We start from the raw sequence: 461,373 nt of genomic DNA, 5'->3' as shown, positions 1-461,373 counted from the left end.
CGCAAGTAACATCATAGGTTGTCCATTTGAATCTTTAGGATGCTCTTGATCTATAGGTAAATACGGATAACCACCAAACTTACTTTCAAAAAGAGTTGTCTCAGCTAATGTTCCAGACACTTTAATATACGGTTTGACACTTTCTTCTAAAATACTACGATACTGCTCTAGTTCTTTCGGAATTTGAAGTTGATACGTATTCTTCATCACATTTGCCTCCCTTTCATAATGAATTGAAAATGCCTTACTTAATTATATAGCAAGAGATAGCTTCATTGAAAATTGTTAAAAGTCCGTTTTCACCCTTGTTTTTTGCGCACTTGGTGGACAAAGTAGATTATGTTCTAAAACCTTTTTATTAATAGTTCGAATTAAATCCGCTGCTTCTGCAGTATTTGTATGTTCTTTTAGTCTCTCTTTTAAATTATCAATTTCCTTTGAAAGCTCAATCCACCTAGGTAACACATGATTATTCTTTAACGTTCTATACAATTGCTTTTCAGGATTGTACGAAAGATCTTTATCAAGATTAAGAGGTTTCCCTTTACCAGGTAAATTATCAAATGACCCTTTCTTTTCTGCCTCTTTAACCATAGAACTAATATGATCCTCATACGTATAGGACCAAACTTTCTCATCTTTTACTAAAATCTCTTGCTTTTTTAGTTTTTTATCTAGTTCTTCTTGATTCATAGATTCTCTCTCCTTTTTATTTTTTAGTGTCGTTTTTGTAAATTTCAATGCCCTTAATCCATCGAACAGTTTTTCTCGCCACCACACGCTGTCGTGTCCGCCTTGAAACTCTTCATAAGTGGTTTGGTATCCCTTTTTTTCTAAAGCTTTATATAGACGTCTATTAGCTGTTAAAAGAGGTTCATTTTCAAGTTCACCTACTGCTATGTAAAAATAAAGATGAGTCGCATTAAAATCTATTGATGAAATTTGATTTTCAATCCAAGGAATTGCATTTTCATAATCATCCTTTTTCCAATGTACGGATCCAGACATTGACAACACATTCCCGAAAATATGTGGATTTTGAAGTGCTGCATAAAAAGCTGCTAAGCCACCAAGACTGAAACCAGCAATTGTCGTATGATTCTTTTCTTGATATACGTGATACTTAGCTTGAATCCACGGAAGTAATTCCTTCGTTAAAAATGTATTCATGTTATCGTTATAAGTTAGCTCTTCTAATTGATCAATAGGATCTATAGCAACAGCAATATAAGATGGGATTTCTTTTTCGTAAATTAAATAATTAAGTGTTTTTGCGATTGAAAGGTTATTAATGAATGAATTCCCATCAAATACAATGAGAAGCTCTTGAAGATGTGAAGTGTGAGAATAATCATGAGGCGTATAAATGTGAATTTTACGTGTGTTATTTAAAATCGAACTATGAAAAGAATATGTTTCAATTCTCCCAGATGGATAATGATTTGAAGGGAAACGACTGCTATACTGCACTTCCATACCTATTTTTAACACAGACGCTTTATTGGCACCTTCTCCAAATGTATTTTCATTAAATCGGTCTAGTCGATACTGTTCACTACGCTTTATCCAATTATTTTCGAAAAAATCATTTACTGTAAAATAATAAGTTGAAATAAAACTCTTATTCGTCCTAAACGTAACATACCAAATATCTGTCTGTAACAATCGTTGCAATTGATTTACAGACAGATTCCAACCAGGAAAACTACCGAATACATAAACGTTTTCAGTATTTTGATCGCCTAACCATATATACGTTATAAGCTTATACTGATTATCTACAGGACATTGTTCTATTAGTGGCGTATTATTTAACTTTATCTCATGCAAAAAAGTATACAAAGCTTTCTCGTTTCCACTTTTCAATTGATTAATAAGCTCCTCTAACTTAGGACTAATTATTGAAGTCACCCCTTTTCCTCCTTTATAGTTCTGTCTTTTCATTAGATTGCATTAGGATGTTATGTATCTAGTTGAGTTATTTATTAGAAAGTTTATCAATTGCTTGAATAGAAAGTTCCAACGCTTTTATTCTTCTTGTTAAAAGTGTTCTTTGCGGACTACCAGCTTTAGACTTATCATAGGCTCTCTCGATTGATGGAAGCAAACCAGCAAGGACGTTACGTGCTTCTGCTAACTCTTCTTGGCTATACTTATGACTTTCTTGATTCCAAACGTTTTCTAGCACTGCTAATCCTATGCAAACAGCTTTAAATCGTTTTTTCACTAATGTAGTATTTGCGCCTTTTTGAGTCATCTGTGATAGTGCATTTTCAAGTTTACGAATTGTCGATTGTAAAGATTTTATTGATTCCAATTTATCTATATTTGATACGTTTTCCATGTTAATGTTGTCCCTTCTAACTTATTTTGTTTAATGTTTGATAAAATAAGTACTTGATTTCACTCGAGATATTTTAACACAGTTAACTAACTATATTCGAGTTGGACAATGAATTAAAGGAAAACGGAAACTAAACATCTCTCCCTCCCTTACATCATTCTATATGTACTTCTTTCTTCGTATTAGAATCCCTATTTAAACAAGGTATTAAAATTGTATTTTTTATGAACAAAAAAAGTACAAGCAGCATAACTTGTACTTTTTTATTTTTATTCAGTAAGATAATATAGTAATAGTTTTCGGGCCTTCTCATAATTCATGAAATCTCTATACAAAATGGGATACTTCACAATTTCTGTTTCTATAAAACGATATTGTGGAAACCATTCATAAAATGATTTCCTTAGCCACTTTATTTGATCAAACACAATCTCCTTTTCGTTGTTATTAAGTACGTAACTTAAAGTACCTGCTGTATGCATCCAATAACAATTTAAATCAGCGCTTATACAATCATCTTCTGTAAACATAGTATTAAAATCTTTTCGTACTTTTCGAATGTCACAATTCGGAAATGGTTTGTACAGTGGACTATGCATTTTCTGTAATTCCTTAAAAATAATTCGTTTTCCTAACTTCAACTTTCCACCCCTTTATTTCTCTATCCAATTTAATAAGTTTTCATAATGATATTGAGCATCTGTATAGCCAAGATTATATAAATTAACGAGTTTTTCTTTATTTCTTTCTATTCCGCTTATAGGAAGTTGTACGCTAGGCTGAATGACATAAAAGTTATCTTTTTGTTCCAGTTGATTCATATAAGATATCGTCTCATTATAAAAACGATAATGTTCTACTAAAGATTCTGCGATATTCGGATATTTCCTATATAAAATTTTAGCTAGTCCAGAAAATTTATTTCGCTGCTTCTCGTATCCTTCTGATTTTGTCATAATAACAACGTTCTTTTCATAACCATCAGTTTGCGCTTTTAAAACTGGTATAGGATCTATAATCCCTCCATCTAACAATTTTCGATTATCATATTCTACAGCAGGCGCTATAAATGGGACGGAACTTGATGCACGAATAATTTTTAAAATATCTTTACCATGTTCTGTTTTATTATAATAAATAGCTTGTCCTGTTTCGCAGTCAGTTGTCCCTATAACAAACTGTTCATTTGAATTTAAGAAAGTTTGAAAATCAAATGGAACAATCTTATTAGGAACTTCATCAAATAAAAAGTCCATTCCGAATAATTCGCGTTTTCTAATCAAATTTCGATAAGATATATATCGGTGATCTGACACTAGCTCTGTATTTACTTTTTTATTTCTCCCTTTTTGACGTGATAAATAGGTTGCACCCATACAGGCTCCAGCGGATACGCCAACTACATAAGGAAAGAATAAGTTCTTTTCCATAAAATATTCGAGTACGCCTGCAGTATATAAACCTTTCATTCCTCCGCCCTCTAATACTAAACCGATATTTTTCATGCTATATCCCTCTGCTTCTTTTTTCTTACTTACATATTAGCATAAGATATTAAGATGAGGTTATATAAATGAATTGCAACAATAGCCAGAAACTACTAATGTAATATCATAACTTCATAGCGAGTAGCATGGTACAATATAAGTAACACAATCCACAAATAATGGAGGAGGAATTTCCTATGGGTTTATTTAGCGGTATTTTAGGAAATGCATCAAATGCGAGTACCGAAAGTGTAGAACGTGATTTAGAGAAAATTATGCTAGACGATGAGAAGGTTGAACATGCTTATAAATTAATTCGTGATTTAATCGTATTTACAAATCGTCGTCTTATTTTAGTAGATAAACAAGGGATATCAGGTAAAAAAACAGAGTATCATTCTATTCCTTATAAAAGTATTACACAATTTAGCATTGAAACAGCTGGGCATTTTGATTTAGATGCGGAACTTAAAATTTGGGTATCTAGTTTGAGTACGCCAATTACGAAGGAATTTAAAGGTGACGATAGTGTTTTAAGCATTCAAAAAGCGCTAGTAACATATACAACGAAATAACGTTTTTTCGTATGTTTATTCATTATCGAAATTACTAACCCGAATATTTTGGAAGAATATGCATAGTTTTTGTATATTTAATCTGGAATAACATAAAAAGGTAAAGCGTATTTCAAGTGCTTTACCTTTCTTTTTTGTAATAAATAAGTGTAGTTGTATCATTTAATTTTTTTATAACTTCTGTTCTTTTATACCCCATTTTTTCGTATAGAAAACAATTTCTTTCTTCTTCTAAAATCGTCGCAAGTTCAAAACTTCGTGCTTCTGGAAACATCTCTTCAATTAAAATAAGTACCTTCTGAGCGATTCCTTTCCCTTGATAGTTTGGATGAATAAACATTGGACTGATCCAAAATTTATAAGGTATTTCTTTTTGGGATATACATATCGCTCCAACAAGGTTCGAATCCAATATAATCTTATAAAATTTACTGCTGGGATTATTTATCCTTAAAATTGTTTTTTCAATAGATTCATTTGCTGGATTTGTTTCATAGTCTTTATATTTATTTAATAAAGGGCGAAATGAGTCTATTTGCATTTGAAATAAAACTGCTGCATCAATTTCTGTTGCCTTCTCTAATGTAATATCCATGTTACCAATTTAGTCGCTTTCTTAATGAAGTTATATGAGCTGTATGATGACGTCCGTGCCATGCATATAGTCCAATTGCAGCAGCAAGTTTTGTTTCACCAGTTTCAGGGTGATTAAATGTCTTTTCTAGATCTTCAATTTCTAGAGAATATAAAAGGTTAACCCATCTTTTATGTAATGAATCTAACATTACTAGCGAAACATCTACTGGTAATTTAGAATCAGGTAGTTCTGCCCACTTCTCTTCTTTATATGGTTTAATCGTTGGATTCTTTTCTGTTAGTGCTAATTTAAAGCGTATGTAGCTATTCATGTGGCTATCAACAACATGATGAACTACTTGACGAACCGTCCATCCACCAACTCGATACGGTGTGTCTAACTGCTTCTGATCTAAATCTTTGATTGCCTTTGTTAGTTCATTAGGTAAATCTTCAATTGCTTGAATCCATGTATCAATCATTTCTTCAGTTATAGGACGTTTGTATGTAAATTGGCCAATTGGATAACGTAAATCATTCATGAATAAGTCCCCCTTATTATAAGCGTGAAGTATTTCTCCAAATATAATGTACAAAATTCACATGTTCTCCATTTAATTCTACAGATGCTGTATCTGCTTCGTTATGATAAGAAGAAAACCCGCTTTTTTCTAGTACAATTTGTGATGCGAGATTATTAGTAGTTGTTTTAGCATGAACCTCATTAATTTTATTATTTTGCGCTACGTCTAAAATTAATTTTACAGCTGCTGTTGCAACTCCTTTTTTAGTAAACTTTTCTCCGACTCGATAGCCTAACGAACTGCTTCGAAATTCCGTATCTATATCTACTAAATTTATTCGTCCTACAATTTCTTTTTCTTCATTACGAATTAAATAAAAATAAGAATCTCCATCCGCCTGTTCTAATAATAAATCGTCTAGTAGTTTTTGAAAATATTCAAAATCGTAATATTGTGAGCCACGATTTGGCACCATTGTTTCAAAAAAAGACTTATTCGTAAGTTCAAACGTAAATAAATCCTTCGCATCGTGTTTCTTTAATTGTTCTATGTATATTTTCATCTCGATTACTCCCTCTATATCTATTAACTGTTATATATTCTTTTTTAATCGATTCATCTCCTGCTATTTTTTTCGTTTCAGTAACACAGCAAGTAGCACTTTCGGATGAAATAGGTGAAATGGACTACGAATTAAATTCATCACTCGTACTAATCGAATATAAACGTCAGAGTCACTTGCAGATAGTTGATAGATTTGTTTCGTATACCAAAGCTGAATTTTTTGCTTTATCGTTAATTCTCTTTTTAGCTGCGGATGACGTGATATTTCCGTTATAGTCATTTCCCAAGGAGTTTGTATAATATTAGAGGTCTTTTTATAAAATTGCTGTGTAAATGCTTTATCAAGTTTTTGTCTCCTTTGTAAAAGCAACTGCAATTGGTGAGCTTCCATAGCAGCAACTGAAACACCTTGCCCGAAAACAGGATCAAAACGACAATGTGAATCCCCAACTACCAAAAAACCATCTGGTAAATTATTCACTAAATCAAATCGCCGACGTACTTGATAAGGAATTTTGTACGTTTGGATATCTGAAATTGCCTCAGCTTTATTTAGGAAGTCTGTAACATTGGAGATTGATAGGCATTCAGCAAAGTTATAAAATTCATCATCTGTTTGTGGTGCTTTCTCATTTGCATATCCGCTGAAAGTAACAAAATAACGATTATCCTCAATCGTTTGAATAAGAACACCATACGGATTGTCAGGGAAACTTGGAGACATTAGTATATTACAGCAGTCTAATTTCTCATTTTCTTTAAGTTTAAACATTCTAGTTGTGTAAAATAAATCAATACGCACTTTCTCTTCTTGTACCTCAGTATCGTATTCGCGTAACCACCCTATACTTTTTGAACCGAATCCACTTGCATCAACTACGATATCTGCTTGAATTTCTTCTTGCGTGCCTGTCTCTAAACATTTAGCTTTTACTCCACGTACTTTGTTAACCTTTCCATCTACTAATAATCCCTCAACCAATGTTTCAAATTTACTCGTGATATTCGAAATATGATCTATTCGTGTTTGAATATGCCATTCAAGCAAAAACCTACTTTGTTGAATCATATGTATTTCTCCTATGAATGGCTGTTTCCATAAACCAAATTGATGCCATTTTAAATCGCGAGTAAAGTTATTTACGATACTACCTGCTTCTATTAATTCGTTCGTAATATTAGGAAACAATTTCTCAATTGCGTTTTCTCCACCTTTTAATAACACATGAGGATGATTACTTTGTGGAACTCTTTTTCTCGAAGTTTTTCCATCCCATTTTTCGCCAGCTTCTATAATGATTACTTCTTTAAAAGAAGTTGATAATGCTTTTGCTGCGAGTTTTCCTGCGATACTTCCACCAATAACGATAGCCTTATTAAACATATTTTCCCCCTTAATGAAAAAAGACCCTGCCTTGTATGAATGAAACAGGATCTAAACGAATGGTTACTAAATTAAAACACATGAGTAAATTGCAACGTTAAAATTAAAATGCCTAATCCCCATACGTAATACGCAAACACTTTTAAGGAATGATTTTTTAAATATTGAATCATCCATGAAACAGCTATGTAACCAAAGAACGCTGCTGATAACGTTCCGACTATTAAAGATGTACTAGAAATAGATTCAGCTTTCCCTTGAAAAACATCTGCAAATTGTAAAATGATAGCTCCAACAATAGCAGGAGTTGATAATAAAAAAGAAAAGTAAGCAGCAGTTTCACGGTCTAACTTCCTCCATAAAGCAGCGACGATTGTCATACCAGAGCGAGAAATTGCCGGAAAAATAGCAGCAGCTTGAAAGGAACCGATAATAAATGCGTCTTTATATGTAATGTTATCCATTTTTTTTCGACCATTTTTTTGTTTATCAGCCATGTAGAGAAAGAATCCTGTCACTAAAAACTCCCATCCTATCGTAATACCTGTTTTTGAAATATCCTCAAAGAAGTCTTTAAATAATAAGCCGATTACAACTGCGGGTATCGTTCCGACGATAAGTAGTAACATTAGTTTTGAAAATGGATTTTTAATTAAATATATAAATTCTTTTTTGTAATAAATAAATACCGCAAGTAAAGTCCCAATATGTAGCATCGTATCTAAAAACAATCCTGCTTCATCTAATTGAAACAAATGCCTTCCTAAATAAAGATGCCCTGTACTGCTTATCGGCAAAAACTCTGTTAAACCTTGAATGATCCCTAATATAAAAGCTTCTAACCAATTCATGATGGTCCCCTTTCTCGTTTGCTTGTACCAATATATGAAGGTTAAATTTTCGATATGAAAAAAACTATATTTCTCTATGAATTTACTTTCATTTTATGGATATATATGTAAAAAGAAGTGAGGAGGGTTACTATGTGGCAACATACGAAGTTCGGCAATGTATTACTTTGGTCAGGACCTATCCTTGTATTTATAGGATTATGTATGACAAATGTTATTTCAGATATTCCTTTCTTTGAGGGAAAACATAAAACTGTTGGAATTATAATTTTATTTATAGGGCTTTTCTGTTTAATTGCTGCTAATCATTTTAAAAAAGGAGAAAGAAATGAAGAATGAAACAACAAAAAAACAATCCCAGTATATGTGCTAGGATTGTTTTTTGTTGCTTATTTATAAAATACTTTATCAACGTTATATTTTGCTTTATATTCATTAATGATATATGTTTCGTAAATTTCTCTTTCTGTTGGATCTTCTACGATACATGCATCAATGCGGTACACTTCATCGCGGTGATTTTTAATTGGTGAAACATTGTCTTCAAAATGTTTCTTAATACGTTGTCTAATTTTACGAGCTTTACCTACGAAAAGAAGTTCGTCATTAATATTGTAAAACATAAAAATGCCGCCTTTATCTCTAGGGAACAAGTGGAAATCGATAAAACCATTAATTGGAGTAATGATTGGCTCGTCTCCTTTAATAACTTGTTTACGTTCAGTAATTGAAACATCAGCTTCAGGAATATTAATTTTAATCAAGTTCATTCACGTCCTCTTTTATTATAAAGATAAATAATAGCATACATACGTAAGAAAAGCTACGTTCAGAGGCATATTTCATTTTATAATTCAAATATTATAGGAGTATCATGTAAACTCTTCTTCCAAATCATATGATCACTTGATTCTCCCCAATAATCCTTCAGTACATAACTAGGCTCTCCAAACTTCTTCGTCCATATACTTTGCGCTTTTTTGTAGCCACTATCTAAACAGTATTCTGTTATTCCCCTGCTAAGTAGCGTAAGAAACATTGTGTTTAGTAGTAAACTCCCTATACCCTTTCTTTGATACTCCGGAAGTATAAATACAGTTCCTATTTCATACAAATCCTTAAGTACACCGCCTGTACAACTATTAATCAACGTACTTGCTGGACCAATTTCAATTGTTCCAATGATTTTATCGTTATTTGTATCAATTGCTAATAAAAAGTAACGTTTTTCTCCATTACTATCAAAATCTGTTTTCAAATATTGCTTTTTCATGTTAATTTCATTTTCTATGTCATCCGATAATTGTGATAATCCTTCGTCTTTATATGCATTCGTTATAACTATATGGAAAAACAAGTGAAGTTCCACTAAATCATCCGAATTAGGTCTTCTAATTTCAATGTTATACATGATTTAAATCTCCATTCTATGCAGTTGTTAGAACCATACTTTATATACTCTATTCAACAATATTCTACAAAGCCCTGCATAGATCCAGCAGTATAGAAAGCTTAGTATAAATATTGATAAAATAATTTTTATATCCATAGTTGTATGAATAGTAGGACCAAGTACTGGAAAACGGAAAATATCTAGAACAATCATAATTCCTATAAGTAGACAAATCGCAGAAAAGGAAATTACCCAAATTCTCCTCTTGAATTGTATAAAGGAAAGTCCTAAGGCTATACCTAATAAGCCTGTAGTAAAGGGAAATACAATTAGTTCACTTGGCTCAATAATAAATAATAGGAGAATAGTAAGAATATAAGAAAGTACTCCCTCACGAATAGAGTAGCAAATAGCCAAAAAAATTGGTAACGTCGCAAAAGGACTAATGAATAATCCTATACCAGGAATTAAGTTTCCCGCCGCTTGAAACATAGTGGCCAAAGCACTCATTAAAGCTGTAATGACTAACTTATTTGTTAGGGACAATTTTCTTTTATGAACAAAGTTCGCATCATTCTCTATCATAAGTTGACACCAATAACGTACAAACCGATTCATCAAAATCCCCCTAAAGATACCTAATTCATCACTTTTCTATTTTATTCATACACTTATTGTTTATTTGTATCCTCTTCTAGAAATCAATCACTATACATTAGACAATTGTAAAAAGAATGAATCAGAGAATTTATATCATATTAAGGAACAATTTCAAAAATAGTACCTTTGTTAAAGTCAGTTACTTTCATAGAACCATAAACTCCTAAATATAACCTGGTTTGATCCGAATTTGTTCCTAAACTCATATAATAAGCTGCTTGCGTACCGAAATCATAATTGGTTTCAATAACATGAAAGTCAGTATGTTTACCGTCTGTACCTGCTCTAACATATGCTAAAACACCTTTAACTGGCGACCGTGAATCTTCTTTCTTAGCAAGATCGGTAAACACAACGCTACCATTTAAATTTGGGATTGCAGTTCCCATATATGGCTGAACTCCTGTTAGTGAAGTTCCTCCAAACTTATCTGGTCTGGGGTCTTTATGAAAATAACTAATTAGTGGCTGAATTCGCTTCACTGATGTTTCTATTGTTTCATTATAATAAGCCATTGTTCTCTCATCCAAATTAGGATTCTCAGAACAGTGCCCTATAAAAGAAGTAGGTAATTCTCCTTCCCATCCTCTCCAACCAAAATTAATAAATCCATCTTGATTGGGAGTTAATCTCATTACATGCATTTGAACAAGTTCAGTAACCGGTATCGGTTTATATTGGACAAATGAAAAAATAGACTCTACAATATCTTGCCCGACATTACCGGCGTATTTGATATATTGATTATAAAATCTTTGGAATGAAATGCCGGTTATATTACGAACACCTTTCACAATTACTGTAAGTGTTTCTTGTATAGATAGAGGAAGTTCATTAAAGCGCGTAACTACTGGAGGATTATTTATAAATATATTTTTGCTTACATCGATTTCAATGATTTTACCTGCTATTTCTAAATCATCTTGGCTTAAATTAAATGGATCATAACCCGAGCCACCATCACCATTTGTAAAAACAAGTTTCCCCGTCTCTGGAGAAAAGTTTAATGTATTTACTCCATTATGATTAAAAAATGGGCGTTTTATATGAAGTAATGTTCTACGTTTTTGAGGTTGAGCGTTTGATTGTAAAATCCATTCTTCAATTGTATCAATATGATCATATTGAGTATCTCTATTTAGCCACTTTAAGTTTAAAGTTTTCGGGTCACAAGGATTCGGTTTAAATTGTTCAGAAAGCGCACCTGGACCTTGGGTTCCAGCTACTGAATAATGAAGATAAAATAAACCGTTTTGATAAAATTGTGGATGAAACGCAAGTCCTAGCAATCCCCGCTCATCATAGCCGCTACTAGAAACACCTTCTTCAGATGTGCCTAATGTAATTATCAAATGACGAATATTTAAAAATGTTTTTATGACGCCGTCTCCTATGTAGAAAATCTCCCCTAATTGGGTTGCGATAAATAGCCTTTCAGTCGATTCGCCTGGAAGAATAACTGTTTTTATTACAGTGGGTAAATTTATGCTATGAACAATGGGTCGTAAACTAACCTTAACTTTTGTCAATTAACTTTACACCCCTTTGTATTCTTTTTTATATAGAAGAATATGATTAGAGTAGTTCAATTAGTATCAAAACTATAGACAAGTCAGTTTTCTACTTAGCATCAATTAACTTATATCCCTTATTATTACATTTATAGTATAATAATAAGTATAAAACATAAATTAGGGGGACAATCTATGGCAATCTTACTACAAATCATCGTACCGCTTATATGTGCAATATACTTATTTACCCTCTATCGTAATACGAATATAGGAAAAGCTGCATTTCTTTTGGCAGTCATTATAGGAATTTTCGGTTTAGAGAATATTTTTCAATATGCTAGTTTAACAGATCATACTGTTTATCCATATTGGGGGAGTTTGAAGGCTGTTGTTATCGTTTTATCAGTCGTATTTCTATTTAAAACAGGTGGTTTAACAGGAAAATATTGATTTGTAATACTGTATATATATTCTTGTTAAATTTCTTTTATTGTATAAAAGAAAAAATGTTTATGTGAAAAACAAGAAGGGATGTGTTACATATGTCTATAAATATTGCTACGAAAAATAAAAGCCTTGCTACACTCCATATGTAGCAAGGCTTTTTTAAATTGTTTAATTCTTGTTCCACTAATATCGTTATTAGCTAACACTTTAATTGTTTTAATAGTCTTTTGTTTAATTCCCACAATGCTGTTTTGTTGCTATCCCATTTCAAAAGCGTTACTGCTTCCTCAAAGCATAACCACTTATAAATGAAGTGTTCTTTAGATAATGAGATGTTTTTTGTAGGGACTTTAACTCCGAAAGAAAATTCTTTTATTACATAAACATCTTCTCCCCAAAGGAATCCTCCAACTACATCCTCTACTGGTAGTGAAGACACAGAATCTAATTTTATATATGGGCATTCTCTTGTAATACCAGCTTCTTCAAACGCTTCCCGTTTTGCTGATTCAATAGGAATCTCACCGTCTTCTCCACCACCAGCTATTCCTTGCCAATAACCATAATCACTTCGGTTGAAAATGGCATATTGAATAGAATCGTCAGTTTTTATATAAGGAAATATTAATACTTGATATGGTGCTCTCATTGCTTAACCTCCTCTCAAAAATAAGCTTTAAATAAATATAAATAAAGAGCAAACATCACAATTCTACATTAATAATGCAGGTTTATGGTGTCAGCCCTCTATTTTTAAAGAATTTTATTTTTCATATACAGACTTACTCTTAACGGAGGGAAAAACCGCTTATTTCCTGTCGAATTCGCTTAGCGTGTTTTTTTCTAAATGTTAGCAGTACCCCATATTATTCAATTGCGCCAGCAACATCATAATCATTTAAATCTAATTCAATTGATTGTCCCAGCGCTAATTTAGCAAGTTCTGACCCTAAATATGGACCTGCAGTTAAACCTGAAGCACCTAATCCGTTCGCAACGAAAATGCCTTCAAAGTTAGGAAGCGGGCCAATAACAGGTAAGAATCCTGGCGTAAATGGTCTGAATCCAACTCTCGTTTCAAGCATGGTAGCATTTTCTAATCCAGGTGCAACTGTTAATGCTTTTTGGAAAACTTCATTTAAACCACCAGCCGTTACACGGTGATCAAAACCAGTATCATTCTCATGTGTTGCACCAATTACGACATGGCCATTGTCAAACGTTAAAATGTATTGATCATTTGGCGGCATAACAACTGGCATATTTTCTGTTGCTGTATTTTCCATTTGCAGATGAACAATTTGTCCTTTTTGGAATGTAACTAAGAAATTAATTCCTAATGGGTTCAAGATTTCGTTCGCCCATGCACCTGCAGTTACAATAACCTTTTCTGCTAAAATTGTTTCATCGTTTACTTTAACTCCAGTAATATGATTACCTTCACAGACTAATACTGCATCGCCTTTTATAAAAGTTGCACCATGTTTTTTCGCAGCGCTTATTAATGCGTTGCGTAATAATCTTCCGTTTACTCGTGCAGCACCACTAATATGAACAGAACTATATTCATCTGATAATGCTGGGAATAATTTTTTCGTTTCTTCAGCTGATAAACGCGTAATTTCACCAATCTCTGGTGCATCTTCACGACGTTTATAAGCTCGCTCTTCCATCTGATCTAGTTTTTTCTCATCAGTATGTAAACTAATTGCACCTACACGGTTGTAACCTGTATCCGTTTCACCGTCTTCTTCTAATTGCTGAATTAAGGAAGAATAGTAACGTGCACCGCCTTTAACGATTCTATACCACGCTTTATTACGACGTTGCGAAAGCCATGGACAGACAATACCTGCTGCTGCATCCGTTGCTTGACCTACTTGTTGACGATCAACGATAGTAACGTTCGCGCCAGCCTTAGCAAGATGATAGGCAGTAGACGCTCCTAAAATGCCAGCTCCAACTACAATATACGATTTCATTTCAAACACCTTTTTTCTTTTGCTAATTATTTAAATATAAGAACATACTTTAGTATACTGAAAGGAATCCTTTTTTCAATGTGCCAAACGCAATTAATTGTTGCATCATTGTGAATTGCCTAGTCTTACTTTTTCTTTTTACGAAATAATTCGATTGTTTTATAGCCTTGTGAAAGAATTTCAATCATTTTTTCAAGACGTTTTTCACGTGTTTTTTCTTGTTTTACAGAAAACAGATTACGTGCCCAATCTTTTTGGTATCCAGGTGTTAAACTTTGATAAAACTTAAGTTCATTTGGATGATTAGCTAATAAAGCTTCAACATCTTGAATTCGATCTGCATAATCAGCTACACATTGGCTCATTGCAGGCGTTTTCGTCGCTTTTTTCTTCTCACGCTTTAAACCTACAACAGTAAAAACGTCATCCATACTTACCATTCGCGCAAATTTAATATCGCTTTTTCCCACATATCCATCTTCTCCAACGTTTAATGCTGGAAACATCTCATCACGGTGAATAAACGTACTGTAGCGAGAGTTACCTTTTTTCGGATATGCGAAGAATATATAACCTTTTTCAATCAGTAACTCTTCATTACTAATAATATAATTCGTTTGTTTCATCATTTCATCAAGTGTTTCTACAAAAATAAAAATGGCATCGTGTTCTTTTGAAAATACAGTTTCTTTATCTGTAAAAACTTCGTAATCACTTGGTTCATTAATAACAACCATATTCGTATACTTGTTAAGCTTCAATTTATCGATAACTGACATAAAAATCTTCCTTTACATTCAAAATTCATTGTACATACTTTTTCATACCGTTCTAGTGTATTATATCTATTAAGAAAATTAAACTTTAATAGTTATTTTAAATCACAATTAATATAATAGCCGGTTCTGAATAAGAACCGGCTATTTGTTTTATCATAACTTAATTGCAAATAAAGTATATAAAAGCTCTCTATATTGATCTTCTGTAATTTCACGTTTCGTTTTTTCCCCATGAATTATTTCAGTTAAACTTGTATTCGTTAAAGAGACATGGCCAGATTCTGTTAATTTGACCGCAATGGGTCCTTTATTGAAAATAGATTTCTCATCTTCTATTACTCTTTTTTGAACATCATTCACTACTGCCTCATCAATCATACGATTATAAAAAGCATGGCAAACTTTCCACTCACCGTTAATATCTTTTCTTTCTAGAACGTAATTCCCTTTACTCGTATCTTTTCGTCTCACTCGATACGTACCATTTTTAGAAGAAACAGACTTGCCAGTAAAAGGTACAGGGACTAGAGGTACTAATGAAGCAATACCTACATCAATTAAGTATCGTTCGTTAGTATAATTTAAAATAATCGTTATATGTCCATCCTCAAGTGCCCATGCGTTTATATCATTTTTATATACGGTACCTAATGCGAGTTGTATATCATAACCACAATCTTTTAAAAAGTAGTAAAAAAGAGTATTTAATTCATAACAAAGTCCGCCGCGGGATCTAGTTGAAATTTTATCCTGTAAATTTTCCATAGTAATTGCATTCGTATTACGTGCTATAACATCCAAATTCTCAAATGGTATAGTGTGTGCAAATGCAAAGAGAATTGTATTTAATTCTTCAAACTTCATTTCAGTACGCTTCGCAAGATTCAATCTTGTAAAAAGCTTATGTTGTAGACTTGTCATAGTCAGCACCCCTTAAAATGTATAAGTTAAAATAGTATATGCTGATTGTAAATTTGATGGGGTACGGAAACAATGTACATTTCGTTTAACTGTACCGGTACAAAAAGTCTAACTCACAAGATTACTTAAGATAAGAAGTTACGAATACAAATGTAATAGTTTGTCTATAGGTAAATTATTATAATCGCTGAAATCAACAAAATATTGAAGTTGCCACATTTGGCTCTTTTTAGCTTGATTGCTAACAGGGTTATCCCATATAGGATAAATCCTCATAGCCATCTTGCCTTTTTGATTTTGTGTTCTCAAGATTTTTTCCTTAAGAAGAATCTCTTTAGGGAAAATAAATTGTCCTAGTTTATTATCATCTATACAAGTGATAACTAATAAGTCAGGAGCAGCGTCATAAGAAAACGCTTGATTTTGCATATTGTCATCTTTCTCCCAAAAAGAAACAAATTGACCAATTTTATTAGGAGTAATTTTTGATTTTCTAAAACGAATGCTTTTGTTATTTAAGTGAAATAAACATCCTGCATATTCTGCGTTTTGCTTTTCTTCTTTTAAATTCGTAATTATTAAATTGTTAGGTTTGTAAACTATATTGTTTAAATTTCGGATCGTATCATTAAAATTGTTCAAGAGAACTCCCCCTTTATTCATTTCTTAGTTTACCACAAACGTCAGTTCTTCTATGTTGTAAATAATAAGCGATGTGAAAAAGAGGGAGATTTTACTGGGGTATTATTATTGCTTTAATGTACTTAGTTTTTCAATTGCTTGTTGTTCGGTTGCTAAGTAAAAAATGTCTTTACCTTTATTACATTCATAAATAAAATCCTTTAAGCTTTTACTAGTATACATAGAGAAATCTCCAATGATAGCAATCTTTACCTTGTAGTTTATAAACTTTTGAAGGATATCGCCCGCAAGACGTGTTTTTAGATCAAAGAAATCTTCACTTATTAAAGATTTATGGATAATAATATGTTTCGCATCTACCTCATATTGAACTGTTGCCATAGTATCTAATGCAGATTGAACATCGGATATTAATACCTTATCGTTTCTAATGACCGCAATATTGGTTCCATCGATTACTACTTTCTTTATTTCCATAGTCCCACCCCTTTATAATTTACACAGTATGAGTAAGATTGTTTTACAAAACTTCGTATTAATTATAGATAAAATAGCCGCAGTTATTAAAATGGCTTCTATTTTTTATAACTAATACGGTCAATGAAATTAATGATAGTTTCTCTTTTTTTATATTTTTGAATATATATATGGAATTACTTTTACTTGTTATAAAAATATTGTGGAGTAACATAACTTAACAAACTATCCAAAGTGTTAATCTCGGCATATGGTTGTATTTTGGTAGTATTCTTGATTTTCTGAGGGTTAAACCACACACCTTTTATATTTACATTTTGAGGACCAGCAATATCCTTTTCTAAGTCATCTCCAATAAATAATACATCTTCTGGTTGCACATTAAGCTTATTTAATGCTAGTTCGAATATACGTTTATCAGGTTTACTAAGTCCCACTTCTTCAGAAATAATAATCGTATCAAAGTAATTGTTTAAATTCGTGTTAATTATTTTGGCCTTTTGCCTTTGAGTTGAGCCATTTGTTATAATTCCAACTTCAAAGTGCTTCTTTATATGATTTAAGAAATGAATAGTGTTTTTGTCTATTGAAAAACATTTAGGAAAATTATTATTCCAAAAATCTTGGAGGTAATTGCGTGGTAATCTATACTTCGGCGGGAATACATCAAACAATGATTCTAAAACTATCGTTTTATCACTCATGCCGTATTCCCTTTTATCGTATTCTTTGAATTTCTGTAACATATTGTTTTTGACTGTATCACTAACATCCTCATAACACTTTTCTAAAACAAATAAAAACAATTTATCTACTGCCTTATCCCTATTAAGTAACGTATCATCTAAATCAAACAGCATAGCTTTATAACCTCTCAAATAAATTCACAACCTTTCTCGCATGATTTAAATAATTCTTAGTTCACACCTGAAGCTTTTACTAAATTAGCAAAAAAACTCCAAAGTTTGTGATGTACCCCCTAGAATTTCGCTAACTTCTTTTATATTGAAATTCATCACCTTTTCCCCGCCTATTAAAGTAGCGAAAGTAGATTTTCAAACAGTTTAAGAAATCACATGTAATTTACATTATTATACATTAGTTTTTCGTAAATAGTAATCGTTCAGCTTTTTATACGATAAGTTTTTTTATGGAGAATAAATACACAATCTTGAAATGGATCTAATACAGTAAACTTCCTATGAAGTTTCCTACTGTATCTCCACATAAACTCCAGATTGTACGGCTATAATGACTACCAGAGGTGATATTATGAAAAACTATCATATCCTCGTGGTTGAGGACGATCAAGAAATTCAGGAATTAATTAAACAATTTTTAATGACACAACAGTATACAGTGGTAGTTGCTTCCGATGGACTAGAGGGTATGACACAATTTAATAAGCAATCCTTTGATTTAATTCTTCTAGATGTAATGATGCCCAATCTTAATGGATTTGAAGTTGCTAAAATGATTCGAGGTCAGTCAAACGTACCAATTATTATGCTAACTGCGTTGGAGGAAGAGGAAGATCAGATGAAAGGGTTCGATCTTGGGATTGATGATTATATAACAAAACCCTTTTCGTTTCATGTTTTAATTAGACGAGTCGAAGCTGTACTTAGAAGAAGTTATGATAAAAATGTAAATAATCATTTGGTATTTAAAGAAGTGCGCATTGATGTTGATGCATATCGAGTATATGTAGATGATGTTGAAATTTTGTTAACGACCAAAGAGTTCGAAATTCTACAACTACTATTTCAAAATGAGAGAAAAGTACTTACAAGAGAAAATATCGTAGAAAAAGTTTGGGGATACGATTATTTTGGAGAAACACGAATAATTGATACACATATTAAAAACCTACGTAAAAAACTAGCTATTCCCTACATTAAAACAATAAAGGGTATTGGTTATAAAGTGGATGAATAAAATTTTAAAAATCATGAAGATGAAGCAAATTACTTATAAACTCTTTATGACTACATCTCTCATTTTGTTATCCTTTGCAGTATTGATTTATTTAACTTTATATTTTTTTCTCCCTACGTTTTATGAGCAATACAAAACAGATCAACTTCAAACAGGGATAAAAGAAATAATTGATAAGTCTAAAGATCTTACGTTTCAAGATGCGATACCACTTTTTGATGAATACGCAAAAAAAAATAACGCGATGCTTTCGCTTCAAAATAAAGAAGGAAGAATTATTTACTCTCCTTCATTTTCTTTTATTCAAAGTGGTACGCAAACTACAGTAGTTGCTAAAGCAACACGATTTGAGAATGCAGGTACCCTTAGCAATTCATATAACGTTACGGAACCAATTCAATTCCAAGATGGTAGTTTAACACTTGTAGTGTTCGCAACATTTCAGCCGATTGATGAAGCTTCGCAGGTATTAGTGCGCTTTCTCCCTTATATTAGTATCATTGTGCTCGTTATTGGTATAGGGAGTGCTTATTTCTATTCCAGGTTTATTACAAAGCCACTTATTTATATTAATGAGGGTGCACAAAAGATGGCAAATTTAGATTTCTCCGAAAAACTTGAGGTTCGCTCTACAGATGAGTTAGGAGAATTATCTAATAGTTTAAATGACATGTCTATTAACTTACAACAAGCTATGTTCGATTTAAAAAAAGCAAATGAACAATTAAAAAATGATATTGAAAAAGAAAGAGAAATAGAAACAAAACGCAGAGAGTTTTTTGCGATTGTAGCACATGAATTAAAGTCCCCTCTTACTGTAATGAAAGGGTACTTAGAAGGAATGATATACAATATTGGCCCTTATCAAAATCGTGATCAATATTTAAAGAAAAACCATCAAATTATTGAAAACATGGAACAATTAGTTCGTGAAATTTTAAGTATGTCAAAGTTAGAACAACACACTTTTAAACTAAAAATAGAAGTAGTTAATCTTTCAAAGTTAATAGGTACAATTACAAAAGATCTCGAATTTTTCGCTTCTCAAAAAAACATCCAAATAATAAAAGAAATTGACTCTGACCTTTCTGTTTATACAGATCGTGTTCTTTTTGAAAAAGCATGTAAAAATATTATTCATAATGCAGTCATGTATTCACCACATAATGAAAAAGTCAATATAAAGTTAAGTGAGGATATTAAACAAGGTCAAATCAAAATGCAAATTATAAATACAGGTGTCAATATTAAAGATGAAGATATACAACAAATTTTCAAACCATTTTATCGAATTGAAAAATCTAGGAATCGAAATACTGGAGGAAGTGGTTTAGGACTATATATTGTTAAACAAATTCTTGAAACACTAGATATAAAGTATTCTATACAAAATAGGGAACATAGTGTGCAATTTTGCATGAACATTCCTTTATCTGAACAAAAAACAAACAAACTCCCCTTTTAGTAGGACGAGTTTGTTTGTTTTTGTAGTAAGTATAAACTTATTAGGGTTCAATAATTACTAAATTTTAATTGTTGTATATTTGTTGATTGCTTTTGTTAACCGTTGTAGAGCACCTTCATGTTCCATTGCCCCAAGGGTTAGTGTGTACCTATCTCCCCACGATTCTTGTAGTAGTTCAATCACTCTCGCGTGGGTAAGAATGCCTAAAAACCTTTCATCTTCCCCTACAATCGCAATATCAAGCATTTAATCGTAAAGAAAATTTGGTAGAACGAAGCATTTTCTTTGATAAATTCCGCCGTATCGATTTAAAGGAAGGGATATTTTATTAATACAATCAATTTTTATTGTACAATTGTTCTTACGATATGAAAATACAGTGTAAAGATGAACCTAATAAATCATATACTTGTAGAATTTAAAAAGAGATTAAAACAAATCAATTTTCTGTATTTCAAAACAGTAATGTTCGGGCTGATATGGGCGAAAAACATCAAGGCTCTAATCATTTAAAGTTTAAACTGTATAACTGTATAAAAGTTAGCGTAAATGACGAAGGAAAAGACAGCTTTGCATTGTGCTGCACATTCAAGAATTAATTCTTACGTAGGGAGTGCTTATATGAAAAGCATAAAAAATGTAATATTACTAGTAGTATATTTCATATTTTTAAGTGGTTGTAATCAAGAAAATGAATCTGAGGTACAAGAATATATAAAAGAAAAATACGGTATCGATATTGTGGTAACAGATTTGAGCTCGATAAATGAAAATAATGGTGGTAATACCTACCATACTGTGCAAGAAAAAAACAACAAAAATTTCAAATTTCGAGTAAAGGTACAAGGCCTCCTCTATTCATATATAGTAGGTGATGAATACAAATATGGGAAAAAAACATATGAGGCATATCAGAAATTCCAACCAACTCTAGAAGAAATGAAAAAATTAGGGTACGTGGAAAATGAAAATGAAAATGTTCTGCAATATATGTTGGATAATCAAAATCCAGAAGAAGGAAGCCCAACAGATGAGTTGCTATTAACTTTGCAAATGAGTAACGAGATTGACTTTAGCCAATTGGATTCCGTAGAATTAGATCGTTTATATGCCCTATTTCAACTGATTCAGAAGAATAATAAAAAGATAACAGAACTAGAAATTAAAGATCATACTGGTAAATCTTTAGGTGGACCTTTTAAAAATGTACAAAGAGTAACAACAAAAGAAGAACTGTTACAAACAATGAAATCCACAATGAAAGACCCAATAAACGAATACTGGAAAAATTGGATTAGAACGCAGACCAAAGTAGAAGAAAAATTACATGAAATGCAAAACGATCGATTTTCAATTGAAGGTATTACGTATTCAAGTTCGGATGATGAAAAATATCGAAAATATATAGTGACTTTAGTTATTAATACGACCAATACTATATTTGAAAATAATCCCCCTTTAATTGAGGATTTAATCAAAGTAACCACAATCCTTAAAGAAGAACTAAATACGAAAAACTTTGACATCAATTTAAAAAATAAGTCTGGAACAAGAAATACAAATTGGTTATCATCAAAAGAAATTAAAGAAGCAAATAACATTGAAGATCTTGTAAATGAGAAGTACCCTGCGAATTAAATGTAAATTCCTATTCATGTTTGTTATTTAATGTGAAATCAAGCTCTTTCGATTTATTATGAAAACTTACAAAATACTTAAAAACCCCCAACAAATCTTTAGCTGTATAGAGAAAATGAGAAATAGGGTCCTATTCATATGGGGCTCTATTTTTATATCAAATTAATTTAGGTGTTTACACATACGCATTGCAAATTCATTGTTGTTTCTATTTAATGTGAAATCAAACTTTCAGATTAATTTGGAATTCTTTTATGATAAGCTATATGTAAAGATTAAACATAAAACATAAAGGATGATTCGTATGCAAATAAGACCAAAGATAAGTGAATATAACTCCTATTATGCAACGTATATTAACTTGGTATCAGACGGAAATATCATACATATTTTAGAACAACAAATGAAGAAAACGAATCTTTTATTAAAGGGAATTTCTGATAGTGAGGGACTTTTTCGGTATGGTCCTACTAAATGGAGTATAAAAGAAGTACTCGGTCATATAGCGGATACAGAACGAATTATGGCATATCGATTGCTATCTATTGCTCGAGGCGAGACAGCAGAACTTCCAGGCTATAACGATGATATGTATGTTCTTAGAGCTGCTTTTGATAAGCAATCTATGCAAGTTCTTCTTGAGAATTTAATAGTTGTTCGCCAATCTACCCTGTATTTACTTAGAATCTTAGATAAAGAAGCTTGGTTACAAAGAGGAAATGCGAACAATTCTGAAGTTACAGTACGTGCATTAGCATACATCATTGCTGGCCATGAGCTTCATCATGTTCAAATTCTAAAAGAACGTTATCTTGGTTCTGATGCACATCCAGCAAGTTAATACTTGAAGAAAAAGAGTCCTATTTAAGTAGGGCTCTTTTTCAGTATTTATAAAGGATTAGTGCTTAGAGCCATGACTAATTAAACGTCTTTATTTATAAAATTCACCACATAAGATGTAAGCTATCCCCTTCTATTCTGTACATAATTTTCTTCAGGCTCGTATACTATAAACACTATAGTTCAGGAAAGGTGATGACGCTATGTATGAACAACAAAATAATAGGGATAGAGATCAAAAAATGATGTTTTCTATGCAAGGAGTTCCCTCAAATAAAGTTAACATGAATCAATTACCTAAATGGATTAGAATTTTCGGCTATTGTGCGTTTGGTTGGATGATAGTATTTAGTTTATTTATGATAGTAGGTTTAATTCTTCAATAACTATGTAGATAAATAATTAAACGGGATATTATTTAGATCATATATCTAGGTAATGTCCCGTTTTTTATGTGTAATTACCCCATGATATAAGTAACCAATTATAATAAAAAGAACCTGTAGAATATCCTACAAGTTCTTTTTCAAATATTGTTAAAAAGGAAACATCAAACTATCTTAACATTCAATACAGGGAGACCATTTTGATTATGGCTTGGTTTTATTATAAATCAAATATAAGCTTTTGAAAGTGATGAATTTCGAAAATTATGTGAATTGAAAAACTACGATGTTTATATTAGATTTCGTTTACGACCAACTTCTTATTACTTAAATACACTGCACGATCTGATTTTCTAGCAACTTCCTGTGAATGCGTCACAACAATAATACATTTATTTTCTTTATGTGCAAGTTCTTGAAACAGTTCTATTATATCCATGGCCGTTTCTTCGTCGAGGTTTCCTGTTGGCTCATCCGCAATAAGTAAATCAACATTACAAGATAACGCTCGAGCAATTGCTACACGTTGTTGTTGCCCACCACTTAGTTGCAAGACGTTTCGTTTCGCTTCTATTTCTGTGAGTCCCACTTTCTCTAATAATTCTAATGCCCTTACCGTCTTATTTTTCACTTTGACACCTGTAATTTCCATTGCTGTTAGGACATTTTGAAGAGCAGTCATATAGGTAATCAAATTATAAGATTGGAAAATTACAGATACATTTTGATTACGGTATCGATCCAAACCAATTTTTCGAATATCTTTCCCATTATACAGTACATAACCATTTTTAGGGACATCCAGTCCACAACCTAAGCTTAGAGTTGTGGTTTTTCCAGATCCGGATGGTCCTAAAATTGTATAAAAATGACCTTTTTGAAAAGAAAAGTTAACATTATCTAGTATCGCTACATTTTTCCCATTACTTTCATAATAATAATCCAAGTTTTTAAATTGTAAAATCGTTTCCATATTAAGCCTCCTTATTCATCTTTTAAAAGAATTTGTTTTGGATTTAAACGTAGAATAGATAATGCCGGAAGAAGCGTTGCTATTATAGCAATAGCTAGTCCAATTCCCCCCATTTTTCCTACATCTTCTCCTGTTATACTTACATCAATTTTATCAATTGGATCTTCTTTTTGGTTTTGTAAAGTACCACCAGGTCCAGACATCATTACAGTACCATTTCGCGTAGTGTCTGTTTCTTCGCTCGCTGCAGCAATTTCACTCGAAAGTAAATGATCCCCGATATATTGAGAAACTTTAGCTCCAGTTGTTACGGATAATCCAAATGCTAAAATAGCGACACATATTACTTCTATTACGAACTGCGCCATCAGTTTCCACTTTTTCTCTCCAATAGATAACAGAATCCCCATTTCTTTACGACGTCCTTTAATTGATAGCATAATGATTAATCCTAAAATAATCGCACCAGCAATCGATACAATATAAATAATCATTTGAGAAGTCGAAGAGATATTCTCGATAGGACCAATCATTTGTTTGTACAATGAATCATGTGCATCTAATTTATAATAAGTAAAATCAATATTAGATTTTTTTGCTTCTTTTTTAAATGCATCAATGTATTGTGGATCATTCAAGAAATACACGACTTGAACACTACTTATACCTTGATCTACTTCTAATTTTTTCATAGTTGAATGCGGCATATATAGTTTATTAGCTGGATCCATTATAGGAGGGGCCTGTTGACCCATTGCTTGCTCATTCGTTTCGTAAATACCGATAATTTCAACCTCAAGGGTTTCCTTTTTATCCCCTGATTGCACTTTAACTTTGTCTCCTACTTTCAAATTGTTTAATTCCGCTAATCGTTTTTCCATTAAAGCTACATTCTGATCTTTCATCTGTTCTGTAATTGGTTTTCCATCAATGATTTTACTTTTTCCGTTTTTAAAGCTTTCTTGTAAAGCTGTCTTGCGAACTCCCTCAATCATAAAAGAAGCATTCATATCTATTTCTGTACCAGAGCCTGAACCGCCTCGTACAGCCGCCATTCCCACTTTACCTTTTCCTTCATCTTCTCCTTCTGAAGCTCCTACTAGTTTAAGCCCATCAGAAATTCCGAAAGTATTGCCTATGTAATTATAGTCTTTTACATATTTTGATTTCGCTAATTGATCTGCTTCTTTTGTGTTAAGCTTCGGTGGATTAGGCATCTCTCCAGTTTCACGAGCTTGTTGACCTAATTTATCGAAATCAAGACCTAAAGTAACATCTGCACCTAGTTTTTTTCTTGCAGCATCCGCTGCTTTTTTTGATGCATTTTGGATTGTGAACCCTGAAAGAACCAAATTTGTAACAATCAGAAAAACTGCTATCAAAATTAATGATGTTCCTATCCTTTTTTTCATACTGAGAATTGCTCGTTTCATAAAATTCATTTTCTGTTACCTCCTTGATAACTTGTATTCTATATAGGTTATCTAGAGTCTATATGGAGCTAATCGGTAGTTTATCTAGAGATATAAGGAGTTTATGTGTAGTTATGTATTTATCTGTTGAAGAAAAACTAGAACACAAATTTAAAAACGTAAGCGTTTTTGAAGATTGGTAAGAAGTTAGTCCGTTTAAGGAACTTATAAAAAAAGAGAGATTAAGCTTAAATTAATGTATGTAACATAAAAAATATATTTAATGTATAATTTTTATACGTTAAATATAGAGAGCCTATTTAAATATCTATATGGGGATTGTTAATGATTCTCATAGAAATCACGTCATTTTCAAAGGTGTACCTCCACAAACTTTATTTTTTAATAATGTGGAGAAAATATGTTTCAAAAAGAACACTGCCTTTTTATTAAAGCGCTTATTTAGTCCTTCAGGACACATAAGAGTTCCTGTTGATGCATGTAGCTGACTACACAATCGGACTAATGAATCACTCGCTACTCGTTGACTAATCCAGACACATATAGTTGCTAAATCATACTCTGAAAATTTACGTTTTCGTTTTACAAAACCTAGCTCTCTAGCGAGATTTTCCAAAAATGAAGGGGTAAGATGTTCATATAATTCTTCAGCAAATAATTGTAATTCGTCAGAAATTGATAGATACATACAAAAACGCCATCCTTTCCTATGATTCTACAGAAAGAATAGCGTATTTTTTGGTTCTGGTGCAAAGGTAGTGGAAAAGAAAATATAACATATATATTTCTAGCATAATGGTAGGATAATCCTGGTTCCTCATCATTTCTACTAAATCACGAAAAATTAAGTTGTACCGTACCAACGTACAGTTAACAAAATAATACCTTGCTGATAATGCTTCCATTTGAACAAATTTTCCTTTTCCATACCGATCACACATCTTTTGTAGAGTAATAGTATCAGCATATCCCAGTTTAAGAGGTTACTTACAAAATATTTAGAATTTTTTTGCGAGAATCCTCCGAAATGTAATACGGACTTTAAATATTTTCATTTATAATTCTCTATTTGTCTATACTTTTCATATCGCTGTTGTATAAGCTCTTCCGAGGATAATAGTATCAATTTTTTTAGAGATGATTCGATTACAGATTCAATCATTTTTGCCTGTGATTTTATATCATTTTGTGCTCCACCTTTAATTTCAGGAATGATTTCATCAATAATTCCTAAATGTTTTAAATCTTTTGCTGAAATTTTCATATGTTCAGCAGCTTCTGGAGCATACTTAGCGTCCTTCCATAGGATAGATGCTGCTCCTTCTGGCGAAATTACCGAGTACCATGAATACTCTAACATATGGATATGGTTACCGACACTAATGCCAAGAGCTCCACCACTTGATGCCTCTCCAATTACAATACAAACAATTGGCACTTTAAGTGTAGCCATTTCAAATAGATTTCGAGCTATCGCTTCAGAAATTCCACGTTCTTCAGACCCTTTCCCTGGATAGGCGCCTATTGTATCAATAAATGTAATAATAGGGCGATTAAATTTATCAGCTTGTTTCATAAGTCTTAGCGCTTTTCTATAACCTTCTGGATGTGCCATTCCAAAATTTCTTTCTATATTTTCCTTTGTATTTCTACCTCTTTGATGACCAATAACCGTAACGGGCATCGCTTTAAATTTTGCAATACCACCTATCATTGCTTTATCATCACCATATAATCGATCACCATGAAGTTCGAGAAAGTTTGTAAACAATAAAGGTATATAGTCCAATGTCGTGGGTCGGTTACGTAGCCTTGCAATTTGAACTCGTTGAAAAGGTGTAATATTAGAATAAATTTTATCTTGCATTTTATTTAAACGTTTTTCTAATTCATGAATTTCTGACGATAAATCTACATTATTTTCTTCCATAATTTTCTTTAATTCATCAAATTTCTCTTTTAATTCAATAATAGGACGTTCAAAATGCAAACTCATTTTATCCTCCAAATGTTATGATTTACCTCACTCTAATCAAAAGGCTTAGAAATAGAATCAATAAATAATTCAAAACCATCCACAACTATTTTTTGTTCTGATTCTGATAAATTATTGAGAATACTTTGATAAAATGTAATGGATTGCTCTCTTAAGCAATTAACAGTTATGTGACCTTTTTCTGTGAGGTGCAGAAAAAGTTCTCTTCTATTTTTTTCATTTACTTCACGATAAACAAGCCCCTTTTTTACTAACTTATCTACCAATCTACTTACAGTTGAAGTCTCTAATCTAAGTTTATTGGATAGTTGCCAAACAGTTAATTTTTCCACCTCTAGTTCCTCTAACGCCATCATTTGAGAAGTTGGTAAAGGTTTTTCAAATGGTCCATTGGGCAAATTTTGAGATTCAAAAACCCCAGTTATTATAATCATTTTCTTAATATCTGTTCTTAGTTTTAAGGCATCTTCTCTTTTCAAAAAGGTCACCCTCCTACAACTATTGTATCATACATCAATTGTATTATACATGAATATGATTTTTTCACAAGCTTAACGTAAACCAATATTACAACATGGACGAGATATTTCTTCTTGTTAAAATGGTATAAGTGGATTGTTTTCTACAAATGGCAGAACATCAATTATGTATCAGGGGCCTTTATGGGGTAACGCTCATCGAAATCAAGCTAAGAAAATAAAACTACCCTAAAAACGAAATTTTGTGATAACTTGTAACGGAATTTCGTTTTTGGGGGGAATTCTAAATTCTTAAGTTGATGGGCATGGGGTAGTACCAACAAAACGCGAATTTCGTACGCTAAGATTTTTCAACATAAAGATTGTTGATGACTTGTAAGTGTCAGTAATTAAATAAAAAGAGCATGTATTAAAAAGATGATAATAACATGCTCTAAACTTATCTATTAATTTTAATTTCTTAAGGATGTCTACAAGTAATATTGAAACATCTCATGTGTTAAAAAGTGCTCCCTGCAGTGCTTTTATGTATCGATCTGCTAACTTCTGAACAGCAAGGTTAGCATGCTCTGACACGACTCGATGAAAAACATTATAATCTCTCTTACTTTACTAGCAAGAAGTGGAATCAGGTTTGGATAACTGTACATGAAAACTAACCTAATGACAGTCGGCAACCACTTAAATGATATCACTTGTTTACAAAATACTTTTAATATGATTTCCACCTTTCCAGTGTAAAACTGTTCCGCCTTTAAAATGACCTCCAAGACGATTTAAAGTAATGCCATTTGTTAATACAAAAGACTCACATACTTGTATACTCACAATCCCTTTGATTTGTTTTTGGATGGTAAAACATGTTTTTCTACTCTTTCATATTGAGTAAGTAATTGCCTAATAAAAGATAATTTCAGTACTAACCAATACGAAAATACCGCTGAAATACATCCTATTAAAGCCCCTACTGCAACATCAAAAGGATAATGAACCCCTACCCAAATACGAGAAATCGCTACACAAAATGCAAGTATAAGCCATAACCATCCAGTTTTTTTACGAACAAGCCAAAACGAAAAACAAATCGAAAAAAAGAGAATTGTATGGTCACTAGGAAATGAATTATCTACAGTATGGTCGATAAGTTTATTAACATCAGGCAATGCTGCAAACGGTTGATAATTCAGATGAAATTTCCCTGCTATTTTTCCGGTCACCTCAGCAATCACAAAAGCAATCATCGCTTGAATAACCATCACCCTACTTTTTCTAGCCCCAGTAAACCAATAAGCTAAAATAATTAAAGCTAAAATATATACCATATATTCTGCCAAAAATACCATGGTTGAGTTTAGGAATGAATATTGTTTACCTAAATCATTAATTGCTCGAAAAATATCAATATTGAATTGAGAAAAAGACATTTCAAATCCCTCCTTTTTAGTAAAGTGTTTTACTGATTGCCATATACTTTCATTACATGAATAGTTTTGGTTATTGTACGCATCTAAAAATATCAACCTTTTATGACATCGCTTTCTTCTTTTTTACTTTAATAAAAAAAGAAAAAGGAAAACATCGAACTTTCTTACAAACATTCGTGCATTCTTACAGTTTTGTCATTTTCTCGTAATTTTGTAAATAGGTTCATCGTCTTGCCTTTCGCTATTTCAAAACTCTTATATCTACAATGATGGAAACCTTTATTACACATAAAAAAGAGAAGAACCTTGGTGAGTTCTTCTCTTTTTGTTTATTAAATTGTAATATAATTACAGTATGTGAAATTATATTATTTTAACTTTAAAAACAAAGTGAAAACAACCTTCACTCTGCTTTTGGCATTTATTTGATCGGTTTCTCTGTTTTTAAAACAAATGAACTTAATGCAGGAACTTTAATTTTATTGTCATGGACAACGTAAAGTGTTTTACTACCTGCCTGTTTACCATCTACTAGTACTTTCCAAGGACCTTTCGATGGAAGCGTTATGTCAACGGCTTCTCTATTCGCATTGTGAGCCACCATAAAGTTTTCGTTTTTATTCCCATTGCCCTTTCCGTCTATTGAATAAGTCACAACATTTTTGGGAGCATCAATAAACGATACCTGTTTTCTAATTTGTTCTACAGATGTCATTCGAAAAGCTGAATACTTTTTGCGTAATTCTATTAAGCCCTTCATATAATCTACTTCATTATTAAATGCTGCACGTCGCAACCAGTCCATCTGGTTAATTGAATCAGGAGATTTGTAACTATTATGATCACCATATTTCGTGCGCATAAACTCTTGTCCTGCATGTAAGAATGGAATACCTTGTGATGTTAATAAAATAGAAGAAGACAATTTATGCATTTGTTTTCTTACTTCTTCACTGTCACCTGGATTAGTCAACTCAAGTTTATCCCATAATGTATGATTATCATGTGCTTCCACATAAGTTAGTACCTGCTCCGGATCTTGATAAGTAGACGAATTTGTATCGTAGTCAATGCCTGCTGTAATGCCTTTTTTAATACGGTCTTCCATGTTTTCCTTTCCATTTACAAATCCATTTTCCTTCTCCTCAAATACACTACCTTTCAATCCATCACGTATATTATCGTTAAAATGGGCAATCCCTTTCATTTTTTCTGCATTCTTTTGATTTGCTTTCAACTCTGCTGCAAGAGGTGTATTTAAATCCCAACCTTCTCCATGCAGTATAATAGAAGGGTCAATTTGATTAACAGCTTTACGTATTTCATTCATCGTTTCATAATCATGAATACCCATTAAATCAAAACGGAATCCGTCTAAGTTGTATTCTTTTGCCCAGTATGCTACAGAATCGATCATAAATTTCCTCATCATTTTTCGTTCTGAAGCAGTATCATTTCCTACTCCAGTGCCATTTGCAAATGTTCCGTCTTCATTGTAACGATAATAATAACCTGGAACTAACTTATGAAAATTAGATTCAGCAGCATTATACATATGGTTATAGACTACATCCATAACAACACGAAGATTATTATCATGCAGTGTTTGAATCATTTGCTTTAATTCAGTTATTCGAACAGTTGGCTCATATGGATTTGTAGAATAGGATCCCTCTGGAACGTTGAAATTTTTCGGGTCATATCCCCAGTTATATTGTGGTTCGTTTAATTTCTCTTCATTTACTGAAGCATAATCAAATATCGGTAAAAGCTGAACGTGTGTAACACCAAGATCTCTCATATGATCAAGTCCTGTTTTCACACCTTCAGGCCCTCTTGTTCCTTTTTCTGTTACACCTAAATATTTTCCTTTATGTTTAATGCCGCTTTCAGGCTGGATAGAAAGATCACGTACATGCAATTCATAAATAATAGCATCTTCCGGATTTTTAAATTTCGGCTTTTTGTTAGCGTTCCATTTTTTCGGATTTGTTTCTTCTAAATCAACAACCGCACCTTTATCTCCATTTACAGAAGCAGCACGTGCATACGGATCAACTGCTTCAGTCCACTTATCACCAATTTTCACCTTATACGTATAAAAGAGATCTTTTTGGTTCCCTTTAAGTTCTGCTTTCCAAGTGCCCTTTTCACCTTGTTGCATGTTTATTTCAGTACCTATTTTATCGTTCCATTTTTTATATGTAACTAACTTCACTTCACTCGCAGTAGGAGCCCATACACGGAACTTTGTATGTTGTGGTGTATATATATTACCTAAATCGTTACTGCCATAATAAAATAAATTATCAAACTCCTCACTACGAATGACTTTACCGATTTCAGTATTCGTATAAGCTAAGTTTTCAATTTTAACTTTGTATGTCTGTTTTAAATCAATTTTCTGCTCTGTAATTATTTTAACTTTATTAGTAATATTTCCACTGTTTATATCATAAGGACTAATATTCTTAATTTTAATGCCTTCAATTTCAATTTTCCGTTCCTTAATATGAAACGGGATATTAGTGGTTACAGTAATTTCATTGAAACTATCAATAGTTGCTTTTTGAATTGATAGATCCGAAGAAGGCTTAGAGTTATATACTTTTTCATCACCAGAAAGAATCCATACTTCAGCACGACCGTCCTTTATATTTTCAATCCAACGATCGCCACCATCTTTTTCCCACTCATTTGTACGAATGATAAATCCTACGCGATTATAGTTACCATCTATATTAATCTTAGCGTACTTTCCAAATTCATCTTCACCAGTAAATTCATATGATTTACCATTTGCATTTTCACCCCATATCCAAAGGTTCCAGTCTTTTGTATTTCCAGATTGCTCTTTGTAATGAATGATAACTTCAGTTGTTTTCGAATTTGAAACTGCCTTTACACTTTGAAAAGAGAAAACAGATGATAACATAACGATTATAGTAAGTAATAAAACTGATTTGCTAATTAATCTTTTTATCATTTGCACCACATACACCCTTTCTTTAAATAGTACGCACGATTTATTATGCTCGTACTAAATTCCACTGCTTAAATCGATCTAAAAATCTAGTTTACCTCACCCCCATATTGGCTATTTTCACATATGTATTTCAATGATCTTTTTAATACGAAAACGTTTGCATTAATGTTTAAAAAAATAGATTTGTTTATGTCTTCATATATTTGTACATACTAAAAGATCAGGGAAATCATTTTAAAGCAACCGTTTGTTATCGCTTTCATTCTATAGTACTTTCTATAAAGAGGTCAATATATTATTAATTTTCTGTTTTTATACACTTTAAACCTTATATATTTGTAGTAACTTATTGAAGAGAGACAGCCTATTTATTGCTTAGTAAGTTTATTTTCACTAATGCATAGTTATGTAAAAAAACAGCTAATATCCTTAAAAGGACATTAACTGTTTTTCATAATGTATTAATATATGAATGATGACTATATTTCTAACTTACTTAATTTTTGCTGCATCAAATGCCTTTTGTACTGCTTGAACTTCAGCTGCATTCGCACCATATTTATTAGTTGCCACTCGAATACATGCTGATCTCAATTCTTTGAAATTAGAAGTCATGTTTAACTCATCTGTATTTGCATAATAGAAGATATCAAACATTTTATCTTCACCAATTCCTTTGACAGTTACACCGTTATGAGTTCCGCCTTTTGCAATGAGATACGCAACTTTATTAATAATACTTGAATTAAAATGAACGCCACCTTGATCCCATCCATTAAAATCGTTAAATTCACTGTAATCATCTGGATATGGTACTCCAAGTGAAGATGGAACAGAAGCCGGGTTTTCCATATCACGGAAAACAGAACCAGTTTGTTCTCCCATCGTCCAGTTAAAGCTTCCATTATTTACGTATTTCTCAATAGATGTCCCCATAATATCAGATAGCGCTTCATTAATCGCACCTGATTCACCGTAATATTCAAGATTAGATTCGCTAGAAGTAACAGCATGTGTAAATTCATGTCCAGCTACGTCATATGCTTTGACGATAGGATCTCCATATACAAGCATACTTCCATTATTAGCACTTAATGCATTCTGCCAATTTTTCGGATCATTCGTATCTCCAGAATCCCAAGCATGTACAACTGAAACTACCTTTTGTCCCTTATTATCAAAGCTATTACGATTGTATTTATCTTTATAAAAATCAAATACTTTTGTTGCTAAGTAATGAGCACTTACTGCTTTTGGATCGTTAAATGTTGTCGAAGTACTAGTTGCTAATGTACCAGGATAATAGCTTTCTTCTTTAGTAATATCTCTATAATTCACATCATATGTTTCAATTCCTTGCCCTCTTGTATAATCAGCAAGAGCATATTTGCTATTACTTTGTTTAGAGATACCAAATGTACGTGATATACCTAAATCATCTTTTCCTGTTCCAGTTAATGATGTAAGATTGCTTTTTTTACTTTTCTTTAATGCTCCAACTAGTTTTTCACTTGCTTTTAAGTTAGATTCTTGTACCATATTTTTTAACATATCACCATTTTGTGCATTTACTAAATACGTTCCGGAAACATAGTTTGGTGTTGCAGCTTCAAATGTAACCTGGTATGCATTACTTGCTTGTCCATTATTTTCATCAACAAAAATAACTTCCTTAACTTCTGGCTCAGAAATAAAATTGATATCGTTCCCGTACTTCGTATAAATATATTGTTTCGCCTTATCTTTTGATAGATTGATAGGTTTTTTCAATTCTTCTTGTTTTAAATTTTGCGCGCTATCACCTGAAACACTTTTAATAACACCGTTATCATCTACGTGTGCAGTTAATTGATGACCATATACTTCTTTTCCTTCGTATGTTTGCTGTATACGTACAAGTGTAGTCCCATCATATGAACCACGTTTTTGAAGTACCTTATAATCTACTCCTGTTTCTCCATTGACTTGCTTTGGAGAAAGAGCTTGTTCTGTTTTCTCCTTAAGAGCATCTTTTACTACATTCTCTGGTGCCTTTTGTGACGGTTGTGTAAGTTCACCCGAACGGAACGATTCCTCTTGAATTTGAATTTGTAGTTGGTCTGTTTCCTCTGCATGACCTACCCCGTATGGTGCTACAGCTGTTAAAGCTAAGCCTGTTGTTAATGCTACCTTAGTTAATGTCTTTTTGTTTTTCATTTTGTTCACCTCGTATAATTTTTGAAATAGAAAGCTTGTACAAAGTATACTTGCTGTTTCTGTCGAAAAAAAGAGAAAATACACAATTTATGTAACATTATGCAAAATTACATATATGTGGTCGATGGTATAAAGAAAGAACGACACATATATGTATATTGATTTCAATAAAAAAGAGCCCTTTTAGGCGCTCCTCCAATTGGTTAGTTGTTAATTATCTATATTCATTCTAATCAAAGTACCCTTACATCTAAATAACAACATAAAAACCCACTCTTTACTATTTTAAGAGCAGGTTTAATGCTATTAAAATAACAATTATTATAGGACATCTTATAATTTATATTACTTATTTAAACTTATATTTCGGAAATGAAGTTGATTTAGAATAAAGATGGACCAAATGAATACTAATGACCTTGATAAACAAGAAAAAGAAATTTCATGTTTTGTTTTAAGATGTATATAGTAGACAAATACTTTAGTGAGGCAGCGCATCTGCAATTTGGTTTTTTAATATAATGTTGTTATGTATGTCTATAGCTACATGGATTGTAACATTATGAGATAGCTGGATTCTCATATGAGTTTCAGGCTTTTTATTTTGTCAAAAATATCTTTAATTTGTCTCCCATTTAGATATAGTAAAGGACACATCTATTGCATGTTATTAGCTCAAGGTATGTTCTTTTAAAGCTATTATAAATATGCATAGTAAGAAATAAAACCATAATTATTTAAATAAAAAAACCCCCGGATTTGTTTAATGATCCAGGGGTTTTTTTATCGTTGAGTCTTTATATTTCCATACCGATCACAAACTTTTTTAGGATAATGGTATGTCCAAGTTTAATAGTTTTTTGCACGAAAGCTATCTATTTTATATTTATTTAATTATCCTACTAAGTTTTTTGTAAAATTCACCTTTTCTTTTTACATGATTAAACTGATTTGGATTAATATTAGCTTTTTGCGAGAGTGCTACAATCTCTTCTTTTGTAATTGAATCTTTAGTATTTATAGATGCTATATTTGTATATTTTCCATCTTCAGTTTTTGGAATTTCTAAAATCCCTTTATTTACAAGATCCACTACAGCCCTATGCTCTGAAGAATGTGTATCTACACCAATAATTTTCCAATTATGCATAACTTTTGGCGTATATACACCGTTCTTTACCTCTTTTAAATATGTAATAGCAAGGTTACGAATGGTTCCACCAGTTTCTCCGAATGCATTCTCTTGTTTAGATGACCAAATTTGTTCAAATTTCCGTCCCTCTAAAGCTCCACCTTTAGCCTGAAGAGCCTCCATTCTATACGCATTCATTCCCAGCGTCATAACATCGTTCGTTTTGATTGGTTTATTTGTACGAATAGAACGTAAATTTGTAATTCTACTTCCATATGGTTTTGTTAAGTCAATTTCGTATTTTACGCCTCCAAAGAAATCATTCGTACTGTATTTAGAAGCACGACGGGTTTTATCAAAGCTAACTGTTACATCTCCGGCACGAGATGAGTTAAAATACCCTGCCGCCCATTCCATATAGTCTTTTAAGTCTTTCCCAGTTACCTTATATACCGTAATTTCACCCAAAGCATATTGATAATTATATGCAATATCTTTTTTCTTAATAGGACCTACATCCAAACGGGCATAGTCATTATCAATTTGATGGGCGACTACATCTGCTTTGCTGTAGTAGAGCATAACTTCATGAAAGAAATCTGATAAAGGTGTCTCTTGAATCTGCACACTTGGAATACCCTTTATTTCATTTTCAGGAACAAGGTTTCTACCCTTTAATTGAGCGACTACAACATTTGCATCTCCTCTCGCATACTCGTGAAAAGGTGTCAGTGTGTCTTCAAGTGTAGGATCAGATACTACTGTTGTTCCATCAGTATTTTTTACAGGTATAGCTGTAGCAGTTTTATCTTTTAAAACCAGCTCTCCATCTTGCTTTGTAAAAGTAAGGTCAATACGCGAGATATGTGTTCCATATTTATCTGGTTCTGTAATAATAACGCCATTTACAACTTCTTTTTTAACAAGTTTATGCATATGAGCTGCAAAAATAGCACTTAGTTCCGGACAAGCATTCGCAATATCTTGAACACCAGTACCAGGGATTCCATTCTCATTTTCTAGTCCCATATGCATAACCCCTACCATTACATCTACTTTACCCTCTAATTCTTTAATTGCCTTTTTTGTCTCTTCTACTGGATTTTTCACTACCAATCCATCCAAATGATCTGTCCCTTTTTCGAAATCACTAATCATTGGTGTATTCATACCAATAATTCCGACTTTAATTCCACCTTTTTCAACAATTGTATATGCAGGAAGAAAACGCTCTCCATTTTCCTTATAAATATTTCCTGCTAACGTCTTGCCCTTATATTGCTCACTAACTTTTTTCAATGTATCTAATCCAAAGTTAAATTCATGATTTCCAAATGCCCAAGCATCATATCCCATTGTATTCATCGCTACCATCATTGGCGATTGTGGCTGATCATTGAATAACTCTACTGAGTTTCCTTGAATTGTATCCCCAGCATCTACTAATATGGTATTGGGATTTTCCTGACGCACCTTCTTTATAACCGTATAAAGCTGCGTTAAACTTCCACTCGTATTTGCACCATCAAGTGCATAATCCCAAGGCATAAATCTACCATGAATATCTGCCGTACCTAACAATGTAATATTAACATCAGATTCCTCAGCCTTAGAAATAGCTGGTTTGGCTGTTACTGCTGTTACAAGAAGCATAAGAATAATAAAATAGCATACATAGTTCTTCCATTTCATTTTTTGCATAATAACAATATTTCTCCCCTTTTTGTACTGCTATAAAGTTGCTTGAACTTTAAAAATGTAACTTATTATTCGGAAAAATTCAACTACAAAAGATAATTTTGGAGGTGGTTCTGTTGTGAAAATATAGAGAATAAAATGCATATACCCCCTAGCAGAATAGTATTTACTTCTTCCTCCAACGTGTGAAGAGCGCTAAACCAACGGTAGATGTATATGTACTTTCAAAATTATGGACATATAACTCATTTCCTGAAATCATTATAACTTAAAGATATAGTGTGTAATGCTGATTACATTTTCGGATTTCATTGCTAATTTATTTCCTTCTAAATGAAAATGCTGAGATCACTTCCAAAAATAATAACCCCGTCTTCATTTAAGACGAGGTTACACTTATACAGTAATTCGGATTCAGTTTTTTTGAATGTTCGTTTCCTTTTCAAAAGTAAGATCTGCTAGTTTCTTATTTTCTTCTGCTCATTGGTTGCTTTCAACTAAGTTCATCATAATTTTAATCAGGATTTGCATTTTATCACTCGAACCCTTGATGCTATCCTAAATCGCTCAATAAATAGATAATAATTTTTACTTTTCAACTTCACAAAACAACTTTATCTCTTTGATTTGTTCTATATGACGCTGTTCATGCAAATAGATTAACTCTATCCACTGATCAAGAAATAATTCTCCAAGAGCTGGATGCATCACTGATTTTTTTGCTAATTTAGATTCATCTTCTATTGTACTCAGAAAACGCATCAATTCTTTTCTAGAGTCGTTTAACAAATCAACCATTTGCAGTACTTCAAATGGTTCTATACTTGGTTCAATCATTTCTGGTGCTATAAATTTTATCGATCTATCTAATACAATAGTGTGAATTTCTTTACGCTCATTTTGGAAACTATCCATCTTTTTTAATCCTGACGAAATAACCGTTATAACTCTCTCATCTAATAAAACTAAGTGATGACAAACTTGTGCTATACTCCATTTATCCTTATCTGGTTTTTTATTAAATTGAGCATCACTTAACAAAGTAATTTCCTCAAATAATTGATTTCTCGTTTCATAAAACTCGTCATTTACAAATATATTCATGTGAATTCTCCTTTCATTAGAACCTATATACTTAGATTCCTGCGTTAGAAATATTCTCTATAGAAAAAAGATTTTCCTTCACTACTATTTCAATCAAATCTTTTCTTGCTTTAATAGTTTCTCTAATTCACGACGAAATATATGAGTTTTCTCAACATCCTTGAAGATTTCCTTGAGGTTATCATGTGCTACAGCTACACCATAATACTTTCCACCGAATCCTTTCAATACAACTACATAAAACGTTCCTAATTATCAATCTAGCATTAAGTAAATGTAAAAAATCACCCTATTTATTCATTTTTCATGCGTATGTATGTACATTTGTTAATTTATTCGATATATTATGTGTATTGAATGATTACGAAAAGCTTATAGGTCGCTAAAAAACACCTTATATTTTTATATCCATGAAAACTACAAAATGTATAAAATTCCATTTGTCAAATGAATTTAATGCGGAAGGAGGTTTGTGGTTACTTCATCGGGATATAATCATCAGTTTTGAACTGATAAAAATATAGGAGGCGACATAATGTTTCGTACGATTTCAAATTTCATGAGAGTAGCTGAGATAAGAAGGAAAATCCTTTTTACATTGGCGATGTTAATCGTTTTTCGAATTGGCACGTTTATTCCAGTTCCTCATACTAACGCAGAGGTATTAAAAGTACAAGATCAAGCCAACGTTTTAGGTATGCTAAACGTATTTGGTGGAGGAGCATTGCAACACTTCTCGATCTTCGCTGTAGGTATTACACCATATATTACAGCTTCCATCATAGTACAATTACTACAAATGGACGTTATACCTAAATTTTCGGAATGGGCAAAGCAAGGTGAAATGGGCCGTAAGAAGTCAGCTCAATTTACTCGATACTTTACAATCATTCTCGCATTCATACAATCCATTGGGATGTCTTATGGTTTTAATAATATAGCAGGTGGACAATTAATAACAGATCAAAGCTGGACTACATACTTATTTATTGCGACAGTTTTAACTGCAGGTACCGCATTTTTACTTTGGTTAGGTGAACAAATTACCGCTAACGGAGTAGGTAATGGTATTTCGATGATTATCTTCGCAGGACTTGTTGCGGCGATTCCAAATGTTGCGAATCAAATTTATTTGCAACAATTTCAAAATGCAGGCGATCAATTATTCATGCACATCATAAAGATGGTCTTAATTGGTCTCGTAATTTTAGCGATAGTTGTTGGCGTTATTTACATTCAACAAGCTGTGCGTAAAATACCGATTCAATATGCAAAAGCTGTTTCAGGAAACAATCAATATCAAGGAGCAAAAAACACTCATTTACCTCTTAAAGTAAATAGTGCTGGTGTAATTCCAGTTATCTTTGCTTCCGCATTTTTAATGACGCCGCGTACAATTGCGCAGCTCTTCCCTGATTCAAGCGTATCGCAATGGTTAGTTGCAAATCTTGATTTCGCACATCCAATTGGAATGACGCTTTATGTCGGTCTTATCGTTGCTTTCACATACTTCTATGCATTCATTCAAGTGAACCCTGAACAAATGGCTGAGAATTTGAAAAAGCAAAATGGATATGTACCTGGTATTCGTCCTGGTAAATCAACAGAACAATATGTAACTAAAATTTTATACCGTTTAACATTTATCGGCGCAATTTTCTTAGGTACAATTTCAATTTTACCGCTCGTATTCACGAAAATTGCTACATTACCACCTTCTGCACAAATTGGTGGTACAAGCTTACTTATCATCGTCGGTGTAGCACTTGAAACGATGAAGACGTTAGAAAGTCAGCTTGTGAAGCGTCATTATAAAGGCTTTATAAAAAAAGCAAATTAAGTAAAAAACACAGTTGGTTATTTTTCCAACTGTGTTTTTAATTCTACTACCTCTAATTTCCCCACTAATGTATCAATCACTTTTTCCAAGTTCATTATTTTTTCTTCTAAGGATTGAATGCGCTTATTGCTCTCGTCTACATCATTATATTTTAAATTATCATCGGAGATTTTGAACTGCTCCCCTAATTCGGAAGTGATATCTTTAATAGTTGATTTTTCATCATTACTGGTTGTATTTGATTTTAATTCAAATTGAAGTTCATATGTATTTCCAGTTACTTCTTTCGCTATTTGCGAAATTAAATCTTTATAAGACTTTTTAACCCACTCTTGTTGAAATTCATTTTTAAAATAAATGATCAATGAATTTTCATTTATTCTGGCTGTCGTTTCTTTGACCCATGTTTCATATGATGGTCTCGAAATTGTTAATTGCATTTTATCTTTTATTTTATTCCAAATTGTACTGGATTCCTCTTGTCCGGAAGTGCGATGATTATTTTGCACGTGATGAGTCTGTGCTATAGAAATGGCGTTTAATTCTATTTCGAACCAAATTTGGTATTCTTCATTTGTAATTTTCTGTACGGTACTTGAAATTATATTTTTATACTCTCCTTCCAGCAAATCACGATGAAAAGCATCTTCACAAAAGATTATTAATTTATTATCTTCTATTGTAGCATTTGTATTTCTAATCCATGTCATAAATGTTTTCTCAGCTACTTTTGGCCTTAATGCTTTCTTTACTTCATCCCAGCTATTAAGCCTTTCTTTTTGAACATCTTTCAACTTAGATGGTTCGTCATTACATAGATCAAACTGAATTTCAAACGTCGTATTAAACATTTCTCTTAATGTATGAAATACTAATTCTTTGTAATGAGATTCTAACCAGTCACGTGCAAATTCATTCGGACAATAAACTGTTAATATATCATCCTCTAAATAAACAGTAGTATTAGTAAACCAGGTTTCATATGATGGTTTTGAAATTTGTGGTCGGATTTTTTCCTTTACTTCAGTCCAATTTATTTTCATAATAACTCCCCTCTTTTTACAGTTCTCTTTCATATAGCTTAATAATATTACGCCTTTCCAATAAATAAAGTCAATCCGTATCGTAAATAAAATTCAAGGAGCCCTGTTTTATACAGGGCTCCTTCTTTATACAACTACATTTCCTTCTCAAATAATCTTCCTTGTTTGAAATACATACGGAGTGTGGATCGATTAGCTAAAAATACACCAACCAAAATAAAACAAGCACCTATTCCCATTGTAGGGTTTAAAGGTTCTCCTAATATGATGTATCCAACTATAATAGCAATTAACGGTGATACATATAACCACGTTGATGGGAATACAGGATTCGTTTTTGATAAGAGCCAATAATATAATCCGTGCCCACCAATTGATCCGATAAAGATGAGATATAAAATAGACCACTGTACGCTCCATGAAGCTAATACAGTTACATTCGGCTGTTCTACTATGACAGATACGATTAGTAATAAAACTCCTCCGTAAAACATTTGAATACCATTAATGAGAAATGGTGATACACTTTGTAAATCCGAAAGTATTTCTTTTGAGCGAATAGAGCCTATTCCGTAAAATAACTCTCCTACAACTAAAACAATACAAGCAATACTCCATATGAAACTTACTTCTTGGTGCATTCCTGGTAAAGAAACAAAAACAACACCTGTTAGTGCAATAATTAAAGCTACGAGTTGCTCCTTTTGTAATTTTGTCTTATTTCTCTTTGCTTGTAATAACAAAATCATCATCGGTCCCGTAGCAGAAAGCACAGCAGCTAATCCTGAAGAGATATATTGTTCCGCCCAGTACAATGTAGCGAATGTCATAAACGTTAAACAAAATCCAGCATATATGATACGTTTTGAAAATACATATGGCATAATTTCTTTTCGCTTTAACTTGAATATAATCATAAGGATTACGCCTGCTAAAATGAAACGAATTCCTGCTGAAAATAATGGGGGCGCTCCTGCTTCAATTCCGATTTTTATCGTTAAAAATGTTGTTCCGAATATAATACATACTAAAATATAATTGAAAATGACCATTTTCCTTCCTCCTTTTTACTCTTACCATGAGTATAGAAGGTACGGTGTATAACAGTGTATATATGTATATAACAGTTACCTAAAATCATAGTTGATTCTCTTTATATTTTTCGCTTTAATTAAATAAAAATGAAAAAGGTGAAACCATGAAAATTGTCCTTCGTAAAGAATCCAACATACCGTATTACCAGCAAATATATATGCAAATCGTTGAAAGAGTACAAAGTGGCATGCTTTCACATGGTGACGCACTTCCATCTTTACGCTCTATGGCCGAAGATTTACAGATTAGCCTATTAACTGTTCGTAAAGCATATAAGCAGTTAGAAAAGAAAGAATATATACGCATTGAGCAAGGGAAAGGTGCTTATATACATAAACATGTAAAGAAAAATTTCAAACCTATTCCGTTTAAATGGCAACAAACGAAAACGATTAATGTTATGCGATCTCAATATGCAATGAATCAGCACCGGAAATATTACGATTTTTCACAAGCGATTTTATATCCTCGCTTATTACCAAATCCATTCTTGGCAGACGAAATGCATAAAATACTTGATAAAGACCAGATGATCCTAGCAACTTATGGGCCAGTTCAGGGTGATTATGAACTGCGAGTTGAAATAGCAAATTACTTAAAAGAACACCAGAAATTACTGACAGACCCATCTCAATTATTAATTACAAGCGGAGCACAACAAGGAATTGATTTAATTGCTCAAACATTATTAAAACCTGGTGATATTGTATTAGTGGAAAGTCCTTGTTACAGTGCTGCACTTGATATTTTCATCAATAAAGGTGCTAAAATTATACCAGTTTCTCTTGATAATCATGGAGTTCGCTCCGACTTAATCGATGATATTTGTCAAAGTAAAAATCCCGTATTATTGTATACAAATCCAACTTTCCAGAACCCGACTGGTACAGTAATGAGTAAGGAACGAAGAATGGAACTTATCGAACTAGCGGAGTTATATGAGTTTTTTATAATTGAAGATGATTCTTTCGGGGAAATATATTTTGAGTATGCTACTGTTCCCTCTCCTATCAAAAATTTTGATACAAACGGCCACGTAATATATATAAAAGGATTTAGTAAAACGTTAGCACCGGGACTACGTATCGCAGCACTTATTGCCGAAGGTCCTATTTTTGAATGGTTATACGCTGTAAAAGGTTCAATGGATATAGGTAGTCCTTTATTAACGCAAAAAGCACTCCTTCCTTTTTTACGTGCAGAACGTATGAAAAATCATTTAGAAAAATTACGTACGGCTTTACAAATTAGACGTGATATAACTATTGATATTTTATCACCACTTAAAGATGTACACTTTGAAATACCAAATGGTGGTTTTAATTTATGGATTACACTTCCTGATACGATAGATCCCTTTACCTTATTACAAAAAGCAAATGAAGTAGATGTCTCTTTTTTACCAGGAACAGCTTGTCTATTACATAACGAAAGAAATAATAACAAATTAAGGATTAGCTATTCCATGTTAAATGAAAAAGATATGTTGATTGGTTTAGAGAAATTACATGATACAATACGATACAGCACATTTTTGAAGTAATATCACATATCCACCGAAAAATAACATTCCTAAATCTACATTTCAGGATGTTATTTCTCGGTGGATAAATTTAATTTTTTCTACAAGTCAATATCTACATTTTCATTGCACCTTAATTACAATCTTACCTCTAACATGTTGACCTTCACTCAAAATATGAGCTTCTCTAATTCCTTCTTCATTAAACGGCACAACTTTACTTATAATTGGTTTTATTTTTCCGTGTACAATTAATTTTGATAATGCTTCTAACTGCTTTCCGTTTGGTTTTAGCCATAAAAAACCTGATTTTATCCCTTTTACTTTTTGAATTGGCTCATGAACAATCGAAACTAAAACACCACCAGATTTTATAATTTGAAAGCTTTTTTCTTGTACTTCCCCACCTATTGTATCTAATACAATATCGAAATTTGATAGTAGTTCTTCAAATTTATCTTTTTTATAATCAATAACGAGATCTGCTCCTAAAGACTGTAAAAACTCTTCATTCTTACAACTTGCAGTTGTCGCAACAAAAGCTCCAAATGATTTTGCGATTTGGATTGCCAAACTTCCAACTCCACCAGCTCCAGCATGAATGAGTACTCGGTCATGTTCTTTTATTTTTGCGTAATCTACAAGACTTTGCCACGCTGTAAGTCCTGCAAGAGGAATAGAAGCTGCCTCTTCGAAACTTAGATTAGTAGGCATGTAAGATACTAAATCAGATTTTACTGTAATGAATTCAGCATAAGAGCCCTTCCCTATATTTTCAGGTTTCGTAAATACTTTATCTCCTACTTTGAAGCACTCTACCTCTTCCCCAACTTCTTCAATAACCCCAGCTACATCTAACCCTAAAATGATTGGAAATGAAAACTGTAACTGTTCTTGTAAGTCTCCCTTTCTAACTTTCCAATCAACAGGATTAACAGATGTTGCGAGAATACGTATCAATACCTCGTTACCTTTAACAATTGGTTTTAAAACTTCTCTTTCTTTTAATTCTTCAACATTACCATATTGATCTATTACAATTGCTTTCATTTCTACTCCCCCTTGCTGTTTATTTTAATAACTTACAAATATTTCTCAAAATTTTTTGCCTTGAATTATCATAAACTTATTTTTGGGGGTAATTACGTGTGAAGCATTATGAATTCCAAAACGAAACTTACACACACGTTAGAATCATTCAAAATTGCATTTTAAATTAAATTCAAAAGAAATGGGGAGAACTCTATGACTGAAAAGATATTTAAAATAAACGGGATTGATATATGTACAGAAAGCTTTGGTAACCCTAAAAACCCAGCTGTTTTATTAATTATGGGTGCTACGTGTTCAATGGTTTATTGGGCTGAAGAGTTTTGTGAACAGTTGGCTAACACAGGGAAATTTGTTATTCGTTTTGATAACCGTGATGTGGGACGCTCTGTTGCATATGAACCTGGAACTTCCAATTATACAGTTACAAATATGGCTGAAGATGCAATTGGAGTACTAGATGCTTATCATATTGATAAAGCACATCTATTTGGTATGTCATTAGGTGGTATGATTGCTCAAATTGCTGCCGTAAACCATCCCGAAAGAGTTTTATCGTTAATATTACTAGCTACAAGTGTGATAGGCTCTGACAATAACACGCGCGATTTACCCCCAATGGATGAAAGAATTTTAACACACCACGCAAATGGCGCGCATTTGGATTGGACAAATGCAAATGTTGTGGCAGAATATTTCGTTTCAGGATCTCGCTTATTATGTGGATCAAAACGAACATTTGATGAAGCTATGGTTTATACACAAGTAAAGCAAGAAATAGCACGTGCAAACAATCTATTAAGTATGTTTAATCACGCTTTACTTCGAGGTGATGATGCTTATGAAGGAGTACTTCATTCGATACATGCACCTACTTTAGTCATTCACGGAACAGACGATACAGCACTCCCTTTTGAACATGGTCTCGCACTTATTGATGAAATTCCTAACTCAGTCCTATTAACCCTTGAAGGCGCAGGACATGAAAACCATCCCGATGATTGGGAAGACATCATTCATGCTGTTACTGAACATACATCTAATATATAGGTAAATAACGAATAGAAGGGGCACACCACAATTTGTGCCCCTTCTATTCGTTACATGTAAAAAAGCCCATCACTGTATCCGTATGTATAGTGATGGGCAATACTTATATTTTTCTATGTTTAAAAAAATGGACAATCTAATTGATCAACAGATTCCCATGATTTTTTTTTTATATTTTCGGTGGATTTATTAGCTTCTAGTGGCACGTTTTTAAAGGGATTTACTTCGACCTTTAATACGGATGATGGCTCCACGTATAGTGTGAAAACATGGCTACTTGGTATAGCTTTTGACACATCAATATCTCCTACTTGTTTAAAGAGTTGCTGTGCTGCAAAGAAAAAGAAATTAGTTGGGTTTGATTGTTTATTCAGCCATGCAATCATTTCAGGTGATACTGATTTATGAATATTGATTTTTACTCGATCACCACGTTTATATCGCCTAGATCGCATACTTCCACCAACTAACTTATCGTTAAGTTTGTAAACCCTAACTCTTTTTGCTTATGCTCTCTATATTTTGGCGAACAAGTGTAGACTAATAATCCACGTGCATTTGTAAATAATGGATTATCTACAAAGATTACATTTGTTAAACGCCCTTTTTGTTTTAAAATCATTTTCAGGCTATTTTTAATAATAACCGCGCCCCCACCATAAATAAATACGTATGGATCGTCCTTCATATCATCAATTTTGTTTATGATATCCGTTGCGACACGCGCTGCTAAACCTAATAATGCTGGTTGTGATTCTTCAACTAATAATGCATTTCTAGGGTGTTTATCATTTAAATAAATTTGATTGAATTCTGTAATGCTATCAATCGTCTTTGTTGGATACTTCCGGTTCCATCTCGTAATAATTTGTAGTAACGTTTCTTTCACACCGTATGATAAGCCTTTACTTAGTTGTGGTCTAAAGTTTACGCCTAGTGAAACTACTTCTTCTGTCGTCCCTGCGCCAATATCAAAAGATAATAGTGTTTTATCAACAAAATCAATTTCTGAAACTTGATTTTGTTCACATTCAATTTTATGTTTCACAACATTTCCTTCTTCATCATATACAATGCCCCACGTCCCAGAAGCGCCCTCAGGTAGGCATTTACAATATTCGATAGAAATATTAATTGTCACATCACGTCCATTTGGATAGTGGAATACAACTTTATGATTACCCATATAACGTTTTGCATTTTCCGCAGCTATTTCTTGTGTAATAAGCTGCATAGGAAGAGCAACAGATAAATCATAACGAATATTAATGTGACTAGAAGTTGGACTTTGGCGCATAGCACTTACTGCTAAACCAGATAGAATGGTAATAACCATTAACTCATCCGTTGATTTATTCGATTTCTTCTCAACCTCAGTACCTTTTAATTGATCTTGAATGACCTTTTTACCAACGATATACCGCACGTTATTTAACATTAACGATGGAGAACTAATGGTCACGTCAATGTGATTTTCTAGTTCAGATAATGAAACATCTCCCTCATCTAACAATCCTGTAGGCTCTCCTATATATAAAGAATATATACTCGGAATAAAAATAGGGTCTTGCCCTTTCACCATTAACTTCAAACCGTTATTTCCTGCATCAGCACCAGCTTTTAAAAGAATAGACATAACTACCCCCTAAATTAATCTGACATCCCTTCCAAATATATGCGAGCCCATTCTTTTACATTCAAATGTAATGTAATTTTTTATTAATCGTAAAAACAAAATATCATATTCTCGGCCCTTTATGTAAAAAGCATTTGACATAGAACTTTTCCAATTTTATACTATTAGTGTAAAGAGTTTTTTACAACTATGGAGGTGCTATTTCTAATATGAATCGTAAAAATTTCATTTTACTAACAATCGTTTTATCGTTACTTGGAGTACTTATACATGGAGCCTATAAATATATCACTGAAGGTGCGATTTTAGGCGGAACAATCTTCGCAAGTGCAATTATAATTAGCTACTTCATCAATCATATTACGTGGGGAGATCCCCACGGTGTATCAGAGGAAAGCCAAGATGAAATGGGACAGCAAATTAAATATAAAAGTTTTAAAGTTGCTTATTTTGTGCTAATATGCCTTATGTTTGTTATTTTAATATTGTCAGAAGGATTTGCATTCCTATTACTCGATGAAATAAAGAATCTTCCTCTCTTTATCGCAATTTGTTCTTCATTCTTTATTTATCCTATTGTCGAACTTATAGTCGCAAAACAATATAAATCAAAAGATGAGATTTTGTAAAGTGATAATAAAGTTATTTAATTCTGATTAAAAAATATAAGAGCCTCGCTACAATTCATATTGTAGTAAGGCTCTTATATTTTTTAATTTCTAACCTTTTAAATGAGTTTGTAGACAAATATAAATAATAAATTTGTTTACTAAATCCATTATTTCATCCCCAAATAATAAAGTATAAATTTTTTTTATTAGTCTTTATACCTAGCATAAATAAGATTATTCACTTTTATCGAAAGCCTTCATTTCACCTAATTTAAGTTCTTGACCTTAACTGTTTTCACATCTAATTTAATTAGTACCATTACGCTCTAACCCTTGTCGATTGAAATATTGTTCAATTAATTCTTTACCTGTTTTGATTGTTGTATAATACTGTCCTTCATATAATTTTCCTTCTGATGGATTATGAAAGGTTTCATATTTCTTTAGTTCTGTATCTTCATCAAATAACTTCTTTGCAACTTCTAAGTCTGATGTTTCAATTGCACCAAATACCCTACCTATATCATAAACGCTCTCTTCATCAAAACTCTCTTCTAGAAGATAGTGCTTATCCTCTTCTATAGGTGTTATCTTACCTTTTGTAAGTGAGTATAGGTGCTTCGTTTCTTCTACTTGTACCATGATAAAAATCCAACCAACTCTTACAACCGTACATGGTGCTATCCCCTCTAATGTAAGTGCAACTACTTTTTGGTCTTTCACAAATTTCCCCATCTTACCTACCCCTTAATTCGTTTGTTTTATACTATAACCATAGTCTCTTAAATATTTATCTGCTCTAAGTAATACGTCTCTAAGAGGTTTCTTTTCTGTAAATGTTAGTCTATTGTCAATCGTGTTCCAATATACTTTACCGTATTTCGTTACAGCTTCTACTTGAATATTGTCAGCATATCTTTTGTATCATAAAAAGCTTCTGTAAATCCTTCTGTAAACTTCTTGATATATTCAGATCCTACTACCATTGCTTGTTTAGTCGATTTATAATTGTAAACTCATAACGGATTCGTTCATGATAACTAGATAACAGTTTGCTCCAAAAAACTTATTGTCTACCATTCCATACTATACCCATTCTTGCTTTGCCTTTGAAAAATTATGCTTTTCTACACCTTGTAATAAATTGAAATTTTTTTATAGAGATAACCTGCATGGTTAGTTCTATATAAATTAAACAACTTGATTATCTCTTAACAAATTTTCTATATACAGAAAATCTAATCATTTTATATTTACATCCCCTCTACTATCGCTTTTAATTTATTCACAGTCCGCCAATTCCTTATCGTAGCTGGTGTATGTAACTTCTGGAACTGATTCATTAATTTAGAATTCCGAATGCTATTTTTGAATAACAAATACACTACTTTTTCATGTATATAACAATCTTCTGTCTCATTTTTTTGTATAAGTAGCTGATCTTTTTCTGCTTCAGAAAGTTCATTTGCTAAGAAGGCAACCTGTATACTTTCCCCTTCTAGCAATGAATCGGCCCCATAGGGACATCTTTTTATAACATTAATAAATTCCTCATTTGTTCTTAACATGACTGGAACATCAAAACTAAAAACGTTTTTAATTTCAGATTGTATTCGTTCCTTTAGAAAATTAATATCTTTTTCAGATTCGAACACGATATTACCGCTTTGAATATATGTTTTTACTTGTTTTAACCACATTGATTCAAACACTCGTTTTAAATCAGCCATTTTGATTACCTTATGCCCGCCTACATTAATTCCTCTTAGTAGTGCAATATAAATCGTCATATCATTTCTCCTTATTCAAATGTGTTTCATAAATGATGTAAAGTGATAATAAAGTTATTTAATTTTGTTCAACGAAAGCACCTGTTTGTTGAACAAATAGTGCTTTCATTATAGAGATGTTGACTTTTTAAATAAAGGTATGCACCCTCCACTAGGCCCATAAGCAACTCCAATTTTTTCCCATTCATATTTTTCGTAATAGCCTTCAAGATCTGAAGTAAGATAAAGAAATTTGTACCCTCTTTTTGCTGCTTCTAGCAGTCCATGATTCAACAAATTTGCTCCTATAGAGTGGCCCCTAAATTTTTCATCTACAAACAAACATGCTAGCCACGGGCTCAAATCCTGACGACTATTTAAATCGTTGCGAATTAATGCATACGTTCCAATAATCTTATCATCTACTTTTGCAATGTAAAAACTCGGTATGTCATTTGGATCAGTTAAAGCATTAGTCATACAATCTTCATAAAAAGCACGCCCACCTTCTTCACCCCATTCTTTCCAAAAAACATCTATTGCCTTATTAAATAAGTCATCCTTATTTAGTAATTGAATTATTTCCATAAAGCTATGCCCCCCAAAAGTATTATTTAATGATTGTACAACTAACTAAAATGAATGCTTTTCAAGTATCTTTATTTTTTATGTAACTAGCTATAATTTCTTTACTCTTAAATATAGCCTTTTAATATTTATTCTCTTGTCGTTCTAAATAAAAAAACTTACTACTTTGTTATGCAAGAGTAAGTTTTTTCTCATTATTTCATGATAGGTAAATGCATTATAATTTGTTGACCAATTGGCCCCATTCTTCTAACGCCTTTATCTTGAAATCCAACCTTTTCATATAAATTTTGTGCAGGAATATTTTTTTCATTCACAGCAAGTACAACTTCATTTTTTATTGGAAAATAACGTTTTACAAACGCTTGTAATAAAGCCAATGACTTTTTAGCATATCCTTTTCTCTGTCTATTGTGATTTACAGAAAAAGATGTTAAAAGTAAAGCGTCTTCATTATCTGTGAACTCCTGCACTCTATCTCCCGTTTGCAATACGAAAAGGCCAACAGGTACCCCATTGTAATCCAAAATAACAATCACATTTTTTGTACGATCACTTTTAGCTTTCTCCAGCAATTCGCCTGGGTCTGATGTAAATTGAACTTGTTCACTTGGTAAAGTAAATGTTTGTATAATTTCTTTATATTTCTCCTTATACGGAACTAATTGAATTTCCCCTGTATGTATGTTCATGCTAAACTCTCCCATTTTTAACTTATTAACTTAAACCTTGCTGCGCTTTGGAATGCACTTTTCCATCTAAAAAGGTAATTTCAACTAATGAAGTTGGATCGCTTCCCTTCCAAGCGAAAATTTGTTTAATTTGTGTAGAATGTTCTACGCCTTCTTCTATGACTAAATCCCCTTCAAAACCAATTAATTCTTTCACTTCTGTATAAGTCATTCCTTCATTTATATTCGAGAAATGATTTATATTGATAGATTCGTTTTGCTGCCTTTCCATCACAGTAGAAGAAGTCGTTGTTTGTTTTTTTACTTCTTTCTTCTGTTCACACGCTGTCATACTGAAACCTAAGCATAAACTACATAATATTAATGTGCTTTTTTTCATCATAACAGTTGTCCCTCCCCTCATAATTAAACCATATATTCCCTTAAAAATAAACTGAATATTTAATATTATATTGAAAAACCCTGTACAATTTAGTACAGGGTTAAGGTTAACTTTATTTATTCAAATGATTATTTGATTGATCATTTTGTTCTTTTCTTAGTTCTTGTTCTTCATCTTTTGGTAATTGTCTATCATTATCTTTAATTGGATTCGTTTCTCGATTTTCAATCATGTCATTTGGAACTTGCGGCATTACTCGGCCAACAATTGCCGCTAACTCATCGAGTATACCTTCGCCTGTTTTTCCTTTTTTAATTTGCTTTCCAATTTGTTTCAGTCGTTCATACGTATCAACATCTGCTACAACGACTGCATTAGCACCATCTGGATCGTTTTTTAAACTTTCTGCAACAGAGTATTTAATGGACTCCACACGAGTTCGATCGAGTTTCGCTTTTACATCAATACCTACAATAGCATATTTCCCAACAACGACCGCTGTTGCATCATTCACACCTGGCACACTTGCGGCTAAAGATGCTAAATGGTCTGCTGCTTTTTCATTTGGCTTATTTGGTTTGTTCGTATAATTAACATTTTTCATCGAAACATTTTTTTGCTCTGGCTTTTCGTTTGGATTGTCCTTTTTTCCAATACTGCATCCAGTTATAAATAAGCAAAGCATCAACATATATAGTAGGATCTTCATTATTCTCACCACTTTACTATTAAAGTTTAATCATAAATTTTTTCAACAGCTTGCATTTTCTTCACTTTTTCCTCTGCTCCGCTATTTGCATTAATGAAAATTTGATACGTATCTTTCCCTAAAGTACCTACAAATTCATAGCAAAGTACTTCATTATGCAAATCATTTACTACGACAGCTTTACGTTCTTCCATAACTTTAACATCTGGATTGATTTTCTTTCTTGCTTCTGCTGCAGTTAACTTTGCTGATGGAACTGTTCGTTTTTGATGTGATGCTAAATATTCTTTTGCGGAAAATCCAACGATAGAACCGTCGTCTAAAGCAATTTTCATTTGGATTGCTTCTGGATAAATTCGTACACCATTCTCATTTACTACATACGTAAATACACCAACATTATCATATTGTGAACTATCATAAAGCTCCATATTGTTAAATTTATGGTCCTTTAAGAATTTCAAACCTTTACTTCCTGCATCGTTTAAACTAATTTTCTGTTCTTTAATTTCTCGATTATTCATAACCCAAATTGGATATCCGCCTTTTCCGGTAATATCCATATAAAACTCATTATTCGTTACGGAATCTTTAATTTTCACACTATAGAAAGATTCTTTCGCACCTTTTCCGCTTTTCTCAACTTCTACTTTTTCATTTCCTTTTAAATTCAAAAACGATTTTGCAATTTTCGCCGCTTCATCTTTTGAAATTGCTTTTCCATCTGCTTCAAATCCGCCTTTTTTATTTTTTTGTGCACTTGTAAAGGTAGGTCCGAAGTTTGTAGATGAATACGATGTTACATTTTTTTCTACTGTCTTTAGTCCGTCAATAATTGTATTGTCTGCAGGGTCACGATTGGATGCGAGGGCCATCTCAACATCCATCCAGCGTAAATTGTTTTTCAAAACAAGATGTTGCACTTTTCTTAGTTCATCTTGTATATTTCCTGCATTTGAATATAAAGTTTCCAACGTTTTGTATTCTTGATCATTTAACGGCTCTTTTTCTAAATCACGAATGGCTGCACGGTAACTAAAATCACCGATATTCGCTAAAAATTCTTCCGTTTTATTAAAAGGCATTAATGTTAAAGGAAGTTGTCCTACATCTGAACGAGCTTCTGATGTTAATCTCCATACATCTGCTAATGCAGGCGATAAAGATGCGCGTGAATTCATTGCAAGCGTTGTTCCAATTTTGTCGTGCAATAAATCAACCTCATATGCTAAATCATGAAACGCACGTTGATAGCTATTTTCTGCTCGAATTAATACTGCATTCTTCTCTTGATGCTCTTTATAGCCCCAGTATCCTGTCCCGACTACACCAATTGTTAATAATACGATTATAATACCTCGTAACATAGTTCCACCTCCGCTCTATTTACAGAAAATATGTTTCCCGATCTTTTTAATTTGTGGACGAGTCCAAATCCATTTACTTGTTGCAGTATCTGGATTGAAGTAGTACAATGCGTTTCCTGTTGGATCCCATCCATTAATTGCATCTAATACTGCCTTTTTCGCTGTTTCATTTGGCGTTAAATATATTTGTCCATCCGCAACTGCGGTAAAGGCTCTCGGCTCAAAGATTACACCCGAAACGGTATTTGGAAATGATGCACTTGTAACACGATTTAAAATAACCGCAGCTACTGCAACTTGTCCTAAGTACGGCTCACCACGAGACTCTCCATATACTGCGTTTGCCATAAGCTGAATGTCATTTTGAGAATAACCATTTGGAACATTTGTCCCTTTATTTTGAGGTGGTTTATTTTCTTGTGCAGTACCACCGCTATTTTCTTTATTCGTTGTCGTTCCTTTATTAGCAGTTGACTTGTTATACTTCGTTGCCTTCACGAGCATTTGCTTCGTTTTAGCTCCAGCTAAACCATCAACAGGTAATCCGAATTTCTCTTGGAAATTTCGAAGTGCCCAGTATGTACCCCATCCGAAAACACCATCCACTTTTCCCGTATAAAATCCGTTATATTTCAAACGAGATTGCAATTCAATGACATCTTCGCCAGATGCTCCTCTTTGAATGACTTGATTAGAAAAAGCTTCTACATTCTTTAGTTGTATACTACTGACCATTAAAGATAGTCCTATGAACGTAAGTAAAACTGCTATTTTAAAAATAGCTTTTTGGCGCATAAATTTCCCTCCTTAATTACGGAAATGATTTCTTGGTTATGTTTTGTAAAAGCCTCGCTTTTATGTAAAGAAGACAAAAAAATCCAAACTCATATCGTTGAAAAAATATGTAAATAATATAAAAAAAGGATAAAAGGAGTTCATCATGAAGAAATTGTTAAAGCGTGTCGCACTTGTCATTCTGTTCCTAACAACATGTTCAAATATATATACCGGCCCATCAATTGTTCATGCGCAGCCGCCATATGCCAAATGGGGTAAACTTGCTGTAGAAAAGACGAAAGAACAATACCCAAAAGCTGAGATTATTGATTACCTTCATATAGGCAGAAAACCAAAAACCATTCAAATAACAGTTGAAAAATTTAAATTGTGGCTACGTGAAGATGGAAAAGAATACGGTGTTTTTGTTGATGTAGAATTTGAAACGAAGACGGAGAAATTTATAAAGATGTCATTTCAGAAGACGAGTAGATAAAATGAAGAACCCCCACTGTTTATTTTTTTAACAGTGGGGGTTCTTCATTTCTAAAATTATTTCCTAAAATTTCGATTCCCTAAAAATCTGACCAATATACAAATAGCACCGATTACAACTGCTATCCCTATACTGTATAAAAGTACTCTACCATATCCACCTATTCTCGGATCTAAAAACGGATAAGGATACCAATTCACGATTGGACCACGTATTAAGCTATATAAAACGTAAAAAAACGGGAATAAGAGCCAACTTGTAGCTTGTTTCCAGGTAATTTTCTTACTAGGTGGATTTAAAACCCAATCTAAAAGCATTGCGATTGGCATGATATAATGTAACACCGTATTTACCCATGGTATTGCGGTTTGAAGTGATTCTTCTAACCCTCTTAATAATAAAAAATAAATGAGTCCAGTCGTAAGTATGTATACAGTTGCTGCACCACGAAGTATACCAAACTGTTCTGATCGACCAAATGTAGCTGTTCCAATACTACTTAAAAGGAGAATACATGCAACTAAAATGTTACTTTCAATCGTAAAGAAACTAAAAAAATTAACTGGATTAAACGGTTTCACTTGTGCTCTTATTAGAAACTGCGTAATAAGGGCGCTACATGCTAAAAGACTTAAGCATAGTCTAAATAAAGATAACGTTTTTACACCTCTCATATATTCGCTCCTCTCCCTATATAAACTTATAATTCTCTTTGTACATGCTCAATAAATAACTTTAATGGAACGAGCCCACGTTTAGGCATATGACTACTTATTACAGCTACGACTTCTAACTGCGGAATGATAACGATGTATTGCCCGCCGTATCCCATAGCAAAGTATATGTAATACGGTATGTGAAATCTTTCGTTATTCAATACCCACCAGTGATATCCATATGCTCCGACATGTTCATACGTTTCAAATAGAGATGTACTCGATTCTTCTAACCATTTCGATGATACGATTTCATTTCCCTGCCAATACCCATTCTGTAAACATAATATTCCGAGCTTTAATAAATCTTTAGATTTCATTTTCATACCGAAACCACCAACATGTATTCCTTGGGGATCTTGTTGCCACTCATATTCTGTAATTTCTAATGGATCAAATAAATATCTTTTCGCAAACTGCTCTGTCGGCATTCCAGTAGCTTTTTGGACAATATAGCTAAGCAAATGAGAAGACCCTGAGTTATAATTCATTTTTGTAGCGGGTTCTTCAATTATTGGCTTTTCTAATATGTACTGCACCCAATTCTCTGATTCAACAAAATCATTTGGGAAAACGACCCCATTCCCAAACTCCTTCCAGTCTTCTCCTGTTGTCATCGTTAATAGATGGTAAATTGTTAATTTGCTTTTTTCTTTTGGTACATTTAGAATCCATTTTGTTATTGGTGTATGTATATCATTTATATATCCCTTATCTATAGCAATACCTATTAATATAGATACAATGCTTTTTGTAATCGAATTTATTTTATTTAAATTACTTGCACATTCTATCGTTTTATAATACTCATTTGTTAGCTCACCTTTTTGATAAACAAGAAATGTATTCACTTTTTTCTTTTCAAATTTATTTTCTAGTTGCTTGAAATCCAAAACTTTACCTCCGTTTAAAAAATCACTTAATTTATTATATCTTGTAGCTTCTATTAAAACATAATTGAGTTCAAATAAAAAACAAACCTGTCAGTTTGACTGACAGGTTTGTTTTTATAATTTCGTGCGAACATTCCATAGCTCTGGGAAGAATCGTTGATCAAGTACTCGTTTTAAATAAGATACACCAGAAGAGCCACCTGTTCCCATTTTATGTCCGATAATGCGTTCTACCGTTTTCATATGACGGAAACGCCATTGTTGTAGCCAGTCTTCAATATCGATTAATTTTTCAGCAAGCTGATATAAGTTCCAATATTTTTTTACATCGGCATACACTTCTAACCATGCCGCTTCTACAGTTGCATCTTCTTCATAAGGCTGCGTAATATCACGATTTAGCACATCTTTATGAATAGGGAATCCTTCTTTTACCAGAGCTTGTATTGCCACATCATATAAACTTGGTGCATGTAGCGCTGTATGAAGTCGAGCGTGTAATTCTGGATCCTTTTCATAAATTTTTAATGCATGCGGTGTTTTATAGCCAAGTGCATACTCAATCATACGATATTGATACGATTGAAACCCTGAAGCTTGACCGAGTGAATCACGAAACTCAATATATTCTGATGGTGTTAATGTCGCAAGAATATCCCAAGATTGAATAATTTGTGATTGAATTTTTGAAACACGTGCTAACATTTTAAAAGCTGGTTGTAATTTATCTTGTTTAATAGATTCAATTGCAGCGTTTAACTCATGTAAAATAAGCTTCATCCAAAGTTCACTTGCTTGGTGAATCACGATAAACAGCATTTCATCATGATGGTCTGATAATCTCTTTTGAGAAGATAGTAAACTATCTAATTGTAAATACTCCCCGTACGTCATATTCTCTTTAAAGTCCGTATGAATCCCTTTTTCCATAATTACCTTTTCATTTTCTTTCATATTAGCCAAACGCCCCTTTATATATATTTCTACTTATATTGGTCTAATAACTGCTCGAACTGGACTTCCATCTGCATCCGTTAAGGCAAGTGGTAATGCGATTAGTTCATAATCACCGTCTGCTACATGATCTAGTACGACATTTTCTAAAATGTGTATGCCATGTTTAAACAATTGGTGATGCGCTTCTAATTCTTTATCATCTAATGGATCAACTGAAGGTACATCCACCCCTATTAAACGAATTCCTTTTTCAGAAAGAAACGGTGCAATATCAGCACGTAAATGCGGAATTACATCTGGGAATTCATTCACTTTACCATGTGAAGATGTGCGTAACAACAATCGTTCTACACCTTCTAAATGAAAGTTTTCCAATTCCTTTTTCCCAATGCTTTCAAGATTAGAGACATCAATGATGCGCGCTGGGCCGACATAAACTTGAACATCTAAATCTATTACTTTTTTACCTTGATTATCAAAATGAAAAGGTGCATCAATATGGGTGCCTGTATGAATACTCATCGTTAACTTTCCGACATTTACTGATCCACTCTCTTCTTTTGACCATGATACTTCATACGAGAACGGTGTATCTCCTGGCCAAGTGGCAATATCATTATTTAGCGGTTGTGAAATATCAATCCACTCTGATACTTTCATACTTATGCCACAACCTCTCGCTTATTTTCGAAATTCTTATATTCTTCATCTTTCATGATTTTCTTTAAAATTTGAACAGAATGCCATACTTCCTCGTATGTGTTATATAATGCAACTGGCGCAAGTCTTACTCCATTTGGCGCCCGGAAATCTGGAATTACTCCATTTGCTTTTAACGCTTTACAAATACGCGCTGCTTCCGAATGCTCTAAATAAATATGCCCGCCTCGTTTTTCATCCTCTAATGGATTTCCAATTGTAAATCCGCAATCTTTTAATTCGTGATCAATTAAATCCAGCATGTATCTTGTAATATGTAGGGATTTTTCACGTAAACGTTCTATACCAGCATCTTTAAAAATTTCAAGAGAACCGATTAAAGGTGCAGTACTTAATACATGCGGTGTACCAATTTGATAAGCGCCTGCATGATCAGCTGCGGTTAAAGTATGTTCCATATCAAACTGCTTATCTTTTCTAGAACTAAACCATCCAGATAATCCTGGAAGTCTATTAAAATGTTTATTATTTATATAAAGGCCCCCAACACCACCAGGTCCTGCATTTAAATATTTATAATTACACCATACAGCGAAATCAACATCCCACTCTTTGAACTGATGCGGAAGAGAACCGATTGAATGACATAAATCAAATCCAATATGAATTCCTCGTTTATGAGCTTCCGCTGTTAAACGTTTCATATCAAGAATTTGACCACTTCTATATAAAACAGAAGGTAATAAAATTAAAGCGATATCATCTTCCATTGCCTGAATAATATCATCTTCAGAAAGTGTTCTACCATCTCGGCTTTTCACTCGTACTAGATGCTCTTCTGGATCTAATCCTTTTAAACGAATTTGACTTTGAAGCGCATAAATATCTGATGGAAATGTTAGTTCATCCGCAAGAATTTTTGTGCGTATTCCTTTCGGCTCATAGAAAGTTGCGATTACTTGATGAATATTCGTTGTCGTGGAACCGGTTACAATTGTTTCTTCCGGTAAGGCTCCAATAAGAGGTGCGGTCAATTCACCTAATTTTTCTGAAAGGAAAAACCATGGATGTTCTCCTTCTGTCCACCCATCAATGCCATACTCTTTCCATGAATCTAGTAAAGTAAGTAACGATTTCTCTGCTCTTTTTGAAAGTAAACCTAATGAGTTTCCATCTAAATATATTGTTCCTTCTTTTTTATAAAATTCAGTTTGAAAATCTTTCAGTTCATCATGTTTATCACATTCAAGCGCATACTCATAAGTTGGTTGAAATGGTTCTTCATACATGGTGTCACCTTCTTTTAATTTTCTTTTTATTCTAACTAATTGAAATATATCACCTTAGTTGATATAACGTCAATGATATTATGTCAGTTGACTTTATATATGAGTTTCTTTTACAATACAGTTATATTTTCAGATATTTCAGTATAAAGAGGTGATTCTTTGAAAAACAGTACTCTTTCATCAAGAAAACACCGCTCCTTAGAAACAAAAAAGAAATTATTACACTCTGGTTACACTATTTTTATTCATAACGGATTTCAAAAAACGACAATTACACAAATTATTAAACACGCAGAAACCGGTTATGGAACGGCATATGTATACTTTAAAAACAAAGATGATCTCCTCATTGTTTTAATGGAAGATGTCATGAATCAATTTTATGATATTGCTGAGCGTACTTTTTCTCCTGAAACAAAAGAAGAAGCACGTATAATGATTCAAAAACAAGTTAAAGCATTCCTCCAATTAGCAGAAGAAGAACGAGCTATATTGCAAGTTGTGCAGGAAGCTATAGGATTATCAAAAGAGATACGTCAAAAATGGGATGAGATTCGGGAACGCTTTATAAACAGTATTACGCAGGATATTACTTACTCTCAAGAAAATGGGTTAGCATATCCTGAATTACATAAAGAAATTGTAGCACGTGCTTGGTTCGCGATGAATGAGATGTTTCTTTGGACGATTGTGCAAAATGATAAAAAGATTGACTTAGAAGAGGTTGTACATACGTTAACTGAGATGTATACGACAGGGTTATATAAATAGCACACCTTCAATAAATAAGGTGTGCTATTTTACATCTATAAAAATATTTTATCTGGGTATGGTAACGCTAAAAGCGGCTTTTCAGATAAAGAGAAATATTGTAGTTTTAAAGATTCACCATCTATTGGTTTTAGCTCGCCACTAGTAACTTCACACTCAAACACAACAACTATATATTCTACTTCATCGCCATTCGGATATGTATGACGGTACTCTTCTCCTCCAAATACCCCTTTTTGTTTTTTTACTTGCACTTTCAATCCTGTTTCTTCCCAAACTTCCCGAACTACTGCTTCTTCTGGAGTTTCCCCAGGTTCAATTGCTCCAGCTGGCAAACTCCAGTATTCCCCACCAGGAAATTGAAACAAAATATCCCCCTGCTCATTTTTTATAACAGCAGCTACACTTGGCATGAAAATTAGTTCATGGCCTAATTGCTCTCGGATCTTTTTATAATATAGCGACATAGACATTTAATTCTCTCCTACTCCAATAATAAACAACTGTATTTTCTGACACCTATTGTATAATAATACCAATAACAATTTCTATATAGAAAGGATAAGAAAATGACCCAAGTACAACTAATAAATAGCTTTCTATCATTTTTAGGTACGACAAAACAGCCTACTAGCTTAAAGTTTTTAAATGAGCTTATTAAAGCTCATCAAGAAAAAATAAAATGGGAAACCCTTACTAAAATAATTGACTGGGAAAAGGGTAATGAAACAGGTAATTATTTTCCTTCCATTGAGACATACATAAACCGTATTACAACAAAAGGTCTCGGGGGTACTTGTTGGACGCACTCGATTGGATTCCATTGGTTATTATCAAATCTTGGTTTTGATGTTCATTATATGTATATGGCCCCCGCACATTTATGCTTACGAGTTAACTTAGACCAACCATATTATGTCGATGTCGGTTACTGTACGCCTTTATTCCAAGCTTACCCACTTTATGAATCATTTCAAGTAAGTAATGTAAGAGAAACTTTCACTTATGAAGTCTCAAATAATAGGATTAAAATTGCTAGAAATCCAGGTCCAGCAAAGATCTTACATACAGAGCCAATACATTTATCAAGTATGAAAGAACTCATTACAAAGTCTAACGATTGGCATACATCTCCTGTATTAAAGAAAATTCAGATTTTCGGTTATATCGATGGTATTCCAACTTCTATTAATGATAATGTTTTAAAACGATATTTCCAAGGTAAGAAAAGAGAACAAATCATTACATCTTCTGAACTTAATTATTGGATAACAGAAAGATTTTGTGTTGATAAAGAAATATATGAAAGAGCTATTGAGATTTTCAATGAAAAATTTTCAAACAGTAAAAGCGTTACTCATGAGATTGAGTAACGCTTTTACCTTAATATATTTTTAATATTAATCTTCTTTATGATAAGCAGCTTCTACACATTCTGCTAGACGTTCCATTTGTTCCATAGTTAAACCTCGTGAAATCCAGCCTGTTAACTTATACATCATTTTATAATAAAAATTACTAGGTTCATATTCTGAAATTAATGTTAGTGCTGTACCTTCCTCATCTTCTTCTAACATATAAGTCATTGCTGAATATCCTTGCTTCATTTCACTACCAAGTGAAATAATATGCGGTGCATCGTATTCAAGGATTTCTACTTCAGCCTCGAATATTTTCTTACCGACTTTTTGAACAGTAATATATTTATCTCCTACACGTGGATTCTCTTTATCCATATTTGAAGGATAGCGATTTTCTATTATAAACGTATTCCATTCTTTTATTTTTTCATCTTCTATTATGTAGTCACATACAACATCCAATGGTGCTTTTATTACTATTTCAATTGCAAAACTCATTATACTGCCCCTCTCAAATACCCTATCCATTTCTATTTTAACTAAATCATTATGCCATATTTTATATAGTGAAATACAAGTAGAATTTTAACTTTTTATTGTGAGGGGGATTCAATAAATGATCATTTTTTATTAATTTAAAAACTTATTCATACAAAATATTTTATTAAAGATACAACAATTAAAAACAAAGCCACGAGTAGTAAAGCAATCCCTATACTTCTATTTTCTTTTTCGTTATTTTTTAAATTTTGCACGCCTATGCTAACTAACATAAACCCTAAAAGCGTTTGTAAAATTAGCATACTCAGTTCCGAAGTATCATTCCAACTATAAATGGAATACCCCATTATAATAATTGCAAGTAAAACAGTTACGATCCTATTCGTACGCAAATCCTCCCTTTTTAAAAAGAAACCGCTAAGTTTCCTTAGCGGTTTTATTAACAATTTATATTTAGTAAATGTGCTTTTCATGAATTTGATATAAGTCAAAAGAATTTCCTGTCCAATATAACTACGCATGTTAGCCCACTTTTTCTTTATCCAGTCTACTTACAATTCCAACTATAAATTTATATTCAATCCTCCTCTTCTTAACCTTTTTAAACCCTTCTTTCGTATCAAAAATTAAACATATTTTCCGAAACCACATTCGTACGTATAGTGACTCAAAATAAATAGGTTTTATAATTCCTCTTTCCTCAAATTCAGTTCCATCTTTATTTTCAGTTTCCGTTCGAACAAACCACCTATTTCCGATGCCAATTTCAATATACTTCACAAAAGTCCCCCTTTCGGGAATTAATTTCTAACTATTCTATTATTTCCCCGGTAAGCGCACATTCCGACAGAACATGAGCCCACAAAGAAAAAGTAGATTACAAAAATCTACTTTATAGCTTATATTTTTGCATTCGTTTATAAAATGTACTTCGAGGTACATCTAAAAGTTTGGCAGCTAATGAAACATTTCCGTTTGTCTTTTCTAGCGCTTCAATCATGCTATCACGCTGTATTTTTTCACGGAAATTTAATGTATGCTCCGTTTTATTTTCTGCTTGCAATGCAAGTTGATGTTGATTTCCCATCATAGTTTGTAATAAAAAAGAGATTTGTTTTTCGCATATTTCGCGACCTTGCGACAAAATGTAAATGCGTTCTAATACATTTAATAATTCTCGAATATTTCCGGGCCATGTATGCTGAGAAAATTGATTACAAATACTTTTTGGAAATACAACATTCCAATCCTTTCGTACACAAAAATGTTGTATGAAGTACGGAATATCCTCTTTTCTTTCTATTAACGATGGAACATATAGGGGATAAACATGTAAACGATAATATAAATCTTGACGAAATTTCCCTTCTTCTACTAATCGCAGTAAATCTTTATGTGTCGCAGTAATAATGCGAATATTTACTGGTACCTCTTTTGAACTGCCAATTGGGGTTACTGCTCGTTCTTGTAAAACACGTAATAATGCCACTTGCATCTCTGGTGGTACTTCACCAATTTCATCTAAAAATATTGTTCCTCCGTCTGCTTGTTCGAATTTCCCTTTATATCCTTGGCGCCGCGCACCTGTAAACGCTCCTTCGGCATAACCGAACAATTCACTTTCCATTAATTCTTTTGGTAATGAACCGCAGTTAACAGCTATAAAAGGACCATTTTTTCTTGGACTATTTTCATGAATCGCTCTCGCTACATATTCTTTCCCTACACCTGTTTCTCCGCATACATATACACTAGCGTCAGTTGGAGATACAAGCTTAATTTCTTCTAAAGTATGTTGAAATGCCTTGCTTGTCCCAATAACTCCAGGGAAAGTAATTCCGTTTATAAATGGGGAAGTAGCAAATAAATTCCCTTGTTTTTTTTCCTTTACATAAATACATTTCCCGATCATTCTATCATTACTATATACTGGTACTTCTAATTTAGGTTTCAACCCATTGTGCATTAAATCTTCAAGTTTCATTCGTGACCAATTAGAGACTCGTTCCCGAACCCTCTTGCTCGCAGAAACGATAACATCACGATGATTACAAATGACAACTTGTTCTTCACTGTCAATTACATCTAAAAAACGATGGATTAAATGTAGTTCATTTTGATGCACTCGAATACTACATTCACGTTCAATCGCATGTGCAATCGAAGTGACCATCCCGAGCATATATGGATGTGAAAATTCAATTGGACAGGAGAAATCTAGAACACCAATTAATTTCCCATCATCATTATGAATGGGAGCGGCCGCACAGCTCCAGCTATGAGATGCGACAGAATAATGCTCTGTTCCACTGATCATAATAGCCTCTTCAATCTCTAAAGCTGTTCCTATCGCATTTGTACCAACAGCTGCTTCCGTCCATTTCACACCTTCAATGAAATTAATATGTTTCGCTCGTTTCAACGTTTGTTGATTTCCACTTAATGATAGAACGTAACCGTCTGGATCAATTAATAATGCCATCATTTGCAGTTCATCAATGGTTTTTCTCATATTTTGTAATTGAGGTATTGCTATATCAAGGAAGATTTCACTCTTTTTCTTTTGATCCTGAAAAATATTAGAAGACAAAATTTTCTGACCTTTATTCATATGAGGATTCACATTTGCTACTTTACATCGATGCCATGACTCTGAAATTCTTTCGTTTACACGGTTCGAATCAAGGACTCCTTCATCAACAAACTTTTTCCATGTATGTAAGTAAAACGGTGAAGCTAGCATTGTATCATCTCCCTATTCATTATTTTGGAGATCTGTAAAAACATACTTTTATTATAAAACTGAATAAAAGCGTTTTCAATACAACTAGAAAGACGACACAAATATGTTGATAATTTGAATATTTTAATGCGCTTCTTTATTCTTTTTTAGTAGAACTATATTTTGTATAATAGACGCAAAGAAAATACATAACCAAAACCACTTTTGTGGATTATCGTTTATAAAGAAAACTATCACTGCTATTGCAAATAAAATGGTAGATGCTAAACTAAAATATAATTTTGTTTTAATTCCTATTATCCCTCACCTCTCTATCACTTTACAGTACATACTAACTCTTCATTTTTTAACTCTACTATGTACTCCTGTAAAACATATTCTTTCCCGCCATGTTTTTCATACCAATCATGTATTCTTTTAACATGTATCTTGTCGCTTCTAATTTTCGATTCAATTTCTTTATAATGTTCATAACTATCATATTCCCATATGGCGAATATTTCTGTTGTACCATCATTATTATCTTTCATCCAGCGTCCTATTAGCCTAGAGCCATACTTTAACTGATTAGGTAAGTTCGTGTTATTAAAATGCTCGTTAAATATTTCTATAAATTCATTCTTTACTATATAGTACTTCCTTCTATAAAACATATATTTTCACCTCTTTTATGAACAGACTCAAATACACCTTCCCATTGCTACCGTATTATAATACTTCCCATCCGACAGTCTTTTATCATTTTTCAAAATACCTTCTACTTCAAATCCTAATTTTTTATAAAGTTGAATTGCTTTTTCATTTGTCTCTAACACTTGTAATGATATCTTTTTCACTTCATTTTCATCAGCCCACTGAATAGATTGTTGCAATAGTTTCTTACCCATTCCATATCCCCAAAACTCTCTTAAAATACAAACGCCAAACTCCACTTTATGGGCTAATCTCTTTAAATTGGATCCTTCACATCTTGAAAACCCTACGATTTGGTTGTGAACTTCTACAACTAAAAAGAGATTCTGCATCTCTTCACTATCTGCTTTTATTATTTTTTGAAAACCTACCTTATCTATAAATCCCTCTCCAGCTTCTCTATCCATATTTTCAGTTTCGCCATCGATCTGAACTCTAATCTTCGATAATTGCTCAGCATCCGTTTCAGCCGCAGAACGAATCGTATAAGCTAATCCATTTATATGAAACTCTTGTCTTTTTATAATCATTTCAAACTCCTTTTAAATGCAGTCTATTGATGCTATTACAATTTCTTTACCTTGTTTCTGAAATTCTTGAATCGTTTCTTTACTAGCGTCTCCATCTGTTATTATAAGGTCAATTTCTATCAGTGACTCTCCTTTTATAAAGCAGTCTATTCCAAGTTTAGTATGAGGAGCTAAACAAATGTTTCTTCTAGCAATCTTACTTACTGTTTTACTAAAATAAGCAACTTCCGGCGTTGCAGTACTTATACCATTCAATGAAATGCCGCCACCTGTAGAAAAATACAGATCAATTGAGAATCTACTTATCAATTCTGAGGCAAGTGTATCTGTCATATTTCCTGATGGTTTCACCTTTCCACCAATTAAGTACGTATCAATGTTCTTATATTCCCGTAACGTACTGGCAATTTCTATAGAATTTGTAACAACTGTAAATGATGTTTCAGGTAAATACTTTAACATCGCATAATGAATAGATGCCCCGCCAATAAAAACGGAATCTCCTTCTTGTATGTAGGATGCAGCAACTTTCGCAATCGCATCTTTCTCTATTGAACGATCACGATAACGTTTCGATGGTTCGGCGGCTAAGTTTCTCACTCGCGCGAGTTCAACTGCACCTCCGTGCGTTCTTTTTAATAAACCATCCTTCTCCATAATAGACAAATCTCTTCTTATAGAATCAATAGACATATCGAAACTTTCCGCAAGATCTTTAGCAATTACCCTTCCATCTTTCTTAAGTAACTCTAAAATTTTCTCTCTACGCTCTTCAGTAAACATCTTCCCACCACCGTTATTGAAGATTCAGAAATTTTATCTTTATTTTAATTATATGCACACTTCTTCCGTTTTACAATATTTTCAACTCTTATATTTTCAGCTTTATACAGTTTTGTTCCTCTTTTTATCCCATTACATTCAACACCGAATAAATGTATATTGATAATTTAGCATCTAAATAAAGTTTACTAGTTACCTATCTCCAGCAATACATTATTTGCACAAATCATCACTTCTTCAAATGGACAATCAAATAAAACCCCTAGTTCAAAACCCTCTTCAGCAAGGTCTATTTCATGACATAACCACCAAGCACCTTCAAAATTTTCCGGAATAGAACATTTCGTTACCCCTGTGAAAGTTACTTTAAGTTTATCAAAATCACTGAAAGTACCACTGCAATCTAAAGTTATAATTAGCGTATCTTCTGATCTTCTCTCTACTAATTTGACTACACTATCATGTAGTGAGTATTCATGTAGTTGAACGACATTCTGCGCGAGCTTTTCTTTTATAGTATTATAATTATCTATATACGCTTCTTCTAAATCATTCATTCTTTTCTCATAATCTACTGTCCACTCAAGCATAAGTTTCTTTAATTTTTCCGGTGGGTATTCTGAATTAATTGTATTGTCATGAATGTATGGATGTAGTGACTTAGGTAGGAATTTTAATAAATCTTCTTTCTTTTCTTCCACATCTTCTCTCAAACTTTGCTTATAATCCATTCCTACCTTTTCGCTTTCTCGCAACATCTCTTCCCATTCTTCTAATGTTTCTGAGAAAATTAAAAATCCAGATACTTGCATTTCTTTATACCAATCTTTATTGAAATACCTCAATGGCTTTCCTCCTAAAACATTTTAACATCCAGCAAAAACGATATATCTATTTATTATATCATTCCAATAACTATTTTTTCTAAAGAAAAAATGCAAAAATGTAAATATTCCGCCTTTTATTTCTAAAACTTCAGAATATTTACAATAGTTCATAATTAGAATACATTTTACTAGTACAAAGATTCATCTGTACAAAAATCTAAACAAAAAGGGATGGTTATATGTTGAAGAAATTAGTAGCAGGGACATTAGTAGCGGGATTTGCATTAACTGGAGGATTAGGTGCAGTAAGTGCTGAAGAAAAAAGTAACACAATTAAGTCTTTTGATTATTTAAAAGTGGATGAACAGAATGTTAAATCACTTACAAAATTAAGTGATCAGGATAAGAAAGACATCCAAATTACTATGGTATTACCAGAGCAAAATGAAAATGGAGATTGGCTAGCTTATGGTTTTACTAGCCGTGATACATTAGATGCTTATATTGAAAAGGATAAAAAAGTACTTAAAAATAAAATTAATCCTTTAGGTAGCGGTGCTGGTAGTACTGATTTTTATGAACATAAAGATAAAGGTGGACAATATATTTACTGGAGCAGCGGTTTTAAAAACTTACCATCTAGCTGGAACGACAGAATTTCCTCTGTAAGTACAGCATCACCTTCTGCAAGTTATTCGACGACACTTTGGGAGCATACTTCTACACAAGGATATGGAAAAGGTGTTGTATTTAAACACGCTGATTGGTACGGTAAAACTGCTAATTTAGCTGCTGATTGGAACGATATTACTTCAGCGATTGACGTAAAAAAATAATAGGATATTCAATTTCTTCTGTAAAAATTCAACCCACTATTCTCTCATTCATTTAGAGAATAGTGGGTTATTATATTTCCATTTAAGCATGTATAGCATGTCCTACGGCTTGCAATAACGCTTCATGAATCGCTTCAGATAAAGTTGGGTGTGCCGCAATATAATCTCTCATAATATCAGCGGTAACTTCTGTATGAATCATTACAGTTCCTTGTCCGATTAGTTCGGTTGCATGAGGACCGATAATAGAAATCCCTACAATTTCTTGATATTTAGGTTCCACAATGACTTTTACTTTACCCGTTTGTTCTCCAATAATAAGCGCTTTTCCGTTTGCTGTAAAAGGAAATTCTCCGATAAGAATATCACCATATTGCCCTCTTGCTCCTTTTTCTGTTAAACCGACGCTAGCAATTTCTGGAGCTGTATACATACAGCGAGGTACAGCATGATAGTTTGCCTTCACATCTTCCCCACTCGCATGTAGCGCTGCTGTCGTTCCTTCATGGAAAGCAACGTGAGCAAGCTGTATTCCCCCAATCACATCACCTGCTGCGTAAATATGTGATACATTTGTTTGCATATGTTCATTCACTGAAATTCCTTTATTTGAAAATTGAACACCTATTTTTTCTAAATCTAATTCTTGTACTCGTGGTTTTCGGCCGACAGAAACGAGAACATATTCCGGATTGGCTTCTTGGATACTTCCTTCATATTCAAATGAAGCTTGCTTCTTATAATTATTTAATCCTTTTAAAGCTGCTCCTGTAAATATTTCTACGCCATCACTTTCTAGTTTCTTTCTCAATATATGTGCGATATCTTCATCCTCACCAGGTAATAATTGCGGTGCCATTTCGATAATCGTAACTTTTGTTCCGAGACGACTATAAATACTTGCAAACTCGCAACCTATGACACCACCGCCAACGATTAATAATGATTTCGGTATGTTTTCTAGGGACATTACATGGCTACTATTTAAAATCCACTTCCCATCAAATGGAGCAAAAGGTAATTCTGTTGGTTCTGAACCTGCCGCAATAATGAACAGTTCTCCATCTACTACATCTTCTTTATCACCGTGTGTAACTCGCACACGGTGATCCGTTTCAAATTTCGCTTTACCTTGTATAACTTTTATTTTATTTTTCTTCATTAAATATTGAATTCCTTGGACGAGCTGCGTTACGATTCGTGATTTTCTCGCCTGCATTTGCTTCCAATCAATTGATATACTTCCTTTGTTAAGCGTAACTCCATAATTATTCGCTTTTCTCACAATGTCATGCACTTCCGCACTTTCTAACAATGATTTCGTAGGCATGCAACCGACATTTAAACAAGTCCCGCCAAGATTAGCTTCATCAATAAGAGTGACATCTTTTCCATTTTGAGCCGCGGTAATTGCCGCTACATAACCAGCAGGTCCGCCCCCAATAACAACTAATTTACTCATTCTCTCACCTTCTCTTTATAAAAGAATTGTTACAGGTTCTTCTAAATAACGTTTAATTGTGCGTAAAAATGCAGCTGCTGGTGCACCGTCTAGTACACGATGATCGAATGTTAAACTTAAAGGTAACATACTACCTTTTTTAATTTTTTTCCCTTTATATACCGGAACATGTTCAATTGCCCCAACACCTAAAATACCTGCTTCAGGTGTATTTAATACTGGTGTGAAATATTCAATCCCAAAACTACCTAAATTACTAATTGTAAAGGTTGTTCCTTGCATATCATCACTACTTAAATTACCTTCTCTTGCTTTTTGTGCAACGTTTTTAATTTGTTTAGATAACTCTACTAAAGATAGATTATTAGCAAAACGGATAGCTGGAACGACTAGTCCCTTTTCTAACGCGACCGCCATACCTAAATGAACATGTTCAAATTGATGAATGGTATCATCTATATAAGCGCTGTTTATTTCTTTATGCTCCCCAAGCGCTAATACAACAGCACGAGAAACGAGATCCGTAATAGTTAGTTTGTTATCGTATCTTTTTTGTACAACTTCTGCTATTTCTTTATGTAAAGCAACTAAATCTGTAACATCTACTTTCATCGTTAACGTTAATTGCGCACTATTTTGTAAGCTGGCCTGCATACGATTTGCGATTGCTTTCCGCATACCAGTAACAGGAATTACTTTACTGTTTTCTTTTTCTTGTTTAAGTACTTCTGGAACGTTCACTCTTATTTCAAGCGCTTTTAATACATCTGCCTTGGTAATTCTTCCACCAGGACCTGTACCAACTAATGCCTTGATATCAAGATTTTCAGTTATTGCAATTTTTTTCGCTACCGGAGATATTTTGATTCTTTGCTTCGCCACTTCTTTCGCGTAGGGTTCTGGATGTTGTATATTTTGTACTTCTATATTAGATGTTTTTTCTTCTACAACATGTATACTTTCATGAACGTCTACTTTTTCATTCGGTTTACCGATGTAGCAAATTACAGTGCCAGGTGGAACTCCTTCATCTTCACTTACAGCTATATCAAGTACAGTTCCATCAGCTGGTGCTTCTATTTCCGTTTCAATTTTTTCTGAGTTAATACTAGCAATTAGTTCTCCTTTTGCTACATGATCGCCTGTTTTAATATTCCAGTTTGTAATAATACCTTCTTTCATCGCCATACCTAACTTCGGCATTACAACTTCTACAGCCATGTTTCTCTCTCCCTTCTCATCGTTTTATTACATATGTAATACAGATTGGTCTCCGATCATTTCTGATACAGTTTCGATTACTTTCTCCGGCGTTGGTAAATATAACTTTTCAAGTGGTGGTGAGAACGGAACTGGTGTATGTGGTGCTGTAATTCGTTTAATAGGTGCATCTAACAAATCGAATCCTTTATCCGCTACAATTGCCGCAATATCTGTTGCAATACTACATCTTGGATTTGCTTCATCAATGACGATAAGACGGTTTGTTTTTTCAACAGATGCTAAAATCGTATCTTCATCAAGCGGTGATAAAGAACGTGGATCGATTACTTCTACTTCAAGTCCTTTTTTCGATAATTGCTCAGCCGCTGCAAGTGCTGTATGAACTTGTTTTCCAATTGCGACGATTGTTACGTCAGAACCTTCACGTTTCATATCTGCTTTTCCTAAAGGAATTGTATAGTACCCTTCTGGCACTTCACCTTTCATATTGTAAAGTGTTTTATCTTCAAAGAAGATTACTGGGTCATCATCTTCAATTGCCGCTAATAATAAGCCTTTTGCGTCATACGGAGTAGAAGGAACGACAACTTTTATACCTGGAATGCTCGTAAATAACGCGTATAAACTTTGCGAATGTTGCGCTGCTGCGCTAAAACCAGCACCGTGCATCGTACGTACTGTAACTGGCACTTTCGCTTTACCACCAAACATATAACGGAACTTTGCACCTTGGTTTAATACTTGATCAAGACAACTACCGATAAAGTCATTAAACATTAATTCAGCTATCGGACGTAAACCAGTTGCCGCCGCTGCCATCGTTGCTCCCATATAACCTGCTTCTGAAATTGGTGTGTCTAAAATACGATTTCGACCAAATTCTTGTACAAGTCCTTTCGTCACGCCAAGTACACCGCCCCATGCTTCATCATCTTGCAAGTGATCAACTTGTGCACCGCCTGCAACGTCTTCACCTATTAAAATTACATTTTCATCACGACGCATTGAAATTTTCATCGCTTCATTAATTGCAGTTGACATACTTACTGTTCTAGTCATTATTTTTCACCCTCCTCTTATTTGTAAGAAACATATACATCTTTTAATAATTCTTCATCCTCTGGATATGGACTATTTTCACTAAATTCAATTGATCTTTGCACTGCTTCATCTACTGCCTTTTCCATATCGACAAGTTCAGATTCAGTTAATAAAGCTTCATGAATTAAATGCTTACGGAAATTCACAATTGCATCTTTTTCATTTAAATGTTCTTCTTTTTCTTCTGAAGTTTTATACGTTTGTGCTTCACCTTCGAAATGACCGTAATTGCGATATGTCATACATTCAATTATTGTTGGACCACCGCCATTACGTGCGCGCTCCACCGCCTCTTCAGCTGCTTTATATACTGCAAGTAGATCTTTTCCATTCACTTGAATACCAGGAATATTGTAAGCTTTCGCTCGATCTGCAATGGAATCACAACTTGAAGCATATTCAAATGTCGTTGCTTCGCCATAACCATTATTTTCTGCGATAAAAATAACTGGTAACTTCCAAATCGCCGCTAAATTAACTCCTTCATGGAATGTTCCTTCATTGTTTGCTCCGTCACCGAAGAAGCAAACACTCACATCTTTCGTTCCTTTATATTTAGCTGTTAATGCTGAGCCGCAAGCAAGTGGAAATCCTCCGCCTACAATCCCATTTGCACCAAGCATTCCTTTATCTAAATCGGCAATATGCATGGAACCGCCCTTCCCTTTACATAACCCAGTCGCTTTCCCAAAAAGTTCAGCCATCATACCATTTAAATCACAACCTTTTGCGATACAATGACCGTGCCCTCTATGCGTACTTGTAATACTGTCACTATCTGTTAAGTGAGCACATACACCAACTGCTACCGCTTCTTCACCTGCGTATAAATGAACGAAACCTGGCAGAACGCCTTGCGCGAACAATTCATGTACCTTATCTTCAAACTTACGAATCTCTAACATTTTTTCATACATCCAACGAGCTTGTTCTTTCGTAATTTCATTTCCTTTACTTTCAGTTGTTTTTAACATGTCCAGCCCTCCTATTTTCTTGTTCATCTTTTATATTGCAAGTACTGTGCCAAATTCTAATCCCTGATTTAATAGGTTTTCTCTTTTCTTTCATAATAAAAAAGTGGACAAAATGAGACATATGTCTCGTTTTGTCCACTTTTGTTCACCAAATTTGAGAATTATTATCTTATTCATTATCAAAACTCTTCTGTAACTTCCGGATGTAAATAATTTGACCAATATGATACGCATTATGAGTTGTTACATTTGCTAACACTTCCCACCACTTAGCAGAGACAGGAAATCCCACTACATCACTTTCAACCTTCTCTTCATTTATAAGCTTTTGCCATTGTAATAGTTTCTCTAGTAGTTTTTCTCGTAATTCATCAAAAGTTTGATTATCTGAAAGCATAAAACTTTTGTTATTATCTCCAATAGCGGGTACGGCATTCACATTTGATTCTTTGTACCTAGTTTGCCACGTTGAGTTCCAGTACAGTAAATGTTGTACAATTTCAGCTATACTATTACTCTCTTCATTCGGTTTCCAAAAAGCTTCCCTCTCAGATAGATCTTTCACTGCATCTGAAAAAGGAATATACCAACTAGGATCGTTTGCATTCGCTAATAATTGATCTGCTATTAGATCTTTCACATGTACCACTTTACGTCTCCCCTTTAAAAAGATTCATTTCATGACAATACTCACTTCTCTAAATACGCTGAATTTGTAAGATTTCCTCTTTTTAAACGCAATCCCATACATATACACATAAAAAAACCGAAAGCACCTAATCCATAAGCTGCTGTATAACCACTTGTCCCAATAATCCAGCCAGCGAGTCCTGGTCCAATCATTTGACCAACTGCATAAAAAACAGATATAAAACTAATTGCCATCGATACATACTTTTGGGATACTTGCTTTGATGCTGCAACTTGAATTAATAAAAGGATACCACCGAGGCTAGAACCCCAAATTATTGCCGATACGATAAAACCCATTATATTTCCAAAAAGGATTGGCGCCACATCACCTATTACAGCTAATAAAAGTGCAATACATAACGTTTTCTTTATGCCAATCCGATCTGAAATCAATCCCCAGATAGGAGCTCCTACTATTGAAAACATACCAGCAATTGCATAAATCGTTCCTGACATTGCTGCCGAAATACCACTATCAATCATAAAACTAGTTTGATATAAATTCGGAATTAAGTAAACAATTCCCACAATAAAATACATCCATGCAATAACATATAGTTCTTTTGTTTTCCATAAAAACGATTTATGATTCCTTTTTTCCTCATCTTCGGTTACATCAGGATTTTTCAAAATAATTGAAGCGATACATACTACGATACATGTAATAACCCCAAACAAAAACCATGCACCACGCCAACTATACTCTGGAAATATACGTACTACATAAGGAACAATTATTCCACTAAATAACATGCCTATGCCAGCACCGCTTAATAATAGTCCCATTACAGTTCCTCTTTTGTCTGGAAACCATCCTACCGTTATTGACATGAGTGGCGTATATACTAAAGCACTACCAGCTCCAGCACATAGCATACAAATAGCGACTAGCCAAAATGAATAAACAAAGGCTAATCCCAATAAGCTTACAACAACAAGCCAACTCCCTATTAATAAAACTGATTTTGCTCCAAAACGAATGGTCAGTATTCCAGATGTTCCTACTGTTAATAAATATCCTAAAAAAAGTATCGTTCCTAGCATACCTGATTGAGCTGTAGATAAGTGAAGTCCCTCTTGCATAAATGGCAATATAATTCCATATGCCATACGTGCAAAACCGGTTGTTGTTATAATCAGGAACATTCCTATTAATACAAATACCCAAAAGTGATGTTCATTCCGTTCGTTCATTTACCTTCCCCCATTAAAAGTTATTTTCAACTGGATGTTGATTGTAATTATAATGACCATTACAAAAAGCAACTACCAAATGACGGAGGAGTTTACGGTATAACGGATTTTTAATACATACGTAAAATTTCAGAAGGATTTATTCCATATTTCTTTTTAAATGACTCTGAAAAGTGACTAATATTTTTGTACCCAACAGCGACTGCTGTTTCAGTTACATTATTAGTTCCCAAACGTAATAAAAACATCGCCCGTTCCATTCGCTGTTCTCTTAAATATGCAAATGCAGATGTACCAAATACCTCTTTAAATCCCAGTTTTAATTTATAATCATTTAAACCTACTAACTGAGCTAATTCTAATAATGATGGTGGTAATTCCATCCGTTGCACTAATATTTCTTCAGCACGTTTTATTTTATTTATATCACTTTTTGATAAAACTCTTCTTTTTATTTCATTACGATTCTTTAACAAAAACCTCCCAAAATGTATGGAGAGTAATTCAAGCACTTTACTTTCCATTTCTAGTTGATATATACGATCTTGATGTGGAAAATCTATCATTTTTGAAATAATATTAGCTGATAGAGAATCAATTGGACTTTGCAACTTTTTAAAGGAGTGATTACCTAATAGGGCGTGAAAATTAAGCATTCCTTCATCCGTATAATCCAGCATAAAATAATTAAACAATGGTACAGGGATTCCAATAGCTAATGAATATAGAGGCTTCTCTTTTTCATATTCAAATAACACATCAAAATCATTCATAAAATATAAATAGCTATTTCCAGGCTTTAATTCATGCGAAGAATGACCTACCTGTACCTCCCCAGAACCTTGAAAACAAAAATTAAGCTCCACCATTGCTGCATCTGATGCAAATTGAATATGGTGATTATTACAGAATTGAAAATTTGAAAACACAATTTCCATTCCAGAAAACGAGGTCCACCTTCGTACTTCACCTTTACCTAATATTTTTGGTACATTCATATATCTTTCATCTGCCATTTGTAATCCATGAAAATATTTATGAAAAATATCATGAAAACCGTTAGTCCTCATGAAATTCACACTCCTTTAATAAATAAATCATTAGTTAATTGATAATTATTTTCAATTATAACAAATATCTTTATACAATAAATAGCTTTTCGCAATATAACTCGTTATGATAAAAGAAAAAGAAAGTGAGCAAAAAATGAATAAAAAAATCGCAGTTATAACAGGGGCTTCAAGTGGATTCGGACTATTAACTACACTTGAGCTTGTGAAAAAAGACTATTTAGTCATTGCTACAATGCGAAACCTTAATAAACAAGAAAATCTAATATCTCAAGCTACTCAACTCAACTTGCAGCAAAACATAAAAATTCAACAATTAGATGTAACCGATCAAAACTCAATACATAACTTCCAATTATTTTTAAAAGAAATAAACAGAGTAGACCTTCTTATTAATAATGCAGGATATGCAAATGGGGGCTTTGTAGAAGAAATTCCAGTACCGGAATACCGTAAACAATTTGAAACGAACCTTTTTGGTGCTATTTCAATCACTCAGCTTGTTTTACCTTATATGAGAGAACAAAAAAATGGAAAAATCATTAATATAAGCAGTATTAGTGGCCAAGTTGGCTTTCCTGGTCTATCCCCTTACGTCTCTTCAAAATATGCATTAGAAGGCTGGAGTGAATCCCTTCGTTTAGAAGTACAACCTTTCGGAATAGATGTTGCTTTAGTTGAACCAGGTTCTTATAACACAAACATTTGGGAAGTTGGTAAACAACTAGCTACAAACCAATCTGATACAATTTCTCCTTACAAAGATTATATGGATAAAATACAAAAACATATGAATAGCGGTAGTGATACATTTGGTAATCCAATAGATGTTGCTCATAAAATCGTAAAAATTGCTGAATCGAAGCATACGAATTTACGATATCCAATTGGAAAAGGTGTAAAATTTATGATCTTAGCGAAGAAGATTCTTCCTTGGAGATTGTGGGAGTACCTTGTTTTGAGAAGCTTTAAGAAAATGTAATTAACTTTTCCAAATAAATTTTGAAAGAGGTGCTAATTAAATGTTAGGTTTACCGTATGGGAAAGTGTTTTTAGTTCCGTGGTCTGAAGAATGGGAGTTTGAGTTTTTAAAAGAGAAACAATTCATTGAGGAACAAATTGGCGAACATATTTTAGCGATACACCATATTGGTAGTACTTCTATTCCACATTTAAGTGCAAAGCCAATAATTGATATCGCGATCGAATTAGAAGATTATAAGTACGGTTTAACATGTATTAAAAAGTTAGAACTACTAAATTATAAGTATAGAAAAGATGTACTGCCTGAAAGATACTATTTTAATAAAGGCGAGCCACGAACTCATCAAATTCATATGTATGAACACAGGAACAAATATTTAATAGAACAATTACAATTCAGAGATTACTTAATAGACAACAAAACTTCTCGTATTCAGTATGAACAGTTAAAGATTCAACTTTCACGAGCTAATCCTAATGATAAACATCAATATGCAGAGGACAAAACAAATTTTGTTACATCGATATTAGCCAAAATAAATGATTAATTTAAATAAGAAACCATTTAGTAGTAAATGGTTTCTTATTTATTAGTTATCTCATGATTTGTACCATCAATAATAAAATCTGCCAATTTATGTGGCTTATGACTTTCTACATACATATCTTCAGCAACCATCCAATTGTTTTCCCACATATCGCGCGCTGCTTCCCCGTCTCTAGCAATCCCTCTTTTTATCCGTGTTTCACGAGGGCAATTCACCCATATTTTCAAATCATACACTTCAGCCAGCTCCTGACGTGTTGCATATACACCTTCTATAATAACAATTCCGTTTGCAGGGACATTATGAGATTCGGCTAAAGAATCCGTTTCCCAATCATAACGTTTATAACAGCCTTCAACGCCATTACTAATCGGATCTAAAACTTCTTGTAAAAGGCGTTTCCAATCAAAATCTGCACCAATCGATTTATTCGTAGGATGTTCATTTACAATTTGTGCAGATGGTAAATAAAAATCGTCCATATGTACAACCGTTACATTGGAAAACTTACTTTTTATTTTATTAGCAATCGTACTTTTTCCTGCGCCACCACAACCATCAATACCTATTATTTGTAGTGATTGCTCTTTACCTTTTTCATAAATTCTTTGTAAGATCACATTTAAATCCAACTTAGTCCATCCTCCTATCTCTCTTCCATTAATAAGCATTTTATGCAGCAGGTGGAACGAAATAAAATAGTATTGAGAGCATCAATATAAATGCAACCATTCCCGTTATCGAAAGTATATATTCTTTTGATTCTCTATCATACTTCCATTCCATCCATGCTCTTAAAGTCAATGATATCCCTAAATAAGTGAACATGACATAAGCCATGTTAGAGTTTTCAAATTTAAACATATAATAACAACTACATATTGCATAAATAATAATAAGCCCTATTTCTAATTTTACATGTAAACTATTCACATGCTTATATCCAAAGAAGTCTCTTTTCTCCATATTCAACTTTCTTCTTAAAAATTGCTCTAAAAAATATCCGCCTATAGCAATTCCTATAATTATTATCCAAACAGAAGAATTCCACATGTTCAATCCCCTCCTATTACTACGTTGTATTATTTAAAATAAAGTGGATTACATGACAGTTATGCTTTTCTAAATAACTTACAATCCCTTCAGGATATGTGGGCTTCTCCTTTAATTCCTCTATACTTTTCCAAATTAGGATAATATCCTCATGTTCTTTATGCCTTATTTCATTTGTAATTATCTCTTCAACCGTTCCCCAATGTATTAATGTGCAATGATGTCCTTTTTCGTTGTTCCACTCGAAAATATGCTCACTCATAATTGCTAACTTTTGAACATCAACTTTCAAATCATATTCTTCCATCAACTCCCGTATTATTGCTTCTTGTGCCGTCTCACCAAATTCAATAGAACCTCCTGGAAAACGGTAAAATGATTCATTCTCATCACATTGAACAAGCACTTTAGAATGATCTTTATTTAAAATCATTACTTCAGCACGTAATTTAGGATTTTTCATTTGTCTCCCCATTCATTCCACATATGATTAAATCCAATAGTTATAAAAGAAACGATTAAGCATAATTCCTGTTATTATTAATAATGGGACCGTTCCTAAAGAAATGACATATTCCCTTGATTCTTTATCATATTTCCACTCCATATATGATTGAAAGCAGTATAAAGTTATTAAAAATAAAATGGGTAAATTACTAATATAAATAGGATTTAAAGTGGCACATATCATCGTAATAACTATATAAGAAATGATAAGAGCCCTAATGCCCCATTTATGAGCGTTGTTTACATATTTACTATTCCAGTCAATTTGTTTCGGTATATTTAATTTTTTTCTCACTACTTTTTCCAAAACGCCTAAGAAAATGATCCATAATACTAATAAAATTCCTTTAACTAAAAACAGTGATGTCTCCTCCTTTACCTTTTATCCGGTTGATCACTCGGGTATGTAGCATTCTCTTTGTTTTCAACGTCCCAACTAATAATTGTCGCACTATCTCGTCCGAATTGATGATGAACGTGCTCTAATACATGATGAACACTTTCTTCAAGTTCTACATTATTTCTATTCATATCATTATACAGATTCAATGGTGTTTCATAATGACGTTCCCCGCATTCTAATACTCCATCTGTAACCATTACAATTCGATTCTTTCCAGTACGTAATTCACGAATGCCTGTTGAATAGCAAGGAACAGGTAAATCAAATGTGTTTACATTTCCAACCCATTCGTAAAAATGACGTTGATTTAATGCATATTGTCCTAACTTATGTAACTCTTCATGAAATACATAAATGAGGCAATCGCCAATAGATAACCACCATATATAATTTTCTTTTCTTACACCTATTAAGCAAGCTGTTTCACCTTTAATGCTTTGGCACTTTTCTTTAAATGAAGAGGATTGAAAGATTGTAAGTAGATGATTTTCAACAGATCGAAATACTGTATCAATTGATTCATTCATCATTACTTTTATATGTTCATATTCCTTTTGGATTGTATTTACTACTAAATCAACACTTTCCGAACTATTATGTCCATCTAAAATAGCTGCAAATTCCCAATCACCATTTGACCAAACTAACGCACCATCTTCATTCTTTTTTGCTCCGGCACTTATATTCCCACCATATATACCGAGCACAATATCACCATATTGTTTTACTGAAATTTCGTCTAAACACATTTCCCTATTTCCAATCCATGAATTATGTCTATTATTTGTTTTATGCATACTCATTCACCATATACTTTCGTATTCTTTCGCATAGTTTTTTGATTTTCTCTGCGTCTCCATATGGCGCACCAGTCCATTTCGCTACTTCAGTTGGTGACCAAAACTCTTTAGGTGTATTTGGATAACGCGGTATGATGTGCATATGCATATGTGGTACACCATTTCCTGAAACAAAAGTGTAAATATGCTCTGCACCTTCATTTTCCTTTAGTGCTTTACTTACTCTACTTGTTATTAGCCCGAACGCTTTCGCTTCTTCATCTGTTAGTTCAGCAAGGCCAGGTACATGTCTTTTTATATCTATCATTACATAACCAAGGTATGTTTCTTCGCTATCCCAATGGACATGTCCAACGTAAACGAGTTCATCTTCATAAATAGCTCCACCTGAAACTGTAATGTTTCCTTTATGTTTTTCGCAAATAAAACAGGTTTTTTCTGCTTGATTGTTTGTTGACATATCCATCACCATCCTTTCTATATATAATATCAAAAAAAAGGAAAAATAGGTTTTTCATTCCGAAAATTCAATCTTTTAATGAAGGAATTTTTGAATTGAATTTACAACTCATTATTTCTTCAAAAACGCAATCCCAATTACAATTCCAATAACAATTCCGATTACTAAATTATCAGTAAACAATCTAGGTACTACACCGATTACAATACCTATAGCGATACCGATCGCCATCGCATCATTTCTTTTTTTATTATTAGCCACCACAGCATCTCCTCTCACAATTTCTCCCCATACAATACCCATTTACATGAACGTCGCTGTTTCCTAATATATTCTCTATTCCACTTAATAAATTCCAAAAAATGTACTTTATTACTTTTCCATTCCCACTACATAATCCTCTTCGTTTGAAAGAATTTTCAAGTCACCATTACATATACATAGGCATTTACTATAAGAAAGATCAGTAATTTATTTAAGGAGGAACGATTCAAATGCATCCTCATTGGAATCCAAATATAAATCAACAATATGTTTATTCCCCTCATCCTGTAAGGAATACATTGCATCATGATTCACAATATATGATGCAGCGTATTGCAAATCTTGAAAGTCAATTAGCGAAACTAATCTCATTAATTGAAGAAAATAATCATTTAATTAAATCAATGGAACAACAGCAGAACCAAGTTTGTGCACCAGCTGGCGGTTCTGTTATTGTTCGTATGTAATCTTTTCAAACAAAAAACACACTTTGTATAATAAAGTGTGTTTTCTTTTTATCTTCTTTTTTGGTGAAACCCTTGTGTAATACGGTCTAATATAATCGCAATGACAACAATAGCTAGTCCGGCTTCAAATCCCATTCCGATATTAACTTGTGTTACAGAACGATATACATCGACGCCAAGTCCAGGTGCTCCTACAAGTGATGCGGTTACAACCATTGATAACGAAAGCATAATACTTTGGTTCACTCCAGCCATTATCGTTCCGGTTGCGAGTGGTAATTGTACTTTAAATAGTTTTTGTGATGCTGTAGATCCAAATGCATTCGCTGCTTCAATTAAATCTTCTGGAACTTGTCTAATTCCTAAGTCTGTAAAGCGAATTGTCGGCGGCATTGCAAAGATTACTGATGCAATAATCCCAGGTACTACACCTACGCCGAAAAATGTAATCGCAGGAATAAGATAGACGAACGCTGGCATTGTTTGCATAAAATCTAACGTCGGTTTTAAAAATTTTGAGAAACGTTCATTTTGAGATGCTAATATCCCAATTGGAATTCCTACAATAATTGAAATAATAACGGATGTAAGTACAAGTGCTAATGTTTGCATCGTTTGTGCCCAGTAGTTAATATTTAAAATAAATAATAGCCCGATAAGCGTAAAAATGACTAAAGATAATTTTCTTGTTGTGTACCAAATGAGGAAACACAATATAATAATCATCAATATGGCTGGTATTATTGTTAAGAAATTAGTGAGTAAATCAACGAATCCACCGATAATATAAGAGAATCCTCGGAATAACCCCTCAAAGTGTTCATATAAACTTGCAACAAATAAGTCGACCCATTCCCCTAAAGGAATACGTGGTATACTATTCATCGTCTTTCACCTCTTCCTCAATGTTTCCTGCAAGAGCTTGAATGACACTTTCACGTTTAATGATTCCTCTAAGTCTTTTCTTCTCATCAATTACTGGTAACGGATATTTCATCTCCGCCATTTTTGCATATGTTTCCTCAAGTAAAGTATCCAAATAAACATGCGGAATATCATTAAGTAATAAATCAGCAATCGGCCACTGTTTTTGTACTGCTTTACTCGCATCATCCGCGGTTAATATACCTAAAAATTCATACTTTTTGTTGACAACATACACAGTAGAAACACCGGCGTTCCTCATGATTTGAAGTGCTACACGTGGTCCACGATCAATTAATAAAGTCTCCGGTCGTTTTAATATAGATTCCGCCGTGATTACTTTTCCTAAATTCACGTCCGCCACGAACTTCTCTACAAATTCATTGGCAGGACTCATCATAATTTCTTCCGGCGTTCCAATTTGAACGATTTCGCCATCCTTCATTAATGCAATACGATCCCCAATTCGCAGTGCTTCATCTAAATCGTGTGTAATAAATATAATTGTTTTTTCCATTTTATCTTGTAGCTCTAACAATTCATCTTGCATTTCTTTTCGAATTAGTGGATCTAATGCACTGAATGACTCGTCCATTAGTAATACATCTGGATTATTTGTTAATGCCCTTGCGATTCCAACACGTTGCTGCATACCGCCACTAAGTTGACTTGGATAATTATCTTTATGATGATCGAGTCCTACTAACTTCAATGATTCTAGTGCCTTATTTTCTCGCTCTTCTACTGGCACTCCTTGAATTTCTAACCCGTACGCAACATTTTGTATCACTGTACGGTGAGGAAATAAAGCGAACTTTTGAAATACCATGCTCATCTTCGTTCTCCTCACTCTTCGCAACTCTTCTTTTCCCATCGTTGCGATGTCTTCACCGTCTATGTATATATGCCCTGCTGTTGGTTTGATTAATTGATTAAGCATTCGAACTAGTGTTGATTTTCCGCTACCAGACAAACCCATAATAACGAAAATTTCTCCGGTGTATACTTCAAACGTTGCCTTCTTTACGCCAACATTCATTCCTGTCTCTTTTAAAATTTCCGATTTGCTTTTTCCTTCTTTTAATAAGGTAAGCGCTCTTTGCGGGTGTTTCCCAAATACTTTTGTTACGTTTTCAACACGCACCTTTGTATTATCCATGTCACTACTCCTTTTCTACCCATCTACTCATATAGTGTTGCGATTTTGCAAAGAAATATTACATAAAAATGACATTCATAAGATTTCTTTAAAATTCTCGTTTCCGTTCATAATAAGAATGCTTACTTATACATTTATTTAAAGAGGCAAACGTTTCTTAGGAGGTTTTCGATGCGAAAGAAAATTTGGTTTATATGCCTTGTATTATTTATTACTATGATTTTCACTTCATGTAATGCAACAAATGCAAATTCGAAAGGAAAAATTAAACTTGGTGTAACAAGTTGGAAAGAAAATATTGCAACTGCAAACATGTGGAAAGTATTACTAGAACAAAAAGGCTATAAAGTTGAACTCATGTATTTAGAAAAAGCTGCGATTTGGACTGGAGTCGCTCGCGGTGATGTGGATGCTAATTTAGAAGTATGGCTACCAGTTACGGATAAACCACTAAACAATCGTTATAAAGATGACATTGTCTTAAAATCAAAATGGTATGAGGGTACTGGGCTAGGTTTAGTCGTGCCTTCTTATGTGAAAAACATAAGCAGTATCGAAGATTTAAATGCTCATAAAGATGAACTAGACAATAAAATTATCGGTATCGAACCCGGTAGTAGTCTTATGAATTTAACGAATAAAGCAATGAAAGAATATAATATTAAACTAAAACTTGTCCAATCCTCTGAAGCTGCGATGATGAGTGAGTTAAAGAAAGCCTATACGAAAAAGAAACCAATCGCTGTTACGCTTTGGAATCCGCATTGGGGCTTTTCAGAATTTGACTTAAAATATTTAAAAGACCCTAAGAAAGTATATGGTGAAAAAGATGACATTTATTACTCTGTTCGTAAAGGATTCGAAAAAGATCACCCGGATGTTATAAAATACTTTGATAAATGGAAAATGAATGATGAGCAGCTTGGCACATTAATGGTCATGTTAAATAAAACGAAAGATCCCGAAGAAGCTGCGCGAAAATGGATTAAAAAGAATCAAGCACTTGTTGATGAATGGGTAAAAGATTAATAAAACAGGCTAGAGGATTAGCATATCCTCTAGCCTGTTTTTATCTTATTTTTTCGTAACAACATCATCTACAATTCCATACTCCTTTGCCTCTTCAGCAGTCATAAAATAATCTCTTTCTGTATCATGTGCCACTCTTTCAATCGGTTGCCCTGTTTTTTCTGCAATCATTTTATTAATATCATGCTTTAACTTTAGTATTCTTTTCGCTGTTATTTCAATTTCTGTTGCCTGGCCTTGCGCACCACCAAGTGGCTGATGAATCATAATTTCACTGTTAGGGAGCGCAAACCGTTTCCCTTTTGCACCTGATAATAATAACAATGCACCAAATGATGCTGCAAATCCCATGCATAGCGTTTGTACATCTGGTTTAATGAGATTCATCGTATCTAATATGGCAAAACCTGCTGTCGTTGAACCACCTGGGCTATTAATGTATAAATATATATCTTTCTCTGCATCTTCCGCTTCTAAAAATAATAATTGAGCTACGACACTACTCGCTACTTGATCATTAATTTCTGAACCGATAATAATAATTCGGTCTTTTAATAACCTCGAATATATATCATAGGAACGTTCTCCTAATTTCGTTTGTTCTACTACATATGGAATTGCATTCATTTTAAATCCCTCCAATAATTGTTATGCCGCGCAAAGCATACAACTGTAGGAAGAAGGCTTTTTCGTATTAAATAATAAGACTGGCTGTTTAGATGGTAACTTAGTAAAATCTATAGTAGGAAGAAGTTTCGTTAACAATTCCGGCCTTTCCTCACGAATAGACGTTACAACAACTTCAATATCATCTGTGAATTCGACTACTTCAATCCCTTCTTCACTTACAGTTTTCAGCCTATTTCTACTCCGAAATAAAGAAGCTTTCACTGCACCTTCTGATACCGAACATACTTTAGCAATATCAGCGATGCTATATTGAAAAACATCCTTTAATAATAAAATTGCGGATTGCTGTACATTTAATGACGACAATACTTTCCCTACCATTTCATGCAAATCTGCAATGTTCTCTTGTGGTTCTTCAAAAGTAATTTGGTCTCTTATTTTTTCATGAACTGATTTTGATTTGATCTGATCTATCCAACGATTTCTAGCTATTTTATATACAAGTGTCATACAAATATCTTTATTACTATATTTTTGAAGAACTTTACAAACTGTTTCTTGGGCAAGATCTTCGCCGTCCCATTTATTTTTCGTTAAAAATGTACAGTACCTTTTCAACTCTCCGTATTGCTCAATTAAAAAGTTTATATTTGAATGATTCATATCGATATGATTTTTTAAAACATGAGTTACTTTTGTGCACAAAATAACCACTCCTTTTCAGCGCTTACTTAATTAACGATTCAACAAATAAAAAAGTTACGGGGCATATAAAAAAATTATGTTTATGTTCAATAATTCGCGGTCATTAATATGTTATGTACAATTTTACGTGAGGAGGAACAAATTTGCCAAAATTAACAATTGAAGGTGCGGGAACGTTTGATGTAAAAGAAGGCACAAAATTAGTATTAGCGATTGAAAACAACGGTGTACACATACTGCATCGTTGCGGAGGAAAAGCACGTTGCACAACTTGTAGAGTAGAAATTATAGCAGGTGATTTCTGTGAAGTGAGTACGAATGAAAAGAATGCGATGACGGAAAAAGGAATTGAAGATCATTTACGCTTATCGTGTCAAATGCGTGTACATAAAGATATAGTCGTTCGTCCGGTACTTACTGTTGAAAATTCAGGTCTTGATGCTGGACCACGTCCGGCGGAGTAAAGTGATGAATTTAAAACAGCTCGCAGGTGAATATGCTGCTGACTATGTAAAAGATGGAATGAAAGTTGGGCTTGGAACAGGTTCTACCGTGTACTGGGCGATACAAAAATTAGGTGAACGTGTCAAAGAAGGACTATCATTTCAAGCTGTACCGACATCAAAGAAAACTGAAGCATTAGCACAGCAACTAAATATCCCCCTGATTTCGTTAAACGACGTACAAAGTCTTGATCTTACAATTGATGGAGCGGATGAAATTGATTCTAATTTACAGCTTATCAAAGGTGGCGGTGGTGCATTACTTCGCGAAAAAATTGTTGCTTCCTCCTCTAAAGAACTAATAATTATTGTTGATGAATCAAAAGTTGTGACCCGTTTAGGTACTTTTCCATTACCTGTTGAAATTATACCTTTTTCATGGAAACAAACCGAAAGGAAAATTCAATCTTTAGGTTGTCAAACAACGTTACGTTTAAAAAATAATGAAACATTTATAACCGATAACAATAACGTGATTATTGATTGTGTATTCCCTCATAACATATCTAATCCTGCCAATATACACACTCAATTAAAAATGATTACAGGTGTAGTTGAAACGGGATTGTTTGTTAATATGACTAGTAAGGCAATTGTTGGAACAAAAAATGGGATAAAGGAATTATAATGAAAGCTGACTCTTACAGTCAGCTTTTTATATTTTCTCTTTATTGCGTATCATTATGATATACTATGAAAACAAAAGCACATCACACTAGAAAGGGCTGAACAATTTGCACTCCCAACTCATAACAGAACTTACAGATTTAGAAACTGCCTTTCATATTCGAAAAGAAGTATTTGTAAAAGAACAAAATGTCCCTCTTGAAGATGAATTCGATACCTTTGATGAAATCGGTGAGAAATGTAAACATATTTTAGTTTATTATAACGATCTTCCTATAGGTACAGGTCGTATACGATTTGTAGACGGCGCTGGAAAATTAGAACGCATTTGTATTTTAAAAGACTATCGTAAATACGGATTAGGAAAAGTAATTATTCAAGCGTTGGAAGAGATTGCACGCAACAAAGATGCTACAAAAGTAAAACTGCACGGTCAAACACAAGCTGAAGGATTTTATAAAAAACTAGGTTATCAAACTTCTTCGGATGTATTTATGGAAGATGGTATTCCACATATACTTATGACGAAAATGTTATCATAATAAAAAGGGTAGTATATGAAACTACTTTATGTAGTCATATACTACCCTTTTTATTAATAGAAAAGTGAATTCTCAAGATTTCCTTTTGCATCAAAGCCCTTTATCTCTTAGTTCATACCTAGGTAAAACTTATATTGTTTTCCATAATGATAAGGCATAAATCCAGTTTGGATCCCCATTTCCTTTATAACTCTGGACTGCTTCATATACTTTTCCCTCGTGTAGAACTCTATCGCCCTTTTCATATGCTTTCTTTGCATCCCACTCTTCATATGAAGCGCTTTCAGTTTTTGTAGTAATTGTGAATATATCACTCTGTACAGATTCATTTCCAGCTACATCAACAGCTTTCACTACATATTTATAAGTAGTATTAGGGAGTAAATTTTTATCCATATAAGATGTTGTATTGGATGTTGCAATCTTTTTCATTGATCCTTCTGTTTCTCTATAAATATCGTAATGGTCTACACCAATATTATCGTCAGAAGGACTCCACATTAGATCCACACTTGAAGCTGTTGTTCCCATACTATGTAATCCTTTTGGTTGTGTTGGTGCTTCTGTATCAGGAGCCTCAACTGTCGTTTTAACTGTGAGCGCTGCACTTTCTTTCGAGACATTTCCAGCTGTGTCAATCGCTTTTACAGTATAAGAATATTCTGTACTTGGTTGTAATTTTTTATCAATAAAATGAGTGCCTGGTACTGTGTCAATCACCTCTCCGTTACGGAAGATTTGATATCCTTTTACCCCTACATTATCCGTAGAAGCGTTCCATGCTAGTTCTATACTATTTGCTGTTACTTTTTGTGCCTGAATTCCATTTGGAATACTTGGAGTTTCTGTATCTGGTTTCACATCATTGATGAGATTAACATCAATTACATTATAAAATGCATTTGCTGTATCAGCTACATCCCATACTGCTAAAATCACATGATATCCACTACGATCAGTAGGTACATTGATTTTGTGAGTTAAATTATTTGAGGCTGCCGAACCATCATGTTGTACAGTTCCAATTGGTTCAAAATCTGCTCTTGTGAGCGCTTTATTTGGATTCCATCCTTTTTTTGTAATATAGTAATGCCATTTACTCGTTAAATGAGGCGCTGTATACTTCCAAGTAAATGTATTTTCCCCGCCTGTGATTGTATTTTCAAACCAACGATCGGCTGTTTGTTGATCTAAAATACCACCAAATTTACCACCTGCAGAAGCGATTTGCCCATCAACCGGGCCACTTTGCGGGAACCCTTTTAGAGCTTCTAAACTTTGCGGTTCATACATAACACTTCCACAGTTTACATTTAGTGCACCATAGGTTGGACTACATAAAGCAGATCGGCTACCAGGCTTTTCAACAAAACCGTGCGCGTATGCGTTTTGAGGAATAAGTGTCGTGCCAATAATTCCAGCTGTTAACGCAACAGCTCCTAGACTTTTTTTGTTCATTTTCATGTTTTGTAGTTGTTTTAAAAATCGATTATTCATATTCCTGTCCCCTTCTTGTTATACTTTGTAGTGTAATGTGGGCTTTGATGTAAAAGAATAACAAGAGACAATCTTATATCGATGTATGTGTTAGTTATGCATACACCGCAGTGAAAATATATTTCTTTTTATGTGAAATATTTCACTTAATGAATATATAATGACATAGAAATCACCAAAATACGTGCAGAAGTTGTGCAGAAACTGTGAAAGCATTACTAACACGTAAAACTATGGCCTGAATTTATAAAAATGAATATTTAACCTTTCAATAAAATTGATTCTTCGCTACATAAAACAGAAGAGTGTCTATATCATTTCATATAGACACTCTTCTCATGTATAATCTTCTATTTATTACTGACCTATAAATGTAAAAATCTCATCAACGGCTTGCTTATAGCCACCAGATTTTTGGAAAGACCCCTTCAAATTCAAAGCAGCTTCTTTATATGAAGGATTATTTAATACAAGTTCTACACTTTCACGTAGTTGTTCCTCAGTTAGTTCTTTCATGTGCAACTTAATCCCAGCTCCGAGATTCTCCACTTGCTTTGCGATAACTGGCTGATCTGCACTTTGTGGAATTACAATGAGTGGAATCCCGTTATAAAGTCCTTCATGTGTACTATTCATCCCACCATGTGTAATAAATAACTTTGTATATGTAAGTAGTTTTGCTTGTGGTACGTAGTTTTTTACAATGAAGTTTTTAGGAATATTACCCAAATCACTTATTTTTGTTTTATTACCAATAGACATCACAATTGTATGATCACTATTCTCAAACGCCTTCATACAAAGTTTATAAAAATCAAGTGCATCATTAAAAACAGTGCCTAGTGAAATGTAAATCGGGCTTTTTTCTTCAATTGAAGTAAAATCAAAGGCTTCATTTTTCACTTGTGTAGAGATAGATGGACCTATAAATTTATATATCTCATCAAACATATCTCCAAAAGGTTGGAACTCTTTAATTGTATACACAATAGTAAGTGGCGCTGGATTACAGAAAACTTCATACGGTGAGTTTATTTTAACACTATATTTTTCCATAATTTCTTTTATTAAATTTTGAAAATCATTTTGTATTCTCTCATGAACCTCCGCTGGGATATTTTTCGAAAGGTAGTCTAACATTTGTTCAAATGATTTTTCATCCTGTGCAAACGATGTGCATGAATTTATTGCTGGAAGCTTTAGAATTTGAGCAATTATATGTCCACAGCCAAACATTGAATCATGAATGATGTAATCAAAATGTTCGCCTTCAATTTGTTCCAGAACATTTGGTATAATAACATCTGCCGTATGTAAAAGACCATTTATTCTCTCTAGTAAGTAATTTCGACCACCGGAAAGAAAAGCTTTTATAAACTTTTGCTCGTCAATTGTTCGTACAGTAGCACCCGTCTTCTCAATACGCTCTCTAAAAGATTCAATTGAAAAATAAATTACCTCTTCCCCACGTGAAACTAATTCTTCTACAAATTGTAATGTTGGATTTATATGTCCTTCTGATCCAGTATTAATGAATAAAACACGTGCCACTTTAAACACTCCTTAATTTAAATCTTTTCTATGTTGTCATTAAGATTACAGGTATTTGGTCTTATTCTTCTAAATGGACCTAGCGAGCCTAAACCCAAGGTCATCTATATGAAATGTAGGATGACTACGGCGACGACAAGTCGCACCGCAACCTCTAGCTGCTTCAGCCCAGCTACCGCCTCGAAAAATCCGGTATGATCCATATACCTTTTCATCATACAAATCATAGCACCATTCCCAAACATTTCCTAACATATCATACAAGCCCCATGCATTCGGTTCCTTTTTTCCGACCTCATGAATACGTCCACCTGAATTTTCATTATACCAAGCAATCTCTTTCAGTTCTCCATATATGTATCCAGTCGTTCCTGCTTTACACGCATATTGCCACTCTGCTTCTGAAGGTAATCGGTAGCCATTTGAATCTACATTACAACTAACAATTTGCCCACCATCAATAATAGAATAATATTCTTTTAATCCCACTTTTTTTGAAAGTAAATTACAAAACATAATGGCATCATTCCATGAGATATTTACAGCTGGTTTATTTTTATCTTTCAATAAATTTGGTGTAAGATTCGTAATCGCATCATATAATTCCACCGTTACAACATATTTTGCAAGAAGAAACGGTTTAACTTGAACTTGCCATTCTTTTTTTATTCGATCATCTCTTAATTCTACTTTTCCTGCTGGAATTTTCACCATATTAGAATCAACCGGGCCAATGAATCTATTCAATCCTATCCCCCCACGTTACTTCTTTTTACAATCTAACTATTTATGGTATCGTACTTCTTTAAAAATAATTTTACTTCATTTGAAGATTTTAAAATAATAACATTTGTATCCTTACTCAATTGATTTAGCCTCTTTAAAATTGAAGGTCGTTTCATTTTAGGGTATTCCCATATCCATTTGAAAAATTGCAAGTCAAACCTTTCTTCACATCCCGCGCCCATATCCGGTCTTGTTTTATTCCGATATTGTATAACCCTTTTAAAAGCACGATAAACACATATTGTTCTATGAATATCAAGAAAGATGATTGTATCAGCTGCGTTCATTCTTATGTCCATTGTCCCGCCATAATTCCCATCAATAATCCACTCATCTTCTTTAACTAATTCATTTTGGACTATTCTTTGCTCTTCTTTCGGTACACCTTCCCAATTCGGTTTCCAGAATAGTGCATCAAGATGATGCACCTTAATATTTAGTTTATTTCCTAACTGTCTTGCTAATGTAGATTTTCCTGAACCACCAGAACCTATTAATATTATTTTTTTCATAAATACCCCTTTTTATATCTTTTATTTCTTCCGTAACACCAACTCACAAAACATTCCAATCCCAACACCAATTGTATAAGCTACTAAATCACTCCACAAAAATCCGTAGCCTAATACGAGTCCACCTAAAGTCGTTGTACGAATGCTATCTATCCATTCGGCATGATATAATTGGCTTATTTCAATCGCATAACAAAACAGCAAACTTATAAAAGCTAATTTCTTCGTTTCTATTTTAGGAAATACAAATCCGAACCCTGTAAAAATCATGAGTGCCCATAAAGCATCGCCTAAATAATCATTTAATAGAGCCGGCAGTGCAAAAGCAAACTTTCTTGAACTAAGTCCTAAAATAATAACAATGATAGTAAACATTGCGTATAGTAATCTATTTCGTTTCGTATTCATTTCAAAACTCCTAATTCATCATTTAAAACTGCAAAATAGCTAGTAAAATATAATCATTTTACTAGCTATTTTTTAATGGCTTTCATAATAAGAAAATGTGGATTTGTATTTAAGTAGTGATAAGATTTTTCATTTACTTCTTTCATCTTTTCAACTGGCCTCGGTTCCACCATTTTTTCTAACATAAAATAATTTGTTGTTTCATTAATTACGTCTTGGAGTGACCTTCTAAAAAATTCAACTTCAATTGTAATGTTTGGTTTAACCCACGTATCTACTATTAATTGTTTTTCGAAATAATTTTCACAAGTAAACTTTGTAAAATCCATAAAAGGATGATGTATGGAGTATATAAATTCTCCACCTGGCTTCAATACTCGGCGAAACTCCTGAAATACTTGATTCCAATTTTCTAAGTAATGAAGCGTTAACGAACTTACAATAACATCAAAAGTATTATCTTCAAATGGTAATACTTCTTGCAAGTCATGACAAAGAAACATTGCTTTATCACCCGTACTTTCCTTTGCAGCTTTTACCATTTCAGAACTTACGTCAATTGCAATAACATTTGCTCCTCTTTCTACAAATTGAGAAGTATACCATCCAGCTGCACATCCAGCATCTAGTATACTCTTCCCTTCTAATTTCTTTGGAATCATCTCCATCATCGCTGGTCTTTCATAATAGCTGTTATATGGATTTGCCAAATCTAGATTTTCTTTATATGTACTCGCTAATTTATCATATGTGTCTTTGATCGTGTCTTTCAATATATCCACCCCTCATACATATTAATCTAATAACTCTTGCTGCTTTTTCTTTGAAAATGATTGTAGTACTAAATCATACGACCAATCAATCATTTTATTAATTTGCTCCTGCTCTACATCCTTTTGTATATACACTGTATTCCAATGCTTTTTATTCATATGATAACCAGGAATTATGGTTTCTGGGAAGTCTTCTCTTAATCTTAGTGCAAGTTCTGGATCACATTTTAATGTAATCGCAGCTTTTTCTCCTTCTTCATGGTTTACTATCGCAAATATTTTATTATTAAGCCTCATACATGTTGCATTCCAACCATCTGGAGAATCTTCTGTCGCATTTCTTTTTGATAAACAATACATTTTTGTTGCATTCATTCTAATTGTCACCTCTTATTCTTTCACTATTTGATTACGATGCATTACAATTTGCTTTGTCACTTGAAATTGCTGTTCACCATAAAACTTTATTAGTTTCTCTCCGCAAAATAAACTAACAATATGAATGTGAGATATCTCTTGAAGTAAAATTGTAAGCATCCTCTCTCCAATACCTTTATTTCTTACACTCTCATGTACGACAACATCTTCTATGTACGCTCGAAAAACACCATCAGAAACAACTCTAGCAAATCCGATCAATTCATTTTCTTCCCATACCCCAATTGCTATACTATTATTTAACATTTTTTGAATATCGATTTCTTTTCTTTCTGGCCACCAACCTACAGAGACATAAAGTTTTTTTATTTTTTCTTCGGAAATTTGTTGTTCATGTTGCAATTTATACGTGTACATTTTCCTTCTCCCATCAAATTGCTCATTATATATACTTTGTCTTACTTTACTTCTTTCAATATAAAGCTATAGAATCCAACCTGTTATAAAAAACCTTCATAAAATTAATTTATAATATCGATTTTACAATTGCAATATAAACAGTTCCTTTCATATTTCTTCTATATTAACAATAACACGTAATATATTGAGTTGAATAATGATTAAAGCCACCCAATAGGGCGGCCCTCATTTTCATTTAACTTCATACCACCAACCTTTTCGATCAAGCCAACCTTTCATACCGTTTAATTGTGCATCGCTAGTTGGGTCGGAAATAAAATACGTTAAACCGTCCGATTGTAAAATGAAGGTAGCAGTCATTTTTAAAGAAGTTAATGCTCCCATAACATCTGGAGTTTCATAAGGTGAAAAGGCTCCAGATTGGATAATATTTTGCTTAGAAACTTGTGCTTGTATGTTTTCTTGTTTTGGTACCGATTCAGTAAACCAAGAAAGTGGCTTATTTCCTATCAATTGGTTTAAATCACATTTACCGATACCTGGTACATTACCTGTCTCAGTGTATTGCCAAATATCACAAGGATATGCTGGCTTATTACCGCCATACCTAGGAATCCATAAAAAATCACTTTTTACGTTCGCCATACCGAAAGGCTCATATACATGATGGCCAACATATAAGCCAACTTTCTTAGCACCTAGTCGGCGTAACTCATCGATAAAAGCTTGTGTACCAGCTCTCATATCATCCATTGTTTTCACTTCTACATCAGCAGCCCAAACTGTAGCACTCTTATCACCGCGATTCCAGAAATCTTGTGCTTCCTTCTTCGCATCAGCAATTGAAATAAAGCGGCAGAATGCATAGTTACCAAAAGGAATATTTCTTGTTTTCATTGCTTGGACATAATTTTTATATAAAGGATCTACATAATTTGATCCATCTTGTACCCTAGCGATTACGAAATCTAGTTGTGGAGCGGCTACATCCCAGTTAATGTCACCGTTCCATTTTGAAATATCTACAATGTAACCCATTGCTTAACACCTCCTTCTTTATTATTATATTCAGAGCTCGTCTGATTGCTCTTCTTCTCCTAAAAATTCAATAGTATTTGTTAGTGCACATAGTAAATACAACAACTGTCTTCTACAAAGACAGCACCTCATTTCCGATGAAAAGGAAAATCTTTGTTATAGGAATCGCACTATTTGTTCTCCTAATTGCATCAGATTGAGTAGTTGCTATAAACAAAAGAAAAAAGCATCATCGTATTGGTGATGCTTTTAAAATCCGCTTTTCTTATATAAGACGAATACGATTCCTATAACCTCTTCTCTAAAAAATGTTGACTATGTCCTTTAGGATAATCTTCAACAACACCGTATTCTCGGTAGCCGTACTTTTTATAAAATTCTGGTGCTTGAAAACTAAATGAATCTAATAATATTAATCTACACCCTTTTTCCTTTGCGATGTCTTCGATTTTATGTAACAGTTGACTGCCATAACCATCATGACGAACCGATTCATCAACCCATAAAAAATCTATGTGAAGATGATAAAAATACATTGTTCCTGTTACACCGCCAAAGATTTTTCCGTTCTCATCTTTCACTACGAAACTTACTTGTTCCATCGGCTGTTTTTCTTCATCTGTTAAAATAGACATGTTATATTGAATTACTTTATTTTTTATGTATTCTCCTTCAGTGCGAGTACCATTCTCTATGTGTTTCATATATTTCTTCCTTTCAACTTAGTAAGCTATCTTTAATTTTTACTTTTTCTCTTTAAAATAGTTATAAATACGAATCCACCATAAGTAACAAAGCATGAAAAACCAATTATCCCTGGCACAGAGACATAACCTGTTCTTATATAACTAATAACGGCAAAACAAGCGATAGACAATAAAATAGATGGCCAAAATATAAGAGCTGTTTTTCTTCGTCTCTCTTTCGATGTACTTTCTTTCTCTTCAGAAACACGTGTGCCAAAAAGCAATACAATACAAATAAGTATCGCTGCAAAGTAAAGGGTATCTATTGACAGAGTATGATCGTAAATCGCGATTCCAACTTCCAAAGCGATAATTGTTAAAATTAATATAATGATTGTTGATGTCTTTAAGTTTCTTTTCAATTACTCACCCCTAGCATACTTTGACTATATTCTTTGTATATGTACTTCAAAGCTACTGCAAAAGCTTCATCCACCTCTTTATTTCCACGTCGATTAGGTAAATCTTTCCCCCCAATAACATAAAGAAAGGGAAATTCGTTAAACATTCCTATTATACCAATATTTATTGTAGCTGTGGGTAGTCCACCTGTCATATGAGCCAAGTGATATGAATGTATTCCTTCATAGTCACCTTGCTGTCTTACCATGCCGCTAATAATAGGTTCCCATAATTCAGCTTCTGATTTATACCCTTGAAAAATTTGTACTAAAAGTGAAAGAACTTCATTTAATTCTCCAACATTTTTCTCATCTCTAGCATTCTCTTGTATATGAATTTTCGAAAAGTGCGTTTGAGCATACATTTGCACAATATCCCATCCACCACAGTACATTACAACTGACTGCGCAACGTAACTATCATGACATGCTATCATTACTTCAACTGCTTTACTAAGTGTTAAAGTACTTCTTCCTTGTAAATGTGGATATAACTGCGCACTATCTTCATGTGGATTAAATTTAACATGATGAAGTATATCATTCCAATTACATTTATTTTCCTTCACCATTTGAGCTACTACAAATTCAATTACTACTTTTGCTGCTGATGCTAACGGAATATTTAATTCACTATTATATGAAGCAACTATACGATTGCTTTTTGTAGAATAAATAGATATCCCAACTTGATCAGATTGTATCTCTTTCATTTTTTGAATGACAGTTTCCATTTCCATTCCTCATTTCATATCGTTTTATCACCTTCTAATAATTCAATATAGAATATAAAAACCCTTTTTAGCAGATTATATCGGCTATTACAATAAGAAAAAGGTAGCATGAATTACTCCATGCTACCTAAAATACTAAATTTCTATTCTTCTAAAGGTTTTTTAGGGCCACAAAGCTCCAATTGATAAAAAGCTAAATCTAGCCACTTATTAAACTTATAACCAGCCTTTTTAATCGTCCCCGCATGAACAAATCCATAGTTTTCATGTAAGGCAATGCTTTTCTCATTTTCTGCATCAATTCCAGCAATTAAGGTCATATATTCCCTTTCTTTTGCAACTGTGATTAATGCCTTCATTAAAGAAGTTCCTATCTTATTTTTTCTATATTCCTTATGAACATACACAGAATGCTCAATTGAATATTTATAGGCAGGCCAAGCTCTAAACGGCCCGAATGTCGCAAATCCTACTACTTTACTATCTAGTTCATATACTAAAATTGGATAACCGTCAGCCTTTTTTTGTTCATACCAATCTATTCTATTTTCAAGGGTTACAGGTTTATACGTATATACGGCTGTTGTATACAGTATGGCATCATTATAAATATCTAAAATATATGCTACATCTTGTTTTGTTGCTTCCCTTATCATCGCTTTCTTCCTTTCATAAGGCATATCTTCTTTAATATCACTCCTACATACGAATACGTGCTTTTCGGAAACCATCAAATATATTTAATACCGCAGATATAATGTAAATGAGAATACCTCCACCTATTAACCACGTTTTAAATTCCTCTGGAGAAGTAGCAAACACATTTGCCACAAACGTAATAAATCCTTCGGTAAATAAATTTGAATTTACTACAATTATTATAAATACTATTGTTCCAGCTATTTGGAGAATAGCATTCCCTATTGCCAACTTTTTCGTCCATTGTCCTTGTACTAGCTTAAAAAGAGATATAGCTACTTCGAAAACAATCATAACAACAACGATTGGCCAATATTGAAGTAAAACATCTTGATTAAACGTCGGCGTAACAAACTTCAATCCATTTTCCGTAGCATGGTATACGCCAACGAGATGGTTCGCATAAAAGTAAAGTGTAGCCCATATTGCCGTCCACATTAAGCTTCCAAATACTTCGAACTTTGAGATTGCCTTTTTCTTCGGGATATACGAAATATTTTTCAAATCATCTGGCGTCCATTTTTTTAAACTTGTTGTTAATGGCTGTGGATCCTTTTCTTTATCCGTTCTTTCTAAAACAGCAAATACAAGTGTCAACCAGAAAAATACATGGAGACTAACTTCGACAATTTCACCAATTCCTTTACCTATCAAATTTAAAATAACATTTAATACCGCTGGCTCACCATTATATCCTACAAAATTTTCTGCAACCATTGCAATGAGTGCGATAACAGCTGCAATTGGTATAATCATTTTTAATAACGTCGTATATACATCAAAATAACGTGGTCCAATTAAATGCATCGGTCTATCCAGATACCCATTAGCCAATGAAACTGGGCTTCCCAATTTTTCAAGGACACTCTTTACATCTTCCTCATCATACTCATCGGGTAACATATCCTCTATTGTTGACCGTAGTTCAAGAATAATATCTTCACGATTTTTTTCAGGTAATCTCTTCGCTACTTCCTCGACATACATATCAATCAAGTTCATTCTTGTCCTCCTCCTTTAATAAGTTATAAAGTTCTTTCGAATCCTTTATCCATTCCTTTTTTAACTGCAAAAATATCTCTAATCCGTATTCACTTAAAACGTAATACTTACGAGGTCTACTCTCCGTTTTATCCCAACTACTCGTCACTAGCTCCTGCTTTTCTAATCGGCGAAGTAGCGGATATAAAGTACTTTGATCAATTGTAATCCCCGATTGCTCCAATAATTGGACAAGTGAATACCCATACTGCGGCATTCTTAATTGGCTTAAAACCGCTAATGTTAATGTCCCTCTTCTTAGTTCAGTAATTAACGAATTTAATAAAGCATCCATTCACTCACCTCATTTTCATTACTATATGTCATACAGTATATGTTTTATACTATGTATCGTACAGTATTAGTGTGATAAAAACAATGAGTATTTACAAAAAATAGACAATTAAAAAGCACAAACTATATAATTTGTGCTTTTCTAGCTAATTTAAATGCCTAGTACAATCTTAATTTTGCACCTCTTGTAATATAAATTTTCCATTTTCTTTAGTAAATGGGGTAATATCTACAATTGCCTCAATATGAATTACTCCATATACATGCGGATATTCTTGACCGTTAGAAGCAAGTTCATTTTTTATTTTTGCTTTTATTAGGGATGGATTAATTGTTAGTAATAAAACATCTTCTTCATGACTAAAATGTTTCTCAGCAACTTTTAACGCTTGTTCTAAAAATGAGCAATGAATAAATCCCTCTTCTTTTAGTGAAGCTTCATTAATTTCTCCATCTATCTTTGCGATTTCCCAATCTCTTTTTGTTATTACTTTTGTTATCATAGTTATTTTCTCTCCATGTCTTTATATAGAAAAACAAGAGGTTCTTCTTTTTGTTACTAGAAAAGCCTCTTGTATGTACTATTTATTTTAATCCTTTAATTAAAGGCGATGCTTCCCCGCTATGGAAAATCCATAAATCATGAAGTGACCTTGTACATCCGACATACAATAACTTCGCATCGTGTTTTGTATTTTTGTAATGTTCTTCATCAACATCGATTAAAAGTACTGCATCAAATTCTAACCCTTTCGCTAAGTATACAGGTACTACCGAAATACCGCCTTCATATTTACTTTGATCTGCTTCAATGACGTTAACAGTCAACCCTGCATTTGTTAGCTTCTCATATATATCACGGCATTCATCATCTGTTCTTCCTATTACTGCAATTGTTTTCACATCTTCATTTTGTAGATGCTGTAAAGTCTTCATAATTTCAGTGAATTGATCTTCTGTTTGAATCACTTTCACTTCTTCCCCGCTACGGAAAACTGGCGTTGCAAGTCCAACTGGAATCTCTGCATTTTTAATTATCTCATTCGCAAATTCGATAATTTCTTTTGTAGAACGATAACTTCTCGTCAGTTCATAATAACCTGTTTCTTGGAATACTTCTTTAAAAGCACTCCAATCTTCAATTCCTTGATAATCATAAATTGCTTGAGATAAATCACCTAATATAGTGAAAGAATTACCTAGTGTAATTTCTTTTAATACATAGACTTGGAAAGGCGAAAAATCTTGTGCTTCATCGATAACAACGTGATGAAACTTTTGTCCGATTTCAATTCCTGAAATACGATGATGTATGTATATTAAAGCTGGTAAATCTTCTACATACACTTCTTTTTTACGACAACTCTTTTCTGTTTCTTTCACAAGTTCTTCGGGCAATACTTTGATTATTTCTTTACTTTTCAATATTGAACTATATAGTGCAAGTGAGCTCATTTTCGGCCAAAACTTCATATAAGTGTTCAATCTCTTTGTCGCTTCTTTTTTTAGTAATTTCTTCTCGTTTGATTCTCCATACTTTTTCAGTTCAATTTCAATCCAGCGCTTCATTCGGCCGACTAATCTTTCTCTTCTTTTCTTTAATGGATAATGTTTATATTCCACTTGCATCCATTTTTTAATATCTTCAACCGGAATAACCGCCTTGTCCCATGCCTCAAAATCACTTGTTGGTACTAATTCTTTTTCAAATTGAACCATTCTCTCTTCAACAAAGGACTTAAATTCCAGCGTGCCTTTTAATTTACCGAGCATAACCTTTTCTTCATCACGATTAATAGAAAATGCTTCTTTCAACTTTTCTTCTGTCTGCTTCAGTTTCACCGAATCATCTAACGTACGTAATGCCCAATCTGGAAACGTTGTTTGACTAATGTTCCCTACACCTAACTCAGGAAGTACACTCGAAATATAGTCTAAAAACAGACTATTCGGAGCGAAAACAATCATTCTCTCAGCTTCTAATTGCTCACGATATTCATAAATTAAAAAAGCAAGGCGATGTAAAGCGATTGTTGTTTTTCCGCTTCCTGCAACCCCTTGAATAAGTAATGGTAAGTTTCTTTCCGCACGAATAATATCATTTTGCTCCGATTGTATCGTCGAAACAATATCCTTTAGTTTATTATCTTTATTCTCACCTAATCGATATAGAAGAAAATCATCGGCATGCGAGACATCTTCATTTCCTTTTACATATGTATCAACAACACGTTCTAGTTCTCTTTTTTGAATAGAGATGTTTCGCTTTAAATAAACATCACCTTCTACTAATCCGTCTGGCGATTGATAAAACGCTAATTCATCTCCACCGGTAAATGAATAAAACATACTTGCGACAGGTGCCCGCCAATCAATTACAATCGGTTTCATCGTATCTTTATCTGAAACACCTACTTTACCGATGTAAATCGGTATAATATCTTCCTTACCATCCTCCTGAAAATCTAATCTTCCAAAGTATGGCTCTTGCACACCAATACGTAAATTTTGTCTATTAGACTCCCTCATACTTTCAAGAATTTGTTCTTTAAAATCTTCTCCATAATATACTGGAATTTTTTCAAGCTGTTCTAATTGATCATCCATCGTACTTAACGTATCTTTCATTCTTTTTAACTCTTCGTCAAAAATGCTGTTCATTTGATGATTCCCTCCTGTCCGTTCTAATTTTTCAGTCGAAATACAATTGTATTAAAAATCCATTTATAAAGTCAAGAATTTTAATTTAAGTTTTCCGAAAAAACTTACTTTTATCTTTCTAATATTGAAATTCAAATACTGTTTTTACATTATAAGAATATACAACATCTAAATCATACAACTACACATATAATTAAGTGATTCATTCAATAGATACGATTAAAAGAGCTTTACACCTTACATACACTCCAACTTCTTTTCTAGTTGTCTATTATTTCATTTGTAAATTAACCAAGATTACAAAATTCAAAAACAAAAGTAAAGGAGTCTATTAAAAATGACTACCACCAAAAGAAAGCCTCTAAAGTTACACTTACTTATTTTTGTGTTAATTGTGTTGGCAAGTGGTTGGATTGGGGTATTTCTAGATTCTTTCCTAACGGATCAGCCTGACGGAAACTCTTTAGGTATGGGATTATGGCTAATATTACCCTTTCTCGCAAGTATTTTACTTAGAAGTATTGGTCGAGATTGGAATGATTTTGGGATCAAACTAAATTTGAAGGCAAACTTTAAATGGTATTTCGTTGCATTACTAATTTATCCATTCGTTATATTAATAACGATAAGCATAGCACTTATTTTTGGAGTAGCTAACATAACCAGTTTTGAAATGCACTCATTATTTTCACTCATATTCATGTCTACTATTGGTAACTTTATTAAAAATATTTTTGAAGAGTTTTCTTGGCGCGGTTATTTAACTCCAAAGCTGATTGAACTAAAGTTAAACGATTGGTTTATTTATATTATTTCTGGGTTAGTTTGGGCTCTTTGGCATGCCGCTTATTATTTAGTCTTTTTACCAAATGAATATTTTGAATCTATTTCAAGGTTAAATATGCTTTTATTAGGCTGTATACTTATGGTTTCTTGGTCTATTATGTATGTTGAAATATATAGACTTACAAAGTCAGTATGGCCATGCGTAATCATGCATGCAATTGAAGACGCCGTTCCCACTGTTTTAGTTACAATAACAGGGATTATTACACTTACCAACCGCAGTGATTTTTGGTTAAACCCTATTAGCGGAGTCGTTGCTACTGTTTTATTTCTTGGAATTGGGATCATACTAAGATCCATAAGAATAAAAAAAGAACGACAATGAATACGAAAAACAGTCAATTATTCACACTATAATAGCAAAAAAAGAGTAAGGAGTTAATCCTTACTCTTTTTTACTTTTATACGATATGATAAACATTCATTTAATGATACTTGCTCTTTATATTTTCTCTCTTCAAAGTCATACGCTCCTCCTGGGAAAATCCCAACTATACTGAAACGAGCCTCTGCACATAAATTACTAATCTCATCTATAGTATAGCAACGTAAAGATTGTGTCACAATATCATTTGAAGAATCCGTTTCCCACCAATGGTCCAGCATTCTAGCATTTTCACTATCATATTCATACTTTCGCATTGCAGAGCCAATCGGCATTTCTTGTCCATTTGCTTTTTCCCAATATAAAGGTTGATAAATATCAATAAGTGCACACCCATCATCTTTCAACCAATTATGGATACGTTTTAATAAAAATAATTGTTCTTCATCCGTTCCTACACCAAATCCGTCTAAATAACTAACAACATCAAACTTTTCTTCAAAGTTAATTTTATAAAAGTCAGCACAATGAATCACAATGTCCTTAGTAGAATGTTCTTTAGCAAACATAACTAACTCTGGTACAAGCTCAACCGTAGTCATTTTTACATCCAAATTTGACATCGCTCTTGCAAACCCGCCATTTCCAGCACCTAGTTCTAACATCGTCTGAAATGGATATCCCACTTGCTCTTTAATTTCTTCAGCAACTTCCTGTAACCAGTTTTCATTATTTATATCATGACTTAGTAATTCAAATTGTTTTTTATAAAATTCTTTTACATTTAATTCGTTCATTATTATTCTCCTCCTGTACGTTATTTTTCTACTACAGGTGAGAAACTAAATTTCTGACACCCATGAAAAACCCTCCTTTTTATTCCCCTATATTTACAATTTATCAAAATAATAAGAAATTTAAAAGTCTAAATATAAAAAATAGATAATGGATTATTCCACTATCTACTCTTTAGTTACTCTTATTTTTCTTTTTGATACTCCACCCAATCTCCAGAATCAATCACTTTCAATATCATCTTTTTATCTTGAGCGATATATACATATGCCTCTATTTCCCTATCAGCAGCATATACTGTTTGCTTGATTCGATAATATAAATCAGTCTCCGCATTCCCTGTATATTCTTCTAGTTCATCTAACTTACGCAATATCTCATCATTTACTTCATAAACTTCACCATAGACCTTTTCTTCATTTGAATAAATCATCGCCGGATAGCCTTCGTTTGTATCAAATAATTTGCCATACGTCCACGCTCCGTCTGCGATGCATATTGCACCTTGCATAAAATGAGCATTCGTTTGCTCTTTTCTTAACGTGCCATACACAAAAACGTGATGCATAAATCCCTATCCCCTTTACATGTCACTACTTTCTAATTTGTAAATAAGCACGAATCATAAAGTAACTCACTTCATTTGGAAGTTGTTCCTTAATCGATTTCAGACCACCATCAGCATTTTGCACGGCAGTTTCAATCAGCTGTTCGTATTCTGCAGGAACAAAACTGTTCCAGTCTACTTCCATTCCATCTTCAAAACAACGAATTAAATGATTTTCAATTGTTTGTCTAGATAGGTTACGTTCTTTTGCAATCTCATTTAAATCAATGCCTTGTTTATACATTTCATACGTTTCTAAATGAGAATTTGCTGAAGCTTTCCCTGACTTTTTCCGCTCTGTAACCACTTCTGTTTTAACTGTTTCAGCATAGTTTGGGTTTTCCTCAATAAAGTGCTGAACTGCTTGTAAGAAGTGAGAACCATACTTCACAAGTTTATGTTCGCCAATCCCTTTTACAGTTAAAAGTTCAGAGTCACTTTGCGGCATTTTTGCGCACATATCTTTCAACGTTTGGTCAGAGAAAATAACGAATGGAGGCACACCTTCTCCTTGCGCAATTTCTTTACGTACTTCGCGAAGCACTTCAAATAAAGGATGATCTTGAACAATTTGTCTTGTCTCTACTCGTTCTTTACGTAAAACATTCTCTTTACCTAGTAACACTTCTTTCCCTTTCTCCGTTACTTTTAATGTTGGATACGTACCATGTTCAACTGCAATTAACTCATCTGAAATGAGAAACTCAATAAATTCACTGACTTCTTTTACACTACGATTTGATAAAAGTCCGTATGTTGGCAAAGTATGAAAATTAAATTCAATGACTTTCTTATTTTTAGATCCAGTTAGTACTTGTGCAATCATTTGTTTTCCGAATCGTTGGTTCGTCCTAATCATACAAGATAGAACCATTTGTGATTCTCTCGTCACATCGATACTTTCGCGTTCGTCCGTACAATTACCACAGCGGCCACAATCTTCTTTAGGTTCTTCTCCAAAGTATTGCAAAATAAATGATTGTAAACATTGTTCTGTATGACAGTAGTCCGTCATATTTTGCAGTTTTTCAAGTTCATTTGAAAAACGAGATTCTCCGGTCGATTGATCAATTAAAAAGCGCTGTACTTGCACGTCTTGAGAAGAATATAGCAATATACATGCACTATCTAATCCGTCACGGCCAGCACGTCCTGCTTCTTGGTAATAACTTTCCATATTTTTTGGCAGTTGATAATGGATAACGTAACGAATATTCGATTTATCAATCCCCATACCGAATGCAGATGTCGCTACCATTACACTCACTTCATCACGTAAAAAGAGTTCTTGCTGCTCATTTCGATCGTTATCACTCATACCAGCATGGTATTTTGATACAGATACTCCCGCTTTCATTAAATCCTCATACAATTGATCAACTACTTTTCTAGTAGCTGCATATATAATCCCAGATTCTTTTTGATTTTGACGAATATAATCCGCTAAATATGCATTACGATCTTGTCCTTTAATAACAGAAAATGATAAGTTTTCGCGCTCAAACGTTGTCATAATCGTATTTTCTTGATTAATTCCAAGCGTGTTGCAAATATCTTCACGAACTTGTGGTGTTGCCGTCGCAGTTAATGCTAGTACGAGCGGCTTTTCTGGAAGATAATCTAATATGCGATGTATATGTAAATAACTCGGACGGAAATCATGTCCCCACTGCGAAATACAGTGTGCCTCATCAATTGCAATCATTGGAATTTTCATATCCATAAGTTGATCAACAAACTCCATTGAATCAAGACGCTCCGGCGCCACATAAAGTAACTTATAATGTCCTTGTTTTGCCAATTGAATTCGTTGATTCGCTTCTGTAATAGAAATAGAACTATTAATATAAGTAGCTGAAATACCGTTTTGCACTAATGTATCTACTTGGTCCTTCATAAGTGATATTAAAGGTGATATAACTAACGTTGTTCCTTCGAATACTAATGCGGGAATTTGATAACAAATTGACTTACCACCACCCGTAGGCATAATACAGACTGTATCTTTCCCATCTAATACATTTTTAATTGTTTCATCTTGTCCTCTTCGGAATGAAGAATAACCGAAATAAGACGCTAAAAGTTCTTGTGCTTTTGTAAACAAAAAAGAGTCACCTGCTTTTCTATATCTTTCATCTACTCCTATTATATCATCACTTATGCGTCATGAAAGTGATGAATGCATGACTAACAGCCTGCTTTTTCATTATTTTATACTTCTTTACGTTTTAGAGGTTAATTTGCACTGTGTTTTTGGTCCTAATTATGTTAATAACTTTTAAAACATAATTACAGCACATATAAAAAGGATTACAAAATAAACATACATTTTATTACTCTTCCTTGAATACTACTAATCTTATACATATGAATTCAGGAGGTTAATATATGAAGCATCATAATACTAGTTCCATCCAGCAGAAAACAGTACCGAACCAACTCCAGTTTTCGAATAATGATGCGTGGAAATATGAATCGTATTTTAAGTATCAGCCATTATTTTCTTATAGAAAGCTTTTTCATTTTCTTTCTCAACTTTTAAAACGTTAATCCACGTGCGAAATATAGTATTCACAAAAATTTTCTCAATATAAACCTTATAGACATACTACAATACAGTCATTATCATATGAAATATTCTGTTGGATAAACCCCTTATGTTGACCTGCTTATATAAGCAGGTCTTTTTTGATTAATATATATTTCAGTACACTTTTATATATGCTTGCAAGACTTTTCTCCATTTTATAACCATACTCCCCTCACAACAAATGATGATAATGACAAGAAGTAAATTATAAGTTCTTAACATTTAATGAAGTAATTCTTTTTTCTCAATACACAAAATGAATTTTACTTGTTACTATAAAAGTACTCCAGATGAGTTTTTGCTCATCAACATTATCTAGTTAAAGGGATCTGCTGCGGGAAGCGGATCCCTTTGACTTTATTAAAGGTCCACTTTCATTTGGACACATTTACCAGGTTTTTTTAAAAGAATTTTATGATAATATTACGTAGTCGAGTCCGACATCTCGGCAATACCCTTTTGAGGCTCTGCAACTTCCCTTGCAGAGCCTCTTTTACTTTATATTCATTTTATTTATATATACCACAATAAAATTCTTCATCTTTTTCCATATCAATTTCTGAAATTAATCTAGGACACGTAACTAAAAATAAATTCCCATCATACTTTGAGTTATACATGTTCAAAGGAGTGTTACCGTTTATGTATTCTTATTGGCAATCGTATTACTCCCCTTATCATAACCCTTATGTACACTTTGATACATCTGTACGTAATTACCGAATTAGTAAAAACGAGAACTTTTTAAAAGGTTATATGCGTTCTTTATGGGAACAACATGTCGCTTGGACGAGATTAGCTATTATAAGTATTGTCTTTAATTTACCAGACGTTAACGTTACAGTTGGGCGTCTTCTTCAAAATGCAACACATATGGGACTATCACTTGAACCATTCTATGGTGAGGATGCTGTAAAAAAATATAGTGCATTAATTAAAGACCACTTAGTCATTGCAGCAGATCTTGTCAAAGCCGCAAAAGCTGGTGACCAAAATGCAGCTGCCACTATAGAAAAAAATGGTACGCTAACGGTGATGAAATAGTGGCGTTTCTAACTAGTATCAACCCATATATAGAAAAAGAAGAATTTAGAAAAATGTTTTATGAACATTTAGCACTTACGAAAGCAGAAGCACTTGCTTTCCTAAATAAAGATTATGAAGCAGGAGTAAAACTGTACGATAAAATTGAAAAAGAAGCATTAGAAATGGCCGACATGATAACAAACGCAATCGTAAAGCAATTCCCGCAAGTGTTTCAATAAGAATAAGCCGATTTGAAAAAACAAATCGGCTTATGAAACTTTCTATCAATGATATTTCACCTCTCCTCTTTACATTTAACGTATATCGATATATTTTATTAATATCCGTTTTTTATAGGAGGAAATAGTTTGATTAACGCCATCGGTCTCGTATTTATCCTCACAAATAAACACGAGAAAAAGAAAAAAGTTTATCTGAATGAAAAATTCGCATTAATAGACATTATTGATTCTAAGGAAGTATTTGATGATGAAGGTAACTCACTAGTAGAACTAACTTGTAAATACAGTATATATTTAGATGAAAAATATTACTGTAAATCTCTCGATGATTATACTGGACAAGTATTTCCGTTCTTAAGCGCTAAAATAGGAAAAGGACTTCTCAGAAATTTAAATTACTACTTTTCTTATGTTGATGCCTATGATAAAAAACCACCCGTTAAAGAAATAAGACCACTTATGAAACAAGTAACGAACAGATAGCAAAAAACACCCAAAAAAGAAAGCATCTAACTTCGGATGCTTTCTTTTTTGAATCCAGAACTAGTTACCTTTCATCCTCTTCTAAATATATGTATCCAAGCATACTTTAAATTAAAAACACTTGGAGGATTAAACTGGATGAAATACTCAGAAACGATTGTTAGTAAACGGATTCGCACACTTAAAATATCTAGTATGTTTATCATGCTAGTTTTAATCGGATGGATTGGATATACAAAATTGCTTTATGAGAACGGATTTCTTCAAGAAAAGAAAAATTCTGTTGAAGTAATGAATACTAGTATTACAGGTGAAATTGAACAGAAGTTCCAAGTAAACTTACAAGGTTATCGTAAAACAGACGTTGATACGATTATAGATGCGAGTAAAACCGATCCGAGCGAACTATCTTTAATCGAACTAATTAATACATCTTGTTCACAAGATTGCATAGGTGAACCATTGACATATGTGAACGCAAACAATGGATATATCTTTTATAAGGAATCTAGCGGAACTAATATCGCTATAAAAATTAAAAAACGAGATACATGGGAAATTGAAAGAAAATTAATTCAAGATGGAATGTAAAAGCTTCATATACAAAAAGAGTACTTACTTTTAAGTACTCTTTCAAAAAAATTTACCACTTGCGGCACTTATCGTCATCATCATCACGCTTACGATTGCAACGGCAATCATCACAATCACAATGACGTTTACGTTTACAACCACAATCATCACAATCTCTACGTCTACATCTTCCAAACATTAGATCATCCCAAAATCTATTACAATTCCGGGATTGTCTACAACGACAATTGTTTCCCATGAATATGACTCTCCCTTCAATAGTATTCATCATATTCTATGTTTGAAAGTATAAAACGGCTTGTTTACTAGTCTATATTCTACGTTTTATAAAAGTTATTTTAGTACCCTTAACAATTCTTCCTTACATATTCAACGGAAATACAACATAGAAAAAAGCCCAATATTTGGGCTTTACATTCATGTATATTTTCTTTCTTCTCTCTCACAATAGTATGTAACTGCTAAGTTCACTAAAAATGCAACAAAAGCAAGGGTGCTCGTTGTTAAGAATATGTATTCTAATATTGATAAGTTATTAAAATCAATTAATAATAACACAAGACCTATACAAACAAAGCTAGATACATTACTTTTGAAAACTTTTTTCACTCTTAATCACCTCCATCTTCATACCTTAATTATACATTAGTTACCTATAATTCCTTCCCATCCCCCACAGCCCCTTTCAACCTCTGCAACATATACCCAATCCCTTTACACCCAGCTAACGGATACGTAATGATTTCTTCTGGATATAATTGTGTCACTACTTTCTTATGTTTCTTTCCTGCAAGTAAAACGATTTCATCAAACTGAAGCAAGTCCTTTTCAATCATCTGTTGTTTTAATTGTTCCATACTAATAATCTCATCACTCTTTGAATCAAACGCAAGATCATAGTTTTCTAATACAATATCATTTGGTCCTAAAAATCCATGCTTCGCCGATAAGATAACCCAATTCTCGAAAAACATAGTTGCATACGCCTGACATGCTTTTCCGAATGGGCTAATATATACATCTTTTGCCTCCATCGGCCCGTAATCTGAATACTTATCCCAAATTTTCTTCTTTCCGCATGGAATTATGCATAACCTTTTCATCTTTATTTCTTACCTCACTTCTAACTTTTTAAATATAAAAATATAGAACTCTCTACTTCTTCATACGCAGCTTCTATATCTCCAATTCCCACTACGTTCCAACCATTATTTGTTTCTATCGGTTTTTCATTCATTATGATATGAACTTGTGTCATATTTTTAAAATCTTCTTCAAAAGATGCTAAAACAGGTTGATTTATCATATATGTTTTATTATGTATACTTACACTTAAAAAAGTTTTATGTAATGCTTTATTTCCGTTTAACTTTACATTCATTGGATTAAACGAATTTAATTTTATATCCCCTACAATATATAGATGATACCCTTCTTCATCATAAAATTGCTTAATATCCTTACCTCTTTCGTTTTGTACAAAATGAAGGATTTGCTTCGTTTCTTTACTTATTACAATTTCATTATTTAAACTCAAATCCACATTTATATTTTGTTTTAAAAAGGCATATAACGATTTATCACTATTAAAGAAGCTCGTTTTCCATTCAGGAAGGATTTCATCTAATAATAAACATAAAAGCATTCCTGGGCTATAGCAGCTCTTTCTAATGTTACAATTAGCTTCATATACATCTAAAATGAACCCGCTATATTTTCGTAATGTTTCGCTTTCATCCTTTTTGCATACTGAATTGTATGCATTCATTTCAACATACCAAGCAGGCCCCTCTATGCTTTCAACCATACATTCATATGTTATAAACTCTTCTTTCATAAAACTAGCTCTATGCTCTCTTAGTTCAATAAATCGCTTAATATAATTAATTCTCTCAGCTTGTGACTTACAATGAACAGCATCATATAAACAAATTCGTTCTTTATTTCGCAATTCTATATTTTCTTCTGTTATAGGATATTGAAATCCTATAGATTCATTTGGAAATCTCCTTTCTTTATTCAAATATTGATAACAATGAAAAAGTTCATGCACCACAACCGCAAGTAAAGTTTCATAATCTTTATATCTATTCATATTCACAATAGCAGTCGGATAATCTTTGAATAGTATAAATGTATCAGCTTTAAATTGTTCATCCCACTTTAATACGGTATACTCATACTTATCATCACCTTTCAAAAATAAAGGATGATGAAATACATACACATACTCATCATTATATAATGCAAATGCAGCCCTATTAAAACCAGGCCATAGCGTATTCAATAATTCTATACTTACATCTTTCTTTATTCGATTTAATATATTGTTCATTATATGTAACACCCCTATATCATTCTACATACACCTATTCTATTCCACTTAAAAACAACCCTTTTATTTACATAAATATTAGAAATACATATATCTTATCTCAATCTATAATGTGTTATATAAATATATATGTGATGATTTTATGAAAAGGAGGTGAACATATGAAAAATATAATCCCTGCACTAGTACTCTATATTATTGTTTGCATAATCGCTATGATTGCTCCAGCATCTGAAGGCTATAATCACGTTGGCTGGAAGTTGTTTGTTGGGCAAGCGTATGCCATACCTATTTTCATCATTGCGGCTATTATTACATTTTATATAAACAAGAAGAAATCTACGAATAAACAGTTATAAGGATAGCTAATGCTATCCTTATTTTAATTCGCTAATCAGATCCAAAATAACCCTTGTTGTACTTTCTATCCTTCCTTCCGAAAAATCAAACGTAACACCTGTTTTTTCATATATTTCTTGTATAGGTAGGTTCCAATCTGAACTAGCTCCCTCTTTAAAGAAAGCAATCGCTTTTTCTCGATCTTCCCGATAAATTTGAAACAATTGTATTGCTCCTATTTGTGCAATTGCATATTCAATTTTATAAAAAGGAAACTGGACAAAGTGAAATGACTCTAACCAGCCTGCGCCGATTTCATTCTCTAATCCTGCAATATCAACGGATGAATATTGATACCTTTTACATATTTCAGCGTATTTCTTATCTCGTTCTTCTGGTGTATGGTTTGGATTTGCATAGATCCAGTGCTGGAATACATCTCCTGCAATTGACGACATTAATAAAGACAAAGCACGATATAATTGTACGCGCTGCACTTCTTTATATTCTTCCTCTTGCTTATAAAAGATATTGAGCTTATCCATTACTAGCAACTCCAGACTGAGGGAATAAAGCTCAGCCACCTCTTCGCGAAGATATCTTTCCTGCATGCTACTATCATTGTTAAATTGTTTATAAAAATGAAAAGCATGCCCCACTTCATGTATGAGTGCATTAATTGCATAGAATGATGGACTAAAATTAGAATACACAAAAACCTCTTTACTAAAAGGTAGGGTAAAACAAGCAGCTCCTGGCGCTTTATTTTCACGTTCTTCTACATCAATGAATCCTGCTTTCCTTATATGAATAAATTTCTCATAAAAATATAAATCTGTCGTCCGAAACATTTCTTCCACCCCATCCAATAAATCAATTTCATTTTGGAATGGGGCTTTTGGTAATTTACATGGCGTAAGATCCCAAGGGCGATATTTTTTTACGCCGAGATTCTTTTTAGAAAGACTTCCCAACTGTTCCCATATTGGTACAACATACTTTTCTATAGATTCATGAAGCTTATAACACTCTTCAATACTATAATCTCTATTTTTTTGTTTGAAAGCATATTTACTATAATTATTAAATCCTGCATGTAAAGCTATCTCATTCCGCAATTGTATAAGTTCATTCATAATACAATCTATTTCTATTTTCACTACACTTCTTGCTTCACATAAAGCGTACCAAGCTTTTTCGCGAATAACTCTATTGGGGTTATCTAACTTGGCTTTTATGAATGCATACGTCTTTTGCTCGCCTTCCCAATTAATAAATATGTTAGACATTATTTCTCTATATTTCGTAATAAGTTCTTGCTCTTTAATGGAAAGAGCAATGTTCTTTTCATTAAACATTTTACTCTTCACTAATCGTTCTTTTTTCATAAATCCGTATTTCTGCTCATTTAATAAGTCGGAAAACGGGCACTCTCTAAATTTCTGGTCAAATTTTGCAGTGTAGCTTTTTAAAAGTGGTTGAATTGTATTTTGATTATACATATGTAAATTACGTTTATCTCTGTCATTTGTATCTCTATACGTGGCGATTAAACTACTTGTTATCTCCTCTTCTACTTCAGCGTTTACACGCAGTTCCTCTAAAAGCCAACGCTCTAATTCTGAAACAGAAGTAATTTTCCGCTCTAAAAGTGACTGTAATTTACTCTCCAAATCATTAAACATACACAATCCTCCTATTTTAAATTTTCTGTTTTTTAGAGATAAAAAAGGACAAGTAGCCAATCTGACTACTTGTCCTTTTTTTGTTAAACCATACACAATTATATTAAGCTTGGAATGCTTCTGTTAGTACTGGTACGATTTGTTTTTTACGAGATACAACACCTTTTAATGTAGCAGTGTTGTTTTCTAGAGATACGTTGTATGCTTTCTCAACAACGTTTGCTGCTTTACCGATTGCAAGACCGACAGAATCGTTAGTTAAGATATCAGTTACAACGAATAAGAATAGGTCTAAACCTTTTTCTTCTACTACTGCAGAGATAACTTTTTCAAGTTCCGCTTGATGTACAAGAACGTCGTTTGTATCAACAGCGTTTACTTGTGCGATTTCAACTTTCGCATTACCCATTTGGAATTCTTTAGCGTCAAGAGAGATTAATTGCTCCATTGTTTTTCCGCTTAAGTCAGCACCAGCTTTTAACATTTCTAAGCCGTAGCTATCAGCATCTACACCAGCGATATCCGCTAATTCACGAGCTGCCGCTACGTCTTGCTCTGTGCAAGTTGGAGATTTGAATAGTAAAGAATCTGAAATGATTGCAGATAACATTAAACCTGCAACTTCTTTACGAATTGTAACGCCGTTTTCTTTGTACATTTTGTTTAAGATTGTAGCTGTACAACCAACTGGCTCACAACGGTAGTATATAGGATCGCTTGTTTCAAAGTTAGCAATACGGTGATGGTCAATAACTTCTAACACACGAACAGATTCGATATCGTTAGCACTTTGTTGACGCTCGTTATGATCAACTAAAATAACGTTGTCCACTTCGCTTGCAACTGTCTCAACAAAACGCGGTCCTTCTACTTTAAAATAGTCTAACGCAAATTGAGTTTCACCGCTGATTTCGCCTAAACGTACAGGCTCAGCATTCATTCCTAATTCTTTTTTCAATTCTGCATAAGCAATTGCAGAACAAATTGCATCTGTATCTGGGTTTTTATGCCCGAAAACTAGTACTTTTTCCATGTTTTCCACCTCTTCATGAAAAGGATATCTTAAAGAAGCAAATATGACAATATTTAAAGCATAATTTTTTATAAATAATTGCACTTTCTTCTATATTTTTCATCGTTTTGCGTAAAAAAGATCATCTAAAATGAATTAGATGATCAAAATGTATATTTCATTTAAAACAATGTAGGAACTTGCACTACATGATTTAGCGCGAAATTTGATGCTAAACCAGTATTTACAAGGTTCACATCTATAACTTGATAAAACGCATTCCCAGTGTCTGCAATTTCCCAAACAGCTAAAATAAGGTGATATCCATTTCTATCTGTAGGTACATTTGCTTCATGTGTCACGGAAGTTCCTGGTCTAGCTCCTCCGTCATTTTTCACATAAAACGGTACTAAATCTAAATCAGATCGTGATAATGGTTTATTTGGATTCCAATCTTTTTTTGTAATGTAGTATTTCCATTCTTTCGTACTATGAGGTGCGGTTAGTTTCCACTTGAATGTATTCGTCCCGCCGTTTAACGTAACTTTCTTCCACCTATCAACTGTTTGAACGTCTAAAGCAGGAAAATGGCCAGCTCCTGCGATTTGTCCATCAGAAGGTCCTAATTGCGGGAATCCACCTATTCCTTCTACACTTTGCGGCTCATATTGAATCGGACCGCAATTTACATTCACCCCTTGCTTACATAAATAAGAACGGCTTGCTGGTGATTCTACATATCCGTGAGCTGAAGCTTTTTCTGAAAAACCGAAAGTTAACAATCCCGTAAGTAATATGCCACCACTTAATATGACTTTCTTCACCTTCTGTAAACCTTTCGTTTTCATCCCGTCATCCCCTTTCCCATAATAAAGCGAAAATAACTATAGTTGCCTAGTCATCTTCTCTACATCCATTATAAGTCGAGGCACATTACTAAAAGAACCCTCTAAAAACTTTCTCAAATTCATTTATTTCATGTACTAAATGAATTTATTATTTTAAGCATGATAACCTTTTAATCACAACTTATATAACTTATATAATTTTATAATAAATAACTGTGGCATCTAAATTACCATTTGGAGATATTGCGTAATCTGGTATTTTTCCAGCTTCTTGATAGTCTAATGATTTATACAATCTATTAGAAGGATCTCCTTCTCTCGTATCTAACACTAAAAGAGACCTGTTTTCTTGCTTTGCTCGTTCCTCTACTTTTTGCATAAGTAAACGTCCAATGCCATTACGTCTAAAGTTTGGATGAGTCATTAACTTGCAAATTTCGGCCCTATGGATCCCATTAGGCTTTGTAACTAAATGTAATTGAATACTCCCTGCCACTTCATTATTTATTTTAGCGACATACAAGATCACTTCTGGTGCTAAAACGACTTCCCAATACTTCGTTGATTCTTTTTGTTCCAGTGGAGGCAAAAAACCAATTGACGCCCCATCATCTACAACCGTTTTTAATAGTTCAGAAAGCTCTTCCATATCATCTTTTATTTGCTTAATCTCTTCAATTACTAAATCTTGCATTACTAATCCCCCTTTTGTTTCATTGTACCAATTTTTAAAGAAGGAATAACGAAATACGAAGATGAAATTATTTAAGGTACAATTTTTTAGAGAAAGGATACGTATATGAAGTATATATTAGATAGGACATACGCAAGGGAATTACTCGAGTGGGCATATGAACAAAACCCAGGTCCGTGGTTCGAACATTCATGTAATGTTGCCCTTGCAACTGAAAAGATAGTTGTAGAACTTATTAATAATGGGTACGACCTAGATGCTGACATAGCATATAATGCTGCCCTCCTGCATGATATAGGAAGATATAAAGGGTTTACTAAATCTGTTATTCATTCCTATGATGGTTATATGTATTTGAATAATTTAGGGTATACAGGAAACGCGATTATTTGCGTGACACATTCATTCCCGTGTAAAAATGAGCATTTAGATATAGCAGCGGAGTGGAGCCTTGTTCCTGATTATATGAAAAGCCTATTAATTGAAATATTGAATGAAAATAGTGACTACGACTTATACAATAAGGTCATTACCCTTTGTGACGCACTTGCTGATGCAGAGGGCTTTACTACGCTTGAAAAAAGATTGATTTCAGTTGGTTTACGACATGGAACAACCTCTCATTCTTCTTTACATTGGAAAGGTTTCTACACAATTAAGAATAAATTAGAATCTTTAATCGGTAAGAGTATATACAGCGTTCTTCCTGACGTAGAGAAATCAATTTATAAAAATATGGAATATTGAATTACATACAACTTAAAAACGATAGAATTTGTATGTGTACTTCTAAAGCACTCATTGAAAAGTGGAGGGATTAATTATTAGTAAAATAGGATTTGACCTAATAAATCATGGGGATAACTCTGATCTTGGATATGCAGATATTGAGGCGATATTTAAGAGATGTAAATTTTCTAACTGCTCTCATACAAATGAACCACACTGTGCAATTAAAAAAGCTATTTCCGATGGAATTCTTACAGAAGATATAATGAATAATTATTATAGGGATAAAAATGAATTCGAATATGTATGTAAACAAAAGAACAAAACAAAGGCCATTGATTATATGAAACAATTGAAGCTTTTTAGAAAATCTTAAAACTAAATAAATAGTTGTGATTTCTCATTCCCACTAACTTTAAAAATCTTACTTTATTACATCACATACAAGGTAATTTTTATACTCAAATTCAATCTCACGTAAAAGAACGTTTTAAACATAAAGTTTAAAACGTTCTTTTATATTCAATGCTTTTGATTTTTCAGTTCACTTAAACACTCTTGTACTAATGTTACTGCTTGACTCATTGCAGCTCCACCAGCAAATGCTGCTGATACACCACATGCTTCCAGAATTTCTTTATCTGAACACCCTTGATCAAGACAACCTTTTGTATGATAAATTGTACAGTATTCATCTTGCGTTGCTAGACTAATTCCTAATGCGATAAGTTGTTTTTCCCTTTTTGTTAAAGCGCCCTCTTGAAAACAAGCTTGCGTGAATGCATTATATGTTTCAGCAATTTCAGGAATTTGGTTTGTAAAACTACCGATACCTTCTTTATAATGATGTAGAACGTCATTTACTGAACTATGTTGTTCGTGTTCCATCTTATTATTACCTCCATTCAAATTATCTGTACCTATTGTAGTATGTGATGAAAATTAGGCAATATACCTCATTAATTAGAGTGAATATTCAGTTTATTAAAACTACAATTTCAGACTATCATCCACTACTGATTGTTCTTTATAGTTTTTCCTTTCAATCTCTTTACTCCTCTCTTCCCAAAATGTTAAACCTTCAATTCCCACATTTTTAGGATCAAACACTGGATCTTTCCCTTCTTTTTTCTGTGATTCATAATCTTTTAACACTTTTAATGCAATTTTACTTAATAGTAGAATCGCGATTAGATTTAACCATGCCATACTACCAATTCCTAAATCTCCAAGATTCCATAAAAGTGACGCCGATTCTACGCTACCGATGTATACCATAATTAAAAATCCAATTTTTAAAACTGGTTTTAACCAGCTATGTTTAAGCTCACGATCTAAATAAGTAAGTGTCGTTTCAGCGATATAGTAGTAAGCAAGTAAAGTTGTAAACGCGAAGAAGAAGATTGCGAATGAAATAAATATTGGACCAAACCCTGTCATAACAGTTTCAACTGCTTGTTGTGTATAGATTGGACCTGCATCAACATTCCCTATATTCTTTACAATGGCGCTTTTTCCTTCAGGTATAACATTATACATACCTGTTATTAAAATCATAAGAGCTGTCGCTGTACATACAACAATTGTATCGATATATACAGAAAACGCTTGAACTAACCCTTGTTTTGCAGGATGGGATACTTCAGCAGCAGCGGAGCTATATGTCGCTTCTCCAACACCAGCAACATTTGAGAATACAGCGCGCTTTACGCCCCATGCGATTGCTGCACCGACGATTCCGCCAAACATTTCATTTACACCAAAAGCACTAGAGAAAATTAAAGCGAACATACTTGGAATTTCTGTTACATTCGCAATTAATACGATACATGTAACAATTACATAGCCAATTGCCATAAATGGAACAAGCATTTGAGAAACGCCCGCAATTCTCTTTACACCGCCAAAAATGATTGCTGCTAATAATACGACTAACAATATACCAGTTATATATTTGCTAATGCCATTTGAGTTTTCAAACCCCACTGCGATACTACTAGATTGAATACCTGGTAATAAAACGCCATATGAAAGTGTTACAACGACTGCTACAATGACTGCAAACCATTTCATTTTCAAGCCTTTTTCGATGAAATATGGTGTACCACCGCGATATTCATTTCCAACTTTACTTTTATACACTTGAGATAATGTTGATTCAACAAATGCACTAGCTGCTCCTAAAAGAGCCATTACCCACATCCAAAATACAGCTCCTGGCCCGCCAAAAGCGATAGCTGTCGCGACCCCTGCAATATTACCTATTCCGACCCTACCGGATAAAGCTAAACAAAATGCTTGAAAAGATGAAATTCCCGTCTCCGAGCTCTTCCCTTCAAATAATAATTTAATCATCTCTTTAAAATAACGAATTTGTAGAAAACGAGTTGCAATTGTAAAATACACACCTGCTCCTAATGCAAAAACAACTAACCCGATACTCCACACTTGCCCTACTAACCACTCTACTAATTGCTCCATCCAAATCCCCCTTATCATTCTTTTAAAAACTATTTTATATATAAGAAAACGGACAACTATTATTAAACCTTCCAGTTGTCCGCATCTCTTATTATTTCATCCCTCTATTTATTAACAGATAGATTCTCTATTACTTTATATTTACCCAAACACTTTTCACTTCTGTGTAATTATCAAGCGCATATGAACCTAACTCACGACCGATACCAGATTGTTTAAACCCACCAAATGGTGCCGCCGCATTTTCTAAGTTATAATCATTAATCCATACAGTCCCTGCCTTTAATTTATTGGCAACTTGATGTCCTGTTTTAATATTTTGTGTCCATACGCCCGCAGCGAGTCCGTATGAAGAGCGATTCGCTCTTTCGATTACCTCTTCTGTTGAATCAAAAGGAAGTACAACGACAACTGGTCCAAAAATTTCTTCTTTAACAATTGTCATATCATCAGTAACATTGGTGAATACCGTTGGCTGTACAAAATAACCTTTTTCAAATGCACGTTCACCACCAGCAGCAACAGTAGCGCCTTCCGCTTTTCCTTGTTCAATGTAATGTAGCACACGCTCTTGTTGTTTTTTAGATACGAGTGGACCCATTTCTGTTTCCTTCTCCATACCTGCTCCAAGTTTCACTTTATTCGCCATTTTCACTAGTTCATTTACGACTGTTTCGTAATGTTTTCGGTGAACGAATACGCGAGATCCGGCACTACAATTTTGACCGTGATTATACATAATGCCTTGGAATGCACCGTTAATCGCTTCTTCTAAATCAGCATCTTCTAAAATGATATTTGGTGATTTACCGCCAAGTTCTAACGTTACATGTTTAATTGTTTCTGCAGATTGACGCATAATATATTTTCCCGTAACCGTTGAACCTGTAAAGGCTACCTTATCAATATCATGATGGTTTACGATTGCCGCTCCTGCTTCAGGGCCAAAACCTGGCACAAAGTTTACGACACCGTTTGGAAAACCTGCTTCTTTAAAGAGTTTCGCTGTATATAATAATGATAAAGGCGTTTGTTCTGCCGGTTTTAATACGATTGTACAACCTGTTGCTAGTGCAGCTCCCATTTTCCAAGAAGACATAACGAGCGGAAAATTCCAAGGAATAATTTGACCTACAACGCCAACAGGCTCATGACGTGTGTAATTTAAGTAATCTTTTGAAATCGGAATTGTTTGCCCTATAATTTTTGTAGCCCATCCTGCATAATAGCGATAATTTTCTACAGTCGCTGAAATATCATCATCCAGCGCTACTTGATATGGTTTCCCATTATCTAAAGCTTCTAACTGTGCTAATTCTTCTCCATGCTCTTCGATTAAGTCTGCTAATTTATAAATAAGATGCGCTCTTTCAGCGGTAGTCATTTCTGCCCAAGGTCCTGATTCAAATGCAGATCTTGCCGCTTTTACTGCGATATCAATATCCTCTTCTTGTGCTTCGCATACGATAGCTAGAACATCTTCAGTTGCTGGATTGTATGTCTCAAATGTCTTTCCGCTAATTGAAGGAATAAATTCACCATTAATAAACATTTTTATTTCTTCATTTAAAAACGCTTTCACTTTTGGTCTCAGCTCAATGTTCGTCGTTAACATATATGCTCTCCTCCTTAATTAAACAGCTGCATGAGCTGCAATTTTTGAAATTATCGTTTGAAGTTTTTGATTTTCTTCTTCAGTTAATCCCAGTCTTGGATAGCGAGAAGGTCCCCCAACTTGCCCGTGTAGTTCCATTGAGCGTTTAACGATTTGTACATATTTTCCTGACCCTTCAAGAAACTCGCAAAGAGGTAAAATAGCATCGTTTATTTCCCAAGCTTTTTCTAATTCACCATTTTGAAAATGCTCATACATTTTCGTAACGAGACCTGGAACAATATTTCCTGCTACTGAAACCCATCCCGTTGCACCAACTAAATAAGATTCCATAACTAAATCTTCAGATCCACAGAAGACTTGAAAAGCACCTTCGCCTTGTCTTACTAAATCTCTCGCTTTACGAATATCTCCGCTAGATTCTTTAATATGTGTAACATTTTCACATTCTTTTCCTATACGGAGCATGAGCTCTGTACTCATATCAACACCAGATGTAAACGGGTTATTGTATAACATAATTGGTATATTTACAGCATTTGAGATTTCTTTAAAATGAAAATAGATTTCCTCTTCTTTTGGTTTACAATAATACGAGTTTATAATTAATGCACAATCTGCTCCGTGTGCTTCTGCATGTTTCGTATATTCAATCGTTTCTCTCGTCGTCTCCGCAGCAGTTCCAACAATAACTGGAATACGGCCATCAACTTCTTTTAATACAGTTTCTACCATTTTAAATCGTTCTTCTTTTGATAAACTAACAAATTCTCCCGTACTGCCATTAATAATAATTCCAGCTACTTTTTGCTCGATAAAGTAGTTTACGTTTTGTTTTACACCTTTCCAATCAATCTCTTGAAACTCATTCATTGGTGTTATTAATACTGGAAATGCTCCTTGAATTTTTTGCATCTTTATCTCTCCCTTTACCATTTTATTTTAATAAGAAGCCTGTTGGAAACGGATCAGTAGGATCTAATATAAACGTTTGCATACCTGTAATAAACCCTCTACTTTCAAATCGAAAAATGTATCCAAGCTCTTCCTTCTGCACTTTTTCTACTGTTATAAAACTATTAAATATACTTTCATTTTTAAAAGGTTTATCCGTTATATAATCATTTTTAAATAATGCATGTACGTAAGATACTATAGTAGAGACAAAACCCGGCGAACGTACTATAAAGTTATCTTCATGAAATGTAATCGACTTTATATGGTTCTTTTCTTTTTGCATAGAATCTACTAAAATAAGTCTTTTTATTAATGACTGTTTTTGTATAGCTTGAAGTGTCGCTTCACCCCATTTTTTTAATTTAGAGATGTTTTCAATACAGATTGCTGGCGAATGTGTATCCTTTTCTACAACTGCATATACTTTATCTGCCTGTATGAGGGAGTAACTTATATTACCAACCTTTAAATTTTTCTCAATCATATAACATAGTTTGCTTTCAAACGAAACAGATACAACTTCATCATTCTCTACATACGCATCGACTGAAAATATGCCAGATAACGTTTCGATTTTGTATTGATTCGTCTCTCTCTTTTTTAAATACCCGCTTTCTAATAACATCGTTATGACTGCGACAATACCTCCATAATGAAGCGGAATGGATCCTTCATGATTAAAAAATAATACAGCTGCATCGACTTCCGTATGAATAGAAGGAACGACAATACATCCATTTAAACCGATAAAACCACGCGGTTCATTTAATAAAAGCTTCATTTCTTCTGCTAATTCACCTGAAAATTGTTCGTTTAATTGCTCCAAACTATAGTAGTATTTGCATGGTACGTCTTTAATCACACGAAATGCCTCGCCATTTACGTGTACGTCTACTGCTGTATACATTTTTTGAATGTTCATTTTACATCCTCCGTTTCATGTTCCATCGGCGGAATTAGCAAAAAGCCTTCTTTATGTGGATCCTTTTCATTGTAAAAAAACCTGTGCATACCCATAAGCCAAGCTGATCCCGTAATTTTCGTTACTACAGCTTCAATATTTTCTACATATGTTGTATTCATAACACACCCTTTAAATAAAGAACCTACAATACTCTCATGAACAAATTCTTCATCGATGTCAATTTTTTTATGAGCATATAATACAGCTAACTTCGCTGATGTTCCTGTACCACATGGAGATCGATCAATTCCTCCAGGCGGAACAACAACTGTATTTTTCACATGCGCACTTTCATGAGTAGGATCTGTATAAAACTCCACATGGGTTAATCCTCTAATAAACGAATACTCTGGATGAATGATTTCAAATTTCTCATTAATTGTATTTCTAATATGAATCGCTTTATCAATGATTGTAGATGCGTTTTCTGATATTAATTCTAGACCTACTGACTTCGCATCGATAATGGCGTAAAAATTCCCTCCATACGCAATATCTGCCTCTACAGTTCCAATTTCTTCGACGTGTACAGAAATATTTTTCAGTAAAAAAGCTGGTATGTTACAAAATGAGACTTCTTTCGCTTTCCCATCTTGAACAGAAATATCTACTTCAACTAAGCCAGCTGGCGTATCTAGTTTTAAAGAAGTAACCGGTTCAACTACTGGAATTAAACCTGATTCAACTAAAGCTGTACATACACCGATTGTATCGTGGCCACACATCGGTAAATATCCACCTGTCTCTATGTATATAACACCTATATCAGCTTCAGGATGACACGGATCTGTTAATAGTGCTCCTGACATTACATCATGACCACGTGGCTCATTCATTAACAATTTGCGAATCCAGTCATACTCCTTTTTCATATGTAACATCTTCTCTGCCATCGTCTCTCCAATTAACTTAGGCAGTCCGCTAATCAATGTTCTCGTTGGATTCCCGCCCGTATGTGTATCAATCGTCGTAAAGACTCTTTGTGACCTCATCCGTTTAACACCCTTTCTGTAAAACGACTCAAACGAAGTGGTTCAATAGGAATGATTGTTTCTTTTTCATTTAATAATTCTTCAATCACTTTCCCAGTAACAGCTGCAAGACTAATGCCATCCCCTTCATGCCCCGCTGCTATAAAGTAGTTCGGGATATGTTCCACTCGTGAAATAATTGGTAAATGATCTTCTGTCCACGGGCGTAATCCAGCATATGAACGAATCACCATCATATCCGCCATTTTCGGATAAAAACGAATTGCTCTGTTTGCAATACATTTAATAACGTCGTTATTAATTCTCGTATGGAACCCTACAAATTCTCTACTACTACCAATTAAAAAATTTTGGCTTTCTGTCGGCTCAAAGACAAGAGCTACCCCATATTTTTCAGTTAAAGCATCCACTTTTCGTTTCCCGCCAAATTTAGAAATTAAATAACCAAATTCCATTACTTTACGACAGCCAACGTATTGTTGTCTTGAGGCTACAATAATATGCCCTTTCCTCGGTTCAATCGGGATATTTACATCCAACATTTGTCCGATTTTTGGAGCCCACACACCGGCTGCGTTTACCACTTGCTTCGCAGTAAACGTCCCATTTGTCGTTTCTACAATAAAGGAACCGTCTAGCTCTCTTTTCATTTCTTTTACTTCCGTATGATTAAAAGCTTTCGTACCAAATTTCTTCGATTCTTCAAGAAGTGAAAAAGCAAGAAGATACGGATTTACAGTCGAATCCGTCGCGCATTCTAACCCGCCTAATAAATCATCTGCAAAAAATGGCGATTCTTCTCTTATATCTTGTCTATCAAGCATTCGAAACGGTAAACCAACTTCTTTTTGACGATTCACCCATTGCTGCGCTGCTTCCATTTCTTCGTCCGACTCACATACGAGAATACTTCCTGGTGCTCTATATTCAAATGAATGCTCTAACTCTTCACTTAAATCAGTTACCAATTTTTGACTTACTAACGACATTTGACTATCAAACCCTGGGTCTTTATCAATAGCCAAAATATTCCCGTCACACCGTGAAGACGTCCCACTGACAAATTCTCCTTTTTCAATGATTGTTACGTCTCTACCGTATTTTGATGTGTAATAAGCGATAGAACAGCCAATAATACCACCGCCTATTATTAAAACGTCACAGTGCCTCACTTAGCACCCCTCCTTTCTTTTTACTCCCTCACTTTCTTTTATGCAATTGACGTGCCAACTCTACATATATACACTTTTTATAAAAAATATTTTTATTTGTAAAAATATTTTAAATTTATCGTAAATAGGTGTATTATTTTTTTATCACTGTCAAAATTTTTATACATAACAGGAGGACAATATGGCATTCTCATTTCCCACAATAAAAGAATTTCTAAAAACTTTATCCATTGATCATACATACAGCATGCAACCTATTGAGCAAGTTGGAGAAAAATTTTATTACCGCCCTTCTACTACAGAAAAATATAACTGTGCAGTTATATATGAAGATGACTCATTCACCACTTTAATTGACATGTTTTCCAATGAAATAGTCGTCATCATAATGAATGAAAATAAAGTGCCTATATGCTGTATAACAGCCCAGCAAATCATTCCGTTTCTTGTTAAGTCTTACTATGAACTACAATCTTTTTATAACGCAGTAATACAAACAACTGATTCTTCCGTTACAGTCATCGATAATAAAGAACGCGTTCGTACTTGGACAGATGGCGCCGAAAAGATCTTTTCAGTCAACCATAATGAAATTATTGGGCAACCCATCACTCGCTTTTTTGACTATAAAGATTTGGAAATTTTGCAATCATTACATGACGGTAAAAGCATAATCGCTCAGTTCCATCAGCCTCGTCCAGATTTATTCGTATTAATTAACTCAAACCCAGTTTATTATAACGATGAAATTATTGGAGCGGTCGTTTCAGAAACAGATGTTACAAATCAAGTTGCTTTAAACGAAAAACTATTCAATATGTCACATGAAATGCACCGTTTAGAACAAGAGGTCGCAAAGTACAAAGATGAATCAGATCCTTTCCTTGCGATGAATGGAAAGAGCCCTGTTATTCAAAGAACAATACAATTAGCTAGAAAGGTTTGTTCGGTGAAATCAACTGTTTTAATACTCGGCGAAAGTGGTGTTGGAAAAGAAGTATTTGCAAAAGCAATTCATGAAGCAAGTGAAGCTACTAAGGCACCTTTCATTTCAATTAACTGCGGTGCAATTCCCGAGGCGTTATTTGAAAGCGAATTATTCGGGTATGAGCGTGGGGCTTTTTCTGGTGCAAATAGTAAAGGAAAAAAAGGTAAAATAGAGCTCGCGCAAGGCGGTACATTATTCCTTGATGAAATAGGAGAAATGCCGCTTGATATGCAGGTAAAACTTTTGCGTGTACTACAAGAACGAAAGTATTACCGTGTTGGTGGAGAAAAAGAGATTCATATTGATTTCCGCATTATCGCTGCTACAAATCGTGATTTACAAGAAGAAATGAGAAAAGGCACGTTCCGAGAAGATTTATACTATCGTTTAAATGTAGTTAGTTTGCATATTCCACCGCTTCGCGAAAGACGAGAAGATATTATCGAATTAACATACTCTTTCTTAAATGATTTTTCAATCAACTATAACAGACCAATTCGTGACTTACCTTCAAGCATTATGCATGAACTACTTCATTACAATTGGCCAGGTAATATTCGCGAGCTCCGTAACGTTGTTGAGAGACTTGTCGTATTTGCGACTGACGGTATTATAAAACAAGAATATTTACCATTTCATACAAATGAAACGTTAGACAACCATACGGCACATTCCCTATTACTCAGCAATAATAATACAATCCTCTCTTTGCAAGAAGAGATGGATGAACATGAGAAAAAAGTCATTGAGAGGGCTTTACGCATTTTGAATGGGAATAAGTTAGAATGCGCGAAACAGCTTGGCGTTACGAGGGCCACTTTATATAATCGTTTAAAAAAACTTGGGTTATAATAAAGTGAAACTTTAATCAGTGCGGGTCTTACTACCCGGAAAATAGCGAGATAAACCTTTCTCCTCTATTTTGGCATAGTTTTTGCATAATAATTTGTGCAAACCGAACTAGAGGAGGAATTCATATGACGAATAAAGATCACTTAATTGTTTGTCGATGTGAAGAAGTTACATACGGTCAACTTCAATCGACAATTGCTGAATATAAATGCTCGGCAAGAGAATTAAAACTTAGAACACGTGCTGGCATGGGATTTTGCGGTGGCCGCACATGTAGAATGATGATAGATCGAATGATTGAAAGTGCAAATCCCGACGTAAATACTAATGAAATTCCATTAAAATATCAACCACCAGTGCGCGCAGTTACCTTTGGAGCGGTAGGTGAAAATCAATGAGTAGAATTACACATCACCCCATTTTAGGGAGTTTAAATAGTAGTAAGCGCATCACTTTCCAATTTAACGGACAACAATATGAAGCATATGAACATGAAACCATTGCGGCCGCTTTACTTGCAAACGGAATAAGAACATTAAGAGTGCATGAAGATAGCGGAACGCCGCGAGGTATTTACTGTAATATCGGACATTGTTCTGAATGCCGCGTCACAGTAAACAATCAAACGAACGTACGAGCATGCTTAACTGTTGTAGAAAAAAATATGGTTGTTGATAGTGGTAAACAGCATCCAAATATCGTGAGAGAGATGGTGAAAAAGCGATGAACGATGTCATTATTATCGGAGCTGGACCAGCAGGTTTATCAGCCTCCATCTCTTGTGCTCGTTTTGGACTAAATGTACTTGTTATTGATGAATTTGTGAAGCCTGGCGGAAGGTTGCTCGGACAATTACATCAAGAACCTACTGGAGAATGGTGGAATGGAATAGAAGAATCAAAACGACTTCACGAAGAAGCAAAATCACTTTCAGTTACTATTCGATGCGGCATTTCTGTCTATAATTTAGATAAAGATGAAAGTTCTTGGTTCGTACATACGAATATCGGTACGTTAGAAGCACCGTTCGTTTTACTTGCTACTGGCGCTGCTGAGTACTCCATTCCCCTTCCTGGTTGGACACTTCCTGGGGTGATGTCAATTGGAGCAGCTCAAGTTATGACAAATGTTCATCGCGTTCAAATTGGGAGAAAAGGAGTAATTATTGGTGCTAACATTTTGTCATTCGCTATCTTAAATGAATTACAATTAGCGGGCATTAAAGTGGAACATATCGTACTTCCTGAAAAAAGTGAATTAAGTCAAAAAGCTGGAGAACCCGAAGAAGTTTTAAACTCTCTCTTACACGCTGCCCACCTTGCCCCGTCACCTTTATTACGTATAGGTAGTCGATTAATGAAATATAATTGGGCGAAACAAGCTGGATTAAACTTCTATCCAAATAACGGTATGAAAATAAACGGCACACCTCTTCACCTTCGAAAAGCAGCTCTTGAAATTATCGGAACAGAGCAAGTTGAAGGTGTACGTGTTGCTAATATCGATACGAAAGGACACATCATAACTGGATCGGAACAAATATATGAGGCAGACTTCGTTTGTATTGCCGGTGGCTTATACCCTCTTGCTGAGCTAGCCGCTGTAGCTGGCTGTCCTTTCCGTTACATTCCAGAATTAGGCGGGCACATTCCTATCCATTCCGAAACAATGGAAACCCCTCTTTCTGGTTTATTTGTAGCCGGCAATATAACTGGCATTGAAAGCGGGAAAATCGCAATGGCACAAGGAACTGTTGCTGGATATTCAATCGTAAAACAAGTAAATAATAAATCCCATTCGGTTGAACAACACTTACAACAAGCAATCCAACATGTACATACCGTACGTCAACAAGCTGCCATTCAATTTAACCCGAGGATTGATGTCGGTAGGCGTAAAATGAATGAAATTTGGCGTGATTATTCCCTTTCATATGCACATACTAAAAAGAGCTGTTGAGATTACTCTCAACAGCTCTTTTTCCTACTCATCTGAGTTATTAAATTTCGCTAATGCGTAAATGCCTTCTTCATCATCTAATTCAAGTTGTAATCTTGCTGCGAATGAATTGACATTATATTCTCTGTCAAGTAACAAGCGTAGTGCTTCAATTAAGTTTGCTTGAATTAATATTTGTTGACGGCCATTTACCTCTACTTCTGCAGAGAAACCATATTCATCATCATACATTAGCTCAACTAAAACTTCTTCTGGACCAACTTGTCTTTTTTCAGCGATATATACGCAAAGTGCATTTATTAATTCTTGTTCAGAAATTTTTATTGTTTCCATGCTACTTCATCTGCCTTTTTCTTACGTTGATCTTTGAAGTATTTAAATGCACGAACCGCTAACATTACGATACCAGCCATTACTAACATATTTACCATAAACGCTAATACAGAACCAAGAGCTCCCATATTTGCAAATAAGCTACCCATTAGTAAACCACCAAGACCACCTAGTAATAAACCTTTCATAAAGCTTCCTTTATTACTTTTTGGTGCTGTGTTTGTTGCTTTTGTTTTTGAATCTGTTGTCGTTTTTTGTGAATTTACGTTAGTATCTTTTTTGTTCAAATCAACTTTTGACTTTTGACCAGAACTTGGTGTGTATGATTTTTTACCAGATTTGTAACTTTTCGCTGCCGCATGATCTACGAACATAAAGCTACTAGCCCCAAAGATCACCATGAATGCTGTCATTATTGCTACAAGTTTTTTCAACATATTATATCCATTCTCCTTTTATATAGATATATGTGAAATCTACCTTTCTAGTAAATTCAGAATGATAGATTTATTTTTAAGAACATTTAAAGGTTCTTATGAACTTATTATATGAACTTTTGTCGAAATATGCAAGTATTATTTACTTCCGACAGTTTGGTGACAAAGGAAAAATTAAGCAAAACAGAATTGACTTTAAATGAAACAAAACATATTATAAGTTCATAAGAACTTTTTATTATTTTTGGAGGTGAAAAGATGGAAACATTTCATCTCACACGAAACGAAATGGCTACCCTTCTTCTATCATTAAGAGGATGGAATACGAAAAAGCCTCTCGGTATTTTACAAGAAGCTTGGGCAAAGTCACATAAAAAAGATATTGAAAGCGGACAAAGCGTAACTGCTTTTATTACTACCGCACTTTCACCTATTTTTGAAAAACTAATTAAGATTGAAGATACAGACGTTGGTTTTTCATTAAATGAAATAGTTGCGCTTGGAAATCAGATTGAAAATACAAGTTTCTCAGTAACGGCCATGCAAAACTGGGTGAAACGAGATATAAAAGAAATGATTGGCTCTCCTCAAAAAGGAAAAAAATATTCAATTGAACAAGCTGCCTTACTATTCATTGTTGAAGATTTAAAAACAGCACTTGATTTTGAATCCATTCGTAAGCTATTACGCCTTATCGTAAATGACCCAGCCGATCGAAGTGATGACTTAATCAATCCTGTTCATTTATATGGAGCATACTCTTCCCTATTTGAAGAACTCAATCAAGGGAATTGCTTACAATTAAATGCAACAGATACAATCCATACAATTGAAAATATCGTGAAAGAAAGAGCTGATAAAATCGCAAGCAAGTTCGATCAAATTAATAACGAGCAACGCGAAGCAATTCGGAACGCCATTATTATTGCGACACTTTCTGTACATACCGCTTATGTACAAATGTTAGCGAAACGTTACGTAACAGCAACGTTATTTTTACAAAATTTAGATGTGAAACCTTAAAAAATAGGAGCAGAAATGCTTCTATTTTTTTATAACGAAAACAAGCATCTACCTTTTATATATTTAGAGCAAGTGGATGCTTGTTTTTCTAGGTATTAATTATGAAAAATAATAATCGCCTGTCATTAATTCAAAAATGATCATTTCATTCTATTAAATTTCGAACAGGTTTTCTCGATAAATCTCATTCCTTCAACATTGTAACTCTTTATAAATTTCAATTTGAGCTTTTGAGCTATTAGCAAAATTTAACCAATCCTGTCTTACATTACTTATGTTTTCAGTTACCACAAGTTCAACAATATCTAGATGTGAAACATTCGTTGTTATCGGTTTATTTATACCATTAATTTTAGCACCTGACATATACTTAGCAATCTCAGGGTTTAATGCGAAAGCAAAATCAATTATAGTAGCACCTTGCGGTAAGTTCACGGAATCTAACTTAGGAGTAAATGTAACAATGTTATCTTGGAATAGTTCATATGATACTAAATCATAAAATTCAATCGCATCTTGAGTTACTAGATCATTTGTCTTAATAAAATGATCCATCAATTTATAAATTATATTTTGCATCTCCTTATCAGTTATACTTTTTGTAAGAATATGAAATACCCCTTTATATCGTATCTCCTGATTTGTTTTTGTTTCAATACATATCACTATTTCATGGTTATTGATCACCACTTTGGTCTTTAAGTATTTATTTAATACATCATTTTCAATTGCTACATTATCTTCAAATTGATGAGGAATTGGTTTGTACAGTTGATGTATAATCCCTAATATTTTATAACAGTCTAAATTACTTGAGACCGTGATGATTATTTTTGACACTGCTGTAATGTCTTGAATATCTTGGAGACGAGAATAAGCTGTATAAATAGGGCTGACTTCATAGCCCACTTCAAATATTAAAGTTCGATTCAGAATTTTTTTTATATCTAGCATAATGTTTTGAGACAAATCCTCTAATAACTTAACATAATTTTGTAAAAGCATTTTCATTCCTTTATATTTAGAATGATTAAGATAATAAAAACCTAAATCTTCTAACTCGTGTTGAATATGAAATAGCCCCAGCCTTTTACAAATCGGAGCGAAAATTTTGAGTGTTTCATTTGCATAAGGAACTTGTTTCTTTACAGCTTTCACCTGTAAAGTTCTCATGTTATGTAGACGATCTATCACTTTTATAATAGCCACTCTTATATCTCCATGTGTAGCTAACAATAATTTCTTTAAATTTATTGCTTCATACTCTTCTTTATTCGGGATTTGTTTTTTATCAATTTTAGTTAATCCTTCTACAATATCAGCCACTTTTTTACCGAATATATCATGTATATACTCAATTGTATAATCTGTATCCTCTACCACATCATGTAGTAATGCTGCAACTAAAGTTATAATATCAGCCTTACACTCTAGCAAAATTTCTGTAACTGCAAATGGATGAGTAATATACGGCTCACCCGAAACACGAAATTGTCCTTCATGAGCTTTCTCGGAAACTAATATAGCTAAATGTAATTGTTCTAATTCTGCTTTATGTAGATATGAGGCCTTTTCTAATAATGCTTCTTTCATATTTTCACCCTCATCACGCTAATTTTCTATAAAAATTTCATTAACATTATAATTCGTTATTTGAAAGTGAAGTACCTGTCTAAGTGATAAGAGAATATTTATATTGTTTATTCCCCACAAAGTATTTTGAAGTTTCTAAATCAACTCAAATGGAATATACATATTCTTTTTTAGGTAACCTTACTATCTCTCGAATAAAAGAGGATTTTTCTAAAATATCATCTAACTGCCCCTTACTAAAAACGTAAATACCACCTACATATGAACTGTATGCCTTTTTCTCAGTTATTACCGCTAAATTGGTATTTTCCTTTTTAAAATCACCCTCCAGTCCTTTTTCAAATGATAAACTTTTAGCACCTGAAAAATAAAGCTGAATTAACGCCACTGATTGTTTGTCCTCTGATTTTGCAAAGCACTGAATTTCATGTAAAATCATTTCATCTTGTAATGGGAGAAAGTCCTCTACTAATAAATCCTCTTCTTTATGAAAGAAATTTTGTAATTCAGTAGTATAGAACTTAAGATTTTTCTCAGTTATCTTTTGAAAAATGGATTGCAACAATAAATCTTTTCCTATTACAAACGGATGACCAAAGCCATTATTATAAAGTCCCTCTTTCATTTTCATTAGTTGTTCGATCAAAGGGATTCCCGATTCTTCAATTACAAGTTTACCGTTAATAAAACGCATACTAGCAATCAGTTCTTCAATTCGTAAGCCCTCTAATTCAAGCGTAGAATAATATAAATCTCTATTCCAAAAATCTAATTGATCCATTCCTAATGAATTAAATAATAGTTCATCTATAATTGAAAAAACTCCATCTTCTGTTAAAGCTTTCGTTACATCATCTAATAATCCAGGGGTCTGATTTAAAATCGTGCGTATTTCTTCGTCCTCTTGAATGATTCGTACCGTCCAATCACCATGATCTTCACCCGATATTTGCTGAAAACAATGTGAATATGGACCATGTCCAACATCGTGTAGAAGGGCTACAGTAGATACTAGCTTTCGTTCATATTCCGATAAATGTATGTCACCAATCTCAGTAAGATGTTCTATCACTTTATTTACTAGTACATATACACCTATCGAATGTTCTTCCCTCGTATGTATTGCATTCTCATGTAAAAAATAAGTATGTCCTTGTTGTTTAATATAGGCCAATCTTTGAAATATTTTTGTATCTATCAATTGAAGGATATATCTATCCTGAATAAATATTGGTCCATAAATCGGATCTGTAATATACATACGTTCTCCTCCTATTTTTGTAAATTAAAGACCTTCACTATTATACTTAATTTTCAGTCTATTATCATTGAAATATGAGAAATTTTTAATAATCTTTTCATTATTTCTTCATGAAAACTGGGCTTATATGCTTTACTATAATACTTATGCGAGACATAAAAGAATTGAAATAGCAATCCCCTATATAAATAAGGTATAATCTACATATAGTGAACCTTTTATGTTATTAAATAAAGGCGCATCTATTCAAAAATTCATAAATTAGAAGGTGCATCAATGGTTAGTAGTTTTATTCATTCAGTATTAACATTTTTTGAAGGATTAGGTTATTGGGGCATTATGCTTGGACTTATGATTGAGATTATTCCAAGTGAGATTGTCCTTGCTTATGCGGGATACTTAGTATTTAATGGTAGTATCTCATTTTTAGGCGCAGTTGTATTTGGTACAATTGGCGGTGTTATTGCTCAAATCTTTATTTATTGGATTGGACGATACGGTGGACGCCCTATTTTAGAACGTTACGGAAAATATATTTTTATTCACAAAAAACAAATAGACGCTGCTGAGGATTGGTTTAATCGTTACGGAACTGGCGTAATTTTTACAGCACGCTTTATTCCAGTAGTACGTCATGCGATTTCAATTCCTGCTGGTATTACAAAAATGTCATTCCTACGTTTCACTACGTTAACAGCACTCGCAATCATCCCTTGGTCTATCATTTTCATTTACTTAGGTGAAAAACTAGGTGAAAATTGGGAGAATATTAATGATATTGCTGGACCGTATGTGAAATCATTCGCAATTGGTGGCGTCTTACTTATTCTTTTATACTTCGTTATAAAAAAATGGACAAAAAAGCGTAAAAATCTTGCGTAAAAATATAAATAAAAAACCGCTATTCATTCATTACGAATGTTAGCGGTTTTTATTATAGGTTTGATTATGTATTAGAAATTGCATTATTTCTTCTTTATGATTTAAATCATGCTGAATGAATGATGAAAAGTAATTATTTAATCTCACTTTTTTAGTGCCAAATTGGTAGTCATTATAAAAATATTGGGTGGGAATTCGCTCAATTTCATCCACTAATTGTTTACGAATAACACTAAATTGATTTAATAGTTCTTTTTTTGAAATACCAGATCTCGCATATTTTATTGCTCCCTTATTCATTTCCTCAACATCTATTGGAACATTTGGTACACATTGTCCACATTTAAAGTATGGAATTCTATGCTTTATTAATAACACATCCCAAACGATAAAATGTGAAATCACATCCGCAATCGCCCACGAATCTTTTTTAAAAGATTGAAACCATATATCATCAGCTAATCCCTTCAACGTTTGACACCATTCTATTAAATTTAACTTTTCTTCCAAAATATTTTCTTTCTCCATTATTCCTTCCTTTCTCCCACTTATAATTCATTCATATTTATGTCTTCTAGAAATTGTATAAAAAGCCTCCATAATTACATGGATAAGCAACAATTCACTCATTCATTTCGTATATTATTTCAAAAAGGAGTGGTTCCCCTATGCATTGGCAACAAAAAATACCATTCTTAATCGGACGCCCTATCGGTATTTCCTTCATCAATGGGCAAGGAACCTCTGGTGTATTATGTTCAGCACATGATGGTCAATTATATGTGTATGAATACCTTTATCAAGCACAGTTCGCAATGAAACATTATGATTTTAGACAAATTCAAGATATACATGTCTTTCCGAATTGTCCAAATCAAAATCCTCTATACTAAAAAAAGGAACAGCTTATAGCCGTTCCTTTTTCTCCACACTTATTTCTCAGTATAAAAGTTTTGCACTGCTTCATCAAAGTAAATCCAGCCTTTCCAACCTAAATGAATTGTATCTTTTAAGAAATACTTATCATATTCATGGCCAGAAAAATCAACTACTGGGTATCCTGCTTTCTCAACTTGTTCCCGAACTTTTTTATAATACACTTCACGGCGTTCTTTAGGGAAACCAGCGTAATCATACCACGGTCCATTTACAGGTACAGAAATAAAGAGTGGCTTAACATTTTTCTCTTTAAAAATATCTAAAACAATTTGTAAGTCATCATATTCTGGTGATTCTTCATACGATTCATTTGCTCTAAAGTTTTTTAGACCTTTTAGTTTTTTCTTCAGATTATTCTTATAATAATACGGATTTTCAATTCCGAATGCGTTTGTAGTAGATTCCGCTTTCCCTTCTTCCTCCGCATGTTTACGTGCATCTACCCAAGAAATTGAACGTAATCCCATATTTGTTTTTTCTTTCATCGGCTCAATCTTAAATATAGAGTTAAATAAATCTCTATGATCTAAGATATTTCGATGCATATAAGCAAGTGGTTTGACTAAACCTGCTTTTATGTTATGTTTTGTATCGTTATATACAATACCCTGTAATGAATTTTTTAATATATCATCTTCTTGAACAACTTTATAATCTAATAGTCGTTTCGCAATTTTCTTCTTCATTTCAACATTTATTTCATCATTAAAAATAAAATGATATGCTTGTTGTTTGGAGAAATTATTAGTAAAATCCCCTTGTGATACACCAGTTTTGGTAAACCACTGTGGTGATAGAACAAAGACTACCTTTTTACCTTCTAATTCATCCATTGTAGATGTCATATTTAATATATGAGCTAAACTTTGTGTACCGCCAATCCCGATTAAATATGGCGTAAAACCTGCGGGATTCACTTTGAAGTAATTAGATGGATGATATGCATCCATTCGTAAAAATTCAGATGAACCGTACATCGGTAAATACTGCGAATTCTCTAACATTTTTTGTTGTAAGAAAACACTTTGTAATTTTTCTTTTTGTAAGGAAGTTGCCGCATCTTCTACCTTCTTATCACTAATAAGTGATACTAAACTTTTCGATGGGATTAGTATGATAATGAAAAAAAGCACACACGCTAAAATTATGGGACCAAACGCATGCTTCATCTTCATCTGTTATTCCTCTTTCTCTCGCTATTAAATTGTAACCCTTGTTTTTGACACGTCATCTTTTTCTCCTTTTTCTCTATACATGTTCCATTCTATTTATCTATTATATACATGTATGTATTTCCTCCCTTGTCCTATTAAGTCCTATATAAATAGCACAAGAAAATGTTTCCATAGAAACACGTTAATTATACAAGATTCTACATAAATTTCACACTAGAATTTTAGTAATAATTTTATTTTTAAACAGTTAAAATACATAGAAAATGTCTATAATTCATCCAATGATGTCTGGAGTTCAAAGTATGATAATAAGCGCCCACTATGATCAACATCATGAGTATATGTAAAACCTAATTTTCGTAAAAGTTTTTTCGAATTTTCATTTACTACTTTTACTCTAGCAATTATTCTTTTTACATTCATCGTCTCTTTTGCATATTGAATAGAAGCCTCTGCTGCTTCTGACGCATATCCATTTCCCCAATACTCCGGATCAAGTAAATACATAATTTCTATTTCGCCTGTTTCATCTACTTTTCTTAAACCACAATGTCCTAAAAGCTTCCCTGATTCACTATTGAATAACAACCATACACCAAAATTATGCTGTTCCCAATGTAATATAAGTTTCCTGATATAATCATTTGCTTCTTCTTTTGACATTCCTCTTGATTTAGCAAGCCATTTGCCAACAACTTCTTCCTTTAATATGCTATAAAATTGATCAACATCTTCTATAATGGGTTTTCTCATGAATAACCTTTTGGTATGTATTACTTTCTTTTCTACAAACATAAAACTTTATTCCCCTCCAAAATTTTATACAGACTAGTACATTATACCATGTACTATTTACCCGACTTTAACTAAAAAAACAGACTATCACACATGTGAAGTCTGTTTCTCCATAATTTTATTTCTGCACATCAGCCCATTTTAAACTTGTAGCTGGACCGAATTGATGTACATATAAATCTTTTACATATGGCTTTTGTAAGTATGATAACCCGCGCTGGAATACCGGTGCAATTACTGCATCATCCAGTAACATTTTCTCAGCATCTTGCATTGCTTTCCAACGAGCTTTTTCATCATTACCTAATTCTGTTTTAATCTTCTTAATTAACGCATCATATTCTGGGTTTGCATATTCTGTATTGTTCACACTGCTTCCAGAAAGGAATACTTCTAAGTAAGTCATTGGATCTGGATAATCCGGTAACCAGCGTGATAATGACATTTCATATTCTTTCTTCTTCTCTAACGCCAGTTTTTGCGTATGTGGTTGTAATTTTACATTTACTTTTAAGCCTGGTAAGTTTTTCTCTAGCTCTTCTTTAATGTATTCTCCTACTTTTTTGAAGTTTTCTAAGTCATAGTTTAATAACTCAAGCGTTACTTCATTTGTACCTGTCTCTTGCTTCGCCTTTTCCCAATATTCTTTCGCCTGTTTTACATCAATTTTATTAAACTCACCTGCTGTACTTCTAAAATCTTTTTTGTCTGGACCTTTTAAAAATCCTTTTGGTACGTAATAGTTAGCAGCAACCGAACCATCATTTAAAAATGAAGTCGCAAGTCCATTCTTATCAAACACTGTACTTAGCGCAAGTCTTGCATTTTTATTTTTAAGAATCGGTACATTTTCATTGAATCGGAAGAAGTACATAACCGGATCTGTATATTGTTTTAGCTCTTTATTATTTTTATATTTATCTACGAATTCAGTTGAAATGACAGCCCTATCAACTTTATCTGTTTCATATAAATTTACCGCAGTTGAAATTTCTTTAACAATTTGATAGTTTACTTCATCTAACTTCACTTCTTTTTTATCCCAATACTTATCGTTTTTCTTCATTGTAAAGCTCGCTTCATGCTTCCAATCAGATAATGTAAATGGCCCGTTATACACTGCTTTATTTGCTTCTAATCCGTATTTATCACCTTGTTCTTTCGCATATTTTTCGTTAATTGGATAGAATGATGGTAAAATAAGTAGTTTCGTAAAATACGGTACAGGATGTTCTAACTCTACAACGAACGTTTGATTATCCGTCGCTTTCACTCCTAATTCCTCTAACCCTAGTTGTTTCTTATTTATTTTCTCCGCATTTTTCACATCGTATGCAATGTATGCATATTGAGAAGCAGTATCCGGATTAATAAGCTGCTTCCAAGCGTATACGTAATCTTGTGCTGTTACTGGATCTCCGTTAGACCATTTCGCGTCACGTAAGTGAAATGTATATGTTTTTCCATCTTTACTCACTTCATATTTTTGTGCTCCAGCCTCAATCACTTCATCATTTTTCGATAAGCGGAATAATCCTTCCATTACGTTATTTAAAACGTTAAATGATACTGCATCTGTTACTTTCCCTGAATTTAACGAAGGAATTTCACCCGTTTCAAGTAACTGTAATACTTTCTTCTCATCTTTCGGCTTTGTCGTTGTTTTTTCTTTTGCACAGCCAACTAAAATTGAAGAAACTAATAGGGTACTAACTAATGAGTAACGAACAACTTTTTTCATTTGAAAACCCCCTCTATTTTTTAAGGTAAGTAACGACGAGCACCAGCGTATTCTTCTATATATCCAGGTGTATTTAGCGGTATAATCTCTACTGATCTTTCCGCTCTTGGTGAGTGAATCATATTTCCGTCACCAATATACATCCCTACATGATGAACACTGCCTTTTCCCTGATCATGTGCAAAGAAAATTAAATCTCCTTTTTGTAAATGTTCTTTATCAACTGCAACTCCATTTCTTGATTGTGGACCAGAATCCCGCGGTATTGTAATACCGTGCGATTTATAAATTGTATGTGTAAATCCAGAGCAATCAAATCCAAAACCACTTGTACCAGCCCATATATACGGTAATCCTAAAAACATTTTCCCTGTGTTTATTAAATCATCGGCCGCCGGAGTTGGAATATCATTTTGGGAGCGATAAACAGTTCCGTCATTTTTTCGTAGCCAAGCTTTCTGCCCGTTTGGTAACAATACGCGGTATGAAATTGTATCTTCACTAAGTAAAGGCAGTCGCGTATTATAGCTCACTTCGAGCGATTTATGTTTTTCAGAAGGATTTATATATAAAATAGCTGTCGGTTTCGTTACTAAAACGAAAGGTTCGTTTGTTTTATCTGCAAATTCCTGATTATATGTTAATTGTTTTTCAGGCATCCATCCTGGATACCCTTCTTCATTTCGTGGTGTTGGTTGACCATGGACTAACACTTTCACCCAGTCCCCTTTTTTATCAACAACCGTTACTTCTTGACCTAATAGCGCTTGCGTTTCTAATTTATTTGCATTTGTTAACCACAGTTTCTCATCAAGCGTCATTGATTTCGTCCACTTCCATAAATCAACTGGATTTGTAGCGCTTGGTACATCAATTGGTCGTAATGAATCAGGCGCGGTCCAAAGTGTTGCGGCAGATACATCGATAAATGCCTTACTATCTTTCTTCTCTTCAGCATTTGCTGATGTAAACGATGAAAATATAAATAAAGTTGTTAAAAATGCAGTTCCTACTTTTTTCATAAATATCCCCCTTAAAAGATAGTTTACTAGTCTCTTCTCCTAAGATTTACTATTCACAGTCGATTGAAGGTTTACCTTTGATCCAGAATAAGTCATTCCTTCCGGTTCTTCCATTAACCAAAGCGGTGCATCCAGATCGAAGTAATGAATATTAGGATGTGCAGCAGCTAAATGGGCTACAGCGCTAACAGAAATGGAAGATTCCATCATGCTTCCCACCATACATTTTACTCCAGCTGTTTCAGCGATATCGGCAATACGCCACGCTTCACGTATGCCACCACACTTCATTAATTTAATATTGATTAAGTCTGCATATCTTCCTTGCACGATTTTCAATGCATCACTCGCTGTAAATATGCTTTCATCTGCCATAATAGGCGTTTGTACATGATCTTTAACGTACTTTAATCCATCCCAATCTTTCGCATGAACAGGTTGTTCAATAAATTCGATATTTAAATTACGATTTTCCATTTCTTTAATGATAGAAACCGCTTCTTTTGGATTCCACCCTTGATTTGCATCTAATCGTAACGTCGTATTTTTTGGTACGCTATGTCGAATCGCTTCAATACGTTCTAAGTCTAAATGAGCAGATTTCCCTACTTTAATTTTTAAAGTTTGAAATCCTTTTTCTACATGTTGCTTTGCCTCTTTCGCCATAATAAAAGGTTCATCTACACTCACCGTAATATCTGTATGAATTTCTTTCTTCCCGCCTAATAATGCGTAAAGTGGAACGTTTTGATATTGACAATACACATCATATAAAGCGATATCTACCGCCGCTTTTGCACTTGGATTTCCAATACAACTCATTTGAATGTGCTGCAGTAACTGCTGAAATTGAATGATATCTTGACCAATTAAACAAGAACGCATCGGCCCCACAATTGCTTCTTCAATCCCGTTAGCAAAATCACCCGTAATAACTGGTGTTGCGGCTGCAGCGCCCTTGCCAACAATTCCTTCATCTGTATGAATATATACATCTATACTTTCTATTTCGGTTACGGTACGAAGCGCTGTTTTAAACGGTGTATGAAGATTGACACGTCTACGATTTACTTTTACATCGGTAATTTTCATATTGTTCATCCTTTCGTTGTCTGACAAAGTGGAATCTTAATCCTCAAAAACAAATTCATTTTTTTACGGACAATTCATCTCCTCTTTCACTTACTTTTCATGTAGGAGGATAATGTGAAATAAAAAAATCCAGCCGTAAGAAGATTCTTACGGCTGGATTTTGTCTATGAATGGGTAGACAAAGCAGCGATTTGATTATATTTTTTCTGTGCATCTTTTAATGCTACAAGTAGTGCCTTTTGAGACGAACCAAAGTATCTATTTTTTATTTCTGTTACTAATAATGGATCATTAATATTTTTATGTAGAAACAAATATTTAACGAATTGAGATGTTAATGCAATTGTCGCTGAGCAATCTGCATCTACAATTTCCCCAGTCTCCTTAACAAGTACAAATGCTACAAAATAACTTTTGAACTTTTCAGTAATGGGATTATTTTGAGGTGCTTTCGCATCCCCTACGATATAAATTGTATTTGAAGCGTACACAGCTATCTTCCTTTCTAATACGGGATAACGGTTTTCTTAATAGTCGTATGAGTGATAAACTCAACGTTGATTAAAAAATGTATCCGCTTACCTTGTATTATAATACAATTGACAGAATTTTAACAACATTTATTTCGATGTATATTCCATAATTATAAAAACAGTTCAAACTCTTCATGTTTACAATATGTGATTGTTTCTTGTACCATGCCATTCATACATGAAAAAACAGCTAGCTATCGCTAACTGTTCTATTACACTACTTCGGCATCACAAATATTGTTTCATTTGACTTAGAAAATTGATATTCTTTTCTCGCAAACTGCAAAATCTCTTCCTCATCGTCTGTTAAATTTTCTATGTTAGTCTTTAAAGTAGCCTTATCTTTCTCTAAAGAAACCAATTGTTTTTTTTGATTCATTATTGTGTCTTTTTTTTCAACGATTATTTCTTGTTGTTTCGTTAAAATAAATTGAACGTACAAAGTAGCCGCCGCAATAAATATAAACATGAATATAAATCGCCTTAGTTTTTTCTTATTAATTGCTCGCTTCTCATTAGGCTGTGATAGTTGCTCTTCTATATTAGGAACATTTATTCGCTTGAGTTTCCTCATTATGAAATCCCCCTAACACATATATTTTCACTACCCTCGGCATAATCCCTTACTAACTATAATTCTATTCTTATAAAATAAGCTCCTTCACAAAAATATCTTACAAATTAACCAATTAAAGATAACATTCGACGACATTTCCATATTTACATTGCATTTTTTTATGTATGCTGCCATAAAATAGTAGTTTCTGTTATTCTTTTTCTATTATTGTAGAAGAGTTTTTTTACATACGAAATTTCTCCTCGTTTTAACATGCTTATAAGGAGAAAAAAGCTGCATTTTCGTACATTCGATAAAACCGAAATTACTGATTCAGAATTAGAAGTTGGATTATAAATCAATTCTTACGGCACTTACCTATATACATTCAATATAAAAAAAGCCCAAATCGGGCTTTTTAATTTTGTAAATCTATATCATATTCCATGCTTTTCGCTGTTTCCTCTGCAACCTCCACACCTAACAAATTTTTCACAATATGAAATGACATGTTAATACCAGCTGAAATACCTGCCGATGTAATAATGTGTCCTTCATCTACAAATTTCACATTCTCCATTACTTCTACATTCGGGAAGTCTTTTTTGAAAGTTTGAATACTAGCCCAATGCGTTGTTGCTTGTAAACCTTCCAGTAAACCGGCTTTCGCGAGTAAAAGCGCACCAGTACAAACTGAAGTCATTATCTTTACTTCTTTCATTTGCTGACGAACCCAATCTATTATAATACCATTTTTCACTTCATTTTCCCGAACGCCTTTACCACCTGGAATAATTAAAATATCAATTGGTGGTAAATCTTCAATGCTATAATCCGGCTTTACCTTTAATCCGTTTCTTGCTGTAATCATTTCTCCATTTTGGCTAACTGTATACACAGTAAATGGTTTTTCTTTATCCGCTTCAGTTACAGAAAAAACTTCAAATGGCCCTGCAAAATCTAACACTTCTACATCATTAAATAAAAATATGCCTACGATCCATTTATTTATCATACGTTCACTTCCTGTTTTAAATAATGTAAAAGGTGATCATATCCTTTTTCTAACGCAATATCATACGCTGTTTTCCCATCATTTTTCTTAATCATCTTACTAGCTCCATTTTCAAGGAGTAAAATAATTATTTCTTCACTTCCTAATAATGCTGCTTCATGTAACCCTGTCCAACCTCCACTTTGAATAACGTTTACATCTGATCCTTTTTCAATTAAGAAAGCAACAAGCTCACTTTGTTTATTCGCGATTGCCGCTTGCAAAGGTGTATTTTCATTTTCGTTTTTTGCTCTAATATGTATATCTGCACCACTTTCTAAAAGAAAACTTGCTAGCTCTTTTTGTCCCAAATAAGCCGCTAAATGAAGTAGAGTCCAACCATCGTCACTAAATTTATTAACCGCACTTGGATTCATCTTTATAAACTCTACCACTTCTACCTTATTACCACTTATAACAGCTGGAACTATTGATTGTAAAATCCCCATAATACTCTCCCACCTATCAAAATATTAAAGTATTCTCTTTGGTATGTTCTATTAATTATTAAATTTTCCTGTTAAAATATCAGTTTACATAATAATATTATCTATTCAGTTTTCATCTTTTATTTTAAATATTAAAATTTTCCGTCAAAATAACACTAATCATATTTAATATGGAGGGAAAATTATGTTACAAGTAATGCCTTTAAATAGTGAAGACTATGATTTAATTACAGCTGCTGAAAAAGTAATTGAAAAAAACTATAAATATGGTCGCCATCATATCGGTTCCGCTGTACGAACTAAAACAGGTAATATATATGCAGCAGTGCATGTTGAAGCGAATGTTGGAAGGATAACAGTATGTGGTGAAGCTATGGCGATTGGAAAATCTATTTCAGAAGGTGATCATGAATTTGATACCATTGTAGCAGTTGCTCACCCACACCCTCATGAAGATATAGAAAAATGTTGGGTTGTTGCTCCATGTGGTATGTGTCGAGAATTAATAAGTGATTACGGAAAAAATACGAACGTTATACTTTCTTATAATGGTGAACTTGTAAAATGTAACGTAATGGAATTATTACCTGAAAAGTATACAAGCGTAGTAGATTAATCATTCATACTTTCAACATATCAAATAATATTTTTCCAATAAAAAACAATCCATTTTTAAAACGGATTGTTTTTTTATTTCTTTTTTATGCAGTTTATTTTATTTTTCTATTTTGGATAATGATAGAATTATCATTAACAAAAATGAAATTCAAATATTCAAGTGCACATCACGGTACGCTTTTTCATTTGAAAACAAAAATATAATTTATCCTTATATTTGAAAAACGTTAATGCGACCTCTCTAAAATCAGCAGTCTTATCATACCAATCTATAACAATTCTGTCTTCTTCCCTTGCCTGTTTCCTTTAACACATATGATTTTAAAACAAGCGCCGTTAATGAATCCGTTAATGTTTTATATGATAAATTAGATAATGCTAATAGATCGTTCGTATATAACATTCTATGCTTCTCTAATAATAATAGTACTAATCGTTCAGACGGTTTTAATGCCTCATCACTTTCTAGTATAAAGTCTATATTTTTCATTTCTCTTATTATTACTCCTTATATAAAAAAATACTTAAGCAACTGATTTAATATAAAAATAATACACAACAAAATTTGAAGTATATTAAAATAACATCGTTTCAAAACACTATTATACTATAACATAGAAAAAGCATTTCCCGAAATAGGAAATGCTTTTTTATATTGCTTATAGGATTCTCCAAACCCTACATTATATTTCAAATACTGATCCGTACAATTCCCTTCAAACTTCTCTGATCATCCAAAAGTATTTGTAATAAATTAAGTTCTACTAAAATGATTTAAACAAATAAAAGCGGTTAGTCATTCATGCTCTAAACAGGACTGACTAACCGTTATCCAGTTTCTTCTCAATTAACATGTTCTACCTTAAATATTTCTTGCAATATGCGGCTTACTGTAATGACTTGTTCCACCGCCGCCTACTACTACTTTACCACCTTTTTCGAAAATTAATAACTTACTTGAACCGTCTGCAAGAAGTACTATTACTTCAGCATTATTACTTGTTGCTACATAAATTACATAACCGCTTTTTGATATACATGTTTCCCAATTCGCATCAAATTCTGATCTTACTACACGATTTGAATACACTTGATTTTCAATTCTATCTTGTTCTACGTTTTCCAAATTGATTCCTCCCACTTCACTAAAATAGCATTTATAGGAAAATAACAGCCCTATATAAAATAGTAGCTGACTTTAACATAAATAGTATATGTAATTAGTAGCAAAATGCTTGGACAATGAAACGTAATAACATGTAAGCAATATACAATTAAAATAAGGCAATCGATATTATATCAATTACCTTATTTCATAGATAGTTCTTTTATTTATCGTTTCGCACAGCTTCAAAAGTAAACATTTGATTTGCATTTGACGGTTCTTTTTCATAAACATAGTCAGCAGAGCAAGTAATGTTAGAGAAACCTATACTTTCTAACAGAATTCTGAACTCGTCTATCCCATACCAGCGCATCGCAAAGCGCTGTAGTTCTGTTTGTACTAACTGTCCTTTACTCCATTTTTCATATTTTAAATATGATAGAGTAACTTGGTTCAGCCAATCTATTTCAATTGATTTATTTTCTAATGTAATTCCGTCTCCACTTGGTAAAGAAAAAGTCGATGTATGAATCTCTCCAGTCTTCCAGTCATGCGGAAGCATAATATCTACAATTAATCGTCCCCCAGGATTAAGATGTTCATAACAACATTTCAATGCGTTTATAGAATCATCTCGATTTTCAATTAAACAAAAAGATCCAGTTGGAATGATAATTGCCTCATATTTATGCGGCAGTGAAAATTTTTGTAAGCTTCCTTCATATAAATTAGGATGTAAACCTCTCTCTGTACAGCGTATACGGCAAGAATCTAACATTTCAGGTGAATAATCTATCCCATCCACTGTAAAACCAGCCTCAAGAAGCGGGATGATGACCCGACCTGATCCTACTGCTGCTTCTAGAATTCTTCCTCTACCATTTTTTAAACGTTCTTGATAATACTCAATATCACCATTTAAAGAATAACCGACAGGTTTTGTGTAATCATAAAGTTCCGTGCAAAGTGTACTATAAAAACTAAACATTTATTTTCTCCTCCGTTTTTAAGTACGGAAGATTTCAACTCAATTAATCTTCCTGTACCTTTACTTTTAATAAAAATTCGAAAGAGCTGACTGTCATAATATATCACTCGCTTTCCATAGAATAGAATATAATCATATTGTATAATATTTCCTTCTAGATGAAAATATAAAAATGAAAATTCGGAATTTTACCGGAAGGAGGATATGATGAATTCATTCATTATATTTCTTTTACTTCTTATTGCTTTTAATACTGTAATTTTCTTTATTGCAAAGAAATATAGGCAAATATGGAGAATTACCAGTGGCATTTTCATTCTTTCTTCCCCCATCGTTTTCTTCACCACTTTGCATGTAATTGGTGAAAAAGTTGGAGATGGATTCGCTGGAGGTGCTGCTGGGTTAACGTTTAGTGGACTTTTAATCTTAAATGCGATTGTTTTATTTATCATAAGTATTTTTGTTTCTGCTAATAAAAATTCATATTAAACTCATGGCATTGGTAATGCATTTATATTTCAAAGTTTAAAGAGCTTACTATATAGTAAGCTCTTCATTAAACATCATTTATTTCACAATCGGTAATGTCACTTCGCTTAATTTTACTGTAAGCTTCGTACCCGCTTTCGGTCTAATTGTATAATCATAGTCACTAGCGATTAAAACGACTCCAATTTGATGCCCCGCTTTAAATACATAATCATCAGGCTGCATGTCCCATGTAAATGTATAATCTTTTCCAGATTGAAGTGCTGTTGAATCTTTTATACTATTTAAATTTTGTGGGTCCATCCAACCCCTCGTAACAATTTCAGGTTTTGCTCCGCCGTAATCAACAAGTAATGCTGTTAAATTTGATACAGGACGATTAATATTTCCTTTGATTGAAATTTTGGGTGTCCCGCTTATTCTCATATCCTTTTGTAATACAGGCATTGTATACACTAATCGATTTGCCACTTCTAATTCTGGGTTTGCTACTAATTGGTTTGATTTCATTTTCGCATCATCTACGAATGAGAAAACTTTATTTGCAGAGCCCATACTTAATGGCAAATTAACTGCTTTGTTACTTAAATACATACGAACTTTTGACGGCACAGCTGATGGATCTGGCCAGTTTTTTAATTTTTCCCAAGTTTTATTTTCACGTTGTACATCAACCATCGGTTCATTCATAATCCCATTTTCAATTCCATACAACCAGTAATCGAACCATTTATTTTGTATTCTTTGCCAGTCATTAGTTGATGTTCCACCGTGTCCACCTTGATGTAACCACATTTTACGAGGGACATCATTTTCTCCAAGTGCTTCCCACCATTGCGAGAACTGCTTCGTTTTTACATTCCAATCATTTAAACCATGAACAACAAATACACTCGCTTTTACGTTTTTAGCATCTTTTACATAATTACGTTTATCCCAAAAATCATTATAATTACCAGTTTTCCGGTCCTGTCCAGCTGTTAGCTCTTTTATTACTTTTCCGCAAACTTCAGGATTTTCCCTTGTTAGTACTGCTTCTGCCATATTATCTGTATCTTCTCCTTGGTATCCACCTGGCGCAATGACTGCACCATTTGCACGATAATAATCGTACCAACTACTAATCGCTGCAATTGGAATAATAGTTTTTAAACCTTCAACACCAGTCGTCGCAACTGCATTTGGTAACGTACCATTATAAGAGACTCCTGTCATACCTACATTTCCTGTAGACCAATCAGCCTTAACTTCCTCACCATTTTCTGTATATGCTTTCGCACGTCCATTCACCCAATCAATGACAGATTTCGTCCCTAATATTTCTTGCTCATCCCCAGTAGTCGGACATCCATCTGATTTCCCAGTTCCAATACTTTCACCTAAAATGACTGCATAGCCTCTTGGCACATAATAATTTCCGTATGAACCAAGATTAACAGCTCCATACGGTTTCCCTTCATACGCATACAATTCTTCATCTACATTATATACAGGAACATCTTTTAAGCCAGATCGATATGGACTCATTTCATAAATAACGGGAACTTTCACATTCGAATCAGTTTTTGGACGCATAACTTTTACTGATACACGATCCTTTTTTCCATCTCGATCACTATCAACTTCTGTTTCTACAAATAAATTTTCAATAATTGCTTCATCAAGCGAATAAATCGGTTTTGTCATCCCATTTTCTAATTCTATCTTCGTGTTTGAACGTAACGCTTCTGAAACATTTCCATTTAACCTCACGTCATTCTCATTTATGTAGTTTGTTTCTTTATTGTCTGCATATGCAGTCATGCTAGAAACTCCTGATGTAATTGATAAAGATAATATTGCTGATAGTGTTGCTATTTTCTTTTTCCCCATACCCTTCCCTCCCCATATATTTCTCCTTTTACTATACAATAAAATTACAGAAAATTCAGTTTATATTTTATACAACAACTTGAGAAATTTGTAGAACACTCTTCCAACGAGCTTTCAAGATTATATATCCTGATTTACCACTCTCATATAATCAATAAAAAACATCGCCTAATAATAGACGATGCTTCTAATAGTATTGAATTAGACTTTCTTCATATGAATATAAAATCGTATTTCTCCCTCTATAGTAGATACTCCATAGTCAAAACCATGTCTTTCTAAAATACTTTTCACGATCGCTAAGCCTAATCCTGTACCTGAATGGTCTTTACTACGAGAAGATTCTAAGACGTAAAAAGGTTCCCAAATTTTATCGATATCTTTCATCTGTTCCGCATTCATACCATTTTGAATTTGAAAATATATATTTTCATTTCGATTTTCTAAAGTAATTTTTATATTTTGATTTGCTGTATATTTTATCGCATTAGATATTAAATTTTGAAACACCATTCTCATTTTATTTACATCAGCATAAACAACTGCATCGCCAACATTATAGTTCACATGCAAATCAATTCCTTTCGATTCCAGTTCAATCTTATGCTTATCTAATATACTTTGGACTAGTGATTTAATAGCGAATTCTTCTTTTTCTAAAACATCTCTTTCTAATTTAGAAAATCTTAATAACTCTTCAATTAGGTTTGATATGTGATCAGTTTGTTTAATGATTGTATTTATGTATGTACCATCATCTAAACCATCTTTTATTCCCATAGAATATGCTTTCACTAATGCGATTGGAGTTTTTAATTCGTGTGTCACATCACCCATAAATCGTTTTAAATGTTCATTTCGATCTGTTAAATCTTCATGCGCTTCATGTAGTTTTTCACTCATGATATTAATACTATTAGCTAAGTCCCCTATTTCATCATTTGTTTTCACTTTCGCTCGTTCAAATTTCAAATTTGAAATATCTTCTGCAACATCACTTAATTCTTTCAATGGTCTGGTAATTGTTTTTGAAAGTATCCATACAAGTACGATAATGAGAAAAATCGTAATACCTAATATGTATAAATAAAATGAGTTTAGCGTTTTTATCACTTCATTTGAATGTGCGATAGAAACTCCTACCAAAATTAACATATTGTCTTTCGCAATATATTTCACAAAAAAACTAGATTTCATTTTCTCTTGATCATATATTTTATTCGATTGTCCAAAGTTTTTTACTTTCATTATTTCTTCTTTTGTAATCCACAGTTTATTAAGGGCAACTCTTTTCTTTGTAAGTTGCATGCGTAACTCATCATTAATATGATCTTCCGAATTGTTAATTGATGTATACGCAATCGTAACATTTCCTTTATTTTCAATGCTAGTAATTACTTCATCCAGTTGCTCGCTCGGTATGGACTGTATTTGTGCTGTAATACCTTCTAAGCTTTCTCGCGTTTTGTAAATATTATATTTCGGTAATAAATAGTTAATTAATAATAAGGAAATCGTAAAAATAAGAATAACAGTTAAAGAAATGCTGAGAAATAGCTTTTTTCCAAGTTTATTCACTCTGCTCCTCCAAACTATATCCTAAACCACGATGTGTCTTTATAATATTTTCTCCTACTTTTTTACGTAATCTTCTTACATGTGTATCAACAGTTCGCTCTTCTCCAAAATAGTCAAATCCCCATACGATATCTAACAATTTTTTACGAGTTAAAATCATGCCTTTATGATTTAAAAAACACTTTATTAATTCTAACTCTGTTTTTGTAATATCTAACTCTTTGTCATTTTTATAAACTTTATTTTTAGTGAAATCTATTTTCAAATCTTGAACTTGAATGACATCATCTTGCTGTATAAGCTTTTTCGCTCTAGTTATTAATACGCCTGGATGAAATGGTTTTTTTACGTATTCATCTGCACCACTTTGAAGCGCTGCTAATTCATCTTCGCTTTCACTTTTCGCCGTAAGCATTAATACTTTAACACTTGAGTTCTTTTTTATTTCCTGACAGACAGTAATACCACTATGTTTCGGCATCATCCAGTCTAAAATAGCTAAATCAATTTTTTCATCATAAAATATTTGAAGTGCTTCCTCTCCATCTTTCGCTAATAAAACCTCGAAGCCTTCTTTCTCGAAATAAGCCTTTAAAATCCTTAACATATCTTGTTCATCATCTGCTATTAATACTCTCATACATTATCCTCCATTGCTTTTAAACAAAAACCAATTGTATTATACAACTTCTTTGTTACATCAATGTGACAGAAAAATATTTGAACATTTTAAGGGTATAGTAAAAACGAGGTGTTGTATTATGATTAAAAAAATCGGGATCATTACTCTTCTTTGTTTCTTATTATCAACAAATGCGCTTGCAAATACAAATCAACAAATTGAAGTATTTGATTGTCAAAAAGAAATGGTCATTCAAAAACAATCTTTAGATCCAGCTATTCAAAAAGAAGCTGTTCAATATGCTAAATCCATTACTGGCCCGTTCAAAAACTTAAATGTCGTTCCAAAAGATGGACACATGATAAAAATCCCTTTATCTAAACCAGTTTCTATTACAAATCAATGGTTACATACAACAATTGATGAAGTACTTATTCTTCTTCCACTTAACGAAAAACCTTATATTATGCTTTACGATGATGAAAACAATCCGCACTTTTATTATGTGAAAGGTGATCCGAAGGGGTTATTGAAAGAAATGAATGTTAAATTATAATGTAAGAAAGATCCCACAAATATCATTTGCGGGATTTTTTATTTATCAGTTAGCAACTACATTTTCATTTAAAAAATGAATAACCTGTCTTTTATGATGGTTATCATGATCTATAAATTCTTTAATAATATATATAAGAGAATACGGCGTTCCAGTATGAGGACAGTGTGATACCCCATTGGCTGTTAAAGGTTTCTTTAGATTTTCATCAGGCAGTAATTTAAGTTCTTTTACGAGTAACTCTCTTTTAGCTTTTGCTTCTTCAAGAAGTTTTACCTTAGATATACCTGATTTAGCATAATTAGATGCTAATTTATTATATGTATCAAAATCAGGGAACTCCATTCCCTGTCCATTTCTCACTGACGATAATGTCTTACGTAATAGATAGTCATCCCAGTTCATAATATGAGATACGATTTCGCCAACAGTCCATTTCCCCTCTGATATTGGTGCCACCCACACTTCCTCTTTCATACCTTTCAATGTATGTATCCAAATTGAATATTCATTGAAATCATTAATAATTTTATTTTCTCCCATCATCCAATTCCCCATTCCAATAATAGATTCAACTAAATTATACCATCTATCTACACGAAACAGAACAAAAGTTCTGTTGAGAGGGATAAATATTGCTTCACTACATCCTTTTATATAGGTTCAAATAATGGCTCGCTCCCACATATTTTGTCCCTTTCACAAATCCACTCGAAGTATAAAATTTGTCACCCTGTTCTGTATCTGTATGTAAGACAACAATATTAAAATATTTTTTCGCATCGTTTAAAATTCGTACTAACAGTAACCTCCCTAATCCTTTCCTTCGGTATTCTTTTGCAATATAAAATCTCCTTACCCTACCAATCTTATTATTTTCTGTAAATGGATCCTCATTTAGCCCTCCTATTCCAATTAGCCCTTCCACTTGAAAAATACCATATAAACATTCACCAGTTTTATTAAAGGTGTTTATTTTATTTTCATAATCACTTTTTAGTTTTATTAGGAAATTAAACCCTTCTTCTTTGCTTTCTTGAACAAGATAATCGTGTTCGTATATCATTAAATCCTTAATTTGTCGAATATGTATATCTTTCAAGTAAATTCCCCCCTTAATATGAAAATACATAAAAATGCTCAAGAATCATTTATTCTGAGCATTTTTATGGTTGCTACTTTATTCAATTCGTAGTAGGTGTATTCTTCACTTCAGATGTAAATCGATAATTTAATTGTTTAATTTCTATACATATAAAGGTATTTGTACTCAAAAATCATGAATAAAGTTGTTTAATTCTTATCGAACTAAAGCACTTGTTTGTTTAAGTGAATACATTTACATTTATAATGTCTCTCAAATATAATATCAGTTTATAAATTCAACATTCTTCTCTAACAGGTTCAAATTAAAATATGATTTGTTAATCTATATGTTTGTGTAACCACTGTTCAAATATCTTTAACTGTTCTTCAGTATGAAAATAATGTTCACCTGTCTCCATAACTTCTAATTCACAACGATGTTTTTTTGTAAAATAGTTAATAGTTTCAAATTCACACAGTTCATCCTTAGCTCCATACATAATATATGTATCTGTATTCCATGTACTAATAGGATGCTCTTTTACATAGCATAAATAATCCCAATATAATTTTTGATCAATCGGTGTCTCTATAGTCATTTCTTTTTGCAAAAGTTCTGGTGTTACATTAAACCATTTCATCATATTTTCGATAATTCGTTCCATGTTAACTACTGGTGATAAAAATAATGCCTTTTCTATCACATCATTTCGATAGGCTAAAAGGCTAAAATAAGATCCGATACTACATGCAAACACACTTATTTCTTTCCAATGTTCTTTTGCGTAATCCATAATTATAGATAATTCCCTAACACAAAACTGTACTTTGCAAGGAGTATTTTCATTTTTTCTTTCTCCATGCTCAGGCAAATCAAAGCTTAATACTTGATAACCTTTTTGATTAGCTTCTTCAGCTAGTATTTGAATAACTGTATCTTCCTTATTTGACATATTTCCATGTACTGCAATAAAAATTTTTTCACTTTTATCTCCCCATAAAACCGCGGGAATATCACCAATTTTAAAATTATCTTTAAGCATATTTCCTCCGTAAAATAATATATATAGAAATTAGCAAAAAACTACACACACTTTATAATCCTCTACTCAATTTTCAAGAAATTAAACTATTACTAATGCATCACAAATGAATTGAAATCTCAATCTATCTCTGAATAACAGTGTCTATTTTGAATAAAAAAATCTTTCTATTTTCCATTTCTTCAGAAACTACAAGTTCTTATTTTAATTCCTTAATGAGCTAATCTACTTCGTTAGTGGAAGAAGGATTTTTAAACAATTATATTATTTTTCAAATGACTTTATTATAAATTAAACACCTTTATTATCTCTGCACAGCAGGCAATATCCCCTTCAACTCCAGTAAATTATCTATTACTATATCTGCTTGAGCAAGCTCATCTTCTTGTGCAAAATCAAAATTGCATCCAACCGCAATCAAGCCATTATCTTTAGCTGCATTTATATCAGATAAACGATCCCCGACTACGGCTGCTTCTTTTACATCATATTTATTCAAAATACTTTTTACTAAGTCGCTTTTATTAAGTGAGTTTATTTGTTCAATACTAAATGTTTCAGTAACCCATTGATCTAAAGCATAATAAGATACGATTGCTCGTAAATATTCAGTTAAACCATTACTAGCAATATATATTGAACAACTATTTTCTTTTATATATGCTAACACTTCTTTTACATTCGGGTATAATGCACCTTTTCCACTCTTAATGTTTTCAATTAATCTTTCTAAAAAAAATGCATCTGTTTGTTCTCTTACTTCAAGAGAATGATTTGGTAATAACGCTTCCCAAACTTTCGGTAAAGGCACACCCATGATTTCACGGTATTTATCAATAGGTGTTACCGTATCCCATAATTGCAATGAGCGTAAATGATCAAAAGTATCATCTAACGATAATTCTAAAATTTTATCTGTTTGAAATAACGTTCCGTCCATATCAAAAATTAATGCTTGTAACATTTTACTCTCTCCTTTTGAATTACAATACAGTTTTACTTGATATATTTTTCAGCATCTCAACGATAATTTCCGAACAATAATTCGCCGCCGTTTTCGCGAAGTCATCATAAGAGACTTGTGCTTCATCGTCTGCGCTGTCTGAAATACATCTTATAACGAGAAACGGTATATCATTTATATGGGCAACATGTCCAATTGCTGCACCTTCCATTTCTGTACAATGCGGTGCAAATTCGTCTATTAACTTCGCTTTTAGGTTTGAATCTTCAACAAAACATTCACCGCTTACAATTCTTCCTTCATGAACCGCAATATGTAAACAACTACAATTGCATGCTTTACGTGCTAACTCTACTAATTCCTTACTTGCGACAAATTCTTCTTGGAACGGGAATAAGTTTTTCATTTGAGTTTTACTTACATCATGATGGGTAACATTCGTTGAAATAACTACATCGCCAACTTTTACATCCGGATGTAACCCGCCAGCAACACCTGTATTGATGATAGCATTTACATCAAATTTATGAATTAATGTTTGCGTACATGCGGCTGCATTTACTTTCCCTACACCAGAACGTGTAATAATTACTTCTGTTCCCATGAATTCTCCAACGTAAAAAGGTATTCCAGCAATTGTTTGTTCTTCTTTTATAACTAGTTTTTCTAAAAGTAAGTCTATTTCAATTTGCATTGCTCCGATAATGCCGATTTTGTTCATGTATGTAGTCCCCTTCATTAATTACTCCCTTTAATTCTTTCAGACATAACCGAAAATAAAAATTTCGGAAGTACAAGTTGTCTCTTTAACCGTTTCGGCTGTGAGAGTAGCCTATACAGCCATTCGGTTCCAGTATCCCTCATAATTTTCGGTGCTCTTTTTACAGTACCAGATATTATATCGATCATGCCTCCAATACCAATAGATAGCGGAACGTTTAATGTTTGTATGTTTTCATAGATGAATTCTTCTTGTTTTGGTGAACCTAGTCCTACTAGCAATAAATGCGGCTTGAATTGCTTAATTTTTATTTTTACTTCTTCTATTTCTTCAACATTTACAAATCCATGCTGTCCTTTAAACTGTGCTCCTGGGAACTGCTCATTTAATTTTAATAATGCCTTTTTATTACTTTCTGGTGCGGCTCCAAAAAGAAAGACACGGTATCCATTGTCATTACAATATTTTATTAAATCATGAGTGATATCTGCCCCAGTAACACGTTCTTTCAAAGTTCCCTTCAATATTTTCGAGCCAATTATGACGCCAATCCCATCCGCTGTTATTAGATCCGCAGATAGTAACATCTTTTTAAACTGCTTTGATTTTTCTGTGGTCTCCTTTGCAGACATAACAATTTCAGGATTTGCAGTTACTACAAACCTTGGTTTCTCTTGTTGTTCATGTAGCCAACCTTTTAATAAACTTATAGCTTTTGCGTATTCTAAAGTTGAAAAAGGTATTCCTTTTATAAGCTGGTAATCCACTATACTCTCCCCTTACGTAAGCTGCAAATATTCATCGATATCTTTAGAAATTTGTTTAAAAGCTTTATCCCAAAATTCATAGCTTGTTATATCTATTTCAAAATGTTTTTTCATAAGCTCTTCCACTGGAGCTTTTCCTGTTTCTCGTAAAAACTCTTTATATTTCGAATGAAAAGTACTTTTAGTTTCTTGAGCCATCTCTAATAAACTAAAACTAGCTAAATAGCCAAATGTGTATGGATAATTATAAAAAGGAATATCTGCTATATAAAACTGAACATATTTCATCCAAACAAACGGCTGATATTCTGATAATGCATTCCCATATGCTTTTTCTTGCGCTGCTATAGATAACTTCTCAATTTCATCAGCACTTACAGAACTTTCTTTACACTTTTCATAAAAATTCTTCTCAAATTCAAACGATGCTCGAATCGCCATTACATAATTAAAACTGTTTCTTATTTTCCAACTAAGCAATGACTTTTTCATATCTATACTATCTGTTGTTTGAATTAGATAATTTATGAGCACGGTTTCAAAGAAAATAGATGCTGATTCTGCTGTACTCATTGGCAGGTAATCATCTAAAAATGAAGTAGATTGTTCCAAACTCATAACATAAAAATGCCAAGCATGTCCTAATTCATGAGCAAGTACTCTTACACTATCAATTGTTCCATCATAACGCATTGAAATACGGGATTCTTTTTCACTGAAAAAAGGAGCACAAAACCCACCTGGTGGTTTATTATCTCTCGGTTCAGCATCTACCCATCCATTTGCTATTGCATTCTGTGCGAACTGTGCCAATTCTTCATCTATATTTTTTAGTGCATCATATATGTTTTTTACTGCTACTGAAAAAGGAATAATAGCCTCATTATTTTCTTTTACTGTCATAAGTTCATGCCATGTAATGGAAGCTTTCCTTTTCTTATACACGTTTAAAGCACTTATTAATAACTCGAATACTTCTAATCTTTCCTTTTCATTATCACTATTCATTGCAATATTATTTGCTTGTCCAAAGGATAATTGTTTTTCATTGTGCTCTATTTCTATCCTATTCCTTAATTGTATGTACATACTTTCCCACGCATTAAGTTCATCTTTTATTAATCCATTGTTACTATTATTGGAAGTTTCCACTTCATTTTGTTGTATTAAATGCTGCACTTCACTTTTTAGTTCTTTTACTTTCACTGTCAATAAAGCAATTTCAGATGCAACACTTTCTTCAGCAGATCGGCAATACAAATAGTATTCTGCTTTTTCAATAGCTTGTATAAGTTTTGAAAGAATCACTACATCTTTTGTCACATAATATTGTTCTTTCAAACCCAATATTGGAGTTAGAATATCCTCAATTGGATACAATCGATCTAAATCCCACCTAGCAATTTCGTGCATTTTTATAGCCGCCCCCTATTTTTACAAATAGTTACAGATGTTCTCCCTACACAATTATATAAGAAATGGTAAAATTTTAACATCTTTAAATATTTAGATTTCTAAAAGCGAAGTCTTATTGATATTCTTTACTTCCGTTAATGAAACACACATAGCATAAGCACATGAATGCTACGGCTACTGGAATCAGTATTACTCCTCCAATAAAAGGGTAAACAACTACACAACATGTAAAAGCTACTATAGAAAAAATTTTACCTAACCTATTCTTTATTAATTTCATTCCAGCCGCAGTACCGACTATATATGTAACAATTCCTAACGAATTCGGTATTAAAACAATTTTATCTATGCTAATATGGAAAACGAAACTTATTAACAAACCTATTATTGCAATAAAACCTACAACTTTTACTGCATTTGTTGGTGTTTCTCTTTTTTTATTAATATGTGCTAAATACCGCGGTGCAACTTCTTCTTTTCCTAATGAATAACCTAAGCGTCCCATACTTGCAATAAATGCATTTGTTGTCCCTAAACAAATGATAAAAGCTACAAATCCAATTAACCATGCAAATTGATCGCCTAATGTTTGCTTAATTACAAGCACGAGAGCTGTAGTATTATCAGCATTTATATGATAGGATTTCGTTCCAATTACTGATAATGCAATACCAATATATAAAACTCCAATAATAACAATCGCAACCCCCGTAGATAAAATAATATTTCTTTTTCTAGGTGTTTTAAATTCTGGAGCTAAACTTGCAATAGCTTCCCAACCGAAAAAAGACCAAAAAATTAATAAAGATGCATCTAAAATTGAATTTACTTCTTGCATACAAATATGTACATTTATATTGTTCATTTCAATATAAGGTAGCGAACTGATAATTGTTACGATTAAGATAAATAAAGTTAATACACCAATACATATTTGAAATAATCCACTCATTTTTAACCCGTATAAATTGAAACCAATTGAAATACTTAAAATAATAAGCGCTATAACGTACGATAAATGTGATGATAAAGCAAACACTTTCACTATATACATTCCACCAGTCATTGAGACAACGATTTGCCCAACGCTACCCGCAATAAAAAAACACCAGCCTATAATAGCACCTATATTTTTACCGAAAGCCTTTTCTGAAAAAGTAGCAATTCCACCTGCACTCGGATGCTCAATCGATAAAAAAGCGAATGTGAATGCAAGTGGAATACTAAGTAATATCATAACAAGCCAAGAAACAAGCGCATTCCCTTCTGCTACACTTGCTGTCATACCAGGTAATATAAGAATTCCCGATCCTAAAACCGCTCCGACGTATAAGGCTGTTCCTTTTGTAATAGAAATTGTTTCATCAAAATGATTAGACATTACATGCACCTCCATTTATATTTTAATTATAGAAAGTTATCAGTCTATTCAATATACAAAAGTGTATGTAATTTAACATGAGATTTTATATTATGTATTTATTTCAGAAATTTACTTTCAATTTTGCAAAGGAGCATAATTCATGGATGAAATTGATAAGAAAATAACGCTATTACTACAAGAAGATGCCAGAATGACAATTACAGAAATGACCGAACACTTACACCTCAGCCGCCCTAGTGTTACAGAAAGACTAAAGAGATTACAAGATACTGGAATACTTGAGAAATATACGGCTCGGATATCATTAGATGCAGTTGGAAAATCAATTCAAGCATTTTTAAGAATCGAAAATTTAAAGATTCCCTGCAAAAAATTTGAGGAGAAAATATACGAAGAACATAGAATACTTGAATGTCACCGGGTGACAGGTGAAAGTAGCTATTACTTAAGAGTAGCGGTTCACTCAATGAAAGAATTAGAGGAATTAATTGATATCGTTATACCATTTGGTACAGTAAAAACTTCGATGATTTTATCTTCACCGATACCTTATCGACCAGTAATTATAGAATAGTAATAAAAAGAGGCTATCCAAAAGGTATAAAATACCCTACTCTTTTGGATAACCCTTTACAATTTATAAGAATTTTGGCTAAACTTCTTTATAAATCCATTTTATTTTCAACTGATATTTTATAAAATTTCGCAGATAATTTATAAGAGCGATTTTCATTATAAAAGTTACCTAATTCATAGGATAATTCAGCAACTAAACGCTGTTGGTTTTTTTCTACTCCTACTTCAATTGCTTTTTGCATATTTTTTTCATATTCATAATAATCTCCACGTATTTTGAATACTTTAGCTTTCAAACCATATAGTTGGACATATGCAATTGGTACGTCATAAATCGATAAAAAATGAAATGCTTCATTCATAACTTTATTAACATTTTTCCAATCTTTAAGTTCTATGTAAATCTCCAACATGTTTCGTAACGCATAAACTTTTTGATCTTTCTGTGATAAAAATTCACTTAATTCCAAAGTTTTTTCGTAGTATTTAATGGCATTCGTATAGTCTTTCAAACCTTGATAAATTTTCCCGTAATCATAAGAAATTATAGGTAAATACTTTGAATCACCATTAATAGCCAAACTTTTTTCTACTTGCTGTAAAATTTCAAGTGCCTTTTCATATAACTCATCCATAATATACAATATTGCAAGCATTAAAAGTGTATTTATTACGTTTTTCTGCATACCATTTTTTCTGTATACGTTGTAAGTTTTTAAGGCATACAAACGACTAATACTTTTATCTTTATAAAGCTCCTTATATACATGACATAAATTATAGTATATATGACCATGTTGTTCAGTTTCTTCTACACCAAGTAAACTCTCTGCCTGTACATAAATATCATGCGCAGCAATGTAGTCTTGTTTATTATAAAAATATAAACCTCGAGCTTTTAAGTAATAAATATAATCTTCTGGATCTTGTAGTTCGACCTGACTTGGTATCATTTGCGAAGCTTGATCTATAAGCGACTTTACATGCAAAACGTTTTTTTGTCGGGCATGATAGTATATAAGTACACCATATACCTTTAGTAATAAATGGATTGAATCCACTTCACGAACGTATAATTCTAACAAAGATAAGTCAGCTTCTGTAATACTTTTATCTTTTTTATATTTATTACATATTTTAAGAATAGTAAGCTTTATCTCCTCGTAATTGCCATCTATGAGAAAATCGCAATCAACACCCAGCTTCTTAGAAACTTGTTTTAAAAAAGAAGATGATGGTTTGATTTTCCCACTCTCAATTCTACTTAAATAGGTTACTGAGCATATTTCTGATACGAGCTCCCCCTGTGTCAATCCTTTATGCATACGAACTTGCCGAATACGTTCCCCTATTTCCATCTTTTTCTCTCACTAATTAACCATTTCATGCTTTTTACTAATTAAGTCATTATGTATCTACATATTTTTCATACTAAATAAAATATACAATTTCACAAATGTAAAAAAATGTATCATTCATTTTAATTTTACATTCATATTATGATTATTTCTAGATAGCTTGTTAAATTTAATGGTTTAAATTTAAGGTTTTTGCCCACTTTTTTCATACAATTTTACTACTTGTTATTAACAAGGACAGCGCCATATACTTGAATTACGATAAACTTAATGAAAAGGATTTAACTACATGTAAACTATCATTCTTAAAATAGATCGAATGGTTAATTATATTTACCTAGTACATGGAAGACATCTATTGTAAATGAAAATAAATTAAGTGAGCTCAATAGATGAATTATCAATATCACATCCTAGAAATTAGTTTATCGAATTATTTAGTAAATATGAAAGGATGACAAATATGATTGTAAAAACAAAAAAAGATTCAACACGAAAAATGGCAAGATATGTTGGAGGCGCTGCTACTCTTTTATTGCTAGCATCCTTCCTTTATCAGTGGAACAATGGTTTAGTAGTTGATGATACTGAAACATTTGGTTTCATACTAGCCTTCACTGGTTTCCTATCTACCTTCATACCTACTAAAAAGAAAGTTACTAACTAAAATAAAATTACATATTTTTCATCCGCATAAAACAATTATATTAGAATTAAAAAAGGATTGATCAAAAGATCAATCCTTTACTCTACTTCATTTAAGAAAAATAACGTTATAACGCCAGGTCCTGTATGTGCTCCAATTGCTGCACCAATTGTATTTACGATAAATACTTCACAGCCAAATCTATCCGTAATTAATACTTTTAATGCTTCAGCTGTTTCTAAGTCGTCACCATGAGTCATAGCGATTGTTTGACCTTTAAGGTCTTTTCCGCGCTCTTCCATAATATCTACAATTCGGCCAAGGACTTTCTTTTTCCCACGTACCTTTTCAAGTGGTACAAGCTTTCCTTCTTCTACGTTTAAGATCGGCTTAATGTTTAGTAACCCACCGATAAAACCTGCTACTTTACTTAAACGTCCACCTCTAACAAGGTACTGCAAGTCAGCTACAGTGAAGATATGTTCCATATGATTCATTAGAAAATCAACACGTTTTAAAATATCTTCTTTTGATGCGCCGTCTTTCGCCATTTTAGCAGCTTCTAAAACGACAAGCCCTTGACCAAGCGAAGCACATTTTGTATCGATAATTTCTAAATCTAAATCAGCATAAGTTTCTTTCACTTCTTCTTTAATAACAACTGACGATTGATATGTACCAGACAGTTCAGATGAAAAAGCTAAATATATACAAGGATTACCTTCTTTTGCATAAGAAACAAATTTTTCTTGGAAAGTTTCAAGTGAAGGCAATGACGTTCTATAAACTGCGCCTTCTCTCATTTTTTGCAATAATGTAACTGACTCTAATGTAACTCCATCTAAATACTCTGTTTCTGCTTCATCATATACACGGAGTGGAATTAAATCAATATCATATGCTTGCAGCAATTCTACCGGTAAATCCGCCGCACTATCCGTAATGATTTTAACACCCATTTTTAAACCTCTATTCTGTTATAAATATAAAAAATATAAAATAAAAATAGTACTTTTAAATTATATACGTAAAACTTAAATGAAGAAAGGAAAAGACTTTATATTGTATGCACTATTCTTCAAAACTTGAACAGTAATTGGAAATCATGCGATTCCAACTACTTTTTTCCTGATATTATATTCAATATAATGAAAATAACGCAAGTTTTCCAAAGGAGGATGCATATGAGTATTCAACTAGCTACATCTAATGACCTAGAATGGATTAATAATCAATATGAATCGATAGGATTTGTACAAAGTGATTTAGAGAGAGATAAAGTTGCAATCATTACATACAACAATGAGTATGCAGGTGTTGGACGATTAGTCCAACTAGATGAAAATACTTTAGAAATGGGTGGGATTTTTATTCTCCCTCAATTTAGAGGTCTACAATTAGCTAAGAAACTTGTTTCATTCTTAGTACAGACTGCGAAAGCATTAGAAATACAAAACGTATTTTGTATTCCTTTTGAAGAACTAGAAAGTTTTTATAAAACATATGGCTTTATTGATGTTGATATGACGAAAGAAGTTGTCCATCCAATTATTCTAAAAAAATATAATTGGTGTTTAGAAAATTATGATAAACATGTATTACTATTCAAGTTGAGAGTCTTGTAAAAAAGAAGTGAATACACTTTATTTTACACATCAGTTTATAGCAAGTAATTATCAATTTTTTTATTAAATTCTTAAATCAAACCACATATAATCCAAATTTTATGTCTGTTTTTAATAAGTGTTAGTAAGTTTGTTTTCAAACATGTTAGCACTTATTTTTTCATAGACCTAAATAGATTCATATAATAAAGTAACTATCCCCGTTAGCAAAAATTAGTCTTCATAAATATTACACTGAATTTATTGAGGGAAAACCATTTGTAGCATTTAGGGAATATATTCATTTTTATTTCATTCGTACTTGTACTTCCTGTTCTTGTATTACTTGAACGACTAATTCCAGTACAATATTTTGCATTAATTGATACATATTATTATGAAATGTACTTTGTTCTGATATGTATTCAATACATTGATAAATATAGCCTTCTACAAATAAGCTCCCTTTTTCAACTGTAAATGTATTTTGTCCATTTTTTATTACTTTTGGCACTAAGAATTCAGTTTTTGTCAAAACAATCTCCTGTTCCACCTCTTTTATTCCTATGACTTTTTCTTTAAATACAACTTTTTCTCGTAAAATAATTTCACCTTTATATTTTCCTATTTCTATTGGTAGCTTGGCTGTTATAACATTATTTACTTCTCCTTCATTTTTACCCTCTAATATTATGCTATGTATAGGGGTCCATGAAGATGTCTCTACCTTATTCTCTTCAATATTCCCTATGACTTTTTTATTATATAATTCCATAAGCACTCTCTTTTCATGAAGATTAAAAGAAACTATTTCACAATAAGCCTCCGAATGATACTGTTGTACTGTAGTTAATAACTTAGAATCTAATTCACGCCTACCTACATCTTTTTCATTTTGAAAAACAAACGCTTCTTGATTTTTTATGTTTATTTTTGGAAATACTTTAAAACTAGACACTTCAGAAATAATAGAAAATGGTGTTTTCACTACCATTGAACGCACTGATGGTTCTATTTGTGATTCAGATGTTGCATTTTCTTTCTTTACTTCAGATACTTCCTTTTCTTTCTTTACTTTAGATACTTCTTCTTCTTTCTTTACTTCAGATACTTCCTTTTCTTTCTTTACTTCAGATACTTCTTCTTCTTTCTTTACTTCAGATACTTCCTCTTCTTTCTTTACTTCAGATACTTCCTCTTCTTTCTTTACTTCAGATACTTCTTCTTCTTTCTTTACTTCAGATACTTCTTCTTCTTTCTTTACTTCAGATACTTCTTCTTCTTTCTTTACTTCAGATACTTCCTCTTCTTTCTTTACTTCGAATACTTCCTCTTCTTTCTTTACTTCAGATACTCCCTCTTCTTTCTTTACTTCAGATACTTCTTCTTCTTTCTTTACTATTCTTTCTCGTGAATTATCTTGTTTATTCAGATTTTTATACTTGTGAATTTCATCCCATAGCACCTTACCAATCCATGGCTTATTCATCACCATCCCCCCATCTAATAAAATTCAGGAAAATATGTTATTTTACACGTATTCATTTTCATCATTATATATGTTTTATAATAATAAAAAAGACATTGTCTTTTTATCAAAGACAATGCTTTTTTAGTTTTATACTTGTACTTGTTGTACTTGTAAAACTTTTAAAGTAAGATCCAGTACAATTTTTTCACGAAGAGTATCAAATGGTTCGTTTAGGTCTGTTGGACAAGGTGAAAAGTCTAATTCAAAAAATTGAGCGCTGACTAATTCGCAATACGGTTGTTCATTATAAAAAACTGTATTTTCGAAGAAGTATTTGTCTAAACGTGGTAGATCACCATTTTTAGGATTAATAAAATGAGAAGTAGTATCTGAGGAAGCAGCCACTATAGCCTGTGATAGAAAATCACCAGCTGTTAAATCAGCAAAACCAGAAAATGGAACATTAGCAATGCGGTCATATAGCACTCCATTACACTCGTCATTTGCATATTCAATGTTTTTACGAATATATCCTTGTACAAATAACTTTGCTCTTGTAACTCGGCGGTAAGGTGTACCTGGTACTGGAGTAAATGCTACAGGAACTAACTTACATTGTGTTAAAAATGCATTTTTTAAGATTCGTTTAATTTCAACTGCTGGAGGATCTAATGAAATATCAGATTCTACAACAATTTGAATCGTTCTTTCTGCTAATACAACTGGTATTTTTACAATTGGTGCTCCTGGAGTAGTAATTGGCGTTGCAGGTGCATCACTTAATGGTGTTTGAGTTTGTCCTGCTACCTGACATGGTACATTAATTGGGCATTGTTCACTCATATTTTATAATCTCCTTTATAAAAAAATTAGAGTTTTTTAACTCTCTTTACTGTATATGTACTTTTTCTATTAATGCGTGGGTTTGTATCATAGTCACTTTTATCATTTGCAAATAAAGATTGTATTCTATCTTTAATATTCAAATACACACAGTTTAATATAATTAGTTTTTATGAATACTTACCTATTTAAAAAATTCTTAACTATTATCGCGGAAAAATACCATAATATGTTGATTAAGTTCAATAGTAAAAAAGATAACCATATTTTCGAAGAAACTTTCAAAAATCTATTCTTAAATTTATTAAGACAAATAAAATTAATTTTGTTAATTTCTTCATTCCATAATATCTATGCAACAGCAAATTAATATTGGATGCACCTTATTGTTAAAAAATAAAAACCGACTTTTTCAAGTCGATTTTTATACCCAATTTGTAATTTTAAAAAAGAGTAATTAACACGAATTTTATAGGATTTTCTAGACTTTTTCTGTTGTACAATTGTACAAATTCATTCATTTACCTATTATCCACAAAATAAGCATCATACGCCTTATCAAAAACATATCCTAGCTTTTCTGCTAGTTTAGCAGACGTAGTATTCGCTGCATCCCAATTTGGATATATCCCTTTTTCTAAACAATCCAAGATTAACGCCGCACTAACTATAGTTGCTAACCCTTTTCTTCTATGATTGTGATCAGTCGCCACTTCAATTTCAATGCCATTATCATAAATACTATACGATGATGCTCCACATACAACTTCATCTTTATATAAAATGCTATAACCTATACCTCGGTTTATATAATCTTCCATCGTTTGAAATTGACTTGTAAAATCTTCAGAGACCTTATGTAATGTGGGAATATTTACGATATGTTCATCTATTTTTTGTAACTCGTATCCTTTTGGAAGCGCTGATATGAAAGATTGTAATTTTGAATGATTAAAAACTTCCGCATTCCGTTTGAATTTATAGCGTAAAAACTTATCTATTTTTCTTTCGTAACATGTTTCTAAACGCTTTTTCCACTCTTCACTATTTACGATTACTAACATTCTATCAGGAATGTTACGTACTAATTCTTCAGTTTCTTTCGCATTCGAATCACCAGCGTAAAATGTAAAGATCCCTACCGTAACTTGCGCTACTGTTGGATTTTCAAGATCATTTACCCAAGCAGTACCCATATGTCCTTGTAAATAAGAAAGTAAAACAACGTTATTGAAATCTTCGAACATAGTAACTAATTTTTCTCTTGTATGTATATTCGCTTCATATATCATTTACATTCCTGCTTTCTTTAGAATCAATGTACCCCTACTTTTTTCATAAGTCCTTTTATTCTACATATAAGCAAATGTCTACTAAAATCCATATAATTATAAATTATTCATAAATATAAAATTATTATAACATCTAATCAAAAAAGTGAAATTTTCTTTTTCAATTTTAAAACATACATCTTTACATCTAAATAAAGCCTATTTATTGAAAAACTTTTTCACATATACCAAACTCATCTAAATAACTGTAAGATTAATTTATAAATAGACTTTTTAAGGGGGATTATAAAATGTCTGATTTCTATTCTCGTCTTTCAAAAAGTGATGCCGCTGTTCTTCTAGTGGATCATCAAACTGGGCTTATTTCTAGCCTAGTGCGTGACTATGGTGTTGATGAGTTCAAAAACAATGTTTTAGCACTTGCTAACACCGCTAAGTTTTTTGATTTACCGGTTATTTTAACAACTAGCTTCGAAGATGGTCCTAATGGCCCACTCATGCAAGAATTAATTGAATTTTTTCCAAATGCGCCTAAAATAGCGCGTCCTGGACAAATTAACGCATGGGACAATGATGAATTTGTAGAAGCTATTGAAGCAACAGGGAAAAAACAGCTAATAATCGCTGGCGTAGTTACTGATGTTTGTGTTGCATTCCCAGCGCTATCTGCTGTAAATGCAGGGTATGAAGTGTTTGTTGCAACTGATGCATCTGGAACTTTTAATAAACAAGTCGCTGATGCCGCTCTTATGCGTATGGCTCATGGAGGAGTCCAACTAATGAATTGGTTTAGCGTTGCAGCTGAATTACAGCGTGACTGGCGAAATGATGTTGAAGGCTTTGGAGCTTTACTAGCTAAGCATCTTCCAAGTTATCAAAATATCATCGGAAGCTATATGGGAGCTCAAAAAGAATTTAGTAAATAACACAATCATTAATTAATCTTGATAAAGGTTACCAACAACTATTTACATAGTTAAAAAGGGCTACTTCAATAGTCCTTTTCTTATTTACTTTACTAACATTCATATTAACAAAGCTATTTTTTTCGTTAATACAATCCAATTCGTATATGTAAAAACCCCTCATTATTTTGCATGAGGGTTAATCAATCTAAATACGTTATATCTCTTTCTTAGAAGTAAAGGATTCTGTAGCACCATTTTTATATATTTTAGTCAACTTAATTACTGACTTGTACGTATTATTGTCATTTATTATCATCTTTCTCATCTCTTCTATTTCAACATTACCTGTTCCACTCTCGATTTTCAAACAGTTCGATATGTTAAGGTATCCACTCGATGCGAAAAGAATAATAAACGTAAGATCAGGGAAATTAATGAATAGTATTCCAAACTTTAATGGATTCGTAGCCGTATCAGATATAACTAATCGAAAGTTTAATAGTTCAGGCACTTGAACAAAATCTTTAGAAACTATCGCTTCACCTATTATAGTAATTTGCTTTACGACATTCCCAAGTTCATCTATAAATTCAGTACAACTAGGTGCATCAATTGTTTTTGCTTGCAGTGATAAATTCAATTCTGGATTGTGAAAGTCAAAAAAGAGTGTACTTCCCTCGGTTAAACATTTCGGACAAACATTTCCAAGTAAACTAAAATCCTCTTCAATAAATTTAACTTTCGTTTTACAACTACAAACTTTTCCTATTCGAATTGCATCAATCCTAGAGCAATCTACAAAAGTAACCTCATTGTCCTCTTGTACGAAGGATACGATACCATTCCTCTTATTAAATGAAAGAAAATAAGATACAACAATTTCGTTTCCGGCGATTACAATACTCTCAACTTTTGTAAAAGGCTCTAGACTTCGTAAAAATTCACAAATACTATTTTGGCAGCATTGATAATTTCGTTTCGGCTCACAACCCACTTACACTCCATCCCTTCCCTATATGTTTTATCTAATACATATAATATGAACGGAGTATAAAAAAGCTTGGACAATATAACTTTAACTCAGGAATATAGGTACTTACTTATCACATTAATAATGAAATTACGCCAATAATGAGTAATAGCACATAAATTTCCCTATAAATACATATAACAATTTCATCTTTCATGAAAAAAACGTTATAATAAGGTGTAGCCTCTACGATTACGTTATAAAGGAGAATAAAACAATGGCTAAAATTAAAGTATACCAAGCAAAAGAAGAAAATATGGATGCAGTAAAGAACATCATTGATGTTGAGGAACAAAACCCAACTGCTGAAAACTTACAAAATCTATATGCATGTGTATTAGAAACAGAAGATATGGCATTGCCTGAATCATACATTGAAGAAGATATCTTAATTGATTCTATGGAAGTGATGGTTAACGCTTCTCAAAACAAACTAAGAGACTTAGGTGCATACGATGTAATCGAAGTTCAAAACAAAGGTAAGAAAACACAAATTTTATTATTAGCAGACGAAGAATACGAAATTATCGAAGGCTAATCTAAATCCGTACATACGAAAAAGCTCCTTTCCAATTGGAAAGGAGCTTTTTCAATTGGAAAGGAGCTTTTTCATTACGCTTTTGATGTTTCACTCTTTTTATTCGTTTGTTTTTTCTTAATTACCATACGCTCATTTCCCATAAAGAAAATAAATATGAATGCTAGACCTGCTGGTACTAATGCCCACATAAATGTTTGAACAATGGAGCTAGAAAGAGCGTCAATAATTTTATCTAATATTTGCGGTGGGATTTGAGATCTTGCCGATGCTGATAGAATAGCTCTTGAATCTCCTAAAGCGTTTGTATTCATTCCTCCGCTCATACCTTTAAAAGCTTCTTCTAATTGATCTTGGAAACCTGTTCTTTGAATCATTCCGAAGATTGTAATACCTAGTGTCATTCCTAATGAACGAATGAAATTACTCGTTGAAGTTGCAGATCCACGCTGTTCCATACCGAAGTTGTGAATAGCTGCCATACTTAGTACAGAGAATGAGAAACCTACTCCAAATCCAATGATAATCATATAAACCGTTAATAATATTCGACTTGTTTCTGGCGTTAATGTGCTTAATAAGAATAGTCCAATTAGCATAATAACAGCAGAAATAATCATAATGTTTCGGTAGCTAAGCTTCGTCGTTAAAAATCCACCTAACTGCGCTGTTACGACTGATCCTAACATCATCGGTAAAAGTAATAATCCCGAATTTGTTGCGCTACCGCCATATACACCTTGAATAAATAACGGAATATATACAGTTGCGGACATAAACGCAGCGCCGTAACATAATGCAATAATGGTACTCATTCCGAATAAACGTTGTTTAAACATTTCAAATGAAATGATTGGTTCTTCTACTTTACGTTCAATAAAAATAAATGCAATAATTAAAATAGCGAATCCGCCAAATAAACTTAAAATAAAGCTAGAATCCCAGTCATACTTTTGTCCACCAAGTTCGAGCGCAAACATTAACGAAACTACTGCACCAACTAAAGTAATTGCGCCAAACCAATCAATTTTTTGCTTTCTATGAACTCGTGACTCTTTATAAAAGAATGTAATAAAAATAAGTGCTAAAACGCCAAGCGGTAAGTTAATATAAAACACCCAGTGCCAACTAATATAATCCGTAATATATGCGCCAAGTAATGGCCCGAAAATACTTGATAAACCAAATACTGCTCCGAATAGTCCACCCATTTTCCCACGCTTTTCAGGAGGGAAAATATCAAAAACGATAGTAAACGCGATCGGCACTAATGCCCCGCCCCCAATACCTTGAATGGCACGGTAAATACCTAACTGTGTAATATTTTCAGCAGTACCACAAAGTGCCGAACCAATCATAAAGACGATTAATCCAAAAATAAAGAATCTCTTTCTACCATACATATCTGATAGTTTACCGAAAATCGGCATACCCGCCATTTCTGCGACCATATAGGCAGAAACGACCCATACAAAGTTTTCAAGGCCTCCTAAGTCACCAACAATCGTTCCCATCGCTGTTACGACAATGGTATTATCCATTGATGCCATTAAAATACCTAGCAATAAGCCCGCCACAACAAATCCAAGCTTATTATTCTTCTCAACCATAACCGTGCTCTCCCTCGTACTACTTATATTTGTTTATGTTCTTTTACGACTGCATTACCCTTTTGATTAAAACTAGTATGATATTCTACAACACTAATTTCACAACCAGGGCCAATTGTAACGTTGTTTCCTCTCACTACTTCAGCAATCGTATGTTCTAAATATATATCATCTCCTTCAACAATTGAAGTTTGGAGGTTTCCAACATGACTAATAAAAGGAAGAAATCTCGCTTTTTTACGAATCGTAATTTTTTTACCACCAATTTCTCTTACCTTACTTCCTTCATAGCGAAGTGAGATTTGAATATTTTCAGCATTTAGTAATCCATCACTTTCAAGACCACCAGTTAATGATAAATGTTCTACTTCAATATCTCCCTTCACATTTAAGGCACCTTTTACATCGACAAAATCACCTGAAAACTTTCCTGCAATATCTATCATACCTCTAACTTTTGTTTTTTCAATATGTGCATCACCATAAATTTGTGTATTACCATATACTTTTACATATTCCGCATCTACATTTCCTTGTACTTCGCTATCTCCATACACAACATAATTTTTCACTTTCATATCACCGCGTACATCACTCGTGCCATATGTTTTAAATTCATTACAACTCATATCATTCGTAATTGTTCCTTCACCGCGAATCTTCACTTTATTATAATCTCCGCCTGCTGAATTACCGGAACCATTTACTGTGAGACTATGTAGATGTTCCATATTACTTACTCCCTCCCATTAAACCTGCTTAATTTCTTTTACATTTGCGCTTTTATCAACGGTAAGCACACCGGTATATTCAATGAGTTCAATCTCACAGTTCGGTCCTACTGTAACATTATTTCCTCTTACCGTTCTTATGTGAGCATAATCAATATCGATATTGTCACCTTCAAGCAGCTCAGCTTCTAACTGCAAGCCAAATACTGTTTTAAATAGCCTACTAAATGTACCTGATCTATGTCTTACTTTAATCGTTTGACCACCAATTTCTTTCGCTCGACATGTACCGTGAATATTAATATTTATTTCATCTGCGCTTAATAATCCGCCAATTGTAAATTGTCCTTCTGAAGAAAAAGTATCTACTTCACAATTACCGTCAATTGTCGCTTGACCATTGACTTTAAATTCTTCACCAGTGACATTTCCACCTATCGTACCTTTTCCTGCAATTTTCAAACTGTTTGCCTTTACATTTTGCGTAATTGTTGCTTTTCCATCAATTCGCATCGTTTCAGCATGAACTGTGCCATCGACTTTACCTGATCCGCTAATTCGCGCACTACTACTTTTCAAATCGCCTGTAACTGCACCGTAACCGTTACATTCAAATTGCTCACATTCAACATTTCCATGCACAGTTCCTTTTCCGTTTAATTGCACTTTATGAAACTCGCCGCCATTCGATGAACCGTAACCATTTATAATCAAATTATCTGTACGCATACTTTTTCCTCCACTACAACAGTTTCTTTTTTAATGCTTCTGTATATTTCATAATCGCTTCGCTTAAAACGATTTTGGTGCCTTTTTCAAAAATTAAATCGTCCACGTTTGAAACTAATAAACATGTAGAAATCCCTAACTTTCGGACAATGATTAAGTCACAAGTTTTATGTTTAATTGCTTCATAATTTTCACGTAAAACTTGCAAGACCATTTTTCCTTCTTCTAAACTAATCTCTCCCGATTGTAGTAATTCTTCTAACATGTACACATAAAGAATATCTACAAATTGAAACTCTGTTGTTTTATTCGTTTGTTCTATGAAGAATTGTAGAACTGTTTCTGATGCAATCTCCTTACGTAAAATGTCTTCCTTTGTTAAAAGAATTTCTCTCACACTCGGTGAAAACATATTCGCTAGTTCATCAAGTGATAGATCCTCTTTCATCGTTTGGATTTTATCAATACGCTCTAATATCTTTTCTTTCGGAAAAAATGTCTCTTGACCCGTGAACGTTGACTTTCGTACAAACCAATCTTCCGGTATTAAATTTTTTCTTTTCCACCTATATAACTGTCCGTATGAAATACCAGTTAGTTCTAATAAATCTTTTTTTGAAATTAAATCTGTACTCAACTGTATAACACTCCTTCCTGATAACAATGTAACATAACACTGTTACGCTGTAAATGCCCTTTTACCAGAAGTAGCGTAACAATGTGTAAAACAAACCTGTTTCACACACAAAAATAGGGTTCTCACGCATCCTATAAAATACGTAAAAACCCTTATACATCAACATGTAAACCATATCTCATAAAAATCAATCCACCCTTGTGAATTAATCATTATATTTTGTACTTTTTCGTGAGAAGTTACTTGTTGTTTGTTACGGTATAAAGGAATAATATGAATTTGACGTAACAAAGTGTCTTCAATATTGCGTAACAATGTAACTCTTTGCTCTAATTGTTCTTGTTTAAAATACTGGAACAATGTTTTATGAAAGTCCATGCTACTTTGCCCATGAATAAAACTATTTTTTGTAAGAAACATATATAGCAGACTATCTTCTATTCTTTCGCTAATCGTTGCACTATCATGCATCATATCAGCTTTTTGTATCGTACTTATTTCCAATAGCTCTTCTACTTCAAGAAAATTATTTTCTACACGAATCCCGTACTTCGCACACTCTTTTTGTATCCATTGTGCATCTTCAACATGATCTCGCCCTGTAAATGTGTAGAGTTGTAGCACTTCATTATGATACGTACTACTTTTAATTAAACTTTCTATATCTTGTTCAATCTCTACTATACTTTCCCCTGCTAATATTAGTTTCTTTGCCACTTCTCCACGCTCTCCGCCAAGTTCTTGAACGATTGTATGACCATGAATAATTTTATATAGCGCCTTTCGAAACAGCCCATCTTGCATTGGGCCTTCTTTTACAAGATTACACGTTACATATGTCACGTTCGATTCAAGCCGAGACAACTCTTTAATAGGCTTTTCTTTATCTTTATACTTCGCCTTTACTAACACGTCATACGTGTTTACATTTTTCTCTACATTCAATAGTTCAATTCGGTCAAGAAAAGGTCTTTCACGATAATATAGATCATGTACTCCTAAAACAAATAAATGTGCATTCTTTTCGCATAATTTAAAAGGGCCTGTTCCAATGAGGTTTCCCGCTTCATCTTCATTTACGATAGAACACTGTTCTGCACTTAGCATATGTAAGAACATCCTATTTTCCGTATATAATTGAATTTCAACAACATATTCATCTTTTGCACGAAAACTTTCAACGTGGTGTAACATCCATGCATGTGGGTTGTTTTCAGCTTTCATAAATCGATTCAATGAATGTATAACATGATGTGCAGTAAGTCGTTTTCCATTATGAAGGTGAACACCTTTTCGTAAATAAAAAGTCCATATCTTTTCAGCGTCATTATATTCCCAGTGAAAAGCAATCTTTGGCTCTATACAATTTGTTTCCTCATTAATATATACAAGTGTATCAAAAATATGTTTAACCATATGACATTCGGAACGCATCGTAGCGTAAACCGGATCTAAAGCAATATCTAGATTCATTTGTACTTGTAAACGAAGGACATCTCTTCTCCCTTCGGATGTCCTTTCTATTTGATGACCAAATATTGAATCCACCCAAGCCACATACTCTTTTCTTACTAACGGAAATTGTGAGCTGTAGCGTTCCACAAATGAGATTCCACTTTTCACATCCCCTTTTTTCGTTAGTTCTTTTCCTCTCTCTAAAATTAATGTCATCGGTTGCTTTTGAAATATTAATTTAGAACAATTTCCTCTCCCGCGCCCTGGAAACCAAGCAATCCAACGTAGTTCTTCTAATTTTTTTATTATTAATTTACTATTACGCTCCGTACAAAATAATGTTTCTGCTATCATTTTTACTGTTACTTCTAATTGTTCTCCTTCTTGTCTCTCTTTACCATAGGCACACCATAGTTCAATATATTGATCTAAAATAAACATCATAATCCCCCTAAAAGGTGAAAAATAGCCCCTTTTGTTTCTACCCTTTTTCCATTTATCCCCTTTTTTCATTTCTCCTTTCATCTTATCATTTCAATATAGAAAGGAGGAATTAATATTGAACAATCTCTTACTACGTTATAATAAACCCATTATTATTAGAATTTTTGGTGAATTATTAACCCGAACGACTGAATCTATGTTAGCTCTCATTATGATTATTTACGTTAATAAAATGTTAAACGGTAATATAATAATCACTATGCTCATTTTTGGACTACAACCTCTTTCAGACATTGTATTTACACTTATTGCTGGAGGAATTACTGATAAATATGGGCGAAAGAAAATTATGTTACTCGGTTTATTGTTGCAAGGCGTTGCAATCGGCAGCTTCGTCTTTGCTCAATCTGTTTTTATATTTGCTTTGCTATACGTCATAAATGGGGTTGGTCGTTCCTTATATATTCCCGCTCAACGTGCACAAATTGCTGATTTAACAGAACAAAAACAGCAAGCAGAAATTTTTGCTCTTCTGCATACGATGGCTGCAATTGGTTCCGTAATCGGTCCAATAATTGGTGCTATCTTTTATCATACTCACCCTGAATATTTATTTATAATGCAAAGCATTACACTTATGATATATGCAGTAGTTGTATGGACGCATCTTCCAGAAACTGCTCCAGTACTTACAACACCAAAGCAAAAACTTGAAGTATCATCTCCAAAACAATTTATACACAAACATTACGCCGTTTTAGGACTTATGATTACTACACTTCCTATTAGTTTTTTTATGCACAAACCGAGACAAATTATCGCATTTTCGCCAAACATATATTTCCGGATTTCGTATTCATACTCGCTTTTATTTCAACATGCAAAGCTATTATGGAAATCTTCCTGCAAGTTTTCCTTGTGAAATGGTCTGAACGATTTTCTATGGCGAAAAGTATTCTTATTTCTTACACTTGCTATACGATAGCTGCAATTGGCTACGGGCTTTCAGCAACAATCTCGTCACTATTTTTCACATTACTCTTTTTAGTCATTGGGGAGAGTATTGCTTTAAACCATTTACTTCGATTCGTTTCAGAAATCGCTCCTACAGATAAACGTGGATTGTATTTTTCAATTTACGGGTTACATTGGGATATAGCTCGAACGTGCGGTCCTGTACTTGGTGCGGTTTTATTAAGTAAACTAAACGGTAGTATGCTATTTTATATTTGTGCTTGTTTCTTAATAATTGGGGGCATTATTCAAGCTCTTTTTATCCAAAATTTAGAACAGAAGAAAAGAAGCAATTCAAAAAAATACTTTAAAGCATCACCATCGCATTTTATAAGAGGTACTTGCTTATTTACAGTAAACTAAAAAAGATGTCACATAGTCATCGATTATGACTTTTGTGACATCCTCTTTTTTATTACCCTGCCATTTTATTAATGCTATCCTCTGGCGAAAATACCGAAATATGATTTACCTTACCAGTCGATTTTGGAATAATGAATTTTAACTCAAACTGATTGTTTACTTTATATACATATATTTTGTCTTCCCCATTTACTTTAACTGAAGCTGGTTTTCCTAATGCTTTCTCTATTTCTTGTAATGTAATTGATTTTAGTTCTGCATGATAGGAGCGTACATCAAAAACTTGTGATCCTTTATTAAAACCGAAGGAAACATTTTTATTTGTAAAAGTTGCATACATTCCGTTACCTGCTTGTTCCGTTGTATCTGCTTTCCCCCAAGTTTTTTCTATTTCTTCAATATCTCCTGTATGTGCTGCGAACGGAACGTTAGGTACTTTTCCTTCTTTCGCTAGTTCGAACAAATCTTTAACGTGGTTAATTGATTTTTGATTTATTACTGTATCTTTGGTGCTTGAATCTGTGTTTGGTTTTGTTGATCTTTCATTATTTGATTTTGCATCAGGTTCTTTCTTTTCTTCAGTAGAATTATTCTGTTCGTTTTTACTATTTTCCGATGTTTGGTTTGTTTCTTTTTTTTCGTCTGTCCCTTTACATGCTGCTAATGCAACTATGCATGTAAAAGCGAGAAATAACATACTTATCTTTACATACACTTTCATACATTTCAGCCCCTTATTATAATCTTATTTATTTCGATAACCAATTTATTACACTACTTTTTAAATTGTGTTTGTTCCAAAAAGTAAATACTTCACTCTCACCCAATGTTTGTACAACATATTCTACAAAAGCTGTTCCTAAAAAATAACCGAGTCGGTTGTATCCAAAATACTGTCCGCCAGATAACCGAAACCACTCTTTCTCTTTTTCAAACGTCCATCCTTCTATATAATCTTCCAAAAAACGATTCTTTATTTGTTTTTCATTTTCTATATAACATTGTAACCAACGTTCTCCATCATTGTTATATGAGTAATACACTGATTCATTTAAACCTTTCATAATTTGCTTTGATAAATAGGTTGCAACACCTTCGCGATACAAATTAACTGTCGCATCGGCCCACTCAGCTTTCCCCCAGTCCATTCCATCATTTTGTAACATAACATTATGATATATATGTCCTATTTCGTGAGCGACAATAACGCGAAGATGATTCGAATCTGGAGATAATTTTTCTGCCGCAAAAAATATATCTCCAATAATTTCTCTCTCTACAAATGCATTAGAGCCAAATCCTCCAACGAATATATGATATGTTAAGTCTATATTAAAACCAAATTGGATGTAATAACTCTTACTAACCTCTTGAATAATTCGTGGTAAAGTTTCCGAAATAATATGTATATCTTCTAGTTTTGCCAGATATTTTTCAATCGCACTACAAAGACGCTCTTCCGTCTTAGGGCAGTGAAATTTAAAATACTCTTTAAATATTTCTGGGTACCTATTATAATATTTATTCAAGTCACATAATCCTATATCATTGCTTTCCAAAAGCTTTAAAAAGCTTGGAATTGTATTGTTAATCATCTTATTCATCCCCTTGTGTATACCTTCTTTCCTTATTTATTACATTCCTTCTACTTTAACTTATAAATAACGGTCACCAAATTCACTTTAAATAAAAAAATGAAAGATGTCGCTACACAAAAAAGTTCTTTATTAAATAATAGTATAAAAACCACATTTTAATAAAAAACTTTTACATTACATCGTTATATACAATTATTAAAATTATTTTTTGCACGGTATGCAGTAGAAAATAAATTTGTTTTTCTGAATACAAATTGATATTTCGCTTCATTTCTGTACTATTAAAGATGTTAATAAGCATATAATCCACATAAAAATTTTTCTAATTTCTTTTATCGTACTAAATAATACAAATGACCTACATTAGTTTATTTGCTTCTTAGAAAACGAATTTTTTCTATTCATATTACGCAAGAAAGTGAAAAATTAAAGGAGAAGTTTTGAAATTCAATCCTACTCTCAAAAATCAAAATCATACCTATTTAAAATACATCCAAATTATGATATTTTTATATTACTAAAAATTAGACAAATCTCCACCCATCCCTCTTCAATCAGTTAAATCTTTTATTATTTTTTAACACTAGCAATGTTGAATTCATCAAGACCATTGTCCTACTAAAACTACTTTAACTAGATTTTTTTAAGTTCAAGTGTATTGGGAAGGTTTTCAACATATCAATTCATGTTTGCTCTATTTTTTGCATGTATAAAATTAAGAAGTTGTATATAATCATTTTCTTGTCCAATATCAAATCTTTTTCCATCAATAATTTTGCCATACACGTTCTTTGTCTTAAGTAAAGACTCTATTGCGTCAGTTAGTTGATACTCACCTCCGTGCCCAGGCTCAATCTTTTTTAACACTTGAAATATATTTGGCGTAAAAATATACCGTCCGACAACAGCAAGATTAGATGGAGGATTTACTTTCGGTTTTTCAACAATATTTGTAATCTGAATATAGTCTTCTTTAACACTATCTCCTTTAACAATTCCGTATCTATCCAAATCTTCAACTGGTACAGTATGGATACCTAACACACTACTTTTTGTCTCTTCGTATACCTTGATTAGTTGATTTAAGGGGGTTTCTTTATTAGAAATTATGATATCATCTGGCAAAAGCACTGCAAAGGGATGCTTACCAATAAATGTTTCTCCTAATTTTATTGCCTCACCAAGTCCTTTCGCATACGGTTGCCTTACATAATGAATTTGTATATTAGGGATATTATATTTTTTTAATAACTCCACCTTTTGTTCCCTTTCTAAAAATGCCTCTAGTTCTAATGAATAATCAAAGTAATCAACTATTAAGTTCTTTCTACTTGAAAGAATGATTAATATTTGTTCAATCCCTGATTTCACAGCTTCTTCTACAATATAATGAATTGCAGGTTTATTACCTATTGGAAACATTTCTTTCGGAACTACCTTTGTAATAGGAAGGCTTCTTGTACCATAACCAGCAGCTGGAATGATCGCTTTTTTTATCATTTCCCTTTCTCCCCCCTTCTTCTACATGCTTTCAATACTATATTCAGGAAACCCCTTAACCGCGCATCACAAATTTAAAAAAGGCTCCTATCTTACATCGACTGTATGAATAGGCCTTTTCCTATGTCACCATTTTAACTTGTCCGCTAATATACTGTAAAAACTAGTATTAACTATAGAAAGGTGACTTGCCGTATGAATATATGTATTATAGGATCTGGTTATGTTGGACTCACATCAGCAGCAGTTTTAGCCGATTTGGGGCATTCTATTATTTGTGTCGATAAAGATCATAATAAAATCCAAGCTCTTCAGAACGGAGAATGCCCAATTTACGAACCAGGTTTAAAAGAACTTATTCAAAAGAATCGAAAACAACTAAAATTCCAGCATGATATTAGTCTAGCTATACAACAATCATCAGTTATTTTTATCGCTGTAGGAACTCCTTCTACCCCCAGTGGAAAGACAGATTTAAAATATTTATACTCTGTTATTGATTTATTAGTTCCAACAATAACAGAGTATAAAACAATTATTACCAAAAGTACAATTCCACCTGGAACGAATCAACATTTATATGAAATGCTCATCAAAAATGGTGTACCTTCATTTCTATTTAATATTGTTTCTAACCCAGAATTTCTCCGTGAAGGATCTGCTGTTCAAGATATGCTTTTTCCAGATCGAACTATTATTGGTATCCAAAAAAATGATACAACGTCATTAAAAGTTATGCAGAACATATATGAAAAGATTAATGCTCCATTCATTTGTACGGGCTTAAGAGAGGCAGAATTAATTAAATATGCAGCCAATGCATTTTTAGCTACAAAAATATCCTTTATAAATGAAATCGCCCGAATTTGTGACGCGTATCACATTGATGTTAATGAAGTAGCAAATGGAATTGGCTACGATTTTCGAATTAATCCCCATTTCCTTCAGGCAGGAATGGGATATGGAGGATCGTGTTTTCCAAAAGATTTACATTCACTCATATATACTGCAAATGATAAACAGATAACAGTTCCTATTTTACAAGCTGTACAATCCATTAATTCTACACAGATTGACCTCTATATTGAAAAAATTAAAAATGTCATAAAAGTACAATCTTCAAATAAAGTAACTATTTTAGGAATTTCCTTCAAACCAAACACTGATGACATTCGTAGTTCACTCGCTGTAAAACTTCTTGAAAAATTACTTCCTCTTGGTTACAACCTTCATGCGTATGATCCAAAAGCATCTCTTCCTCCACATTTGAAAAAACAAGTTTTTCAACATAATAACCTACAATCCTCAATAACAAATTCTGATTGTATAGTTCTTGCCACAGAATGGGACGAATTTAAAAAAATTAATTGGCAACAAGTGAAACAATTAATGAAAGGATGCACAATTGTGGATGGACGAAATTGTATTGATAAAGATGAAATAGAGCAGTGCGGTTTACACTATATAGGAGTTGGTCGCTCATGAAAATACTTGTAACAGGAGCCGCCGGTTTTATTGGTTCTCATTTATGTCAAGCATTACTTGAAAATAAGTCATATCATGTAATGGCTATTGATCACTTTATTGGCCCTACCCCACAGACTTTAAAAACAGATAATATTCGGACCCTCCAAAAGAATCCACGATTTCAATTCATTAGAGAAAATATATTAACTGCAGATTTAACCAGCCTTTTAAAAGATGTGAAAATCGTATATCATCTAGCTGCTATTCCTGGTGTAAGAACAAGTTGGGGAAAAGATTTCCATCCTTATGTAACCAATAATATACTTGCTACACAATATTTACTTGAAGCATGTAAAGAGATAAAGTTAGAGAAATTCATTCATATATCAACATCTTCTGTTTATGGAGAAAAATTTGGGAGAGTTTCTGAAGACTTACTACCCAATCCACTTTCTCCGTATGGTGTCACAAAATTAAGTAGTGAACACCTATGCCATATTTATCACAAAAATTTTCATATACCAATTGTGATTTTAAGATATTTTACTGTTTACGGACCTAGACAACGACCGGACATGGCATTCCACAGATTAATTAAACAAATACTAAAAAGTAAACCTCTCACAATATTTGGTGACGGCACACAAACACGTGATTTTACCTATATCGATGACTGTATACGAGGAACCATTGCTGCTTTAGAGACAAGCGAAGATATAATAGGAGAAGTTATAAATATCGGTGGAACAGAACGATCTTCCGTTTTGAATATCATTTCTACACTAGAAAAAATATCAGGTAAATCAGCAAATAAAATTTTTCTAAAATCAATTCCTGGCGAACCAAAACAAACATGGGCAGATATATCTAAAGCTAATAAATTGTTGCAATATCGTCCTGTTGTTTCTTTAACTAATGGATTGGAAGCAGAATATAAGTATATAAAACAACTCTATAAAGGAGATTAGTTCATGAAAATTGCATATATATGTACTGAAAAATTACCTTCTCCAGCAATTAAAGGTGGTGCAATTCAAATGATGATTGATGGAGTATCACCCTATATATCACAAGAATTTGAACTTACTATTTTCTCCATTTCAGACCCAAGTCTTCCAGAACAATCAACACATGATAATATTCATTACGTGTATTTCCCCCAAATAAATTATGAACAGAATGTTATCAAGGCACTTCAATCCAATACCTTTGATATTATACACGTTTTTAATCGCCCCAAAAATATTCCCTTATATCAACAAGCTTCTCCAGACAGTAAATTTGTATTAGGCCTTCATAACGATATGCTTGCTGAACACAAAATATCCATTCCTGAAGGCAACTTCATTACTGAAATAGTTACAGCTATCGTTACTGTTAGTAACTATATTAAAGAAACAGTAATTGAAAGATTCCCACAAGCTGAACATAAAATTTCGGTTGTTTACTCTGGTGTAAACATAAAAACATCTCCTCCAATTTGGACGCGCAAAGGACAAGAAATTAGAAATGAATTTCGTAAAAAATACTCTATCCAAGATAAAAAGGTGATTCTATTTGTTGGGAGATTGACCAAAAATAAGGGACCAGATATACTCATCCATGCCATGAAAGAGATTGTTAAAGTCCATAAAGATGCGGTACTCGTTATAGTTGGAGGTAAATGGTTTAGTGATAACAGAGTAAATAAATATATAAAAAAATTGCATAAACTTGCTAAACCTATTAAAGAACACGTAATTTTCACTAAATTCATACCAGCGGATCAAATTCATAATATTTTTTTAATGGGAGATATTTTTGTTTGTAGCTCGCAATGGCATGAGCCATTAGCACGTGTGCATTACGAATCAATGGCTGCTGGAATCCCCATTATTACAACAAACCGTGGTGGAAATGCAGAAGTTATAACGGACGAACATAACGGCTGTTTAATTGAAGAATATAATAATCCAAAAGAGTTTTCTAGGCTTATCCAAGCTTTGTTATCTCAACCAGAATTCGCAAAATTGATGGCTCAAAATGGCAGGCAGATAGTTGAAAAAAACTTTACATTTAAGCATACAGCTAATAAGTTAAAACAAGTATATAATCAAGTGACAATACAAAAAAAACAACCTGTAGAAAATATCCTGCGTCCAATTAAAATTCATTTTATATAAAATGAGACTTTAAACAATGTTTTCCTGCTTATTTTCAGTTGTACTACTTGAAATTTTACAGGATGTGGGATGAAATTGAACTTATTGATGGATACATTTAGTATTTTTATTCCACAAAATAAACAAGAATATAATACAAATCCCCCCTAAGATAAAGGGGGGATTTGTATTATGCGTCGTCCTCTTCGTCCTCTTCGTCTTCTTCGTCTTCTTCGTCTTCATCGTCTTCTTCGTCTTCTTCATCGTCTTCTTCATCTTCTTCATCTTCTTCATCTTCTTCATCTTCTTCATCTTCTTCGTCTTCTTCGTCTTCTTCGTCTTCTTCGTCTTCTTCGTCTTCTTCGTCTTCTTCGTCTTCTTCATCTTCTTCATCTTCTTCATCTTCTTCGTCTTCTTCGTCTTCTTCGTCTTCTTCGTCTTCTTCGTCTTCGTCTTCTTCGTCTTCTTCGTCTTCTTCGTCTTCTTCGTCTTCTTCAGTAAAGGTTATTTCTGTTTCATCAACATATTGAACTTCTACTTCTATACCAGTATGTGCACCAGATTGAATTACTTCAGCCAAGAGTTTTAATACCTCTTGTATTTCTTGATCAGAATTAATACTGAAGCCATTCTCAAAATCTATTTTTATTTTTACTCTTTTTACATCAGCCATTTACATAACTCCTTCCTTATTTGATTTATATTTAAAATATGCTAGAAAGTATAAAATGATTGTTGTAATTGCGGACTTTTCATTATTCTTTTCCCTTGAAAGGCTTTAAAATTTCAGCTATCCATGGTCTTTTTAATGGATCATTAGGAGTAACAATTTTTATTTTAATTTTTGGTTTTTCTGGCTCAGTAGTAATTGACTCCAATTGTACGGATTCCTCTTCAACGATTTGAATATCTTCATCATAGATTCCATCATCAATTTTCCTAACTAGTGTGTCTGTTTTACTACTTATTGTTTCTAACTCTAGTAATCCTACTGTCGGTAACTCTACTAACTCTATATTTTGAATGATCGCTAAGTTCTCTAATATAGATGATTCATCAAGTACAATGTCTTTTTGTTTCTCTAATGTTTGCTCATACTCTGACATTTCCCATCCCATCGGTCCTGGTGGAGAAAACATAAATTTTTCTAAATCTAAAATAGGTATGACTATTTCTTCTGGTTCTAAATTCATTTTCTTCCCCCTCCACTCTTATTCTTGATTTCACCATAAACATCTGAAAATCGAGATAAAAATCCCTCCTTAGAATCTTCAAGTGCGATTATATTTTGTAATGCCCAAATATATTTTTCATCAGACCAAGAACGCTTTTGCCCTAAATAATATTTATGTGCAATTGAACATAATAAATGAGGAAACGTTAAATCCGTCCAAAGTATGCGATATTGTTTTTCAGTTAACTGATTTTCTGAATCGTAAGCACTCAGCATATGAATTACTAAATCAACATCCCAAACTGACATTTTTTTCATCACTTTATTTAAAATAATACGCAAATCTCTTACTGGTAAATCATTTGTAATAGAATGTAACTCCTTCATAAAAATAGCATCATCTATTTCCTCAAATCTTGCCAATGTAAAGTCTTGTTGACAAAAACTTTTAGATGCAATTACTTGCTTTGTCCATTCATTATAAAATGGTTCATCAATATCTTGTAATGCCCTTTGGGCACGGACTATCATTTTATCAACATATTCTAAAAACATTTTCGAAAACACATCATTAGGATAAGATTGTGCAATTCTTTTGTTCCCTTCTAATTCTTGCAATTTCCATCTATATAACTTATGCCATTTTCCTAATCGACTTCTCATTTTACTTTCTGGATGCGGAATATATCCTTCTGATGCTTGATGAAACCTACCTGCATATATAAGCACTTTTTCCAATTGCTCTTTATTATAATAAATCACTTCTTTTCCTTGATGTTTATCATATAATACATATGCATACTCATCCGCTCCAATACAATATCCCCCCCTTTTTGTTTGATGCATTTTTGTAATTGGCAACCCTTTTTGAAAAAGATGTAAATGTGCTCCCGCAATAAATAACATTCTTTTCGGTTTCATATGTGCTTGTTTTAATATTTTTAACCCTGCATTTGTCTCCACTTCCCAAACAGTTCTTCCGCTTCTACTTGATTGTAGAATAATATTATTTACCTCAAATGGATAAAAACTAAGAATTCTATTTAAATGTTCTTTCTCTAATCCAGCTATTTCTTCCAATTCTCTTCATCCTCCCCTTGAATTCAATAGCACTTCTTTATATACTCCAATTAAATTCATGGCAACACGATTCCAACCAAAATCCTTTTCAACTTTTAAACGTCCATATTTCCCCATTTGAACTCTCGTAGATTCATTATTTAATAGATTAATAATTTTCTCTGCATATGCATCAGGGTTCTCGAAATCATTGACAATGTAGCCATTTTTCCCTTCTTCAATTACTTCAGGGTTACCACCCCGATTACTAGTTATAATTGGTAATCCCGCCGCCATCGCTTCATAATGTACCCTTGCAAGAGGTTCTTGCCACTGAGAAGAACAAACGAAAAGATCTGACATAGCGTACAGTGTTGGAATATCTTTAGGCTTAACAAATTTAATAAAGATTACATTATTTTGAAACATTGCTCCCAATGTATATAGATGTTTTACATAGTTGTTTACGTTGTTATCACCAAACCATTTTGACCCTATAAAAACCATTACAATATCCGGGTTTTTTTCAATGATTTTAGGTAGAGCTTGTAGCAAAATATGAGGTCCCTTTACTTTACTCAAACGTCCAACAAACAAAATCACCTTTTTATTTTGCAAATTCAACTCTTTCTTTACATAACGTTTAACTTCTTTTCCATTTATAGTCCAAGCAGGATAGTATTCATTTAAATCTACACCTGAATACACTGTTTTTGTCTTAGGCTTTGCTATCTTAAAACGAGAGGTAATTGTTTCTCCTATATAATCACTAACTGTAATAATTTTTGAAACAGCTTTAATACATTCCTCTCCTTCTTGATCACTCATCTTTTCATACGCAAACATTTCATTATGCACACTTAATACAAATTTTGTCTTTGTTGCCACTTCACTTAAAAGCGTAATCCAATTAGGGCGATTACATAAATGAACCACATCATATTGTTGATTTCTCAAATGTTCCAGAATATCATAAAGATATCCCTCTTCTGCAAAGCGTATATATCTTACACCACCCTTTTTTTCTTCCGATTTTAAATTTGGATCTGTTATGGAAATAACTGTTACATCATTTCCTTTAGAGGCAATAATGGAGGCAACGGAATCTATATAAATTTGAATAGCCCCCCCTCTTACAGCAGGTACAGGTAGCTTTTCAGTAGAAATTATTGCAATCTTCATTTTTCACCCTCCCTATTTCATAAAAATACAATTCTTTTCAATATATGTTACGGAATAAGTTTTATCATTGTGAATTATTCATTGTTTTTTCTATTCTTTACAATCAAAATTAGGCAAAATATCACTTTTTTATTTTAAAGGCGAATGTCTCAAACAAAATTGACCATGCACCATAAAGTAATAAGAGAATACAAAAGGATGGTGACATATTTGGAAATTCAAAATGAGGAAGCGGCATATATACTATCACCTGAAGAAGAGGAAAAGTTAATATCGTTAGCAGAAAGCATGATTAAACATTGGGATATCCATACAACTACAATCGAGCTTATACAAGGTGGTCAACTTGCTCTAGTGTGGAAAATTCATACTTCAGATGGACCATTTTGTTTGAAAAGAATCCATCGCCCTGAAAAGAAAGCTTTATTTTCAATTCATGCTCAAGATTATCTTTCTAAAAAAGGCATGCGTGTTCCAAATATAATCCCTAATATAAAGAACCAACTCTATACAAAACACGGTCCATTTTTATTTGTTTTATACGAGTGGATTGAAGGTAGACCTTTCGAACTAGCTATGCAGGAAGATCTTGAAATGATTATGAAGGGATTAGCAGATTTTCACTTAGCTTCAATTGGTTATAAGCCACCCCCAGGTATACCTATCTTTACAAAATTAGGTCGCTGGCCTAATCATTATATTAAAAGATTTCAACAAATGGAGGTTTGGAAAAACCTATCTGCAACTTTGATTGATGACCCTTTTTCACAACTATACTTAGCTGAAATCGATCCTTTTATTACAGAAGCAAAACTTACGTATCAACGTTTATTAGAGTCTGAATATCGAAAGTGGACAGAAGAATTACATGTATCCCCAAATTTATGCCACCAAGATTATGGTACAGGAAATTCTTTACTTGATACGAATAATCAAATTTGGGTAATTGATTTAGATACCGTTTCATTCGATCTACCGATTCGGGATTTACGTAAAATGATTATTCCTTTATTAGATACAACAGGTACATGGAACGAAGACCAATTTAACATTATGATTAATGCATATGAATCCGTTTCTCCATTGACAGCTGAACAAAAAAAAATCATGTTTATCGATATGCTATTTCCTTACGAGTTATATGATGTAATCCGTGAAAAATACGTCAGAAAAGCCCCACTACTTGCTGATGAACTCGCTGGAGCTATGGAGTATGAAAGGATAAAATCAAAGGAATTAAATATATTAATAGATAAATTTTAAAGTCACTTAATTATTCGATATGATTTATTTTTAAACTAAACCTGCAGTTCAAATACATCTTCGAATTTAAATCAGTAGGTTGCTTCAATTACAGAAAAAATGATTTTACATTCATTGAAGACATACGATATTAGAAATGATGTTCCAATTGAGTTTGATTCAAAATCACCTTAATTATAATAAGATATCTTTCCTATATAAATAAAGTAACGTATTTCTTACTATAATAAATATAAAGTTTAAATATGGGTCTGAATACGAAAAAGAAAGTTTTATGTGTTAACTCATAACAAATTATTTATATATCACATACACTTAAACTATATAAATTTTATGTATATTAATAAAAAAAGCATGACATAAAATCGTCATGCTTTTTATTTTCATTCAATAGTTTTTAAGTTTTAACTTGTTATTCAACTCTTTTCCCAATAAAAGACTGCTTTACTTGTAACTAGTAAAAATCCTCCACTTCATAAAAAACCTCATTTGCTTCTCTATCCGTTGAAAACATGACAATGGACATTTCAAACGGCTGAACAAAAGCTGTAAAATCTAATATATTTATCGCTTTATAACAGTTAAACGGTATTGTCTCATTGTAATACGAATCGAATCATCCGATTTCCCTTTAAAAGTTTGTTTAATCTTCAATTGCAAACAAATTACTATCGCTAAATAATGTGTCTATATAAATTTTTATATAAATTTAATCGATGAATGTTAACTTATTTAAGAATGTAGTGATAATACTTTTTACAGATTCAAAATTATTAGCACATGTATTATCTCCACTTAATGATGTAATTACGGTTAATCCTGCTGCTTTAATAAAATGTTTTACATCTAAGTGCATAGAAATAGCCTTCATGAATTTAGTTACGCCTATTATTACAGAAGTATTGCGACTGAAACATGGAAGGAATAAACAAACGTCCTCTTTAAGGATTTATTTTCTACTCTCAACTTGTTTTAGCGCATTATATACTGATTCGATTTCTTATTGTATAAAGTGAAAATTTAACTAGTGTGGTAGCGTCTATCCCCACTGATTATTAGTCCACACCAATCGGGCTTTTCCGAGTAGTTACTCTCCCGCCCATCTTCTTTGCTTTACAGCTAAACTTACGGTGAGAGTCTTACTGCCTGTTAATTCGCGATAAATAAAAAGGCTGCCCTAATATAGGACAGCTTCAAATATGTATACATATTACACTTCGATTGACTTACCATCTTCAACAATATGATAAAGTAAGTGAGCTAAATGATGAATTGGGCCATACTCTTCCTCTTCCTCATCTGTTTCACCGTGGAACTCAAGATCATTTAAGTATAGTGCTAAAAATTGATAGTATAATTTTAAATCAAATCCGTAGCACGCAGTTGGCTCTTCATGATCTCCTTCGTATTGTAACATTAAGTATTGATCATTTCCTTCTGCATCTTCTGCGTCAAAGAATACAAAGAATCCAACGTTTGTATCTAAATCAAATAGATGACGAGTACCTTTTTCTGTTGCTTTATTGAAGTCCTCTTCACTTAATTTATGTACTGTTGTCGCTTTAGCATTATCTTCTTGATGGAAATTTACTGTAAATGTTTTCAATGCTGACACCTCCTGATTGTATAATACTAGCATAACATATAAAAAGGACTGCTTACAAATGTAAACAGTCCTTACATTCATTTTCGCATTGCTCGTAATAAGAAACTTACAATAAAGATTAAAATAACCGCACCGATTAAAGCTGGAATAATTGCAAATCCACCAATTACCGGACCAAAACTACCCAGTAATTTCGTACCAATCCAAGAACCGATAATACCAGCAATAATATTACCAATTACACCACCAGGTACGTCTTTTCCAGTAATTAAGCTTGCAAACCATCCTAATATACCACCTACGATTAAAGACCAAATCATATGATAACCTCCTTTATATTTCACCAATCAAATTATAATTAGAAACAATTGCTTACCATTAGTTATGTTACATTTTTCATTAGTTATTCATACAGATCAACTATTAGATTATTTCAAAATAATGAACGACCAGTTTTTTCGTCTTCTGGTTGATGCCGTTCGTATTACACAAATTAAGGACAATCGGGCTTTAATATCGTTCGCATAAATTCTTCTTTAAAAGCCGGATAGTTAAAACCAACCGCAATTTTTTGAATAGGCCTATTATCAAACGTTGTCGGCTCAGCTATTTTTCTAAAATCTGCTACACTTTGTCCTCTTGTTACGTCATTTGTCGTACTAATCCAAACTGCAGATTTTTTATATTCAAAAATATCATCATTTATAAATGAAATAAACGGAAGCAAATCGTGAATCGGACTTCCAGTAATACCCGGGTATTCTTTTTTATAAAAGTTCTCATAATAAAAATCTATCATTGGTTTAATAAGCTTTGCCTGCCCTGTTCCTTCTTTATTAATAATATCCAACATTTCAGGAGTAATTCGTGCTTCTTGCGTGACATTTAAAGGATAAATAGTCGCATTCTTTGCGTACTTCATTACAATATTTGCGGCGATTGGATCTCCATAAAAATTCGCTTCTGATACAGGAGTAACGTTACCAGGAAATAAAAAAGCACCGCCCATAATATAATACGAACATACCTTATCCATTACATTTGGATATAATAAAAATAACGTTGCCAATGTTGTTAATCGTCCTGTCGCTACGATAACAATATCTTCTGGACAAGGTTCAATTAATTTAATTAATTCACAAAAATTTTCCCGTTTACAAATCCTCATATCAGGTGGAATAATTGGTCCTAAACCGTGATCCCCATGAATTTCTGGGAAGAATAATGGCTCTTCAGCTGTCATTGGTCTTGCTGCACCTTCAATGATCTTTACTTCTGTAGCATAGTATCTTTCTAAAAAATACACATTTTCCGTTACAATTTCTCGCGATACATTTCCATATTCAGCAACAATACCTAAAATATCTAATTTACATGTTTTATTTACATAAATTAACGCCACAGCATCGTCAATACCAAAGTCTCCAAAAAAGATGATTTTCTTATTAACTATCCTCACCCCTCTTCAACATAATCTACTATTATTATTATGTGAAAAAGACAAGGCTGTGAAACGGTGCAAACTAAAAAAGCCGCCTATTTATTGGCGACTTCGATCTTTTTATAAGATAAATATGCTAGTACATTTTTACTTGAATCGTATTTTGGATTATTTCCTTTTCTCGGTTCTCTCAAATGTGTTTTTTCAAATCCAGGAATATCCGGCATTTTCTCCATAAATTCAAGCATTTCTTCTTCAGTTCCTTCAATACGTACGCGAATCATTATTACTTTTCCTCAATTCTCATTTTCTCTGTACTAAGTATAACGTACATTGAAAAGACTGCAAGAAATTTATCTTTTTAATGTCGCGCTTTTTTTACATACAAACAATGCCATTTCAGTATAAAACGATATAATTTTATTATTTTCATATTGAATGTTAAAGAATTCTTGCATTTCAACTGATGTTTTCATCATACATTCTGTTAACTTCATACGTTTCTGCAAAGGTACATTCATCATATCGCACCACCAGTCAAATTCAAACTTCTTGTCAAAAGTAAGACATGACTGCATTTGCAAACCGTTTTTTTCTAACAAAGTAATCCATTCTGTTTTTTTCAACGCTCGTTCATGACTCGGATCTCGCTTTTTTTCTATAAAATTATAAAATGTATCGTATTCATTATTTTCCGGTGAAACATTATCTATTAAAATAAACAATCCATTATCTTCTAACGTACGATTTACTTCATAAATAAACTGAGCTGGATTCGTAAAATGATGTGCTGCAATTCGGCACGTAATCGTATCAAAAGAACTATCGGAAAACGGTAAACTTTCAGCGTTTCCATCGACGAAAGATACATTATCATGTCCATTACTTATAATAAAGTTTTTCGCATTCTCTAACATTTTTTCTGTTAAGTCTAAAGCAACTACTTCTTGAAACAATGGAGCTAATACATTCGCAACATGTCCTCCACCAGTAGCAATATCAAGAAGACGCTTATTATGACGAGACTCAACTTGTCGAACTACATATTGTAAATCCGGTCCTTTTGCATGAATTTTACTTTTCACATACTTTTCCGCATTATTACCAAACTGTTGTTTTACAAGCTCTTCTTTACTCATTTTATCATCTTCTTTCTATTGTTATTTACATATAGAATTCATATAATAATTAAAGTTCTCTTTATGTATTTTCAAATCCTCTTTTCGGCTCACTTCTTACCATGCTGTCCTATCATCAATATAATATAGATTTTACGTTTTATTATTAAACAAAAAAAGCTACGGGAACTTGTCCCCTAACCTGACTAAATATCTATTACATTTTTACTTTTTCATATACATCTATATAATATAAATCCTCTTTCAACTTCATAATAACGTCTACTTCGTTATAAGTAGCCTCACGAGCATGTAAACCAAATTGATCCATGCCAATCCATATCCATCCAGGTGTATAATATAGAACGTCAATGTTAAAATAATCTAATTTAGTAAGCTCCGATTTAATAAATTTATCATTATTAGCGATTTGTTTATCTATTAAACCATATTCTTTTCCATTTTCCAATAACGATATAATTTTCCCTACAATCGGATGTTCACGCACAATAAAGTGATATTCCTTTTCCTCCACATTCGCCACAATCAAACGAGAATCAGATAAATCCATCCCTAAATTCGACATCTTAATTTATTCACCTCCTTTATGAGTTTCACAAACATAATAACAAATGAATATTCAAATAAAATTAATGTATTGTAAAAAAAATATAAAAACTGACTCCCCTTTAGAAATCAGCCTTTATATTTTGATCATCTGTATACTTTTAGCAACTATTATAATGTTTCTTTTTCCTCATCATTCCCGGAAACTAAATTTCCAATAGCATCAGCCGTTACTTCAACTACAAATTCACAAATACCTGCTACTACTTCTCCAATCACTTCATCCATCTTTTTTACCCCCTTATTTTATGTAACTTATTTGTAGTATAGATGAAATTAGTTATTTTTTACTATCAGAAAACGTGACAACAGCATTACAGTTTTGTAAGCTTTTTCAATTTGTTTAGCTTCTATCCTTTGAAACTCCAAGTATGATTAACAAGCATATAGGCCATCATAAGTTTAGGTAAGTTCCAATTATGCTAGAGGAGGCGTGTAAAATATACTACGTAAAATTAATTAAAGGTCAATCATTCTATGCTTTTGATCATCGTTTCTTAATGTCTGAAGAAGAAGAGGTTTCCGAGAAAGTTTATAATTACTTACGTCGTAATGAATTTTTCGAAGTGCGTAAAGAAGAATATTCTGCTTAATTACAAAAAGCATCAAGAAAAATATCACCTAATTGTGGTATATTCTTGATGCCTTTATTCGATTTCCCTCTTTTCAACAATTGTGCTCCATTCTCTTAATACATTCTATTATTTGTCCAAGCTATTTCATTGCTACTTTCATATTTTAGTATATGAGGAGGTGACGAATATGACTCATATCATTGATTACCAGGCTACTCAACCTATAAGTAAAACTGGTGAAACAACTTTTGCAATCCCAGCTTCTCCAAATAAAGCAATTCTAGCAAATTTGAAATTGAGAATTTCAAGTAGAGATTCACGTAATAATCGAGTAGAATTAATCGCTACAGTTGGCGTAAAAGGTATAACTGAGATTTCACAAATTTTATTCCGAATTTTCCGTGATAACATTGAAATTTTTAATACACAAGTAGGTATTGAATCTACAGATTCTGAACAATTCTATGCTCAAACATTTCAAGCTATAGATCAAAACGTTGGCAGTGGAACACACCAATATTCATTAACTGTAGAAAACCTAACTAGTGGTGCAAGTGCAGAAGTTATTGGTCCTCTATCTTTTAGCGCATTAGCTATTGGACAAGAACGTAAATGCTGCTAAGCCAATCTAATATTTAATTTTGTACTTGAGAAAAGCGAGACGTACTATGTACGTTCTTGCTTTTTTATATGTATCCTTACTTTCAATAGACACTTCATCATTAATTTTTCACGTTTTTATTGCTTATTTCACCAACTAATAAATCAATTTTTTAACAAATCAAAAAGATTGAAATCCATTCATGAAACACGTAATATAGACTCTGACTCTAAAAAAATTCGTTATAAATTATACATAAAATAAGGAGGTTTTATATACGAGTTTTTCATTTTAAAAGACGGAGAGGTTTTATATTATGTGGCGTAATAAAAATGTTTGGATTGTATTAATTGGGGAGTTTATTGCTGGTTTAGGGTTATGGCTTGGTATTCTTGGTAACCTTGAATTTATGCAAAAATATGTCCCTTCTGATTTCATGAAATCAGTTATATTATTTATCGGACTATTAGCAGGTGTTCTAGTTGGTCCTATGGCTGGTCGCATTATTGATCAGTATGAAAAGAAAAAAGTTCTTCTTTATGCCGGATTCGGTCGTGTTATTAGTGTTATTTTCATGTTTTTCGCTATCCAATTTGAAAGTATCGCCTTTATGATTGCATTTATGGTTGCTCTTCAAATTTCAGCAGCATTTTATTTTCCTGCATTACAATCTGTAATTCCACTTATCGTACGTGAGCATGAATTATTACAGATGAACGGTGTACATATGAATGTAGGTACAATCGCTCGTATTGCAGGTACTTCACTAGGTGGAATTCTTTTAGTTGTAATGAGTTTACAGTATATGTATGCCTTCTCAATGGCAGCATACGCTTTATTATTCCTCTCAACATTCTTCCTACAATTTGAAGATAAAAAATCAACAACACCAAGTAAACAAGCTGCAAAAGATAATAGTTTTATGGAAGTATTTCGTATTTTAAAAGGAATTCCAATTGCTTTTACAGCACTTATATTAAGTATTATCCCTCTATTATTTATAGCTGGATTTAATTTAATGGTAATTAACATTAGTGAAATGCAACATGATCCGACAATTAAAGGATTTATATATACAATTGAAGGCGTCGCATTTATGTTAGGTGCCTTCGTTATTAAACGTCTATCTGATCATTTCAAACCTGAAAAGTTACTATATTTCTTCGCAGTTTGTACTGCTTTTGCACATCTATCATTGTTCTTTAGTGATATAAAATGGATGTCTCTTACATCGTTTGGCTTGTTTGGCTTTAGTGTCGGCTGCTTCTTCCCTATTATGTCGACAATCTTCCAAACAAAAGTGGAAAAAAGCTATCACGGCCGTCTCTTCTCATTCCGTAATATGTTTGAGAGAGTGATGTTCCAAATTGTCTTACTCGGCACAGGCTTCTTCTTAGATACGATTGGATTGCAGTACATGGTCTTAATTTTCGGCGTCATTTCATTATTAATTATTTTCATTTCATTATCTAAACAGAAACAATATGAAAAACAACCTTCGCAATCTGCGAATTTATAACATAAACAAAGACGCATGAATCATATTAGATTAATCCATGTGTCTTTGTTATATAAAACCTTATTTATTACGCTTATTGTAATTATTTAAAGGAGTACCCTCTTTCACTTTCGAATACAGTATACTAACATGATATATACAGGAGTTGCGAAATTGTCTGATGGTATGCAGTTATTTATTATCTTTATTTTTGTATTAGCTCTGTTTAGCATCATAAACTTTTTAGCTATTTCCCTTTCTCAACATAACTTTAAAAGAAGAATTGTGGCAGGTTTCATATTTTTACTGTTAACTCCCATTATCTTTTTGACTACTTCAGCTTTAACTTCTATATTCAATAAAGCTAGTTTTGGAGCAGTCAACCTAACCTTTTCTATTGTAAATGTATATATTTTAAATGGCATTGTCATTCTTCTTTCCGCTTCATTTATCCACAAAAAACAAAACATAAGATAGTACACTAGGCATGAATCTGACTTTACACTAGATTCATGCTTTTTCAATTCCCCCTAAATTTTTATATGAAATTAAATAATTCTTTATAAAAATTTAAACTTTATTTATTACAATGTTCGTATCGTATTCGCACGTTTATTGATAAAGAAAAGAAAGGAGTACAAAATGAAAAAGGTTCTATTAATTATTCCAATATTCATCGTTCTACTTAGTGGATGTAGCAATAATGATATATACGGTTCTTGGGAGATCATTGACGACAAAAACGGTCTTTGCCCTGCATCTTATAAATTTGAAACAGTTGTAAAAGAAGAAAAGAAAGAAAAAATTGTTCAAAACTTAGTGGAAATGCAAACAACGAAGAAAAAAGAAGATTTATACAAAGGTTCATTTATAAAAGATTCTAATGTATATCACATTGATTATGGTAACTCATTTACATCAGATCAAACTATAAAAGTTGTCGATGGTACATTAAATGTATACTTTTATGCAGTGGAAAGATTATGTACATATAAAAAGAAATGATTACACCTCATATGAAACGCAGAAAATATTTTCTGCGTTATTTTATTTCACAAAGCTTTCTCAAAAGGTTTCCCTCTTTTAAATCTTTTAATTTAAATGTAATATTATACAATAACAATATTTTTACTGTGAGGTGCTTTTTTTGAGAAGTTTAAGTTCATTAATTGTGTCAACAATCTGTTCCATTATCCTAATCCTATGGAATACATTTTCATTTTATGAAAAATTCACGACAGGAGATTCATACTATTGGCTTAGTGGTATATTAGGCCTCGTTTTCGTGTTCTTTTTTATCCAAAATATGCGGGATATACTTCACAAAAACTACAAAACTTCCTAAACATAATAGACAGTTCAGTTAACCGATCTACCTTATTTACACCACCCCTTTCAAAATAGACTAATCCTCCCTCTAAATTTGTCAATCGTTTTAATTTTCATAAAAAAATGATAAAATGTAACCATGTGTTTTCAGAATAATTAAAAACGCGGAAAGAAAACACTGTTTTTAGGAGGGGTTTTGATGACTTACACGTTAGCAACTAGAATGAAAGCATTCCAATCTTCTATATTTAGTGAATTAGGGGCCTATAAAAAAGAAAAAATTGCAGCAGGTCACAAAATGATTGATTTAAGTATCGGGAATCCTGATATGCCGCCTGCTGACTTCGTAAGAGAAGAAATGGTACATACAGCAAGTGAAAAAGAAAGCTATGGATACACATTAAGTGGTATTAAAGAATTTCACGAAGCTGTAACTGAATATTATAATAACACTCATAATGTTAAATTAAATGCTGATAAAGAAGTTTTATTATTAATGGGTTCACAAGATGGACTCGTTCATTTACCTATGGTTTATGCGAATCCGGGAGATATTATATTAGTTCCTGATCCAGGATATACAGCTTATGAAACAGGAATTCAAATGGCTGGTGCAACATCCCACTACATGCCTTTAAGGAAAGAAAATGATTTCTTACCTAACTTAGAAGCCATCCCTGAAGAAATTGCCGATAAAGCGAAGATGATGATTTTGAACTTCCCAGGGAATCCCGTTCCGGCAATGGCTCATGAAGATTTCTTTAAAGAGGTAATCTCATTCGCGAAAAAACACAATATTATCGTTGTTCATGATTTCGCTTATGCTGAATTTTATTTTGATGGTAATAAACCAATTAGCTTCCTCTCTGTACCTGGTGCTAAAGAAGTTGGCGTAGAAATCAACTCTTTGTCAAAAAGTTATAGTTTAGCGGGTAGCCGCATTGGATATATGATCGGAAACGAAGAAATAGTTCGTGCGCTTACTCAGTTTAAATCAAATACAGATTACGGAGTGTTTTTACCCATTCAAAAAGCCGCATGTGCTGCACTGAGAAATGGGGCTGCTTTTTGTGAGAAAAATCGCGGTATTTATCAAGAGCGTAGAGATACTTTAGTCGACGGTTTCCGAACATTTGGTTGGAACGTCGATAAGCCAGCTGGTAGTATGTTCGTTTGGGCTGAAATTCCACAAGGCTGGACTTCTCTAGACTTCGCTTATGCATTAATGGATCATGCGAATGTCGTTGTTACACCAGGTCATGCATTTGGACCTCACGGGGAAGGCTTTGTACGTATTGCACTAGTTCAAGATAAAGAGGTGTTACAACAAGTTGTGGAAAACATTAGAAATAGCGGTATTTTTTCTCTTGAAAAAGCAAATGAATTAGTTAAAAATTAATGATAGCTCCCCTGCTTAACTGTAGCAGGGGTATTATTCATTGGAGGTATTTTCATATGCATATTAAAGACACTCTTCCCCATCGTTATCCATTTTTAATGATTGATAAAGTGACAAATGTAAAACATGGTGAATCCGTTACGGGATATAAACTCATTACAAATAATGAGTGGTTTTTAAATGATAGTCAAAAACATATGCCTCATATGTTAATCGTAGAAGCACTTGCTCAACTTAGTGCATTTGTACATACAAGTGACTCTCAAGGATTAGGCTTCCTCTCCTCATTAGATGGGGTTGAATTCCACGGAAAAGCACATCCCGGTGATAAACTTGATTTACATTATGAGCTAACTCGCAATCGCCGAGGTTTTGTTCTCGGTAAAGGCACCGCAACTGTTAATAACCAGCCGATTGTAACGATAGAAAAGCTATTAATATATCAAGCAGAATAGAGACGATGTAATTCACCCGGGTATCTATCTCCTACAAATTCGTCTCACCAACATGAACAGAGTAAACAAATTACTTGGTTAGGAGCAGGAAGATGGAAAGTACTATCGGTATTGATGCTGGAGGAACATTAACGAAAATTGCTTACTTGAACGAAAAAAAGCAATTAGCTTTTGAAAAATTTTATTCAAATGAACAAGATAAAATAATAAATTGGCTTAAGAAAAACACTGGTAAAAAACAAATATGTATTACAGGTGGTAAAGCAAAACAATTACAGCAACTACTTTCAGACTCATATAAAATAGTAGAACTAAACGAATTTGAAGCTACTCTTATAGGTGTCCGATACATTTTAAAAGAAGAGAAATATGATATAAACAACTTTATTTTAACAAATATCGGTACAGGTACTTCTATTCATTACGTTTATAATGACAAATATATTCGAGCTGGTGGAACTGGTGTTGGCGGTGGTACTATTATGGGACTTTCAAAATTGTTAACAAGTATAGATCATTTTGAAGATGTGATCCCTTTAACAAAAATAGGTTCTAGAAAAGAACTAGATATTACGGTTGGAGATATTTATGGTGGAATTCTCTCACCTATTGATAATAGCTTAACTGCAAGCAATTTTGGTAAAGCCGCTATTACAGAATCAAATTATAATAGCTCAGATATACTTGCTACTGTACAAGGACTTGTCGGTGAAGTCGTTACTGCATTAAGCCTTCAATTCGCCGAAACAAAAAACATTAACCATATTATTTATATTGGTTCGACTCTATGTAATAACGTACACCTTCAAAATATTATTAGTAGCTACACAAAATATCAAAATAAAACACCTATTCTTTTACAAGATGGTGGTAATAGCGGTGCGATTGGTGCTTTACTCCATGTTACAAATAAAAAAGGCTGACTTTTGTCAGCCTTTTTTCAACGGCACTTCAAATTCAATAATTGATTCTCCGTTCTTCCCAATTCGCTCTACACTAATTCTATCAATTACACATTGTAACTTTTCAGGGAAACTATGAATATCCTTAGCTACTTCAGCAGCTAACTCAGCACTTTCTTTTCTCCCGACTGTTACATGCGGTATGTACGGAATATCTTCTTTCAAAAATTGTATTAAAGGTCCTGTATACAGCATATCATGTAGTTCTTCTATTTGTTCTTTCCCTCCCTCAACTTCTAAAAACAAATAGTTTCCTACATTAGTGATACGATTTGCAAACTCAATTTCAATTTTGCCTACCCCTTTTGATACATTAAAAATATGAGATTTTAATTCATCATTTGAAATATTACTCTTAAATGGAAATACGATTGTTATATGTGGTGGAATTAATCCAAATAAAGGATCATGTTTTTGTCTAATGTTCTCTATTTTATTGATGGACATGTTATTTAGAAAAACTAAAATTGTACGCATTTTTATACCCTCTACTTTCCCTCATCTTAATTTGTATCATATTCTATGACAGCCTTGCACTTCAACAAATAGTTTTGCTTACATGTAAAAATAAAAAACTTCTCAAATGAGAAGTTTTCATATAACATGATTACTATTTTCCCGCCAAACTTTCCTAAACTTTATATAACAAGCAATTCTCCACGGAATAATATACGATACTGCAACAACATAAAATAATAAACCAATCGTTTGCTGATCTAAGTCAACAATATATTGTCTTGAACCATATCTCAAAACGACAAGTGCAATAAAAGTAATTAAAAAAGCTGCACTTTTTTTCGTATAAATATTCCCATCATCTCTCCGCTCATAATTTGTTAATACTATAAGCGGCACAGCGAAAAGTACACCAATGAATACCGCTATAACTACTTGTAATATAGCTGGATGTACGGGACCTAAAAACCATACAATACCTGGTGTTAAAAATAGTAATGGCCATAAAATACGTTTTCCCGATCCCTTTATTGGCTTATGCATGGAGCGATAACGACGCCAAAATATTAGTAGTGCAATACATAAAAAGACTGTTATTAATGAAGAAGTATCTCCCATTTACTTTTCCTTCTCTCTAAAATAATAATCTAGTACTATTTTAAACCGTTCGTTCAAATGATACTTTACGAATAAATATACTACTAGTTATGATAAAAAGAATAGTTAATCCGATTGAAATAACAGTAAAATAAGGAATGTCGATTAAAGATGCATCGTTTGTAAAAATTAAACCTTTTATCCCCGCTTCTCCATAAAGTACACTATTCATTGATAAGAAAAGTGTCCCACCAATCATAAGACCGATCCACTTAAATCTTTGCTTAAACACGACTACTAGTTGAAAGAAACATGCTGTCGTAACATAAAATAAAAATTGTAAAATAAATTGTTGTACCAATTGCTCCCAAAAGTTAACATTTACTACGTTATATTTTAAATCTTGTAAAAGCATAACTTGAAGAAATGAAAATAATGCAGATTGAAGTACAATATAACAAATTGCTCCGATAAAATATTGTGTTCTCGTTACACCGAATGAAACCGCTAAACGAAACAGCTCGTCTTGTATGATGAAAACACTTCCTACTATAAATATCATAATAGCTATCGAAGGATTATTGATAATTTCGGGTAAATAACCAATTTCCACTGCATTTATATGAGCAACATTTAAAGCTCCTTTTATTAATAAAGCTACAATCCAAAATATTAATAGTGCTTTATAATGAAAATTTATATGTAACTTTAACTGCTTCATTAATATCGTCATTTTACTTCACCACCAGTTATGTGAATAAATAATTTTTGTAATGTTATTCCATCAACTACTAATCCTAATTCTTCAATAGAGTCATAATCTTCATTAGACAATTTTCCCCATATAACAGCAATACCCTTATTTCCATAAACTTCTCGATTTAATACTTTTTTATTGATTGAGAACTCGTCCACTTTATCTTTTTGCCCTGAAATAATCTGAACTTGTTGTAATAAATCTTCTACCAATGATTGAACAACTAATCTTCCTTCTTTTATGATTATCACATCTTCAATAACATGAGTTACTTCTTCTACTAAATGTGTTGACAATATAATTGTTCGTGGATACTCACCGTAATCTTCTAGTAGTAGACTATAAAATAATTCACGGTGTGCTGCGTCTAAACCTGTAGTTGGTTCATCAAAAATAGTAATTGGCGCTCTACTTGCTAATCCTTGAATAATTCCTACGACTGTTTGCATACCATGGGATAGTTTATGGTATTTCTCTGTCATATTCAGCTGAAATTTATCTGCCAGTTCTTCAGCATAAGCTCCATCCCAATTTTTATAAAACATGCTACACATCTTAAAAAATTCTTTTACTTTATAACTTAAATGAGCCTCTTCTTTTACTCTAACAAAACAAATATTTTGCATCGCTTTACTATTTTCAAATACATTTTCACCAAATACAGATACACTTCCACTACTCGAAATAATTTGTCCTGCTAGTAAGTTTAATAAAGTCGTTTTCCCTGCTCCGTTCCTTCCAAGCAAACCATATATTTTATGCTCTTCCAATGAAATCGTTACTTCATTTACAGCTATTTTCTTTTTGTATTTTTTTGTTAACTCTAACGTTTCAAGTGCAATCATCCCTCTTTCCCCTCCTTCGTAATTTTTTGAATCATATCCATCAATTCATCTTTTGATATTTCTAGCACTTTCGCTTCTTCCCACACTTTAGGTAAATATTCGGTCATAAAAGTGTTTTGTCTTTTTTTTAGTACAACTTCTTTCGCTCCCTTTGCAACAAACATCCCGATCCCTCTCTTTTTATATAAAATCCCTTCATCCACTAATACATTTACCCCTTTAGCTGCAGTAGCTGGATTTATTTGTAACATCTTCGCAAATTGATTTGTTGATGGAACTTGTTCTTCTTCAAGCAATATGTCTTTTAAAATATCAGATTCGATCGTTTCTGCAATTTGTAAGTATATTAATTTATTTTGCTCTAGAGTAGGTTTCACAGTTTCACCACCTTAGGTTTATAGGTTCATTACTTATGTAATTAACCATATCACATTAAATTATTTATTTCCATAAATTTCTTTTACAAAAAAGAGAGCCATTCTTAAACGAATGACTCTCTTTCTAAAATAAGAAATTTTCTATACTAACTCCATCTTTGTCCCTCCAATTATTTCGACTACTTTATTGGATATTTAACAAATAAAGATTTTCGGAAATCTTTATCATTCACAAACCTATTAATTTTTTTGTTATTATCATTAAGGAACTTTACTACTTTGTTTTTATCCCATAAATTATCTTCTTTTGGAAAATCATCAAATTTTTCATACAGGACTGATAGTATTTCTTCTCTTTTTATCGTGAAGTTTTTATTTTCTAATTGAAACTCGTAACCTTTTGCATTTGGTACTAAAATCGCAAAATAAATAACGTTAAAGAGAAAATTCTTCTTCATCGTATCCTTACCATCAAACCAATACGTCTCAACCATGTCTTCTGTAAGTGGTCCATTCTCTTTTGCACCATAGTACACCTTTATACTTTCATTCTCTAAACTTATACTTTGAAATGTTTCACCACCGGGTAAATGATTAACAATTGCAACTACATCTGAGTTATTACCAACGTATGTCCCCGCATATTTTTTAAAATCACTTGGTTCCATATCTGATATTTCTTTTATTCTTTCTCCGCTAGAACAAGCAGTAACAAATAAAAAAATTGTTAGCATAACAACCACATTACGATGCATATATTTCATTTAGCAGCCCCCATTCTTATCAACATTTCGTTAATTACAATACTTCTTCTCAAAACCCTTTAAAATATACGCATTTTAATCAAAATTAAAAATTTTCAATTTTCATGTTTACAATTATCCATTAATTGTATATACTTACTAACGTAAGAAAAAAATTCTAAAAGGAGGTCGAAGGAAATGATGAAATTACAATTACATGCTTTAACTTTAGCATTAACTGCATCTGTGTTTTCTGGACAATTAAATATGAATTCGACCACCCTAATGGAGAATTGAAAATCGTACATTATTTCTATTAATTCATAAATTCGCCACAGGAGGTCGTATACTTTCCTGTGGCTTTTTCACGCCCTGCCATAGGAGAACTATATCTTCCTGTGGCTTTTTTGTGCAATTTTTTAGTCACTTACATTATTTTTCAAAGAAAGGAGCAACATTCGATGACTATTAGCGTATTGTTTTTAAGTATTACGATTCAAAGAAATACAATTTCTAAAGGTGAAATTCTTCATAATGAGCAAATTGAAAAAGCTATGAATGATGTTAAGGAGCGCCAAGCGCTTTATTGTGATCACCTGTAATTCCTTTTCGAAAGGAGGAATTCATTTATGACTTTTCATATTTTCTTTTTTACGACTGTACTTCAGAAAAACACTTTATCTGAAGATGAAATCTTTCGTAAACAACAATTAAAACAACTGACTGATAAAATGACTGACATTAAAAGTTCTTACTATACGCAAATGTATTAAAAATATATTTTTAAGGAGCAATATCTTCATGAAATTTAAAGCATTCTTTTTAACCATCACCATTCAAAAACGTGAGCTTTCACAGAATGAGATTTTGCGTGAGCAACACATTCAAACTATTATGAACGAAGTAAAAGAGCATCAAGCCTCTTATTACACACGTCTTTTCTAAATCATTTATAAAGGGGTATTATCTAATGAAATTTAAAGCATTCTTTTTAACAATTACCATTCAAAAACGTAAGCTTTCACAGAATGAGATTTTACATGAACAACACGTTCAAAACATTATGGATGATGTAAAAGAGCGTCAAGCTTCTTATTACACACGTCTTTTCTAAATCATTTATAAAGGGGTATTATCTAATGAAATTTAAAGCATTCTTTTTAACAATTACCATTCAAAAACGTAAGCTTTCACAGAATGAGATTTTACATGAACAACACGTTCAAAACATTATGGATGATGTAAAAGAGCGTCAAGCTTCTTATTACAGCCGTCTTTTCTAATTAACTTATAAAGGGGTATTATCTAATGAAATTTAAAGTATTCTTTTTAACGATTACCATTCAAAAAACTAAGTTCTCAGACAGCGAGATATTGCATGACCATCAAATTAATAAAGCTATGGAAGATGTAAAAGAACGTCAAAGTCACTACTGTAGCCATTTATAGTTCCTTTCGAAAGGAGGAATGTATCATGAAATTTCACCTTTTCTTTTTAACAATTACAGTCCAGAAAAAAAGCCTTTCTGAAGCTGAATTACAACAAGAACAACAATACAAAAAGATTATGGACGAAATTCGAGATCGTAGAAGCGAATACTACTCTCACCTATAATTCTTTAAACATATAAAAATTGAAAGGAGTCGATTATGATGTTGATAGTACGTTGTAAGGAAATGATTTGGATAGTTCAGAGGGATTCCACATAGTTTTATAGAGCTTATATCACACAAGTTTACTGCTAAATTTGATATATAAAAAACATATAATAAAATTACATTAAAACACTTTTTAATATCCTTTAACAAACAAAGATACACCACTTAAAAAAGCGGTGTATCTTTCTCAACTTATACTATTTTCGATTACTTCGTTTCGTCTTAAACAATCTCACTAAATTCGATACAACTGTTTTTGTTACTGCATAAACTGGCACTGCTAAAATCATTCCGATAATTCCCGCAAAGTTCCCTACCCCTAAAATTAAAATAATAATTGTTAGCGGGTGGATATTTAATTTTGAACTCATAATACGCGGTGAAATGATGTTACTTTCAAACTGTTGTACAATTGTTACGATAATAATTACGTACAACGCTTGCATCGGAGATACGAACAGACCTACAATAACAGCTGGTGCTGCACCGATAAATGGACCTAAGTTTGGAATGATATTTGTAAATGCTGCTATAATTCCTAAAACGAAAGCGTACGGTAAATCGATAATTAAATAACCGATAAAAGTAAACGCACCTACAAATATACAAACGAGCGCTTGCCCTTGAATATATGCAGATAATGTTTCATTCGTTTCCTTAATAATGCGAAGCCCCTCTTCACGGTAAGACTCTGGTAATAGGCTTACTGCTTTACCTGGAAAGGCATGTCCATCTTTAAACATATAAAATAAAATGAACGGCACTGTAAATATAACTAATGCAACGTTCGTAATAATACCAAATAAAGCCGTTGCACTCGACGTAATTGTGTTTGGTATATCCTTTAAGTATTCAATCGCATTTTTTTCAATTGTTTCAATGGAAACATAATTTTGTGTAGATAACCATTCAAATAGTCTGTGATGGGATAAATCTTGTATGTATACTTTTCCCTCTTTAATATAACCCGGCATATTTTTCACTAAATCCATTAGCTGTTGTGAGATCGTTGGAACAACTACTCCAATACCAACCGCAGTTAATGATATGATAAAAAGATATAACAGTAAAATCGCTAAATTTCTAGGTACTTTTTTATTCTCCAAAAAGACTAACAGAGGATTAAAAATAAAGTATAAAAATAAAGCAATTAAGATGGGGAAAAACAACGTTGATATGAAGATACCAATCGGCTGAAATAGAAACGATATTTTTGTGCAAATAAATATGATTCCTACAACCATTAGCACTTCTAATGTCCAAAAGTGCACTTTCGATTTCAAAAAAACGTCCTCCTTTAAACTAGCACTTCTCTTCATTGTACCAAAATAAGCAAGAATTTCACATAATATTTTCCTTTACAATATTCCAAAATACCAATAAATAAACTACAATGAGAATACATACAAATTTGCAGGTAAAGGTGATAAATATGACACAATGCATCATTTGCAGGAAAGATACAAAAGAACTTAGTGAACAATATGTCATTCCAGAAATATTATGTGGATATTATTTCACAAATTCAATTTGTGATACTTGTCATGAACAAATGACAACAACTATTGACCGTCCCTTAATTCGGCATAAATTAAGTCAATATAAGATTGAGCAAATGAAAAAACAAATTGATTCCCCGCTCTATACGAATGAACATGGTGAGGAACTTGCAGCTGCTGAGACAGATGTTGTTGAAGTAAGTGATGAAATACTTTATTCCAATGCATTAATTATGAAACTTTGTAAAAAGCACGATATTTCACTACATAATGAAATTTGGAAGGAAGAACGTGTAACGAAAGTAGCTAGCTCTATTCAACGTGAATTACTTTTAGATAACCGTAAATACAAAATGAGTGTATTAAAAATGGCTTATACTTTCGCTGTACAAGCTGTTGATGGCTATTTTGAAGATCCAGATGCGATTGATATTTCTAACATTCTATCAAATGCCGATTTTATGGAATTAAAAGAAAAAAGTATAGTTCGTGATTTAAGTAAAAGTTCTTTATGGAATACATTAAATACAAATAGCGAGAACCATTACTTTATTTTATTAAGTGATAAAGATGGTCTGTTCTGTTTCATTCGTCTCTTTGATATATTTGACGTTGTCGTTCATTTATCAGAAAAGAGATATGAACTTTCATCTCCAATTGTCGGCGTAAATGATGTAAATAGGCAGGAATTTTATGTCCAAACTTTAAAACAGTATATGGATGGGCTATTTAGAGAAAAAAAACCTTCTATTTAATCGAAATCAGAACATACGGTCTCCTTTCTTGATGAAAAGACACTGTGTTATAATAAGTATGAAAAGAACAATACAATCACATAAACCGATTATTAATTGTATATAAATAAAAAAGACCAGTGTGCGGCTACACACTAGTCCACGTAACTTAACAGATTGGATTGTTCATTTATCCTATTTGTTTCTTACAAACAAAACAACCCACATTCTATTGGCATAGGTGGGTTGTTATTTTTTGAGCTTGTCTATTAAAACGACGACGAACGTTAACAATGCAACGAGAAACAGTCCACCCTGCAGTAGCAACGCTATTTCACTCACGTATTATCACCCCCCTCCTATTCGGAGAAGTGATAATTGAACAACCAACCGTACCTTAAGTTACTATTTAATTTTACCATATTTTCTAATAGTTTACGATGAAAACCCGCAAGTGAAATACTCGCGAGTTTGTTTATCACGTATTAACAGATAGTAAACAAAATGAAGCAAAACATAGGTGAAACTGCCTGTAAATGCCCGCTTCCCCATCTTCTAAACTACCACCAGGCAGATCATACCGACTTCTATATGGACCTTTAATTTTATCGATTACTAATATGTTATTGTTTTCGATACAAATGCCGTACACACCAAACGCGCGATGAAAATTAGTAGCATTATTCATGGTTCACTTTCTCCGTTACCACATCATAAAATTTCCGCTCCTCATCAACATTTAAGTGAACACGACTTACTGTTTTAGAAAATCCATATAACAATTGCGCTTTCACTGGCTCTTTTAGTGTTATTTCAAATGTTGGTGGTTCCTTTATAAATTCCAGCACAGTTGCGTCAAGAACCTCTTTTTCTTTCTTTAAAGGTTCTCCTTTATAAAACTTAATTTTATCAATTTGTGTAAATGGTATAACAATTTTCTTTCCTAATCCAATTTGAATAATCACTTTTTCTTCCATAACAATAATTGGATTTTTACGCATTGCTTGTATTTCAGCTAAAAAATAAAACATTGCATATACGTTTAAAATAAGTAACACCCGTGCTACAACTGGATTCCATTGATGAAGTAAATAATGAAAACCGATACTTTCTATTAAGGTTGCATGGATAATCATGATATATACACCTATTGCACCAGTCTTTTTGTGATATGAGTACATAGATTCACCTTCTGGTACTTTTACACGCCACGAAAAAAATGCATAATAGATTACCTTACACTCTGTTAAAATGACAGCTACTAACTTACTTCTTTTCATAGTAGCGTCAAATGCTGCATCAATTGCATAAGAAAATGAAGAATACTCACTTTTATATTCTTTATATCTTTTTATTATGTTAGGAAGCACTTTAACAATTTTATATAGAAGGAATAACTCTAAACATACAAAAGCAATCTCTCCCGCTATTACAATATAAGAAACGTATGAAAAAGCTTGTAAATAGTCTTTAGGAATAATAAACCTTGCAAATATATATCCGGCTATTACAACAGGAAATATATACGTTAACGAGTACCTTTTTCGAATAATAAAGAAATACGTAATGATTGGAATTACAAACATACAATCTAACAAAGAACCGAGAACTACTTCTTTCGGAGCAGCTGGTACAATCGGAAGAGCATACAATAGATAGTTTGATAACAAGATTAAAGATACGAGTCCAATCCAGATACCTTTTCGCCTTCGCGAAAGTGTGACACTCATACGTTCACTCCTCTATTTAAAAACCTCGTTTAAATGGTCTTTATAAAATGAAATAGCACGTTCAAATTCTTTAACTTCTTCTACTTTTACGACTGTTTCAAGTAATAATTTCATCGCGGATTCATGATCGTTTACATTATATTTTGCTAATGACAAAAACACTTTCATCACATCATTATCTGGAAACTGCTGTAAACCTGTTTCTAAAACTATAATTGCTTTGTCATACTCACCTATACAACGATATGTACTGCCTAAGCCAATATAAGCTCCGCAAAGTGACTCCCCTTCAAGACCGTTCGCAATTGCCTGTTCATAATAAGGCATAGCTTCCGTTTCAAGCCCCATCACATCATGTATCCAGGCGCATTGATAAAGTACTTCTGCATCCCTTGTAAAGTTTGTTAATCCAATGAGTATCTCTTTAGACTGCGCATATTTCTTTTCGTTCCGGAGTTTAATAGCTTGTTTTAATAAATGTTCCATAGAATTCACTCCTCACCGATTATTCTATGTATCCATCTTTAATGGTTAACGTTTGTGTAAAAGTAAAATTCCAATAAATTAACGTTTTGTTTACCTATATATACTATGCGGATTTACACTTATCCAAATACTTAAAATTAAAAAGCAGTAATGTGATTACATAGTACTTCTAACCTTTTGACAATTTCTTTCGCTGTTTCATCTTTCCCATTACACTGCTTCCCTTTTCCGTCTTGTCCAATTACGTAGTGTACCGCTCCGCGCGAATATAAAGAATGTGGTGAATTCGCAATCATTACACTCGCCTTTGCTTCTTCCATTCTATTTTTTGCTCTTTCAAACAGTTCTTCTTCATTTACATCGCTTTCAAGCTTAAAGCCTACAAGTACTGTTTCTGGATCCCACTTTTTTATTTGTTTTAATACTTTCGGTGCCTTTTGAAAATGAATAATTGGCGCTATATCACTTGAGATTTTTCCATTCATATCAAGAACATGCCCGTCTTGATCACAAATCTTGTCCACAATCCAATCTGATCCAGCCGCTGCCATAATGACTGCATCAACCTTTTCATGCGTAATGATACTTTTCATTTTATCTTGTAAATCAACAATTCCTTCAAATGGGTGTAATTCTAATTGATTATTTATATCGTTTGGTTTCTCGGCAAAATAACCGTGTAAATATATAACATGTGCCCCTTTATTAATAAGCTCTTCAGCAATTATTCTTCCAATTGTTCCTTTTGCCATATTCGTATGACCACGAACTTGGTCCCATTTTTCTAAACAACCACCACTTGTAATTAATACCTTTTTCCCCTTCATTGTAACCATCCCTTACTAATTTTTCTTACGAAACCATTCTGTTCCAAAGTCAACGATATCTCGTTGTTTCATAAGACGACACTTTGCGTTTCCTATTTTCCCCATTGTTACAGTACCCTTTTGCTCAAACTCTACACCGATTTCTACAAACCTTTCAGAATCATAATCCATATCAACAAACACTTTCCATACTCTTTCCCCATTTTCTATAATAGGTGCTCCTACTTTTATTAACTCGCACGCACCAGAACGTACTTCAGATAAATGTACAGACGTATTGGAGTCATATCCAACACCAATTAATAATATGTACCCGTCTAAATCATATATTTTTCTTAATGGAGATTCCTCTCCTAAACTCATTGATAGTGATTGATTCATCGTTATTTCTTCAGCATGTTTTCCCCATGCAGCAAAACTCCCTAATGGATGATTGCTGCGAACTACATTCGGATATGTACGAAAACATTCAACTATTTCCCCCATGCCTCTTGTTGGTGTAATTCGTGAATCATAAGCTGGGACATTATCACGGATAATCGGCCACCAGTCTTCAGGGACAGGCGGTCTTGACCAATGTTTTGGATCGGATAAATCTGAAGATTGCGTTGGCATAATGATCGTTCCTTCTTTTGTAACAACTTTCATTAATGCTTCAACTACCGCAACCGCCCCACCAGATATCCAGCCAATTGAACTTAGCGAAGAATGCACAATAACCGTCATTCCTTTTTCTAACCCTAATTTTCTTAAATCATTTGTAATTGTTTTGATTGTATTTGGCAATTGTGTACTTGCCACTATGTCATTCATTTTCACGATTGTTCCCCCATTTTATTTTAAACTACTACATACATATATTATCATATTTTTCTTAATTTTTAACTTAATCATTTTTATCTATATAGAAAATGGTAATAGATTGATTTTATATAATAAAAGAAGAAAAATGAAGACGTTACATCAAAACAATCAAAATACTATATATAAACAAAGAGCCCATCAAAAATGATAAGCTCTTTGTTTTATTTACCCTTCAATTGTAACCCCCGTAAACATCGATAAGTTTCCTGTTATTTTCTCCCCTACACGTAAAAATAACCCTGCTGCTCTCCCGCTAATGCAGTGTGAACCAATTAATAGTTTACCAGTATATGGACCATCCCATGTGTCAATTGTATAGTCAGGCATTTCTATATATTGCTGATATATTTTCCGTTGTTCAAAGTAATATTCTGTTTTATCTTCAGCTAATAGTTCATCATTTGCCAATATAGATACCCCTCCGCCTTCACGGCCGTATAAAGGTTTAGAAACATATGATTCATTTTTTTCTATAAATGGTTTATTTGTAAAATATGTCGGCAAGAAGTAATTCTGAATGATTCCTCGTTCTTCTTCCTCAAAGAAAACTTCCTCTTCGTAAAGTTGCCAAATTAATGCGAGTATACTTTTATTTTGCATTAGAAAAGCAGCCGGTGGATTAATGATTTTCACTCTTCCTTGCGCTATATGATCTAAAAACTGGAGTCCAATTCTTTTTCCATTTTTATCAGCATCTGAAACTAAATATTCAATTGGATATAGTCTATATAAATAATGGATTCGTTCACCATTTGGCGTATATATACCATCATCTGCAACGACAATATCTTGTATACCTATATAATCCGTTGATTGATCTAAGCAATATCTTCTTAAAAACTGCACTGTTTGATGGTCTTCATCGTGCCAATCATAACTAGCAAAATATATCGTCTCTTCAGGATCTATATTATAGTCATGTTTAATTTGTTCCCATGCCTGCACAATATGCTCTTCTATATGGTTTGGGTGATTTACATCATGATAACGACATAACACTTCATTTGCGACAGATGGTTCTAAATAACCTGTTGGTGTATCACAATTTACTTCTATTAATTTAATATCTTCACCATTTACGATAAAATCAAACCTTGTAAAATATGAAAACAAACCAGTATGTTTCATTCTCGCAATTTCCCACGTTTCAGCTGGAAATCCTAGTTTTTGAAAATCCTCTGTCGTATTGACAATATATTGATACGTTCTATATAACACATACATAATTTCTTCTGTCGCTTTTGAAATAGCCGTATAAGTTTTTATCGGCATACGATACATACCAGTTGCCATATATTGATTCCATTCTTCATTTTCTAATAGACTTGGCCAAGTAAATCCATTCCTACCAGCCTCTTCTGCAAGTGAAAACCATACTTTCATATACTCTTTCTGCTCTTGTTCTGTATACATTACTCCATTATCCTTTCATTTTAGGATCCCGCTGGCGCTTTTGCGTTTCCAATTCCACTTGAACCAGAATTCACTTTCGGCGTTTGTATCGTAGATGATTTCGGCGTATTTGTATCTGGCGTCACTTTGTTTGATGGGTTTGGCTGTTGTTTATTTAAATCCACTTTATTGGAAGAATTATTATTGTTACTGTTAGTTCCGCCGTAATACCCTCCACCACCGCTGCCACCAGTTCTACGTTCGTCTTTTTCACGATATGAAATAACATTATTTGCATACGGTTTCTTCATTACATTTGGTTTTGCTGTATAATTCATATTTGAGGTTCTGCTTGCTAATAAATATCCTGCTACGAATGGAAGTATCGGTAAATGTGAGTTTTCATGATACGATGAAAATGAAGGATTAATTTCCTTACACAACTCATCTTTTTCTACATTTTCCATTGTTGGAGTTTTATCACCACAATTTAAAGTTTCTTGTTCATTCCCTTGCTTTGCACCATCTGTTTTAACAGCAGTACTTTCTTTCTGTGCAGTTTCTTCTTCATAATCACCACAGCCCGTTAATAAAAAAGATGACATCCCTATTGAAGTAGCGATTTTTATAAATTTACTTTTATCCATTCTCATATGTTATACACCCAATTTCTATTATCTATATTTTTCCAGATAACTTTATTATATAATGTAAATATTACTTTTTTCAAACTAAACACTATATGTACATTTGCATATATTTATACTATTTTTCCAAGTAACAATGAAACCTTTCAATCCCCGGATATTTTTCTCCTAAACTTTTAACCTGAAAACCAATTTTCTTATAAAATTCTACTGCCTCATCGTCTGTCTCTGCCTCGAGATAAGTCAATTGATGCATTCTTAATACGTCCTTTATCATTTGCAACGCAATTCCTTTATGACGATATTGCGGAAGGACTGCTATGTGGCATATTCTAGCTTTATTTGCTCCGATTATTTCAATACCTATGCAAGCTTTTTCTTCATATCTATGCAAAGTCCCTTTATTCCTTTCATAAAATAAAACTGCTTTCTTTAAGCTAGTTTCACTTGGACCAACTGTATACTGTAGTACATTTAAAATGGGATCTTTCTCAATTTGTTCAACGTGTTGCAAATTCATATCTTCATTCCTTTCTATGAAAAAAGATTAGCTCTTTATATAAAGAGCTAATCTCATCACGCAGTTATTTTTTCTTCTTTCTTCACAACGACCGCTACATAACTATGTAGGATCATCCCGATAATAACGAGGCTCATGCCAATCCAAGATAAAGATGACGGAATTGGCGCAGATAGCAAGATGAGTTCTCCTACTAGTGCAAATAAAACTTCACCTGACTGAGTTGCTTCTACTGTTGCTAGTTTTTGTGGATCATCTTTTACAAGATCTGTCGCAAAGAAAAATAATACCGTTGCGATTAAACCAGAACTAACTGCTACAATAAAACATTGGAAAACTTGGCTACTTGACGGTAATCCACCAGTTGATACTTCATAACCAGATAATAAAAACCAAAATGGTAAACTTGCTAATGTCATTCCGAGAACTCGCTGGAATACATCTAATTCCCCTTTACAAACTTGCATCATTTTTCGATTTCCAAGAGGATACGCAAACGCTGCAATAAGTACAGGAACTACACATAAAACGGTTTCACGAATTCCTAATGAAGAAGCATGTTCTACTTGCATGAGTACAACACCAAATAAAATAATACCCGACATAACTAATTCCTTCATTGGAAGTTTTTTATGTAATGGGTCTACAGCAAAAAATGGTGTTAACAAAATCCCTGCGACGATCGTAATTTGCCATGTTGATGCAACGAGCCAACCAGGTCCAAAAGCTCCTGCAAAACTAAGTGGTGCATAAAAGAGACCAAATCCAACGATACTCCACACTAACCATTCTTTCGGATTATTTTTCATATATTGAAAGAGTTGCTTTAAGTTTCCTCTATACATGACAATAAGTAATAGCATTGGAACCATAAAGTAGTACCGTAATGATGCACTCCAAATCCAGCTTCCGCCTTCTAAGTCCATCGCGCGGTTTAAAACGAAGGTAAAGGCAAAGAAAAATGATGCCAATATCCCTATTGCAATAGCTTTCATTATAAAACCCCTTGTTTAGTTTCTTCTTATACTATACAACAAATTAAATATAATTAAAATTCGAAATCTTTATCTCGCATGTATTCTAGCTCTAAATAGTTTTCTTAACTGACTAATATGAGCTTGATGATACCGATTATGATCAGCTATATGCCATATCCCCCACCTTATAGTCGCATTTTCTCCCTTTTCATAAAAAACCTCTCGTGTTAAATCAGCTTCTGTTAGTTTCATACATTCCTCATAAAACATATGTTGCACAGCTTCATAATCTTGCATTAATTGTTGCAACGCCTGTTTTCTTAAACTCGGTAGTTCTCCTGCTTCATTTAACATTGGTCCATATATATTATTAAGTGTCCGTGGAACTGTCTCTCCTTTTAAACGGTACACCCAGTATAAATCCACAACTGCTAAATGTTGAAGTAGTTGTCCAATGCTATTTTCATTATTTTCTAATCCTTTAAAGGACAGTTCTTTCTCATCAATACCTTCTACTAACTTTTGCAATCGATTAAATGTATCAGCAACTGTCGCATATAGAATTGCTACTTGCGGGTTCATATTTTTTTCTAAATGGAGATCTTTCATAATAAACTTCCTCTTTTAAAGGAACAAAACCATATGTTCATCATCACTATACACACCATTCATCTTTATAGCTCTCTTTTCAATCCCATACGTTTTAAAGCCCATTGATTCATACAACCTTTTTGCTGGATCGTTTGTGGATACAACACCTAAAGACAATTGTTCCAAGTTCATTTCTCTTGCTCTTTCAATTGCCTTACGTATTAATTCACGTGCAAGACCACTTCTTCGATTACTTGCATCTACATACATCGCAACGATATGACCTTTATGTTTATACGCCACTCTCTCTTCTGTTAGTAAAGTGACAACGCCAACTAATTGATGATCCTCATTAAAAGCACCGAATGTACAACTAGTAGTAGCTGTTAAATTACTTTCCACTCGCTTAATAGGATTCTCCTGGCGAATCGCCTCTTCATAAGTTGTTACAAAAGCCTCTGGGTTTACTTGTAATGCTTGTAAACGTAAGTCCCAATATTTTTTCGCATCTTCTTTCGTAAGTAATCGAATCATATTTCTCCAGCCCCTTTAAGTTGACATAATATTTTTATAAACCACTAATTAAAGATTGATATTCTTCTCTTAACATACTATAACGATAACGATGAATGAACTGACCTTTACGTAATCGATCATTTCTCATTAACCCCTCGCATACAAATCCTGCTTTTTCATAACTCTTTCTAGCTTGTAAGTTATCCTCATCTACACGTAGCCAAACTTTTTCTAATTCAAACTCAAAGAATGCTAGATATAACATACTATATAGGGCTGCTATTCCATACCCTTTACCCCAATATTCTTTATTACCAATCGCGATTCCCAGTTCTGCATTTTTATTTGTCTTATCAAAGTTTTTAAGATCTATCCATCCAATATGTATGCCGTTCTCTGCAGTGATAGCTCTTTGTTCATAACCATTTTTTCGTTTTATACATGCTTCAATCCATTTTTTTGTATCCTCACGAGTGAACGGTGGATATTGATCTGGTACCACTAAATGTTTTGTTACTTTTGTATCTAATGACCATTGATATCGATCTTCTACATCATCTAGTGTCAGTTCCCTTAATTGAACGAATCGTACATTCATTGTGTTATCCCCTTTTTATTTCCCTATAGAAAATCCTTCGAACATTCTTCCTCCATACTGTTCTAGCGTTCTTTCTACAAAAGCAATTAATTTTCTTTTCTCTCCCGTTTTATAAAAATGATCGAACGCTGCTACAAATTCATCTGCGTATTGTTCATCATATCTTCTAAGTGCTCTTATAAACCATTTTGAATTTCCAAGCCATTTACCATTTACTCTTAATACATATTCATGTAATAAATCAGCTAATAGATTCGCGATAAATAATTCTTCTTCTCTTTTTGATGCACCAATAAAATCATCCAAAGTATCCGTAATAAAATACCGCTTCTGCTTCATCATTTCTTCAGTCCATTTAGCTGGCCCTTTATTTAGTAAATCATTTGCTTCTCTTTTTAATTTCTCAACACTTTCATTTTCACCTTTTAATACAATCCCCTCTGAAACTAATTGTGGTAACGAAGGCCTTCCGCGATCACAATCCATTTTAAAAAAGGTTTTATACGTTTCAAAATTATGTACAAACACCTCAACAGGCCATCCATTACTATAGAAAGATTCTCTATAACAAGATGTTAAACTTTGATCAACTATTACAATGTCCAGATCAGATGTTTTTGTCGCTTCTCCTCTTGCAACGCTTCCTCCAAGTAAAGCTACATCACAATTCGGAAATTGTGATGTAATTATGCTTTGTGCCGCTTCAATTGCTTTCATAACCGTTCCCCTTTTCTTATTTCACTTTCTTTTTTTCAGCTCTTTCTCGCGCTTTTTTTATATACGGTTCTGCGTCTGGTGTTTTGCATGACGTTGTCCCATGATCAACCTGTACTTTTCCAATTTCACGTGCAATTTCAATCGCTTTTCGCTCTAAGTCTTCATTACGAATTCCTATGGCGATTAAAGCACTATTCATCGCTTCTTTTTTTCTATTTTTTTCATTATGTATATTTTTTTTAATCTCTTCAAGATACGGAGCGAAGAAATCATCATGTAACGTTTTATTTTTAATCGCTATATTTGCTAATAAAGACCAGCCAGCTCTTCCAGTCCATTCATCATTAGACTTTGTCCACTCTTCCATTCTTTCTATTGCAATTGGCGAAGTGCATATAGATGTCATAAGAACATCCATTAAACAGTAATAATCAACATCCTGAACCCAACTATTAAGCTGTTCTGTTGTTATTTTCTTCGGGTCTAAAATATAAGTTGCTAATGTCATTGCGTCCATATTTTTCGTTTCCCACAATTCAGCTGCTAAATCGTGATCTTTTTTCATCTTCTTTTTTAACAATTTTAAATTCGCAAAACTAACTCCGAATAATGGCTCTTTCGCTCCGTGTTTTTTATACGTTTTACGATTTTGTTCTGTTCCATATTCCTCTAGTTGCTGCATTACTTCCTCTAGTAACATATACCCACCTCTTTATCTTTTATGTTGACTTTATATATGTATGTACGATATATTCTACATTACTTTTTGGTTTTCCTATATGTATTTTTTAAATACGGTATGTGAAATTATATATAAATTTCCTATTTCACTGTCCATTCTTTTTTCAACTAGCAAAATAGTGAAATCTTGCATACATTTGGACAAACTTTCTTGCACTTGTAAAAAAGTTTTTTTGCATTTCCATACCTATAATTGCTAATATAGTAGAGTAGAACTTTTATAGAGAGAAGGAAAATTATGCACAATGGAATTCGAATGACAACTTTAGTAAAAAGGGCTATGTTAATTTGCGCTGGGGTATTATTTACATACGAAGCGGCTTTAGGATCAGCAAATACTGCTCTAGCAAGTACAGAGGATGAAGCAAAATCTGTTCAACTTGTAAGTGAAATTCAATCATCTCTTGCACCAAAAGAAGCTCCAAAACAATATAATGGGCAAGTTAGAAAAGTAGCTTACTTAACATTTGATGATGGTCCTGGAAAATACACAGCTGAACTTTTAGATATGTTAAAGAGAGAAAATGCAAAAGCAACATTTTTCCTAATTGGTTCAAACGTAAAAGCATTCCCTGATCTTGTAAAACGTGAAGATGCTGAAGGCCACTACGTTGGGATGCACAGTATGACTCATAACTACAAGAAACTTTACACAGAAGGTCATTACGTAGATGAAATGAAAGAAGATCAAGGCTTAATTGCTGGTGTTCTAGGTAAATCACCAGTATTAACTCGTCCATCTTACGGCTCAATGCCAGGATTAAACGAAGCTCTTCGTAACAAAGTTGTTGAGAATGGGCTAAAAGTTTGGGATTGGACAATCGACTCATTAGACTGGAGATATAACAAAATGCCTGTTGACGCTGCATCAGCTAAAATTGTAGAAAACGTTCTAAATGGTGCTAATAAACCGGCAGAAGTTATTCTTATGCACGACATTCATCCGCAATCAGTTAAAGCAGTACCTGGAATTATTAAAGGGCTGAAAGAAAAAGGATATGAATTAGAAGCCTATAGTGAGAACGAACATTTCCCATTAAACTTCTGGCACGATAATCGTATGTAAAGAAGAAGACTTGATTTCCTCTAGTAGGTTATTGAGTCTTTTTTCATTTTGGAAATGGCTCCTCGTATATTCGTTTCAAACTTCCCACTTCCCTTTTATCGATAAAAATGTAAAATCACATTAATTTAACTTAGAAACATCACATGTTATACTATAGTCTAGTTTAAATAAGTAGGTGTCATATGATCGTATATACAGTTCAAACTGAAGCAGCGTGGAAACAATATAAAAAACTTGGTTATTTAGAAGGAAGTAAAGAAAACATCGATCCCGATTTTATATATTCATACGATTGGATGGTACGTGTAGCTAAAAAAAGATTACCCCACTACGAAGGTAACTATCCTATTTGGGTCTGGGAAACAAATAATTATCCAAATCGAAATGCTAAAGCTTGGGGTAAAAAAAATTCAAAAATGGTAATCTTAACACTAGATGTACCGACTGAATGGGTACTTTGGAGTGATATTAGTTACTGGTGTTGTGCCACGGCTGATAGTTCTATGTATTTTCATCAAACAAATAAACCTACATTGGATGAATGGTTTACCTTTATGGATAAAGAATATGGGTTAATATTTGATTTCGAATATTTATTATCACATCCTGATTGGTATAAAGGTAAAGAGAGTTCATTAGAAAAACAAGGTGTTATCGGCAAAATCCCCCTTTCCTTCGTAAAAAAGGTAAGACGTTTTCGTGCTAAGGAAGATAAATCTATTAATAAAATCAGAAGTGATAACTGGGACAATAGAAAAGAAAACCGTATTAAAAAGATGAATCGAAAATTAAGAAAGAGAAACGATAAACAAAAAAGATTGCAAAAGCGACTAATACGAAATTAAAACATATTTATCTAAATACAGTAAAAAATAATTTAGGATTGAATATACAAATTCACTCCTATTTTTATATTATCAACACTTTAGCACATATTACTCTTAAGGAGTGATATGTATATGGATTTTCTTTCATCTGAATATTTGTCTGCCTTGCTTGCCATCATTGTAATTGATTTAGTGTTAGCTGGAGATAATGCCATTGTAATTGGATTAGCAGCAAGGCGATTACCGAAAGATCAACAAAAGAAAGTTATTATATGGGGAACTGTCGGGGCTATCGCTATTAGAGCCCTCGCTACCTTAATTGTCGTTTGGTTATTAAAAATACCAGGATTACTTCTAATTGGTGGTGTACTCCTCATATGGATTGCTTACAAATTAATTGCTGAGGGCAAAAATCATGATATTAAAGCTGAAGAAGGATTTTGGTCTGCTATTAAAACCATTATTATTGCTGATGCGTTAATGGGTATTGATAATGTTCTTGCTGTTGCAGGAGCTGCGCATGGCAATTTTTCTTTAGTCATCATTGGACTATTAGTGTCCATTCCAGTAGTCGTATGGGGTAGTACATTAATTTTAAAATGGGTGGACCGATTCCCTATCATCATTACAATTGGAGCAGCTGTTTTAGCTTATACTGCCGCGAAAATGATTGTAGATGAAAAATGGTTCGCTGGATTTTTCGAAAGTAGCCCTTTCATAAAATGGGCCTTTATCATTATTATCATTGCCGGTGTAGTATTCTTTGGTAAGATGAAACAAAAAACGAAAGATGTTTCTATATAATGACAACGTTATATGTACAAACAAAAGCGCTACTCCTATGAGTAGCGCTCTTTATTATTTATTTCGTTTCCCCGTCTTCAGTCGTCTTTACCTTCGTTTTATTTTTATCACGATGGTTATAGTTGTACTTCGAACGATCTACCGGCGTAAACCCTTCCGGTGTATAGAATCGTAATAAGTCACCGTTTACGACTTGGTCAGAGTATTTCAGTGATTTTTGAACCATTTGTTCATTTTGTTTTATTTCGTCTGTTAATTCAACAGGGTTACCAGTCGCTGTATCATAGTATTTTCCGTTCAGTGCAGTAACTGTTGGACTTACGTAGTTACCGTTACGGAATGGAACAACTTGTTTATGCTCTGGTGATAATAAATCTGATCCAAACTGGACATAATTTTTCGTATCTGTACCTAGTAAGTGCAATAACGTTGGAAGAACATCAATTTCTCCGCCGTATTGATGTTGTACGCCGCCCTTCATTCCTGGGACACGAATAATTAATGGTACACGTTGCAGTTGTGCATTTTCAAATGAGTTCATTTCTTTACCCATTACTTGAGACATTGCTGCACCATGATTATCAGAAATACCGTAATGGTCACCGTACATAACGATAATTGAGTTATCGTATAAACCAGATTGTTTCAAATAATCCATGAATCCTTTTACAGACTCATCTAAATAGCGTGCTGTTTGGAAATACGTATCTACTGATGAATCACCTGTTTTAGCTGGTTCAATCGTCGCTTCCTCTTTATCAATCGGATAAGGGAAATGGTTCGATAGCGTAATGAACTTCGTATAGAACGGTTGTTTCAATGTTTGTAATAACGGAATTGATTCATTAAAGAACGGTTTATCTTTTAATCCATAGTTTACTACATCTTTTTCGTTCATATCGTAGTATGACGCATCAAAGAATTTATTAAAACCAAATGATTTATAAATATCATCACGGTTCCAGAATGTTTTATAGTTTCCGTGGAACACTGCTGATGTGTATCCTTGTTGCCCTAAAATAGCTGGTGCTGATTGATACGTGTTATGAGCTTTATTTGTAAAAACAGATCCTTGCGGTAATCCAAACATTGAGTTTTCTAGCATGAACTCTGCATCAGATGTTTTACCTTGTCCTGTTTGATGGAAGAAGTTATCAAAGTATAACGTATTCGCATCTTTTGTAAATGAGTTTAAGAACGGTGTAACTTCTTGCCCATTTAATTTATAATCAATTAAAAAGTTTTGGAATGACTCTAAATGAATATAAATTACGTTCATTCCTTTTCCTTTACCAAAGTACTCAGGGTTTGGACTTGCATATGTTGATGCGAGATAATTTCTAACCTCTGTCATATTATCTCCGTCAGCTAACGCCCGTTCTGTTGATGCTTTCGCACTTTGAATACCATCATAAATCGTATAGTTGTATGCCCCTAAATATTTCACAATATAATTACGGTCGAATGTTCTTGTTAATAATTCAGGACGATCAGATTCTGCAAGACCTAAGTTAATGCTGAATAATAAAATACCTGCTACAAATACTAGTGATAATTTATGTTTCGCAACACGCATCGGTTTAGGATTTACAAATTTTGTTGCAACTAAAACAATTAAAATGATTGTGTCTAAGAAGTATAATGGATCATATCCGTGTAGTAATGCAAAAATACTACCGCCTAAATCTCCAAAGTTATTCGTTTGTGTTAATGTCGGGAACGTAATAAAGTCGCTGAAAAAACGATAATATACTACGTTTGCGTATAAAAGTATAGACATTAACAAATTAATAACAATTAACCAAATGTAAGCACGTTTCCCCTTTGCGAATAATGCAAGCCCTAAAAATAGAACTGCTGAACTAAGCGGGTTGAAAAACAGCAAGAATTTTTGGATTGTATTTGAAATTCCTAAATTAAATTCCGTTACATAAGCTGCATATGTTTTGAGCCAAAATAAAATAACGGCAAACAGAAAGAATCCAAAATGATTACTTAGTACACTTTTGCTCTTTAATAAGAATTGTTTCATTTCTCCACCTCTTTTGATCATCCAAGGCTTATTTTGATATAAGTCTGTCTCTCTATTCAATTTTCATCTTCAAATAGATTTTATTTATTTTACTATATGAAGAATATTAGTAATTATAATTTGTAGCTTTTATTTATTCAACTATTTCTTTTCAAATATTTTGACCTTGGTTTCTATTTTAAAAAATAATTTTGTAACATTTTCTGTTTTCTCCCAAGTTTCATCCACTAATTATGACTCCACATACTATAAACCTTTATTCACTGCTTCGCAAATAAATATGTCTCCAGTTCTGGAACATTAATGTAATATAATGAAATTCACAATAGAAAGCATTAGTTTTTTTCGGTGTATATTACATCCTTTCATGTAATTCAAGTTTATTCATGCTGCAGCCATTTCTTTATATGCATCATCAAAATATCTTTCAACCTCTAAAGTTATTTTTGTATAATTATTCACAATTCATAAAAACACTGATTATAAAAAAACCTCGCTCTCATAACGAGAGCGAGGTTTTTCATCATTTATTATTGACCTTTGTACATTGCTTCTACTTGTTTTTGAAGTTCTTCATTTTCTAAGAACTCATCGTAAGTAGCCTCTTTATCGATTACACCGTTTGGCGTTACTTCGATAATGCGGTTTGCAATTGTTTGTACGAACTGATGGTCATGAGATGTGAATAACATTGTACCTTTAAATGCGATTAAACCGTTGTTTAATGCAGTAATAGACTCAAGGTCTAAGTGGTTCGTTGGATCGTCAAGTGTGATTACGTTCGCACCACTTAACATCATTTTAGATAGCATACAACGAACTTTTTCGCCTCCAGATAATACAGAAACCTTCTTCTTAACTTCTTCACCTGAGAATAACATACGGCCTAAGAAACCACGTAAGAAGCTTTCTGACTCATCTTGTGGAGAGAATTGGCGTAACCAATCAACTAAGTTGGAGTCACTGTTCTCAAAGTATTTAGAGTTATCTCTTGGGAAGTAAGATTGAGATGTTGTAACGCCCCATTTGAATGAACCGCTATCTGGCTCCATTTCACCCATAAGGATTTTAAATAATGTTGTCATCGCAATATCGTTACGACCGATAAATGCAACTTTATCACCTTTATTTAAAGTGAAGTACACATTATCTAACACTTTTTCACCATCAATTGTTTTAGAAAGACCTTCAACAGTTAATAAGTCATTTCCTATTTCACGCTCAGGTGTAAAGCCAACAAATGGGTAACGACGTGATGATGGTCGAATATCATCTAATGTAATTTTATCTAATAATTTTTTACGAGAAGTTGCTTGTTTCGCTTTAGATGCGTTTGAGCTAAAGCGTGCAATGAAGTTTTGTAACTCTTTTACTTTCTCTTCTTTTTTCTTATTAGCATCTTGTGTTAATTTTAAAGCTAATTGGCTTGACTCATACCAGAAGTCATAATTACCAACATAAAGTTGAATTTTACCGAAATCAAGATCAGCCATGTGCGTACAAACTTTATTTAAGAAGTGACGGTCATGGGATACAACGATTACTGTATTTTCAAAGTTCATTAAGAAGTTTTCTAACCATTGAATCGCTTTTAAGTCCAAGTGGTTGGTAGGCTCATCTAGTAATAGAATGTCAGGTTTACCAAATAATGCTTGAGCAAGTAATACTTTTACTTTCTCTGCCCCAGTTAATTCTGACAATTTCTTATCATGAACATCTTCACCAATACCTAAACCTTTAAGAAGGATTGCAGCTTCTGATTCTGCTTCCCAACCGTTAAGCTCAGCGAACTCACCTTCAAGTTCAGCAGCACGCATACCATCTTCATCACTAAAGTCTTCTTTCATGTAAATGGCATTTTTCTCTTGCATTACTTTGTAAAGTTGCGTGTGCCCCATAATTACTGTTTCTAATACTGGGAACTCTTCATATTCGAAGTGATTCTGTTTTAATACTGCTAGACGCTCACCTGGCGTAATATGTATATCACCTGTTGATTGTTCGATTTCTCCAGATAAAATCTTTAGAAATGTTGATTTACCCGCACCGTTTGCTCCGATTAAACCGTAGCAGTTACCTGGCGTGAATTTTATGTTAACATCTTCAAACAATTTGCGATCCGCGAAACGCAAACTAACGTTACTTACTGTAATCATTTGTGTCCTCCTACTAATACCGCTTATTTCAGCGTTTTCTCACCGATTGTCTTAAAAAATCGCATATTACGACTCAATTATTGTAGACTATAGCTATTATATAGTAGAAAAGGGATGAATAGCAACGGTTGATTGCTATTCATCCCTTTTCAAAATTGAATAAAACATTTGTTTTTAATTATATTAAAGTTACATTCACACTTTAAGGATGATTTATTTTGAAGAAAATATTTATAATTGTAGCATTATGTTTATCAATTGCTTCCTTAACTGCATGTAGTAGTAATAACAATGCAAAAACACCTATTGAATCAAAACAAGAGAAAAAAGTAAAAAGCTATTTCACCATTTGTATTGTTAACTTATCTTTTAACATTGACCTATATGAGTCAATTTCATATTTTGTATTATTGATTTTTTCTTTTTTCATTTTTAACATATCGAATATTTCTAACTCTAAATTCCTTCTAGCTTCAAGAACTTTTATTGCTCCTTCTACACCTGAATGGTTATGTTCTTTCCCATAGCCTTGGTTAGTGTAATAGTCGACAATTCCTGTGGACCATTCTGGAGTTCTTTCTTTTAATGCCTTCCTAAATGAAAATTCAAGATTATCTTGTTCTACATACAATAACATTGGATTTAAATTCTCTATGATTTTTGCAACTTTCATTACATAATTTATTATTTTTTCTTTTTGTTCACCATATTTAATCATCCCAATAGTTAATGGATTTTGTATGAAACAACATTCAAAGATATAAACCTTATTGTCTTCTAGAGCAATTTCAGCAAAGTCATTCCATTTGTCAGCAATTAATTCAACATTTTTATCGAATGGTAATTCATATATATCGTTTTTGGAAATATCGTGAAATAATTCGTCCGAAAATTGGTCACCAAACTCATTTTTTATCTTTCTGTATGGTAATAAATAATTGCTTCCTTTTTTTAAAACTCTTTTAAGAAGCACTTCTTTAAAATCTCCACTGTTATATAATAATCTATCGAATTCAAATTTATTAAAACAAGATACACCATCATAGTCGGCTGGGTGGTTCAAATTCCCCTCTAAAAATAGTTCAACTTCACTTTTATTTTGGCTTAGAATTTCATTTATTAGCTTTGCAGTGGTTGATTTTCCAAATCCAGGTAATCCTTCTACTATTATTAGTTTTGTATTCATAGTTATAAATCCCTTCCTTCAAAGTATTTAGCCAAGATTAAAAAAATCACTTACTCCACTGCAATCACCCCTTCAAAATATGATATTCATCATTTCCTTTGAAAAATCATTCTTAAAGCAACCTGACCATTAGTTTAAGAACATTTTTTCACAATGTCTATAATTATTTTAACATAATTTTCCATTTATCTTTTAAAAAAATATAGTCCACCCTTATTTGAGTGAACTATCTAAAGTAAATTATATCTTTTAAATCAAACACTTTGTCAGTAATCCCCAATCGTTGTGCTAGTATTTTTACTGTTTACTTTTTCCCTTCCTTCGTGGTAAATGGCATACTTTTAAAAGGGGATTCTTTTATTTTCTTTTGCTTAATTTCTTTGTATAATCCTTCATTTTACTGGTTAACCCTATTAAAGCAGGTAACAATATTGGCATCACAATGATAGCTAATAGCAATAGTGCAACGCCCACAACGGATGCTACTTGTATAAGCGTCAATACACCTGAAGGGATTAATGCAGCAAATGTTCCGCCTAAAATAAGTGCCGCTGATAATACAACTCCTCCTATGTGACGAGATGCATTTACAATTTTCGTTACCGAATCCCCTTCTATCTCGTTATAACGCATCATTACAAAAATGCTATAATCCACTCCTAAAGCGACAATCATTATGAAACTAAAGAATGGAACATTCCAGCTTAATGAATCTACATGTAATACATGCGTACTAATTTGCTCACTTATACCTAGTGATGCAAAGTACGCTAATATTAATGATCCAATAATAAAGATTGTGTTTAATAATGAACGTGTAATCACGATTAATACGATCGCAATTCCAATTAACATAATTGTAGCCGTACGTAAGAAATCTTGCCCGGTTACTTCTTTTAAATCAACGTTTCTAGCTGTTGTTCCTCCGATTGCTGTTTTCGCATCATTTAATTCAGTCCCCTTCAAAGTACCATCTATCGTATTATTGATTTCTTGAATAATTGGCATCGCTTCTTTTGAATACGGATTCGCGTCTAAAATGATTGTCATTTTAGCAGTTTTTCTATCGTGTGACATGTACGTATTCAAAGCTTTTTGGAAATCTTCTCCCTCTAAAACCTCTTTTGGAATATAAAACTTCTCAGAGCTTTTTGATTCATTTAGCTCGCCTAAATATTTCTGTGCGTCATTTAGGCCGTTACTTACTTTTCCAAGCCCTTCTGTACTTTTAGATAAGCCTGATTGTAATTGCCCCATCTTTTCTTGCAAGTCTTTCAGCCCAGTTAATAGCTGGCCTTGCCCATCATTTATTTTTGTTAATCCGGTTTGTAACTCTGATGACTTGTTCGCAATTTGTTTTGAACCTGAAGCCCCTTCATTTAATCCATTTTTAAGATCAGCTGCCCCTTTTTGTAATTTAGTAACTCCATTGCTCATTTCTTTTAAGCCGTTATCGACTTTCAATAATGATTGATTCGCTTCATTAAATGACCCCATTGCTGCTTTATGCTGCGTCGCTAATTCATTTAATTCTTTCGATAATACACTTAATTGCTTTTGAGCTTCTTTAGCAATTCCTATCGTTTGCAGTACGTTCGGGTCATTTGCTAATTCTGGTTTCGTTTGGATGAAATTGGTCATTAATATTTCAATTTGTTCGTATCCTTTTTTTGCACTGTCAATCGCTTGAGATATACTTCCGAAGTATTGATCGTAAGCACTTAAACCTTTTTCTAACTGTGCATAGCCGGCATGCAGTTGTGAAGTTGCATGAGATAAAACATTTATATTTTCATTTACTGACGTTAACCCATTCTCAATTTGCTGTGCACCTTTCGCTCCGTCATTTATGCCATTTGATAGTTGATTTAAAGCTGTTCCTAATGCTGATACACCATTTTTTGCTTCGTTTGTTCCATCAATTAACTTTTGAACATTTGCGAGGCCGTCTGACTCATTACCACCCATTTTATTTTTAGCATCCGTTAAACCATCATTGATTTCTTTTATGCCACCATTGGCATCTCCTAAACCTGTATTCAATTCTCCCGCTTGTTTATTTATATATAGTTCTTTTATCCTTTCACCGGTTGGACGCGTCGGTGAATATACTTCTGAAACACCTTTCACTTTCAAAATCTTATTAGTTAGTTCGTCTAAAGTTTGTAGAGACGTTCCTTCATCTAATTTTTTGTTTGATTGAATCACTAACGTACTTGGTGAAGAAAAACCAGGCGGAAAATGATCTTCTATTACGTTAATCCCCATCTTTGATTCGTACTTATTGTCTACTTCAAATAAGTCATTGTAATTTAGTGTGTTAGAGTATTTCATTACGAAAGGAATCGATATCACAAATACGATGATTAAAGCTGCGAACGGTCTTACTACTGAGTTTTTCGCAAGAAATCCCCATAAGCGACTATCCTCATGACCTTTAAATGTTTTAACTGGATAAAACATTCCTTTTCCTAAAAGCACCATAAAAAATGGATTTAACGTAGTTAATACGAGTAATAATACTGCTACACCAATTGCTACGGCTGAAGTAGATTGATATAATTTAAAACTCGCTAAAGCAAGAGATGCAAAACCAATTAGTACTGCTATCCCGCTATATAAAACGGTTTTCCCTGCTGATTTAAACGTTTCTTTCGTAGCCAAAAATGCATTTTCTTGTTTACTTAATTCTTCTTTAAATCTTGTATATAATAAAATGTTATAGTCTGTTCCCACTCCAAACAGAACGACTACTACGAAGACTTGTGTAAAGTTTGAAAACGGAAAATTAAATTGATCTACAAGATGGGCAATAATCCCCATTGAAACTAAATATGATACACCAACAGTAAGAAGGGAAACAATCGGAACAATTGGTGAACGAAATACAATGATTAATACAACTAGAATGAAAATGATAGAAATAACTTCTGTCTTCTTCACTCCCTCTTGAGAGGAAGTAAGAAAATCACCCGCTATTAAATCACTTCCTGTTAAGTACGTTTTTACCCCTTTCGTTTGCACTTTTTTATGAAGCCCATTTGCAACTTTTGATATTTCACCATTTTTTTTATTTACAGAAATTTGCGTTAAAATGGTCGTATTGTCTTTAGATATCAACTGTTTTTCCAAATCTTTATTATCTAAATGTGAAACAACTTCCTTAATTCCTAATTGCTCTTTTTCATTTTGTAAAGCATTGATTGTTTTTATTATTTCCTCTTTTTGTTCAGTTGTTAAAGCTGCTTTACTTCCACTATTAAAAACAGCTATAATATCATACTTTTCCGTCCCGTCTTTATCCATCTCTTTTATCATCATGTCAGCAATACTACTTTGTTCTGTATTAGGAATCGTAATGTGCCCTTTTTCCTTCACTAATTTATCCATATTAGGCATTGTTACGACCATTGTAATAGTAATAACGATCCATAATAGAAAAGATAAACTTCTCCAACTTTTTAGGTTGCTCATTTGAATCATCTCCCATTTTTAGCTTGTCATGTTAAGCTAGGAATGAACATTCATTTCTATCCTTTTAAAACTATCATTTCGGAATGAACGTTCATTCCTATCACTCTATTAAATTATTTTTAAAACCCTTTTAAATTACCTTTCACGGAATGAATATTCATTCTCTTAGTACTACAAATATATCATCCCCTATTTCATTTTAAAAATCCATTTCGGAATGAATGTTCATTCCTGTCCTTATAAAGCTATAGAATCAAATGATTCTAATAGCATTCCAAGAGCTTTCTTCCAATTCTTTTACTAATTCTTTTGAGTATTCTAATTGCCCTGTCGCCATTACTTTAGTTAATTTTTCTAGCGGTTGGTATACAATGATAATTAATGCAACTGGAGGCAATGGACGGAGAAACCCTTTTGCGATTCCATCTTCTATAATATTCATAAAGAAGCCTATAAAATCGTCAAATATTTTCTTACTCTGTTCATCAAGAAAATAACTATCACAGTGAGAATTTGTAAAAAGAAAAGCATCCACATTGTTTCTCGCAAATTCAAATAAACGGTTGTATGTATGACTAAACTGTTCACGAATATTTGCTTCAACAGGAAAATCTGTTTTTATCATTTCAGATAGTTGCAACATACTTTTTGAAAATAATGAGTTAACGAGTGCCTCTTTATTTTCAAAATAGCGATAAATCGTACCAGCGCCGACATTTGCTTTTTCAGCGATCATCGGAATTGTCGTACCATCGTAACCACGCTCTGCGAATAGTTGTATAGCTGCTTCAAAAATGTCTTCTTGTTTATTTTTAGCCATTTTTCTCACCTCAATTTTAAGGAATGAAAATTCATTCCTTTTTTAATTATAAATTAGATGGATTAAAAGTCAAGTGTGTGACTACGCAAATGTAGCATTTTCAAATAACACACTCACTTAGATTTCAATGCATTTTTTGAATTAACACTTCAAAAAAATTCTTTGTATCATCGTGACTTAAAATGCTCAATATATCTTGTGTCTTAAAAAATTGAACTTGACTTATTTCATTATCTTTTGGATTCAAATCTGTTCTATCACCTATATATTCTACATAAAACATAGTTGTTTCTTGTTTTTCAAATCCAGTTTTCACTTTTAATTCTTCAGGAAACTCAAAGCAAATTTTATCTTCCATTTGTTTCATAACTATAAACTTTTTTGAACCGGTTTCTTCTTCAAGCTCTCTCAATATAGCACTTTCTAAGTCATTATCTGTATGTTTTAATCCGCCTTTAGGAAAATCCCACTCCCCCTTTGACAAATTGTATTCTCCTTCTATATCGCTTATTTTTACCTTATGTACCAATAAAAATTCACTATTTTGGAATATGATTGCGCCTACAGCTTGCCTAATCATTCTATTTCCCCTCCTAAAATAATGCTTTCATTCTATTAATTGAAAAGTACTATAATAACTGTTTTTCATTATAGTACTTTTTTAATGACACATTGCACAGTGTATTAATTAAAAGAAATCATAAATAAATGGCTTACGCACTGGTACTAAATTCTCAAATGACCGTATCGCCTCGTCACTTCCACTAATTAATTCAAGTTCATTTAGTTCTAATGGGCGTTTATAACCAAACATTATTGCCGATAGTGCATTTATATCCAGTTTTATTCCTTTTTCCGTTGTTTCTTCTACAATTGTTATTTCATGATTTGCAAGTCTCACTGTTACGTTATTCCACGGAGCAAATGCGTCTGTAATGTGTAGAATCACTTCTTGCTGTACATTGTTCCAGCTCAACTCATATTGTTTTAAGAACTGCTCTACATCTACAATTCTTCCCATAAAATATGGTTTTATTTCTGTCTTCACGCGTGGCTCTTGCAATGAATATAGCAACGGTTCGGTTTCACTTACTGTCATTTCAAGTTCTTTAATCATAGAATCATGCTGGCAAATAAAGTTCCACAGACCATTTCGTGCTTCATTATGCAGTGGTACAAATTCTTCTACTGTCATTTTATAGTTTTCTATTTTGTATAACATGTAACCTGCTGCCGTTTTATCTTCATCATAGTAAATCGCTAATGTTAAATCATCATAAACTGCTTGTAACCACCAGTTCTTCTCTCGAACTAACATACCTGAAAAACGTTCTGCAAATACTTCATAGAGCTTTTCGACCTCTTCTGGATGATTTTCTTTATTGAAACGTTTCACAGTTCCATTTACTTGTTTTTTCATCACTAAATCACTCTTATTCATATGACATATGAGTAGATTCGCACAAAGTTCCCAACCGTATTTACGGTAAAATGAAACCGCAAATGGATGTAACATAGAGACTGTATAGCCATCTTTTTTCATCGTTTGAAGTGAATATTGAAGTAGCTCTTTTACATACCCACTTCTTCTATACTCAGGATACGTCGCTACCCCTGCAACGCCACCCATTTTAAATTTTTCTTTGCCTATGTAAATATGAAACGGAATGAGATGTAGTTTTGCTGCTAAGTCTTCCCCTTCTATAATGCCGTATATTTCATGACTTTCCTTCATCTTTGTAAGTTGCTGCTGCAATCGTTCCTCATCTACTTTATATTGAAAAGCGTATTCTGATAAACGTAATGCTTCTCTGAACTTATCTTCTTTTAATTGTATGACATTCATATAATTATCCTCCATTCCCTCATTACCTGTTTGAATTGTATCATAATTCTTACTATTATTGTTCGGTAAGTGAAATTATAAGGATGTTTTAACAAATAAAGCAGATACATTCCGTATCTGCTTCTCATTACTTTATTTAGCTAACTTTTGAAGTTCTTCGAAGAATGTAGGGTATGATACCCCTACTGCTTCTGCGTCTTCTATTGTTGTTTTTCCTTCTGCAATACATCCTGCGATCGCAAGCATCATTCCGATGCGGTGATCACCGTAACTATTTACTGTGTTGCCTTTTAGTGCTGATTTCCCATAAATAATCATCCCGTCATCAGTTGCTTCTATGCGAGCTCCTAGTTTCGTTAACTCCGCAACAACTGTATCAATACGGTTCGTTTCTTTAACTTTTAATTCGTGCGCATCTTTAATTACTGTAATTCCTTCTGCTTGCGTTGCCGCTAAAGCGATAACAGGAATTTCATCGATTAATCTAGGAATAATATCTCCGCCGATTTCGATTCCTTTTAATGAAGATGTTTCAATTGTAATGTTTGCAGCTGGTTCTGATGCTCCTTCGTTAATTGGCTCTACAGTGAACGTAGCACCCATTTTCTCTAAAACATCAATAATACCTGTACGAGTTGGATTCATTCCTACATTTTGTAATACTAGTTTACTATTAGGAATAATTGCACCTGCCACTAAGAAAAATGCAGCTGATGATACGTCACCTGGCACTTGAACTTCTGTCGCTGTTAACTTCTGTCCACCTGCAAGTTTCACAGTTTTCCCTTCGCGAGTTACTTTGACGCCAAATGCTTCAAGCATTCTTTCTGTATGGTCGCGTGAAATATGTGGTTCTGTAACAGCTGTTACACCTTCTGCACGAAGCCCTGCAAGTAAAATAGCTGACTTTACTTGTGCGCTTGCTACAGGTGAAGTATATTCGATTGCTTTTAAATTTCCGCCACGTATTGTTAGTGGTGTAAAGGTTCCCTCTTCGCGGCCATCAATGTTTGCACCCATTTGTTTTAATGGATTTGTTACACGTTTCATCGGTCTTTTTGCGATAGATGCATCACCTTGTACGCAAGAGAAAAATGGTGTATTTGCCAAAATCCCTGACATTAAACGTATTGTTGTACCAGAATTACCAACATCTAATACAGCTTTCGGTTCTTGTAAACCTTCTAATCCTTTACCAAGTACAGTGACTTCATCACCGTTTTGGACGATGTCTACTCCCATTTCTTTAAAGCAAGAAATCGTACTTAAACAATCTGCACCGGGCAAGAAACCTTTTATTTTTGTTTTTCCCTCTGCAATCGCGCCGAACATGACAGCGCGGTGTGAAATCGATTTATCTCCTGGAATTATAATGTTGCCATTTAATCCGTTATTAACAGGTTGTATCGTTCTTTCCTTCACGTTCTCACCTTCTCATTTAAATTGTTTCATAAGTTTGGTATTTTTCTTCTCCAAGCGCTAGCTTTGCTTTCATACGATCTTCTTCTCTTTGGAAGCTAATACGTAATACCCCAAGCAATCCTTCACGTGCTTCTAATATTTGCAAGTTCGTAATACTAATTTCTTCGCGCGCTAAAATACTCGTAATATGAGCCAATGCCCCTACTTTATCTAAAACATCGACGTATAAGTCGTGATAGGCGGGAATTGCCCCTCTCTTTCGTACTGGTAAAGAGTCACGGTATTCTTTCGCGTCTGCAAAATAGTTTTGAATCTCGCCGGCATCTCCGGTAGAAACTGTATCATATAAATCTTCCATTTCAGAGATCCACTCTTTTAATAATACCATTAAATGCTCACGATTTTGCTTAACAATATCACTCCACATTTTTGGGCTACTTGATGCGATACGTGTAATGTCTTTAAACCCTCCAGCAGCTAGTTGATGAATGAGCGGATTATCTCCTGCATGTTTCTCTACTTGCTTTACTAATCCAGCTGCGATAAGATGCGGAAAATGACTAACAATCCCTGTTACATAATCATGTTCCTCCGTATTTAAAACGAGAAAATGTGATCCTGTTCCTTGTAACCATATTTTAAGTTCTTCCACATGTTCATTTGGCACATGATTCATCGGCGTTAAAATATAGAATGCATTTTCAAATAAATGTGCTTTTGCACTTTCAACGCCCGTTTTATGAGAACCTGCCATCGGATGTCCACCAATGAAAGAAACTTCCTTTGAAAATAAAGCTTCCGCTTCATTCATAATCGTCCCTTTTGTACTACCAACATCGGTTACAATAACATCTTCTCGTAAACGAAATGACACTAATTTGTGTAAAAGCTTCTTCGTTTCTTCAACTGGAGAAGCAAATACAATTAAATGCGCTTCTTCACATGCACGCTGTAAATCTACTGCTACTTCATCTACTACATGTAATTCTTTTGCACGCTCTACTTGTTCTTGAAATATATCATAACCTGTTATCGTTACATCGTGCTCTTTCTTAATTGCTAATGCGAGAGAGCCTCCTATTAAACCAGTTCCAATTAAAACTACTTTTTTACGCATTGTCCTCATCTCGAGACTTTCTTTTTTTATTTTCAAAGTGTTGTTTTAACACTGAAATCACTCCTTCATTTTGCTCCCTTGTTCCAACTGTAATACGGACACCATTTGGGAACGGACGAATAATAAACCCTGCATGTGCACAAGCTTCATAAATCTCTCCAGCATTTTCAACTGGCAAGAAGATGAAATTTGTTTGCGATGGATAAAATGGTATTTCATTTTCCTTACAAAAACTCTCGTATTGTTGTAATCCTTCTGTATTCACACCAACTATTTCTTGAATAAACCCGTCATCACCAAAAGCAATCGTCGCTGCTTTTTGCGCTAATGAAGATACGTTAAATGGCAAACGTACGACATTTAATTTCTCGATTAGCTCTTTCTGTCCAATCGCATATCCAACGCGGAAAGAAGCTAATCCGTACGCTTTAGAAAATGTTCTAAGTACAAGAATATTTTTATGTTTTTCTAAAAGCGGTAATGTCTCTGGGAAATCCTTTGCTGTTACGTATTCATAATACGCTTCATCAATGACAATTAACGTATTTTCACTAATACCTTCAATAAATTGAGTCAATTTTTGATCATTCACATATGTGCCTGTCGGGTTGTTCGGATTACAAATCCATACGATTTTCGTATTATTATTTACCGCTGACGAAATTTCGTCTAAATCGTATACACCGTTATTTAAAGGAATTTCTTTCACTTCACAGCCTTCAATAATTGCATGATGACGGTACTGCGGGAATGTTGCACCAGCCGTTACGATATTATCTCCTGCTTTAAGTACTGCACGGCTTATCATTTGAATGACTTCATCTAAACCACTACCGCAAAGTACTTGTTCTATTTGTACATGTAACTTATTTGCAATTGTTTGACGAAGTGTTGTAGCACCTCCGTCAGGATATAAAGCATGTTCTAACCATGATTTTTGCAACTCACCTAAAACACGTGGTGAGCAGCCGAATGGATTTTCATTCGATGCTAATTTCACAAACGAATGATCTCCGTACACTTCTTTCATTTGTTCAGGTGATTTACCTGGTTTATATGGTTGTAATGATGATAGTTGATCTTTTACTTGCATGTTAAAACCACCTTTTTATTAAAATTCTTTTGCGTATTTGTTATGTTGTGTAATATTTTGGTGAATTAAATCCATACGATCTTTTCCGAATTGTTCGACAAGCGCATGTGCAAGTTCCCATGCTACAACAGATTCAGCTACTACACCTGCTGCTGGTACTGCACAACTATCAGATCTTTCAATACTCGCTTGGAATGCTTCTTTCGTATCAATGTCAACACTTGCTAACGGTTTGTATAATGTAGGAATTGGCTTCATTACACCTCTTACGACGATCGGCATACCTGTTGTCATACCGCCTTCTAAACCACCAGCATTGTTCGTTTTTCTCGTGTATCCTTGTTCCTCATCCCATAAAATTTCATCGTGTACTTTACTTCCTGGCTGTCTTGCTGCTTCAAAACCAACGCCGATTTCAGCACCTTTAAATGCATTAATACTCATAATCGCACCAGCAAGTTTTGCATCTAATTTACGATCGTAATGAACGTAACTACCAACACCTATTGGCATACCTTCTGCAATGACTTCAACAATACCGCCGATTGAATCCCCACTACTTTTAGCGTTATCTATCGCATCCATCATCTCTTGTTCTACTTCTTTATCTAAACATCGAACTGGTGAATCTTCAGTAATTGTTTGAATTTCTTCTATTGATAAGTTAGAAATATGCTTCGCTTGCACACCACCAATTTCAAGAACGTGTCCTGCAATTTCCACGCCTAACTCTTTTAAAATTTGCTTCGCAACTGCACCAGCAGCTACACGAACTGTCGTTTCCCTTGCAGATGAGCGTTCTAGTACGTTTCTTATATCACGATGACCGTATTTGATTGCTCCGTTTAAATCCGCATGTCCTGGACGTGGTTTTGTAATTGTACGTTTCATATCTTTACTTTCTTTTTCCGAAATTGGCTCTGCACCCATTACTTTCGTCCAATGTTTGAAATCATCATTTTTAACGATTAACGTTATTGGTGAGCCAAGTGTCATCCCATGACGAACACCACTTACAATTTCAACTGTATCAGTTTCAATTTGCATACGTCTTCCGCGTCCGTGCCCTTTTTGTCTTCTTAATAATTCTTTATTAATATGTTCCGCTGTTAATGTTAAACCTGCTGGTACACCTTCTAAAATAACTGTTAACTGCGGCCCATGTGATTCTCCAGCTGTAATGTATCTCATTTCTCTTGCCCCTTTACTATTTTTTTGTACAAAAAAGTCCCTACTGAGCGCTCAGTAGGGACGATGTTTATCGCGGTACCACCCTAGTTGTAGACTAAGTTTCTGTCTACCTCTCTTCTTCTTTAACGATCATTTGACCGTCTTCCCCTCCATAAATGGCGAGAAAGATGCTCCAAGGCTGTAATTCATGCTTACCTTTGTACTGATTCACACCGACCATCAGCTCTCTTTAACAGTGAGATAAGCACTACTGTTTCCTCTTCAGCGCATATATAATATGGAATTAAGATAATTTATTTTTGAATCCTTTTAACTCATCCATGAATCTATGGAATTCTGGAATGTCCATTTGTTGTGCAGAATCTGACAATGCAACTGCTGGATCTGGATGAACTTCAGCCATTACTGCATCTGCGCCAATTGCAAGTGCCGCTTTCGCTGTTGGTAATAATAAATCTCTGCGTCCAGTTGAATGTGTTACATCAACGATAACTGGTAAATGTGTTTCTTTCTTTAAAATTGGTACTGCAGAAATGTCTAATGTGTTACGTGTTGCTCTTTCGTATGTGCGGATACCGCGCTCACAAAGAATAATTTGATCGTTACCTTGCGCAATGATGTATTCCGCTGCGTTAATAAACTCATCAATTGTTGCTGCTAATCCACGTTTTAATAATACTGGTTTGTTAACTTTACCTACAGCTCGTAATAAATCGAAGTTTTGCATGTTACGTGCGCCAACTTGAATTACATCAACGTAGTCTAATGCCATTTCAACATCGTTCGGATTTAAAATTTCACTAATAATTGCTAAGTCGAACTCGTCTGCTACTTGACGTAAAATTTGAAGTCCTTCTACTCCTAAACCTTGGAAATCGTATGGAGATGTTCTCGGTTTGAATGCACCACCGCGCATTAATTTTAAGCCTTGGTCTTTCATCGCTTGCCCTACTTGACGAACTTGCTCTAAACTTTCAACTGCACAAGGCCCCATGATGAATGTTTGTGTGCCGTTACCAATCAATTCACCTTTTACATCAACGATTGTATTTTCTTGTTTCTTTTTACGTGATACTAATAATGCTTTACGGTTATCATCTTCTTGTAATTCTAAGCTAGCTTTGAAGATTGTTTTGAAAATATGTTGAACCGTTGACGTTTCGAATGGTCCTTCGTTATTCTCTGCGATCATATCAAGCACTTCACGCTCACGTACTGGATCAAAACGTTTCGTACCTTGTACTTGCTTTTGTTCCCCAATTTTTTGAACGATTTCACCACGTTTGTTTAAAAGGTGTAATAGTTGTAAGTTAATTTCATCTACCTGTTTACGTAATTGATCTAATTCATGATTTGCCATTTGGAAATCCTCCTCTAATGTTTTAAAAGTATAGTAAGAGAATGAAAAATTCTCTATTTTCTGAACTGGTCAATTATACAAATTTAAAGTGGAATCGATACCTCTTCTTATTTTAAACTAATAATTAGTACAAAGACACTATCTACTAGCTAAAAAACCACTTTTTTTGTACAAAAAAGCCCTACTGATCCAATCAGTAGGGACGATATTTATCGCGGTACCACCCTAGTTGTAGACTTCTTTCGTCTACCTCTCTTCATTGTTAACGATCATCTGACCGTCTTTCCCTTCATAAAGACAATACTATCTTTACTACGAAAAAGATGCTCTAGGACTGTAATTCGCTCTTGTTTTTGTACTGGTTCACACCAACCACCAGCTCTCTGTTACAGGGAAACAACAACTACTGCTTTTCCTTTCAACGCATGAATATTTAATTTTCAAGTTGGACCACTAAAATACAAAAAGTCCCTACTGAATAAATCAGTAGGGACGATATTTATCGCGGTACCACCCTAGTTGTAGACTAAATTTCTGTCTACCTCTCTTCACTGTTAACGATCAATTGACCGCTTTTCCTTCATAAAGACAATACTATCTTTACTACGAAAAAGATGCTCCAAGACTGTAATTCATGATTATCCCTGTACTGGTTCACACCAACCACCAGCTCTCTGTTACAGTAAGACTAACCACTACTGTGATCTCTTCATTGCACTTTGTTTATTCAAATGTTTTTGAAATTGAATAAGTATGATTCGTATTATAGAACGCTTTTCAAAACACTGTCAACAACTTTTTATATATTTTTTTAAAAATCCACTTTCGTCCTACATTTCTTTTTGTAAATTCTCCATAACAATTCCGATGCGAATTATCTCATTATCTATCGCATTTAATACATATTTTTCTACTCCATACCGGACTAACACTTCTTTTATTTGAATGATTTCAGTTTCAAGTATATCAGCTTCCTGAAGCGTTTGCAGTAAGGTGAAAAATATATTTGCATACAATTCTTTATACATTTTTATGCTCTCTGTCTTTTCAAGTATTTCATTCAATAACTGTTTTAACTCCGTTTGATTTCCTTTTCGACCCACGTACAAAAATGTTTTACATATGATAGATAACCCTCTTTCTACTATTTCATCCATAAATAAAATAATACGTAAAAGCATTACATATTCTCTAGCTGTGATTTCACCCATTTTCGGTCGCTCTCGCAAAAATACACTGAGCCAAGCTGTCCAAAATTTTTGTTGTTCTTTTGCACTTAATGTTTTGACGTAATAGCATAAAAATTGCATAAATTTAATTTTATTTTCTTCATTTTCTCGTATAAGTAAAGGGTATAACCATTCTGTTTTTTGCTCCCAATACAGTACACATTTAATAAATACAAAACTAAGCCATTTCAAGAAAGCTTCCCTCGTATGCGGATGTAATACTTCCAAATGTTCTACCGCATACTTAATAAATCGCTTCATCTCTGTAAATAAAGGTAAATTTATTTGCGTGTAACACAAGCCTGCCCATGCATATTTCGTAATTTCATTTTCCTTCTTTAAATCTAAATACGGTAACAAATATTTTCGACACCACTGCTTCTCTATATGATAAAGAAATGTAATATCTGCTACTAAACGAGCTAGCATAAAATTTGTCCGTTCTGAACTAACTCTTACTTGTTCTTCAAATAAAAATAAATATTCATACACATTACGATCGTATAAATGATCATATGATAACAGTTTTAATAATACAGCTGTCATTTTCCCAACAGGATGCTGGATTGATTCATTGTAAAAATCTTGTTTTCCCAGCTTAAAATCTGTATCACTTTTCATAACTTGAGGGAATACGGAAAAAGCAAACCGTTTCAAATTGCGTATACTATTTTCCTCTAACTCTTCTAATCGATTACTAATTTCATATAGAAAACTACTAATTAACCAATGAAAAGCAGTATTTCTAACAAATTTCTGCAATAACGGAATAACTTTTTGGATTTGTTCATTTGTCAGTCCTCGGTTATTTCGCCACTCTCTAATACATACAAACCATACTTCATTACTTATTTCGTGCATGCCAACTAATTGATAAGCAAATGAAATGCTCCATTCTGTATTCAATTTACATGCTTTCGATAACATCTCTAAAAAATGACGTTGTTCAAACACACCGTCTTGAGAAAATTGGCGAACTTGTTTCATAATTTCTTCGTCTTTCAGCTGCAATAATCCATCAGCAGTTACATTACAAGTAATACTTTGTTCTGTGGTCTCTTTCTTTTGTAGACTGTATCGATCAGAATGAAAGTGAGGATGTTTTTGCTTCATTAACTCATAACCTTTTGCCGTAGATGGACTATTCGAATCACAAGTGAATAATAAATCTAACACGAAACAAACATCAAATGCCCGCTCCTCTGCAAGGTCCTTCAGTACAATTTGAATGACTTCTTCCTTCGTTTTTTCTAAAGAGAGTGCGAAATGATTTTTTATAAGTTGAAAAACTTCACGTTTATACGTGACATCTAAAAAAAGTTCTTCCTGTAACAACCATTTCATTTTGTCATCGGCGCTAACAAATATATTTTTATTCATCGCATCAATTGCAATTCGATTTTGAAGTATGCTGTTTGCTTCTATCATTTCTGTAATATAATAATTTGCTTTTTTCTCATTGTTTTCACATAAATAGGCTAAACACTCTTTTACAATTTGAATTAAAAATGCAAGATCATTTTGCTGAAAGTCTTTTTCCGCATTTCCCTTATCCTTTTTTTTCAGTGCCGTTTGTCTTAGGGATAACATTCGCATCTTCTCTATTCCTATCATCATAATTGGAACGGCGTAATAGGAAATATGCGGTTTCATCTTCTCATTCCAAATTTGCTCCACATAAGAAAATGTAGACACTGGTAAACGACTCGATTCCTCAAGTTCTATCGATTCTTGCGTATCATTTCCCCATTTTCTTTCCCGCTTCAATTTAAGTTTCCCGTCCAAAATAAACGTTAGTAACAATAAAGCAATCTCTTTATGCTCAGGAAAAGAACATTTTTGTAGTAAGTAAGAAATTGTTTCAATTGATTTACTATCTTTTTCAGCTGTTTCTAATAAAAGGAGTGTCCATCTTGCAAACAACAACGGGTCCATTTTACTTTTCGTTTCGTTTAAGTAGCTACAAATAGTTCTCCAAAATAACGGAGATATTTTAGAGTGATTTTTAAAAATTAATTGAAATAATTCTTTTTGATGAGTAAAAAGAAATTGTTCCACTAACCATTCTGCAAGTAATTCATCTACCTCATTATAGTTTGGTGTAACTAAAAATAAATTTTGTAATTTCCCTTCAGCTTCAAGCCATTCCACCCATTCATAATCATGAGCAAATTCAACAAAGTAGCGGACTGTTTCAATTTTTTTTATTGATTGTTTTATGTATGATAATTGTTCCTGTTCTACTGACGGTGGCACTGTTACTATGTCACGAATTCGCATTCGTTTTGTAATATAATTATCACCCATTAATTCCGCCCATCGTTTCACTGCTTTAACAAGAGACTGATGATTATTACCTTTATTCGGATACACAATCGGTCTTATTCCTAAATGCTCCCAGTGGTACGTATTTTCTCCTTGTGCAACAAATGCATAACGCCTTGTACTTGGTGGTAAACCAGTTGCTAAATATTTCATTACTGGGTCATTATGACTATATCCAACGAACAAAACGGTGTAATTTGAAAATAAATCAACTAAAAACCTTCTCGCCCATCCTTCCGTCAAGTAAGCCCTTCCAAAATCACCATCTGTTAAAATTAATGCTTCTTTCTCCTGTTCTATATTGCCATGTATGTAAGCGAGCCCTTTAAACGCTCTACCTGTAGGTAAAGCAGGTGCGTAATATACGTTTAATTCTCTATTCATTTCTTTCATCGCAGTTGTAAAATGTCTATCAAAATTCGTCGTTACAATGCGGACTTCCGTATCTAAAGGAAACAACCTCGGAATCGCATAATGAAGCGGATTTGGCTTTGACTTTTCAATATGAACTAAATCTCTTGCAACTTGATGTACATCCTTTGTTTTCGCAATTTTACCAAGATAATAATCATGCGGTTCTGTAATTTCACGTGTTTCTACATATAACGTTTTCGCAATTTCATCAACTAGATCATCAAAATTCGGTAAGTTTGATTTCCCTTTCATAGAAACTCCCGCTCCAACAAATAGTACTAACTTTCCTTGTTCAAGATGATCAAATAACTCATCTGGAATTTCTACTTCTGAAGTAATCCACACCTTGGATTCCCCCTTACCTAAAAATGTCATATACTCTCATTTTACTATAACATTTTTCCTTTGTTTTTTTAATATTTAGACAGATATCGAACATGAAAAAGTTTTATGTAAATATATTCGTTACAATGTATGAACTCCTAAATTTATTGTAAAACTATGTATAAATCGGAGGTGTAAATATTGAATGGTTTTACTGTAGTACTTATCAAATTTATATCGTGCATTATCGCATTTAGTATTGGACTCGCTTTATTTTTCCCTGCAACGTTCGTCCAAATTATTTCATTCAGTCTTTTTGTTACAATCGTATCCTATATGTTCGTTGATAAAATTATATTAAACCGAATAGGCAATACTGGTGCCATTATGTCGGATTTCTTACTAACTTATTTAAGCGTATGGATTTTCGGTAATATTTTATTAGACAATTACATGCAAATTGCATGGGGCAGTTTCCTTTCCGCTACTGTCTTTACATTATCTGAAGTAATTGTTCATCGCTTTTCTAACTCGCACACACGGCACAACAATGATAACATTCATATTAATCGCCGCTTTGCATATGGTACTGAATTTGCTGAAGAACAGAATATATTGGATAAAGATAAGAAGAAGTAATGTTTTGATAAAGGAACTCCATCGCCATTAAGCTAAAAAAAGCAAATACCCCAAAACGAATAAATTGACATCTCCAAGAGAAAATGTACATTTTTTGTTTTGGGGTATAATAAAACGCTTAAGTTGATGAGCATGTTGTGCTACCCCGTCAAAAAAAGTAAAAAGTGTTTATCAAGAGTAAACGATCTTAACTGTAATAACCATTTAAAGAAAAGGGCAGAATCTGGATCTTCGGATACAGATTCTGCCCTTTTCTTTAATCACATTTTTCTATTTGGTCGCCTTCTTCACCTGCATTTTCTGCCGAACTATCCGTTCCGCCTCCCACTGCATGTTGCTGTTTAGTATTAGAACTTTCGATAGCAGCGTTGGTTCCTGCTGCACTGTCATCTCCACCACCACTTGCTACTTGAGTAGCACTAGCCTGTTCCTTACGGGTTTTATTAATTTGATTATTGATGATAATTACAAGTTCTTCCTCTCCATCCGAAGTTTCTTTTTTCATTTTATGCGGTTCAATCTGGTCTCCACTAATACCCTTATTTATGGCTTTGCCTCCAGCGCCCACTGTTTGTTGCTGTCTGGTATTCGATGAATCAATTGCTGCATTACTTCCTGCCGCACTGTTTTGTCCAGCCCCACTGGCAATTTGTGTTGTATTCGGTGCAAATGTAATCTGATTATTTATGACAATGACAATTTTTCGTTTATCAGCAAGATTTCCCAAATTAATTTCTTCTCCATCTTTTTTTACAAATCGAAACGTGATTTCTTCATTGTTTTCCATGTTTTCCCCCCTTGTAATATTAAATGACTGGAGAATGATAATGGATTGGACAAGCGTATTTTTTTATAAATATGTGCCCCCGCCCACAATGAAGGATGTATTATCAGATTCCGGTATTTTACTCGTATGAGGTACGTCGACTTGACGACAGTCCAGCATCCGCCGAATTTTGGGATGCATAGAGAATAATCTTATAGAAGATATAGAAAGAGAGATTAGTAGAAACATTGGTATATAAAGGTTGCTAAGTTCCATTTTATTTTTCTACTTTCCTTTTCTTATTTAGATTTATCAGCCAAATATCTAGCATAGTGAATTAAATTTCTAGCTACATCTAATTCAAGATTAAATATATTAGGTACCCCCGGTCTCCAATTCACCTCAAATAACCACAATTTTTGATCTTTATCAATCCCTACATCAATTCCTAACTCATCAAATAATACATCCTTAAATAAAGAATTAAAATGGTTAGAAAAAGTTACTGCAAATCGTTCTAAATACCTTTTAATATTATACCAATCGTTATCAAACTCCGCTTTTAAAAAAACATCTAAATAAGTACTATAACCACCCTTAGCCATATTTGATACAATACTTCCTAATGGACCTATTCTGGGGAATATAGAAGTAACAACCCACCTGCCTTCCCCATTTCTTTGAACATGCAATCGAAAATCATAAACATGACCAGATTTCATTTGACATGAAATAAACTGTTGAACTATGTATCCTTGCTCTTGAATCTTATCAGATATAAAGCTCCGTAATTGTTTTTTATTAATAGATGCAATTTGTTCTGACTCATTCATACTATAATTCATCCCATTTTTTTCAATGAAAACAATACCACTACCTTGATGTCCAGAAATGGGTTTAATAATAAGTTTTTCATAACGATTAATCATGTCAAAAAACTTATTAACATCATTTAATTCATAAAAAGGAATAATATATTGCTTAAATTTTTTTGCTCTATTTATTCTGTTATATACACTTAATTTATTTCCAATTGAATGACTTGTAAAATGAACTTTTTCATGTAGATAATCATAGATTTGCTGATTTTTATCACTAATATGAACACTTGCATTATAAATAACATCTGGAAAAGAAAATTCTTGTTCAACCCAATTACCATTTTCATAAGTTTTACCTAAAATCTTCTCCGTTTCTATATTTACCTTCCCTAAAGTAAAATAAAAAAAGTCCACACCTTCAGCTTTAGCTACAGCAGCGTAAGTATATGCTTTCTTTACGTCATTCGGATCTTTCCGATGATGAAGCATACCAATTATAGTCATGTCAGTTCTTCTTCCCTTCTTTCTAAAGGTCTTTTTCAAAATAAACATCCAATTCATTATATATATATTCATGTTCTCCCTCATTCAACCATTTTTCGAAAAAACCGGAACAAGCTTAACCTCATTTTAATACTCTACCTATAGAAATAATAAATTTGAAGTTTTATAAAATGATAAATGATAAAGGTTAAGGTGACATAAAATGGATACTATCGTTTTCATTGAAACAAATAAATCTGGATCAAGTAGGGAAGCAATCAAAGCAGCTGAAAAACTTAATTTCTTTACTGTTTTATTAACTAAAAAAACAAAATTTATTAATGAACGCACTATATTCCCTGATGTACATCAGATGATTTTCACTGATATAAATGATTATGATAATATAATTACAACAATTGAAAAGTTAAATAAATCAGGAAAAAACATAAAAGGGATCTTTAGTTTTATTGATCCTTATGTTTATGTGGCTGCACGTTTATCAGAAAAATTTTGCTCAAATATTGTATCTACTAATGCTATCCATCATATGGAAAACAAAATATTAACTCGTAATGTACTTAAAGATTTACCAATCTCACTCAACTATTTAATTTATAAACCAACAGAATCATTATCATCTTTTTTTAAAAAAACTAATAAGATAAATTTCCCTCTTATTGTGAAATCCCCTAAATCAACAGGATCAAAAGATGTATTATTAGTAAAAGATAAAGATCAATTAATTTTATCTATACAAAGTCTTTTGAAGAAATTACCTAATGAAGAAATTCTACTTGAAGAATATATAGATGGACCTCAGTACTTAGTCGAAATTTTAGTTCAAAATGGAAAAGTCCATATTATAGCAGTAATTGAACAAGAAATCACACTATTTGAACGCTTTATCGTTACTGGTTATTCTTTATTAGGGCAGGTAGACAAAAGACTATACAATAGTCTTTTCAATGCAGTAAATTCTGTTATTCAGGCTTTTAATATGAAAAATGGAGCTTGTCATCTAGAACTCCGGAGAATAAAAGATGTTTGGAAATTAATTGAGATAAACCCTAGAATATCAGGTGGAGCAATGAATGACATAATTGAAATTGGGCATGGAATCAACTTAGTACAAGAAACTATTCGATTAATGTTAGGAAATAAACCTTCACTAAATAAAAAACATCATAAATATGTGTATGCTCATTACCTAACAGTTAAATCTAAAGGAAAACTAATTCGAGTTACAGGGAAAAATCGTAGTTCTAAATGTCCTGGTGTAGAGAAAGTTTATATAAAACCTAAAAAAGGAACTTTTCTAAAACCACCTACATCAATGGGACATCGATATGGATACGTTATAGCAGCATCCTATTTTAAAACAGAGGCTAAAAAAATAGCTTTAGAAGCAGCTAAAGAAATTTCATTTGAAATCCAAGAATAATAAATACAACATATATACACCAACTGATAAAAATATACTAATCGACTCACTTCGACAACTTGATTTCAAATAAAAAAAGCGGCCACTCTTTTAGAGACAGCCGCTTTCCCACTTACGCTTCTATTTTTAAATCTTTTAACGCAATAACATCCGCAAATGATCCAAATATAACATTATGATGCTTTACAATATCTTCAGCTCGTAATACATCTGTATCAAATGTGCTATGTGCATCACTTATTAATGTTACTTTATATCCTTCACTAAACGCTCTGCGCGTTGTCGTATCCACACAGTACTCTGTTTGCATACCTGAAATGATAATATGCTCAATCCCTTTTTCGTGTAACACTTCGTTTAAGTTTGTCTTATGGAATGAATCTGGCGCCGTCTTTTCAACGATACTGTCCCCATCTTGCGGAGCAATCGCCGCATGCACTTTCCAACCATCTGTACCTTTTTCCAAAGGATGATCTTTCGGCCCGTTATGTTGTACATAAATAACTGGAACATCATTTGAACGACATTCCCCAATAAGCTCTTGCAATATTTCTAAAAACTTTTCCCCATTATGTACTCGCATTCCTGCTGTATACATACCTGCTTGCACATCAATTACTAGTAATGCCTTTTTCATATCGCGCAGCTCCCTTTATTTGTATAGGCCTCTACATATTCATCATAATATAGTACTTCAATTACGTTGGACCAATTCAAGATTGATCCGATGAAGTCCTTTATATCTAATCCAGGCATTTCGTATACTTCTTCATCGTTAGCTGTTCCTGTCGCATCTTCAATGAGCGTAACTTTATAGCCTTTTTCAAAAGCAGCGATACTTGTAAATAAACAACAAAATTCCGTATTAAATCCAACGATAACAACATGATCAACTTTATGTTTCATTAATATTTCTTCAACACCTGTATCTTTAAACGCACTAGGTGTTGTCTTCTCGGCTATATAATCCGCAAACTCGATATATTCTTCTACTAATGCACTTCCAGTTGATTCAAAATACAACGTACTTTCTGGATTATCATCTCGGTGTTTTAAGAAAATAATAGGTTCTTTCTCTGCTTTAAATTGTTTTAAAACATTTGCGATTAACTCTTTTTCAACAGAAAAATCTTTACACTCTAAAATCCCCTTCTGCATATCTAATACAAGTAGCGCCTTCATTTTTATCACCTATCCTCTATACGTTTATATTCCACCATCCAACAATCTTCTAACTTCCCCTCATGTAGTTCATGTTCCTTTAAAATTTTCACCTTTTTAAATCCACATTTTTCATAACACTTTATCGCGCGTTCATTATTTACTTTCGGGTCCATTGCGATTGCTTCTGCTCCCGCGTTCTCCATAATATATGTAATTGCGGCCTGAACGAGTTTTGTTCCAATTCCTTTTCCCCAATAAATTGGCTCTCCGATAAATTGATCCATTCCCCATACATTTTGTGATTCTTCATAGCCATATAATGTTTTCCACTCAGAATCAATTGGGTACATTTGTATGTAACCAATTGGAACGGCATCAAACTCTATTAAACATCTTTTTTCATGACTATTTGGATTATGTATAAAATGATTCAGTACCATTTCTACAGATTGCGGATTATCTCTTCCTTCGTAATACTGCAAGACTTCTGGGTCTGTTAACCATTTTGAAATGACCTGTGCATCCTCTTCTTTTACGTACCGTACCGATACATGATCTTTTTGAAATAGCATATAATACCTCTTTTTAATTATTTGTATTTTTCCTTGTTGTGAAATCTTTCATTGCACCAATTAATGCGTATGGTAACAATGTAATCGCAAAAAATGCTGTAAACAAATTAAAATGAGGAATTTCATATGGAGTGAACCATTCCGTGAAAAATTCAGAATGTAAAATTCTATTTAAAAACTCTCCACTTGGCTTAAAATTTGGTGCCCATCCTGTAATCTCACAAATAATAAATAGTAATTGAACAATTATAAATGCCCCTAGATAGCGAAACCATGTCCGTTTCCAAATCGGCTGCGCCTTATTTAATTCATGTTCCATCTAACTCCCACCTTTTTATTTCAATCCTATTAATTATACACTTTTCGCACTTTATTTGTTAAAATTTTCTATATACTCATTCACGCTGGGGGAATACATTATGTCTAATCCTATACTTAAATCAACTTTAATCATTCTTAGAGGCAACTCCGCAAGTGGTAAAACAACAATCGCAAAGCAATTACAAGAACATTTCGGACAAGGTACACTTTTAGTATCACAGGATGTTGTACGTAGAGATATGCTTAGAGTACACGATACGATGGGGAATTTATCACATGATTTACTATTTGAAATTACAAAGTACGGAAAAGGAAAATGTAAATTTGTTATTTTAGAAGGCATTTTAAACAGTCGTAGATACGGTGATATGCTGAAAAAATTAATACATTTTTTCGAAGGAAACGTCTATACATATTACTTTGATTTATCGTTAAAAGAAACGATTCGACGACATAACACAAGGGATAAACGAAATGAATTTGGTGAGGATTCCCTAGAAAAATGGTATAATCCGCACGATACAATTGAAGTTACCAGAGAAGCTATTTTTACAGATAACTTCACGCAAAAAGATATATTTGATGCGATTCTTACTGATGTTGTGATCCAAAAATAAAAGCCAGCCTCAATAAAGAGAACTGACTTCTATTTGGATCATTATAGTTACTATAAAATTTTCACTTTAACAGTTTGTCTTCCCCAATTCATCGCTTTACTTTTTGAACCCATTAATACATCAATACGATTACCTTTAATTGCGCTTCCAGTATCACCAGCTATAGCTTCTCCATAACCTTCTACCCATACTTTAGATCCTAATGGAATTACTTTCGGATCTACTGCGATAATTCTCATATTCGGATTTGACGTTAAATCATGCCCCATCGCAGTTAAAACGCGTCCACCATATGTACCATTCTCACTTGGATCAGCAGTATATGCTGTCGCTACTACCGTTAATTCACGTTTAGCAGACTGTATGTTATTTTTAGATTCTTCTTTTGCTTTTGCTTCTTCCTTAGCTTTGGCTATTTCTCTTGCTTTCTCTTCTTCCTTAGCCTTTGCTATTTCTCTTGCTTTCTCTTCTTCCTTAGCCTTTGCTATTTCTCTTGCTTTCTCTTCTTCCTTAGCCTTTGCTATTTCTCTTGCTTTCTCTTCTTCCTTAGCCTTTGCTATTTCTCTTGCTTTCTCTTCTTCCTTAGCCTTTGCTATTTCTCTTGCTTTCTCTTCTTCCTTAGCCTTTGCTATTTCTCTTGCTTTCTCTTCTTCCTTAGCCTTTGCTATTTCTCTTGCTTTCTCTTCTTCTTTAGCCTTTGCTACTTCTTGGACTTTCGCTTCTTCCTTAGCCTTTGCTATTTCTTGGACTTTCGCTTCTTCCTTAGGTTTTACTACTTCTTGGACTTTCGCTTCTTCCTTAGGCTTTACTACTTCTTGGACTTTCACTTCTTCCTTAGGTTTTACTACTTCTTGGACTTTCGCTTCCTCCTTAGGCTTTGCTATTTCTTGGACTTTCGCTTCTTCCTTAGGCTTTACTACTTCTTGGACTTTCACTTCTTCTTTAGGCTTTACTACTTCTTGGACTTTCGCTTCTTCTTTAGGCTTTACTACTTCTTGGACTTTCGCTTCTTCCTGTGCTTTCACTTCTTCCTGCACTTTTGTTGCTTCTTTAGCCTTTACTTTTGCTACCTGCTGTGTTTTAGCTTCTTCCTTAGCTTTTACCGTTTTTTGTACTTTTGCTACTTGCTTCGTTTTCTCGTCAGCCTTTTTTTCAACTGGTGCTGTACTTGATAAGAAAGAAACATTCGCATAGGCTGTTTTTCCTTTATACTCAAATTGCAGCCATCCGTCTTTTACTTGATGCGTTGATTCAATGACATCATCTTTTTTCAGTCTGCCAAGAATTTCTGATTCTGTATTTGCATCAGAACGGACATTCAACAAATTCGCTGTTACGTGATACACATCTTTTGTAAACTCCGCACTTACAAATACTTCTTTACCATTTAAATCAATTTTTGACCATCCTTCTTCCGTATGTATAACTTTTAACTTTTGTCCTTCCTTTACTTTTTTGACAACTTTTGATTCTGTAGTTGGCTTTTCACGTACGTTGAGTATATCCGCTGTTACGATTGTTTCTGCAGTTGCAGATGTGGTAAAAGCCCCCAATCCAAAAACTGTTGCTGTTGCTGCGCCAATTATTTTTTTCATATTATCCTCCATTACATTTTTTTGACTTCTATTATATCAAATGCTTCCATAAAATCAGGTACTTTCACATAATATTAAAACTTTTGTAACAATACATTAATATTACTTAATATATCGTTGTTCAAAATATCCTTTTTCTTCAAAAATATCAAATTTATATGTTATTCTATAAATAAAAAATCACGTCATCTTATATAAAATGACGTGATCTTTTTAGAGGAAAAACTATTTGTTACATCTTCTTTGTTTCTAGCGATATATTTCGAATATATCTAGCCACCATTCATGCAAAATTTCAGGGGCATTCGTCTTCATAATACATAAAAAACAATTTTAAATAATTTGAAAGTAAACTAATTTCTATTAGTCTATTTTATTTCACTAATTCATTTATTAATAATGTGTTTAAGAATTTCTACAGTTATCTTTCTTGATTATCATAATAGGTTTTATCTGCATATTTTTTATCATTTCCTTTTAGATATGCTAAGATAATTTTTGGATTTTTAACTAAAGTCCAATCCCCATATGTATCAAATCTTCTGCACGAAGTTATCATTCCATTTTTTATTGTACCGAATTTCTTATTTTTTTGTTTTCCCCATTCTTTTAACCTGTTTGCAAAATCTGCATCTTCTGCCATAAGCATATTTTCATTAAATCCATTAATCGCCATAAAGTCTTTTCTATAGCACCAAAAAATCCCGACAGATATAGCCCCATACTTAAAAAATATTGGAATTATAATTAACAGTGCGGAAACAATTATTCCTAAAGATATTCTTTCAAACTTTCCAGTTACCCCACCGCCAATATATTTACCTGAAACTAAATATTTGTCTACGTTAGACAAAAAAGACTCTGTCATTTGGGTATCAGCATCTATAGTAATGATTATTTCCCCAGTAGCTATCATGGCCCCTGCATTTCGGATTTTAGATAAATTTTTATCATCATTTTTTAATGTAATACAGTTATACTCCTTTGCGATTTCCTCTGTTTTATCTGTACAACGATTTAAAACCACTATCACTTCAGTTTGACCTTTATATGCTTCCGCTGCCTTTGAAATTGAATCTAAACATTTTCCAATGTACTTTTCTTCATTATGCGCAGGGATTATAATAGAAAACTTTACACCTTTTTTCAAATCAATGCCTGAAGATTCATTTGTTTCCTTCATAACACTTCCCCTTTTTATAAAATAAATTTTCAATCTATATAACATATATTAATATTTATGAGACTGTATTATAAAAACTAAAAACATGTTAAAAGTCACCTAGAATTCTTCTATCCAAACAAAATGAAACAATACTTTTTATGCTACATAGTTGTCGCAAGTCCCGCTAAAAACAAACTTACGATTGCTAAAAATTTTGTGCCGACTATAGCCCCTCTTAAATGAAACTTATAATCTTTGTATTCCTTCATGCCTTCTGTACTAGGAATCACAACAAATCTTGGGGTAATCCAGCAAAAGATTAGCCAATCAAGTATAAACAAATCTACTACATTAAAAATCATTAAAATACCAAAAGTATGTAAATAGGCATCAATAAATAATAATTTTCCATGTTTATGTAGTATATATGTAGAAACGAAAGGAGTACCGAAAAGAATAGCATTATATACGACATTAAAGTAAATCGTTTGCTTTTTTTCATGAATCGATTTTGGAAAAACTACCTTTTGAATATCTTTCGGATAATCAGTTAACGAAAGACGAGGATTATAATATAAAGATCCTAAAATCATTACGGATAATACAATAGACATAATGACACCAACGTACATCATTTGCTCAAATGAATTCATATGCTTCATTCACCCTTTTCTGTATTCGCTCCATAGTACACGTACTTAATTACATATTGTATGTACGGCATCGATCAAAAATTAACAATTCACTTTATCAATCATTTTATAATTGAAATTATGATTTACTTATCATTAATCTTTTCTGAAGAACAATTAAAAATTAGTTTGGAGGAATATTATGCAAAAGCTAAATTTGAAGAAATAGATTTTAATTTATATTTTCAACCCATATCAAATAAAGAAGTACTGGCGCAAATTACCGAACGCGCTATTCCGTTAGACGCAGCACAAAATGACGTTACAAGGCTGTTAAAGCGCAATGAAAACCATCAACTATTCAGCTCCTATAAAGTGTATGATTCTATTACAAATGAATATGTTTGTCTTTTACATGTTACGGTAAACGAGGATTATGTTAAAGAAGCTGAAATTGGATATATGATTTTGCCAGAGCACTGGGGAAAAAGATATGGTGGCAGAATTGCAAATGAATTAATGAATATTGCGAAGCAGACAGATGTAAACGTACTAAAAGCAATAATCGATCCAAACAATATCCCTTCTCGCAAAATTTTAACAAATATAGGTTTTACATCTGAGAAAGTTTATGAGATTGATGGATTGCCTGGGGAGATTTTGAGTACATATATTTAACTAAATAAAAGGCAATACTACTTCTCGACCACTAGTAGTATTGCCTTTTTCTCTTAGCCATCGTTACATAACATGATGGCTATTTTTGATTACTTTTATTCATAATTAATTGATAGATACGTTCTTTTTAACTGAATATCAAGCTCCCTACTATACAATAGAAAACATCATATACACACCAACAACGAAGAATACGGCAAGTGTCTTAATTATCGTAATACCAAATATCTCTTTATAAGCTTCCCTGTGCGTTAATCCTGTAACTGCAAGTAAAGTTATAACTGCTCCGTTATGAGGTAAAGTATCCATACCTCCTGCCGCCATTGCAATCACACGATGCAGCACATCTAACGGAATATCAAAGTTTGTTGCCGCTTCAATATATTTTTCTGCCATCAAACCTAATGTAATACTCATTCCACCCGAGCCTGATCCCGTCAGCCCGCACAATATATTCGTCATGACTGCTCCACTAATTAAAGGATTTGAGAAAGTCCCCGTTAAATAGTTTTGAATCATGACAAATCCAGGCAAAGCTGCTATAACGGCACCAAATCCATACTCGGCTGCAGTGTTCATAGCTGCTAAGATTGAACCACTCACACCAACGCTTGTAATTGATTGAAAATGCTCTTTTACCGCTTGGAAGTTTAATAATATAGCAGATAATATTCCAATAAGAAGTGCCATTTCCACTGACCAAATCCCCACGACTTGTCCCATATCAATTGTTCCGTACTCCTTCAAACCTATGGATGCAAAGTCAAATCCCTTTGTATACCAAACAGGAATGAATTCTGTAAAGACTTTATTCATCACTCCAACCAGTACAAGCGGAAGAAATGCTATCCAGTAACTAGCTGGAATTACATCGCTGGAAGCAATCGGATTTTGCACCAATTGCGCGCTAGTTGTAGCAGCCATCTCAGAAGTAGCATCGCCTTTTCCGAAGTACCCTTCGCCCTTAGCAGCAGCCTTCTTCCTACATCTTTCCAAATACAACATGCCACATATAAAGATAAATAGTGCTCCGATAATTCCTAATGTAGGAGCGGCATAAATATCTGTTTTAAAGAACGTAGTTGGAATAACATTTTGGATTTGAGGTGATCCAGGAAGTGAATCCATCGAAAACGTAAATGCGCTGAATGCGATTGTCGCTGGAATAAGACGTTTCGGAATTTCCGCCTCACGAAATAATTGCGCCGCAAATGGATAAATCGCAAATACTGCGACAAATAAGCTGACACCACTGTATGTAAGAATCGCTCCCATTAATACGATGGAAAGAATCGCTCTTTTCACACCGATAAAACGGATAATAATTTTCGCGATTTTTTCTGCTATTCCAGTGATTTCTACCACTTTACCAAATATCGCTCCAAGCAAAAATACAGGAAAATATAATTTTATGAATCCGACCATCTTCGCCATAAAAACATTAGAAAAGAATGGTAAAACATTCGCCGGTTCTGTTAAAAACACAGCGAGCAACGCACATAACGGAGCGAATAAAATGACTGAGAAACCTCGGTAAGCCACAAAAATAAGCAAGCCAAGCGCTAACAATACAATCAATAAATCCATAACCCCAATCCCCCTCAATAATACGGATTTTTTATTTTTGTATCCTTTTCTGTTTGTATATTTTGTTGTAATGCCTGCCAGAGGCAGGCATTACTTTTTGCATATTATTATATTTATAGCTTTTTATTTATGATGAAAGATTGGTATCCTCTTTTCTATAAAGGCCTCCACTCCCTCTCTTACATCACTCGTTTGAAACACATGTCCGAAATTTTCAGCTTCTATTTTTAACCCTTCCTCAAGAGAAGAAGATAGCCCCTTATCGATAGATTGCTTCATCAAAGATAATGCAGGAAGAGAGAATCGAGCCATCTTCACAGCTAGTTCCTTCGCCTTATCCAGCGATTCGCCACGCGGAACAACATGATTCACCAAACCAACCCGCCAAGCTACTTCAGCAGTGAGTGCTTCACCAGTAAACATCATTTCCTTCGCACTTGCAGTTCCTATTAATCGAGGCAAACGTTGCGTTCCTCCTGCACCTGGAAACAAACCTAATTTCACTTCCGGAAGCCCGATTTGGGCATGTTCTTCTATAATCCGTAAATCACACGATAAAGCTAATTCACACCCGCCCCCAAGCGCTAATCCGTTAATAGCAGCGATTACCGGCTTTGGCAATTTTTCTATTTTATTTAACGGATTCTGGAGCCACAATGATTTTCCCTCCGCATATTCACTCCCTTTCCCAATCCATTCCGGAAACGATTTAATGTCCCCTCCTGCAACGAAGGCCTTTTCTCCAGCGCCAGTTAGAAGTACAACAATTACTTCATCATCCCGTTCAATTTCATGGACCACTACCGTCAGTTGCTCTACCACCGCATCGCTTAGTACATTCACAGGTGGATTATCAATGATAATCGTTGCGATTCCATTTTCTTTGGACCATGTAACAACATGCTTATTTTCCAATTCAATCCCTTCTTTCCGATATATAATGAGGTAGAATCAGCACATCAACTCGTTCTTTTAATTACATAACCGACCTGTTCGCGATCCCAAGCGCTGCCGATGCCTTCCTCCTGCAGCTTGAATTTTTGAATCCGTTCCGTCGCAGTTTTTGGGAAAGTTTCACTGAACTGAACATATCGAGGTACCATAAAGTAAGCCATACGTTCTTGACACCAATCTATAATCTCTTCATGGGACATCGTTTCATCTTTCTTTACAATCACATATAATTTGACATCCTCTTCTCCCACTTCTGACGGGACACCGATGGCCGCTGATTCAAGTACTTTCGGGTGATTATTCACAACTTTTTCGATTTCCCAAGAGGAGATATTTTCTCCACGCCTCCGGATACACTGTTTGATTCGATCGCTAAAATATAAGTAACCTTCCTCATCTAGATAACCGCGATCTCCTGTATGGAACCATCCCTCCTTCATCGCCTCCTCTGTTTTATCAAGCATTTTATAATAACCTTCCATGAATGCTTGTCCCTGTAAGGAACGAATAAAAATCTCTCCAATCTCACCCGTCCGCGCTTCATTTCCATCCTCATTGACAATCTTCGTCTCTACGTAAGAATATGGTTTTCCAATAGAAGGTGGCTTATTGGCATGAAGTGGATTCGTTACACAAAAACCCGTTGTTTCCGTTAATCCGTAGCCTTCCACAATTCGAACGCCAAATCTCTCCTCAAAAGGCTTCCAAAATTCCTTAGGAGTAGCAGCACAAGCCGTCACCCTTACTAAATTGTCATTATCATCTTCCTTTTCTGGCTGTTTGCAGAGAATAGGAATCATAGATCCTAAAGAATTAAAAATGGTTGCGCCATGACTGCGAATTTCACTCCAAAATCTAGAAGCACTAAACCGTTTACCAAGAGCGATCGTCGCATTAGAAGAAATAGCTCCGAGTACTGTATGAGCCTGGGCATTTATATGAAATAACGGCAGCGCTGTAAATAAGACATCTTTTGAACTTGCGCCAACCATATAGTTAGCAAATGACTTCGCAGAATTTACATAGGCAGCATGACTTAACATGACTCCTTTAGGTAATCCAGTCGTTCCTGAGGTATAAAGGATACTGTTAATAGAAGTGGCGGAAATAAATTCAGTTGGAAGGTGATGGTTATTTGTATTTAGTACATCTTTCAATTCCATTACTAACCGCTCTTTACCATCGCCTTCAATGATCGCGCTTTCATTTTTTCCGTAAGCAACAATTTGGATGTCCCTATGTATAAATGACAAACAAGAGACAATTTGAGGAACAAATTCCTTATCAACGATAATTAACTTACAATCAGAGTGAGATACAATATACTGCAAACCTTCTCCTTTTAAATGCACATTCAGAGGCACCGCGATTGCTCCCATAAAAGATAAAGCAAACCATACATCCAGATATTCAGGAGTATTATGAAGCATAATACAAACCTTATCTCCTTTTTGAATACCGAGTTCACAAAATCCCGCTATGGCTCTTGTAATTCGATGATATAGCTCCTCATATGTAACCCTTTGTTCTTCAAATTGTAAATACACTTTACTTGGTGTTTTTTCGATACTTTGCATAATAAAATGCGGTAAGCTTTGATTTTCCAACATTGAATTCCATCCCCTTCCTGCTATAAGCCTTTTTATTTATATAGCAAGAAACATGCCAAAAATCGACTCCTTCCTTATTCCCTTATTCCTTCGTAATCTCCCTTACTTGTCCAATCTCATATGTCGCATTTGCGCTACAAATATTAGCAACCATGTCGCATCTATAAGAAAATGTCGCAAAAAAGAGACAGTGTTATTATTACAAACAAAAAAAGGGCCTGTTTGCCCTTTACTTTCCTTCATGACATTTCGTATTTTTCTATTTTTCGATATAAGCTAGCCCGATGAATCCCTAAAAGCTCGGCTGCCTCTTTTACATTTCCAGCTGTTTTTTCCAAAGCTCTCGTAATCGCACGTTTTTCAGCGGATTCCACTTCCGCCTGAAGTAAATAACTCGTCTCATGCTTCTCTTGGTCCATCGTAAATATTTCATGGTTTAACTCCTCTTCCAAATTTTTTTTCCGTAAATAGGCAGGAAGGTGATACACTTGAATAATCATTCCTTCTATAACATTCATCGCTCGTTCTAACACATTTTCTAGCTCCCTAATATTCCCTGGCCAATCATGCTCCATGAATATATCTCTAACTCTCTCATCCAATGAAATAACGTTACTACCTAGCTCACCATTCAATTTCTTAATTAAAAATTCCGTTATATGTATCATATCTTCTTTTCTATCTCGTAATGGAGGAATATCGATTTCAAACACATTCAACCTATAATATAAATCCTCTCTGAACTCCCCTCTTTGCACCATTTCACGGAGATTTCTATGTGTCGCCGCAATGAAACGAACATCAACCTTTTGAATTTTCGTACCTCCAATTCTTTCAATCTCTTTCTCTTGCAATACACGAAGCAACTTCACCTGCATGTCCAAAGACATATCACCAATTTCATCTAAAAATAACGTTCCCTTATCCGCTAACTCAATTTTCCCAGGCTTACCACCTTTTTTCGCTCCTGTAAAAGCCCCGTCTTCGTATCCAAATAATTCAGCCTCCAAAAGATCCTTTGGAATCGCAGCACAATTTAATCGAATAAATGTATCACTAGCACGCGGACTTGCACGATGTACCGCATGTGCAAATAGCTCTTTTCCTGTACCACTCTCTCCTCTTATCAAAACGGTAGACCGACTTTTAGAAACCTTCAAAGCCATCATTTTGACTTCTTTCATTTTTGCACTCTCTCCTATAATGCTTTGAAAGGAAAGTCGCCCTTCTTGTAGCCGCTGTAATTCTGTTTGATAGTAAGATAACTTCGATTCCATTTCACTAATTTGATCTCCCAAAGCTTTAAACTGCTGTATATCATGAAACATAATTTTACCAATTGCTCCAATAATCTTACCTTCCTTAATGATAGGTATGCGCGTTGCGATTATATTCCGATTACTTATACGCTGGATATGCCCAATTTCCATCTGTCCCGTCTTTACGATAATATGCATCCTCGTATTCTCAACAACCTCCGTACAATGCTTACCAATCGCTTCCTTCGGATCATCAATCCCTAAAAATTGTGCATACGAACCACTTAAAAAATTGACAATTCCTTGTTCATTTACACCTAAAATGCACTCAGACAGTAAATTTAAGGCACTTTCATATCGACTTATGATGCTTTCCAAAGACTGTATACTTTTTCCCTTGCTTTCCAGAATGGCAATTGATCCATATTCTGTCTTATTCTTATATACATGAGATTCATTCACAATTAAAACTCGGTTGCCACTCCTACACTCATACCTGTACAAACTATCATTTTGATTCACTACTAACTTTTTACGATTAGGAATAATCGTTGATATATGCTCACCTATTACTTCATTTTCTTTTTTATGTAACATGCTACAGAATAGTTTGTTACTATATGTGATGATACCATCATGGTTTATAATAGCAATTCCGTTATTCATTACCTGAAGAGCCTGACTAGTTACCTGCCAATTCATTCGTTCGTCCATATGCATTTGGAAGCCCCCTATCAAATTGTGCTCGTTCTCGCATGTATTATATATTCATTTTAAACATTTACTTTCCTTTGGTTTTTCCGTTTGAAGTAATAATTTCTTGAACTAGTAATATAGCTGAATAACTTGTGGGTTCTTTTTTGACACTAGGAATATTTTAACAAGCCACTTTCTTTAACTTCTTTTAGGAAGAAGATTATCTCATAGGCTATTTGCAACGTGCAGCAGGAAAATATTTAATGTTTACATCGAATACATAATAAGATTAATAACAAGAAAAAACAGTTGACGGATTTCCTTCTGTCAACTGTTTTTATTACGAATATTGGTGACAAAACTCATAATTGTTAGGTTTTCTTTAGCATAAAGTCCGATCTCCAATCTTCCAACTAAACCATCTCCCATGCCCTTCCGTTTCCCCAACCGTTTCACGATATTCGTTTCCGTTAATATAATAATCAATATGAAGGTCCCGGTCCCACATGTTGTTATAAAGGTGGAATACATTACGTTTTGCACCGATTTCTTGTATTTGTTTTTCTAACTTATGTTTTACTTGTTCAGGAATTTGATTTGCGACATGTGTATGGAAAATACAGATTACAGCATCTTCACTTATTTGTTCAATGATAGATGGCAGCAGCTCTACACCGTCTCCTTCTATTAACTCGACAGATTCTTTTTTTACTAAAGATGCTGCTTGGTCAAACATTTCAAGTCTTTCTTTATGCTCTGGCCAAATTAGTGCACGTAGCCATAAATAATCTTCCTCATTATGTAAATCATTCACATGTAAATCAAGCCCAATTCTTTCAACGACAGGTGGACTTACTTTTAGAAATTGGGGTACATTTTCCCCTCTTATTTCAGAAGTTAAATGTACATTTGAATTTATATTTCCGTATGTTTCATCTGTTCCGTACGAATAGCTATATTGATCCCAGAACAGTTGTAATCCAGAACTTGTACCAATTTCGATTAACACTAACGGTTTGTTCACTTTATTAAATATGTAACAGAAGCTTGGGTATAAATACGCACATCGCCTTACTTCATTCGTTTGAACAAGTTTTGTTTGTAATAAAGTAATGATTTCTTCTCGGTACTCTTTACAAAAGTCTTTAAAGTGATCGAAAGCTTTATCTAAATTTGTATTCGCATTTTCAACTAAACTACTATAATACGTTTTAAAAGGATGTTCTTTCCCTGCTAGTAATAAATAATGTGCTGCACCTAATAATAAGTTTGGAACTGGTTGGCCTACTTGAGCGTAGGAAGATAGTGTAAGTACTTCCTCATCTTCAGCAATTTTTATTGATAAGTATTCGTATAAGTCACTTGACCCTTTACATTCCTTTATTGAAAAATTTCGAAATAAGTTTGCGATTTGTTCTTGTGTACGCATTAGTATCCCCCTTTATCATCTTACAGAATAATCTTACTATTAAAAGAACATAAATTCCATAAAAAGGTAACCATTCTACCTACTTTACGATACGTAAGCTTTTTCGAGATAATTTCAAACTGTGATTTTTTTCTATTCTTAAACTGAAAAGTGCTTGTTAAATAGGAATTTTGGCAAATAAAACGTTAAATAGTTTAAAATTATCAGATAACACTAGATATTTTAGTCTATTAATTATTATAATAGAGTATGAGATGGTTATATAATTGAGACAAAAAAGGTATACACCTAGGTGGGGCCTAGGCGGTGTTTTCAATTTACGGCTTAGATATAAAAAACACCTACTCTTTTTTGCCAATATAGGGGATGGAGAGATTATCATGAGCAACATGCAGCAAAAAACAGACGTTATCTTAATTGGTGCAGGAATTATGAGTGCAACGCTAGGCTCATTACTAAAAGAATTAGCACCAGAATGGGAAATTAAAGTTTTTGAAAAACTCGCTAGTGCCGGGGAAGAAAGCTCTAATGAATGGAATAATGCAGGTACAGGGCATTCTGCGCTATGCGAACTGAACTATACTTCCGAAAAATCTGACGGATCTATAGATATTGGTAAAGCTGTAAAAGTGAATGAGCAATTCCAGCTTTCAAGACAATTTTGGGCATATCTTGTAAAAAGCAAATTAATTCGTAATCCACAAGATTTTATTATGCCTCTACCTCATATGAGTTTAGTACAAGGTGAAAAAAATGTTGAGTTTCTAAAAAACCGTTTTGAAGCGCTTTCAAAAAATCCACTGTTTCAAGGTATGGAATTTTCCGATGCTCCTGAAACATTAAAAAAATGGCTTCCACTCATTATGGATGGTCGTACACCAAACGAACCGATGGCTGCAACGAAGATTGACTCTGGAACAGATGTTAACTTCGGTGCATTAACACGTATGTTGTTTGATTACTTACAAACGAAAAATGTCGAGCTAAACTACAAACATAGTGTCGAAAATATTAAACGCACGAAGAATGGTTTGTGGGAAGTAAAAGTACACGATATGAATAGTGGTAAAATTGAGCATCATACTGCAAAATTCGTCTTTATTGGCGGCGGTGGCGGTAGTCTACCTCTACTACAAAAGACTGGCATTCCTGAATCAAAACATATTGGTGGATTCCCAGTAAGTGGACTATTTATGGTATGTAAAAACCAAAAAGTTGTAGAGCAACATCATGCAAAAGTATACGGTAAAGCTAAAGTTGGCGCTCCGCCTATGTCTGTACCTCACCTTGATACGAGATATATAGACAATAAAAAAGCTTTACTATTCGGACCGTTCGCAGGGTTCTCTCCTAAGTTCTTAAAAACTGGCTCAAACCTTGATTTAATAGGTTCTGTAAAACCGAATAACGTCTTAACGATGTTAGCTGCTGGTGTAAAAGAAATGGGATTAACAAAATACTTAATTCAGCAAGTTATGTTATCACACGAAAAACGTATGGAAGAATTACGCGAATTCATTCCGAACGCGAAAAGTGAAGATTGGGATATTGTAGTTGCTGGTCAGCGTGTACAAGTAATTAAAGATACTGATGCTGGCGGTAAAGGAACACTTCAATTCGGTACAGAAGTTGTTAGTGCGGCTGATGGATCAATCGCGGCGTTACTAGGTGCATCACCGGGTGCTTCTACTGCCGTTCACGTCATGCTTGAAGTATTAGAAAAATGTTTCCCAAGCCGAATGGTAGAATGGGAAGGAAAAATAAAAGAAATGATTCCTTCTTACGGCATTTCATTAACAGAAAATCCAAGATTATTCCAAGACCTTCACACTTCTACAGGTCGTACCCTTGGATTAAATGAAAAAGAAACGGTTCATAATTAAAGAAGAAATTAAAAAACGTCCGATATATTCGGACGTTTTTTCGTTACTAGAAATTATATTTATCAATATTATCCTTTGTAAATACAACTCGTTCTGGTAGTACGATAATTCCGTTTCCTTCTGCCTCATAATCATATCCTTGAATAGAGTTTGGCTCTACTTTCACTTTTCCGATTCCTTCTACTTCAAAGCTATCCCCTACTTTTAACTTCTTTCCTTTTACTACTATTTCATTTGCTACATACGTTGCGAGTGCACCTTGTTGTTTTACATCCCATAATCCGAATTGCTGTACTGTTCCTCGTTTTACATAATCACGCATAACATTCGGTGTAGAAAACCCTGTTACAACGACTTTTTTATCCATTTTTAAGTTTTCAGCTGCTTGTGCCATCGCCGGAAGTGCCGTTGCATCTGGACAAATGACTGCATTAATATCTGGATACGTTTTTAAAATGTTCTCTCCTACAGATAAAGACTTTTGCGCATTATTTTCACCGTACTGCGTCGTTACAATTTCCCAATTCGGATATTTCTTTTTAATAATTTCTTTCGCTTTCGTTACCCATTGGTTTTGATCTGTTACTGTTGGGCTAGAATAAAATAATGCTACTTTTCCTTTATCTCCAATTTGCTTTGAAGTCATTTCAATTAATAAGTTAGCAAGTTGGTCTGGTGTTCCTTGGCTTATATAAAATGAACGATCTTTCGGATTCACATCAGAATCCCACGTTAAAACAGTCATTCCTTTTTTCTTAGCACGTTGTAATGATTGGGATAGACCATCTACTGACGTAGAAGAAACCATAAGTGCATCATAATTTTGGTTAATGAAATTGTTTATATATTTTACTTGCCCCGAAACACTCGCTTCAGATGGTCCATCATATTTTACTTGGACACCTAGCTTATCCCCCATCTCTTTTGCTCCTTCACCACCTGATGTAAAGAAGCCAACTCCAGTTAATTTCGGGATAAATGCAAATTTCACATCATCCGCTTTTTTCTTATCTGCCGTCTGACTAGAACAAGCTATTAAACCAATTAAACAAATGCATACAATGAATACAATCCCCAGTTTTCTCTTCATGACATTTCCTCCTTATGCAAATTCCTTCTTTTCCCCATTGTGAATTGATGTAATTTGAAATGTCGCATAATAACTGAAAGAATAAGAATAATACCAATTACTACGTTGGATTGTTCATTTGTTAAACCTGTCATTTGTAGACCGTACTGCATAAGTCCAATGAAAATACTAGCGAGTACTGTACCGATAATACTTCCTTTTCCCCCTGTAATTAGTGTCCCGCCTAATACGACTGCCGTAATAATTGGTAAAATTGTTTCACTTCCTATATCAGCACGTGCAGAACCGAAATAAGCAGTTAAGAAAACGCCCCCTAATCCACCTCCTAACCCAGAAAGTATGTAAGCGATGATGACTACTTTTTTCGTTTTAATCCCGGTGTATTTTGCTGCATTTTCATTCGCACCTGTTAGTTTAACTTGGCGCCCATATATGGTGCGGTGAAACAATACAGTGCATAAAATCGTTACTATAATCAGTAGCCATAGTAAATTCGGTATTCCTATAAAACTACCGTTTGCCAGGTGTACAAATACGTCAGGTAAACCACTTATCCCTTCATATCCAGAAGCACCTGCCCCTCCTGAAATGACAAGTGCAATTCCTCCGTATAAAAACATCGTTCCGAGTGTAACGACAAGTGGCTCTACATCTGTCATTTTTATAATGATTCCGTTGAAAGCTCCTGCTAAACAACTAATTATAAGAGCTATTATAACTGCTAGTAAAATAGGTATCCCATTCATCCAAAGTACACCAATTATAATCGAAGTTAGCCCCATAATAGATCCTACAGAAACATCAATCCCGCCTGTTACAATAACAAAAGTCATTGGTATCGCCGCGATTGCTATAAATAGAAAATCATTTGTACTAAATAAGAGATTACTAACGTTTAAAAAATCACTATTGATTAAACTAAAGAGAATGAATTCTATAAGAAGTAATACAATTAGAACACCTTCCCATCTGTAAAAATACTTCATAGATTCATCCTCCTTTCTGCCTTCCACTTTTTCATAACACTATCCAATATGATGATAAGTAATAATAAAAAGCCCGAAATAGCATTATTCCAAAATGCTGGTATTTTTAAAAAGACGAGTGAACTGCTTATCGCCTCTAAAAATAATGCTCCTAATGCGGCTCCAAAAATAGATCCTGTTCCCCCTTTTAAATGAATTCCTCCAAGTACAGCGGCTGCAATTACTTGTAATTCTAATCCTGTACCCGTTTGATTAGGAACGAACCCGATATTCATAACAAATATACAACCAGCAAGCCCGGCACTTATGCCCGATATAATAAACGCATAGATCTTCACTTTATTTACTGGTATCCCAATAAGTCTCGCACCATCTTCATTATCACCTACTGCATAGAAATATCTTCCGTATGGTACTTTCCTTAAAAAGAAATATAGTAGTAGTAAAATAATAAGAACGAACCATACAGTTATGGGCAAGCCAAGAATGACGATAGATGACAGCTGCTTAAAATCGTTTGGAATATCTTCAATCCACTTCCCGCCTGTGAAAATTAACATCGCACCTCTAATAATTCCTAACATACCTAATGTCATAATAATGGCTGGTACCCGAAACTTCGCAACTCCAATACCATTTACGAAACCGATAATGGCCCCAAGTATAATAGCAGCAAGTATTGACAAGAATGCATTATATCCATCCGTTAACAACATCCCACAAACAGCTGCACTTAATCCCATAATCGAGCCAACTGATACGTCTATATTTTTCGTAAATAAGACGAAAGATTGGCCGATTGCTAGAACGACTAAAATAACACTTGATTTCATTACTAAAGATAACGAGTTAAACTGAACAAAACTAGGATTTATCATTCCGACAATGACAATGTAAATTAGTAATAACAGTATGATAGTTGTTTCGTGCATTTTATACATACGTTTCATTCCGTTACACCTCCGTATGCTAGACGTGTAACTTCATTCACACTCACTTGTTCTTTTTCCATATGAGAAACAAATCGCCCATTTCTCATTACATATACACGGTTTGCTAATTGAACAATTTCTTCAACATCTGAAGAGATTAATAATATTGCGAGTCCTTCACTTTTCATTTTTTCTATCGTCTCATATACTTCAAGCCTTGCTTTCGCATCAATTCCGCGAGTCGGTTCATCAAGAATAATAATTTTTGGATTACACGCAAGATATTTTGCAAGCACAACTTTTTGCTGATTACCTCCTGATAAAGATGCAAGTTCTTCATTCATATTCGGAACGACAATTCGAAACTGGTCTATATACGCCTTCACTAAAGCGCTTTCTTTTTCTTGATTAATGAAAAAACGACTATTTTGATGTAAACATGCTGCAGTTATATTTTCTTTAACCGATGCAATTGAGAAAGTACCATTTCTTGCTCTGTCCTCTGGTACATAAACAAGTCCTTCGCTTAGTCTTTTATGCAAAGAGCTTGAATCAATTGATTTTCCTTCTAATAAAATAGAACCTGATTTTATAGGTTTCAACCCAAATATCACTTCTGCTAATTCCGTTCTGCCTGATCCAACAATGCCAGCAATACCTACAATCTCACCAGCATGTATAGTAAGTGATATATTTTCGAATGCGTGACCATTTATATTGATCACTTCTAATATTTTTTTCGTCTTTGCTGTCTCTTGAACTACTTCTTTTTTCTCTTTTTGTTTATACCCTTTTGGCAATAGCCCCTCCATCAACATGTCATATGTATAGTCACATACATCCCCTTGGCTTACAATCATTCCATCTCGTAATATCGCCACTTTATTGGCAATTTCAAAAATTTCTGGAAAGCGATGCGTAATATATATCATCCCAATTCCTTTTTTTTGCAAACTTTTCAACAGCACAAAAAGACTCTTCATTTCGTGAGTTGTTAATGTCGATGTTGGCTCATCTAAAATAAGAATCTCAGCTTCTCTTATTAATCCTCTAACGATTTCTACTAGCTGTTGCTGCGCAATGGATAGTGATCCTCCTAGTTCATTAAGGTCAATATCCCACCCTAAACTTTCAATCAATTGCTGAATCTTTACTTTTAATTCTTTTTTCTTTCCATTTAGTCCGATACATATATTTTCTTCAATGGTCATATGCGGAAAAATGAGTGGTTCTTGTGGTATTAAATAAATACCTTTTCCGTGTGCTTCTGACGGATTTGAAAACTGGTGCCTCATTCCTTTTACATACATTTCTCCACTATCATACGAATATAACCCCGTTAATATTTTCATTAATGTTGATTTTCCAGCACCATTTCCCCCAACTAAAGCGTATATATCTTCACGCTCTACTTGTAAATTCACTTCTTTTAGTACAAGTTGATTTGAAAATGACTTACTCATTTTCTTCACTTGTAATAAGGGCACTTTCTCCACATGATGTCACCTGCCTTTATACAGAACATTTTTTGAGAAAATGATTATTTGTTCTACTTGTTTTGTAGCATTGTATATTCCTTTTTTCATATCTAGAACACTTTTTTCACCAGACTATTAATCGTTTCAACTGGAATAAACAAAATATACGGCACATATGTTTAAGCAGTGGTCAATTGTTGAAAGGGATGAAGAGTATGACACAGCTGAACTTTGAAGAGAATTTATTAACGAAAGTAGCTTGGTACTATTATAAAGATCAATTAACACAACAGGAGATCGCTTCACTTCTTCATATTTCAAGAAATAAAGTCGTCCGGTTATTAGATAAGGCGCGTAGTGAAGGCATCGTTACATTTCACGTAAAAGGAACTGGTTTGCACTGTTTAAGTATTGAGCGTGACCTAATGAAAAAATTCCACTTAAAAGATGCTTTTATTATCCCGACTCCAATAGACAATTATCACGCTTCTCTCGGAAAAGCTGCTGCACAATATTTAGAAACTCATCTCCAGCATGGTGATTTACTCGGTATTGGCTGGGGTGAAACAATTAGCAAAATGCTAGAAAACATACATTTCGAAAGTTCTATTAATCTTTCAATCGTAACGCTAACAGGCGGAGTAAATCACTATCTCCCGAGAAAACAAAACTATTTACACTACATGCAAGGCTGTCTTCACATTATCCCTACGCCGTTTCTAGCATCTACAACCGAAATGGCACAAAGTATTCTATCAGAGCCGAGTGTAAAAGATATGCTTCATGTCGCTTCGCTTGCTCATACGGCAATTGTTGGTATTGGCGGTTTATCTCAAGATGCAACTATTGTAAAAGAAGAAAAATTAACGCTACGTGAAATGACGTATATTCGTAGCCAAAATGGTGTTGGCGATATTTTAGGACAGTTTTATAATACGAATGGTGATTTATTACATCTTCCGCATCACAACCGCCTTATTGGTACGCCGCTCTCTATTCTGCGCAAAATGAAGCATGTCGTTGGTGTTGCTGGAGGTACAGAAAAGATAGACGCCATTTATGGGGCTTTAAAGGGGAGATTTATTCATACTTTAATTACCGATGAGGAAACTGCCCTCTCCTTATTACGAAAGGATGGTGATTGTTAATGTCTACTTTATTAGCTTTCGATGCTGGTACAGGAAGCATTCGAGCTGTTCTTTTTGATTTACTAGGTAATCAAATTGCAGTAAGTCAAAAAGAATGGGTTCATAAAACGGATCCTCGTTACCCAGGCTCTATGAACTTTGATGTAAAAGAAAACTGGCAGCTCGTACAACAATGCACGAAAGAGGTTCTGCAAAAAAGTAATATACCTCCCTCTTCTATTCAAGCTATTAGCGCTACTAGTATGCGAGAAGGTTTTGTTTTATATGATAGAGATGGGCAAGAAATATGGGCTTGTGCAAATGTTGATGGGCGCGCATCCTCTGAAGTTAGTGAACTAAAAGAAATCCGGTCACAACTTGAAGAAGAGTTATATACAAGGTCTGGGCAAACATTTTCATTAGGCGCTTTACCTCGCCTACTTTGGATTAAAAAACATGAACCAGACGTATACACAAACATTCATTCTTTTACGATGCTAAACGATTGGATTCTATATAAATTAAGCGGCATACTGCAAATCGATCCTTCAAACGGATGTACGTCCGGTATTTTTGATTTACAAAATAGAAATTGGGATAACGATATCGCTAAAGAGTGCAGTCTAACTTTGCCATTTTTACCAACAGTAAATGAAGCTGGTACAGTTATCGGCAATATTACAAAAGAGTGCGCAGCTTTAACTGGATTACGTGAAGGAATTCCTGTCGTTGCCGGCGGTGGTGATGCTCAAATGGCATCACTCGGAACTGGAGTTGTTAAGTCAAATCAAACTTTAATATGCGGGGGCAGCTTTTGGCAACAAGAAGTGAATATTACAGAGCCAATAACGGATCCACATGCTGCGATTCGCTTAAATTGCCACGTCGTTCCTAACCTATGGCAATATGAAACAATTGCCTTTTTCCCTGGTCTTGTTATGCGCTGGTTTCGAGATGCTTTTTGCCAAGAAGAAAAGAAACTCGCTGACAAACTCGGTGTAGATACTTATGAATTACTAGAAGAACAAGCGAAAGACGTACCTGTCGGCTCACATGGCATTATCCCTACTTTTTCAAACGTTATGAACTACATTTCTTGGCGACATGCCGCACCTTCTTTTTTAAATTTAAGTTTAGATGCTGACAAATGCGGAAAAAAAGAACTGTTCCGTGCTATTGAAGAAAATGCCGCCTTTGTTACACTTGGGAACTTGAAATTAATAGAAAATCTCACAGGGACATTCCCTTCTGAAGTCGTTTTTGCTGGCGGTGCTGCTAAAGGAAAACTATGGCCACAAATTCTTTCAGACGTACTTGGAATTCCTGTAAAAGTACCAGTTGTGAAAGAAGCAGCTGCTCTAGGAACTGCGATTGCTGCTGGAGTTGGCGCTGGCATATATTCCTCTATGGAAGAAACTGCTGAACAGTTTGTACAGTGGGAAAACACATTCGAGCCAATTACTGAAAATCACGAACTATATAAAGAGTTCTATGAAACATGGAAAACTGTGTATGACAATCAGCTCGCTTTAGCTGATAAAGGGCTCACCTCACATATGTGGATTGCACCTGGTGCACTGTAACATATTACATAAAGGAGTGAAATGTATGTTAAAAGCGAATGAAAATGACTTCTCCTATCGCTTCGGTGATAACGGGCCGAAATATTTAATACAAGGTCCGAATATTGATCTTGGCCTTGTTGTCATTCAGCCTGGGCAAGAGTTTCAAAATCACTATCATACAACGTGTGAGGAAGTCTTTTATGCATTAGAAGGTGAAATAGATTTCTATGTGAATAACGAAAGAGTTCCAATTAAACAAGGCGATGTGTTGCAAGTTCGCCCTCATGAATCTCACTATTTAATTAACCATTCTGACAAACCTTTTAAAGCAGTTTTTATTAAGTCACCACATTTACCAAATAAAGATACGGTACAAACGGAAAATCCAACATTAACGAAGGAGTGATTTCAAATGACTTGGGGATTTAAAAATCGATTAAATACAATTTTACCTGATGGCAGAGCGGTAATGTTAGCGATAGATCACGGCTACTTTTTAGGACCCATTCACGGGCTAGAACAACCACTTGAAACAGTTAAAAACTTACTTCCTTACACAGATTCTCTCTTTTTAACGCGTGGCGTACTTAGCTCCTGTATTCCTGAAAACTGCAGCACACCGATGGTTATGCGTGTATCTGGCGGAGCAACTGTCGTTGGTAAAGATTTAGCGAATGAAACAATTGTTACACCTGTAAAAGAAGCAGTAAAACAAAACGCAATTGGCGTCGGCGTGTCTGTTTTCGTCGGATCAGACTATGAAACACAAACAGTTACGAATCTCGCAAATGTAGTTTCAGAAGCTCACGATTACGGCTTGCCAGTACTCGGCATTACCGCTGTTGCGAAAGAATTACAAAAACGTGAAGCTCGCTTTCTAGCACTTGCTTCCCGCGTATGCGTTGAAATGGGTGCTGACATTATTAAAACGTACTACTGCGAAGGATTTGAAAAAATAACGAGCACATGCCCTGCCCCAGTCGTAATCGCTGGCGGACCGAAACTAGATTCAATCGAAGACGCATTAAACATTACGTACAATGCATTGCAAGAAGGTGCAATCGGAGTAGATATGGGCCGAAACATATGGCAATCTGAACATCCAGCTGCGATGATTCAAGCAATTCATGGTATTGTGAAGAATGGATTAAATGTGAAAGAGGCGCTGGAATTATATGATGATATAAAAAACTAAGGTAAAAGATAGACTATTACACTTAAATATATTCAAAATCAATTTTTACTATAAAGAAAAGCCCATATCTAACATATGGGCTTCCTTTTACATTTTTATTGTTTCGAATCTAATCAGATTTCTACAGATCGCGTACGTTCCAAACAATCTCACCGCGTTCACCAAACGTACTGTGATGCCGCTTAAATCCTATCTTTTCTAATACCCGGAAAGACGCTGTATTCCAAGCGCCTACAGTAGACCAAAGTCTATGGCGACCCGTAGCAATCGCAGCCTCCAATACTGCTGATGCTGCCTCTGTCGCATAACCCATACGATGAGCACTGCGGAATAACTCGTATGCAATCTCCGGCTCTTCAAGAGTGGAACGACCGATAATTAAGCCACAGTATCCGATGAAATCGCCTTCGTCTCGTCTACGAATAGTGAGAAGAGAAATACCATTTTCAGCTGCTTTCTTACGCATCTCAATAAGACTGCTACGAACAGAGTCCAGGGATGGCATGTCTACACCACGTTCACCAACTAATTTTCTAAGCCAAACTGCATCGGATTCCTCCCACATATTTAGGTCGAGTCGTTCCGTTTTTAACTGGAACGCCATATCTTTAAATACAGCTGTCATAGCGGTAACCTCCTATTTATATCGATGTTCACTTATCATACAAATAAAATGATCAAGCCCCTTTCCAAACTGGATAAGGGGCTATATTTACACCTTCAAACAATTACTCTTGTTGATTGCTATTGAACTTTCTTACCATCTTTATAGTCAAGGCACGACACTTCAATTAATAAGCCGTTAAATACTGTAAAATAAAAACCATAACTACTACCTCTCATCGCATACGGTGCCTTGTCTATTTCAATGCCGCCAGCTACTAAACGATTATATGCTTGATCAACTTCACTTAAAGTATCCACTAAAAAACCAATATGAAAAGCTTCTGGATACATAGCTTCCTTATTCCCCTTAAATGCTTTTGGATCGCTTAGCACAAGTATAAACCCACTTTCATCACTCAGCACTACTAGTGCCTTTCCCTTTTGCTCCAAAAATTGAAAATCAAAAAATGTTTCAAAGAAATGTCTCGCTTCTGATAAATCATCAACACATAAATTCAAATGATTTAACTTCATTCACTCATCTCCTTTTAAACAGTGGGTATGTAGACTCTTCTTCATAACACTTAAATATGTAAGGTAAGATATTCAAGCGTTCCGTCTAAGACTATGTTTTATAGTCTAATACTTTTCTCCATAGCCTAGAACGTTTTTTTATGACTGTAATTACATAAACCGTTCGACGTGAAATATTAATTTACCTATAGAAAATAGCCACATTATTTATTTTTCAAATTGTGTAAAACCCACTCAATCAGGATAATTGCTGAAGGGGTGCGCTCTGTTGTATCTCCTAAAAATAGTTTATTAAGTAACTCATCTAAATGAATTGGCTTATTCGGTAACGTTTGAATGTACCTTAAAACAGCCCCAGCTGGCGGTACTGGCTTATTATTAATAGCCCATATCCCTTCTAACAATGTCCAAGTTGACGTATGAACTATGTATGAAGCTTTTAACTCATCACTTGCTTTCAAAGCAGACTGAATTTTAATAAACGAACTATGCAACCAATGAGAAATACCTTTCACTTTGTCGCTAGAAACACGATAGTTTTCAAATTCATATGTAGCTATTTCCTTTAACTTTTTCAACTCACCGCTTTTATCAAATAAAATTTTCCCTTCTAAAAATGAGTATAGTTCCATCGGATTGTTTTTAAAGTTTACTAGTATTTGATTAACATCTGCATACTTATATTCAACTAAAATATCTTCTCTCGTTTCAGAATGAAATTTCTTCTTTTGTCCGTCTTCTAAAAGAATATATAAGTCTAAATCCGAATCAGGATATGCATCACCTCTTGCGACAGATCCAATTAGCATGAATCCATTTACCTTTTCCATAGATAAGGTTTCCGCTACTATTGTTTGCACTAATTTTTTATGTTGTTCATGTTTAATAGATGTCTGTGCTTCTAACATTTGTAACCTCCAAACATATTATTATGGAGTTATTCCTCACCTAAATATATTGTACTTTTCTTATAACCTTCTACTTGCTTATTCAACGATTGTCAGTTCATATACAATTGCGTCTTTACTACTTTTTGTTTTATCTTGAATTGTAACAATATCTCCAGCTTTTATTTTCGAAGCATTCACTACTTTTACCATCTCTGGCGGAACATATCCTCCATTGTTCTCTTTATTTAGCGGAAACCACTTTACTGATTTATTAGTTGCTTCTAAAATTTTATATTTAATTGTACCATCATACTTTATTTCGCCAACAAGATCTTTTACTAATGTAGGTGTATATTTACCCTCTTCTTTTTCTAAAGAAATATAATCACCTATATCTGGGATACCATTTCTTACAGGTGCCTCCCATTTTGTTGAATTTAAATCATTTAAACTTATTTTCACACTATCTTCTTTATTTGAGCTAGCATCTTTTAGAGATATTTCATTATAATTCTTATCAATAATAATATACTCTTTCTGCTCTACTATTTTTGCACTAGTTTCACGTTTTTCTTCCTCATTGTTAGATACTTCTTCTTTCACATTATTATTACTACACGCTGATAATAATGTCGTCGCCAAGGCTGCCATTAGAAACATTTTTTTCACTTCATTTACCTCCATTTATAACGAAACAATTAAACATATATCACATCCATATTTTACTATAAATCAAAAGAAGAGGATATTTGTTTATTACTAAACAAATATCCTCTATCTTTACATATATATTACGACTGTTGATAAGCCGCTTTCGATGATTTTACATAATAAACTGCGTGATCAACGTTAATGATATGATCTGGTTTTGGTTTACCACGACTCGCTCTATGCCCTGCTAAATGTTCTTCACTTGTTTCCCAGTTTTTCCATGCTTCTTCAGATTCCCAGCGAATCATAACGACTACTTCTTCGTCTCCGCGTCTTACTTTTTTCACGAGAACACTTAAATCGATGAAACCTTCAAATTTTTCAATAATTCCTTCTCCAGTAAAACGTTCTACGACTATATTTGATGTACCTTCTTTTACTGTAAATGTCTTCGTTTCAATAAACATATACTCCCACTCCCTCTTTGTAATACGAATACTAGTATTCTTCTATTATAGTTGATTATGATAATTATTTTCAATTATAAAGTTTTAATTTTTTGAATTATGCTGATTTCTCTTCTATCGCCTCATCTAAAAATTTGAAATACGGAAGTAATATTCCTATTAAAGAAGTGACACATATAATTGCACCGATGATTAAATATAGCGCTCTTACTCCCCACATTTCACTCAGTATGCCTCCTAATAACACACCTAACGGCATAGCGGATCGTATGAAAAATAATCGCACTGAAAATACTTGTCCTATCATATCGTTTGGTACTGTTTTTTGGCAAATGGTTGTGTTATGAACATTGAAAAAGGCAATGCAAATACCTGCAACTACTTCAATGAACACCGCAATTACTATACTATGATTGAACCCTAGAGAAATGTATGTTAGTCCTCCTATAAACAATCCCCCAAGCATAAGTATACGTCGGCTTTTATACGTTACTTTTCCGACTAGTATAGATCCAACTACATAGCCAAGTGGGAATCCGGCCATAAAATAACCATATTCCGCATATCCCGCTGACAGCTCGTTTTTTATATAAGGAAGATTTGTAACCATCGTTACGCCAACCCCAAATTGCACGAAAGTAAGAAATATACCGAGCCAAACAATAACTGGTTTTGTGAAAAAATATGTAAAACCGCGAAGAAACTGTTCTAGCCATGTTTTCCGAATAGGTTGTTTTGTTCTTTTTTCTTTTATATTAAGTAATAATGCACCACTAACAAATAAACAAATGCATACAAAAGATAATGTAAGTTCTGTTCCAATTAAATGAATGACTACTCCGCCTAATACTGGCGCAAGAAACATCATAAGGCGAGTCATTCCATCAATGTACGCATTTGCATCTTGAAGTTGTTCTGTCCCTACAATGCTCGGTGTAATTGCTTGACTTGCAGGTGTATAAAGTGGTGTAATAAGTCCCACTACAATTTGAACAACATAAATGTGCCAAACTTCTATACTACCTGAAACTAGCATCACCAAAGGTAATAAGAATACGGACGCTCGTATCCATTGTGAAAAAATCATAATCCACTTCCGACTCCATTTATCAATAAATGGGCCACTTATTAATTGCAGTATGAGTGATGGGATGAAATATAATAACCACATACTACTTAATGCCATTTCCGATCCTGTTAACTCATATACTAGAATTGAATTACATAACGTTCCGAAACCCCCTCCTAATTCTGAGATTGCACTACCAATCCACATAAAAAAGAACGAACGATTTTTCAATACATTTTTCAATTTCATACACCAACTTTTCTTTTATATTCCTCCCTTTATGTACATTCTCGTTGTTAATTATCTATTCAAAAACATATCTAATTCTTTCGCTAAAGACTGTACTGCTTTCTTTCTTAATACGTATTTTCCATCATGAATATCCACTAACTTCGCTGCACGTAACAATTTCAAATGATGGTGTACAGTCGATTTACCAAGTTGCAGTCTTTCCGTTATTTCCTGCAATGTTCGTTCTTTTTCGAACAACATTTTTACAATGCGTAACCTCGCTTCATCTCCAAGCGCTTTATGTTTTTGAACTAAAAAATAATTCGGTTCATATGGATCTTCAGGATGGATACTTTCGTTTGCAACTGGATAATGAAATACTTTCGTATCTTCAATATCCGCCTCAATATTCCACGGTCTGTATGTCATTTGCGGGATAAGAAGCACGTGATGAACACTCGGTTCTGGCATATAGTTCACACCGCCAGTCGCCCACTCGACAAACTCTTCTGGTTTCATCTTTTTATTCATTTCATTTTTCGCTTCATAGTCTCGTTTTAATATAGAAAGGATTTCTTCTTCCTCTTTCTGAATAACGCTCTCATACCAACCTGTCATAACAGCGATTAAATGAGATTTCAGCACTTGTACATCAACATCACATATAAAACGAATATAAGTAGAGAAAAACTGATGTTCTTGTGTCAGTTCCATTAGTTCATGTATTGCAGTTACGTTTCCACTTGCTGCTAAACGTCTTTTCTCTTCATACTTCTCTCCTAAATACGGTAAACATATATATTTCAAATCTTCTTCTAAAAGTGAATCAATTTTAAAATTAAACTGCGATAAGTCCTGAGAATCCTCTTCATACAACATCTGAAGCAAAGCTTTCCAAGTATTATGTTCTTCTACAAACTGTAAGTGCTCTCTCATTTCTTTTGTTAAGGATTCCTTAATTTCTTCCCATTCAGTTTGACTCTTTTCAAGAGTATCGATTAGCCTTTTATGAGTAATTGCTGCAATGCCAAGCGCGCATTCGAAAAGTATCGAATATTTTACTTGAACGTTATAAGTTTCCCTCTTTCTACTCGTTATGTGATAGACCTCCATTTTTATCCCCTCCTTGTTTGTTATGTATTAAATTCTATTTTTATCGAATTATACCTTCTAAATTTTTAGAATTCATAAAAAATATAAATTGAAATACACTCATTCTAAATTAGGAAGAATAGGAGCTTTTTTATATACAAATAATAACACTCAAGGAGTTGTTGAGATGCATTTCATATTAAATATGTTAGGGATTTTCGTTGTCATATTAATCGTTTTTCTATGTTCGCCTAATAAAAAACATATAAAATGGAGACCGATCGTTATTCTAATCATATTGGAACTCTTTATTACATGGTTTATGTTAGGCACGAAGCTCGGCAGTATTATCATTAATAAAATTGCGTCATTTTTCAGTTGGCTACTATCGTGTGCGAATGAAGGAATTCGATTTGCATTTCCTTCAGCTATGGACAGTCCACACATTGATTTCTTCTTTAGTGCATTACTTCCTATCATTTTTGTTATTACTTTTTTCGATATTCTATCTTATTTCGGAATCTTAACTTGGATTATTGATAAAGTAGGTGCAGTTATTTCAAAGATTTCTCGTTTGCCAAAGTTAGAAAGCTTCTTTTCCATTCAAATGATGTTTTTAGGAAATACGGAAGCACTTGCAGTTGTTCGTGATCAATTATCTGTGTTAAAAGAAAATCGTTTGTTGACTTTTGGAATTATGAGTATGAGTAGCGTAAGCGGATCCATTCTTGGCGCTTATTTATCAATGGTTCCAGCAACATATATTTTCAGCGCAATCCCATTAAACTGTATTAACGCATTAATTTTAGCCAATGTATTAAATCCTGTGGAAGTTTCGAAAGAAGAAGATGTCGTATATACACCTTCAAAACATGAAAAAAAGGATTTCTTTTCTACTATTTCAAACAGTATGTTAGTCGGGATGAATATGGTTATCGTTATTTTAGCTATGGTAATTGGATATGTAGCTTTAACAGCATGTTTAAATGGGATTTTAGGATTTTTTGTAACAGGTTTAACAATTCAAAAAATCTTCTCCATTATCTTTAGTCCTTTCGCTTTTTTACTCGGTTTATCGGGCAGTGATGCTATGTATGTAGCTGAACTAATGGGGATCAAAATAACGACGAATGAATTTGTTGCCATGATGGATTTAAAATCAAACTTAAAGTCTTTACAACCGCATACAGTTGCGGTTGCAACAACATTTCTAGCTTCTTTTGCTAACTTTAGTACAGTAGGTATGATTTATGGAACTTACAATTCATTATTTGGCGGCGAAAAATCATCAGTCATCGGGAAAAATGTTTGGAAGCTTCTTGTGAGTGGAATGGCTGTTTCCTTATTAAGCGCTATGCTTGTTGGGTTATTTGTATGGTAAATAGTTTTTAAAATAAAAGACACCCAAACGAATTGAGTGTCTTTTATTTTTATTTTCGAATTTGTCCATTTCCACGAATCACATATTTTGTGGAAGTTAATGCTGGAAGCCCCATGGGTCCTCTTACGTGTAGCTTTTGTGTACTGATGCCAATTTCTGCTCCGAATCCGAATTCAGATCCATCAGTAAAACGAGTTGATGCATTATGATAAAGTGCCGCCGCATCAACAGAAGTGAAAAATTTGCTGACGTTTTCCTCATTTTCAGTAATAATCGCTTCAGAATGCATAGATCCATACGTATTTATGTGATGAATCGCTTCTTCTATAGAAGAAACTACTTTCACTGCTAACGTGAGAGATAAAAATTCCGTTTCCCAGTCTTCTTCTGAAGCAAGTACCATTAAAGAATCAATTGCCAGTGCTTTCTGATCACCGCGTAACTCCACGCCTCTTTCCTTCAATCTAAAAAACAAATCGATACCATATTGCTGCGCCCAATTCTCATGAAGTACAATCGTTTCAATTGCATTACATACAGATGGACGCTGCGTTTTTGCGTTTATAATAATATCAAATGCCATTTGTTTATTCGCTGTTTCATCAATGAAAATATGACAATTTCCCGCACCCGTTTCAAGTACTGGAACAGAGGCTTCTCTCACTACAGTATCAATTAATTGTTTGCCACCTCTTGGAATAAGAACGTCTAGGTAATCATTCATTGTAAACAACTGCTTTGCACTATCTCGCGACGTATCTTCTATGAGTTGTACACTTTCTTGTGGCAAGCTCGTTTGTTTAAGTGCTCGGTGAAGTACAGCAACAATAGCTTTATTAGAATGAATAGCAGAAGAACTACCACGTAATATAACTGCATTTCCTGTTTTCAAGCAAATTGTAGCAGCGTCCACGGTTACATTCGGCCTTGCCTCGTAAATCATCCCAACAACACCAAGTGGTACGCGCATCTCCTGAATAGATAATCCATTTGGCCTTTCCCATGCACTTACACATTCTCCAACAGGATCACGTAATTCAATTAACTGCTTAATCCCCTCTGTCATATCAATAATACGCTGCTCCGTAAGCATAAGGCGATCAAGAAGAGAATGAGAAAATCCTTTCGCCTTCCCTTCTTCGATATCACGTTTGTTTTCCTCTAAAATATAAGCTGTTTCTACTATTAGCCTTTCAGCAATTGCAGCAAGTGCTTCGTTTTTTTGACTTGTAGATTTAAGCACAAGTTCTCGAGCAACCTCTTTTGCCCTTTTCCCTTTTGCCAACACTTCATTCATTTTTGTTTCCTCCTTCTTAATGTTAAAGTGATCTCTATTCTTAAAATGAAACCCAATGATCTCTATGGATGACTTCATAATTATGCCTGTCGCCTCTTGCTTGAATATCTTGGCTTTGCATACCTTTGACATCTCTTAGTTCCTCTGCGCTATATGTGCATTGTCCTTTTCCAATTATGCGCCCTTGTTGCGTGATCACTTCTACGACTTCGCCCACTTTGAAAAATCCTGATACATTCGTAACACCAGCAGGAAGAAGACTCTTACCATGCTGAATGATAGCAGAAGCTGCCCCGGCATCTACTTCAATTTGTCCGCTAACAAGCGAATGCAAAGCAATCCATTGCTTATTCATCTTCATTTCTTTTTGAGGAGCATTTCCGATATACGTTCCGTCACCTTTGCCCTTCAACACATCTACAAATTTCTCTTGTCCACGTCCTGTTCCGATAAATACACTCACTCCAAGAGATAGTGCCGTTTTTGCCGCATCAATTTTTGATTTCATACCGCCAGTCCCAAGTTTTGAGCCAGCATCTCCTGCAAGAGAAGCGATTTCTTCCGTAACTTCAGGAAGGAAATAATATTTTTTCGCATCCGCATTTTTCTGCGGATTTTTGTCATATAAACCGTTCACATCCGTAAAAATCATAAGCACATCCGCCGAAACAAGCCCGCTTACTAAAGCTGACAGCATATCATTATCACCGAATGTTAGCTCCTCTAAAGAGATGGAATCATTTTCATTAATGATTGGAAGAGCAGAACGGTTTAGTAACTCTCCTAAAGTAGCGTAAGCGTTACTATATTGTTCTTTTCTAGAAAAATCACTTCTCGTCAGTAATAGTTGCGCAGTAACGATGCCATATTTACGAAATTCCTCCGTATACGCCTGCATTAACAAACTTTGTCCGACAGCCGCAGCAGCCTGTTTTCCCTTAATTGTCACAGGTCTGTTAGGATATCCTAGAGCCGAAAAACCTGCAGCGACAGCCCCAGATGTAATCAATAACACCTCGTGCCCTTCCTCTTTCAATCGAGCCAATGCGGCAACGTGATCTGAAAGTTGTTCTATAGAGATGCTCCCGTGACTATCCGCCAAAGAACTGCTCCCAATCTTTACAACAATTCGTTGTTTTTTCACTTTTATATCCCCCAAGTCTAAAATCAAAGTTTTTTATCAATCACACTTTTATTCATACAATTTGCTGCTATGTCTCTTCTCATCAATGCTGCACCTATCGTATTAGAGGACAAAATAAAAATGACCGCTTCGCCCTTAATAAAATAAAAAGGACGAAACGGTCATTGTTCCGCGGTACCACCTTAATTGATATACATAGATATCCACTTGGTGCCTATAACGCAGGCGAACGCCTAAACTTTCATTTAAGACTCAGGGATAGGTTCGATATATTCTATACGAGGAATCTTTCAGCCGGTGAATTCCACTCTCTTTCGCAAGAAGACATATGTACTATTTCCCTTCAACGATTTTCGGTTTAATTTTTTTATATTATGCGATATAGTTCGATTCGGTGTCAAGAGGTATTTTTAAAATAAATAGAGCCGCAAGTTACTTGTATGAAATTATTGATCTACTGAATGAAAATACAAATCGATATAATATTAAGTCATATACATAAATATTAAACCTTAAATTACAGTGTATATATTTACATAATGTCGAATATAATTGATTTTTAACTTTTGGTGTTGCAAAAAGGAATATATTCTCTTAGAATGTTTCTTTATATTGCATGAAGATATCATTATTATTTTAGAATAACAATATCAGACCGATATAATTTATGATAAAAGGAGCAAGATTGAGTTATTATGGACAAACAAATTGGATTTATCGGATGCGGAAATATGGGGATGGCTATCATTGGCGGGATGCTAAATAAAAATATAGTGTCTTCAAATAAAATCATTTGTTCAGATTTAAACACGACGAATTTAAAAAATGCTAGTGAACAATATGGACTAACTACAACTACTGACAACAATGAAGTCGCTAAAAATGCTGATATTTTAATTTTATCAATTAAACCAGACTTATATTCTTCAGTAATTAACGAAGTGAAAGAGCAGATAAAAGACGATGTTATTGTTGTAACAATTGCTGCTGGAAAAAGCATCAAAAGTACAGAGGAATCTTTTGATAAAAAATTAAAGGTTGTAAGAGTAATGCCTAATACACCTGCTCTTGTTGGAGAAGGAATGTCTGCATTATGCCCTAATGAAATGGTTACAGAAAAAGATTTAGAAGATGTGCTAAACATTTTCAATAGCTTTGGTCAAACAGAGATTGTAAGCGAAAAATTAATGGACGTTGTAACATCTGTAAGTGGCTCTTCACCAGCATACGTATATATGATTATAGAAGCGATGGCAGATGCTGCTGTGCTAGATGGTATGCCAAGAAATCAAGCATATAAATTTGCAGCTCAAGCTGTATTAGGCTCTGCAAAAATGGTGCTAGAAACAGGCATACATCCAGGTGAATTGAAAGATATGGTTTGTTCTCCTGGCGGAACAACGATAGAAGCTGTAGCAACATTAGAGGAAAAAGGCTTACGAACAGCTATCATTTCAGCAATGCAGCGCTGTACGTAAAAGTCTGTTGAATTATCTGGACAAACGAAAAAGTAAAAGTATAAAAGAGATCACGTTAGCTATGAATTTACATGCATTTAATTAGGAAATAGTGGATTACATACTCTCCCGTTTCATTCTTTATTATATTGTAATAATTTTATTTTAATATTCTTTTGAGATTCTAGTGTAGTTTCAAAAAAAGTTTGATCAATAACCTCTTACAAATCTGTATTCTATAGTTAACAAATATGATCTATTTTGATAAAAGATTGAATCAGAATGAAGTCTTTCCTTGTGAATTACGATGAAATTTTAAAAAAAGTTTCATCGTTATGTTATCCATTATTTTGTTGAGTTTTCCGTCAATTAAGTATCTTTCCTTAGAAAAGTAATGACTATTAATCATTACTTTTGTGATACTATAAACTAATATTATCAATACAATGGAGATGTACAAAGTGAAAAACATAAAGAAATTCCTCAACAATCAATATATTAAATACTCATTAGCTTTAATTTCAACTGTAGCTATAATTAAAACAGGCTATGATTTAGGTTCTAATAAAGTTAAAATATTTTTAACACGTAAAAAGGAAATTGATTTTTAACAAAAAATCAATTTCCTTTTTATATTTTATCGCCACTTTATTATAATCATCGTAACTTTTTTATAAGCATTGGAACTTTATTTCAAAACCATTAAAATAAAGAGAGTATGAAATATATAGGAGGAGAAACACTTTGGAATTAGATCATATAAAGAATATTCTAAGAAGAAGAGCAACTATTTTTCAAACAGGTGGAAAAAGACCCGAATTATGTATAAATGAAAGTTGGATTGGAAAGATTCTCTATTCATTACCAGGTGAAACTTACCCAATCGACCGTTATCAAGACAAAATGTATGCAATCATGATGCTTAATTTAACTCAATTACCTTTCATTCCAGAAGCAGTAAAAGATTTGAAAGCCATCGCAGTATTTCTTTCTCCAAACTTTGCTAAAGATTTATCTAATTTATCAGGAAATTTTTGTATTAGAGAATATGATTCTTTAGAGGGACTAGTACCGAATGAAATGTCACTTACGTTTCCAAATTTAAAACCTTTTCCTTTAATACCAAGGTTAGTAACTAATGAGTTTCCACAATGGGATACGGAAGATTTCCCAAACAACTTGCAAGATAGAATTTCTGAACTTGAAAACACAATTGAGATTGACTACTACGAGGACATATTTGAAGAAAATCACTACATACACAAATTAGGAGGTTATGCTAGCTTTGCCCAATCAGGTATCCAATGGCCCGCGGATTATGAATATATTTTTCAAATAACAGACGATCCAAAAGCACAATTAAAGATTATTCATGGCGGCGGAATTTACTTTGCTAAAAATAGTAAAACAAATGAATGGATCGCACATTGTGATTTCTTGTAAGAATAAAATTTAAATTGACGTTTTGTCCTCTTTCTATATTTGATTCGAAAGCTAAAAAAGCGGATAGAAAAAAGGAACAAAACGTCTAAATGGAAAGGTGGATTATGAAACTGTTAAGTAACAATTTAGTTATTTTGCTGTGATTAAATAAAAAATCAATCCCCCATTACATGCGACATTATACTATTCTTTCGTATTTCTTAACTAATCTTTTTTTCAAGAATAAGCTATTACAGTTTCTGTATATTACTTTTCCAAAACATATAGCTATATTCAATCTCTTCTTTTAATTCAAAATAGTTTTCCCAATTATCTTGTACTTGATAAAGTGTTTCGCCAACATGTACAAAAACATCCATATAATCATTCATATACTCCCAACGCTTTTCAGTATTAAAGTAATACATTGCAAATTGATTGCCCTCATCATTTAACATGTCGTCTGCAAACACACCACCCCACTTCATATAGATTTGCGTACCGGTGATTTGTCTAAGCTTAAACCTATTAATATCATCTTTAGATTTTTCTTCAAATTCTTTACTATATAAATTTTTTTCAATTATCCACCCAAGAAACATACCAGTATGTACATATGCTTGCTCAATTGGGAGATCCTCTGGAATATCGTCAAAGTAGTACTTAGCTTTATCATAAATCACAGTGTCCAACTCCTTTTGATAAGTCTCATCATTTAACTTTTTAACATCATTTCGAAACAAACTCTTTCTAACCCACATTAATAAAAAAAGCAGTTAAGAAAATATCCCTACACCTGTCTCTTTTTAATATAGAATTTTTAAAAAACTACCATATACCCAAAGTGATTTTAGCACATTGGGTATAATTGTAAAACGGTTAAGCTTTTTTCAAAACGATGCGACTTTTTTATAAACATTTAAATCTAGTTTTATCCCTTACCTACGCCCTACTACGCTTGTGTAATTTTATTAGAAACTAATAATTTTTCAATGCATTTCGGTAACATATCTAATAGCGTTTCAAATGCGTAATTCACGTCGAGACGTTCTGTCCATTGATGTGCATCTTTTCCTACCGGCCCCATATTTAATACTGGAACGTCAAACTCTTCTATTTCCCTTACTATTACTGTTTTGATATATTGAATATATAATGCCATAAAATTTTAAAAGAGACAGGGGCTATCTACGATGATAAAAGGTTTCGGGGGAATATTTTGGAGAACTAAAAATATTGATGCTATAAAAAAATGGTACAGTGATGTGTTGAAAATTGAAATAGACAATTGGAATGGGACTGTGATTAAACCCCAATTAGGAAATGAGACTATTTTTTCTTTCTTTACCGAAAACGATAATTATTTTCCAATAGAACAGCAAGTAATGTTAAATTTCCAAGTACATAATATGAATGAGACTATTCAGCATCTTGAACAAATTGGTGTACCTCTGGAAAAGAAAGAAGAAATTAGTGATTTTGGAAAGTTTATTTGGATAAAGGACCCTGAAGGTCGATTGATCGAGCTTTGGGAGAAATAGCGGGTTGTAATCATTTGCTATTGAATTAGCAGCTTCTTTAATTCAATAAAGTAAATAAAAACTTCTTAGCTTTGTGAATCCTTATTTTTTATATTCTATCCCATGCCCATCAACTTAAGAACATTTACAAAAAAGCTATTCTTACGAAAAGAATAGCTTTTTTCCTTATTTTTAAATATTATTCTACAAGTATTTTTGTACTATCCCCCTTTTACTATTAATTTTCGGCGGATTTATGAACAGTCATAATAATATATAAAAAATTCATAACACCTCAAGTTGTTAACATAATATAATTACTGTTATCTTATATTCATGCCTAACGAACATTTCCTAATCTTCCGCGATTACAAATTGAATTCTTTAAGTTTTCTTCTTATCTGACATTTACTATTTAAACAAAAACTCCCCTTAAATCGAAAATGATTAAGGAGAGTTTTTTATATTCGATGAAATTATAGTTCAGATTTCACTCGAACAGAAACATTGTTTTTAATTATTTTTTTGAATTCTTTAAAGCTAACAAAATTGTTGCTTTGCTCATCCCAAAGACGGAAACGGAGTGATTGTAAGCTTGTAGCAAGTGTAATCGTTGGTACATTTTTTAACGGAAGCGTATTATTGTGTGCCTCTTCTAATTTATAGTTAGGTACTCTTGGGCTTAAATGGTGAACATGATGGAATCCAATATTACCAGTTAGGAATTGCAAGATTTTTGGAAGTTTATAAAATGAACTTCCTTCCACTGCCGCTTTCACATATTCCCAATCTTTATCCTCTTCAAAATAAGAATCCTCGAATGTGTGCTGTACGTAAAACAGCCAAATTCCTACTGAACCTGCTATTAAGAATATCGTACCATGCACTAACAGGAACGATTGCCACCCAATTGCCCAGCAAAGTATAGCTATTAAAGCAACGATTATAATATTCGTCAAATACGTATTCATACGTTCTTTCTGTCTAGCACCTTTTCGGTTAAATCTATTTTTAAGCAAGAAAACATAAATTGGACCTAATCCAAACATAACAAATGGATTGCGATATAAACGATATGCTAAACGAAGTCTAAATGGCGCAGCTACATATTCATCCACTGTAAGCGTCCAAATATCTCCTGTACCTCGTTTATCCAAATTACCACTTGTAGCGTGATGAATAGAATGCTCATGTCCCCATTGATCAAACGGGAATAATGTTAACACACCCATACATGTCCCTACTATTCTATTTGCAGGTCGACTTTTAAAGAATGAATAATGGGTACAATCATGAAAAATTATGAAAATTCTTGTCATAAAACCAGCAGCTAACAGAGATGGCACTAATGCTAACCAATAAGAAACGGACAAGCTTTTATAAGCAAGGTACCATAAAACAATAAATGGCACGACTGTGTTAATAAGTTGCCACACACTTTTTTTAATCGTTGATTTTTCATACGGAGCAACTTGTTTTTTTAAATTTTTAGTATTTTCTAATGTCATTGTTCTAATTCCTTTCCTTTTTGATGCTAATTCACATTATAGCATACTATTAGTATCAGGTGTTAAAAGTAGATGTAATAAATATTATATAATATAAAAATCTCTTTTTTCTTACTCATTACTTACAAATTACTTACGTCCAAAATAGCTTATATAATCGGACAGATGGAGCATTTCATTTATCGAAGAAACTTCTATTTTTGCCAATAAATATATAAAAAAACTGAGAACTTTTTCACAAGAAGAAAAGAGCTGCCACAAGTCAGGTTTCACCAACTTATGACAGCTCCTTTTCATTTTATTTTAGCGATGGATCCAAACTGCACCTGCAGACTTGTCTTCAGCTTGACCTACTACTTCAAACTTCAATCCTAGTTTCGGCAACTTACGTCCGGCATCTGGAATAACACTGTTGATGTATTGCTTAGAATCATCAAATTTCGCAACACCTGGTAATCCTTTATAATCAAAGATACCGCGAGTTGGCGAATTTACTTTCCATGCTGGCGTTTGATCAAATGAGAATGCCGCATCGGCAATTTGATAACGCGTACTGCTCTTCACAGTAGGTTGTCCGTTTAATGTCCCTACAATTGCCTCTGGATGAGAATCTACTACACCTAAGAACCCTTCACCTGGATGAACGCCTACCCAGTTATCTGTAAAGCTTTGATCCGCATACCACACAACCATTCCTGTATTAAATACTGGGCCACGTGCATGTTGTAACGCAGTGTCAGAACCAGCGTAATTTCTCCACTCTACATAGTAATTATTTTTTTTCTGTTCAAATCCGTTAGATACAGTAAAGCCTTTTAACGTCATTGCTGGCTGACCTTCTGCATCATCAGAGAAAACAACTTTTCCATCTACAGTTAAGGCTGCATTATCTAACGCAAATCCTTTATAAGCTACTGCAATATCTGTTACATACTCAAATTGCAGTTTTACTTTTTTCCCTTTGAATTGGCTTAAATCGTATGATTTATCAACCCACTTACCATCCGTTGTATCCGCGCCACCTTTTACATCTTTTTCGCCCATTCTATCAATGCGTGTCTTCGTTCCATCTTCTGCAATCGCATATACGTCAAGGAAATCATACTTCGCTTCCAGTTCGTAAAATGCCTTATAATCGAACTTAGCATCCTTTGCATTTGTTAAGTCAAATACTGGTGTCTCAAGTGTTGTATGAATGTCATTTCCTTTTGTACTGTAATAGAACTTCTTACCAAATGCCGATTCGATATTTTTTATATCTTTGTCCGGCAAGTTAACACGAACGATTCCAGGTCGTTTAGATTTTGTAGTACTTTGATCTACATATGTTGCAACACCGATTCCTTTGTTAAGTTTGTCATAATCTACTTCAAGGATATTCGCCCAGTTCCCCTTCATATTCTTTTGGAAAAACTCTTTATTTTGTGGTGAGAAACTCGTTGGCTCTGTTCCTGCAATTTTTCCAGCCCAGCTACCACCACTCATAATAGACCATGACTCAACTGGTTCACCTTGTCCTGAGTACTTTGTATCATATTCATCTGGTAAGCCTAAATCATGGCCATACTCATGCGCAAACACACCAACTGCTCCGTCTTCAGGCTCGATTGTATAATCATATGCAGCCATCTTTCCGCCCCAGTTCGAGACAGAAGATTTCGTGCCATCAATTGCATATGGCTTTGAACCTAGTTTTGAACGATGTGACCAAATCGCATCATCTTTCAATTTACCACCGCCAGCTTCTTGACCAACCCCTGCATGTACAACCATTAAATGATCAATAATTCCATCTGGCTCATTTTTATTTCCATCACCATCTTGATCGTATTGATCAAATTGGTCATAGTCTGCTAAATTGATTCCTTTTGCTACCGCTGCTTTTAATGCTTCTTTCACAAAATCTTTTGGTCCTAAAGGCCCCTTGTTATCATGCCCTGTACCCGCATCAGCACCATAATCTGACGCTTTTCCCGGAACAGTAAGCCATTCTGTTACAGTCCCATCAACTGTATAGCTACCACCAGATTGTTCTTCATAATATTGCTTAAATGTATTAATCTTCGATCCATCAAATAAAGTGAATGGTTCATCACCAAATAACATTTTTTGATAATGTTCACGATTAAAATCCTTTGAATACATGTATCCTGGTTCTTGATCAATATTGTTATGCTTAAAATCGCTAAATTCTACGAGTAAAACAAGTACTTTATCTTTTCGAACAGCTCCATTGTACTCTTCTTGCTTAGCTGGTGTTGTAGGTACTTTTCCATTTAATTTTCTAGAATTCAATCCTGCATCTTGTCCAGCCACTGGTCCTACTTCAGGTTGCTGCGCCTGTTCATTTTCCTTCATTTTTGTATCTTTTACTTTTTTCATAAAATCAGAAGCTTCTTGCGTAAGACTATCTCCTGTCAAAATTTCTTTCCCAGGGTTTTCCCCTTTCTTTTTCTCAACATATTTTTCGACAGCCTTTGAAGCCTCAGCCTGTGATGCAGCCGGATCAATTACTCCCCGTTGTTTCAGCGCTTCCACTAAACGCTCCTCCGGTATTAAATGCTCATCTATTGGTAGAGATGATGGCGCATCAGCATATGCTGCTTGACTTCCAAAAGCAAAAGTACTACTTAGTACTGCGGCTGTTGCTAATACTGATAAAGGTTTTAACTTCTTATTCTTTTTCAATGTATTTCCTCCCCGATTGTTGAGAATCATCGTTTTTTATCGATAACAACATAATATTCGTTATAATGTGAATATTCAATATTTTATTGATGTACAATTGTTGAGAAATATTTTTTTATGCAGGGTGAAAATATAAAATAACAATACGTCTAATATTGCAAAATCTCCATGCAAAATAATTTATAAACTGATAGCAAGTTTTTTTACAGAAAATGCGATTCTCTTTACTCTTTTTTTCGAGTGAAATTTCATCTACACAAAAAAATGTCAATTCCTAAGTACAAGTTAAGGAATTGACATTTTTTTAACTAGAATGCTTTATAAATAAGTGGATTGCTTTTTCTGGTACATAGAATTTCCCTTTACTCTCTACAACAACGCTTCCTAATTCATACTCTTTACCCTTGATACGAATAATATTTTTGTTAACCAATAATTGAGCTTTTACATTATTACGTTTTACTATGAGCACAGGATTTGCTGCATCAGTTTTGTCTATCGTTACAGTTGCACCGTTTTGTTTAAAGACTGATTCACTCTCTACAAATAATTTGTTTGTTACTTCTTCTAAATTAAAGCCCATTGCTTTCGCCATTGTCTTCGCAATGTCTGTGTTTTGGATCAAACCGTATGGCTTTTGAGGACCGTAAGAATATAAAAACACATCCTCACCTGTATGTCCTCCTGTTGTGAAGCCTATGTTCGCACGATTGGCCAATAATGTAGTATAAATTGGACCTACATCTATTTTCTTTTTTGCTGCTTTTAATCTTTCTTTTTCATCATAAGTTAAATTGTCCAAACCGTATAATTTAGCTACATCTTCTACATTCGACAAATTAGATTTCAGTTTATTTGTAGTCCCTTCAAGTGTCATCTTCGCCTTTTTCAATGGATCAATGTATGTAGAAACCGGCGTAGTATTATATCCTTTTGTCGTATTCATATTCCCAATAGAAATCCCGCTATTACCATGGTCAGCTACAGCAATTAACATCGTATTACCATCATTTTTTGCAAATTGCAACGCTTTTGCTACCGCTTCATCAAATGCCAACACATCACTAATTATCCCAATTGGATCATTTGCGTGAGCTGCCCAATCTGGCTTACTTCCTTCCACAAATAAAAAGAAACCATCTTTATCTTTTGATAACGTTTGAATTGCTTTCTCTGTCATTTGAGAAAGTGTTGGCTGCTCCGGATTTGTTGCTTCACGATCCATATCGAATGCTAAGGCATTATGTGAGAAAGAGCCCCAAATTTTATTAGATTTGGATTTCAATAATGCATCTTTCGTTTCAACAAAGTCATATCCTTTGTTTTGAATCACTTTTATTAAATCTTCATCATCTTTTCGAATTCCGTTATTTTTTATAGGGAGCAGTGCCGATTTCCCCCCGCCTAATACGACATCTATATTTTGATACACTTGTTGCTCCGCGATCACTTCAAAATTCTTACGATTCACATGATGAGCGGAGAATCCAGCAGGAGTAGCATGTTGAATTTCAGCTGTAGCAACAATTCCAGTTGCGCGACCAGTACGTTTGGCACCTTCTAAAACATTGGCAACTGGCCGTAACTTGTCCTCTTCTTCTATTGGTTTTAAGCCAGGTGAACTCACAGTAGAAGGTAATACACCTAAATATCCTGAATTCGATTTATTCCCCGTCGCTAAAGCTGTTGCTGCCGGGGCTGAGTCTGTAATAGCTGATTCCGCCGAATATGTACGAACTCCTCCTGTTACAATTTCATCTAATGCAAATGGTTTCCCTTTGTACAATCGAGCCAATGTTGTCGCTGAAGAACTCGTTCCGTCCATAACCATCATTATTACATTTTTCGGCTGGTGTTCTACTTTTTTCGTCTCAGCTTTTATCTCACTATCTTTCATTATTATTCCTGTCCCTAACATACTTAAGGTTATCATGATTCCTATTATCTTTTTACTACAATTCGGCATAGCTGTCCCTCCATAGACTATTTCATCTTTGTATGTATACAAGACGGTAATCTCCCGCTGTATTTATGTAAGTTTATAATAGTAATCCCCTATTATCACGAAGCTAACAACAACTTGTTTCCTAAAAAGTAAAAAAACCGATTATCCTGTAATGGAAAGGATAATCGTTTTTTTTACTTTTTATTTAATTGTAGTAATTGGAGAAACTTAAAAAATATAATGTCATAATTATTATCTATAAAACAATTCGTTTCTCAATTTCTAAGTCGAAATAATGAACTTTGTTCATGTTCAAAGCTAAATCTATATTTGATTGACTTTTCACATCTAAAGAAGTATCCACACGTGCAACAAAAGATTGTCCGTTTAGGCTGGAATATAGATATGTTTCCGCCCCCATTAATTCTGCTACATCAATACATACCGTTACTTTTGCGTTATATGATAACGCCTCGATTGCTTTTCCATAATAAAAGTCTTCTGGACGTATTCCTATTATGATTTCTTTATTCGTATAGCCCTTATTTCGCAAGCCCTTCATTTTCTCTTCTGGCACTTCAATTTCCCACTTATCAATCATAAGCGCGTTATCTGTTAATAATCCTTTAAAAAAATTCATTCCAGGAGAGCCAATGAATCCTCCTACAAATATATTCTCAGGATTTTCATACACTTCTTTCGGTGTACCGACTTGTTGTACAATCCCATCTTTTAACACAACAAGGCGGGTTGCCATCGTCATAGCTTCTATTTGATCGTGCGTAACATACACAGTTGTTGTTTGTAGCTGCTTGTGTAATTTTGTAATCTCAGCACGCATTTGAACACGCAACTTTGCATCTAAGTTTGATAAAGGCTCGTCCATTAAAAATACCTTTGCATTTCGAACAATCGCTCGACCTAAGGCAACACGCTGACGCTGTCCACCTGAAAGTGCTTTTGGCTTTCGACTTAAATACTGCTCAAGCCCAAGAATTTTTGCTGCACGTTGCACACGCTGATCAATTTCTTCTTTGCTATATTTTCGTAGTTTTAATCCAAATGCCATGTTTTCATAAACACTCATATGCGGATAAAGCGCATAGTTTTGAAATACCATTGCAATATCTCTATCTTTCGGTGTAATATCATTTACACGGTTTCCGTCGATATAAAAGTCGCCATCTGAAATCTCTTCAAGTCCTGCAATCATACGTAATGTTGTAGATTTCCCACACCCTGAAGGGCCAACCAAAACGATAAACTCTCCATCATTTACTTCTAGGTTAAAATCTTTTACGATTGTCACATCATGATCATATTTTTTGTAAATGTTTTTGAATGATAGTTGAGCCATAGTATCCTCCTAGAATTTGAGTTGTTTTGTAGATATTCTTATTGAGAAAATTCGGTGTTCAGTTGTTTTATAAAATTTTCGAAATATCCTTCATACTGTCTAAAATATAATCCGTTTTCCCTTCAAAATCTTCCTTCCTGCTCGCGCCGGATAAAACGCCCACTACTTTAATGTTGCTATTTCTCGCAAATGTAACGTCTGTTAATGTATCACCTACCATAATCACTTCCTCTTCAGTTAGTGAAAATTTTTCTTTAAACATATGATAAAAGTCACTTTCAGGTTTTGTTCTATTCACACCATCATCCGCGCCTAAAAAATCTACGTAATCATATAACTCAGTCATCTTCAGAGAATGAGTAGCTGCATCTACATCGTCTGCTGTAACAACCCCAATAATATAGTCATTGTCTTTTAAATATCGTAACGTTTCCTTTGCACCTTCCACTTCTGTAAATACAAGATCATCTGCTGTAGAGTACTTTTTGAATAGAAGACATACATTATGAATGAAATTATCTTTATCTAAATGTTGATTTTCTAATAACGAATACCATGCAGCCGCAATAAAGTAATTTGTGCGACAGGCTAGTAAACTTGTACTCTCAAAATCGTTATTATTCATGCCGATAATCGTTAAGTAATCATCTCGTTTACTTTTTTCATTTGAATATGTTTGAAAGATATCATCTAACACACGATGCACAATTTTGTACCAAACTGAATCTAACTGTATTAATGTTCCATCTTTATCAAAAATAATTGCTTTATTCACCTTTTATTCCCCCTATAACTTCATTCCATGTTTTCATATTTTTATTCTCAACTTTATTATGAATAGGATTAATAAACGCTACTAATTCGTCCTCTTCCCATCCCTCAACCCTAGCGTATTCCCCTTCATTTAAAGAGAATGCAAAGGTTACATCTCTGCCAAATTTTTGTTCAATTATTTGCCCATTTATTACTAGTCTCCACTCACACGGTTTGTCAGTAGAAATGTTGTAAATAATATTTCCTTTAGCCTCATCACCGACATAAATCGTTTCACCTTCGTTTTGAATATCTATCGCTAGTTTTCTAAATCGAGAGAAATAAATTCGTCCCTTTTTGATCGCAGATTTTAAGTTTTTAATTGATAAAACATTACATAATACATATGTTCCTGGATCACCGTAAATGGATGGGTCTTTTGATCCTGGGAATGTTTTAGACGGATGTAAATGAGAATCACTTCCCCCTATTCCCCAGATTTTAAGACCATTTGACCACATTTGATCGAAACAACGTAAAGCTTCTAAAGTGGATGATTTACTTTTTTTATAAGTTGGATCACACATAATTTCCATCGTATGAACATTTTCTAAGTTAATATTCACTTGGTTCGCCCAAGGCTCCATAAACGGATGATTCATACTCAATACATAACCTTTTTCTTTCATGAGTGAAAATAGTGCATTCATTTTTTCGGCGCTAAATGATTCATCTACATACTCTGTAAAATCAACGTATTCCTTTATCCCGAATATGTTGTAATGACCGTAAGGAGTTGTAAGTTCCATAGATGGTATAATTAATGTGTTTCCTTTTTGATACGATGGCATAACAATATTGTGCTCCGTCGCATATAAAAAATCTAATTCTTGTTTTTCACATACTTGCATTCCAAGTTCATCGTCTATCTCGCCGTCTGTTAAATCTGTATGTTCATGAAAATCCCCTTTGTACCAGCGATGTTCTTCATTTACTACCTTATTAAAACGGTCTTCATTGATAAAAACATTTCCCTTACAAAAATGATCTCTATTATACTTTCGTTCCAACTGATCATTCACTACTATATTTACTGTGTAGTCAACTTTTTCTCCGGTAAACTTTACTGCTTTCTTTGCACAATGAGGGATATATATGACTTCTAATTCCCAATTACCTGACTGTATTTCTCCTCCAATACAACCAGCAGAACAAAATATTGAATCTTTTGAAACGACTAGTTTTTCATTTACAATTGGCGTTTGATATTGTATACGTACATAACCGTTAGGGCCTCGCAAGATTAATAAAAGCGGGATTTTCCGGCTGTCCCCTTGATCAATAGTTAATGTGAAATTTTTAATATCAGTTTCATCCATTTGGAAACAATGTTTATTTTTTACGAATGGAGAAAGTTTTATCATACTTGTTATTTCGATCATCATTCTCACACCTTTTACGTTTTAATGAAGGAATTTTAGAGGCACTTCCTTCGTTCAAAAGCACCTCATGTTGGTAATATTACTTCTTCTTTTTCAGAACTTTATCTAACTCTTCTTGCGCAACTTTAGCTGCTTCATCTAATGCTTTTTTCGCTGGAACTCCTTCAATCTCTACTTTATCTTTCGCTACATTTAAGGCGTCATTAATTTTACCGCCCGTCGGATCTACAAATGGTCCCACTCCATTATTATTAGCTTGTTCTAATGGAACTAATGCTTGTGGTTGTTTTTTAACGAATTCAGCATATGGACCATACTCTGTTACATTGTTACGAACAGGGATATATCCTGTAGCCATGGACCATTCAGCTGTTTTCTCCGTACTTGTCGCAAACTTCATAAATTCATACGCGCCTTTTGCTACTTCTGGATCAATGTTTCTCGTTAATGTGAATAAATATGTTTCTAGTTTTGGCGCTGGTTTATTATTACCCCAAGCAGGCTGAGGTAATGCTTCAAATGTGTTAAGGCGTTCTTCTTCCGTCATTCCTTTTCCTAATGATTTAAAAACAAATCCTTGATCACCAGATGAGCCTGTAAATCCTAATGTTCTACCTTCAACTAAATCAATTACAGTTTTATCCCAATATTCCCATCCAGTTCCACCTGAATGTATTTTCATAATTTTATCTTCATGTAGCCATGTACGGAATTTCTCCCATACCGAAACCCAAGTGCCATCGTTAATTAATACTTTTGTACCATCTTCGCTTAATACATTTCCACCAGCACTGCGAACCGCATCAATTAAGTTTGATGTGCCCCACATCGGCATCCAGCCCGCATATGTTACATTTCCATTTTCACCACGTTTTGCGACTGTTTTTGCTACCTTTTCTACACCTTCCCACGTCTTTAAATCATCTTTTGTAAAGCCATTCTCCGCTAATGCTTTTTTATTGTAATAAAAAATTTGCGTTGTACCGTAAAACGGAATGCCATATAACTTATTGTCAATTGTTGCTTGCTCCATAAACCCTTTTCCATAATCTTCTTTTTTGAAATTAGTATCATTTTTAACATATTCATCTATAGGTACGATTAACTGCTTTTTAGCATATTCTTGAATGACATCTGAACCTAGTAATGCAATTGCTTCTTGGTTATTCGCTGCAAATCCACTTTGTAGCTTTTGATATGACTCATCGTAGCTACCTGCTTTTGTCGTTTTCACTACATATTTGTCCTGACTTTTATTGTATTCTTCTACAATTTGATCTACACTATCTGCAAGAGAGCCCCCTACTCCATTAATGAATGGAACAACAACCTTCTCCCCTTCTTTACTCGCTTTAACCGTACTTCCTTTTCCGCCTGAACAACCCGCAAGTGCACTAACAAACAATGTTATAACTGTTAGAAGCATGAATAGTTTTTTCATCCCACAAATCTCCTTTACTATTTAATTACCCCTTTATTCCTGAATCAGTAACACCAGATAAGAACCATTTTTGCAGAATCAAAAATACGATTAAGAGCGGAACTGTTGCGATTGTACTTGCAACCATAATGTGTGACCAATCTCGCCCTAAGGAACTATTAATGAAATAATCAGCAATTCCATTCGTAATTAACTTTTGCGTATTATCTTTCAATATAAGAGCTGGCCACATGTAATTATTATAATTACCAATAAATGTGACCAATCCTAGTGTTACAAATGATGATCGTGTCATTGGAAAGATAATCTTCCAAAGAATACGCCAATCACTTGCTCCATCAATTTTGGCTGCTTCTACTATTTCAAAACCAACTTTGTGGAACGATTGTTTTAAATAGAAAATACCGAATACACTAACAGCCATAGAAATCATGTATCCAAAATGTGAATCAAGTAGCCCGAATTTCCCTAACATTACATATACAGGAACATATGATACAGCTCCAGGGATCATATAGGTTGCCATCACGACACTAAATGTAATATTTTTACCTTTAAACTTGTAAAATGCCAACATATAAGCAAACAGTGCAGATGAAACAAGCACATAAATTGTAATGATGAAAGATGTATAAAAACTATTAAATAAATATGTGTTAAATGGTAGTATGTCTAATACTTGCTGATAATTTTCCCAGTGAAATTCTTTAGGCCAAAATCCCCCTTGTAATACTTCACTAGATGTTTTAAACGAACCAAGTACCATCCATATGAACGGAAAAACAAATAGTATACTTGATAATGCTAAAAAGAGATGCTTTACGATTAATGGACCTTTTTTCATATTATTCACCTTAATAGTTCACCCACTTATCACCTATTATTTTGTTAATAACAGATAGTAAAATTGTAATGATTAGTATGATAAATGCGATTGCCGTTGCAGATCCCATATCAAACTGTTCAAACCCTTGTTGGAAGAATAAATACAGTAACGTACGCGTTGAACCACTAGGCCCACCTTGTGTTAAAATTTTTATTTGATCGTAAGCCTGCACCGAAGAAATTGTATTAACGACAACTAAGAAGAAAGTTGTTGATGAAACCATTGGCAGTGTTACATATCGAAATTTCTGCCATGAATTTGCTCCATCAATACTAGCTGCTTCATATAAACTATCTGGAACTTTTTCTAGTGCGCCGATATAGAAGATCATCGTCCAACCAACTAATTTCCAAACTGTCATTATAATGACTGCTAACATCGCTGTTTGACTACTTTGAAGCCAGTCCAAACCTGGTATTCCAAAAAAGTTTAGAACTTTATTAATAACTCCAAATTGAGGTTCATATAAGAGTGACCACACAATGGATACAGCTATTGTTGGCGTTACCCAAGGTGAAAAGATCATTAATTGGTACAATGCAGAACCTTTGAATTTTTTTCGGAAAAATAATGCGAAACCTAATCCCAATGCAATTGTTGGAATGACTGTTCCAATTCCGAAATAAAACGTATTGAGCAATGCTTGCATAAAAGAATCTTGTGTAAATAAATTAAAATAGTTTTCTAAACCAACAAAATTAAAATCATTCGTCATAAAATCCCAATCAGTAAAACTAATACCTAAACTAATGAAATTCGGAATAATCCAAAACAAGATTAGAGGTATTCCAACTGGTAGTAAAAAGAACACAGCTTTTGATAGTTTTATTTGCATTCTTGCCACCTCCTAATTCATATTGTACGAGGATATTATTAACACAATGTTGTTAATTTGTTAACTGATTGTAAAAACAACAAATTATCAAAATAAAACAACACATAAACAATAAAAAAGACTATTTCTCAACTTATTAAGAAATAGTCTTTTCGTTTTTCTATACTGTTATTACTTCAACCCCATTACTCGTTAAAATATTTTGCCATACTTCATCGAGTTTAGCGTTTGTATATAATGCATCTATATCACTAAAATTCCCACTTTTATAAAACTTTGTTAAATTAAATTTTGACTCATCAGCCATCATTACAACTTGTTTTGCATTATTCTTTAGCTGCTTAAATATTTGTGCATCTTCAATATACGAACATGTCAGTTCTTTTTCTAGTGAAATACCATCACAAGAAGCAAATAATTTATTAACAGTGAAATGATCCAAATAGTTTAACGTCATTTCTCCAGACAATGCTAAGGAATTCGTATTCAATATTCCCCCAATGACTATTAACCTGCAATCAAAGGAATCATACTGTTCTTTCAGCTCAATAATTTTATTGACAGCTGGTATTGAGTTTGTTAAAATCGTCAAATTCTTTCTATTGTATATGTAATCTAAAATTTGCATTGTGGTTGTCCCAATTTCAATTGCGATAATATCATTATCTTCTACGATTTTACTTGCTTTCATTGCAATTTTTCGTTTTTCTTCAATATTCTCAGATCGACGTTTATCAAAATGAAATTCTAGTGTTTGATCTTTTTTCTTAATTGCACCACCATGTATCTTCGTAAGCTGTCCTTCCTTGTGCAACATATCTAAATCTCTTCGTATCGTTTCTGTTGTAACATTTAATACCTTTGCTAAATCATTTACCATCACTCGGTTATACTTTTCTAACTCATCTAGTATGTGTTTTCTTCGTTCAAATTGTGTGTACGATTTCATTTCATTAACACCTCGTCAAATTACGCAAAATATTGATTTTCTAAAAACTCTTAATATACAAAAGGATTAATCATTACTTTTAACATAACATCATTTACAGAAATAAGGAACGATTAAATTTATTTAAATATAAAATTTATTTAACAATAAAAACATGGTTATGTGGAATAAAAATTTATTGTTAAACAATAAATTTCGTGGTAAATTAATAAGATATTAAATAAATGAGGTGCTTTTTATGAAACAAGGATCCACACTCTTCTTAAAGACAGCTGTGATTCTAATGGGTATCCCCGTTCTTGCTATGTGCATTTTTTTAGTCCCTAAAATAGGTACTTTCGCTGCAGAGCTATATCCTGATATTGCATATATTAAATATCTTGTGTTTATCAACTTATACGCAACAGCAATACCATATTATTTTGCGCTGTATCAAACATTTAAACTTTTAAACTATATTGACAAAAACAACGCATTCTCAGAGTTGTCAGTTAAAGCTTTAAAAAATATTAAGTACAGTGCACTAGCAATTAGTGTATTATATGTATTAGGTATGCCACTTTTCTATCTTGTGGCAGAGAGAGATGACGCCCCTGGCATTATTATTATCGGAATGATTATGATTTTTGCTTCAATGGTAATCGCGGTCTTTGCTGCCGTACTCCAAAGACTATTAAAAGATGCTATAGATATAAAATCAGAAAATGATTTAACGGTCTGAGGTGAATAATATGGCAATTATTATTAATATTGATGTAATGTTAGCGAAAAGAAAAATGAGTGTAACAGAGCTTTCGGAGAAGGTTGGGATTACAATGGCTAACCTTTCTATTTTGAAAAACGGAAAAGCAAAAGCAGTTCGTTTTTCAACTTTAGAAGCCATTTGTAAAGCATTAGAATGCCAACCGGGGGATATTTTAGAATATCAACCTGAAGATACCGAATAAAAAAAGTCCTTCATACGAGAAGGACTCTTTTTATTGCATATTACGGCGCAAAACTAATTTGACCAGTAAACAATAATATAATCGTGATAACCCAAAATATAAATAATGATAAGGACAGTATGAATGAAAGAATAGCAATCCCCTTCTTCTCTGTTCTTTTCTTCATCGTAATGACAGAAAGTATGATACCTGCAACTGTGAGGGCAACTGTAATATAATCTCCCACTACATTACCCACATTCGCTATTCTTGTCGGTGTAATAAATACGAACAGAAAATATAAAATGCCGATGAGTAAAGATATGTAGCTTATTATACTGTACTTCTTTTTAGGAACTAGTTCAGTTTTCATACTAACCCATCCCTTCTATATAACTATAAGTTCATATTAGCAAAAATAACCATAATTTAATTAAAACAAAAAGCAGATACAGCGGAAACTCCCACTGTATCTGCTTTTATTTAATAACTAAACCTGCTATTTCTTCTTTATCATTATAAGTTATAATAAATGTCCGTTGTTCTTTACTATACTTCGCTACAAGAATAACAGTATATAAACCATCTTTTTCTTCAATCGATTGTTTTTCAATTTTTTCGAATGTACCAGCTTTCTCAATTACAGGTGTAAGATCTTTCATCTTTTCTTCTGGCAATGCAGCTTTCATTTTACTATCAAATTTTTCATGCACTTCTTTATATTTCGCCTCATTTAATAATGATACAATTTCTTCCGCTTTCGGAATAAATTTTTTAGACGTACTTTCATCTACTTTATTACCGGTACATGCTGCGAGCGCGAACGCCGCGATAGCACTTATCATAATAAGTAACATTTTTCTCATTTTCATACACCCTTTCTTTTTAAAATGAAACTATAACTAAAAACGACTAAAGCACAAATTGCTATTGAAACTTCTGACATAATGATCCCGCTTTTCCCTGGTACATATAGCGATATAATTCCAGCTAATGCATTTGCAGTGCCATGGATGAGAATTGCATATACAACATAACGAAATTTCTTTTGGACGACAGCTTGCAATACAATGAAGGAAAGCCCAACATGTAATACCATCGCAAAGATGCGCTCAATACCGCCGAAATAATAACTATCACCATTTTGGATGACTGTTTGTGACAATAATAAAGACAATACCGGGATACCAACTATCAGTACCGCCTCAATACCACCATGCCCTGCTCCAAATAAAAAACCAGACTGCCAATCTCGTTGTTTCATAAAATAGCGCATTGCGATAAAACGAGCTATCTCTTCAAAAATTCCAGCTGATACACTAAGCAAAACTGCAAATAGTACAGGCTGCATAACAGAAAACATCTGAAAATTTGTGCTAGTTCCATTTACATAATTCAGTATTGGTATGCGGATCAATATTTGTGATACAACAAAAGCCAATACACCTAACATATATGGAATATAACGTTTCTTCCAAACAGCATATAAAAGTGCTATAAGCGGTAAACCAAAGCTAATCATTGTTGTGAAAATAAGACCATTCATCTCGCTTCACCTCTTACTTAAAGTGTATAAAAACGAGTGAAGAAAATATGTAGCTATTTCCTATTCGGTTTCATTTTCATCATAGATGGTCATTTCATTTCTTTTAATATGAATGTTTGCGTGAAATAAGGACTTACATAAGTTGTTTCTAACGTCGCATTATTTGTTTTATTCATGATACGTTTTAATGAAAATAACCCGTATCCTCTAATCCCTTCTTTACTTGAATGGTTTTTCTCATAAATTTTTTGCAAATCAATCGCTTCACCCTTTGAACTATTACGCACAATAAAATATTGTCGTGAATCCATCTCAAAGAATGCGATTTGCAATATCTTTTCCTCACTATGTACCGCTTCTTCAATTGCATTATCTACTAAAACTGAAATGATGCGAATAAATGAAATGATCGTCATCGAAACACTTTCAATGTTCTCTGGTATATCGAGCATTACTTTTATTTGTTGCTGCTGGGCTGTTCCAACTTTTGCTCTTAATACACTTCTCACTTCAGGAATATGAATGCGAGATAATTTCGCAATATCAAGTTCATGATCATTTATTGTTTTTAACGTAGGAGCTATCACATCATAATACACTTGTTCAATTTCCTTCACATTTTTTGTACGTATTCCCTCTTCTAACGATAGTAATACATTCATATAATCATGACGGAAACTAGCAAGCTCATCATGCATATCCTCTAATTTCTCGACATAATCTAATAACTCTTTATCTAAACGTTTTTCATGCTCTTCTCGTAACTTTTCTTTCGATAAGTGTGAGCTTATTAGTACAATGATTAGTAATAATAAAAATACAATAATCGCTGAAATATAACTTTCTTCACTGTATTGTTGATTTAATTTTGCTAAAAATGCAGTAGATGGCCGAGTCAAAATTAGTTCAATCATAAATCCGACAATTAATAATACATAAGTTACATAGTATAGCGGACTACCTACTATATATTGAGCAATTTTTTGAATTCTTTTACGAGCTACTAAAATACCGATAAAAGTAAGTATCGATACGATAAGATGAATCATGCTACCTGTCCATAAATATAAATTGAATGGCGTTAACATAAAGATTTTCATTCCTAAATCAAAAAGCAACATTTTCACTAACGTTATAATAACCATACTGACTAGTGCAAAATATACATTATGCTTAAATTTCAATTCATTTTGCATTAATCCTAAACTTATTAAAAATAACACAATCGTACTATTCAACTCTGGATATCTCGTTACTGTTACAACAATAGCTAGTAAAATAATGAATACTGCACTTAAAGCTAGTAACATTCTAACTGACAATCTGTTGTACCGGATTAATTGAATGTATAAAAACGTATGGCACATACTAGTAAGCAGGATTGCAAATAAATCATAAATATACATCACATCTCACCCTTTAACATATTACGTACTTTACTCACTAAACGCCGTGATACTGGAATGCGTTTCCCGCTTTTTAAAACTATCATTTTTTGCTTCGCATCGTAAGAAGACATTTGCTTCTTATTCACGATATATGATTGATGACAACGAAATAAACGTTCATCTATTATTTCTATCTCCTTTAATGTTCCATAAAAATAAACGATACGATCTAGCGTCACTAATGCTAAACGGTGCGGTTCATCAGTCATAACATATTCAACTTCATGAAAAGGAACCCGCACAGTTGCATTACTATTTTCAACGATAAAATCGTCCGATGGAACGATATGCTTATTACGCGCTTCATACTGAAGTAAACATTGTTCAAAAACTTTACGCCTCTCCTCGTATCGCAACCCTTTATCAATAAAAGTTAAAGCTGATACCATGTATTGATATGAAATAGGTGCAAATTCAGAATGCGTTGTTACAAACACAATAATCCCTTGCGTGTCATACTTACGTATTTCTTGCGCCACTTGTAAACCTTTACGCTCTTCTCTTTTTATCTCTATATCTAAAAAATAGATTGGGACATACCTCGCCTTAGGAATATTAGTAATAATGTTCTCACTTTTACTAGTTGCCTCAATAAAGTCAAAGGGCAACATATATTTCTCGCAAATCTCTTCAACTAGCCTCTTTAATTGCTGTGCTTGTATGACATCGTCTTCTAAAATAAAAATACTCATGTGATCACTCGCTTTATTGAAATCTTTTCATCTATAGATTTATCTATAACTATATAATTCAAATTGTTGTAATAATCTCCTTCTCAATACTTAAAAAATAATTTGTTATAACATAGAAAAACCTCAACTTTTCAAGCAAAAAGCTGAGGTTTTGTTCTAACTATTTATAAAGGGAGTTTTTTATCACTCACTACCTTAAAAAATTCCGAGTAATGCGATATAGAATAATCCGCTGCATCACAGTTCCCTTGAAACATACATGTTGAAATACCTAATTCTTTTGCAGGTAATAAATCTAACTCTCTATCTCCAATAGCTAAATCAATATTATACTTTTTATGTAAGTGATCATACGCTAAAGAGTTCGGTTTACGTGGGAAACCATCGTCAATAGTAACCATGTCTACGAAGTATTTGTCCCAGCCGTAATATTCTAAAATCCCCATAACCCCCGCCCTATGTTTATGGGTCATAATCACATTTTTATCCGCAAATTTCAAAATCTCTTCGACACCTGCAAAAGGTTTCATATCTTTTGGAGTGAATTTCCCCTTCAAAGCTTTAATCTTTTCTTCCTGCTCACATGAAACCTTATAATAATGGATTGCATGTGAGTATGATATTTTTAAATTTTTGTATATTTCTTGTTTATCTACTGTATCACCTAATACTTCAGAAAGTATCATTGTATATGCAGGATACGTATCAAATAACGTCCCATCAAAATCCCATAAAATCTTCATTCTATTCACCCTTCTATTTTCTAATCATTCTATAAGTAAGTTCGCTCTCTTCTGTGGTGTTTCATTTTCTAAATAATAATCCTCTGCTTTCCAATACCTATTTTGAAACTTCGAAAGTTTCTTTTGGGTCTCTTCGCTTTCCCGCAGAAACCTTGTCTCTCTTGGACAATCCAAGTACACCATATAATGAAAGAAATCTCTCCATTCTTTTCGCTGTAGAAAAACACCTTCAATTACAATTACACCTACTATGGGGATCTGTACTTTTTTGATTTCGCATGAGTCTGTCTCATCATTATAGAACGGTAATTTCAGTTTTGTTTCATTTTGTAACTTTTGAAAAAACTTCTGCCGAAGCCACTCAATATCCCACTGTAAATAATAATACTCATACCATTCTTCATAGCCAGTTTGATATCGTTTATTACGCTCGACTATGTGATCATCTATATGGAAAATATGAAACGGAATACTTTCTTGTTTCATATTTTCCTTTAAGTTTGTTACAAATGTTGTTTTTCCTGATCGACTTAAGCCATCTATACCTAGAATGAACCTATTTTCTTTATGTTTCTTCATTATTTTTATAAGCTCATTTGTACTCATTACTTCTTCCACTCTTCTTTTAATAAAGAATATAAAATCGTATCATGAGCAACTCCATTTTGAATCATATGTTTTCGAAGTAATCCTTCTTCTTGGAATCCTGCTTTACTTAATAATTTTTGAGAAGCTTTATTTTCTACATATACAACCGCAGCAATTCTTATAAGTTGCAACGTTTCAAACCCGTAACCTAAAATCGCCTGTAATGCTTCCGTTGCATACCCTTGTCCCCAATATGTATCGTCTAATTCATAACCAATTTCAGCTCGCTTATGATGCTTGTTTATTAAATGAAATCCGCACGTTCCGATTAATTGGCCTGTGCCCTTTTTCTCAATTCCCCAGCGAAATACAGTTCCCTCTTCATAACGATTTTTAAACGCTTGAATCGTTGTTTTCGCTTGCTCAATATTTTCAAAAGAATCCATTCCAAAATAACGTATAACAGATTCTTTTGAAAAATAACGGAACATCGTTTCTGCATCTAACAGTGTTAGTTCTCTTAATTGTAAACGTTCTGTTTCTAGTTTCGGAAACCCCATCTCTTTTTCTCCTTCTATTCTAATGAACTGCAAATTTCAATATAATTCCCATCTGGATCTGCAATATATGCAATGGTTTGTCCCCACGGTTTCACAATTGGTTCAACTAAAATCTTAATACCTTGCTCTCTAAATTGCTCAATCGTTTCTTGTACATTTTCGACAACAAACCCTAATTCGAAATGGGAAGATTGTAACTCGCCTTCTGTAAGTGGTAGTCCTGTTAATTCTTTCACATCTTGCCGTGTGTTCATCGCTAAAATGGTAGTTCCCGTATTAAATTCGATATATGTACCGTGCTCTGCTTTTATAGGTAGCTGTAGAACATCTTTATAAAACCTTAAACATTCTTCAAACTTTTCTACATATAAAATGATGTACTTCATTTTTAAATTCATTTTACATCCCCCTTTATATCCATCCCTAAAAGTTCGACAAAAGTCTCATAAAAACCTTGTTTCCTATAATAACGAGCACAAAAAAATGAGGCCGATTTCTCGGCCCCCAGCTTATTGGCATAAAACAGGAGATTTGGTTTGGACATAACCAGTTCGTACTTTTATTATATTTTATTTTTTCTGAATTTTAAATACTTTAAATACCCATTTATATTGAGAAAGTTTTTTTACGTGCATAAAATTAAAAAGTTTAAGAAATGCTACAAATGGAGGTGTATACATATGGAACCAATGCTATGTCCAAGTTGTAAAACGAACCGTACTCGCTTTAATATTCTTGAGCAACAAGTAAAACCAGTCAAATTAAATCCACAAACTGGTCAAGTAGAAGAAGAATACACAAATGAAACGATGAATGCTTTTCATATGGCTTATCAAGGACCAACTTACCGCGTCCAATGTGCTGTATGTGGACTTGTTGAAAATCCTGAGCAATTTATTAAACCTGCTCAAAATCAGTCTTTTTCTTAAACATTTTTATTACCCCCTACCAATTTTCTATAGGGGGTTTTTCGTTTTATATGTTAATAAAAAACGTTTTTCTTCCTTATTATAAATCACACCCCACACCTTTTTAGTCATCTTTTATTTTTTGATCCTCGATATAAATCGTTTTTTCTTCATTCATTATTTTCGGGGTATTGTGGGGTTTATCTTTGTAACTGTTAATTTTGTACCTTCATATAGTTTTTTATTATATAAAAAAGAGTGAACAAAAATATAATTATATAGAAACAAAAGAAGTTGATTCCGATATTCCCCTTACAAAATCAACTTCTTTTGAACTCCACTTTTTATTTATTATAATATTTCACTTTTTAATTTCTTAATTTTCCAAGAGAGTCTTATAAAGATATACATCCACATACAACCTGAAAGACCTGTCATAACTTTCGCCCAAATTGGCACTCTTGATTCCATCGGGCTTAAAAATAGGTTATACATTGATGGTAATATACTTGCTGATATAATAACAAGGAATAGCAATAATTCATTTAGTTTTTGTATCCTCGTCTCCTTTTCTGAGTAAATATCAGGCAATTCATTTACCTCTTCTACTTCTTTACAAAAATAATTCCATCTTGTGAAACTTGTTACGCGTTTCCAACCTGACATTTCGTATATTTCGAAATACTCTTGTTGTTTTTCTTTTGAATCTCTATAGGCCAATCTAAAATCAGCTTTATATATTACATCTTTTGGCTCAGTTTTCTTAAACGTATACATTAAATTATATTTTTGTAATCCCCAACCTTGTTGATGCATCTTTCGTAAAAAAGCTTCTTCTTTTTCTAAATTCCATGCCGTAAAAAATTTGAATACCCTTTTAGTCTCCATCTTCCATTCACTCCCCTAAAATACTATTTCCATTTCTTACTGATCTCTGCAACCTGTTGTACTCTAGTTCCAACACTTCTCTCCCAAAGGACGTTAACTCATAGCACTTCTTTCTATCTGTAGAGGCAACTTCAACTATTAATTTCTCTTTTAATAACTTCGTCGTATTCCCGTATAAAGTACCAGGACCGAGTTTTACTTCTCCATTTGTCATCTCTTCTACCATTTGCATAATTCCGTAACCGTGCATTGGCTTTACTAATGACAACAATATGTAATATGTTGCTTCAGTTAACGGAATATATTTTTGCGCTTTCGCATTCATTATAACCACCTCCGATACATCGCTTTCTGATATATCGACTCACGATACATCGTATACCGATATTATATATTCGCATTCCAAAATATGCAAGAGTATAATTTAATAATCGAATATTTATTTCTTTGAATTGAAAAATCATATCAATTTTCTGAATAATTTGTTAAAATATAGAAATATCCGTTTATATTTTGAAAGGAATGATACATATGATAAATAAATTAAAAGAAAATATAAGTTCTGTGTTTGTTGGCAAAGAGAATGTAATAGATTTACTCCTTGTTTCCTTGCTTGCTGACGGGCATGTATTACTCGAAGATGTGCCTGGTACTGGGAAAACGTTACTTGCGAAAACACTTTCTAAAAGTATTGGTGGTAATTTTTTTCGCGTCCAATTTACACCGGATGTACTTCCGAGCGATGTGACAGGTATTGAATATTTCAATCCGAAAACGAGTGAATTCGAGTTAAGACTCGGACCAGTCATGACTAATATTTTGCTTGCCGATGAAATTAACCGCGCTATGCCGAGAACACAGTCTAGTTTATTAGAATCGATGGAAGAACGACAAGTAACGCTTGAAAAGCAATCTACTCTGCTTCCGAAACCTTTCTTTGTCATTGCGACGCAAAATCCAATTGAATCACAAGGAACTTTCCCTCTTCCAGATGCACAGCTTGATCGTTTTTTAATGACAATTTCAATAGGGTATCCGAATCCTGAAGATGAACTACAAATGATGCGACGTTTTCGTAAGGATACACCTCTAGAAAGTGTCACATCTGTTATTTCTTTAGAAGACATTTTAGAAGCACAGAAACGAGTAAAGGAGATTTTCGTATCAGAACCGTTAGAACATTACATTATTAAACTTGCTCATGCTACAAGAAATCATGATTACATCGCTAACGGTGTAAGTCCACGTGCCACACTTGCTTTAGTGCGTGCAGTACAGGCATTAGCATTTTTACGAGGGAGAGAATATTGCACACCAGAAGATATACAATTTTTAGTTCCTTCTGTTTGGAATCACCGTATCGTCTTATCAATGGAAGGTGCATTACGTACGACAAAAAATGAAATTATGCAAAGAATTTTAAAAGAAGTTGACGTACCAGTGGAGATTGAGCAAGCATGAATGGACAGCGCGTTGTAACTGTACCGTTATTCTTCCAACTCCATATTATTCAACTAACCGTCCCAGGCGCTATACTATTTACATTTTTTATGCCACAACGAATTATTATGTTTCTCTTTTTCTTCTATTACTTATTTGCGATTTTCATTTATAAATATGTCGCTTATATAGAGAAAAGGTTTCAAGTGATAAACGAGAAACAAATAACTCGGTTATTCCCTAATGAATCTGGACAGTTTTTTATTCATTTAAAAAATGGTGCAAATATACCACTCGTTAACGGTGTTTGTTATTTTCATTTAAATCCGTCACTACTACCACAAAAAGATCAAGGAATTGAACAAATATCAAAAACACTATTCTCTTTCCCATTTTCACAACCTGCTCATTCAGCGCAAAAATGGGATTTAACATTAACCGCAACGAAGCGTGGTGTGTTTCAAATTGAACAGTTCGAATGCGTTTTGAAAGATCCTTTTCATTTATTATCTGTACATTTACCTGTATTTGATAAATTAAGAACTGAAATTATTGTGTATCCATCACCTAAAGAAGTAGCAGGTTTGCAAGAACTTCAGCAACTTTTAACAGGATCTTATCGAACGAATTTTTCTTTTTACAATGATGAAACATCTATTATCGGTGTTAAACGATATGAGCGTGAATCTTTCCGTTCTATTCATTGGAAAGCATCTGCTAAAATGCAATCATTACAGGCGAAGCAATATGAACCTGTAAAAAATTATAGTTGGACAATTTGTCTTTCATTAGCTGCTGATCGCGGGTTTGGTTGGAAAGATAATATAGAAGACCTTATTTCATTTGCAACATACATTTGTCAATACGCAACGAAGCATCAAATACCGTTTGAATTATTTATTAGTGTATTAGCTGAAGGTGGTCCACTGCACTTACCATTAAACGAAGGGCAAGCACATTACGGAATATCTTTAGAAGAATTAGCACGTATTTCAGATGATAGTACGTTACTTCCGAAACAAGGATTTCTTCATTATGTAACGAGAAAAAGAGAACGAACGTCTACAATGATATACATTGGTTTACAGAGAAATGAACTCCCTCTTCTCTCGCAGCCTACGTTTCTCATTACTAACGAAGGGATGGTGGAAAAGCTTGAAAACTTGGCTCTATCACGTTCATGACTTTATTCTGCTGCTCCTCCTTTCGTTAGTAACAGAAAGGGATGAACTTGTTTCTATTGCTATATTTTTAGTAACAGGCTATATGGGTGTATTTCTAATTCATAAATTTATGAAGAAAAAAACAATAGGGTTTGTCATACTGTTACTTACTCAAATAATCGGTTGTTCAATCTTTCTCTCTTTCTCTCTATTTGGCACAATTATGTTACCGCTTTTCTTCTTTATCGTACATGTAGTCGGTCCTGGATATCCAGTTCAAAAGTCATTAGGTGGTATTGTATGGTTCGTCTTTTCAGCTATATTTTTCGCACCTTTTCCACCATTATGGAAATTATTACTATTAGTCTTACACATTATGATTGCATTTTGGTTAACGGGTTCCAATCGTAATCAACAGTTATTACGTTTTACTTCTATTATTACAATTGGAACATTTAGCGCTTTACTTATTCTAGTATTTCCTTATATACGTCTTATTTTTTCTTATATTGTCGAAATAGTTGCATTAGGATTCGGATACGCTATCAATCCTTTATTTTCAGCAGCGGAATCAAAAGAGACAGACGATTTTTGGTCGAATAAAGGAAATCTAAAAGACCCTCAAATTAAGGAGGAATTTGGACAGCGTGATTTTGATCCAACTCTCATAAATAGCATTACAATTATAGTATGTACAACCATTGCTATTTACGTCGTTTGGAAAATAATAAAAAGACGAAAACAATTTAGTTTACCAAATATGCCTGCCTTCGAATCTACTATTATCACTGATAAAGAAGGAATGAGCCAAAAACGTTTGAAACGAAACAAACCGCCACATAACGAAATTCGAAAAGAGATTTTTAAGCTTGAAAGTAAGTTAACTCCCCCTTTAAATAGAAATCGAGGAGAAACTATTGAGGCATGGTTAGATAGAATAAATAGTGAAGTAGATGTAAACATTGAGAGTCATATTATTATAGATGCTTATAATACAGTGCGTTATTCAAATGATGAGAATATGATGCTACTTCAGGAATTTAAGGAAGAGGTTCATAAGCTTTACGTGTATCAGAAAAGCTTGAAGAAAAGAAAAAAATAACACAACAAAAAGACTCCTATTTTCATAGGAGTCTTTTTATATTTCTACGTTACTTTTTAAATTGACGCGTTTTTCCCTGCTTCAATTTCTAATGACTCTTCATGCCACCAAAGTGTTTCTTCAGGGTCTTCTTTAGCGATTTGGTGTGCTTCTTTTTTCGTTTCTACTGTAGGATATGAACCTTTTAGTGCACGTCCTGATGTTGTAACGAATAATACACTAAATACAACTAATCCAATAATACTTACACCTGTTAAATAAAATGCTGGTGCAAGCGGGTTACCAGTCGCATGAACTAAGTATGAACATACGAGCGGTGTTGTTCCACCGAATATTGATACAGAAATATTAAAGGAAATCGAAAGTGCTCGATAACGTACATCAGTGAAAAATAGTGATGGTAATAATGAAGGTAATGTACCCTCATAAACACTTAGGAAGAAACCTAATACGAAAATACCTGCAAATATTGCTGCAATATGTCCGTTACCTATTAGTAAAAATGCTGGAATTGCAAATACAGTTAAACCAAGTAAACCAATTTGCACGACGCGTTTATTACCAATTTTATCACTTAATTTACCGAAATATAATGCTAGTGGAATCATAAGTGCCATCGTAATCGAAATAATTAATAAGCCAGTTGTTTCTTTGACTTTAAGTACTTGAGTTAGATAAGAAGGAATATACGAAAGAATCATATAATTTGTAATATTAAAGAAGGCGACAATTACTGTGCTTAATAAGAAGTCTTTTTTGTGATATTTTAATATGTCCATAAATGAAAATTGTTCGTTGTCTTCAGATTCCTCTTGTGCTTTTTCCATCTCTTCAAAAATGGGAGATTCATCTAAATGACGGCGTAAATATAAACCGACCAAACCAATTGGTGCAGCTATTAAGAAAGGAATACGCCAGCCCCAGCTGAGCATTTGCTCATCTGTTAACAATAACGTCAAAATGGTAACAATTACCGATGCAGCAATGTAACCTGAGAGTGTTCCAATTTCAAGACCACTACCGAGTATACCACGCTTTTTATCTGGAGAAGATTCTGCGATATAAACCATTGCACCTGAATATTCGCCGCCTGTAGAGAAGCCTTGAATCATTCGGGCAACTAAAAGTAGTATTGGTGCCCATACACCAATTTGTTCATAGGTTGGTAGTAATGCGATGAATAATGTAGAAAGTGCCATTAAAATAATAGTAGTACTTAACACGATTTTTCGGCCGTACTTATCTCCTATTCTACCAAAGAATACACCTCCGATTGGTCGAACGAGAAAGGCTACTGCAAATGTACCGAATGTAAGTACAAGTTGCAATCCACTATTATCAACACCTGAGAAGAATAATTGACTTAAGATAACCGCTAAATACGCGTATAATCCGAAGTCAAACCACTCCATTGCATTCCCTATACCAGTAGCAACTACTGCTTTCCTGGCTTGTTTAGGATTGACAATATTAACGTCTTGAGGTTCAAAATTTAAATCATTATTTTGTTGCATATAATAAAACAGCTCCTTATTTAATTTAACTTCTTTAAGCACACCTTCTCTTATTGAATAAAATTAATTCGAAGCACTTAAGGAAAATTAATGTCTCCTTATCTGTTATTATTGTTTCACATAATTAATTATTTGTCCAATGAGATGCTCCCTATGTTAAGTAATTTACTATTTTAAAAAGCTGAAGAAGGCGCTATACGAGTACCTTTTTCAGCTTTTTATTTAAATACATAAATTTATTTTTTTCAACCCTATTTTCTTCCTATTTGCATTAAAAATAAGGTACTTTTTCATAAAGCTTTTTAAACACTTGCTATTGCTGCTAAGCTATGAATACAAGCGATAAACTCATAAATAAATGCATCAATTTCTTCTTTTGTAATTATATACGGAGGGAGTAAACGGATGATATTCCCTTGTGTAACGTCAACTAACATCCCTTTTTCCATTAGCTCCATCTGTATTTTTTTTACATTTTCATTCATATCATTCAAACTAATTCCAAACATCATACCAGCATGACGTACTTCCTGAATATAATAAGAATTTTCATTCTGAATTTCTCGCAATTTATCATGTAAATATAGTGACATTTCATACGCTTCTTGCATTAAACCATCGTCAATCAATGTATGTAAAACCGTTAACCCTAAAGCCGTTCCCATTGAAGAATGAGCAAACGTTGTGCCGTGATCTCCTGGTGAAAATACATCACATAACTTCTCACCTACAATAATTCCGCCAAGCGGTATCCCGCCTCCTGCTCCCTTACCAATTTGAATAATATCGGGTGTAATATTGAAATTTTGATAAGCAAATAGTTTGCCAGTTCTCCCCATACCACTTTGAACTTCATCAACGATAAGAATGACATTATATTTTTCACATAAGTTTTGAACACCATGTAAATATTCACTTGATAAAGGATATATCCCTCCGCTTCCTAACACTGGCTCTAGCATAATCGCAATTGGATTTTCTTTAACAATTGTTTCTTCTAATTGTCCTATATTCTCGCGCTCTACTTCATATACCGGAATCGATGTTTTAGGGAAATTTTGATATACACTTTCTTGTCTCGTAAAATGAAGTGCTCCTAACGTACGCCCGTGGAAACTATTCTTCAACACTACGATTCCTTCACGTTCCTCATGCGTATTAGCTCTATATTTATCAATTAATTTCAACGTTGTTTCTGTCGCTTCCGTACCTGAGTTTGTAAAAAAGACTTTTCCATTTTTTAAAGAGCAATCAACTAATTTCTTTGCATACTCAATCGCAACTGGGTTTAAAAAATGAAATGGAAGATGCAACGATTTCGTAACTTGCTCCATAGTTGTTTGCACAATTTTCGGGTGATTGTAGCCTAATACGTTTACTCCTACGCCAGAAAACAAATCTATATACTCTTTACCATCCACATCATACAGTTTACAACCTTCTCCTCTTTCTATTGCAACCTTCGTACGACAATACGTGGGCATCATATATTCTTTATCTAATTGAAACCAATCCGACATGTTCAATTCCTCCTAATTATTTTCCCTGTTTATTGATGTTCATTCTCTATAAAATCATGTATAAATTCATTTTTAAGATTGAAATTTTAATAGTAATTTTCTTCCCGATATTCATTTTTCCATAATTTCTTCTATTTCAACAGGTCCACTGCATACGCGTTTTTTTCATCTAGCGGTCTGTTACTATTTTGAACTTTGCGTGTCATACATAATCAAGGCTATGAAATCATATTTAGTAACAATGGGCAAAAAAGATTTGGAGGCTATATCGATGGATGAAAACTATGATAAACAAGGGCAATCTTTACTAGGGAAAGGCTTTAATGAAAATGGAGAACGTAATGAACAAGCTATACTTCACTCTCAAACAGTTGGTTCACGTGGACCTGTTCTAAAGCAAGATAGCGTACTTCACGAGGCGTTACAAGAATTTATTCACGAAAAAATTTTAGAAAGACCTGTTCATGTAAAAGGATTTGGTGCATTCGGTTATTTTCAAACGATCTATCCCATGTCTGAACATACTAAACTTAGTTTTCTACAACATTCTAATGAGAAAGTTCCTGTTATGGTGCGATTTTCATTAGCTGTTAGTACGAAAGGAACACCTGATACTGCTAGGAATGTACGCGGTTTTTCCACAAAATTTTATACAAAAGAAGGCATTTTCGATCTTTTATGTAATCACATTCCTGTCTTTTCCGTTCGTGATCCGATGCGTTTCCCAGAAACAATTCAAGCGTTGTTACCTTCACCTAAAAATAACTTAATAGACCCGAATAGATTTTGGAGCTTTGTCGCTAAAGCACCTGAATCCATTCATTTCGTTGTCCATTTATACTCTGATGCTGGTACAGCCAAAAGTCTGCGCCATATCCCAGGGCATAGTGTAAATACATATGTTTGGAGAAATGCAGAAGGTAATCGAAAGTATGTAAAGTATCATTGGTACCCATTTGAAGGTGTACAATTCATTACTAGTGAGGAAGCAAATAAACTGGCTGCCGAAAACCCTGATTATAGCGGGAGAGATTTATATGATGCAATTGCAAATGGTAAGCCAGTGGAATACGGTTTATATGTCCAGCTCATGGATCCGAAAGATGAAGAACATCTTTCTTATGACCCTTTAGATGATACAAAAGTATGGGATGAAAAGGCGTATCCTCTTATACCAGTAGGCAAAATGGTATTAAATAAAAACCCTGAAAATTATATGGAGCAAGTAGAAAAAGTCGCCTTCTCCCCTTCTAATTTACTAGACGGTGCAGAACTATCAGATGATAAAATGTTGCAAGGGCGAGCTAACATTTACAGCGATTCTCAAAGAAGAAGAATTGGACCTGAATTCCGCAAATTAACGATTAACCAACAGCAAGATTGGACACCTGCTAATCAAATAACGAGCGGTGACGGAAGGTACGTTGAAGGTAAACTTGAAAGAACTTCTATAACGAAACAAGATGACTTTACGCAGGCTGGGGAATTTTATACGGAGTTACAGCCGATAGAAAAAGAACATCTCGCTGAAAACTTAGCTAGTGATTTGAAAGTTATATCCGATGATATTCGAAAGGTAGTTTTGGGGTATTTTCATAAAGTGTCTGCTGATTTGGTGAAGAGGATTGAAAGTGCGATGCAAAAGCTTTAAGTATATAAAAAAACGTCATTTTAAAAATAAAAAATGACGTTTTTTTATGGCAAAATCACTAGGAATTTCTACCACTTCATTTACAATTATTAACAAATTTTCCTCACTTAAAATTCCGTTATTTCATTTTAGATTATGGTACTCATTTCTCTTTTTCATATAATCTTTTTCACATTGCAACGGCTTGAATTTAACTTTTTTCCCTTTCTTCTTCTTCGTTTTTATAACGAGCCATTCCCCTTTTTCAACATCTAGTTTTAGGCGTTTCATTACATTGATATTATCTTTTTCTTTATAAAGTAAAAATGCTTCTTGTGCCCTCACGAATAAGCTAGGCTGCTCGCTAAATCCACCACTATCATAAATTTTAGTTAGCGAATTATAATAAGAATCATTTTCTTTTCCGCCATATATCAAATAGGCCGCATCCAGGTCTCTTTTACTTACTTCCAAAAAACTATGTTCATCAATTTTTAAATTAAATGTGGATTTAATATCACTTATTATATTCTTCACATGCTTGTCATCTCGAATTTTCCTTTTTTCAAGACAATCAGAAGATAGCTCTGGTGCATCTGTTTGAGAATGTACAACTTGTTGAATAGATACACATAATATAAATACAGTTAAAATATACAATATTTTTTTCATACTTACGTTTCACCTCAAGTAATTTAGATACTATATTATTTGAGGCTTACAATATTCTTATGCTAACAATGTGAAAGGCCCTATAAATTGGACTTTTATAGAGCCTTTCATATTAACATTGCTTTATTAAATTTACCGGTGAGTCCAGTACCTTACTATTTTTCACATCATATAGTCCTATAGGCGTTATCCGTATAAAAGGCAAGTGCGTCGCAGAAAAGAACAAAATGGTAAATGCCGGATCGTCATACGCGTAACCACGCTCTTGGAGTAGTTTCACCATTTGTTTCTCTTCCTGTATTAATTCACTCATTTTTAAATTAGACATAATTCCGAGCAATGGTAATGCGATTTCGTGTAATATTTCATTCTTTTCAGCTATTACCATTCCCCCGCCAAGCTCTTTTACTCTATGAAAAGCTATAAGCATATCTTCTTTATTCTTCCCAATAAGAATGATATCGCCGGTACCAGAATAAGTGCTAGCAAGACCACCTAGTTCCTTGGCAAAACCTTTTACAACTGTATTCACTCGCCACGTACCATCACGAGCAATCATCATAAGGAAACATTCATCATGATCTATGGACAATTCATCACAGTCTATGTCGATTTCACTCATATATTGTTTTGTTATCACGTTATTTAATAAGTGTATACCCGTTTTATTTGAGAAAATCATATCCTCTTTTTCTATTGTCCAATCTAATGATAATGGAGTTACTTTACATTCACTCCAGTCTATATGTAATGCTTCATGTGTATTTACACCGTCACGCTTCACCCATTGTCCCTTTACAATGACACTAATTGGTACTGGGTTTTCTTTACTTTCTAGAATATTCATATTAGCCATTCTACCTGTCGCAATTGAACCATGTAGATGTTCCATATTATAATAACGAGCGATATTATAACTTGCCATATGATAAGCATCTATTACTGGGACTCCTTGTTTTATCGCGGTAGATATCATAACGTTTGTCATTCCATTTTCATAAAACGAAGGATGTGAGCCGTCTGTAGTAAGAATAAATCTATCAAACTGATTTACTCCTAGTTCCAACAATTCTTTCAGTAAAACTTCTAAATCTGGGCGGATTGAAGAATTTCTTAGGGAAACAGTGTAACCTTGCATAAGACGAGTTAACGCCTCTTGACCTGTCATCGCTTCATGATCACAGTCTGTACCTAACAGTTTTAATTTTGCTAACGTTGCTTCAGATGCTCCTGGAAAATGCCCTTCTACTTTTTTCTGTAATCGCTTTGTTTCCTGCACCCAAGTTAGCATTTCATCATCGCCATGTAATAGTTTGGGCCATGCTGTTAGCTCACCACCTTGCAGAACTGCTTCATGCTGCAGCCACTCTATTATTTCTTCACTATTAAACATAGATTCCCCGTTTTGCAATTCAGTTTGTCCATCAAAACGACACCACCAATACATACTTGCTGGAATCTTTTTAAATTCATCTAATAAACGAAATGCTTCTTCACGTTGTAATGTTAAAAATATAGTTAAATTATCATTAATGAAAGTTGTTGTCCCAAATTGCATCGCATGATTCGCTAAAGTCTCTGGATTATATAATTGATATGGATGTGCATGCGGTTCTATGTAACTAGGAACTACATACTTTCCATCACAATCAATGACTTCACATTCATGTAGTTGCGCTGGTAGTTTTTCTCCTACATATACAATGCGGTCATCATAGATCCAAATATTTGCTTGCACCCACTCGCGCATATAGGAATTTAAGTATGTTGCATTCTTTAATAAAATGTGCGGACTTCTTGTGCCGTCTATTACTTCAACATGTTCTCGTAATTGTGTGTTACTCCATCTAAACTGATTTTCTCCCAATGTATTTCACTCCACATCAATTTACTTTTATTTATTAAAATAAAAACAATTAACAAACTAAAGTATTTTTCATTCATAATTCCCCTGTATAGCCCCTATACCTATCATTATATGGAATACTCGCAAAAATAACAATTTTCAAAATGAAACATACCTCTTTACCCCACAATAAAAAGGATGTCATGCAGCTGACATCCTTTTTTATACTAAACTATACGATTGAATTACACTTGATGTCATACTATGGATGCTAATACGATCCTTTAAAGCAGGATCCCATTCGTTTTCTTTTCATTTATTTCTTAAATTCTATTTGCATCATTTTATTAAACTGTGTAAGAATATCAACCGGACCTAAAGAGTTAACATTGACAGCAAATGTATGCTTGCCTCCCATTACTCCGCCAGCAAAAGTCATAAACCCAGGAATTGATCCGCCGTGCCCCCAAACTGAGACACCATTTGGAAGTTTAGTTTCATAGATTCCAAGACCATATCCATCACCAAGACCTTTCCCTTCTATAGGAACTGTAGTAAGCATTTCTTTTAGCTCGCGTTCTTTCAGTAACTTACCACCAAGTAAAGATGAAAAGAACTTATTTAAATCGTCCGCATTAGAAATCATATCTCCAGCTGCATTTGCTAAACTCGGATTATAATACGTCATGTCTTTCAACTCACTTGTTTCGTCAATTTTCATATACCCACGAGCATGATTCTTTCCTGGGATGACGGGTGAATTTCCTGGTAAAAATGTATTTGACAGATCCAAAGGCTCAATAATTCGCTTTTCAATTTCTTCCGCATAACTATTTCCAGTTATTTTTTCAATAAGCATTCCCAATATGACGTATCCTGTGTTTGAATACAACCAGTCTTTACCCGGCGAGAAATCTGGAGGCAGAGAAAGGCCTATTTTCACTATTTCTTCTGCTGTATACGTTTTTTTCGAATTCATAATATCAGCGTCTTTTGACTTTAAGTATTCAGCGATACCACTCGTATGATTCAAAAGTTGTCGTATCGTAATTTGATTGCCATCATACCCATTTCCTTGAATAATTCCCGGTAGCCACTTTTCAATTGGATCGTCAAGTTGCACACGATTTTCTCCTACTAATTGAAGAACAGTCGTAGCAGTAAAAGTCTTCGTCACACTTCCAATCCGAAAACGATAATCTAATTTCATTGGTTTCTTTGTATTTAAATCCGCCAAACCAGCAGTATAACTACTAACTCTTCCGTTATTATACGTCTTAGCTAATACCCCTGGCGCTCCAATTTGGATTGTTTCCTGCATGACTCGTTTCCAACCATTCCGATTCTTTTGATCATGCGCTTGTGACGAAGTAGAAATATTTTGAGTAGACTCTGCTTTCACAGTAAAACCTGGCGTGAATAAATTAGTACTCGCTATTAATACTGCCAAACTTCCTAACTTTATTGAAGTACATTTTTTCATAAGGTTCTCTCCTCTGTTCATATCATATTGATTCAAGTTATACCTTAATCCTATATGATAAACCTCTCTTTTTTCTTATCCATTCCTTACGAAATACTTACGTTCAAATTTTGTTACGATAAGCTGAGAAAGAATTATGTATGAAAATAAAAAGGGCATAAAAAAATAAGGACAGTCCCTTAACTGCCCCCATTTTCATTTCACCTTGTCTTAATTATTTTAAGATGATTTATTCATTGTGTTCGTATTAAAATGAATAAAAAAAGAACGTGTTTTCACTTTTTATGTAAACACGTTCTTTTTTATTTAAGCAACTAATCTATATTCACCTTTACCATCCTGCACTAGCGTTCATACCATTTCCGATAATAGAAAGTAATAGTGGCCATAATACTGGTCCTAACGTAAGCAGTACATTTAGAAGTATAAGTATTCTATATACACCGGTGAAATTATGATTTTTACGATTAACAAATACGAGACTGACTAACGATATTATGGTTGTTAAAAATAAAACTAACATTACCAACCAATACCACACCATTAAACTGAGACTCCATGGTGTTAATAGCTCGTGTATGATACAAAATGAGATTCCTAATACAGCAAAACTAAAGCTAGTCACCGCTGTTTTTATAAGCCACTTACTTATTTTTTTATCGTATGTATTTTTACAAAATAAATCTATTAAAGTGAATAAAGATAAATATGCCATTAATACGCCTATCCAAGACAATAACCAGTCTCCGTCCCCTTTGAATAATAAGAACAGTAACCAACACATACCTACTGCTGAAAAAACAAAGGAAATAAGTATGCTTTTTAATACCGATTTCATTACACATTCACACCCTTAAAAAACTTAAAAATTAATTATAATTTATAAAAATTAAGTATAGGTTAACATGTAATCAAGTATAAGTAAATAAAGTTAATTTTGTTTTCCTATTTGAAGACGGTTTCATATAAGAAAATAATTCATGTTAATCAAATTTACGTATAAAAAAAGAAAAGGTGGATATTTATATATCCACCTTCCCATCTCCCTCTACCCACTTCATTATTTTTTCCACATCTAAATCCGTATACGTCTTTTCACCATAACGAACAGACTCATATAACGAAGTAATATTTCTCGTTCTACTAATTCTTTTTAACCACTGTTGCATCGTTTCATAGGACCTTCTCTGTTCATGAAATGGTAATGTTCTTTCCCATCCAACTAACGTTTTTCTTATCGTATCTGTCGGTAACGACTGTTCTAACTGATGAATGACTTTCTTGTTATTTTCGGTTCTTACCGTATTTTCTTTTGTTACCGATTTTTTCTCCTGTTCTATTTCTGGTTTCGTTAACTTTTTCCTAACGGATTTATAAAGAAAATATATAATTACCCCTGCAATAACTACATAAAAACCTATACTAATCCATGAATTTGAAAGCATAGAAAGCACATCACTCCATGAATTCTCCCGTTTAAAAAGCGGGATTTTCCTATCTATTTTCGTTCTTGTATCTACAACTCCTGTTTCTTCATCTATAATTCTTTCAGGCTCATCAAACTGTTCGTTTATACTAGTAAAATCATAGTTTCTTTCCAACATTGTCTCCGTCTTATTAAAAAAACGTTCTTTTACTATGTCTTGCACATGCACCACACCTTGTGATAACGTTATCGCACTAACCGTAAAGAAAAGTAGCATTAAAACTCTAACACTCCATAACTTCACTTTCATATGCCGCGCTTTATTAACCATGACATAAGCCCCTTCTTATTCTTTAATTACAATCCATTTATTCGTTCTACTGTATTTCTTTGGTGAAGTACCAATAATTAAAGGAACCGCATCCAGTTTCTTTCGACGAAAGCCTGCTGTGTAAAAATAAGAAGAAGATACTGGCGTGTCCTGATTCGATATTGAGGCAAGTACCTTTAATACATTTTGCAAATGTTTCCGATTATCCCCATTTTTTATATGTAGCAAACCGTTATCTTTTACACTATTGATCCATACTTCAAATGAACAGTTTTGCATGAGCAGTTGTTTACATATGCCTGCCGTTAATTCAATTAATTCTTCTGTATCATTTCGCAAAGAAACACCACTTTTATTTTGCAAGTTGAGATAAATCGCATATTTATCTGATTGTGTTCGCTCGTACTTTTTCGCAGTTATCGTCCCTGTTTTCGCTGTTGCACTCCAGTGGATGGAACGAAAATCTTCATTTTCATAAGACTTCACTCCCATTACTTTCGTTTCATCATATAGCGGTGAAGACATCGCTTTTCGAAATCCCCGTGACCATTCTTGTAATTCAGGAACTTGCATTTTCGGAACAGCTGGTAAGACTAAATAGGAGGGCGTATCAACTTGTTTATATGTTATATGGTTCGTTATGAATCCAAAGAGATCAGTAATAACAATTTCAACTTCTTCCCATTTCGCAATTCCTCTTTTTAACGCTACAGCTTGTAAATCAAATGAAACTGACTCTCTTCCTTTTAAATTAAAATTCATATAATAATTTGAACCTGTACTATAATTTTTATTTATTTCATCATGATTCCAAGTTAGCTTATTTTCACATTTAAATCGAAATACGATATTAAGAATAGGAAATATCGACTTGTTTGAAATTTTAATTTTACACGTATTCGTTTCACCTATAAAAACGTTTGAATTCCCCTGACTGTATTCCCATTCAACACGAGATACTTTACGCATGTACACATGCATAGCACCTATTAAAATTACATACAAAAATACGAGAGATAAAAACAATAGATTACTTGAAAATACACTTAAAATAACGGCTACAACTGACATAACTCCCATTACGAAAGGCTCCGCTAAAGGTGTATACACAAGCTGTTGATTCATCGTACATTCTCCACTGGCACACTAATTGTATGAAGGATTTCTTTCATGATTTGTTCTTTCGTCGTTTTCATCTCTCCCTCAATCGTTAACGTTAAACGATGAGCGCAAACAGATGCAGCTAGTAGTTTTATATCATCTGGCGTACAATAATCTCTTTCATTTAATATTGCCCGTGCTTGAATCGCTCTCATAAATGCCAACGTCCCCCGCGGACTTACTCCAATTTCAATCAGCTCATGATTACGAGTTGCTTCAATGATTTCAAGGAGATAATCTTGCACATCATTTGTTACTAGCACTTCCCTTGCGCGTTTTTGCATCATAATAATTTCTTCACCTGAAATAATAGAATGTAACGTATCTAGCGGATCATTCTTTTGAAAACGATTCATCATTTCCTTTTCTGCTTCCCTCGTAGGATAACCTTGTCGAATCGTAAGTAAAAATCGGTCTAATTGAGCATCAGGTAAAGGAAATGTACCTGATGATTCGAGTGGATTTTGCGTTGCAATAACTAAAAAAGGTTCTGGTAATGAATGTGTCTGTTTCGCAATCGTAACAGTACGTTCTTCCATAACTTCAAGTAACGAAGATTGTGTTCTCGGTACAGCTCGATTAATTTCATCGACTAATACTATATTTGCAAAAATAGGTCCTAATCTCGTTTTAAAATCCGATTCCTTTACATTAAAATATTCAAGACCAATAACATCTCCAGGCAAAGTATCCGCTGTAAATTGTATTCTTTGAAATTTAGCGTCCACACTTTTCGCTAAACTTTTCGCTAATGTTGTTTTTCCCGTCCCAGGTACATCTTCTAATAAAATATGCCCTTTTGCTATAAGAGCTATAGCTGCAAGTTCAATCGATTCATCTTTTCCTATAATAACCTTCGAGATATTGTTAGTGATTTTCTTTAATGTACTCATACAGTATCTACCACCTTTTCTATTATCCGGAAATTAACAATACATATTTTTTCCAAATTATAACATGTAATTCAAATATGAAATAGAGCAAAAAGGAAACTTATATTTTTTCTTCACTGCACGTAAAAAAAGCACCTATTGTCGTCCGTTGACAATGAAGTGCTTAACTCACGTAATTTTCATATTGGGCATTTGACACCTTATATACATTCACTATCTTTCCTCTCTGCACAAATGAATATAATGACCAAAATCAGGAAACACATCCCAGTGATTTTCAAGATTATCATCACCCTCTCGTTCCTCAACTAATCCTCTATTCACATCCACCTTTTCCATTACTGTATAACCATTTTCGCGGAAATTGAAAATCATGCTAGCTTTTTCTTTTTCATTCGTATCATTATATTCCCAATACATAGCTGTTCTTAAGAAAATTCTATTATCATTTATAACTTCAAAATCATAATTTAAATACTTACGAACTAAGTCATCATAAAACCCAACTGAAACCCAATCTTTTGTAACATTAATAACATACTTAATCCTTTCACCTTCAGTTAACACGGCCGTATATGGTTCGTGATTTTGATGACACAAGTATGCTTTACATGCATCAATTATATTCCAAGGTTTCTTTCTAATATCTGACCATTCGTCACAATAATAAATTTTCAAAGTTAATAATCCCTACCTTCTATACCTCTTAAAAACATGCCTATTTTCTAGTTTTTTCATCTGGTTGTTGCATTCACACAAAGTAATAATGTTTTGAGTATATGAATCACTTATGTATAATAATTTACAGTATCGTATTACTTACTACTTTCAATTGTGGGTTTTACTATACACATTACTTATTTCACTTTTAAAATCATCATACATTAAAAATGCCTCTTTTAATATTTCCTCTAACTCCATATAGTTTCGATATACTGGTGTTTTTATTCTTTCACTTGCATTCATCAATAACCTTGAATAAACACTCCAAGGACTACCTAGTCTTACTTCATTATTATGATAGACAACCCATACAAACACTGTCATTCCATGTTCTAAAATTATATGAAACCATACCATATAATTTGGAGAATAATCTAGAACACCTACCTTAAAAAATTTCTCCTTTTTATCAAAAGTTGCTGCATATCCCAACCTTATAAATATTTCATTTACCTTTTCCATATCATAACCCTCAAGTCTATCATTTAAATCATTAAGATTTGAGCTAAAGTTTCCAGACAATTTTTTATATCTATCTATAAATTTAATTTTTTTCAGAACTTCTTTAATTTCAGGTTTCATTTCTACATTCATTTTCTAATCCTCCATGAAACTTTCCCCGTTATAGTCACTTCATTTATTTTCTATTTCACTCCAAATATCAACATCACATTCATTTAAAATCGCTTTAATTTTGTCCTTCTCAAATACTACTAAATACTCATACGGTAAAGCTAGCACTTGAATAATTGCAGGTTTCATTTTTAATAATTCGTAGGCGTATATGATTTCCAATTCTCCTGATACTTCTTCATTGATAGGACCTATATACCAACCTGAATCACCTTCATCACAACCACTAGATCTTTGTAAATACACCTCTTCTTGTTGCAACACATTTTTCGCTATCACAATCTTATCGTTAAATTTTATGAATTCTCCCTCTATATTTAATCGACGTAAACAATGCGATTGCTCAAGTTGTACCCATAATGCAATCGTTAAATCTTCCGTTGTATCTATAAAAGGGTTTCTAGTATAATCCCGGGTGATAATTTGATAATAATCTTCATACTTATATAAACTATAAACAGACCATCCAATTTGTATTGAAAATCTATCTGCTAATTTATCTTTTACATTAGATAATAAATTAAATAGAGTTTTTACATGAAGACTTAATGGTTCTTCTACTTTAGCTTTTATATTTTTATTACCTATATTTTTGATTATTGTTTTCAAATCAATATTCTCCACTTCTATTGAATTTCCTCACTCAATCTGCATTCCTCAACTTGCCTTATATAGACTTTCGTTATTAACACCAATAAAATTTCTAATATTAAAACTCTTCTTCCCATACTTCTTTTGCATCTATTAACCTTTGTGATAAAAATTCATAAAAGTTCTTTGCTGTACTATAGTCATCAAGTCCGCCTTGTCTATTCCAGGCAATTATTGGACACTCATTATTTTCCATATGACGCATATCTAAACAATACGCATATTCTCCAGCATCTTCAATAACTACTAAATTGTCACTCATTTCTAAGCCTCTATAGTTCTCCGTTACAATAACAACTGAAGCCATATTTGACTTACCAATCCCTAATATATCGACACCAAATAACCCGCCAGAACCATATGTATTTAAAAACCACTTATAGCTATCTGGTAATTCTACACTCAGCCTGTATTGAACAGCATAAATTTGACTTTCATTTACTCCGCCTGTAAAGTCGTCTATTTCCTCATGTTCTTTAATAAAATTTGTTAATTCCTCTTTATTCATTAACTACTACTCCTTATTTTGCGGCTTCTATTTATATTTTCAATATAAAAATGCTTTTCCTTAGCTTCACGTAATCATTTCACTGCACATAAAAACTCATAACAATATATGTATACCTTTTCAAATATCGTTTTTCTTTTATATCACATCAAAGTTTATCTATAACCTTCTCTCCTTCATCATAAGCATCTCCAAGTGGTTTAAAATTTCTTTTTAGCCAATACCAATATTGCCCTTGATTGTTAATGAGGTTTATAAGTAAATCAGTAAAAGAATTTGCGATAATTTGTGACTCTCCAACTATACCGTGCCGATCGAAGAAACTATCATAACATCTACCTAATCTCTCTTCACTTAAATCCATCGTTACATACCCATCCATACAATCTTTACCTATAATATACCAATTTGATGAAATATCATCCGCACATAACTCTCCTATGATTATAGGATTAGCTAAAACAAATTCCTCTGGCGCCACAATATGAATAGCGTATTCCTCATTTTCAAATAAAACAAGTCCTCCACAAAGACTATAAAACTCTTTCAGATCACTTGGAAGCACATGCTTATCCTTATCAAATTCAGGTAATCTTGTAGGCCCATGAACCCGACAATTTGGTAATGTTTTTATTATTTCAATTAACTGTTTCATATTATATTTATACCTTCCTTCCATTTATTTCTTTATTTAATCATTTCAAAATTAATTCACACATATTCTTCTGCTACCCTCCAGTTCTTAAAACAGTAGTATGTAGGTCACAATTTTTAAAAAAGATTTTTACTTTCTTCTCATTAATTTTATTCCACGATTTCTTTTGTAGATTAGACCACTTATCGTAATAATAAATTCCCATTATGTTATACACCTTTCCTTTAATATCACGAATAATACCCCCTTGTTCATTAGCCTCGTCAATATTTTTTTGAGGAACTATTTTTGTATACAGGTATTTCAAAATTTAATTCTCTCTTTAGCTGATTACCTTTTAAAGCCAATATTTCTTCTCTATTGTAATCAACCATTGCCAAGAAATACTCTTCAAAATTCTCAAATCTGTCTATTTCTTCCCCTGCAAACCAAATTACCTCACCTGGTTTACGTGAATTTGATAAACATAAAACAAATAAGTCCTTATCAAATTCAGCGACCGCTATTGGTAATAGCTCCTGTCTTAAAACATCACTTTCTTTTAAAACATCGTCATCAATAACTGTTAATAACATTTGAGCGTGATCCATTATAGCTGATTTCTTCAGCTGTTCAATGCTAAATAAGTCCACAGTTTGATAAATACCTTTCCAACCATTGGCATGTTGTAGAAAATCTCGATATATTAAATCCAGTTTATAACCCAATTCTTGTTCAAGAGCATACACATACTCTTCACTTGCTCCTACTTCAGGAAAGTGATGTGGCCATATTTTCTCTACATCTTGTTTCATTAAATCTTGCTTCACTAAAGCTAAAGTTGTTATCTTTTCTTTCCAATTAATCACCTAGTAGTCCTCCTCTACATATTTAAGTTCATTAGGTTATAACCCATTATTTATCTATTAACCTGTCCATAAAAATTTAATCAACTATGATGATTCAGTTTTCCCATCTAAGTTGTATTAAAGACAAGGCTATTATGCTCTTTATATGATTTTTCGTTTTCCGGAAAATTTTCAACACTCTACTTAAATCACATAGCCGTATGTAAATACAAAAATAGTGACAGTCGGATTCCCCAAACTACCACTATTTATAACCTCTTTTATTTATTGAATTCTATATGTTTTTGATGTACTGGTTATTGAATTTCTTCTACTTCGACAACCTCTATCTTCACTTCATACATATTTGGGATGTTTGCTTCTTTCGGTACCCATGCATAATAATTTTGATCATTCTCTAATATAAATTGAATTAACTTTATTTCTAATCCATTCCAGAAATTTTTAAGATTATCAATGTAGTCCTCTAAATCCTCTTTATAGTCCAGTTGTAATATATAATCTCTTACTGTAAGGGCAAACACAATTAAACTTCCTAATAGATCCTTTTGCTCATTTTCTTCTTCATATTCTTGTGGTAAAAACCACACTTGACCTATTCCTATTGTTTTTTTGTATTTTTCATAAAAACTACTATCGTCCATATTCTCATAATCATGTATTAATTCATCGACCAATGAATGCCATTTTGGCGGAATAATATTTTCCAATGCAGGATTATTTTCAATTCCTTCTACTATATCCTCGATTTCTTCTGTCTCATCTTCATAGTGATATTCACTTAGGTCTATATGTTTAAATTTCATTTCATTTTTATAATGTGCCAAATCATATGGATAGTGATTATTATCTTTTAAACTTGTATCATCAAGTTCGAGTATCTTTACTAGTGCAGCTGTCTCAAAGCTCCAGTACCCTACATATCCAGGTTCTTTATGCGCATTTTTCCATTCATAATCATAATGGCCTCTAAACCATTCTTTCTCCATATACGTTTTCAATCTTTTAGACGCTTCTTTTTTATCTGTTTGTGCAAATTCTATAATCTCTCTCGTATTTGCATATGGATTTTCTTTATAATATCTGTTCGTCATGTTTGTGTATCCGATATCACTAGCGCATAAGAGAAAATTAATTACTGCGTCGTTCATATTTTTTTTATCAACTATCTTTTTTAATCTTTCTATATTCTTTTTATCCGTTTCTAATAGAATTCCTAAGGAAATCATCCAAATTAGACTTAAATATCCAATTTCCCTACTCCCTGTATTCTCTAAATCATAAATTGCATTATGAAAATCTTCTTCTATTACACTAATGTCTTCCCCTAAAGAATACTTTGCCCTAATATCCTCCATCTCATATCTAAAATTGGCTAGATAGGTCCCTTCTATAATACTCTTATTATCTTTAGAATATCTTTGAATATCATTTTTTTCATCTTCTTCTAAACTTTTAATCTCTTCTCTATTTTCTTCAATAAACTCTTTATGATACTCTATTCCCCTTTTACATTTTTCTTCTATACATAATTGATCTCTCATTCTATTTGATTCCTCCTAGCTTCTAAATTATGGCCATTCTCCAATTATGTCTCCCTTTACATCTATCCTAAATGTTTTCACATTTCCACTACTATCAAGTTTATTATCTTGCAGTACAGTTTAACATTCACTTTCTAATTTCCAATTTATACAAAAATAATAACATATCTATAGATTTCGAATAAAGGAAATATTTATTTGAGAGCAATAAAAAAACCTTAAGGTAATTACCTTGAGGCTCAAAAATCACGAGTTCATTAGTTTCATGTTTATATTCAAAAGAGTTACCTCTCCTCTTTGCACAAATATAGGTATTGGCCAAACTCGGGGAATATATCCCAATTTCTAGATACATCATCTTTTATCTCTCGTTCTTCTACTTCACCAGTTTTAGAATCTTTTTGTTCCATAGCAATATGACCATTTTCTTGATACCCCAAAATCATACTTTTTAACTGTGTATCCCCGTCATATTCCCAATACATTATTGTCCTTAGGAATACTCTATTATCTTCTTTAACAATAAAATCGTAGTGTAAATATTTACGAAGAAAATCATCCAAAAAACTTACCGATACCCATTTATCAGTGACATTTACTAAATACTTTGGCTGCTCTCCATCATTGAGAACAGCAGTATAAGAATGTCGATTTCCATGAAGTATCTTGGCTGCATTGTCATCAATAATATTCCAAGGCTTCTTCTTTATATTAGACCACTTATCACAATAATAAATTTCCATTAATTATACACCTTCCCATTAATATCACGAATAATAATCCCTTTCTCATTCGCCTCTTCAATAATTTTTTGTGGAACTGGTTTTGTTTGTACAGGGACTTCCAAAATTAATTCTCCATCTAGTCGACCACCTTTTAAAGCATTAGGATTAAATTTACCTGAAGAAATTTCTGAACCGGAAGAATACTTTTTAGTAAACTCACTTAAATAACTTAATGCCGTCTTTTCTTTTACTTCAGCCAATTGGATAAATTTCCTCGAGACAATTTCTTCACCCGGAATATAAGAATCCACAACATATTTCTTCCTATTGATTTCCTTTTTCTCTAACTCTACTTCATTATAAGGATATCGAGAGCGCTTTTCCTTATTAAATCTATTCCCTGCTTCCCATTGTTTTTTCACAAAATCGGGTATTGATTTCTTTTTAGATAGTGTTTTATCCATACCCTTATAGTTGTTATCTCATGCTAATGTTTAATTGGGGATTTTTTCAATACACTCAACAAAAGAGACCTCAAATATGAGGTCTCTTTTGTTGACTCTTCTTCATCTATAACTTCCTCTTTACTAATTCAATACCAGACAATCTGCCTTATTGAAATATACTACAATACTAATGAAAACATATTTTTGAAAAAGTTCTTTTCTGCCCTCAGAATTTAGCAAAATAGCTATAAGCTATTACAAATTTAAGCTGCGCTTAACTTGCACTAATAAGTCTATTAATCCATTTCTTTCTGGATTTTTTTCCACTTCCTTTTTCACATGTTCTTCCAAATAATTATAAAAAGTTTCAAAGTCCAAATACAATTGTTGTTCAGACTCAACAGCTGGAGAATCTAATTCAACTAACACATGTTTATCATCTAAAGGTGTAGGTAGCTGTGACATATCAAATTCATCTAAATCAGATTGAAAATGAACGAATACTATTTCTTGTCCAAACCCCTCCTTTTTTACAAAAAACTCAAAGCTCTTTCCAAGTACTTACCGTTTATAAAGTTAAAATATATTGACATCAATTCATCATTTTTCTCTTTATCTTCAATAAATTCATAATTACTATTCATTTTATCCTCCTATAAATATTGTATCTTAATATCCTCGGCAACGCTGGCTCCCTTACTCCACCCTCTTAAACCCCACAGGGAAAATTCACCCATAGGGTATTATAACCGTTTACTAACGAGGGCCTCTCTTTTCAATGAGGCTACATTTTCGAACTGTAATCACTTCTTAATAACTACTAATCTACCTCTATTATTTGTATCCCTTCTTTGGTTTCTGCACAATCATTAATGCTTCTTTTTACTACTCATCTTCAAATAAACAATTATATATAGTAACACCTGTTTCCTTTAACTCTAACGAAACATCCTCCACTTCAATACTTAACGTTTCTTTATCAAGATTCTTTATTCCGTTACTATCTAATAATTTTAAAATACTACTTCCTATTTTCTTAGATTCATCATTGTATGGCGAGGACTCTTCAACTAGATCGATTGTGCCATTATTGTACCTATATCTTAAATATTTAACAACTGCATATGGCGCAATTGCCGAAATCATTAGCATTACGCAATTAATTTCTGATTGCTTCCGAACATATTCGCTGAATTCTACACTACCAAAACGAAATTTCACATCTAGTGGTAGAAGAATGTAAGAAAAACATGTTGAATAACTAAAATCAGTAATATTATCAACGTTTATATTGGGTATTTTATTAATTTCTCTATCCCAAAAATGTTTATCAACAAATTTTTTCAAAACATATTGGAAATCCCCTCGCTTATATAACTTATTAACAACTTTTAGTATTTCATCACTCATAATTATTCTCCTTTATTGTACAGGATATCCATGTATATTTCCTTTACCATCCATATGAACCTTTCCCCTTGTTTCTCCATTTTTCCCTGCTCCCACTGCGATTTGGTTGAGACATTATTCCCATGACCAGGAACATGTTTACCCTGTTTACCTGCATCAACTTTTGGAGCTCCTGAAACGCCAGCATCAACATATCCATGACTTACTAGTTTATCATTTTTTCCAATGTTCCTAGCTCCACTGGCTCCCTTGCCTTCACCTTCTTAAACTTCCACAAGCCACCCCACAGGGGAAATTCATCCCATAGGGTAAGTTATAACCGTTTACTAAAGAGGGCCTCTCTTTTTAATGAGGCTACATTTTCGAACTGTAATCACTTCTTAACAACTACTAATCTACCTCTATTATTTGTAGCCCTTCTTTGGTTTCTGCACAATCATTAATGCTTCTTTTTAATACTCATCTTCAAATAAACAATTATATATAGTAACACCTGTTTCCTTTAACTCTAACGAAACATCCTCCACTTCAATACTCAATGTTTCTTTATTCCGTTACTATCTAATAATTTTAAAATACTACTTCCTATTTTCTTAAATTCATCATTTGATTCCTCCTAGTTTCTAAATTATCGCCAATCTCTAATAATGTCTCCCATTTCATATATCCTATATGTTTTCACATTTCCACTACTATCAAGTTTATTATCTTGCAATACAGTTGAACATTCATTTTCTAATTTATACAAAAATAATATATATATTTACTTTGAATAAAAAATGTTTATTCAAAGTTACTAAAAAAACCTCAAGGCATATACCTTAAGGCTCATAAATCAAGAAAATATTCCCTCTATTTTTTTGTCATAATTCTTTACTTTATCATTAATTTCTATTAGCAAAGTATCCTCATCAGTTGCAGGTTCATAACCAATTGTTACTTTTTGGATATCATACTCTTTTTTCAAATTAACTAGATAATGCACTAACTTTTTTAACCTTAACTTATTATCATTTCTCTCATCCTTTAATATTTCATTTTCAGGAAAATTAAATACGATATCACCATCTTGTTCATCAAATGAAAATACTATTACTACATTTTTTAATGAAATGCCAAGTTGTAATTCTTCTAAACATACATTTCCTGTGCCTTTTGGTGTTAAAATCTCTTCCATTTTTTTCACTTGAGAAAAATCCAAATCTTTTTCTAAAATATTATCATAAAAATGTGATGATTTAAGTTTTAATGTAGTTAATTTAAGTTCGTCGTAAATTAACTTATCAATACTTCTCTTATTAAAATCACTTAATATAATCTCTAAATTTTCCACTTACACTCCCCCTCTTTCACTGATCAATAAACCCTTTAAAAGTTCCATCAAGGTTCAATCGAACTCCACGTCCATCTGGTAGTTTTTCCTCCAAAAATTCTATTCCTTTAGGACTTTTAATTTTTATAAATCCTCCTGGTTCATCCATTATTTCTTTACGGTGTTTCAATGCAGTTTGATTTATTTGGTCAGGTCCACCTTTAACTTTCCCCAAAATATCTGGATTTCTTCCTGCATGTTTTTGTAAAGCATGACCTACAACAGTCTCCCCACCCTTTTTAGGGGAAGTTGCAGTATTTATTATAGTTTCATTTTAATTGCGATAAATTCACTAGGAATCTCATCTGCTAACCAAACTTTTTCATTTCCTAAATAAAATTTAACGCCTTCTTCTCTAGCTTTTTCAGTATTAACTTCTAAAATAATAGGATGCTTATCTTTTCTTTTCCCCACTAATTCAGCAGTTATAATATCTTCAGAAAGATGAACATATTGTCTAGACATAGGTGATAGCCCATTTGATTCAATAGAATTTAAAAAGCGCGGAGATGTACCATGATAAAGAAATTCAGGTGGAACTCCTTCTTCCTTTACTATTTTCATGGGAATAGAATGTCCATACAAGGCACGAATTTTATTTTCTTTTAGCTCATGCCTTTTTTTTCTCAGATTTCTCAATCATTATTTTTAAATCTTCTATCTTCACATCTCTCCATTCAATGGATTGGTGAAGTGCGTGTAAAAGTTGCTCAACAGACACCCATTCTCATCTAACTCCAATTCGTATTCCCATGGAGCATGACGTAAAGCATAAGATACTTCTTTACTTAAATTTTTAAATATTTTTTGATTATTCAATTTCTTCACTCCGATTGTAATCTATCATTTCTTTCATAGCACATTCAACCCAATCCCAAAAGTCATCAAATTCTTTTCTTTGTTCAAAACCTTCAGAAGCAAAATCATGAATAAGTTGAACTTTACTTCCTTTGCCGATCTCAAAACACGCAATGTCATCGTTGTCATCTCTTCTAGCAAAAGGAATTAAATTTCTTTTTGGATATCTTTCCTTTAAATCATGATACCTTCTAGTAGCCTGTTCAGATTTAATTAAATACCATACATCAAAATCAACTAAATTCAATTCCACTAATTTTTGGTAAGGTTCAGGATATACATATATATCTTTATCAACGTAATACTGTTCCATAGCTATAGCACTTCTTTCTATTTCATTTTTTCTAACTCAAAAGAACCCATTGGATTATTATTTCTAAAACTTGCTTTTTGTTTTTGTATTCTTAAATCTAAAGCTTCCCCCCATATCTTAGGCGTACCTTTAGGAGTTGTAAATCTAGTAACCATATCTGTTGGGAGAGGATCGCTATAGTTTCTAATAGTTGCTTGAACTTCTATTCCAACCTCTCTAGCTGCAGCAACTATACTGTCTGCCACATCGTCCCAAGCATTTCTAACCGGAGATTTCTCCTCAATTATGTTATTTGTTTCTATATCTTTAATTGACAGATCATTTTTTCGGGTTGTTTCTTCTATAATCCCCTAAGTTCTTCTCATTGTTTTTTCACAAAATCGGCATTGAGATTTCTTATTAGATATCCTAAGTACACTCATACTCTCATCCGTCTCTTTTTCTTATAGCCAATTTTATACCATCGATGAACACCCTTTACAGGTGTAAAAACATAGAAAAAACCTTGATTGGTATATATGCCAATCAAGGTCTCATTTTAAATACCACCTATTATTTACATATTTCTCTTTCCCATACTCTTTTTCCGTCAGTTAAAAATACTGCAATTGGTGGATCATCATAGAGAGAAATTTCAACTAACGAGCCTTTCTTTTGTATTAACCAATTATATAAACTATTTTCTTCCCTAGTAGGATGCGCTAAAATATCATTCACTTGAAATGTAACGGCATAGTATTCGGTATAATTCACATCATCGTCATCTAACCCATTGTCTGTTTCAAAAAGCGTGTCTGGTTCACCAATAATTTTCAATCCACTTTCCCACTCTATTATCAAGTCTCTATCTTTATACTCTTTTAACGTTTTTATTAAAGGATCATATTTCATGTATATCCCCCTCTTATTACTTCTTTAGTGGTTCTGAAGGCACTATATGTGCTCCGTCTTTTCCATAATGAATCATTCCTCTAGTAGTTTCAAGGTATTCACCAGTATCACGATCATAGTATTTTCCAATTGTTTTACCAAAGTCTACTCTTTCTTTTTTACCGTTTGGTAGTAGTTGACCTTTCCCGGCGAACTTATCAACCAATTCTTGTGCTATTTTATTATCGCCATAGAAAATGCTCTTATTTTTTCCATTTGCTAATTCTTGTTTATAGTTCGGTGTATCGGGAATATGCTTCTCTTGAGCTCCTGCTTTCACTTTTATTGGATAACCATTTACTTCACGGTATGGACCTTTAGGTACTGAATCTTTTCCATAAGAAGGTATTCGATTACTCGCACCCTTACCTCCACCAGAAGACTGGATTTTTTGAATAGTATCCTTAGTATTTTGAATCGATTTATCCCATACAAATCCACCATGTGCAAAAAGACTAGCCCCAGCAGCTGTTGCTGCTATATCTAATGGAATAACAATTGGTGATGCTAACCCACCAGTTCCTACTTCTGCCACAATAGTTAAGAAATTATATCCGCCTATGAGTGAAATAGCTTCAAACATTTCTACAATGGACCCAGCTATTTAATAATATTGTCCTGCTTTTTCTAATGTTTTTTGACATTGAAAAGCATACTATATAACTGCAATTGAAGCCTATGTGTATGTAAAGTAAGAGTTACAAAAGAGCATCCACTTAAAGGATGCTCTTTTGTATAATATATTCTTTACAGTTTGCTTATCGCTTCTATTTAAGTTACTATACTTATCTACTAAAAATCTTGAAAAACGTTGATCCAATTAAAGCTAACTATTCCATGGTATCAATATAGCCACTAACAGATTGTATGATACCATAGTCAGCTTTAAGATTCATACATACAGAACCTAATATATTAATGTTAAATTTCCCATCTTTGTCTAATTCAATATTAATATCTCCTCTATACTTATTATTAGAAGATTTCAATGTTAATTCCTGTATATCAAAAAAATCTAGTTGGACAAATACGGTATTATAGTTTAAATATTTCCATTTTTTGGAGGGTTATCTGCGAATTTAGGTATATTAAAATTTACAGAAATTTTTTTACCTTCATCTTCAATTTTAACTGCCACAATACGTACATCTGACAATGAAGGAGCTTCGTTATATAAATTTGATATAAATCTACTTCCTTCTAAATTAATGTACCACATATAATCACCTCTATGTTATTTATTAAATGGATAATGCTCTTGTGTGCTTTCAAATTTCCCGGTTCGCGGTTTATCTGCAGGTCTCACATTGAAATGCGGTCCCTGTCCACCTTTAGAGTAGCCTGCACTATGATCCTGAATTATTATTTTTTTCCATATTTATTAGTAAAATGATATTCCTTCGTGTGTAAATTACCTTACCATTACTATCTTTAATTACATGACCACCTTCATGATCCGCAGTTCGCATTGGTACACGCTCAATTTTCTCTGGGTGTTGTACCTTTGGAATACCGGCCTCAGATTTTGCCTTATTTAACGCCCCTTTTCTGCTAACATTAACCGTAGTAGTATTACTTGTTCCCTTAACTTTACTTACATGTCCATGAGGAGATGGAGACTCGAATTTTTGAAGAGTATCCTTAGTATTTTGAATCGATTTATCCCATACAAATCCACCATGTGCAAAAAGACTAGCCCTAGTAGCTGTTGCTGCTATATCTAATGGAATAACAATTGGTGATGCTAACCCACCAGTTCCTACTTCTGCCACAATAGTTAAGAAATTAGATCCGCCTATGAGCGAAATAGCTTCAAACATTTCTACAATGGAACCGGCTATTGATATAACATTTCCAGCCAACATTCCAGCTTGGTAAGTTGTCTTACTTTCTAATTTATCATCCTCATGTGGCTGTAGTCCAAGAAAGTTTTCTAGTGCTGCATCACCAGCACCTTGAAAAAATACGATAACTCCATGCAAAAATGATTGAGCATAAAGAGCTGTTTTTTCATGCCATGATCTATTGTCTTCCTGTTCTTGTAAGTTCATTTGTTGTTTTTGCAAAGTAATTTGTTTCATCTTGGTTTGCGAGCTTGTACTTCTATAATCCCCTGAGTTCTTCTCATTGTTTTTTCACAAATCCGGCATTGATTTCTTATTAGATATCCTAAGTACACTCATACTCTCATCCGTCTCTTTTTCTTGTAACCAATTTCGTACCACTGATGAACACCCTTTACAGGTTTTAAAAACATAGAAAAACCTTGAAAAGCATATATGCCAATCAAGGTCTCAGTTTAAATACCACCTATTATTTACATACTTCTCTTTCCCATACTCTTTTGCCGTCAGTTAAAAATACTGAACTAGGTGGATCATCAAAGAGAGAAATTTCAACCAATGAACTTTTTCCTTGTTTCAACCAATTATATACACTGCCTTTGCTATTAGCAGGATGAGATAAAATATGATTTACTTGAAATACAGTTGCATAATATTCTACGTATGCGGGGTTATCATCATCTAATCCATTGTCTGTCTCATAAAATGTGTCTGTTTTACCTACAATTCTTAACCCACTGCTCCACTCTAATATAACTTCTACCCCTTCATGCTCTGTTAATGTTTTAAATAAAGAATCTGCTTCCATAGACATCCTCTTTCTTAATTTTATTCTGATGGTTTTGCTGGTACTATATGGGCACCATCTTTCCCATAATGTATCATTCCTCTATTAATCTCTATATATTGTCCGGTCACAGTGTCATAGTATTTACCTATTGGTTTACCAAAGTCCACTCTTTCTTTATTTTTGGTAACAGTGGTTCCTTTTCCTGCAAACTTATCAAGTAATTCTTGTGCTATTTTATTATCACCATAGAAAATGCTCTTATTTTTTCCATTTGCTAATTCTTGTTTGAAATTTGGCGTATTAGGAATATGTTTCTCTTGAGCACCCGGCTATACTTTAACTGGAAATCCATGTACTTCTTTGTATGTTCCTATAGGTACGGACTTCTTTTCATACGAAGGTAAACCATTACCCGTACCTCGTAATCTTAAAATAAAAGCACTTGTTGCCCATAGGCGACAAGTGCTTTAAGTTCATCTGTTTTTAAGTAGCATAAATTTGTAAGTTTTGTAGCAATATTATGATACCTTTACATGCCATGGAAACCACTACCTTAAAACTTACGAGTTCGTTAGTTCAGTATCATTCCATGTGTTTATATTCATCGCCCAATAAAATGTCATCTCGCTTATGCTCGTACTTCTTTTTCTATTTTATCATTGCACACAGTACTCCATGATAGTACAACCATCATGGAGTATATATTTTCAAACACCTTATTATTTTTTCTGTCTTTTAATTAGTTAAATAGTTTTATTCGGAAATTCCCCCTATGGGGTACACTCATGAAAGTTTACTATAGAAGGTTACTCTTTTCAATGAGACTACGTTTTCGAACTGTAATCATTTCTTAGTAACTACTAATTTACATCAATTACTTGTATTCCTTTAACCTGAGCACAGTCATTAATCTCTTTGATTAAATTGTTTCTATAAACTGATACCGCTCCGTGTATTTCTCTTTCACCATCTGCATCTATATATTCCGGAAATAAAATAAAATTGATTTAATCCATTTTTTTATTATATATTCATTTCCTTCAAATTCACCACATCTGATATGATATGAAGTTATAAAAGATATTATATCTTCATATCATTCCTGTGTATTAATTTCTGCCTGCAAAAATCCTTCTAAAACATTCATAATAATCTCACCTTTGTATTTTATTGGCTAAAAGGAAATTAATTTATACTATCCACCAATAAACAATGTAGTATAACTACAGTCAAATCCGCTTATTATGATTAATTCAACTGTATACACTTTCTTATCTCCTACACTGTTTTTCTTATGAGTTGTGGAATTCAATGATATTAATCACCTAATTTTAGTCCATGTAGCTCTCAGCAATTTGTATATGTTTTTTTAAATTTAGGTCTGGATATCTTTGATCTAACGAGTATAGTATTTCAATATACTTTTTACTTTGCAAATTATAAGCAACTTCTTCGAAAACCTCACTTAATAATAAGAGCTCCTTTTTTGTACATATTTGTAAAAAATTCAAAGTTAAGTTTTCGCTTTCACTCAGTAAGGCTATAAGTTCTTCCCATTTCTGCTCAATTCTTGGATCATTATCATCAAGTAATGCTCGCGACCCTAAGACAATCCTTACTTTTTCCTCAAACATTAATTAAAACCTCCCTGTAAAAATTATGGTAGTAACATATTATCAGGAAAAATAGTTCCTATCTCTCCATTAGTTTTGATTATCCCTATCCTAACGCCATTATAATCGCCAAATATCGTTACACCATCCGCAATATCCTTGTATTCAGGCATATTTGTCACATATTCTCCAGCTTCCCTTATATCTTCCTTAGACCAATTTTCAGGAAACCATGCTTGACCATGCCCACCACCCTTCATTTTTGAAATCTCTCCGGTTTTAGGGTTTCTAGTAAAGTCACCAATGTTTGCATGATCCAAAGATTTTTCACTCACATGTAATTTTGTTTTTACAGTTTCACCCGTACCCTATGTTGTAATCTTAAAATAAAAAGCACTTGTTGTCTTTCATAGACAATCAAGTGCTTTAAGTTCATATGTTTTTAAGTAGTATTAAATTTGTAAGTTTTGTAGTAGTTGTCATGACACCTTTTGTATGTTATGACAATTACTACGTTAAACCTTACGAGTTTGTACGAGTTCGTTAGTTTTATGCCCATTCCAGGTATTTATATTTATCAACTAATCACTATGAGTTGTAATCTCAGATTCTCTTTTCCCTAAAAATAAAACATCATATCTATTACGCTTCATCAAACAGACATCCCGATTTGTATAATTATTTTCGGATATAAATAAAAATATTAAATAACTAAATCAATTTGGCAGCTGAATAGTTACCTTATTTTCTCCTGAAAACACATTAAAAATCTAGTTTATTTAAATCATTATGTTTTATAAATCGAGCTACTTCCATTTCTAAATCAATTCTATTAATATTTTTATCAAAAATAAATCCCATTTTTCCATTATATTTTTTTAATTTAGTTGGCATATCCCAATACTCCATCTCATTTTCAAACTCATATAATCCAAAAGTAAGGCACATGTTTCTTCCTTTTTTTTCAAAAAAAATAATTATGTTATCTTTATCAAAGTCTTCATAAATAATATTTATTTTAGTGTCATTCATTCTTGCACACCTTCCCAAGTAGTATAAATTACTAGATTATCATTTTTAACCATACAATAAATTATTACTTACTCCCGATTCTATATAAATGATAATATTTATCATATAAACCACAACATGCATCCATTCCTGGGTTTGCACTCATTGACTTTTCGATCACTTTTTCCCATGAACCATACTTATTAAATGAAGAATCTGCCGTTGGACCATGTGGATTACCATATTTAACCTCATTTCTAGCCATTACACGCTCTAGCCCTTTTGGATCATCTATATAATCATTTAATCGATTCTGATTTCTTTGATTATTTACCGCTCTTGCAATTTCTTCAATTGAATTTCCCTCATTCTTCATTTTATTAACTAGTTCTATAATATTATCATTTTTATCATGATAACTCTGCCTTCTTACAGTTGCCTGAGCCACTTGTTCTGGATTTGTCCAGTCTAGTGCATCAGCAAATCCACCTATACTCTCCGATTTTGGATTTGGAGAAAACCCATAAACTGCATCGGGATTTTCATGTATATCTTTTGCCACCTTTGGATTATCCATAGGATTATTCTTATAAGTAAATCTAGTATCACCCGTACCCTTAGCACCATCTTTTGACTTCGCAAACTTATAATAAGCTTCTATCAATTCACCTTGAGGTATTTTGGTTACAATAGTTCCACCAACACTAGAGAATGCATAGGACGCATCCCTCTTAAATGATTGTAACATTTCAAGCATTGGCTTCAATTCTTTTGCTAGTGTTACTGCATTAGCAATTGTACTTACTCCACTTGATGCTTTTGCTCCTTTTGCGATATGGCCTATTTTTATTTAGTGCCTTATCGCCTAATATTGTGGTAGCTATTTGCCTTGATCCAAGGAGAGATATAATATTTGTTATTCAAATCCATAAAAAGAAATCAACACTTATGAATTGTGATTTCTTTTAACAGATAACTATTTTCCTGTAAGGTTTGTCGCTATATTTGAATATCAATTTACTATCATATTTTTTTGATTCACACGTGAAATTTCTCAAAGAATAAAACCTTTTAGTTTACTAAAAAACCTTGAAAGGCACATAGCCAATCAAGGTTAAATAACTACTCAACATTTACTGAAACAAATGTAGTTTCATCACTTGGAAAATCATCAGGAAATGCATTGCATATTAATTCTTTCATTATTATTTGATATAAAAATTCTACCATCGTAAGTGAGTAAGTATAATTCTCTGGTGATCTCGATTCGTATACTACAATTTTCCATTCATCAGGTTTTCCATCTGTTAACCAGTACAATTCATCACCATTATCAGTGTATGCCCATGGAAGTATCCCCCCACTTGAAGGGTAAACATCATGTTTGTAATATTGCGGAAAATTTTTCTTAGATTGAATATATGAATCTTTCATTTCCTTCTGCCTACCAAGATAATTTACATTTTCATCGTTTACAAAAGGTGTTAATATCCACAAAAAATTGTCAATACCGCCTGTGCCATAAATTTCAATAAATTTTACATAGTCTGTAGGCAATTCCGTACCAAGAGCGCCGAAAAATTCTCCCCATTGTTCTTTATCCCCAGTTTTTTGTGGAAATTCTGGAGGAGGGAGTATTTTAATTAACTTATCCAAATAAATCGACTCCTATTTTTTATTTATTATTGTAACATCTAAAGAAAAATCATTTGTTCCCCTTGCTTTTAACGTAACACCTTTAGGCATTAAATTATTGCCCTCATATATCGGAATTGATTGGTATCTTACAACTTCACCTTTTTCAACAGCTGCTCGGACAGAACTCTCAAAATCTCTCATAATAGGTGAATTTACAGGTGTTTGATAAAGTGTGACTAAATTCCGAGCATCTTTTCCAGAGCCACCTAACTGGTTACCTAATAAATGCCCTCGGGCATGACCTGGACTCCCTGGTCCACCACCTAAGAAACCAGGAGGTTTAATTGATTGGCTAGCTTTACTACCAGTACCAATCATGTCCTGTGTAATTGTAGCTGTTACTCCAGTTGGTCGATCCAGGTTATCCAATTCACCAAAAATAACATTTTTAGGCGAATTTTGAGTTATTTTAGATATTCCTAGATCACCCGTACCTATGTTGTAATCTTAAACTCTCACAATAAAAAAGCTAACCATGTAAACCCTTATTAAACTACTTCTTTTTCTTCCACTATCGGCAATTCATAAGCTGTTTTATATTTCATCATGCCATATACAATGTTTACAAGCCTTCTCATAATACATACCAATGCTTGTCCTTTTGTTTTTCCTTCTTTAAGCTTCTTTTGATAGTATGCATGAAACACTGGATTTCGTGGCATCTTACTTCCTTTTGCTACTTGCACTTGCTGTACTGCTAAATTATAAAATAGAGCGTGTAGCGCCCTGTTTCCTTGTTTGCTTTTATGTGTCTTACCTTTTCCACCAGAACCAAAGTAAACAGGCGCAATCCCCGCAAATCTTGCTAATTTATTGGCATTTAGAAATCGTCTTATATCTCCTATCTCAGCTATTAATGCTGATGCCGTCACAAGTTCTATTCCCGGCATCGTTTCTAATTGATAATCTAGTAGATTTACTAGCTGTTTTAATTCTCTCTCGATGTATTTCATTTCTTTCTTTTTAAACTCAATATCCCGTACAATACTTCCTACTAAAAAGTCTCGTGTTTCTTGATACTCTTTCATTGTTTGTCCATCTTCTTTTACAAGTTTTAATATGTCGCTTGCTTTCTTTACTGAACATGTATTGTTGCTAACATCTAATAAAAAAGTCGTTAATTTTTTTACACTAACACCCTCTAAACAAGACGGTGACGAATATTTCTCCCAAAACGCTAATGCTGTTTTCCCATCTAATTCTGAGAAAAACTTTTTATAACTTGGATAATGGTGGTTCAATTGAATATGTAGTTGGTTCTTTAATGCACTTTGTGCTTTTACTAATGCATTTCTTCTCGAAACCAGCTGTTGTATCGACCAAAATAAATCGTTTGGCTTTGCATCTGGCAATTGATTAAATTTGTTTACCAGTATGCGTGCTACACATTCCGCATCCCAACTATCATTTTTTTGTATTATCACTTGGCTTTTTCGTTCTAAAAATGATAAAGCTGGATTTACTTCTTTCACAACTCGTTCATGATCTACTAAATATTTCGCTAACGCTCTTCCGTAACCACCAACATCTTCTAAACCAAATACAACTGATAAACCCTCACTCATATATGTCTCTACTTCTAATAAAAACTTCGAAAATGCAGATGGTTTATTCTCAAATTGTATTTCTCCTAGTTTCTCTTGCCAGCAATTAATCATAACAGCCGTATGATGCTGCTTATGTAAATCTACTCCTACATACAAATAATTCTGCCTATTATGCATAACTCATCCCTCTATTCAATGATTTAGTCATATATAAAAATATCGGCAACCTTAGTTCGAGCGTTCATCTTCCGATGCGCATAGGTACGCAAGCCTATCCATTTTCATAACTCTAGTAGTATGTATAGTAAAATGAGCTAATTTTTTAAGTGAGTTTATAAAATAATTGCTGCATGTTTTCCATTTGTTTGTATTTCCCCGTATTCATACATGCCACGATAAAAATTCTCTCTATCTAACATGCGTTTCACTTGTACTTTCGTAAATTGTTTACCTTTCGCTGTGCAGTAGCCTTCCACATTCAATTGTTCTGCCAATTGCGTAAGTGACCAATGTTTAAAAAAGTGTCGTAATTCAAATAGTCTACGTACAACTACTGCTTTCTCACCATCTACTTCTAACACCTTTTGTCCTTTTGTTGCCTTGTAGCCAAACAGTACACCACCACCTGCATATCCACCTTGTTCCGCTTTTTTCTTTCTGCCTCTACTTAGCTTCAATGCAATCTCGAGACGTTGATATTGGTCTAATAGCTCTAACATGCCATTTACTAAAAAATCATTTGGGTCATGTGTGTATATACTGTAATTGGGTTGTTCAATTGCTTTCACATCTACCTTGTATTTCTTTAGCTCTCGTTGTATTAACACTTTTGCCATATCAGAGCGCCATAACCGAGATGTATTGAGTACAATCACGTGCTTCACTTGTTGATATGCCATATCTGACAATAGTTCTTGTAAGCCTTCACGTTCAACTGTTAATCCATTTTCATCAACAGTCGCTCCGCTTAATCCTCTATCTTCATACACACGAAGTAGTTCTAAATTATTTTCGTTACAGTAACGTTCAATCTCTTCTACTTGATACGCTAAACTATACCCATCACGTACTTGTCCTTCCGTTGAAACTCGTATGTAACCAACTACTTTCTTTCCCATCATAAATTCCCTCCCGTTACAGTAATTTTAGTCCCTGTAACGTTTACCCGTTTTTTGCGGATAACGTGTTCATAACGTCCATCCGTTAAAACGTACTTTACGATGACTTCAAAACATAATACAACCCTTTAGTTTTCCCTCTACTATCATCATACACTGTACAAAGCCATTACAGTCTATTAAATTTAACACTTAATACATTTATAAAATTATACGTGTACCAACTTATTTCTACGCTAAAACGAAAAAAAGCACTTGTTGCCTTTAGTTGACAATCAAGTGCTTTAAGTTCATATGTTTTTAAGTAGCATAAATTTGTAAGTTTTGTAGTAACAGTATGACACCTTTTGTACATCATGACAAATACTATGTTAAAACTTACGAGTTTGTACGAGTTTGTTAGTTTAATATACACTCCATGTGTTTATATTTATCGCCCCGTAAAATGTCATCTCGCCTAAGCTCGTACTTTGTTTTCTATTCTATCATTGCACACAGTACTCCATGACGGTACAACCATCATGAGTCCTTACTTTTTTAAAGCCTGTTTTTTTGAGTTCACTTGTCTTATATGCGTTCATATTTTTAATTTTTGTACTACAAACTTTTTTGCTCTTGTACATAGCTATAAATCTAGTATCATAGGTTGTAATATTTTAAAAATCATTATAAGCAAACTAATTTGTTTACTTTTATAAACTATAATTTAAACATGAGTATTACTTAGAGCAAAAAAGCTTTAAAGTTATTCATAAATATTAGTTATTTAAAAATCCATGTTTTTCAAATGCTCTTATTAAAAAATATAACTCTGCATGTCTCAAATGTTTTGGATTATCCTTTTTGGGCGGCACCCACTCTACTTCTCTTAACCACTTTTCCGCAGCTCTCTAGTTTCTTTATGTGACTCTTTGGTAATAGTTGAATTTACACCAAAATAAGTCTTATTGCCTACAGTAATACTTGCAACTGTATCACCTGAATCTATTGAGTATGGCTTTAATCCTACCTTCTCTCTAAATCTTTTTACTCCCTCACATCCTGCAATAGAACTTTATCTAAAGACATAAAAAATCCCCTCCATAATAAACAGTACAGTAACCTTCTTTCAGCTGTCTACTATAAGGGGAAATACCCGAATACAGAAATCATCTTCTTGATGTTGCATAATTTTTTTCAAGATGACCTCTACAAAGGATACATATTATTCTTTATTTAAACTTTTTTATGAAGACCACCAAACGAAAGCCGGTAGGAATCTGTGTCTATTATCTTGACGTATTATCATAATTATCAGCATTAGGATCATAGTCCAATATTACGTTATTAAGTTTATGATTGACATTATTTATTCTGGTCAACAGATCCTCAACCTCTTCTGATAACAATTCATTCTCTAATCCATTCCTATCAATGCTTCCTAGTTCTTTTTTTATGATATCAACCACACCCACAAAAACTTTTGGATGTGTCACTACTATCTCTCCAATGGCTAAGTGAACTAATAAATTTTCTGTTTCACCCTCATTGCAGACGGTTTCGAACTCATAAAATGTTCTTGCAGTAGCATATTTATATCCTCTATTTTCATTTAACATATTATCATACATTTCTTTAACAGCCTCAATTAATTCATTATACTCCCAATCTTCCATTTATATTCCTCCTATAGACTATGGTTTTAATCTGTTTCCGTTATTATGGATAACCTCTAGTTCTATATTTTTATATTTTTTAGCAAATTCTGCTATTACCCTACTACAACTATCGCAAGTATCTAGTTCTGTAAATAACTTTATTTTACCTTTTGCCTCAGTATTATTTCCAAGTCTGTTAGCTATATCATTTAGAATTTTATACTCAGTATCAGAATCTCTTGGGTACTCAATTCCATTCTTATCTGCTGCTTTTGAAGCTTTAAAAGTTGGGTTATTAGGCTTTAATGAAATATCCGCTATCCTTTCCTCTAACGTACCATTTAGTTCATTTATGCTACTTTGAGCAAAAAACTCTGATTTATCAATACCTTTAACATCTACTTCTGCTAAAGCAAAGTTCCCAGACTTTTTATATCCACTAGTTAATTTCCCCCTTAGCTCTTTCACTCTATCAATTATATGAGCTTCAGTTGCTGTATCAATTTCCCTTGTAGGATAAACTTTACCCGTACCCTTAGCAACCCCCGCACTCCCAGACGTTGCTTTCTTCACATCTCCAATCTTTTTTAAATCATGAAGTTTATCAACTATTTTTACACCTTTCCCATATGGAGTCATCATCCCAACTGCTAGGAGTTTTTCACCATAGGTAGCTTCTGGGTCAAAGAGTGTGAAAAGATCACCAAAGAGAAAATCGAATCCAAACTTCGCCACACCAATTAAAAAAGGATCGAGTACTGGTCTTTTACCACCAACTGGCTGGCCAAAGATGTTATGCTCCATTTCATAATCATCGGTTTCAACTTGGAAATCCTCACCTATATTCCCTTTTATTGTACCATTTTTAATTCCTTCAAGGTATTTTTGTGTCGCTTGTATCTCTTCTTTTGTAAATCTATTATTGATAGATTGATTCTCGCTGCTTATTCCTTCAATGTCGTTATACACATTGTGCTCTAAATCTACACTTTTTCCAATACCATTGTCAGATTTCCGTATTTTCTCTTCTATAATTATTTGAATTTGCTTTGCCCATTCCATATTTAACTTTTCACTATGAAACGTCCCACTCACAGGACTAAATCCTTTCCCGCTTTGCACTTCAGCGAGTCCGGCTGTGATGCTAGCTGCTAATTGGAGGGCGGTACTGTAGTTGTTGCTGGATGAATGATTGAATTCATATAAATGCTCTAGTTTTTCTTCCAGTTTTTTTCTCATTGTACCTAATACCGTTACAATTGCACCTACTCCAGGCATCGGTGTAAGTACTTCTATTGCTTCTATACTTGCAATCGATTGATTGATTTCCTGTATTTGTTGTCTTATTTCATGTTCGATCACATCTGTTGAAGCAACTTTTGCTTGGAACTCATTTGGAAATGCTTCGTTTTGGCGAATTAATTCTTCACATAAGCATATGATTCCTTGCGCTAATGGCCGAAATGTTTGGACAAGGTAGGCTTTTGCACTACTGTATGTTTGTCCTTGTAATACTGTATCTATCGCAAATGCATCAATAGATTGAATGGCTTGTTCCATACTTTGAATCGTAGCATTGCATATAGCGTTCATACTTTGAGTTTGACTTTGTACTTCTCCCAAATACATGTTTAAACTCATGTATTGACCTCCCTTTGTAGTTGCTGCTGTTCATAGGAAAGGTCGTTTTCTTTCTCACTGAGATGCCGTTTTTCTTTAAGCAACGTCTCTTTTTCGTACTCTAATTCGAATGTAAGTTTTCTTTCATACTGCCTGATCTCTTGCCGCATATTCGTGAACAGGTGAAATACTTCTTTGTCACCATGCCAAGTTTCTAGTATTCTGCTGAATAAACGATTACTTCGATTTTTCCATTCATAGAAACTAGCCTCAGCTTGTTCTTGATTTTGCAGTGCAATTCGGTTTTCATTTTGTTCTTCAAATATACTTCGTAATTTTTGATTACATTGACTTATTCTCGTTTCAAGTTCTTGACTCATCTTTTCTCCCTACCTTTTCCCCTTTACGTAGGCCGTTACATTATTGAAAAGTCTTTTGAAGTCCGGTATCCATTTTCTCAAATTCATTTGCTACAGAATGGATATTATCAATCGTCTGTTGAAAAGCAGCGCAAAATTGTTTCGTGATGTGTAAATTTTGCTGATTTGCTTCTTGTGCTTTGAAGTTCACAGATAGTGTAGTACGCGTTGCCTTATTTATAGAACGACTAGTAGCACTCTGCATTCTATCTGAAGCATTTCTCATTTTTGTTGCAAGTTGCGTTGCCGTATGCAACTTACTCTGAAATTCTCCCATCACTTACTCCTCTCTACCATTTATTTACAAGGGAATTATACCACCGAAAAATATTATAATAAACCGAATGTTCGAATTTAACACATAATTAATCACCGTTACTAAAGGTAAGAATAACACTTATCTTTCAACATAACTGTGTCGGAAGTAGGTTCTACTTATACAAAAAAGATGACCTCAGCTATACGCTAAAGTCATCTTTTTCTACCTTATTATTTCACTAACTCTCCATTATAAGCTTTTATATCAAGCGGAGCAGTTAAAAATTGTGTTGCTTTACTAACGAAAGATGTGAAGTGTTCACTCGTATTATGACTCGCAACTGCCGCTTCATCTTTCCATACTTCTACCATCGTATAAACACTTTCTTTTTCTGTATCTTTATATAAGTCATAAGATACATTTCCACTTTCTTCTCTTGAACCGTGAATGAGTGGCTGAATTTCTTCTAAAAATGATTGTTGTTTTGCTGGATTTACTTGAAATATTGCGTGAATTATAATCATGGTGCTTCCCCTCTCATCTTTCACTTATTGAAGTTCTTTTATAAAATTACTTCCACTCAGCAACTTTTTCAACTGGAAGACGTACTGATTGATAACCACTGTCAGCTGCTTTTCCGATTGAAATTAACATTACTGGTACGTGACGTTCTTTATCTAATCCGAAAGCTTCTGCGATTTGGTCTTTTTCAAATCCGCCAATTGGACAAGTGTCATAACCGTGAGCACGAGCTGCTAGCATAAATTGCATTGCTACAAGACCACCGTCAATTAGTACTGTATCTTTCATTACTTCTGGTGTAACCATTGAAAAGTAACCAGAAAGTTTTTTCATTTGATCTTCTTTTACTTCTGCTGGCATTAAACCGCGCTCTACTGCTGAACCGTAAATTTCTTCTGCGTTATCAAAGTTGTTTAAGTCACCAAACACAGCGATCATTGCTGAAGATGTTTCTACTTGAGATTGATTGAATTTCGCAAGTGGCGCAAGTGTTGCTTTTGCTTCGTCACTTTCAATTACTACGAATCTCCATGGTTGCATGTTTACTGAAGATGGTGCAAGTGTTGCTTCCGTAAGAATTTCTGTCATTTCTTCTTTGCTAATTTTTACTGTTGGGTCGTACTTACGAATTGAACGACGTCCTGTTAAAATTTCGTTAAAATCATTTGTTTTTACTAAGTTAGTCATAGTTGTATTCTCCCTTTTTTATAATTCTTTTATATTTTCTTGAATGTGATTTAACATATTTAAAAGATTATCGCGTTCTTCCTCACTTAATCCTTTAAATGCAGATGCTGCAAAACGTTCTTTTTCCTCTTGAAACGCTTGAATTTTATTTCGTCCCTCTTCTGTAAGAGAAACTAACGTAATTCTGTTATCATCTGGATTTTTTCGTCTTACAATCATTCCGTTTGCTTCTAGCTGTTTTAAATGCCTTGTAATCGCCGCATTATCAATATTCACTTCTTGTTGAAGTGCTTTTTGACTAATTTCACCTACTTCATATAACTGAAGTATAAGCTCTAATCGAGACTGGCTCATACCCGTACACCCTTCAAACTTCGAACTTACTTCTTTATTTAGAAAGTGTAATTTATATAAAATAATCGCTTCTTTTGAGCATGAACTTGTCAAATTAACCCTCCTTCACAATCAAAATAAAAACATTTGATGTATCAATAGTTGATATGTCAATTAATATAATCTATATCGATTTAGAATGCAAGCATTTTGTTTTCATTTATATTTTTCCAAATTAAGGCGCTTTGTCGCGTTACAAAAAATGTTAATTGCACTATAATAGTACTAATTTAAATGACTGGAGAGTGATTGTAATGCGGCAATACACAAATAGAAATGAGGAAATAAAAATGGAAAATGAAATGAGGATATTCACATATGACAACAATAAATATAGGGATTGTCGCGCACGTAGACGCTGGCAAGACGAGTTTGACTGAGCGTATTCTTTATGAAACGAATGTGATTAAAGAAATTGGCCGAGTAGATAGTGGCAATACGCAAACTGACTCAATGGAATTAGAAAGACAGCGCGGAATTACGATTAAAGCATCTGTCGTTTCTTTTTTTATTGATGATATAAAAGTAAATGTCATTGATACACCTGGACACGCTGATTTTATCGCTGAAGTGGAGCGATCATTCCGCGTTTTAGACGGTGCAATTTTAGTTATTTCTGCCGTTGAAGGTGTGCAAGCACAAACAAAAATTTTAATGCGAACATTACAGAAACTAAATATCCCAACAATATTATTCGTAAATAAAATTGATCGTAGCGGTGCAAATACTGAAAAAGTTATGAAACAAATAAAAGAAATTCTTTCAAATGAAGCATTCCCTTTCTACTCTGCCCTATACGAAGGAACGAAAGAAACCCGGATCATTGAGTACAAATCATATGACGATTGTATGGAACTGTTAGCACCATATAATGAATCATTACTTGAGTCATACGTAAATAACGAAATTGTACCGGACACTCTATTAAAAGAAGAACTCATTAAACAAATAGCGCAAGCAAATGTGTATCCAGTCTTTTTCGGTTCAGCAATGACAGGCATGGGCGTAACTGAACTGCTCGAAAATATTTCAGCCTTACTTCCAGCTAATTCTTCATCTCAAGATGAAAAATTGTCCGGTGTAGTTTTTAAAATTGACCGTGAATATTCTGGAGAAAAGATTGCTTATGTAAGAGTTTTTTCAGGTAGCTTACAAGTTAGAAAATATGTGGATATACAGCGCAATGAATCTCTACCACATAAGGAAAAGATTAAAAAAATGTGCATATTTCATAATGGAGATGCTTTACAAACTTCTACCGTTCCAAGCGGTGAATTTTGTAAAGTGTGGGGACTGAATGATATAAAAATTGGTGATATTATCGGTGAACGGACTGATTATATAAAAGATATTCACTTTGCCGAACCACAAATGGAAGCTACTATTGATACGGTGCCTACGGAACGAATTCATGATTTGTACGCTGCTCTTATGGAACTATGTGAAGAAGATCCACTTATTAAAGTGTGGAAAGACGATGTTCATAATGAACTATACATTCGCCTTTTCGGTGAGGTGCAAAAAGAAGTGATTGAAACAACGCTTTTTGAGAAGTATAATTTGCAGGTTACTTTCTCAAATACACGAGTTGTATGTATTGAAAAACCAATTGGCATAGGCAATTCTGTTGAAGTAATGGGTGAAAAAGCGAATCCATTTTACGCGACAATTGGTTTTAAAATTGAACGTGGTGAACTTAACTCTGGCATAACGTATAAATTAGGTGTTGAGCTTGGTTCATTGCCTTTAGCATTTCATAAAGCAATTGAAGATACGGTATTTCAAACGTTAAAACAAGGATTATATGGATGGGAAGTTACAGATATTATCGTCACGTTAACACATACTGGTTATGCTAGTCCTGTTACAACAGCGAGTGACTTTAGAAATTTAACACCGATCGTATTAATGGATGCTTTAAAGCAAGCTGAAACATATGTATATGAACCAGTAAATGAGTTTGAATTAACTGTACCGGAGCACGCAATTAGTACTGCAATGTATAAGCTCGCTGCCGTTCCAGCAACTTTTGCAGAGCCTATATTCAATAACAATTCTTACCAGTTAACAGGGTCATTACCTGTTGCGAAAACAGAGAATTTTAAACGAATGCTTCATTCATTTACTGAAGGAGAAGGTATCTTCACAACAAATCCAGCTGGTTTCACAAAGCTGAAGCCTCCCTTCCCTACTCGAAAACGTGTTGATTATAATCCGCTGAACCGGAAAGATTATTTGCTTCATGTGCTGAAGGCTTATTAAAGTAAAAGAGGTGCAATTCGCACCTCTTTTTGCATGTATTGATAAGTTAGTTTTTCCTAACAACTTCTTTAAGCTTTTCTATTATATTTGCTATCGCTTCAATTGAATTCTTTGTTTCATATTCCCCAACATTTACAGAATGATTTGCGTTTTTAACAACATCAATCGTTAAATTTGTTTTATATAACTGATTCATTTGATTTGCATTATAATGGTGATCGTTATCCCCAATTACTAAAAGCCCTTCGTGACTACTATGTAAAATAGAATCAAAAATAGATTCAAAAGTTAGTAAAGGTGTCAGTACTATCATTTTTGACTGTAAAAACTCTTCTCTCTTCATTACATCATTTGCAATCGGAATTGTTCCAAGTGATTTCCCTAAAAACATAGAATTGCTATAGCGTCCATTTTTCAACACTTCATTCATTACAGGATTAATATCATCCATCATTACTTTCGTTACTTCTTCTATTGGTTTATTCATTACTTGTTTGTCGTAGGAATAGTGAATATGTACAACATCAATTTTGTTTTCTAGCATTAACATCGTTGCATAATAGAATAACGGCTTATCATAATTATATCCTGAACCTGAAAACATAAAGCAAACCCTACTAGAACCTTTTTCGATATGTGTGTAATGAATTACTTTGTCATTTATATGTATCTCTTTTTTAGTCCCCTTCACCCTTTTCCCCTCCGAATACGTTTATTTTTGCAAAACAATATGTTCTGTATGAACTGCTATATCCTTTACTTTTTCTTTTATAAACGCAGGCTGTAAATTATATACCTCTAACTCTTCTACCGGCACCCACTTAAACAAATACGATCTACCCTCTTCTTCCAAAATATATTGATCCGCTCCATTTGCAGGTAACTCATGTAGCTCTACTTCATAATAAAAACTAATCTCATGAAACTTTCGCTCAGAAAGTATAAAGAAATTTTCTACTGACCATATTAATCTCTTCACTTTAATAGGTACGTCTAGTTCTTCTGCCAGCTCCCGTTTTAACGCATCTTCACTATTTTCTAGCATTTTCACTCGTCCGCCCGGTACGTACCAAAAATCTTCACCGTCCCCTTGCAAAATAAGGATTTTATTATCATGTTTACAAATTGCTCCGACACGGTAATTAAAACATGTTTCCTCTACTTTAAACGTAAGATCCACACCCATTCCCCCTTACATATTTTTTAAATATCGAACCATTACAAAACTAATCTGTATGTGCTGTACAAATAAGATTACTAAATTTCTCTAGTTCGTTCAATAATTTTCGAACTTTCCAAAAACAATACACATCATTTGTCATCACAAGTATAAATACATATGTCACAATTACTGCGCACACTTTGGAAGTATTATGGGGGACGAATGCATCTCTATCAATATACAAAACTGAAAAATCAAATAATTTTCAAGGAATCATTGTAAAAGATAAAGTGAAACATCAATAAGTGGAGTTTTTATTTTTTTCCTGTTGTTTTTAAATATAGTTAAGACATTATTAAAAAGACGCAAGGTCAACTTATGTGCTAATTAATTCTTTTTCTAGAAAAAGCGTCTTTTATTGCACTTGTTACTACATTTAGGAATAATAAAATAGCCATAACTGCCGTTAGTACATTAAATTGCTTTGTTTTATAAGGAGCGAACCATTCCGTAAAGAACTCTGAATTAACGAGACGATCCCCAACTCCTCCTTCCTTGAAGTTCGGTATCCACGAATTCATATCAAGGATGATAAAAATTAGTTGCATAACGAAAAATGCTCCAATAGTTTTCAGCCAATTTCGTATTCGACTAGGACGCTCTTTTTTTGATGTCATTTAAACCACCCTCCTTTTAGAACTTGCTATTAAAGAGCCTTGTTCTGATAGATACGAATAGATAATATCCATGAAACCCCATAGAACCCCACTGCTATGACAGCAAATAAAAGAAATAATTTCAAATCTGAAATCTCTTTTAAAAAGGTCAGTACGCCATTAGCATATTTATTTAATAAATATGGAGTATTTCGCATTAAATATATAACTCCAATAGATAAAAATATAAAAATTGGTACAAGTGTTTTCACTTTAAATGCAACAAAAAATGGGATGTAAAATGCTGTTATCAGCATGACTGCCAAGAAGCCTAGTATGTAACTTTCTAAGGAAAGTTGAAATTCCATGCTGTCTAAAATAAAATATTTTCCAACTAAACAAAATGGGATAATTACTATTGTAAAAAGTAAGGTTCCAACGTATTTTGAACTTATAATTTCCTTCCTAGTATACGGTAATGAGTTTACTAAAATATTAGCATTATCTTTATCATCAGATTGATATGTGTTAATTACAAAAACGGCACTACAAATGATTATGACATATGCTACATCCATGCCGGCCCACAAATAGGTAACTAGAAATAAGAGATAAGCAGGCAAGAAAGTTTTTTGTAAAATCAAATCCTTTTTAATTAAGTTAAGCATCTTGAATCCCCCTTTTTCATGAAATACATAATATCCTCTAAACTTGGTTTTTCAATCACCACATCCTTATCAAATAAGTTTTCGATAGAATGTGCATTTTCAATCAATCCCTCGAAACCTGTATTTGCCTTACGTACAGAAATAAATTCACGCTCAGTATCAAACTTTAACAAATCTAGTGGTCCTTTGACTAAAACATAATCCTCTGCAATGGCATAAATATCTTTTGTGAAAATATGCTTTCCATTTTGAATAAATGTAATATAATCGGCAATGCGGTCTAAATCCGTTGTAATATGTGATGAGAAAAAGATAGTTTTCTCTCCATCCTGCATAATATTTTGTAGAACATCCAATAATTCTCTTCTGAATACAGGATCAAGTCCAGATGTAGGTTCATCCATAATAATTAGTTCAGCATGATGTGAAAGGGCAATTGCGAGAGAGGCTTTCATTTTCATTCCTTTGGAGAATGTTTTCATTTTTTTATTTAATGGTAATTCGAACAGATCTTTATAATATGTAAATTGGTTAAAATCCCATTTTTTATAAGCAGGCGCAATAATTTTAGTAATTTCCTTTAATGTGAGTTCATCATAAAACACATTATCGTCATAAACGAAGCCAATTCTTTCTTTAATTCGTTTCGCATCAGTCGAATAGTTCATGCCAAATAAGGAGACGTTTCCACTATCCGGGTTTATTAGATTCATAATCATTTTAATCGTTGTAGATTTACCTGATCCATTTCCTCCAATAAAACCCGTAACAAATCCTTTTTTTACTTCCATCGAAAAATTGTTTATTTGAAACCCTTTAAAAGATTTACTGACATTTTGAAGTTCTATTACGTTTTCCAAGAGTTTTCCTCCTCGTATAAAATTGTAAGCATTTCTTTTAGCTCATTTAAAGAAACATCCATTTGCTTAGCATTTTGAATCGCTTCACATAACTTTTCTTCAACTGTTTTTAATTTTTCTTCTTTCATAGTTTCAATGTTTTGTTCTGCTACAAAGGACCCTCTTCCGACAATCGAATTAATAAAACCATCTTTTTCCAGTTCTTCATATGCTCTTTTCGTTGTAATAATACTTACTCTTAAATCTTTTGCTAACTGACGCATTGAAGGAAGAGCATCTCCTTGCTTTAAATCACCTAGTAAAATAAGTTTTTTTATTTGGAGTCCAATTTGTTCGTAAATGGGTTCCTTTGAAGTGTTCTTAATAATGATTTGCATGCAAATACCTCTTTTGAAAAATATTGTATATATACTTTATATACAATATATACTATCGCACATTTCAAATCAACAGAAAATTTCCAAAATATAGTTACAAACACAATCTAATAATGTAATTAATACAACTTATTTATACGGGCCTTCCTTGTATTAGCCGGATTTTGAGGTGGAGGTCTTGCTACTAGCTAATACAGGATAAAGACTTCGTTGTGTTTTACAGAAAAATTGGCACAACTGATAGTGTGAAAGAGAAAGAGTTTGAAATAGAAGAAAAATTTGAGGAAGTTGATATCAAGTTAGACTAGGATGAGGATGACGAAGAAGGACTGAAAAATATGTTTTCTAAGCTGTGGGAAATGTACGGGGAAGAACCAATTGAGTTATAAATTTACATACGAAAAACACCTTGTTTCTTTAGTAACAAGGCGTTTTTTCTTAATACTATGTTTAAATTGTTATCTTTCCGCTCTCCCACCACTCCATAAAAATTTCTAACGAAGGAGCAATCCACGTTCTACTATCATTTTCATGGTTCCATACGTATATATCATCGCTTTGCACTATCCCATTCAAAATGGAATAGCCAAACAAATCACCATTTCCGCCATCAGCAAAAAATAATAAACAGTCAAAAGGCATATATAAATCCTTGAAATCAACTATATTTCTCATATTCATATTTTCAGTATTAATTTTTGAAGCATCCCAAATAAAGTCTCCGTATTCACCAGCTATACCGTTTGTTTCCTGTAATAATTGATATAAATCATTCGGTAACTCCACCTGCAAATTTTTTTGAACTTCGGCGTGTGCAGCCTTTATAGCTGGATTTTTTAAACTTAAGTTTGATGAAATACTGCGAATGGTGTTTTTTCCACATAATCTTTTCTCCTCCTATAATTCTTCATGTTCAATCAAGTTTATACCAATAATCAAATTGGGTATGTACTTGTATCACATATGTTATCATCTCTGGATCATTTGGTTGTTTTTCCTTCTTTATATCTCTAATAGCATATTCACTTACATAACGAGTATCTCCCGTCTTATCTCGGTAATAATTTCCCTTTTCGGTTTCTACTACCGTACTATCACCTTTAAAATAGAGCTGAATTTCTACACCGACCACGTTAGAATTTGGATACTTTAACTTCCCTATTTTTTTGATAAAATGAGATTACTTCTGCCCTCGATTGCTTCGTTTCTATAACTCGATTCGCTACCACTTCCCAATAACCGCCATTCCCTATTTCAATCCAATTTTTCTCATCCGCTTCATAATCTTTAATCACTTTACTATCCAAAGGCATCGGCAATTGAAAAAATTCAGAAGAAAAGGAACGAGAGATATACCACGTACTATTTCTTACGAGAATGACAGTTAGCAAGAGCATTATTACAGTTGAAATTATCGTTCTTTTTCTAACCTTTTTTAATTGACCTATCATATTTCTATCCATTCCTATTATCTATAAAAACTATCCATTCCACTTTTCTAACAATTCTTTCTCTCTCTCGCCTGAAATACCTGTTTTTAATTTCCATTCGTCCGTACTCTCCATCCACTCATACACATCTGTAACGGTCTCTTCTATTCTTCTAAAAGTAAGCCCTTCATTAACCGCATTTTCGATACAAATAGAAAACCCGCCTCTCCACGGCTTCGTCTCACCATCTAATGGGAAAGTTTCTGGAATCCACAAAGGCATTTCTGTCCAAGGCTGCACATTATGTTCACTCATAAACGATTCGTCTACCCAAACAAATTCAGCATCGCTATTCGTAACCTTTTTACACGTATTTAATAGCTCTTCCATCGTCAATTTATCATTCGGACCTGTTATATTGAATGTACCTGCTTTATTATTTTCTGCCATGTTGAGTCCAAAGCACGCGACATCTTTTATATCAACCATCTGCACTGGACGGTCTTTTCTTCCTGGAACTAACACTTTACCTCCTTTTGCAACACGCTGAATCCAGTATGTTAGTCGATCTGTATAATCAAACATTCCTGAAAGAAGTCCTGCTCTTACATGTAAAACACGCCCCGGCCAATACTTCTCTGCTTCTTTTTCACATAATACTTTCAGCGCACCATAATGCTCATAAGGAGAAACTTCACCATTCTCTACAGCCTTTATTTGCTCTTCCGTCGGTTCAGGTTGTAATATATAGTCTTCTTTTATGTCATGTGGAATCCAGTCTTTATATACGGAAAGACTTGAGATGAATATATAATGCTTTATATGATTTTTTAATACTTCTCCAACATTCCGAATGTGATGCGGAGAAAAGCCACACGTGTCTATGACAACATCCCACTTTCGATTCTCTAAGCTTAATACATTACCATTTCTGTCACCGATTAAATGTTCCACTTCAGGGAAAATCTCTTTGTTTGTTCCACGATTAAATACTGTAACCTCGTGCCCCCTGTTCAAAACTTCTTCTACAAATGCTCTTCCTAAAAATCGTGTACCGCCTAGTATTAGAATTTTCATGGTTCTCCCCCATTCGTAATAAAAAATCTATTCTTTTGTTTAACGATTTTTTGTTGTGAAAAGTTACGGGGGATAATTTATTTTTTTCTACAAGTTCAATATATGCAATTTCGACACTTTTTCTATCTTAAAAACAATAATATGGAAATATTCATTCTGTCGATTTCCATTTCATATATAATTAAAATATCGGATATTCGATTAACCACTTATACATACTTAGGCAGGTGAAAAATATTAATAAACACATAGTTTATCATTCAACATTATGTATTTATTTTCTTACATCACTTGTATATATCATCTTGCTGAACATAGAAAATGGTCGTAATTATTTGGGGTTTACAATGGTTGTTCCGCTTTTAGCGGTTATTTCATATCAAACATTATATAAGAAACAAAAAATAGTTCATACATTTGGAATTTCACGCCCAAAAATAAAAACACTAATTTTCTCCATATTATTTCCACTACTTCTAGGGCTATGTCTCCATTTTTATTTTTATATTTATGATATAAAGTTCTTATATCATCATTGGAATGAATTAGGATTTCTCTTGCTCGTTGGTCTTACAATTGGATCTTTATCTGCATTATTAGAAGAGATTATATGGCGAGGGAATTTTCATTTCTATTTACGAAAAAAATATTCATTTATGCAAACAGCTATTATTATAGCTTTGCTTTGGTCTTCATGGCATTTACCAGTAGCTATCTTTTATAAAAATTATGAGTTTCAGTTTGTAGGAATATTAAGTTATCTCTCTTTATTATTTATATTGTCTTTAATTTTGACGTACACGAGAGAATATGGTGGTTCTGTAATATCACCCGCAATTTTACATGGTATGTTTAATGTATTTTATTTAACAGATGTAGTACAAAACAAGTGGGATGCCGGCCTAATAGAATTAATCAAATTTACCTTACTAGCAATTGTGCTGGGCACGATGTATCTTATACTTCACAAAGTTAAAAAATAGTTAAACAGCTAAGAAAAAAGATGTTTCTTCTTTTAGTTGAAAGCAGCTTTAATAGATTATAAAGTACTTCAACACCTTGCAATTATTTAATAATCGTATAGGTGTTGAAGTTTTATAATCTTAGTTACATAACTTTGTTAACACAACACTTTTTTCTATCATGGAGAACAAAACAAGTTTAACTAAACCTTTCATTCTTATTTTTATAAAAATAACCATTTTAATCTTTTAAATAAGGAAGTATGCACCCTTTAATTAATTCCCATCTATCCCGTGCATTCGGCATAACTTCAGAAGCAATTACTACAACCAAATCCTTCTCCGGTACACAACAAATCATATTCCCACCATCACCCATAGCACAGTATGAAAAGATTCCATCTTCTTCTCGTAACCACCATAAATAACCATATTGATTTTGGTTCATTTCTGTTGATTCTTTTATCCATGATTTTGATAGTATTTGTTTTCCATTATGAATACCTTCATTCAAATACATCTGTCCAAACTTAGCCATATCCCTAATCGTTAACGTTAGTCCCCATCCGCCCGTTGAAATACCGTTTGGATCGTGAACCCATCCTTTTACATCTTTTCCGAATAAGTCATCGAATCCAAATGCTTTCATATTGTAGTTTGGAATTTCTCTCATGCCGAGTGGCTGAAATAAGTATTCGTTTGCAAATTCACGAGCACTTTTTCCTGTTGCGCTCGTAATAATTGCTGATAGTACATGAGCTCCTGCAGATGAGTATTTAAAAAATCCGATTTCTCCGCCGTTCCCCATTCTATTAAGTGTATACTGTACCCAATCCTCTTGTGTACATAGTTCTTCTAACGGTTCCTGCCAGTCTACAAAAGGATATGGTGCTGTCATTGTTAGAAGATGGCGTACTGTTATTTCAGCTGAGTGAAAATTATATTCCGAAAAAAACTCTATTACTTTTTGATCAACACTTTTTATATAACCCTTATCTATACATATCCCAATTAGCGCAGAGATTATCGTTTTTGTGACAGATGCTACATGAAATGCATCATCTGGACCGTGTCCGTTATAATATTTTTCAAAAATAACATTCTCTTTCTGCACTACTAACATACCATTCATATTTTTATATTCTTCTTTTATAATTTGATCTAACTTTTCAGCAGTTTTCATTATTCTTTCCCCTTTAACCTATGATTAAAAAGGTTCGATAGGTACATATATATCAACTATATGTTTATCTTCGGGATGCTGCTTGGGATCATTTTTATATACTTCAAAAGGATACGAATCTCTCGGTTTATATCCGCTATTTGGAAGCCACTCACCGTATAAGAAATCCCATGCTCCTTTATATTCATCCTGGAATATTTTAAAATGCCCTACTGCATACTTTCCAGAAGGTATTACCATTATTCCAATATCACTCGTTTTTACTGCGGACGCATCCGGAATTGTTATACATAAACTTGTTCTTAAATGATGATCCTCAGTAAACTCATGATGATCGTGGTAAATGGTTAATACTTTCGTATCCCCAAATACATGATAGTTTTGCTCCGCTGCGTAATAAAATAATTTCTCTATCATTTCTGGAAAAGCTATAGTTAACTCCTCATATGTACCAATATGTCTTATGTATGCGACGTTTATATCATCCGCTGTTACAATTTCAACATTACCTCGAACCTTCTTACATTCATTGTATTGAGAAGCTCTGCTTACGTCTTTGCAATTCTTGCTATTGTCATTTCGATATTGAGACGGACTTACACCGTAATAATTTTTAAATGTTCGGGAGAAAACAGCTGAATCTGTGAATCCGAAGTGATACGCAATATCTGTAATCGTCATGTCTGCTCGATATGTAAGTAGATGTGTTGCCCTTTCTAGTTTCAAGCGATTCACATACCGAGATAATGGCTCATCAACTATTCCTTTAAAAATCCGATGAAAATGATACTTCGAAAATCCTGCTATATCCGCTAACTCTTCAATGGATAGTGAACTGTCTATGTTTGATTCTATATAATCTTGAACTGTATGTATGCGTCTTACATACTCATTTCTACTTTGAGAACTCTCCATATCCTTGCCTCCTCACAACAAAAAGGCTAACTTGGCGCTAGCCTACTTTTACACATGCTTTAAAAATAAAACTCTACTACCGCCGTTCCCGTCATAATTTGTATGTACCGATACACCTTCTATCTCATCATCTCCAGCTTCAATTTGAAAGCCAATCTCCCTATGAAACTGTATCGATTTTTTATTAACTGGTGATGTGATTGCTTTTACAACTTTACGGTTATTTGCACGGGCGATATCAAAGAAATATGAATACAATGTTGATGCGATTCCTCTTCTTCTATACTTCGGATTTACACCGATAAAGTGAACGTACGCTTCCTCTTTATGCGTTTGTGAAAAGAATCCGCATAAGAAACCTAATGTTTCTCCCTCTTCTTCAATGATAAAACTCGTTTCTTGAAAGTGAACGAAGAACAATTTTGGCAACATGTCCGCCATGTCTCTCCCGCCCCACCAATCATTTAAAACAGAATGAATCTTTACATAATCTTCCCCTTGTATGTTTCTTACTCGCATGTATTTCTCCCTCTCACTCACTTCATTTTTTCATAAATTTTAATGACTGTTTCTACTAATAGGATGAATACCCAAATACCGCAAAATACAAGTACCGACTGGAATATGGATCCAATAATAATAACACCAACTGCACCTGATCCTGAAATTGATACTTCTCCAAATCCTGGATCATGTATAAGCGATCCAGCAGAAAAAGCCATTAAAATTGATCCTATTAAATAAATCACACTCATTATTTTTAATATTTTTATAGAAAGATATGAAGTTTGTTTTTCTTCCACTTGTGATAATTCGATTTCCCCACTCGCAATTCCTTTTTGCAAACAGTCTTCACACAAAAATTCTTCCTTAATTTTTTTACCACTGTGCAACGCACCTGTTATTTCTTTACACCTTGAACATTTTCGATTTATCATTTTGGTAACACTCCAATCTCATAAGATTATACTTATATAATTCTGCACTTACCTTAATATTCCTTTTATGTATTTTATAGAGAAATGAAGTGTTTTATGATGTCTAAACTTACTTTTGGTTATAAAAAGCCTACTGAACAATATGTATTAAGACCTAGTTGTTATGCGATTATTTTTCAATCATCTTCTTCAAAGATAGCTGTTATCCAAAAAGGAGAATGCTACTTTTTACCCGGCGGTGGTATGGAAGGTAATGAAACAAAAGAAGAATGTATACATCGTGAATTACTAGAGGAATTAGGATGGGCAATTGAAATTGAACAGTATATCGGTAATGCAATGCGATATTTTTATGCTGAAAAGGAAGATACATATTATTTAAATGATGGGTTCTTTTACATTGCGAACATGGTGCAGAAACAAACTGAAAACTGTGAGAAGGATCATGTTCTAAGGTGGATGTCTCCTTTACATGCTGTAGAGCTTCTCATTCACGATCATCAAAAATGGGCGGTTGAACAAGCGCTTTTATTACGAAATAAAAAATGATCTCCTTCTATATGAAAGAGATCATTTTTACTGTTAACTTACCTTTTTCAAATTAAGAGCAGGCTTTTTGATTCCGCCTTTTTTTACAACATATAGACCCACAAAAATTATAAGTCCGCCAACGAGTTGCATCATATTAATTTGCTCTCCAATTGTTACTGCCGCAAAGATAACTGCGAACAATGGTACAAGATACATATAAACCATTACTTTCGTTGAACCTATTTGACTAATGCCAACATACCACATTGCTAGCCCAAAGATGGTCGCAAAGATGATTGAATATGCTAGAGAACCCCAGCTTGGCATGTCTACTGGCCACGTTAATGTGTTTACATTGAATAAACAGTATATAACAAGCGGTACAATTCCAATTAAAGTAGACCATGAAGTCACTCTCATTGCGGAGTATTTTGTAATAAGAGGTTGTGCTAAAATTGGATACCATCCCCAAGCAATTGCTGCGACTAATCCAATTATATTTCCGAGCCACGCATACTCGTAAGTAGCTCCTCCTGTATGCCCTGTTAATAAAACGAATGCTGCACCAATAAACGCTACGATTGAACCAATTTGAACTTTCATCGAAAAACGTTCTTGTTTGTGTAATACTGCTAATATCCCTGTAAAAATAGGTGACATCGCAATTAATAATGAGGCGTTCGTTGCTGAAGTATATTTCACAGATAGCATAAACATCGTTTGATACATTGCCGTACCAACGATACCGACTGCTATTAATCGTAACCAATCTTTTCTTTCAATACGTAATGAGCGTTCCATCATAAATGTAATAAGTAATAATACCGGAGATGCTACTAAAAATCGTAAACTATTAAATTGAATGGATGACATATATGCCACGCCATACTTTCCAATTGTATAATTTGCTCCCCATACTAATGCTACTGATACTAGGAGCCACTCCATTTGCCATCGTTTCATCCGAATCTCCCCTTCCATATTTAGCATAGTAAAATTGGCTGGATATAGCACCGTCCAATTGGCTGTTTTTTTCCCCAGCCAATTTGTTATACTGAATGTATATAAGAGATGCGGAGGCGTTTGTATGGAATGGAAGCTAGATAACGACAGTAAAATCCCAATTTATCAGCAAGTTGTTGACTTTATTGAAAAACGTATTACATACGGAGAACTTCCTCCTGGAAGCTTCCTCCCTTCAGAACGGAAATTAGCTACGCAATTAAATGTAAACCGAAGTACGGTAACGACTGCTTATAATGAGCTGCGTGCTATGGGAATTGTAGAAAGTACGACTGGTAAAGGTACACGTGTGAGTACACATATGTGGGGTGTTTCTCCAACATTAACGCCGAACTGGAGAAATTTCGTAGAAGGTGGTACTTTCTTACCAAACTTACCCCTACTTCGCCATATTCGAGCAGAAGTACAACAAAATGAAAATATTATAGATTTTGCAAACGGAGAGCTCGGTTGTAATCTCTATCCTCACGAGCAACTACAAACGATTTTACGAGAACAACCGTTAACGCATTCATTAAGTTATGATCATCCGCAAGGCTATCTTCCGCTAAGACAAGCGGTCGTAAAATATATGAAGGAATATTTAAAAGTTGAAGCGACTGAACAATCCATTATGATTACATCTGGCGCACAGCAAGCACTTCACCTTATCGTACAATGTTTATTAAATCCCGGTGATGCTGTCGCTTTCGAAAGTCCATCGCACTGTTATTCCTTACCGTTATTCCAATCAGCAGGTATTCGTATTTTCCCATTACCTGTCGATGAACACGGTATTAATCCAGACGATGTGCAAGAGTTATATAGAAAGCACCGTATTAAAATGATCTTTTTAAATCCAAATTTCCAAAATCCTACGGGCACAATGCTACATCCAAACCGTAGAAAAAAACTGTTATCACTTTGCGCAGACTTACGAATTGCGATTGTGGAAGATGATCCGTCCAGTCTACTTACGCTAGAAAAGAAACAACCTTGCCCTACTTTAAAATCAATAGATGAAAATGGGACAGTCATTTATGTACATTCCTTATCAAAAATGATTGCACCAGGCTTACGAGTTGGCTGGCTTGTCGCTCCGCAGTCTGTAGTAGAAAGGTTATCCGACGCAAGGCACCAAATGGAATTAGGAATGAGCATTTTCCCACAGTGGCTTATGCAACAATTTTTCGAAACTGTACCATTTCAGTCTCATATCGTACCGTTACGAAAACAATTAGCAGAAAAAAGAGACGTTATCGTTCGCGCCTTAAATGAGCAACTTCACGACAAAATCTCTTTTTCAAACCCGACCGGCGGTATATACATATGGGGAAAACTAAAAGAACCGATAAACGAAAAACAACTTATTATGCAAAGTTTAAAACAAGAAATCGCATTTATGCCAGGTAGTATTTTCGGTGCGAAAGATGGTTATATTCGTTTATCTTATGGAAAAGTGAATATTGATCAAATTGAGGAAGGTATTTCTCGTTTGCGTGAGGCTATTTTGGTTTGTGGAAAATAACTTTAAATAAAGCTTTCTCGTTTGACAAAAGAAAAATCTACCATTATTATCAACACGAGCCTAGTTATAGGAGTGATAAAAATGAAAATTTACGTTGATGCAGATGCTTGTCCTGTAAAAGATGTGATTATTTCCGAAGCTACGAACGTAGAAATCCCTGTTACCCTCGTTACTAGCTTTTCTCATTATTCTAATGCAGAACAGCCAACAGGCGTAGAAACAATTTATGTTGATTCTGGAGCAGATGCTGCAGATTACCGGATTATGCAGTTAGCAAAAACAGAAGATTTAATCGTAACACAAGATTACGGTCTTGCTTCGCTTGCTTTAGCAAAAGGGTGTATCGTTCTACACCATAAAGGGTATAAGTATACGAATGAAAACATTGAACAATTGTTACAAACTCGGTATTTAAGTGCAATGGTTCGAAAAAGCGGTAAGCGTACAAAGGGACCAAAACCATTTACAGCAGAAGATAAAGAGAAATTTAGAGCGCTCTTTAAAAGTATGATTGCACTTTAGAAATGAATCTTCTATTTGTAGGGAAAGCTTTATAAAAAAGAAGAGAATATCGGAATGAACATTCTCTTCTTGGGGTTTACCCTTTTAAAATGAAGGTAAATTATCTAAGTTATTTTCTTTTATGCCATCCGGTTCACTACGTATAATATCTCTACCATACTTATGAAATACGTCCACATGAGCTAACTTCCCTGATTTTGCTTCACTAAGAGCAGTCATATAATCTAACTCTCTCCCGCTACTTGTTTTAAAAGCTATTAAATCCCCATCATCATTTTTACGAACGGCAACAATTTGTTCTGCTCCTGAATTGACTTCATGGTCTACTTCAAATTGCACTTGCTCTTCTCCTTGATGTAAGTAATCATTGTAAACTTTTTCAAAGTCTTTTTCATCCATAACATTCACCTCCAACACATTTTATTAGTATGGTTGGGGGGTGTTGGTTTTATGTAATTTGCTCTTAATTTGGATATATTTTTAATACCTACGCAAATCCTTCAAAGTCTCCAATATATCATCTGTAAAGGCTGTACTACCTTCTGTCTCTAAAACTCTGAAATAAAAACTTCTTAGGAAAGTTCTAATATTTTGTACTAAAATAGCATGCTGCGGATGTCGGATGTCTTCAACAGTTGCTATGCTATGTAGCCAATTGCTCCACTCTTCTTCAGTTAAAATATTTTGGTTGCGTAACGACATAATTGGCGCTACTAATCTCTCATCTTCAAAGTGCACATATACGTATTCACTTAATCGAACCTTCTGGCGAACAGCTGCAAGGATCGCATATGAAAACTCACGATTTTGTATAGTACGTGCTAACGCATCGAGTGCATCAGCAGCGTGTGCTGTAGAATGTGCCCAACCTTTTCCTTCTACGTAACCTCTTACATCTTCTTCTAAATATACATATTCCAACACTTGTTCTGCCACACTGTACAGTTGCTCTTCAGATAACAATGGTTCTCTTTCATGAACAGATAAAATAAGTGGCGGAATTAATACGGAGAATGCACGTTTAAATACAGAGTCTGTGCCCTTTTCACCAATTTTATAAAATAAATAATCAGGACTAATCGCTTGTAGCATTAACCCTCGTAATTCTTTTTGTCTAAACACATCACTTGTAATCCATGTATGAAGCGTACTATAAATTAAATCATCGCGTAATTCAGCATCAGGTGATCCGATATAATCTAACATCCACTGCGCATATGGATATGCATCTACATCTTCTGGTACAGCATAATTATTATTTTTAATTTGTAGTAGTTCTTCTTTTAATTCTAGTACTTCATTCATTAGATTTCCTGTCCCCTTTGTACTTTATTAACTTATTTTTTCCTTATTCCCTTTAATTTTTTTCATAAAATCAAGTCGATTTTTAGAATCGTTTTAGTACCTATCTTTCTATGAACTTGATTCAATTATATAAAATTTATCATGATAAATAAAAGGAAATACATTAGAGCATCGTAGTCTCTCACTTTGTTTACATGCATTTCATGTAAGTTTAAGTTATAAAATAAAGTATGTTTTTTCTTTTATATTCAAACGTAGTTACAATCAAAATTTAAATCATTTTAGAACTTGTTTAATAAATTCTGTTTTAGCTTTTGTGTATGCTTCTCTATCTTGGTTAAATCTTTTAGCTAAATCTTGTTTAAGATTTGAATACTCATAAACTAATTGTGGATTTTCTCGTAAGCGGTTACGAAATAAAAGTTGTTGCTCCCATCGCTCAGTTCCTTTAACCATCAAATGCAGGTGCGCTACACGCCTATTATTCTTAACTTTCACAAAGAACCTTCTCCAAGGTCTTTCATCTAATTCTGGGCTTACATAATGCCAATTATATATGCCCAATTTCGCTGAAATATGTAGTACTCTATCAAATGAGTCTATTTCAGCCATTAAATCAATGATAGGTTTTGCTGGTAAACCAGGTATGGATGTACTTCCTATATGTATTACTTTGCTTATACCGTGAGGAGCAAGCAGTTCATATAGTTGCTGTTCTTCACATCGGCCTTTATCTTGCCAATCAGGATTTGCATTAACTATCTCTACTGACTCATTCGCCCACACAGGCCATTCGTTCGGATTATCTTTTTTATCCACCCAAAACATCCCCTTTCCCGATTTTTTTCTATATAAACCGTATTAAATTCCTATAAATACAACTACCGGATCATCAAAATTACTATTCTGAAATACAACATCCGCACAACTTTTCGGATTATGCTCATCTATATACATTTTACAAGCCGCATGATACCTGCTCAAAAACATTTTCTCTGCTTCTGCATAACTTCCAAAAGCCTCAGTCTCGCGCTTTGCACCACGTTTTCTCGCAATCTCAAAATCTGTATCTACGAAAATTTTATAGTCAAATAAATGCTCTACGTCTTTTTTCAATAGAAACGTTCCATCTACTATTAATATCATATTTTGCGTGGCCACTAGTGGCTCATTATGTACAGGGATATCCGTTTTTAAATGATGAGAAATTGTTTCATACTGTAAATTCCCGTTTGGTCCTAAAGGCTTTAATAACCTTTCTTTGAAAGCTGTATAATCGTGTGCATCTTCGTAATACCCTCTTGCAGATTCTTTTCCTTGCGCGTATCGAATTGCTCTCGGATTATGAAAATCATCAATGCTGGCGCGTGTTACTGTTACTCCTCGCTTTTTTATTTCTTCCGCTAGCTCGTTTGCAAATGTTGTTTTTCCTGATGCTGTAATACCGCTTACTCCAACTCTTGTTGGATGGGTTACATTTAATTTTAAAATATAATCTGCAATTTCTTTGATTCGTTGTTTTCGTTTCATAGTATTTCCTCCCGCAATCGATTTACATAATATTATTATGAGTAATATTTTATGTCACTTTTTGTCGGTAAGTCGATATATTGAAAAAATCATTGATATATTTTAAGTTACGATAGATATATTTGAAAAATCGTTGATATATTATGATTGGCTTATTTTCCCTTAAATCCTCGATATAAAGCAGTGCGTAACTCTTGTTTGTATTCTTCAATCTCTGGCATATTGAGTTCTTCTGCTAGCCTGATGGCCAATTCAATATCATACGGTACACGTACGAGTTGAATGGAAAAGCTCGCTGCTTCTTTTTTATCGTAAGTTCCTTCAAATATTAAATAGGACGCTTGTGTAATTTCAAGAGGATTACCTACACTACCAGCATTACATAACGTTTTCCCTCTGAAATTTTGAACGAACGCTTGGTGAACGTCACCGTAGCAAACGACATCTGGTTTTCTTTCCCCTTCTATATTCTCTGTGAGCTCACTGTTTTCGAACATACTAATCCGTTCTTCTCTTGAGGCATGTGGTTGAATTCTTTCATATAAACTTCTCGGCGAAGCGTGGAACATACGAATGAGTTTGCCGCTCATATAAAATTCGATTGAAAATGGTAAGTTTCTTAAATAGTCATTGTGTTCTTCCGATAGTTGTTTTTGATGCCATTTTAACGCCTGAAATTCAGTCGGTTTTGTAATAAAATCATCCCAGTTCCCCATTACAACTCCATCACATTCTTTACGAATGATTTCAATCACTTCGCTAGAATGAGGACCTTTTCCAACTAGATCTCCAAGACAAATGATGTGCTCAATTCCTCTTACTTTAATATCTTTCAGTACAGAATCTAATGCCGGAATATTACCGTGAATATCTGAAATTACCGCTATTTTATCCATATAAATCCCTCCATTACTTATTGTTTATTATATCCTCATGTTGTGATTGATACCATTTTGGAATATAGGATGAAAAATGATTATGATCTTCTAAAATTCCGTTCAATCTTTCCTTCATATCATCTACTAAATGTGGCGTACTTCGGTTTGTCCATACGATATCAGCTGGGAATGTCATTGCTGCATATAATGAGTACAGTTGCCAAAAATGAAGCGATGGTTCGCCTCCGCAATAACCTTGAACTTGTCCAACCGCAAATGGTTTGCTTATTCTTGTAGTAAAAATCGCTACGTTATAAAAATCGTGTATTGGATCGCCAAAATCATATCCACCAAAATCGATAACGATAAATTCCTTATTATGAATCATACTATTTGCTGGATGGAAGTCATCGTGTAAAAAGGTAATAGGGCGATTTTTCAATAATTGTTTATGCTCCCCTACAAATCTTAAAACTGGCTTTAAATCAAGGAAGTCTATTTCATAGTTTGCTAACGCTTCTACGTATCTTTCATATTTATTCCATCGAACCGTTTCCCAGGTATCACTCGCACTTTCTCTTTCTAGTGAGTGAATCTTCTTTAACACTTCCCCTGCTTTTCTTCCTGCATTATACTGTTCTTCCACCGATAACTTCCCTAAACCTTCTTCACCATTTACACCTTGGGTCCATTCAAATACTTGAACACCTTTATTTAGTTCCTCAAGTTTTATGAAATGAATCAACTTGGGCGTTGGAATATGTAATAACTCTAATTGTTTCATATACGTATATTCTTCATGTTTTCGCTCAAAATGAACAGCATCACATACTTTTACAAAATATGTTTCTCGATTCTCTAATTCAACTTTATATTTCTCTTCATGTGAAAAACCTTTTGAAATAGCTGTACACTTTATAATACGAGGCCATTCTAGTCTTCTCTCTATCTCTCTAAGCATTTCTTCCAAAACATTCACCTCTATCAATATATGTACAAACTACCTAACACTTCATGCTCTCGTTTATTTTCCCCTTTAAACTCCACTGCAAATGGATATTCGCCACGATGCTTCAAACATTCTTGTACTAGCCCTTCTCCAACCGGTTCACAAAACTGCACATGAATGTCACCGAATGATACGCTTTGACACTCCGCATTCCATTCTTCATTTTGTATGATTGAGCTTGCGGTTAGCCCCATTACTTCTTTCCATTTCCGCACCGTTTCTCGAACGCTTTTCACTGCGTAATGAATCGTTTCAATTTGTTGTACTTTGTTTTTATGTTCAGTGATTGTCCCTATGTTGCGTAAATCATTTCTTCTTTCTTCGTCTGTTTCATTCCACTGTATAAAGAAAGGTAATTTCGGTCCATTTTCTTCTTGCTTTACAAATAACATTTTCCATTCTAAAAGGCGGCCATCTTTTCTCATACGCTTCCCTTCAAATGGCCCTATCGTTTGTAAACCGTATTTACTAAACTGATCTGCTAATTCTTCAATGGCATCTGTTCGAATTGCGATTTGTAACATACCTTCTCCAGTTTGTAATTTCACCACTGTTTCTTGTACTAATGGATTTTCTGCTTCTTTCGCTTTTTCTTCATGTTGAACTGCCAGAAATTCTATGTATGATAAATCAAAATAACTTAAACTATTCCAAGTACCCCAAGTAGTATGCTCTCCGCCTAATACAGTATGAAATCCAAGTTCCTGCATTTGCTTTGCCGCTTCCTCCGGTGTACAATTCACTGCGTGTACGAGATGATCAAATCGTAACATGTCTTTCTCCCCTTTCTCTCCATCCTTTTATTGTATATTTTATTTTTATTTCGTTCAATTCAAAAAACTTTAAAACCTAGTTGATTTATACGATTAATGTGTATTATAATGAAACAAATTTAATTATTGCTGATTGGAAAAACCAAAGGCACTTTTCTCATACGGGAAAAGTGCCTTTTTCATTTACTATTACAGGGGGATTATTTATGCAGAAATTAATTGTCTTTGCTATTATTGGATTTTTCGCTCAATTGATTGACGGAGCACTTGGAATGGCGTATGGGGTAACATCTACCTCACTTTTACTAATGTTTGGTATCGCACCTGCTGTCGCTTCCGCATCTGTTCATTTAGCTGAAGTCGTTACAACCGCCGCTTCTGGTGCATCCCACATCAAATTTGGAAACGTTGATAAATATACCGTTTCCAGGCTTACATTGCCAGGAGCAGTTGGCGCATTTATTGGGGCATGTTTTTTAAGTAATTTACCTGGCGATGTAATTAAACCGTACATTTCCGTATTTTTATTTACTTTAGGGGTTTATATTTTATTACGATTCATCATTCAAAAACAAATTGTCACTTCAAAGAAACGTATGTCTGCTAAACAGCTTGTTCCGCTTGGCTTATTCGCTGGATTCGTTGATTCAACTGGTGGTGGTGGCTGGGGTCCAATTACGACACCTGTACTTTTAGCAAGAGGAAACGAAGCTAGAAAAGTTATCGGCTCTGTAGATACGAGTGAATTTCCTGTTTCACTCGCTGCAACAATTGGATTTTTCATTTCACTTGGCTGGGAACAAGTAAGTTGGGTTTGGGTATTTTCTCTCATGCTCGGTGGTATCGTTGCGGCACCAATCGCCGCGTGGTTAGTGCGCATCGTACCTTCTCATTTACTTGGCGTATTAGTTGGTGGCCTTATTATCTTTACAAACATTCGTACACTGCTTACTACATTTAAAGTGGATCCAACTATTATTTCACTTTCTTACGTGGCAGTTGGTCTTGTCGTTATTATTTCTATTTTCATTGCTGTTCGCAATCATTCCAAACATTCTAACGCATCGACCGCCGGATATCCGAATGATCAAAAGCAAATGCTACCATAACGATAAAAATACCGCCCGATATACTTCGAGCGGTATTTTTTATTTTTCCATTCTCCAATTTATCATTGTCTCTGTAGTGCCAATTCTTTTCATATGTAATTTCTCTAATACACGAATCGATCCATCATTTTCTAGAAGTGTCTCTGCAATAATTGTTTCTACCTGTTCTGTTTGAAAAGCCCAATTTATTAATTCTCTTACAGCTTCTGTTGCATACCCTTTATTCCAATATTTCTCAATAAATCCATAACCAATTTCTACTGTATGTTCCTCATTTGGTTTCCCTTTAAACCCTACATCACCTAGAACGATGTCATCTTCTTTTCGAATGACATACCACGCGCCCCAAGGTAATAAATCCTTATCTTGCTTTATATTTTCTACATGCCCTACAATATGTGGACCACTATTATATCCTTGCTCGTTAGCAACGTGAATACTCTCTTTTGTACACGGCACTATATAGAGCCTTTCTGTTTCTAATTTCATGTTGATTTCCCCTTTTCAATTAAACAATACCTCAATTTTATCAGAAATAAAAAGAATATTCATTCTATTTATCAAATTTATACTTATTCTTTGAAACGAATTTAAGGAATAATCCTCTTTTAATAGTTATGTCGAATTATATTTTCAGAATTTTCTTTTATTTTTAAAGGGTTTTCCAATATTTTTTGCGAAACATTTGTATAACAATTTCTTTCTTTATTTTTTGTTACATAACAGTAGGTTCGGGTGGAGTTTTGCAAGCGTTTCCTATACAATAACCGATATTTTTTGACTTTTCCTAACAAAATATCTTGCAATATATTCAGAAACTCATTACAATTGCCATATATTAAAAATCTTAGCAATATATAAAATCCTCATCAATCCGATGAGGTAGAGGTTGCGACTTTTAAAAGTAAAACGGACGAGACACTGAGAATGTCCCTGACTTCGTTTGAAAGGAAAAGTTGCCGAAGTTTATATTTCTTCTCTGGAAGTATAAGCTGGGGCTGTCTCCGAAAGGAACAGAACTGTCACGTTTACAAAATTACCGTGTAAACGTGGGGTGCTATCTTAACGGAAGGGTATGATGGGGTGGTTATTTGTGAAACGTTCCGCCAAATTCCTTTGGCGGTTTTTTGTATTTTTCTCCCCCGCTCCTTCCTAACCTACAAGAAAAGGAGTGTTGAACATGAATAGCGCAACAAATCAATCTACCTCTAAAACGCAAACTACACAAGGACAGGGTGAATTAAAACGCGGATTAAAATCTCGTCACCTTACGATGATTTCTCTCGGTGGTACAATCGGTACCGGACTATTTCTTGCTAGCGGTGGTGTTATCCATTCTGCTGGTCCTGGCGGTGCATTAATTGCATACGCCGCAATTGGAATTATGGTTTACTTTTTAATGACAAGCTTAGCTGAACTCGCAGCTTACATGCCTGTTACTGGATCTTTTAGTACGTACGCAACAAAGTTTGTTGATCCATCACTTGGCTTTGCACTTGGATGGAACTATTGGTATAACTGGGCCATTACAATTGCTGCTGAACTAGCTGCTGTAACATTAATTATGAAATTTTGGTTCCCAGATACTCCTTCTCTTATTTGGAGTGGATTATGTTTAGCTATTATTTTCCTTTTAAACTATTTATCTGTTAAAGGGTTTGGTGAATCTGAATATTGGTTCGCACTTATTAAAGTAGTTACTATTATTATCTTTTTAATTGTCGGCTTCATGATGATTTTTGGAATTATGGGCGGCGAATCTGTTGGCTTTAAAAACTTCACTGTTGCAGATGCACCATTTAATGGCGGCATTATGGCAATTATCGGTGTATTTATGGCTGCTGGTTTCTCCTTCCAAGGAACTGAATTATTAGGAGTAGCTGCTGGTGAAACTGCTGATCCAGAGCGTAACATTCCAAAAGCAATTCGCTCGATCTTTTGGCGTATTCTTTTATTCTATATCCTTGCGATTCTCGTTATCGGTTTATTAATTCCTTATACGACTGAAAGCCTTGCTGCAAGCGATGTAACAGTAAGTCCATTTACACTTATTTTTGAAAAAGCGGGCGTTGCCTTTGCTGCTTCTGTTATGAACGCTGTTATTTTAACGGCAGTACTGTCTGCTGGTAACTCTGGTATGTATGCATCAACTCGTATGCTTTGGGATCTAGCTCGCCAGGGAAAAGCACCAAAGTTTCTTGGTAAATTAGATAGCCGCGGTGTACCTGTTAACGCATTAATCGTAACGTCAATTGTCGGTAGTATCGCTTTTATTGCCTCATTATTCGGTGACGGTGTTGTATACATTTGGTTATTAAACGCATCTGGAATGTCTGGCTTTATCGCATGGGTCGGAATCGCAATTAGTCATTACCGTTTCCGTAAAGCATATATCGCTCAAGGTAAAGATTTAAAAGACTTACCATATAGAGCGAAATGGTTCCCGTTCGGTCCAATCTTCGCATTTGCACTTTGTGTCATCGTAATTTTAGGTCAAAACTACGGCGCATTTATGGGCGAATCAATCGATTGGAACGGTGTACTCGTTTCTTATATCGGTTTACCACTTTTCTTAGTACTATGGTTAGGATATAAATTTACGAAGAAAACGAAAGTGATTCCACTTGATAAATGTGAACTAAAATAAAGTAAAACGAGCAAACAAATTTGTTTGCTCGTTTTTTATTCCAATGCTTCTCCCTTCCCTATTGCTCCTGTTTTTGCAATAATAAAGGAAATATAAATAAAGGTTGGGATACCATGAACATTCGTATTACTGATGAAGCAAAAGCAGCTATACATAGATTAGAACGTGAAGACAAAAAGATCATTCGCATTAGAGGAACAATGACAAACTCTTGTAGTATTTTCGTTGATGTGGATTTAATTTGGGATACATATGATGCAGATGACGTTGTATATGAAGATGCAGAGCTTATCGTACAAATGGATTCATTCACGAAAGACTACACTGGTGATACGGTGAAACTTGATTATAAGACGACTGGTTTTAGTATTACGACTCCGAGTGAGACTTTGGTTTATGGATTGTCGATTAAAAAATAAAAATTGTTTTTATTTGACCACCGAGGTGAAAACATGGGTAAATATGTTCCGTTGAAATTTTTATTTAATGAAGAATTAGCAGAAAGTATGGCTGATTCTATTTGTAAACACGTTCCTACTTTCTCGAAAAGAAACTTCGTATCTTCCGTAACATGTAAAGTTGAAAGTTTAGAGTTAAAGCAGCGTATTGAAGTAATTGCAGATGAATTACACAATGCTTTACAAAAAGATTTTCATGCAGCAATACATATATTACTGAAAACATTGGGACCAGAAAATACAACAGAAGTAGGCACATTTACAAACGGATATATGTACATGCCTATTGCAAAATACGTTGAAAAATATGGGCTTAACGATTTTGAAACCTCATTCAACGCAATGTATGAAATAACAAAAAGGAATACTGCTGAATATGCCATTCGGCCTTTTCTTGAAACATATCATGAAGATACACTAAACATATTACAACAGTGGATTCATGACGAAAACAGCCACATTAGGAGATTAGTTTCCGAAGGTACAAGACCAAGACTTCCTTGGGCTAAAAAAATAGGAGCTCTGAAAGGTGACTTTAAGAACAATTTAAAACTTTTAGAGCCATTAATGAATGACCCTTCTAAATATGTCCAAAAATCAGTAGCCAATCATATTAACGATATTACGAAAGAAGATAAAGAACTCGTTTTTCAATGGTTGCAGCAATTACGCGATAACCAGTATCCTGTTAACCCTTGGATTATAAAACATGGGTTACGAACGGTGCTTAAAAATGGTACTTTACCAAAAGATTTTTCTTTTTAAGTATTTTAAACAAAAACGCTTATGCTTCAAAAATGAAGTATAAGCGTTTTTTCCTTTTATATAAAGCAATTATAAACGTAAAAAGTGCTTTAAAATTCTTCTTTATACCTTTATTTTACTAACTCTTCTATGTTATTACTTTTCTTGATTTTTTCTGATGATAGCCAGAGTGAATAACTTGTTCCATCCTTGTTCCTTAAAAATATGTTAAATTCCTTATTATATAGTTCTTCTTTAAGAATAGTGACTACCTTTCTCAAATCCTCTATTACATAGGAATCATTTCTATATTTTATCTCACTGTCATTGAAAACTAAAGTCAATTCATACTCTAGACAATTGCCGTCTTTCGGGTGTGAACAAGTAATATCTTCAATTACAAAACGATCATTTTGAATTTCATTTAACCTTTGGCCTACTTTTGTTTCAGTTTGAATCAAATATGTCCAATAACCACTTACGGTGTTTTTCATTGTTAAAAGCAGTTCTTCTTTCGTTATAGCTTTTTGCACATTATGAAAAGGGAGGCCTATAGATTCACCATTATAATCCTCAATTTCAAGTTTTGTTATCTTTTTATTACTCTTCTGAATGAATTGGATTAGAGCATATAAACGATCTAATTCTTTTGATTCAAATTGACTGTAATCAATCTTGTCACTCGTTTTTAAAGTTAATAATAACTCATCAGTTGGTTTCTCCTCTATATCATCATCCACTATATATTGAAAAACATTTTTATTTTCAGGTTCTACGTAACCTAATTTTTTCATTTCCTCTAGCATTGGCTTAAATTTCTTATATTCCTCATATGTTTTTTTTCCGTATTGATATTCATCCCCTTTTATTCTTGAATATAAGAAACCATCTACCTCTACTCTAAATTGAATATTTTTATTGTTTTTTGCTTGAACAGTATGATATGTATGTCCCATATTCCCTTCATGTATAGCACCCCAATGTGTTACAATCACATCAATTCCGTGCTTTTTTTTCACATATTTTTTCACCTGATCTTCATCTTCATAATTACAACCACTTAAACATAAGAAACACAACACTAGCAACATTACATTTTTCATTTTTTTCATCTAGCCCATTACCCTCTTTTCGTACAAATAAAACATTCCATATATAAACAATACTAAATTATCGAATGTTTTCAAAGAATTAAAACGTTTTTATATTCAGTATATATATCTATTTCTTTTATTAATAAAAATATCCCCATAGATAAGTACATCCAAAGGGATAAAACGGTGCCACTTTTTTATAAACAGTACGACTTTATTGTTATGTAATAGAAATGTGAAATATCTTGGCACAATGTAGATTTACTGTATACCCTATCCAAAATTTGATCGTACGCTCACCTTCCCTAATAAATTCAAAGGATTTCCACTCGATTATCCCGAATATATAAATAACCATTCTCACAAGGAGCAAATTTATATGAATCTATTCGAACACGAAACGTAAAACCGCTTCACTTTAATAAGAGGTCCTCCCTTTTTCTTTTCTCATCATATCATTTGTTAAAAAATAGGAGGACAAAATTATGAAACGTGATCCATTATTTTTAACTTTATTAGAAAGTGCAAATACACATTTTAGCGGCTGGGATTTTTCTTTCATTTCAGAAACTGGTCGAATGAATAGCGAACCTTTATCGTGGTCGTACGGCAGCACTGCTTTCCAGCTTATGCAGCGTGCAAAATCAATGCTTGATATGGGGACTGGCGGCGGAGAGTTTTTGTCTATGTTACAACCGTTCCCGTCAACTATTTATGCGACTGAGGGTTACGCTCCAAACGTGCCAATTGCTCGAAAGAAATTAGAGCCTTTAGGGGTTACTGTTGTAGAGGTAACTGAGGATACTGCTTTACCATTTCAAGATGGTCAGTTTGATTTCATTGTGAATCAACATGAATCATATGCTGCCTTTGAGGTAAAAAGAATCCTTTCTCCTAATGGAATATTTCTTACACAACAAGTTGGTGGTCTCGATTGTGCGGAACTTAATGAGCAGTTTGGTATACATCTAAATAGCGAATTTGCAAGTTGGTCTCTGGAAACTGCATGTAATGAACTAAATGAAAATGGATTTACTATTTTAGAAGCAAAAGAAGAATTTCCTTTTCAACGTTTTTATGATATTGGCGCTATCGTCTATTATTTAAAAGCGATTCCTTGGCAAATTCCTGATTTTACTGTCGAAGGTTATTTTGAAGAATTATATCGTATACATGAAATCATCTTACAAAAAGGTTATTTTGATGTGAAGCAACATCGTTTTATTATTAAAGCGATTCGTGGCTAATCATGGAGTATACGAAAATGAAAAAGAGATGGTTCTGCCATCTCTTTTTTCTCGTTTATTTAACAAAAGTTTGTGGTGGCTTCTAGATTGTTAAGTACGTTCACGTCTCGCAATCGCATCAGCTAATGTAATAAGTTGCTCGTGCGTTATCTTTCCTGTTATCTTCGCTTTAATAATTTTTTCCATTTCTTTTGTAACGGTCATACCGTCTATTGCTAAACTCGCTTTAGCTGCCTCGAAAGCTTTATTTAGTTCGTCCTCGTTTTTGAATGCCATAATTTGAGTTCCCCCCTTCAAATCGCTTTATTTACTCTGTTAATATAAGAAAAGTAATATCATCCCAATTCTTATCTAGCCGATTGCTCTATTACAATATTATCTACTAGATTATAAGAGTGATTGTTTTCATATTTTTCCTATTGAGAAACGAGTTGTTTTTCATACCTTTTGTTCGCATCATCTTCTGTCAAAAATACAGTTGTATAATTAATAATATTCCGGTTGTCATATGTGAATATATGCTCTAACTGATTTTCTTCTGTTAATACTACTGGTAAGTATCTTTGTAAATTGCTAACTACACCTCTATTATCACCATCTAATATCCAATCAATTTCTTTCCATTCTAATAATCCTTCCGCCGTACTTAACGGTGTATTCATATGTACTCCATCTGGCAAATCAGCAAGGAATACATACATTCCCTCACTATGCCAAGACTCGTCTTTATCTTTAAAAATAACATTCCCCTTATACGTTACACATGGAAGCTCTATTCCCGTTTCCTCCAACGTTTCTCTAATTATTCCTTCGTATGGCGTTTCATTATCTTCTATTTTTCCTCCAACACCATTCCACATTCCCATATTCGGCTTTTTATTTCTATTCAATAAGAGTATTTCATTTCCTTTTCTAATGAAGCAAATTGTGTACTTATACATACGATCATTTCCTTTCCTCCTCATCTACAGATTTACACTGCATTTTGATTAAATTTGCTGTACAAAGATTTTTCATTATACACACAATTGGTTTTTAATGAGGTGTTTTGCTCATTTTTATTCAAAAACATTCTCCTTATAATTATGTTTTACATATTATATTGTACAACTTTCGTTTCAGAAAGGAGTGTTCAAGATGGATAACTTAAGTAGCGAATTTTTAAAACAATATTACGATAGTCGAGTCTGGTTATATGATACACATTGGCTCGGGGTTCCCATTTCCAAACTTCCCTCTGACCTCTTTTTATATCAAGAAATCATTTACGAATTAAAACCTGATTTAATTATTGAATGTGGGACCTTTTACGGTGGTAGTGCACTGTATTTAGCTTCTATATTAGATTTAATTGGAAAAGGACACGTTCTGACTATCGATGTATTTCCACAACCAAATCGTCCATCCCATGATCGTATTACGTATTTAACAGCTTCTTCTGTTTCAGTAACCGCTGTGCAAAAAATATTAAGTATGCGTAAACCTGATGATGTGATTTTAGTTATTTTAGATTCAGATCATAGTAAAGAGCATGTAGCAAAAGAACTTTTACTTTATAAATCTATCGTTACTACTGGCAGTTATATTATTGTAGAGGATACATCTATTAATGGAAATCCTGTTTCTCCCGATTGGGGGCCTGGCCCAATGGAAGCTGTTGAAGAGTTTTTAGCTAAAAATAATAATTTCATAATCGATGAATCCAAGCATAAGTTTTTCATTTCATTTAACCCTAAAGGTTTTTTAAAGAAGATAAAGTGAAACTTTAATAAGTGGGGTTTTGTATTACCCCACTTATTCTATGATCTTCATTTTTGAAAAAGGATAATATACAAATTCCACTTTGCCTATTATATTATCTTCTTCAATATATCCTAAACCATTTCGACTATCTCTACTAAGTTCACGATTATCTCCCATTACAAATAACTTATTTGGCGGGATTTTTGTCTTTTGAAAGTTATAAAACACTTGCGTATTATTGAATAAATCTTTATTTGTATACGGTTCTTCTTGCTTTTTATCATTCACATATACTGTTCCATTCGTTATGTTAATTACGTCACCAGGAAGTCCTATTACTCGTTTTACATAATATTTCGACTCATCTTCTTCCTTTATAATGACAATTTCTCCGTGCTCTAAGTTAGAAAAATGTACTGCTGCTTTATTTACAAATACGTAGTCTTCTTCATATAAAGTCGGTTGCATTGATTTCCCTTCCACTTTACATAAAGTAAAAGAATGATAGGCTACTACCAAAACAAACACGAAGAGTATGTATTTTCCCCAGCCTCTTTTAATCTCCTCTTTCATATCCATTCCCACCTTATTTAAACGCTTTTTAACTCAAAAAATATATCACTGCACAATATGTCTCCATGCAGTGATACTATTTTTACTGGGCCTTGTTCGGCTGCTCTACTGGGACTGGATTTCCACCCGCTCTTTTCGTTTTCAATTCAAAATACGCATCCAAAATCTCTTTACCAATCGCGGAATTAATTCCTGATTTGTCATCATTCACCCATGGTACAACAACTGAAAAAGCTACTTCCGGATCAGCATCATATGGTGCATAACCGGCAAGAGTTAAATTATAACATTTTTTCCGGTTATAGTTTTCATCTCTTCCAATATCACTTTCTCCACCATATACAGTTTCAGCTGTCCCTGTTTTTCCAGCTGGTTTATACGGTAATCCTTTAAACGTTGCAGTACCTGTTCCGTCAGTTTCTTGAAAAACTCTTCTAAATCCTTCTTTTACATGATTAATGTATGAAGTGTCCATATCCACTCGATTTAAAATAACTGGTTCAATAGACCGGACAACTTTTCCAACATCCTCTGGTCTATGTGGTTGCTCTCTCACTTCTTGTACAATTTGTGGTTTCATTCGGTAACCACCATTTGCAATCGTTGAAATATATTGAGCAAGTTGAAGCGGCGTATATGTATCGTACTGTCCAATCGCATAATCAAGTAAAAAACCTGGTATGTTATCAGTTCTACCCATTTGACCAATCGATTCATTCGGCAAGTCAATACCCGTTGGTACACCTAACCCGAACTGTCTAAAATAGTAGCGCATTTTATTAAATGTCTCTTGTTTAATGTCTAACGGATTGTTTGGTACATAATTTATACCAGCCATTTTTAATGCTGTATTAAACATATAAACGTTTGATGATACTTGTAAAGCTCTTAAATCATCAATATCACCAAATTCTTTCCACGATTTCTTCGGCTTCGTACTTCCTTTAAAATACATTGGTGCATCAAAGAAATGCGTATACGGCTTAATTGTGTCCGTTTGATATCCGGCTAATAATGTAGCCCCTTTCACAGTTGAGCCTAACTCATAAGAACTTGTCATCGTTCCTAAAGCAAAATCTTCTATTTGCATCCCACCATCTTTATTTACAATTTTCTTTCCTGCCATTGATAAAATTTGGCCATTTTTCGGGTTCATCATTACTACGAACGCACGATCCATCATCGGCTCTGCAGAATGAAATGCTCGTAAATTCTTTTCAAGACTTTCTTCTACTTTTTTCTGTAACTCCATATCTACTGTTAACATTAAATTATTTCCACTTTTTCCTTCGGTCACTTTTTCCGTCCGAATAATATTTCCTGCTTTATCCGTAATATTTTTAGTCTGTTCTTTCGTTCCATGTAATGCATCTTCGTATTGTTTCTCGATGTAACTCTTACCAATACGGTCATTTCGGTTATAATCACGTACTAAATAATAATCTAATTGTTCTCTTGGCAACCCCTCATTTTCAGTAGAAACGCTACCAAGAATAGAACGAAGTATTTTATCATTTGGGTATTCACGTTCCCAATCCACTGTCGTATCCACTCCTGGCAAACTTGCCAATCTTTCACTTACGACTGCATATTCATTTTGACTTACATCCTTTTTAACAATTTGCGGCGTCATTTTATATCCCGCATTCATCTTACTTTTAATTGCTAGTACTTCTAGATCCTCTTTTGAAAGTTCACTTAATTCTTCTTGTGTAATTCTTTCTCGGCGCAACTCTTCTACTTTTCCATCTAATTCTTTCCCTTCTATCTCTTGCTTCCTAAATGTACTCTCATCTTCTTTCGTTACTTTTGCTGCGGCACGCTTTTCATTTAACTGCATCCAAAAATCTTTTTTATCTGTTTCTGTTAACTTACCTATATCTTCTGGTGACATTTCAATTAGCTGCGCTAAATGTCTTGCGACTTGTAAAACTTCTTTCGAATCTACTCCTTTCATTTTCGTATATGTAACGGTTCGTAGCGGTTTGTTATTTACAATCACTTGACCTTGCCGATCAAACATTTTTCCTCTAGGAACAGGCGTGCTTACCGTTACATCTTCCTTTTTGTTCACTTCATTTCTATACGTTTCGCCATCAATGATTTGTACTTTACCTAATTGAATTATAATAGCTGAAAATAAAAGAAAGACGATAAAAAATAGTACATTTAACCGAAAAGGAATATGAGTCTTTTTCTTTTTCGATTGTTTCTTCTGCTCCTTTTTCTGTCTCATTTCGCTCCCTCGCTTCATTCTATTAACATTTCTACACAGAACCATTATGTATCAAATTTATTTATATGATATATATAGAATTTTATATTAATTATAAAAGAAATAAAAGATTTAATTTTCAGTATTTTAATTTTACATCCTATTTATTACCATTCCCCTTAATACGTCATAACATGAATTTTATTCTGAAAGAAATATCGTAATAATTGGTTTTTTATACCCCTCGTTTTCATTTCTTTGTATACTTAAGAAATAAATCAATAAAAGACATTACTAAGGAGAAAACGAAATGACAGATGCATTTACAATACATACTAATACGTCACATTGTTTAAATTTTATGATTTATATTCAAAATATGTATCTCAACCAAAAAGAGAAAAAAGAAAATTTGAGATTTCCTTACATAGCAAGACAATTAAACTTCTCTACTGACTTTGAAGCGAATTTCAAAGAATTATGGCATACACTTCGCAAACAAATTGCTAACGACAAATATGATTTACAAATTTTCTATGAAGAAAATCATATCTTTTATGAGAAGTTTTTTGACACTCATTTATGTAATGAAGAATCCTTTAAAGAGTTAATATGTAGTTTTAAAGTATGGTGGACTAGCATAGCAGGTCAGCTTTCATTAGAACATTCTGTAAGTGATTATAGTGAACAACTTTATAATGACTTAGTTTTATACCTAAATCAAAACCAAATAGAACCTTTACAACAGCTACATATTAGCTTACTTTATGACGACTGTGTACTCGCTAAAGAAAACATTTCTTCCTATTCTGCTATTTTGCCAACCAAAACATTTTTTATGGGTTATAAAGATGTGATTACTACATTATCGAAATGTTTTCATGTTGTTTAATACAGCGATTACTCAAATAAAAAACTGAGGTGGATACCTCAGTTTTTTCGATAACTTATTTAATCGAAGACAATCCTTCAACAAACTCACCAATCTTATTTTGAAAAACAAAATCAAAGTTATATTCTTGCCCAGTTAACTCTTCATTTACTAAGATCGTTGTTGCCCCTATTTCCCTCTTTGCAATTTCTGGGAATGAAGCGACAGGTTGTACTTTTAATGACGTTCCCATAACGATAAGTACATCTGTTTCATATAAACGTATTATTGCATTTTGATATTGCGGTAATGTATCTCCGTATAAAACGACGTCTGGATTTAAGATAAAATTACACTTCTCGCAACGAGGCACTTCATGATCAATCATATACTGTAAATCATATCCCGCTTTACACTTCGGACAATGTGCTGTTTGAAGTGTTCCATGTAAATCAATGACATGTTTACTACCGCCTAATTGATGTAAACCGTCAATATTTTGCGTTAAAATCGTAATATCTTTCCCTTGTTCTTCGAATTCAGCTAAAAAGCGATGGCCACGATTTGGTTTATATTGATGAAACGTATTAATTTGAAAGATTTCTTTATAATGCTTCCAAAATTCTTTCGGGCTTCTATTATAATATCCTCTTGATAAATACATCTCGACATTCGCATCAGCATACAATCCATTTGCTGAACGGAAATCTGGGATACCACTTTCCGTACTTGCTCCTGCACCTGTTAACACTGTAATTTTCTTCGCTTGCTCTAAAATTGAACGTACTTCTTCAAATTGCTGCACAACAATCACCTCTATGTATTTTCCTATTCTTATTATACCAGTTGTTTACAGGAGGTGTTGTACAATTCATTCTACTTAATGCGTCGTACCTCCAACTTCCACAATATCCACCTCAACTATCGTCGTTACCTCAATCGCCAATTCTATCCCTTTACCAATAGTAGAAAGTGACATACTCGGTTGGCCTGGATAGTTACTCGCTTGTTCTGGTAAAAACGGAATATGAATAAATCCACCTTTTATTTTCTTACCCTGTTTCTCTAGTCCATGCATGAGACCATAGAATAAATGATTACAAACGAATGTACCTGCTGTTTGTGAAACGGAAGCTGGTATGCCTTCTTCTTGAAGTCTTTTTACAATTGCTTTCATCGGAAGCGTAGACCAATAGGCAGCAGGTCCTTCTTCTACAACCGGTACATCTGCCGGCTGATTCCCTTCATTGTCAGCAATTCTTGCATCATCAATATTAATTGCGATACGCTCTATCGTAATATCTGGTCTGCCCCCAGCTTGTCCGATACATATAATCATTTCTGGGTTTAGTTCTTCTATATACTCTTTTAATACTTGTATTGATTTATGAAATACAGTTGGTACTTGTTTACTAATAACCTTGTATTCTCCGATTGTTTTTTCGTGCAAACTTTTTGCGACTTCCCAAGCTGGATTGATGCTTTCTCCGCCGAACGGATCAAATCCTGTTAGTAATACTGTTTTCATAGTTTTACCCTCCTAATTAGAAACGATATACAAGTCCGTACATAATAAACATATTGATAATAAAGATTGAAAGAGCAATTGGTACTTGCGCTTTAATAACTGCATTTTTATCTTTTAGCTCTAAAAGCATCGCCGGAACGATATTAAAGTTTGCTGCCATTGGTGTAAGCAGCGTTCCGCAATATCCAGCAAACATCCCGAGTGCTGCCATAATTGCTGGGTTTCCTCCGTGCATTTGTACAATTAAAGGTAAGCCAATTCCGCCAGTAATAACGGCAAATGCTGCGAATGCATTTCCCATTACGACTGTAAAGAGCATCATTCCTAAACAATACGCCATAACAGCAACGAACGGATACTCTGTCGGTAATACTTGGCCGACTAAATCAGAAACGACTTGCCCAACGCCAGATTTCGCGAAAATACCGCCAAGTGCTGCTAACATTTGTGGTAAAATCACAGCCCAGCCGACAGCTTGTAGTAGTCTGCTTCCTTCTTGCACAGGCGTTGTTATTTTCGATTTTGTGATACGCATTGCCGCAACAAATGCAAGTAATGCCCCAAGCGCTAATGCGACTAGCGTTACTTTATCTGGATCAACAAGCGAAACATTCCCCCATTTGATTTTTCCTAACGTTAACGTACCGATGATTGTAAAAATTGGTATTAATAGTGCAGGCATAAAAATTTTATTCTTTAATTTCTCAGCATGTTTTACACGTTCTTGTACTGGAACTTCTTTCTCTTCTGATTTTGTTACTTTATTTAGTGAAGCTAACATGACCATAGCAAGTACGATACAGCCAACATAAAACGAAGGGATTACATTTCCGAATAAAAACGTAACTGCAAATAACGCCCAAAATAAGCTAGAACCAAATCGATTTGGATGTTCACGATCGAATGCGATACGAACAGCGATAAAGGCAACGATTATACCTAATACGTAATAAATTGTATCCATTGTAATGATGTTCATTTTATATTGCCTCCTTCTCTTCTTTTTCTTTTGATGTCATCGTTTTCGCTATATATTTATCAAATCTTCTAAACCTGATCCAGCTTACAATAAGTGCTGATATTGCGGTTGGAATACCCCAAAGCGCCATATCCCACACACCGACATGCATACCTACTGAATCGAAGAATCCTTTCATTAATAAAATCGCACCAGTCGCGATAAATATATCTTCTCCGAAAAACCAAGCTGTATTTTCCGCAGCTGCTGCGTTTGCTTTAATCTTCTCTCTTAATTTTTCAGGCAGTTTACCGTATTTACCTTGTGCTGCTCCTTCTGCCATCGGTGCAACGAGCGGTCTTACTGTTTGTGCATGACCACCAATATTCAATCCAAGTGCTGCTGATGATTCTCTTATCGTAAAATACGACATTAAGACTCTTCCAGTTGTTGCGCCTTTTGATTTCGTTATAAGTGCTTCTGCTCTTTCTTTTAAACCGTAACGCTCTAAAATTCCGATTACCGGTAAAGTTAGTATAATCGGCATAGACATATATCTATTTTCTATGAAAAATTTACCGAACATACTGATCACATCATAAAAACTTAATCCTGAAACCATACCAGTAACAATACCTGCAACCATAACGACTAACAGTGTATTTAATCTAAATAAAAAGCCAACTGCAACAAGTAGTATCCCGATTAATTTAATCATTCCAGCACTTCCCCCTATTTTTTATTTTGGTGCACAAATAGAAACACCATTAAGTTCGAATGTTCCGTATATTTTCTTCGCAAATTGCACTGCTTTCTCTCCATCACCATGTAAACAAATTGTTTTCGCCTGAACTACTACTTTCTCTCCGTTCACCGCTTTTACATAGCCTTCTTTCACCATTTCAAGCACTTGCTTTATCGCTTCTTCTTCATTTTTTATGAGTGCATTTTCTTCCGTACGACTTGTTAACGTCCCATCTTGCTGATACGTACGATCAGCAAAAGCTTCTTGTACGAGAGTTATATTGTATTTTTCCGCGGCCTGTATAAACGCCTCGCTATTCGCTAATCCGTAAAGTAATAGATTGGGGTTCATATGATAAATTGCCTTTGCGATCGCATCTGCAATTTCCGAATCAGTCGCCGCCATATTATATAGAGCACCGTGCGGTTTTACATGCTGCATTTTCCCGCCAGCTGCTTTCACAAAAGCGTCTAATGCACCAATTTGATATAAAACATAATCGTATACTTCATTTGCTGAAACGTTCATGTTCCTTCTCCCAAATCCAATTAAATCAGGAAAACCAGGATGTGCCCCTATTGCTACATTATGCTGCAGTGCTTTCTCAACCGTTTTTCTCATTACAGTTGGATCACCCGCATGAAAACCACAAGCAATATTTATAGAGGAAACGAACGGAAGAATTTCATCATCATTCCCCATTTTATAAGCTCCAAAACTTTCTCCTAAATCACAGTTTAAATCGATTGTAGTCACAATGTTTCCTCCTAATTTCAGCTTCGTAAAGCGATGAATTTCTTTAATAGATTCATATTTATTTCTTTTTCTATGTACAATTGTTCCGCTTCTTCAAGCTTAATTTTCTCAAAAGAAACATAGTCCCCCGGTTTTAGCTGGGCAAGAAGAGGTAAATCTACTGAAATGATATTTCCCATTCTCGGATAGCCACCTGTCGTTTGCCTATCTGCCATTAATATAATAGGCTGTCCACCGTTTGGAACTTGAATGGTCCCAAATGTAACCGGACTCGATAAAATCTCTTTTTCTTCCATCCTATTTAAAACTTCTCCCTCAACTCTATAGCCCATACGGTCAGCGTAATTAGATACTTTATACTCTTTCGTAAAAAATGCCTGTATACTTTCTTCTGTAAATTGATCATATTCAAAATCAGTGATGACACGAAGCTTAGGATGTTTCTTATACTTTGGTCGTACGCTGCTGCTAATTGCCCATTTCGTTTTCATTCGCTCATCCTTTTGTAAGTCTTGAATGAAACGATTCGCCATTTCTGAGTGCGTACCAAGTTGAAAATAATCCCCTTTTTTCAGCATTCTTCCTTCAATACCACCAATCGCAGCACGTATGTAAGTACTTTTGCTTCCCATTGTACGATCAATATGTATACCACCTGCAAAAGTCACATACGTTCTGCAACCGCTTTTCACTTTTCCAAAGCAAAGCATGCTACCTTCTTCCGCTAAAATAGGACGCCATAATGGAATACGCTCCCCATTTAGTAGCGGTTCCATATCCGCACCACCAATCGCAAGTAACGTCGTTTTCTTTATTAACATTTTCGGTCCCATAATCGTCATTTCGAGTCCCGCTTCATTCTCTTCATTACCAACTAACATATTGATCATCCGAAGTGCACTTTGATCCATAGCCCCGCCAACAGGTACGCCGTATTGTTGATAATGAGATCGCCCTAAATCTTGGACTGTTGTAAACATTCCTGCATGCAAAACCTCTACATCCATTCCTTAGCCCCCTCAAGTGATACGTACTCTTCTTTCGTTATTGGAATAAATCGTAAATACATACCGCTTTGAATATAAGTTGGTGTTTCTTCTTCCGGATTAAATAAGGAGATTGGTGTTCGGCCAATAATATTCCATCCACCTGGTGTTTCAAGCGGATAAATACCTGTTTGATTACCGCCAATACCTACTGAACCAGGAGAGATTTGCAGCCGTGGTGTTTCTTTTCTAGGTGTTTCTAGTTCTTTTGATAGTCCTCCTAAATACGGGAACCCTGGTGTAAAACCTAGCATATACACAAAATATGTTGTTTCACTATGTATTCGAATCACATCTTCTACTTGCAAACCGTGATAATGTGCAACCTCTTCTAAATCAGGTCCATATTCTTCCCCGTAACAAACTGGTATAGAAATCTGTTTCACATCTCGGTTCAATTCTTCTTTATACGAATCACACAGCTCTTTTATATATTGGCAAACGTAATTATATAACCCTTCACTTCTCTCATTTCGCTTCCATACTTCGTATACATTGTAGTAGACCGCTAAGGAAGTAAACGACGGAACGCATTCAATCATTCCTGTAAACGGATGTTGCTGTAGTGCTTGAAATAGTCGTTGCACTTTTTCGTATACATCCATCCCCATTTCTTCACCAAATGTAACAATAATTGCTTGATCCCCTAATGCAGAAAATTTCATCCTACTCCCTCTTTCTATGCCAAAAAGCCGAGTTCTTTCGAAATGCGATGTGCTGTTTCTTTCACCTTCGCGATAAAATATGAAATATTACTTTCGCTATACTCAATTGCTAATCCCGAAATACTAATACCTGCTACAACCGTTCCATCGCTTGCAAAAATAGGCGCTGCTATAGCCGCAGTATGATTTTCTAACTCAGAGTAGCTAATGGTATGTCCTTCCTTTTTCGCCATTTGTAACACTTCTAGCAATTGCTTCTTATCCACGATTGTTCCATCTGCAAACTGCTTTAAATCCGTTTCCTCTATGTATTTCCGTTTCTCTTCCTCAGAGAAATACGATAGTAAAATTCTTGGACAAGCACCGGCATAAAGTGGAGCTCGTCTTCCAACCGCCGTATACACACGTACCGGCTGAACTCCTTCCATCTTTTCCACATAAATCGCGTCATTACCATCTTGAATAATTAAATTAACTGCCTGCCCTAAACTATCCCTAAGCTCTTTCATATATGGGATCGCAATATTTCTTACTGATAACCTTTGTGAAACAAGTTGACCAAATCGTAAAAAAACGACTCCTAGACGATACCTTCCCTTCTCGTTTTTTTGTAAAAACTCCATTTCTTCTAACGAGCCGATTAAACGATAAACAGATGTTTTCGGCATACTCGTAAGCTGAACCATCTCTGTTAAACTTAGTTCTTCATGCTCATAAAACAATTCCAAAATATCCATTGTCTTAACTGCCGTTTTATTTATACTCATTCTATCTCCCTCTTGTTCCGAATTTCGGAACTTGAATTCCGTTTTTCGAAACAAACATATAATTTAAAATTATAAAATATTCTTTCAATTCTATCAATATTTTTTTCAATTACTTAATCTTTATGTTTTGTCAGTAATTTAAAATAAGCGTAAATAATTATATACATTTGTAAATTTTTACATTAAACTATTACATTTCAATATTTTTCAATTATTATATACATAATACGAAATATAAGGAGTGTTTCTTTTGAAAAAGTTGCTAGTGATTCCTGCTATTATGCTATCTTTTTGTATAGGTTATAATGTGACATTTGCTACAAACGAAGATACTAAGCTAGACTCTCAAATTGAACAACGTGCCATAACTAACGAAGACGTTGCATTTTTCGGATCAACCACTTATAATTTCAACTATTTTAATGAAGATAACTTAAGCGTTCTTGTACAAAATACTGGTGATTCTCCTTTTAGTTATACTTTATATAACGCTAAAGGTGCTTGGATGATTGACGGAACTTTAAAACCAGGGGAACAAGCGATAAGTGAATTTAGTATAAATTGGAGTGATTGGCTTCCTGACGGTGAATATAAAATTATTTTTAGAAATAGAGACGGTTCACTTTCCAAAGTACATGTTGCTACAAAACTATTTGAATAAAAGTTACAATAAAAAAGTACGGAAGTTTAGATTTGAAATAAAATTTGATCACCTTTCATTAATAACACTGATATAAAAGAAAATATAAAGAGCATGTATTGATCAATACATGCTCTTCTCATAGTTATTCAAAGTATTCTTTTTTTAACATGATTGATTGTTCCTTCGTAGAACTAACAAGTCTATTAGTTACATATTACTTATTTTTCAAAATCGTTCTTTTAGCTTTTTTAATCATTCTACTAGTTGATTTTATGTCAGTATCCTTTTCCCATTCTTCACACAGGTTCATTACCCAATCCGGTTTCGTTTTACTTGCATCATTTAACCAGTTTCCAACCGAATCTTGTACATATTTTGATGGATCTAATTTAAGTAAATTAAGAATGGGAAGTGCTTTTTCAGGTTCTTGTTTTAATATTTCAATATGTTTACTCCATACACCTCGAGGACGAATAGATTCTACAGAGAACCTGCGAATATTCTCATCTTCACTTTTTGCCCATTCTACTAACAATTCCACACTTTCTTCTATATTTTGTGAAAGATCTTCTCTAATTGACATCCAAGCAATTTCTCGAACACCAAAATGATGATCCGCCGCAAAAGGTCGAATATACGCTAATGTATCTTTTAATGTGTTATTTGATTTTTTATTCATAAACGCTGCCCAACATCGTACACTATCTGAAATATGCTTAGATAATTTTAACAGTACGTCTTCCTTGTTTCCTTCATTCTCTTTGATTATAATTTCATCCAGTAAAGTTCCTGTTATTCGTATGACTTTCATTCCTGTTTCAACGTTCTGTTTTTCCAATTCACCTACTATATATTCCAAACTATTCTTGAATCCTATTGAAGGTAAGACATTTTTAAGTAGTTCAATATGATTTATAGCTAGCCATTCTGTTAGATTAACACTTTCTATTTTCCCTTGCTGTAGTAACTGTAAGACCTCTTTAGGAATTTCGTTTACTTTCCTGGCTCCTTTCCTGTTTAAGATAACTTTTGATTCTTTCGTTGTCATCTTAATTCCCTCCTTTCAATATTATCTTCAAATAAACAGAGGCCATTTTGAAAAATAATAATCAAAATGACCTCTGTCTTTCTTAACTGAACATTCAGTTTCACAAAAAATGTGATTTAAATCCACCGGAAGAATATTTCTCCCATACTTGCTTTATAACGCTCTTACTTGTTTCAACGGCCAGAAAACAGCTTGTCCTTTTCCGACAATTTCATCTTCTGAAATAAATCCAAACATACGACCGTCTTTAGAAACTTCACGATTATCCCCTAAAACAAACACTTGGCCTTCTGGCACTTTCGTTTTTCCTGTGATTTGTTCTAACGTAAAGTCTGGAGTTAATACACGGCCTGCTGCTTTTTCTTTAAACTCTTTTAAATATGGTTCTTCCATTGCTTTTCCGTTTACATATAAAACATCATTTTTATACTCAACTGTATCACCTGGTAAACCAATTACTCGTTTTACTAAATCGTATCCTTCTTTTCCGTGGAAGACGATAATATCAAAGCGATCTAATCCACTTATACTATAACCAATCTTATTCACAAGAACTCGTTCGTTATTTTCTAAAGTGGGCATCATTGATTCGCCTTGTACTAATGACGGTGTAAATAAAACACCACGAATAATTGCGATTAATACAAGGGTAAATCCTATCGTTTTAGCCCATGAGAATAATTCTTTCTTCGTATTTTCCTTCATCGTTTCTCCTCTTTCTTACGTGTTTATTTTATCCCGTATTAACGGGCAGTAAGACCCCACCTCAAAATTCAGCGAAAACAAAGAAGCTAGGTGGGGATCAACTGCCCGTAAAAGCCCGATTGGTTCAACTAATAATCAATGGGGGATGCCCCCCACTGATTAAAGTTTCACTTTATCATTCGAACTAATTCTTGTACTATATTAAGATCAATTTCAGCAAAACATGATTTCCCTTCTCTTACCGCTGTACCGACATGAGCTTGCGTGATTCCAGTTTCATCTAGCAATTGCTTTATATTTTCTTTCGTCACGCCAGCTCCAGCAACAAGTTGAATTTGACCATCGCTTACCTTTTGCATCTCTGTAAGCACCGGAATATTATCAACTATATCTCCTTGTCCACCTGAAGTTAAAACGTGAGTCACTTTATGAAATTTCTTTAAAGTTTTCATCGCTTCCACTGGATTTTCTATATCATCTATCGCACGGTGATACGTTACATTTATTCCATCTACAACAGACAATAAATCTGCTAGTTTCTCTTCATCCACTTCATTTTGTTCGTTTAGTACACCTAATACAACACCAGCTGCTCCTAATTCCTGCGCAACTATAATATCTTCTTTCATCATTTCAATTTCTTCTTCCGTATATGTAAAAGACTTTGCATGCGGACGAATCATAACGTGAATTGGAATATGTACTGCTTCTACCGCTTTTTTTATAAATGCATAACTCGGCGTTAAACCGCCTTCTGTATAAGATGAAATTAATTCAATTCGCTTCCCGCCAGCTCGTTCAATTCGTTTCACATCTTCTAAACATGTTGCAATAACCTCTAGCATGAGATAACCTCTTTTCGTGCTTTTTTCTTATTATACAGTAGGTGAAATAAGAAGCATAGCATTCTCCTATAAAACGATAAAAAGAAGAATGAAAAGAAAGATTTTTTCAATTATATTTAGTTATTTTTCTTAGTTACTTCATTATAATAGTGGCTAAATGCGTCTACTAATGCATCAACGGAAGCATATAATTCTTCTGGTGTATTATCTACGCCTCCCATTTCAATAAGTAATGCATTTGGAGAAAGATCTTGATTGTATACTCCATTCCCGCTTTTACGATCTTTAATAAAAATCCCTCGACTTAAACCGTAATACTTCTCATCTAAATATGAATTTATTGCCGTTACTATTTTTTTATTTTTTTCATAGTTAGGATTCTCTCGTCCTAAAATAAAATAAAGCCGAGCATAATTCTTTCCATTAATATTTTTTGTTGTAATATTTTTTCGTGCATCATCTCTATGAAGATCCATTGGAAACATAATATTTTTATCTTGTGCTAATTTATCTTGTAATACTTGACGGGATCCTTTGTAAGATTGGGCCCAATTCAAATTTTTATTTCGCAGAAAATCCCTCATATTTGTCGTATCATGTGAGACACCTATTCCTTTTTCTTCTAACTTTTGTTTTAAATAATTTCCAACAAACGTAATATTCACTTCATTATTTGTACTGGAAGCATCATCGGGTATAGTAGCACCTGGAATAAGAGGAATAAACGATTCCCAACTATGTGTATGATAAATAAAAACTTTATTTTCACCGTTATTTTGTGTATTTGAATTGTTTTCTTTCTCACTCTTTGGGTGTTCAATAGCAGAACCTTTATCTTTAATATTCTCTAAAGGAATGCTGGATTCTTCAGGAATGTTCGTATAATCTGTTCCTTCCCCAGCAATTAATATTTCCGAATAAAATTGATTCATATTTGGAAGTTCTCGAGTTAATAAACTTCGGAGATCATTGACATTAATATTTGTAGAAAGTGAAAGTAAAAAAGATTCCAAAGACGCTCTTCCTTTTTCTTTATGAAATTCTTCTGCAAAATATCGATTCTCACTTCCTATCATATACATAAGGCCTTTAGTAGAATTACTTCCTAATAATTGATTAACATAATACGATTTGAATACGTTTGAATTACTAGAAATGAAGAATGAAGTGAGGATACATATAATCGTGAATAAAATACATATCACTACATACTTTATATTAAATACTTTCAGTTTCACTTTATTCATTTTATATCTCCCTTCATTTACTATATTCTTACGCATAATTTTCAATGAATATGATTACTAATTTAATAGAATTGCTTCAACTACTATGTTTTCCTTTAACCTCTTTCCATAAAGTGAATAAGTTTAAAGTTGCCTTGCGCAAATATCCTCAAAGATTTTAAAAGAAATGAAATAACCTGAGTCTATATAAATATAGAACTCAGGTTATTTAATACTGCTTACTCGACAGGAGGCGCTGCATTTTGATGGACTTTCTTATTGTCCATGTCAATGCCTAATTGGTCCTTCAACAATTTCGTACCTTTTTTTGTAAGATGAACAGCCCGATTCTTATCCGTTTTTGTAATCCATTCCTGTTCAAAAAATAGTGTTGCTATTGCAGCTCCTAACCAACCAGAAATATGGTAACGTCGTTCACTCCAATCAAGACAAGGTTTTGCAAATACCCTTCTCTTTATATCTGCCGTTTCAATATTTATTCCAAAATTCAGAAACCATTGCTTACCTTGTTCCGTTACGATGTATTCTCCTTCCTTTAAAATTATAAATTCCCTATGTAGTAATTTTTCAGTTATCTCTACACCGAGTCTGCCTGCAAGATGATCATAGCAAGTTCGAGCATAACGAATTTGTTTTAGTTGGTCCGATTGTTTTAAAGACCGAACTTGGACTGTTGGTGCAATTGTTCCTAACTTTTCAAGAACTTCTGCTACCTCTTGATTAGCAAGTCGATAGTAACGATGTCTACCATGTTGTTCAACTGTAAGTAGATTCCCCTCTACTAATTTAGAAAGATGAGAACTAATCGTTGGATGTGACACTTTTGCCTTATAAGCCAATTCGCTAGCAGGTAGTGCCTGATTGTTCATTAAACAATCTAAAATAATTGCTCTCGTAGGTTCAGCAATTAGTTTAGCTATATATGAGATATTCGGATATACATTCATATTTCGATGATACCCTAACTGTTAAATTGATACAATTATTTTAAGTTAAATAGTAAAGGAGAATGTATTATGAATGCAATTGATATTAGTATATTAAATTTGAAAGAAACGAGAAGGCGCTCAGAAAAATTATGGAATTCTCTTCCCGATAATTTTCTTAATTGGAAGCCTGATCATGAGGCCATGTCCTTTGGTGAGATGATTCGTCATGTTTGGACCTCAACTTTTTACTATCATATGATTTTAAAAAACAACGGCTCAATAAATGACATACATATCCCGTATGATGACGAGCCAATTACTTGTGTAAAAAAAGAAATTGAATTGGCACAAGTATACTTTACTGACTTTATAGAATATGTTCAATCCATAAGCATAGCTGAGCTAGATTCGACCCTTATTGATCGAAGCGATGTTGGCTATCAAAGATATTTAGGCGACATGCTATTACGAATTGCCTATCATGATGCGGTCCATGCTGGTCAATTTTTACAATATTTACGAATGGTAGATTTGGAAAGACCATTGATTTGGGATTAAATTCAATAATTATTTACAAAGGTTCCAAACTGGCATTACGATAAGAATTTTTCAACAAGAAACAATCACAAAACCATGATAACCATTTACATTAAAAACCTACATCTCAACTTGGTACGTTTCTGCACATAAAAAGCACGTGTTCGATTACTAATCAAACACGTGCTTTCAAAACAACTATATGATCCATAAACTATAAAATGTAAGCTTTAAAAACTACGACCGAAACGCCGCATCCGCTAATATAGACAGTGTTGCATCATCCATCGGCGGATTGTGCAATCCTGCTCTGACGTTTAAATAGTAGCGATGAAGTGGATTTTTTTCTGATAAACTTTTTGCTCCTACGATGCGCATTGCTTTATCTACAATAGATATTGCCGCATTCGTTACGGCATATTTTACTGCTGCTAGTTCAGCTTGTAATGATAGTTTATCCTCTGCCTCATCGTACTTTTTCGCAATTTGATATAAAAAGACGCGAGCTTGCATAAGCTCAAGTTCTAATTCTCCAACTAATCTTCTAACATTCGGCAATAAACTAATAGAATGATTTAAACTATTTGGTTTGTATGATCCCGCAAATTGAACTGCATAATTTCTTGCTGCTTGTGCAATTCCTAAATAACATGCTGGTATATGTAGCAACCAGCCAATACCGATACGATAAACTTAACTAAATCTATACAATTCAATCAAATTTACACAAGTTAGTGCTTCATCGTGTTCTCGCAACCCCGAAGGGACGAGGGGTATAACACTCCACACGAGGCAGTATCGTTACCTCCTATTATCAAGCATTTATTTTACCCATCTTGATAAATTTGTCGACGCATTTACATCCCTATCGTGATGGCTATTGCATGAAGCACAACGCCACTCACGTATTTTTAAACTCCACTGTCCTTCTGGTTGAACTGAATGGTCGTATTTCATGCCACAACATGAACAAATCTTGCTTGAGGCGAACCATTTATCAGCTTTTACATACGCAATGCCATACTTCTCGCACTTGTATGATAAACATTGAAAGAAGAAGTTTAATTTTTGGAATGAAAATGCTTTCGATAGCTTTTTGTTTTTTAACAGGTTTGAGATAGATAAGTCTTCCACAACAATCCTCATTGGTTTGGTTTTCACCAATTTAGCTGTTGCTTGATGGATATGGTTATTTCGGATATTCGTAATTTTCCTAGATAACCGCAGGTGCTCAGCTTTCGCTTTTTCATATCCGGCAGATTGAATTTTTGCACCTTTTTTAAATCTCCTAGACATATCTCTTTGTGCTGACTTTTTCCTTTTCAAAAGTTTTTTAACCTTGGCATCTTTGTTTATATTTCGTTCTTTCATACCATTAGAAGCTACAAAAAGCTCTTTTAAACCAACATCCACACCAATCGACTCATTCGTTAGTTCTTGTAATTCAAAGTCTTCTTGGAATCCTACACTAATCCACCAGTGACGACCATCAAAGGTAACTCTTGGATTGGATGGTTTTTTGTTTCTTGGTAGTTGTTGGCTTGTTTTCACTTCTCCAATAGACTGAATATGAACTACTTTCTTTCCTATAGTCAGTCTTTCATAATTGGCATAAAATCCTTGGATTAAATCTTTTTTGGATTTATAAGAAGTGTGAGAACCATTTTTGTACTTTTTGAACGAATATTTTCTCGCCGTATCAAAATCTTTTGAAGCCTGTTTAGGAACTTGTGCATTGATGTCTTTTAACCACTCATATTTCTTTCGCTTCTTGATCTTTGTAAATCGTTTCTGTAAAGCTAACTGTGAAACAGATTTTCCAAATAGCTTATAGTATCTATCACTCATTCTTTTACAATAGTTATAAGCGAATCTTGCAGCTCCAGCATGGTTTCTAAGCACTTGTTCTTGTTCAGGCGTTGGAATCAGTCTGACTTTCTTCGCCAATATCATCAGAATGTAACTCCTTTAATGAAAGATTTGTTCTTCTGAATCGTAGCGTGTTCCACCAGCATTCTCCTTAGACTACTCGGATGCAAACCTGTTAATTCTGATACTTGACTAACTCGTGAAAATTTCATTATTATTCCCACCTCATTGAATCCAACATAGCACGTACGTTCGATATTTTCAATGAAGTTTGATAGATTTAATAAAATTTATCTTGTTCAACTAAGGGCGCAATTCCTTAGCCAGTTCTCTTATGAACTTCTCATGTTTTCACATGAGCGCAGACTATATGTTTATCTCCTTAGAGATAGAGGATTTTTCCACCACCATAGGCTTGTGGTGTACTCTCGTCAGTTATACGAGATAGTCGTTGAACGTTCATCTTATCAATTTTAACTTAGATGATTCGATGCGGAAGACCCATTGTTCTAATGTTTAGGATTTAACCTTGCACCATCTGATTGATTTTTTCTGCTTTCGCAACATTCACGCTCGCCATTTCTAGCCACGTTGTAGTTCAACCAGCTTTAGGGATTGCCCGCAGTTAACCCTCACTACTAGCCAATCACTTGACTAGCAGGGCTTACTGATATATTTAATTAACTTTCGTTATAATTGGTTAAATAAATCGTAACAGTTAGTTACCCTTTTGTTTCACTTTCCCTCCTTTTATGTCCGTAAAAAAGCAGTCCTCAATCTCTACATTTTGCAAAACGAGATCATGGCTCGCAGTTCCTCGCATTGCGATACTATCCCATGTCTCTTCAATCGTTACGCCTTGTGTATTCTTTGGAATAACAAACTCACCAACTTCATCTCGGCCTTCCATACTTGCTGAAATAATAAAATAATCAAGTACTGGCGCCATCGTTGTAAAAGTTTTTCTTCCATTTATAATCCACTTCTCGCCTTGTTGAACCGCTATTGTTTCTGGTTTTCCACCACGCGTCGGACTCCCTGTTTTCGGCTCTGTTGCCGCCCTGTTAAAGAGCGCCCCGTTACGTACTTCTTCGCAAAACCATTTGAACATCTCATCATTCCAAGAGCGATTTTCCGCTAGCTCTTTCACAATGCCAAGATGCCAGCCAATCGATAATGCAGTAGCTCCGCAGCCTTCCGCGATTTTCTCTTGAAATAAAACGAAGTCATATAAAGAAATCGCACTACCACCAAATTCCTTCGGTAACGTTAATTTCGTATATCCGATATCTTTCAAATCATTTATATTTTCATACGGAAATGATCCTAATTCACTTAATTGATGCTCTCTTTCCATGAACTTCGGAATCAATGTATTTATTTGTTCAATAATGAAAGATTGTTCTTCTGTTTCAACAAATGAGAGTGCCATACTATAATCTCCTTTATGTTCGATTCATAAACCGTTCATTTTGTCATTATGATTATATGAAGCTACCTCTCTATTGTTTCACTATTCCGATAAAAATACAATGTTTTTGACTAATAAGAAAAGTTCCTATTGAAAGATAGGTTCTTTTCTTATTAGTCTCCCTTCAATGCCTTTAACGGCAAAGAGGTTACATATCCAATATACGAGAATAATTCTTTAAAGAAGAATGGTATTTCTGTATCTAACGTTTTATATGCTGATGTCGGCGTTGGTGAAGCATACGCTTCAATATTAATATGTTTTGCGATTCTCATTGCGCGTTTCATATGAAGTGGATCACTTACAATCGTGTATGTGCGTATTCCGTTCTCTATTCCAACTTCCTTCGCATTCTTTAAATTTTCTTCAGTGAAAAGGGATTTTGTTTCAATTAAAATATCTTCCTCTTTTACACCTTGTTTCATTGCATATACTCTTGCAGTACGCGCTTCCTCAAGCTCTGCCTCAAACTTTGTACCACCTGTAAAAATAATCTTTTTAATATTTCCGTTCTTATATAAAGAAATCGCATGATTAATTCTTTCTTTAAATACAGGAGATGGTTTTCCATTCCATGAAGCTGCTCCTAGTACGATACCAGCATCCGTTCTCACGCTATCATCTGTTTTAAAACGATAGCTCCAAATATCGTAAGCTGCGTAACTTACATATAAAATAGCAGAACAAATCATTAGTAAAAATACTTGAAAGATTCGTCTTTTCTTACTCTTCTTATTTTCTTTCATTTGTAATTGCCTCCGTACATCATCCATACTTCTATAAAAAAACATTTTTATCAAATCGTTTTGTTTGAATTTATTTAAAAGAAGGAACTTTACTTGTTATTTATATATAAAAGGGTTTTCATTTAAAATTGAGGATTATCAATTCATTTTCATTTGCGGTTTTCATTACATTTTAAAATTCATAAGTTTATTACCATACAACTACATTGTAACGAATTTTTTCTCAGAAGGGAACGATGAAACAAAAGGAATTAAAATAAAGTAGCATTTTGTAAGAAAAAAGGTATATTTTTCATACCTCACGAACAATATACCTTTCAAAACACGAATTATAACTTTTCTTTATACAACTCTAATTTTTCTAGCAATTGTTCTTTTACGCCTGGCCATTCACTCGAGATGATACTATACACAACCGCATCTCTCACATAGCCATTCGGCAATTTTCTTTCATTTCTAAGCACACCCTCTTTAACTGCACCTAACCTTTCAATTGCTCGCTGTGCTTTTTCATTTCTTGCATCTGTCTTAATTTGTACCCTCAGCATATGCAATTTTTCAAAAGCATACTGGAGAAGCAAATACTTACACTCAGTATTTATACTCGTACGTTGCACACTTGGATGATACCACGTTTGGCCTAACTCGACTGTTTTATCTTCTACTGAAATATTATATAGACGTGTACTTCCTACAATCGTATTCGTCTGTTGATCCACTACAACGAAAGGGATTTGAGTCCCCTTCCCATAACCCTGTATCGCTTTTTGAACATATTGCTGCATATCTTGCGCAGTATCCATTTTAGAGATTAAATACGCCCAAATATCCCGATTTCCTTCTACAATCGAAAACAAACTTTCGACATCATCACTATCTATTAACCGTAACTTTGCTCTTTCGTGAATGATTTCCATTTGTAAGCCCCCTTTTTCTTACTATATCACACAAAATAATATTCCATTATATAAATAATAAAATATTAAAACCCATTTGTATATGCCCTTACACTTAATTTAATTTTTGATACCTTCTCACATAATCATCCGCAAAACTCTCTAACAAATACCGTGTAAATCCCATTGCATCAAGCTAAATTTATATTGGTTTCATTTCATGTAAGATCTTTCTTTTTCTAAAGGTCTAGTGTACGTTCTTTAAAGTTTTGCATACAAAAAGCGCTATTATTTCTATAAAAGATTATTGTTTTTTCATTTATGGATCAATTTTTCAGTTTGATAGTGTGGATAAATATGGATAAAAACCAAAAAATACTATATGATAATGTAGTGAAACTTTAATCGGTGAACGTTTTATGGTTAATTAATATGGGATAAATGGGAGGATATAAAAATGCTAGATCAAATTACCTGGGGAACACCTGGCAGCTTATTATGCTTAGGATTCTTTTTTGCAGGATTAGGAGTTTTCTTAAGAAGTATTACATCATATACGAAAAATAAATAAAACATCAAAAAGGTGTACACCTTTTTCGTTTTAGAGTATTTACTTGATAAAAATACCAAACAAAAGAATCCTTCTGTAAATGGAAGGATTCTTTTTTATAATTGTATCTTTTTAAAACTTTAAAGTAACTATTCCCGCCTTTCCTTTTAAAGCAACAAATAAGCAATCGGCGTAATTATAAGCAACGTTAATATCGTTCTCTGTACATACAGAATAATAAGTTCCGATACTTTTAACGGAATATCTGTCGATAATATACAAGGAATGGAAGCTGAGAAAAACAATATAGATGATACCGAAACAACCGCAATGACAAACTTTGTTACGAGCGGTGCACCTACAACTAAAAGTGAAGGTAAAAACATTTCCGCAATACCAACGGATGCCGCTTTAGCAGCTAAGTCTGCTTCTGGTAATTGTAATAGCCATGTAAAAGGATAGAAGATATAACTGATCCAATCAAATATTGGCGTGAATTTCGCTAAGACGATACCAATTAATCCTACAGACATAATAGATGGTAAAATCCCCATCGTCATAATAAAGCCATCTTTTAAATTTACTACGATATTTTTCATAATACTCGGTGCAGTTTTCGATACTTCTAACGCATCTTCCCAAGCGCGTTCTAACATTTTCTCTTTATAAACAGGCTCTGGGAACCCTTCTTCTGTTACATATGTATCTGGTTTTCTGCTAAGTGGTGGGATTCTTACGGTGATAGCAGTTACGATGAATGTTACAACGAGAGTAGTCCAAAAATAAACATTCCATAAATGCATAATGTCTAATGTTTTTGCGATGATGATCATAAATGTTGCGGATACTGTAGAAAAACCTGTAGCGATAATGGCTGCTTCTTTTGTCGTATACTTTCCTTCTTTATACACGCGATTCGTAATAAGAAGTGCAAGCGAATAACTCCCCACAAAGGAAGCAACCGCATCGATTGCTGATCGTCCTGGTGTATTCCATAAAGGTCTCATAATTGGACGGCAAAATGTACCGATAAATTCAAGTAATCCGTATCCAACTAATAACGCTAAAAAAGCCGAGCCAATTGGAACGAGTAAACTTACTGATATTACTAATTTTTCATACAAAAATGGCCCTACATCTTGTGCAAAGAACCAAGCTGGCCCTACTTTCAAACAATATAATACACCAAAAACGACGCCAACTACCTTTAAAATAGAAAAACAAATGTCTACGATAGATGCATTCCATTTTTTCGTATAAAATGGATAAATCGCACCCATTACCATAACAAGTAGTGCGTAATAAGGTACTACGCTCGGAACTGAAGTACGAATCCATGATACGATATGATCAATCATAATGGACGAAGCACCATTTATCGTAACTGGTACGAAAAACATAAACACTCCAACTAGACTAGCGAGTATAAACCGAAGAATGATCCTCTTCTCACTCCCTGTCTTAATTACATTCCTTTTTAATTCAATTTCACTCAAAATTCGACACCTCCTATTTATCTAAATATTCTGTATAATAATGTTACATTCCTTCTTTCCATTTCTAATATTTAGTCATATGAAAAAGCCTATTTTAAAATAGGCTTTTTCTACTACCTCTTATAATCATCAACAATCACTTGAATGACACGATACGATTCTTCTGCCACTTTCTTATTACTAGTCTTATTCGCATCATATGTAATGAACGCTTTCCAAAGTGCCCATCCTCTTGCTCTATTCCACGTTTCTTCATCTATGCGTAATACTTCTTTAAAAACATTTCTACTACTTTTATCAAAAAATGTCCATGCCATCGCTGCATCACAAGCCGGATCTCCCACTCCTAAAATACCAAAATCAATTATGGCACAAAGCTTCCCGTCCTTAACGAGTAAGTTTCCTGGTGCAACATCCCCATGAACCCAAACTGGCTTACGCTCCCACGTTGACTGAAGTGCTAAATCCCAAAGATGCTTTATTACTGTTTCATCAAAAACGTCCTTATTATTTTCGATAGCACCTCTCGCCTCTTCATCATATACAGTTATAAGCCCGCCTCGGTAAAAATTATGTGCTCCAGCTACCGGTCCATTACTCGCATCAATGGATTGCAATTCTACTAAAAACGATCCTAAGTCCGCCGCAAATTCATTTAAGTCACGGACATTTTGTTTCGTAACTGTTTCTCCCTCTATCCACTTATTGATAGACCATGGCCACGGATACGATTCAGATGGATTTCCTTTCGCAAGTGGTGTAGAAATCGGTAAAGAAAGTTCCTTACTTAATATAGGTAACCACTTATTTTCCTTCTCTACTTGTGGTGCATATGCTGCATCACTTGGCAATCTTACACTCATCTCATCCCCTAGATGAAACGTTCTATTATCATGCCCACTAAACTTTACAGGTTTCACTTCTAAATGTGCCCATTTAGGAAACTGTTCCCCTATCAACCTTTTAACTAAATCCGTATGAATTTGATTCATTCACTTACCCCCTTCTTTTTTGAAACTTACTAAGTCCATCTGTACTCCCAACATATTCAAAACCATTTTTCTTATAAAAATCATTCAACGTACGATTATGCCCTACACAATCTAGTTTCAAAAACTCTTTTTCATGTTGTACATTCTCTTCTACCCACTGTAAAATCCATTCTCCGATTCCATTCCCCTTATACTTCCGTTTCACTGCAAATCTATGAATGTATAAAGAATTAGAAACTTCCTCCTTACCAAAAATACGCTCATCCCATTCATTTTGTTTAGGAGATACGGTAACCGTACCGATAATTTCATCTTCTTTCATAACCACATATGTATATTTCTCTCTTATACCTTCTAATATTTCAGCCGTAGCCTCTCCCCCTAACAGATACTGCCATTGATTCACTTCTTTATGCTGTAGCCACTCTGCTACTTCTTTTAATAGAGTGATAATGCTATCACTTTCCTCTTCCGTAGCAGTTCGAATTGTGTATTCTTCAACTGTGTTTCTCTCCATATTGCCGTTCCCCTTTCATATACTTACCTCTCTCTTTATTAATTTACGTTTTATACATTATATACCAAGATTACTCACTACACCTTCAAGATATCTATTTTACAACTTGTATTCCATCAAAAAACCGTCCCACTACTAGTGAAACGGTTTTAATTCCTTCAATATTCACCTCATCTTCACAAAATAATATAAAAACCACACCGCATGATTTTGTTCATCGGCAGCTATTCTGCGCAACAACTCTTTCAGATGTGCATCCGATGTTTCATCTGAAATTTCCAAGTAAAAATCTACTGTCTTCTGTTCATCTTGTATAGCGAATTCTAATCCTTGTAAGTACGTATTCGGGCATTCTTCTGAAATTTGTGGTTTCGGCTGCTGACCAGTTAAATTTGTATAGATCTGTACAAACTGATGAAAATGCTTTATTTCATCGTTACGAATTTCAAGAATTTGATTTCGTTCCGCCGCATTTGGAGCCATGTTAGCTAATTTCGCATAGCAATTTATAGCACTAAACTCTCCATTAATTGCTTTCTCAATATCACGAATCAGCTTATCATTTTGCCTATACCAATCATAATAATTCGAATTATACATCCTATCCCCTCCGTTATTCCGCATAACATTTTATGCAATTTGAAATAACAGGAGCATGTATAAAATAAGGAACCGCAAATTCGAACGCTTCTATTCTCTTTAACCTATAAGTTAATAAGAAATAAAAACGCTTCACTCCTAGTGAAACGTTTTTATCTCTTATGCATTCACTTCCGTTTTATGTTCCTTTACTATACTACGTTTGAAAGCAGTCGCTAAAATAATAATCATACTTACTACGCCAATCCAAACGAGTACAGTAAGAGGTGTACTCCAGCTTAACCCTTTTCCGAAGAATAATATTTCTCTAAGCCCCTCAATCATAAATCGCATTGGCAACCATGCATACACCCAATCTTGATAAAATGGCGACAACATTTCAGGTGCTAACGATAATAACGGTGCCCCGAAGAATAGTAAGAGAGCAAATACACTGATTCCCTTTAGTCCAACTAATGAAAGTACCGCCGATATCATTAAGAAGAAACTAAACGATGTAATGGATAAAAATAAGGCCGTATCAGTGAAATTTGAAATGTTTAGTCCTACCATACCATCTGCACTCCATGTAAGACCGAACCCAATGACAAGCGCGGCAATGGCGCCTGTTCCGATTTGCTTTAGTTTTAATACAAAGTTTTCGTTTCTTGTACGAAGCGGCATTTTACTTATCGCAATAAAGATAAGCGCTGCGCTCGCTAAACTTGCAATCCATAACGGCTGGAATAAAGAAATTGGTGAGTTACCGTTCGCACTATTTTTTCCGATTTCATTTACATTTGTCACTTTCTTCATAATCGGTGTTACTACATTCGAAACTTGGTCTGCTGTTAAAGTAGCACCTTTCGCTTTCAATCCATCTAATAGTTGTGTACGAACAGTATTGTTCATATTATCAACGATCGCATTTAACATTTGTCCTGCCATAGTTGATGCCGCTGTATTCATTCCTTGATTGATGAATATTTCTACCTCTGGCGAAGATGGCTGTGGTGTTCGTAATGATGCTTGTTTTGTGCTAAAGTCTTTCGGAATGACTAATGCTGCATAATACTCTTGATTATTTAAACCTTTTTGCACGGATTCCTTATTTTTTACTTCTACCCACTTCACCGCAGGTTCTTCCTCTGCTTTTGATGTCTTTTTCATATTATCAACAATCGTTTGCCCCATATTCGTTTTCGGTTGATTCGGAATTTCTACTCCTTGATCCTCATTTACAATTGCGATTGGCAAGTTTTTCGGCTTAGGTTGAACGGTTGGAAATAATGTTAATGAAAAAATAAAAACAACAAGTAGTGCAATAACTGGTGATAACAATAAAAGTTTATTTTTAAACATTTTCTTTTCTCCTCCTATCATTTGATTTATAATAACCAACAACGTGTTGTTTATTTATATTTTGAATTATATGTTTGAGTTGAACCTTATACAATAATCAAAAATCGTGAATGTGTCGGTTATAAGACACATTCTTAAAAAGTGTTGAAAAAAATTAAGGAGGTACATGCTTTGCGCGATAGTAATTTAGATTTACGTGTTGTTCGTACGAAAACTGCCATACGAAACGCATTGGTTGAGTTAATTGAAGAAAAAGGTTTTGACGCCATTACAGTGAAGGACATTACAACGAAAGCAAACATCAATCGTGGTACGTTTTATACACATTATCAAGATAAATTTGATTTAATGACGAAATGCCAAGAGGAAATTATGTATGAGTTTTCTAGCATTGCAAAACGGAAGTTTCCAGAAGTTATTGCGGATCTTGGATCAAATCCTTCCCCAACAATGCCATTTTTACTTATCACTTCTATTCTTGAGTTTCTAAATGAAAATAGTGATTTTATGAAAGCTGTACTTAGCCCAAAAGGAGATTTATCTTTCCAAACAAAACTGAAAGACTTTATGTGGAAAACATTATTTGAAGATACGAATGGTGCTCTCATTAATAAGGAAAATTTACTTGTCCCAAGCCAATACTTAACTTCTTATATGGCATCCGCTCATATAGGTGTCATCCAGCAATGGTTAAATAACGGGCAAAAAGAAACACCTGAGGAAATTGCTCATATTTTATCAACAATCGCAGTTCATGGACCTTTTTATGCGGCTGGCTTAAAGAAATGAGCCCGCTTGCTTAGTAATTTCTATTATTTTATTAATAACTTAAAATTTATGTTTCTGTAAAAAAAGCTGTTGAAAGGACTCCCCCTTCAACAGCTTCTCCATTATTATCGATATAAACGAACTGCACCTGCAGAATTATCATCTGCTTGTCCAACTACTTCAAATTTCAGTCCCAGCTTCGGTACTTTACGTCCTGCATCTGGGATTAAATCATTCATATACGATTTAGAGTCATCAAACTTCGTTACACCTGGTAATCCTTTGTAATCATATGTTCCACGTGTTGGAGATACAACTTTCCATGCTGGCGCTTGGTTAAAGGAGAACGCAGCATCTGCGATTTGGTATCGTGTACTATTTTTTACAGTTGGTTTGCCGTTTAGCGTTCCAACAATTGCTTCTGGGTGAGAGTCAACAACTCCTAAGAAACCTTCACCTGGATGTAGACCCACCCAATTATCTGTAAAGCTTGAGTCTGCATACCATACTACAAGACCTGTATTATATGGTACACCGCTACTATATTTTAACGCTTGATCAGCGCCAGCGTAGTTTCTCCACTCTAAATAGTAGTTATGTTTCTTCTTATCAAAACCATTTGATACAACGAAACCATTTAATTTTAATTTCGCTTCGCCTTCTGTATCATCAGAGAAGACGACATTTCCATCTACAGTTAATGTAGCGTTATCAAGCGTAAAACCGTTCGGTGCTAAACCACCATCTGTAATGTATTCGAATACTAGTTTTATTTTTTGACCTTTAAATTGGCTTAAGTCATATGACTTATCTACCCATTTACCATCCGTTGTGTCTAGACCATTTTTCACATTCTTTTCACCAATGCGATCCACTAACGTTTTCTTATCATCTTCTGTCACTGCATGTACTTCAAGGAAGTCATATTCTGTTTCAATTTCATACAATGTTTTGTAATCAAATTTCGCCTGTGTTGCATTTGTTAAATCAAACATTGGTGTTTCTAATGTTGTATGAAGATTATCGCCTTTTGTACTATAGTAATATTTCTTACCGAATGCAGGTTGAATACCCTTCACATCTTTATCTGGTAAGTTAACCCGAATCAGGCCAGGACGATTTGATTTCGTTACACTTTGATCTAAGTACGTCGCCAAACCGATACCGCGATTTAATTTATCATAGTCAACCTCTACAATATTTGCCCAGTTCCCACCCATGTTTTTTTGAAAATACTCTTTGTTTTGCGGAGAGAAACTCGGTGGCGTTGTACCTGCAATTTTACCAGCCCAACTACCGCCGCTCATAACAGACCAAGAGTTAATTGGCTCACCTGCTCCTGAGTACTTCGTATCATACTCATCTGGAAGGCCTAAATCATGACCAAATTCATGTGCGAATACACCAACTGCCCCATCTTCCGGCTCAATTGTGTAGTCGTATGCCGCCATTTTACCGCCCCAGTTATCAACCTTTGCTTTTGTTCCTTCAATTGGATATGGTGTTCCAAGGTTCCAGCGATGTGACCAAATTGCATCATCACCTAGTCTACCACCGCCTCCATCTTGTCCAACTCCAGCGTGAATGACCATTAAATGATCAATCAAACCATCTGGTTCGTTTTTATTGCCATCACCATTATTGTCATATTGGTCGTATTGGTCAAATTCAGATAAATCAATGCCACTTTCTACAGCTGCATTTAATGCTTCTTTTACAAAATCACGTGGTCCTTTTGGTCCTTTATTATCATGACCACCATCTCCAGCATCTGCCCCATAATCCGCCGCATTACCAGGAACTGTCAACCACTTTGTTACTGTCCCATCGACTGTATAACTGCCACCAGATTGCTCTTCATAATATTGTTTAAATGTTGGAACTTTTGAACCATCAAATAGTGTAAACGGCTCATTCCCAAATAACATTTTTTGATAATGTTCTGGATTAAAATCATTTGAATACATATAACCTGGTACTTGATCAATATTGTTATGCTTAAAGTCAGCAAACTCTACTAGCAATACTAGAACTTTATCTTTACGAACATCACCATTATATTGTTTTTGCTTCGCTGGAGTAGTTGGTACTTTGCCGTTTAATCCCCCTTTAACCGGCGCTTGTCCTACTACTGGGCCACTAGCAGGTTGATCAACTTTTTCTTTCGCATCTGCTTTTGCATCTTTAACTTTTTTCAAAAAGTCAAAAGCTTCTCTTGAGACACTATCCCCTGCTGGTTCTTTTCCAGCATTTTCACCTTTTTTCTTCTCTACGTATTTTTCAACAGCTTTTAATGTGTCTTCTTTCGATGCAGATTCACTAATTACCCCACGTTTCTTGAGCGCATCTGCTAAACGATCCTCTTGAACTACATTTTCATCAATTGGACTTACAGTTCCTGTATTAGACGGCGTTGCCGCATAAACAGATTGACTACCAAATCCAAATGTGCAACTAAGCACAGCTGTCGCCGCCAGCGTAGACAGCACCTTAAAAGGCTTTTTCTTCATCCCTATTCCTCCCCAATATTAAATACGTTATAACGTTTATATAATAATGAAAATTCAGATAATTTACAAGGTGTTGTCTGAATTTGTAATATTTTTGAAAATATTCTTTGTTTTAAATTCACATACATTCTGATTCATCAATGTTTCACGTAGTAACAACTGGTTTAAAAACATAAAAAGATCATCCACTACATATAGCGGATGATCTTTCATTTTAAACACAACTACAACACTTCAATATACCCTTCTGTTCCATGTACCCGAATTCGTTGCCCATCTTTTATTAATTTTGTAGCATTCTCTACCCCAACAACTGCTGGTAATCCATATTCACGTGCAATCACTGCTCCATGTGTCATGAGTCCACCAACTTCAGTGACTAACCCTTTTATAGACACAAATAACGGTGTCCAGCCCGGATCAGTAAAAGCAGTAACTAATATATCGCCCTCTTCTAAATTCGCATCTTCCATGTTTAAAATAACGCGTGCTCTTCCCTCTATAACTCCTGAAGAAACAGGCAAACCTACAATCGCATCAGCTGGGAGGTGTTCTCGTTTATATTTACCTGTAATGATTTCTCCATCAGACGTCATTACACGCGGAGGCGTTAGTTTTTCATATAATTTGTAATCATTTTTTTGTTTATGAATAAGCTCGTAATTTAGTTTATTTGTGCGGACAACTTCGTGAAGCTCTTCAAAAGTTAGATAGTATATATCTTCTATTTCATTAACAACCTTATTTTTCACAAGTTGCTCAGCTTCTTTCAGTAACGCCTGCTTATATATGAAATAACGATTAATCATGCCGTATTTTGGATATTCACGATAACCGATAAAATTACGGATATTACGAATCATTCGCTTCGTTTCTTCTACTTTTTGTTTTCCATCCGGCAATTGCTGCAATCGATCTAATAATTCTTCTTCTTTTTTCAAAGCTTCCTGTAGTCCTTCTTCAAACTTCCGCTTACTCGCACCATATTCAAAGTCTCTTATATTATTTAAAATCATCGGGATAATTGTAGTTGGCTTTTCACTCCAGCGCGTTTTCGTAATGTCAATTTCTCCGCTACATCTCATTCCGTATTTATTTAGAAAAGCATCGATTGCCTCTCGAGCTTTTTCCCCGCCTTTAAATTGAACTAATTCATCTAAAAAGCTATCATCTTCTATACATTGTAAATACGCAATGACTTCTGGATAAGGCCGAATCACATCAGCAACATCGAGTAATGCTAGCCCCATTTCAGACGTAATATTATTTTGTACCGATTGAGAAAGCGTGTCTGCTGCATTCTTTTCACCTAGCCATTGCTCCATTTTTTCATTGATCCATGTTGAAGCATTCATACCTGCCATAATGACAGCCATACTTTGCGGATGAAATAGTATTTTCTTTAATTGCTGAATATCTTCCAAAATAAAATCAAGTACATCCACCCCTGATTTCGTTTGCATGTTTTGTTTTAACTCTTCGATTGACGATTGACTAGTCTGTATTAAATTCGTAACGATTGCCGGATCATTTTCGATTTCTGGTTGCGAGCTTACAGGTGACCCACTTTTACCAACACTCTTTTCTGTTTCACCATCCGGTAACAATGTAATAAAATCATCTCGCTCGACTACAGTCGTTAATGCATCTTTAATAAGTGGTTCCGAATTCCCTATCGTATTTAATAAAAGTTCTCTACTAGTAGGCGAAGCCAATCTTTGTGCAACGTCAACAAACAACCTTCCCCCAGCATGAAACCTCTGTCCAAAAGATGTTAACTGGAATAAGGACATTCCTAATGGCTTCAAAGGATCGGTCATCATTTGCTGGTGACCAACCGATACATACACATGATTTTCCCCATCATTTGCTTCTGGTATTGGATATAAAGTCGTGATTGGGCGACTTTGGACAATATAAAATGTATCCCCAGCTAAACACCATTCGATATCTTGCGGACTACCAAAATAAGCTTCAATCTGTCTTCCGATCTGTGCTAGTTGTAAAATTTGTTGTTCAGACAATGTTGGAAGCTTTTGCTGAGCTGGATCAATCTGTTTCGTTTCTGTTCCGCCCTCTTTTAAGGCATAGATAGCTACTTTTTTAGTTGAAATCACCTTATCGACGATTTCGCCTTCTTTTACTTTATAATTATCGGCAGAGACGAGTCCTGATACTAACGCTTCACCAAGTCCAAAACTGGCATCGATTGATAACACCTTCCGGTTAGAAGTAATCGGATCAGCAGTAAATAAAATGCCCGAGGCCTGTGGGAATACCATTTTTTGAACGACAACACTTATAGAAACTTGGTTATGTTCAAAACCATTTTGCATACGGTACACGACTGCTCGCTCTGTAAATAAAGAAGCCCAGCACTTTCTTACATACTGCAAAATCGCTTCTTTCCCGATAATATTTAAATACGTATCTTGTTGACCAGCGAACGAGGCATACGGTAAATCTTCAGCCGTAGCACTAGAACGCACGGCATACGCATGTTCATTTCCAAAACGTGAGAGATAATGAGCTACCGCTTCCACTACATCAGAAGGGATTTCTACTGCCATAATAACTTCTCTAATCTTCTTACTACTTTCACCAATTTGAGCTCGGTCTTCACGTTTCAACTTTGTTAGCTGCTGCAACAAAGTTTGAAGCTCTTCATTTTGCTCGATGGCCTTTTCATATCCTACCGTTGTAACACAAAATCCTTCTGGCACTTGTATACCTTGCATGTTGGATAACTCTCCTAAATTCAATCCTTTTCCACCAACAAGTGAAAGCTGTGTTTTTTCTATTTCCTGAAAATCGAGAACGAAAGAACTCATTTGGCACCTCTCCTTACTATGCATGTGTTCTTGATTGTAGCAGTAGTACATGAGAAGAAACAGTCTATTTCGAACTTTATTTACGTGGTATAATTAAGTTAGGAAGAGATTAAAAAATGCCCCAGTTGCATAATGAAGCAACTGGGGCTTCTTATTTCCGTTTAATTTTAAATTATTATTTACTCACAACTAACTTCAATGTATTTCTGTTTTCCCGCTTTATTATAGAAACGCCATGAATTGTCACACACAATTCTTACCTCAACAAATGGTATACAACCCGAAATATGCTTTATTTTATCCTCCTGTGAGCCTTTTCACAGGAGCTTTTATTCATACATATATTATTTATAATGAATCATTTCTCCTATTTTTCAGAAGCATATTCTGTGTCATAATAACGCTTTTTAGAATTTATATATACCTTCTAATTTTTCTAAAAAAGGATGATTGTATTGGAAATGAAAGGGCTTCAAGGAATGTATGATGATGTTATTAGTTTAGGGGAAAATTGTTATACTGCTATCCATCTAAAAAAATATAAGCTGCGGAAATTTTCAGGTCCTCTAGATTGGTTTGTATCACCGAATCTTTCTTCTATCAACAAATTATTGAAAAATAATTTTGTAGACTTTATGGATTTAAAAAACATGCACGCAATGCCGGATCAAAATGTTGTGTTTAATGATGGCGTGATACAACCTGTTTTTTCTCATATTATAAAAGACACAAAATATAACGTAACATCTTATCACGATTTCCCTGTTATTCCAAATGAAGATTGGTTCATCACATACCATGATTTTAAACAAAAATTAGATCGAAGAATTGATAATTTTTACGAAAAACTTCATAATTCTCAATCTATTTTATTTGTTAGATGGGGTGGAAGCTTGACTGAAGCGCTAAAATTACAAACAATTTTATCAAATATTGTTAAAAATAATTTTAAGATCCTTTTCCTCTATCCAACAGGACTTGAGAATGAAATAAACGAATTAGAATGGGGGCTTGATCATGTTTTTCCCATTCAAGTTTCAAGTAATTATCTAAATAAAAGAACTTGGTATATCCTCTTAAAAGATATACACTTACACTCAAAATAATAAGTAGCTAATACTATGCAATTTAAATCATGAACAGTGGGGCTTCTCAGTTCCACGACGAAAGTAACTTTTCGTCTCCGCCCCACCATTGGGCTATCATCTTTCACATGCTTGAGGAAAAAATTTCTTTCGGTACATTCGTTAAAGATAAGATTATTAACCTTTCTCTTAGAAAATACAAATGCTAAACGTTCCAGATTTTCCCCTTCAGAATGATTGGTAGATGAACGAATCGTTCTAGGCAATAAGTTTAAAAATGAGCCTATTGCCTAGAAACATACTTTAATCAACCCCAATTACATCACCAAACTTAAATATTCTTTGATTATGAAAAGCATCAGTACAAATAATCGTCTCATTTAATGGATTTATATCAGCTACTGTTATGTAATTTTTATATAGATAGCCATTTTTATAATATGTAAGTAAAACCTCTTCCTCACCTAAATATGAAATTAACAGTTTATTTTCAATTCTTTCTTTTGCATCTTGTGTTAAGATTGGACGCGAAACCTTTGTTTGCTCCTGTATCATTTCTTTAATACAGGCGAACTGCTCTGGCATACTAGCAAACGGTTGCCACTTTACCATACCTCTTCCTTTTGGCATATTAGCATTCTTCACGATTTGTGCCCTCCTAATAATGTGTTTCTATATCTTGCTGTTGCGACGCTTGTGTAGGAAATCCCACGTAAAATACTGTTCTTACCAAATCGTGTTCGAATTTCGTCCATGACCTTCGTTAATCGCATTTCTTTTTCTCTTTGTATAATGTTATCGAAAAGTGAAATTTGCTCTTCTCCTTCATTTATTAAATTAGTTAGTGAAATACTTATTGATCGTATCGGTTCTCCTGTATGTCTCTCGTATAAAAAATAGGTACAAACATTATATATATCCATCGTTACATTTGTTGCTCTGTTTAACGTATGTGCTTTTTTTATTCCTCCTCCGTATTCCTTACTATATCCGACTGAAAAATGGATCGTTTGCGCGCATTTCTTTTCTCGTCTCAACCTGTAACAAACTTCCTCTATATGCTCTAATAAAATAACGGTGAACTCTTCTATCGCATAATCACGAAATAATATTTGGCTTTTTGCTATAGATGTTGTCGCTGGAACATATTTCTCTGCTATTCTGCTAAAATCAATCCCATTACTATGTAAATGTAATTCTTCTCCTATTACACCAAATGATTGTTTTAAATACTTCAATGGGTACTCTGCTAAATCCCCAATCGTATGTATACCTTTTCGATTTAATTTCATTTCCGTTTTATACGATATACCCCAAAATTTACTGAGCGGTCTAATGTCCCATAACTTCTCGGGTATATCGTCATATGTCCACTGCACTATTCCATCGCGATTCTTTTTTGCTTCCACATCCATCGCTACTTTACTCAATAATAAATTCGGACCAATACCAATCGTACTTTCAATTCGCGTACGTTCATATATTTCTCTCTTAAATTTTAATGCAAACTCACGCGGATTACTCGCAAACAAATGAATACTTGCGGTCATATCCATGAAAAACTCATCGATACTATATTGATGAAAATCTTCCGGCGCAACATACTGTAAAGCTAATCCTGTTATATAAGTTGAACACTTCATATACGTATGCATAATCGGATTCACAATAATAATATCCGGCCGCTTCGGTATTTCGTACAACCGTGCCATCTTCTTAATTCCTAACGCTTTTAATGGTGGTGTTGCCGCTAATACAATTGATCCACTCCGGTTTACATCTCCTACGACAGCCAATTTTGTATATCGTGGATCAAGTCCTTTTTTAATACATGACACGCTTGCATAAAAGCTACGAAGATCTACACATAAAATAATACGATTCGGTAAAAGAGAATAATCATACAAGGTTATCACTCCTCACAAAAGAACATTTGTTCTTATTATATACGAACTCACGTTCTTTTTAAAGGTATTTCTATGAAAATTTTGGTTAAAATAACCTTACAACTCTTTTTAAGAAAAACTTAAGAAAATCTCCCTTTATTCATAAGAATTTTTTTCTATACTGAAGCATGTAAATGAACAAGAGGAGAAACGATCATGAAGAAATTTGTAATTTGCATAGTAGGAATATGTCTTCCTATATACTTACTACCCTTCATATTACGCGGGGATTTAGACAGATTTAATCCGATTGCTGAAGAAAAAAATGTATACGCCATTGCGAAAGGATATGGCGTTCCCGATTACCATCATAAAGGAAGAGCTATGTACTCGCTAAACGGTGTTGATGAATTAAGGAATGAGAGAGAATATAAAGTGGGGACGAACACCCCTAATGATTTTATAAGAAAAACTTACTTAAAAATTCATGTGAAAGGAAAGTATGTGTATTCTTACGACATTATCACTGAAGAGGATATTCCGGAGAAAATTCGAGGGCGATTGGAAATAGCAGATAAATAAAAAAGCCTACTCGTATGAAGTGACCCCTAAAAGTTAGGCACGGTTAGTTCATTAGGCAGCTTGATAAAAGTGAGTCCGGTATTGTACCGGACTCATTTTTAATTTTGCCTTTATCCGTTTGGTATTATAATAATCTATATATTTTTCTAATTCTATTTCGAAATGCTCTACACTTTCAAACTCTTTTATGTAGAGAAATTCAGACTTCATGATTCCAAAGAAATTCTCCATTACTGCGTTGTCGTAACAGTTGCCTTTACGAGACATACTTTGTACGATATCTCTTTCTTGTAATGCGTGACGGTACTGTTTCATTTGATAATGCCAACCTTGATCTGAATGCATCAATAGTTGGTGACTTTCAGGTAAACATTCTAATGCTGTCTCTAACATTTCTGAAACAAGTGAGTATGTTGGTCTAGAGCCAATTGTATAAGTAATGATTTCACCATTATACAAGTCCAATACAGGGGATACATAAAGTTTCTCACCGAATAATTTAAATTCCGTAATATCGGTTACCCATTTTTCATTTGGCGCATCTGCCGTAAAATTACGCTCTAAAATATGGGGTGCAATTTTACCAACCGTTCCTTTATAAGATTTATATTTTTTCATACGTACAAGGCATTTTAAACCTAACTCTTTCATAATTCGTTGCACCTTTTTATGATTCACTATTTGATTACGGTTGGCTAATTCATCACGAATACGACGATATCCATAACGACCTTCGTGTTCATCATAAATCGCTTTAATTTCTACTTTTAAATCCGCATCTGGATCGATTCTATCCATTTGTTTTACATAAAAGTAATATGTGCTTCGAGGGATACCCGCTAACTTTACTAATTCTTTCACTTGAAACTCATGCCTTAATTCATAGACTACTTGTGCCTTATCTTGTTTGGTGATTTTTCCTTGTTTTGAACTAAGGCATTCAACTTTTTTAAATACGCGTTTTCCATACGTAAGCGTTCTAATTCAGCTTGTAACGCTTCAACTGAACCTTCTGCCGGAATTTTTTTCGTATCCTGTTTTGTGTTTTTATTTTTCATGGATGGACGCCCCTTTTTCTTTGGTTCAAGGGCATCTAAGCCACCTAATTCAAATTGCTTCTTCCATTGTGATAAACCGTTGTAAAAGAAGGAATCATGAATATAGCCGCTGTATCCATTAACGATATACCCGATTGAGCCATAAAATTTAGTACGTTTAGTTTAAACTCTACGGTGTAATTTGTATAGACCTCGTGTAAACCTTCTTCTCCATGGAGTTCGTATAAGCGCAACCAGTATTGAAATTGCGCATTTGTAATATGCATCTGTTTTGCATATTCTGCTTGAGAAATTGTTTTTGGATTAAATCCTTGAACGAGCTTTAACCTTGAATCCTTCGTAAATTTTGTCATAAAAAAACTGCACCTCCAATTGTTAGACTGTGTCTAACAATTGGGGTGCAGTTCAATGAGTTGGCTTTTTATTACCTCTCCCGTCTATCACTGTGTTAACTTAAGGGTGAAGCATTCTTTTGATAAATTTATCAAATTCATTGTTTTAATAACCATTCTTCAATTACTTTCACTGTTTCATCTCGTTGTGCTTTTGAAGTAATTAAACTCGCATTATCACCCTTTTGCTCACCATACATGCCAAAATTAGCATGGTTTCCCCCTTTTATCATATGCATAGTTGTATTCTTTGACATGAACTTTTTATTGTTCTCTATTTTTTCTACAGTTGCTAAAGCATCTACTTCTCCATAAATAGATAGCATCGGAATCGATTTCGTAGAGAAATCATCTGCGGGATAAGAACCTAAGAAAATGATTCCGCCTACTTTTTCTTCATGTTGAAAGGCATACTTAGAAATCATAGCTCCTCCCATTGAATGCCCAGCAACATACCATTTTTGAACTTCAGGATACTTTTCAATTACACTGTCTACCTCATCGATTCCAAGTATCGCTAAGTTTAATGGTAACTTAGGCATTACTACAAAATATCCATCTTTTGCAAGTGCTTCCCCTAAGTAACTATAAGCCTCAGCTTCTACTTTAGCTCCTTGATAAAAAATAACCCCTATTTTAGCATCTTTCTCTCCAAAAACTATATGATCTTCATCTTTTTTATCCTCCACTAACGACAAAGCCTCTTTCGTCGGTTTGTAACTAAACTGAGACCAAACAAAAAAACTAATACTTCCTATAAGTAAAATACCAAGTAAAGAGTACAGCGTAATTTTTATCCATTTCTTCACAAAGACGACCTCCCTAAGATGTATATATTCTATATTTTAGATTATCATTAATAAACATAAAAACTCGAGCATTTTTATTATGCTCAAGTTTTTATTTACTTCTTTAATTTATACTGTAAATTGTCCAAGATAAATATGTAGCAAATGCAGCCCATAAAAAATATGGGATTAGCAACCATGCCGATACTTTAGATAAATTAGAAGAAAACACAATAAGAATCAACGTAGTAATAGCGACTAGTAAACAATCTACTGTTGCTAAAAATAAATCTTTTTGACTGAATTGAAAGTAGCTGAACGCTTGATTGCACATATAATTTAAAAGGAATATAAACCAAAATGTTTTTGGCTTACATCCATATTTGTTGTAAATAATTGCAACGGATAATGCAATGAGTCCATATAATACAGCCCAAATCATTCCGATTGTCATGCCAGAAGGCGTCCAAGACGGCTTTTCTAGCGCATCGTACCAAGTGCGATCAATAGGAAATACAATACTAGAAACATAAAACAAACCATATGTTAGTAAAAATACTATAATACTAGATTTTTTCATAAACATTCTCCTTTTTAATAGAAGGTTTTAGAAACTCTATATGATTCGTATGCTCTTTCAATGAATACAACTTTAATACATAAATAGACATTATAACCTTTACATATCAAATTCATATTGACTCGTGTATTTTATATAAATTCTTTCATACTTTTATATGCACAAAGGGCTCTCTCTCGTGCTGCCTTATGATCAACAACTGGCAAAGGGTATGTATCTCCTAGCTTTATATTGGCTTTTTGTAAAATATGCTCAGGTGCTTCCCACGGTTTATGTATATATTTATTCGGTATATCTCTTAATTCTGGTACCCATTTTCTTATATACTCCCCATCTTTATCAAACTTTTCCCCTTGTGTGATTGGGTTAAAAATACGAAAGTACGGTGATGCATCTGCCCCACTTCCAGCAACCCATTGCCACCCCATTGTATTATTTGCAATATCAGCATCTAATAGTGTATCCATAAACCATTTTGCTCCTTCTTGCCACGGAATTAACAAATGCTTTACAAGAAAAGAGGCTACAGCCATTCTTGCTCGGTTATGCATAAAACCTGTTTGCCATAATTCCCTCATCCCCGCATCAATAAACGGATAACCAGTTTCACCTTTCTGCCATACTCTTAATAACTCCTCTTCATTACTCCACGGAAAATGTTCAAAGTTCTTATTAAGAGGTTTATATACTGTAAATGGATAATGATATAGCAAATAATAAGAAAACTCTCGCCAAATTAATTGACGTATAAAGCTATTCACTTGTTGTTCAAAAAGACTACATTGTTTTTCGTTACTTTTATTTATTAAGTAATGATACATTAGCTTTACTGATATTTGACCAAATGAAAGATACGGTGCCAACATCGAATGAGCATTTTGATTTGGAAAATCCCTTCCTTCACTATAAGAGACTAATTTGCTAGAGAAAAATTTCTTACATGTTTTGTATGCCCCTTCTTCTGTAGGCTCCCATATTGATTCCATATGAGATGTCCACGGTATAGTCGGCAGCAAGTGCAGCGCTGAAACAGGTAAGTTCACTGGTAAAGTGCTTATCCCCTTTATACTCTGCACTTTACTAGTAGGTTTAGGTATTACCTGCTTTTGAAATGCATTATAAAAGGGCGTAAAAACCTTATATTCAGTGTTATCTTTCTTTTTAATAATCCAAGGCTCTAATAATAAATGTGAATTAAATTCCTTACAGATCATACCTTCATCTTCTAACATCATTTTCATTTTTTGATTAGATTGTAATCTGTCCGGATCATAACAAATATTCCAATATACAGCCGTTATATTTAATTGCTCTATGAGAGAAAGTATTTCTTCCTGCGTATTTCCTTTACGAATTATTAAAGTAGAGCCAAATGCCTCAAGTTGCTTCTTTACATCTATTATTGCATGGTGTAACCACCACTTTGATGCCTCCCCCATTGAAAAAGCTTCATCTTGTACATATACTGGAAGGACCTCACCAGACTGAGCAGCCTCAAATAGAGCTGGGTTATCATATAAACGAAAATCTTTTTGAAACATAACGATAATTTTATTTTGCATGGCTACCCCTTCTGATTCTTAAAACATAATAAATTTTATTATACAACAGCAATTCATACATAAGAATTTATTTGTCCTTAATAAATTAGTTAACTTTTTCAACTATTTTATTAGTAGGAATTTTAATAACCGTTTCTTTTCCACCTGTTTTATCAATCATGAAGCCATGAACTTTAACATTAGAAGGTACTAGTGGATGATGACGAATCATATCTATACTCTTTTCAATATTTTCACTAACATTTTCTTTTCCACTTAGCCATTCCTCAAGGCTACCACTTGAAAATTCAGGCATGCAATTTTCAAAGAGATAGTCTAGTTCCCTGTTATTTTTTATGGAATCACGTTGAATTTGTAGATTAACTGCATCAGTTTCTTTATCCTCTATTCCGACAATAAAAATTTCTTCCACATTTTCTTGATAAATAGCAATAATGATAGATCTCATTATATCTCCATAAGGATGTACAATTACAGAATCGTAGCTGTGTATAGTCAACATGTTTTCTTGTTGAATGTTAGTTACTTGTTGGATAATAGGCTCTATTCCGTGTTCAATGTCTGTTAACAATAAAACCTTTTTATTCTTTGCATTCATATATAGCACTCCTTCTTCATGATTGTATTTATAAAACTTTTAAGCTAGTAACAATGATTCATTACATGATTGTTACCAGTTTTTCCAACGTCCCTCTGGATCAACACTTGCAAGTCTGACCCATCCATTTTGAACTTTTTCTCGAAATGTGAAATCATTATTTAGCAAGCGTTCTATATATTCAATAGGCGCTTGAATTACAATTAGTAAACGAAGTGGTGAGTGATACGTCTCACTATCTGACTGCATAACGGATTGCCAAGGTAAGCCTGATAACAAATCACTTGCATTTCCCTGCATAACACCGAGACCTGCCGTAACGGTTTGGGTTGTTTTGTTTCCACTACCATAATAATGAGGAGCTACAGTTGAAGCGTAATATTGTAGATTTATCCACTGCGCTACTGTTCCTGGTCCCGCTATAATGTTAGCTAATATATCACCACTTTCATCCTGTTTCCAATCATAATTATGAAGGAAAGCCCTACCTTCTAAGTCACAATCCTGAGTCAATTCACGCTGCCCGATAATAAAAGATGCATTACAAGCTAATCCCCATTCCGGACGTATTTCACTCCAATCTTCTGCAAATCGATGTGCCTCTTTACTCGCATTTTTTATTTTCGTTTTAAAATTTGGTAATTGCGTTAAACGCTCTCTATTTGCCTCTTGGCTCACATTTGGCATAATCGACTCAATACAATCAAATGCTTCTTGCGCAGCTTCCGAAAGTTCTGGGACGTAAATCCATTCCAATTCATCCACGGTTGTTTTATGTTCAGCTGCTGCAAAAATGGTGTCCTCAGGAATTTTAATTCCTTCAGCAGACAACGCCTCTCTTACTTCTGGAAGGTTACATAAAGTAGCGAAAACTCTTGCATTGAATCCTCCCGCTGCTCCCCCACACGCACCACACTCAAGTGCTGCAGCATAAGGATTGTTCGTACTTTGACTACTGTGTCCGCACATTACAACTAAAGGAGCAAATTTTTCTGTCAGTCCCACCATTTTTAAAGCTTGACGCACATAGTTCACTTTTTCTTCTTTCGTAAAACCGATAGGTATCTCACCTTTTGTGTTATGAACATGATTAAGCGAGAATGTTGTATCCGGTTTTTGTAACATCGTTTTGCGAAGGTTACGAATGAAACCACCAACTCCTCTTGGGACAAAGCTTCTTGTCACCATCTGTAGACCAAGTAAAGGACCACTTAACTCAGGTAGCGCCATACTTGTCAGTACGTTCTGTTTCATCGTTTTAAATGTATAACGCACCGAACTACCTACCCTCTTACGTTGCTCATAAGATTTAAGTTCACTTTCATTTGTGAGCTCTTTTATTTGATGTTTCGGTTTTAGTATAACTGGCAAAGAAGGGTGGCTGTTATTACTGCCTAGTTCACTAGTCGCAATTGGTAACCCAAAGAAACCAGCTATTCCAAACGTTTCAAACGGACCTAATTTTTCAAGGTGGCGACGAAACGGTTCTGAACGTACATCAATACAAAATGCTAATTGAGCTACTACACGCTTTTTATCATTAGTTGCACGTTGTTTAGAAGAAATCTTCTTCTTTAATTGCTCTGCATGCGTCTGTTCCCAAGCTTCCAGCCAAAGTTTCTTACGAATGTTTTCATCAAAACAATAAGCAAATGCTAATAATTCGCTTTGTTCAGCGGCAGACATTTGTAACCATTCCCGTGTTGAAATATCCCCCCAATAGATCCAAGAAGCTATAAGTGGGACAATCGAAACTTTTTTCTCAGCCTTTTGATTTTTTAAAGGTAAATAAGGTTTTACAATAGCCAGCTCCATTGAAATTCGAACTGCTAAATATTCTATAACGAGTGCCTGTTCCTTAATTGATTGTTGGGAGCGCCATCGTATCATTCCTGCCCACCCAGGCAAAGAAAGTAAGTGCCCTTCAAGGTAAGCTTGCCTGTTAGATGCAGGAATTCCTAGTTCAGATAATGCTTTTGTTAAAGCTCCCTGGGCATCCTGTGGCCAATCTTTTAAAACTTTACGCTCATTTTTACTGAGCGCTGGATCAAATGTAATAAGGTGGTGCCATGCACGATAAAAACCTTTCTCACGGTTTGGCATCGTCCAACTTGCCCCGGAGTCATCAAGATATAATTTACACCATTTAATGATGTGATAATTAAGAATATCAGATAGGTTGTCACCATTTTGATTCTCCATAAGTGAACTGATTGGTTGCATAGAAGAGTCTTCCATACTCCCTGTATTTACATAACTCATTTCCTTTGCGAATTTATTTAATTCTGGCGATGATAATAAACTAGAAGGTAATCTCTCTAACTTTAAAGCTTCTTGGCAAAAACGCTCCTCTCTCTCTCGCGGAATATGAAAAGATTGTGAATCAAGCCAACGAGACAAGCCAATTTGTAAAAATGTTTCCTCAATCTCACCTTTCGCCTTTGCCGAATGAATCATGGAGGCACTAGGATAAATATCTACATTACGAGCTTCTTTTAACCAATTTGCGACTTGTTCAAATGATTGCTTTTCAAGCCCCATCCAAGGGTGATGAGCCGCAAATGTAGAGATAGGCCAAAGTGGCGCAATAACTCGGCTAGCAGATGTAACTAGATCATTTATATTATTTTCTTGTATATCAATGTTTGTATCTTTCTTTTTTAAAGTTTCTTTCGTTACGATTGACTGTATGCTCATCACGAATTACCTCCCTTTGATACATAATGTTTCAGATAGCTTGGATGACTTTCTACTGACTTTTGTCTCGCTTCACCTACTCGAACGAACCAAAGATACATTACAGCAAATATTGTAGAAGATTGATTACGAGTAACGAGAGTACTAATAGCACTACCAAATAATAAGAGACTTATAACAAAAATAACGGCTGAAGCCGACGGTTGAGCATTCTGAAAAATGTCAGTATGCAACCATTTATAAAGAGAGTTATGAACAGTAAAGTAAATGAGAGAAAATCCACTCAAAACTATTAAGCCGGCAATTCGTCCCATTCTTCCCTCTCCAAAAACAACAAGCTGTTTCCACGAGAAGTATAATGACCACCCTAAGATTAACGCACTAACTAATTCATACCCCTCTCCAGAAGTCGTAAACCAGAAAGCAATTGCTATAAATAATCCTAAAACACGTCCGAACATAATCCATAAATTGGACATCTTTTCATTATTAGATTGCTTCACTCCCTCAAAACGTTGTACGGAAGAACCAGCTTGTAAAAACAGTGTGGCTTTAAATAAACCGTGTAAAATTAAATGAATAACAGCTGCTAAATAAGCGCCTAATGCACATTGAATCAGCATAAATCCCATTTGTGCAATAGTGGATCCTACTAGCTGACGTTTATAATCAACTTGAACTAAACTAATTCCTGTTCCTATTAAGACAGAAATACTAGAGAAAATTAGTAAAATGATTTGTGCAATATCATCATGAAAAAGTGGCGAAAATCTAGTTAATATGATACCGCCAGCATTTACTAAACCCGCATGCATAATAGCAGAAACAGGAGTTGGAGCAACAGCTGATTCAATTAACCATCTGTGAAAAGGCCATTGTGCTGCTGGAATCATCACAGCTACTATAATCAATAAGTTAATTCCTGTTTTCTCCAATGTTCCAAATTGAGCTACATTTTCATTCGTTAAAACGGATGTTAACTGCCACTGTCCAGTTATTTGAAACAACCAAATGATAGCTGCTAGTAAGGCAATCCAACTTATTGTAAATAAATAGCCTGAGATTTTTGTTGCTTCACTAACTACTTTCCACCCTTTATTTAGCCCTATGAGTAGTACCAATCCTATAAGAGTTGCGCCCCAACAAATAATCATGAAGCGAAGATCATCACTTAACCATGCAACTGAAGATACACCTGTAGTAAATGTAAAAAGTGCAAAGTATTTTCGATATGAGCGATCCCCCATTAAGTAACGTACAGAAAAGCGCTGAATGATTAAACCAATTGTAAGAACAAAGAAAGCCATTAACCAAGCTAAAGTATCTAGATGCCAAGGCCCCACAACTCTATCTCCATTGTTATTAACAAGTACAAGTAAAGAAACCAATGAAGGCAAAGCAGCAATACCAATATGGATATGAACAAAACGTAAAGGCATCCTTGCATGTAAAAACAACAATCCACTTAACCAAGAAGCACTAAGCGCGATAAAAAATAATGTTAACAGTGTTGATGAACTCAGCGAAATTAACATGTAAAATACTCCCTTCCAAACGAAAATAACCTATAAAAATTCCTTTTCATTACGATGATTTTTTTAATTTCAATTTTCATTCACTCTTTTTCGTACATCGTTTTTTCCATAAAAAAAACCGACAACTTCCATAATTCAATGATTTTATATCATCATTGAATTATGGAGATTGTCGGTTTCACTTCAACTAACTTCAATAAAGTTTTTTGAAGAGCTCCCATTTTATAGCGGATAATAATGTATGTATTACTCCTATTAAAAATAACAGTATATCTCTGATCTCCTAGATTATGCAATCAATATATCAATTTATGTTATGCGCTATCTTTCAATTAAGAAACCTTTTCATTTAGTCAATATTACATATTAAAAAAATGCTAAAGCCTTAATTATAGCAAACAGTTAAAATAAGCATCTATTAATTTTTAAAACAATTATAAGATAAACCATATTAAGCTGTTTGTCAATTTATTTATCCATTTTTTCAAGCGTTATTTCAATCAAAATTCATTATACGTAAATAATTTCAAGTTTTTAATTATTATCATGTTAATAAATATAAATAAAGTGCAAAACTTTTAGGTTTCTTAATTATCTCCCACTAACACTACGGTGGTTTTAATTTTTAAAACTTTTCCTCAAGATTATGAAACAATTTAAAAATCATTACTCGCTCACCTGTACGCGAACTTATATCCGTATGAAAACTTTTCACTTTTTCTCCAGTTAATTCTAGTATGATCTCTTTCAAATCGTCAATTCCAGATTCAACTAGCTCCGAACGATTTTTCTTTATCGTTAGCATACCGTCTTTCGTTTCGCAAACAGTATATTCAGCCGGTGTTAAAATACCTTGTAAATTTACGATAATCATATCTCGTAATATATCTGTCTTAACGGATATAGATCCACGTCCTAGGTAGTCCTTCTCCCAGTGCGTAATTGCTTTGCTTATCTCTGATTCAATAGAGCCTTTTGAGTTTTTCATCTATGTATCCTCCTTCAATAAAATGTAATTACATTTATAATTACAATAACAATATAATAATCTTGATTGATTCTATTTTCAATTACTAAGATGACATTCTTGAACATTTTTTATTTTGAACCTCTCCATAATGAGACGATTTGAATAACTATTTTTTTCATCTCAATTATTTTCCACTTTGCTTCTTCTAGTTAAACGAAAAATTGGCATCTTTTATAATAATGAAATTCATTTTTATTATTTTTGAATAACTTGTTCTGTTGGGTTGATAGGCATAAAATATCATCATATCGTTATCTAGCTAAACTTATGAAAAGTCAATTTTAAGTGCGATTTTTTTCTAATGGTTATATATAGGGAATGTAAAGATTCATACATATTTAATCCGCTTGCCGCAGAAAAAAATGTATATGTCATTGCGAAGAGATATGTACTAACTAAAAAAGTGTTGGGGCATGTGGAAATGAGGAAGGATATGGAATAAGAACGAACACGCTGATGATTTTATAAAAAACTTACTTAACAATTCATGTTTCCGTTTAGTAAAGATTTGCTTATTCAGTTAATAGACATGGGGAGAGGGAGTGCAGTACAGGTCAGCATACAAGCATTCCCTTCCAATCATAATGTAAAGTTATTTGATAGAACGATTTACATACTAGTTTCTCTTTTGACATGTTGGTTCATGATTCTACCTTTTTGTATATATATATGCCACCAACCAATTAGAACTGAGATTAATGAAATCCCACAAGCCATAATTAAAATAATTTCTCCACTTAATTTGAGTAAAAGAAATCCAGCTAAAATTACACCTAATGGCTGAGCCATTGTTACTCCTGAAGCAATAAATCCCATAGTACTTCCAAGATGTTGATTCGGTATTATTTGTTGAAGTTCGGTTTGATATATTATTGATACAGGAGCGGCGAATAAACTAAATAGACCAAATAATACAATGCTTATTATGATTGAGTTTGTCATAAGACCGCCTATTGCACCAAATATTGTTGAGAAAACATAGAGAACCATTGCTATGTTAAAATTTATTCTTTTTACTTTATATGTCATTGCCGCACCTAGTAAAGTTCCAATTCCCATTACTGTAAAACAAATTCCTAATGCAGCAGAACCGTTGAATTTCAATCCAGAAAAAAGATTTGGCAACAAAACATCCATAATCATAACAAATGCCATGTTGGTAAATATTGAAGATGCAATAGCACTAAATATCCACCGCTGGTGATTTAATATTTTTATAGTAGATTTGAACGCATTAATTACCCCTCTAGAATTTGATGGTGATTCCGTTAATTTAACAGTAAGGAACAGAAAAATATAACAAGCTAATGATATAATGGCCATAAAAATTGCGACGGCCATAGCTAAAGAGAATCCTCCTATCAAAAGGAAAACACCCGCTAAACTTGTTCCTATAATAGCAATACTTTGTGTGACAATACTAATAATACTATTAATAGATTTTAGTTTTTCTGGTTGAGCCAAGGACGGAATTAGTGTCCTTTCAAGAGGCGTTAATATAGCGGAAGAGATGCCCATTAAAATTACAATTACAGCATAAATCCAATATCCCATTCCTTCTGTTGAAAGATTAAGAAGACCCGCAATTAATAAAAAACAATGTGAAATTATATTACAAATACTTGCTGAAATTCCAAGAGGAATTTTTTTCATTCTATCAACTGCTATACCACTTAACATCGTAAATAAAATTCCTGGAACATAACGAAATGCCATAAGAGACCCATATATTAGTGGTGATTGAGTTATATTAGTAAAATACCATGCCATGGCTAAAAAGACTAAACTGCTTTGAAATGATTGAACTCCCATTGCAATGATAATAGAATTTATTTGTTTGTTCATTGTTTTTGTACTAAAGAGAGTTCATTTTTAATCGCCTTACTCACCATCATCTCTTCCATGAATTGCCAACCAAACCATTGGTAGGGAGTATTTTGAATAAGCTGTTCGATCCAAGAAAAAAGAGGTAAGAGAATGCTCCCTGTTTCAGTATAATTAAGAGTAGGACCAAGATGTAATTCATATTTTTCATTATATGTCATTGCTATAGGAATTACTTTACTTTTACATAAACGACCTATATGTTCAACTCCCATTGGAACATATACTTTTTCTCCCAACAATTTTAATTCAAAGAAAGTTTTATCTTCTGATGAAGAAATTTCAGGATATATTATAGGGTAATTTCCATTGTTATAGCCACGAATAAGTTTTCTTAAAATCCATATGTCTGGAATTTTCATAAATTCCACCTGAACATTTGGTAAAATATTATTAATGCTACTATTAACACTTTCTGCATCTATGTACCCTGATGCTAGTATATGTGATTCTGGTTTAATAAAATGTCCGAGAATATGAGGTACTAACATATGTAGTCCAAAATGCGGGATTACAAATATACATGGTTCTTTAATAATTTCTGAAAGATTAGGAGGAATAGATATAAAAGATTTATTTATCCCCTGTTGTTTCAGCATTCGTAAGAACCATGCCCAATGCATTGGACGATATGCTAGGAATTCTTTGTATTTTAATATCATTTGTTCATTTTCATTAACAAATGTCGAATAAGTTTTAGGCGTATTCCAATCTTCTGGTTTTGAACATAGATGCAAAAAGTCCTCTTTATTTAATGTTAAAAGTTCTTCTATATTGTTACTTAATTCTGGAAAACTTAGATCTTTGATTTTCCCCATATTTCATCCCTCACTTTATAACATTCTGGCATAGCGTCGTATTTGTTTAATAAAACTCTTTGAGCATAGCATCTACAAGTTTGCATTGTACAATCTCCATGGAATTTACAACCTATGCAAGCAGTTAATTCATCTAACTCCCAGCCTCCACGATAAAAATCCCATTTTCGACTATTCCATGCAGAAAGAACACCACCTTCATCTTTTACATTAGCAATAATTTGTGATGTATCACCTATGGATTCTGTACAAGGATAAATATCTCCATTTGCTCCAATTGCTAATAAGTACATTCCTTGCGGCCCAACATTGGGTGGTAATTCGAAATCATTATCTTTATTTTTAGGGCCTGGATAATAATAAGTCTGAAATTCAATTTTAGTAGAAGGATATTCTTTTGTTATTTGTATTACTTGTTTATGAAAATAATCTAATTCAGACAAAGTAAATTGAAAATAATCAGGGTTTAAACTAGCCCTTCCAGATACAGATGCTGGGTGAAAACTTATTCCATTTGCCCCATTTTCTATACAAGCTTCTACAACTTTTCTAACTCCATCAGATTTTACACAATCCGGAACTAATACTGATTCAACAATTACATAAAATTTATCTTGTGCAAATCGCTTTAAAGTATCCATAACGCGTTTATATGAACCTTTTCCACGCATTTGATCATGATAAAATTCATCACCATCTAAGGAGAGGTGTATTTGTAGCCCTCTTTGTTTTTTTTCTTTTACTTTTAATAAAGTTTGATAAACTTTATCACTTACTCTATGACCATTAGTGAAAAATTCAAAAAAACATCTTAAGGTACCTGCATGTTCTAAAATTGTACATATATCTTTTCGGGTTGTTGTTTCTCCTCCTGAAAAAGCGAGCTCTATAACGCCTAAATTGTCTAATTCAGAAAACAATTGAATTACCTCATCAGTATTAAGTTCATCAGAAATATCTACAAATGGAGATGATTCTCTTAAACAATGTTTGCATGCAAGATTGCATCTCATAGTACTAGTTATATTAACCTTTGTAGGAAATGTCATTGGTGTATATTTAAAAGAAGCGGGTGGTGATATTTTTAAGTTTGAAAGTGGCTTAGTAACATTTTCTTTTTTACTGGTTTTTAAAATTGTATTTCCTAAAATCATTTCATTGATAAACTGATTGAATTCCTCCCGTTGAGGTAATTCATTTAGTTCCATAGCGCGCTTATGATAGAACTCCCAGGCGTCCTCTATAGTTCGTGATTTCGAAAGGTATACTAATAATTCAAAGGCTGCTGCTGAAAGGAATTCTGAATGTCTAGTTTTAGCATTATAAAAAAAACGAGCTTCTGAATTTATATAGTGATGCTCATCACGTAATATAACATCCTTAGAAAGGATTATGTACATTATTCTTTCCTCCTTACAGAATATATTTTTAATTATTTTTTAAATCCACTGGGAACTAAGTAGCCCCAGTGGATTTAAAAGTTATTATGTCTAATAATGTTTAAATTTACTATTTTTGTGGTGACGGTGGTTTTTGACAGCCACAGTTGTTAAAAGCCGGTTGTGTTCCATGAATTACACTTGTGTTCTTTTTCACACTTTTCACCCCCTTCAAATTATCACCAATAAAATAACATTTTTTATAAAAAATGTAAACTAGTAAACATAAATAAAAAATTAAAAATTCTGATTAATTAAACCAAAAACATATATTCGAATTTTTAAAATAACATTTATTGGATAATACGTTAAGATTAAAAAACATATAAATTATTGCTAAATATAAGTCTGAAAATTCTGTTTTTTTATTTTATAGCGCCCTATAATTTAATAATTCCTTACGACAGCACGAAATACTTTTCGTCTATAGAACCAATACACTCTACACTAACCAAGTTTCTTGTAATTGTTAATAGACTTGTTTTATCCTCATTTCAAGGAGGAAATAACTAAGTAGTTTCTAGTTTTATAGTACGAAGCGTATTTTTAACATTAAAGAAACAAAAATAAAAACCCCCAGTTTCTCTAAATTAAAATTGAGAAACTGGGGGTTTTTATTTAAAACAAGTAACTAATTAATAATCCTGCTGATAATAAGAAGCCGAAAATTGTATTTGTCATCGCTGTTGATTTCATTGCGATGCGCATATACCCGGGATCCTTTGCCCCTTTTTGGAAACTTTGAATTGCAGAGATTGGTTTTCTCAAACCTAGGAACATAACTAATGCCCAAGGGCTTATATAACCCATTAATACAATTACCGCAATCCATAAATAAGCAACGAAAAAGGCTACAGCTAGTGTTACTACAGCTTTTTCTCTCCCAAGGAGGATTACTAATGTCTTTCTTCCACCTTTAATATCTTCTTCGATATCTCGGATGTTATTCGACATGTTGATTGCACCGACTAAAATTCCAATTGGAATGGAAATCAATACACTTTCAATCGTTATCGTATTCGTTTGAATAAAGAAAGCAATGAGTACAAAACATGTCCCCATTAACAAGCCAGAAACTAATTCTCCAAACGGAGTGTACGCAATTGGTAATGGACCGCCTGTATATAAATAGCCAACCGCCATCCCGATTAAACCGATGACGACTAACCACCAGCTACTATTCATACAAATATAAATTCCGATAAGTGCTGCTACTACATACAATAAAAGTGCAACTGTTAACACATTTTTTGGTTTCAATCCATGACGGACAATTCCGCCACCAATTCCAACAGACTCAGCTGTATCTAATCCACGTTTGAAATCATAGTACTCATTAAATAAGTTCGTTGCTATTTGCAATGCTAAACATGCAACCATCATCGCAATAAATAAAAGCCAATGAATTTCGGCAACATAAAGTGATGCCACTGTCCCTAAAATTACAGGAGAAAACGTCGCCGTTAATGTATGCGGGCGCGTCATCTTCCATATTAATTTAGCGGAACTAATTTCTTTTTCTGTCCCCATAACTCTGTTCAATCTCCCAACATTTTAAGTATAAATTACTAGCAGTATCTTTCTATCTATTTTCTGCCACGCATCCATTATATCAAAAAAAGAATTGGCGATAGAACTTTCATGCTCTTGCTTACACCATAAATTTGCATCAAAATATATTTTTTTCTAATACTGTATTTACTTTTTCGTTGAACAACCCCTATCTCTCTAGCTAATTGTTCTAAAGCATGCGGTGACATATATCGTTGTAATTCTTTAGAAAACAATTCTAGTTCATCTAAAATCGATAAATTCATACAAAAACGTTATTCTTTCTGTATATTTCTACAAAAAGAATAACGTTTTCTTTGAATTATGGATATAAATTTATCTTAGGTTGATAGTGATGTGGCGGTACCCCAATTATATTTCAACCTCTGTTTCAGATAAATTCAATGCTTTTCCGCCTACCTTTACCTCAATAATTTCTTTCCCTTGAGTGGTTAACGCTATAACTATTTCCGAAGGTTTTTTCATAGAGTAACCTTGCTCAACAGATATATTAATAACATGTTCAGGTTTGATTTTACCATATTTATATAGATAACATGAAAGGGCACCATTGGATGTACCAGTTGCAGATTCTTCGGGAACTCCATATAAAGGTGCCAAATTTCTACAGTGAGCATTTGAACCCTTTAGTGATTCAAGGGTAAAAATATGATAACCAATGGTATTATATTTACTGCTGATATTTGTTACTTTTTCAAAATCTGGCTTTATAGAATTTAATATATCTAAGTTTTTAATCGGTACAAGTATATCCCTAAGGCCAGTAGATACAATTTGCACTGATAGATCCCCCAACATTTCATCTATAGTAATATTTAAGGAATCTGCAATTTCCTCCTTGTCTATTATTTCATAATAGCTTGGAGCATTTTGCTCCATCATAATTGATAGGTCTTCCATTACTTCTACACTTAAAATTCCAGCCTTTGTTTCTTGAGAATATTTTCCTGGTTTAATATATCCTTGGCTTGAAAGTGTATAGAACGCTGCTATCGTTGCATGGCCACAAAGATCAACCTCTTCATTAGGTGTAAAGAATCTAACCTTGAAGTCAGCAAGGTCTGACTTCATGACAAAAGCAGTCTCACTAAAACCGATGATACCTGCTATTTTTTTCATTTCCTCATCTGATAGATAATCAGCGCTAAGTACCACTCCGGCAGGGTTCCCTCCCTCAATGGATTTTGCAAATGAATTTAATGTATAAACTTTTACCTTCATAATATGATCCCTCCAAATTGTATATCGATTTTATATTTGCACGATTGTCCCAACATTCATTTCTTCTGCTTTTGATACAATATAATTTGAAACTGCAAGATCCTGCAATGCTATGCCAGTACTATCAAAAATCGTAATTTCTTCATCACTTGTACGTCCTTTCGCATTTCCAAGTATGAATTGTCCGATTTCAGTCAAATTGTTTTTGCCTAATATACCAGCCCTTATAGCACTTTGTGTTTCTCCGACTGTCGATGCTTGTGTAATATCATCTACATATACAGAAGCTACCTCAAAGATTTTTTCATCTATTTCCTGTTTTCCAGTCATGTCTGCCCCCACACAGCTGAAATGTATGCCTGGCTTAATCCACTCCTTAAAAATCAGTGGTTTTCGAGAAGGCGTTATCGTAATTACTGCATCGGTTTCTTCCAAAGCTTTCACTGGATTTTCTACAGCTACAAACTGAACTGACTCAATTCTTTGTTTCCAGCTCTTATTATAAGTATCGTTGATATCATTTATAATTTTTTCTAGTTCCGTCTTTATTGAATACTGGAATTTTGATGCATTTTCATATTTTATGGGGTCATATATATATACCTTGGTTATTGTCTGAACTTGAGATAGAGTGGCTGCTATTTGAAAAATCGCCTGAACTCCTGTCCCAACAATCATTAGTGTTTTTGAATCTTGTTTTGACAGGTGTTTCACGCCTATTGAACCTGCTGCTCCAGTACGCATTCCTATCAAATAACTTGCGTTGATCATTGCCTTAGGAAATCCATTCTTCAAATCAAATAACATAGTCATCCCTGTTATAGCTGGAAGTCCTTGATTTTTATTATCACCAAACCATGAAACGAGTTTTAATCCAAACACATCTTCTTCATTAAGCATCCCTGATTTAATATCCATTTCTGCCCTATCCTCAAAAATCACCTCAGATACCATGGAGAATAGTCTCGCTTGATTGTTGGCTTTAAGCGCATAGGCTTTTTCTACACATGCTACTGTATTCTTGATATCAAGAATGTTCTTAACATCATTATCACTTAGAATTCTTATTGGTACCATAGTTATCATTCTCCTTTAAAATTTTAATATCTGTTAATGTAATTGTATTTGAACAACAACAAAAAGTCTCCAACCATCCTTGGTTGTTATTTAACCAACCAAATGATATGGTAAAAGTACTATGATTTTGGAGGAATTTCATGTTAGATATCAACTGGAGACCTGATAGAAATAATCCTACTCGATTGAATATACAGATTGTTAACTTCATAAAGGACAAAATAGCAACTGGAGAATGGCCGGTTGGTTTCAAATTGCCAAGTCAGCGGACACTTTCTGAAATTTTCAGTGTAAACAGAAGTACCGTAGTATCTGCCCTTGAAGAGCTGGCAGCTGAAGGCCTTATTAACGGTAACGCTGGTGGAGGTACAAGAGTAATAAACAATACATGGACATTAATGTCCATTAATCATTCACATAATTGGCTTCCCTATATTTCTTCGGGATTACATCAAACAAATCAAAAGATAATGCAGCAGATCAATCAGGCTGAATTCCAACCTGATATCATCCGAATGGGGTCCTGCGAACCTTCCCCCGAATTAATACCTAACAAAATGATTCAGGGAGTACTAAAAAAACTCTCTAATTCTATGGGATCGCTGGGTTATGAAGAACCAAAAGGAAATATCCATCTAAGAAGAGAAGTATGCACATACCTTAAAACAATAGGAATAGAAGCTGATCCATCCTCAGTTTTGATTACCTCTGGTGTTTTGCAGGCACTGCAGCTTATTTCCCTTGGCCTTTTGCAAACGAACTCAGTAGTATATGTTGAAAAGCCATCCTACCTATACTCTCTTAGAACCTTTCAATCCCTCGGAATGCAGCTTTCGGGAATTAAGCTGGATGAAGAAGGTATAGAAATAAAAGAATTGATTGATCGACATAGGCGGAGAAAAGGAGCAATGCTTTTTACAATACCTACTTTTCAAAATCCTACCGGAAGCGTCATGTCACTTGAAAGAAGAAAAACGCTTGTTGATGCGTGTGATAGGGAACGTTTGCCCATTATCGAGGATGATGTATATAGGGAGCTTTGGTTTGATGAAAAACCTCCACAGCCAATAAAGGCATTTGATAACAATGGACTTGTATTATATATTGGTGGGATATCGAAGAATTTAAGTCCTGGTCTTAGGATTGGATGGATTGTTGGATCAGAAAAAGTCATTGAAAGATTGGCAGATATAAAAATGCAAACTGATTATGGAACCAGCTCACTCTCCCAGAATGTAATCACAGAACTATTTTCTAGTGGTCTTTATTATCAGCATAACGATATAATGAGGAAAAATGTTAAGCTCCGAAGAGATGTTGCTCTTGGAGCATTAAAGAAATATTTTACCAGTATCGGTACATGGAATATTCCTAAGGGCGGATATTTCATCTGGCTTAAGTTAAATGAAGGTATATCCATGTACCAGCTTTTTACTAAAGCCTTAAGTCGGAAAATACTTGTTCACCCTGGAGATTTGTATGAGTTTCACTCTGATCAATATTTAAGAATTTCTTATTCTTATGCATCCTTAAATGAAATTGACTACGGAATTAAAACTCTTTCAGAATTGGTAGCAGAACAAATTTTTTAAGTTTTATATAGAGATTTAAATATTGCAGATAATTATAAAAATGACTATTGAATAACCACTGTATGAGATTCGAAAGCATCATCAACTCCTCTAGTTCCTGAAGTTTTGAATCATTAATCTAGTTAATTTTCTAAAAAAACAATTGTCTTACAACTCAAATAACCTATGCCCAGAACCCGAACTTTAACACAAATATCCATAGTTCTGCGTATTTGTTCGGCCCCCATGCCCATCAAGCTAATATTTTATAGTACCCCGGAACAGAATTTTGTGCTAACTTGTAACAAAAATCTCATTTTTTCGTTTTGGGGTAATTCTGAATTCTTAAGTTGATGGGCATGGGGGGGTACCCTTAATACCCCATAAGAAAAAGAAGAGGTTGAATCCTTTAACGTACAGGGCGTTCCATATATCATTGTAAAAGATCATGAAAATAACATTCAAAAATTAATTCTTGGATTCAGCACTCAATCATTAGAAGAGGCTATTTTATAATAATCATCCCATAAAAAAGAAACGAACAAAAATGTTCGTTTCTTTTTTATGGTGTTTAATGCTCAAGAAAACTTATAACCGCATAAATATATAGAACGACTAGAGCAAAGGCACATATTCCCATAATTATAATCGCTAGTGCGCTTTTCTCTTGTCTAAACCCTATAATTCCAAGAATAAATGCACTCAACATTGTTACCTTAAGCATTGTAGAAAGGTTGGGAATTGAATATCCACTCAACCAGGTAGAGAAACTTACAATTACAGAAAAGGAGAACAAAGTTAGAACAATAGATAATATATTAATGTGCTTCCCATACTTCAATTGCATTTCGCTAGCCTCTTTTCTTTTCATTAGTGAATAATAGGTAGGTGACTATATTTTTATTTTATTCTAAATTTTCTTTAAAATCCATAACCAAAAGAAGAGGTTGTCCCAAAAGTCGCTAAATAGTTACTTTTAGGCAACCTCTTTTCTTTATTTTTTACTTTCCTCTAGTTTAGAGATACTAGTTTCTTTTTCAGGTAACGTATCAAGAAAATCCGTTGCTCAAATTCGAACAACGGACCTCCTTTATATGAACCAATTTAAAACATCCTCAGCAATCTCTTCTGGTCTATCCCAATGCATTAAGTGCCCTGTATCTCTATACAGCTTAGTCGTAATATTAATACGCTTCTTCAATTCCGCAATCTGTAATTCTCTTATTTTTAAATAATTATCCGGAAGATCACAATACAATAATAAAATATCATTTTTAATTTTATTAGATTTCAACGTTTTATACACCGTATATTGAAACTTAATTACACTTCTAGCGGTATCGCCAGTAGCATGCCATTTCACTTTATTATCTTCTTCTCTCATTAAATCATAAACCGCATGTTCTATTAATGGTGACCACCTGCTGTAAACCATTTTTTCTGATTGGATGAATGCTTCTTTACTGTCAAAAATATATTCATCAAAATCTTTCTCGTAATGGGTGATTTATTCTTCTAATGACCGCTTATCATTTAAGTTAATGATTAGACTACATCTTCACGCCTATGAAATTAATATAGTTTAATAGTTGTAATATACGTTTATCATATGTGTGATGTTTCAAAGTTCTATCCAGTCCATTTCTTGCTATTTGTTTTCTTTCTTGTACATGTTCCAAATAATACTCTGCTTTTTGTATAAACTCTGGTGCACTATAAAAAGTTTCTATTTCAACACCTGGTATGTAATGCTTTGCTACATCTGGTCGTATATCAGTTAATTGAAAAGAGCCTACAGCATTAATTTCAAACGTTCTATTATTTACTGAATATGCTTGGATATTTGCTGCATTACAATTCAATTCCTGATCATTTGGTGAACGGTGTAAATTTATATTAATTTTAGTAGCTACGTAATATTGCAATGCATCCTCATACTTCGCAAGTGGCAAGAGTTGTATTTTATCCTTTAATCTTTCATAATTATTTAACTTCTCCCAACCGAACCCCACAATTTTTATATTTTTTTCTGCTAAATACTCTGAAATAGAATCAACAAAGGTAAGTCTATTTTCAAATGCTGTACCTATAAAACTAAGATCATATTTATATGTATCTTCTTCCTGAGAAGGTTTAAACACATCTTGATTTGCTGCTAACGGAAGATGAAATACATTCTTACATCCTAATCCTCTATAAAACTTGATACAATTTAAATCTTGCGTAAATATGTAATCATAGTACGGCACAAGATGTTGTGTTACATCCGTATAATACGGATCATCTGTCAGCCAAAGTCCAGTAGTAAAACCTGCACTCTTTAGTACTGGCATGACACTAATAATTCCCTCGTTTAAACCACCAAGTACCAAAATAAAATCCGGTTTCATTTTTAATGCGGTTTCTATCGCTCGTTCTGGGTTCACCATAATTGTATTACTGTTTACCTTTTGTAAACTATTCAAAATTGCTTCTTCGATCATTGGATAATAAAAAGGAATGCCTGATTGAATAAATAAAATTTTCTTAGGCGTATTGTCTTTCATGTCATCTCCCCTATTTCTACATAATCAAAGTACACAAAAATTAGCAGTCTTTATTCATTTTATGACATCTTCCTTTACATGTATAAGCAACGTTTATGTCCATTATGTTGAACTCCTCTCATTTTAGAAGCTGTCACGAAGGGAATAAAATTAGGTTATATTCAGCCAAATTATTAAACATAGAAAATGAATACATAAAAGAAAGAGCCGGCTCGTATGAGTTAGCTCTTTCTCTTTTACAATATCTAATACACTCTACAGCAAAAAAAACTATGATTACAGTCAAATCACTTCCAAACGACACCTCGCCGCTCATATTCCATTCTATATTCAACAGCAGCTGCAATTTTTGGACTTGCAAATCTTTCCGTGATCCAAAGTCCTAAATCAAGTCCTGAAGTAACTCCTCTTGCAGTAATAACATTCCCTTGATCCACAATTCTGTATGGAAGAGGCTCTGCCCCATATGTACGAATTTCACTCTGCGCCAAATGATGCATTGTTGCCTTTTTATCATTCAATATACCAGATGCAGCTAATAACATACCTCCAGTACAAACTCCAGCAACAATCGTTCCTTCGTTGTGCATCTCTTTAATTATTTTAGTTAAAGTGCCAAGCTCAGCTTGCTTTCGTGCCCCGTGCTCAGCTTTATGATTCCAGCCACCACCAGGCACAATTAACAAATCTGGACGATTATCCATCCTTAAAAAATCATGTAGTTTAACCGTAACTCCAAATGAAGTAGTAACTTCTTGTTTTGGTTCACTTGCAACGAATTCAACTGTAAATGGAGCCCCTTCTTCTATCGCTCTGTTTAATACTTCAAAAGGTGCAAAGGAGACGAGCTCTCCGAAGCCGTCAAATAATACAATTTGTATTTTCATTTTTAGAACACCTCCTATTTTTTCTTATTTGAATCCCAAATTAGGAGAATATATGTTATGTACAAATTAACAATGAAGATAGCCTTTCTCCCCTCACTCTATAAACTTCCAAATGTTCTTCTAATTCCCTCTCATCACTTATTACACTTAGCGTTTTCTTCACAAAATTCCAATTCAAGCTACCGGATAGCCATAGTAACGAAGAAAGTCTTTTGTAATCATTTGATGTTACAATATTATGAGCCTTATACCCTTCTAAAAATGCACTAGCGACACTTGAACATACTTCATGCGAATGTATTCCTTCTGTTCGAGAATACCATTTTATTAAAAAGGACAATCCTTCAATACGGTCTACATAACTAATAGATTCAAAATCTACAATTCCTTTTACCTGTTCACTTGAGTCCCATAAAACATTCAAAGGATTCAAATCTGTTTGTACGATAAATTCTAATTCACTCGTATATGCGCACTCTATATGATATTTAGCGAGATCTATATACTCTCGTAATCCTCCACATGTGCTTGCCTTACTTTCTAGCATATGAATAAACTGGGCATACCCATCCAAGTGAGATTTCTTTTGAAAAATCGAGCTTTGAAATGCATTAGAAATATCATGAATCTTTCTTACTTCCGTTCCAAAGGCTTCTGCGATATTTTCTGTACAATGTGTAATATGTTCTCCCTCAATCCAATTAGACAATACAAATCGGTATTGTTCATCATTCCAAACGACAAGTGTACATGGCTCTCCTTCCCTATTCTTGTTTATCTGCATAAAAGGAATGTCATGCTCTCGTACATAATACGTAAACCGTACTTGCTCCATCAGTTGTTCGTTTGATAACGTCCCAAAAGCTGGATTGATTGTTCGCTTACTTTTTATAAATCTTGCGGAATATCGCTTTCCATTCACCATAATTTTATAGTGTAAATCTGTATTCCAACTATCATTATGTAATTCTTCTTCCACTGCTAGTGAATAAATTTCTTCAAAATAATTCATTACTACATTTCTTATTATGTGTTTCATCTGATTCTCCCTTTATGTAAAAAATTCGTTTTTGTACTTCTGAATAAAAACCTTTTAAAGTGAGGATTTTTTAAGTTACACCTAATTTATTCAAATAAAAATCATACTCTACTGTGTAGTAATAATAAGGTTATGTAATTTTGTCGCCAAAATTACAATAGCCTTCTATCTATGTAGATGAAAGAAGGCTGCTAAAATTTTTTTAAAATCTAATTATTTCATAGTGAATGTATTTTTGATTAAATAATACAATTGTTTAATACAAGTACTAAATAAGAAAAATTAACCGTCATAATGAAATTAATAGATTGAGGATTTTCATTTAAACTTTATAAAACTCAAATGTATTTTTTTCTAAACATATTGTTTCATCAGAAGTTTTGATAATGATATCAAAACGCTGACTATACGAATGCATAAATACTTCATATTGAATCCGGCGTTCTTCATGAGACTGCCTTAAATAATTTATATCAGCTCCCCTTTCAGCTATATCCCGGCTTGATCTTCTCATTAGTTCCGTTTCGCCATCTGTGTAAAAATAAATTTTCAAATCAAATAAATCAGGATTAATAAATGCAGCGCTCATTCCCTCCACAATCGTTACTTTATTTTTCGAAGAAATCAAATTACTTTTCATGTAATGCGTATCTATCGTATAAAAATCTAGCCCCGATCTAACCATCTGAATATCTCTTTCTAAAGCTGCCAAATTGTGCGCCGCTGGATGACAAGCTGTCATTTTATAACAATGATTTTCATTTTGATACGTATAGTGAATCACTGCATGCTTACGAATATCCGAACTGACAATGTAAGGATCTGTATTAATATAATTTACTTCATTTTGATTTAATAAGTTTACGAGTCTATTAGCAAACGTTGTTTTTCCAGCTGCACCATGTCCTGAAATACCAATAACAATTTGTTCATCACTCATCCTTAACCAATTTATGATTTCTTGTAACAACTTATCCATCCTTCTCCCCCTTGCGCTAATATACTACCCTTTATTTAAATATCTAAAAATCCTCTTATTTAATTATACATAAAACGAGAAAGATATTGTGATTATTCATCATACCTTCTCTAATTCTAAACAACTATATTATCTTTTAAATGACTTTATTTTTTGTGAACACCTACACGATTAAATACATTTCTAACTTTATCACTCTAACAGAATATTCTCTATTTTTCTGATAATTTTTGTAAACCAATGCAGTCATGACTATGTACAATAAAAAAAGAGCCAATCATCTATGGAATAGAAGATTGACTCTTTTCTTTATTTACTCACCAGTTTCAGAAAATCGCTTTATACGTTCACCAATTTCATCGCGAACACGTTGAAATTCAGACCACTCTTTTCCTGCTGGATCGTCGAATCCCCAATGAACACGATTTACGTGTGGAGGTGTCGAAGGACAAACAGAATCCGCATGACTACAAAGGGTAACGACTAAATCAGCGTTATTTAAAATGTATGCATCAATCATATCTGATGTTTGATTCGTTATGTCGATATTTACTTCTTTCATCGCTTTAATAGCATTTGGATTTACTCCGTGCGCTTCGATTCCTGCAGAATATACATTCCACTTATCTCCCAAATATTGTTTGCCCCATGCTTCTGCCATTTGACTTCGGCATGAATTTCCTGTGCATAAGAAATAGATTGTCTTTTTGTTTTCCATGTTGTTTTCCGCCTTTGTTTTTAAATTATACTGGTTGATTATTAAAATATTTACGCTTAAACCAAAAAGCGACGTTTACAAGGGCAATCATTACAGGCACTTCAACTAATGGCCCGATAACAGCTGCAAATGCTGCGCCCGAATGAATACCGAACACACCAACTGCTACAGCAATTGCTAACTCAAAGTTATTACTACCTGCTGTAAATGCTAACGTTGTTGTCACTGGATAGTTTGCACCAATTTTTTTTCCCATAAAGAAAGAAACAAAAAACATCACAATAAAATAGATGAATAACGGAATTGCTATTCTTACTACATCTAATGGTACGCTAACAATCATTTCCCCTTTTAAAGAGAACATAACGATGATTGTAAATAGTAATGCAAGTAATGTAAGTGGACTAATCTTCGGTATAAACACCTTTTCATACCACTTTCTTCCTTTTAACTTAACGAGTACAAAACGTGTCAACATACCTGCTATAAAAGGAATTCCCAAATAGATAAATACTGATTTCACTACTTCTCCCATTGTAATATCGACAATAGCCCCTTCAATCCCTAACCATTCTGGAATGACTGTTACAAACACGTATGCATAAACGGAGAAGAATAACATTTGGAATACTGAGTTAAAAGCCACTAAACCTGCTGCATACTCTTTATCCCCATCTGCTAGATCGTTCCAAACAATCACCATTGCAATGCAGCGTGCTAAACCAATCATAATGAGCCCGACCATGTATTCTGGCTTATCAGGAAGAAAAATAATTGCTAAAACAAACATAAGTACAGGTCCAATAATCCAGTTTTGTACTAAAGATAAAACCAACACTTTTACGTCTTTAAATACTCGGCCCATTTCCTCGTAACGAACTTTCGCTAATGGTGGATACATCATGACAATTAAACCGACAGCGAGCGGGATAGACGTTGTTCCAACTTGTAATGTATTTAGTCCGTCTACTACACTAGGAAACACAAACCCTAAACCAATCCCAACAGCCATAGCTAGAAAAATCCATAGTGTTAAATATCGATCTAGAAAAGATAAACGTTTCATTTTATTTTCCATCTCCTATTAACAACAAGAATTTTCTTCTACTACGTTAGAAGTCGTGCAACAAGATGGCTCTTCAATTTTATGAACATCACTATCTGCTTTTGTATAAAAGAACTCCCACTCATTCCCATCAGGATCTGTTACCCAAAACTTATCTTGAACCGCATAGCAACAAGTCGTATCCATCTCATCACGCGCAAAGAAACCCTCTTTTTCTAATCGTTCTTTATGTAATGCGATTTCTTCAGCTGTATCCACTTGGAAACCAAAATGATTGACCTGATTTCCATTCACTTCATCTCGCACGTTCAGTGTAAAATTAAGTCCTGGCGTCTCTAATAAAAATTTTGCATAATCCGTTTTCACCTTAACTGGTGATACACCAAATACCTTTTCATAAAATTCAATAGACTTCTCTAAATTCGTAACGTTTATACCAACGTGAGCATATCTCATAGCTTATTCCTCCTCTTTATATGTTATTAATCAATTTTTTTTGATTAATAGTTTAAAATTTTAACAACAGCTACCTTTACCTGTTTTTCTAAAAATACAGCACAATTCTTCTGATAATAAATTATTCACTTCCGCATCATTTAAATCATAATAACTCCACGTACCTTTTGTTTCTTTTACAATTAAACCTGCATCTAATAAAATCTTCAAATGATAGGACAACTTAGATTGCGTCATTTCAAAAATCTCTGTTAAATCACATACACAAGTCTGGCCTCGCTGGCAAAGTTCATACATGATTTCTAAACGCTTTTGATCCGCTAATGCTTTGAATTTTTTCTCATAGAGCTGAAAATCTTGTGCCACTGTAGTTCACTCTCCCTTCATCAACTTTTTTTGATATTTATAGTATATACACAGATGAGTTCTATATGCAACTACTTCATCAAGTTTTTTTGATTTATCAAAAAAACTTCCTCGCATCCTATCTTTGTTACAATTAAAAAAGACCATAGCTTCTTCAAAAATGAAAAACTACGGTTCTTTTTACAACTTGATAGTTACAATATTTCCGAGGAATGGAGTCTCTATAACTGTTTTAAATTTTAATTTGACCATTATAGAGTAGTGCTTCATCACCATCAAGCTAAGAAAAACAAATACCCCCAAATGAAAAAAATCGATATAACGCTTCGGCAAATAAAGATAACTCTTGTTTTTGGTGCATATTCATAAAAAGCACGTCACCCTTTCTCATTAACATAAGAGAATAGTAATGTGCTTTAAATTTCAAAAATAGTCTAAATCCTTAAGTTAATGGTTGTGGGGCGGGACCCCAATAAGAACGGTATCTAAGGTTGTATGAGAGGTGTTAGTTCCATTCCAAAAGCCTCAGCCGACGCTTAACTCAAGTACCGATTTCGGATGACCCCCATGTGATGAAGTTCGTGTCCTGCGATGCCGTACGCGAGGGCGCGCGCCGTAATGCTTAGGTTGTTGGCTGTGCCCTTACGGGTCCACGCCTCCGCCGGTAGCCCGCGCAGCAATGTGATCGTTGATTGCCGGACGGACCGGTAGTCTTCGGCCAATTGCGCGGTTGTCCAGCTTCCGAAAGGAGGCATGAACAATTCCTGATCGAAACCAGTCAGAGGCGTCTGATCCCCTCTTGCGAACCGGAGCAGGCGGTAGGTCATGACACGTTCCGCGTCTGCAATGTGGCCCACGACTTCTTTCAGCGTCCATTTTCCTTCAGCATACCGATACGCGTACTGGCTTTCGGTCAACGATGCCAGGAGCTCGGTCATTTGCTTTTCCTGGGCGAGCAGAATATCGATGATGTTACCGTCCGGTACCAAACGGATATATTCGCCGGAGTTCCCGGCGTATTCTTCTTCTGACGGTCTTTGATTCATGCGTAGTCACCTCTTATATGTAGATATAGAAAATTATAGCACTCGTCTATGTCGAATAAATTCGCGAAATGATGGAACTTTCCTTCTAATAATTGAGGATAAGCAACTATTTAATTTGTCGGTCGCCACACTATCCTGATTCGTTAACACAATAAGCAATGTTAATCAATCATGCATAAAAATTATCTGTTATACAATATTTCGAAGTTATTAATATATAAAGGTAACACCTTCTTTTTTAATTTCAAGATGGATTTTCAGTTATATTTTGAAATGAATTGGAGTAAAACACACTAGTCTAACTACTTTTTTATAAACATCGTAACATTATTTCCCCCCATATTTCCATCAATTTGAGAAATGTATTCTTCTCAAAAATGAAAATCGACCTAAGATCCTATGGACAACTATGAAAGGATGAAATTTTCGTTTTGGGGATATTTCAGAAGTATAGCTTGATAGATATGGGGTGGGACCCCATACAGTACGATTTTATTTCAAAGACACAACGATCTTACTACACACTGTTTATTTATCCCACACTCTCATCTGCTAGTATTACTATTTTTTATTACTAATGTTGCCGTTTCACTCGGATGGCTAAGAGGAAAATGATGGCCATATGGAACAAAATCAACCTTACCAAGATGCGATGGAGCAGAATAGCCTCTGTCATAATCCCCCCAAATAATGTGAAGATTATACTTTGTTACTTCATTGAAATCACCTTGATCGTTTTTCAATAGTAAACTGTTAAGCTGAACCGTAGTATTTAAAATTCTAGGAGAAGTAAAACTGTTACTTATTTTTTCGATATAATGTTCAGGGATGCTCTCCATACTTTCAAACAAACCATTACTTAATAAATAACGCCCTATCAAATTAGTAGTTGCCAATTTTAATGTCCATTTGTTCATAAATTGAGGAACATTTAGCGATTTAGCATTTTTTTTAGCAACAGGTGGCTGAAGTAAAGTGATTGCATACTTCTTATCTATGTACTCTTGTACCAATGCTTCCAGAAGAATAAACGCACCGAATGAATGGCCAATTAGATGTGCACCATTAGTAGCTTTCTCCAATAACTTTTTCACTACATTCAAATAGATATCTAGAATATTTTTCTCTCGTTTAAAAGGAGAACGTCCCAAACCTGGAAGATCCAAGATCCATACAGGTTGACCAGTTTTTTCATGAAGCTCTTGTGCTAAAGGAAATAAATCCTCTCCATCACTCAATAAACCATGTAATAAAATAAATGGTTTACCCTCTCCGTGTAATTGGTAAAGGGTAGTGTTATCGCATAATGTTCGTTTAAATAAATGATTATGCTGGCCATTTTGATACATCATTCGATAATCCAGATCAGCTACTACGGCAGGGAAAAATTTCATTACACTCGTCTTCTTAAACCAATCTCCTCCCATAATTTTTTCCGCTGAAACATTTGAAAATTTTCGTTTTGTAATAAAATTCAGTCCATCAGAAGGAATTTTTGTTATTTTACTTCCTCCACTATTCATAATTGCTTTCATAAGTGGCATTGGGACAGAGATTTTTGGTGCCCTCATATTCATACTTTCCGACATAATACTTAATAATTCAGCAATGTTTTGATCGTGCTGTTTGTCTTCAACAAGTGTATATGTTTGAATAGTCGGTTGCTCCAATCTGAAAACCTGCACAATAAACTTCGCAAGCTCATCGTTTGAAATAAGTGGTAACCTATATCCCTTACCTCCAGGAATCACTGGCATGATCCCTCTTCGCATACTCATCACAAGCAAACCTAATCCTGCTATCTGCTCTGTACTCCCTGTTTTACTACTACCGACTACAGTTGGCGGATTAATTACAGAAAGCGGATAACCTACTGTTGATGCCTGCTGACGGATATAAAGATCTGCTAAAAATTTTGTTCTCTCATATGGATTTTTTATTTTCAAATAATTGTTTCCTTCTTTAAACACATCAATTGCAATCTTGCTATTTTTATCATCAAAGGGACTCATATAACCTACAACATGAATAAATTGTTGCAAGCCCTTCAATTGATGAATACTTTTAGCTAATTCACTAATATGTTTGGCGCCATTTAAAAATATGGAAGCTGCCTCTTTACTTGTCGCTTGAATATCCATGGGGCCTCCTGCGTGAATAATCACATCCGTTTTCAATACCCTCTCCTTATCTTCAGCACTTAGACCTAAATCTATTTTCGTCAAATCACCTTCAATAAAGTGCATAACTTCCTTTTTTAAGATGCCTCTTTCTTGAAAAATGCTTGTTGCTTTACTTTTCGACCTCACTAAAAGAAGAATTTTAACATCCTCTTTGGCTAATTCTTTCACTAATTGCTTTCCAATAAAGCCTGTTCCACCAGTTAAAAATACTGTTCTCATATAAAATCCCCCTTTTAGTACTACTTAGTACTAATTTGATGTAAAAAAAATGCTTCTTTTATCGAAGCAATTTTAAAAAATGATCTGCTGTTTTCGTGATTACAGTTGCATCTTTCAATGTTTCTGAAATAAATAACGCTCCTTCAAGATTTGTAATAAAAAGTGATGCAACCTCATCAATATGAATCGTATTTCTGAATTCTCCATTCTCTACCCCTTGTTTAAGTAATAGAGACATTTTCTTTTGTAATCCTGTAAAAAAAAGACCTATTTTTTCTTTTATTTGCGTGGCCTGTGTAGGACTTTGAATATAAAGAGTAATAAATGGACAGCTCCCCTTATACTCTCTCGACTGAACTCCTTGTGATAATTGCTTTAAAAACAGTTGGATACGATCTTCAACTAAAAATTGGTTCTGAGAAAGTATGTCATCAATTGCAGATTGATACATTTCAATCCAATAATCAACGACCCCTTCTAATAATACTTCCTTATTAGAAAAGTGATAATACACATTAGACTTTGAAACTTTGCTTACACGTACTAATTCATCCATACTTGTATAAGCAAACCCTTTTTCTAAAAATAATGTTGCAGCTACTTCAATCACACGTTTTTGATTCATTAATTTTACCTTTTTCATAATTAGAACTATATAGTACTAATTTAAATATTGCAAGTATTTATGTTAATTTTTAAAAAAGTTTGATTAAAAAAGTTCCACTAACATTGATTTTACTGCAAAAAATCTTATTTTGAATAAAGTTGAACTGCCCCAAAACAAATAAATGAGCGGCTTCTCAGAATAGCTATCTGTAGAGAAAGACAATTTTAATTTAGGGGGATATGAAAGTATTAGCTTGATGGTGATGGGGTGCTCCCCCATCGCTATCAAGCTAATATTCTGAAGTACGCCCAAAATGGGAATTTTATATTTCTATGGTTAATTAGATCTTAGTTATTTTAGGATTCCTAAATTTCCTCAGTCCAATTTAGAAGTTCTTTTCAAAAAATAGGGTTCTTAAGATAAGTATCTTAAGAACCCTATTTTTTGATTTAGCATGGAAAGTATAATCTTTTCTAATTCAGCTTTATTTAAAACATCCTCAATAATTACAACTTGATAGGCATTGTCCTTTCCTTTTGCAGGAACAATTATTTTCATCCCCTTTATATTCCTTCCAGTTCATAATTCTCTATCTTGTCATTGTCATTAATCATAAATAAAATGGATCTTCTCCTGGTTCTATAGTGATGGTTTTTTCCTTGTTCTAAAATAGCGAATTGATAAATGAATTTTCTTAAAATTAAAGAAATTGAGCGCGAAAGCAATGAAAATAAACTATTCTTTTCATAGAAATATATAGAAAGTTCGACAATCCTAATTATAAAAATTCACTCCTTTATAATTGACGGAAAATTCAAATTCATTATATAATTTTGGTATTACCAATGTCTTCAACATGTATTACCATAAAATAAAGGAGACGATGACTTGAAAGAAAAGGAACGCACCTCAGATAAAATTGTGAATGAATTAATTAAATCCATATTGGCCGGTGTTTATTCTATAGGAAGCACTTTACCGCCAGAAAGAGAGCTTGCGAAAGAATTTGGTGTTGGTCGCCCAACTATTCGTGAGGCGCTTCAACGTTTAGGAAGAAGTGGATGGATAACAGGGAGAAAAGGAATGCCATCGATTATTAATGATTATTGGAGCAATGGTAATCTAACGACACTTATTAATATTGTTGAGAATCATCATACCATTACAGATGAATTTATTATGTATTTATTAGAATTTAGAAGTTCGTTGACTCCGACTTATATTCGTAATGCTGTTACGTTTAATCAACCTAAAGTGGTTGCTCTCCTTGCTAATCTTGAGCAACTTGAAGATAGTGCAGAAAGCTATGCAGCATTTGATTGGGATTTGCAAAAAAGGTGTGCTGGGCTTGCTGCCAATCCAATCTTTCTACTCATTTTAAATAGCTTTGATTCCATTTATGTAGATATGGCAAAAAGGTATTTTTCTGTAAAAGATCATCGTGAGTTATCCTTCCACTATTATCACGATTTATTAAAAGCTGCATTAAAGGGAGATGCGATTGAAGCAGAAAGATTGTGTAAGACAACATTGGAGAAAAGCTTGGCTCTTTGGAAAGATAGAAAAAAATAAAGAAAGCTGGAGGCGTGAAAAATGAAACTAAAATATTTTAAAGAATATTTTTCCTATCCTGATATTTTGATTATGAGCTGTCTTTTCCTCACTAGCTTTGGATTTATGATTTTACATTTAACCTCTATCGGAATTTGGGGTGCTTTTATTTTGGGAATGATTATGTATTCCTTAGCTGAGTACGCTACTCACAGGTTTATTTTTCATCTAAAGCCACCAAAGAATGCATTTTTATTAAAAACGCTTAAGCGCCTACATTATGACCATCATACAAATCCGAATGAATTACATTTATTATTTTTACCCTTATGGTATAGTGTGCCAAACATTGCAATTTCAGGAGCGATTTTTTATTTTCTTTCATCCAGCTTTGTCATGACAAACGCATTTATTGCAGGTATTATGCTCTTTTTATTATTTTATGAGTGGAAGCATTATATCGCGCATCGCCCCCTTCAACCAATATCACCATGGGGGCGATGGATGAAAAAAGTTCATTTATGGCATCACTTCAAAAATGAAAATTACTGGTATGGTGTTACGAATCCAGCCTATGATTTTCTCATGGGAACCTTTAAAGACCAAAAAGATGTTGCCCAAAGTAAAACTGCTAAAGACCTAGAGAAACGTGGTGACCAGAAAATAGAATTATAAAAATAATCCATTGTCATCATCCTGGAAATGTTGAATGAATTTTGCAGATTCGACATTTCCCAGGGAGTGGCAGGCATTTTTTCCTATTGAGTAGTACGCATGGTAATAGATTGCGTAAGGATCTTTTGAAAGTTTGTTCTGATCATTTACGAATTTATGTTCTTTTTAGAGGTATTTGTTGGAATGTCTATTGATCAATGAAAGATGAATGTGAAAATAAAAAAGAACTCTTTCATCTGTTGAGGAGTTCTTTTCATATAAATTACGATTGGGGTACCGTCACATCACCATCAAGCTAAGAAATGCAAATACCCCCAAAACGAAAAATAAGCTGCCTTCTGTCAAAAATACACGAAATTTTTAGCTTGAGGTGTTATAAAATTTTTAAGTTGATAGGTAGGGGCAATACCCCATCGCCATCACCTTAAGAATTCAGAATTACCCCAAGACGAAAAAATGAGCGTTTTTGTTACAAGTTAACACAAAATTTCGTTCTGGGGGTACTATAAAATTTAAGGTTCATAGCGATGTGACGGTACTCCTATTAAAGACATTTCTCCTTCTAAAGTAGACAGTACTTGCAATCTTAGTACGAATCACAGTTGAATTCATGTTACTTAATCGTACCCATTCCGGAAATTTTAATGTTAACCTTGACGTTGACATCGCCTTTTGCTAATTCGTTATTCCATTTATTTTGGACTTTTTTCCATTCTGGATATGTGTAAGTTCTTGCATATCTCCCAAGCCCAATAGGATCAATATTGGCAGTTTGTATTTTCTTTATTAATTGTTTGAAATCAGCTTCCAGCTTAGTTTCGATCGCCTTTTGTAATTTTGCTGCATCCTTTCTTGTATTGAACGAAAAAAGCCGTTCTGTAATGCCGACCCTCATCTTTATATCTGTATTAAATATAAACTTATTATCATATCTTACCTTTGTCTTTACTTTAATATTATATGCAGTAAAACTTATCCAATCTTTATCCTGGCTATTCGACTTTAGTTTAATTGCAATTGTAAATGGAAAATCGCCTGTAGTTCTTTGTTGCAGAATGCGTAATAATTTATTTTCATCGTATTTTAGTGTTAGTTTATACCGTCCTTTTTCATCTAGCAAAGCTGTACCTGTCACAAATATTTTTTTCGTTTTTTTCATCTCAGTCATATTTGCTGTTAACCCTTTGTCTGCTATTTGTTCATGTAGTTCTTGAAGATTTGTTTTTACTGTTATATTTCTTAAAGAGGCGGTATCAACTAGTTTTGTTAAATATAGAGGAAGACGCGGCTTATCATTTGGATTATAATAGATGACGTCTGAAACAGGTCCATCTACAGCAACAACCCTTGTGGTAACTGTATTTTTGGGATCTCGGTAAAATGGATCGAGATATTTCATCCAATTTTTTTGTTTCAGTAACCGTTTTCCAACTAAAATAACCTGTGTTTTGCTTCCCGAGGTAAGTGCCATAACAGTAGCATCAAATTGGTCTCTAGATTTTCGAACCGTAGCAGATTTTACAACAGTAGTTTCTTCTTTTACTTTTGCTTCTTTATTAAAAACAGGGCTTGATATATACACTAATAAATTATCATTACAATCTAAATCAATACCAAGAACAAGAGTAAGAGAAACGTCTTCAACATTTGTTTGATCAAAGCATCCAGTCATCATGAATACCGATAACAAAATACAACACAGTACTTTTCTTTTCAATGTATCCTCCCCTGGCGAAACTTCTCATATAGACAGCAGTACAGCCATAAAATGATAGGTAATATATAGGTTAATCCTAATCCAGCATTCGATAATACCTGTTGCCAAATTTCGGCTTCATTCCAACTAGGATGAGTCCAAAATATGAATCCGATAATGAGCAATAAGAGAATTACTACATGAGAGCTATGGTCTTGTTTTCCAAGTAATTGGCTTGAACAAAATACAGCGCAATATATGGTGGGAATCCATGCTGTGGAAACAACGGGTAAGTAAAGAGCCAATAAAATCATGTCAAAACGTTCTAAAAAACGAAACTCAATTACTTTAAGTAAATTTAGTACTGGTTGGTTAAATTGCGTAATGCTATCAGGGCTAAAATAGGCAAAGCAAACAAAAGTAGCAAATAAATAAAATAACATCGTTAAAGTATTTGCAATAACCATTCCATGGACTGCATACTGTTTTTTTTGTAAAAAGGGATATAAAAAGAACGCAATATCAAATCCTAAATAAGCAAAAATAGTGGTCGGTACAGCTGTAAATATAGGTTTCCACCCATCTTTTAAGAGCGGAAAGAATGGCATCCAACTTCCGTTCTCTTTAAGAGGTATCAAGAAAAATAACGGAATCCAAAGCATCGTATAAAAAGTAAGTTCGGAGTACCGCCCTATAATACGAGGGCCGTTACGTGCGACAAGAAAGGTAGGAATCGAAAACAAAAAGATAACGAGATAGTCAGGCGTTTTTGGAAGAAGCCATCCCTTAAGATAAAGCATAGCGTTCACAAGAACTACACAAGAATAAAAAGAGAAGTACATCATGTAAATAACAACGAATGCTCTCCCTACTATTTTTCCAAACAATCGTATAAGAATGTCATAAATCGTGTCCTCGGGATATCTTGCAGCAGTTTTGACTATAAATACACCTGATATTGTGGAGAATATCCAACCAATCAATATAGCTATCCATCCATCTGTTCCGGCTTTTTCTGCAAGCACACGGGGAAGCGATAAAACGCCAGTGGCCACCTGCATTCCATTGATTAAAACAATATACTGCATAAGAGAGATTTCATTATAAGCATACTTTTTCATAATTTCACCTTTTATTACGATTCTTTCCTTGTCGAATAGATTGAATGGTTCCATTCCCCTTAGGACGCCTTCTTATTGTCCATAAAGGAAAGCGTACAAAAGCATCTTTCATATCTGCAAAACGAAAGGGTGCTAATGGTGTTCCGTAAGAAGTACCTAGCGATTTAAGACTACTTAGATGCCCAATTAAAGTCATCCACCCGATAACAAGTCCTACAATTCCAAATAAGGCAGCTGCTAGCATCATTGGAAAACGTAAAAGTCTTACTGCCGCTCCCATATCATAGTTAGGAATAACAAAAGAAGAGATGGCGGTAACAGCGACAACAATAATCATAATATTGCTTACAATTCCCGCCTGAACAGCCGCCTGACCAATGACAATACCACCTACAATTCCAACTGTCTGACCAATCGGAGTAGGTATCCGTAAAGCCCCTTCTCTCATCGTTTCCAATGTTATTTCCATAAGTAATGCTTCCATAACTGGAGAAAAGGGTACACGCGTTCTTGATTCAGCAATAGATAAATATAGCTCTACAGGAATAACTTCAAAATTAAAGGAAATAAACGCAACATAACTCGCCGGCAGAAATAAAGCAACCATAAAGGCGATAAAACGAAGCAACCGAATAGACGAAGCAACTAACCACCTTGTACCGTAATCATCAACTCCTTGAAAAAAGGAAATAAAATTTGTTGGAGTAATTAATACATTAGGTGAATGATCCATTACAGTTACAAATCTGCCCTGTAAAATGTGAGATACAGCCAAATCAGGTCTTTCAGTTAATATAAATTGCGGAAACGGCGAGTAAGGGTGATCTTCAATGAATTCTATAAGTTCGCCATTACTAGTCACAGCGTCGATTGTAATATTTTGAATTCGTGTTTCTAATTCCTTCAGCACATCTTCAGAAGCTACATCTTTCAAATATAAAATAGAAATTTTGGTTTTGCTTCGTACACCAATTACTATTTCTTTTATCGCTAATTCACGATGAGGAATATATCTTCGAATCATTGCGATATTTTGACTTCCAGTTTCTATGAATGCTTGATGTGTACCCTTTAGAGCTATTTCGTTATGTGCATCTTCAACACTTCTTTGTGGCCATCCTTTTGTATCCAATTGATGTGCTGTTGTTCGACTGTGGATTAATAAAACACTATCTCCCCCATAAATAGCATTTTCAATCTGACTCAATGTATTAATAATTTTAATTTGTCCTAATGGAATTGGAAGTTCTGTATTGGTATCAAAATCACTATTCATCAAAGGACTTAGGACATGATTCTGAATCAATTCTTTATCTGTTAATCCAGACAAATATACTAAAGCTGCTTCTAATCCATCTACTGTTATTTGAAACCGCCGAATTACTAAATCAGGCGCTTGACGAAATATATTCTGAATATCAGCTATGTTTTTGGTTAAATCAGCGTCTAAGAGGGCATCTTCAATATTTTTTTCCTGAAAATGAGTATTGTCTAGTATTGGAAATGACTTAGGATTATCTCTATATTTTAAACGCCTCAAAAATTTAGCCATGATTCTCTCACTTTCTATGTACTTTTTATAGTATGTTTAGTATGCATATATTAAGAAAAAATATCCTACTAACTAGAGAGGTAACATTAGAATTATTACTATAAATTTCCGGGTGCATATTTCATAAAAATCAAGTTCAAAAATAGTCCTTTAAGTTGATGGATGTGTGGTACTACCAAGCTAGTAATGTGTTGCTCCCCCATATAAAGAAATTTTAAACATCTTAATCTACCTTTCCTTTATGTAAATATGGGAATAACGAAATTACCCCAAGGATAGCTAAACAAGCTCCAATCCATAGCGGAGATACAAAACCATATCCTTTACTGATCCCAAGACCACCAAGTGACGAACCAATAACAATACCTAGCGTAATAAAAGAACTATGAACGGTATTTATCATTATTCCATTACTAGCTGTTTTCATCACCCTCGCAACCATAGCTGGATTCAATGCTACACCAGTTAAACCAATAAAAATCGTAGAAATAACTGCAATGTATTTATTCTCTGCACTTAAAGCAAATAAAGACAACGCTATGATTAATATAATTAATCCACCCATAAGTATTTTCATTGTAAATTTATCAGCGAACTTGCCAATTATTATATTCCCAATTACCGTCGCACTACCATAGAGAGCAAGTAAATATGGAATACTTGCACTTGAAAAGCCTGTGACATTTGTAAAGATCGGAGTGAAATAACTAAATGCTGCAAACGTACCACCAATAATGAACATACTTGTTACGTACGCTGCCCAAAGATGAATATTCTTAAATCGCAGAAGTTCGTCTTTCCAATTTAATTGCTCTTTATTTGAAGATGATGGTAACAACCGTTGAATCATAAGCCCTGATACTAGCACAAGAACAGAAACAGCCCCAAAACTAATACGCCAGCCAAAAGATTGGGAAATAACGGTTGTTATAGGTAAACCTAATACAGTTGCGAACATTAAACCTGCAAGTACAATTGATGCAGCTTTTCCCCTTGAATCAGAGTGAACCAATGTCGCAGAAAAGGAAATCGCAACTCCAAAAGCTGAAGCTGAAGCAATACCAGTTATAATACGTGAAATCATCATAATATCATAGTTCCAAGCAATAGCTCCGAGCGATTGACCAATTAAAAATACGAACATTAAAAACAATAATGCTTGTTTGCTGCGCATTCGTAAGAGGATTGCAGTTAAAATGGGGCCTCCTATTACCATTGCTCCTGCATAAGCTGAAATTAAATACCCAATAGATGATACAGAAACCTGGAATGCAAGAGCAAGTTCATTCATCATACCTGCAACCATAAATTCTGATGTAGTCATACAAAAGATTGCTAAAGCTAATAAATAAATAATCGATGGCATAAAAACACTCCTTATTCATTATTGTAATGATTGGTACAAAAATAGTGCGAAAAAAGAGCGCACTAAGCGCCACAAATAGACTCTATTGTTCCTTTGATAACTTGTTCAGACAACACCCGATTTTGCATCGATAGATTAAGAACACGGAATCCGTAATAACTGCTTAAAAGCAGACTAGCTAATTCCTCAGCTGATTGCTTCTTTGAAATTTCACCTGTTTGCAATCCTTCCTCCATCACTGTTACAATTGCTTGTTTAAGAAGTTCAACATGCTTCGAGAAAATTTCTTGTACCATTAAATCGTTTTTAGCACGTTCTATACTGGCATTAATCAATAAACATCCTTTTTGATCAACATTCTGAAAGTCTTCTTTCAATGCCCATTCAAAAAAATTACTTAATCGTTCTTTAACTGGAATTGGAGTATGTAACAATTTCCTTTGTTCCTTAATCCCAATTTCATGGTAGCGTTCTAATACTTGTTTATACAGTTCATGTTTACTACCGAAAGTATTGTACAAACTTCCTTTTCCAAGTCCTGTATCACTGCATAAATCTTGTGTAGAACACCCTTCATATCCTCTTAACCAAAATGTTTTCATTGCAACATCTACAATTGAGGAATAATCAAACTCTCGAGGTCTGCCGCGTTTATTCACCCGTATCCTCCTCTCATTTTAAAGATAACATGAATAGAATACCCTTTTTGTACCACGCGGTCAATAATTTTGTTTTATTGTTACTGTAAAATAAAATTTGACTATGTTAGATTACGAATAATTAAAAATAGCCCCCTTATTCAAGTTGTCTAGCGAAAAAATCACGTTTTAATAGGCTTCTTTAGCATGCCTACCTTTCTATAAATTACTAGCTATGAAACAAGGATCGTTTCATAACTAGTAATTTACTTGATTAGCTTGATGGGTATGGCGTAGTGCCCCTATAAACAAAATCCTCCAGAAACATCTAAAATTTGCCCTGTTACCCAGCGGCTATCAGAAGAAGCAAGGAATGCTACTACATCTGCAATATCTTCAACTTGCCCTATTCGTCCGAACACAGATGAATTCGTAGCAAAATTTCGTATTTCCGGATTATCTAGCAATTTCGCATTTATATCTGTCTTCGTATATCCAGGCATAATTGTATTCACTGTTATACCTCTTTCTCCAAGATGTTTAGCTAGAGGAAGTGTCATCGTATTTAGTGCACCTTTACTTAAACCGTATGCAATGGACCCTGTAAAACCAAGTCTTACTTCAGCTGATGAAATGTTAATAACTCGCCCCTCCGCTCGTAATAACGGTAATGTTTGCTGAATTAAGAAGAACGGTGCTTTCATATTTACAGACATAATTTCATCAAAAACTTCTTCTGTCGTATTTTCAATTGTTCCTTGTGTACCTATCCCTGCATTGTTTACTAAAATATCAATCTCTGATGTACCAACTCTTATTTGTAATTCATTCTTCAATTGTTCTACTATCTTTTTGACACCATCAATTGAATTGAAATCCGCTTCAATTAAGAATGCCTTTCCTCCATTAGATTCAATCTCACTAATTGTTTCATCTGCAGCTGCTTTATTTCGGCCGTAGTGAATCGCAACTAATGCACCGTCGTTTGCTAATCTCATCGCAATCGCACGGCCAATGCCGCGACTCGCTCCTGTTACTAACGCTACTTTCCCATCAAGATTCTTCATTTTTTCCATCCTTCCTAAATTTCCGTTTAATAAAGTGAAACTTTAATCAGCCCTCACCAATCGGGCGTTTACGGGCAGTTAATGTGAGATAAATTCTATACTTATATTTTCATGCAAAAACCAATCATTTTAAATATAGATTTATAGGTAATTTAGTTCGTTTACTTATGATATTATAGTTATAATTTGTAATTTACTTTAGAAAATATAACAAGGAGGCTACACAATGCAAAACGCAGTAAAACTGGATGAAATCGATCATAAAATTATGAACTTGTTATATGAAAATGCGAGAATTTCCGTTTCAGAAATAGGACGGATCATATCCATGACGCAGCCTGCTGTAAAAGAGCGTATTAATAAACTTGAGGATCAAGGTGTTATAGCGGCTTACCGAACGAAATTTGAGCCTTCTAAAATTAATAAGAACATTCAAGCATTCATCATGTTTAAAACGAGCCAATGCTCTGATTTTATCCAATATTGTAATGCCGCTCCTGAAGTAATAGATTTATATCGAATTAGCGGGGAGTTTAATTATATGATGAAGGTCATGAGCGATTCGATGGATTCTCTCGCTACATTTTTAGACTCTTTAATGCGATTCGGATTATCATCTCCTTTAATTGTTTTAAAAAGTGAGTTTGAGGAGAAATTGTCGTTCTGATAAAGGAATAAGAGAATTGACATCTCAATGTGAAAATGAACACTTTATTTAAATTGACAGGCACCAGCTTTCCCAAAAAAGAAAAAGGAGTGGATTATCCACTCCTTTTAATCACCTACCCCTGATTCCTCTGCGCTTCTCTAAACTCCTCCTTCACCTTCTCTAACAACCCTTCTTCTGTAATTAATCGATACGCTGTATTCGCTAATGCTTTTGCGGATGTAATTAATGCTTTGTCTCCTAGTTCTGAACGTGCTGCTTCTCTAAATTCATTCGTATGTGCAATTAAGTCGTCTGGGCCGATTTTGATGTACGGGTGAATGGTCGGTACGACTTGACTTACGTTCCCTGCGTCTGTTGAACCAATGCCAAATCTTTCTTTACGGTTTACATCTTCACCTTGTAATTCTAGTTCTTCAGCTACAACGTCATTAAATGTTTTTGTTACGAGTAGTTCATCGATTTCATTTTGGAATTGATGAATTTTTACTTTTGTGCCTGTTGCTAATGCTGCTCCCTGTGCGATATTTCTTACTTTTTCTGTTACTTCTGCACATCTTTTTCTCGTTGCTGCACGGATGAAGAACCTTGCTGCTGCGTAGTCTGGAATAATATTCGGCGCTTTTCCGCCCTCAGTAATCACGCCATGAATTTTCACATCTGACGGAAGTTGTTGGCGAAGTGCGTTAATACTGTTGTACAGCTGGATGATCGCATCTAATGCGTTAATTCCTTCTTCTGGTGAAGCTGCGGCATGAGCTGTTTTTCCGTAAAAATGAAAATCAAGTGGATCGACTGCTAGTGAAGGACTCGTTGTCGCTGTCTTTCCGCTCGGATGAATCATAAGCGCCGCATCAATGTTTTTGAATAGACCTGCCTTTACATAACTCGCTTTTGCACTACCATTTGGTCCTCCTTCTTCAGCTGGAGTACCAAACACGACAACTTCCCCGCCAATTTCTTCAAGCGTCTCTGATAATGCGATTGCTGCCGCAACACTAATTGTTCCGATTAAATTGTGACCACACGCATGACCAAGTCCTGGTAAAGCATCATACTCAGCTAAAAATGCGATGACTGGTCCTTGTTTCCCTGAACTTTTTCGCGCGATAAAACCTGTTTCATGTCCAGCAATATTGTGCTGCAACTGGAATCCTGCACTCCCTAGCAATAAACTCAACGTTCTTGATGCATAAAACTCTTGATTACCAATCTCCGGATTCGCATGAATATCGTGACTTGTTTCTATGTACTTTTCCTTATTTCTTTCTATACTCTCTTCAATTGTTTTTCTTTGTGACGTTACTCCTGTCGCTCCCATTTTTCTTCCTCCTTTTATTTTCACGTAAAAAAGCCTCTTTCTAAAAGATAGAAAGAGGCTTCTGTATATACAGTCAAAATGAGCTTCTTTCTTATCTTTCAAGTTACCTTGCTGGAATTGGCACAGTATTCATAACGAATCCGCTGCCGAGGTATCATAGGGCCAGTCCCTCCACCTCTCGTGATAAGAATTTTCATAAAATTATATTAAATTATTTTCATTCTAAGTTCATTCCAAATAAAAGTCAAGGAATTCCTATCCGAATTTACCGAATATCTAAAAATCCTTTTAATACACCGATTGTTTCTGGTGCTTGTAATCTTGCACATACGTATGGAAATTCCGTACTACCTTCAAATATCATTTGTGATGTGAGCGGTGCGCCTGCCCAAAAGATTTCATCATCGATTACGATAAACGGGAATGCTTTATTTTGCCTTTGTAACTTTACATTTTTTAATGGAACTGGTCCATCACTATACACTGTTATTTGCGCATTTGTACGCATTAACGCTTGCCATACTCGCTTATCCACTTGTTTTGTGCTTGGAAGTGAAATAATAATTTTTCGTTTTGCGGCTAAAATATCTTTCAATAGTCCTTTCGGCTCTTCAAGATTCATTTCCATAAACCAACGTAAACGTTTCGAAATTTTCCGTTCCCACAATTGTCTTGATGTCGTACGATCATACACATCTCCGTGTCGTTCTATATGAGCTGTTAATTGTGATAACGCTTGTTTTCTCGATAAGTTTTTACGCATATA

The 461,373-nt window shown here is 33.8% G+C and carries 485 protein-coding genes, 17 pseudogenes, 2 riboswitches and 4 other annotated features (2 of these 508 only partly in view); of the genes and pseudogenes, 114 read left to right on the top strand and 388 right to left on the bottom strand.

Annotated elements, in window-relative coordinates:
• From QCI44_RS14725 to QCI44_RS14705, 5 genes are all read right to left on the bottom strand, one after another.
• A protein-coding gene (locus tag QCI44_RS14725) for a YwqG family protein (RefSeq protein ID WP_016087651.1) crosses the window boundary here: on the bottom strand, window positions 1-207 show its 5' end (the start). Its footprint begins 609 nt before the window's first position; the window shows 207 of its 816 coding nt (coding positions 1-207); its start codon is at window positions 205-207; its stop codon lies beyond the left edge, outside the window.
• A 78-nt stretch (window positions 208-285) separates the two neighbouring features.
• Window positions 286-1,911 carry a DnaJ family domain-containing protein gene (locus QCI44_RS14720; RefSeq protein ID WP_353811241.1) on the bottom strand — a complete coding sequence of 542 codons (1,626 nt, stop codon included), beginning with the start codon at window positions 1,909-1,911 and terminating at the stop codon, window positions 286-288.
• A gap of 67 nt (window positions 1,912-1,978) precedes the next feature.
• Window positions 1,979-2,344, bottom strand: a complete 366-nt coding sequence (locus QCI44_RS14715) for a hypothetical protein (protein ID WP_098560160.1) — start codon at window positions 2,342-2,344, stop codon at window positions 1,979-1,981.
• 269 nt (window positions 2,345-2,613) lie between these two features.
• Window positions 2,614-2,985 carry a YxiJ-like family protein gene (locus QCI44_RS14710; protein ID WP_098560161.1) on the bottom strand — a complete coding sequence of 124 codons (372 nt, stop codon included), beginning with the start codon at window positions 2,983-2,985 and terminating at the stop codon, window positions 2,614-2,616.
• A gap of 12 nt (window positions 2,986-2,997) precedes the next feature.
• Window positions 2,998-3,849, bottom strand: coding sequence for a patatin-like phospholipase family protein (locus QCI44_RS14705; protein WP_016087647.1), 852 nt, complete (start codon window positions 3,847-3,849; stop codon window positions 2,998-3,000).
• 179 nt (window positions 3,850-4,028) lie between these two features.
• Here QCI44_RS14705 and QCI44_RS14700 point away from each other — a divergent pair, with 179 nt between their 5' ends.
• Window positions 4,029-4,406 carry a PH domain-containing protein gene (locus QCI44_RS14700; protein ID WP_000522465.1) on the top strand — a complete coding sequence of 126 codons (378 nt, stop codon included), beginning with the start codon at window positions 4,029-4,031 and terminating at the stop codon, window positions 4,404-4,406.
• Window positions 4,407-4,527: 121 nt separating this feature from the next.
• Here the strand turns inward: QCI44_RS14700 and QCI44_RS14695 are convergent.
• From QCI44_RS14695 to QCI44_RS14675, 5 genes and pseudogenes are all read right to left on the bottom strand, one after another.
• Window positions 4,528-5,001: pseudogene (locus QCI44_RS14695) on the bottom strand (GNAT family N-acetyltransferase); the annotation flags it as partial.
• Between the two features lies 1 nt (window position 5,002).
• On the bottom strand, window positions 5,003-5,524 hold the full coding sequence (locus QCI44_RS14690; protein WP_016134633.1) for a YfiT family bacillithiol transferase: 522 nt from the start codon (window positions 5,522-5,524) through the stop codon (window positions 5,003-5,005).
• A 16-nt stretch (window positions 5,525-5,540) separates the two neighbouring features.
• Window positions 5,541-6,068 (bottom strand): GNAT family N-acetyltransferase, encoded by a 528-nt coding sequence (locus tag QCI44_RS14685; protein ID WP_016087645.1) that lies wholly within the window; start codon window positions 6,066-6,068, stop codon window positions 5,541-5,543.
• Between the two features lie 63 nt (window positions 6,069-6,131).
• Window positions 6,132-7,454 carry an NAD(P)-binding protein gene (locus tag QCI44_RS14680; RefSeq protein ID WP_016134634.1) on the bottom strand — a complete coding sequence of 441 codons (1,323 nt, stop codon included), beginning with the start codon at window positions 7,452-7,454 and terminating at the stop codon, window positions 6,132-6,134.
• 71 nt (window positions 7,455-7,525) lie between these two features.
• Entirely contained in the window at window positions 7,526-8,305 is a 780-nt protein-coding gene (locus QCI44_RS14675) for an undecaprenyl-diphosphate phosphatase (RefSeq protein WP_001104275.1), read from the bottom strand.
• 132 nt (window positions 8,306-8,437) lie between these two features.
• Here QCI44_RS14675 and QCI44_RS14670 point away from each other — a divergent pair, with 132 nt between their 5' ends.
• Window positions 8,438-8,644: a hypothetical protein gene (locus tag QCI44_RS14670; protein ID WP_353811240.1), complete on the top strand. Its 207-nt coding sequence runs from the start codon at window positions 8,438-8,440 to the stop codon at window positions 8,642-8,644.
• Window positions 8,645-8,694: 50 nt separating this feature from the next.
• Here the strand turns inward: QCI44_RS14670 and QCI44_RS14665 are convergent, their stop codons facing one another.
• From QCI44_RS14665 to QCI44_RS14650, 4 genes are all read right to left on the bottom strand, one after another.
• A complete protein-coding gene (locus QCI44_RS14665) occupies window positions 8,695-9,075 on the bottom strand; it encodes a nucleotide excision repair endonuclease (protein WP_001048941.1) in 381 nt (126 codons plus the stop codon).
• Between the two features lie 77 nt (window positions 9,076-9,152).
• Window positions 9,153-9,716 carry a GNAT family N-acetyltransferase gene (locus QCI44_RS14660; RefSeq protein ID WP_016134637.1) on the bottom strand — a complete coding sequence of 188 codons (564 nt, stop codon included), beginning with the start codon at window positions 9,714-9,716 and terminating at the stop codon, window positions 9,153-9,155.
• 27 nt (window positions 9,717-9,743) lie between these two features.
• On the bottom strand, window positions 9,744-10,316 hold the full coding sequence (locus tag QCI44_RS14655; RefSeq protein WP_016134638.1) for a YybS family protein: 573 nt from the start codon (window positions 10,314-10,316) through the stop codon (window positions 9,744-9,746).
• A 140-nt stretch (window positions 10,317-10,456) separates the two neighbouring features.
• The gene (locus tag QCI44_RS14650) at window positions 10,457-11,887 is read right to left on the bottom strand and encodes a PQQ-dependent sugar dehydrogenase (RefSeq protein ID WP_353811239.1); all 1,431 of its coding nucleotides are present in this window, start codon (window positions 11,885-11,887) and stop codon (window positions 10,457-10,459) included.
• 177 nt (window positions 11,888-12,064) lie between these two features.
• Here QCI44_RS14650 and QCI44_RS14645 point away from each other — a divergent pair, with 177 nt between their 5' ends.
• On the top strand, window positions 12,065-12,322 hold the full coding sequence (locus tag QCI44_RS14645) for a hypothetical protein (protein ID WP_000996284.1): 258 nt from the start codon (window positions 12,065-12,067) through the stop codon (window positions 12,320-12,322).
• Between the two features lie 196 nt (window positions 12,323-12,518).
• On the opposite strand, the gene QCI44_RS14640 is transcribed toward QCI44_RS14645, so the two are convergent.
• From QCI44_RS14640 to QCI44_RS14610, 7 genes are all read right to left on the bottom strand, one after another.
• Window positions 12,519-12,968 (bottom strand): NUDIX hydrolase, encoded by a 450-nt coding sequence (locus QCI44_RS14640; protein ID WP_341517680.1) that lies wholly within the window; start codon window positions 12,966-12,968, stop codon window positions 12,519-12,521.
• 217 nt (window positions 12,969-13,185) lie between these two features.
• Complete coding sequence (locus QCI44_RS14635; RefSeq protein WP_353811238.1) at window positions 13,186-14,301, bottom strand: NAD(P)/FAD-dependent oxidoreductase; 1,116 nt, start codon at window positions 14,299-14,301, stop codon at window positions 13,186-13,188.
• A 125-nt stretch (window positions 14,302-14,426) separates the two neighbouring features.
• Window positions 14,427-15,080: a YdeI/OmpD-associated family protein gene (locus tag QCI44_RS14630; protein WP_016134643.1), complete on the bottom strand. Its 654-nt coding sequence runs from the start codon at window positions 15,078-15,080 to the stop codon at window positions 14,427-14,429.
• Between the two features lie 153 nt (window positions 15,081-15,233).
• Entirely contained in the window at window positions 15,234-16,001 is a 768-nt protein-coding gene (locus tag QCI44_RS14625; RefSeq protein WP_353811237.1) for an arylamine N-acetyltransferase family protein, read from the bottom strand.
• A gap of 138 nt (window positions 16,002-16,139) precedes the next feature.
• The gene (locus QCI44_RS14620) at window positions 16,140-16,643 is read right to left on the bottom strand and encodes a MepB family protein (RefSeq protein ID WP_016087635.1); all 504 of its coding nucleotides are present in this window, start codon (window positions 16,641-16,643) and stop codon (window positions 16,140-16,142) included.
• A 105-nt stretch (window positions 16,644-16,748) separates the two neighbouring features.
• On the bottom strand, window positions 16,749-17,120 hold the full coding sequence (locus QCI44_RS14615) for a DUF4180 domain-containing protein (protein WP_016087634.1): 372 nt from the start codon (window positions 17,118-17,120) through the stop codon (window positions 16,749-16,751).
• Between the two features lie 182 nt (window positions 17,121-17,302).
• On the bottom strand, window positions 17,303-17,980 hold the full coding sequence (locus QCI44_RS14610; protein WP_016087633.1) for an HAD family hydrolase: 678 nt from the start codon (window positions 17,978-17,980) through the stop codon (window positions 17,303-17,305).
• Between the two features lie 412 nt (window positions 17,981-18,392).
• Between QCI44_RS14610 and QCI44_RS14605 the strand changes: the two genes are divergently transcribed.
• From QCI44_RS14605 to QCI44_RS14585, 5 genes are all read left to right on the top strand, one after another.
• Entirely contained in the window at window positions 18,393-19,058 is a 666-nt protein-coding gene (locus QCI44_RS14605; RefSeq protein WP_016087632.1) for a response regulator transcription factor, read from the top strand.
• Window positions 19,051-20,523: a sensor histidine kinase gene (locus tag QCI44_RS14600; protein WP_016134645.1), complete on the top strand. Its 1,473-nt coding sequence runs from the start codon at window positions 19,051-19,053 to the stop codon at window positions 20,521-20,523. Before QCI44_RS14605 ends, QCI44_RS14600 begins: the two co-directional genes overlap by 8 nt.
• A gap of 621 nt (window positions 20,524-21,144) precedes the next feature.
• A complete protein-coding gene (locus QCI44_RS14595) occupies window positions 21,145-22,161 on the top strand; it encodes a hypothetical protein (protein ID WP_016134646.1) in 1,017 nt (338 codons plus the stop codon).
• A gap of 304 nt (window positions 22,162-22,465) precedes the next feature.
• A complete protein-coding gene (locus QCI44_RS14590; RefSeq protein ID WP_001167123.1) occupies window positions 22,466-23,002 on the top strand; it encodes a DinB family protein in 537 nt (178 codons plus the stop codon).
• A 202-nt stretch (window positions 23,003-23,204) separates the two neighbouring features.
• The gene (locus tag QCI44_RS14585; RefSeq protein WP_064057166.1) at window positions 23,205-23,387 is read left to right on the top strand and encodes a hypothetical protein; all 183 of its coding nucleotides are present in this window, start codon (window positions 23,205-23,207) and stop codon (window positions 23,385-23,387) included.
• A gap of 295 nt (window positions 23,388-23,682) precedes the next feature.
• Here the strand turns inward: QCI44_RS14585 and QCI44_RS14580 are convergent, their stop codons facing one another.
• The 11 genes and pseudogenes from QCI44_RS14580 to QCI44_RS14525 all read right to left on the bottom strand — a co-directional run bounded on the left by QCI44_RS14580 (window position 23,683) and on the right by QCI44_RS14525 (window position 38,808).
• Entirely contained in the window at window positions 23,683-24,360 is a 678-nt protein-coding gene (locus tag QCI44_RS14580) for an ABC transporter ATP-binding protein (protein ID WP_000447848.1), read from the bottom strand.
• 11 nt (window positions 24,361-24,371) lie between these two features.
• Window positions 24,372-25,802: an ABC transporter permease gene (locus QCI44_RS14575; protein WP_353811236.1), complete on the bottom strand. Its 1,431-nt coding sequence runs from the start codon at window positions 25,800-25,802 to the stop codon at window positions 24,372-24,374.
• A 358-nt stretch (window positions 25,803-26,160) separates the two neighbouring features.
• A pseudogene (locus tag QCI44_RS14570) lies at window positions 26,161-26,481 on the bottom strand (IS4 family transposase); the annotation flags it as partial.
• Between the two features lie 121 nt (window positions 26,482-26,602).
• A pseudogene (locus QCI44_RS14565) lies at window positions 26,603-26,721 on the bottom strand (IS6 family transposase); the annotation flags it as partial.
• Window positions 26,722-26,844: 123 nt separating this feature from the next.
• Window positions 26,845-27,789: an acetyl-CoA carboxylase carboxyltransferase subunit alpha gene (locus QCI44_RS14560; RefSeq protein WP_353811235.1), complete on the bottom strand. Its 945-nt coding sequence runs from the start codon at window positions 27,787-27,789 to the stop codon at window positions 26,845-26,847.
• 32 nt (window positions 27,790-27,821) lie between these two features.
• Window positions 27,822-28,268: a MarR family winged helix-turn-helix transcriptional regulator gene (locus tag QCI44_RS14555; RefSeq protein WP_002095873.1), complete on the bottom strand. Its 447-nt coding sequence runs from the start codon at window positions 28,266-28,268 to the stop codon at window positions 27,822-27,824.
• An 824-nt stretch (window positions 28,269-29,092) separates the two neighbouring features.
• A complete protein-coding gene (locus QCI44_RS14545; protein WP_353811234.1) occupies window positions 29,093-29,692 on the bottom strand; it encodes an undecaprenyl-diphosphatase in 600 nt (199 codons plus the stop codon).
• Window positions 29,693-30,113: 421 nt separating this feature from the next.
• Window positions 30,114-32,684 carry a type I pullulanase gene (gene pulA / locus QCI44_RS14540; protein ID WP_353811233.1) on the bottom strand — a complete coding sequence of 857 codons (2,571 nt, stop codon included), beginning with the start codon at window positions 32,682-32,684 and terminating at the stop codon, window positions 30,114-30,116.
• Between the two features lie 486 nt (window positions 32,685-33,170).
• Entirely contained in the window at window positions 33,171-34,874 is a 1,704-nt protein-coding gene (locus tag QCI44_RS14535; protein ID WP_016134651.1) for a M4 family metallopeptidase, read from the bottom strand.
• Between the two features lie 886 nt (window positions 34,875-35,760).
• Window positions 35,761-37,707 (bottom strand): bifunctional metallophosphatase/5'-nucleotidase, encoded by a 1,947-nt coding sequence (locus QCI44_RS14530; RefSeq protein WP_016134652.1) that lies wholly within the window; start codon window positions 37,705-37,707, stop codon window positions 35,761-35,763.
• 585 nt (window positions 37,708-38,292) lie between these two features.
• Window positions 38,293-38,808, bottom strand: a complete 516-nt coding sequence (locus tag QCI44_RS14525; protein ID WP_116363421.1) for a DinB family protein — start codon at window positions 38,806-38,808, stop codon at window positions 38,293-38,295.
• Window positions 38,809-39,343: 535 nt separating this feature from the next.
• On the opposite strand from QCI44_RS14525, the gene secY reads away from it, so the two are divergent.
• Window positions 39,344-40,648 (top strand): preprotein translocase subunit SecY, encoded by a 1,305-nt coding sequence (secY, locus tag QCI44_RS14520; RefSeq protein WP_353811232.1) that lies wholly within the window; start codon window positions 39,344-39,346, stop codon window positions 40,646-40,648.
• Window positions 40,649-40,665: 17 nt separating this feature from the next.
• Here the strand turns inward: secY and QCI44_RS14515 are convergent, their stop codons facing one another.
• On the bottom strand, window positions 40,666-41,691 hold the full coding sequence (locus QCI44_RS14515) for a DnaA N-terminal domain-containing protein (RefSeq protein WP_016134654.1): 1,026 nt from the start codon (window positions 41,689-41,691) through the stop codon (window positions 40,666-40,668).
• 134 nt (window positions 41,692-41,825) lie between these two features.
• Window positions 41,826-42,743 carry a DMT family transporter gene (locus QCI44_RS14510; RefSeq protein WP_088083798.1) on the bottom strand — a complete coding sequence of 306 codons (918 nt, stop codon included), beginning with the start codon at window positions 42,741-42,743 and terminating at the stop codon, window positions 41,826-41,828.
• 146 nt (window positions 42,744-42,889) lie between these two features.
• On the opposite strand from QCI44_RS14510, the gene pdxR (QCI44_RS14505) reads away from it, so the two are divergent.
• Complete coding sequence (pdxR, locus tag QCI44_RS14505) at window positions 42,890-44,329, top strand: MocR-like pyridoxine biosynthesis transcription factor PdxR (protein WP_016134656.1); 1,440 nt, start codon at window positions 42,890-42,892, stop codon at window positions 44,327-44,329.
• Window positions 44,330-44,431: 102 nt separating this feature from the next.
• Here pdxR (QCI44_RS14505) and QCI44_RS14500 read toward each other — a convergent pair whose 3' ends face one another.
• On the bottom strand, window positions 44,432-45,358 hold the full coding sequence (locus QCI44_RS14500) for an NADP-dependent oxidoreductase (RefSeq protein ID WP_016134657.1): 927 nt from the start codon (window positions 45,356-45,358) through the stop codon (window positions 44,432-44,434).
• 195 nt (window positions 45,359-45,553) lie between these two features.
• Here QCI44_RS14500 and mleBCA point away from each other — a divergent pair, with 195 nt between their 5' ends.
• On the top strand, window positions 45,554-46,408 hold the full coding sequence (gene mleBCA, locus QCI44_RS14495; RefSeq protein WP_016134658.1) for a BCA family alpha/beta fold macrolide esterase: 855 nt from the start codon (window positions 45,554-45,556) through the stop codon (window positions 46,406-46,408).
• A gap of 119 nt (window positions 46,409-46,527) precedes the next feature.
• On the opposite strand, the gene QCI44_RS14490 is transcribed toward mleBCA, so the two are convergent.
• Window positions 46,528-46,863 carry a hypothetical protein gene (locus QCI44_RS14490; protein ID WP_016087613.1) on the bottom strand — a complete coding sequence of 112 codons (336 nt, stop codon included), beginning with the start codon at window positions 46,861-46,863 and terminating at the stop codon, window positions 46,528-46,530.
• A gap of 11 nt (window positions 46,864-46,874) precedes the next feature.
• On the bottom strand, window positions 46,875-48,044 hold the full coding sequence (locus QCI44_RS14485) for a ParM/StbA family protein (RefSeq protein ID WP_016087612.1): 1,170 nt from the start codon (window positions 48,042-48,044) through the stop codon (window positions 46,875-46,877).
• A 209-nt stretch (window positions 48,045-48,253) separates the two neighbouring features.
• Between QCI44_RS14485 and QCI44_RS14480 the strand changes: the two genes are divergently transcribed.
• Complete coding sequence (locus QCI44_RS14480; RefSeq protein ID WP_016087611.1) at window positions 48,254-48,673, top strand: hypothetical protein; 420 nt, start codon at window positions 48,254-48,256, stop codon at window positions 48,671-48,673.
• Between the two features lie 288 nt (window positions 48,674-48,961).
• On the opposite strand, the gene QCI44_RS14475 is transcribed toward QCI44_RS14480, so the two are convergent.
• The 8 genes from QCI44_RS14475 to sleB all read right to left on the bottom strand — a co-directional run bounded on the left by QCI44_RS14475 (window position 48,962) and on the right by sleB (window position 54,957).
• On the bottom strand, window positions 48,962-49,390 hold the full coding sequence (locus tag QCI44_RS14475) for a hypothetical protein (RefSeq protein ID WP_016087610.1): 429 nt from the start codon (window positions 49,388-49,390) through the stop codon (window positions 48,962-48,964).
• A gap of 518 nt (window positions 49,391-49,908) precedes the next feature.
• Entirely contained in the window at window positions 49,909-50,445 is a 537-nt protein-coding gene (locus QCI44_RS14470) for a DUF1697 domain-containing protein (RefSeq protein ID WP_016134659.1), read from the bottom strand.
• Window positions 50,446-50,553: 108 nt separating this feature from the next.
• Complete coding sequence (locus tag QCI44_RS14465; protein WP_016087608.1) at window positions 50,554-51,012, bottom strand: GNAT family N-acetyltransferase; 459 nt, start codon at window positions 51,010-51,012, stop codon at window positions 50,554-50,556.
• A gap of 194 nt (window positions 51,013-51,206) precedes the next feature.
• Window positions 51,207-51,704 (bottom strand): GNAT family N-acetyltransferase, encoded by a 498-nt coding sequence (locus QCI44_RS14460; RefSeq protein WP_016134660.1) that lies wholly within the window; start codon window positions 51,702-51,704, stop codon window positions 51,207-51,209.
• 25 nt (window positions 51,705-51,729) lie between these two features.
• Window positions 51,730-52,086: a hypothetical protein gene (locus QCI44_RS14455; RefSeq protein WP_016134661.1), complete on the bottom strand. Its 357-nt coding sequence runs from the start codon at window positions 52,084-52,086 to the stop codon at window positions 51,730-51,732.
• A 112-nt stretch (window positions 52,087-52,198) separates the two neighbouring features.
• A complete protein-coding gene (locus tag QCI44_RS14450) occupies window positions 52,199-52,795 on the bottom strand; it encodes a YhcN/YlaJ family sporulation lipoprotein (protein ID WP_016134662.1) in 597 nt (198 codons plus the stop codon).
• Window positions 52,796-52,821: 26 nt separating this feature from the next.
• Window positions 52,822-54,162 carry a germination protein YpeB gene (gene ypeB / locus QCI44_RS14445; protein ID WP_016134663.1) on the bottom strand — a complete coding sequence of 447 codons (1,341 nt, stop codon included), beginning with the start codon at window positions 54,160-54,162 and terminating at the stop codon, window positions 52,822-52,824.
• A gap of 15 nt (window positions 54,163-54,177) precedes the next feature.
• Window positions 54,178-54,957 carry a spore cortex-lytic enzyme gene (sleB, locus tag QCI44_RS14440; protein WP_016134664.1) on the bottom strand — a complete coding sequence of 260 codons (780 nt, stop codon included), beginning with the start codon at window positions 54,955-54,957 and terminating at the stop codon, window positions 54,178-54,180.
• A 145-nt stretch (window positions 54,958-55,102) separates the two neighbouring features.
• Between sleB and QCI44_RS14435 the strand changes: the two genes are divergently transcribed.
• Entirely contained in the window at window positions 55,103-55,435 is a 333-nt protein-coding gene (locus QCI44_RS14435; RefSeq protein ID WP_016087602.1) for a DUF3889 domain-containing protein, read from the top strand.
• 56 nt (window positions 55,436-55,491) lie between these two features.
• On the opposite strand, the gene QCI44_RS14430 is transcribed toward QCI44_RS14435, so the two are convergent.
• From QCI44_RS14430 to kynU, 5 genes are all read right to left on the bottom strand, one after another.
• Window positions 55,492-56,109: a Pr6Pr family membrane protein gene (locus tag QCI44_RS14430; protein ID WP_016087601.1), complete on the bottom strand. Its 618-nt coding sequence runs from the start codon at window positions 56,107-56,109 to the stop codon at window positions 55,492-55,494.
• A 26-nt stretch (window positions 56,110-56,135) separates the two neighbouring features.
• Complete coding sequence (locus QCI44_RS14425) at window positions 56,136-57,044, bottom strand: serine hydrolase domain-containing protein (protein WP_016134665.1); 909 nt, start codon at window positions 57,042-57,044, stop codon at window positions 56,136-56,138.
• A gap of 114 nt (window positions 57,045-57,158) precedes the next feature.
• Window positions 57,159-57,998: a tryptophan 2,3-dioxygenase gene (gene kynA, locus QCI44_RS14420; protein WP_000661967.1), complete on the bottom strand. Its 840-nt coding sequence runs from the start codon at window positions 57,996-57,998 to the stop codon at window positions 57,159-57,161.
• A 33-nt stretch (window positions 57,999-58,031) separates the two neighbouring features.
• A complete protein-coding gene (gene kynB / locus QCI44_RS14415) occupies window positions 58,032-58,661 on the bottom strand; it encodes an arylformamidase (protein ID WP_016134666.1) in 630 nt (209 codons plus the stop codon).
• A 2-nt stretch (window positions 58,662-58,663) separates the two neighbouring features.
• Complete coding sequence (gene kynU, locus QCI44_RS14410; protein ID WP_353811231.1) at window positions 58,664-59,950, bottom strand: kynureninase; 1,287 nt, start codon at window positions 59,948-59,950, stop codon at window positions 58,664-58,666.
• Window positions 59,951-60,109: 159 nt separating this feature from the next.
• On the opposite strand from kynU, the gene QCI44_RS14405 reads away from it, so the two are divergent.
• Window positions 60,110-60,721, top strand: coding sequence for a TetR/AcrR family transcriptional regulator (locus QCI44_RS14405; RefSeq protein WP_016087596.1), 612 nt, complete (start codon window positions 60,110-60,112; stop codon window positions 60,719-60,721).
• 35 nt (window positions 60,722-60,756) lie between these two features.
• Here the strand turns inward: QCI44_RS14405 and QCI44_RS14400 are convergent, their stop codons facing one another.
• Window positions 60,757-61,194: an NUDIX hydrolase gene (locus tag QCI44_RS14400; RefSeq protein ID WP_016087595.1), complete on the bottom strand. Its 438-nt coding sequence runs from the start codon at window positions 61,192-61,194 to the stop codon at window positions 60,757-60,759.
• A gap of 96 nt (window positions 61,195-61,290) precedes the next feature.
• Here QCI44_RS14400 and QCI44_RS14395 point away from each other — a divergent pair, with 96 nt between their 5' ends.
• Window positions 61,291-62,094 carry an arylamine N-acetyltransferase gene (locus tag QCI44_RS14395; RefSeq protein WP_016134668.1) on the top strand — a complete coding sequence of 268 codons (804 nt, stop codon included), beginning with the start codon at window positions 61,291-61,293 and terminating at the stop codon, window positions 62,092-62,094.
• A 27-nt stretch (window positions 62,095-62,121) separates the two neighbouring features.
• Here the strand turns inward: QCI44_RS14395 and QCI44_RS14390 are convergent, their stop codons facing one another.
• The 8 genes from QCI44_RS14390 to QCI44_RS14355 form a co-directional block, all read right to left on the bottom strand.
• The gene (locus QCI44_RS14390; protein WP_016134669.1) at window positions 62,122-62,580 is read right to left on the bottom strand and encodes an SRPBCC family protein; all 459 of its coding nucleotides are present in this window, start codon (window positions 62,578-62,580) and stop codon (window positions 62,122-62,124) included.
• Between the two features lie 149 nt (window positions 62,581-62,729).
• Complete coding sequence (locus QCI44_RS14385) at window positions 62,730-62,930, bottom strand: YczI family protein (protein ID WP_050582727.1); 201 nt, start codon at window positions 62,928-62,930, stop codon at window positions 62,730-62,732.
• A gap of 175 nt (window positions 62,931-63,105) precedes the next feature.
• Window positions 63,106-63,363 (bottom strand): DUF3977 family protein, encoded by a 258-nt coding sequence (locus tag QCI44_RS14380; protein ID WP_016134671.1) that lies wholly within the window; start codon window positions 63,361-63,363, stop codon window positions 63,106-63,108.
• Between the two features lie 112 nt (window positions 63,364-63,475).
• Entirely contained in the window at window positions 63,476-65,326 is a 1,851-nt protein-coding gene (locus tag QCI44_RS14375; protein ID WP_016134672.1) for a sigma-54-dependent Fis family transcriptional regulator, read from the bottom strand.
• Between the two features lie 314 nt (window positions 65,327-65,640).
• Window positions 65,641-65,979 carry an NIPSNAP family protein gene (locus tag QCI44_RS14370; RefSeq protein ID WP_016134673.1) on the bottom strand — a complete coding sequence of 113 codons (339 nt, stop codon included), beginning with the start codon at window positions 65,977-65,979 and terminating at the stop codon, window positions 65,641-65,643.
• A gap of 27 nt (window positions 65,980-66,006) precedes the next feature.
• A complete protein-coding gene (locus QCI44_RS14365; RefSeq protein WP_016087588.1) occupies window positions 66,007-66,549 on the bottom strand; it encodes a GNAT family N-acetyltransferase in 543 nt (180 codons plus the stop codon).
• A 12-nt stretch (window positions 66,550-66,561) separates the two neighbouring features.
• Window positions 66,562-67,332 carry a DeoR/GlpR family DNA-binding transcription regulator gene (locus QCI44_RS14360; RefSeq protein WP_016087587.1) on the bottom strand — a complete coding sequence of 257 codons (771 nt, stop codon included), beginning with the start codon at window positions 67,330-67,332 and terminating at the stop codon, window positions 66,562-66,564.
• 188 nt (window positions 67,333-67,520) lie between these two features.
• Entirely contained in the window at window positions 67,521-68,177 is a 657-nt protein-coding gene (locus QCI44_RS14355) for a DUF4085 family protein (protein WP_016087586.1), read from the bottom strand.
• 221 nt (window positions 68,178-68,398) lie between these two features.
• On the opposite strand from QCI44_RS14355, the gene QCI44_RS14350 reads away from it, so the two are divergent.
• The gene (locus QCI44_RS14350) at window positions 68,399-68,995 is read left to right on the top strand and encodes a hypothetical protein (RefSeq protein WP_016087585.1); all 597 of its coding nucleotides are present in this window, start codon (window positions 68,399-68,401) and stop codon (window positions 68,993-68,995) included.
• An 82-nt stretch (window positions 68,996-69,077) separates the two neighbouring features.
• On the opposite strand, the gene lpdA is transcribed toward QCI44_RS14350, so the two are convergent.
• The 7 genes from lpdA to QCI44_RS14315 form a co-directional block, all read right to left on the bottom strand.
• Window positions 69,078-70,457 (bottom strand): dihydrolipoyl dehydrogenase, encoded by a 1,380-nt coding sequence (lpdA, locus tag QCI44_RS14345; protein WP_016134675.1) that lies wholly within the window; start codon window positions 70,455-70,457, stop codon window positions 69,078-69,080.
• A 15-nt stretch (window positions 70,458-70,472) separates the two neighbouring features.
• The gene (locus QCI44_RS14340; protein WP_353811230.1) at window positions 70,473-71,678 is read right to left on the bottom strand and encodes a dihydrolipoamide acetyltransferase family protein; all 1,206 of its coding nucleotides are present in this window, start codon (window positions 71,676-71,678) and stop codon (window positions 70,473-70,475) included.
• 27 nt (window positions 71,679-71,705) lie between these two features.
• Window positions 71,706-72,740: an acetoin:2,6-dichlorophenolindophenol oxidoreductase subunit beta gene (acoB, locus tag QCI44_RS14335; RefSeq protein WP_353811229.1), complete on the bottom strand. Its 1,035-nt coding sequence runs from the start codon at window positions 72,738-72,740 to the stop codon at window positions 71,706-71,708.
• A gap of 17 nt (window positions 72,741-72,757) precedes the next feature.
• Complete coding sequence (acoA, locus tag QCI44_RS14330) at window positions 72,758-73,756, bottom strand: acetoin:2,6-dichlorophenolindophenol oxidoreductase subunit alpha (RefSeq protein ID WP_088083809.1); 999 nt, start codon at window positions 73,754-73,756, stop codon at window positions 72,758-72,760.
• Between the two features lie 169 nt (window positions 73,757-73,925).
• Window positions 73,926-74,405, bottom strand: a complete 480-nt coding sequence (locus tag QCI44_RS14325) for a DinB family protein (protein ID WP_016087580.1) — start codon at window positions 74,403-74,405, stop codon at window positions 73,926-73,928.
• A gap of 41 nt (window positions 74,406-74,446) precedes the next feature.
• A complete protein-coding gene (locus QCI44_RS14320; protein WP_116363410.1) occupies window positions 74,447-75,643 on the bottom strand; it encodes an MFS transporter in 1,197 nt (398 codons plus the stop codon).
• 110 nt (window positions 75,644-75,753) lie between these two features.
• A complete protein-coding gene (locus QCI44_RS14315; RefSeq protein ID WP_353811228.1) occupies window positions 75,754-76,713 on the bottom strand; it encodes a helix-turn-helix transcriptional regulator in 960 nt (319 codons plus the stop codon).
• A 136-nt stretch (window positions 76,714-76,849) separates the two neighbouring features.
• On the opposite strand from QCI44_RS14315, the gene QCI44_RS14310 reads away from it, so the two are divergent.
• Together QCI44_RS14310 and QCI44_RS14305 are read left to right on the top strand one after the other, a co-directional pair.
• Window positions 76,850-77,695 (top strand): oxidoreductase, encoded by an 846-nt coding sequence (locus QCI44_RS14310; RefSeq protein ID WP_016134679.1) that lies wholly within the window; start codon window positions 76,850-76,852, stop codon window positions 77,693-77,695.
• A gap of 40 nt (window positions 77,696-77,735) precedes the next feature.
• A complete protein-coding gene (locus tag QCI44_RS14305) occupies window positions 77,736-78,245 on the top strand; it encodes a GrpB family protein (protein ID WP_016087576.1) in 510 nt (169 codons plus the stop codon).
• A 35-nt stretch (window positions 78,246-78,280) separates the two neighbouring features.
• On the opposite strand, the gene QCI44_RS14300 is transcribed toward QCI44_RS14305, so the two are convergent.
• The 7 genes from QCI44_RS14300 to QCI44_RS14270 all read right to left on the bottom strand — a co-directional run bounded on the left by QCI44_RS14300 (window position 78,281) and on the right by QCI44_RS14270 (window position 81,747).
• A complete protein-coding gene (locus QCI44_RS14300; protein WP_116363409.1) occupies window positions 78,281-78,877 on the bottom strand; it encodes a uridine kinase family protein in 597 nt (198 codons plus the stop codon).
• A gap of 40 nt (window positions 78,878-78,917) precedes the next feature.
• Window positions 78,918-79,298 carry a DUF4181 domain-containing protein gene (locus tag QCI44_RS14295; RefSeq protein WP_353811227.1) on the bottom strand — a complete coding sequence of 127 codons (381 nt, stop codon included), beginning with the start codon at window positions 79,296-79,298 and terminating at the stop codon, window positions 78,918-78,920.
• Between the two features lie 19 nt (window positions 79,299-79,317).
• Entirely contained in the window at window positions 79,318-79,761 is a 444-nt protein-coding gene (locus QCI44_RS14290) for an NUDIX domain-containing protein (RefSeq protein ID WP_353811226.1), read from the bottom strand.
• A gap of 27 nt (window positions 79,762-79,788) precedes the next feature.
• Entirely contained in the window at window positions 79,789-80,112 is a 324-nt protein-coding gene (locus QCI44_RS14285; RefSeq protein ID WP_080117954.1) for a DUF4181 domain-containing protein, read from the bottom strand.
• Window positions 80,113-80,180: 68 nt separating this feature from the next.
• Window positions 80,181-81,005: a PP2C family serine/threonine-protein phosphatase gene (locus QCI44_RS14280; RefSeq protein WP_353811225.1), complete on the bottom strand. Its 825-nt coding sequence runs from the start codon at window positions 81,003-81,005 to the stop codon at window positions 80,181-80,183.
• Window positions 80,998-81,489: an HIT family protein gene (locus QCI44_RS14275; RefSeq protein ID WP_353811527.1), complete on the bottom strand. Its 492-nt coding sequence runs from the start codon at window positions 81,487-81,489 to the stop codon at window positions 80,998-81,000. Before QCI44_RS14275 ends, QCI44_RS14280 begins: the two co-directional genes overlap by 8 nt.
• 90 nt (window positions 81,490-81,579) lie before the next feature.
• On the bottom strand, window positions 81,580-81,747 hold the full coding sequence (locus QCI44_RS14270; protein ID WP_071712145.1) for a glycine zipper domain-containing protein: 168 nt from the start codon (window positions 81,745-81,747) through the stop codon (window positions 81,580-81,582).
• Window positions 81,748-81,962: 215 nt separating this feature from the next.
• Between QCI44_RS14270 and QCI44_RS14265 the strand changes: the two genes are divergently transcribed.
• Entirely contained in the window at window positions 81,963-82,199 is a 237-nt protein-coding gene (locus QCI44_RS14265; protein WP_116363405.1) for a hypothetical protein, read from the top strand.
• Window positions 82,200-82,247: 48 nt separating this feature from the next.
• Here QCI44_RS14265 and QCI44_RS14260 read toward each other — a convergent pair whose 3' ends face one another.
• A complete protein-coding gene (locus QCI44_RS14260) occupies window positions 82,248-83,084 on the bottom strand; it encodes an ABC transporter permease (protein ID WP_016134686.1) in 837 nt (278 codons plus the stop codon).
• The gene (locus tag QCI44_RS14255; RefSeq protein WP_016087565.1) at window positions 83,077-84,282 is read right to left on the bottom strand and encodes a quaternary amine ABC transporter ATP-binding protein; all 1,206 of its coding nucleotides are present in this window, start codon (window positions 84,280-84,282) and stop codon (window positions 83,077-83,079) included. Before QCI44_RS14255 ends, QCI44_RS14260 begins: the two co-directional genes overlap by 8 nt.
• A 171-nt stretch (window positions 84,283-84,453) precedes the next feature.
• On the opposite strand from QCI44_RS14255, the gene QCI44_RS14250 reads away from it, so the two are divergent.
• A complete protein-coding gene (locus QCI44_RS14250; protein WP_016087564.1) occupies window positions 84,454-85,311 on the top strand; it encodes a glycine betaine ABC transporter substrate-binding protein in 858 nt (285 codons plus the stop codon).
• Between the two features lie 45 nt (window positions 85,312-85,356).
• Here QCI44_RS14250 and clpP read toward each other — a convergent pair whose 3' ends face one another.
• Together clpP and QCI44_RS14240 are read right to left on the bottom strand one after the other, a co-directional pair.
• Window positions 85,357-85,938: an ATP-dependent Clp endopeptidase proteolytic subunit ClpP gene (gene clpP, locus QCI44_RS14245; RefSeq protein ID WP_000991620.1), complete on the bottom strand. Its 582-nt coding sequence runs from the start codon at window positions 85,936-85,938 to the stop codon at window positions 85,357-85,359.
• A gap of 21 nt (window positions 85,939-85,959) precedes the next feature.
• Window positions 85,960-86,646 carry an RNA polymerase subunit sigma-70 gene (locus QCI44_RS14240; RefSeq protein ID WP_016087562.1) on the bottom strand — a complete coding sequence of 229 codons (687 nt, stop codon included), beginning with the start codon at window positions 86,644-86,646 and terminating at the stop codon, window positions 85,960-85,962.
• A gap of 143 nt (window positions 86,647-86,789) precedes the next feature.
• Between QCI44_RS14240 and QCI44_RS14235 the strand changes: the two genes are divergently transcribed.
• The 3 genes from QCI44_RS14235 (at window position 86,790) to QCI44_RS14225 (ending at window position 88,318) form a co-directional block, all read left to right on the top strand.
• Window positions 86,790-87,110: a 2Fe-2S iron-sulfur cluster-binding protein gene (locus QCI44_RS14235; RefSeq protein ID WP_016134687.1), complete on the top strand. Its 321-nt coding sequence runs from the start codon at window positions 86,790-86,792 to the stop codon at window positions 87,108-87,110.
• 4 nt (window positions 87,111-87,114) lie between these two features.
• A complete protein-coding gene (gene rpiA / locus QCI44_RS14230) occupies window positions 87,115-87,777 on the top strand; it encodes a ribose-5-phosphate isomerase RpiA (protein ID WP_016134688.1) in 663 nt (220 codons plus the stop codon).
• A gap of 106 nt (window positions 87,778-87,883) precedes the next feature.
• A complete protein-coding gene (locus tag QCI44_RS14225) occupies window positions 87,884-88,318 on the top strand; it encodes a GNAT family N-acetyltransferase (RefSeq protein ID WP_016134689.1) in 435 nt (144 codons plus the stop codon).
• A 129-nt stretch (window positions 88,319-88,447) separates the two neighbouring features.
• On the opposite strand, the gene QCI44_RS14220 is transcribed toward QCI44_RS14225, so the two are convergent.
• The 17 genes from QCI44_RS14220 to QCI44_RS14140 form a co-directional block, all read right to left on the bottom strand.
• Window positions 88,448-89,815, bottom strand: coding sequence for a lytic polysaccharide monooxygenase (locus QCI44_RS14220; protein ID WP_353811224.1), 1,368 nt, complete (start codon window positions 89,813-89,815; stop codon window positions 88,448-88,450).
• A 357-nt stretch (window positions 89,816-90,172) separates the two neighbouring features.
• Complete coding sequence (locus tag QCI44_RS14215) at window positions 90,173-91,366, bottom strand: macrolide family glycosyltransferase (RefSeq protein ID WP_116363404.1); 1,194 nt, start codon at window positions 91,364-91,366, stop codon at window positions 90,173-90,175.
• 69 nt (window positions 91,367-91,435) lie between these two features.
• On the bottom strand, window positions 91,436-92,080 hold the full coding sequence (locus QCI44_RS14210) for a formylglycine-generating enzyme family protein (RefSeq protein ID WP_048894658.1): 645 nt from the start codon (window positions 92,078-92,080) through the stop codon (window positions 91,436-91,438).
• 65 nt (window positions 92,081-92,145) lie between these two features.
• The gene (locus tag QCI44_RS14205) at window positions 92,146-92,664 is read right to left on the bottom strand and encodes a DNA topology modulation protein (RefSeq protein WP_016134693.1); all 519 of its coding nucleotides are present in this window, start codon (window positions 92,662-92,664) and stop codon (window positions 92,146-92,148) included.
• 21 nt (window positions 92,665-92,685) lie between these two features.
• The gene (locus QCI44_RS14200; RefSeq protein WP_016087554.1) at window positions 92,686-93,072 is read right to left on the bottom strand and encodes a ribosomal maturation YjgA family protein; all 387 of its coding nucleotides are present in this window, start codon (window positions 93,070-93,072) and stop codon (window positions 92,686-92,688) included.
• Between the two features lie 65 nt (window positions 93,073-93,137).
• Entirely contained in the window at window positions 93,138-93,845 is a 708-nt protein-coding gene (locus tag QCI44_RS14195) for a class I SAM-dependent methyltransferase (protein ID WP_016134694.1), read from the bottom strand.
• A 21-nt stretch (window positions 93,846-93,866) separates the two neighbouring features.
• Complete coding sequence (locus QCI44_RS14190; RefSeq protein ID WP_016134695.1) at window positions 93,867-94,220, bottom strand: MmcQ/YjbR family DNA-binding protein; 354 nt, start codon at window positions 94,218-94,220, stop codon at window positions 93,867-93,869.
• 15 nt (window positions 94,221-94,235) lie between these two features.
• A complete protein-coding gene (locus QCI44_RS14185) occupies window positions 94,236-94,640 on the bottom strand; it encodes a GNAT family N-acetyltransferase (protein ID WP_016134696.1) in 405 nt (134 codons plus the stop codon).
• A gap of 234 nt (window positions 94,641-94,874) precedes the next feature.
• The gene (locus QCI44_RS14180) at window positions 94,875-95,681 is read right to left on the bottom strand and encodes a GH25 family lysozyme (protein ID WP_016087550.1); all 807 of its coding nucleotides are present in this window, start codon (window positions 95,679-95,681) and stop codon (window positions 94,875-94,877) included.
• A 287-nt stretch (window positions 95,682-95,968) separates the two neighbouring features.
• Entirely contained in the window at window positions 95,969-96,385 is a 417-nt protein-coding gene (locus tag QCI44_RS14175; RefSeq protein ID WP_353811223.1) for a GNAT family N-acetyltransferase, read from the bottom strand.
• 32 nt (window positions 96,386-96,417) lie between these two features.
• Complete coding sequence (locus QCI44_RS14170) at window positions 96,418-96,789, bottom strand: hypothetical protein (protein ID WP_016134700.1); 372 nt, start codon at window positions 96,787-96,789, stop codon at window positions 96,418-96,420.
• Entirely contained in the window at window positions 96,786-97,562 is a 777-nt protein-coding gene (locus QCI44_RS14165; protein WP_353811222.1) for a serine hydrolase, read from the bottom strand. The genes QCI44_RS14170 and QCI44_RS14165 overlap by 4 nt, the downstream gene beginning before the upstream one ends.
• Before the next feature lie 143 nt (window positions 97,563-97,705).
• On the bottom strand, window positions 97,706-98,218 hold the full coding sequence (locus QCI44_RS14160; protein ID WP_016087546.1) for a GNAT family N-acetyltransferase: 513 nt from the start codon (window positions 98,216-98,218) through the stop codon (window positions 97,706-97,708).
• Between the two features lie 43 nt (window positions 98,219-98,261).
• Window positions 98,262-99,263 carry an HAAS signaling domain-containing protein gene (locus QCI44_RS14155; protein WP_016087545.1) on the bottom strand — a complete coding sequence of 334 codons (1,002 nt, stop codon included), beginning with the start codon at window positions 99,261-99,263 and terminating at the stop codon, window positions 98,262-98,264.
• Window positions 99,250-99,597 carry a PadR family transcriptional regulator gene (locus QCI44_RS14150; protein ID WP_016087544.1) on the bottom strand — a complete coding sequence of 116 codons (348 nt, stop codon included), beginning with the start codon at window positions 99,595-99,597 and terminating at the stop codon, window positions 99,250-99,252. The genes QCI44_RS14155 and QCI44_RS14150 overlap by 14 nt, the downstream gene beginning before the upstream one ends.
• Before the next feature lie 169 nt (window positions 99,598-99,766).
• On the bottom strand, window positions 99,767-100,099 hold the full coding sequence (locus QCI44_RS14145; RefSeq protein ID WP_016087543.1) for a DUF952 domain-containing protein: 333 nt from the start codon (window positions 100,097-100,099) through the stop codon (window positions 99,767-99,769).
• An 82-nt stretch (window positions 100,100-100,181) separates the two neighbouring features.
• Complete coding sequence (locus QCI44_RS14140; RefSeq protein WP_353811221.1) at window positions 100,182-102,257, bottom strand: HelD family protein; 2,076 nt, start codon at window positions 102,255-102,257, stop codon at window positions 100,182-100,184.
• 337 nt (window positions 102,258-102,594) lie between these two features.
• Between QCI44_RS14140 and QCI44_RS14135 the strand changes: the two are divergent.
• A pseudogene (locus QCI44_RS14135) lies at window positions 102,595-103,460 on the top strand (CPBP family glutamic-type intramembrane protease).
• Between the two features lie 21 nt (window positions 103,461-103,481).
• On the opposite strand, the gene QCI44_RS14130 reads toward QCI44_RS14135, so the two are convergent.
• From QCI44_RS14130 to recQ, 3 genes are all read right to left on the bottom strand, one after another.
• Window positions 103,482-104,225 carry a class I SAM-dependent methyltransferase gene (locus QCI44_RS14130; RefSeq protein WP_016087540.1) on the bottom strand — a complete coding sequence of 248 codons (744 nt, stop codon included), beginning with the start codon at window positions 104,223-104,225 and terminating at the stop codon, window positions 103,482-103,484.
• A gap of 182 nt (window positions 104,226-104,407) precedes the next feature.
• Window positions 104,408-104,791 carry a gamma-glutamylcyclotransferase family protein gene (locus QCI44_RS14125; protein WP_016087539.1) on the bottom strand — a complete coding sequence of 128 codons (384 nt, stop codon included), beginning with the start codon at window positions 104,789-104,791 and terminating at the stop codon, window positions 104,408-104,410.
• A gap of 25 nt (window positions 104,792-104,816) precedes the next feature.
• Window positions 104,817-106,934, bottom strand: a complete 2,118-nt coding sequence (gene recQ, locus QCI44_RS14120) for a DNA helicase RecQ (protein ID WP_353811220.1) — start codon at window positions 106,932-106,934, stop codon at window positions 104,817-104,819.
• Window positions 106,935-107,218: 284 nt separating this feature from the next.
• Here recQ and QCI44_RS14115 point away from each other — a divergent pair, with 284 nt between their 5' ends.
• The 4 genes and pseudogenes from QCI44_RS14115 (at window position 107,219) to QCI44_RS14100 (ending at window position 109,762) form a co-directional block, all read left to right on the top strand.
• Window positions 107,219-107,380 carry a hypothetical protein gene (locus tag QCI44_RS14115; protein WP_353811219.1) on the top strand — a complete coding sequence of 54 codons (162 nt, stop codon included), beginning with the start codon at window positions 107,219-107,221 and terminating at the stop codon, window positions 107,378-107,380.
• Between the two features lie 682 nt (window positions 107,381-108,062).
• Window positions 108,063-108,685, top strand: a pseudogene (locus QCI44_RS14110) (acetylglutamate kinase).
• Between the two features lie 129 nt (window positions 108,686-108,814).
• The gene (locus QCI44_RS14105) at window positions 108,815-109,171 is read left to right on the top strand and encodes a hypothetical protein (RefSeq protein ID WP_000606233.1); all 357 of its coding nucleotides are present in this window, start codon (window positions 108,815-108,817) and stop codon (window positions 109,169-109,171) included.
• A gap of 138 nt (window positions 109,172-109,309) precedes the next feature.
• A complete protein-coding gene (locus QCI44_RS14100; RefSeq protein ID WP_353811218.1) occupies window positions 109,310-109,762 on the top strand; it encodes a hypothetical protein in 453 nt (150 codons plus the stop codon).
• Between the two features lie 52 nt (window positions 109,763-109,814).
• Here the strand turns inward: QCI44_RS14100 and QCI44_RS14095 are convergent, their stop codons facing one another.
• From QCI44_RS14095 to QCI44_RS14080, 4 genes are all read right to left on the bottom strand, one after another.
• Window positions 109,815-110,003, bottom strand: a complete 189-nt coding sequence (locus tag QCI44_RS14095) for a hypothetical protein (protein WP_353811217.1) — start codon at window positions 110,001-110,003, stop codon at window positions 109,815-109,817.
• 179 nt (window positions 110,004-110,182) lie between these two features.
• Window positions 110,183-110,374, bottom strand: a complete 192-nt coding sequence (locus QCI44_RS14090) for a hypothetical protein (protein WP_016087535.1) — start codon at window positions 110,372-110,374, stop codon at window positions 110,183-110,185.
• A gap of 44 nt (window positions 110,375-110,418) precedes the next feature.
• On the bottom strand, window positions 110,419-110,868 hold the full coding sequence (locus QCI44_RS14085; RefSeq protein ID WP_016134706.1) for a DUF6884 domain-containing protein: 450 nt from the start codon (window positions 110,866-110,868) through the stop codon (window positions 110,419-110,421).
• A 20-nt stretch (window positions 110,869-110,888) separates the two neighbouring features.
• Window positions 110,889-112,100, bottom strand: a complete 1,212-nt coding sequence (locus QCI44_RS14080) for a hypothetical protein (protein WP_016134707.1) — start codon at window positions 112,098-112,100, stop codon at window positions 110,889-110,891.
• A 161-nt stretch (window positions 112,101-112,261) separates the two neighbouring features.
• Here QCI44_RS14080 and QCI44_RS14075 point away from each other — a divergent pair, with 161 nt between their 5' ends.
• Window positions 112,262-112,459, top strand: coding sequence for a DUF4017 family protein (locus tag QCI44_RS14075; RefSeq protein ID WP_016087532.1), 198 nt, complete (start codon window positions 112,262-112,264; stop codon window positions 112,457-112,459).
• 18 nt (window positions 112,460-112,477) lie between these two features.
• On the opposite strand, the gene QCI44_RS14070 is transcribed toward QCI44_RS14075, so the two are convergent.
• The 4 genes from QCI44_RS14070 to QCI44_RS14055 form a co-directional block, all read right to left on the bottom strand.
• A complete protein-coding gene (locus QCI44_RS14070) occupies window positions 112,478-114,124 on the bottom strand; it encodes a M3 family oligoendopeptidase (RefSeq protein WP_353811216.1) in 1,647 nt (548 codons plus the stop codon).
• A 103-nt stretch (window positions 114,125-114,227) separates the two neighbouring features.
• Window positions 114,228-115,157, bottom strand: coding sequence for a manganese-dependent inorganic pyrophosphatase (gene ppaC / locus QCI44_RS14065; protein ID WP_353811215.1), 930 nt, complete (start codon window positions 115,155-115,157; stop codon window positions 114,228-114,230).
• Window positions 115,158-115,318: 161 nt separating this feature from the next.
• Window positions 115,319-115,984 carry a lytic polysaccharide monooxygenase gene (locus QCI44_RS14060; protein ID WP_016087529.1) on the bottom strand — a complete coding sequence of 222 codons (666 nt, stop codon included), beginning with the start codon at window positions 115,982-115,984 and terminating at the stop codon, window positions 115,319-115,321.
• A gap of 190 nt (window positions 115,985-116,174) precedes the next feature.
• Window positions 116,175-116,678 carry a GNAT family N-acetyltransferase gene (locus QCI44_RS14055; RefSeq protein ID WP_016087528.1) on the bottom strand — a complete coding sequence of 168 codons (504 nt, stop codon included), beginning with the start codon at window positions 116,676-116,678 and terminating at the stop codon, window positions 116,175-116,177.
• Window positions 116,679-116,783: 105 nt separating this feature from the next.
• Here QCI44_RS14055 and QCI44_RS14050 point away from each other — a divergent pair, with 105 nt between their 5' ends.
• Both QCI44_RS14050 and QCI44_RS14045 read left to right on the top strand, forming a co-directional pair.
• Window positions 116,784-117,425 carry an HD domain-containing protein gene (locus QCI44_RS14050; RefSeq protein ID WP_016087527.1) on the top strand — a complete coding sequence of 214 codons (642 nt, stop codon included), beginning with the start codon at window positions 116,784-116,786 and terminating at the stop codon, window positions 117,423-117,425.
• 61 nt (window positions 117,426-117,486) lie between these two features.
• Window positions 117,487-117,783, top strand: coding sequence for a P-loop NTPase family protein (locus tag QCI44_RS14045; RefSeq protein ID WP_033659712.1), 297 nt, complete (start codon window positions 117,487-117,489; stop codon window positions 117,781-117,783).
• Between the two features lie 146 nt (window positions 117,784-117,929).
• Here the strand turns inward: QCI44_RS14045 and QCI44_RS14040 are convergent, their stop codons facing one another.
• From QCI44_RS14040 to QCI44_RS14010, 7 genes are all read right to left on the bottom strand, one after another.
• Window positions 117,930-118,295, bottom strand: coding sequence for a carboxymuconolactone decarboxylase family protein (locus QCI44_RS14040; RefSeq protein ID WP_016087526.1), 366 nt, complete (start codon window positions 118,293-118,295; stop codon window positions 117,930-117,932).
• 102 nt (window positions 118,296-118,397) lie between these two features.
• Window positions 118,398-119,888 carry an alanine/glycine:cation symporter family protein gene (locus QCI44_RS14035; protein ID WP_016087525.1) on the bottom strand — a complete coding sequence of 497 codons (1,491 nt, stop codon included), beginning with the start codon at window positions 119,886-119,888 and terminating at the stop codon, window positions 118,398-118,400.
• Window positions 119,889-120,018: 130 nt separating this feature from the next.
• Window positions 120,019-121,503, bottom strand: a complete 1,485-nt coding sequence (locus tag QCI44_RS14030) for an aldehyde dehydrogenase family protein (RefSeq protein WP_016087524.1) — start codon at window positions 121,501-121,503, stop codon at window positions 120,019-120,021.
• A gap of 18 nt (window positions 121,504-121,521) precedes the next feature.
• A complete protein-coding gene (gene dapA, locus QCI44_RS14025; RefSeq protein WP_098878892.1) occupies window positions 121,522-122,418 on the bottom strand; it encodes a 4-hydroxy-tetrahydrodipicolinate synthase in 897 nt (298 codons plus the stop codon).
• Window positions 122,419-122,440: 22 nt separating this feature from the next.
• Complete coding sequence (locus QCI44_RS14020) at window positions 122,441-123,382, bottom strand: proline racemase family protein (RefSeq protein ID WP_016087522.1); 942 nt, start codon at window positions 123,380-123,382, stop codon at window positions 122,441-122,443.
• Window positions 123,379-124,416 carry a proline racemase family protein gene (locus QCI44_RS14015; protein ID WP_016087521.1) on the bottom strand — a complete coding sequence of 346 codons (1,038 nt, stop codon included), beginning with the start codon at window positions 124,414-124,416 and terminating at the stop codon, window positions 123,379-123,381. The genes QCI44_RS14020 and QCI44_RS14015 overlap by 4 nt, the downstream gene beginning before the upstream one ends.
• Window positions 124,413-125,588: an NAD(P)/FAD-dependent oxidoreductase gene (locus tag QCI44_RS14010; RefSeq protein WP_016087520.1), complete on the bottom strand. Its 1,176-nt coding sequence runs from the start codon at window positions 125,586-125,588 to the stop codon at window positions 124,413-124,415. Before QCI44_RS14010 ends, QCI44_RS14015 begins: the two co-directional genes overlap by 4 nt.
• Before the next feature lie 181 nt (window positions 125,589-125,769).
• On the opposite strand from QCI44_RS14010, the gene QCI44_RS14005 reads away from it, so the two are divergent.
• The 4 genes from QCI44_RS14005 (at window position 125,770) to QCI44_RS13990 (ending at window position 129,387) form a co-directional block, all read left to right on the top strand.
• On the top strand, window positions 125,770-127,428 hold the full coding sequence (locus tag QCI44_RS14005; RefSeq protein ID WP_353811214.1) for a sigma-54 interaction domain-containing protein: 1,659 nt from the start codon (window positions 125,770-125,772) through the stop codon (window positions 127,426-127,428).
• A 125-nt stretch (window positions 127,429-127,553) separates the two neighbouring features.
• Entirely contained in the window at window positions 127,554-127,826 is a 273-nt protein-coding gene (locus QCI44_RS14000) for a (2Fe-2S)-binding protein (protein WP_016087518.1), read from the top strand.
• Entirely contained in the window at window positions 127,823-128,155 is a 333-nt protein-coding gene (locus tag QCI44_RS13995) for a (2Fe-2S)-binding protein (protein WP_016087517.1), read from the top strand. Before QCI44_RS14000 ends, QCI44_RS13995 begins: the two co-directional genes overlap by 4 nt.
• The gene (locus QCI44_RS13990; protein ID WP_353811213.1) at window positions 128,152-129,387 is read left to right on the top strand and encodes an NAD(P)/FAD-dependent oxidoreductase; all 1,236 of its coding nucleotides are present in this window, start codon (window positions 128,152-128,154) and stop codon (window positions 129,385-129,387) included. Before QCI44_RS13995 ends, QCI44_RS13990 begins: the two co-directional genes overlap by 4 nt.
• Window positions 129,388-129,411: 24 nt before the next feature.
• Here the strand turns inward: QCI44_RS13990 and QCI44_RS13985 are convergent, their stop codons facing one another.
• Both QCI44_RS13985 and QCI44_RS13980 read right to left on the bottom strand, forming a co-directional pair.
• Complete coding sequence (locus tag QCI44_RS13985) at window positions 129,412-129,720, bottom strand: YxcD family protein (RefSeq protein ID WP_000447764.1); 309 nt, start codon at window positions 129,718-129,720, stop codon at window positions 129,412-129,414.
• Entirely contained in the window at window positions 129,708-130,157 is a 450-nt protein-coding gene (locus QCI44_RS13980) for a hypothetical protein (RefSeq protein WP_016087515.1), read from the bottom strand. The genes QCI44_RS13985 and QCI44_RS13980 overlap by 13 nt, the downstream gene beginning before the upstream one ends.
• 258 nt (window positions 130,158-130,415) lie before the next feature.
• On the opposite strand from QCI44_RS13980, the gene QCI44_RS13975 reads away from it, so the two are divergent.
• The gene (locus QCI44_RS13975) at window positions 130,416-131,180 is read left to right on the top strand and encodes a DUF1836 domain-containing protein (protein WP_016087514.1); all 765 of its coding nucleotides are present in this window, start codon (window positions 130,416-130,418) and stop codon (window positions 131,178-131,180) included.
• Between the two features lie 192 nt (window positions 131,181-131,372).
• Here the strand turns inward: QCI44_RS13975 and QCI44_RS13970 are convergent, their stop codons facing one another.
• On the bottom strand, window positions 131,373-132,773 hold the full coding sequence (locus QCI44_RS13970) for an HD domain-containing protein (protein WP_353811212.1): 1,401 nt from the start codon (window positions 132,771-132,773) through the stop codon (window positions 131,373-131,375).
• Window positions 132,774-132,918: 145 nt separating this feature from the next.
• A complete protein-coding gene (locus tag QCI44_RS13965) occupies window positions 132,919-134,034 on the bottom strand; it encodes an HD domain-containing protein (protein WP_353811211.1) in 1,116 nt (371 codons plus the stop codon).
• A gap of 276 nt (window positions 134,035-134,310) precedes the next feature.
• Here QCI44_RS13965 and uptA point away from each other — a divergent pair, with 276 nt between their 5' ends.
• Complete coding sequence (gene uptA, locus QCI44_RS13960) at window positions 134,311-134,916, top strand: undecaprenyl phosphate transporter UptA (RefSeq protein ID WP_016087511.1); 606 nt, start codon at window positions 134,311-134,313, stop codon at window positions 134,914-134,916.
• Between the two features lie 39 nt (window positions 134,917-134,955).
• Here uptA and QCI44_RS13955 read toward each other — a convergent pair whose 3' ends face one another.
• Complete coding sequence (locus QCI44_RS13955; RefSeq protein ID WP_353811210.1) at window positions 134,956-135,444, bottom strand: DinB family protein; 489 nt, start codon at window positions 135,442-135,444, stop codon at window positions 134,956-134,958.
• Window positions 135,445-135,584: 140 nt separating this feature from the next.
• Here QCI44_RS13955 and QCI44_RS13950 point away from each other — a divergent pair, with 140 nt between their 5' ends.
• Complete coding sequence (locus QCI44_RS13950) at window positions 135,585-135,809, top strand: hypothetical protein (protein ID WP_353811209.1); 225 nt, start codon at window positions 135,585-135,587, stop codon at window positions 135,807-135,809.
• A 39-nt stretch (window positions 135,810-135,848) separates the two neighbouring features.
• On the opposite strand, the gene dltD is transcribed toward QCI44_RS13950, so the two are convergent.
• From dltD to QCI44_RS13905, 9 genes are all read right to left on the bottom strand, one after another.
• The gene (gene dltD, locus QCI44_RS13945; RefSeq protein WP_000782316.1) at window positions 135,849-137,030 is read right to left on the bottom strand and encodes a D-alanyl-lipoteichoic acid biosynthesis protein DltD; all 1,182 of its coding nucleotides are present in this window, start codon (window positions 137,028-137,030) and stop codon (window positions 135,849-135,851) included.
• 267 nt (window positions 137,031-137,297) lie between these two features.
• A complete protein-coding gene (locus QCI44_RS13940) occupies window positions 137,298-137,825 on the bottom strand; it encodes a GNAT family N-acetyltransferase (RefSeq protein WP_016087508.1) in 528 nt (175 codons plus the stop codon).
• 118 nt (window positions 137,826-137,943) lie between these two features.
• Window positions 137,944-139,566, bottom strand: coding sequence for a peptide ABC transporter substrate-binding protein (locus QCI44_RS13935; protein WP_353811208.1), 1,623 nt, complete (start codon window positions 139,564-139,566; stop codon window positions 137,944-137,946).
• A 20-nt stretch (window positions 139,567-139,586) separates the two neighbouring features.
• Window positions 139,587-140,588: a C40 family peptidase gene (locus tag QCI44_RS13930; protein WP_116363396.1), complete on the bottom strand. Its 1,002-nt coding sequence runs from the start codon at window positions 140,586-140,588 to the stop codon at window positions 139,587-139,589.
• A gap of 39 nt (window positions 140,589-140,627) precedes the next feature.
• The gene (locus tag QCI44_RS13925) at window positions 140,628-141,689 is read right to left on the bottom strand and encodes a dipeptide epimerase (protein ID WP_116329350.1); all 1,062 of its coding nucleotides are present in this window, start codon (window positions 141,687-141,689) and stop codon (window positions 140,628-140,630) included.
• A 155-nt stretch (window positions 141,690-141,844) separates the two neighbouring features.
• A complete protein-coding gene (locus tag QCI44_RS13920) occupies window positions 141,845-142,171 on the bottom strand; it encodes a DUF3870 domain-containing protein (RefSeq protein WP_000271317.1) in 327 nt (108 codons plus the stop codon).
• A gap of 259 nt (window positions 142,172-142,430) precedes the next feature.
• Window positions 142,431-142,787: an FtsB family cell division protein gene (locus QCI44_RS13915; protein WP_016134723.1), complete on the bottom strand. Its 357-nt coding sequence runs from the start codon at window positions 142,785-142,787 to the stop codon at window positions 142,431-142,433.
• 400 nt (window positions 142,788-143,187) lie between these two features.
• On the bottom strand, window positions 143,188-143,784 hold the full coding sequence (locus QCI44_RS13910) for a DJ-1/PfpI family protein (protein WP_353811207.1): 597 nt from the start codon (window positions 143,782-143,784) through the stop codon (window positions 143,188-143,190).
• Window positions 143,781-144,272 carry an ankyrin repeat domain-containing protein gene (locus QCI44_RS13905; protein WP_088083830.1) on the bottom strand — a complete coding sequence of 164 codons (492 nt, stop codon included), beginning with the start codon at window positions 144,270-144,272 and terminating at the stop codon, window positions 143,781-143,783. Before QCI44_RS13905 ends, QCI44_RS13910 begins: the two co-directional genes overlap by 4 nt.
• A gap of 184 nt (window positions 144,273-144,456) precedes the next feature.
• On the opposite strand from QCI44_RS13905, the gene QCI44_RS13900 reads away from it, so the two are divergent.
• Entirely contained in the window at window positions 144,457-144,888 is a 432-nt protein-coding gene (locus QCI44_RS13900; RefSeq protein ID WP_016134726.1) for a cytidine deaminase, read from the top strand.
• Between the two features lie 261 nt (window positions 144,889-145,149).
• On the opposite strand, the gene QCI44_RS13895 is transcribed toward QCI44_RS13900, so the two are convergent.
• From QCI44_RS13895 to QCI44_RS13885, 3 genes are all read right to left on the bottom strand, one after another.
• Entirely contained in the window at window positions 145,150-145,380 is a 231-nt protein-coding gene (locus QCI44_RS13895) for a hypothetical protein (RefSeq protein WP_000789031.1), read from the bottom strand.
• Window positions 145,381-145,752: 372 nt separating this feature from the next.
• Window positions 145,753-146,016 (bottom strand): hypothetical protein, encoded by a 264-nt coding sequence (locus QCI44_RS13890; protein WP_000432423.1) that lies wholly within the window; start codon window positions 146,014-146,016, stop codon window positions 145,753-145,755.
• Between the two features lie 202 nt (window positions 146,017-146,218).
• A complete protein-coding gene (locus QCI44_RS13885) occupies window positions 146,219-146,983 on the bottom strand; it encodes a class I SAM-dependent methyltransferase (protein WP_016134727.1) in 765 nt (254 codons plus the stop codon).
• A gap of 207 nt (window positions 146,984-147,190) precedes the next feature.
• Here QCI44_RS13885 and QCI44_RS13880 point away from each other — a divergent pair, with 207 nt between their 5' ends.
• Window positions 147,191-147,472, top strand: a complete 282-nt coding sequence (locus QCI44_RS13880; protein ID WP_016087501.1) for a hypothetical protein — start codon at window positions 147,191-147,193, stop codon at window positions 147,470-147,472.
• A 78-nt stretch (window positions 147,473-147,550) separates the two neighbouring features.
• Here the strand turns inward: QCI44_RS13880 and QCI44_RS13875 are convergent, their stop codons facing one another.
• The 3 genes from QCI44_RS13875 to QCI44_RS13865 all read right to left on the bottom strand — a co-directional run bounded on the left by QCI44_RS13875 (window position 147,551) and on the right by QCI44_RS13865 (window position 151,562).
• Window positions 147,551-149,344 (bottom strand): Xaa-Pro dipeptidyl-peptidase, encoded by a 1,794-nt coding sequence (locus tag QCI44_RS13875; protein ID WP_016087500.1) that lies wholly within the window; start codon window positions 149,342-149,344, stop codon window positions 147,551-147,553.
• 201 nt (window positions 149,345-149,545) lie between these two features.
• A complete protein-coding gene (locus QCI44_RS13870; RefSeq protein WP_016087499.1) occupies window positions 149,546-150,922 on the bottom strand; it encodes a sensor histidine kinase in 1,377 nt (458 codons plus the stop codon).
• Complete coding sequence (locus QCI44_RS13865) at window positions 150,915-151,562, bottom strand: response regulator transcription factor (RefSeq protein WP_016087498.1); 648 nt, start codon at window positions 151,560-151,562, stop codon at window positions 150,915-150,917. The genes QCI44_RS13870 and QCI44_RS13865 overlap by 8 nt, the downstream gene beginning before the upstream one ends.
• 121 nt (window positions 151,563-151,683) lie before the next feature.
• Between QCI44_RS13865 and QCI44_RS13860 the strand changes: the two genes are divergently transcribed.
• On the top strand, window positions 151,684-152,100 hold the full coding sequence (locus tag QCI44_RS13860; RefSeq protein WP_098560212.1) for a hypothetical protein: 417 nt from the start codon (window positions 151,684-151,686) through the stop codon (window positions 152,098-152,100).
• Window positions 152,101-152,145: 45 nt separating this feature from the next.
• On the opposite strand, the gene QCI44_RS13855 is transcribed toward QCI44_RS13860, so the two are convergent.
• From QCI44_RS13855 to QCI44_RS13820, 8 genes are all read right to left on the bottom strand, one after another.
• The gene (locus QCI44_RS13855; RefSeq protein WP_353811206.1) at window positions 152,146-152,643 is read right to left on the bottom strand and encodes a DinB family protein; all 498 of its coding nucleotides are present in this window, start codon (window positions 152,641-152,643) and stop codon (window positions 152,146-152,148) included.
• 100 nt (window positions 152,644-152,743) lie between these two features.
• Window positions 152,744-153,202 carry a GNAT family N-acetyltransferase gene (locus tag QCI44_RS13850; RefSeq protein WP_116349098.1) on the bottom strand — a complete coding sequence of 153 codons (459 nt, stop codon included), beginning with the start codon at window positions 153,200-153,202 and terminating at the stop codon, window positions 152,744-152,746.
• A gap of 322 nt (window positions 153,203-153,524) precedes the next feature.
• Window positions 153,525-154,229 carry an alpha/beta hydrolase gene (locus QCI44_RS13845; protein ID WP_016134733.1) on the bottom strand — a complete coding sequence of 235 codons (705 nt, stop codon included), beginning with the start codon at window positions 154,227-154,229 and terminating at the stop codon, window positions 153,525-153,527.
• Window positions 154,230-154,533: 304 nt separating this feature from the next.
• A complete protein-coding gene (locus QCI44_RS13840; protein WP_098560213.1) occupies window positions 154,534-155,193 on the bottom strand; it encodes an HAD family hydrolase in 660 nt (219 codons plus the stop codon).
• 19 nt (window positions 155,194-155,212) lie between these two features.
• Window positions 155,213-155,914: a 5'-methylthioadenosine/adenosylhomocysteine nucleosidase gene (locus QCI44_RS13835; protein ID WP_033660080.1), complete on the bottom strand. Its 702-nt coding sequence runs from the start codon at window positions 155,912-155,914 to the stop codon at window positions 155,213-155,215.
• Between the two features lie 17 nt (window positions 155,915-155,931).
• Complete coding sequence (locus tag QCI44_RS13830) at window positions 155,932-156,681, bottom strand: WecB/TagA/CpsF family glycosyltransferase (RefSeq protein ID WP_000386252.1); 750 nt, start codon at window positions 156,679-156,681, stop codon at window positions 155,932-155,934.
• A 12-nt stretch (window positions 156,682-156,693) separates the two neighbouring features.
• Window positions 156,694-158,094 carry a M3 family metallopeptidase gene (locus QCI44_RS13825; RefSeq protein WP_353811205.1) on the bottom strand — a complete coding sequence of 467 codons (1,401 nt, stop codon included), beginning with the start codon at window positions 158,092-158,094 and terminating at the stop codon, window positions 156,694-156,696.
• Between the two features lie 115 nt (window positions 158,095-158,209).
• Window positions 158,210-159,478: an APC family permease gene (locus QCI44_RS13820; protein WP_016087489.1), complete on the bottom strand. Its 1,269-nt coding sequence runs from the start codon at window positions 159,476-159,478 to the stop codon at window positions 158,210-158,212.
• Window positions 159,479-159,620: 142 nt separating this feature from the next.
• Between QCI44_RS13820 and QCI44_RS13815 the strand changes: the two genes are divergently transcribed.
• Complete coding sequence (locus QCI44_RS13815; protein WP_016087488.1) at window positions 159,621-160,055, top strand: Lrp/AsnC family transcriptional regulator; 435 nt, start codon at window positions 159,621-159,623, stop codon at window positions 160,053-160,055.
• A gap of 88 nt (window positions 160,056-160,143) precedes the next feature.
• On the opposite strand, the gene QCI44_RS13810 is transcribed toward QCI44_RS13815, so the two are convergent.
• Window positions 160,144-161,415, bottom strand: a complete 1,272-nt coding sequence (locus QCI44_RS13810; RefSeq protein WP_098486475.1) for a helix-turn-helix domain-containing protein — start codon at window positions 161,413-161,415, stop codon at window positions 160,144-160,146.
• A gap of 463 nt (window positions 161,416-161,878) precedes the next feature.
• Here QCI44_RS13810 and QCI44_RS13805 point away from each other — a divergent pair, with 463 nt between their 5' ends.
• Window positions 161,879-162,082: a hypothetical protein gene (locus QCI44_RS13805; protein ID WP_002189898.1), complete on the top strand. Its 204-nt coding sequence runs from the start codon at window positions 161,879-161,881 to the stop codon at window positions 162,080-162,082.
• 77 nt (window positions 162,083-162,159) lie between these two features.
• On the opposite strand, the gene QCI44_RS13800 is transcribed toward QCI44_RS13805, so the two are convergent.
• Window positions 162,160-163,020: a DegV family protein gene (locus tag QCI44_RS13800; protein ID WP_016134736.1), complete on the bottom strand. Its 861-nt coding sequence runs from the start codon at window positions 163,018-163,020 to the stop codon at window positions 162,160-162,162.
• A gap of 225 nt (window positions 163,021-163,245) precedes the next feature.
• Here QCI44_RS13800 and QCI44_RS13795 point away from each other — a divergent pair, with 225 nt between their 5' ends.
• Window positions 163,246-163,686: a GNAT family N-acetyltransferase gene (locus QCI44_RS13795; protein ID WP_016087484.1), complete on the top strand. Its 441-nt coding sequence runs from the start codon at window positions 163,246-163,248 to the stop codon at window positions 163,684-163,686.
• A gap of 286 nt (window positions 163,687-163,972) precedes the next feature.
• On the opposite strand, the gene QCI44_RS13790 is transcribed toward QCI44_RS13795, so the two are convergent.
• The 3 genes from QCI44_RS13790 to QCI44_RS13780 form a co-directional block, all read right to left on the bottom strand.
• On the bottom strand, window positions 163,973-165,154 hold the full coding sequence (locus tag QCI44_RS13790) for a BC_2427 family protein (RefSeq protein ID WP_353811204.1): 1,182 nt from the start codon (window positions 165,152-165,154) through the stop codon (window positions 163,973-163,975).
• A gap of 129 nt (window positions 165,155-165,283) precedes the next feature.
• Window positions 165,284-165,979 (bottom strand): CsxC family protein, encoded by a 696-nt coding sequence (locus QCI44_RS13785; protein WP_016087482.1) that lies wholly within the window; start codon window positions 165,977-165,979, stop codon window positions 165,284-165,286.
• A gap of 521 nt (window positions 165,980-166,500) precedes the next feature.
• Window positions 166,501-167,271, bottom strand: coding sequence for a GNAT family N-acetyltransferase (locus QCI44_RS13780; RefSeq protein WP_016087481.1), 771 nt, complete (start codon window positions 167,269-167,271; stop codon window positions 166,501-166,503).
• Window positions 167,272-167,561: 290 nt separating this feature from the next.
• Between QCI44_RS13780 and ycaC the strand changes: the two genes are divergently transcribed.
• Window positions 167,562-168,197 (top strand): isochorismate family cysteine hydrolase YcaC, encoded by a 636-nt coding sequence (gene ycaC, locus QCI44_RS13775; protein WP_016087480.1) that lies wholly within the window; start codon window positions 167,562-167,564, stop codon window positions 168,195-168,197.
• A 196-nt stretch (window positions 168,198-168,393) separates the two neighbouring features.
• Here the strand turns inward: ycaC and QCI44_RS13770 are convergent, their stop codons facing one another.
• Entirely contained in the window at window positions 168,394-169,173 is a 780-nt protein-coding gene (locus QCI44_RS13770; RefSeq protein ID WP_016087479.1) for a BC_2878 family exosporium-associated protein, read from the bottom strand.
• Window positions 169,174-169,426: 253 nt separating this feature from the next.
• Between QCI44_RS13770 and QCI44_RS13765 the strand changes: the two genes are divergently transcribed.
• The gene (locus QCI44_RS13765) at window positions 169,427-169,747 is read left to right on the top strand and encodes a hypothetical protein (protein ID WP_001062728.1); all 321 of its coding nucleotides are present in this window, start codon (window positions 169,427-169,429) and stop codon (window positions 169,745-169,747) included.
• Between the two features lie 74 nt (window positions 169,748-169,821).
• Here QCI44_RS13765 and QCI44_RS13760 read toward each other — a convergent pair whose 3' ends face one another.
• The 5 genes from QCI44_RS13760 to QCI44_RS13740 form a co-directional block, all read right to left on the bottom strand.
• On the bottom strand, window positions 169,822-171,357 hold the full coding sequence (locus QCI44_RS13760) for an MDR family MFS transporter (protein ID WP_353811203.1): 1,536 nt from the start codon (window positions 171,355-171,357) through the stop codon (window positions 169,822-169,824).
• Between the two features lie 23 nt (window positions 171,358-171,380).
• On the bottom strand, window positions 171,381-172,088 hold the full coding sequence (locus tag QCI44_RS13755; protein ID WP_016087477.1) for a hypothetical protein: 708 nt from the start codon (window positions 172,086-172,088) through the stop codon (window positions 171,381-171,383).
• An 18-nt stretch (window positions 172,089-172,106) separates the two neighbouring features.
• A complete protein-coding gene (locus tag QCI44_RS13750) occupies window positions 172,107-172,817 on the bottom strand; it encodes a bactofilin family protein (RefSeq protein ID WP_016134738.1) in 711 nt (236 codons plus the stop codon).
• A 13-nt stretch (window positions 172,818-172,830) separates the two neighbouring features.
• On the bottom strand, window positions 172,831-173,454 hold the full coding sequence (locus tag QCI44_RS13745) for a YhbD family protein (RefSeq protein ID WP_116363392.1): 624 nt from the start codon (window positions 173,452-173,454) through the stop codon (window positions 172,831-172,833).
• Between the two features lie 159 nt (window positions 173,455-173,613).
• Window positions 173,614-175,350, bottom strand: coding sequence for an ABC transporter substrate-binding protein (locus QCI44_RS13740; RefSeq protein ID WP_098486852.1), 1,737 nt, complete (start codon window positions 175,348-175,350; stop codon window positions 173,614-173,616).
• 118 nt (window positions 175,351-175,468) lie between these two features.
• Between QCI44_RS13740 and QCI44_RS13735 the strand changes: the two are divergent.
• Window positions 175,469-176,701: pseudogene (locus QCI44_RS13735) on the top strand (MDR family MFS transporter).
• Window positions 176,702-176,782: 81 nt separating this feature from the next.
• On the opposite strand, the gene QCI44_RS13730 reads toward QCI44_RS13735, so the two are convergent.
• From QCI44_RS13730 to QCI44_RS13720, 3 genes are all read right to left on the bottom strand, one after another.
• The gene (locus QCI44_RS13730) at window positions 176,783-177,451 is read right to left on the bottom strand and encodes a YjgB family protein (RefSeq protein WP_116363391.1); all 669 of its coding nucleotides are present in this window, start codon (window positions 177,449-177,451) and stop codon (window positions 176,783-176,785) included.
• Between the two features lie 28 nt (window positions 177,452-177,479).
• On the bottom strand, window positions 177,480-178,325 hold the full coding sequence (locus QCI44_RS13725) for a DUF5700 domain-containing putative Zn-dependent protease (RefSeq protein ID WP_016134739.1): 846 nt from the start codon (window positions 178,323-178,325) through the stop codon (window positions 177,480-177,482).
• A gap of 681 nt (window positions 178,326-179,006) precedes the next feature.
• Window positions 179,007-179,828, bottom strand: coding sequence for a UTP--glucose-1-phosphate uridylyltransferase (locus QCI44_RS13720; RefSeq protein WP_016087470.1), 822 nt, complete (start codon window positions 179,826-179,828; stop codon window positions 179,007-179,009).
• A gap of 195 nt (window positions 179,829-180,023) precedes the next feature.
• Here QCI44_RS13720 and QCI44_RS13715 point away from each other — a divergent pair, with 195 nt between their 5' ends.
• From QCI44_RS13715 to QCI44_RS13705, 3 genes are read left to right on the top strand one after another with little or no spacing between them, the layout of a single operon-like run.
• Window positions 180,024-181,313: a UDP-glucose dehydrogenase family protein gene (locus QCI44_RS13715; protein ID WP_016087469.1), complete on the top strand. Its 1,290-nt coding sequence runs from the start codon at window positions 180,024-180,026 to the stop codon at window positions 181,311-181,313.
• The gene (locus tag QCI44_RS13710; RefSeq protein WP_353811202.1) at window positions 181,310-182,263 is read left to right on the top strand and encodes an NAD-dependent epimerase/dehydratase family protein; all 954 of its coding nucleotides are present in this window, start codon (window positions 181,310-181,312) and stop codon (window positions 182,261-182,263) included. The genes QCI44_RS13715 and QCI44_RS13710 overlap by 4 nt, the downstream gene beginning before the upstream one ends.
• Before the next feature lie 3 nt (window positions 182,264-182,266).
• On the top strand, window positions 182,267-183,457 hold the full coding sequence (locus QCI44_RS13705) for a glycosyltransferase family 4 protein (protein ID WP_116363389.1): 1,191 nt from the start codon (window positions 182,267-182,269) through the stop codon (window positions 183,455-183,457).
• Between the two features lie 169 nt (window positions 183,458-183,626).
• Here QCI44_RS13705 and QCI44_RS13700 read toward each other — a convergent pair whose 3' ends face one another.
• From QCI44_RS13700 to QCI44_RS13685, 4 genes are all read right to left on the bottom strand, one after another.
• Window positions 183,627-184,109, bottom strand: a complete 483-nt coding sequence (locus QCI44_RS13700) for a hypothetical protein (protein WP_353811201.1) — start codon at window positions 184,107-184,109, stop codon at window positions 183,627-183,629.
• Window positions 184,110-184,191: 82 nt separating this feature from the next.
• On the bottom strand, window positions 184,192-184,629 hold the full coding sequence (locus QCI44_RS13695) for a hypothetical protein (RefSeq protein WP_016087464.1): 438 nt from the start codon (window positions 184,627-184,629) through the stop codon (window positions 184,192-184,194).
• Window positions 184,626-185,690, bottom strand: a complete 1,065-nt coding sequence (gene cotS / locus QCI44_RS13690) for a spore coat putative kinase CotS (RefSeq protein ID WP_016087463.1) — start codon at window positions 185,688-185,690, stop codon at window positions 184,626-184,628. The genes QCI44_RS13695 and cotS overlap by 4 nt, the downstream gene beginning before the upstream one ends.
• Window positions 185,691-185,696: 6 nt before the next feature.
• Window positions 185,697-186,851 carry a glycosyltransferase family 4 protein gene (locus QCI44_RS13685; protein ID WP_016087462.1) on the bottom strand — a complete coding sequence of 385 codons (1,155 nt, stop codon included), beginning with the start codon at window positions 186,849-186,851 and terminating at the stop codon, window positions 185,697-185,699.
• 198 nt (window positions 186,852-187,049) lie between these two features.
• Here QCI44_RS13685 and QCI44_RS13680 point away from each other — a divergent pair, with 198 nt between their 5' ends.
• Entirely contained in the window at window positions 187,050-188,114 is a 1,065-nt protein-coding gene (locus tag QCI44_RS13680; RefSeq protein WP_353811200.1) for a spore coat kinase CotI, read from the top strand.
• 709 nt (window positions 188,115-188,823) lie between these two features.
• On the opposite strand, the gene QCI44_RS13675 is transcribed toward QCI44_RS13680, so the two are convergent.
• From QCI44_RS13675 to QCI44_RS13645, 7 genes are all read right to left on the bottom strand, one after another.
• On the bottom strand, window positions 188,824-188,970 hold the full coding sequence (locus QCI44_RS13675; RefSeq protein ID WP_016087460.1) for a hypothetical protein: 147 nt from the start codon (window positions 188,968-188,970) through the stop codon (window positions 188,824-188,826).
• Between the two features lie 354 nt (window positions 188,971-189,324).
• Window positions 189,325-189,720 carry a hypothetical protein gene (locus QCI44_RS13670; RefSeq protein WP_000847586.1) on the bottom strand — a complete coding sequence of 132 codons (396 nt, stop codon included), beginning with the start codon at window positions 189,718-189,720 and terminating at the stop codon, window positions 189,325-189,327.
• 77 nt (window positions 189,721-189,797) lie between these two features.
• On the bottom strand, window positions 189,798-190,040 hold the full coding sequence (locus QCI44_RS13665; protein ID WP_016087459.1) for a GlsB/YeaQ/YmgE family stress response membrane protein: 243 nt from the start codon (window positions 190,038-190,040) through the stop codon (window positions 189,798-189,800).
• 173 nt (window positions 190,041-190,213) lie between these two features.
• The gene (locus QCI44_RS13660; protein ID WP_353811199.1) at window positions 190,214-191,179 is read right to left on the bottom strand and encodes a nucleoside hydrolase; all 966 of its coding nucleotides are present in this window, start codon (window positions 191,177-191,179) and stop codon (window positions 190,214-190,216) included.
• 77 nt (window positions 191,180-191,256) lie between these two features.
• Window positions 191,257-191,445, bottom strand: coding sequence for a DUF3970 family protein (locus tag QCI44_RS13655; RefSeq protein WP_000621878.1), 189 nt, complete (start codon window positions 191,443-191,445; stop codon window positions 191,257-191,259).
• 69 nt (window positions 191,446-191,514) lie between these two features.
• The gene (locus QCI44_RS13650) at window positions 191,515-192,300 is read right to left on the bottom strand and encodes a class I SAM-dependent methyltransferase (protein WP_098486850.1); all 786 of its coding nucleotides are present in this window, start codon (window positions 192,298-192,300) and stop codon (window positions 191,515-191,517) included.
• Between the two features lie 196 nt (window positions 192,301-192,496).
• A complete protein-coding gene (locus QCI44_RS13645; protein ID WP_064470057.1) occupies window positions 192,497-192,865 on the bottom strand; it encodes a hypothetical protein in 369 nt (122 codons plus the stop codon).
• A gap of 481 nt (window positions 192,866-193,346) precedes the next feature.
• Here QCI44_RS13645 and QCI44_RS13640 point away from each other — a divergent pair, with 481 nt between their 5' ends.
• The 9 genes from QCI44_RS13640 (at window position 193,347) to coaW (ending at window position 199,686) form a co-directional block, all read left to right on the top strand.
• Window positions 193,347-193,499 (top strand): YqbF domain-containing protein, encoded by a 153-nt coding sequence (locus tag QCI44_RS13640; RefSeq protein WP_071680000.1) that lies wholly within the window; start codon window positions 193,347-193,349, stop codon window positions 193,497-193,499.
• 169 nt (window positions 193,500-193,668) lie between these two features.
• Window positions 193,669-194,103 carry an exosporium protein ExsC gene (exsC, locus tag QCI44_RS13635; RefSeq protein ID WP_000148801.1) on the top strand — a complete coding sequence of 145 codons (435 nt, stop codon included), beginning with the start codon at window positions 193,669-193,671 and terminating at the stop codon, window positions 194,101-194,103.
• A 295-nt stretch (window positions 194,104-194,398) separates the two neighbouring features.
• The gene (locus QCI44_RS13630; protein WP_000269247.1) at window positions 194,399-195,601 is read left to right on the top strand and encodes an MFS transporter; all 1,203 of its coding nucleotides are present in this window, start codon (window positions 194,399-194,401) and stop codon (window positions 195,599-195,601) included.
• A 153-nt stretch (window positions 195,602-195,754) separates the two neighbouring features.
• A complete protein-coding gene (locus QCI44_RS13625; protein ID WP_071742405.1) occupies window positions 195,755-196,057 on the top strand; it encodes a hypothetical protein in 303 nt (100 codons plus the stop codon).
• A 165-nt stretch (window positions 196,058-196,222) separates the two neighbouring features.
• Window positions 196,223-196,585, top strand: coding sequence for a hypothetical protein (locus QCI44_RS13620; RefSeq protein WP_000756858.1), 363 nt, complete (start codon window positions 196,223-196,225; stop codon window positions 196,583-196,585).
• A gap of 133 nt (window positions 196,586-196,718) precedes the next feature.
• Window positions 196,719-196,925, top strand: a complete 207-nt coding sequence (locus tag QCI44_RS13615; RefSeq protein ID WP_445423398.1) for a DMT family transporter — start codon at window positions 196,719-196,721, stop codon at window positions 196,923-196,925.
• 183 nt (window positions 196,926-197,108) lie between these two features.
• Complete coding sequence (locus QCI44_RS13610; RefSeq protein WP_016087456.1) at window positions 197,109-198,308, top strand: LL-diaminopimelate aminotransferase; 1,200 nt, start codon at window positions 197,109-197,111, stop codon at window positions 198,306-198,308.
• Between the two features lie 56 nt (window positions 198,309-198,364).
• Window positions 198,365-198,763 carry a 3-hydroxyacyl-ACP dehydratase FabZ family protein gene (locus QCI44_RS13605; RefSeq protein WP_000547647.1) on the top strand — a complete coding sequence of 133 codons (399 nt, stop codon included), beginning with the start codon at window positions 198,365-198,367 and terminating at the stop codon, window positions 198,761-198,763.
• 92 nt (window positions 198,764-198,855) lie between these two features.
• On the top strand, window positions 198,856-199,686 hold the full coding sequence (gene coaW / locus QCI44_RS13600) for a type II pantothenate kinase (protein ID WP_098506096.1): 831 nt from the start codon (window positions 198,856-198,858) through the stop codon (window positions 199,684-199,686).
• A gap of 6 nt (window positions 199,687-199,692) precedes the next feature.
• Here the strand turns inward: coaW and QCI44_RS13595 are convergent, their stop codons facing one another.
• The 6 genes from QCI44_RS13595 to QCI44_RS13570 all read right to left on the bottom strand — a co-directional run bounded on the left by QCI44_RS13595 (window position 199,693) and on the right by QCI44_RS13570 (window position 203,521).
• A complete protein-coding gene (locus tag QCI44_RS13595) occupies window positions 199,693-200,202 on the bottom strand; it encodes a 2'-5' RNA ligase family protein (protein WP_098506095.1) in 510 nt (169 codons plus the stop codon).
• A gap of 117 nt (window positions 200,203-200,319) precedes the next feature.
• The gene (locus QCI44_RS13590) at window positions 200,320-200,799 is read right to left on the bottom strand and encodes a CcdC family protein (protein ID WP_353811198.1); all 480 of its coding nucleotides are present in this window, start codon (window positions 200,797-200,799) and stop codon (window positions 200,320-200,322) included.
• A 40-nt stretch (window positions 200,800-200,839) separates the two neighbouring features.
• Window positions 200,840-201,511 carry a DUF4052 family protein gene (locus tag QCI44_RS13585; RefSeq protein WP_353811197.1) on the bottom strand — a complete coding sequence of 224 codons (672 nt, stop codon included), beginning with the start codon at window positions 201,509-201,511 and terminating at the stop codon, window positions 200,840-200,842.
• The gene (locus QCI44_RS13580; RefSeq protein WP_064460346.1) at window positions 201,508-202,380 is read right to left on the bottom strand and encodes an ATP-binding cassette domain-containing protein; all 873 of its coding nucleotides are present in this window, start codon (window positions 202,378-202,380) and stop codon (window positions 201,508-201,510) included. Before QCI44_RS13580 ends, QCI44_RS13585 begins: the two co-directional genes overlap by 4 nt.
• A complete protein-coding gene (locus QCI44_RS13575) occupies window positions 202,377-202,757 on the bottom strand; it encodes a GntR family transcriptional regulator (RefSeq protein WP_000805194.1) in 381 nt (126 codons plus the stop codon). The genes QCI44_RS13580 and QCI44_RS13575 overlap by 4 nt, the downstream gene beginning before the upstream one ends.
• Window positions 202,758-202,936: 179 nt before the next feature.
• Entirely contained in the window at window positions 202,937-203,521 is a 585-nt protein-coding gene (locus QCI44_RS13570) for a DUF4825 domain-containing protein (protein WP_016087451.1), read from the bottom strand.
• A gap of 440 nt (window positions 203,522-203,961) precedes the next feature.
• Between QCI44_RS13570 and QCI44_RS13565 the strand changes: the two genes are divergently transcribed.
• The 7 genes from QCI44_RS13565 to QCI44_RS13535 are packed head-to-tail and all read left to right on the top strand — an operon-like array spanning window position 203,962 to window position 205,115.
• Window positions 203,962-204,102, top strand: coding sequence for a YrzI family small protein (locus QCI44_RS13565; protein WP_000156197.1), 141 nt, complete (start codon window positions 203,962-203,964; stop codon window positions 204,100-204,102).
• A gap of 27 nt (window positions 204,103-204,129) precedes the next feature.
• Window positions 204,130-204,273, top strand: a complete 144-nt coding sequence (locus tag QCI44_RS13560) for a YrzI family small protein (RefSeq protein WP_000142720.1) — start codon at window positions 204,130-204,132, stop codon at window positions 204,271-204,273.
• A 28-nt stretch (window positions 204,274-204,301) separates the two neighbouring features.
• Window positions 204,302-204,445 carry a YrzI family small protein gene (locus QCI44_RS13555; RefSeq protein ID WP_016087450.1) on the top strand — a complete coding sequence of 48 codons (144 nt, stop codon included), beginning with the start codon at window positions 204,302-204,304 and terminating at the stop codon, window positions 204,443-204,445.
• A gap of 25 nt (window positions 204,446-204,470) precedes the next feature.
• Entirely contained in the window at window positions 204,471-204,614 is a 144-nt protein-coding gene (locus QCI44_RS13550; protein WP_064460344.1) for a YrzI family small protein, read from the top strand.
• A gap of 25 nt (window positions 204,615-204,639) precedes the next feature.
• Complete coding sequence (locus QCI44_RS13545; RefSeq protein WP_000668971.1) at window positions 204,640-204,783, top strand: YrzI family small protein; 144 nt, start codon at window positions 204,640-204,642, stop codon at window positions 204,781-204,783.
• Window positions 204,784-204,808: 25 nt separating this feature from the next.
• Window positions 204,809-204,949 carry a YrzI family small protein gene (locus QCI44_RS13540; protein WP_000669812.1) on the top strand — a complete coding sequence of 47 codons (141 nt, stop codon included), beginning with the start codon at window positions 204,809-204,811 and terminating at the stop codon, window positions 204,947-204,949.
• Window positions 204,950-204,974: 25 nt separating this feature from the next.
• Window positions 204,975-205,115, top strand: a complete 141-nt coding sequence (locus QCI44_RS13535) for a YrzI family small protein (RefSeq protein WP_000668506.1) — start codon at window positions 204,975-204,977, stop codon at window positions 205,113-205,115.
• Between the two features lie 241 nt (window positions 205,116-205,356).
• On the opposite strand, the gene QCI44_RS13530 is transcribed toward QCI44_RS13535, so the two are convergent.
• Complete coding sequence (locus QCI44_RS13530; protein WP_016087449.1) at window positions 205,357-206,442, bottom strand: AI-2E family transporter; 1,086 nt, start codon at window positions 206,440-206,442, stop codon at window positions 205,357-205,359.
• A 149-nt stretch (window positions 206,443-206,591) separates the two neighbouring features.
• On the opposite strand from QCI44_RS13530, the gene QCI44_RS13525 reads away from it, so the two are divergent.
• Window positions 206,592-207,413: an HNH endonuclease gene (locus QCI44_RS13525; RefSeq protein ID WP_016087448.1), complete on the top strand. Its 822-nt coding sequence runs from the start codon at window positions 206,592-206,594 to the stop codon at window positions 207,411-207,413.
• A gap of 228 nt (window positions 207,414-207,641) precedes the next feature.
• Here the strand turns inward: QCI44_RS13525 and QCI44_RS13520 are convergent, their stop codons facing one another.
• The 15 genes from QCI44_RS13520 to QCI44_RS13450 all read right to left on the bottom strand — a co-directional run bounded on the left by QCI44_RS13520 (window position 207,642) and on the right by QCI44_RS13450 (window position 217,957).
• Window positions 207,642-207,734 (bottom strand): putative holin-like toxin, encoded by a 93-nt coding sequence (locus tag QCI44_RS13520; protein WP_001289320.1) that lies wholly within the window; start codon window positions 207,732-207,734, stop codon window positions 207,642-207,644.
• A 136-nt stretch (window positions 207,735-207,870) separates the two neighbouring features.
• Window positions 207,871-208,080, bottom strand: coding sequence for an NUDIX hydrolase (locus QCI44_RS13515; RefSeq protein ID WP_016087447.1), 210 nt, complete (start codon window positions 208,078-208,080; stop codon window positions 207,871-207,873).
• Complete coding sequence (locus tag QCI44_RS13510; protein WP_353811196.1) at window positions 208,073-209,122, bottom strand: hypothetical protein; 1,050 nt, start codon at window positions 209,120-209,122, stop codon at window positions 208,073-208,075. Before QCI44_RS13510 ends, QCI44_RS13515 begins: the two co-directional genes overlap by 8 nt.
• A gap of 12 nt (window positions 209,123-209,134) precedes the next feature.
• Window positions 209,135-209,608: a tetratricopeptide repeat protein gene (locus QCI44_RS13505; protein ID WP_016087445.1), complete on the bottom strand. Its 474-nt coding sequence runs from the start codon at window positions 209,606-209,608 to the stop codon at window positions 209,135-209,137.
• Between the two features lie 137 nt (window positions 209,609-209,745).
• On the bottom strand, window positions 209,746-210,435 hold the full coding sequence (locus QCI44_RS13500) for a phosphopantothenoylcysteine decarboxylase domain-containing protein (protein ID WP_088083851.1): 690 nt from the start codon (window positions 210,433-210,435) through the stop codon (window positions 209,746-209,748).
• A 15-nt stretch (window positions 210,436-210,450) separates the two neighbouring features.
• Entirely contained in the window at window positions 210,451-211,248 is a 798-nt protein-coding gene (locus QCI44_RS13495) for an AAC(3) family N-acetyltransferase (protein WP_353811526.1), read from the bottom strand.
• A 216-nt stretch (window positions 211,249-211,464) separates the two neighbouring features.
• Window positions 211,465-212,712 (bottom strand): glutathionylspermidine synthase family protein, encoded by a 1,248-nt coding sequence (locus tag QCI44_RS13490; RefSeq protein ID WP_016087442.1) that lies wholly within the window; start codon window positions 212,710-212,712, stop codon window positions 211,465-211,467.
• 20 nt (window positions 212,713-212,732) lie between these two features.
• On the bottom strand, window positions 212,733-213,344 hold the full coding sequence (locus tag QCI44_RS13485; RefSeq protein WP_353811195.1) for a hypothetical protein: 612 nt from the start codon (window positions 213,342-213,344) through the stop codon (window positions 212,733-212,735).
• Between the two features lie 112 nt (window positions 213,345-213,456).
• Window positions 213,457-213,858: a GNAT family N-acetyltransferase gene (locus QCI44_RS13480; RefSeq protein ID WP_016087440.1), complete on the bottom strand. Its 402-nt coding sequence runs from the start codon at window positions 213,856-213,858 to the stop codon at window positions 213,457-213,459.
• 56 nt (window positions 213,859-213,914) lie between these two features.
• Window positions 213,915-214,853, bottom strand: a complete 939-nt coding sequence (locus QCI44_RS13475) for a DMT family transporter (protein WP_088083854.1) — start codon at window positions 214,851-214,853, stop codon at window positions 213,915-213,917.
• A 69-nt stretch (window positions 214,854-214,922) separates the two neighbouring features.
• Window positions 214,923-215,444 (bottom strand): DinB family protein, encoded by a 522-nt coding sequence (locus tag QCI44_RS13470; RefSeq protein ID WP_353811194.1) that lies wholly within the window; start codon window positions 215,442-215,444, stop codon window positions 214,923-214,925.
• A 15-nt stretch (window positions 215,445-215,459) separates the two neighbouring features.
• The gene (locus tag QCI44_RS13465; protein ID WP_016087437.1) at window positions 215,460-215,960 is read right to left on the bottom strand and encodes a GNAT family N-acetyltransferase; all 501 of its coding nucleotides are present in this window, start codon (window positions 215,958-215,960) and stop codon (window positions 215,460-215,462) included.
• A 34-nt stretch (window positions 215,961-215,994) separates the two neighbouring features.
• On the bottom strand, window positions 215,995-216,540 hold the full coding sequence (locus QCI44_RS13460; RefSeq protein WP_016087436.1) for a GNAT family N-acetyltransferase: 546 nt from the start codon (window positions 216,538-216,540) through the stop codon (window positions 215,995-215,997).
• Between the two features lie 15 nt (window positions 216,541-216,555).
• Complete coding sequence (locus tag QCI44_RS13455) at window positions 216,556-217,257, bottom strand: nucleotidyltransferase domain-containing protein (protein WP_016087435.1); 702 nt, start codon at window positions 217,255-217,257, stop codon at window positions 216,556-216,558.
• 16 nt (window positions 217,258-217,273) lie between these two features.
• On the bottom strand, window positions 217,274-217,957 hold the full coding sequence (locus tag QCI44_RS13450) for a DNA alkylation repair protein (protein ID WP_353811193.1): 684 nt from the start codon (window positions 217,955-217,957) through the stop codon (window positions 217,274-217,276).
• A gap of 279 nt (window positions 217,958-218,236) precedes the next feature.
• Here QCI44_RS13450 and QCI44_RS13445 point away from each other — a divergent pair, with 279 nt between their 5' ends.
• The 3 genes from QCI44_RS13445 to QCI44_RS13435 all read left to right on the top strand — a co-directional run bounded on the left by QCI44_RS13445 (window position 218,237) and on the right by QCI44_RS13435 (window position 220,695).
• Entirely contained in the window at window positions 218,237-219,064 is an 828-nt protein-coding gene (locus QCI44_RS13445; RefSeq protein WP_353811192.1) for a peptidoglycan-N-acetylglucosamine deacetylase, read from the top strand.
• Window positions 219,065-219,246: 182 nt separating this feature from the next.
• Complete coding sequence (locus QCI44_RS13440; RefSeq protein WP_016136719.1) at window positions 219,247-219,909, top strand: DUF3841 domain-containing protein; 663 nt, start codon at window positions 219,247-219,249, stop codon at window positions 219,907-219,909.
• Between the two features lie 114 nt (window positions 219,910-220,023).
• Window positions 220,024-220,695, top strand: coding sequence for a TerC family protein (locus QCI44_RS13435; protein WP_016087430.1), 672 nt, complete (start codon window positions 220,024-220,026; stop codon window positions 220,693-220,695).
• Between the two features lie 58 nt (window positions 220,696-220,753).
• On the opposite strand, the gene ltaS is transcribed toward QCI44_RS13435, so the two are convergent.
• From ltaS to QCI44_RS13370, 13 genes are all read right to left on the bottom strand, one after another.
• On the bottom strand, window positions 220,754-222,727 hold the full coding sequence (gene ltaS, locus QCI44_RS13430) for a lipoteichoic acid synthase (RefSeq protein WP_016087429.1): 1,974 nt from the start codon (window positions 222,725-222,727) through the stop codon (window positions 220,754-220,756).
• Between the two features lie 530 nt (window positions 222,728-223,257).
• Entirely contained in the window at window positions 223,258-224,883 is a 1,626-nt protein-coding gene (locus QCI44_RS13425) for an ABC-F family ATP-binding cassette domain-containing protein (RefSeq protein ID WP_000633870.1), read from the bottom strand.
• Window positions 224,884-225,220: 337 nt separating this feature from the next.
• Window positions 225,221-226,069 carry a P-loop NTPase family protein gene (locus tag QCI44_RS13420; protein ID WP_016087428.1) on the bottom strand — a complete coding sequence of 283 codons (849 nt, stop codon included), beginning with the start codon at window positions 226,067-226,069 and terminating at the stop codon, window positions 225,221-225,223.
• A gap of 357 nt (window positions 226,070-226,426) precedes the next feature.
• Window positions 226,427-229,543 carry an MMPL family transporter gene (locus QCI44_RS13415; protein WP_353811191.1) on the bottom strand — a complete coding sequence of 1,039 codons (3,117 nt, stop codon included), beginning with the start codon at window positions 229,541-229,543 and terminating at the stop codon, window positions 226,427-226,429.
• A gap of 253 nt (window positions 229,544-229,796) precedes the next feature.
• Complete coding sequence (locus QCI44_RS13410) at window positions 229,797-230,363, bottom strand: TetR/AcrR family transcriptional regulator (protein WP_001107311.1); 567 nt, start codon at window positions 230,361-230,363, stop codon at window positions 229,797-229,799.
• Window positions 230,364-230,487: 124 nt separating this feature from the next.
• Window positions 230,488-230,943, bottom strand: coding sequence for an NUDIX domain-containing protein (locus QCI44_RS13405; RefSeq protein WP_000620963.1), 456 nt, complete (start codon window positions 230,941-230,943; stop codon window positions 230,488-230,490).
• A 108-nt stretch (window positions 230,944-231,051) separates the two neighbouring features.
• Complete coding sequence (locus QCI44_RS13400) at window positions 231,052-232,209, bottom strand: GNAT family N-acetyltransferase (protein WP_353811190.1); 1,158 nt, start codon at window positions 232,207-232,209, stop codon at window positions 231,052-231,054.
• 132 nt (window positions 232,210-232,341) lie between these two features.
• On the bottom strand, window positions 232,342-233,631 hold the full coding sequence (gene aroA / locus QCI44_RS13395; protein WP_353811189.1) for a 3-phosphoshikimate 1-carboxyvinyltransferase: 1,290 nt from the start codon (window positions 233,629-233,631) through the stop codon (window positions 232,342-232,344).
• 16 nt (window positions 233,632-233,647) lie between these two features.
• Window positions 233,648-234,748 carry a prephenate dehydrogenase gene (gene tyrA, locus QCI44_RS13390; RefSeq protein WP_016087423.1) on the bottom strand — a complete coding sequence of 367 codons (1,101 nt, stop codon included), beginning with the start codon at window positions 234,746-234,748 and terminating at the stop codon, window positions 233,648-233,650.
• Window positions 234,741-235,841 carry a histidinol-phosphate transaminase gene (hisC, locus tag QCI44_RS13385; protein ID WP_016087422.1) on the bottom strand — a complete coding sequence of 367 codons (1,101 nt, stop codon included), beginning with the start codon at window positions 235,839-235,841 and terminating at the stop codon, window positions 234,741-234,743. Before hisC ends, tyrA begins: the two co-directional genes overlap by 8 nt.
• An 18-nt stretch (window positions 235,842-235,859) precedes the next feature.
• Window positions 235,860-237,032 carry a chorismate synthase gene (aroC, locus tag QCI44_RS13380; RefSeq protein WP_016087421.1) on the bottom strand — a complete coding sequence of 391 codons (1,173 nt, stop codon included), beginning with the start codon at window positions 237,030-237,032 and terminating at the stop codon, window positions 235,860-235,862.
• 53 nt (window positions 237,033-237,085) lie between these two features.
• Window positions 237,086-237,306: a binding site (T-box leader), on the bottom strand.
• Between the two features lie 9 nt (window positions 237,307-237,315).
• Window positions 237,316-238,392: a bifunctional 3-deoxy-7-phosphoheptulonate synthase/chorismate mutase gene (locus tag QCI44_RS13375; RefSeq protein ID WP_001273580.1), complete on the bottom strand. Its 1,077-nt coding sequence runs from the start codon at window positions 238,390-238,392 to the stop codon at window positions 237,316-237,318.
• Window positions 238,393-238,587: 195 nt separating this feature from the next.
• Window positions 238,588-238,823, bottom strand: a binding site (T-box leader).
• A gap of 54 nt (window positions 238,824-238,877) precedes the next feature.
• Window positions 238,878-239,114 (bottom strand) — a binding site (T-box leader).
• A 108-nt stretch (window positions 239,115-239,222) separates the two neighbouring features.
• Window positions 239,223-242,735 (bottom strand): DUF4020 domain-containing protein, encoded by a 3,513-nt coding sequence (locus QCI44_RS13370; protein ID WP_016134748.1) that lies wholly within the window; start codon window positions 242,733-242,735, stop codon window positions 239,223-239,225.
• A 150-nt stretch (window positions 242,736-242,885) separates the two neighbouring features.
• Here QCI44_RS13370 and QCI44_RS13365 point away from each other — a divergent pair, with 150 nt between their 5' ends.
• Window positions 242,886-243,323 carry a YndM family protein gene (locus tag QCI44_RS13365; protein WP_001013095.1) on the top strand — a complete coding sequence of 146 codons (438 nt, stop codon included), beginning with the start codon at window positions 242,886-242,888 and terminating at the stop codon, window positions 243,321-243,323.
• 256 nt (window positions 243,324-243,579) lie between these two features.
• Here QCI44_RS13365 and QCI44_RS13360 read toward each other — a convergent pair whose 3' ends face one another.
• Window positions 243,580-244,110: a hypothetical protein gene (locus tag QCI44_RS13360; protein WP_000429648.1), complete on the bottom strand. Its 531-nt coding sequence runs from the start codon at window positions 244,108-244,110 to the stop codon at window positions 243,580-243,582.
• A gap of 278 nt (window positions 244,111-244,388) precedes the next feature.
• On the bottom strand, window positions 244,389-245,486 hold the full coding sequence (locus tag QCI44_RS13355; RefSeq protein WP_353811188.1) for a YheC/YheD family endospore coat-associated protein: 1,098 nt from the start codon (window positions 245,484-245,486) through the stop codon (window positions 244,389-244,391).
• Between the two features lie 130 nt (window positions 245,487-245,616).
• Between QCI44_RS13355 and QCI44_RS13350 the strand changes: the two genes are divergently transcribed.
• The gene (locus QCI44_RS13350; protein WP_116363383.1) at window positions 245,617-246,837 is read left to right on the top strand and encodes an ATP-grasp domain-containing protein; all 1,221 of its coding nucleotides are present in this window, start codon (window positions 245,617-245,619) and stop codon (window positions 246,835-246,837) included.
• A 112-nt stretch (window positions 246,838-246,949) separates the two neighbouring features.
• Here QCI44_RS13350 and QCI44_RS13345 read toward each other — a convergent pair whose 3' ends face one another.
• From QCI44_RS13345 to QCI44_RS13330, 4 genes are read right to left on the bottom strand one after another with little or no spacing between them, the layout of a single operon-like run.
• Complete coding sequence (locus tag QCI44_RS13345; protein ID WP_353811187.1) at window positions 246,950-247,474, bottom strand: cysteine hydrolase family protein; 525 nt, start codon at window positions 247,472-247,474, stop codon at window positions 246,950-246,952.
• Entirely contained in the window at window positions 247,471-248,019 is a 549-nt protein-coding gene (locus tag QCI44_RS13340) for an isochorismatase family protein (RefSeq protein ID WP_016134753.1), read from the bottom strand. Before QCI44_RS13340 ends, QCI44_RS13345 begins: the two co-directional genes overlap by 4 nt.
• A 5-nt stretch (window positions 248,020-248,024) precedes the next feature.
• On the bottom strand, window positions 248,025-248,573 hold the full coding sequence (locus QCI44_RS13335) for a GNAT family N-acetyltransferase (protein WP_033659851.1): 549 nt from the start codon (window positions 248,571-248,573) through the stop codon (window positions 248,025-248,027).
• 13 nt (window positions 248,574-248,586) lie between these two features.
• On the bottom strand, window positions 248,587-248,892 hold the full coding sequence (locus QCI44_RS13330) for a YfzA family protein (protein WP_016087417.1): 306 nt from the start codon (window positions 248,890-248,892) through the stop codon (window positions 248,587-248,589).
• A gap of 100 nt (window positions 248,893-248,992) precedes the next feature.
• Here QCI44_RS13330 and QCI44_RS13325 point away from each other — a divergent pair, with 100 nt between their 5' ends.
• Window positions 248,993-249,511 carry a kinase gene (locus QCI44_RS13325; RefSeq protein ID WP_353811186.1) on the top strand — a complete coding sequence of 173 codons (519 nt, stop codon included), beginning with the start codon at window positions 248,993-248,995 and terminating at the stop codon, window positions 249,509-249,511.
• A 50-nt stretch (window positions 249,512-249,561) separates the two neighbouring features.
• Here QCI44_RS13325 and entB read toward each other — a convergent pair whose 3' ends face one another.
• From entB to QCI44_RS13310, 3 genes are all read right to left on the bottom strand, one after another.
• Window positions 249,562-251,106, bottom strand: a complete 1,545-nt coding sequence (gene entB, locus QCI44_RS13320) for a cell wall-binding protein EntB (protein WP_353811185.1) — start codon at window positions 251,104-251,106, stop codon at window positions 249,562-249,564.
• A 421-nt stretch (window positions 251,107-251,527) separates the two neighbouring features.
• Window positions 251,528-252,289 carry a glycosyltransferase family 2 protein gene (locus QCI44_RS13315; protein ID WP_016134758.1) on the bottom strand — a complete coding sequence of 254 codons (762 nt, stop codon included), beginning with the start codon at window positions 252,287-252,289 and terminating at the stop codon, window positions 251,528-251,530.
• A 143-nt stretch (window positions 252,290-252,432) separates the two neighbouring features.
• Window positions 252,433-252,924: a hypothetical protein gene (locus QCI44_RS13310; protein ID WP_016134759.1), complete on the bottom strand. Its 492-nt coding sequence runs from the start codon at window positions 252,922-252,924 to the stop codon at window positions 252,433-252,435.
• A gap of 60 nt (window positions 252,925-252,984) precedes the next feature.
• On the opposite strand from QCI44_RS13310, the gene QCI44_RS13305 reads away from it, so the two are divergent.
• A complete protein-coding gene (locus QCI44_RS13305; RefSeq protein WP_016134760.1) occupies window positions 252,985-253,581 on the top strand; it encodes a GNAT family N-acetyltransferase in 597 nt (198 codons plus the stop codon).
• 150 nt (window positions 253,582-253,731) lie between these two features.
• On the opposite strand, the gene QCI44_RS13300 is transcribed toward QCI44_RS13305, so the two are convergent.
• The 5 genes from QCI44_RS13300 to QCI44_RS13280 form a co-directional block, all read right to left on the bottom strand.
• A complete protein-coding gene (locus QCI44_RS13300; protein ID WP_016134761.1) occupies window positions 253,732-255,168 on the bottom strand; it encodes a GntP family permease in 1,437 nt (478 codons plus the stop codon).
• Window positions 255,169-255,291: 123 nt separating this feature from the next.
• Window positions 255,292-256,083 carry an enoyl-CoA hydratase gene (locus tag QCI44_RS13295; protein WP_016087409.1) on the bottom strand — a complete coding sequence of 264 codons (792 nt, stop codon included), beginning with the start codon at window positions 256,081-256,083 and terminating at the stop codon, window positions 255,292-255,294.
• 44 nt (window positions 256,084-256,127) lie between these two features.
• On the bottom strand, window positions 256,128-257,732 hold the full coding sequence (locus QCI44_RS13290) for an ATP-dependent acyl-CoA ligase (protein WP_016134762.1): 1,605 nt from the start codon (window positions 257,730-257,732) through the stop codon (window positions 256,128-256,130).
• Window positions 257,733-257,971: 239 nt separating this feature from the next.
• A complete protein-coding gene (locus QCI44_RS13285; protein WP_016087407.1) occupies window positions 257,972-259,711 on the bottom strand; it encodes a sigma-54-dependent Fis family transcriptional regulator in 1,740 nt (579 codons plus the stop codon).
• A gap of 358 nt (window positions 259,712-260,069) precedes the next feature.
• Window positions 260,070-261,116 carry a DUF2332 domain-containing protein gene (locus QCI44_RS13280; protein WP_353811184.1) on the bottom strand — a complete coding sequence of 349 codons (1,047 nt, stop codon included), beginning with the start codon at window positions 261,114-261,116 and terminating at the stop codon, window positions 260,070-260,072.
• A 380-nt stretch (window positions 261,117-261,496) separates the two neighbouring features.
• Between QCI44_RS13280 and QCI44_RS13275 the strand changes: the two genes are divergently transcribed.
• Window positions 261,497-262,999, top strand: a complete 1,503-nt coding sequence (locus QCI44_RS13275; protein WP_016087405.1) for a malate:quinone oxidoreductase — start codon at window positions 261,497-261,499, stop codon at window positions 262,997-262,999.
• A 46-nt stretch (window positions 263,000-263,045) separates the two neighbouring features.
• On the opposite strand, the gene lsrB is transcribed toward QCI44_RS13275, so the two are convergent.
• The 4 genes from lsrB to QCI44_RS13255 are packed head-to-tail and all read right to left on the bottom strand — an operon-like array spanning window position 263,046 to window position 267,503.
• Window positions 263,046-264,089, bottom strand: a complete 1,044-nt coding sequence (lsrB, locus tag QCI44_RS13270) for an autoinducer 2 ABC transporter substrate-binding protein LsrB (protein WP_353811183.1) — start codon at window positions 264,087-264,089, stop codon at window positions 263,046-263,048.
• Entirely contained in the window at window positions 264,086-265,075 is a 990-nt protein-coding gene (locus QCI44_RS13265) for an ABC transporter permease (RefSeq protein WP_016087404.1), read from the bottom strand. The genes lsrB and QCI44_RS13265 overlap by 4 nt, the downstream gene beginning before the upstream one ends.
• Window positions 265,072-266,025 carry an ABC transporter permease subunit gene (locus tag QCI44_RS13260; protein WP_016134764.1) on the bottom strand — a complete coding sequence of 318 codons (954 nt, stop codon included), beginning with the start codon at window positions 266,023-266,025 and terminating at the stop codon, window positions 265,072-265,074. Before QCI44_RS13260 ends, QCI44_RS13265 begins: the two co-directional genes overlap by 4 nt.
• Entirely contained in the window at window positions 266,022-267,503 is a 1,482-nt protein-coding gene (locus tag QCI44_RS13255; protein WP_016087402.1) for a sugar ABC transporter ATP-binding protein, read from the bottom strand. The genes QCI44_RS13260 and QCI44_RS13255 overlap by 4 nt, the downstream gene beginning before the upstream one ends.
• Before the next feature lie 197 nt (window positions 267,504-267,700).
• On the opposite strand from QCI44_RS13255, the gene QCI44_RS13250 reads away from it, so the two are divergent.
• Genes QCI44_RS13250 through lsrF form a run of 4 tightly spaced genes read left to right on the top strand, consistent with a single transcriptional unit; the run spans window position 267,701 to window position 271,372 of the window.
• Window positions 267,701-268,633 (top strand): sugar-binding transcriptional regulator, encoded by a 933-nt coding sequence (locus tag QCI44_RS13250; RefSeq protein WP_016087401.1) that lies wholly within the window; start codon window positions 267,701-267,703, stop codon window positions 268,631-268,633.
• Window positions 268,633-270,195 carry an autoinducer-2 kinase gene (lsrK, locus tag QCI44_RS13245; protein WP_016134767.1) on the top strand — a complete coding sequence of 521 codons (1,563 nt, stop codon included), beginning with the start codon at window positions 268,633-268,635 and terminating at the stop codon, window positions 270,193-270,195. Before QCI44_RS13250 ends, lsrK begins: the two co-directional genes overlap by 1 nt.
• 25 nt (window positions 270,196-270,220) lie before the next feature.
• The gene (locus QCI44_RS13240) at window positions 270,221-270,583 is read left to right on the top strand and encodes a cupin domain-containing protein (RefSeq protein WP_000909986.1); all 363 of its coding nucleotides are present in this window, start codon (window positions 270,221-270,223) and stop codon (window positions 270,581-270,583) included.
• A 6-nt stretch (window positions 270,584-270,589) separates the two neighbouring features.
• A complete protein-coding gene (gene lsrF / locus QCI44_RS13235) occupies window positions 270,590-271,372 on the top strand; it encodes a 3-hydroxy-5-phosphonooxypentane-2,4-dione thiolase (RefSeq protein WP_353811182.1) in 783 nt (260 codons plus the stop codon).
• A 121-nt stretch (window positions 271,373-271,493) separates the two neighbouring features.
• Here the strand turns inward: lsrF and QCI44_RS13230 are convergent, their stop codons facing one another.
• The 7 genes from QCI44_RS13230 to QCI44_RS13200 all read right to left on the bottom strand — a co-directional run bounded on the left by QCI44_RS13230 (window position 271,494) and on the right by QCI44_RS13200 (window position 276,933).
• Entirely contained in the window at window positions 271,494-271,997 is a 504-nt protein-coding gene (locus tag QCI44_RS13230; RefSeq protein WP_016134769.1) for a GNAT family N-acetyltransferase, read from the bottom strand.
• Between the two features lie 119 nt (window positions 271,998-272,116).
• Window positions 272,117-272,512, bottom strand: a complete 396-nt coding sequence (locus tag QCI44_RS13225) for a VOC family protein (RefSeq protein ID WP_116363375.1) — start codon at window positions 272,510-272,512, stop codon at window positions 272,117-272,119.
• 203 nt (window positions 272,513-272,715) lie between these two features.
• Window positions 272,716-273,420: a nucleotidyltransferase domain-containing protein gene (locus QCI44_RS13220; RefSeq protein ID WP_016134770.1), complete on the bottom strand. Its 705-nt coding sequence runs from the start codon at window positions 273,418-273,420 to the stop codon at window positions 272,716-272,718.
• Between the two features lie 78 nt (window positions 273,421-273,498).
• Window positions 273,499-274,086 (bottom strand): hypothetical protein, encoded by a 588-nt coding sequence (locus QCI44_RS13215; RefSeq protein ID WP_353811181.1) that lies wholly within the window; start codon window positions 274,084-274,086, stop codon window positions 273,499-273,501.
• A gap of 107 nt (window positions 274,087-274,193) precedes the next feature.
• Window positions 274,194-274,520, bottom strand: coding sequence for a heme-degrading monooxygenase HmoA (gene hmoA / locus QCI44_RS13210; RefSeq protein WP_000469503.1), 327 nt, complete (start codon window positions 274,518-274,520; stop codon window positions 274,194-274,196).
• Between the two features lie 97 nt (window positions 274,521-274,617).
• Window positions 274,618-275,838 (bottom strand): MFS transporter, encoded by a 1,221-nt coding sequence (locus QCI44_RS13205; protein WP_098486707.1) that lies wholly within the window; start codon window positions 275,836-275,838, stop codon window positions 274,618-274,620.
• 51 nt (window positions 275,839-275,889) lie between these two features.
• Entirely contained in the window at window positions 275,890-276,933 is a 1,044-nt protein-coding gene (locus QCI44_RS13200; protein ID WP_016087394.1) for an ArsR/SmtB family transcription factor, read from the bottom strand.
• Window positions 276,934-277,099: 166 nt separating this feature from the next.
• Between QCI44_RS13200 and QCI44_RS13195 the strand changes: the two genes are divergently transcribed.
• Entirely contained in the window at window positions 277,100-278,293 is a 1,194-nt protein-coding gene (locus QCI44_RS13195; protein WP_016087393.1) for a NupC/NupG family nucleoside CNT transporter, read from the top strand.
• A gap of 49 nt (window positions 278,294-278,342) precedes the next feature.
• On the opposite strand, the gene QCI44_RS13190 is transcribed toward QCI44_RS13195, so the two are convergent.
• Complete coding sequence (locus QCI44_RS13190) at window positions 278,343-279,590, bottom strand: glutamate-5-semialdehyde dehydrogenase (RefSeq protein WP_353811180.1); 1,248 nt, start codon at window positions 279,588-279,590, stop codon at window positions 278,343-278,345.
• A gap of 40 nt (window positions 279,591-279,630) precedes the next feature.
• A complete protein-coding gene (gene proB, locus QCI44_RS13185) occupies window positions 279,631-280,734 on the bottom strand; it encodes a glutamate 5-kinase (RefSeq protein ID WP_016087391.1) in 1,104 nt (367 codons plus the stop codon).
• A gap of 145 nt (window positions 280,735-280,879) precedes the next feature.
• Window positions 280,880-281,090: a binding site (T-box leader), on the bottom strand.
• 339 nt (window positions 281,091-281,429) lie between these two features.
• Between proB and proC the strand changes: the two genes are divergently transcribed.
• The 3 genes from proC to QCI44_RS13170 all read left to right on the top strand — a co-directional run bounded on the left by proC (window position 281,430) and on the right by QCI44_RS13170 (window position 283,634).
• The gene (proC, locus tag QCI44_RS13180; RefSeq protein WP_353811179.1) at window positions 281,430-282,212 is read left to right on the top strand and encodes a pyrroline-5-carboxylate reductase; all 783 of its coding nucleotides are present in this window, start codon (window positions 281,430-281,432) and stop codon (window positions 282,210-282,212) included.
• Between the two features lie 440 nt (window positions 282,213-282,652).
• Window positions 282,653-282,802, top strand: coding sequence for a hypothetical protein (locus tag QCI44_RS13175; RefSeq protein WP_176553800.1), 150 nt, complete (start codon window positions 282,653-282,655; stop codon window positions 282,800-282,802).
• Between the two features lie 133 nt (window positions 282,803-282,935).
• Window positions 282,936-283,634, top strand: a complete 699-nt coding sequence (locus QCI44_RS13170) for a DUF1963 domain-containing protein (RefSeq protein WP_016134776.1) — start codon at window positions 282,936-282,938, stop codon at window positions 283,632-283,634.
• Window positions 283,635-283,864: 230 nt separating this feature from the next.
• Here QCI44_RS13170 and QCI44_RS13165 read toward each other — a convergent pair whose 3' ends face one another.
• Window positions 283,865-284,296 carry a DUF7832 domain-containing protein gene (locus QCI44_RS13165; RefSeq protein WP_016136724.1) on the bottom strand — a complete coding sequence of 144 codons (432 nt, stop codon included), beginning with the start codon at window positions 284,294-284,296 and terminating at the stop codon, window positions 283,865-283,867.
• Between the two features lie 269 nt (window positions 284,297-284,565).
• Window positions 284,566-284,775, bottom strand: coding sequence for a hypothetical protein (locus QCI44_RS13160; protein WP_016087387.1), 210 nt, complete (start codon window positions 284,773-284,775; stop codon window positions 284,566-284,568).
• Window positions 284,776-284,806: 31 nt separating this feature from the next.
• Here QCI44_RS13160 and QCI44_RS13155 point away from each other — a divergent pair, with 31 nt between their 5' ends.
• A complete protein-coding gene (locus QCI44_RS13155) occupies window positions 284,807-285,154 on the top strand; it encodes a VOC family protein (RefSeq protein WP_016087386.1) in 348 nt (115 codons plus the stop codon).
• A 455-nt stretch (window positions 285,155-285,609) separates the two neighbouring features.
• Here QCI44_RS13155 and desA read toward each other — a convergent pair whose 3' ends face one another.
• The 10 genes from desA to QCI44_RS13105 form a co-directional block, all read right to left on the bottom strand.
• Window positions 285,610-286,641, bottom strand: coding sequence for a Delta(5) desaturase DesA (gene desA / locus QCI44_RS13150; RefSeq protein ID WP_116349106.1), 1,032 nt, complete (start codon window positions 286,639-286,641; stop codon window positions 285,610-285,612).
• A 303-nt stretch (window positions 286,642-286,944) separates the two neighbouring features.
• Window positions 286,945-289,329 (bottom strand): immune inhibitor A domain-containing protein, encoded by a 2,385-nt coding sequence (locus QCI44_RS13145; RefSeq protein ID WP_353811178.1) that lies wholly within the window; start codon window positions 289,327-289,329, stop codon window positions 286,945-286,947.
• A gap of 304 nt (window positions 289,330-289,633) precedes the next feature.
• Window positions 289,634-291,295, bottom strand: a complete 1,662-nt coding sequence (locus tag QCI44_RS13140; protein ID WP_088083880.1) for an alkaline phosphatase — start codon at window positions 291,293-291,295, stop codon at window positions 289,634-289,636.
• Window positions 291,296-291,530: 235 nt separating this feature from the next.
• Window positions 291,531-292,631, bottom strand: a complete 1,101-nt coding sequence (locus tag QCI44_RS13135) for an ABC transporter ATP-binding protein (protein ID WP_088083881.1) — start codon at window positions 292,629-292,631, stop codon at window positions 291,531-291,533.
• Window positions 292,632-292,698: 67 nt separating this feature from the next.
• Window positions 292,699-293,406: an HAD family hydrolase gene (locus tag QCI44_RS13130; RefSeq protein WP_088083882.1), complete on the bottom strand. Its 708-nt coding sequence runs from the start codon at window positions 293,404-293,406 to the stop codon at window positions 292,699-292,701.
• Entirely contained in the window at window positions 293,399-294,826 is a 1,428-nt protein-coding gene (locus QCI44_RS13125) for a CehA/McbA family metallohydrolase (RefSeq protein ID WP_088083883.1), read from the bottom strand. The genes QCI44_RS13130 and QCI44_RS13125 overlap by 8 nt, the downstream gene beginning before the upstream one ends.
• Before the next feature lie 79 nt (window positions 294,827-294,905).
• Window positions 294,906-296,267, bottom strand: a complete 1,362-nt coding sequence (locus tag QCI44_RS13120; RefSeq protein ID WP_088083884.1) for an extracellular solute-binding protein — start codon at window positions 296,265-296,267, stop codon at window positions 294,906-294,908.
• 25 nt (window positions 296,268-296,292) lie between these two features.
• A complete protein-coding gene (locus QCI44_RS13115; protein WP_000715649.1) occupies window positions 296,293-297,111 on the bottom strand; it encodes a carbohydrate ABC transporter permease in 819 nt (272 codons plus the stop codon).
• Window positions 297,112-297,121: 10 nt separating this feature from the next.
• A complete protein-coding gene (locus QCI44_RS13110; protein ID WP_078182215.1) occupies window positions 297,122-297,988 on the bottom strand; it encodes a carbohydrate ABC transporter permease in 867 nt (288 codons plus the stop codon).
• A gap of 160 nt (window positions 297,989-298,148) precedes the next feature.
• The gene (locus QCI44_RS13105) at window positions 298,149-298,937 is read right to left on the bottom strand and encodes a DeoR/GlpR family DNA-binding transcription regulator (RefSeq protein WP_088083885.1); all 789 of its coding nucleotides are present in this window, start codon (window positions 298,935-298,937) and stop codon (window positions 298,149-298,151) included.
• Window positions 298,938-299,175: 238 nt separating this feature from the next.
• On the opposite strand from QCI44_RS13105, the gene QCI44_RS13100 reads away from it, so the two are divergent.
• Complete coding sequence (locus tag QCI44_RS13100; RefSeq protein WP_016087382.1) at window positions 299,176-299,658, top strand: DUF2975 domain-containing protein; 483 nt, start codon at window positions 299,176-299,178, stop codon at window positions 299,656-299,658.
• A 10-nt stretch (window positions 299,659-299,668) separates the two neighbouring features.
• Window positions 299,669-299,884: a helix-turn-helix domain-containing protein gene (locus tag QCI44_RS13095; protein ID WP_000974619.1), complete on the top strand. Its 216-nt coding sequence runs from the start codon at window positions 299,669-299,671 to the stop codon at window positions 299,882-299,884.
• Window positions 299,885-299,924: 40 nt separating this feature from the next.
• On the opposite strand, the gene QCI44_RS13090 is transcribed toward QCI44_RS13095, so the two are convergent.
• The 9 genes from QCI44_RS13090 to QCI44_RS13050 form a co-directional block, all read right to left on the bottom strand.
• A complete protein-coding gene (locus QCI44_RS13090; RefSeq protein ID WP_116363371.1) occupies window positions 299,925-300,236 on the bottom strand; it encodes a hypothetical protein in 312 nt (103 codons plus the stop codon).
• A 106-nt stretch (window positions 300,237-300,342) separates the two neighbouring features.
• Window positions 300,343-300,729 (bottom strand): DUF3887 domain-containing protein, encoded by a 387-nt coding sequence (locus QCI44_RS13085; RefSeq protein WP_016134782.1) that lies wholly within the window; start codon window positions 300,727-300,729, stop codon window positions 300,343-300,345.
• A gap of 2 nt (window positions 300,730-300,731) precedes the next feature.
• Window positions 300,732-301,409, bottom strand: coding sequence for a YhfC family glutamic-type intramembrane protease (locus QCI44_RS13080; protein WP_016134783.1), 678 nt, complete (start codon window positions 301,407-301,409; stop codon window positions 300,732-300,734).
• 89 nt (window positions 301,410-301,498) lie between these two features.
• The gene (locus QCI44_RS13075; RefSeq protein WP_088083887.1) at window positions 301,499-302,815 is read right to left on the bottom strand and encodes a GHKL domain-containing protein; all 1,317 of its coding nucleotides are present in this window, start codon (window positions 302,813-302,815) and stop codon (window positions 301,499-301,501) included.
• Window positions 302,815-303,549: a LytR/AlgR family response regulator transcription factor gene (locus tag QCI44_RS13070; protein ID WP_088083888.1), complete on the bottom strand. Its 735-nt coding sequence runs from the start codon at window positions 303,547-303,549 to the stop codon at window positions 302,815-302,817. Before QCI44_RS13070 ends, QCI44_RS13075 begins: the two co-directional genes overlap by 1 nt.
• Before the next feature lie 164 nt (window positions 303,550-303,713).
• Window positions 303,714-304,292, bottom strand: a complete 579-nt coding sequence (locus QCI44_RS13065) for an HAD-IA family hydrolase (protein ID WP_016087376.1) — start codon at window positions 304,290-304,292, stop codon at window positions 303,714-303,716.
• Between the two features lie 24 nt (window positions 304,293-304,316).
• On the bottom strand, window positions 304,317-304,898 hold the full coding sequence (locus tag QCI44_RS13060; protein WP_016087375.1) for a kinase: 582 nt from the start codon (window positions 304,896-304,898) through the stop codon (window positions 304,317-304,319).
• A complete protein-coding gene (locus QCI44_RS13055; RefSeq protein ID WP_016134784.1) occupies window positions 304,898-305,440 on the bottom strand; it encodes a GNAT family N-acetyltransferase in 543 nt (180 codons plus the stop codon). The genes QCI44_RS13060 and QCI44_RS13055 overlap by 1 nt, the downstream gene beginning before the upstream one ends.
• A gap of 14 nt (window positions 305,441-305,454) precedes the next feature.
• Window positions 305,455-305,838 carry a VOC family protein gene (locus tag QCI44_RS13050; protein ID WP_016134785.1) on the bottom strand — a complete coding sequence of 128 codons (384 nt, stop codon included), beginning with the start codon at window positions 305,836-305,838 and terminating at the stop codon, window positions 305,455-305,457.
• Between the two features lie 282 nt (window positions 305,839-306,120).
• Here QCI44_RS13050 and QCI44_RS13045 point away from each other — a divergent pair, with 282 nt between their 5' ends.
• The gene (locus QCI44_RS13045; protein ID WP_000433610.1) at window positions 306,121-306,369 is read left to right on the top strand and encodes a hypothetical protein; all 249 of its coding nucleotides are present in this window, start codon (window positions 306,121-306,123) and stop codon (window positions 306,367-306,369) included.
• Between the two features lie 330 nt (window positions 306,370-306,699).
• Here QCI44_RS13045 and QCI44_RS13040 read toward each other — a convergent pair whose 3' ends face one another.
• Both QCI44_RS13040 and QCI44_RS13035 read right to left on the bottom strand, forming a co-directional pair.
• Window positions 306,700-307,236, bottom strand: a complete 537-nt coding sequence (locus tag QCI44_RS13040) for a DUF2812 domain-containing protein (RefSeq protein WP_016087372.1) — start codon at window positions 307,234-307,236, stop codon at window positions 306,700-306,702.
• Between the two features lie 7 nt (window positions 307,237-307,243).
• Entirely contained in the window at window positions 307,244-307,561 is a 318-nt protein-coding gene (locus QCI44_RS13035) for a PadR family transcriptional regulator (RefSeq protein WP_016087371.1), read from the bottom strand.
• A 206-nt stretch (window positions 307,562-307,767) separates the two neighbouring features.
• On the opposite strand from QCI44_RS13035, the gene QCI44_RS13030 reads away from it, so the two are divergent.
• Genes QCI44_RS13030 through QCI44_RS13020 form a run of 3 tightly spaced genes read left to right on the top strand, consistent with a single transcriptional unit; the run spans window position 307,768 to window position 310,941 of the window.
• Window positions 307,768-308,697 (top strand): AAA family ATPase, encoded by a 930-nt coding sequence (locus QCI44_RS13030; RefSeq protein ID WP_353811177.1) that lies wholly within the window; start codon window positions 307,768-307,770, stop codon window positions 308,695-308,697.
• Window positions 308,694-309,860: a DUF58 domain-containing protein gene (locus tag QCI44_RS13025; protein ID WP_088083889.1), complete on the top strand. Its 1,167-nt coding sequence runs from the start codon at window positions 308,694-308,696 to the stop codon at window positions 309,858-309,860. The genes QCI44_RS13030 and QCI44_RS13025 overlap by 4 nt, the downstream gene beginning before the upstream one ends.
• Window positions 309,832-310,941 carry a DUF4018 domain-containing protein gene (locus tag QCI44_RS13020; RefSeq protein ID WP_088083890.1) on the top strand — a complete coding sequence of 370 codons (1,110 nt, stop codon included), beginning with the start codon at window positions 309,832-309,834 and terminating at the stop codon, window positions 310,939-310,941. Before QCI44_RS13025 ends, QCI44_RS13020 begins: the two co-directional genes overlap by 29 nt.
• A 56-nt stretch (window positions 310,942-310,997) precedes the next feature.
• Here the strand turns inward: QCI44_RS13020 and QCI44_RS13015 are convergent, their stop codons facing one another.
• Together QCI44_RS13015 and QCI44_RS13010 are read right to left on the bottom strand one after the other, a co-directional pair.
• The gene (locus QCI44_RS13015) at window positions 310,998-312,455 is read right to left on the bottom strand and encodes an MFS transporter (RefSeq protein WP_016087367.1); all 1,458 of its coding nucleotides are present in this window, start codon (window positions 312,453-312,455) and stop codon (window positions 310,998-311,000) included.
• A 302-nt stretch (window positions 312,456-312,757) separates the two neighbouring features.
• Window positions 312,758-313,975 carry an aspartate aminotransferase family protein gene (locus tag QCI44_RS13010; protein ID WP_116363370.1) on the bottom strand — a complete coding sequence of 406 codons (1,218 nt, stop codon included), beginning with the start codon at window positions 313,973-313,975 and terminating at the stop codon, window positions 312,758-312,760.
• 271 nt (window positions 313,976-314,246) lie between these two features.
• Between QCI44_RS13010 and QCI44_RS13005 the strand changes: the two genes are divergently transcribed.
• Window positions 314,247-315,626, top strand: a complete 1,380-nt coding sequence (locus QCI44_RS13005; protein WP_016134789.1) for a catalase — start codon at window positions 314,247-314,249, stop codon at window positions 315,624-315,626.
• Between the two features lie 123 nt (window positions 315,627-315,749).
• Here QCI44_RS13005 and QCI44_RS13000 read toward each other — a convergent pair whose 3' ends face one another.
• The 45 genes and pseudogenes from QCI44_RS13000 to QCI44_RS12780 all read right to left on the bottom strand — a co-directional run bounded on the left by QCI44_RS13000 (window position 315,750) and on the right by QCI44_RS12780 (window position 350,245).
• Window positions 315,750-316,277, bottom strand: a complete 528-nt coding sequence (locus QCI44_RS13000) for a hypothetical protein (RefSeq protein ID WP_000723234.1) — start codon at window positions 316,275-316,277, stop codon at window positions 315,750-315,752.
• A 112-nt stretch (window positions 316,278-316,389) separates the two neighbouring features.
• Window positions 316,390-318,144 carry an adenine deaminase C-terminal domain-containing protein gene (locus tag QCI44_RS12995; RefSeq protein ID WP_116363369.1) on the bottom strand — a complete coding sequence of 585 codons (1,755 nt, stop codon included), beginning with the start codon at window positions 318,142-318,144 and terminating at the stop codon, window positions 316,390-316,392.
• A gap of 295 nt (window positions 318,145-318,439) precedes the next feature.
• Window positions 318,440-319,606 (bottom strand): serine hydrolase domain-containing protein, encoded by a 1,167-nt coding sequence (locus tag QCI44_RS12990; RefSeq protein ID WP_116363368.1) that lies wholly within the window; start codon window positions 319,604-319,606, stop codon window positions 318,440-318,442.
• A gap of 331 nt (window positions 319,607-319,937) precedes the next feature.
• A complete protein-coding gene (locus QCI44_RS12985; protein WP_016087359.1) occupies window positions 319,938-320,444 on the bottom strand; it encodes a DUF3902 family protein in 507 nt (168 codons plus the stop codon).
• 184 nt (window positions 320,445-320,628) lie between these two features.
• Window positions 320,629-321,363, bottom strand: coding sequence for a hypothetical protein (locus QCI44_RS12980; RefSeq protein WP_016134794.1), 735 nt, complete (start codon window positions 321,361-321,363; stop codon window positions 320,629-320,631).
• A gap of 15 nt (window positions 321,364-321,378) precedes the next feature.
• Complete coding sequence (locus QCI44_RS12975; RefSeq protein ID WP_016087357.1) at window positions 321,379-322,488, bottom strand: DUF58 domain-containing protein; 1,110 nt, start codon at window positions 322,486-322,488, stop codon at window positions 321,379-321,381.
• The gene (locus QCI44_RS12970) at window positions 322,485-323,417 is read right to left on the bottom strand and encodes an AAA family ATPase (RefSeq protein WP_353811176.1); all 933 of its coding nucleotides are present in this window, start codon (window positions 323,415-323,417) and stop codon (window positions 322,485-322,487) included. Before QCI44_RS12970 ends, QCI44_RS12975 begins: the two co-directional genes overlap by 4 nt.
• Window positions 323,418-323,630: 213 nt before the next feature.
• The gene (locus QCI44_RS12965; protein WP_016087355.1) at window positions 323,631-324,095 is read right to left on the bottom strand and encodes a hypothetical protein; all 465 of its coding nucleotides are present in this window, start codon (window positions 324,093-324,095) and stop codon (window positions 323,631-323,633) included.
• 150 nt (window positions 324,096-324,245) lie between these two features.
• Entirely contained in the window at window positions 324,246-324,734 is a 489-nt protein-coding gene (locus QCI44_RS12960) for a hypothetical protein (protein WP_016087354.1), read from the bottom strand.
• 39 nt (window positions 324,735-324,773) lie between these two features.
• Window positions 324,774-325,382, bottom strand: coding sequence for an immunity protein Imm33 domain-containing protein (locus QCI44_RS12955; protein ID WP_116363367.1), 609 nt, complete (start codon window positions 325,380-325,382; stop codon window positions 324,774-324,776).
• Window positions 325,383-325,482: 100 nt separating this feature from the next.
• Window positions 325,483-325,932: an SMI1/KNR4 family protein gene (locus QCI44_RS12950; RefSeq protein WP_088083896.1), complete on the bottom strand. Its 450-nt coding sequence runs from the start codon at window positions 325,930-325,932 to the stop codon at window positions 325,483-325,485.
• 148 nt (window positions 325,933-326,080) lie between these two features.
• Complete coding sequence (locus QCI44_RS12945) at window positions 326,081-326,587, bottom strand: SMI1/KNR4 family protein (protein ID WP_088083897.1); 507 nt, start codon at window positions 326,585-326,587, stop codon at window positions 326,081-326,083.
• Window positions 326,588-326,850: 263 nt separating this feature from the next.
• On the bottom strand, window positions 326,851-327,435 hold the full coding sequence (locus QCI44_RS12940; RefSeq protein WP_088083899.1) for an SMI1/KNR4 family protein: 585 nt from the start codon (window positions 327,433-327,435) through the stop codon (window positions 326,851-326,853).
• 296 nt (window positions 327,436-327,731) lie between these two features.
• A complete protein-coding gene (locus QCI44_RS12935; protein WP_353811175.1) occupies window positions 327,732-328,979 on the bottom strand; it encodes a PoNi-like cognate immunity protein in 1,248 nt (415 codons plus the stop codon).
• A gap of 284 nt (window positions 328,980-329,263) precedes the next feature.
• The gene (locus QCI44_RS12930; RefSeq protein ID WP_116363363.1) at window positions 329,264-329,722 is read right to left on the bottom strand and encodes a hypothetical protein; all 459 of its coding nucleotides are present in this window, start codon (window positions 329,720-329,722) and stop codon (window positions 329,264-329,266) included.
• Window positions 329,722-330,168 carry a hypothetical protein gene (locus QCI44_RS12925; protein WP_000361832.1) on the bottom strand — a complete coding sequence of 149 codons (447 nt, stop codon included), beginning with the start codon at window positions 330,166-330,168 and terminating at the stop codon, window positions 329,722-329,724. The genes QCI44_RS12930 and QCI44_RS12925 overlap by 1 nt, the downstream gene beginning before the upstream one ends.
• A gap of 237 nt (window positions 330,169-330,405) precedes the next feature.
• Window positions 330,406-330,794 (bottom strand): annotated as a pseudogene (locus tag QCI44_RS12920) (hypothetical protein).
• A gap of 241 nt (window positions 330,795-331,035) precedes the next feature.
• A complete protein-coding gene (locus QCI44_RS12915; protein WP_116363362.1) occupies window positions 331,036-331,560 on the bottom strand; it encodes a hypothetical protein in 525 nt (174 codons plus the stop codon).
• 835 nt (window positions 331,561-332,395) lie between these two features.
• Window positions 332,396-332,893, bottom strand: coding sequence for a hypothetical protein (locus QCI44_RS12910; RefSeq protein WP_088083901.1), 498 nt, complete (start codon window positions 332,891-332,893; stop codon window positions 332,396-332,398).
• Window positions 332,894-332,909: 16 nt separating this feature from the next.
• A complete protein-coding gene (locus QCI44_RS12905) occupies window positions 332,910-333,107 on the bottom strand; it encodes a hypothetical protein (RefSeq protein WP_088083902.1) in 198 nt (65 codons plus the stop codon).
• 86 nt (window positions 333,108-333,193) lie between these two features.
• Window positions 333,194-333,751: pseudogene (locus tag QCI44_RS12900) on the bottom strand (RNA 2'-phosphotransferase).
• Complete coding sequence (locus QCI44_RS12895; RefSeq protein WP_088083904.1) at window positions 333,744-334,103, bottom strand: hypothetical protein; 360 nt, start codon at window positions 334,101-334,103, stop codon at window positions 333,744-333,746. The pseudogene QCI44_RS12900 and the gene QCI44_RS12895 overlap by 8 nt, the downstream one beginning before the upstream one ends.
• Window positions 334,104-334,120: 17 nt before the next feature.
• A pseudogene (locus QCI44_RS12890) lies at window positions 334,121-334,453 on the bottom strand (hypothetical protein); the annotation flags it as partial.
• Between the two features lie 202 nt (window positions 334,454-334,655).
• Window positions 334,656-334,994: a hypothetical protein gene (locus tag QCI44_RS12885; RefSeq protein WP_000872895.1), complete on the bottom strand. Its 339-nt coding sequence runs from the start codon at window positions 334,992-334,994 to the stop codon at window positions 334,656-334,658.
• A 16-nt stretch (window positions 334,995-335,010) separates the two neighbouring features.
• A pseudogene (locus tag QCI44_RS12880) lies at window positions 335,011-335,382 on the bottom strand (polymorphic toxin type 50 domain-containing protein); the annotation flags it as partial.
• A 693-nt stretch (window positions 335,383-336,075) separates the two neighbouring features.
• Window positions 336,076-336,252, bottom strand: a complete 177-nt coding sequence (locus QCI44_RS12875) for an Imm50 family immunity protein (protein ID WP_353811174.1) — start codon at window positions 336,250-336,252, stop codon at window positions 336,076-336,078.
• Window positions 336,253-336,267: 15 nt separating this feature from the next.
• Window positions 336,268-336,393, bottom strand: a complete 126-nt coding sequence (locus tag QCI44_RS12870) for an HNH/endonuclease VII fold putative polymorphic toxin (protein ID WP_223261023.1) — start codon at window positions 336,391-336,393, stop codon at window positions 336,268-336,270.
• On the bottom strand, window positions 336,380-337,099 hold the full coding sequence (locus tag QCI44_RS30635; RefSeq protein WP_431154554.1) for a hypothetical protein: 720 nt from the start codon (window positions 337,097-337,099) through the stop codon (window positions 336,380-336,382). The genes QCI44_RS12870 and QCI44_RS30635 overlap by 14 nt, the downstream gene beginning before the upstream one ends.
• 247 nt (window positions 337,100-337,346) lie before the next feature.
• Window positions 337,347-337,685 carry a hypothetical protein gene (locus QCI44_RS12860; protein ID WP_116349107.1) on the bottom strand — a complete coding sequence of 113 codons (339 nt, stop codon included), beginning with the start codon at window positions 337,683-337,685 and terminating at the stop codon, window positions 337,347-337,349.
• Window positions 337,686-337,705: 20 nt separating this feature from the next.
• Window positions 337,706-338,089 (bottom strand): annotated as a pseudogene (locus tag QCI44_RS12855) (polymorphic toxin type 50 domain-containing protein); the annotation flags it as partial.
• A 909-nt stretch (window positions 338,090-338,998) separates the two neighbouring features.
• A complete protein-coding gene (locus QCI44_RS12850) occupies window positions 338,999-339,301 on the bottom strand; it encodes a hypothetical protein (RefSeq protein WP_064057052.1) in 303 nt (100 codons plus the stop codon).
• Between the two features lie 23 nt (window positions 339,302-339,324).
• Complete coding sequence (locus tag QCI44_RS12845; RefSeq protein ID WP_064057051.1) at window positions 339,325-339,600, bottom strand: EndoU domain-containing protein; 276 nt, start codon at window positions 339,598-339,600, stop codon at window positions 339,325-339,327.
• Window positions 339,601-340,042: 442 nt separating this feature from the next.
• Complete coding sequence (locus tag QCI44_RS12840) at window positions 340,043-340,312, bottom strand: hypothetical protein (RefSeq protein WP_001000170.1); 270 nt, start codon at window positions 340,310-340,312, stop codon at window positions 340,043-340,045.
• 64 nt (window positions 340,313-340,376) lie between these two features.
• Complete coding sequence (locus QCI44_RS12835) at window positions 340,377-341,048, bottom strand: hypothetical protein (RefSeq protein ID WP_431154555.1); 672 nt, start codon at window positions 341,046-341,048, stop codon at window positions 340,377-340,379.
• Between the two features lie 365 nt (window positions 341,049-341,413).
• Complete coding sequence (locus tag QCI44_RS12830; protein ID WP_088083908.1) at window positions 341,414-341,947, bottom strand: SMI1/KNR4 family protein; 534 nt, start codon at window positions 341,945-341,947, stop codon at window positions 341,414-341,416.
• A gap of 12 nt (window positions 341,948-341,959) precedes the next feature.
• Window positions 341,960-342,358 carry a DNA/RNA non-specific endonuclease gene (locus QCI44_RS12825; protein WP_223261018.1) on the bottom strand — a complete coding sequence of 133 codons (399 nt, stop codon included), beginning with the start codon at window positions 342,356-342,358 and terminating at the stop codon, window positions 341,960-341,962.
• Between the two features lie 119 nt (window positions 342,359-342,477).
• Entirely contained in the window at window positions 342,478-343,713 is a 1,236-nt protein-coding gene (locus QCI44_RS12820; protein WP_346724722.1) for an IS110 family RNA-guided transposase, read from the bottom strand.
• A gap of 155 nt (window positions 343,714-343,868) precedes the next feature.
• Window positions 343,869-344,654, bottom strand: coding sequence for a recombinase family protein (locus QCI44_RS12815; RefSeq protein ID WP_088083910.1), 786 nt, complete (start codon window positions 344,652-344,654; stop codon window positions 343,869-343,871).
• 1,268 nt (window positions 344,655-345,922) lie between these two features.
• Entirely contained in the window at window positions 345,923-346,309 is a 387-nt protein-coding gene (locus QCI44_RS12810; RefSeq protein ID WP_098521315.1) for an Imm3 family immunity protein, read from the bottom strand.
• 18 nt (window positions 346,310-346,327) lie between these two features.
• Entirely contained in the window at window positions 346,328-347,932 is a 1,605-nt protein-coding gene (locus QCI44_RS12805) for a deaminase domain-containing protein (protein WP_116349108.1), read from the bottom strand.
• Window positions 347,929-348,291, bottom strand: coding sequence for a DUF3958 family protein (locus tag QCI44_RS12800; protein WP_016134809.1), 363 nt, complete (start codon window positions 348,289-348,291; stop codon window positions 347,929-347,931). Before QCI44_RS12800 ends, QCI44_RS12805 begins: the two co-directional genes overlap by 4 nt.
• Before the next feature lie 40 nt (window positions 348,292-348,331).
• Entirely contained in the window at window positions 348,332-348,607 is a 276-nt protein-coding gene (locus tag QCI44_RS12795; protein WP_098985925.1) for a TIGR04197 family type VII secretion effector, read from the bottom strand.
• Window positions 348,608-348,819: 212 nt separating this feature from the next.
• Complete coding sequence (locus QCI44_RS12790; protein WP_098985924.1) at window positions 348,820-349,113, bottom strand: putative quinol monooxygenase; 294 nt, start codon at window positions 349,111-349,113, stop codon at window positions 348,820-348,822.
• A gap of 46 nt (window positions 349,114-349,159) precedes the next feature.
• The gene (locus tag QCI44_RS12785) at window positions 349,160-349,798 is read right to left on the bottom strand and encodes a nitroreductase family protein (protein WP_016134812.1); all 639 of its coding nucleotides are present in this window, start codon (window positions 349,796-349,798) and stop codon (window positions 349,160-349,162) included.
• 18 nt (window positions 349,799-349,816) lie between these two features.
• Window positions 349,817-350,245 carry a MarR family winged helix-turn-helix transcriptional regulator gene (locus QCI44_RS12780; RefSeq protein WP_000204180.1) on the bottom strand — a complete coding sequence of 143 codons (429 nt, stop codon included), beginning with the start codon at window positions 350,243-350,245 and terminating at the stop codon, window positions 349,817-349,819.
• Between the two features lie 264 nt (window positions 350,246-350,509).
• On the opposite strand from QCI44_RS12780, the gene QCI44_RS12775 reads away from it, so the two are divergent.
• Entirely contained in the window at window positions 350,510-352,453 is a 1,944-nt protein-coding gene (locus QCI44_RS12775; protein WP_016134813.1) for an elongation factor G, read from the top strand.
• A 46-nt stretch (window positions 352,454-352,499) separates the two neighbouring features.
• Here the strand turns inward: QCI44_RS12775 and QCI44_RS12770 are convergent, their stop codons facing one another.
• From QCI44_RS12770 to QCI44_RS12745, 6 genes are all read right to left on the bottom strand, one after another.
• On the bottom strand, window positions 352,500-353,144 hold the full coding sequence (locus QCI44_RS12770; RefSeq protein WP_016134814.1) for a hypothetical protein: 645 nt from the start codon (window positions 353,142-353,144) through the stop codon (window positions 352,500-352,502).
• A gap of 21 nt (window positions 353,145-353,165) precedes the next feature.
• A complete protein-coding gene (locus QCI44_RS12765; protein WP_000366235.1) occupies window positions 353,166-353,633 on the bottom strand; it encodes an NUDIX hydrolase in 468 nt (155 codons plus the stop codon).
• Window positions 353,634-353,998: 365 nt separating this feature from the next.
• Window positions 353,999-354,292, bottom strand: a complete 294-nt coding sequence (locus QCI44_RS12760; RefSeq protein WP_000202084.1) for a YfzA family protein — start codon at window positions 354,290-354,292, stop codon at window positions 353,999-354,001.
• A 29-nt stretch (window positions 354,293-354,321) separates the two neighbouring features.
• Entirely contained in the window at window positions 354,322-354,939 is a 618-nt protein-coding gene (locus tag QCI44_RS12755) for an ABC-2 transporter permease (RefSeq protein ID WP_000933349.1), read from the bottom strand.
• Window positions 354,927-355,799 carry an ABC transporter ATP-binding protein gene (locus QCI44_RS12750; protein ID WP_000432458.1) on the bottom strand — a complete coding sequence of 291 codons (873 nt, stop codon included), beginning with the start codon at window positions 355,797-355,799 and terminating at the stop codon, window positions 354,927-354,929. The genes QCI44_RS12755 and QCI44_RS12750 overlap by 13 nt, the downstream gene beginning before the upstream one ends.
• Window positions 355,787-356,176 carry a GntR family transcriptional regulator gene (locus tag QCI44_RS12745; RefSeq protein WP_001165710.1) on the bottom strand — a complete coding sequence of 130 codons (390 nt, stop codon included), beginning with the start codon at window positions 356,174-356,176 and terminating at the stop codon, window positions 355,787-355,789. The genes QCI44_RS12750 and QCI44_RS12745 overlap by 13 nt, the downstream gene beginning before the upstream one ends.
• A gap of 302 nt (window positions 356,177-356,478) precedes the next feature.
• On the opposite strand from QCI44_RS12745, the pseudogene QCI44_RS30630 reads away from it, so the two are divergent.
• Window positions 356,479-356,565 (top strand): annotated as a pseudogene (locus tag QCI44_RS30630) (DUF4240 domain-containing protein); the annotation flags it as partial.
• 61 nt (window positions 356,566-356,626) lie between these two features.
• Here the strand turns inward: QCI44_RS30630 and QCI44_RS12740 are convergent.
• From QCI44_RS12740 to QCI44_RS12730, 3 genes and pseudogenes are all read right to left on the bottom strand, one after another.
• Window positions 356,627-357,043: an SMI1/KNR4 family protein gene (locus tag QCI44_RS12740; RefSeq protein WP_033658743.1), complete on the bottom strand. Its 417-nt coding sequence runs from the start codon at window positions 357,041-357,043 to the stop codon at window positions 356,627-356,629.
• 46 nt (window positions 357,044-357,089) lie between these two features.
• A pseudogene (locus QCI44_RS12735) lies at window positions 357,090-357,627 on the bottom strand (hypothetical protein).
• Window positions 357,628-357,657: 30 nt separating this feature from the next.
• A complete protein-coding gene (locus QCI44_RS12730; protein ID WP_353811173.1) occupies window positions 357,658-358,683 on the bottom strand; it encodes an SDR family oxidoreductase in 1,026 nt (341 codons plus the stop codon).
• Window positions 358,684-358,910: 227 nt separating this feature from the next.
• Here QCI44_RS12730 and QCI44_RS12725 point away from each other — a divergent pair, with 227 nt between their 5' ends.
• On the top strand, window positions 358,911-359,666 hold the full coding sequence (locus tag QCI44_RS12725; RefSeq protein ID WP_353811172.1) for a CPBP family intramembrane glutamic endopeptidase: 756 nt from the start codon (window positions 358,911-358,913) through the stop codon (window positions 359,664-359,666).
• Between the two features lie 220 nt (window positions 359,667-359,886).
• Here the strand turns inward: QCI44_RS12725 and QCI44_RS12720 are convergent, their stop codons facing one another.
• Genes QCI44_RS12720 through QCI44_RS12705 form a run of 4 tightly spaced genes read right to left on the bottom strand, consistent with a single transcriptional unit; the run spans window position 359,887 to window position 362,681 of the window.
• The gene (locus QCI44_RS12720; protein ID WP_048566142.1) at window positions 359,887-360,828 is read right to left on the bottom strand and encodes a serine hydrolase domain-containing protein; all 942 of its coding nucleotides are present in this window, start codon (window positions 360,826-360,828) and stop codon (window positions 359,887-359,889) included.
• Between the two features lie 24 nt (window positions 360,829-360,852).
• The gene (locus QCI44_RS12715) at window positions 360,853-361,743 is read right to left on the bottom strand and encodes an AraC family transcriptional regulator (RefSeq protein WP_098878911.1); all 891 of its coding nucleotides are present in this window, start codon (window positions 361,741-361,743) and stop codon (window positions 360,853-360,855) included.
• 48 nt (window positions 361,744-361,791) lie between these two features.
• On the bottom strand, window positions 361,792-362,262 hold the full coding sequence (locus QCI44_RS12710; RefSeq protein ID WP_016134826.1) for a GNAT family N-acetyltransferase: 471 nt from the start codon (window positions 362,260-362,262) through the stop codon (window positions 361,792-361,794).
• Between the two features lie 17 nt (window positions 362,263-362,279).
• A complete protein-coding gene (locus QCI44_RS12705; RefSeq protein ID WP_098878912.1) occupies window positions 362,280-362,681 on the bottom strand; it encodes a DUF3980 domain-containing protein in 402 nt (133 codons plus the stop codon).
• Between the two features lie 96 nt (window positions 362,682-362,777).
• On the opposite strand from QCI44_RS12705, the gene QCI44_RS12700 reads away from it, so the two are divergent.
• A complete protein-coding gene (locus QCI44_RS12700; protein ID WP_016087322.1) occupies window positions 362,778-363,230 on the top strand; it encodes an NUDIX hydrolase in 453 nt (150 codons plus the stop codon).
• Window positions 363,231-363,263: 33 nt separating this feature from the next.
• Here QCI44_RS12700 and QCI44_RS12695 read toward each other — a convergent pair whose 3' ends face one another.
• Window positions 363,264-364,175, bottom strand: coding sequence for a DMT family transporter (locus tag QCI44_RS12695; RefSeq protein ID WP_016087321.1), 912 nt, complete (start codon window positions 364,173-364,175; stop codon window positions 363,264-363,266).
• A gap of 124 nt (window positions 364,176-364,299) precedes the next feature.
• Between QCI44_RS12695 and pdxR (QCI44_RS12690) the strand changes: the two genes are divergently transcribed.
• Window positions 364,300-365,742, top strand: a complete 1,443-nt coding sequence (pdxR, locus tag QCI44_RS12690) for a MocR-like pyridoxine biosynthesis transcription factor PdxR (protein WP_000454906.1) — start codon at window positions 364,300-364,302, stop codon at window positions 365,740-365,742.
• 81 nt (window positions 365,743-365,823) lie between these two features.
• The gene (locus tag QCI44_RS12685; protein ID WP_016087320.1) at window positions 365,824-366,264 is read left to right on the top strand and encodes a YaiI/YqxD family protein; all 441 of its coding nucleotides are present in this window, start codon (window positions 365,824-365,826) and stop codon (window positions 366,262-366,264) included.
• Window positions 366,265-366,348: 84 nt separating this feature from the next.
• Here the strand turns inward: QCI44_RS12685 and QCI44_RS12680 are convergent, their stop codons facing one another.
• From QCI44_RS12680 to QCI44_RS12650, 7 genes are all read right to left on the bottom strand, one after another.
• The gene (locus QCI44_RS12680) at window positions 366,349-366,663 is read right to left on the bottom strand and encodes a DUF3892 domain-containing protein (RefSeq protein ID WP_353811171.1); all 315 of its coding nucleotides are present in this window, start codon (window positions 366,661-366,663) and stop codon (window positions 366,349-366,351) included.
• A gap of 81 nt (window positions 366,664-366,744) precedes the next feature.
• Window positions 366,745-367,569: a DUF2785 domain-containing protein gene (locus QCI44_RS12675; protein ID WP_353811170.1), complete on the bottom strand. Its 825-nt coding sequence runs from the start codon at window positions 367,567-367,569 to the stop codon at window positions 366,745-366,747.
• 276 nt (window positions 367,570-367,845) lie between these two features.
• Window positions 367,846-368,388: a GrpB family protein gene (locus QCI44_RS12670; protein ID WP_000358205.1), complete on the bottom strand. Its 543-nt coding sequence runs from the start codon at window positions 368,386-368,388 to the stop codon at window positions 367,846-367,848.
• Between the two features lie 42 nt (window positions 368,389-368,430).
• On the bottom strand, window positions 368,431-369,099 hold the full coding sequence (locus tag QCI44_RS12665) for a nucleoside/nucleotide kinase family protein (RefSeq protein ID WP_353811169.1): 669 nt from the start codon (window positions 369,097-369,099) through the stop codon (window positions 368,431-368,433).
• A gap of 152 nt (window positions 369,100-369,251) precedes the next feature.
• Complete coding sequence (locus tag QCI44_RS12660) at window positions 369,252-369,995, bottom strand: metallophosphoesterase family protein (RefSeq protein WP_016136741.1); 744 nt, start codon at window positions 369,993-369,995, stop codon at window positions 369,252-369,254.
• 13 nt (window positions 369,996-370,008) lie between these two features.
• A complete protein-coding gene (locus QCI44_RS12655) occupies window positions 370,009-370,947 on the bottom strand; it encodes an aminoglycoside phosphotransferase family protein (RefSeq protein WP_116363791.1) in 939 nt (312 codons plus the stop codon).
• A gap of 14 nt (window positions 370,948-370,961) precedes the next feature.
• Window positions 370,962-371,759: a VOC family protein gene (locus QCI44_RS12650; RefSeq protein WP_116363792.1), complete on the bottom strand. Its 798-nt coding sequence runs from the start codon at window positions 371,757-371,759 to the stop codon at window positions 370,962-370,964.
• Between the two features lie 206 nt (window positions 371,760-371,965).
• On the opposite strand from QCI44_RS12650, the gene QCI44_RS12645 reads away from it, so the two are divergent.
• The gene (locus QCI44_RS12645; protein ID WP_016136743.1) at window positions 371,966-372,868 is read left to right on the top strand and encodes a sulfite exporter TauE/SafE family protein; all 903 of its coding nucleotides are present in this window, start codon (window positions 371,966-371,968) and stop codon (window positions 372,866-372,868) included.
• Between the two features lie 39 nt (window positions 372,869-372,907).
• Here QCI44_RS12645 and QCI44_RS12640 read toward each other — a convergent pair whose 3' ends face one another.
• The gene (locus QCI44_RS12640; protein ID WP_116363793.1) at window positions 372,908-373,357 is read right to left on the bottom strand and encodes a GNAT family N-acetyltransferase; all 450 of its coding nucleotides are present in this window, start codon (window positions 373,355-373,357) and stop codon (window positions 372,908-372,910) included.
• Window positions 373,358-373,743: 386 nt separating this feature from the next.
• A riboswitch (Lysine riboswitch) is annotated at window positions 373,744-373,936 on the top strand.
• 112 nt (window positions 373,937-374,048) lie between these two features.
• Between QCI44_RS12640 and QCI44_RS12635 the strand changes: the two genes are divergently transcribed.
• The 3 genes from QCI44_RS12635 to QCI44_RS12625 all read left to right on the top strand — a co-directional run bounded on the left by QCI44_RS12635 (window position 374,049) and on the right by QCI44_RS12625 (window position 376,738).
• Complete coding sequence (locus QCI44_RS12635) at window positions 374,049-375,515, top strand: amino acid permease (RefSeq protein ID WP_016087310.1); 1,467 nt, start codon at window positions 374,049-374,051, stop codon at window positions 375,513-375,515.
• 113 nt (window positions 375,516-375,628) lie between these two features.
• Window positions 375,629-375,934 carry an iron-sulfur cluster biosynthesis family protein gene (locus tag QCI44_RS12630; protein WP_016134839.1) on the top strand — a complete coding sequence of 102 codons (306 nt, stop codon included), beginning with the start codon at window positions 375,629-375,631 and terminating at the stop codon, window positions 375,932-375,934.
• 33 nt (window positions 375,935-375,967) lie between these two features.
• Window positions 375,968-376,738, top strand: coding sequence for a DNA alkylation repair protein (locus QCI44_RS12625; RefSeq protein ID WP_353811168.1), 771 nt, complete (start codon window positions 375,968-375,970; stop codon window positions 376,736-376,738).
• A gap of 110 nt (window positions 376,739-376,848) precedes the next feature.
• On the opposite strand, the gene QCI44_RS12620 is transcribed toward QCI44_RS12625, so the two are convergent.
• A complete protein-coding gene (locus tag QCI44_RS12620; RefSeq protein ID WP_016087307.1) occupies window positions 376,849-377,829 on the bottom strand; it encodes a hypothetical protein in 981 nt (326 codons plus the stop codon).
• A 467-nt stretch (window positions 377,830-378,296) separates the two neighbouring features.
• On the opposite strand from QCI44_RS12620, the gene QCI44_RS12615 reads away from it, so the two are divergent.
• Entirely contained in the window at window positions 378,297-379,058 is a 762-nt protein-coding gene (locus QCI44_RS12615) for a class I SAM-dependent methyltransferase (protein WP_016136745.1), read from the top strand.
• Window positions 379,059-379,148: 90 nt separating this feature from the next.
• Here QCI44_RS12615 and QCI44_RS12610 read toward each other — a convergent pair whose 3' ends face one another.
• Both QCI44_RS12610 and QCI44_RS12605 read right to left on the bottom strand, forming a co-directional pair.
• Window positions 379,149-379,334, bottom strand: coding sequence for an antitoxin VbhA family protein (locus tag QCI44_RS12610; protein WP_098985916.1), 186 nt, complete (start codon window positions 379,332-379,334; stop codon window positions 379,149-379,151).
• A 140-nt stretch (window positions 379,335-379,474) separates the two neighbouring features.
• The gene (locus tag QCI44_RS12605; RefSeq protein WP_353811167.1) at window positions 379,475-379,999 is read right to left on the bottom strand and encodes an NUDIX hydrolase; all 525 of its coding nucleotides are present in this window, start codon (window positions 379,997-379,999) and stop codon (window positions 379,475-379,477) included.
• A gap of 187 nt (window positions 380,000-380,186) precedes the next feature.
• On the opposite strand from QCI44_RS12605, the gene QCI44_RS12600 reads away from it, so the two are divergent.
• Window positions 380,187-380,819 (top strand): cephalosporin hydroxylase family protein, encoded by a 633-nt coding sequence (locus QCI44_RS12600; RefSeq protein ID WP_033659717.1) that lies wholly within the window; start codon window positions 380,187-380,189, stop codon window positions 380,817-380,819.
• Between the two features lie 33 nt (window positions 380,820-380,852).
• Here the strand turns inward: QCI44_RS12600 and lepB (QCI44_RS12595) are convergent, their stop codons facing one another.
• Together lepB (QCI44_RS12595) and QCI44_RS12590 are read right to left on the bottom strand one after the other, a co-directional pair.
• Window positions 380,853-381,374 carry a signal peptidase I gene (gene lepB / locus QCI44_RS12595; RefSeq protein ID WP_016087302.1) on the bottom strand — a complete coding sequence of 174 codons (522 nt, stop codon included), beginning with the start codon at window positions 381,372-381,374 and terminating at the stop codon, window positions 380,853-380,855.
• A gap of 82 nt (window positions 381,375-381,456) precedes the next feature.
• Window positions 381,457-383,610 (bottom strand): peptidoglycan D,D-transpeptidase FtsI family protein, encoded by a 2,154-nt coding sequence (locus QCI44_RS12590; RefSeq protein ID WP_016136748.1) that lies wholly within the window; start codon window positions 383,608-383,610, stop codon window positions 381,457-381,459.
• A gap of 289 nt (window positions 383,611-383,899) precedes the next feature.
• Here QCI44_RS12590 and QCI44_RS12585 point away from each other — a divergent pair, with 289 nt between their 5' ends.
• Window positions 383,900-384,481: a hypothetical protein gene (locus QCI44_RS12585; protein WP_016136749.1), complete on the top strand. Its 582-nt coding sequence runs from the start codon at window positions 383,900-383,902 to the stop codon at window positions 384,479-384,481.
• Between the two features lie 55 nt (window positions 384,482-384,536).
• Here the strand turns inward: QCI44_RS12585 and QCI44_RS12580 are convergent, their stop codons facing one another.
• The 8 genes from QCI44_RS12580 to QCI44_RS12545 form a co-directional block, all read right to left on the bottom strand.
• On the bottom strand, window positions 384,537-385,265 hold the full coding sequence (locus QCI44_RS12580; RefSeq protein ID WP_141552374.1) for an NAD-dependent protein deacylase: 729 nt from the start codon (window positions 385,263-385,265) through the stop codon (window positions 384,537-384,539).
• Between the two features lie 75 nt (window positions 385,266-385,340).
• Complete coding sequence (gene pcp / locus QCI44_RS12575) at window positions 385,341-385,988, bottom strand: pyroglutamyl-peptidase I (RefSeq protein ID WP_353811166.1); 648 nt, start codon at window positions 385,986-385,988, stop codon at window positions 385,341-385,343.
• Between the two features lie 16 nt (window positions 385,989-386,004).
• On the bottom strand, window positions 386,005-386,967 hold the full coding sequence (locus QCI44_RS12570; RefSeq protein WP_016087297.1) for a DUF979 domain-containing protein: 963 nt from the start codon (window positions 386,965-386,967) through the stop codon (window positions 386,005-386,007).
• Window position 386,968: 1 nt separating this feature from the next.
• Entirely contained in the window at window positions 386,969-387,664 is a 696-nt protein-coding gene (locus QCI44_RS12565; protein ID WP_000593388.1) for a DUF969 domain-containing protein, read from the bottom strand.
• Window positions 387,665-387,685: 21 nt separating this feature from the next.
• Window positions 387,686-388,447, bottom strand: coding sequence for a 5-oxoprolinase subunit PxpA (gene pxpA / locus QCI44_RS12560; protein WP_016136751.1), 762 nt, complete (start codon window positions 388,445-388,447; stop codon window positions 387,686-387,688).
• A gap of 17 nt (window positions 388,448-388,464) precedes the next feature.
• Window positions 388,465-389,454, bottom strand: a complete 990-nt coding sequence (locus QCI44_RS12555; protein WP_353811165.1) for a 5-oxoprolinase subunit C family protein — start codon at window positions 389,452-389,454, stop codon at window positions 388,465-388,467.
• Entirely contained in the window at window positions 389,445-390,158 is a 714-nt protein-coding gene (gene pxpB / locus QCI44_RS12550) for a 5-oxoprolinase subunit PxpB (RefSeq protein ID WP_016134847.1), read from the bottom strand. The genes QCI44_RS12555 and pxpB overlap by 10 nt, the downstream gene beginning before the upstream one ends.
• A gap of 14 nt (window positions 390,159-390,172) precedes the next feature.
• The gene (locus QCI44_RS12545; RefSeq protein WP_016134848.1) at window positions 390,173-390,925 is read right to left on the bottom strand and encodes an IclR family transcriptional regulator; all 753 of its coding nucleotides are present in this window, start codon (window positions 390,923-390,925) and stop codon (window positions 390,173-390,175) included.
• Between the two features lie 250 nt (window positions 390,926-391,175).
• On the opposite strand from QCI44_RS12545, the gene QCI44_RS12540 reads away from it, so the two are divergent.
• Window positions 391,176-391,586, top strand: a complete 411-nt coding sequence (locus QCI44_RS12540; RefSeq protein WP_353811164.1) for a hypothetical protein — start codon at window positions 391,176-391,178, stop codon at window positions 391,584-391,586.
• Window positions 391,587-391,782: 196 nt separating this feature from the next.
• Here QCI44_RS12540 and QCI44_RS12535 read toward each other — a convergent pair whose 3' ends face one another.
• The 5 genes from QCI44_RS12535 to QCI44_RS12515 form a co-directional block, all read right to left on the bottom strand.
• Window positions 391,783-392,616: a DNA alkylation repair protein gene (locus QCI44_RS12535; protein ID WP_353811163.1), complete on the bottom strand. Its 834-nt coding sequence runs from the start codon at window positions 392,614-392,616 to the stop codon at window positions 391,783-391,785.
• Window positions 392,617-392,769: 153 nt separating this feature from the next.
• A complete protein-coding gene (lepB, locus tag QCI44_RS12530; protein ID WP_000662489.1) occupies window positions 392,770-393,321 on the bottom strand; it encodes a signal peptidase I in 552 nt (183 codons plus the stop codon).
• Window positions 393,322-393,488: 167 nt separating this feature from the next.
• Window positions 393,489-394,166 (bottom strand): copper homeostasis protein CutC, encoded by a 678-nt coding sequence (locus QCI44_RS12525; protein WP_016087291.1) that lies wholly within the window; start codon window positions 394,164-394,166, stop codon window positions 393,489-393,491.
• A gap of 116 nt (window positions 394,167-394,282) precedes the next feature.
• Window positions 394,283-395,413, bottom strand: a complete 1,131-nt coding sequence (gene spoIIP / locus QCI44_RS12520) for a stage II sporulation protein P (protein WP_016136754.1) — start codon at window positions 395,411-395,413, stop codon at window positions 394,283-394,285.
• A 218-nt stretch (window positions 395,414-395,631) separates the two neighbouring features.
• Window positions 395,632-396,360 (bottom strand): ArsR/SmtB family transcription factor, encoded by a 729-nt coding sequence (locus QCI44_RS12515; protein WP_353811162.1) that lies wholly within the window; start codon window positions 396,358-396,360, stop codon window positions 395,632-395,634.
• A gap of 69 nt (window positions 396,361-396,429) precedes the next feature.
• Here QCI44_RS12515 and QCI44_RS12510 point away from each other — a divergent pair, with 69 nt between their 5' ends.
• Window positions 396,430-396,900: a DinB family protein gene (locus QCI44_RS12510; protein WP_016087288.1), complete on the top strand. Its 471-nt coding sequence runs from the start codon at window positions 396,430-396,432 to the stop codon at window positions 396,898-396,900.
• Window positions 396,901-397,116: 216 nt separating this feature from the next.
• On the opposite strand, the pseudogene QCI44_RS12505 reads toward QCI44_RS12510, so the two are convergent.
• The 11 genes and pseudogenes from QCI44_RS12505 to QCI44_RS12455 all read right to left on the bottom strand — a co-directional run.
• Window positions 397,117-397,560 (bottom strand): annotated as a pseudogene (locus QCI44_RS12505) (acyl-CoA dehydrogenase family protein); the annotation flags it as partial.
• A 141-nt stretch (window positions 397,561-397,701) separates the two neighbouring features.
• Window positions 397,702-398,832 (bottom strand): RNA-guided endonuclease InsQ/TnpB family protein, encoded by a 1,131-nt coding sequence (locus QCI44_RS12500; protein ID WP_346724724.1) that lies wholly within the window; start codon window positions 398,830-398,832, stop codon window positions 397,702-397,704.
• Window positions 398,832-398,960, bottom strand: coding sequence for a hypothetical protein (locus tag QCI44_RS12495; protein WP_000672785.1), 129 nt, complete (start codon window positions 398,958-398,960; stop codon window positions 398,832-398,834). The genes QCI44_RS12500 and QCI44_RS12495 overlap by 1 nt, the downstream gene beginning before the upstream one ends.
• Before the next feature lie 512 nt (window positions 398,961-399,472).
• A pseudogene (locus QCI44_RS12490) lies at window positions 399,473-400,180 on the bottom strand (acyl-CoA dehydrogenase family protein); the annotation flags it as partial.
• Between the two features lie 152 nt (window positions 400,181-400,332).
• Window positions 400,333-400,965 (bottom strand): YdcF family protein, encoded by a 633-nt coding sequence (locus QCI44_RS12485; RefSeq protein ID WP_000662227.1) that lies wholly within the window; start codon window positions 400,963-400,965, stop codon window positions 400,333-400,335.
• A 329-nt stretch (window positions 400,966-401,294) separates the two neighbouring features.
• The gene (locus tag QCI44_RS12480) at window positions 401,295-401,882 is read right to left on the bottom strand and encodes a GNAT family N-acetyltransferase (RefSeq protein ID WP_098486866.1); all 588 of its coding nucleotides are present in this window, start codon (window positions 401,880-401,882) and stop codon (window positions 401,295-401,297) included.
• A gap of 696 nt (window positions 401,883-402,578) precedes the next feature.
• A complete protein-coding gene (locus QCI44_RS12475; RefSeq protein ID WP_016087283.1) occupies window positions 402,579-403,907 on the bottom strand; it encodes a YjiH family protein in 1,329 nt (442 codons plus the stop codon).
• A 113-nt stretch (window positions 403,908-404,020) separates the two neighbouring features.
• Window positions 404,021-404,899 carry an aminoglycoside phosphotransferase family protein gene (locus tag QCI44_RS12470; protein WP_098486864.1) on the bottom strand — a complete coding sequence of 293 codons (879 nt, stop codon included), beginning with the start codon at window positions 404,897-404,899 and terminating at the stop codon, window positions 404,021-404,023.
• Window positions 404,900-404,903: 4 nt separating this feature from the next.
• Window positions 404,904-405,416 carry a GNAT family N-acetyltransferase gene (locus tag QCI44_RS12465; RefSeq protein WP_016087281.1) on the bottom strand — a complete coding sequence of 171 codons (513 nt, stop codon included), beginning with the start codon at window positions 405,414-405,416 and terminating at the stop codon, window positions 404,904-404,906.
• A gap of 165 nt (window positions 405,417-405,581) precedes the next feature.
• Window positions 405,582-406,016, bottom strand: coding sequence for a ferritin-like domain-containing protein (locus tag QCI44_RS12460; RefSeq protein WP_353811161.1), 435 nt, complete (start codon window positions 406,014-406,016; stop codon window positions 405,582-405,584).
• Between the two features lie 159 nt (window positions 406,017-406,175).
• A complete protein-coding gene (locus tag QCI44_RS12455; protein ID WP_353811160.1) occupies window positions 406,176-407,378 on the bottom strand; it encodes a YhgE/Pip domain-containing protein in 1,203 nt (400 codons plus the stop codon).
• Window positions 407,379-407,528: 150 nt separating this feature from the next.
• Between QCI44_RS12455 and QCI44_RS12450 the strand changes: the two genes are divergently transcribed.
• Window positions 407,529-408,146, top strand: coding sequence for a TetR/AcrR family transcriptional regulator (locus QCI44_RS12450; RefSeq protein WP_098879035.1), 618 nt, complete (start codon window positions 407,529-407,531; stop codon window positions 408,144-408,146).
• A gap of 104 nt (window positions 408,147-408,250) precedes the next feature.
• Here QCI44_RS12450 and QCI44_RS12445 read toward each other — a convergent pair whose 3' ends face one another.
• A complete protein-coding gene (locus QCI44_RS12445) occupies window positions 408,251-410,635 on the bottom strand; it encodes an immune inhibitor A domain-containing protein (protein WP_199641919.1) in 2,385 nt (794 codons plus the stop codon).
• Between the two features lie 224 nt (window positions 410,636-410,859).
• Complete coding sequence (gene ppsA / locus QCI44_RS12440; protein WP_116363719.1) at window positions 410,860-413,466, bottom strand: phosphoenolpyruvate synthase; 2,607 nt, start codon at window positions 413,464-413,466, stop codon at window positions 410,860-410,862.
• A 446-nt stretch (window positions 413,467-413,912) separates the two neighbouring features.
• Here ppsA and QCI44_RS12435 point away from each other — a divergent pair, with 446 nt between their 5' ends.
• On the top strand, window positions 413,913-414,572 hold the full coding sequence (locus QCI44_RS12435; RefSeq protein ID WP_353811159.1) for a DUF1796 family putative cysteine peptidase: 660 nt from the start codon (window positions 413,913-413,915) through the stop codon (window positions 414,570-414,572).
• A gap of 282 nt (window positions 414,573-414,854) precedes the next feature.
• Here QCI44_RS12435 and QCI44_RS12430 read toward each other — a convergent pair whose 3' ends face one another.
• Entirely contained in the window at window positions 414,855-415,196 is a 342-nt protein-coding gene (locus tag QCI44_RS12430) for a YolD-like family protein (RefSeq protein ID WP_016136762.1), read from the bottom strand.
• Window positions 415,193-416,458 carry a Y-family DNA polymerase gene (locus QCI44_RS12425; protein ID WP_098486860.1) on the bottom strand — a complete coding sequence of 422 codons (1,266 nt, stop codon included), beginning with the start codon at window positions 416,456-416,458 and terminating at the stop codon, window positions 415,193-415,195. The genes QCI44_RS12430 and QCI44_RS12425 overlap by 4 nt, the downstream gene beginning before the upstream one ends.
• A 195-nt stretch (window positions 416,459-416,653) precedes the next feature.
• Between QCI44_RS12425 and QCI44_RS12420 the strand changes: the two genes are divergently transcribed.
• A complete protein-coding gene (locus tag QCI44_RS12420; protein ID WP_353811158.1) occupies window positions 416,654-417,019 on the top strand; it encodes a YxeA family protein in 366 nt (121 codons plus the stop codon).
• Between the two features lie 51 nt (window positions 417,020-417,070).
• Here QCI44_RS12420 and QCI44_RS12415 read toward each other — a convergent pair.
• From QCI44_RS12415 to QCI44_RS12350, 14 genes and pseudogenes are all read right to left on the bottom strand, one after another.
• Window positions 417,071-418,430 (bottom strand): annotated as a pseudogene (locus QCI44_RS12415) (IS3 family transposase).
• A 137-nt stretch (window positions 418,431-418,567) separates the two neighbouring features.
• On the bottom strand, window positions 418,568-419,278 hold the full coding sequence (locus tag QCI44_RS12410) for an alpha/beta hydrolase (RefSeq protein ID WP_016087268.1): 711 nt from the start codon (window positions 419,276-419,278) through the stop codon (window positions 418,568-418,570).
• 103 nt (window positions 419,279-419,381) lie between these two features.
• Window positions 419,382-419,837 (bottom strand): TspO/MBR family protein, encoded by a 456-nt coding sequence (locus QCI44_RS12405; RefSeq protein WP_016087267.1) that lies wholly within the window; start codon window positions 419,835-419,837, stop codon window positions 419,382-419,384.
• 131 nt (window positions 419,838-419,968) lie between these two features.
• On the bottom strand, window positions 419,969-421,399 hold the full coding sequence (locus tag QCI44_RS12400; protein ID WP_016134860.1) for a cryptochrome/photolyase family protein: 1,431 nt from the start codon (window positions 421,397-421,399) through the stop codon (window positions 419,969-419,971).
• A gap of 85 nt (window positions 421,400-421,484) precedes the next feature.
• Entirely contained in the window at window positions 421,485-421,997 is a 513-nt protein-coding gene (locus QCI44_RS12395) for a carbonic anhydrase (RefSeq protein ID WP_016087264.1), read from the bottom strand.
• Between the two features lie 72 nt (window positions 421,998-422,069).
• A complete protein-coding gene (locus QCI44_RS12390) occupies window positions 422,070-424,694 on the bottom strand; it encodes a DUF2309 domain-containing protein (RefSeq protein WP_353811157.1) in 2,625 nt (874 codons plus the stop codon).
• On the bottom strand, window positions 424,694-426,229 hold the full coding sequence (locus QCI44_RS12385) for an NADH dehydrogenase subunit 5 (protein WP_116363701.1): 1,536 nt from the start codon (window positions 426,227-426,229) through the stop codon (window positions 424,694-424,696). The genes QCI44_RS12390 and QCI44_RS12385 overlap by 1 nt, the downstream gene beginning before the upstream one ends.
• 625 nt (window positions 426,230-426,854) lie before the next feature.
• Window positions 426,855-427,217, bottom strand: coding sequence for a Na-translocating system protein MpsC family protein (locus tag QCI44_RS12380; protein WP_000798158.1), 363 nt, complete (start codon window positions 427,215-427,217; stop codon window positions 426,855-426,857).
• Between the two features lie 651 nt (window positions 427,218-427,868).
• A complete protein-coding gene (locus QCI44_RS12375; protein WP_016087261.1) occupies window positions 427,869-429,104 on the bottom strand; it encodes an MFS transporter in 1,236 nt (411 codons plus the stop codon).
• The gene (locus QCI44_RS12370; RefSeq protein ID WP_016087260.1) at window positions 429,101-429,961 is read right to left on the bottom strand and encodes an LpxL/LpxP family acyltransferase; all 861 of its coding nucleotides are present in this window, start codon (window positions 429,959-429,961) and stop codon (window positions 429,101-429,103) included. Before QCI44_RS12370 ends, QCI44_RS12375 begins: the two co-directional genes overlap by 4 nt.
• The gene (locus QCI44_RS12365; RefSeq protein ID WP_223261052.1) at window positions 429,940-431,361 is read right to left on the bottom strand and encodes a radical SAM protein; all 1,422 of its coding nucleotides are present in this window, start codon (window positions 431,359-431,361) and stop codon (window positions 429,940-429,942) included. Before QCI44_RS12365 ends, QCI44_RS12370 begins: the two co-directional genes overlap by 22 nt.
• 657 nt (window positions 431,362-432,018) lie before the next feature.
• A complete protein-coding gene (gene menA / locus QCI44_RS12360) occupies window positions 432,019-432,930 on the bottom strand; it encodes a 1,4-dihydroxy-2-naphthoate polyprenyltransferase (RefSeq protein WP_088084486.1) in 912 nt (303 codons plus the stop codon).
• Between the two features lie 393 nt (window positions 432,931-433,323).
• The gene (locus tag QCI44_RS12355; RefSeq protein WP_016134865.1) at window positions 433,324-434,193 is read right to left on the bottom strand and encodes a PhzF family phenazine biosynthesis protein; all 870 of its coding nucleotides are present in this window, start codon (window positions 434,191-434,193) and stop codon (window positions 433,324-433,326) included.
• Between the two features lie 30 nt (window positions 434,194-434,223).
• Window positions 434,224-435,270 (bottom strand): ornithine cyclodeaminase family protein, encoded by a 1,047-nt coding sequence (locus QCI44_RS12350; protein ID WP_016087256.1) that lies wholly within the window; start codon window positions 435,268-435,270, stop codon window positions 434,224-434,226.
• A 140-nt stretch (window positions 435,271-435,410) separates the two neighbouring features.
• Here QCI44_RS12350 and QCI44_RS12345 point away from each other — a divergent pair, with 140 nt between their 5' ends.
• On the top strand, window positions 435,411-436,862 hold the full coding sequence (locus tag QCI44_RS12345) for an aminotransferase-like domain-containing protein (protein WP_016087255.1): 1,452 nt from the start codon (window positions 435,411-435,413) through the stop codon (window positions 436,860-436,862).
• A 550-nt stretch (window positions 436,863-437,412) separates the two neighbouring features.
• Here the strand turns inward: QCI44_RS12345 and QCI44_RS12340 are convergent.
• The 14 genes and pseudogenes from QCI44_RS12340 to QCI44_RS12275 all read right to left on the bottom strand — a co-directional run bounded on the left by QCI44_RS12340 (window position 437,413) and on the right by QCI44_RS12275 (window position 449,511).
• Window positions 437,413-437,688 carry a hypothetical protein gene (locus tag QCI44_RS12340; protein WP_016087254.1) on the bottom strand — a complete coding sequence of 92 codons (276 nt, stop codon included), beginning with the start codon at window positions 437,686-437,688 and terminating at the stop codon, window positions 437,413-437,415.
• Window positions 437,689-437,931: 243 nt separating this feature from the next.
• A pseudogene (locus QCI44_RS12335) lies at window positions 437,932-438,348 on the bottom strand (alpha/beta fold hydrolase); the annotation flags it as partial.
• Between the two features lie 43 nt (window positions 438,349-438,391).
• The gene (locus tag QCI44_RS12330) at window positions 438,392-439,387 is read right to left on the bottom strand and encodes a CgeB family protein (RefSeq protein WP_016087252.1); all 996 of its coding nucleotides are present in this window, start codon (window positions 439,385-439,387) and stop codon (window positions 438,392-438,394) included.
• 287 nt (window positions 439,388-439,674) lie between these two features.
• On the bottom strand, window positions 439,675-440,274 hold the full coding sequence (locus QCI44_RS12325; protein ID WP_098986353.1) for a DJ-1/PfpI family protein: 600 nt from the start codon (window positions 440,272-440,274) through the stop codon (window positions 439,675-439,677).
• A 55-nt stretch (window positions 440,275-440,329) separates the two neighbouring features.
• Complete coding sequence (locus tag QCI44_RS12320) at window positions 440,330-441,313, bottom strand: phosphotransferase (RefSeq protein ID WP_098986352.1); 984 nt, start codon at window positions 441,311-441,313, stop codon at window positions 440,330-440,332.
• Between the two features lie 322 nt (window positions 441,314-441,635).
• Window positions 441,636-442,292, bottom strand: a complete 657-nt coding sequence (locus tag QCI44_RS12315; RefSeq protein ID WP_016087249.1) for a uridine kinase family protein — start codon at window positions 442,290-442,292, stop codon at window positions 441,636-441,638.
• A gap of 313 nt (window positions 442,293-442,605) precedes the next feature.
• Complete coding sequence (gene arsC / locus QCI44_RS12310) at window positions 442,606-443,010, bottom strand: arsenate reductase (thioredoxin) (RefSeq protein WP_016087248.1); 405 nt, start codon at window positions 443,008-443,010, stop codon at window positions 442,606-442,608.
• A 25-nt stretch (window positions 443,011-443,035) separates the two neighbouring features.
• Window positions 443,036-444,076: an ACR3 family arsenite efflux transporter gene (gene arsB / locus QCI44_RS12305; RefSeq protein WP_141559695.1), complete on the bottom strand. Its 1,041-nt coding sequence runs from the start codon at window positions 444,074-444,076 to the stop codon at window positions 443,036-443,038.
• A gap of 18 nt (window positions 444,077-444,094) precedes the next feature.
• Entirely contained in the window at window positions 444,095-444,532 is a 438-nt protein-coding gene (locus QCI44_RS12300) for an ArsI/CadI family heavy metal resistance metalloenzyme (protein WP_098986349.1), read from the bottom strand.
• 60 nt (window positions 444,533-444,592) lie between these two features.
• On the bottom strand, window positions 444,593-444,898 hold the full coding sequence (arsR, locus tag QCI44_RS12295; RefSeq protein WP_000046014.1) for an arsenical resistance operon transcriptional regulator ArsR: 306 nt from the start codon (window positions 444,896-444,898) through the stop codon (window positions 444,593-444,595).
• Window positions 444,899-445,434: 536 nt separating this feature from the next.
• On the bottom strand, window positions 445,435-445,944 hold the full coding sequence (locus QCI44_RS12290; RefSeq protein WP_098986347.1) for a DinB family protein: 510 nt from the start codon (window positions 445,942-445,944) through the stop codon (window positions 445,435-445,437).
• Between the two features lie 545 nt (window positions 445,945-446,489).
• Entirely contained in the window at window positions 446,490-448,346 is a 1,857-nt protein-coding gene (locus QCI44_RS12285; RefSeq protein WP_098986346.1) for an alpha/beta fold hydrolase, read from the bottom strand.
• 58 nt (window positions 448,347-448,404) lie between these two features.
• On the bottom strand, window positions 448,405-448,971 hold the full coding sequence (locus QCI44_RS12280) for a TetR/AcrR family transcriptional regulator (protein WP_016134873.1): 567 nt from the start codon (window positions 448,969-448,971) through the stop codon (window positions 448,405-448,407).
• Between the two features lie 396 nt (window positions 448,972-449,367).
• A complete protein-coding gene (locus tag QCI44_RS12275) occupies window positions 449,368-449,511 on the bottom strand; it encodes a hypothetical protein (protein ID WP_002108101.1) in 144 nt (47 codons plus the stop codon).
• 330 nt (window positions 449,512-449,841) lie between these two features.
• Between QCI44_RS12275 and QCI44_RS12270 the strand changes: the two genes are divergently transcribed.
• Both QCI44_RS12270 and QCI44_RS12265 read left to right on the top strand, forming a co-directional pair.
• Window positions 449,842-450,525, top strand: coding sequence for a GntR family transcriptional regulator (locus tag QCI44_RS12270; protein WP_000659654.1), 684 nt, complete (start codon window positions 449,842-449,844; stop codon window positions 450,523-450,525).
• A gap of 21 nt (window positions 450,526-450,546) precedes the next feature.
• Entirely contained in the window at window positions 450,547-451,179 is a 633-nt protein-coding gene (locus QCI44_RS12265) for a sterol desaturase family protein (protein WP_000770119.1), read from the top strand.
• A 613-nt stretch (window positions 451,180-451,792) separates the two neighbouring features.
• Here the strand turns inward: QCI44_RS12265 and QCI44_RS12260 are convergent.
• The 6 genes from QCI44_RS12260 to QCI44_RS12235 all read right to left on the bottom strand — a co-directional run bounded on the left by QCI44_RS12260 (window position 451,793) and on the right by QCI44_RS12235 (window position 458,619).
• Entirely contained in the window at window positions 451,793-452,896 is a 1,104-nt protein-coding gene (locus tag QCI44_RS12260; protein WP_016134875.1) for a Ger(x)C family spore germination protein, read from the bottom strand.
• Entirely contained in the window at window positions 452,893-453,996 is a 1,104-nt protein-coding gene (locus tag QCI44_RS12255) for a GerAB/ArcD/ProY family transporter (protein WP_033659858.1), read from the bottom strand. Before QCI44_RS12255 ends, QCI44_RS12260 begins: the two co-directional genes overlap by 4 nt.
• A 4-nt stretch (window positions 453,997-454,000) precedes the next feature.
• On the bottom strand, window positions 454,001-455,548 hold the full coding sequence (locus QCI44_RS12250; RefSeq protein WP_001051402.1) for a spore germination protein: 1,548 nt from the start codon (window positions 455,546-455,548) through the stop codon (window positions 454,001-454,003).
• Window positions 455,549-455,771: 223 nt separating this feature from the next.
• Complete coding sequence (locus tag QCI44_RS12245; protein ID WP_016134876.1) at window positions 455,772-456,914, bottom strand: MFS transporter; 1,143 nt, start codon at window positions 456,912-456,914, stop codon at window positions 455,772-455,774.
• Between the two features lie 62 nt (window positions 456,915-456,976).
• On the bottom strand, window positions 456,977-457,573 hold the full coding sequence (locus QCI44_RS12240) for a TetR/AcrR family transcriptional regulator (RefSeq protein WP_353811156.1): 597 nt from the start codon (window positions 457,571-457,573) through the stop codon (window positions 456,977-456,979).
• Window positions 457,574-457,854: 281 nt separating this feature from the next.
• Window positions 457,855-458,619 carry an SDR family oxidoreductase gene (locus QCI44_RS12235; protein WP_116349014.1) on the bottom strand — a complete coding sequence of 255 codons (765 nt, stop codon included), beginning with the start codon at window positions 458,617-458,619 and terminating at the stop codon, window positions 457,855-457,857.
• A gap of 226 nt (window positions 458,620-458,845) precedes the next feature.
• Between QCI44_RS12235 and QCI44_RS12230 the strand changes: the two genes are divergently transcribed.
• Window positions 458,846-459,286 (top strand): Lrp/AsnC family transcriptional regulator, encoded by a 441-nt coding sequence (locus QCI44_RS12230; protein WP_016087239.1) that lies wholly within the window; start codon window positions 458,846-458,848, stop codon window positions 459,284-459,286.
• A gap of 115 nt (window positions 459,287-459,401) precedes the next feature.
• Here the strand turns inward: QCI44_RS12230 and QCI44_RS12225 are convergent, their stop codons facing one another.
• Window positions 459,402-460,607, bottom strand: a complete 1,206-nt coding sequence (locus tag QCI44_RS12225; protein WP_016087238.1) for a M20 family metallopeptidase — start codon at window positions 460,605-460,607, stop codon at window positions 459,402-459,404.
• 88 nt (window positions 460,608-460,695) lie between these two features.
• Window positions 460,696-460,797: riboswitch (SAM riboswitch) on the bottom strand.
• Window positions 460,798-460,872: 75 nt separating this feature from the next.
• Window positions 460,873-461,373: the 3' end of an AAA domain-containing protein gene (locus tag QCI44_RS12220; RefSeq protein WP_016134878.1), read on the bottom strand. Its footprint extends 1,809 nt past the window's final position; 501 of the gene's 2,310 nt are visible here — the last part of the coding sequence; its start codon lies beyond the right edge, outside the window; the stop codon is at window positions 460,873-460,875.

Origin of the sequence: Bacillus cereus group sp. RP37, from assembly GCF_040459695.1 — a bacterium.
Taxonomy (GTDB): Bacteria; Bacillota; Bacilli; order Bacillales; family Bacillaceae_G; genus Bacillus_A.
Note: the sequence above shows the minus strand (reverse complement) of the source record. Positions and strands in the feature narration are given on the sequence as shown.

What these genes read in the sequence shown, in the direction of transcription:
- QCI44_RS12370 (WP_016087260.1), bottom strand. Translation starts at nt 429,961, where the DNA reads ATGGGGAAAATCAAAGATCTAAGTTTTCCAGAATTAAGTAACAATATA.
- QCI44_RS13370 (WP_016134748.1), bottom strand. Translation starts at nt 242,735, where the DNA reads ATGACATTTTTAGGTAAGGGGGAATCCAAGGTGTGGATTACTTCAGAA.
- QCI44_RS12325 (WP_098986353.1), bottom strand. Translation starts at nt 440,274, where the DNA reads ATGAAAATACAAATTGTATTATTTGACGGCTTCGGAGAGCTCGTCTCC.
- QCI44_RS12230 (WP_016087239.1), top strand. Translation starts at nt 458,846, where the DNA reads ATGCAAAACGCAGTAAAACTGGATGAAATCGATCATAAAATTATGAAC.
- QCI44_RS12615 (WP_016136745.1), top strand. Translation starts at nt 378,297, where the DNA reads ATGAAACGTGATCCATTATTTTTAACTTTATTAGAAAGTGCAAATACA.
- mleBCA (WP_016134658.1), top strand. Translation starts at nt 45,554, where the DNA reads ATGACTGAAAAGATATTTAAAATAAACGGGATTGATATATGTACAGAA.
- QCI44_RS12555 (WP_353811165.1), bottom strand. Translation starts at nt 389,454, where the DNA reads ATGGATGTAGAGGTTTTGCATGCAGGAATGTTTACAACAGTCCAAGAT.
- QCI44_RS13935 (WP_353811208.1), bottom strand. Translation starts at nt 139,566, where the DNA reads ATGAAAAAAGTTGTTCGTTACTCATTAGTTAGTACCCTATTAGTTTCT.
- QCI44_RS13090 (WP_116363371.1), bottom strand. Translation starts at nt 300,236, where the DNA reads ATGAAAACTGAACTAGTTCCTAAAAAGAAGTACAGTATAATAAGCTAC.
- QCI44_RS12350 (WP_016087256.1), bottom strand. Translation starts at nt 435,270, where the DNA reads ATGGTACCAATAAGAATTCTAAGTGATAATGATGTTAAGAACATTCTT.
- QCI44_RS13785 (WP_016087482.1), bottom strand. Translation starts at nt 165,979, where the DNA reads ATGAGTGAACAATGCCCAATTAATGTACCATGTCAGGTAGCAGGACAA.
- QCI44_RS13620 (WP_000756858.1), top strand. Translation starts at nt 196,223, where the DNA reads ATGAAAAAGGTTCTATTAATTATTCCAATATTCATCGTTCTACTTAGT.
- QCI44_RS13980 (WP_016087515.1), bottom strand. Translation starts at nt 130,157, where the DNA reads ATGTTGAAAAAACTTGTAGCAATAATGACAGCATTCATGGTGATCTTT.
- QCI44_RS13445 (WP_353811192.1), top strand. Translation starts at nt 218,237, where the DNA reads ATGCACAATGGAATTCGAATGACAACTTTAGTAAAAAGGGCTATGTTA.
- QCI44_RS14625 (WP_353811237.1), bottom strand. Translation starts at nt 16,001, where the DNA reads ATGACAAGTCTACAACATAAGCTTTTTACAAGATTGAATCTTGCGAAG.
- QCI44_RS14390 (WP_016134669.1), bottom strand. Translation starts at nt 62,580, where the DNA reads ATGAGTTTTGCAATTGAAATAGTAATAAAAGCACCATTGGATGTTGTA.
- QCI44_RS13610 (WP_016087456.1), top strand. Translation starts at nt 197,109, where the DNA reads ATGACTTACACGTTAGCAACTAGAATGAAAGCATTCCAATCTTCTATA.
- QCI44_RS12280 (WP_016134873.1), bottom strand. Translation starts at nt 448,971, where the DNA reads ATGAATCAAAAACGTGTGATTGAAGTAGCTGCAACATTATTTTTAGAA.
- QCI44_RS12665 (WP_353811169.1), bottom strand. Translation starts at nt 369,099, where the DNA reads ATGAAACGAAAACAACGAATCAAAGAAATTGCAGATTATATTTTAAAA.
- QCI44_RS12480 (WP_098486866.1), bottom strand. Translation starts at nt 401,882, where the DNA reads ATGGAAATCATTCACGAAAGAGCAAAGTTACGGTTAATAGATAGTGAT.
- QCI44_RS12460 (WP_353811161.1), bottom strand. Translation starts at nt 406,016, where the DNA reads ATGTATAATTCGAATTATTATGATTGGTATAGGCAAAATGATAAGCTG.
- QCI44_RS13540 (WP_000669812.1), top strand. Translation starts at nt 204,809, where the DNA reads ATGAAATTTAAAGTATTCTTTTTAACGATTACCATTCAAAAAACTAAG.
- QCI44_RS14375 (WP_016134672.1), bottom strand. Translation starts at nt 65,326, where the DNA reads ATGCTAGCTTCACCGTTTTACTTACATACATGGAAAAAGTTTGTTGAT.
- QCI44_RS13730 (WP_116363391.1), bottom strand. Translation starts at nt 177,451, where the DNA reads ATGAAAGTGTATGTAAAGATAAGTATGTTATTTCTCGCTTTTACATGC.
- QCI44_RS12820 (WP_346724722.1), bottom strand. Translation starts at nt 343,713, where the DNA reads ATGCATAATAGGCAGAATTATTTGTATGTAGGAGTAGATTTACATAAG.
- QCI44_RS13225 (WP_116363375.1), bottom strand. Translation starts at nt 272,512, where the DNA reads ATGAAGTTAAATCATTTGAATTTATGTGTTGATGATTTATCAGAAGCG.
- QCI44_RS12390 (WP_353811157.1), bottom strand. Translation starts at nt 424,694, where the DNA reads ATGAGCATACAGTCAATCGTAACGAAAGAAACTTTAAAAAAGAAAGAT.
- QCI44_RS12630 (WP_016134839.1), top strand. Translation starts at nt 375,629, where the DNA reads ATGAACATTCGTATTACTGATGAAGCAAAAGCAGCTATACATAGATTA.
- QCI44_RS14080 (WP_016134707.1), bottom strand. Translation starts at nt 112,100, where the DNA reads ATGAACAATATATTAAATCGAATAAAGAAAGATGTAAGTATAGAATTA.
- QCI44_RS12635 (WP_016087310.1), top strand. Translation starts at nt 374,049, where the DNA reads ATGAATAGCGCAACAAATCAATCTACCTCTAAAACGCAAACTACACAA.
- QCI44_RS14715 (WP_098560160.1), bottom strand. Translation starts at nt 2,344, where the DNA reads ATGGAAAACGTATCAAATATAGATAAATTGGAATCAATAAAATCTTTA.
- QCI44_RS13250 (WP_016087401.1), top strand. Translation starts at nt 267,701, where the DNA reads ATGACACAGCTGAACTTTGAAGAGAATTTATTAACGAAAGTAGCTTGG.
- QCI44_RS13710 (WP_353811202.1), top strand. Translation starts at nt 181,310, where the DNA reads ATGAAAATACTTGTAACAGGAGCCGCCGGTTTTATTGGTTCTCATTTA.
- QCI44_RS13055 (WP_016134784.1), bottom strand. Translation starts at nt 305,440, where the DNA reads ATGGGGTTTCCGAAACTAGAAACAGAACGTTTACAATTAAGAGAACTA.
- QCI44_RS14000 (WP_016087518.1), top strand. Translation starts at nt 127,554, where the DNA reads ATGACGAATAAAGATCACTTAATTGTTTGTCGATGTGAAGAAGTTACA.
- QCI44_RS12300 (WP_098986349.1), bottom strand. Translation starts at nt 444,532, where the DNA reads ATGAGATATGCTCACGTTGGTATAAACGTTACGAATTTAGAGAAGTCT.
- QCI44_RS14160 (WP_016087546.1), bottom strand. Translation starts at nt 98,218, where the DNA reads ATGATAAGGGAAGCAACAAAACAAGATGTAGCATATATTTTAGATATT.
- QCI44_RS14290 (WP_353811226.1), bottom strand. Translation starts at nt 79,761, where the DNA reads ATGAAAAATCCTAAATTACGTGCTGAAGTAATGATTTTAAATAAAGAT.
- QCI44_RS13360 (WP_000429648.1), bottom strand. Translation starts at nt 244,110, where the DNA reads ATGGAAAACAATGAAGAAATCACGTTTCGATTTGTAAAAAAAGATGGA.
- QCI44_RS13700 (WP_353811201.1), bottom strand. Translation starts at nt 184,109, where the DNA reads ATGGCTGATGTAAAAAGAGTAAAAATAAAAATAGATTTTGAGAATGGC.
- QCI44_RS14600 (WP_016134645.1), top strand. Translation starts at nt 19,051, where the DNA reads ATGAATAAAATTTTAAAAATCATGAAGATGAAGCAAATTACTTATAAA.
- QCI44_RS14125 (WP_016087539.1), bottom strand. Translation starts at nt 104,791, where the DNA reads ATGCATCACGTTTTTGTGTATGGCACGTTAAGAAAAGAGCAAACGAAT.
- QCI44_RS13805 (WP_002189898.1), top strand. Translation starts at nt 161,879, where the DNA reads ATGATTGTAAAAACAAAAAAAGATTCAACACGAAAAATGGCAAGATAT.
- QCI44_RS12970 (WP_353811176.1), bottom strand. Translation starts at nt 323,417, where the DNA reads ATGAGTACATTAAAGAAAATCACTAACAATATCTCGAAGGTTATTATA.
- QCI44_RS12275 (WP_002108101.1), bottom strand. Translation starts at nt 449,511, where the DNA reads ATGAAAATAATTGTTCCTGCAAAAGGAAAGGACAATGCCTATCAAGTT.
- QCI44_RS13490 (WP_016087442.1), bottom strand. Translation starts at nt 212,712, where the DNA reads ATGTATACAGAACAAGAGCAGAAAGAGTATATGAAAGTATGGTTTTCA.
- QCI44_RS12935 (WP_353811175.1), bottom strand. Translation starts at nt 328,979, where the DNA reads ATGAGAGATCAATTATGTATAGAAGAAAAATGTAAAAGGGGAATAGAG.
- QCI44_RS12470 (WP_098486864.1), bottom strand. Translation starts at nt 404,899, where the DNA reads ATGAATCAAATTCATACGGATTTAGTTAAAAGGTTGATAGGGGAACAG.
- QCI44_RS14305 (WP_016087576.1), top strand. Translation starts at nt 77,736, where the DNA reads ATGTTAGGTTTACCGTATGGGAAAGTGTTTTTAGTTCCGTGGTCTGAA.
- QCI44_RS13955 (WP_353811210.1), bottom strand. Translation starts at nt 135,444, where the DNA reads ATGGAGAAAGAAAATATTTTGGAAGAAAAGTTAAATTTAATAGAATGG.
- QCI44_RS12565 (WP_000593388.1), bottom strand. Translation starts at nt 387,664, where the DNA reads ATGATTAAATTAATCGGGATACTACTTGTTGCAGTTGGCTTTTTATTT.
- QCI44_RS13240 (WP_000909986.1), top strand. Translation starts at nt 270,221, where the DNA reads ATGTTAAAAGCGAATGAAAATGACTTCTCCTATCGCTTCGGTGATAAC.
- QCI44_RS13525 (WP_016087448.1), top strand. Translation starts at nt 206,592, where the DNA reads ATGACACAATGCATCATTTGCAGGAAAGATACAAAAGAACTTAGTGAA.
- QCI44_RS14365 (WP_016087588.1), bottom strand. Translation starts at nt 66,549, where the DNA reads ATGATTATAAAAAGACAAGAGTTTCATATAAATGGATTAGCTTATACG.
- QCI44_RS13705 (WP_116363389.1), top strand. Translation starts at nt 182,267, where the DNA reads ATGAAAATTGCATATATATGTACTGAAAAATTACCTTCTCCAGCAATT.
- QCI44_RS12700 (WP_016087322.1), top strand. Translation starts at nt 362,778, where the DNA reads ATGATGTCTAAACTTACTTTTGGTTATAAAAAGCCTACTGAACAATAT.
- QCI44_RS12570 (WP_016087297.1), bottom strand. Translation starts at nt 386,967, where the DNA reads ATGAACATCATTACAATGGATACAATTTATTACGTATTAGGTATAATC.
- QCI44_RS13455 (WP_016087435.1), bottom strand. Translation starts at nt 217,257, where the DNA reads ATGAAAGCAATTGAAGCGGCACAAAGCATAATTACATCACAATTTCCG.
- QCI44_RS12340 (WP_016087254.1), bottom strand. Translation starts at nt 437,688, where the DNA reads ATGCAATTGAAGTATGGGAAGCACATTAATATATTATCTATTGTTCTA.
- QCI44_RS13800 (WP_016134736.1), bottom strand. Translation starts at nt 163,020, where the DNA reads ATGGGTGTTAAAATCATTACGGATAGTGCGGCGGATTTACCGGTAGAA.
- QCI44_RS13095 (WP_000974619.1), top strand. Translation starts at nt 299,669, where the DNA reads ATGGCAATTATTATTAATATTGATGTAATGTTAGCGAAAAGAAAAATG.
- QCI44_RS14670 (WP_353811240.1), top strand. Translation starts at nt 8,438, where the DNA reads ATGTGGCAACATACGAAGTTCGGCAATGTATTACTTTGGTCAGGACCT.
- QCI44_RS14685 (WP_016087645.1), bottom strand. Translation starts at nt 6,068, where the DNA reads ATGAAAATATACATAGAACAATTAAAGAAACACGATGCGAAGGATTTA.
- pcp (WP_353811166.1), bottom strand. Translation starts at nt 385,988, where the DNA reads ATGAAAACAGTATTACTAACAGGATTTGATCCGTTCGGCGGAGAAAGC.
- QCI44_RS12755 (WP_000933349.1), bottom strand. Translation starts at nt 354,939, where the DNA reads ATGCTTAACTTAATTAAAAAGGATTTGATTTTACAAAAAACTTTCTTG.
- QCI44_RS12330 (WP_016087252.1), bottom strand. Translation starts at nt 439,387, where the DNA reads ATGAAAGACAATACGCCTAAGAAAATTTTATTTATTCAATCAGGCATT.
- QCI44_RS13005 (WP_016134789.1), top strand. Translation starts at nt 314,247, where the DNA reads ATGGATGAAAACTATGATAAACAAGGGCAATCTTTACTAGGGAAAGGC.
- QCI44_RS12400 (WP_016134860.1), bottom strand. Translation starts at nt 421,399, where the DNA reads ATGCAAAATAAAATTATCGTTATGTTTCAAAAAGATTTTCGTTTATAT.
- QCI44_RS12775 (WP_016134813.1), top strand. Translation starts at nt 350,510, where the DNA reads ATGACAACAATAAATATAGGGATTGTCGCGCACGTAGACGCTGGCAAG.
- QCI44_RS13440 (WP_016136719.1), top strand. Translation starts at nt 219,247, where the DNA reads ATGATCGTATATACAGTTCAAACTGAAGCAGCGTGGAAACAATATAAA.
- QCI44_RS13590 (WP_353811198.1), bottom strand. Translation starts at nt 200,799, where the DNA reads ATGGGAGATACTTCTTCATTAATAACAGTCTTTTTATGTATTGCACTA.
- QCI44_RS13035 (WP_016087371.1), bottom strand. Translation starts at nt 307,561, where the DNA reads ATGAATGCGAAAGCGCAAAAATATATTCCGTTAACTGAAGCAACATAT.
- hisC (WP_016087422.1), bottom strand. Translation starts at nt 235,841, where the DNA reads ATGCAAGTAAAAGATCAACTATCATCATTACAACCATATAAACCAGGT.
- QCI44_RS13120 (WP_088083884.1), bottom strand. Translation starts at nt 296,267, where the DNA reads ATGAAAAAACTATTCATGCTTCTAACAGTTATAACATTGTTTGTTAGT.
- acoA (WP_088083809.1), bottom strand. Translation starts at nt 73,756, where the DNA reads ATGTTAAAAACAACTGAAAGTAAAGGAAATGAAATTACGAAAGAACAA.
- QCI44_RS13125 (WP_088083883.1), bottom strand. Translation starts at nt 294,826, where the DNA reads ATGATCGAAATAACAAGTATGATAAAACTTTCTCCATTCGTAAAAAAT.
- QCI44_RS14150 (WP_016087544.1), bottom strand. Translation starts at nt 99,597, where the DNA reads ATGGATGCTTTATTAAATTCGTTAATTACTGAACTAAGAAGAGGGACA.
- QCI44_RS13765 (WP_001062728.1), top strand. Translation starts at nt 169,427, where the DNA reads ATGGCTAAAATTAAAGTATACCAAGCAAAAGAAGAAAATATGGATGCA.
- QCI44_RS14295 (WP_353811227.1), bottom strand. Translation starts at nt 79,298, where the DNA reads ATGTGGAATTCTTCTGTTTGGATAATAATTATAGGAATTGCTATAGGC.
- QCI44_RS13740 (WP_098486852.1), bottom strand. Translation starts at nt 175,350, where the DNA reads ATGTTTATTTTAGATCAATATATTGAACTATGGTGTGCCTATGGTAAA.
- QCI44_RS13915 (WP_016134723.1), bottom strand. Translation starts at nt 142,787, where the DNA reads ATGAGGAAACTCAAGCGAATAAATGTTCCTAATATAGAAGAGCAACTA.
- QCI44_RS13030 (WP_353811177.1), top strand. Translation starts at nt 307,768, where the DNA reads ATGATAAATAAATTAAAAGAAAATATAAGTTCTGTGTTTGTTGGCAAA.
- QCI44_RS13780 (WP_016087481.1), bottom strand. Translation starts at nt 167,271, where the DNA reads ATGATATATGAAGCGAATATACATACAAGAGAAAAATTAGTTACTATG.
- QCI44_RS13265 (WP_016087404.1), bottom strand. Translation starts at nt 265,075, where the DNA reads ATGAAGTATTTTTACAGATGGGAAGGTGTTCTAATTGTATTACTTCTT.
- QCI44_RS13755 (WP_016087477.1), bottom strand. Translation starts at nt 172,088, where the DNA reads ATGGAACATCTACATAGTCTCACAGTAAATGGTTCCGGTAATTCAGCA.
- QCI44_RS14615 (WP_016087634.1), bottom strand. Translation starts at nt 17,120, where the DNA reads ATGGAAATAAAGAAAGTAGTAATCGATGGAACCAATATTGCGGTCATT.
- pdxR (WP_016134656.1), top strand. Translation starts at nt 42,890, where the DNA reads ATGAAAATTGTCCTTCGTAAAGAATCCAACATACCGTATTACCAGCAA.
- QCI44_RS12915 (WP_116363362.1), bottom strand. Translation starts at nt 331,560, where the DNA reads ATGAGTGATGAAATACTAAAAGTTGTTAATAAGTTATATAAGCGAGGG.
- QCI44_RS14645 (WP_000996284.1), top strand. Translation starts at nt 12,065, where the DNA reads ATGGCAATCTTACTACAAATCATCGTACCGCTTATATGTGCAATATAC.
- QCI44_RS13280 (WP_353811184.1), bottom strand. Translation starts at nt 261,116, where the DNA reads ATGCGTACACAAGAACAAATCGCAAACTTATTTCGAAATTTTTCAATA.
- dapA (WP_098878892.1), bottom strand. Translation starts at nt 122,418, where the DNA reads ATGCAAAAAATTCAAGGAGCATTTCCAGTATTAATAACACCAATGAAT.
- QCI44_RS12840 (WP_001000170.1), bottom strand. Translation starts at nt 340,312, where the DNA reads ATGAATGACACTAAAATAAATATTATTTATGAAGACTTTGATAAAGAT.
- QCI44_RS13345 (WP_353811187.1), bottom strand. Translation starts at nt 247,474, where the DNA reads ATGAAAAAGGCATTACTAGTAATTGATGTGCAAGCAGGTATGTATACA.
- QCI44_RS12395 (WP_016087264.1), bottom strand. Translation starts at nt 421,997, where the DNA reads ATGAATGCAAAGAATAAAAAGGTTTTATTGTTAACAGACATTGAACAC.
- QCI44_RS12875 (WP_353811174.1), bottom strand. Translation starts at nt 336,252, where the DNA reads ATGTGGTACATTAATTTAGAAGGAAGTAGATTTATATCAAATTTATAT.
- QCI44_RS14475 (WP_016087610.1), bottom strand. Translation starts at nt 49,390, where the DNA reads ATGGGGAAATTTGTGAAAGACCAAAAAGTAGTTGCACTTACATTAGAG.
- QCI44_RS13470 (WP_353811194.1), bottom strand. Translation starts at nt 215,444, where the DNA reads ATGAAAGATCTCCATTTAGAAAAAAATATGAACCCGCAAGTAGCAATT.
- QCI44_RS13135 (WP_088083881.1), bottom strand. Translation starts at nt 292,631, where the DNA reads ATGGCTCAACTATCATTCAAAAACATTTACAAAAAATATGATCATGAT.
- QCI44_RS12245 (WP_016134876.1), bottom strand. Translation starts at nt 456,914, where the DNA reads ATGCCATCGATTATTTATTTATTAGCTTTAGCAATCTTTTGTATGACT.
- QCI44_RS13545 (WP_000668971.1), top strand. Translation starts at nt 204,640, where the DNA reads ATGAAATTTAAAGCATTCTTTTTAACAATTACCATTCAAAAACGTAAG.
- QCI44_RS13500 (WP_088083851.1), bottom strand. Translation starts at nt 210,435, where the DNA reads ATGAAGGGGAAAAAGGTATTAATTACAAGTGGTGGTTGTTTAGAAAAA.
- QCI44_RS13895 (WP_000789031.1), bottom strand. Translation starts at nt 145,380, where the DNA reads ATGAAAAATATAGACTTTATACTAGAAAGTGATGAGGCATTAAAACCG.
- QCI44_RS12605 (WP_353811167.1), bottom strand. Translation starts at nt 379,999, where the DNA reads ATGTATAAGTACACAATTTGCTTCATTAGAAAAGGAAATGAAATACTC.
- QCI44_RS14705 (WP_016087647.1), bottom strand. Translation starts at nt 3,849, where the DNA reads ATGAAAAATATCGGTTTAGTATTAGAGGGCGGAGGAATGAAAGGTTTA.
- QCI44_RS14595 (WP_016134646.1), top strand. Translation starts at nt 21,145, where the DNA reads ATGAAAAGCATAAAAAATGTAATATTACTAGTAGTATATTTCATATTT.
- QCI44_RS12680 (WP_353811171.1), bottom strand. Translation starts at nt 366,663, where the DNA reads ATGGATGAAAAAGACTTTGAAAAAGTTTACAATGATTACTTACATCAA.
- QCI44_RS13350 (WP_116363383.1), top strand. Translation starts at nt 245,617, where the DNA reads ATGGATACTATCGTTTTCATTGAAACAAATAAATCTGGATCAAGTAGG.
- QCI44_RS12380 (WP_000798158.1), bottom strand. Translation starts at nt 427,217, where the DNA reads ATGAAAAACTCAAAAGGCTCTATTGAATCAGAGATAAGCAAAGCAATT.
- QCI44_RS13840 (WP_098560213.1), bottom strand. Translation starts at nt 155,193, where the DNA reads ATGTTACAAGCATTAATTTTTGATATGGACGGAACGTTATTTCAAACA.
- QCI44_RS12485 (WP_000662227.1), bottom strand. Translation starts at nt 400,965, where the DNA reads ATGAAAGAAAATAAGAAGAGTAAGAAAAGACGAATCTTTCAAGTATTT.
- lsrB (WP_353811183.1), bottom strand. Translation starts at nt 264,089, where the DNA reads ATGAAGAGAAAACTGGGGATTGTATTCATTGTATGCATTTGTTTAATT.
- QCI44_RS12730 (WP_353811173.1), bottom strand. Translation starts at nt 358,683, where the DNA reads ATGAAAATTCTAATACTAGGCGGTACACGATTTTTAGGAAGAGCATTT.
- QCI44_RS13060 (WP_016087375.1), bottom strand. Translation starts at nt 304,898, where the DNA reads ATGAGTACAAATGAGCTTATAAAAATAATGAAGAAACATAAAGAAAAT.
- QCI44_RS12785 (WP_016134812.1), bottom strand. Translation starts at nt 349,798, where the DNA reads ATGACTAACTTAGTAAAAACAAATGATTTTAACGAAATTTTAACAGGA.
- QCI44_RS14165 (WP_353811222.1), bottom strand. Translation starts at nt 97,562, where the DNA reads ATGGAAACTGTCATTCAAAAAATGAAAGAGATACAATCTGATCAAGTT.
- QCI44_RS12375 (WP_016087261.1), bottom strand. Translation starts at nt 429,104, where the DNA reads ATGAACAAACAAATAAATTCTATTATCATTGCAATGGGAGTTCAATCA.
- coaW (WP_098506096.1), top strand. Translation starts at nt 198,856, where the DNA reads ATGGAAAGTACTATCGGTATTGATGCTGGAGGAACATTAACGAAAATT.
- QCI44_RS14005 (WP_353811214.1), top strand. Translation starts at nt 125,770, where the DNA reads ATGGCATTCTCATTTCCCACAATAAAAGAATTTCTAAAAACTTTATCC.
- QCI44_RS13880 (WP_016087501.1), top strand. Translation starts at nt 147,191, where the DNA reads ATGAATTCATTCATTATATTTCTTTTACTTCTTATTGCTTTTAATACT.
- QCI44_RS12895 (WP_088083904.1), bottom strand. Translation starts at nt 334,103, where the DNA reads ATGGAACAGTATTACGTTGATAAAGATATATATGTATATCCTGAACCT.
- rpiA (WP_016134688.1), top strand. Translation starts at nt 87,115, where the DNA reads ATGAATTTAAAACAGCTCGCAGGTGAATATGCTGCTGACTATGTAAAA.
- kynA (WP_000661967.1), bottom strand. Translation starts at nt 57,998, where the DNA reads ATGAAAGAAAATGAAAAGGTAATTATGGAAAAAGGGATTCATACGGAC.
- QCI44_RS13930 (WP_116363396.1), bottom strand. Translation starts at nt 140,588, where the DNA reads ATGAAAAAAGTAGGAACTGCATTTTTAACAACTTTATTTATATTTTCA.
- QCI44_RS13985 (WP_000447764.1), bottom strand. Translation starts at nt 129,720, where the DNA reads ATGGAAACAATAAAAATTTCTGAACAAGAATTAATAAATGCACTTTGC.
- QCI44_RS14035 (WP_016087525.1), bottom strand. Translation starts at nt 119,888, where the DNA reads ATGGAGCAATTAGTAGAGTGGTTAGTAGGGCAAGTGTGGAGTATCGGG.
- QCI44_RS13815 (WP_016087488.1), top strand. Translation starts at nt 159,621, where the DNA reads ATGGATGAAATTGATAAGAAAATAACGCTATTACTACAAGAAGATGCC.
- QCI44_RS13605 (WP_000547647.1), top strand. Translation starts at nt 198,365, where the DNA reads ATGCATATTAAAGACACTCTTCCCCATCGTTATCCATTTTTAATGATT.
- QCI44_RS13685 (WP_016087462.1), bottom strand. Translation starts at nt 186,851, where the DNA reads ATGAAGATTGCAATAATTTCTACTGAAAAGCTACCTGTACCTGCTGTA.
- QCI44_RS12255 (WP_033659858.1), bottom strand. Translation starts at nt 453,996, where the DNA reads ATGAAAAAGTATGCTTATAATGAAATCTCTCTTATGCAGTATATTGTT.
- QCI44_RS12590 (WP_016136748.1), bottom strand. Translation starts at nt 383,610, where the DNA reads ATGAGACAGAAAAAGGAGCAGAAGAAACAATCGAAAAAGAAAAAGACT.
- QCI44_RS14140 (WP_353811221.1), bottom strand. Translation starts at nt 102,257, where the DNA reads ATGAACAGCATTTTTGACGAAGAGTTAAAAAGAATGAAAGATACGTTA.
- QCI44_RS14430 (WP_016087601.1), bottom strand. Translation starts at nt 56,109, where the DNA reads ATGAGAGGTGTAAAAACGTTATCTTTATTTAGACTATGCTTAAGTCTT.
- QCI44_RS12285 (WP_098986346.1), bottom strand. Translation starts at nt 448,346, where the DNA reads ATGAGAACAGTATTTTTAACTGGTGGAACAGGCTTTATTGGAAAGCAA.
- ycaC (WP_016087480.1), top strand. Translation starts at nt 167,562, where the DNA reads ATGTCTGATTTCTATTCTCGTCTTTCAAAAAGTGATGCCGCTGTTCTT.
- QCI44_RS12990 (WP_116363368.1), bottom strand. Translation starts at nt 319,606, where the DNA reads ATGAAAAAATGTACTTCAATAAAGTTAGGAAGTTTGGCAGTATTAATA.
- QCI44_RS12650 (WP_116363792.1), bottom strand. Translation starts at nt 371,759, where the DNA reads ATGTTACGATTTGATCATCTCGTACACGCAGTGAATTGTACACCGGAG.
- QCI44_RS13310 (WP_016134759.1), bottom strand. Translation starts at nt 252,924, where the DNA reads ATGAATTCATTTGAGCAAATGATGTACGTTGGTGTCATTATGTCTATT.
- kynB (WP_016134666.1), bottom strand. Translation starts at nt 58,661, where the DNA reads ATGAAAGTATCAGAGTGGATTGATATTTCACAACCGCTAAATAATGAT.
- QCI44_RS13855 (WP_353811206.1), bottom strand. Translation starts at nt 152,643, where the DNA reads ATGGGAGAAAATAAAATTATTAATGATTTCAATGAATATTCAATTTGG.
- QCI44_RS13015 (WP_016087367.1), bottom strand. Translation starts at nt 312,455, where the DNA reads ATGCAACAAAATAATGATTTAAATTTTGAACCTCAAGACGTTAATATT.
- QCI44_RS13720 (WP_016087470.1), bottom strand. Translation starts at nt 179,828, where the DNA reads ATGATAAAAAAAGCGATCATTCCAGCTGCTGGTTATGGTACAAGAAGC.
- spoIIP (WP_016136754.1), bottom strand. Translation starts at nt 395,413, where the DNA reads ATGAATAAAGTGAAACTGAAAGTATTTAATATAAAGTATGTAGTGATA.
- QCI44_RS13340 (WP_016134753.1), bottom strand. Translation starts at nt 248,019, where the DNA reads ATGAAGGCGCTACTTGTATTAGATATGCAGAAGGGGATTTTAGAGTGT.
- QCI44_RS14205 (WP_016134693.1), bottom strand. Translation starts at nt 92,664, where the DNA reads ATGAAAAAAATAATATTAATAGGTTCTGGTGGTTCAGGAAAATCTACA.
- QCI44_RS14385 (WP_050582727.1), bottom strand. Translation starts at nt 62,930, where the DNA reads ATGGGGTATTCCATTTATAGTTGGAATGATACTTCGGAACTGAGTATG.
- QCI44_RS12535 (WP_353811163.1), bottom strand. Translation starts at nt 392,616, where the DNA reads ATGACAACGAAAGAATCAAAAGTTATCTTAAACAGGAAAGGAGCCAGG.
- QCI44_RS13560 (WP_000142720.1), top strand. Translation starts at nt 204,130, where the DNA reads ATGACTTTTCATATTTTCTTTTTTACGACTGTACTTCAGAAAAACACT.
- QCI44_RS13750 (WP_016134738.1), bottom strand. Translation starts at nt 172,817, where the DNA reads ATGCGTACAGATAATTTGATTATAAATGGTTACGGTTCATCGAATGGC.
- QCI44_RS13110 (WP_078182215.1), bottom strand. Translation starts at nt 297,988, where the DNA reads ATGCAAATAAAACTATCAAAAGCTGTGTTCTTTTTACTACCAGTTGGA.
- QCI44_RS12265 (WP_000770119.1), top strand. Translation starts at nt 450,547, where the DNA reads ATGAAACTAAAATATTTTAAAGAATATTTTTCCTATCCTGATATTTTG.
- proC (WP_353811179.1), top strand. Translation starts at nt 281,430, where the DNA reads ATGGACAAACAAATTGGATTTATCGGATGCGGAAATATGGGGATGGCT.
- QCI44_RS12465 (WP_016087281.1), bottom strand. Translation starts at nt 405,416, where the DNA reads ATGGAGAGAAACACAGTTGAAGAATACACAATTCGAACTGCTACGGAA.
- QCI44_RS12235 (WP_116349014.1), bottom strand. Translation starts at nt 458,619, where the DNA reads ATGAAGAATCTTGATGGGAAAGTAGCGTTAGTAACAGGAGCGAGTCGC.
- QCI44_RS14590 (WP_001167123.1), top strand. Translation starts at nt 22,466, where the DNA reads ATGCAAATAAGACCAAAGATAAGTGAATATAACTCCTATTATGCAACG.
- QCI44_RS14200 (WP_016087554.1), bottom strand. Translation starts at nt 93,072, where the DNA reads ATGAATACGAAACGAAATAGATTACTATACGCAATGTTTACTATCATT.
- QCI44_RS14060 (WP_016087529.1), bottom strand. Translation starts at nt 115,984, where the DNA reads ATGAAAACGAAAGGTTTACAGAAGGTGAAGAAAGTCATATTAAGTGGT.
- QCI44_RS12515 (WP_353811162.1), bottom strand. Translation starts at nt 396,360, where the DNA reads ATGAATGTATATCCGAATATCTCATATATAGCTAAACTAATTGCTGAA.
- QCI44_RS12695 (WP_016087321.1), bottom strand. Translation starts at nt 364,175, where the DNA reads ATGAAACGATGGCAAATGGAGTGGCTCCTAGTATCAGTAGCATTAGTA.
- QCI44_RS13305 (WP_016134760.1), top strand. Translation starts at nt 252,985, where the DNA reads ATGTACGGCATCGATCAAAAATTAACAATTCACTTTATCAATCATTTT.
- QCI44_RS13260 (WP_016134764.1), bottom strand. Translation starts at nt 266,025, where the DNA reads ATGAAACGTATGTATAAAATGCACGAAACAACTATCATACTGTTATTA.
- QCI44_RS14210 (WP_048894658.1), bottom strand. Translation starts at nt 92,080, where the DNA reads ATGGTGAAAATTCCAGCAGGAAAAGTAGAATTAAGAGATGATCGAATA.
- QCI44_RS13505 (WP_016087445.1), bottom strand. Translation starts at nt 209,608, where the DNA reads ATGGAACATTTATTAAAACAAGCTATTAAACTCCGGAACGAAAAGAAA.
- exsC (WP_000148801.1), top strand. Translation starts at nt 193,669, where the DNA reads ATGACTCATATCATTGATTACCAGGCTACTCAACCTATAAGTAAAACT.
- QCI44_RS14500 (WP_016134657.1), bottom strand. Translation starts at nt 45,358, where the DNA reads ATGAAAGCAATTGTAATAGATCAATATGGTAATGTTGAAGAATTAAAA.
- QCI44_RS13285 (WP_016087407.1), bottom strand. Translation starts at nt 259,711, where the DNA reads ATGCATATGGACGAACGAATGAATTGGCAGGTAACTAGTCAGGCTCTT.
- QCI44_RS14130 (WP_016087540.1), bottom strand. Translation starts at nt 104,225, where the DNA reads ATGAACGAATTAAATGTAAAAGAATTTTATAAAAAACAATTTGAATTA.
- QCI44_RS13510 (WP_353811196.1), bottom strand. Translation starts at nt 209,122, where the DNA reads ATGAGTGTCACACTTTCGCGAAGGCGAAAAGGTATCTGGATTGGACTC.
- QCI44_RS13990 (WP_353811213.1), top strand. Translation starts at nt 128,152, where the DNA reads ATGAACGATGTCATTATTATCGGAGCTGGACCAGCAGGTTTATCAGCC.
- QCI44_RS13300 (WP_016134761.1), bottom strand. Translation starts at nt 255,168, where the DNA reads ATGGATTTATTGATTGTATTGTTAGCGCTTGGCTTGCTTATTTTTGTG.
- QCI44_RS12925 (WP_000361832.1), bottom strand. Translation starts at nt 330,168, where the DNA reads ATGGATAAAACACTATCTAAAAAGAAATCAATACCCGATTTTGTGAAA.
- QCI44_RS13790 (WP_353811204.1), bottom strand. Translation starts at nt 165,154, where the DNA reads ATGAATAAGCCATGGATTGGTAAGGTGCTATGGGATGAAATTCACAAG.
- QCI44_RS14155 (WP_016087545.1), bottom strand. Translation starts at nt 99,263, where the DNA reads ATGAACTTGATTGATATGTATGTCGAGGAAGTAGCGAAGAGATTACCT.
- QCI44_RS13195 (WP_016087393.1), top strand. Translation starts at nt 277,100, where the DNA reads ATGCATTTCATATTAAATATGTTAGGGATTTTCGTTGTCATATTAATC.
- QCI44_RS12790 (WP_098985924.1), bottom strand. Translation starts at nt 349,113, where the DNA reads ATGATTATAATTCACGCAATATTTCAAGTAAATCCAGCAAAACAACAA.
- lsrK (WP_016134767.1), top strand. Translation starts at nt 268,633, where the DNA reads ATGTCTACTTTATTAGCTTTCGATGCTGGTACAGGAAGCATTCGAGCT.
- QCI44_RS13025 (WP_088083889.1), top strand. Translation starts at nt 308,694, where the DNA reads ATGAATGGACAGCGCGTTGTAACTGTACCGTTATTCTTCCAACTCCAT.
- QCI44_RS13425 (WP_000633870.1), bottom strand. Translation starts at nt 224,883, where the DNA reads ATGATTACAGTAAGTAACGTTAGTTTGCGTTTCGCGGATCGCAAATTG.
- QCI44_RS13230 (WP_016134769.1), bottom strand. Translation starts at nt 271,997, where the DNA reads ATGACAGCTGTATTTAAAGATATGGCGTTCCAGTTAAAAACGGAACGA.
- QCI44_RS13485 (WP_353811195.1), bottom strand. Translation starts at nt 213,344, where the DNA reads ATGAGAATGGATAAAAGTAAATTTATAAAAATCGCTACTTCAATAGGG.
- QCI44_RS13045 (WP_000433610.1), top strand. Translation starts at nt 306,121, where the DNA reads ATGGAACCAATGCTATGTCCAAGTTGTAAAACGAACCGTACTCGCTTT.
- lpdA (WP_016134675.1), bottom strand. Translation starts at nt 70,457, where the DNA reads ATGAGTAAATTAGTTGTTATTGGGGGCGGACCTGCTGGTTATGTAGCG.
- ppaC (WP_353811215.1), bottom strand. Translation starts at nt 115,157, where the DNA reads ATGGAAAAAGTACTAGTTTTCGGGCATAAAAACCCAGATACAGATGCA.
- QCI44_RS14255 (WP_016087565.1), bottom strand. Translation starts at nt 84,282, where the DNA reads ATGGATAATACAAAGGTGCGTGTTGAAAACGTAACAAAAGTATTTGGG.
- secY (WP_353811232.1), top strand. Translation starts at nt 39,344, where the DNA reads ATGTTTCGTACGATTTCAAATTTCATGAGAGTAGCTGAGATAAGAAGG.
- QCI44_RS12800 (WP_016134809.1), bottom strand. Translation starts at nt 348,291, where the DNA reads ATGAGTCAAGAACTTGAAACGAGAATAAGTCAATGTAATCAAAAATTA.
- QCI44_RS12405 (WP_016087267.1), bottom strand. Translation starts at nt 419,837, where the DNA reads ATGAAAAAATCTAGTATTATAGTATTTTTACTAACATATGGTTTGTTT.
- QCI44_RS13100 (WP_016087382.1), top strand. Translation starts at nt 299,176, where the DNA reads ATGAAACAAGGATCCACACTCTTCTTAAAGACAGCTGTGATTCTAATG.
- QCI44_RS13075 (WP_088083887.1), bottom strand. Translation starts at nt 302,815, where the DNA reads ATGTATATTTATGATTTATTTGCAATCCTGCTTACTAGTATGTGCCAT.
- QCI44_RS13665 (WP_016087459.1), bottom strand. Translation starts at nt 190,040, where the DNA reads ATGATTTGGTCTTTAATCGTAGGTGGTATATTAGGATGGTTTGCAAGC.
- QCI44_RS14545 (WP_353811234.1), bottom strand. Translation starts at nt 29,692, where the DNA reads ATGTCTTTTTCTCAATTCAATATTGATATTTTTCGAGCAATTAATGAT.
- QCI44_RS13655 (WP_000621878.1), bottom strand. Translation starts at nt 191,445, where the DNA reads ATGATTCGCGTACGTATTGAAGGAACTGAAGAAGAAATGCTTGAATTT.
- pdxR (WP_000454906.1), top strand. Translation starts at nt 364,300, where the DNA reads ATGGAATGGAAGCTAGATAACGACAGTAAAATCCCAATTTATCAGCAA.
- QCI44_RS13140 (WP_088083880.1), bottom strand. Translation starts at nt 291,295, where the DNA reads ATGCCGAATTGTAGTAAAAAGATAATAGGAATCATGATAACCTTAAGT.
- lsrF (WP_353811182.1), top strand. Translation starts at nt 270,590, where the DNA reads ATGACTTGGGGATTTAAAAATCGATTAAATACAATTTTACCTGATGGC.
- QCI44_RS12810 (WP_098521315.1), bottom strand. Translation starts at nt 346,309, where the DNA reads ATGGAAGATTGGGAGTATAATGAATTAATTGAGGCTGTTAAAGAAATG.
- QCI44_RS12645 (WP_016136743.1), top strand. Translation starts at nt 371,966, where the DNA reads ATGCAGAAATTAATTGTCTTTGCTATTATTGGATTTTTCGCTCAATTG.
- QCI44_RS14605 (WP_016087632.1), top strand. Translation starts at nt 18,393, where the DNA reads ATGAAAAACTATCATATCCTCGTGGTTGAGGACGATCAAGAAATTCAG.
- QCI44_RS12435 (WP_353811159.1), top strand. Translation starts at nt 413,913, where the DNA reads ATGATTGTATTGGAAATGAAAGGGCTTCAAGGAATGTATGATGATGTT.
- menA (WP_088084486.1), bottom strand. Translation starts at nt 432,930, where the DNA reads ATGGGGACAGAAAAAGAAATTAGTTCCGCTAAATTAATATGGAAGATG.
- QCI44_RS12795 (WP_098985925.1), bottom strand. Translation starts at nt 348,607, where the DNA reads ATGGGAGAATTTCAGAGTAAGTTGCATACGGCAACGCAACTTGCAACA.
- QCI44_RS12355 (WP_016134865.1), bottom strand. Translation starts at nt 434,193, where the DNA reads ATGAAGGTAAAAGTTTATACATTAAATTCATTTGCAAAATCCATTGAG.
- pxpB (WP_016134847.1), bottom strand. Translation starts at nt 390,158, where the DNA reads ATGAAATTTTCTGCATTAGGGGATCAAGCAATTATTGTTACATTTGGT.
- QCI44_RS12850 (WP_064057052.1), bottom strand. Translation starts at nt 339,301, where the DNA reads ATGTTTGAGGAAAAAGTAAGGATTGTCTTAGGGTCGCGAGCATTACTT.
- QCI44_RS14070 (WP_353811216.1), bottom strand. Translation starts at nt 114,124, where the DNA reads ATGTTTAATGATTTGGAGAGTAAATTACAGTCACTTTTAGAGCGGAAA.
- QCI44_RS14480 (WP_016087611.1), top strand. Translation starts at nt 48,254, where the DNA reads ATGAATCGTAAAAATTTCATTTTACTAACAATCGTTTTATCGTTACTT.
- QCI44_RS13325 (WP_353811186.1), top strand. Translation starts at nt 248,993, where the DNA reads ATGTCTAATCCTATACTTAAATCAACTTTAATCATTCTTAGAGGCAAC.
- QCI44_RS13680 (WP_353811200.1), top strand. Translation starts at nt 187,050, where the DNA reads ATGGTGACATATTTGGAAATTCAAAATGAGGAAGCGGCATATATACTA.
- lepB (WP_000662489.1), bottom strand. Translation starts at nt 393,321, where the DNA reads ATGAAGGAAAATACGAAGAAAGAATTATTCTCATGGGCTAAAACGATA.
- QCI44_RS14435 (WP_016087602.1), top strand. Translation starts at nt 55,103, where the DNA reads ATGAAGAAATTGTTAAAGCGTGTCGCACTTGTCATTCTGTTCCTAACA.
- QCI44_RS14465 (WP_016087608.1), bottom strand. Translation starts at nt 51,012, where the DNA reads ATGGAAATAATTCAATTACTAAATAAGGATGACTTATTTAATAAGGCA.
- QCI44_RS13415 (WP_353811191.1), bottom strand. Translation starts at nt 229,543, where the DNA reads ATGAGCAACCTAAAAAGTTGGAGAAGTTTATCTTTTCTATTATGGATC.
- QCI44_RS12930 (WP_116363363.1), bottom strand. Translation starts at nt 329,722, where the DNA reads ATGGAAATTTATTATTGTGATAAGTGGTCTAATATAAAGAAGAAGCCT.
- QCI44_RS14675 (WP_001104275.1), bottom strand. Translation starts at nt 8,305, where the DNA reads ATGAATTGGTTAGAAGCTTTTATATTAGGGATCATTCAAGGTTTAACA.
- QCI44_RS13885 (WP_016134727.1), bottom strand. Translation starts at nt 146,983, where the DNA reads ATGTTTAGTTTTTATAGTACACTTTGCACGGAACTTTATGATTACACA.
- QCI44_RS13630 (WP_000269247.1), top strand. Translation starts at nt 194,399, where the DNA reads ATGTGGCGTAATAAAAATGTTTGGATTGTATTAATTGGGGAGTTTATT.
- QCI44_RS13865 (WP_016087498.1), bottom strand. Translation starts at nt 151,562, where the DNA reads ATGAGAGTATTAATAGCAGATGATGAACAAGATATGTTAAGGATTTTA.
- QCI44_RS13275 (WP_016087405.1), top strand. Translation starts at nt 261,497, where the DNA reads ATGAGCAACATGCAGCAAAAAACAGACGTTATCTTAATTGGTGCAGGA.
- QCI44_RS13410 (WP_001107311.1), bottom strand. Translation starts at nt 230,363, where the DNA reads ATGGCTAAAAATAAACAAGAAGACATTTTTGAAGCAGCTATACAACTA.
- QCI44_RS14360 (WP_016087587.1), bottom strand. Translation starts at nt 67,332, where the DNA reads ATGTTTACTGAAGAGCGTAGAGAGAAAATTTTAGAGTTACTTAAGAAA.
- QCI44_RS13925 (WP_116329350.1), bottom strand. Translation starts at nt 141,689, where the DNA reads ATGAACAATATGAAAATTACCGATGTAAAAGTAAATCGTAGACGTGTC.
- QCI44_RS13695 (WP_016087464.1), bottom strand. Translation starts at nt 184,629, where the DNA reads ATGAATTTAGAACCAGAAGAAATAGTCATACCTATTTTAGATTTAGAA.
- QCI44_RS12685 (WP_016087320.1), top strand. Translation starts at nt 365,824, where the DNA reads ATGAAAATTTACGTTGATGCAGATGCTTGTCCTGTAAAAGATGTGATT.
- QCI44_RS13650 (WP_098486850.1), bottom strand. Translation starts at nt 192,300, where the DNA reads ATGAGTAAAGAAGAGCTTGTAAAACAACAGTTTGGTAATAATGCGGAA.
- QCI44_RS13115 (WP_000715649.1), bottom strand. Translation starts at nt 297,111, where the DNA reads ATGAAAAAAGGTCCATTAATCGTAAAGCATCTCTTTTTAGCATTATCA.
- QCI44_RS13535 (WP_000668506.1), top strand. Translation starts at nt 204,975, where the DNA reads ATGAAATTTCACCTTTTCTTTTTAACAATTACAGTCCAGAAAAAAAGC.
- QCI44_RS14180 (WP_016087550.1), bottom strand. Translation starts at nt 95,681, where the DNA reads ATGGGTTACATTGTAGATATTTCAAAATGGAACGGTGACATTAACTGG.
- QCI44_RS12445 (WP_199641919.1), bottom strand. Translation starts at nt 410,635, where the DNA reads ATGAAGAAAAAGCCTTTTAAGGTGCTGTCTACGCTGGCGGCGACAGCT.
- QCI44_RS13645 (WP_064470057.1), bottom strand. Translation starts at nt 192,865, where the DNA reads ATGTCGAATTTAGGGATGGATTTATCTGATTCTCGTTTGATTGTGGCG.
- QCI44_RS14250 (WP_016087564.1), top strand. Translation starts at nt 84,454, where the DNA reads ATGCGAAAGAAAATTTGGTTTATATGCCTTGTATTATTTATTACTATG.
- QCI44_RS13515 (WP_016087447.1), bottom strand. Translation starts at nt 208,080, where the DNA reads ATGAATAATGCTACTAATTTTCATCGCGCGTTTGGTGTGTACGGCATT.
- uptA (WP_016087511.1), top strand. Translation starts at nt 134,311, where the DNA reads ATGGTTAGTAGTTTTATTCATTCAGTATTAACATTTTTTGAAGGATTA.
- QCI44_RS13400 (WP_353811190.1), bottom strand. Translation starts at nt 232,209, where the DNA reads ATGAATGTCATACAATTAAAAGAAGATAAGTTCAGAGAAGCATTACGT.
- QCI44_RS12250 (WP_001051402.1), bottom strand. Translation starts at nt 455,548, where the DNA reads ATGGCTAAATTTTTGAGGCGTTTAAAATATAGAGATAATCCTAAGTCA.
- QCI44_RS13010 (WP_116363370.1), bottom strand. Translation starts at nt 313,975, where the DNA reads ATGTCGGATTGGTTTCAATTAGATAAAGAATATATGATGCCCACGTAT.
- QCI44_RS13065 (WP_016087376.1), bottom strand. Translation starts at nt 304,292, where the DNA reads ATGAAGATTTTATGGGATTTTGATGGGACGTTATTTGATACGTATCCT.
- QCI44_RS14220 (WP_353811224.1), bottom strand. Translation starts at nt 89,815, where the DNA reads ATGAATAATCGATTTTTAAAACAACTACAAAACATGAAAATGAACAAA.
- QCI44_RS14525 (WP_116363421.1), bottom strand. Translation starts at nt 38,808, where the DNA reads ATGAATATATTTGTAAATGACGAGTTTTATGAAACGAGAAATCAATTA.
- QCI44_RS14680 (WP_016134634.1), bottom strand. Translation starts at nt 7,454, where the DNA reads ATGTTTAATAAGGCTATCGTTATTGGTGGAAGTATCGCAGGAAAACTC.
- QCI44_RS13420 (WP_016087428.1), bottom strand. Translation starts at nt 226,069, where the DNA reads ATGAATACAAAACTAATAATAGTAGAAGGATTACCTGGATTTGGAAAA.
- QCI44_RS14395 (WP_016134668.1), top strand. Translation starts at nt 61,291, where the DNA reads ATGACCCAAGTACAACTAATAAATAGCTTTCTATCATTTTTAGGTACG.
- QCI44_RS12500 (WP_346724724.1), bottom strand. Translation starts at nt 398,832, where the DNA reads ATGATATTGGCGAAGAAAGTCAGACTGATTCCAACGCCTGAACAAGAA.
- QCI44_RS12660 (WP_016136741.1), bottom strand. Translation starts at nt 369,995, where the DNA reads ATGGATAAAATAGCGGTAATTTCAGATATTCACGGTAATATTCCGGCA.
- QCI44_RS13085 (WP_016134782.1), bottom strand. Translation starts at nt 300,729, where the DNA reads ATGAGAAAAATGTTACTTATTATGATAAGTGCTATCGCGGCGTTCGCG.
- QCI44_RS14580 (WP_000447848.1), bottom strand. Translation starts at nt 24,360, where the DNA reads ATGGAAACGATTTTACAATTTAAAAACTTGGATTATTATTATGAAAGT.
- QCI44_RS13495 (WP_353811526.1), bottom strand. Translation starts at nt 211,248, where the DNA reads ATGAATGACATAGTGGCAAGTACACAATTGCCAAATACAATCAAAACA.
- QCI44_RS12420 (WP_353811158.1), top strand. Translation starts at nt 416,654, where the DNA reads ATGAAGAAATTTGTAATTTGCATAGTAGGAATATGTCTTCCTATATAC.
- ltaS (WP_016087429.1), bottom strand. Translation starts at nt 222,727, where the DNA reads ATGAAACAATTCTTATTAAAGAGCAAAAGTGTACTAAGTAATCATTTT.
- QCI44_RS14340 (WP_353811230.1), bottom strand. Translation starts at nt 71,678, where the DNA reads ATGGCTGTAGAAGTTGTAATGCCGAAGTTAGGTATGGCGATGAAAGAA.
- dltD (WP_000782316.1), bottom strand. Translation starts at nt 137,030, where the DNA reads ATGAAGATGAAGCATGCGTTTGGTCCCATAATTTTAGCGTGTGTGCTT.
- QCI44_RS13940 (WP_016087508.1), bottom strand. Translation starts at nt 137,825, where the DNA reads ATGTTTGTAGAAAAGAAAGTAATACATACCAAAAGGTTATTCATGAGA.
- QCI44_RS13760 (WP_353811203.1), bottom strand. Translation starts at nt 171,357, where the DNA reads ATGGTTGAGAAGAATAATAAGCTTGGATTTGTTGTGGCGGGCTTATTG.
- QCI44_RS14315 (WP_353811228.1), bottom strand. Translation starts at nt 76,713, where the DNA reads ATGAGGACTAACGGTTTTCATGATATTTTTCATAAATATTTTCATGGA.
- QCI44_RS14115 (WP_353811219.1), top strand. Translation starts at nt 107,219, where the DNA reads ATGAAGCATCATAATACTAGTTCCATCCAGCAGAAAACAGTACCGAAC.
- QCI44_RS13825 (WP_353811205.1), bottom strand. Translation starts at nt 158,094, where the DNA reads ATGCACGAAATTGCTAGGTGGGATTTAGATCGATTGTATCCAATTGAG.
- QCI44_RS14515 (WP_016134654.1), bottom strand. Translation starts at nt 41,691, where the DNA reads ATGAAAATAAATTGGACTGAAGTAAAGGAAAAAATCCGACCACAAATT.
- QCI44_RS12975 (WP_016087357.1), bottom strand. Translation starts at nt 322,488, where the DNA reads ATGAATCAACAGCTTGTGTATACACCTTTAGCGGAGCCTTTCGTAATG.
- QCI44_RS12290 (WP_098986347.1), bottom strand. Translation starts at nt 445,944, where the DNA reads ATGAATCAAAGACCGTCAGAAGAAGAATACGCCGGGAACTCCGGCGAA.
- QCI44_RS14585 (WP_064057166.1), top strand. Translation starts at nt 23,205, where the DNA reads ATGTATGAACAACAAAATAATAGGGATAGAGATCAAAAAATGATGTTT.
- QCI44_RS12835 (WP_431154555.1), bottom strand. Translation starts at nt 341,048, where the DNA reads ATGCTTGAAATGTTACAATCATTTAAGAGGGATGCGTCCTATGCATTC.
- QCI44_RS12815 (WP_088083910.1), bottom strand. Translation starts at nt 344,654, where the DNA reads ATGGGAAAGAAAGTAGTTGGTTACATACGAGTTTCAACGGAAGGACAA.
- QCI44_RS14095 (WP_353811217.1), bottom strand. Translation starts at nt 110,003, where the DNA reads ATGGGAAACAATTGTCGTTGTAGACAATCCCGGAATTGTAATAGATTT.
- QCI44_RS13040 (WP_016087372.1), bottom strand. Translation starts at nt 307,236, where the DNA reads ATGGAGACTAAAAGGGTATTCAAATTTTTTACGGCATGGAATTTAGAA.
- QCI44_RS14190 (WP_016134695.1), bottom strand. Translation starts at nt 94,220, where the DNA reads ATGAATGCAACAAAAATGTATTGTTTATCAAAAAGAAATGCGACAGAA.
- QCI44_RS14660 (WP_016134637.1), bottom strand. Translation starts at nt 9,716, where the DNA reads ATGTATAACATTGAAATTAGAAGACCTAATTCGGATGATTTAGTGGAA.
- QCI44_RS12760 (WP_000202084.1), bottom strand. Translation starts at nt 354,292, where the DNA reads ATGACATCAAAAAAAGAGCGTCCTAGTCGAATACGAAATTGGCTGAAA.
- QCI44_RS13105 (WP_088083885.1), bottom strand. Translation starts at nt 298,937, where the DNA reads ATGAAATCGTACACACAATTTGAACGAAGAAAACACATACTAGATGAG.
- hmoA (WP_000469503.1), bottom strand. Translation starts at nt 274,520, where the DNA reads ATGTTTATTGAAACGAAGACATTTACAGTAAAAGAAGGTACATCAAAT.
- QCI44_RS13910 (WP_353811207.1), bottom strand. Translation starts at nt 143,784, where the DNA reads ATGATAAATAAATGGATCGTAGGCATATTTTTATTTAATGATGTAGAA.
- QCI44_RS12320 (WP_098986352.1), bottom strand. Translation starts at nt 441,313, where the DNA reads ATGAAACACATAATAAGAAATGTAGTAATGAATTATTTTGAAGAAATT.
- QCI44_RS13905 (WP_088083830.1), bottom strand. Translation starts at nt 144,272, where the DNA reads ATGGGGATTTTACAATCAATAGTTCCAGCTGTTATAAGTGGTAATAAG.
- QCI44_RS12980 (WP_016134794.1), bottom strand. Translation starts at nt 321,363, where the DNA reads ATGGTTAATAAAGCGCGGCATATGAAAGTGAAGTTATGGAGTGTTAGA.
- desA (WP_116349106.1), bottom strand. Translation starts at nt 286,641, where the DNA reads ATGACATTAGAAAATACTAAAAATTTAAAAAAACAAGTTGCTCCGTAT.
- QCI44_RS12860 (WP_116349107.1), bottom strand. Translation starts at nt 337,685, where the DNA reads ATGGAAGCAGATTCTTTATTTAAAACATTAACAGAGCATGAAGGGGTA.
- QCI44_RS14050 (WP_016087527.1), top strand. Translation starts at nt 116,784, where the DNA reads ATGAAGTATATATTAGATAGGACATACGCAAGGGAATTACTCGAGTGG.
- QCI44_RS14655 (WP_016134638.1), bottom strand. Translation starts at nt 10,316, where the DNA reads ATGAATCGGTTTGTACGTTATTGGTGTCAACTTATGATAGAGAATGAT.
- QCI44_RS14320 (WP_116363410.1), bottom strand. Translation starts at nt 75,643, where the DNA reads ATGAACGAACGGAATGAACATCACTTTTGGGTATTTGTATTAATAGGA.
- QCI44_RS14700 (WP_000522465.1), top strand. Translation starts at nt 4,029, where the DNA reads ATGGGTTTATTTAGCGGTATTTTAGGAAATGCATCAAATGCGAGTACC.
- QCI44_RS13160 (WP_016087387.1), bottom strand. Translation starts at nt 284,775, where the DNA reads ATGGCATTATATATTCAATATATCAAAACAGTAATAGTAAGGGAAATA.
- QCI44_RS13975 (WP_016087514.1), top strand. Translation starts at nt 130,416, where the DNA reads ATGGAAACATTTCATCTCACACGAAACGAAATGGCTACCCTTCTTCTA.
- QCI44_RS13835 (WP_033660080.1), bottom strand. Translation starts at nt 155,914, where the DNA reads ATGAACAAAATCGGCATTATCGGAGCAATGCAAATTGAAATAGACTTA.
- QCI44_RS13565 (WP_000156197.1), top strand. Translation starts at nt 203,962, where the DNA reads ATGACTATTAGCGTATTGTTTTTAAGTATTACGATTCAAAGAAATACA.
- QCI44_RS13375 (WP_001273580.1), bottom strand. Translation starts at nt 238,392, where the DNA reads ATGGCAAATCATGAATTAGATCAATTACGTAAACAGGTAGATGAAATT.
- QCI44_RS12545 (WP_016134848.1), bottom strand. Translation starts at nt 390,925, where the DNA reads ATGAGTATAAATAAAACGGCAGTTAAGACAATGGATATTTTGGAATTG.
- QCI44_RS14610 (WP_016087633.1), bottom strand. Translation starts at nt 17,980, where the DNA reads ATGCTGTTTGATTTAGATGATACGTTACTTAATAGGGATAAGGCAGTA.
- QCI44_RS13480 (WP_016087440.1), bottom strand. Translation starts at nt 213,858, where the DNA reads ATGAATTTGCAACACGTTGAACAAATTGAGAAAGATCCCATTTTAAAT.
- QCI44_RS12640 (WP_116363793.1), bottom strand. Translation starts at nt 373,357, where the DNA reads ATGAAATTAGAAACAGAAAGGCTCTATATAGTGCCGTGTACAAAAGAG.
- QCI44_RS13215 (WP_353811181.1), bottom strand. Translation starts at nt 274,086, where the DNA reads ATGGAGGTAAATGAAGTGAAAAAAATGTTTCTAATGGCAGCCTTGGCG.
- QCI44_RS13435 (WP_016087430.1), top strand. Translation starts at nt 220,024, where the DNA reads ATGGATTTTCTTTCATCTGAATATTTGTCTGCCTTGCTTGCCATCATT.
- QCI44_RS13450 (WP_353811193.1), bottom strand. Translation starts at nt 217,957, where the DNA reads ATGTTACTAGAGGAAGTAATGCAGCAACTAGAGGAATATGGAACAGAA.
- QCI44_RS13405 (WP_000620963.1), bottom strand. Translation starts at nt 230,943, where the DNA reads ATGATTAGGCAAGCTGTAGGCGCAATCATATTCCAAAATAGTGAATTT.
- QCI44_RS13355 (WP_353811188.1), bottom strand. Translation starts at nt 245,486, where the DNA reads ATGAATATATATATAATGAATTGGATGTTTATTTTGAAAAAGACCTTT.
- QCI44_RS13200 (WP_016087394.1), bottom strand. Translation starts at nt 276,933, where the DNA reads ATGGAGGTCTATCACATAACGAGTAGAAAGAGGGAAACTTATAACGTT.
- QCI44_RS12455 (WP_353811160.1), bottom strand. Translation starts at nt 407,378, where the DNA reads ATGATAGGAGGAGAAAAGAAAATGTTTAAAAATAAACTTTTATTGTTA.
- kynU (WP_353811231.1), bottom strand. Translation starts at nt 59,950, where the DNA reads ATGTATGAAGAACCATTTCAACCAACTTATGAGTATGCGCTTGAATGT.
- QCI44_RS14175 (WP_353811223.1), bottom strand. Translation starts at nt 96,385, where the DNA reads ATGAAACACATAGAGAATGGTACTCGCACTGAAGGAGAATACATAAAA.
- QCI44_RS12705 (WP_098878912.1), bottom strand. Translation starts at nt 362,681, where the DNA reads ATGATAAATCGAAAATGTTCAAGGTGTAAAGAAATAACAGGTGCGTTG.
- QCI44_RS12510 (WP_016087288.1), top strand. Translation starts at nt 396,430, where the DNA reads ATGAATGCAATTGATATTAGTATATTAAATTTGAAAGAAACGAGAAGG.
- QCI44_RS13205 (WP_098486707.1), bottom strand. Translation starts at nt 275,838, where the DNA reads ATGAAATTGAAAAATGTATTGAAAAATCGTTCGTTCTTTTTTATGTGG.
- arsB (WP_141559695.1), bottom strand. Translation starts at nt 444,076, where the DNA reads ATGAAACGTTTATCTTTTCTAGATCGATATTTAACACTATGGATTTTT.
- arsC (WP_016087248.1), bottom strand. Translation starts at nt 443,010, where the DNA reads ATGGAAAACAAAAAGACAATCTATTTCTTATGCACAGGAAATTCATGC.
- QCI44_RS13795 (WP_016087484.1), top strand. Translation starts at nt 163,246, where the DNA reads ATGAGTATTCAACTAGCTACATCTAATGACCTAGAATGGATTAATAAT.
- QCI44_RS13570 (WP_016087451.1), bottom strand. Translation starts at nt 203,521, where the DNA reads ATGAAATATATGCATCGTAATGTGGTTGTTATGCTAACAATTTTTTTA.
- QCI44_RS13155 (WP_016087386.1), top strand. Translation starts at nt 284,807, where the DNA reads ATGATAAAAGGTTTCGGGGGAATATTTTGGAGAACTAAAAATATTGAT.
- QCI44_RS12710 (WP_016134826.1), bottom strand. Translation starts at nt 362,262, where the DNA reads ATGCGAGTAAGAAACATACAAGGGGAAGATTATGTAAAGATTCATTCT.
- QCI44_RS12365 (WP_223261052.1), bottom strand. Translation starts at nt 431,361, where the DNA reads ATGTACATAATCCTTTCTAAGGATGTTATATTACGTGATGAGCATCAC.
- QCI44_RS14665 (WP_001048941.1), bottom strand. Translation starts at nt 9,075, where the DNA reads ATGAACTTGATTAAAATTAATATTCCTGAAGCTGATGTTTCAATTACT.
- QCI44_RS13475 (WP_088083854.1), bottom strand. Translation starts at nt 214,853, where the DNA reads ATGAAAGCTATTGCAATAGGGATATTGGCATCATTTTTCTTTGCCTTT.
- QCI44_RS12345 (WP_016087255.1), top strand. Translation starts at nt 435,411, where the DNA reads ATGTTAGATATCAACTGGAGACCTGATAGAAATAATCCTACTCGATTG.
- QCI44_RS13190 (WP_353811180.1), bottom strand. Translation starts at nt 279,590, where the DNA reads ATGAATGAAGTGTTGGCAAAAGGGAAAAGGGCAAAAGAGGTTGCTCGA.
- QCI44_RS12385 (WP_116363701.1), bottom strand. Translation starts at nt 426,229, where the DNA reads ATGTTAATTTCGCTGAGTTCATCAACACTGTTAACATTATTTTTTATC.
- ypeB (WP_016134663.1), bottom strand. Translation starts at nt 54,162, where the DNA reads ATGTTACGAGGTATTATAATCGTATTATTAACAATTGGTGTAGTCGGG.
- QCI44_RS13050 (WP_016134785.1), bottom strand. Translation starts at nt 305,838, where the DNA reads ATGAATTTAAAAATGAAGTACATCATTTTATATGTAGAAAAGTTTGAA.
- QCI44_RS14400 (WP_016087595.1), bottom strand. Translation starts at nt 61,194, where the DNA reads ATGTCTATGTCGCTATATTATAAAAAGATCCGAGAGCAATTAGGCCAT.
- QCI44_RS14085 (WP_016134706.1), bottom strand. Translation starts at nt 110,868, where the DNA reads ATGAAAAGGTTATGCATAATTCCATGCGGAAAGAAGAAAATTTGGGAT.
- QCI44_RS14310 (WP_016134679.1), top strand. Translation starts at nt 76,850, where the DNA reads ATGAATAAAAAAATCGCAGTTATAACAGGGGCTTCAAGTGGATTCGGA.
- QCI44_RS14145 (WP_016087543.1), bottom strand. Translation starts at nt 100,099, where the DNA reads ATGATAACAAAAGTAATAACAAAAAGAGATTGGGAAATCGCAAAGATA.
- QCI44_RS13550 (WP_064460344.1), top strand. Translation starts at nt 204,471, where the DNA reads ATGAAATTTAAAGCATTCTTTTTAACAATTACCATTCAAAAACGTAAG.
- QCI44_RS14560 (WP_353811235.1), bottom strand. Translation starts at nt 27,789, where the DNA reads ATGAGTTTGCATTTTGAACGTCCTATTATTGAATTAAAAGAGAAATTT.
- QCI44_RS13335 (WP_033659851.1), bottom strand. Translation starts at nt 248,573, where the DNA reads ATGCTATTTCAAAAAGATCATGTATCGGTACGGTACGTAAAAGAAGAG.
- QCI44_RS14260 (WP_016134686.1), bottom strand. Translation starts at nt 83,084, where the DNA reads ATGAATAGTATACCACGTATTCCTTTAGGGGAATGGGTCGACTTATTT.
- QCI44_RS13965 (WP_353811211.1), bottom strand. Translation starts at nt 134,034, where the DNA reads ATGTATATTACAGATCCGATTTATGGACCAATATTTATTCAGGATAGA.
- QCI44_RS14370 (WP_016134673.1), bottom strand. Translation starts at nt 65,979, where the DNA reads ATGTTTTATAGAAGGAAGTACTATATAGTAAAGAATGAATTTATAGAA.
- QCI44_RS13725 (WP_016134739.1), bottom strand. Translation starts at nt 178,325, where the DNA reads ATGATTAACAATACAATTCCAAGCTTTTTAAAGCTTTTGGAAAGCAAT.
- entB (WP_353811185.1), bottom strand. Translation starts at nt 251,106, where the DNA reads ATGAAAAAAATAATTGGCGCAGCAACAGCAACAGTTTTTGGATTGGGG.
- clpP (WP_000991620.1), bottom strand. Translation starts at nt 85,938, where the DNA reads ATGAATGCAATTCCATATGTAGTAGAACAAACGAAATTAGGAGAACGT.
- QCI44_RS13950 (WP_353811209.1), top strand. Translation starts at nt 135,585, where the DNA reads ATGCATTGGCAACAAAAAATACCATTCTTAATCGGACGCCCTATCGGT.
- QCI44_RS13995 (WP_016087517.1), top strand. Translation starts at nt 127,823, where the DNA reads ATGAGTAGAATTACACATCACCCCATTTTAGGGAGTTTAAATAGTAGT.
- QCI44_RS13290 (WP_016134762.1), bottom strand. Translation starts at nt 257,732, where the DNA reads ATGTTGGAAAATCAAAGCTTACCGCATTTTATTATGCAAAGTATCGAA.
- QCI44_RS12945 (WP_088083897.1), bottom strand. Translation starts at nt 326,587, where the DNA reads ATGAAACAGTTAATTGAAATAATAAAAACATTACCAAATTGTCGGGTT.
- QCI44_RS13595 (WP_098506095.1), bottom strand. Translation starts at nt 200,202, where the DNA reads ATGCGTACAATTTTAGTTTTTCTAAATAACATGTCCATCAATAAAATA.
- QCI44_RS12885 (WP_000872895.1), bottom strand. Translation starts at nt 334,994, where the DNA reads ATGAAATATGATCCTTTAATAAAAACGTTAAAAGAGTATAAAGATAGA.
- QCI44_RS14455 (WP_016134661.1), bottom strand. Translation starts at nt 52,086, where the DNA reads ATGATGAAAAAAAGCACATTAATATTATGTAGTTTATGCTTAGGTTTC.
- QCI44_RS13460 (WP_016087436.1), bottom strand. Translation starts at nt 216,540, where the DNA reads ATGAATGTACGATTCGTTCAATTAAGGGAACTGACACTAGATGATGTA.
- QCI44_RS14040 (WP_016087526.1), bottom strand. Translation starts at nt 118,295, where the DNA reads ATGGAACACGAACAACATAGTTCAGTAAATGACGTTCTACATCATTAT.
- QCI44_RS13000 (WP_000723234.1), bottom strand. Translation starts at nt 316,277, where the DNA reads ATGAAAAAAATATTGTATATTTTAACTGTATTTATATTATGTGTATCT.
- QCI44_RS12805 (WP_116349108.1), bottom strand. Translation starts at nt 347,932, where the DNA reads ATGAGTTTAAACATGTATTTGGGAGAAGTACAAAGTCAAACTCAAAGT.
- QCI44_RS13715 (WP_016087469.1), top strand. Translation starts at nt 180,024, where the DNA reads ATGAATATATGTATTATAGGATCTGGTTATGTTGGACTCACATCAGCA.
- QCI44_RS13860 (WP_098560212.1), top strand. Translation starts at nt 151,684, where the DNA reads ATGATTAAAAAAATCGGGATCATTACTCTTCTTTGTTTCTTATTATCA.
- QCI44_RS14460 (WP_016134660.1), bottom strand. Translation starts at nt 51,704, where the DNA reads ATGAACATACATACAGGGGAAATTCAATTAGTTCCGTATAAGGAGAAA.
- QCI44_RS13810 (WP_098486475.1), bottom strand. Translation starts at nt 161,415, where the DNA reads ATGGAAATAGGGGAACGTATTCGGCAAGTTCGTATGCATAAAGGATTG.
- QCI44_RS14075 (WP_016087532.1), top strand. Translation starts at nt 112,262, where the DNA reads ATGAAAAATATAATCCCTGCACTAGTACTCTATATTATTGTTTGCATA.
- QCI44_RS12525 (WP_016087291.1), bottom strand. Translation starts at nt 394,166, where the DNA reads ATGCTAGAGGTTATTGCAACATGTTTAGAAGATGTGAAACGAATTGAA.
- QCI44_RS12985 (WP_016087359.1), bottom strand. Translation starts at nt 320,444, where the DNA reads ATGAAATCGGTATTAAAAAGCATACTTATTTCCTTTGTTTTTTCAGCA.
- QCI44_RS13875 (WP_016087500.1), bottom strand. Translation starts at nt 149,344, where the DNA reads ATGGGGAAAAAGAAAATAGCAACACTATCAGCAATATTATCTTTATCA.
- QCI44_RS14450 (WP_016134662.1), bottom strand. Translation starts at nt 52,795, where the DNA reads ATGAAGATCCTACTATATATGTTGATGCTTTGCTTATTTATAACTGGA.
- QCI44_RS12625 (WP_353811168.1), top strand. Translation starts at nt 375,968, where the DNA reads ATGGGTAAATATGTTCCGTTGAAATTTTTATTTAATGAAGAATTAGCA.
- QCI44_RS14055 (WP_016087528.1), bottom strand. Translation starts at nt 116,678, where the DNA reads ATGCAAGATTTAGTAATTGAAGAGATTAAGCAAATAAAAGATGATATG.
- QCI44_RS14640 (WP_341517680.1), bottom strand. Translation starts at nt 12,968, where the DNA reads ATGAGAGCACCATATCAAGTATTAATATTTCCTTATATAAAAACTGAC.
- QCI44_RS13970 (WP_353811212.1), bottom strand. Translation starts at nt 132,773, where the DNA reads ATGAAAGAAGCATTATTAGAAAAGGCCTCATATCTACATAAAGCAGAA.
- QCI44_RS13220 (WP_016134770.1), bottom strand. Translation starts at nt 273,420, where the DNA reads ATGTTAGAAGCACAGACATCTATTAAACATGAACAACATAAAAAATTA.
- acoB (WP_353811229.1), bottom strand. Translation starts at nt 72,740, where the DNA reads ATGACTAGAACAGTAAGTATGTCAACTGCAATTAATGAAGCGATGAAA.
- QCI44_RS14530 (WP_016134652.1), bottom strand. Translation starts at nt 37,707, where the DNA reads ATGCAAAAAATGAAATGGAAGAACTATGTATGCTATTTTATTATTCTT.
- QCI44_RS14630 (WP_016134643.1), bottom strand. Translation starts at nt 15,080, where the DNA reads ATGTCAGTTATCGATAAATTGAAGCTTAACAAGTATACGAATATGGTT.
- QCI44_RS14100 (WP_353811218.1), top strand. Translation starts at nt 109,310, where the DNA reads ATGAAATACTCAGAAACGATTGTTAGTAAACGGATTCGCACACTTAAA.
- QCI44_RS14490 (WP_016087613.1), bottom strand. Translation starts at nt 46,863, where the DNA reads ATGCGATCTAGGCGATATAAACGTGGTGATCGAGTAAAAATCAATATT.
- QCI44_RS14635 (WP_353811238.1), bottom strand. Translation starts at nt 14,301, where the DNA reads ATGAAATCGTATATTGTAGTTGGAGCTGGCATTTTAGGAGCGTCTACT.
- lepB (WP_016087302.1), bottom strand. Translation starts at nt 381,374, where the DNA reads ATGAAAGAGGAGATTAAAAGAGGCTGGGGAAAATACATACTCTTCGTG.
- QCI44_RS12950 (WP_088083896.1), bottom strand. Translation starts at nt 325,932, where the DNA reads ATGAATAAAGAGGAATTAACAAATTTTATTAAAGAACATGAGGAAATA.
- QCI44_RS14485 (WP_016087612.1), bottom strand. Translation starts at nt 48,044, where the DNA reads ATGTCTATTCTTTTAAAAGCTGGTGCTGATGCAGGAAATAACGGTTTG.
- QCI44_RS14470 (WP_016134659.1), bottom strand. Translation starts at nt 50,445, where the DNA reads ATGACGATTTATATTGCACTACTAAGAGGAATTAATGTAGGCGGGCAT.
- QCI44_RS13315 (WP_016134758.1), bottom strand. Translation starts at nt 252,289, where the DNA reads ATGAAGGAAACAAATGAATCTTCAGGCATTGATTTGAAAAAAGGTGTA.
- QCI44_RS13845 (WP_016134733.1), bottom strand. Translation starts at nt 154,229, where the DNA reads ATGCTTAAAGATAATTTTAAAATTGGTGATATTCCCGCGGTTTTATGG.
- QCI44_RS13585 (WP_353811197.1), bottom strand. Translation starts at nt 201,511, where the DNA reads ATGACGATATTAATGAAGCAGTTAAAGTTACATATAAATTTTCATTAT.
- QCI44_RS13900 (WP_016134726.1), top strand. Translation starts at nt 144,457, where the DNA reads ATGTTACAAGTAATGCCTTTAAATAGTGAAGACTATGATTTAATTACA.
- QCI44_RS12585 (WP_016136749.1), top strand. Translation starts at nt 383,900, where the DNA reads ATGACAGATGCATTTACAATACATACTAATACGTCACATTGTTTAAAT.
- QCI44_RS12495 (WP_000672785.1), bottom strand. Translation starts at nt 398,960, where the DNA reads ATGAAATTTTCACGAGTTAGTCAAGTATCAGAATTAACAGGTTTGCAT.
- QCI44_RS12315 (WP_016087249.1), bottom strand. Translation starts at nt 442,292, where the DNA reads ATGGATAAGTTGTTACAAGAAATCATAAATTGGTTAAGGATGAGTGAT.
- QCI44_RS14510 (WP_088083798.1), bottom strand. Translation starts at nt 42,743, where the DNA reads ATGGTCATTTTCAATTATATTTTAGTATGTATTATATTCGGAACAACA.
- QCI44_RS12745 (WP_001165710.1), bottom strand. Translation starts at nt 356,176, where the DNA reads ATGCAAATCATTATTAAGAACACTTCAAAGGAACCCATTTACGAACAA.
- QCI44_RS12675 (WP_353811170.1), bottom strand. Translation starts at nt 367,569, where the DNA reads ATGAATGAAGTACTAGAATTAAAAGAAGAACTACTACAAATTAAAAAT.
- QCI44_RS13465 (WP_016087437.1), bottom strand. Translation starts at nt 215,960, where the DNA reads ATGATTCGATTACTTACGAAAGAAGATGCGAAAAAATATTGGGACTTA.
- QCI44_RS12225 (WP_016087238.1), bottom strand. Translation starts at nt 460,607, where the DNA reads ATGGGAGCGACAGGAGTAACGTCACAAAGAAAAACAATTGAAGAGAGT.
- QCI44_RS12620 (WP_016087307.1), bottom strand. Translation starts at nt 377,829, where the DNA reads ATGAAAAAAATGAAAAATGTAATGTTGCTAGTGTTGTGTTTCTTATGT.
- QCI44_RS14020 (WP_016087522.1), bottom strand. Translation starts at nt 123,382, where the DNA reads ATGAACATTCAAAAAATGTATACAGCAGTAGACGTACACGTAAATGGC.
- sleB (WP_016134664.1), bottom strand. Translation starts at nt 54,957, where the DNA reads ATGCGCCAAAAAGCTATTTTTAAAATAGCAGTTTTACTTACGTTCATA.
- QCI44_RS13330 (WP_016087417.1), bottom strand. Translation starts at nt 248,892, where the DNA reads ATGGAACATGAATTAAATAAGGCGCAGCCGATTTGGAAACGGACATGG.
- QCI44_RS14185 (WP_016134696.1), bottom strand. Translation starts at nt 94,640, where the DNA reads ATGTACACGTATAAATTGCAACATGAACAACAAATTTCCGAAGAAAAA.
- aroC (WP_016087421.1), bottom strand. Translation starts at nt 237,032, where the DNA reads ATGAGATACATTACAGCTGGAGAATCACATGGGCCGCAGTTAACAGTT.
- QCI44_RS12715 (WP_098878911.1), bottom strand. Translation starts at nt 361,743, where the DNA reads ATGGAGAGTTCTCAAAGTAGAAATGAGTATGTAAGACGCATACATACA.
- tyrA (WP_016087423.1), bottom strand. Translation starts at nt 234,748, where the DNA reads ATGCGTAAAAAAGTAGTTTTAATTGGAACTGGTTTAATAGGAGGCTCT.
- QCI44_RS14535 (WP_016134651.1), bottom strand. Translation starts at nt 34,874, where the DNA reads ATGAAAAACAAAAAGACATTAACTAAGGTAGCATTAACAACAGGCTTA.
- QCI44_RS12960 (WP_016087354.1), bottom strand. Translation starts at nt 324,734, where the DNA reads ATGAATGTAGAAATGAAACCTGAAATTAAAGAAGTTCTGAAAAAAATT.
- QCI44_RS13070 (WP_088083888.1), bottom strand. Translation starts at nt 303,549, where the DNA reads ATGAGTATTTTTATTTTAGAAGACGATGTCATACAAGCACAGCAATTA.
- QCI44_RS14350 (WP_016087585.1), top strand. Translation starts at nt 68,399, where the DNA reads ATGTTGAAGAAATTAGTAGCAGGGACATTAGTAGCGGGATTTGCATTA.
- QCI44_RS14280 (WP_353811225.1), bottom strand. Translation starts at nt 81,005, where the DNA reads ATGCATAAAACAAATAATAGACATAATTCATGGATTGGAAATAGGGAA.
- QCI44_RS14575 (WP_353811236.1), bottom strand. Translation starts at nt 25,802, where the DNA reads ATGAATTTTATGAAACGAGCAATTCTCAGTATGAAAAAAAGGATAGGA.
- QCI44_RS14030 (WP_016087524.1), bottom strand. Translation starts at nt 121,503, where the DNA reads ATGTTAACGACGAACATTGAGCTGAGACCAAAAGTGAAAGCGTTTTTA.
- ppsA (WP_116363719.1), bottom strand. Translation starts at nt 413,466, where the DNA reads ATGAGTTCTTTCGTTCTCGATTTTCAGGAAATAGAAAAAACACAGCTT.
- QCI44_RS13555 (WP_016087450.1), top strand. Translation starts at nt 204,302, where the DNA reads ATGAAATTTAAAGCATTCTTTTTAACCATCACCATTCAAAAACGTGAG.
- QCI44_RS13580 (WP_064460346.1), bottom strand. Translation starts at nt 202,380, where the DNA reads ATGATTGCACTTGAAACGTTAGAGTTAACAAAAAAATACAAAAAGAAA.
- QCI44_RS14015 (WP_016087521.1), bottom strand. Translation starts at nt 124,416, where the DNA reads ATGAGGTCACAAAGAGTCTTTACGACGATTGATACACATACGGGCGGG.
- QCI44_RS13820 (WP_016087489.1), bottom strand. Translation starts at nt 159,478, where the DNA reads ATGTCTAATCATTTTGATGAAACAATTTCTATTACAAAAGGAACAGCC.
- QCI44_RS12610 (WP_098985916.1), bottom strand. Translation starts at nt 379,334, where the DNA reads ATGGCATTCAAAAACGAGGACGAACTAAATAAAGCTTTCGAGGCAGCT.
- QCI44_RS13080 (WP_016134783.1), bottom strand. Translation starts at nt 301,409, where the DNA reads ATGAATGGTCTTATTTTCACAACAATGATTAGCTTTGGTTTACCGCTT.
- QCI44_RS13675 (WP_016087460.1), bottom strand. Translation starts at nt 188,970, where the DNA reads ATGCACTTAGATGTAAAACATTTTATTAAAGCAGCAGGATTAACCGTA.
- QCI44_RS14690 (WP_016134633.1), bottom strand. Translation starts at nt 5,524, where the DNA reads ATGAATGATTTACGTTATCCAATTGGCCAATTTACATACAAACGTCCT.
- QCI44_RS12720 (WP_048566142.1), bottom strand. Translation starts at nt 360,828, where the DNA reads ATGAAAACTGCTGAAAAGTTAGATCAAATTATAAAAGAAGAATATAAA.
- QCI44_RS14265 (WP_116363405.1), top strand. Translation starts at nt 81,963, where the DNA reads ATGCATCCTCATTGGAATCCAAATATAAATCAACAATATGTTTATTCC.